Below are 461,373 nucleotides of genomic sequence, written 5' to 3' on the forward strand. Positions count from 1 at the left end.
CATATCCGTTTCCACCGCTCCAGCGCGCTGTTTGCAAGGTGCTGGTTGCTGGTTGAAGGAGAAACCGAAGTCTGGCTGTTTAATGAAATCGCAAAGATGCAGGGCTATAACCTTGCTGCAGAAGGCGTACATATTATTGAGTTCGCCCAGTCCGGGCTTAAATCTCTGTTAAAAGTCGCCAGAGCTTTTGGTATTGACTGGCATGTGGTCACCGATGGTGATGCTGCAGGTAAAAAATACTCTCATACCGTCAGGAATATGCTGGGCAACGATCTGGAAAATCACCGCCTGACAGAATTACCGGAAAGGGACATTGAACACTACTTATATGCACACGGTTTTGAGTTCTTTTTTAAAGATCTTATCAAAGTACCGCGCGACCACCCTATTCCGGCTAAAAAAGTGATCAACCGGGTACTGAAAAAGTACGCAAAACCCGATTTAGCCCTTGCTATCGTCTCACAGTGCGAAGATAGCGGCGTAGAATGCATTCCACAGCTGATCAGAATGACCTTAAAACGAGTCATCACCATGGCAAACGGAAATACATAAGCAAAAAAGATAGTAGCCCTCAATAAAACTAAACTTATTGAGGGCCACTATTTTGAAGAGTTACGGTTTAATGCTTACGCTATTGCTGATTGTTCAACTTTCTTTGTTTCGCGGGCTTCATACCAGGCTTTGACATAAAGGCCGGTGGCCTTCATCAGATATCCGAAAACACCACCCACTAAAAGCGATGGGATAACAAGGCTCCAGTTACCCTCTGCGGCAAATGTCGCACAGCAACCGATAAAAGTACCAGGAATGTAAGCCAGGATAGATTGCTTAGCCTGAATGCACATAAAGAAAGAGACAACGCCAGTAAGAACAAAGCCCATCAATTCCATTGATATCAGACTTGAACCATGAATAATCACCATGGCCCAGAAAACACCGGACATATTTGCAATAAGGCTTGAACCCAGCCCCTTAATGCCATCCTTTGGTGACGCAAAATAACTGGTACAGCCCAGAAACCCTGCCCAGGTGATCAGTCCCATGGAAATAGATGCCCATCCCCATAATGCAGACAAAATCCCTGTTGTCACTGAAATAGCAAAGAGTGCGCTCATAGTTGGCCAAACCTCTGTATGATGAAAAAATAACAGAATGGATTTTAGCTAACTCATACAGGCAATAAGTAGATCGCGATCACATTAAAATGACCATGAAAGATATTGTTACATGAATAATGTGACGCAATCGATAAAACAACGCTATCGGTTATCAGAAAACGCTTGGCTTTCCTTTCATCATTCTCTGCCCTTCTCTTTTAATGCAATCAGCCAGAGGGTTCTCCGCCATATCTGCTCGCCAGATAAAGGACAAGGTTCTCTCCATTTTTAGCTCTGGCACATTCAGTGCGACCAGCTGACCGCTCTTTATATGTCTTTCCACATCCAGATAAGGCAGGCAGCTTACATAGGGACCATTCTCTACCATGCTGCGAAGTACCGGAACGTGCTCATATTCACGCCATACATCAAGGTCTGATATAAGATTATGAATGGAGCTATCAAATATTTTGCGTGTACCCGAGCCGATTTCCCGCAGCACCCATTTAGCCTGCTCCAGCTGTGCAAGACTGACCTGATCCCGTTTGGCAAACGGATGATGCGCGGAGACCACAACCGTCAGGTGATCCCTGCACCAGACTTCCTGATTAATCCGGCTGTCATCCACCCGCCCTTCAACGATACCAAGGTCATACTTATAGTTAAGGACACCGTCGATAACGCCGTTGGAACTTCTTACCCCAAGCTGAATTCTCATCTCAGGAAAATCGGTATCAATAATACTGATAAGTTCTGGTACGAGGTGTTCCGCCGGGGTCTGGCTGGCGCAAATGCGGATCTCGCCACTGATAAGGTGTTGATCAAAAAAGCCCAGCTCAATTTGCTGCGCATCCTGGAGAAGCCTTTTGGCCTTTGGTCTCAGCCACATTCCCCAATGGGTAAGCGCCATCCGTTTTCCCTGTCTTTCAAACAGCGGACGTCCGAGTACCTTTTCAAACTGGGAAAGCGACATACTGGTTGCCGACTGGGTTAACGCAAGGTTTTCTGCGGCCTGACTGACACTTCCCGTATCAGCTACCGCATCAAAAACTGCCAACTGCTTTAATGAGTACCGCATAGTATTTTCTCGTTATTTTTTCATTAGATATGCCAACAATTGCATTGTTGCACCTCCGCTTTTAGATATCAATAAATTTGATGAACTTCTAAAAAATTATCAATTTTACTTCGAGTTGTTTCACGTCGTAACTTAATCAGGTCCCGAACATTCAGGGCATTTTCATAACAAGGAGATCGAATATGGGAATGAATACAGGGGGAACTGCTAATGCCGACATCTAATACAGTGGACATGAAGCAAATATTCTCTCCCAAAGAGATGATGGCCGAAGCTGAAAAGTTTGCAGACGGTAAAGTCAAAAAAACCACCAGCATGACCATTAGCCTTGCCATTATGGCAGGTGCATTTATAGGCCTGGCTTTTCTTTTTTATATAACCGTTACCACCGGAAATACCAATACCGGCTGGGGAATAAGCCGTCTTGCTGGTGGACTTGCCTTTAGTATGGGGCTGATCCTTATTGTGCTTTGCGGCGGAGAGCTGTTTACCAGTTCTGTACTTTCCTGCATTGCGTGGGCAAACCGCAAGATCAGCTTTCAGACTATGCTGACGCTTTGGGCAAAGGTGTACCTTGGTAACTTTATCGGAGCGATTTTACTGGTAGCACTGGTAACCGGAGCTGGCCTGTATCAACTTGATGGCGGTCAATGGGGACTTAATGCGCTGCATATTGCTCAGCATAAGCTGCACCACACCACATCTCAGGCAATTTCTCTGGGTATTCTGTGTAACTTCCTGGTTTGCCTGGCTATCTGGCTTACCTTCAGTACACAAAATGCACTGGCAAAAGCATTTATGGTCATGCTGCCTGTTGCCATGTTTGTCAGCAGCGGATTTGAACACTGCGTCGCAAACATGTTTATGGTGCCGCTGGGTATCGTAATAAAAACTACCGCGCCTGCAGAGTTCTGGACACAACTTGGTGTTTCCGCAGACCATTTTGCAGACTTAAACCTTCATCACTTTATTACTGCGAACCTGCTGCCTGTCACACTTGGCAACATTATTGGCGGTTCGGTTCTGGTCGGATTATCTAACTGGTCTATCTACCGCCGGCCTGAACTGGTTAAAGCAGAAATCAGCTCTATTACAACAAAGATTAAGACGGACAACGTTAAGGAACTTACTATGAACAACCATCTACAAATTAAAGACATCATGAACCCAGCGCCAGTAGTACTAAGAGCAGATATGCCGGTTGAACTGGCCCTTGACTCACTGCTGGACAATCGTGAACAAGGCGCGCCTGTTGTTGATATGAATGGTAAGTTAGTCGGCTTTTTCTCTGTGCATGATGTTATGGTTGAGCTTTGGTGCCAGGACTATATCCCGGTTGAAGGTCAGAAGGTAGTTGATTTGATGAGCCGCGATCTGTTGGCTATTGATGCGAATGATTCTCTGGTTTCTGTTGCTGAGTTTATGTGTATCGATAAAGAACAGCTCTACCCTGCAACTGATATGGGCATCGCTATCCGAATGACCTCACTTTCCGTTGAAGAAAGAGCGAAAAGCATGCAGGTCAAAAAACCGCAGATTCTTCCTGTGCTGGAAAACGATGTGTTGGTAGGAACCGTATCTCGTTTAAATGTGGCTACTGCGCTTAGAGCTGTGTATGGCGAGCGTATTGATATGGTTGAAGCTGACGAAGTGCTTGTTAGTGCATAATTATTAAAAATATAGCCTGGAGTTAAGCTTCGGGCTTTTTTCGTGATATATGTCTGTTTCATATTGAATAAAAGCTATATTATTGTTGTTCGGTAAACATGGACTAACAATTTTTGGAGTTGCGCTTTGCTAAGGGATTTGGTCATTCAGGGAATTCATGATTTACAGAAAGACTGTCTGAAATTATGTGAAAACCACTACCCTACGGTTCATAACCGGGGCATGAGCGAACACCATTTAGGGCGCGCCTTTGCCCGGCGGATGAGTTCGACCTTAGATAAGTTTGGATACAATAATCAGTTCGAGCCAATTGAAACCCTTCGTGCGCCGGATCACCCTCACCATTATCAAATAGCTTCTGAACTTGGCACCGTCTGGGTTATCACTCATCATCTGGCCAGTGCCAGTCTTTCCTGCCGTGAAAAGCTTCATGCTGATATCAGCGAGTGGCAGGCTGAGTACGGATTTGCCATCCAGCCGAATGATCTTCTTGTTTTATTAAGCGATCACTGGATTACCCGCAGCAAACAGAGCCGGGAGCTGCTTTGTTGGTGGATGGGTGAACTACCGGACGAAATCGATGAATACAGCGAACAGGGCATTACTCTGTATCAGAGTAAATCTCAGCTGGTTCATGAGCTTGATACCCACTTTCAGATTCGTCCCTGTTATCTCAGGTTTGGGCATCCTCTGGTTCGTTCCGTTGATCAACAACTGGTTCGGAAATATATCCAGCTTTATGCCATTCTTGAGTGGCAAAAATAAAGCATTAAACCTCTCTTTTTCTATAGTTCCTTGGTGAACAACCAAAATACGCCTTAAATCTGTGGGTAAAGTTATAAGGATCATTGTAACCAAGGCGCTGCGCTATCATGCCCACTGTCCAGTCGCTGTTATGCAGCAGATCTGCCGCTTTTTCCATTCTCAGAGAAATCAGACGGCTTCGCGGTGAACAGCCGTAAAGAGACTTGGTGATACGGTTTAGTTGCTCTTCACTGATAAAGCACTTTTCTGCCATTCCGCGAACGGTCCAGGGCATCTGAAGCTGGGATTCAATTTCGTTGAACATCACCTGAACCCGCATGGAAGAGGTATATTTCTTTCCTTCCACGCCAGTGAGCAGACGGGACATCTCACTGACTAAAAGCTTGCGGTAGTTTGCCCGGCCACCGGCTTCACTGTGCAGCAGAACCAGCATAGACCAGAGCTCTTCGGCTTTATGGAACGGCACAACACTTTGTCCGAACTCATTGAGGTAGTCCCATTTGCTCGCTTCGGGCAGCAGGATCCAGAGCATTTTCCAGCCTGGACTTTCTTCCGGAAGCTCAAAACGGAACAGAGATCTTGCAGGCAGAATCGTTAATGTATTCGGCTTTAAACGAGCCTGAAACTCCGGAGTGGTGAGCATGCCTTCCCCTTCCAGGGTACATAGAATGGAGTGCACTTCGGGACCGGCTCTCTCTATCTGATAGCCATCTTTTAGTTCGGATAAGCCAGCCATCACAACACCTTCGTCCCCCAACTCAGGGTAATCTGACAAGGTAATAAAACGCTCTTTACAGCCAGGCGCCAGGTATGTGAGATCCTTCCAGCTCTCTGGTGGCTCAAAATCACCAATGACAGATTCAAACATCTTTTTGTTATTTTCGAACATGTCTATTTCCTCATCTGGCCGCTATATTATGCTCAAAATTTACAGGAGGAGTTATGACAATTCAAATTCAAAATAAAACGACTCCACCCCACTTACTGTCTAGGGTGGCAAAGCTTGCATTACCAGTTGCCTTACAGAGTGCTCTGGTGGCGATTCTTGCGTTGGCAGACGTAATCATGGTCAGCGATTTCGGTAAAGAAGCGACTGCAGCTGTGGGAATCGCCTCAAAATGGCATTTTGTCGCCATTATGATTATGGCCGGTCTTAGCACAGCAAACGGCATACTTGTTTCGCAATACTGGGGCAAAAACGATTCTGCTTCAGCAAAAACCGTCTCACTGATGGCGGTGCGCATGGGCGCCTGGATTATTTTACCGGTTACCGCTGTTATCACTCTCGCTTCACCTTTGATCATGCAACTGCAAACCAGTGATTCTGCTGTTATCGAACTGGGATCGGATTACCTGTGGTTCGGCTTTCCGGTGTTAATTCTTACTCATATTGTGCTGGTGATTGAGTCCAGTATGCGTTCCAGTAATGATGCTATGACGCCGCTTTATATGGGGTCGGTCACCATCTTTCTGAATATCGGTCTTAACTTCTGGCTGATTAAAGGCGGGTTAGGTATCGAAGCTATGGGCGTAGCCGGAGCGGCGCTGGCAACAACGCTGGCACGTGTTGCTCAGGTTCTTATGATGCTTGCCTATATGAAAAAGACCAATCACTGGCTGCTGCGTAGCAAAATTCTGACTCAGCAGGACAAACTGGCGGTTTCATTTAAAAAAATGGCCATCCCTACCTCATCTAATGCATTTTTGTGGGCGATGGGAACTCTGACTTATCAGATGATTATCGGCCATATGGGCACCACAGAACTGGCGGTGTTTAGTATGCTTGGTCCTTTCGAGGGACTTTGTTACTCAGCCTTTTTCGGTATTGCGACGGCCTGCTCTGTGATTACCGGGCAAAGCCTGGGTAAGGACGATTTTTCCGAAGCGATTAACAACTCAAGGTTTTTTCTGAAGCTGGTATTTTGTGTGGGAATTTCACTAAGTAGCGTACTGCTTCTTGAGCGGGATCTGCTGCTGAGCTGGCTAAACTTAAAAAGCAGTGAGTATTATGTTTACGCACTCCCGGCTATTTCGGTATTGTGCGCGGCCATCTGGCTGAGAATGCTGAACCTGATCATTATCAACGGCATTCTTCGTGCCGGCGGTGAAACCAGATTCTGCTTGAGAATGGATTTTATTGCCATGTGGCTGGTCGGAATTCCGTTAACCGCCTACGGTGCCTTTATTGCCGAGTGGAGTTTTACCTGGGTTTATCTGCTTATCGTATCGGAAGAGATTGTTAAGTTTTCACTCTGCTTCCACCGGTATTTACAGCTTAAGTGGGTGAACAACCTGACACTGGCGCACAACTGACTCAGGTAATCTTGTCCCGGTTAAGACGGATATAGCGGTTAGACATATTCGGAAGCGGCTTTTCAGGTAACTCCATTTTTTCATGCCGGAGATGCCTGATTGCCAGCAAAGGATGGCGTAGCAGCATTCTTGGACCGGCGTAGCGCATAACCGCTCTCATCTGCTCTTTTTCCGCTGGTTTGTAACAGTGTATCGGACATTTGTTGCAGGCGGGCTTCTCCTGACCATAAGGGCAACGGTCAAGCTTGGTTTCGGCATAATTCAATAACTCTTCACACTCACTGCATAGCACTTTTGTCTGATGATGATTTCTGCAGTAGATATTCATCATTGCGACAAGTGTTTTAAACTCGGTGACCAGTTCGCCTTCCAGAATTTTGCTTTCTTTCATATTGGCTTAAGTGCAATGGGTTGTACCGTAAGGATACTAGAAAACCCAATTAGAATAATTACCCAGTTAGTAGTATTTGTTATGGTTGTTTACTATCTAAAGACGTCAATTATCTATCCGTCATCACAGGCAATCGATTACATTGTTATTAGGGCTATTGTTCTAATAAACAATCGGTTAATCTTAGGCCCGTCGTTGTAACCAACTCACCAAGATTTATGAACTCTCAAGACAGACCCTGGCTTAATAGCTACCCCAATGATGTTCCGCCTACCGTGGACGTCGACAAATACCAGAACATCAACGAAATGTTCAAAGAGTCTTTTGCGAAAAACGCAGATAAAGCGGCATTCGTGAATATGGGCCACTCCCTTACTTACCGGGAACTGGATGAAAAAAGTACGGCGTTTGCGGCTTACCTGCAAAATGCGCTGAAAATGAAGAAAGGTGACCGTATCGCGCTGATGATGCCTAACCTGCTTCAGTACCCGATCACCATTTTAGGCGCACTAAAAGCCGGTCTGGTCGTGGTTAACGTTAACCCTCTTTACACGCCAAGAGAGCTGCAGCACCAGTTACGTGACTCAGGTGCCACCACTATTGTTGCTGTGACAAACTTTGGCAACAACCTGCAGCAGATTATCGGTAAAACCAGCGTTAAGCATGTGATTCTGACCCGCATTGGTGACGAACTTGCCGCGCATAAAAGAACACTGGTTAACTTTGCGGTTAAGTACATTAAGCGAATGGTGCCTAAGTACAGCCTGCCTGGCGCTATCTCTCTGAAGCGTGCGTTAACTCAGGGCAAAAACATGTTCTTTAATGAACCTGTGATTGATAGTGAAGATCTTGCCTACCTGCAGTATACCGGGGGAACAACCGGCCTTGCTAAGGGCGCGATGCTAACCCACAGAAACGTGATGGCGAACGTGCTTCAGGTAGATGCTCACTTTTCACCAAGAAGCTCCTGTGAAAACGAACATGCCGTAACACCGCTGCCGCTCTATCATATTTTTGCAAACTCAGTGAGCATGATGCTGATTATGTACTTTGGCGGTACAAACCTGCTAATTACCAACCCGAGAGATCTGAACTCTTTTGTCAGTGACCTGAAAAAGTTCCCGTTCACCATGATCTTCGGTCTGAATACCCTGTTTAATGGCTTAAATAAGCATGCGGGTTTCCGAAACCTTGATTTTAGCAATGCCAACTTCACCATTGCCGGTGGTATGGCAACGCAAAAGCATGTTGCCGATGAGTGGCAGAAAATCACAGGCATGCCGATTATCGAAGGCTACGGTCTGACAGAGTGCTCTCCTGTCGTTGCCGGAGGCATGCATACTCAACAGTCCTTTATTCCTTCTATCGGCGTTCCTATGCCATCAACCGACCTCAGAATCGTTGATAACGACGGAAACGAGCTTGATGTGGGTGAAGTGGGCGAAATCCAGATTCGCGGCCCTCAGGTCATGAAGGGATACTGGCAGCAGGATCTTGAGACCAAAGAGGTGATGCACGAAGGTGGTTGGATCAGCTCAGGTGATATCGGCCGTATGGACGAAAAGGGCTTCTTCTATATTGAAGACCGCAAAAAAGACATGATTCTGGTTTCCGGCTTTAACGTCTTCCCGACGGAAATCGAAGAAGTGGCAACACTGCATCCGAAAGTGGTCGAAGCTGCCGCTGTCGGCGTTCCGGACAAAGTAGCTGGCGAGCGTGTAAAACTGATTGTGGTAACCAGCGCACCGGTGACACCGGAAGAGCTTAAAAAGCACTGCAGACATCACCTGACCGGATACAAAATACCGAAAGTTGTCGAGTTCCGTGAAGAATTGCCAAAAACAAACGTTGGTAAAATTCTAAGGCGCGAGCTAAGAGACTAAAAAGTAACAGGGTAACTGATATCAGTTACCCTGTTTTTTAATGCATTAAATTGATAACTAGGAATAAAGTATCCGCAACTGAGCTTCAATCTCCAGCCAGGAAAGCTCTTCTCTATTGATAATCTCTATTCTGGACTCATAACCTTCCAGGCTCATTTCGTTCACAGATACAATCCCGTTCGACACGTTAAATGCGTAGCAGCCCTTTTCGGTATTGACTACCGCTTTTAATCTCTCTGCCTGAACAGACGCAAACAAACCAAAAAGTCCGTCAAAGCTAAAGATCAGCTCTGAATCAAACAACCAGCCACAGCTATAATAGCCCTGCCCTTTGTTCTCCCTGCGGATAAACTTTTCACCCGCTGGCAACTCAAAGTCAGGCGCAAGTTCACTGTGATGGTGGTGATGATGCTCCGCACGGGGTGAAGCATTTCTTTCGCTTCTGACCATATCAAGAATGTCTGGCTCTATTTGACCGCACTGCGTCTCTGCGGCATAGATTTTTTTCGGTGTCTGTTTATCCAGCCAGCGGGAAAAGCTGTCCAGATGCGACTCATCACATAAGTCCGCCTTGTTAGCGATAACAATGTCGGCACTATCAAGCTGGTCGTTAAAGTTGGAGTTGCTTGTGTACTTAACATCAGAAAGGTTACGCGGATCCAGAAGTGCAATGGTTGCCTTTAGATCTACGTAGGGAGAATACTGCTCTGAAGTCAGCGTTGCCACGACCTGCTTTGGGTGGCCTAACCCTGTGGGCTCAATCAGCAGTCTGTCCGGTCCCTGGCGCAGCAGGGTATTAATTCCCACCGACATAGGAACACCAGCCGTGCAACACATGCACCCGCCCGGCACTTCTTTGATTAAGGCACCATGCTCGGTCATCATCGCGCCATCAATACCAATTTCACCAAACTCGTTTACTAATACGGCCCATGACTCATTTTCTGGTTTATTTTTAAGCAAGTTCAGGATAGCCGTCGTTTTACCAACCCCCAAGAATCCTGTGATTACATTAGTCGGGACTTTGTTTGTCATTCTTTCACTCCTCTGACGGACGCTACGTTATAACCAAGCGCAGTGCCCTATATCGGAAGTATATACGTAACAGATGATAAGATCCTAATTTCCCGGAGAATCGCGGTTTCAGAAAAGCAAAAAGGCGCACCATAAAAGTACGCCTTCGGTACCTCGTGACTCAATCGTGAGCGATGCGGAATGGGTCGAAGCTAAGAACGCTGCCCATATAACTTACGAGGCCTAAGAGTTGGTAATTTAAATCCATCCAAATTGTACGTGTAAGGCGTCACTTTCCTCCATGTCGATGGGTTACCTATGCCTTACAATTTAAGTTTGGCCGTAAATCCGTAAAACGCAAGAATCTGCCGCTGCAAATACCATTTTTGTGATTTTTATTCGCGTTTTTGATATTAATAAAACCATTATGTTGACAGATAGTTGTGGTAGAATCTTTGCTCAATTTTTCAGCCCCACAGTTCAAACTGATTTAACTACGAGTTACGATGCCAAAATTAGCCAGGCCAACCCTTATCCCCCGCTTTTTCACTTCACAGAGAGACTATTTCACTGTGGTGTTACTATCCGGTCTGGTCGGAACCATTGCTGGCGGCGTCGTCTCCTACTTCAATATTATTATCAACTATATACTTGATGTCAGAATTTCATTTATTGACTATAACTCGAATGAAGACTTCTGGATAACGGCCGTGATTGTCGTAGTAACAGGCGGATTAATGGCGGGCCTTGGTTTCTGGCTGACCTACCGTTTTGCGCCGGAAACCGAAGGCAGCGGCATTCCTCATGTAGAAGGTGCGCTTGTGGGCGAGCACGATATCAGATGGTGGCGGGTACTTCCGGTTAAGTTTGTCTCTTCCATTCTGGCGATCAGCTCGGGGATGATCCTTGGCCGGGGCGGTCCGTCAATTCAGCTCGGTGGCGCGGTTGGCCGCATGGTTGCCAGTAAAGCAAACCGGTTTGAACAGGCACAACATATCTTTATTGCCGCAGGCTCTGCAGCCGGTATCGCAGCCGCCTTTAATACGCCACTGGCGGCAATACTCTTTGTTAATGAGGAGATGAGGCGCCATTTCATCAACAACTTTACTTCCATTAAGTGCGTAACTCTGGCTGTTATCGCCGGAACCGTTGTTATGGAATATCTGAACGGGCAGAACGCAGTGCTTCAGATCCCTGAGTTTCAGACGCCACCTCTGCTTTCACTCTGGTCATTTGCTGTGCTGGGAATGATATTTGGCGTAGTCGGCGTTTATTTTAACTACTGGATCCTTGCAGGTACTGCCTGGGTTAAAAAACACCATCAGAATAACATTGTAAAACTGGTCGCTATTGGCGTGGTTTTCGGCTCTCTGTTCTCCGTGCTTCATGTTTCTCTTCCAATTCTTTCCGGCGGAAGCCTTCCTCTAATTGAGGATCTTTTCAGCAACCCTGCTCCGCTGGGCATTATGGCGTTTTTCTTCCTGTTAAGACTGTTTGGCACCATTGCCTGCTTTTCCTCCGGTGCACCGGGCGGGATATTTGCCCCAATCCTGACACTGGGCACATTCCTTGGCATGACTTACGGTGTATTAATGAGCGGCCTTGCCCCTGACATGACATCTGAGCCTGGTATGTACGCCGTTGCCGGTATGGGAGCACTGATAGCAGCAAGCTTACGAACCCCTTTAACCGGCGTTGTGCTGATCGTAGAAATCTCCAACAACTATCAGCTGATACTGCCGATTCTGGTAACCTGCCTTGGCGCAACCTTTATCGCACAGGCCATGGGAGGACAACCCCTGTACGCCTCACTGCTTGAGCTCAAAAGTAAGAACTGGAAGCTTAAGTAAAGCTGTTTAATTACTACAGAACGGTGCTAATTTCCTCCCAACCTTAAGCTTCATTTGCCAAATTATTGAATAGTTACGCAAAACTCTCGTTCCCATGGTCCTCCGTGGGAATGTATATGGACTCCCCCTGTAACACAAGTGGTTTAAGATAATAAGAGTTTATGCAAGTGCACGTATATTCGGTTTCATCATGGGGCGCTACCCCGAACCTTTATGGCTAAATCCACTAACAAGGCTTCTAATCGCAGTCCAGGCATTTATTGCCTCATTCCCACACAGAGTTTGCCTTGTGTGCTGTGCTAACACTTTATCTTAATTACTTGCTATTACGCTGGTTTGTCGTTTGCTCCAAATTCAGCTTTACCTTATTTCAGTTAAGCTAACTTAAGCTGGTAAGGCTGTTTTGATTTCAATATGGCACACGCCATCCTGACTATCTTATTCGCTAGAGCAATAACGACTTTATTCACATGGTTTCTCTCTAACAGAGAGCGTATCCACTGACTAAGTGGATCAGTTTTATCTTTGACATGACTAACTACAGCTCGGGCACCATGAACGACAAGAGCTCTGAGATAACGATCTCCTCGCTTAGTAATGCCAAGGTTGATATTTCTACCTCCACTTCCTGTATGAGCAGGCACTAATCCAATGCTTGCGCTTGCATCCCTACCACACTTATAAGCCGATGCATTTCCTAACCTGGCATACAAAGCACTGCCTGAAATCCATGAAATACCCGGTAACGAGGCTAAAAGCTTACAATCTTCATTTTGTTTTGCCTGATTGGTAAGAGCTTGAGTGGCATCATCAATTTGGGTATCAAGCGCGAGCAACTGTTCTTTAAGATTATTTAGAATAAACCGAGCAGCATGGGTTAATTCATTTTCAGCATTTTCCAACTCAAACGGTAGCTGTTTTCTGAGCGAATTGATTCCTATGGGAAATTTGATGCCATATTCCATCGCAAGCCCCCGGATACGGTTAGCAAGCTGTGTTCGTTGCTTAATATAACCTTCCCGCAGTCTTAGTAAGCAGGCAAGATCTTGCTGTTCAACAGTTTTAACCGGAACGAAATGAATATCTGTCCGCTGACTGGCTTCATAAATAGCCAAAGCATCATTGGGATCATTTTTATTTCCCGAGCGATACTTAGCGGCGATCTGAGCAGGCACGAGTAAGACTTGATGTCCTGCCTGCTGGAACTTTCGACCCCAATAATGAGCCGTTGCACAAGCTTCCATACAAATAACAGCTTTGGGGTGCTTAGCCACCATTGAAATTAACTTTGATTGAGATACTTTTTGATTAGATGAAAGCTTTCCGTGCTTATTAATTATCGCAACTTGAATAACAGTCTTAGCAAGGTCGATAGAAATAGTGATATTCTTGTTCATGGCATGGGCTCCTTTTTAGTTGACACTCTTACCTTAGCCGATATTTTCGACGAAGGTGAGGGAGTCCATGCCATTGCATATCAGATTCAAAGTTACCAGCAGGAGTATAAATTAAACTGTCACTGAACTATTTTCTGTCCATTGTTAGAACGCCACCCTATAGTGAACCTGTATTACCGCCCTCGAAAGAAGTATACAATCGCATTGGCCACTTTTGTTTAAGTCGCTTTCGCCGGAAAGCGAGTTAGAAAAATTTACGGCTGATAAATATTGCCTTGTACTTATCGGTCTTAAATAAGTGAGTAAGCGATATGGATGGAGCTAAAGAGCATCATCCGTAAGAATTTGGCGACAATTACGAACAGTTAATACCCGAATCTCATGGCTTATGCTGTAAATGATCCTGTAATGACCGAATATAACTTCCCGATAGTTTGTATTCGGCATTTCAGGAACCATACGCCCCATCTCTGGCATCGAAGCAAGTAATTCAGCTTTATCAAAGACTTCATCCACCCACTTCCTGGCTGCTGATGGATTGTCCAATGAGATAAATTCGGCTGCATCGCCTAATTTTTGTAATGCCAAAGGGGACCAAACTACCTTCATTCTTTAATACGTCCTAATACTTGAGCTCGTGCATCTTCATTAGAAACACTCAGGCCAGATGCTAATTGAGCTTCAGCGGTACGCATTTCTTCCAATAGCTCGATTTTCTCTTGCATGGCTTCATATTCAGCGACATCAAGTACCACTGCAACACCTTTACCACGTTGAGTGATTACCAATGGACGTCGAGTTTCGTTTATTTGCTTTATAAATGAGGTTACGCCAGCGCGAAATTCTGACAACGGTTGTATGTCTTTATCGAAATGTATACGGCTCATATCAGACTCTTAATTGTACAAAACTATGTACACACAATAGTTCATTTATTGTTTTCAGGCAAGGTATCACTGTTGGTTAGCTGCCGCTAGAAAACAGTGATTTTTTGATTTGATAAATCAGATCTCGCTCGATAGGTAGATTGTGTTCATGGTAGCTGGCTCGCTTTTGTCCCTCTGTGTGCCAGAAAGCTTGGAATTAGGGTACGACAGAATCGCTCGGTGATCACATGAATCGAGCTTTTGCACTAACACGCTTCTGGACAGAAACGTGTTTGAAGCTTCGGACGAAATCTACCCATAAGAGAGTTTTTCACATCCCAAACAGCAGAACGGCACCACTTCAGTGATGCCGCTCGTGCTCGAAAATGGACATTACCTTGCATCTCCACTCCGTGGCCTCGGATACACTTTATGCAGTATTTTTAGTAGTACATGCAAAACACGGCTAAATCCTAAAGCACTTCTGTCTTTCAGCCTGACAGTTTGATTTTTGACCGATAAATCCCGTCATAATTTGCCCTACATTTTCTAATGTCATATTAGAACGGATTCATGCAAGCTTTTTTGGAGCCGAAGCAAAGTATAATCCACGGGCTATATTCTTCTTTCGCATACATACTCTAAAAGTAGCTATGTTCTTTCCATTAGCTCGAACCCAATTTGCAATCCAACAGTAGTATCAGAATCCACTTGTATATCTGTTTCTCTAAGAGTCTTCTGATACAAAGGCTCTAGTGTGTCCTTCCAATTACGCGCATTTACATTACCTACATGACGGTAACGGATAATTCCATTTGCATCGATAAGATAGGTCTCAGGAGCACCATAAACGCCAAGGTCAAGCCCAAGCATTCCATCGCCATCAAAAAGGCTAACAAGATATGGATTTCCCAGTTCATTTAGCCAACTGACAGCTTTTCCACGCTCATCTTTATAGTTCAGACCAATTATTTTTACGCCTTGCTTTGCCAACTCATTTAAATACTGGTGCTCTGCATAACAAGTCGGACACCATGTTGCCCATACATTCAATAACAGTGGTTCCCCATCAAAAATTGACTGGTCATAATGTTTTCCCTGCTCAGCTAAATCTTCCAGCTCAAATACCGGCACTGTTTTTCCAATCAGAACGGATTCAAGCCGGGTTGGGTCATCACCATTTGCATTTCTTAAAAGCTGTACCATAAAAACAGTAACCATCCCTAAGAACAGCGCCAGTGGGACAAAAAGTAGTTTTTTATTCATTTTGTTATGCCATATTAGCTTCTTAGAAAAATCGAATTCGAACGTAATAGCATCAGACTTGGCTATACGCCTCCAGTGAAACGCCATCAATGACATAACCTGATTCTGCGCCAAGCTCATCGGTCATAGTCGGCTCTGTTTTGATCGTTCCGGTTATATAAACAACATCCCATAGGTCCTGAACCGGAGCCCCATCCTTGAATTTCACAAAAATGATCTGATTAGGTGGAGGCGGTGGAACATGAATGCATGCACCAAGAAAAGGAACCAGAAGAAACTCTGAAACTTTGTCTGCGTTTCCTTCCAATGGAATAACAAAACCAGGAATTTTCACGCGGCTTCCATTGAGCTCTTGTCTGACACCACCAAGCTTTAACTGTAATGCCGCATCACCACTGTGTTCAAGTGGTGGCATTGACAGGTTATTGAAGTTATTCCTTTCGCTTTCCGGGATAAGATCCAGCCAACTAAGTTCAAGTAATTCATCACTAGCAGGCGTGTTTTCTACGGTTTTAGCAGGTGCTATCGTGGAAAATATCAGAGCGAGTAATACCCAAAAACTCCTCATATCAAGCTGTCCTCTTATTTTTTTGACGATGAAGCGGCTTATTCTGGATTACCTTTATCAGGCAACAAGAGCCGACGGCATAAAGGCCAATGATGGCCAGGAGATGGACAAAATAACCGGCTACAGAGGCCTCAAAGTCCCAGTATCCGCCATACGCATCCCCACGAAATAACTTGGTTGCAATATCTCTTTCAAATGAGGAGTAAACACCATGAACTAAAACAAAGGTGGCCAGTAACCACTTGAGTAGCGGATACCCGACGCTGGTATTGGGTAACGTTAATACTCGCTGAATGGTGTTTTTTAATCTGACCCACTGAATACCGATATGTGTGCCGGTTAGAATCACCAACCAGTAAGCCGCTGTTGTATGGAGTGTCTGAACAAACAGACTCGCTTCCAGCTCAAGAAAGCCAAACAGAGATTGTGAGATCATTACGCTAGTAACAAGCGTAACTGAGGAAACTACAACCAGCATTAAGTTAACACTTGTGTTAACCGCTCTATGGAGGTTGTATCGACCTCTGAAAAGAGCCTTATACCAACGGATATTCAGCGCCGTATGATAAAGAATTGCCAGACACATCGTAGTCCCGACCATCTCATGAATCAGATTCTCTGTCAGAAGGTTTGCCATTGCGATAAGCAACAATAGGATCAGAGAGGCATCAATCAACAAGCGCACTGGATTAGACTTGTTCATTTATGCCTCTCTGAAATTCAGTAAGCCGAGTTCGTTTAACCAATCATCGATCTTATTTTGGTTATAGCTATCCTTTACATCATCACCATAAATTGCAAATCCATTATGTAACCTTATTTCCGGATAGATCGAACGAATATCTTTAGGAGCCCTGGCAAGGCCAGAGCCACCATGTGTAACAAACGGGATAAGGTTCTTACCCGAAAAATCATTCTGCTCTAACAGAGTGAACATCGCCATAGGCATGGTAGACCACCACGTTGGGAAGCCTAATAAAATCGTATCGAACTGACTTAAATCAGGAAGGACTGTAGTTAGTTCCGGGCGGTATTTTCTCCGTTGCTCGGCTTTTGCAATGACAGTAAGCTCATCATAGCTTCCCTTATAAGGCACCAGAGTTTCGATTTTTGTAATTTTTCCACCGGTTCTTTTATGAATTTCATGTGCCAGATACTCAGTGCGGCCCGTCTGAGAAAAGTACAAAATCAGTATCTTATCTGTAGAAGTGTTTATGGCATTTTGCCGCGCCGCAACCGCTTTGTTTCCTAGTCCAACACCATAAATAGACGTTGCGGCCAGACCCGCAGTCAAAGCCTTGATAAAACTACGGCGGGATTCAGCTTTTTTCATGTTGTTTCACTCTGGCTAAAGAAGAAGATTTAGTACAGTTCAGATCATGCCGTTTTGGTTGTGAATATAAACCCAGCCTGACTTGATACAGACTTCAATAATTTTTGATAATACCCACAGGCCCTGAACTACAAGGGCTTTCAGCGATTATTCAATATTTTTTAACAGTGCTTTCAATCAGGATATATTTATCAGGCGATTGCTCAACTCTAAAGTTGCCACTCCCAAAGTTGATATGGATTTGAAGGTAGTTAAATATGAGAACATTTCTCTCCGTAGCGGCAATCGCTGCAATTACATCCGGTTGCTCAAGCACATCAGGAAATACGGAGGCCAGTACCGTGGAACAAACCCCAGCTCCGGTTTCCAAAGTTGTGCTGAACTCAGAAGTAAACTGGGAGGAGTTAAATCCGGCAAGAGGTGATAAAAGCCCTAAAGCCGGTACCTTATGGGGAGACAGAAACGGATATGCCGCCACCGGTTACCTGCTGAATCCGGTAGATGGTTTCCTGTCACCACCGCATATCCACAACATTAACTATCGCGCTATCGTTATCGAAGGTGAATTTCATAATGATGACCCAAATGCTGATGATATGTGGATGCCGGCAGGCTCAGTATGGACCCAGCCTAAAGGTGAAGTCCATGTTACCGGAGCGAGAGGAGAGCACCCTGTAGCCTACATTGAGATAGAGCAAGGCCCTTACCTGGTTCTTCCAAGTGCAAAGAAAGATGAATACCCAAGCGATGACTCTCCAATGAATATCGACGAGTCAAATATTGTCTGGGTGGATGCAGCAGATATTACATGGCTCGAACAATCAGGCGTGAAAGACGCAGATAGTGCCCCTAAAGTTGCTTTCCTTTGGGGCGATATGACCGAAGGTAAAATCAACGGCACCTTTATCAAACTACCAGCTGGATTCAAAGGTGAACTGCGCAGTGAAGGTACCGCTATCCGCGCTATTACAGTGAAAGGTAACACTCTGCATCAGGCTCAGGGTTCAGATGAGACTAAAATGCTGGAGCCTGGAAGTTTCTTTGGCTCGGATGGTCAGTCTGTACATCAGCTAGAGAGTTCAAAAGATGAAGAAAGCATCATATATATCCGCACAAACGGTAAGTATCGGGTAGTTCCGGTATAACGATTCCCGTTCAAAATATCTAATAATCAACCGCACAAAATGTGCGGTTCAATAAGTTAATAAGGAAAGCTAAATGAACTTCCTTGCTTCGTTAAAATCGTTTTCTCGTTCGCGCTTATCCTGGTTGTTATTACTGTTTTGGGTTCTGTTTTTCCTTGGGTGTGCATTTAGCTTTCAGCATCTGATGTTGTTAGCTCCTTGCGTGATGTGCATTTATGAACGTGTTGCTATGATTGGAATAGGCATTGGCGCCGGAGTTGGGTTAATAAAACCAGAAAGCAAACTATACCGTGGGATAGGCTTTTCTGTCTGGGGAATATCGGCGATTAAGGGATTATTACTTTCTCTGGAGCATGTAAATTATCAAAGTTCAATCTTCGCTACCTGCGAAGCTCTACGCTTCCCAAGCTGGGCTCCTCTGGATAAGTGGATTCCCTGGTATTTTAATGCAACCGGTGATTGCGGCGAAATTGCGTGGCAGTTTCTTTCGCTCTCGATGCCTCAGTGGTTAGTTATTATTTTCGCTGCAAACCTTGTCGTACTATCAGTGGTAGTGATTGCTCAGTTATCTAGAGGTGAAGATAGGCAGGCCAAAGAGGCATTGTCAAATAATTTTTGATACTGTTTCCATTCAATGTAGGTTAATCATCCGGCAGGCTAATGTTATTTTAAACCCAAACTATTTAGCTTCAATTGTTCTGGTACTCGAGGTTGTTGCAGGGCTTTTGTATATTTTAGTGATACCAGAAACGTAAATAACGAATGGCAAAATTAATAAGTCATACAATATCGAAATTAACACTGCTGTTAGCAGGATTGCTGACAGTAGCTTTTGGTATGTCTGTTATCTATGCCTCAAGCAACTCCTTAGCTGGTATAACTGAAGCTGGCTACAAAATGGAAGCAGCACTCATTGATTGTCAGCGAGACAGTGATTCGAATACAGGCTTGTTCAATGGAGTGCCAGTTTCACAAAATGAATTCGTTCAGGCCTCACAAAGTGACTCTCAGTCTGCGTGCCACTGTCCTTTTTCAACCACCGTTCTGACACCATTCAGTAACACACACCTAATTGAAATCATTGCTATTGAACAGTCATCTCTGGCTCTTTTCAGAGACGAACAGCTTAGCAAAACGCATAGCATCACTGAGCAACCATACCGCCCACCTATCGCATAATTTTATTCTTTCTAATTTACACCAATAAACGCACCGGTTAAGGCCAGAACCCTTTATCTGGCTGGGTGTTGTTGTCCCCGTTAAATTTTTACTGTACAGAAAAGAAAATGAATAAAATTATTGCACTAGCTACCTCCTTACTATTAAGCATCAGCTCCTATGCAGCCCAGTTTGCAGAAGGAACACACTACAAAGAACTTGATACTCCAGCTTCCGTTAAACCTGTTGTAACCGAGTTCTTCTCCTTTTATTGCCCTCATTGCTATCACTTTGAGCCGGTGATGGACCAGGTTCAAAAGCAACTGCCTGAAGGAAAGCAATTTAAAAAGGCACATGTGTCGTTTATGGGTGGAAGCATGGGAAAATCAATGGCTAAAGCCTATGCCACTATGATCGCTTTAGATATTGAAGGAAAGATGCTGCCTGTTATGTTTCGCCAAATTCATGAGTTAAAACAGCCTCCGCGTAACGATAAGGAACTACGTCAGATATTTATCGACAATGGTGTAGAAGCGGAGAAATATGATGCGACTTTTAACAGCTTTGCTGTTGATTCTATGCAGAAACGATTTGATAACGAGTTTGATCAGGCGGGGCTGCGGGGGGTGCCGGCCGTTATTGTCAACAACAAATATCTTCTCACCCCGGATAAAAGCATAAGCTCAGTCGATGAGTATATGGAACTGGTGAACTACTTTTAAAAGTCATCCGCTGAAGAAAGTTCCGGATGGGTTATTCCTTCGGGTCTTTCTTCCACGGAGCCTTAAGGGGTTTTGTTATATGCAGTAAAGCGTATCGCTTTTGTCGGGCTTACTGTGTGATATCCATATTACTATGTCGGAGCAGTATTATGCTTTTAGAAGATCTTCAGCTTGTACTTAAGGTTGCTGAGCTCAACTCCATTACAGCCGCAGCCTCTAAGCTAGATATAAGTACAGCGTCAGCCAGCACAGCTCTGAAAAGGGTGGAGAGTGCTTTAGGAACGAAATTATTTATCCGCACAACCAGAAACCTTCGTTTATCCAGCGCAGGAGAGCGCTATCTTCCCAAATGTGAGGACGCCCTGCAAACACTGGCACAAGCCAAGCTACAACTAAAAGCCGACCAGGATATTATCGACGGTGAGCTAAGGGTTGCTATTTCATCAGACTTGGGCAGAAATGTGGTTGCACCCTGGGTCAGCGAGCTAATGCAAGACTATCCTGAGTTAGGCATCAGACTTAATCTCAGTGATAGTGTGACCGATTTTTATCGTGATTCTGTGGATGTAGCACTGCGCTATGTGAGTGCCGGAGCCCTTGATGACCAGTATCTTTATGGTTACAAGATCTGCGATGTTCCCCATGTTCTTTGCGCATCTCCAGATTATTTAAAACAGTACGGGGCACCAAAACACCCGGACGACCTGCTTTCTCACACAGGTGTTTTGTACCAGTTACATGATACTACTCATGATATGTGGGCTTTCTCAAAAGCTAAGAGAGAGTACAAAATCAAGATGAACAGCAAGCATATTGCTAATGATGGTGACATGGTCCGGCGCTGGTGTATTGATGGTAAGGGATTAGCATTAAAATCCTGCCTTGATGTATCTGCTGACTTGTTGTCCGGAGACCTGGTTCCGGTAATGCAAGACTTCAGACCAACGCCGACAGAGCTATGGCTGGTTATGCCATGTAAGCAGTCAATTAATCCTGCAACGCGTTTACTCAAAGAGAAGCTCAAGAAAAACTGCAATGAATTTATTACCTATTTGACGGAAAAACAGATACTGGATAGTTGAGCTGAATACTGCTAACAGCAAAAAGCTCCGGACAAAATTTCCGGAGCTCTTGTAGTCAACCAAAAAAGATTAACGAATATCTCTCACTGCATTCCAGGCTTCATGGAAGCATTCAAAGATCTTACGTCCCTGAACTGCATCACCAATCTTAAATACCTGAGAAGCAATACCCTCAAATTGTGTTGAAGGGACCGGAGCCAAGCCTGTAGCAAATACTACAGTTTCTGCCTCATATTTCTCCTCAACACCGTTCCGACTGAAGATAACGCCATCATCGAGGATCTTGGTTACACGAGCATTTGTGGCTATATCTACTTCATTTGCAGCCAGTCGGTTTTTCAGAGTGATCTGAGAAAGAGGATCATCTTCCATTGCAATATCTTCACGCATTTCGAAGATACCAACTTTCTTGTTGCTTTCCGCTACATGAAGCGCTGTTTCGCTACCGATCAGGCCACCGCCTATGATTGCAACAGAGTCTTTCGCCTTGTTCACATCAAAAAGGATCTTGTCTGGTGATACTGCCTTTTCAATTCCATCTATTGGCAGGCGGATATAGTCAGAACCGGTTGCCACAATTACCGCATCCGGGTTCATCTCTTTCAGTATCTCAGGTGTTACTTCCTGATTCATACGAACATCTACGTTGCTTTTACCAATCTGGGTCTTACACCACTCAAGAACGCCACGGCCTTCCTGTTTGAACGACGGCTCAGTTGCCTCCAGAAAACGGCCACCAAATCTATCACTTTTCTCAAACAGCGTAACCTTATGACCCATTTCATCCGCCAGCCGTGCTGCTTCCATGCCCGCCATACCGCCGCCAACAACGACAACGTTACGTGGATGCAGTACCTGTTTTACGGCGTAAGCTTTATCCCGGCCCACCTGTGGGTTTATCTCACAACGAATTGGACAACCACGGAAGAAAAGGGAAACACAACCTTCATGACCACGCATACATGGCTTAATATCTTCCATGCGATCTTCAATAATCTTGACAGGAATTTCCGGGTCCGCAATAAGAGCTCGTCCAAAGGAAACCAGATCAGCTTTGTTTTCTTGTAGCGCTTTTTCACCAAGCTCAGCGTTAAGTGCTCCAACGGTGATAACGGGAATATCAACCGCTTTCTTCATTGCTGCTGCTAATTCGACAATAGGTGCGTTTGGAACATATAAAGAAGTGATTAAGTGTGTTGCCATTGACTCATAGCTACCCGCAGAAACGTGGATATAATCAATATCTTCCTGAACAGACTTAACAAAATTGGTGGTGTGTTCGATTGTCAGACCACCGTCAACAAATTCTGCACCACTGATGCGATAACCGACAATGAAGTTGTCTCCTGTTTTTGCACGGATTTTTTTGATGATGTTGCGTGCAAAGGTAGCTCGTTTTTCTTCGGTACCGCCATACTCATCGGTTCTTTTATTGGTATAAGGTGACAGGAAATTCATGATCAGGTAACCGTGAGCGCCATGAACCTCAACACCGTCAAAACCGGCCATTTTTGCGCGAAGAGCGGCGTCTGCGAATGCATCTTCAATCTCTATGATTTCTTCAACACTTAATGGTTCCGGGTCACGCTGCATCACTTTGCAGGCAACATCTGAAGGAGCCCGTGCCGGATAATCGTTAGCCTCTGCTCCGGACTGACGACCACCATGGTTTATCTGAATAATTGCGACCGCACCATTTTCTTTTATTGCCTGGGAGATAAGAAATTTACCGGCGATATGATGTCCTGAAGATAATTTGGACGACGCCAGGGAAGCACGGCTTGCTTTATCATCGACAAAAGTACTCTCCACTACAATCATACCTGCGCCACCTTTTGCCCGGGCTTCATAGTGGTCTGCCATTACCTGTGGGGAAGAGCCATCAGGATTAGAAAGGCGTGTTTCAATTGGTGGCATAACAATACGGTTACGCAGTGTTTTATGACCGATTTGAATCGGTTCCATTAATTTCCAGTGTTTCATACGTTAAAGACCTTAATGATTAATAAATTCTTTTGATATCCTGAGTTATCCGGAATAAGAGACAATATTTCTCCGTAGCCTGGCCTGTAACGACAAAGCTAATTAGATTAATAATGGTGATTTTGAAGAAGAGCTGGATTAGTTATTTATATTTAAAGACGGGTTACTACTCAGGTAAATATATTTCTGCCACTAAAGTAGTACTTTTCTAAAGTTGGATAAACAGTGTGGGATTTGATTCTGTGTTAAAAAGTATTTAATAATTAAACTACAAGCATATCTGAAGTAGTCTGTACCAAGCGCTTTTTCCACTCGTTTTATTGCGTTACTCGCTGTTGGTGTACTGATATCAAGCTTGACGGCAGCATTCGTAATGGAGTTGAGCTCGGCCTCCTTGAGTACAACCTGAAGATCTTCTATAAGCATAGTTTTTACAACCGCTGGAAAGGATTTATATAGTATGCAGGAAATAGTGTTAACAATTATTGAGTCGAAACAAATTAACTAATCTGAATTTGAAGCGAGCAGGAAAAAGAGCAGAAAACCAATAACTGGCTTTCTGCTCTTTATAGATAAATGATGGTATAAGTCTTGTTGCTATTAATGGAAAGCCATTCCACCATCGATGACAAGCGTTTGTCCCGTCATAACCGCAGAGTCAGGGCCTGCCAGGAAGGCAACACCTGCTGCTACTTCTTCAGGCTCAGACAGTCTGCCTTGTGTTACATGCTGAGCGAATTGCTGCATACCCCATTCGTCCGACTCACCCGCAGCCTGAGCGACATCATGTGCAACAGAGAACATCATTGGTGTTTTTACTATGCCAGGAGCAAAAGCGGTTACGTTAATGCCGTATTTTGCAAGATCTCTTGCCGCTGTCTGCGTGATACCCCTAACAGCAAATTTACTGCCACAGTAAAGTGCTAAGTCAGGGTTTCCGACAACTCCTGCCTGAGATGAAGCACTAATAATGCGACCGCCGTGACCAAGCTCTTTGAACTTTTCACTGGCTGCCTGAATTCCCCAAAGAACGCCGGCTACGTTGATCTGGAATGTGAATTCATACTGTTCCTGAGTAATTGATTCGATCGGTGACGGTTGTGCAACACCGGCATTGTTTACAATTACATCAAACCCTTCAAGCTCAGTTGCTGTTTTTTCAACAGCAGCAAAAACGCTGTCTCTGTTTGCTACATCAACTTCTACAGCAATAGCAGTACCACCATTTTCTTTGATTTCACTCGCTACTTTGACAGCATTTTCCATCTTCAGATCAGCAACTGAAACTGCAAAACCGTCTGCAGCTAAGCGCTTACAAATTGCCTCACCGATACCCTGACCACCACCAGTAACTAATGCAACCTTCTTCTCTGCTACCATTTTGTTTCCTTAATCTTATTTTGAATAATCTTATTAACTGAAAACACGGTAGCACTGGTTTGTCGAAGGATGAACAAGGGTATTTTTAAGGGACTATTAAAAATTTTTAAATAATTAAGGACTGTTTACTCTCGTTAAAGTCGCAGGGAGGCAAATCGCTTTTTGAGATACTAAAACTAATATCGTGGGTAGATTTCGTCCTAGAAGACTAGCTCGCTAATTAGCGCTTTATGGCCCCAAGTAAGCTTGTATGCTTATGCAGCATTGGCCTGGAAAAGAAGTGTTAATGGATGACAAAAAATGGGAGAAAGCTTTCACCTTGTCTTAGCCTCTGTTCCTTCAGACAATGCCGATAAATCAGGGGCAGAATTTATCGGCTGAAATCCAAGTCATCTCGTTTTGGGGCAAAAGCTGTTTAGAGCTTCAATTCTAAGGTGCTTTTGTCCCGGAGTGAGCCCAAACCCACAACAAAGATCTGGAAATGACAGAACCGTAGTTGTGATAACACCGGAACAAGCCGAAAAATAATTCGGAATGGGCAAGTAGGATCTGGCTCTAAATGGTCACTACGTTGGGAGATTCCGTGGTAATTCAAGGAGGACAATTTCTTGGCGACTTGTTACCACAAATATGTACACCTCGTACAGTTGAATAATCAAAAGAAAAAGCAACCTTGATCTCAAGGCATTGCGCTTTGCTGATGCTAAAAAATTATCGCACCGAAAGGTATGATACTTTTCAGTGCGATAATTAGTGGGAAGTTAAACTGCGGGTGGGTATTCTTAATCGTCCTCATATTTAGTTCATTATAACCACCAACGTAACCTTACGACTGATAGTCCGAGCAGATCACACTAGAGTACTAATACTAAGGCGCTTTTGTCCCTCCCCATGCTGACACGACTTTAGAGGCTATGTGATGGAGAACGTTTACTCAGCTAACGTGGCGGCATTGACCCCTATCTTTGGTTTTTGCGCACCTTTTTAACGATGCGGCGTCGCTCTGCGCGGTCTGGTAATGTTAGAATCATCTTTAGAGAAAGATGTAAGGACTTGGGGACTTAATGGACGGTAAAGAACTTAAGAGCATGTATGAACAATTATTACATGAAAAGGCACTAAAGCTTGGGTATTACCTGGCAATTATTGTGTTTTTAATCCTTCCTTTATTTTATCTCAAAGATGCTTATATGACTAAATATAGTCAGGACACTCTAATATGGAGGTCAATCCCAATAATATTTGGAATTTCCTTTCTAATATTGAGCAAATCAAAATATAAAGAAAATAAGCGAGTTATAAAATATAGCTATCTAGCTTTTGTTTATAGCATCCTAATAATGATGCTTGGCTTATTTTACATGAACTATGGTGAGTTGGAAGGTAGGTTCAACAGTTTTCTTATAGCGGGCTTAATCACTACAATGTTGGTTATTCATGTCTTCTCGGCTCCTATCCGCAGGTATATCTCGCTATTCACCGTCTCTACAATTATTTTCCTCCCTTTCCTTTTTATAATGAAAGGCGGTGATTTGTTTATAATTTCAAATTTATTAAATCCTTTACTGATAATAACAATCGTATGGATAATTGCGATTAATGCAGAAAAAAGCAGTTATAGTGAATTCGAAGCAAAGGTACTATTGGAACATAATGAAAAAGCTCTTATAAATGAGGTGAAATATAGAAAAGATATCACCTCGGAACTGGCTATCACCAACCAGCAACTGGAGCTAAGCAACCTGCAGCTTGAAAAAGCCAGACAGAAAGCGGAAGAGGCGGTCAGAACCAAGAGCGCGTTCCTTGCCAATATGAGCCATGAGATCCGAACGCCCATGAATGCCATCATAGGCCTGTCCGGTCTGACGCTAAAAACAGGGTTAGATACCGTACAACAGGACTATCTGCAAAAAATCGAAGGTGCAGCAAATTCTCTGCTGGGTATTATTGATGACGTTCTGGACTTCTCCAAGATAGAAGCCGATAAGCTGAAATTGGAGCAGGTAGCGTTTTCGCTGGATGATGTGATGAAGAAGCTGTACGACCTGTTTTCTCTTAAAACAGAAAGCAAGGGGCTGATGTTTGAGATTGAAGTAGAGCCTGGGATTGGCCGATCTTTTGTCGGCGATCCGCTACGCTTGGGTCAGATCCTGACTAACCTGGTCGCTAATGCGGTTAAGTTTACCGAAACAGGGCAGATTCTGGTCAGAGTTGCAGAGGAGAAGACAATAGCGCTACCCGGTAAAGATCGGGTTGAGCTAAGGTTTGAGGTTATTGACAGCGGAATAGGCATTCCCACCGATCGTAAGGAGAAGCTGTTTCAGGCATTTGACCAGGTGGACAGCTCAACCACCCGTAAATATGGTGGCACGGGCCTCGGGCTCAGTATCAGTAAAAAATTGGTTCAGATGATGGGGGGCACCATATGGGTCACCAGCGAGCTGGGAAAAGGTAGCTGCTTTAGCTTTACTGCCGGTTTTACCAGAGTTGCAGAGAAACAACCGGCAGAAAGCGATCAGACTGATGCCAAGCACAGCCCTGAATCAATAGAATCCGCGCTAAAGGGAACTAAAGTGCTGCTGGTCGAAGACAATGAAGTGAACCAGATGGTCGCAAAGGCGCTGCTAAAAAGTCAGGGCATTGAGGTAACCCTTGCCGCCAATGGCAAAATTGCGTTAGACCTGCTCCAGGAGGATAGCCTGTTTGATGCCGTTCTGATGGATATACAGATGCCTGAAATGGATGGCTACACAACCACAAGGCAGATCAGAGTGAACGACCGGCATAAAAACCTGCCGATTATTGCGATGACAGCTCATGCAATGGAACAGGAGAAACAGAAATGCCTGGAGGTGGGAATGAATGATCATATCGGAAAACCAATAATACCTGATAACCTGTTTGCCACACTGGCCAACTGGATCTCGCTGGATAAGCGATAAAAAACATACACAACAGCCACCACAGAAAATGGTGCAAATCCCCGCTTTCGCGGGGATGACAACCTTAACTTTATTATTTGCGTTAACGGCTATTCATTTCACTTTCAACCACAACACATCGTAACCATTCAGGATAATTTCACCTGAGTCGCTAAGTTTGCTTTTCAGTGTTTCGCCTGACAGCATATCCTCAATAACGCCTGAGCCCAGAAGGTCACAAATAGAAGACGGCAGAGTCTGAATTTTCTCCGAGAAGTTACAGATAGCCAGGAACTTCTCACCATTTTCATGGCGTCTTGCATAAGCAAACAGATGTGGTCTGTAGGTTTCCAGAATCTCAGTTTCTGCTTCACCAAATACAGGGTTGGACTGACGAATATCAATCATCTGCTTCAGTTCGTTATGGATACGGTACTGAGGCGTGCCTTCGGTATTAGCCAGTTTGATCGCTTCATCACTGATTGCCGGACGGTTCACCCAGCGTGAGTCGTCTTTCTTATGTTCGTCCTGCTCATAGCTGTAATCATTAAGCATACCAAGCTCATCACCCTGATAGATCAGAGGAATACCACCAATACTCAGATTAATACTGTTCATCAGCTTAATACGCTTCAGGGCATAATTAAGTTCCTGAATGTCGCCTGACTCAATAGCGCTTTCCAGCCCGGTCAGTGATGCCAGTGAACCACAAACGCGACAGTCACCTGTGGTCGGGTTTTCCTGGAAAGGCACACCTGTTGCGAAAGAGCCTTCAAAGCGGCCTGTGTAGAACTGGTTAAGGAATTTACGGTGATCATAGCCGTTAATCCCCTGAGCCTCTGAGATAGCATCATCAAACGTCCAGCCGATATCATCATGACAGCGAATATAGTTTACCCAGCCACAATCTGGCGAAATCTTAAAGCTTTTCTTCAGCGAAGCTGTCAGAAGCTTAGTTTCGCGTGTTGCCAGGCTTTCCCACATCAGCGCCATCATCAGAGGGTTGTACGAAAGCTGGCACTCTTCTTTACCAATATATTTTGCCACCTCATCAGGATGAACAATCGCTTCAGACTTAAACTGAACCGCAGGAGCAACAATACGCAGGCATGAGTTAAACGCCTGAATCAGAGTGTGCGCTTTAGGCAGGCTTTCACACTGAGTCCACTTCTCTTTCCAGATAAAGGCCAGAGCATCCAGACGCAGGCCTTCACAGCCGATGTTCGCCAGGAACAGCATTTCGCCCGTAATGGCATTAAAGACTTCTGGATTTGAGAAATTCAGATCCCACTGGAAGCTGTTAAATGTCGTCCAGACCCACTTTTCTTTCTCTTCCAGGTAGGTGAAGCTACCACGACGCACTGTCGGGAAAATTTCACGACAGGTCTGGTTGTACTCATCAACTTCTTTCTTATCATCAAAGAAATAGTAGTAGTCTTCAAACGCAGGGTCTCCAGCCAACGCCTTCTGTGCCCATTCGTGTTCATTCGAGGTATGGTTGAAAACAAAATCCAGAACCAGACTGATACCCGCATCGTTAAATGCGTCCGCCACCTTAGTCAGATCTTTTTTATTGCCCAGTTTAGGATCAACATCCCGGTAATCCGATACGGCATAGCCGCCATCACTGTCTCCCTCAGGAGATTTATACAGAGGCATCAGGTGAACAAAATTCACCCCAAGCGCCTTCAAGTAAGGAATTTTATCGATGAGTTTTTTCAGATCTCCGGCAAACAGATCCACATATAGTGCCATACCCAGCATTTTTTCATTGCGGAACCAACGCGGATCTTTCAGGCATTTCTCATCAATGTTCTTTAGTTTTCTTTTTCGTGCAGAAAATGCTTCTGCCAGACCTACAACCAGCTTCTGCAGGTGAAAAAAGAAGTCGTACTTTTCACCGTAAAGCTCGTACAGTTTGTCAAACAGATCAGGAAAATGTTGCTCAAGTCTTAGCAGGAAATCTTTTTCATCCTTTTTTGTCAGCCGTGGTAACTCTACCGAAGAGAGTACCTTGACCAGAGCTTTCTCACCTACTCGAACTTTATTCATCGTTATACCTACCGAAGCCTTATACAATTTATCAAATTACTGTAACGTTTAAGTTCATCTGATATTGAGTTAACCAAACTGAGAAAACCCAACTCAAATGCAGCAACCACGCTTTATGAGAAGATTAATCAAGCTTTGACGCCTGTTAAATAGAAAAGATGAAATTAAGACCATATTTAGATATTTAAGATAATATTAAGAAGAAAAACGTGATCGGTCTTTATTTACGGAAACCTTCTTAAACTACAGAAATGTCACCTTGTTTCTGCCATCACCTTTAGATTGATACAGCGCCTTATCCGCTCTGATTAGCATAGATTCAATGGTGTCTTTTTCCCTGAACAGAGCCAGTCCAAAGCTTGAGGTTCGCCTTCCGGCGACGGTAAAGTCTGTTGCCTCTACTCTGGCTCTCAGATTTTCTGCAACCGTAATCAGGCCTTGTTTATCTGTATTTGGAATAACGATCAGAAACTCCTCCCCTCCCCATCGGCCTAATGTATCTACCTTGCGCAGATTATCGGAAAAGAGCGAAGAGAGTTCTTGCAGAAACCTGTCTCCCACTTGATGACCAAAACTATCGTTAATGGACTTGAAGTAATCAACATCAATCAATATGATGCCAAATTTATGATTAGTATAGCGCAGTGACCGGTTAGTCTCCTGCTCCAGTACCGTTTCCAGCTTAGCTCTGTTAAACAGACCGGTTAACTTGTCGGTGACCGACAGCTTCTGAAGTAGCTCATTTTTTTCCTGTAAATCTGCCTGTGCTTTTCTTAACTCAGCCAGCACTTCATCGGTTTTACTCTTTTCGGCAGATAACGCCCGGTTCCAGATAAATACTCCGGCAAGCGCAGCCATTAGCACCAGCCCAACCTGCCATACCAGGGTATAGTCCGTTCTTTCAATGGTTTGTAGGGAGAACCACTTTTGCTGAATTGAACTATGTTCTTTAGCAGAAATCTGCCGGTATCCTTTACTTAAAATTGAAACCAGCTCTTTACTGTCGTTGGGAGCGACAAAACGATAGTCTATATTTTTGTATTTAGTAGCAAACCCTATTTTGACATCGCTTAGTCGTGCATTCGAAAACAGGTAGTTGGCGATAGCCAGGTTGCCCACATAGGCATCAACCGTTCCCCGCTCCACCAACTCCAGCGCTTTAAATGTACTGCTGGTATTGATGATATTGATTTTTGGGTAATCCCGCCTTATCCACTCATTGGTCAGAAAGCCTCTTTCAAGCGCCACCGTCTTTCCCGCCATATCATTCAGGTCCGAAATGTGGGGAGCATTTTTATGAACAAACCCCATCATTGGATAAGAGAGATACGCGTCTCCAAACTTGATTCTTTTGGCTCTTTTCTCGTTGTAAACCGAATACAACATCGCATCAAATATCCGCTCAGATCGTGGCTGCTCCATAATCTGATACGCTTCAAGCGGGTTGGAATCATGCACAACAAACTTCGCCTTCATTCCGGTAATTTCCGCGATCTTTTTCATATAGTCCACGGCAATACCCTGAGCTTCGCCATCAACGACAAAATCAAAAGGCGGGCGATTTGGCTTAATTCTGAATCTGACCTCCGGATACCTTTGCAGGAACAGTCTCTCACTGACCGTCAATTCGTTGCTCTCTTCATCCGTCACAGCGATGGACAACCAACGTCTTAATATCTGCTGACGCTGTGCAACGGATATGGAAGCGATCAGTTTATTTAATATTGTTACTAACTGAGGATGATCATTTCGCGCAGCCATCCCAATTTCCCAGTGATGAATAAGGGTATTGTTTATCTTCAGTTCACCATAATGATTCTGCTGAATCTCATAACCGACGGTACTCAAAACACCGATAAAGCCAAACAGCTCTCCGGATACCACTCTGGTCAGTCCTTCCTGGATATTGGACACTTCCACATACTCCAGATTGCTGAACTGATTTTTTACGCTTTTGTTGAAGGCATACCCCTTAACAAGGCCAACTTTTACGCCGCTGAGCTGGCCAATATCCTCAACCTTGGGCTGATGCGTTTCCGTGGCAAGAATCAGGTGGGAGCTGTGCAATGCCTTGGTAAAGTTCAGGTAGCCTTCTCTCTCTTCGGTCCTTGTTGCTGCGGTAAGAATATCGCACTCCCGGCTTCTGGCTTTATCCAGGCTTTCTGGCCAGCTGGCTGTTGGTACATATCTGACAGGAATTCCCAGCGCCTCACTAAACAAGCGAATGTAGTCGGCCGTGATACCGATATGCTCTCCTTTATGAGCTTTCTCGATTGGCATCCATTGCGGGTCTATGCAGTATTTCAGCTCTGAAGTGGCGCTAAGGTAATTGAGTTCTTTATCGGACCAGTTTAACAGAGGCTTTGCAATATCGGTTACGCTGTCACGCATAATGTCCGCTTCATCTGTTAAGTTCTGATGTGCAGGCACAGAAAATGTAACAAACAGCAGACAAGTTAAGTGCAAACAAGTCCTGAAAAAGTATTTTAGCCGGTTAGCAATACAGATGGTCTGCCCCTTCATTTTGCGTCAAAAACACAGAGATACACCTATTAATAATAGTATGTTTTCGCTCAATTTCTTGATTATTCGTCACTCCCTTTCCCGACTATTGACAAAAAACAAATAACTTACGCATTTTTCTGTTAGGTGAAGCAGCAGTTCTAAACTTAATAAGAGTATCCCCAGGTTATTTAAGATCAGGATTTACGAAAAAAACCTGGGCTCAGGGAAAGTTAAATAAATGGAGTAAATCATGGCCAACAACCAATATATACGCTGGTTTAATGAACTGACTATCAGTGATGTACCTATCGTTGGCGGTAAGAATGCATCTCTGGGAGAGCTGTCCTCTCTTCTTAAATCAAGCCCGATCCGGCTGCCCGACGGTTTTGCGCTGACAGCGCAGGCGTACCGGGATTTTCTTAAACATAATCAGTTAGAAGAGCAGATCTATCCTCTTTTAGACTCGCTGGACAAAAACGATCTTGACGCACTTAAGTCAACCGCATCTAAGGTCCGGGAGCTGATTCTGAGTGGCAGCTTTACCGCAGAAATGAAACAGCAGATAACAGAAGCTTATTCCAGACTGGAAGAGCAGTACGGTGAGAATACCGATGTTGCGGTTCGAAGCAGTGCCACTGCTGAAGATCTGCCTAACGCCTCTTTCGCAGGTCAGCAGGAGTCTTATCTGAACGTGACCGGTGCCGAGGATGTTCTGTATTACAGTCAACGGGTTCTGGCTTCTCTGTTTACCGACAGAGCCATCAGCTACCGGATTGATCAGGGCTTTGAACACCGCCTGGTCGCACTTTCCGTTGGTGTACAGAAAATGGTTCGCTCGGATCTCGGCTCTGCCGGTGTGATGTTCACGCTTGATACCGAATCCGGTTTCCGTGATCTAATTCTTATCAGTTCTGCCTGGGGACTGGGTGAAAACGTGGTCCAGGGCAGCGTTTCCCCGGACGAATTTTTTGTGTTTAAGCCCCTGCTACAGGGTGAAAACCGTCCGATAGTAAAACGTCACCTCGGGGATAAAGCCATTAAGATGGTTTATCAGGCCAAAGATCCAAATCATGTCACCACCAAAAACATTCAGGTACCGGACAAGCAGAGAAGCGAATTTTCTATCTCTTCCGATGATGTTTTAGCACTGGCAAAAACGGCTACTTTTATTGAAGAGCATTACTCAGAAAAAGCCGGCCGCGATATGCCTATGGATATCGAATGGGCAAAAGACGGAGAAACCGGAAGCCTCTTTATTCTGCAGGCGCGCCCTGAAACCGTACACTCACAGCAGTCGCGTAATGTACTGCTCAGCTACAAGCTTAATAATTCCGGAAACACAAAGCCCATTGTCACTGGTAAAAGTGTCGGTAAGAAAATTGCGTCAGGCCATGCCTGTGTGATTTCAGACTGCTCTGAAATGGACAAAATCCGGCAAGGTGAAGTACTGGTTTCTGATATTACCGATCCCGACTGGGAGCCAATAATGAAAAAGGCGTCCGCCATTGTGACCAACCGGGGTGGCCGGGTATGTCATGCTGCGATTATCGCCAGAGAGCTGGGTATTCCGGCCATTGTCGGTACAGGCAATGGTACCGAAGTGATTAATGATGGCGATGAACTGACCATCTCCTGCGCCGAAGGGGATGAAGGTTTCGTTTATCCGGGCACAATTCCTTTTACCGTCTCTGAACATGAAATCGATTTTAACCGTCGACCGGAAACCAAAATGATGCTGAATGTGGCAGATCCGCATATGGCCTTTGAATTTGCACAACTGCCCAATGACGGTGTCGGACTCGCCCGGCTCGAATTCATTATCAACAATATGATTGGCATGCATCCAAAGGCGCTGCTTGAATTTGATAAGCTCGATGATTCACTGCAGCAGAAAATCAGCCAGCGTATATCCGGTTATGATTCGCCGGTCAGATACTATGTCGATCGTCTGGCGGAAGGGATTGGCGCTATTTGTGCCGCTTTCTATCCGAAGCCGGTGATAATCCGGTTCAGTGATTTTAAATCTAACGAGTACAGTTCGCTGTTAGGCGGCCAGGCGTACGAGCCGAACGAAGAAAACCCTATGATAGGTTTCCGGGGCACCGGGCGTTACTTTGATCCATGCTTTGCCGACTGTTTTGCCCTTGAGTGTGAAGCGGTTAAGTTTGTCAGAGAGACACAGGGGCTGACAAATCTTGCCGTTATGTTGCCGTTTGTCCGCACGCCGGAAGATCTTGTGTCCGTTCAGGCACTAATGGCAAAAAATGGCCTCAAACGCGGCGAGAACGGGCTTAAGCTTTATACCATGTGTGAAATCCCATCGAACGTCATTCTGGCAGAGAGGTTCCTTGAACACTGCGATGGCTTCTCTATCGGTTCGAACGATCTGACTCAGTTAACCCTCGGAGTCGACAGGGACTCAGGTCTGCTAACCCAGTATGACGAAAGGCATGAAGCAGTAACAAGAATGCTGAAACTGGCGATTGAAGCCTGCAGAAAAGCGGACAAATACGTTGGTATCTGTGGTCAGGCACCATCAGACTTTCCTGAAATCACCGCCTGGCTGGTGGAGCAAGGCATAAGTTCGATCTCATTAAACCCTGACAGTGTTATAACCATGACGGATCTGGTTTTAGGCTTAGAGTCCGGAAGTTAGCGGCTCCAGGGCCAGCAGCCCGCTCCGCTGGCCCTGATGTCGAATTATTGGCATATTTTTGGCACGAATACTGCAAGACAAATAACAGTTCATTAATTATAAGCAACGGAGTTTCCATGTCAGGAATCGTGCGAAAGTTTGCTATTATCGCAGCAGCAGTTTTTTCATCATTTTCAGCGAACGCTAACAATTTCTCATACAACAATCTGGATATTATGATTGGAACCAGTCCTACTTCAGTAGGCGTTGGTTTTTCATCACTCTTTGTAGATAACGCTCACTTCTTAGTGCGGGGCGACAGCCGTTTCGAAGGGGACTGGATTCTTACCGGTGGTATCGGCTTTAATGGTCCGGTTAACCAATTTGCTGACATCTATGGACAGATGCTATTACATAATGTGAAAGAAAACGACGATGATCTGGTAGGTAATGACTTTCTTCCAGAATTCGCCGTTGGTACCCGTGTCTGGATGCTGCAGAACATCGAATTATTTGGTCAGGTTGGTCAATTAGTTGACGATAGCGAAACTCACAGCACATATAATGTTGGCTTCCGCTTCCACTCTACTCAGCAACTGGTTATGGGTGCTTCACTGAGAAGAAATTACGTATTTGAAGGCGGCAACCAGTTAATGATGAACGTTCGCTTCCAGTATTAATCTGGGTCAAATTCAGCAAAAAGGACAAGCGCCGTTTGGGCTTGTCCTTTTTTAGTACCTAAATCAGAGCTCAAATTGCTCTACATGTTTTTTCAGTTTATAGGACTGGCGGGACATATCCTGGCAGGCATCCGCCGTATGCCCGGCCCCGGAAGACATTTCAGATGCCGCCTGATAAATATTGCCAACGCTGCGGTTTAGCTCTTCCGATGTTTTATTCTGCTCCTCACAAGCAGAGGCAATCTGTACGCTCATGGTTGCAATATTATCTATCGCCACCTGTATCTCATCTATCTTGATATTCGCAGCGTTTGCCTGCGATTTACAAGCCTGAATACCTTTCTCACAATCACGACTGACATGACCTGTCTGAGTGGCGTTTTTCTGCAGCTCAGTCACGATATCAACAATTTTAACTGTGGAGTCCTGAGTTCGCTGAGCCAGTGAACGCACTTCATCTGCCACGACAGCAAAGCCTCTTCCCTGCTCTCCGGCCCTTGCCGCCTCTATTGCAGCATTTAACGCCAAAAGATTTGTCTGATCGGCAATATCCCGGATCACATCCACAATCATGGTGATTTTCTCTGAATTGCTTTCAAGCTCAACTGACAACTGACCTGCCATCTGAACGGTATTGGCTACATCTGAAATGGCATCAATGCTTTCGGTTAGCGCCTTACTTCCTGAAAGAGCAAGCTGATTTGCCAGATTGGCGGACTCCGCACCATTTTCGGTACTCACGGCAACTTCTTTTACCGCAGCCTGCATTTGAGTCATAGCAGAGGAGACGGCACTCAGTTCTTCTTGCTGAGTATTCATACCAACGGCTGTCTGAGAAGAAATGGCACTGACTTCATCCACGGCGCTGACTAACTGGATTGCTGAATCATTAATTTCATTGACTAAAGAGCGTAAATTGTCCTGCATCTGAGTCAGTGCTTTTAATAGCTCACCAAACTCATCATTTCTTATATGGGTTACGTCAATTTTCCTATTCAGTTCACCTTTAGAGATAGTTTGTGCAAAATTTAAAGCCAGCTGTAGAGGGAAATGAATTTGTTTTCTCAATACCGTTGAAGCAAAATAAGTTGCGATAAATGATATTGCCAGGCCAATTCCAACCTTTAAAAATATATGATGTACGGCGGTCACTATATCTGCGTTAAGTTGGTTAGCTTCTTCTTCGTTTATTAAAATCACCTTATCCAGATTATCTAAAGCCTGGCTGTATATGCCAAAGCTATTAAGCACAACAAGATTGGCTTGCTCGACTAAACCTGAACTTAACAAGGCATTATAAGGTTTTGTCTCTTCGGTATACTTAAGCCACGCAAGCTTGAATTCATTAAAAACCGCCTGTTCCTGCTGGCTTAAGTAGTGTGACTCGTACTCGGCTATACACTCAAGCACATCCCTTCGCCACTGTTCCAGGTCTTCAATCCATGCCCCAAGATCCGGGTGTCCGGCATTTGGAAGCAGAGAGAATTCATCCTTCCTTATCTTGGTTATCTGTACCTGAATATCTTTAATCAAACTAATGGACGGTAAGCTTTGCTTACTTATTAAGTTTACTTTTTCTTCCAGTTGATTAATTTTGACTAAAGTAACAGCACCTGTTATTGCAAAAATCAGCAACACAACAATAAAGCCTGCTGTTATTTTATTGGTTACTTTTAAATTATCTAGCCCCATCCCGCCCTCGATATAAATTTATATGAATAAAATACTGACATATTTTGAAATAACAAAAAGATGTCAGATAACATCCAGTTATTTATAAGTTCAATAATTTATTTTTAAGCGAGAGAGGTCACGAATAAAACCGTATGGCGTTAACATGTACAATCGAAGTTAAAATATTCGACGCACCATACAAAACCTGAGCAGAGAGATTGAGTAAATAAACTGCCAGAAGTGTTTGTTCCGGCAGTTTTAAAGACAATAATTCAGAAACGGTTAACTAACCGCCGGATATACGGAAACAGATCGCTTGCCAGCATACCGCGTTCACCCAGTTCTTTAGCCGATAAATCAGCGGCGGTGGAGTGTATCCAGACTCCGGCTCTTGCCGCTTCAGACAAGGTCAGCCCCTGCCCTAACAAGCCTGCGATAATACCGGTTAATACATCCCCCATTCCTCCTGAAGCCATGCCCGGGTTTCCGGCATTGCAAATCCAGTAATGAGAGCCATCATAAATCAAGGTTCCGGCACCTTTTAAAACGGCCACACCACCAAACTTATGCTGAAGAAGTTTTACCGCCTGAAATCGATCCTTCTCCACTTCTTCTGCCGTTAAGTTCAGCAGCCTTGCCGCTTCGCCCGGATGAGGAGTAATAATCCGGTTATTATTAAAATCCGGAGTTCTGGCAAGCAGGTTCAAGCCGTCAGCATCTGCCACAACCGGCTTATCCGCGGTTCTGGAGTAGCCCACCAGTGAGCGCCCCCAACTTGAGGAGCCCAGTCCCGGACCAATGGCGATAACATCCGCCCATTCAAGATGATCGTTTATTTCATTACTGTTGCCGCGCCAGTCATAGGTCATCACTTCTGGTCTGGCGCTTACCAGTGCTGAAACATTTTCAGCTTGAGTAACCACCCTTGTTAAGCCAGCCCCTGTACGGGCGCAGGCTTCAGAGGTAAGCCGTATTGCGCCAAACATTCCCCTGTCTCCGCCAAGGCACAGAACCCGGCCATTATTACCTTTGTGGGAAACGCGCTCGCGGGGGGCTAAAAAGGGTTCAACCGCTTCGGCGGTAATCAAATGTGCCTTCGCATCAACAAGCTGGCGAAACGCCTGATCCACAGCAAGACCGGCGAAATGTACTTTGCCGGTATAATTTGCCGCCTGACCGGTAAACAAGCCGCGCTTAAGTGCGATAAATGAGACGGTGTGCTGTGCTTTAACAACACAACCGAGGTTACGGCCGGTATCCGAACAAAGACCGGAAGGAATATCTATGGAAATAACCGGCTTTTGCGCCTGATTGATGGCATTAATCAGCAGAGCATAGTTTTGTCTGACTTCACCGGATAAACCGGTGCCGAGTAACCCGTCTATGATGAGATCCACATTTTCTGGTATTTTCGGCTGTGGTGAGGAGATAGTGCCCTGTTCGGCTAGCCATTCATCTTTTGCTGTCGCAGCATCACCTTTAAGATCGGCAGGATCACCGATTTGCCAAAGCTGAACAGACATCCCCCGCCGCTTTGCAAGCTTTGCGACAACATAGCCGTCACCGCCGTTATTTCCCCCGCCACAGACGATAAGGATATTTTGCGCATCAGGATATCCGGATAAAAGTAAGTCAAATACCGACTGCCCCGCACGGCGCATCAGCTCATACATCTCAAGATTCAGCCGCTCAGCGACTTCCAGCTCACCTTCACGAACATCTTTTGCCTGATACAGGCTCGCTTCCCTGCTGTTCACAAACACACTCCCTGCCTGTTTCTTAGTTAACTGTTTTTATCCATCATCGCTTCTGCTGTTGCATCCTGAATGGACAAAAACAGCGACCGTATTTCACCTGTTGGTGTGCGCATCGGGTTTAAGGTCACGTTCTGGTACATAAAATCAGCTTGTTGAGTCACCGGGCGGACGTTACGGCACTTAAACAGATAAGGCCTCTGCCTCCAGGTAATAAAACTCCGGCACCCCAGGTCATAAACGGGCTTCGCCTTGATGATAAACCACTCTTTCGGTATTTCCGGAAAAACCTCAAAGATAGACTTACCAATTGCATCATGCGCCTGGTAACCACTGTGGTGCGTCATAAAGCCGTTCCAGACCTGGATATTGTAGTCGGTATCCAGTACCACTAATCCAAGGTCAACGTTCTGCACCATGTCCACCATCCAGTGGACCTGTTCAAATTCAGCGGGAAGACTTAACATCAGAAATCCTCCATTAAGTAAGCAAGTTTAGCGTCCAGCAATGGCAAAGATTCATCTACAAACATAAACAGCAGGTCACAGCGGATACTGGTGTTATCTATGGTGTAGCTCACCTCAAAGGTCATGGTCTTGTGAAAGCTGCCGGTGGTGGACTTGATAACAGATTCTATCGGGATATGCTGACCAAGAAGCACAGGCTGGCTCTGGAAAAACCTCACCTCGGCCTGCTGACCAAGACCGTTAAGGAAGGCCCCGACCAGAATATTAGAAACATCCATCAGCAGTTCCAGCTCTTCAAGCTCTTCGCTTTCAGCCGGCACTTTCATCAGGCTTTTTAAGTCGGTGATACTGGAGTCACTAAGCAGAACCAGCGCCTCTCCGGCGATACCTTCACCATTGAACCCCTGGCATACCCCTGAAACAGCGGCATTACCGGCAAGGTCTTCAAGCGCCATATGCAGTTCGCTGACTTCAAAAATATTCACGTTAGGAAGAGGCAGGTGTACAAACACATCAAAATGCCGGGCTAAAGCGTCCGCGGCCCGGCCAATGGAAACGTTCGCCACTTCCATATAAATATCGCGTCGCTTAAGAATTGGCAGAGCGACTGAAGTGGTTGTTGTGATCTGTTGTGGCTCAGCCGGTGAAACTATCTCCCGCAGAACGGTTTTAAGTAGCTCTTTATCGATTGGCTTTTGGATAAAAGCGACTGCGCCAAGTGCTTCAACCTTAGCTTTGGCTTTTGGCTGAATATCCCCTGATACAACGACCACTGAAATATCGATTCTTTTTTTGCGGATCTCTTCCAGCGTACCAAATCCGTCCAGTTCCGGCATGGTAAGGTCAAGGAACATCAGATTAAACTTTTGACTCTCAAGCTTTTCCAGAGCATCGAGCCCGTTAACCGCAAAAGTGATTTCGGCATTAAGTGAAGGGGGCAATGACCTTGCCATCTGCTTTCGGGCAAGCGCTGAGTCATCACAAATCAGTACGGGATATGACATACATTTTCCTTAATCGAAGATGTCCTGCTTTGTCTTTTTTAGAAGATATCATTGAGGAACACCAATACACCTAGATAAGTGTAACAGAGAAGTGGATATACGATATAAAGAATTGCTAACAAGGCTATGAAATATTGATAAATATTACGGCCACACCGTAAAGCTGGATCAAAAAAAGGAGCTGATTCAGCTCCTTTATAAATTCGTGGTTCGGTACAGACTTTAAACGTGTCGGACCTCATGCTTAGTTTTCGTCTCTGATTTTGGTTCCGGAGTTATACGGTCTCTGTATGAAAACCACAGGTAAGTGACAGCAATCGAGAAGAACAGATAAGAAAATGCAAACACCAGAGGTGAAGTGATCAGAGCGGCTTTCACTCCAATAATGACCCCTGCCACTGTGATAGACAGTTTTGCCAGTAGACCACAGATCAGGAGAATCATAGCCAGCTCAGGAAAGCGGGTGGTACGGAATGCAAACCAATAGCAGCTACCAACAGCCAGAGAGGCTACGGTCAGTCCAAGCATAAATGAATGCAGGTGATCTGCTGAGATTACGCCTGCTGATATTGACGCCATTAATACTAGAAAAAGTTTCATACCGCACTCCTGAAAACCATTGCCACGAATTTTGCATAATTAAAAACTAAGATTGCGCTGTATTATCTTTATTTATAGCAATTTTTCAAGATGCCCAGTGTCTATTAATTGAGATCTTTTATTCCCAGAGATTATGAATAACATATTAGCAACATTGCGATATTGTAATATCTTTATATTTCAATGTGATATGAGACTTGGTTTTATATGTTAAATATACGTAAAATACTAAATTATACAAAATGGTTACGTATACACCTTGGTTTTGTGAGCTGTTTCCATCAGTTTTTAAAGGCTTGACTTAATTTTTCATAATAAGCCTTAATTTTTCACAACAAAAAGCCCCTGTTATAAACAAGGGCTTTATCAGGCAATACCAATACCGGCGCGATATTTTTATCTATAGATTAGAGACAGTTACATAATTTTGTAGCTCTGTCAGGCTCACTGTCGTGATATGTTCTTCGCCCAGATAGAAGTTCACCGCACTATCCACTTTCTCTCCACGAAGTACTTTTTCCGCTCCGTCCACGTAGCTGACATGCATTTCCAGCGTATTTTCATCAAGTTGCTGTAGAGTCGCCTTCTTAATATCGTTATTGTTACTCAGAGGCACTTCAGTCAAAGAAGAGTCTAAATCATCATTAACTTTAAAAATGGCTTCAACAGGCTGATCAACGACCGCCGGTGACTTACCTGTAATAGGGTTAGTACCGGACCAGAACTCGATAGCATTAAAAATAAACAGGTCTGCTGCTGAAGCGATCGCATAAACCGGAGAAAGCAGGACAAACATTCCTTCACGGCCGTAGCGGTTATCAACCACTTCCAGGTTGAACTTTGTTACAACGCCTGTAACCCCCATCTGGCCCATGCAGCCTGAAAGCGTGACAATGCCTAAACCCGCTGCAATGGCAATTTTTACTTTTTTTAGTTTCATAATGACTAACCTATCGTGCTTTAAACAGTGCGCGAAGTTTAGCGTTGGGGAGGAAGGGCGGAAACTCTTTGGAGCAAGCTTTAACAGCAAATTTACTAAGTAAATTTGCTGTTAAAATCAATTAATTACAATTTTAAATGTTCGGATTTCAACTTATTTGACGCAATAAGCAACATAAGTCATGAAAGAAGATCGGTTACCTGACGTATATCTGAAATTTCAGTGACATGGGGATAACCACTGTTAAGAATGCTCTGCTCGGTACGGAAATGATAGGTTTTTACACCGGCCTGTACACCAGCCTCCAGCCCTTTGACCGTATCATCGATATAAATACACTCATCAGCAGAATATCCCATATTCATTGCAGCATATAAGATCAGATCCGGTTCAGGCTTCCAGCTATTGGCGTCAAATCCGGAAAAGTACTTTTCGCCAATTTTGTCCTTAAGGCCGGTCAGTTTAAGAGAGAGCTCTATTTTCTCTCGCGGGTTATTAGATACAACACAGTAGTCAATACCGAGTTGATCAAGTGCATCCAGCACCTCCATACTGCCGTCAATGGGTTTCAACCCTACGCTGTATAGCCTTTCTGCCTCTTTGCGGTAGGCCGGTTCCAGCTCATCAAGAGAGAGGCTTATCTCAAGCCGCTGTTTAATTTCTGTCAAAATTTCAGCCAGCTTTCCGCCGTTAAAATGGGCCATGATATCTTCGCATGTCACCTCTTTAACGCCGAAATCAGTAAACACATTCACCAGAGCCTGACAGCACAGCTTTTCACTGTCGACCAGTACACCATCACAATCAAAGATGACGCATTTTATCTTATTGATTTTTATATTCATGAGCAGACCACTTCCAACTAACTTATGCTCTCCATAATAAGCAGGAAAAAGCGAGTCATAACAGCAGAAGCAGCGGATAATGATAAGCAAAGCAGACAGAAATAGTGAAACTCGTAATGCGGATCACTATTCGGAGACTATTGGTTAAACCACACTTCCTGATCAGAAATATTCAGATAGGATGCAAGCACACCCGCAACAGTTGATTTATTAAGCGATGAGGCAGAAGAAGTAATTGTAATGTCGGAAAACAAGGTACGCGTCTTATCTGCACTCATGATAGCGGCAAAGAGCAGTACCTGCTTCTGAAAGCCCAGATAAATTTTGTGTTCGTCCGAAAGGATGATCTGAGCCAGAAACTCCAGCACACAGGCCTTATCAGAGGCATCATTCCAGCCTTCAGACACGAATTGCGCAAACATCACCGTTAACCTGTGAAAATCAACTTCATAGATTTCATACTCTCCGGATTGAACATCTGCCGTTTCTGCCTGAATTTGCCCGTAGGTCGCGGCCTTTTCTCTTTCCCTGTACAAGTCCCTTCCGCGCAAGCTTTCCGCTGTCGGGTACTTAACATCAACCTGACTGGCAAGCCATCTGTTTTTCTTTTCAACTAACTCATTTATTGTGGTCACAAAAACTTCCTATGTTCGGTTTGCATCAGTTCCAGATATCACAAACCGTTGAATTACAGACAGAACCAGCCGGGCTCGACGCACAACCAGCCAAAGCACACACTAGTATCAATACTAAAACCGCTCTCATGCACCCTTCCTATTCAAAAATTTGTCACTATTCTATCTTCCTGCAAATTTTATGCTAGCCCGAGTTGAAAAATGCCAATTTCACCAATATTTTAAAGGTATACCCATTCGTTCACTAACAGGCTAATTATTATGTTAAAAAAACTGGTCACTCTATCTGCTATCACTCTGGCCCTGACAGCCTGTGACAGCAACGAAGTCGGAGATGTTTCTCTTGGTGCGTTTACACTGACCGATATTAAGCTAAATACGCTCACCGACCCTATTGTCAGCGGCGTTACCTGTCATATAGCTTCTATCGAGGCAGACTTTAGCCTCTCTGATCCCAGCGACAGCTCTATTGCCTGTCGTCAAACCGGGGAAATAACGGCTGATATGATTGCAAAGATCGACCGTTCCAAAGATGGCGAAGTTGTGTTTACTAAGTCGAAAAGTATTTTCTTTAAGAACATGAAAGTAAGACGAATATATGATGAAGGTTCACAAACTCTGATGTATCTCTCGTATTCTACCAAAGAGACTTCCGGCAGCTTCAAGCATAGCCTGTCAACCGTTCCGCTATGGGGAACACAAGCCTATCAGGAACCAGCTGCGGAGAAATAGCCACTCCTCTTAACGCCATATTCAGTATTCTGCTGGATATGGCGAATCAAAGTCTGTATAACTATCTGCCTCAAAAATACCAAAAAATATTGCTGTTATTTTTCCTTTACAAAGCATATTTGCAGGGTATCATCCCGACGCAAACGTTTACGTAACGCATTTATGAGGTAATTAATGCTAAGTGACATAGAAATCTGCCGTTCCGCGCAACTCAAACCAATCGGACAAATCGCTGATAAACTCGGCCTGCAGAAGGACGAATTTGTTTCACATGGTCACTATAAAGCAAAAATATCTCTTAACTGCCTTGAGCGCTTATCACATAAATCCGACGGCAAACTGGTGCTGGTTACCGCGATTACTCCAACTCCCCTTGGCGAAGGCAAAACCGTTACCACTATTGGACTGGCTCAGGGTCTGGCAAAACTCAGGCAGTCTGTCGCAGCCTGCATCAGGCAGCCGTCTATGGGGCCGGTATTTGGCGTCAAAGGCGGCGCTGCCGGTGGTGGTTATAGTCAGGTTGCTCCGATGGATGAACTCAACCTGCACCTTACCGGAGATATCCACGCAGTAACCGCAGCCCACAACCTTGCTTCAGCAGCCATCGATGCCCGTATCTATCACGAGCAGAGATTAGGTTATAGCGAGTTTCAGGCTAAAACCGGATTAAAGGCACTGAAAATCGATGCTGAGAACGTGGTATGGCGCCGGGTTGTTGACCACAATGACCGCGCCCTGCGTATGGTCACCATTGGCCACAACGAGCCCGGCAAAACCATTAACGGCTATGAGCGGGCTGAAGGCTTCGATATTTCAGCAGCCTCTGAGCTGATGGCCATTCTGGCGCTGGCATCCGATCTGAAAGATCTTCGTAAGCGAATTGGCAGCATTGTTCTGGCATACGATCTGGAAGGAAACCCAGTTACCACAGAAGATCTGCAGGTGGCCGGCGCCATGACAGTCACCATGCGTGATGCCATAGAGCCGACCATGATGCAGACGCTGGAAGGCGTTCCCACCCTGATTCATTCCGGACCTTTTGCCAATATTGCCCACGGAAACTCTTCGATTATTGCCGATAAAGTTGCCCTGAAGCTTTGCGACTATACCGTCACTGAGGCCGGATTCGGCTCCGATATGGGCTTTGAAAAAGCCTGCAATATTAAAGCAGCGGCATCAGGGAAAGCGCCGGACTGCGCTGTTATCGTTGCAACTTTACGCGGCCTTAAAGCGAACTCCGGGCTATACGATCTCAGACCGGGACAACCCCTGCCCGATTCATTGTTTGAAAGCGATGAAAAGGCACTTGAAGCCGGTTTTGAAAACCTGCTCTGGCATATCAAAAACGTAACCCGCTATGGCGTTCCGGCGGTCGTTGCCATTAACCGTTTTCCTCAGGACTCTCAAGCCGAACTGGATTGGCTGGCGAACAAAATTGACGAGCTAACGCTGCCGGTTTCCGTTGCTATCAGCACCTCATTTGCCGAAGGTGGACACGGAGCGGCACAGCTTGCTGAAAAGGTGGTTCTTGCCTGTAACAGCGAAGCGTCATTTAACAGACTCTACAGCGAAGAACACAGCCTGGAAGAAAAGCTGATGAGCATAGCAGAAGTTGGCTACGGCGCATGTTGTGTGACATTATCACAAAAAGCGAAGCAGCAGCTTTCGCATTACAAGCGCCTTGGCTATGAGAAACTTGCAGTATGCATGGCAAAAACACCGCTTTCCATTTCAAGCGACTCTTCCCTGAAAGGCGCGCCACAGGGATTTGAGATAGAAATTAAAGAGCTGCGATTATGCGCAGGCGCCGGGTTTATCTACGCACTGACAGGTAATGTAATGACAATGCCAGGCCTGCCGGAGAAACCTGCATTTATGAGCCTGGACATTGATGAAGACGGGAATGTGACTGGTTTAAGCTAGTTCTGCATAACAAACGATAACTCCACACGCCGGTTACATGCTCTTCCTGACTTAGTACTGTTGCTGCATTTAGGCATGTAATCGCCGTATCCTCGGGTATAAATCGACGCTGATGAGACGTTGTATTTCATTAACTCTGATTTCACCATGTTTGCCCTGCGCTGCGAAAGGCTTTCATTTACTGCAGAACTGCCTGTGCTGTCTGTATGTCCCTCAATAATCACATCAATATACGGCATCTGAGAGACATAAGCCCCTATCTGATTTAGCAGGTATAGCGAGTCACCGGACACTCTGTCAGAGCCTGGCGTAAACTCAACTTTTCTTTTCAGCTTCACAATTAAATGATCACCAGGCAAAACCTCGTGCTCAATCCCCATTTGAGAAAGAAATAGAGTAAACGCGTCGGAAGGACCACTTCTTCTCACTCCATAGGGGCCTTCAACCATATTGGTCTGAACACTCTGGACCAGTCCGGTTTGCTGCTCTGGTTCACCCCATTCAGGATGCAGCAGCATAGCCTCATTTTGAGGGGCCACATCCAGCATTGAACCAGGCATAATTTTGGACATCTGGGGGGCAGCACATCCGCTTAATGCCAAAACTAACAGAATTAACCAATTTCTCATGTCTTCTACCAAGGTGAACTTATCCCGATGTCAGTTTTATCGGCGTATAATCAAATATCTTTAGTCATGATTCTGTCAGCTTTGCGAAGCGCCTGCTTTTCTGTATCGACAACTGCATGTAGAATCGCACTCTGTCTCAATAAAACCGTTAATAATTATGCTAAAAGTCATTTTCAAAAGCCTTATCGTTATTTTAGCTGTATTTTCTACAGTAGCCTGCAGCGACAGCAGTAACGCGCCAAGTGAAGGTAAGCAGTACTCCGTGCTGCCAAAAGATCTGAGTCACCTTAATCTTTCTCCTGTGACCGAAATATTCTCTCTTACCTGCGGACACTGCAGGAACATGGAACATATGCTGCCAGAGATTGAAAAGCTGACTAATCAGGAAGTCGGCAAAGTTCATGTCACTTTTAATCAAAGCGCGCAGGTTACCGCTCTGTTTTACTACGCTGCAGTGATGCAACTGAATAAAACGCCGGATGCACAGATGATGGACGAGCTGTTTTCAGCCATTCAGATGCAGGACTCGACAATGACTGATCAGAAAGCAGCGGTAGAAAATGCCTTTATTTCCAGAGATCTGAAGAGCCCGTATAAAATGGACCAGACTGAGCTGGATGCACTTAGCCAGTTGATCTCCACCGCGGACACTGTGACTCAGGATGGTGAAATTAATGCGGTACCAACCTTTATCATTAAAGGTAAATATCAGATTATTACTGAAGGCCATCAATCATTAGAAGAAATGGCAGCAACAATTAACTATCTTCTTAACCAGAAATAACAACTCAAGGAAACAAGGTGTCTAAATTTATTTTCCCAATTCTGATTTTTGTTCTTGCAGCTTTCTTTATCTACAGAACATGGACAAATCACAAAGCGGCTGATGAAAATTTCGCAGCAGGTCAGGCATTCCTTAGCGACAATGCTAAAAAGGAAGGTGTTATCACAACAGAGAGCGGCCTTCAGTATAAAGTGCTTCAGGAAGGAACCGGTACTGTTCACCCTGCTGCAAACAGCCGCGTTAAAGTTCACTACCACGGCACTCTGATTGACGGAACCGTATTTGACAGCTCAGTTGACAGAAACGAACCTATTGCATTTGGTCTGAATCAGGTGATTAAAGGCTGGCAGGAAGGTCTTCAGTATATGGTTGAAGGACAGAAAGTTCGCCTGTTTATCCCAAGCACACTTGGCTACGGAAAAAATGGTACCGGCCCTATCCCACCGTCAGCCACTCTGATTTTTGATGTTGAATTGTTGGAGATTCAATAGACGTTTACTGATATGCCAATATGTCGTCATTCCTGCGAAGGCAGGAATCTAGTTACAGCAAGCCGTAGGGCCAATAGAAATATTTGAATTTACAGCGCGTTGTAAGTAGATCCCCGCCTTCGCGGGGATGACATAGTACTCATCTATAACGCAAACCTAATTTATTCCCTCAAATCCTGTTCTTATACTGCTCCGGGGTTTCACCGGCGTACTTTTTAAACATAGAAATAAACGGACTCGCCTGTTTATATCCCAGCGTCAGAGCGGCTTCTTTTACCGACATCCCCTGCTTAAGCAAAGTCATAGAGTGCAAATATTTTGCCCTGATTCGCCACTCGGTAAAGCTCATACCCAGCTCACTCTGGCAGTGCCTTGCCAACGTTCGCTCCGTGGTATGGACCTTTTCAGCCCAGCTTCCTAAAGACATATCATTCAGCGGATCCTCTTCCAGAGCCTGCAGTATCGGCTGAAGATGTTTATGGCTGCTGCTGGGCAAAAAGTGCTGTTGCTCTTTACTGATAGCCAGTTGATCCAAAAGCACATTTGCCAGACGCTGATCAGGAATAGACTCTGCCACGCTGATTTCTCTTTGTCTGAAATCTTCAATGATTGCTGAAACAATGGGCGTCACACTGATAAGGCAAGTGTGCTTTGGCATTTCTGCGGCCCTGCTCTGATCTATGTTCAAAGAGCAGTAGTTAAGGGGCTTGCGGTTATAGCTGTAGTGTAAAACACCGGCAGGAACCCAGATAGCAAGGTGAGGCGGTGCAAGAAAACGCATCCCTTCGGCATTCAGTTCCAGTGTACCGCCATTAATAATCTGCAATTGGCCCCAGGAGTGAGAATGCTGACGGGTTTCAGTGTTCTCCCTGAAAGCATCAAAATTCATAAATATCTCAGATGGTGCTGCATCAATATCCAGCGATGGATGAAGCCTTTTCCCTTTTGCCATTCTGCTTTCCGTTTACTACGTCTGATTAGCGATATATATCAGAATCAGGTAAAAATAGAAAGATTGAGCAACGAATGTGTAATAATTACTTAGGTTTCCCGTTCTATATAGTTACTTCATAATTATCAGGAATTTTTCAATGACAACACCGGTTAAAATTACACTCTATCGCTGGGCTGGAAGCTGGGGGCCATTCAAGGTCAATATCCCTTGCGGCGAATGTACGCTGACCAAAGATATTCTCAAAGACACCTTTGAAAACGAACTGGCAGATGTCCCTGTGGAACTGGAAGTAAAAGACTGGCTTTCTGTATGGTGGGAACCGCTGAGACACGGCGCATGGCACGCCCCTATTGTTATGGTGGAAGGATCGGTTGTCAGCCAGGGAGAAGCACTAAACCGGGGTCTCTTGGTGCAATCCGTAATCAAAGTCTGGACAGCGCGGGATACGCTAAAAGGTAATATCGTCTACGGCAAAGCGACCTGCCCGTTTTGTATTAAAGCGAAAAAGATACTTGATAATGCAGGGGTGAATTATCAATATTGCGACGTGGTAAAAGACAGTGCCGCCCTTTACCGGATGATACCTGAAGTCAAAGCTCATATTGGCGAAAAAACACCGGTAACCGTGCCGCAAATCTGGCTTGAGGGTAAATACATAGGTGGAGCAGATCAGCTGGAACAGATGGTAAAAGAGGACAAACTGCCCCTCTCATCAGACAATGTTATCGAAATGGAATCCAGAATTTAGGTAGCTGATAATAATATCAATCGCGATCGCATTAACATCATTTTGCTTGCTCACAGATATGGATACTTTGCCCGGTTATGCTACTATTTCCACTCTCAGGGACAGGTAGTATTTTATTGTTAAGATTATGTTCAAAAACAGTTTCTTTTTTAAACTAATAAGGCGCAAAGAGAAAAATAGCGCCGGAAGCAACTGCGCTAAAACCACATTTCATCGTAGCCACTATATAAAAAAGCACCCTGAAGGTGATGATATCTGGGGGACAAAAGTGGGCGGCAAACTGATGCTGGGCAAACTGGAAAACGTGAAGAAAAGCATCGATTACTGGTACGACACGAAAGTTATTGTTCCGCCTGCTCATTTTGACTCTATCCCCGGCAGACCAACAGACCGCAAGATAGTTGAGTATAAAGGCTTTAAAATCATTAATGACAAAGGCGGAGAAAGAGACTGGTATGTTACCTACAAAGGCAAATTGCTGAAAGGCTCAAAAGCAGCGATTGAAAAAAGAATCGACACTGCAATCCAGCGTGCCCAGGCAAGAAGAGATGCCAAGATCAACCAATCAATCGAAATGGCCCTGAGCAAAGATAAAAAAGAAAAAGAAACAACAGCCGCATAGCAACATATCACTCCGGATTTAAACCAAAGGTGAACCGTAACCTGCAACCTGCAACCTGCAACCTGCAACCCATCCTATAAAAAAGCCCTGAACAATATCAGGGCCTTAAAATTCTTATTTTACAAGCTTCTTGAAAAACTTCTTCACGCTTGATTGCTTCTTCTGCTTTTGCGGCTTACCGTAAAGCGCTTCATGAATCATTTCTTTCGCAACAAGATTACTAACGTAAACGGCACCGATATCGTTACCCATGACAAACCTCACAAATATGTAATTTATTTACTTTCTGATTGTGATTATAGTCACATAAATACCATTTGCAAGCGTTTGATCACACTTTTCTGTAATTTAATTACATTTCGGTTACTGCTAGATCTTAACCCTTTTCGCTAAATCAGATCTGCTACCGAAAATCCGGTTATCAATTAATGGGTTATAGCGATATAGTGTGTTTATACGGCTGGAAACAAGAAGTAATTTGTATGTCTAAAACAACGGTATCTTTAGTTTTGGGAAGTGGCGGCGCTCGCGGGCTTACCCATATTGGCATTATTCATTGGCTGGAAGAGAACAACTTTCAGATCAAATCCATCTCTGGCTGCTCTGCCGGGGCGCTGATTGGTGGCATCTACGCTGCAGGTAAAATGGATGAGTTTGAACAGTGGGTGACGGCGATAGATAAAGTCGCAATGGCAAAGCTGCTTGATATTTCCTGGCAGTCCAGCGGACTATTCAAAGGCGATAAGATAATAAATACTCTGGTTGATCTTATTGGCGATGTGATGATTGAAGACTTACCCATACCATACACAGCCGTAGCAACCAATGTTGATGAAGAAAAAGAGGTCTGGATTAACAGCGGTAAGCTGTTTGATGCAATCCGGGCATCCATATCACTGCCTCTGTTTTTTACGCCTTACGTTATTGAAGGAGAAAACCTGATAGACGGAGGCGTACTTAACCCTGTGCCTATTGCACCGACATTTGGTGATAAAACCGATCTGACACTTGCGGTAAATCTGGGGGGTGACTTAATTAAAAGTGCACCAAGAAACCTCTCTCGCCAGCTTCACCCAAATCATTCCATTCAGGACAGGATCAGCAAATATATCGATAAGGTTCAGGGCAGCGTTCTGGACTCACTAAATATCAACTTTGCAGCTTTTGATATAGCAAACCAGGCATTCGATGCCATGCAGGGAACGATAGCCAGACAAAAACTGGCGGCCTATCCACCGGATAAAATTATCGATATTCCGCAGAATTTATGTGGAACACTTGAATTTGATCGCGCCGAAGAGATGATTGAATACGGTTATAACGCAGCTCGTCTGGCGTTTAAATAACCAGTTTAATAGGCTGGCAACAGAGGTTGTCAGCTAAATTCAGCCGCCGGCCGGTGAGTCCTATATCTGACGATGATTACCGTTTCGATAAGCAGAATTGCCGTTAGCATTATTCTTCCGTGGGCAGAATCCAGTACAAACAGAACTGTCAGGCCAATAGACAACCAGCTAAAAATCAGAATCTTCCATTTTTCTGCAACGGTTAAGCCTATTTTTAACTTGATTCTTCTCACTGTTTCGCCAAGGTAGCGGTTGTTCTCAAGCCAAAGCTGAAATTCAGGCGAGCCTTTGCTAAAGCAGTAGAGCGCCAGCAGAATAAACGGAACCGTTGGCAACAGGGGTAAAAAAACGCCCAGAAAGCCAAGCGCTGTCGCGGTCCACCCCACCAGATTTAAAGCAAACTTCTTCACAGTCCCGTCTTCCTGATAATCATTCTCGTTTAATAATACTTGTTATTGTCCGTTTTCTCAATTATCCAGACCAATTTCATAATTTAAACTATGAGCATTTATTGCCTGACATATTTAATTTAAGTCATCTGCTTATACTTAGATTACAAATCTCTGTCTATACTTAAGTAAATTGGTTCACACGGAGCGAACATGTATATGTCATTCATGGAAGGCTTTAATATTTCAGAGCTAATTATTGCACTTTGTATCGTCTTTGCTAGTTTCATATTCCGGGTTGCCGAGAGTCAGCGCTGGGCAATTTATCTATTCAGAGCATTTTTCATTCTGACGCTCACTTGCCTGCTTATCCTGAGCAAAACAGGCGAAATATCCGTTGCAGATAATCTCTATCTGATAGAAATCACATCCGGAGTTCTGATCACGCTTTTAAGCCTGGGTTTATCAGCAAGAAGCCAGGCATGGCTGTTTTTTAAAATTCAGCTCATATTGTTCGCTCTCTATTTTGTCTACATTTTCGCCTTCGCCTTCAACCAGTATGCTCCTTATACCTATATCGCTCTTACCAACCTTATCGGTTTAGGCGCCATGTCCCGCAGAAAAGAGACAAATACCGCAGACTTTCTGCTGGCTTCAGTCATTGGTGCCTGGACCATCTTTATCTGTTCACAAATCAATGCGATACCAGAAGGAATTACCAGACCGGAATTTTTCGAAAACCACTTTATCGATCTGACAAATTACGCCTACGCCTATCTGGTTGGCCTGGCACTGTTTATGGCGGTGAGTTGTCAGTACGATGTCATTTACGATATGGAGGCTTTCCAGCAGGAAGTGGATGAAAACCTGAGCATAGACAGACTCACCGGCCTGTATAACCGCCGGGGTTTCCTCAGCCAAATGACATCTAAAGTGCTGGCCGAAAAGGTCAACCGCACCTATTTGCTGTTAGTCGATATGGATTACTTTAAAAAGCTGAACGTGCGCTACGGCCACGATGCCTGTGACTCAGCTATTAAGCAGGTCGCAGTCATCATAGAGAAGTTCGCAGATGACGAAGCCTCAATTATTGCCCGCTTCGATGGCGATGTGTTTATCTTCTGTGCCACAAACCGCTCCTTTGAGCAGTCTCTGGAACTGGCAGAAAAAATACGGGCAGAGATAGAAAAAACACCACTGCACTTTAAAGGTGAAGACATCAACATGACTGCCAGCCTTGGTGTGCGGGAGTATGATTTTGAAAAATCTATCGATGAAAATATTTATGATGCAGATGCCTGCCTCTACCTGGCAAAAGCCAACGGCCGGAATCAGGTAAAAACGGCGAGTTAGTGTTTTACGTACTTTTTATAGATTGCATCATACCTGTCACTGGCTTTCAGGGTATCCAATGCATCCTGCCAGATGCGCACCACGCTATCAGGCGTATCTTTTGAGAAGGCAAGATACAGCTCTGAATCATACAGCTTCACATCGGTTTTACGTAAGCGGGATATATCAATGCCCGCTTTTTTTGCCATTTCCGGCATCACCAGTTCGCTCATGACTGTTGCTGCCACTCTGCCGGACTCAACCATTTGCAGGGAAACCAGTTGATCATTGTTTGGGTACAGATTTTGGAAACCAAGAGATTCAAGATAGGTATGGTCAGCATTACCCCTGCCAACACTGATACTGTCCATCTTTTTTAAATCGTCAAGATCATAAGGAGGTCTAGGATGATCTTTGCGGGTGTAGAAATACACGCCACTACTGACTATCGGGCCGACCCATTTCACCGTATCTTCTCTTTCCGGACGGCGGGCAACGATAAACAGAGCGGTATCAGAATGGTTCTGAACATAGTAAAGGCCTCTCTGAAACGGCATCATTTCAAAGGCCTTGGGATGTTGCACCGTATTCATCAACTCCCGGACAATCTCAACGGCAAAGCCCTTAAACTCTCCTCCTTCTTCATAGCTAAAAGGCATAATAAAATGCGTAAGAAAGCGAAAAGTATGAGCATTTTGGGCGTAACTCACTGGCAAATAAAAGAGTAAACAGAGCGCCAGTACAACAAGTTTCCGCATAGAGATCTCCTTAATTCAAGATCCGGTGGCTTGTTAAGAAATTCACATCAAAACAAGCTTATTACACCAAAATGTCACCATGAAATCACAGATAAAGCTCTCATTTATTGTATAACACATGCAATAACTTAACATCACTGACACAAACTAATTACAACCAACTCTACAGCGAGATGAAAGAAGAGCCCTGCCTTCGCAGGGATGACAAAAATAATAAAGCCCGCTGGTTACAGCGGGCTTTCATCGAACAAAGCAGAGCTTTACTTAAACATCATAAGTTGTAGAAGCAGTATCACCACCTGTTCCGGTCCAGTTTGTATGGAAGAACTGACCGCGAGGCTGATCCACGCGCTCATAGGTGTGCGCGCCAAAGTAATCACGCTGAGCTTGCAGCAGATTCGCTGGCAGGCGTGATGTGGTATAACCATCAAGGAAAGTCAGCGCTGAAGTCATGGTTGGCATTGGCAGGCCAATTTCCATCGCCTTCGCCGCAACTTTACGCCATGACGGCATAGCGGTTTTCAGAATATCCTTGAAGTATGGATCTGAACCCAGGAACTGGATATCCGGGTTGTTGACATAAGCGTCACGGATATTCCCCAGGAAAGCACTGCGGATAATACAGCCGCCACGCCACATCAGAGCCACGCTGCCATAATTCAGGTCCCAGCCGTTCTCTTCAGAAGCTTCGCGGATCAGCATAAAGCCCTGAGCATAGGAGATGATCTTAGAAGCAAGCAGCGCATGGCGCACCGCTTCAACCCACTCCTTCTTATCGCCTCCCACTTTAGCAATGGTATGACCGAACTCTTTTTCCGCTTCAATACGCTGCTCTTTCAGAGAAGAGAGGCAACGGGCAAAAACAGACTCAGTGATCAGCGTCAGCGGGATACCTAAATCCAGCGCATTGATGCCTGTCCATTTACCGGTACCCTTCTGACCTGCTGTGTCCATGATCTTCTCAGCCAGAGGCTCACCGTCTTCATCTTTGTAGCCGAGAATATCAGTGGTGATGTCGATCAGATAGCTGTCCAGCTCGGTGGATTTCCACTCTTCAAAGATGCTCTGCATCTCGTCATACGAAAGTCCCAGACCTTCTTTCATAAAGTGGTACGCTTCACTGATTAGCTGCATATCACCGTATTCGATGCCGTTGTGAACCATTTTCACAAAGTGGCCTGAGCCGTCTTTACCCACCCAGTCACAACAGGCTTCACCTTCATCGGTTTTTGCTGAGATAGCCTGGAAAATTGGTTTCACATGCGGCCATGCTTCCGGAGAGCCGCCCGGCATAATGGAAGGGCCAAAACGTGCGCCTTCTTCACCGCCGGAAACACCGGTACCAATATAGTGAATACCTTTCTCTTTAAGTGCCACAACACGACGGTTTGTATCCGGATAGTTAGAGTTACCGCCATCAATAATAATGTCGCCTTCGTCCAGCAGCGGAACCAGTGCATCGATAAAGTGGTCTACCACTTCACCGGCACGAACCATCAGCATCACTTTACGGGGCGCTTCAAGCTTAGCAACCAGATCTTCCATCGAAGTTGCGCCGATGATGTTAGTGCCTTTTGCCGGTCCTTCAAGAAACTCTTCAACTTTAGATACGGTGCGGTTAAACGCCACTACTTTAAAGCCGTTGTCATTCATATTCAGAATAAGGTTTTGCCCCATTACAGCCAAACCGATTACGCCGATATCACCTTTCATCATTATTCTCCTTTCGACAGCAGTTTTGCTGCCTGTGAATCTAAATACCACTCGGTTTGACCGTGAGTGGACTGAATTTTTGCCGCAGGATAGCTAAGCTCACCTGCTTCTTTTTGTTGGATTTCCTGCAGAACCTCCGCTTTGCTTTCACCAAGCACAAGGTAGGTGATGCGATCAGCGTTCTGCAAAAGCCTTGCGGTTTTAGACACTCGTTTCTGACCACTTTCAGGATGGTTGGCTACCACTGAAAGATTTGCATCGTCAAAGTCGGTCTGATTCGGGAACAGAGAGGCGGTATGCCCGTCGGTACCCATGCCCAAAAGAATCCAGTCAAAGGCCGGTAAGCCGTTTTTGTGTCCAATCACAGAATCCATCTCTTGTGCAAAACGCTTTGCCTCTTGATCCGGCTCATCTTCGCCACGGATTCTGTGAATGTTTTCCGGAGCAATTTCGATATTGCTGAACAGCAACTGGTGGGCTTCACCATAATTACTTTCCGTATCTTCCGGGGCAACACAGCGCTCGTCGCCCCACCAGAAATGCAGATTATTCCACTGAACTTCTGTGTTATATGGCGCCTGTGCCAGCGTTTTAAACAGAAGCTTGGGAGTACTGCCGCCGGAAAGTGAGATATGTACCGCCCTTCCCTCTTTGCTCAGGCTAAGCAGTGTTTCAGCCAGTGAGTTCACCACCTGCTGCGGTGTTTCAAATAATTGATAGTTCATTTTTATTACAGCTCGCAATAATCAGTATTAGTCAGGTTCTTACAAGGGAAGCGCCAGTCCCGGCCATCGTTATTCAGAAGGTCATCGGCTTCCTTTGGCCCCCAGGTTCCGGCTGCATAGCCGTACAGGTGGTCGCAATTGTCTTTGTAGTCAAGGATCGGCTGAACAAACTCCCAGCACGCTTTTACCGCATCAGTACGGGCAAATAGCGTTGCGTCAGACTTCATGCAGTCCAGAAGCAGTCGTTCGTATGCCGTCAGCATGTTGCTTTCCTGAAGATCCTGATAGTGGAAATCCATTGAAACTTCCTGCGCTTCAAATCCTGCGCCCGGCTTTTTCAGGCCGAAGCCAAGCAGTATGCCTTCATCCGGCTGTATGCGGATAATCAGTTTGTTTTCAGGAGCGTTGCGACCAAACACCGGATGCGGCGTCTTCTTAAAATGGATGACCACTTCTGTCACCCGGGTAGGAAGCCGCTTACCGGTGCGCACGTAAAACGGCACGCCATTCCAGCGCCAGTTATCGATAAACATCTTCAGGCCGACATAGGTTTCCGTGCGCGAGTCGTCAGCAACGCCGTTCTCTTCACGATAACCCGGCAGACTCTCACCTCGTACATGAGACGCGGTGTACTGACCAAGTACCAGATTCTTATCCAGATCTTCTTCAGACAGCGGCCTGAAACACTGCATAACTTTGACAGATTCATCACGCATTGAGTTGGCGTTAATCACCGAAGGCGGTTCCATAGCGACCATCGCCAGCACCTGAAGCAGGTGGTTCTGGAACATATCGCGCAGCGCACCTGAGTTATCATAGTAACCACCGCGCTCTTCTACCCCGAGAAACTCTGAATTGGTAATTTCTACATGGTCAATATATCTGTGGTTCCACAGCGGCTCGAACATAGCATTGGAGAATCGCAGCACCAGAAGGTTCTGTACGGTTTCTTTACCGAGATAGTGGTCAATACGGTAAATCTGATGCTCTTCAAAACTGGCGTGGATCTTCTTATCCAGTTCGATGGCTGACTCTAAGTCGTATCCGAACGGCTTTTCAACAATCAGATTCTTCCAGCCATCTTTTTCTTCGTTAAGCCCATGCGCGGCAAGGCATTCCGGGATCACCCCGTAAAGACTCGGAGGCGTTGAAAGATAATAAACCGCATTACCTTTGGTGTGATGCAGATGCTTCAGCTCCTCAAGGCGGTCTTTCAGTACTGAGTATTCCGCTTTATCTGAGGTGTTAAGCGACTGGTAGTAGATGTGGTTGATAAAGGTTTCAACCACGCTCTCATCGACTTTTTCATTTTCGATAAGGGCCTTTCTCATCTTGTCCCGGAAAGATTGGTCACTAAATTCTGTACGGCTTACGCCCAGAACCGCGAAATCTTCAGGTAACAGACCGTTTTCAAACAGATGATAAAACGCCGGAATCAGCTTTCGGTGCGTCAGGTCACCTGAAGCACCGAAAATAACAATGGTGTTATTTTCCGGTTTAGCCATATTTCCTATATTTTCCATAGTTATTTTTACCTTAGGGCAGTGCATCTTTCGCATTATTGAAGTTTTAGACGACATTCTTCACGCGTTGTTATACTTTAAGTTACCGGTAACATATGTCAACTAAGATTTTAGCAATTCAGTATTGCATTTTAGAACATAATAATAGGATAAAAGTTCAGCAGGAAGGTGGCTATCCCTATTATTTTCATAGAGATAACCTATCAATAAGCATTTCGGAGATCGATTTAGAGCAAATAGAGTTTAACAACCAGAAAAAAAACCATACTGATCACTGTGGTCAGCAGCACATTTTTGGTTTTCCAGACAAGAAGAACCGCTAAGGCAGCCCCAAGCAGGTATGGGTTAGTGGTTTCTATTGCCAATTCACCATCCTGAACAAATACGATAGGCGCCCAGATAGCGGTTAGAATTGCCGGACTTGAAAAGGACAGCAGGCGCTGTGCTTTGTCATTCAGACGCAAAGGCAGTTTTGGCTCCAGAAACAGATAACGGCTAAAAAAGACCAGGCCAGCCATTGCCAGAATCGATAACATAATCATGACTGCGCCCTCTTATTAATAAACGAGTCGCAGGCATAACCACTGAGCATCCCCAAAATACTTGAGATCATCAGGCTACCTTCAACACCCTGAAGTTCAAGCACAACGGAAAGCACAAGAGCCACGGCAGCGGATACCAGAACCGGAACATTTTTTAGAATGGGAACAACAAGTGCGATAAAGGTGGCCGCGACTGCAAACTCCAGTCCGTACTGCTCCAGATTTGGGATCTGACTGCCGGCGATAATCCCGACTAAGGTGGCGATATTCCATACCAGATAGAAACTAAAGCCTGCGCCAAAGGCGTACCAGACCTTAAACCTGTCCGGAGACTGGTTACCGACAATGGCAAACAGTTCGTCGGTCAGTAAAAAGCCAAGAATTAAGCGCCACTTTAGCGGAAGAGGCGCTATCTTACTTCGCATGGAAACGCTGTATAAGAAGTGCCTGGAGGTAATAAAAAAGGTGGTAAGCAGCATGGTCGAAAGCCCGACTCCGGCTTTAAACATACCGACAGCCACAAGCTGGGCAGATCCGGCAAAGATAATGGCTGATAACGCCTGCCCTTCAAATGGAGACAGACCAACATCCATGGCAAATGAACCCACCAGAAAACCCCAGGGAATAACGGCAACGGAAAGCGGCGTTATAGCAAGTACCCCTTTCCAGAATAACTTCCTGTTTAACATTAAATTACAACCTTAGCCTACTTCAGGGATTTCAATCAGAGATTCAAACTTAGGATTGCCCCGAAGAAGCTCAAAGTCCGGCTCTTCGGCAGCCAGCTCTTTGATAGAGGCACTGGCTTCGATTGATTTTTGCAGATCGTAGATAGCCTGCTCTTCGGCTCCCAAACGGGAATAGGCACAGGCACGCTGATAAAGTGCGTGTGCGTTGTTATCGTCCACTTCGAGTACCCGGTTACACAGGCTCATCGCCCAGTGGTACTCACGCATTTCCATTGCAGCATCCGCTTTATAGGTAAGCGCTTCAAGATCGCCAGGACGAATCTTCAGGATCTCATCAAAAATTTCCATTTTCTGCTCAGCCGTCTGTGCATTCTGAGCGCGAAGCCAGAGGTTGTGAACTTCGTTGATAATCTCGATTTCACGGTTGTTTTCAGAGATGATCCGCGTTTTACGTTTCAGATCCCGCTCCAGCGCAAGGAATTTTTTCTCATATTCCTTGGTGATTTTATCCAGACGCTGGTCTGCCATCTCTTTGGTGTTCTGTTTGATATCCTTTAGCGACTGCCAGCCAATTAAAGCAACCAGTGAAGCCACACCGGCAATGATGTAGAAGAAATAGGTAACAGTTACATTGGCGTAGTTCAGAGACTTGTCTGCTACCTCAAGCTCACGGTCAACAATCTGAACCGTTAACTTACGCTCCAAATCCTGCTGCTCCTGACGCAGAGCCTTTAACTCATCCAGTATGTAGCGCTCTACCAGAGGACGATCAAGAATATCGGATTCAGAGTACTTTTCTTCGGCAAAGACAGAACAGGAGATAAGAAGAGTAAAGAGTAATACGCTGAATTTCTTAAACATAGCGGAAACCAATAACAACAAGGGGGAATAACCACATACATTATTGCGGAATACTCCCCCGTGCAAGAAAAATCAGAGTGGTATCACAAAGAAATATCCTGCCACTGCCCTCCCAGCAGAACCCGCTGTGTTTTATAACCGGCAGAAACCAGTAATTCTCTGCAATATTCATGATGCACGCCAAGATGTTTCGGTGCGTGAGCATCGGCATTTATCTGCATTGGTATGCCACGGTTAAAGGCTTCTTTTATCATCCAGAGCGGTGGATAAACATCGTCGGTTGCCCCTCTTAGCATGCCACCAAAATTCACTTCCATAATCACACCGGATTTAGCTACCTCATCCAGCGTTGAGACAGCCACATCTTTATACCATGGCGCAGACTCATCAAAGAATGGCCTTCTCAGATTATGCTTTTTAATCAAATCAAAATGACCAAGGATATCGAAGCCGCCTTCTGCACACAGGTCCGCAATTCGTTGATAATAGTCTTCTATCATCTGACGGACATTGCCCTGATAAACATCATTAATCAGCGCATCCAGCTCTTCATCCGGGCCGTCAACACTTAGCATGGGAAACCTGTCATCCGGAGGCGCAATGGCGTGAACCGAACCGATTTTATAATCCAGGTTTAATTCATCCCAGCGCGGATCCGCCGGGTAAATTGAATCTTTCAGGTAGTCAATTTCCAGCCCGAGATAAACCTCGATATCCGTTTGAGCTTTTAATGCGCAGATGGCTTTTACGTACTCCTCCAGCCTTTCTGGCTGTAGCGTAAAGTCATTCTCAAACGGTAATGGCGCATGAGAACTAAAGCCTATCGCTTTGAAACCGAGCTCTTTTGCACGACTAAGCATCTCTTCAGGGCTTCCCTTTCCGTCACAAAAATGGCAATGGGTATGATAATTGGTGAGCAGCATAAGTAATTCCGTTTAGTATTCTGAAAACGAGTATAACAAAACCAATTAAAACTGAGACACAAAAAAACCGCCCGAAGGCGGTTTCTTATCAAAAACTTAGGCTTTACGCAGTTTTAACTTCGCGCTGCGTTTCAGTCTCGTTGTAAAGGGTCTCATCAAGCTCACCCTCACTTTTCGCAACAAGAACAGAAACCGCCATATCGCCACATACGTTTACTGTTGTACGCGCCATATCCAGCACCCGGTCGATACCGGCAACAATTGCCAGACCTTCAATTGGCAGACCAACCGTCGTCAGTACCAGAGAAAGCATGATCAGACCTGCACCAGGAACACCAGCGGTACCGATAGAAGCCAGAGTCGCTGTCAGAACAATCGTAATGTAGTCTGAAGTTTCCAGATCAACACCGAACGCCTGAGCAATAAACAGTGCACAAACACCCTGGTAAAGTGCAGTACCGTCCATGTTGATGGTTGCGCCAAGCGGAAGTACAAAGCTTGAAACACCCTTAGATACGCCAAGTTCTTCGCGAGCTGCTTTAATTGTCGCAGGAAGCGTACCTGAACTACTTGTTGTAGTAAACGCAACCGCTGCAGGGTTTGTCAGGCCTTTAAGGTAACGAACCGGATTCAGACGTCCAAGCGTGCTAACCACACCGCTGTAGAAGATAGCAATGTGAATCACTGCGCCAAGGTAGACAACCGCAATTACTTTGATAAGTGGCAGCAATACATCAAGGCCGTATTTGCCCGCAACCCACGCCATCAGGCCAAATACACCAAACGGAGCAAGCTTCATAACAAGCTCAGTCAGCTTGTACATAGCTTCCGCCAGTGCTTCAAAAACTTTAACAGCAGGTTCTGCTTTTTCACCAACCATAACCAGTGAGATACCAAGACCAACAGCAAACACAATAATCTGAAGGATATTACCTGCAGCCAGTGCTCCTACCGGGTTCTTAGGAATCATATTCAGCAGTGTCTGAATCAGAGCCGGCGCTTCTTTACCTGCGGCATCAGGGTTTGAAGCAACCATGTTCAGGCCTTCACCCGGTGTCAGAACTGCAGCCAGTGTCAGACCTATGGTGATAGCAACAGCCGTTGTGCCCATATAAAGAACCACAGCTTTTGCACCAATACGTCCCATTTTCTTAGTATCTTTCATTGACGTGATACCCACGATCAATGAACAGAAGATAAGCGGTACGATCAGCATCTTAATTGCGTTAATAAACAGGGTACCTATCGGTTTTAGTATTTCCGCATCCGGGCCCATAACCGAACCTGCGATAACACCTAAAATCATCCCGATAAGGATCTTCTTCCATAGCTCCAGACGCCCCCACGCGCCCTTTGCCGATTGATTGTTATTTTCCATTGTAAATCTCGTATAAAAATGTGTGTTGCAACAAAAAAGTGTCAACAAAAAGTCGAACTACGAATAACACCACAAATAGACTTGCAGGTAAACATGCTGATGTAAAAATATAGACAAACGATTAAATTCTATGCGCGTAGTAAAACAGCAGAATATATAACAACATTTCGATAATTTTTCAGACACATTATGCTCACCAAATAACCACAATCATGATGCGGGACAATCATAGCAATTCGGCGCATTTATCCCCTAAATCCCTCCATAGATCACACAAACCTGAATAAAAACAGCCAGTTTTACTGATAAATTTGATTTACATCTATAACATGGCTATGGTTTTTCTACGGTTTGTATTGAACATGAAGTTCGATATGTGAACTCACGCCGTAACGGATAATACCAATACCAGTAATTAGCTATTCAGTGGTTGCCGGGATTGGTATAAGCTCAAAATATAGAAAAGGAAGTACTATGACTCGATTTAAATCCCTGATTACCGCAACAACGGCATCTCTGCTTCTTGGCGCTTCAAGCTTTGCTTCTGCAGCTGATTCATTTGTTACCATAGGTACTGGTGGCGTAACAGGCGTTTACTATCCAACAGGTGGTGCTATCTGTCGTCTGGTAAACAAATCGAAGAAAGAACACGGCATCCGCTGCTCTGTTGAGAGTACCGGAGGCTCAATTTACAACATTAATACTATCCGCGCAGGCGAACTTGACCTTGGTATCGCTCAGTCTGACTGGCAGTACCATGCATACAACGGAACAAGCAAGTTCGAAGAGGCAGGCGCATTTAAAGACCTTCGTGCAGTATTCTCTGTACACCCTGAACCATTCACCATTGTTGCCCGCGCAGATGCCGGTATCAAAACTTTTGAAGATCTGAAAGGCAAGCGTGTAAACATTGGTAACCCTGGCTCTGGCCAGCGCGGTACAATGGAAGTACTGATGGATGCATATGGCTGGACCAGAGATGACTTTAAACTGGTATCTGAATTAAAAGCATCAGAGCAGTCTAAAGCGCTATGTGATAACAAAATCGATGCTATGGTTTATACCGTTGGTCACCCAAGTGGCGCAATCAAAGAAGCAACCACTTCTTGTGACAGCGTAATGGTTTCAGTAAACGGTCCAATCGTAGACAAACTGATTGCTGACAACAGCTACTACCGTACAGCAACGGTTCCTGGCGGCATGTACAAAGGTAACCCTGATGACACTGCTACTTTCGGTGTTGGCGCGACATTTGTTTCTTCGACTAACGTTCCTGAAAACACGGTTTACAACATCGTAAAAGCGGTATTTGAAAACTTCGATACTTTCAGAAAACTGCACCCGGCGTTTTCTAACCTGAAGAAAGAGCAAATGGCTAACGACGGCCTTTCCGCTCCTCTTCACCCAGGTGCGCTGAAGTATTATAAAGAAGCGGGTCTGGTTAAGTAATTAGCTGGCTTACCAAAAATTTACACCCGGTCATTCTTCGGAACGCCGGGTGTTTTTGTATTTGGGTATAGGGTTATAGGGCTATGAGGATGGGGGGTTATACCAATACCAGATAATTGCTGGGATTGGTATTAGAGCATCTCTTTTACGATTTGGTGCAGCAGGAAGGTTTCGCGCTCTATGCTCATTCCCTTTTTTGGGCTTTCTGCAATTGTCTTTTCGTTGTGAGCTATTGCTTCATGGATGTTCATCCATACCGGGCGCATGCCATTTTTAACTTCGTGTTCTTCGAAGGCGGTCTGTCCCAACTCTCTGTCGATTTTGCAGGTGTAGCAGTAAGAGATCATATGCATCACATCTGCCTGGTCTTTATACCAGGGACGAAACTCTTCATAGATGCCATAAGGTTTAATGTAGTGAATATTCGCAGCACCCGTCTCTTCTTCTAACTCGCGCACCATACCGGCAATCACATCTTCACCATCGTCTAAACCACCTCCCGGTAATGAGTAGTCGTGGTATCTTTCTGTATACAACAACAGAATATCCTCGCCATCCACTGCAATTGCACGGGTTGCGTTTCTTTTTACAATGATCTTGTCGTCCAGGTGGCCTATCTCGCTATGAACGCTTGTTTTCAGGTGTCTCATAATACTTCACTAAACAAATATAACGGGCGCATATTAATACCTTATTCATCAATAAGCTAACAAATGCTGATACTCAGATATAAATTTTTCTAAAAATTAGGCAAAACTTGACCTTTCCTGAACAGAATTCAGTAAATCAGTCCTACACTTAGAACTATTCTAAGGCGCTAAAAAGGTAGATAAAAATGCGTAAATTAAATCTGTTGCTGGTTTTAGGGGTTATTGCCATTTTTGCCGGATGCTCATCTGAGCCTGACAAGTATGACGTGGAAAACTACGATGAAATCTCAGACCCTGCCCTGCTTTACTGTGTCAAACAAGGTGGCAAGTTAATCTCTTCCTCTGAACATGGCGTGCGCAAAAAACAGTGTCAGTTTTCCGAAAATGAAAAGTACGACGTATACGATTACTACCAGAAGAGCATGCAAAGCAGTCAGCAGTAAAATTGAGCAAATTTAAAAACTGATTTCTCCGCATAAGCGGGGAAATCAGAATGATTTTACACTGTAAAGAGAACCTTGCTCAGAACTAAAATTCCAGCTTATACCCGACACCATAAATGGATTTTATGAAGTCGCATTCGGCACTGACTTCTATCATCTTTTTACGCAGATTCTTCACATGACTGTCTATGGTTCTGTCGGTAACCACCCTTCCGTCTTCATAAATCCGGTTCATCAACTGATCCCGGCTAAAAATCTGTCCCTGATGTTTATGTAAATGATTGAGCAAACGAAACTCTGCCGGAGTCAGCGACAGTTTCTGACCACCAACCTTTGCCACCATGCTGAGCTCGTCCACAAGAATTGGCGCCTCATCCTTTTGAGTCTGCGCTGAACCTTTGCCGCTCCGGCGCAGAATATTCCGGGCCCGGACCACCACTTCGCGTGGACTGTATGGCTTGCAGATATAATCATCGGCTCCCAGCTCAAGACCCAGTAAGCGGTCTATCTCTTCCACTTTAGCCGTTGCCATCACTACCGGCACATCGCTGAAGGTCCTCAGCTCACGGTAAATATCCAGCCCATCCCGGCCGGGAAGCATTAAATCTAATATGATTAATTCCGGTGAATGACTTTTCACCCAGTCGATAACCTGCAAGCCATTTTCAATATGATGAGTAGTAAAACCCGAATGTTCCAGGTACTCACAAAGCACCAGCCCTAACGAAGGCTCATCTTCCACAACCAGTATCATTTTATTCTCTTCACTCATGATATTTCTTTGTTTTTGGTAAGGTTATACAAATTCGCAGCCCACCCAGCGGGGCATGCTCAGCACAAATGGTCCCCTGGTGTGCTTTCACAATATTCTGACAGATGGACAGGCCCAGACCAGAGCCACCATGATTTCGGCTTCTTGATTTGTCCACCCGGTAAAGCCGTTCAAACAGTTTGGGCAATGACGCATCAGGCACTCCGGGAAAACTGTCTTCAAAAGTAAGCGCAATGACATCCGGTTTGTCTTTCAAACGCACTATCGCATGTCCCTTTGGCGCTGTATAGCGGTAACTGTTCTCAAGAAGATTGGTAAAAAGCTGGTTCAGCGACTTTTCGTCTCCCAGAATTTTGCTCAGCTTACCCGGTTCCATATCCAGCGTGACACCAATCTCCTTTTGTCTGAATCTGGCTTCACTGTGAAATACAGCAGATTTCAGAATATCAGCCACATCAACACTTGTGTCTGTTTCAATCACACTTCCCACATCAGAAACCGACAACTGATGGAGATCCCCCACCAGCTTACCCAACATAACCACCTGCTGGTGCAACGAGTTGATGTATTTTGGTTCGGCCAGTCTTATACCATCCTGAATCGCTTCTAACTCACTTCTTAAAACCGCTATTGGCGTTCTTAACTCATGAGAAATATCAGACAACCATTGCGCACGGGATTCCTTTTGATTCTTTAGCGACTCCACCACCCGGTTAAAAGTACGAATCAGATCAGAAAGTTCATCTGTACCACGGGTCTCGATACGAAAATCCAGCTCACCTTTTTCAATTCTCTGTGTACCTTCAGACAGAAGCGACAAAGGCTTAAGAAAATGCCTGACAAGAAGAAACGCTATGCCAAAGGCGAAAAGAATCGTGATTGAGGCACTAAAAAAGACACTCTCTGTCTGCTGCTCATAGAAACTGGCCACCAGCTCATCTGACAAACCGCTATTTTGCACAATAGAAATGTAGCCGATAACCTGCTGGTTCTTAGTAATCTCAACCTTATTTAGCTTAAGATCCTTTTCTCTCACCTGCAGGTTTTCTTCCAAACCTAAGATTGAACGTCCATCGCTATCAAGCAGATTAATTCTTAAGCCAAGGGGAGCAAAAGCCGTTTGCGGGAAGTGTTCTGCCACATGCTCTCCGGGAGTTACCGGCCGTTCACCACGCCTTCCCATCCCTGCCGGAGGAGGCATCTCTCCGATGCCGTCAATCAGCCCCGCCCAAAGATGGGGTGACTGAGAAATGCGGACCCAACCATAGGTATCAGAGTAATAAACCTTAACTCTTTCGGCCAAAGCCTCTGCCTGAGAAACTTCTTTGTTGTTAAGGTAGTTCTGCAGCCCTTTTTCAAAATTGGAGTTTATCATCAATGTCATTACCGTCAGCATGACAATGCAAACCATAAGTATGGAGAGAAACAATTTGGTGAAAATTGAGAGTCGCACTTTACCTTTCGAACCCGGAAACAGAACTGGACAAGATACAACTTTAGAACAACAGTGTGCAGGAAATATGGAGAATACTTGCTAAACCCTGGCAGAACCCATATATAGATATCTGATATCCAAATGTAACGGAGACAATAACCATGAATATCGCTGATGTGGCTTTAAGCCGCTACTCTACAAAGGAATTTAACCCTGAGAAAAAGATCTCTGCAGAACTGTTTGAGCAAATCAAAACCCTTCTGCGCTTTAGCCCTTCCAGCGTTAACTCCCAGCCGTGGCACTTTATTATTGCCGAATCGGACGATGCGAAAGCGCGCATTGCTAAGGCCACTCAGGGGCCATATGCGGCCAACGAAGCTAAGGTAAAGAACGCCTCTCACGTTATTGTTTTTTGCGCTAAAACAGATATCGACGATACTTATACCGAGCACCTGCTTACTCTTGAAGATCAGGATGGCCGCTTCCCTGACCCGAACTTTAAGGGCGCGGTTCACAAAGGGCGTTCATACTATGTCAACATGCACCGCTCTGAACTGGAAGACGCTCACCACTGGATGCAGAAGCAGGTCTATCTGAATATGGGCAGTATTCTGTTAGGTGCAGGTTCCCTTGGCGTAGATGCCGTGCCGATTGAAGGTGTCGATACTAAGGTACTGAACCAGGAATTTGCGCTTGCGGAAAAAGGCTACACAGCAGTGGCTATGATTGCACTGGGATACCGCAGTGACACTGACTTTAATGCATCGCTGCCTAAGTCCAGACGCCCGGAAGACGAGATCTTCACTATTTTGTCTTAATCACATCTATGCCAGCTCAATCCGGGCTGGCTCTCATACGCAAGGAAACATTATGAGACTTATCGGAAATATTATCTGGTTTCTGTTCGGCGGTGTTTTTATGGGGTTAGCCTGGTGGCTGGCCGGCATTGTCGCCTTTATTTCAATCATAGGCATCCCCTGGGGACGCGCCTGTTTTGTTATCGGCAGCTTCTCCTTTTTTCCCTTTGGCAAAGAAGCCATAGACAGAGAAGAGCTAAGTGGCAAACGGGATATCGGAACCGGCCCTTTCGGCGTTATTGGCAATGTTATCTGGTTCCTTGTCGCAGGATTCTGGCTGGCCGTCGGCCATATTTTAAGCGCGGTTGCCTGCTTTGTGACAATCATTGGTATTCCCTTTAGCATTCAGCATCTGAAGTTAGCTTTTATCGCACTTTTTCCCATTGGCAAAACCATTGTGGAGAAAGAGGTTGCCTTTGCTGCACGTGATGCAAATGCGCAGGAAACAGTTTCAAAACTTCGTAAATAGGCAACGAATTTGGCATTAAAACCCACTATTTATAAATTTCGTGTGGCATTAACTGATATGAATCGTGAATATTACGACTCTATTTCTCTTACTGTCGCACAGCACCCTTCCGAAAACATAAAACGCATGATGGCCAGAGTACTTGCCTTTTGCCTGAATGCGCACCCCGAACTTAAATTCACTAAAGGGCTGTCTACGACCGAAGAACCTGACATCTGGCACAAAGCTGCTGATGAAAAAGTTAAACTTTGGATCGAAGTTGGTGAGCCAGATCTGGAAAGAATCAAGAAAGCATCGAGAATTGCTGACAATGTTTTAATCTATAGTTTCAACAATAAAACAGAGAGTTGGTGGAAACAAAACCACAATAAACTAAAATTATTAGATGTGGGGGTCCATAGATTTTCCGCCGATAGCATTGAAAATCTAACCACTCAGTGTGACCGGACAATGGATATGTCCGTCATGATAACCGGTAACTCTGTCTATGTCTCAACGGACAAGGGTGACTGCGAAGTGGTAGTAGAAACACTCAAGGAATACCGTTATGAGTGAAATTATAGTCAGTAATCTGAAACAGCATCTGGAGATGACAGGGGTGGATACACTCCATCTCTCAGATAAAGAAGCTCAGCTGTTTTCCCAGGCGGTGGAAAACAAAGCGGAGTTTTTTGACCGCCTGTGCCGCAGCAAAACCGACAAGGATCCTTTAATGCTGCTGCTTGGCCTCCTAACAAAGTCTCATATAGAGGCAACAGCCAAACTTGAGCCACAAATAGAAGCCATCCAGGCGATGAATAATGTATTCACTGATACCATAGGTAGCGAGCAGGCGCACAAGTTCGAAGCAGATGCGCTAATTGAGCTCTCTCTGGTCACTAAGCTGTGGTTAATGGTTCAGGGGTATCTGAATATGGACTTCAGTCTGGCAAATGACCACGCCCAGCAAACGTCCGATATTCTTGCTAAGGCTCTGAAAGCAGAATCCGATGAGATTCGCAGCGAGCTTTTAGCCAGCTACTACCACGGCAAAACAAAACACGAAGAAGATGTGCCTCATACACCGTGGCCGAAAAAGCTTCTGAGCTGGCTGAATATTGCCTAAAACCGGTAGTACAAATGCCGAAGTTTGAATAGAGACCTACGTCTTCCATAAGGTCTTTACCACATGATATCCAAATTTTGTTTTTACAATAAAGGGGGTCAGCACTTCGTTTTTAAACACAGCCTTATCAAACTGAGGCACCATAGCCCCTTGTCTGAACTCTCCTAAATCACCGCCCTTTTTACCGGAAGGGCAAGTTGAGTGCTTCTTAGCCAGCACCTGAAACTTCGCGCCTTTCTTTAATTGCTGGAGAATATCTTTCGCCTGGGACTCATGTTTTACCAGAATGTGCAGTGCTGCCGCTGTTCGTGCCATAGTAATCTGTATCAAAATGTTAGATGCAGCGGATTTTAGCCCATCGTTAGTAATTCTTCACCCAAATAACTACATTAATTCGAATATATCAGTAATAATGTATTTATCTTTCTCGCGTATAATTAATTTTTTTGAGCTGTCGATATAAGACATGACAAACTCACGGTTGTTTTAGGAAATAGAATGAAGAGCAAAGCGAATCAGTCCCAGGGGATGCTACTTTTCAAGCTGTCGCTGCACCAGCAAAGCTTCGCGATTGGTACACTCAAAGTCCGCGAAATTGTACCCTACATGCCAACGACTCAGATTCCCTACTCCCATCCGCACGTAATAGGAACGGTGACTATCCGCGATCTTACCGTGCCTGTTATCGACATGGCGGCGGCGATAGGTTTCAGGCCAATCGCACAAGAGGAGTATGAAAATTGCTACCTTATAGTGACAGACTGCCTGCGTACAGTGGTGGCTTTTATGGTGCGAACCATAGATAAAATCATTGATTGTGACTGGCACTCTATTGAGCCCTCACCGGATACCGCTGGCAGCAACGTATTTGTTACCGGCATCACCAGGCACGAAGATAAGATCGTGCAGATGCTCGATGTGGAGCTGCTGCTGTCTAAGATTTACCCTCAGGACGCTACAGCCAAGTTCCCGATTCTGACTGATGTTGAGCGCGAGCGTCTTAAGCCTCTGAATATTCTTCTTGTGGATGACTCAAGCATAGCGCGTAAGCAGCTGTCTGATGCACTGGACAGTATCAATATCCCATATTCTGTATGTAAAAACGGGATGGATGCACTGGCGCTGATGAGAAACTACGCCGATGAAGGCAAGCCCATCGACATTCTGGTGAGCGATATTGAAATGCCGGGCCTGGATGGATACGAGCTGGCCTTTGAAGTACAGAACGACAGCAAACTTTCACACTCCTACCGGATCTTACACACTTCGCTTTCCAGTGAAATGAGTGCTGACCGCGCGCATCAGGTTGGCGCGCATGAAGCACTGACTAAATTCGATGCCACAGAACTGGTTCAGGCGATGCTAAGAGGCGCAGAGCAGATAGAAGCCATCAAAAGCTAAAGTAACGGCAAAAAAGTAAAACGGCGAACAAGGTGCCATCACATAAGATCTTTAATATCTTCTGCTGATGGCACATCTTTTAACAGCAGATTTTCAAAATCAAGCAGGCTGATAGGTTTACTCAGGTAATACCCCTGGTAGATATGCACACCAAACAGGCGCAGCAGATTAAACTGCTCCTCTGTCTCAACCCCTTCTGATACCACCTGAATCTCAAAGTTCTTTCCAAGGTCAATAATAGACTTAACCATTAGCACTGATGACTTATCGACGTGAATGTCACGCACAAATGACTGATCAATCTTAAGCTCGTCAATTGGCAGATTCTTCAGATAACTCAGGGAAGAGTAACCGGTGCCAAAGTCATCCAGCGAAACTCTGAAACCGTGACTGCGAAGTTTGTTCAGTTTCCTTACCGTATCTTCCACATCCTGTAGCAACACGGATTCCGTGATTTCAAGAACCAGATAAGCAGGGTCTATACCGTAACTCTCTACAATACTGATCAGATCTTTCTCAAACTCTCTTTGCCAGAGTTGCTTGGCACTGATATTAACTGAAAGACTCAGGTTTCTGGTATGAGGCGCCGCCTGCCAGCTCTTAAGCAGAGCACAGGACTGACGAATAATAGATTCCCCTAACGGCAGGATCAGATTGGACTCTTCCGCTATATCAATAAACTGAATCGGCGAAATCACACCTTTATCCGGGTGATACCAGCGAACCAGAGCTTCGGCACCGATAATTTTATTCGAGCTATTGTATTTTGGCTGAACAAAGATACGGAAATCCTCATCCCGGATAGAGTTGCGGATACTTTTCTGGATAACGCTTTCATTATCCAGCTCTTGTTGCTGTTCAAGATCAAATACCTTAGCCGCATTTTTACCCCCCTGCTTCACCCGGTATAAAGCAAGATCTGCAAGCTGAAGCAACTTCTCAGGGTTAACGTCATCCGTCCGGTAGATTATCCCGCCAATACTGACCGTATTATGGTAGTCGATGGTGATTTCATTGGTGGTCAGCGCTATGGTCATACTAAGCTGTTTATGGATTTCATCGGCAAACAACTGAGCCATCAGTGCCGCTTTGTCGCACTGAGGGCTGACATATTCGATAATGACAACAAACTCGTCACCACCAAACCGGTAAACGGTGTTTTGTATATTCTGAATGTCAGTCAGCCTTCTGCTGATTTCCAGCAGCAGGTTGTCCCCCATCTGGTGGCCGTAGGAATCATTAATATTCTTAAAGCGGTCCAGATCTAAGAACAGTACGGCGCCATAGTTCAGATCGGTGCTGCTGTTTTGAGCAATTTCCGACAGTTTGATCTCCATGGTGCGTCGGTTTGGCAAACCTGTCAGGCTATCGAAATAGGCCAGTCTTTCTACCTGCTCCTGATTGATCACCTGTGTGGTGATATCCTGCATCAGCCCCACAATCCAGGTCGCTTTGCCCTCATTATTGCGCTCTACAACTTTCGCCCTGTCCCAGACCCAGATCACCTTTCTGTCCGGACGGCGAATTCTGTACTCAATGTCATAAATTCTGCCATCGAGCAGATCCTTAACCGCTTCCAGAACCAGGGGTCTGTCCTGCTCCAGCACCGATTCAAAAAACTCCGGATAAGAGAAGTCTTTGATGGTCATTCCGGTTATATTCTGCCACTCCTCATTGTGGAACATCTCGTTGCTGACTGTATTCCACTCCCATAAACCCTCTTTCGATACATCAAGCGCTGACTTCAATCGCTGGCGGTTTCTGTCTGCATCGTTTTTTAACCGAACCAATTCTGTCACGTCATTATCGATCACCAGTAAGTTTTTCTTATCATTGGCATCACGGATGGGGATTTTTACAGAATGGAAGTGCAGCGTTTCTCCCGAGTCGCCATCAAGCTGTTCGGTAAATGAAGTCTGAGTAGAGCCGCCATTGATAATATTGCGAAGTTTACTCAGATACTCATCTTTGCTCTCTTCTGAGGCCAGAAGCTGAAACTCCTCTTTACCATTCAGCTCTATCGGCCTGGCACCGTATTTAGTTGCAAGCGCCTTGTTACAATACTCAATCCGGCCATTCCAGTTTTTTACCAGCACTGGCTCCGGCATGGCGTCAATTATCTTTTTCAGCACCTCAGAGCGCTGGTTGGATATTCTGGCGTCGGTATACACTTTGGCAGCGAAAACAAAAGAGATAACGCCTGTTGCCGTTGCAACGAAGTCCAGTCCCAGGTTCATCAGCAGCAACATAGTTGCTTTGTAGTTAGCCGCAGTCAGACCTTCGAATTTAAAAGTGTAGATGGTAGAAACATAATCGGAGAATCGTTCAACCCAGGTTGGGTAAAACGAGGTAATCAGCTGGATTGACAGGCACAACATCAGGGATGCCACGAACCCAAACAATGGCTTTTTGCTCAGCTCTGTATTGAAAAGATTTCCCTGCATGCACCTAACCTGGTAACTGACTTAACTCTGTCCTGTGTAAGTCACAATCGAGTAAATTAGTGATTTCTATATCTTGAATTAAGCTTTGTACACCAACAGGACAATTTCAAGGCTATATATTGAAATGGTGAGCCTTTCCCACCGAAAACTTATATAAAAATCTCGAAATGTAGACACAAGAGACAAAGCGAAAAGCTCTGTTGCCGTATGTTGTTTCGCTTGTCAGACAATGGTAAAACAGTAACTAATTCAAAAAATTTGAATGGAAAAAGAAGCCAGGCAGACTGAGGGCTAAACCGGTCGTAAACCAGTAACCATTTTTTACCCTGTAGAATTTAACCTAATCATGATATTTACCCGGACATAAATGACTCAATCAATACTCGTTGTCGACGACAAACTAAACGTTCAAAAGCTGATATCTGACTTTCTTACCAGCAAAGGTTATCAGGTAAATTGCGCCTCAAACGGCCGTGATGCCCTGCTGCAACTGAAAAAGCAGACGCCAGACTTAATTCTGCTTGATGTAATGATGCCCCAGATGGATGGATATCAGTTTATAAGCAAACTGCGCGAAACCAGCGATCTTCCGGTGATTATGATCACAGCAAAACAGCATGAAAGCGACGTGGTCAAAGGCTTTGAACTGGGCGCTGATGATTATATTACCAAGCCTTTTAAAATGAGTGAGCTTCTGGTCAGGACAAAGGCGGTATTAAAAAGAACATCCGGCGGTTTTACGCAAAATCCGCGTTTAAAAGTGGCCAATATCGTTTTAGATACTTCCTCTAAAGAACTTAGGATAGACGATAAGCTGATTGAACTCACTCAGGCCGAACTGGCGCTATTTGAACTGCTGATGAAGTCAGTAGAGCACACCGTATCGAAAGCCGATATCTGCACCCACCTGATTAACGAAGGCTATAGCGGCTCTGAATCAACGCTTAAAATCCATATTCGTAACCTGAGAAATAAGCTTGAACCCATGATAAAAGAACAGGTAGAGATAGAGTCCGTATTTGGCGTCGGTTACAGGCTAAGGAAAGTAAATTAATGCGAATACCAATACGCAATAAGCTGATTGCTACCTATCTGTTTATCAGCCTGCTCACGGCCTCTCTGATTTACGCGCTGACTTACTTTACTTCTGAGCAGCGTGTTAAAGCGCTGGCTCAGGACTATCAGCTGAATGAAATGCGTCAGGAGGTTTATCACTGGTACGCAGCCGAGCACCAATGGGAAGGCTTTCCCGAGTATTTCAAAACTCTGCATCCACCACCGTCAAAACCACCGGAGAGCAAGCCGGTTCCAGCCATGCCAGGCTCGAAGGTACATGGCCTTGTCACTCATGAGAATATTGCACTGTTAAAATACCTTCAGTTTCAGCCTGGTGACACAATACCCAAAGCCTACCTGGCTAACGCGACACCGGTAAAATATAAAGGTGAAACCATCGCCTGGATAATTCCGCCAGATGTGATGGGAATTAGTCTGAACTCCGAAATGCAAGTGTTCTTTGACAATATCCTTGAAGTACTGTTTATCTCAATCTGTATCGGCGTTCTGGTTTCTCTGTTTATGGGGGCTCTCCTGGCCCGAATTTTACTCAAACCGGTTGAACTACTAACCAGAGCCAGTTCCGCCATCGCCAAAGGCAAACTTGAACAGACAATCCCCACATACAGCGATAACGAGATTGGCGATCTTGCCCGCTCTTTTAACAAAATGAGTCAGGATCTGGTCGTTGCGGATAAACAACGCCGCCAGTTAACGGCCGACATCACCCATGATCTCGGAACCCCGGTTCAGGTTATCTCAGGCTATATTGAAATGGCTCAGGACGGAGAAATGGAGCTGAACTCAGGCAGCATAGACACCATTGCTGATGAACTTGAACATATAAAACGACTGATTAAGGATATGAGCCTTTTAGCTGAAACTGATGCTAAAACTCTGTCATTGCAGATGGAAGAGACCAGGATAAACCCTGTCCTTGAAAGAGTTAAGAGGCTGTTTACTCAGCCCTGTGACGAAAAACAGATAACACTGAATCTGAACTGCGCCGATCCTTTACCGCTTTTAAACCTTGATGAGCAAAGAGTGGTTCAGGTGCTTGGCAACTTAATCAGCAATGCTCTGCGTTACACTCCGCAAGGCGGCACAATTACTCTTACGTCTGAGTTAAAAGATAACCGCGTAATAGTCCGGGTAACGGATAGCGGTAGCGGAATAAACCCTGAAGATCTTCCGTACATTTTTGACCGTTTCTACCGTTCAGACAGCTCTCGCGGTGCTTCAGGCAAAATGGGACTCGGGCTCAGCATCTCTAAAGGAATCATCGAAATGCAGGGCGGAACCATTTATGCCGAATCAGACGGCATAAACGGAAGTCAGTTTATTATTAGCTTTCCGCCCGGCAGATTAGACCACGGATAAAGTTACAGCAATGTTATATTTCATAATTATGCATTGCGCATATGTTAGTTAAAACTTAACATTCATGTTAATCATTCGCCTGGCGGCGTTGGTTGGCTAAAAAACAAAATATACAGAAAATATGCAGCATATAAATGTAGCTTATGCCCCCAGGGCCGCATCAAAAGCGGCCCTTTTTTTTGCTTTCAGCCACTACAGGCTAAGCCACTACTAAACCAATCACTAATACACATAATCTAAGATAAGATTGATCTATCTACTTTAACTCTGGTAATTATTCTGCAATAACCGAAGTTTATAAGAACAAATTGAATAAGTGAGCCGATATGCCTCTACCACATCTTTACTATCTGGAGCGATACCGCAACAAAGGAACCAGAACCTACAGCAGTCACTCTTCCTATACCGAAGCATCGGTAAATTATCGCCCTGATTCTGATGAGCAGAAATTCGCATTGCCTTTATACAGAATTCCGCGAGACAGTGTGAATATTTACCTGGCAAATCCTCCTAAGGCGTTGCAGGGCAAATACCTGTCTGAAAACCACGTTAACTTTTGTGTCCACCCTCAGCTTCTGGAAGACACTTTTTCTGAACCATACCTTCAGTCCTGTATTTCTGAAAATACAGCTGAGCGGATAGACGTTATCCCCAGCTCTTCGACGCGGACTCTTTTTGTACCTGACAGAGCAGCTCATCATGCGGTAAAGGTTCACTTTCCCTTTAAAGTCTCACGTTATACGCGAAAAATGCGCGATGAGGTTGTTGAGCAGGCGATCAATGTTTCTCTGGAACTGGAGCAAAACATCGACAAAATGGGGGAAGATTTCTCCTTCCTGCGTGAAGTCATCGGCATCAGTTTTAAAGATCAGGCACCCGGTGAAGAGCGTGGTGAAAACTGGGGCTTTGTTGTCCGGGATATGACACCGTTCCCTGTAACAGACGAGCCTCGCTCACTGGTTCCGGGCTTTGCTCTTTATGGCGAAGACTACTTCAATGCAGAAACGACTCCCCTGCTCTACGATCTTATAGGCACAGAAGATCCAAAACAGTTTGTTCTGGATAAAATTATGCTTCCCATTGTCCGGCACTGGGTGGACTGCTTCCGCCATTTCGGCTACCTGATAGAGCCTCACGGCCAGAATGTTCTCATCGAAATTAACGAGCAGAACCAGGTTGAGCGTATTGTCCACAGAGATCTGAGCGTTGGAATTGATATGCGCCGCAGAAGGGATATGGGGCTTTCCAGTGAAGGATTAAACAACTACAACCGGATGGAGCAAAGCGCCTTCCACAGCATTGCCTATGACCGTTTTATGGGTAACCATTTCTTTACCCGTCTGGTTGAATGCTGTATTGCGCAGTATCCACACCTGACAAAAGAAGATTTTACCCAGCCGTGCCAGCAGGCGTTTGCCCAAAGGCTACCGGAATACAGAGACTACTTCCCGCGCAATATCTGGTATTTCAGCGAAGAGCGGGACAAATACAATAAACCTCTTTATGAAGATACAGGCACCACGCCTGAGTGGCGCCCGGCCGACTAACTGTAGGAAAGTAATAAAGTTTCATACTAATTACTACTACCAAGTCTGAATAGAGCTACAACTGAGAATTAGAGTAACACATAAAGTATCATACTGGTTGTAGCTCACTTTTGGACAGAAGTGAGTTAACGTAAATGCTCTACAATCCCGCTTTCAGATAACTACTCGTATCCCAAAACGCAATCAGGCACCGCTTACCGCAGTGCCTGAGATGGAAGGTTCTGGACAGAGATGTGCATAAGAGGCCAGCAGTACTTTACGAAATCATACGATTTAATCGTATAAGTATTCAGAACAACATCGTCCACATCCCATCGCTCTGTATCTGTAGTGTTACAAACGTGTACATTAGCGCCATTTCTTGGAAGCAGCATGTTATCACCATGTATTAAAGCATGATTTTTTGTTTACGCAAACGCGCATTGTGATTCAGCGCACCCTGCTCAAGCTTCTTTATTGATAAAAGAGTATATATACTAACCGTGTCATATTCGCTTGCTAAATATTCCATTCGGAGATAACACAAAAATGAAAAAGCTTGGTTTCAAAAACTCGCTGGTATTGTCAGTAAGTTTGTTGATAGTGGTTTGTTTGTTAGGCAGTAACATCTATTCCTATAAAACTTTAAAAAATAGGGTGATTGAAGATGTAGACCAGATTGCAATCGCAGCAGCAACTTCAGAGGCTGTAAAGCTGCAAGATTGGTTTGCAACTAAGTTTAAGGCTGTTGATAGCCTGGCTAAACATTACAAACCAGGTTCAGATGCGCAGCAGTATGTTGAGTTAACCAAATTTTCGAAAGACACCTCTGATTTAACGACTGTTCTTATTGCATTAGATGACGGTCGCTCATTCTCAACTATTTCAGGCCCATCCTGGAAAGACGGCGTGGCAATTATTGATAAGTATGATGCAAGGCAAAGTCCTTGGTATATGCAAGGGAAAAGAGCTAATAGAGAAATTGATTTAACCGAAGTCTATAACGATGCATTTTCAGGTAAGCCGCTTGTCTCGATAGTGAAAGCGATAAATGGCGGTGTTGTATTGGGTGGCATTGACATTAGCATTATTGACGATTCGATTAACGCATTTAAGTACCCTGGGGCAATCACTGGGATCCTGGATGAAAACGGCCGAGCTCTTGCTACTAATGCAACAGACTGGCCACTCGGCTCCACATTTGCAGAACTTGGTGTGCCTGAAATTGGTGTACAAATGAATGCAGCTAAAAGCAATAGGTTTGATTTTTCATTTGGCGATTTCAATAAGGTGGCATATACCCATGAAATCGAAATGGTCTCTGGAAAAAAATGGCATCTGTTTGTTGGTGTTGATAAGGCAGTTGCCTACAAAGCAGCTGATGATGCCTTTGTAGAAGCTTTGATTAGTTCTGCAATCATGTTACTGATTTCCGTTACAGTTTGTATCCTGGTGCTTAGTAAGCTGTATTCGCCAGTCATTTTATTGAAAGAGATGGTTGTAGACCTTTCTAATGGAGACGGAGACCTAACCAGGCGGTTACCTGTTTCTGGTAAGGATGATTTAGCTGACATATCTCAAGGTATTAATACCTTTATCGAAAACCTTCAGAGTATGATGCTTAAAGTTTCAGGGGCTTCGGAGGTAATTGCCGGGAGTACTAAACAGCTTGATATGCTGACTAGTTCAAGCAGTTCAGTGCTCGACGAACATAGAAAAGAAACAGAGCTGGTAGTAACAGCTTTGGATGAGATGAATGCGACGTCACGGGATGTCGCAACAAATACCGCTGAAGCGGCTAAACACTCCGGCCAGACTATAGAGCATTTATCTGAGTCCAGGGAACTGATGACTCAGGCTACCTATCAAGTTAATCAATTAGTTGATGAGGTAGACACTACATCTTCAAATATTGCTCAACTTGGCAGTGACATGACGGAAATAACAAATGTCCTCACTGTGATTGGTGAGATAGCAGATCAAACTAACTTACTTGCCCTGAATGCGGCAATTGAAGCGGCTCGGGCTGGCGAGCAAGGCAGGGGGTTTGCCGTGGTTGCCGATGAGGTTCGTGCATTAGCTTCAAGAACTCAAGCTAGTACATCGGAAATTGAAGTTACATTAGAGAAGCTTAAGGCTGGTGTTAAGTCGGCTATTATCTCAATGGATAGCACCAAAACCAGTTGCGAGGAAACGTCACAGAAGAATACTAATATTGCTAATGATATGGAAAATATCACTAAGTCAATTCAAGACAGTAACGAATTCAACATCCAAAACGCAGCTGCGGCAGAACAGCAAAGTTCCGTAACTGATGAAATTACCCAAAATATGTCATCAATCAACGAGATGGTTGAACAGCTAAGCAGTATCAGTGGCGATACTAACAGAGAAAAAGAGAGCTTAGTCAAAGCGAATGCTCAACTGAACAGCATTGTTCTTCAGTTTAAACTTAAATAAACAACAATATTCCAACGTGCATAGTCATGCACGTTGGTTCCGTTTCCCCTTTTGCACGATATTGGGAGTTTCCTGCCACGGCTTCTCTGCTGGTAAACATGAACAAAAGTACTGTGATTTCAGTGGTACGATTTGCCACTGAGTAATTGCGTTAACACCGAAAGGGGCATAAATGAGTCAGTGACTTTGCTAAATTAGTAATTAATGAATGACTTCGAATATGGAAAAGTCGCTTAACTCAGTATCCAGTATTGATGGTGCATATCATTTTGGCTCACTATCACAGGAGTAGAACGGCACTCGTAGAGTGATAACTGCCAAACTAAGGTCATGACAAGCTTCATGAATCGTTTAGCCCTACACGGCTAATTCCTAATTATTAGCCAAAAATAGCTAAATTTGCATTATTAGCCATAAACGGCTAAATTGGTGTCTGCATGCAAGAAGGAGTTTTAATGTGGAGCCTACCTCTAAACCTATCGCAGTGATCAGCGGCGATATTGTCAACTCAACCAAGCTAACATCTGATCAGTTTGAACAACTACTTAAACGAATCAAAGATATTCAGAGATGGATCACCGAAGGAAATTCATCAAATGCGCACAGTATTGAGCGTGGCGATGAATTTCAGACCGTGGTGCATGATATTGAAAGCGCTCTGAGGTACACCATAATTTATCGTATTGGCATTAAAGCGCTTGGCAAAGAGTTTGATAGTCGTATTAGCCTTGCTATTGCCTCTAATGCCGATTTGCGTGAGTCGGTCTCTGAATCGATGGGTGAAGCATTTGTTCTTTCTGGGCGTGGACTAAAAGCCTTGAAAAGCGACAGGCTGTTATTTAACTCTGACCGTTTCGAACTCACTGAGCACTTTGACTTGCTCTTTAAGTACCTTGATAAACAACTAACGGAATTAACCTCTCGCCAATGTGAAGTTATGCTTCCGATGCTTCGAACCAATGAAGGTTTGTCTATTAGTAAATTAGCAGAAAAGCTCGATGTTGCTACTGCCACTGCCAGTAAGTCACTTAAAGCTTCAGGTTGGCCGCTAATCAGTGAGCTAAATTGGCGATTCATAAACCAATGGGTAGAAGCAAAAAAAAGTTCCCCCCTTCTATGACTGATGCCCCTTAACTGCGCTTGAGCTTAGTGATTGCGGTAAAAACTAAGCTCAACGCTTTTTCCGTCGCTTTTTAGCTCGGCATAACGGGAGGGGTTCCCGGCCAAAAGCTGCTCCTCTGGCACCCAGATCAGCGTTTTTGGTCTGGCTGCTGAGCCCTTGTTAAGCAAAATAAACGCTTCCCGGTCTACCTGAGTCAGGGATTTACTTTTTAGCTCCCCGGCCACATTGAAATAAACATTATCTGCGTGTATTTCTGCCAGAGCAAAGCCGTCTTTACGCAAATTCAGCTGCAGTTCGGAATAAGAAAAAGCCGAATACGCCGTTGTTAAAGTCACTTTTACAACCGCTCCTTCAGACAGCCAGATACTTCCGTTTACCGTGACCTTATAGTATTTAACCGGATCAGAGCAAAACCGTTCTCCCTCTTTTTCCCCACAGTCATACAGACTCTCCATCTGACTCAGACTGCCGGGACCAAAAGCCGGTGCATTTTCCTGTAACACGGAGGCAAGCCAGGGAAGCGACAGTGGTGCTACTCCGGCCAGAGACGGATTTGAAATCAGAAAAGCAAACAGAATAAAAAATAGTTTTTTCATATCACCCCGGCACCAGTTCAGATACTAAATATATCCTTTAGTACTCTGCTTGTCCTACGCCCCCGGGGGAATGAGTTGCAGCGGTAAAGTTTGATCGCTGACACAAAACAGGGCGTAGTGTCCAGGAATGATGTCGCTGATGTCTGTTTTTTTTATCATCGCGATAAATAAATAATAAAAGGCTAAATCATGAAACTGAGTTCGCTTTGCCTGGCACTGGCAGCAGTGTCTCCTACCCTGTTTGCTGCAGATATTTCCATTTCTACAACGACCAACAGCCGTAATTTTCCCTTGTCTTCCGGAGAGCCACTTGTTGTTACGCTGGCAAAGGACAATTACCAGTTAAAGGTCTCAGATATCAAGGGAAACTGCACCGCACCGGAAAACCAAAAAATGCGCTTTAATAAGCCTCTTGCGTTAAATTGCGGTAAAGCGACGGAAATCCCGGTTAAAATCCGTTTCAGCGGTGACTATGCCTTTATTTACGACCCGGAGACACAAACGCTTTTGGTTAAACGTCAGCCTAAAAAGAGCGCAAAAAAGGAATTTAAAAGGCCGATTCCTGACGTAACCTGTGAACAGTATGCCGGTGGCCCGGTCACCATCACTCTGGACGGCAGCTATCCAGACGGTACTTCGCTTCGCGATGCCTACTCCGGTAATCTGGTCAGTGTAAAAGATAACAAAGTCACCATCACGCCAGCGCCGCAAAGTGGAGGCCTTGTCCTGCTGGAATCACCGGATAAACACCACGCAAGTTCGCAGCTCGACTGGCGCAACGCCAATATCTACTTTGTGATGGTAGACAGATTTAATAATGGTGATAAAACCAACGATACATCTTATGGCCGTCAGAAAGACGGAAAAGATGAAGTGGGCACCTTTCATGGCGGTGACCTGAAAGGCGTTATTGAAAAGCTCGATTACATTAAAAGTCTTGGTACCGACGCTATCTGGCTCTCCCCTATTGTGGAGCAGATGCACGGTTTTGTTGGTGGCGGAGAAAGCGGATCATTCCCGTTTTACGGCTATCACGGATACTGGACACGAGACTTTACCAAAATTGATGAGAACTTTGGTAGCGATGAGGATCTAAAACGTCTGGTTGAAGAAGCTCACAAGCGGGGAATTAAGATCCTTCTGGATGCGGTAATTAACCACTCAGGATACTCGTCACTGGCCGATCTCCAGTTTGATAATATTCAGGTACTGAATCCAAATGCAGACCTACCTGAGAAGTGGGCAGAATGGAGTCCGGCTAAGGGCGAAAACTGGCACAGCTACCATAAAAACATCGACTATAAAAACAGTGAGTGGAAAAACTGGTGGGGTAAAGACTGGGTTCGTACCGGCCTGCCCGGCTACCAGTCGCCGGGAAGCAGCGATATTACTATGTCTCTTGCCGGTCTGCCTGACTTTATTACAGAATCGGAAAAAGCCGTTACCCCACCGCAGTGGCTGTTAGATAATCCAGGCACCCGGGTTAAGGCAAAAGAGAACTACCGGGTTTCAGATTATCTGATTGAGTGGCAGACCGACTGGGTAAAACGCTTTGGCATCGATGGTTACCGGGTGGATACCGTTAAACATGTTGAAGGTGATATCTGGAAACGCCTGAAGTCTGAAGGCTCAAGAAGTCTGGAGCAGTGGCGAAAAACAAATAATCAGTCCGGGCAGCCCTTCTTTATGATGGGTGAAGTCTGGGGTCATACCGCGTATCGCAGCCCTTACTTCGATGACGGTTTTGATGCTCTGATCAACTTCGATATGCAGAAAAAACTGGATAAGGGCGCAGCCTGCCTCAGTCAGATGGCAGACACTTACCAGAGCTACGCAGCCACGTTGCAGGAACATGCTGACTTCAATCCTGTAAGCTACATGTCATCTCACGACACCGAGCTTTTCTTCAGCCGGTTTAAATCCTTTGATATGCAGCGCAACGCGGCTAATGCTCTGCTGCTCAGCCCTGGCGCCGTTCAGGTTTACTACGGTGATGAAGTCGCCCGTAATATCGGTCCCTATGCAGATGATTTTCACCAGGGCACCCGCTCAGATATGGTGTGGGATTTAAGCAACGACCGGAAAGCCCTGCTTGCGCACTGGCAAAAAATGGGGCAATTCCGTCAGGCTCACCCGGCAATTGGCGGAGGCATTCATAGCGAGATTGAGCAAAAAGGGGCCTATGTTTTCTCACGTAGCTTAGGCGATGACAAAGTCATTATTGCTTTCACCGGCAGACAATAAGCTTGTGAAACTGAGCATGCAGAGCGTTTTCTGCATGCTCACTTACCAAATCCGGTTCTTTGTCATAAGATTTAAACGATTGCCATTCAAGTTATTTGTAACAAATTGAATTAGCACTTGAAACGCTGACAGAAATATCGGTAATATGCCGCGCAAGCTTTTTTGCGAAAAGCGAAATATCACTTCGTATAATCCCAATGATATGGTTTGGGAGTTTCTACCAAGAGCCTTAAACTCTTGATTATGAAGTCTGTAACTTTATTTTTGTCGTTCACACTAATTCGGTAATTGGCAGCCTTGCTGATCGCTGAAATCAGTATTAATAAAGGTAGAGACTCATGGACTACAATAATCTTCCTAAGATCGATCTGCATTGTCACCTGGACGGAAGCGTTCGCCCTGAAACTATTATTGACCTTGCGAACCAGCAAGGCATCGAACTTCCTTCTCAGGATATCAATGAAATCCGCGAGCTGATGATTGCTCCGGAAACCTGTCCTAATCTCGTCGAATACCTTAAGCGCTTTGAGTTGCCTCTGTCTGTAATGCAGACCGAAGAGGCCATCGAAAGAATCTCTTTCGAGCTATACGAAGATGCCGCCAGAGAAAACGTAAAATATATGGAAGTACGTTTTGGCCCGCTTCTGCACCTGGAAAAAGGATTATCGCTTGAACAGGTGATTGCCAGCGCGGTTAAAGGTATGAAACGGGCAGAAGAACTATATGACATCAAAGGCAACTATATTCTGTGCATTCTGCGAACCATGGCTAAAGACCGGATTGAAGATGTGCTGGATACAGGCGAAAAGTTTTTGAATAACGGAGTCGTTGCTTTCGACCTTGCCGGTGCTGAACTTCCTGGTTTCTGTCATGAATTTATTCCTGCTGCTCAGTATGCACGGGACAAAGGTTACCACGTAACCATTCACGCAGGAGAACAGGGTGTCGGCCAGAACGTTTATGATGCCATCAGCCTGCTGAAAGCGGAAAGAGTGGGTCACGGTATTCATATCAAAGGTCACAAGCCTGCTTACGATCTGGTAAAACAGGATCAGGTTGCTCTGGAAACCTGCCCTAGCAGTAATATTCAGACCAAAGCCGTGGACTCACTGGCTGAGCACCCGGCCAGCACCTTCCTTAAAGACGGTATTTCAATCACGATTAATACCGACAACCGGACCGTTTCAAACACCACAATGACACAGGAAGTACAAAAAGTGGTGGAAGAGTTTAATCTCACCGAAAAGGAATACCACTCAATTTACCGGTTTAGTGTTGCAGGCTCATTTGCTGCAAAAGACGTTAAAGAGCATCTTCTTACTTATATCAAATAGACCAGACTTGATAACAGATTAGGAAACGGCCCATGAGGCCGTTTCTTTATATATTTTTGTTAAGATCATCATCTCTCTTTAACTGCCAGCGTATATACTAGGGTTATTACTCAAACTTTTCAGGAACCTTATGCGCTGGGCTCTCTTCCGATTCATCACTCTTTTTGTTTTCCTTGTTAATTCGGTAAACATCGCGCTGGCAGATCAAATCGAAGTTTCCAGCTTTTACGGAAACTACGATACCTCGATGAAAAAAATCGGCCAGCAGTCACTTAGCCTTCGTGGCCCCAGGATAGAAACCTGGAATACATCTGTACAAACCCAAAAGCCATACACCATTGGCGTATTGCTGCCTAACCTGCAGGACTCCTACTGGGTAGCCGTCAATTACGGCATCATGCGGCAAGCAGAGGAGTCAAATATTGCTGTAAAAGTGGTTGATGCCAGGGGCTATAAAAACCTGGAGACACAACAAAAACAGCTGCGCGACTTCCTCCGGTCTGATATTGACGGATTAATCCTGGGTTCCATCAGCTACACCAAAAATAACCGGCTGATTAAGGAGATCACCAATAGCGGCATTCCTGTCGTCGCTCTGGTCAATGATGTGGAAGCAGAAAACATCTCAGCCAAATCCATGGTCTCCTATTACGATATGGGCTTTTTCACCGGTGAATATGTCGCTGAGCAGGAAACAACTTCAGATAAAGAGCTCAACGTCATTTTCCTTCCCGGGCCAAAAGGCTCAGGCTGGGCCGATGAAGCACTGGCTGGTTTTCAGGCAGCAACAGAGTTTACATCGAAAAAGATCAATATCACTGAGATTTTATGGGGCGATACCGATACAGACAGCCAGAGTGCTTTGTTAAAAAAGGCGCTTAAGTCCCACCCTAGTACCGATTACATAATAGGTAACGCCGTTGCCGCCGAGGCGGCCTTAGAACTCGTTAAACAGTCAGGATCATCAGCAAAAATCGCCGCTACCTATATTACTCCGGCTATTTTTGAGGCAATAAGAGCAGGTAAAATTGTTGCTGCCCCATCCGATATGGCATCGGCACAGGCCCGTATTGCACTTGGCATGCTTTGCAATCTGCTGGAGGGACAAAAAGCCGGAGCCGATTTTCCATTCAGAGCCGGACCACTTATTCCTGTCATCACCACTGGCAACATTAATAAGTACACATTCGAAGACCTGTTCGGCCCGGTTGGTTATAAGCCCGTATTTCAGTGGCCTCCCCTACCTAGTGAGAAATGAGCAAGATGTCAGTAAAAAAACGTATCGCGATAGGCCTTGGAATACTGCTGGTGTTTATCGCCGTTCTTGCAGCAAATGCCTATTTCTCGGTGGACCGTTCATCTCTGGGCTTTAAGCACTATCAATCGCTGGCACGGGACGCCACTGTTTCTGCAGACCTGAGAAGTCAGTTGCTTGAAGAGCGGGTCTACGTAAAGGACTACATCATCCACGGCACCTTTAATTCGCTCCAGCGCTTTTATCATAACCATGAGGATATGACGGATAAGCTGAATAACGCTTTGTCTCAGGTCGATAATGCCGAACGGAAAAAACTGCTCAAAACCGCCATTGAATCCCATAAGAAGTATGGCGAAGCCTTTGCTCAGGTTAATACCCAGCAGACCCGACGAATCCAGTTGATCAACGAATTGTGGGAGCTGGGCGAAGAGATGGAAACCGTGCTGCAACAGGCAATAGATAAGGCTTATGATGCAGGAAGCATAGGTACAACTTTTTATGCCTGGACAGCACTCGGCCACCTTCAGGCCGGACGCCACGCCATGATGATGTATCTTGAGACCAATGTGCAGAGCCAGGCCACCACCGCCAGAGAAAAGTTCCGCGATCTGGACAATGTGTCCCGTATTCTTGTTGGCCTGATGCGAAGCCCTCAGGAAAGAAAAGCGCTGATCGCGGTAAGAAAATCCAGCAAAAACTATATTGCCAAAGCTAACACTTTGATGGACTTAACTTCGGTCCGGAACGAAATTATCTCAGGGACACTGGACATACTGGGCCCGAAAATATTAGACGACCTGAGTAAAATCGAATTGTCAGTACGTCAGGAAAGAGACTTACTTGGCCCACAGTTAGATAAAACCAACGCCAACATTATCAGCGTCGTGCTGATTGTGGGGATGACATCCCTGTGCATCGGTATACTGGTTGCGCTTTACCTTACCCGCTCCATTACCATCCCTTTAAGCCGGGTAACCAAAGCCGCCGATGAAGTGGCGTCCGGCAATATCGATGTGGTAATGCAACCAGAAGGGCCGGAGGAACTGGCTAACCTGCAACGCTCCATTGCCACTATGCTTACCCGAATTAAAAATAAAATCGCTGAAGCCGATGACGCAAACGCCGCAAAAAGCGAATTTCTTGCCCGTATGAGTCATGAAATCCGTACCCCCATGAATGCGGTGATCGGCATGTCGCATCTGGCGCTGCAAACTGAACTCACCAACAAGCAAAAAGACTATCTGGAAAAAATCCACAACTCCGCTTACGATCTGCTTGGCATTATTAATGACATTCTGGATTTTTCCAAAATCGAAGCCGGTAAACTGGATATAGAAAGGACCACCTTTGACTTAGACTCGGTGCTTGAAAGCATTGCCACTCTCATCTCACCCAAGGCGGATGAGAAAAACCTCGAAGTGGTTTTCAGCGTTGATCCGGCTCTGCCAGCACAACTGATTGGTGATCCGCTCAGGCTGGGGCAAATTCTGATCAACCTGACCAATAACGCGGTTAAGTTTACCGAGCAGGGTGAAGTTCTGCTTTCGGTAACACAGGTTAAATCCGACGATAAATATTCCGATCTCTGCTTCAGTGTTGAGGATACGGGCATCGGCATGAGCGATGAACAGATCCGCAATCTGTTCCAGTCCTTCTCTCAGGCAGATATCACCACAACCAGAAAATATGGCGGCACCGGGCTTGGTCTCGCCATTTCCAGCTCCCTGACTGAGCTGATGGGGGGAGAAATTACCGTAGAGAGCATGCCTGGAAAAGGCAGCAAGTTCTCGTTCACTCTTCGTCTGGAAAGGCCGGAGCAGCCACTTCAGAGTCTGACATCACACAAATACAACGGTCTTAAAGTGCTGGTGGTCGATGACAACACCTCGTCAAGAGAAAGCCTGGCAGCCATGATACGAAACTTCCGGTTTCTTTCTGATACCGCTAAATCCGGTAAAGAGGCAATGCAAAAGATTTTGGCCGCGCAGCAGACCAATACGCCGTATCAGCTGGTTTTGATGGACTACAAAATGCCGGGACAAAACGGCCTTGAGGTGGCACAGAAGATTAAGCTTCACCCCGACATTTCTGACACTCTGTCTATTTTGATGGTCAGTGCCTTTGGCCGTGAAGAGGTAGTGGGTCAGGCTCTGAATTCCGGAGTTGAAGGCTTTATCCATAAACCCATTAATCAGTCTCTGCTGTTTAATACTGTGATGACTGTTCTTGGAGAGCATGCACAAGCAGTAAGCAGCCCGGAAGAAGATAAAACGATAAATGCAGCCCGTCTGGCCGCTATCCGGGGAGCCCGTGTACTTCTGGTGGAAGACAACAAGCTAAACCAGCAGGTAGCGAACGAGCTCCTTACCAGTGCGGGGATCATCACAGATATAGCCGAAAACGGTAAGCAAGCCCTACAGGCTGTTCAGACCTTAAGTTACGATCTGGTTCTGATGGATATTCAGATGCCGGAAATGGATGGCTATGAGGCAACCAGAGCCATTCGCAAGGACGATAAATATCACTCCATACCCATCGTTGCTATGACAGCCCATGCGCTGCCAAGAGACCGGGAGCAGTGTCTGCAATCCGGAATGAATGATCACATTACCAAGCCAATAGAACCTCAGGTGCTCTATGAGACTCTTCTTCAGTTTATTGCACCTGCCGGGCACCATGACACTGAGCTAGTCCTTCCGTCACAGCCAGATGAAGAAGTGACGATTCCCTACATCGAAGGGCTGGATATCAACCGCGGAGTGGCGAACGTAAACGGAAACAGGCCGCTCTACCTGAAGCTACTGCGCGATTTTTATCAGGATTACCACGATATTGATACCAGGCTGTCCGCAATGGTTCAGGAGCAAAACTGCGCAGAACTTCAGCGTCTTTCGCATACGCTGAAAGGTGTCGCCGGTAATATCGGCGCACGGGAACTTTACCGGGCATCAAACGACTATAATCATCTGATGCGCAGCAGTAACGGCGACTGTAAGGAAAGCCCTCAGTTTCAGGCGTTCCGCAGCCAGCTCTGCGCATTAACCGACAGACTTCAGGCCATTTCACAACACACGATAACGCTGACTAAAACTGATGCAGAGCCGGTAAAAAAAGAGAGAGTATTACCGCTAATAGCAAAAATACAGCACTTGCTGGTACAAGATAACGCAGAAGTGACTGATCTGCTGCCTGAATTACATACTCTGTTAGACAATAGCGCATGGTCTCAACTAGTATCTAGGGTAGAAACGTTAATTGACGATATTGAATACGAGAGCGCTCTGAATATACTGGACGAGCTTTATCGTAAAATAGAATCAGAATCATAACAAAGCAGGCTCAGGTTATGCACAATGACAAACCCAGAATCCTGGTCGTGGATGACGAAAAGTTTAACCGGACAATTCTGACAGGCCTTCTGAAAGAAGAGTACACCATCACTCTGGCAAAAGACGGCCTTCAGGCGCTGGAGAAAGCTCGCTCCGACCACCCGCCGGAGCTTATCCTGATGGACGTTGTCATGCCGCAAATGGACGGCTATTCCGCCTGTTACGAGCTGAAAAAATCGGCCAAAACAAAAGATATTCCGGTCATCTTTATCACCGCCATGCATGAAGCGGATGACGAAAAGCGCGGACTGGATCTCGGCGCCATTGATTATATTGGTAAGCCTTTCAGACCGGGCATCGTTCAGGCCAGGGTAAGAAACCACATTGCTCTGGCCAAAGCCAGGAGAAAGCTGGCAGAAGCTCATGCCCTGCTGGAGATGAAAAACGAACAGCTGGAAGTAATGGCCAGCCGGGATTCTCTCACCGGCATCTGCAACCGCTTTTCTCTGGATGAATCTCTGAATAAGGAACTCAATCAGGCCGAGCGCTACGGCCGTTCATTTTCTGTCATCATTATGGATATCGACCACTTTAAGAAGGTCAATGATACCTTTGGTCATCAGGTCGGTGATGAAACCCTGAAAACCATCGCCGGGCTACTGAAAAACGGTGTTCGTCAATCCGATATTTGTGGCCGTTGGGGCGGTGAAGAATTTCTGATTATCTGCCCTGAGAGTGGCAGTGACGGCGCCTTTGTTCTTGCTGAACATCTTCGCGCAAAAATCAAGGCGTACCCGATGCCGACCAGCAAAAATATCACCGCAAGTTTTGGGATCGCCAGTTTTCAAAGGGGCGAAAGTGCAAACAGCCTGCTAACAAGAGCAGACCGAGCCCTCTACTACGCCAAAACCGAAGGAAGAAACCGGACCAGGATCGAAGAAAAGATGAAAGAGAATTGTTGTTAACAGGAATTATAGAGAATATTACCCGTATAAATGTAGTAACGAGGAAATCCAATGTTTAAAGCTTTGCTGTTTGATATGGACGGCCTGATTTTCGATACCGAAGGGCTGTATAAAAAAGCGTGGCAACGTGCAGCCGGTGATCAGGGTTTAGATTTAAATGACGAGTTTTACCAGAACTTTATCGGTGTACAGGACCCTGCCTGTGAACAGCTGATGGTCTCTCACTTTGGTGAAAGGCTTAACCTGCCATTGTTTCAGAAACAAAGAGATCAGTACGTAAAAGAGCTAAAACAGAAGCCGGTTCCCTATAAGCCTGGCTTTAAAGATCTGTTTGAGACAGCAAAAGAACAGAACATTAAGTGCGCACTGGTCACCTCTTCTTTTCTGAAAGATGTAGAGCACCACTTTGCAGATTCAGGTTACCTTGAACAGTTTGATACGCTTATCACAGCTGAAAAGGTGACTAACGGAAAACCTGCGCCGGATTGTTATCTGATGGCCTGCTCAGAACTGAAAATTGCTCCGGAAACCTGTCTGGTACTTGAGGACTCCAACAATGGCATGCAGTCAGGCTTAGACGCAGGCTGTAGCGCAGCAATGATTCCTGACTTACTGCCACCACGCGAAGACATTAAAGAGCGGGCGACACATATCTTTGCCTCTCTGGAAGATGTACTTTCTCTGGTCAAATAGTTCCGCATGCAGGGGGATCATCCCCCTGCTGATTTTCTCTTTTTCATCTGCTGAATGTTAGACTGCTCTGACTCAAGCAGCAGACGAGTTTCACCAATAGGCAGGGGTTTGCTGTACAGGTAGCCCTGAACCAGGTCAATATTCAACTCCCTTAGTTTCTGCTCCTGCTCTGCGGTCTCAACCCCCTCAGCAACGGTTGTGTATCCAAGAGACTGAGCAACCGCACAAAGCGCTTTAACCACCTTAAGCGATCTTGGTGAAGCCAGCATATCCTGAGTAAAGCTCTTATCTATCTTTATTTCAGAAAACGGCAGACGGAACAGTTCACTGAATCCGGTATGTTTCATACCAAAGTCATCAATGGACACGTTGCATCCTCGCATGCGGAAAAATGTAAGGCTTCTGATCACATGAATATCAACCACCGGGTTATCTTCTGTTATTTCAATGATCATCCGTTCAGGAGAAAAATTATATTTATCCAGAATTTTTACTATATTCTCGGCAAAATCCTCATTATCCAGTGATTTATAATCAACATTGAGAGAAAGCGACCCATTAAATTCACAATTTTCGGAAAACTCTTCTAACGCTTTTTCCAGCACAATATAAGTAAATTTATTGAGATCCGCGCCAGAGAGTAATTTATGAATAAAACGGTCTGGTGTGTAATGAATGCCCTGATAATTAATCCGGCTCAATATTTCAAACCCGGTAATTTCAGATGTAGCCAGTGAATACTTAGCCTGATAGAACGGTACCAGGCCACCACTTTCAACCGCTTCCCATAAATCCGGAATATCATCCATATTCTGTTTTTTGATGACAGGATTTAGCCTCTCGCAATTTCCCAGCACCTGAAGAATAATCTCTTTAACCGAGTCAGCGGACGCCGGCAAAGTGATCCCGGCAACATTTAACTGCCCGCTCAGCTTGGCTATCTGGCGCGCACCATCAATAATATCGTCGTTGTAATGGCTAAGCAGAACCATACCTTTAAGGTGTTCTAACTGAATACCCTTCAGCATTACCTTCAGATCAAGTTCTGCGGTAGGAATAATGCCGGAAATCCAGATAAATGGCTCCTGACACTTGTATACATGTTCAATACCGGCTTTTATCGTCGGAAAGTACACCAGCCTGTTACTTTCTGCAGACACCATCTGCTCGATTATGTCGAAACTTATCATCGAATTTTCGACAACCACAATTTTCATCATAATAATGCTAGCCAAATCCGCCTTTAAATTATAGTTATTACTAGTGATGCTAGTTCACAAATCATACGGGTTCAACAGTTAACAATATTTATTCGCATGTTCTAATATGCATAAATTGTGACTAATTAGCGAACGGTTAATATAAGACCATGATTTAATGTTGTCGCTACTAAATATACAAACAGGCCTAACATTTTTCTTAATATAACTGACTCGTCATCAAATTTAGTTTCCCATTCATCTGAAGGGAACCTTTGCCGCTAAAGTATCCAATGGGCAAAACCAGGCCGCTCTACTCTCCTTTCATTGAAAATCAGCGAAGAATTAAGACAAATCAGCACTATTTATACACTGATTCCTTTTAAAAAACGTATGCTTGATGGTACAACTCTTGCAATAAACCTTTGTCTGCCCAAAGGTTTAATTCAATGTCGCTATCAGTTCAGTCTAACACTATGGCTTTATCCGCTAAGAGATACCTTAGCTCGGCCACGCATGGGCTGAATTCTTCCATGGCCAGACTCTCTTCAGGCAGCAAGATTAACTCCGCAAGAGATGACGCTGCGGGCCTGCAGATCTCAAACCGCCTTAATGCTCAGAATCATGGTCTGGAAGTAGCGATGCGCAATGCCAGCGATGGTGTTTCAACCCTTCAGGTAGCCGACGGCGCACTCAACGAATATACCGAATTAGTACTGCGGATTCGGGATCTGTCTCTTCAGGCGGTCAATGACTCAAATAGCGGCGACGATGTCAGAGCCATTGAGACCGAAATCCGGACACTGGCGGATGAGTTAAACCGGATTGTCTTTACCAGCGCCTTTGGCGGAGATGCGCTGTTCTCCGGCCCTCTGTCGGGCGATCAGGAACGCGATAAATTTGAAGATAAGGTCGTAAGCTTTCAGATAGGCGCAGGTTCAGGCGAAGTGGTCAGCTGTACTTTACCTAACCTCAACCGGCTGCATGAGCAGAAAATGATTTCGACTTCCCATTCATCCAACCTGGGAGACCCAATTCCGGATAACTGGAGAACAGAAAAAGGCGATTATATTGATATCCGGATAACGGATGACGATCAGGAGAAAGTAAAAAGAATCGAGTTTTCTGAAGGCGAGCCCATTGAAGGGGTCGTAAATAAAATCAACTCAAACTTAAACAATAAAGTCAGGCTTTATATAAGCAAAACCACAGATCAGGGCGGCGAAAGCAATAATATTATCGGCTTTTCATACGAGGAAGGAACAAAGCAGTCAGGCACCACATTACTCGGAATTGAAGGACAAAATTTCTCTTCTCTGAAAAACAGTGGTGGCAAAGGCGTAATAATCGAAAGCAGCGACAGCTCAGATATCGGTGAAAGCGGCGTTAAAAGGAAGTTTAACGATGTGCTTAACGGCGGTGACTTTGGCGATACCGACGCTATTGAAAACGAAACCGACTATATCAATAACCGTCACTCTCTGATCCACTTTTGTGATCTTGTATTAACCCACGTTGATTCATACCGGGCAGACATAGGCGCAAGCATAAACCGGCTTGAAGGCTCAATAAAAAACCTCTCGACTCAAAATATACATACCAGCGACAGTAAAAGCCGGATCCGGGACACTGACTTCGCCAAAGAAACCGCAAAACTGACAAAGGAAAAGATCCTGTCAGACTCCACAACCAGCATGCTGGCTCAGGCCAATAACCTGCCACAAAGCGTTTCTGGCCTGCTGGCCAGCTAATGCCGATTAAGCTGTAAAGGTCGGTTTCGCCAGACCCTCGTTCCCACGCTCCTGCGTGGGAATGTATATGGACTCCCCCTGTAACACAAGTGGTTTAAGATAATAAGAGTTTATGCAAGTGCACGTATATTCGGTTTCATCATGGGGCGCTACCCCGAACCTTTATGGCTAAATCCACTAACAAGGCTTCTAATCGCAGTCCAGGCATTTATTGCCTCATTCCCACACAGAGTTTGCCTTGTGTGCTGTGCTAACACTTTATCTTAATTACTTGCTATTACGCTGGTTTGTCGTTTGCTCCAAATTCAGCTTTACCTTATTTCAGTTAAGCTAACTTAAGCTGGTAAGGCTGTTTTGATTTCAATATGGCACACGCCATCCTGACTATCTTATTCGCTAGAGCAATAACGACTTTATTCACATGGTTTCTCTCTAACAGAGAGCGTATCCACTGACTAAGTGGATCAGTTTTATCTTTGACATGACTAACTACAGCTCGGGCACCATGAACGACAAGAGCTCTGAGATAACGATCTCCTCGCTTAGTAATGCCAAGGTTGATATTTCTACCTCCACTTCCTGTATGAGCAGGCACTAATCCAATGCTTGCGCTTGCATCCCTACCACACTTATAAGCCGATGCATTTCCTAACCTGGCATACAAAGCACTGCCTGAAATCCATGAAATACCCGGTAACGAGGCTAAAAGCTTACAATCTTCATTTTGTTTTGCCTGATTGGTAAGAGCTTGAGTGGCATCATCAATTTGGGTATCAAGCGCGAGCAACTGTTCTTTAAGATTATTTAGAATAAACCGAGCAGCATGGGTTAATTCATTTTCAGCATTTTCCAACTCAAACGGTAGCTGTTTTCTGAGCGAATTGATTCCTATGGGAAATTTGATGCCATATTCCATCGCAAGCCCCCGGATACGGTTAGCAAGCTGTGTTCGTTGCTTAATATAACCTTCCCGCAGTCTTAGTAAGCAGGCAAGATCTTGCTGTTCAACAGTTTTAACCGGAACGAAATGAATATCTGTCCGCTGACTGGCTTCATAAATAGCCAAAGCATCATTGGGATCATTTTTATTTCCCGAGCGATACTTAGCGGCGATCTGAGCAGGCACGAGTAAGACTTGATGTCCTGCCTGCTGGAACTTTCGACCCCAATAATGAGCCGTTGCACAAGCTTCCATACAAATAACAGCTTTGGGGTGCTTAGCCACCATTGAAATTAACTTTGATTGAGATACTTTTTGATTAGATGAAAGCTTTCCGTGCTTATTAATTATCGCAACTTGAATAACAGTCTTAGCAAGGTCGATAGAAATAGTGATATTCTTGTTCATGGCATGGGCTCCTTTTTAGTTGACACTCTTACCTTAGCCGATATTTTCGACGAAGGTGAGGGAGTCCATGCCATTGCATACCGCGGCTGAAAATACCCACGTAACACACTAAAAGCAAAGAAAATAAGTTCAGTGCCAGTTTATACTCCGGCTGGTAACTTTGGGTCTGATATGCATTCCCACGGAGGACCATGGGAACGAGGCTTCCGCATAACGATTCAAGCTTTTATCTGATACTTCAGCGGCTTTACCACAGAGTCTAACCCTTCAATTTTTAATGCCAGACAAAGCTGCATCAAATCCCCCAGCTCGCCCGGCGGAAAGGACTCCTTCCGGGCAAACCAGAGCAGGTATTCCTCAGGCAAATCAATAAGAACACGCCCTGCATACTTGCCAAAAGGCATCTTCATTCTCGCCAGCTTAACCAGATTTTCTTTGTCTAACATTTTGCTTCCTCTTTGCAGAGCAGAGAGGTTAAACCAATTTGTAGGTTTTCACTACCCGTTTGGTTAGTTTTATCGTCAGCTCATAGGGAATCGTACCGATGCAGTTTGACACTTTTTCAACAGGAAGATGGCTACCCCAGAACTCTACAGAATCACCCGGCTTATCTTCAGAGTCATTGCCAAGGTCGACAGTAATCATATCCATTGAAACCCGGCCTGATATCGGCACTTCCCTTCCGTTAATCCAGACCGGCGTTCCCTGAGGAGCGAGCCTTGGATAACCATCACCGTAACCCAGAGCAATAACACCTATTTTCGTGTCCTTGTCAGAAGTCCAGATCTCTCCGTAGCCAACCGGCTGGTTGGCTTTATGCTCCCGCACAGCAATCAGCTTTGATTTTAGAGTCATTACCGGGCTTAGCTGGTAATCCGCTCCGGTACGCTCAGAATCCGGTGAAATACCGTAAAGCGCAATGCCTGCCCTCACCCAGTCAAAATGGGCATCTCTCCAGTTAAGAATAGCTGCGGAGTTAGCAATAGACTTTTCTCCCCCGTAGCCATTTACGCACTCAGAAAAACGCTCAATCTGACGCAGGGTCGCTGGCGATTCCGGGTCATCTGCGCAGCTAAAGTGGCTGACAAAGTTAACTTCACCATCCAGGCTCGCTGAAGCGGAAAGCAAGCTTACATACTCAGAAACCAGCTCGGGCGTCACACCAACTCTGTGCATCCCTGTATCGACCTTCAACCACACCTTGACCGGAGTGCTAAGCTCCGAGGAAAGAAAGTCGTCAAGCTGCTGCCGTTGATGAATCACGGTTTCAAAGCCTGATTCTGCCGCTACAATAAGATCTTCGGCACAAAAACATCCTTCCAGAAGTAAAATGGGCTGCTTGATTCCTGCATCACGTAACTCCACTGCCTCTTCTATCCGGGATACTGCGAATTTGTCGGCAAAATTTAGTGCCCTGGCAACCTCAACAGCGCCGTGTCCGTAAGCGTCACCCTTAACAACCGCAACCACCTGGTTGCACCTACTGATGGATTTCAGTGTCTGATAGTTTTGTTTTAAAGCAGCAAGATCGATGATTGCTTCAGCAGTAACCATAATTACTCCGAATGTATGTTGTGTCTTTTATTATGAAATGCGCTGCTCCCTCAACGGGAGCAGCGAAAGGTTTTATTTCGAGTCAGGAGCTACATCTGATTTTTCAGAAGAGAAGTAGCTTTTTGTCAGCGAGAAGATAACAGGGCTTAGCACAGCCAGAGCGATAAGGTTAGGAATCGCCATCATAGCGTTTAATGTGTCACCAAGCAGCCAAACAAAGTCCAGCTCCATCATTGCACCCACTGGCAGAGCAACAACGAAGATCAAGCGGTAAGGCAGAACGGCTTTTGCACCAAACAGGTATTCAGCACAGCGCTCACCATACACAGACCAGCCAACGATTGTGGTAAATGCAAATACCGCCAGACTGATTGCAACCAGGTAACTGCCCCAGCCAGGAAGGATCTGACCGAACGCTGCAGAAGTCAGTGCTGCGCCTGATTCACCACCGGTCCACTCACCGGAAATAATGATAACCAGACCTGTGATTGAACAGATAACCAGTGTATCTAAGAAGGTACCCAGCATTGCAATCAGACCTTGGCGAACAGGATCGTCCGTCTGCGCACTTGCGTGAGCAATCGGAGCAGAACCCAGACCAGCTTCGTTTGAGAATACACCACGAGCAACACCAAAACGAATAGCCATCCATACTGTTGCACCGGCAAAGCCACCTTCAGCAGAAGCAGGAGTAAAGGCGTGCTCAAATACCAGAGCAATCGCACCACCCAGCTCACCAGCATTCATCAGAAGGATAATAAGACCACTTACGATATAGGCAACTGCCATTAGCGGAACCATTGCACCGGCAAATTTACCAACACGCTTAAGGCCACCGATAATAACGCCACCAGCCAGAACCATGATCACGATACCGACTACCAGAGGAGAGAAAGAAAAGTTAGATTCCAGTACCTGAGCGATAGAGTTAGACTGAACTGCGTTACCAATACCAAAGCTTGCTACAGCGCCGAAAAGCGCAAACAGAGTACCAAGCCAGGCCCACTTTTGACCCATACCGTTTTTGATATAGTACATAGGGCCGCCAACATAAGCGCCGTTTTCATCTTTTTCACGATATTTAACCGCAAGAACCGCTTCACCGAATTTAGTTGCCATACCAACTAAAGCTGTTAGCCACATCCAGAAAAGTGCACCCGGACCACCGATAAATACCGCTGTCGCAACACCTGCAATATTACCGGTACCCACTGTTGCAGACATTGCTGTCATCAGCGCCTGGAACGGAGGAATTTCCCCCTGACCACCAGACTCACGCCCGCTCCACATTAATTTAAATGCGCGACCGATATTGAAAATCGGCATAAATTTCAGACCAACGGTCAGAAAGATACCAACACCAAGTATCAGAATAAGCATAGGAACACCCCATACAATTCCGTTTACCTGGCTAATAAAACCAGTGATTAAGTCCATTAGTTACTCCATTTGGATATTTTGTTTTTGTAATGCTCTACAGATAAGAGCTAAGCATCCCTAATCATGAACAGACGTTATGCCAACGATTCTAGCTTTAGCAATTAACAGACCAACACATAAAGAGGGCGAGGATTGAATCCCCAAAAGACACATATCTGTGTAATGAAACAAAAATAGAGTATGAGTTCAAGCAGCAGACTTAACCAACAGATGGCGATATCTAGCACAGACAACCACCATAAGACGCCATGCAAGCATATACCACTTTTTGTTAAATTCAGGTTATTACAAACTAAAAAGTGATTTTATAAAGCAGTTACCTCTTTTCTGTTTACAATATTAATAACTGCTTTGCCCAGTAATTTATAGAATTAACGCACCATTGCGGTGCACTATTGCACCAATACCATGCCAAAACTGATTTCACACAGCAGATTTCTCTATACAGACTCCCTTTATCAAACAGTTCAATTAGAAAATAGCCTCTGCGAAGAAGGATAAAATCAGCATCATAAAACCCTGACTATCACTCTGTTGACAGAATTATATAATTTCATAAAAAAATTTTGCTCAGAGTTAACTTCTGAACTGAACTGCAAAATGGAATATATCACCACTTTCTCGTTGGACCACAGAATATATGAAATTCAGACTATTCCCTTTTTTTGTACGTTATTCTCCTTTCATCCCTTATAAAATCGCGTTACTGCGCCAGATATTTTTCAGCAAACCATAAAAGTTGTCACGATTTTTGCTCTGCATAACCAACACAAACAAAACATATTAATCTGGCAGCCAGCCGGAATTGCAGTACAAGACTTTACAGGAGTATAAAAATGGAACTTCAAAAACCTTACCTTTTATTTCTTGGTGACGCGGCCGATCCACTAGCAGCTAAAGTTGCCCAGGGTATTAAAACCTGGCACCCGGAATATTGCGTTGGCCAGTACCGCCTTCCTGAATGTAATGCGGATTGCGAACTGACTGATCTTTCTATCGAAGAAGCCGTAAAAGCCGGGGCTAAAACTCTGGTTATCGGCGTCGCCAACCGTGGTGGTGTGATTTCTGAGCAATGGATTAGCGTGCTTCTGGAAGCACTTGAAGCAGGAATGGATCTGGCTTCAGGTCTGCATAACAAGCTGAATGATATTCCTGAACTGGTTGCCTGCGCCGAGAAAAATGGCCGCAGCCTGTTCGATGTACGTTACCCAACGCAGAGCTATCCGGTGGCCAACGGTAAAAAAAGAAGCGGTAAAAGAGTGCTTACTGTCGGTACCGACTGCTCCTGTGGCAAAATGTACACATCACTTGCACTGGAAAAAGAGATGAAAACACAGGGGCTGAATGCCTCTTTCAGAGCAACAGGCCAGACAGGTATCCTGATTTCAGGTGAAGGTGTCAGCGTAGACTGTGTGGTAGCAGACTTTATTGCCGGTGCTATCGAAACTATTTCTCCTGATAACAGCGCTGATCACTGGGACGTACTTGAAGGACAGGGCTCACTGTTCCACCCTTCTTTTGCTGGTGTAACGACCGGCCTTATCCATGGCGCTCAGCCAGACGCTCTGGTTCTTTGCCATGAACCAACAAGAACCCATATGCGCGGCCTGCCTGACTACTCTGTTCCTGAGATCAAAGCATGTATGCAAGCTAACCTGGCAACAGCCAGACTGACTAACCCGGATGTTAAGTTCGTAGGTATTTCAGTAAATACTTCACAATTAGAAGAAGCGGACGCGCTTGCCTTTATGGACAAAGTTGAAACCGAGTTTGGCCTTCCGGTTGAAGATCCTTTCCGTCAGGGTGTAAGCCGTATCGTTGCAAACCTCGCGGAGATCTAATGGAAGTTAATATCTACCAAGCAAACTGGCCTATACGCGGCAGCTTTACCATCTCACGGGGAAGTAAAACCCAGGTGGATGCGGTCATTGTAGAACTGTCTGAAAACGGCGTAACGGGACGCGGTGAGTGTGTCCCTTATGCCCGCTACAATGAGTCAGTTGAAAGCGTAATCGCGCAACTGGAAGATGTCGCTCCGGCTGTAAAGGAAGGCGCAGACAGTAAAGCTATCCAGCAACTTCTGCCATCGGGAGCGGCACGCAATGCACTGGACTGTGCCTTCTGGGATCTTAAGTGTAAGTCGGAAAAAGTTTCTGTCTGGCAGTCGCTTTCTGTCACACCAGAGCCTTTGGTAACGGCGTATACTCTCTCCCTCGATTCGCCTGAAAATATGGAAAAGGCAGCTTCAGAAAACTGTCACCGCCCGCTGCTTAAGTTAAAGCTTGGCGGACCAGAGGATTTAGAGCGGGTGCAAGCAGTAAGGCGTGGCGCTCCGGATGCGGACATTATTCTTGATGCTAACGAAGCCTGGACAGCGGAAATCTATAACAAGCTGATCCCGGAATTGGTAAATCTTGGTGTATCAATGATAGAACAGCCTTTTCCCGCAGACTCGGATCAGGTGTTAGACGGGCTGAGTCGCCCAATTCCTATCTGTGCTGATGAATCTTGCCATGACAGAACAAGTCTGCCCTCCATTATAGGCCGTTATGATATGATCAATATCAAAACGGATAAAACCGGCGGATTAACCGAAGCTCTCGCACTAAAGGAAGAAGCAGAGCAAGCCGGATTGAAGATTATGGTTGGCTGTATGCTTGCCAGTTCACTAAGCATGGCACCTGCATTTGTGGTTGCACAGGGCGCTCAGGTTGTTGACCTGGACGGTCCTCTGCTACTTAGCGAAGATATCGCGAATGGATTTGAGTTTGAGCAGAATAAGATGCTGCCATTTAAAAAAGAATTATGGGGATAAATTATGCAACGCACTGTTTATGTAAACGGCGAATTTCTACCTGAGTCAGAAGCTAAAGTTTCAATTTTTGACCGTGGTTTTCTTTTTGCTGATGCTATCTATGAAGTTACAGCGGTTATTGACGGGAAGTTAATCGATAATGCTGGTCATATCGCTCGTCTTTCCCGCTCTTGTAAAGAGCTGGAGATTGAAAACCCGTTCACAGCAGAATCACTGACACAATTACAAAAAGAGCTGGCACAGAAAAATGATCTTGTTGAGGGTGGTATCTATTTACAGGTAACCAGAGGAAGCGCTGGTGACCGTGATTTCCCATACCCTCAAGATACCATGCCAACGGTGGTGATGTTTACTCAGTCACGTCCGGTGATCGATACACCAAAAGCCAAAGATGGCATCAAGGTTATTTCTATCCCTGATATCCGCTGGCACAGACGAGACATCAAAACTACGCAGCTATTGGCTGCATGTATGGGTAAACAAGCTGCAATTAAGGCCGGTGCATCAGATACATGGCTAATCGAAGATGGCTTTGTGACTGAAGGTGGCTCAAACAACGCTTATATTGTGAAGGACGGAAAGATCATTACCCGACCTCTGAGCAATGATATCCTTCACGGCATCACACGTGCTTCGCTTTTGAAAATGGCTTCTGACGCTAATATCGAAATTGAAGAGAGAGCCTTTACTATAGAAGAGGCCTACGAAGCAGAAGAAGCATTTATCAGCTCGGCATCGACTTTTGTATGGCCGGTGGTGCAGATTGATGACAAAGTAATCGGTTCTGGTAAACCCGGGCCTGTGGCTCAGAAATTGAGAGAAATCTACATCGAAATAGCCAAATCTACCGGCGTATAATAGCAGACATTTCTCTAAGTCCAGTTTTAAATGCTGTAGCACGTTAGTGTTGCAGCATTTTTATTATCAAAAAAGATAAGTAAATAATTATTCATAACTTATTGTTTTTTATGACTGGATCCTCACAAAATTTACATTACCATACGCTGCACCAAAACAATGCATTTTATGACAGCGTTATTTTAAGTATAATCGTCCGCTTGTTCAGGCAAGTTTGAAGCATTTTTTCAATTATCAAAGCGGTAAACCGAAGAATGTTTTAGGTATTTGAGTAATTACTGCTCATTTATCCCTAATTGATAACAAAACCATAAAGTATTTTTAATACTTATCCGTCTGAGCAATAAAATAAAACTTCCAAGGAGTCCAAATGGAACTATTAGAATCCTTTTTCGGGATCATCGGTGATCTAACATGGGGTTGGGCACTGATTCCTTTCCTGGTTATTTTTGGTCTGTTCTTCACAATCGTTACAGATTTTGTTCAGTTCAGATTCTTTAAGCGGATGTTCCGCGTACTACTAACGAAAAACCAAACAACAACAGACGAGAAAGCAATTTCCGGCCGTGAAGCACTTTTACTATCCGTTGGTGGCCGTGTAGGTGGTGGTAACATCGCCGGTGTTGCTGTAGCAATCACACTAGGTGGTCCTGGGGCGGTATTCTGGATGTGGGCTATTGCTCTTGTGGGCATGGCGACCAGCCTTGTGGAATGTTCTCTTGCCCAGCTTTACAAGCGTAAAGAAGGCAACGACTTCCGTGGTGGTGCTGCTCGTACAATCATCCACGGCCTTGGTGAAGACTACCGCTGGCTGGCTTACGTTTACGCAGTGTGTCTGATCGCATCGTTTGCAATCGGCTTTAATGCATTCCAGGGTAACACGGTAGCAGGTGCTGCTGCTGACAGCCTTGGTATCGACCGTATGTACACTGGTGTATTCCTGGCGGCTGTAGTTGGCTTTATCATTTATGGTGGTATCCATCGTATCGCTAAAGCGGCTGACGTAATCGTACCTATCATGGCTGTGGCTTACATCGCTATCGCTCTTCTTATCATCATCATGAACATTGGTGAAATCCCTGCTGTAATCGCTTCTATCGTTAAGAACGCGTTCGGTATTGAAGAAGCTGTTGGTGGTGGTATGGGTGCTGCGCTGGCACAAGGTCTGCGTCGTGGTCTGTTCTCAAACGAAGCCGGTCTGGGTTCTGCACCTAACGTTGCTGCAACTGCAGACGTTACTCACCCAATCAGCCAGGGCATCACTCAGTCTCTGTCTGTATTTATCGATACCATCATCGTATGTAGCTGTACTGCATTCGTTATCCTGCTAGGTGACGTATATGTACCAGGTGCAGCTGTGGATGGTGTTGTTCTGACTCAGCAGTCTCTGGTATCTCACCTTGGCGACTGGGCTCAGTACTACCTGACATTTGCAATCCTGCTGTTCTCATTCAGTTCTGTAATCTACAACTACTACCTGGGTGAAAACGCACTGACCTTTATGTCCGGCAGCAAAACGGCTCTGCACGGTCTGCGTATCGCGGTAATCGCTATCGTATTTATCGGTGCTGTTGCTCCTGCGGCAACATCAGTATTCTTCTTCTCGGATCCAATGATGGGTATCCTGGCGGTAGTGAACCTGCTGGCTCTTATCATGCTGTTCCCGACTGCAACGCGTATTCTTAAGGATTACCGTGAGCAGCTGGCTCAGGGCGCTGAACACCCAACGTTCGACCCAGACAAGTTCGCTGATCTGGATATCGACCGCACAGCGTGGCCGAAGAAAAACTAATCTGAACTTATTCAGAAACGAAGAGCTCCTACTTGGAGCTCTTTTTTTTGATACCAATACCAGTAATTAGCTGTTCAGTGATTGCGCAGGAAAAATCGCTAAGAGCAAGGCAAAATTTGCAGTAACTAGTGGATCTAATTACAAAAATTTTAACGCAGCTATTAGCGATTTTGACAAGCAAGGATGAACAGATAATTGCTGGGATTGGTATAATACCCTCATTAAACTAATTTAGTTTATTTAAGTCGCAACATATAGCCATTCCGATCACAGGCATTTCCTCCCATAGGTCATTAAATACCCGGGCTGTTTTGAACATTTAAAGGATTACCTATGACCATAATGGAACAAGTTAAGTTAGCCACGGATATTGATCTGACCGAATATGGAATTGAAAATGTAGAGGAAGTGATTCATAACCCAGGTTACAACTTGCTTTTTGCAGAAGAGACCCGAGTAGAGCTGCAGGATTTTGAAAAAGGTTTTATAACCGACACTGGTGCTGTCACCGTTGATACCGGTGAATTTACCGGCCGTTCGCCCAACGACAAATACATAGTAAAAGATGAAACGACGGCAGATAAGATCTGGTGGAGCAGTGATTCGGTAAAAAACAACAATCAGCCAATTTCAGCCGGGGTATGGAATGAGCTAAAAACAGTGGCCGTTTCGCAATTGTCCGGAAAACGTCTGTTTGTTGTGGACTGTTATTGCGGCGCAAACAACGATTCACGCATGGCAGTACGCTTTATTACTGAAGTCGCCTGGCAGGCCCACTTCGTTAAGAATCTGTTTATCCGGCCATCGGAACAAGAGCTGGAAACATTCCAACCCGATTTTGTGGTGCTGAATGCGTCCAAAGCAGTCAATCCGGACTGGCAACGTCAGCAGTTAAATTCCGAAAACTTTGTTGCCTTTAACCTGACCGAAAAAATGCAGCTTATCGGCGGTACCTGGTACGGTGGCGAGATGAAAAAGGGGCTGTTCAGCATGATGAACTTTTTCCTTCCTCTACAAAATATCGCCTCCATGCACTGCTCCGCGAATGTTGGAGAAGACGGCGATACCGCGATTTTCTTTGGCCTGTCCGGTACAGGTAAAACCACCCTGTCTACCGACCCAAAACGAAAGCTTATCGGTGATGATGAGCACGGCTGGGATGACAACGGCGTGTTTAATTTTGAAGGTGGCTGCTACGCAAAAACAATCAATCTGTCAAAAGAAGCGGAACCGGAAACCTACAACGCGATTCGTCGCGATGCACTGCTGGAAAACGTAGTCGTCCGCCAGGACGGAAGCATCGATTTTTCCGACGCTTCAAAAACGGAAAACACCCGTGTCTCCTACCCTATCTACCATATTGAAAATATTGTTAAGCCCGTTTCCAGAGCAGGTCATGCAAAAAAAGTTATTTTCCTTACCGCCGATGCCTTTGGCGTGCTACCTCCAGTCGCTAAGTTGACTCCGGATCAGACCAAGTATCATTTCCTATCCGGCTTTACCGCTAAAGTCGCCGGTACAGAACGAGGAATTACCGAGCCAGTACCGAGCTTTTCGGCCTGTTTCGGAGCGCCATTTCTACCTTTGCACCCGACAAAATACGCAGAAGTACTGATTAAACGGATGGAGTCTTCAGGTGCAGAAGCTTATCTGGTAAACACTGGCTGGAATGGAACAGGTAAGCGAATCTCGCTTAAAGATACCAGAGCTATTATTGATGCTATTCTTGATAACTCTGTAGAAAACGTAGAAATGACAGAGCTTCCTATTTTTAACCTTCAGATTCCGACGCAGCTTCCCGGGGTGAATACAGAGATACTGGATCCAAGAAATACATACGCAGAAGCGCAAGAGTGGCAAACTAAAGCCTGCGATCTTGCTCTACGCTTTATTAATAACTTTAAGAACTACACAGATAACGAGGAAGGACAGGCCCTGATTAGCGCAGGACCCGTAATAACAGAGTAAAACAAGTGGTGTGCAAGATCAGTCAGCACTTTGCACACCATTTTCCAGCCGGGTACCATCGCGGCTCCACTGAATAATCCAGTCTGGAAGATCTTTCGCAGGCATTGGTCTGGCGATGCCGTAGCCCTGAGCAAGTTCACACCCCATAGACAACAGCTGAGCACCATGTTCTAAGGTCTCAACCCCTTCAGCAATAACCCGCAGGTTAAATGCGGAAGCCAGGCTGATAACCCCCATAACAATTGCTCTGTCATCAGCATCTTCAAGCATGTCCCTGACAAAACTCTGATCAATTTTCAGCAGGTTAACCGGCAGACGCTTCAGGTAGGTAAGCGATGAAAAACCGGTTCCAAAATCATCCAGTGAGAAACTAACTCCTAGCTCAAGACAGGCCTTCATAGTACTAAGCACTTCTCCCATATCACCAAGGGCGCTGGTCTCCAGGATTTCCAGCCAGAGTGACGACGGTTTTATGGTCGGGTACTTCTCCAGGGCGTTTTCAAGCTTGGTGGCAAAATCAGGCTGCTGCAGCTGGAAGGCATCAATGTTCACACTCACAACGACATCCAGCCCTTCGGCCTGCCAGCGCTCCATTTGACGCAGCGCGGTATCAATCACCCAGTCACCAAGTACCAAACTGATAGCCTGATTTTCTATGGTCGGCAGAAAATCACCCGGATAGATCAGGCCACGCTCAGGATGCTGCCAGCGGATTAGGGCTTCAACCCCAACCACTTCACCGGTTTTCAGATTTACCTTAGGCTGGTAGTACAGGACAAACTCATCGTTCTCCATACCCTGACTGATGTGCTCAATGGTTTCCCTTTGAGTCTGGATTGATTTGTCCTTGTAAACATCAAATAGGTGATAACGGTTTTTACCCATCTGTTTGGCGATATACATCGCCTGATCGGCATGGCGCATAAGCTGGTCAGCATCAACACCATCATTTGGATACAGAGTCACCCCGATACTGGTCGACACCTGATGAGTACGGTCATTAATAGTCACCGGACTCATTGCGGCCTCCAGCAAACGGTTCAGAACCTGCTCGCAGTCTCCCATCTTCTTAATATCAGCCAGCACTGCAACAAATTCGTCTCCCCCGATACGGGCTAAGGTATCACCTTCCCTCAGGCTTTTACTCATAAGCGCGGACAGCTTGATAAGCAGCTCATCACCTACGTTATGACCAAAGGTGTCATTGATCTGCTTAAATCCGTCCAGGTCTAGATAGGCCACTGCCAGCGACTGGCCACGGCGGTCACACTGCGCCATATCATGGTAAAGCCTGTCAGCAAGTAACATCCTGTTTGGCAGGTTGGTAAGCGGGTCATAATGTGCGATATGCTCTAACTGCTGCTGGTGATGTTTCATTGGCGTAATATCTGAAAACAGGGCGACATAGTTTTGAGTTCTGTCATATTCATCAGAAACCGCACTGATGGTCAGCAGCTCAGCGAACAGGTCACCATTTTTACGCTTGTTCCAGATCTCACCTGACCACTGCTTGTCCTTTTCCAGCGACTGCCACATATCAGAGTAGAACTCTTTGCTGTGTTTTCCTGAGCTCAGAATGCGGGGATTTTCTCCCAGAACCTCTTCACGGCTGTATCCGGTGATATAGCTGAACGTATCGTTCACATCGATGATATTACCAAAGATATCCGTGATCATAATCCCTTCACGGGCATGGGTAAAAACACTGGCCGCAAGCTTTAGCTGGTCTTCATTTCGTCTGCGCTCGGTAATGTCTATCATCTCTGACACCCGGGCTGTCCGGCCTTTATAGACAATATTCTTGCCTTTTATTGACATCGGATAACGGCTTCCGTCTTTTCTGACCCCGGTCACTTCGTAACTTTCTGCATAGCCCCGGTGTACATTCTGAAGCACGCGCTCAAGATCGTCCGGAGCAATCATCTGATAAGCATCACTGCCTATCAGTTCTTCATAACTGCTGCCGGTTAACTCTGACAATCCATCGTTACATTCAAGGATCAGTCCTTTGTCATGAATCAAAAGACCACCGTAGGTTGCCGCACTAAGTGCTTTGAATCTTTCTTCACTCTGCTGCAGAGTTTTCTGAGCAAGTGCCATGCGACGGTTAAAACGGTGCAGATAAAAGGTTATAGAACTGATTGAAATGATAATTAAAAGTGCACCCGCTAACACCGGAAGTACCCAAGCAGGCAGACTTTTAGGACTGGTATCATAAACAAAACCGTCAAGGTTATCATCGCTTTTGATAAGGCCTGCTTTTATAAATGTATTCGCCATATGCTGCCAGCGCTCAGGGTTCATATGACCAATCTGAATAAGGTCCGGAAGGATCAGCTTACGCATCTCTTTCTCTTCAAAACGCATATGCTCGCGCGACTTTTTCACCTGATACTTTGTCTTAAGAAGCTCGATAATCTCTTCCGGGTGGTCCATCGCATAACGCCACCCCTTAAGCGTTGCCCTCAACATCGCCGCCACCCGTTTTGGATGTTTGCGGAGCTCTTCTTCTGTTGTAAAAAAGATATCGCTGTAGAAATCGACGCTGTAGGAAATAGGATCGATGATGTTGTATTCAATACCTTTTTGCTGAAGAAGAAACGGCTCATTAGTGCTGTAGGAGTTAAATGCAGCTGCTTTTCCTGAAATCAAATCTTCTAGCTGATAGCTACTTGGAACAATATCAATCTGAGAAAGTGAAATGCCTTCATTAAGAAACATAGTCAGGAAATCAGCGTCTTCACTCATATTCGCCAACATGACCTTTTTGCCCACCAGGTCATGCACAGAGCGGATTCCTGAACTTTCAAGCGTAAGCAGAACAGAAGGTGAATGCTGGAAAATCGAGGCAAGGGCAACTAACGGTGCCCCCTTCAGACGCTGGAAAAGAACTTCACTGTTCCCCTCGGCATACTGGGCTTCACCGGAAAGCACTTCCCCTACAGGCTGACGCTTTGGGTTACCGCTTCGGATACGTACATCTAATCCCTCTTCTTTGTAGTACCCTTTTTCAACCGCAGCATAGTACCCGGCAAACTGAAACTGATGGTGCCAGCGCAACTGCAGATAGACGGTTTCAAGATCGGCAGACTGAGCTGCAAAAGACACAGGCGAGCAGAATGAAAAACAGAAAGATAAAAAAAGAAATAATGAACGAACAGAAGGTGTTTTTTTTAATCTCAAACTAATAATGCCCCAATACTACAGGTCTTCATACTAACAAGGATATCTTGCTATCAAAACAACTATATTATTAGAAAATTATTATTAGCAACTATTGTTGTACTCCTATCTCTTAACCATCACATTTTATCTGCGTAATTAACACAATCCGTGGCTTTTGCTATGAAAAAAGAAAGGGAAGCTGCTGCTTCCCTTTCTTAACCAGGATTATCCCGGGAACTCAGAAATCCAGATTTGCACCGGCATAGAAGCCTTTTGCCTCTGTATCTAAATCAACGGATAAGTCGTCAAAACCTTCCAGCTTGAAAGTTTGTGTACGGTAGCCCAGTTGTAGCTCAAGGCCCACAAGCCCCAATCCGATTTCATACTTAACACCGGCGGCCAGATCCATCATCTCGTTATCTTCATAGGCGATACCGGTTCCTTTAGCAAAGAACGAAATTGGTGTCGCAGGGATCCCCACCTCAGCCATACCGTAAAGATGTGGAACATAACCTTCAAAATCCTGCTCACTTCCAAGTACAGTGAGCTTGCCATCCGTCAGACTGGTTGCACCGGCACCAACATCCACAGAAACAAGAGAGTTATCCAGAATTTCATAGTATAAAGTGTAATCGCGCTTAGTGTATTCAAACCGGTTAGCGTCAACCGAAGACTGAGCGACTTTAACGTTAGGAATCAACGGGATTGGGTGCTCAAAGGAAGCTTCAAAAGTGTAAGTAGTTGAGTCACCATCATCATTGCCGGCGTAGGTGTAATCCTGCTGCCATGCGTTAACCTCAACATCCCCGCCCATCAAAGTATCTGCCTGGACTGAAAATGCGCTGGCCGCAACCAGCAATGAAAGCATCGATCGTTTCATTTAATAACTCTTTATCAGTTTGCTAAATTTGTTATTAAAATACTCCTAAAAGCAGGAAGAAGCAAAGCTATACTGAGCTGACGCTATCTCGTATTACCAGTTCAGGTTCCAGTTGAATTTGCCTTGGTTGCGCCTCTTTATCTTCTATACGCTGAAGCAAGGTATCAACCGCGGCTCTGCCAAGGCGGTATTTGGGCTGGTGTATTGTGGTTAACGGAGGAACCATAAAGCGCGAAATCGCAATATCATCATAGCCGATAACGGATATCTGCTCAGGGATCTTAATGCCTTTCTCATTTGCCGCATTAATCACACCCATAGCCATCATATCGTTACAGGCAAAAATGGCCGTAGGCAGTTGCTTGCTTTCCCCACAGCGCTCATAAAGCTGGTTGAAGGCGTCATAGCCTCCGTCACATTCAAAGTTAGACTCAATCACCCACTCTTGTCTGATTTCAATCTCAGAATCCCCCATGGCTGACTTAAAACCTTCGTAACGGATCTGAGCCTGATGTCGTCCCAAAGGGCCGGTGATACAGGCAATGTCCCTGTGGCCATGTTCGATCAGGTATTTGCCTGCCATATAGCCACCAAGCTGAGAATTATCTTTGATCTTATCGCTCGGAAAATGAGTTTCTCCCCAGTCCATAACCACTGTGGGAACATCCGGGTAACGGTCAAATACATCCAGGTACTGACCTTCCAGTGTGGAACAGAGCAGAAGCAGACCATCAACTCTCTTTTCCAGCAAGGTGCTGATAGAAGATTTCATCCGCTCTTCGTCGCCTTCAGTATTACAGAGGATCAGGTTGTAGTTTTGCTGATAACAGCGTCTTTCAACGCCTTTTACTACTTCACCGAAAAATGGGTTGGTTGAAGTGGTCACGATCAGGCCAATGGTTCGCGTACGGTTCATTTTCAGGCTTCGGGCAAGCGCTGAAGGTGAATAGTTCAGCTCCCTGGCAGCCTGCTGGACACGTTCTGATATCTCTTCACTGACAAAACGGCTCTGATTAATTACATGGCTAACCGTGGAAGTGGATACTCCGGCCAGTTTCGCTATATCTTTCATGGTTGCCATGTTTTACTTCCTTTTCTTGATTACTGCTGTGAAAGAAAGGTGTCTACTTCTTCACGGGTTGGAATGGATGTCTGAGCGCCAAAACGGGTTACAGAAATTGCAGCCGCTGCATGAGCAAATACAATCGCCTCTTCCATCGCTTTGCCTTCGATAAGACCGGTTAACAGAGCGCCGTTAAAGGTATCTCCCGCCGCTGTGGTATCCGTGGCATCCACTCTGAAACCGGCAATAATTCTGCCTGTCTCATTTTGCTCACTCAGCCAAACACCTTTTGCGCCAAGGGTGATCATTACCGTTTTTATCCCTTTCGCATGAAGGAGCGCTGCCACTTCCTGCGCGGTGGATTCGTCAGTCACCCTGATACCGGTCAACACTTCAGCTTCCGTTTCATTTGGCGTGATAATATCAACATTCGAAAGCAGCTCGTCACTTAACGCCCTTGCAGGAGCTGGATTCAGCACCACTTTAGTTCCTGCCTGTTTGGCTTCTTTCGCTGCCAGCTCTACACCGTCGACCGGCGTTTCCAGCTGCATAAGCAGGTACTCGGCATTGATAACTGAATCCAGATGCGGAGTAATACGGTCGGCCGTGAGCTTACCATTTGCTTCTGCAGAGATACAGATGCTGTTCTCACCGGTTTCTGCTACCTGAATCATGGCGATACCCGTTGGCGTCGCTTCCTCTATCAGTACGGCATCTGTGTTCATCCCTTCACGGGCAAAGCTTTCTCGAATATTAATCCCGAAAGCATCATCACCCACGGAAGCAATAAATCCGATATCTGCCCCCAGCCTTGCTGCTGCAACGGCCTGGTTGGCACCTTTACCGCCAGGAATGACCTGATATCCGTTACCGTGTAGCGTTTCACCAGGACGAGGGAAAGAAGGCACTTTTAATACATGGTCAGCGTTAACGCTGCCTAAGACAACAAGCTTACTCATTTGAATAACCTACTTAAAATTTGATGGTGGGAAAAAATCTATTGATTTGATGACGACTCGTCATATGACTACAGTTAAACGTCAAATCAATAGACTTTCCCTCCCCAATAATGGGGAGGGTTTTAACTCAATTACTTAAGAACCAGTTTCAGAGGAACAGGGATGTACTCTTCCACTTTTTCGCCTTTCAGTACTTTATCTGCTGTTTCGATACCAAGCGCACCAATCAGCTCAGGCTGCTGAGCTACTGTTGCTGCCATCTGACCACGGTTAACCGCTGCTACGCCATCATCAGTACCGTCGAAACCAACGATAACCACATCTTTACCAGATGCCTGAACCGCACGTAGTGCACCCAGTGCCATTTCGTCATTCTGTGCAAATACAGCCTGCACATCAGGGTTAGCTGCAAGCAGGTTTTCCATTACGTTAAGACCCTTAGTACGGTCAAAATCTGCTGGCTGGCTGGCAAGAACCTGCATGTTTGTGCCTTTAACAGCGTTCATGAAACCTTCACCACGCTCACGGGCAGCAGACGTACCGGCAATACCTTCAAGCTGAATCACTTTAGCGTCTTTACCAACAACTTCAGCAATAAAGTTACCGGCAAGTTCGCCACCCACTACGTTGTCAGAAGCAATATGAGCCGCTACATCACCACGAGTTGCACCACGGTCAAGCGTCAGTACAGGGATCTTAGTACGGTTAACCATACGGATGGCGTTAGAAACCGCATCGGAATCAGTTGGGTTGATAAGAATCGCTTTAACACCACGAACTGTTAAATCTTCCACATTTGACAGCTCTTTACTCGGGTCATTCTGAGAGTCTAAAACAATCAGTTTGTACCCAAGCTCCTGTGCTTTTTTCTCAGCACCGTCTTTCATTGATACAAAGAAAGGGTTGTTAAGAGTAGATACTACGACCGCCAAAGTATCCTGAGCGTATGCAGTAGCACTCATAGATGCAGACAAAACCGCAGCAGAGATAAGAGTTGAAAGTTTCTTCATTTTTGTAGTCCTTTGTTTCAGGGTTGTGCCAATTTATATTGGCTTCTATCGATAGATTATTTGTTTTTGTTATCCACCAGTACCGCCAGAAGAATAACGACAGCTTTCGCAATCATCTGGTAGTACGAAGATACGTCTAACAGGTTTAACGCGTTGTTCAGGAAGCCGATAATCAGTGCACCGATCAAGGTCCCCATAATGCGGCCACGTCCGCCAGCCAGGCTGGTGCCACCTAATACAACAGCAGCAATCGCATCCAGTTCGTAGGCCATACCCGCCGTTGGCTGTGCAGAGGACAGGCGGGAAGTGACGATAATACCGGCCAAAGCTGAAAGTAGACCACAAACAGCGTATACGCCAACTTTAACGCGATCCACATTGATACCAGACAGACGGGTTGCTGACTCATTACCGCCCAGCGCATAAACATAGCGGCCAAATCTTGTATGATTCAGTACATACCATGCCGCGGCAAAAACCATCACCATCAGCCATACAGGAACCGGGATACCCAGGGTATAACCTGTACCAAACCAGGCAAAAGCGTCTGCAGTATCAGTAAATCCGGTGGAAATAGGCCGACCATCGGTAAATACCATGGTGACACCACGCAGTAACGTCATAGTAACCAGTGTTGCAATAAATGCCTGAACCTTACCTTTAGCGATAATGATGCCGCTTACCGCGCCTAAAATAGCGCCAGCCAGTAAAGAGGCCGGAACCGCGATCAGCACAGGTATTTCCATAGCGATCATTGCGGCAGCAAATGCACCACACAAGGCCAGAACTGAACCAACGCTCAGGTCAATGCCAGCGGTAAGAATAACCAGCGTCATACCCACCGCGATGATCGCGTTAACCGATGTCTGACGCAGAATGTTCAGTATGTTATCGACAGTAAAGAAGTTTGGATTCAGGAATGAAACAACGGCAATCAGAACAAGCAGTGCAATTACCGACTTCTGCTCAATCAGCCACTCTTTACTTAGTAGTTTTTTATCATGCATAGGTGCTGCGCTTCCTATTGTGGTTTTGGTATTCATGCTGCCTCCTCTGTTAACTTCTTACCTACTGCGCATGCCATCAGTTTTTCCTGATCCGCTTCGCTTACGTCGAACTCACCACTAATGGTGCCTTCGTGCATAACCAAAACCCGATCACTCATACCCAAAACTTCCGGCATTTCAGAAGAAACAAGAATGATGCTCATACCCTCTGCTTTAAATTTGTTAATTAACTGATATATCTCTTTTTTGGCACCGACATCCACACCACGGGTCGGCTCATCCAGGATAAGTACTTTAGGCTTGGTCATTAAGCCTTTCGCAATCGCCACCTTCTGCTGATTGCCCCCGGAAAGGTTGCCGATAATCTGGTTTCTGGACGGCGTTTTGATGTTGAACGCACCAATAAAATCTTCAACCGCTGTTTTCTCATCATTGCCCTGAATATGAACGCCACTGGTGAAGTGCTCCAGTGCACTCAGCGACATATTCTCTTTTACCGACAGGCTAAGCACTAAACCGTCACCCTTACGGTCTTCAGAAATATAAGCGATTCCTTTAGCCAGACCTTCCTGCGGAGACTTAGGTGAAATCGACTTGCCCTCAATCAGCACCTCCCCTGACTCTTTTTCCAGAGCGCCGTAGATCACTTTCATCAGTTCAGTACGACCGGCTCCCATCAGGCCGGAAAAACCAAGAATTTCACCATGATCCAGGGTAAAGCTGACATTCTGAATCCCTGAGCCGGTAAGATTTTTCACCTCAAGGCAGGTAGTGCCATGCTCAGCGTCCACCCGCGGATATTGTTCATCCAGTTTGCGGCCTACCATCATTTCAATCAGACCGTCTTCATCGGTTTCTGAAACCTGGCACTGACCAATAAATTTGCCATCACGAAGTACGGTAATGTCATCGCAAATCTCAAAGATCTCTTTAAGGCGGTGCGAAATGTAAACAATGCCGCAGCCCTGATCGCGCAGTTCATTAATCACACTGAACAGGGATTCGGTTTCTTTATCTGTCAGTGCATCGGTTGGCTCATCCATGATGATAACTTTAGACTCGAAGGAGAGCGCCTTTGCAATCTCTACCATCTGCTGTTCACCGAGGCTAAGCTCACCAAGCTGTGTCTTTGAGCTGTGCTTAACATTCAGTCTTGCCAGCAGGCGGTTCGCTTCTTCATACATCTGGCCCCACATAATGCGGCCAAATTTGGACACCTTCTCTCTGCCCAGAAATATATTCTCTGCAATAGTTAGCTCAGGGATCAGGTTCAGCTCCTGATGGATAATGCTGATACCCGCTTCCTGCGAATGTTTCGGGCCTTCAAACTTGGCATTTTGTCCCTGATAGGCGATGGAGCCGGCATCCAGTGAATAAATCCCGGTCAGCACCTTCATCAGTGTAGACTTACCGGCACCGTTTTCACCAAGCAGTGCCATTACACGGCCCGGGTATACGTTCAGGCAGGCATTATCCAGCGCTTTTACACCCGGAAACGCCTTATCGATACCTTTAAGCTCTAAAATTGGTTGAGTCATAATTGTTTCCCACTCTACCCTTTACTTAAAACGTCACGCCCATCTGGAAAATCACATTGGCATAAGGTGTACATTCGCCGGTTCTTACCACGGCTCTGCTTTCAAAAGTACGTACTTTAAATTCCTCATGGGAAACGTAAGTAACCGTTGTTGTGCGACCAGTTTCTGCACTGTCTTTTTCGATAGCAGCCAACAGCTGGTTATGAAGTTCAGGACTCACCTGCTTAGTTTCCTCAGCAATAACCACACCCTCAATTTGCGACTCTTTCAGCAAAGTTTCTACCGTCTGAATAAAGCCAGGGACACCATGAGTCAGAGCAAGGTCAATGCGCTCTACCTCTTCAGGAATAGGCAGACCGGCATCAGCAATCGTAATCTCATCCGTATGACCCAGAGTGGCTGTTAGGTAAGAAAGTTCAGAATTTAGCAGGGTAGATTTTTTCATAGTGATACCTGTAATTATTATCTTTCGACTTCTGGCGTGACCGCACTTAATGGAGAAACCCTCAGATTTTCCGCTGTGAAATCCGCGTCGAAACGTTTCGATGAGGGTAAATATATATTGTTCTGTAAAAAGTTCCTGTGGTGAAAAATGGAAGTGTGAGAAAGATCTATCGAAACGTTTCGATGACACTAAAAAAAGCGAGCTGCGTCACTAATAGTTTTATCGGTAAGAACTGAATTTCTCGTTCCTACGCTCCAGCGTTGGAATGCATATCTGAGGTGAAGGCTTGGAAAAAACAGGCAACGTATACTCGGTTAGAATTAGAAAAAGAAGGCCATTTAATTATTAAATAACTACTGAGCTTGCCTTGTCAGATGTGATCGTTGTTAGGCTGGTATGCATTCCCACGCTGGAGCGTGGGAACGAGGGATTGCAGGTGTAACCAGCTGTTTTTAATGGATAATTCAGCCGTTTCAGTTTAGAAAAACTGGATAGACTTTCGCCCTTTTTTAGGGTTACTCTTTTGTTTTTCCTGTTTTGGGGCGGGTTGCAATTCTTCTGCTTCCGGCTCCGCAGGCTCATTGAAAGCATCGGGCTCAACTACCGGGTTATCCATTTCATGGCTGCGGTGTTCAGGCTCTTCTGCTGCCGGATTATCACAAATAATCAGATAGAACTCCTGATTAAACTCAATCAGGTCGCCATCGTACACCTTGCGTCTTTTGCGTGTTTCCAGCTCACCATTTACCGCTACATAACCTTCGCTGATAATATGCTTAGCTTCACCACCGCTGCCGACTATGTTGGCAATTTTAAATATTTTAAACAGCTCTATGGGCTGGCTGTCGATTTCAACACCTATTGCTTCTATTTCAATCTCTTCCAGGTGTTCGTCTTGGTACTCTTGATTCATTTTCTTTACTCAATTCATCTGTTAGCTGCGATGTTACCAAGCCCTTGCAAACAAATCATCAACTCATAGAAATATACTTACCGGGTACATATGACTACCTGAGCATATATTTGCGCAAGATTCTGTAGAACAAGCTATAACTTCATACTAGTATGTATGTTATGTAGAAAATCAAAATGCATAAGATTCTTAAGATCTTATCTGCTTGGTGTGAGGCGATAACTCTTCATGGCATTTCGAGCTCGTTTAGGTCATATCCCAATGATTTTTCTGGTGTCTGCGTTTCTGACACTGGATTTTTCACTGCTTTTTATCAACCTGAACCTGTCTGAAAAACTGGAAAACGACGCACTGGTGATTAACCTCACCGGCAGACAACGGATGCTGTCGCAAAGAGTCGCGAAGTCCGGCCTGCTTAGCTGCCCTTCTGCTGATACCTGCGGTAATACCAACCCCAGAGCAACTCAGGAGCTAACCAGCGCCGCAAATCTTTTTAACCAGACATTACTCTCCTTAAAAAACAGTGGCTATGTAAATACTCCGGACGGAAAAAAAGTCGTAATCGATGCCATCAAAGACGATATCAGCCAGCAATATATGACCGATGCTTTAGCCCTGTGGGAAGAGGTCTACCTAGTCATACAGAAAGGACAAGAAAACGATTTTGCCGGATTAAATATCAGTGATGTATCTCTGCTGAGTCAGTACGCCAACGAGACCAACAAAAAAGTACTGTTTCTGATGAATGAACTTACCGTCCGCTCTGAGCGTCTCTCTATTCAGAATACCGAAACGCTGAGAGTCGCTCAGGTCACCATTTTTATTCTGGTTATAATCAACTTTCTGCTGATCGTTTACCGTTTCCACCGGGCCGATAAAGAGCAGGCCGAGTTTATGCAGCAGTTGGAAAGCCTGATTCGTAACCTTCCGCAGGCGGTATTCTTTGTGGATGCCCATGATCATATTATCTACGTCAATCAATTGGCTGAGGAGTTGCTTAATATTCCGGCTGAAGAGATAAAACAAAAAACTATAGATAAATTCCTGCCCACCCCTGTCGTAGACGGCTCCGTAAACATGTATGGAAAAAACCTCGAAATAAGCGTCTCTAACGTGATGTCGATTCCGAGGGAGATGCGAATGGTCAGTCTTACCGATGTGACTGAGTCTGTCGTATTAAAGAAGAAGTCCGCTTACGACCCGTTAACACAGCTATTGAACCGCAATGGCTTGTCAGAAGCCTTTGATGAAATCAAAGGTAAAACCAATGAAATCTGCTGTCTGTTTCTGGATTTGAATAAGTTCAAAGAGGTTAACGATCACTACGGACACGGTACCGGAGATCAGGTACTGAAAGTGGTCGCCCACAGGCTAAAAGCAAGCATGAAAAAAGATGATATCATTGCCCGCTTTGGTGGCGACGAATTTATTGTTATTCTAAACAAAAAGTTATCGCCCACTGACATTCATCAGCTGTGTGACAGAATCAAGCATGTGATTGCTAAAGAGATAGATATCGAGCATCTGGTTATCCAGATTGGTGTAAGTATCGGTGTAAGAGTCGGTTATCCGGCCGATGAATCTCTGGAAATCATCATAGACGATGCTGACCGCGCAATGTATGTTGATAAAAAACAAGAACATCTAATCTAAGTAACTTCAATGAATGAACTAATCCAAAAACTCGAAGCTCTGTTTGCCTCCGAAAGTTACGGCTGGGGCGGAGATATCCTACTTTTGACCACATTCAGCCTTGTGGTATGGGGTATCTGGAAACTACTGTCAGCAAGGCTGGAAAGTCTTGCTGAAAAAACAAAATTTCAGTGGGACAACGCTTTTTTTCACGCAATTAACGCTCCCATAAGTACCCTTATCTGGTGCTGGCCAGCGACGGTTTCCATGGGGATAGCTCTGGAAAATCTGCTTGAGCACCCTATCGGATGGCTCAAAAACGTCAAAGTCATATTGGTTATTGCGGTGTTTATCTGGGCGATAATCCGCCTGATCACCAACTTTGAAGAGCAGATACTAAAAGATAAAAGGCGTGATGAAACAACCGTACAAGCCGTTGCCAAGGTAATCCGCCTGATTTTTATCATTATGGGCCTGCTCTCTGTGATGCAGACTCTTGGCCTGAGCCTTTCTGGCCTGCTTACCTTTGGTGGTGTCGGTGGTTTAATCGTCGGTCTTGCCGCAAAAGATCTGCTTTCCAACTTCTTTGGCGGCCTGATGATCTATTTCGACCGTCCGTTTAAGGTGGGGAACTGGATCCGCTCACCGGACAGAGAAATTGAAGGTACAGTGGAACGAATTGGCTGGCGTATGACCATAATCAGAACCTTTGATAAAAGGCCTCTGTATGTACCTAACTCGGTATTCAGTAATATTGTGGTTGAGAACCCTTCCCGTATGCTCAACCGCCGTATCTACGAAACCATCGGCCTGCGTTATGATGATGCCCACAAAGTGGAAGCCATTATCCGTGATGTAAAAGCGATGCTTCAGGACCATCCGGATATCGATGCCACACAGACGCTTATCGTTAACTTTAACGCCTTCGGTCCTTCATCTCTGGACTTTTTTGTTTATACCTTTACCAAAACGGTAAACTGGGTAAGATTTCATGAAGTTAAGCAGGATGTGCTTTTGAAGATTATGGATATAATCCACCAGCATGACGCCGATGTCGCCTTCCCAACCCAAACGCTAAAAGTTGAGCCAGCTACTCTGGCGCATAAAAAAACGCCTCTCGTTTAGGAGAGGCGCCTACTTACCAACAGCGTTGTTATATTAATTCGTTATGCTTTGCGTCGTGCTTCCACCGCACCTGCCAGTTCGCGCAGAACTTTCTCTGTGTCGTCCCAGCCGATACATGCATCTGTGATTGACTGACCGTAAGTTTCCGCTTTACCGTCAACCAGATCCTGGCGCCCTTCAACAAGATGAGACTCAACCATCACACCAAAGATTGCTTTGTCACCAGCAGCAACCTGAGCAGATACATCTTCACAAACCACAAGCTGACGCTTGAACTGCTTAGAGCTGTTAGCATGGCTGAAATCGATCATCACTTTTTGTGGCAGTTTGGCAGCATCAAGCTGCTCTTTAATTTCAGCAACGTGCGCTGCACTGTAGTTAGGCTCTTTGTTACCGCCACGAAGAATAATGTGACAGTCTTCGTTACCTGCTGTTTCAACAATCGCAGAGTGGCCAAACTTAGTAACCGACAGGAAGTGGTGCGAAGACTCAGCAGAGCGGATTGCGTCTGATGCAATCTTGATGTTGCCGTCGGTACCGTTTTTAAAGCCGATAGGGCAAGACATACCCGATGCCAGTTCACGGTGTACCTGAGATTCCGTAGTACGGGCACCGATTGCGCCCCAGCTGATAAGGTCAGCAATGTACTGAGGTGAAATCATATCCAGGAATTCACTTGCCGTTGGCATGCCCATATCTGTCAGGTCAAGAAGAAGCTTACGAGCGGTACGCAGACCGTCGTTGATGCGGTATGTATCATCCAGATTTGGATCGTTAATCAGACCTTTCCAGCCCACTGTTGTACGTGGTTTTTCAAAGTAAACACGCATAACAATTTCAAGGCGGTCACCCAGCTCATCTCTCAGTGCTTTTAGCTTCTCGCCATACTCAAGCGCCGCTTTAGGATCATGGATGGAACATGGGCCAATAATAACAAGCAGACGATCATCTTCTTCACGTAAAATGTTGTGAATAGCCTTTCGGGCCTGATAAGTAGTCGAAGAGGACTTTTCTGTAGCTGGAAAACGCTCTAAAAGCGCAACTGGTGGCAACAATTCCTTAATTCTTTTAATTCTAACGTCGTCTGTTTTAAACATCTTTTCTTTTTATCCTACTATTTTGTCACATTGCTTTGCGCAGGGCCTGAACCCGAATATGTGAACCATATCTCGTTCTAATAAGCGTAAGTTATCTTCTTAACAGCGAGACTGCAATCATTATTTTTCAATTAATTCAATATTTATACTAACTTTACAATTTACACACCCTGTACACTCACGTTTACAGATATTCTAAGCACGCTATTTGCGTGAATATTATAAATATGTAAATGCATTATCTCGCTGATATTGTTATGGTATACCCATTAACCTCACAGGAGAGGTTAATTGAATTTGTACTATTTGTTAACCAGGTTTTGTGGTCAGAGTGTCCAAAGCAATATCATTTAAAAACGTCGATAAATGGTTTGGAAATTTCCAGGCATTGAAAAATATTGACCTCAGCGTCGATGAAGGCGAAATCGTCGTTATCTGTGGCCCTTCCGGTTCAGGTAAATCTACGCTTATTCGCTGCATAAACGGTCTGGAGCAGTACGACTCTGGTTCAGTTCAGGTATTGGGCAGCCCGGAGCTGAGCAAACAGCAAGGCCGTGTCGGGATGGTTTTTCAGCATTTTCACCTGTTCCCGCACCTCACCGTTTTACAGAACCTGACCCTTGCCCCCATGCGTACACTGCAACTGTCAAAATACGACGCTGAAGAAAGAGCTATGCACTTTCTTCGCCGCGTGCAGATTGAAGATCAGGCCGATAAATTTCCGGTTCAATTATCCGGCGGTCAGCAGCAGCGTGTAGCCATAGCCAGGTCCCTGTGTATGATGCCGAGCATAATGCTGTTTGATGAACCCACCTCTGCACTGGATCCTGAAATGATTAACGAAGTACTGGATGTCATGGTTGAACTTGCAGGCGAAGGTATGACCATGGTTTGTGTTACTCATGAAATGGGGTTTGCCAGAAAGGTCGCAGACCGGGTGGTCTTTATGGACGAAGGAGAAATAATCGAAACAGCGCCACCACAACAGCTCTTTGCAAGTCCTCAGCATCAGCGCACAAAAGCATTCCTGAACCAGATACTCAGCCATTAATATGATTAAGGTTCTTAAGCCCGTTATCTCCGCTATTTTACAGATACTGATCCTTGCGCTTGGGATCATGTGGTTGCTGGACAGCGGTGCTCAGGCAATGGGCTATCAATGGCAATGGGAGCGGGTTCCCGGTTACCTGGCATTCTATGAAGACGGTGAGTGGTGGCCTGCAGAACTTGCTGAAGGCCTGATGGTAACCATCAGGATATCGGCTCTTGCTCTGATAGCGACACTGCTTATCGGCTTAGTTACCGCCCTGCTCCGCCTGTCGGATTCTATTGTAGGCCGGGTGCTGGCAAGAAGTTATGTGGAACTTATCCGCAATACCCCCCTGCTGGTTCAGATTTACCTGCTCTATTTTGTCTTTGGCCCGGTGATTGGTCTGGACCGGTTTTCCACCGCCGTTCTGGCACTGGCACTGTTTCAGGGTGCCTATACTGCCGAAATTTTCCGCGCAGGTTTAAACAGCATAGACAAGGGGCAATTTGAAGCGGCCCGTTCCCTTGGTCTGTCAAAATTCGATACCTACAGAGATGTTATTCTGCCGCAGGTGTTGCAAAGAACCCTTCCACCTCTAACAAACGAGGCGGTTTCTCTGGTTAAAAACTCTTCTATCGTCAGCGTGATGGCGATATTTGATCTCACAACCGAAGGGCGAAATATAGTAGCGGAAACGGCAATGCCATTTGAGATCTGGTTTACCGTTGCCGCAATTTATCTGGTTTTAACACTTTCACTGTCGGGTTGTGCCGCGCTGCTGGAACACAGGCTTGGTGCACAGTGGAGAACACGCTAATGGAAACACTGAAAACAACAGGGAGAACACTCCATGAAAATATTTAAACAGGCTGTTACGGCGATCCTCGGCATGGCGTTGACTCTGCCGACAATCGCTGCAACACCCAATCTGGATAAGATTAACGAACGAGGCACATTGAGAGTGGGAATGTCCACCTTTGTGCCCTGGGCAATGCGTAACAAGCAGGGCGAGCTTATCGGTTTTGAAATTGATGTGGCTAAGCGACTGGCAAAAGATACAGGCTGGAAAGTGGAATTTGTTCCCACGGCCTGGGACGGCATCATCCCTGCCCTGCTGGCTAAGAAGTTTGATGTAATCATAGGTGGCATGTCAATCACTTCCGAGCGAGCCAAAAGCGTTCTGTTTACAACACCCTATTCACACTCTGGCGTTCAGGTAGCAGCCAGCAAAGAACTGGCAGACGGGTTCAGCACCTTTGCTAACTTTAACTCCAGAAGGATAAAAATCGCAGCCCGTCGCGGTGCGCATACGGTTCAGGTAGCCAGAGAGACTTTCCCTAAAGCAAAAATCCTTCAGTTTGATGATGATGCTCAGGCATTTCAGGAAGTGCTCAACGGCAATGCTCACGCGGTAGTCGCCTCCAGCCCTAAACCTGAGCACGAAGTAATTAAACACAGCGATGCACTTTTCCTTCCGTTCACTGAGCGACTGGCAAAGGGCAACGAAGCCTTTGCAGTTCGTTTAGGAGAAGAAGATAAAAAAGCGTTTTTTGATGCATGGATAAAAGCCCGCACTGAGGACGGATGGTTGTCAGAGCGATATGAATACTGGTTTGCATCACTGGACTGGCAAAACCAGGTAGCTCAGGGGCAGTAATCAATTGGAAAAGGTCAGCTCGATTAAAACGCGAAAGCAAACCAAAACTGGTGCGCTGAACCGGCTGGATTATATCCTGCTGGTACTCATCGCTCTTGTTGCAACCTGGTTGTATTACCGCTCTTCCATTGGTGTGAATTACCACTGGAACTGGTCTGCTGCAATCGAGCTGATTTTTACCCCGAGAGCAAACGGCAACCTGCCCTACTTCTTTGAAGGGATTATTGCCACTTTCAGGCTAAGTGCCTGGGGCATGGTACTGGCCCTGCTGCTGGGGACCACTTTAGGCCTTGCACGGCACTCGCATATTCCGGTTTTCCGGATCCCTGCAACGGCCTATATCCAGCTGATCCGCAATATTCCGCCGCTGGTTTTTGTTTTTATCTTCTATTTTTTTGTCTCCAATCAGCTGATCCCGGTACTGGGGCTGGAGGCGTTACTGCGTGAACATAACGGCCAGATTAACGCATTGCAGTCTGTTTTGTTTGGTAAAGCGAGTTTATGGGAAAACCTGCTCTCAGGCGTACTTTGTGTTGGCCTTTTGTCTGCAGCCTACATTGCTGAAGTGGTCCGGGCTGGGCTGGAAGGCATTGAAAAAGGTCAGTGGGAAGCGGCAGACGCTCTGGGTTTATCCGTCTGGTCAAAATACCGCTATGTTATCGCGCCACAGGTTCTCAGCGCCATTGCTCCCCCGTTAGCGGGACAGACCATTTCGCTGATTAAAGACTCTTCCATTGTCTCACTAATATCCATACAGGAGCTGACGTTTGTCGGAACAGAGATGGCAAACTCGTCCGGACTTATCTTTGAGATCTGGCTGCTGGTTGGTTTCTCCTATCTGATATTGTGTCTGGCACTTTCTCTGTTGTTCTCAAAACTCGAATCAAAAAGCAGAAAACACCTGCTGCAATAGCCAGCATATCACTTGCATATCTTATGCATATACAAAAAACTCATAATCAGGACTATGCTTATAAAAGAAGAATACGTTTTTTGGTGTGCCTATGAGCCGAGATTTTAAACCGTTATTGCCATCCCTCTCCCTTTCTTTTGCTTTCGCATTGCTCCTTCTCTCGTCGCCTGCAAGCGCTGCCGATACAAACACAGTACTTAGTTATACCCCAATGACCATAGGTCTGCTTGGCGGGCTGGCACTCTTTCTTTACGGAATGGAGAAAATGTCGGACGCCCTGAAACGGGCTGCCGGTGACCGAATGAAAACGCTGCTGGCAAAGCTGACCACTAACCGGTTTATGGGTGTCATGACCGGCGCAGGGCTAACCGCAGTTATTCAGTCTTCCTCAGTGACCACTGTCCTGCTGGTCGGTTTTATTTCCGCCGGCCTGATGTCTTTAACTCAGGCTGTTGGTGTCATCATGGGGGCAAATATAGGTACCACAGTTACAGCTCAGATCATTGCCTTTAAAGTGACAAAAGCCGCTCTGGCTATGGTGGCAGCCGGCTTTGCTATCAGCTTTGTTTCCAAACGAGAAATCAACCGTCATTACGGCAATATGCTTTTCGGCCTTGGTCTTATCTTCCTTGGCATGAATCTGATGAGCGAAGCCATGGCACCGCTTCGTACATACGAGCCTTTTATTAACGCCATGGCGACCATGGATAACCTCTTCCTGGCAATTTTGCTTGCAGCGACATTCACGGCACTGGTTCAGTCTTCTTCTGCAACTACCGGTATTGTTATTGTCCTTGCAGGGCAAGGCTTTATTCCTCTGGAAACCGGTATTGCACTGGCAATGGGTGCCAACATTGGGACCTGCGTTACCGCAATTCTGGCGTCTATCGGTAAATCAAGAGAAGCAGTACAGACCGCTGCCGTACATGTTTCCTTTAATATTCTGGGCGTACTTATCTGGCTGCCGCTGATTGGATTCCTCAGCCAGTTAAGCGTCAGTATCTCACCTGTTTATGCCGATCTTTCCGGAATGGACAAACTCGCCGCTGAACTGCCACGACAAATCGCCAATGCCAATACTCTGTTTAACCTGTGCAATACCATCATTATGCTGCCGTTCGCAGGTTTGTTTGTCGCTTTTGTCCGTAAGATTTTTCCGCACAAACCAACCCCACCTGCGAAAAAGAAAAGCAAAGCGGTTAAACCTAAGTATCTGAATAATGATTTTCTTCCGACACCTGATTTAGCTCTTGATCAGGCACAGTTAGAGCTGGGCCGCGTAGGCAGACGCGTTTGTAATATGATGAACGACCTGCCATCACTGGTTGACAAAAACTTTACCGAAGCAGAAAAAACCACCATCAGAGAGAAACTCAGCAATATTGAAAAAATAGAAGACGAAGTGGACGAGCTGCATGCTGAAATCCTCTCTTACCTGGGAAGGTTAAGGCTGGAGCCTCTTTCAGATCAGCAGAGCAGCCGGCAGATAAAACTGATAAGTATGACCGACCAGCTTGAAAGCATCGCTGACTTAATTGTCGATGCGATGCTGCCTATGGCTTACAAAGCGCTGAATACCAATATCAGCATCAGCCCGGATATGCGGCTGACGCTGGATGCAGTTCAGAACAAAGTAAATGAAGCCATGCTAAACAGCGTAAACGCCATCCGCCGAAACGACGACACTCTGGCTGAAAACGTGCTGAATGCGAAAAGAGAGCTGAACTCCCTGCTGGATGTTGTGCTTACCCACCAGGCAGAACGCCTGATTGAACCAGATGCAAAACGCCTGAAAGTATTCCGCTATGAAATGGAGTGGGTTGAGCAGCTCAAACGTATTTACACCATCAGTAAACGGATTGCGAAATCTCAGTTGAGGAAACGATCTGTATACAGAGGGAACAGTGCCTGAGGTTACTCAGCGACCCACTCAACTTCAATAATAGTCCGGTCGGCACATTTTATACGGCCGGTAAATACATCTCCGGGATGTATTACACCAACACCGGAAGGTGTGCCAGTCATAACGATATCGTTGGTTTGCAAACTGGTGTAACTGCTAAGCTCCTGCAAAATAACCCTTGGCGGATAAAGCATCTGACTAACATGTCCGCTCTGAATACGGACGCCGTTAATATGCAGTTCCAGACTGAGGTCATTAAGATCGATGCCATCCATCGGAATAAAGCGACTTAATACGGCCGAGTGATCAAAACCTTTTGCTCTTTCCCACGGCAAACCTTTTTCTTTCAGCCTGCTTTGCAGATTACGCTTGGTAAGATCTAATCCAAACCCAACAGCTGCAAGGCTCTTACGCCTGACAAGAAAACAAATTTCGGCTTCGTAGTGCAGCGGTTCCTGGTGGAAGGAGATAAGGCGGTTAGCAATTGCGGAATTGGGTTTATTAAAAACCACCATCTGCTCGGGTATCTGATTTCCCAGCTCGTGAATGTGTTCCACATAATTTCGTCCGATACAGACTAACTTCGACGGTTTTACCTTACGGTCACCCAGTACTACAGTATTCACTTAACCTTCCGTGGTGATTCAAAAACTTATAAGCAAAAATTATAACTTAGCAAAGTTGCATTCAGATAATTCCATGCTGATCTTTTTGCGCTTCATAACACAAAAAAAAGCCCGTCATGGATAAGACGAGCTTTTTCATTCAATGAATACCGGTTACAGATATTCACACAAGTACGCGGTGGATACTGCAACTTTCAGGTCAAACGATGAGTTACCTACAACTTCAAAATACTCACCTGCATTAAAAGTTGACCAATCCTCATCACCCACGCGCTTGATAGTCAGTGAGCCCTTAACAACGGTCATACGCTCAGGCGCTTCCGTGCCGAAAGTGTACTCACCCGGAGCCATCACACCAACACTGCTGCTTTCTCCGTCCTGAGTAAACGCCAGTGACTTCACTCCACCATCAAAATAACTGTTTTCTTTAATCATGCTACTTCCTGTTAATGATTATTTAATTAACGATACTCTTCTTTTTAGCTGAATACGGCACGATGCACAAGCCCCTATTTTTATCCGGCACGTGCAATATACTCATCTTTAGCTATGTTTTAGATATCACTAAATTACCTGTTTTAAATCCAAATATCATCCCCATATTTAAAACAGGCGCAACATCAAACAGATACAGGATCGATTATGTCAGCTAACATTCAACTTTACTCTCTGGCTACACCAAACGGACAAAAAGTCGGAATTGCCCTTGAAGAGATGGGCCTGGACTATGAAGCCCACACCATTGATATCCGTAACGGCGACCAATTTACAGAAGAATTTATAAAAATTAACCCAAACTCCAAAATCCCGGCAATTGTTGACACGACCGGAAACAATGGTGAGCCACTGGCAATCATGGAGTCCGGAGCAATCCTTCTTCACCTTGCTGAAAAAACGGGGAAATTCCTTCCTGAAGATGCGGCAAAACGCAGTCATACCCTGCAATGGCTTTTCTGGCAAATGGGAGGACTTGGGCCTATGTTCGGTCAGTTTGGTCATTTCACTAAGTTTGCCCCTCAGGAGTTTGATCTCTCCTACGGCCAGGATCGCTATACCAAAGAGACCAAACGCCTGCTTGCTGTTCTGGATAAGCAGTTGGAAGGTAAAGAGTTTGTCATTGGCGATGAGCTGACTATTGCAGACTTCTCAATTCTGCCTTGGATTGTTTGTCTGGATCGGTTCTACGGTGCTAAAGAAACGCTTGAGTTAAACAGCTACCAAAATGTCACCCGCTGGACCGAAGCTCTGCTGGCGCGCCCCGGTTTTCAAAAAGGAATGGCGGTTTGTAAGATCAGCTAGTACAAATGTCACCGCCAGAAGGCTGGTATCGATAAGCAGACCGTCCTCGCCATGGATGGCGAGATCGAGCTACATGGATGTATTCATGCGTGTCTGTGTTCGATACCTGCCTTCTGGCAGCCTCCAAACTCAATAGAGCAATTTTGTTCAAGTTTTATATCGAACTCTTAACTATATTATGGGAAAATAATAGCCCAGAGATATATTGAGATTCGGTAGTTTTATGAAGTCAGAAAACCACTTTCAGTTTGCAGCAAGTAAGTACCTTAAAGGGGTAACAACGCTGGATGCAAATATGAGTGACTTTTCTTACGATAAGCATGCCCATGAGGAGTACTCCATCGGCGTTACTCTTCAGGGAAGGCAGGACTTTTTTAGCTGCCGCAGCTTTCATAAAAGCTCTCCGGGAAGGATCGTACTGTTTAATCCAGATGATGTTCATGACGGACATTCCGGTGGTGACACCAATCTGAAATACAGCATGCTCTATTTACACCCGGATGCACTTAAAACTCAGTTTAAAGCACTTGGCATAGATGAAAACCAGACTCTCAGAGTCGAAGGTACCGTACTTGATGATGCGATACTAAGTCATCAGATACTCTCTTTTTCTGAACTGATTCAGGAAGAGAACGCTTCGAAAATTGAACAGGAGTCAGGTCTTTTTCAGATTGCCCGGTCACTGGTCCGCATGAGCGGTCAGTTGCAGGAAACCACTCCCGACTCCCGGACAGATAAACTGCTGATAAAAGCAAAAGAGTTTATTCAGGCAAACCTGCATCAGGATATCGCCATTGACGATATAGCAGCGGCCGCCAATATGTCCAAATTTCATTTTATCCGGCTATTTCGTTCTCAGTTTGGTATTACTCCGCACCAGTATGTTCTCAATTGCCGCATCAATAGTGCCCGTAAGGCTTTAGAAACAGGCCTGCCTTCCATTGATGTTGCTCAGGCATGCGGATTTGCGGACAGCAGTCACCTCAACCGACGCTTTAAGCGTTACTTTGGGATGACACCGAAGCAGTACCAACTACAACTTTCTCAATAAAACAGCCAGAATTAGAAATTTATCATGCTAGAAATTTTTGCTTACGCATTCAGCGTTATGTACAGTCCCGGCCCTATGAACCTGCTTGGCCTTCACAGCGGTATTCAGGGGAAGGCAAAAGCCCACTTTGGATTTTACGTAGGCGTGGGGGCAGCCATGCTGATCCTGTTTATCTCTTTAAGCTTTTTGGGCGCGCAGGTTGTCAATAAGTCCATTCTTCCGTATATCAGCATTCTTGGTTGCTGTTATATGGTCAATATCGCCTGGAAAGTATTCAGGGCTAAGGTTGATATCGGTGAATCAAAACAGAAAAAAAACGGCCTTAAATTCCGTGATGGTCTGTTTATGCACCTGCTTAACCCAAAAGCTCTGATTGCAACGCTGCCAATCTCTACCATTCAGTTTCCGGCCGTTGGAATTGCCGGAACACAAATTATTTTCTGGTCTCTGATCTTATCCATATTCGCGTTTGGTGCACCTGCCGGCTACGCGGTTGCAGGCTCTGTCCTTGGGAAGAAAATCGAAAACCCACTTTACTTCAGAAGCTTTAATATTCTGATGTCTGTTTTGCTGGTTTATGTCGCAGCAAGTATCAGCTACGAGCATGTTTATCTCGCCTGGAGCGGTAGTTAAAACTTAGGTTTAATAGGATAGGCAGAGTGAATTTGATATCATAAGCGATTCAGAACTCAGATAGACCAGAAGGAATTGCATTATGTTATGGCGGAGACTTTCTACTTTACTGCTCGCCAGTTTCACTCTTTTATTTTCCGTGTCAGGTAACGCTGCAGCCACACGCGCAGAAATTGCCTGGAAGTTAATTGATCAGGGCGTTTTTCTTGTGGATGTCCGAACGCCACAGGAATATCAGGCAGGTCACCTTGAAGGCTCGGTTAACTACCCTTTGCAAGTGATCGACAGGGCTTTTCAACAAGTTCCTAAGAATACGCCCATTGTTGTGTATTGCAGAAGCGGTAACCGCTCAGGCCAGGCATTTCAATATCTGACTCAACACGGCTATCAATACGTCTTTAATGGTGGCGGGTTACGGGAATTGCAGGCAGCTAAACCGCAGTAAGTTAAAAGCGGTTCGAAGCTCGTTTTTTCAACAATATAACCTGTTTCAATGTCATTCCGGAAATTGCGAAGCTTTTATCCGGAATCTACTAATACCAATCCCAGTAATTAGCTGTTCAGTGATTGCGCAGGCAAAATCGCTAAGAGCAAGGCAAAATTTGCAGTAACTAGTGGATCTAATTACAAAAATTTTAACGCAGCTATTAGCGATTTTGACAAGCAAGGATGAACAGATAATTGCTGGGATTGGTATAACAACGCGCTGTAGAGCTAACAATAGTTTTCAGCTCTACAACGCGCTTTTAGCAGATTCCCGCCTCCGCGGGAATGACCTGGTTGATACTCCGGTTTAATCAACAACTACCTTTCAGCAGCCGCTTCCTCACACACTCTTTTCTGCACCGCAGGTGGCGCAGGTTCGTAGTGACTCAGAACCATACTAAAGCTGCCTTCACCCCCGGTAAGCGCTTTAAACCGTCTTGCATAATCCTGCAACTCATTGATTGGCGATCTCGCTTTTAGCAGAGTGAAAGTATTCGACTCATGGTGCGAGCCTTCAATTAAGCCGCGGTTACCGGAAAGGTCACCGGACACATCACCCACTGCCGTAGTCGGAATATGCAGATCCATTGAGACGATTGGCTCAAGAACAATCGGCCCTGCATTTTCCACCGCATTCAGGAAGGCCTTCTTACCCGCAATAACAAAGGCAATCTCTTTTGAGTCCACTGAGTGGAATTTACCGTCATAAACCGTAACTTCTATATCCTTAATCGGGTTTCCGGAAATCGCGCCTTCATCAAGAGCCTGTCTGATGCCCTTTTCAACCGCTGGGATCAGAGCCGTCGGTATTGCGCCACCCACCACTTTATTGACAAACTTAAAGCCCTCACCACGCTCAAGCGGTCTGACCTTCAGTTGAACCTCGCCAAACTGCCCGGCACCACCACTCTGTTTCTTATGGCGGTACTGACCTTCAGCCGGTTTGGTGATGGTTTCGAAATATTCAACGCTTGGCTGTGAGGTTTCGACCTCCAGCTTATAGACGCTTTCCATCTTCTCAAGAGCCACTTTGAGATGGAATTCACCCTGGCCGCTAAGCAAAGTTTCATTGGTCCGCGTTCTGTGTTCAATTCTCAGCGAAGGATCTTCCGCTTCAATGCGGTTCAGAATTTCAGACAGTTTCTGCTCATCACCACGTTTCTTAGGCTTAACCACCTGACTGTACATAGACTGAGGGAAGTTCAGCGTGCGCATCTGAACGCCGTCTTCATCATGAGAGTCGTGAACCACAGAGTCAAAGTTCAGGTCATCCACTTTAGCCAGCACACATAAATCACCGGCAATGGCGCGTGAGATTTCAATGCGCTCTTTACCCTGAAGCTGATACAGGTGCCCCACCTTAAATGCCTTATTACTTTCGCCAACATAAAGCTGACTGCCCGCATTAATTTCTCCCTGGAAAACCCGCAGATAAGCCAGTTTCCCCATGTAAGGGTCAACACTGACTTTGTAGACATGAGCTACCGAATGCTCAAGAGTTTCACAGTCCACCGGGATTTGCTTACCGTTTTTCTCAAGCAGAGGAGGATTGCCCTCCACCGGCATCGGCATGATTTCGCCCAGGGTTTTCAGAAGTAGCTCGATACCCGCATTGGTTTCAGTTGAAACAAAACAGATCGGAATAATATGCCCGGTCCTAAGTGCTTCTTCAAACGGGTCGTGAAGCTGATTTGGCGAAAGCTCTGATCCCTGCTCAAGATAGATTTCCATCAGCTCTTCATCAACTTCGATAACCTGATCGATCAAACTCTCATGAGCACTGCTGACATCATCAAAAAGTGTTGGCTTGTCGTACTCAGGTTCGAAATAACAATCCACTACCGAAGAGGCATCTTCTGAAGGAAGGTTAATTGGCAAACAGCCGTCACCAAAGCGCTCTTTTACCTCTTCCACCAGCTCTTCTATTTTTTTCGGATTCAGATCGATTTTGTTGATGATAATCATCTGACACTTCTGCTGCTCTTTGGCAAACTCAAACAGACGATCGGATACCTGGTTTAAGGGCGTATTTGCATCCAGTACTAATGCGGATGTTTCAACCGAAGGGAAAATACTCAGGGTCCGGCCAAGCAGTTCAGGCTGTCCCGGAGTATCAATGATGTTCATTCTGTGTTTATTGTGAGTAAGGGTAACCGGAGTTGCTTCAATGGAGTGGTGATAGTGAATGGACTGAGGGTCAAAGTCTGTGACAGTGTCACCAGACTCTACCGTCCCTAAATGTGTAGTTGCCTTGGTTTCAAATAAAAGATGCTCGACAAGTGTTGTTTTCCCGGTACCAGTTTGGCCAACAAATGCGACATTGCGAATCATGTTTGGCATACACGCCTCCTATCCTTGACAGTGGAAGAAATTATTTTTGGTATAAAATACTCTGAGTTGGCGGGAATATCCGCCAGCTCGTCTTCCAGGTCATTTTTCGGATGGGTATATGCAAATCGGCCCCGCTATCTGGGATTAATAGCTATAGCTTGGACCGATTTTTAAACAAATGATGTGATATATTTCATAGCTGTGAAGCTTCTGTAATATCAGTATTAAAAAATGTAGACTGGTTAGCAATTTAGCGCTGTATTACAGCTTATCTGAGATTAAGTCTGCTACGGCCGGATACACCTTTTCACTCGCCTGCTTTACTTCATCTTTTGCGTTCTCAACTGCATAACCGGTAAAGCGCTCCAGCATAGGAATATCGTTGTAATCATCCCCGATCACTGAAACCAGTTCTTCTCTGATCGCAGCTTGTTCCACAATCAATTCCAGTCCGCTTGCTTTACTGATCCCCTTTGGAACCACGTTGATATAGTTAAGGTTGATAAAAACTTCTACCTCAGAAGCGTATTTCCCCAGAATCTCACTGCGAATCGACTGAGCTTCTTCCAGATCGCTGCACAGACAACCAAGCAGAAGCACTTCACCATCAAGCGCCTGCTCTACAGACTTAGTATAGATTTGCGAGTTACGTTCAAAGACTTCCCGCGCAACAGCGTCATTTAAGCTAGCGGCGCGGTTAGTAAAGTTACAGCCGTCAAAGCCATTGGAAACGATCAGCTCATCACCCACTCTCTGCTTCAGCATTTCTGCGACATCGCGGGCGAGGCCATTTTCCAGGGCTGCTTTAAACAGAATATTGTCTTCACTATCGACAACCAGTGAACCATTCAGCGCAATCAGGTAATCGTAATCTACATCACGAGCCTTTCTTTCAAAGCGGATACTAGCCGCATCACGCCCGGTACTTATAGCAAACAGGTTTCCCTGATTACGCCAGTTTTTAACCGCTTCGAGGTTTCTCGGCAGTTTAGACGGGTCAGTTTTGTAAAAAAAGGTTTTATCGTAGTCGGAAGCAATAATTTTTTTTGACATGTTAAGGTTCAGCCCCTGTTATTATCTGCAACGATAATAACAGAAGCCGAAGGAAAGAATAAGACGAATTAAATACAAATATTATCTTCTGCGCAGAATAAAGCCCGCAATAAGAAGAGGAAAAGCCCAAAGCGGTACCGAGCCTCCGGATGAGCCAGATGAAGAAACAGAAGAGGTACCCGATGTGTATTTATAGGAGTAGTCACCGTCTCTGAATGCCTGCCTCTCTGTTTCAGTAAAGGTATACTTCGCCGTCACAGCTCCGCTGGTAACGTTATTTATCCAGGTTTTAAAGTCCAGTACTTCTGAGAACACGGATGTGGCGCTATAACTTGGGTCGCCGCATTTTGACGCCGGGCCGTAACTGGTCACACCAACCAGTTTCTGAGTCGAACCGTCCGTCCAGTATAAAGGGCCTCCTGAATCCCCGTCACAGACTGAACCTTCCAGGTTTTCACCGGCTTCAGAGTTATAGGTTACCGTACCTTCCATACACAGGTTGTAGTCTGTGGTGATGGTATAATTACAGCTAGAATTAGGCACCCAGGTTAATGCTACATCCTGAAGGCTTGTTGAACCGTCAGTACCTTTGCTGGTATAGCCATGTCCTACAGCATAAAAGGTATAAGAGGAACTTCTGTACGTTGCATCATCGTTATCGGCCGGCAATTCAGCCTCATCAGTGACCGACATTGACTGCTCCAGTTTCAGAATTGCAACATCGTGGTACAGAGAACCGTTATAGGTGTCCGGATAATACACTTCTGAAATTCTGATTTTTTCAGTAGAAGATGAGCTGATATTGCTCCAGGATTCATCCTCAAGTTGCGGATACACATTAGTAAAGAGCATCCGCTCTTCATCATCGGTACTATCAATATAGACACAATGCGCAGCAGTCAGCACATAATTGGCCTTCAGTATGGTAGAGCCGCAATAGTTGCCATAACTAACATAACCGCTATTGTAATCCTGCCACTTGATCAGGCTTGCAAAAGTAGGATAGCTCGAGGCTGTGGTGTCTGAACCATTTACAATGTAGGCCTGAGCCTCTTCCGCTGTGCTCAGCGAAGAAAAGGTAAGTGAAGTTGTAGCGATTAACAACGGTATCGATACTTTGTTCATTTCGGTGTTCTCTGTAACTCACGGCCAGACAACTCAGTAAGTACTAAGCTCAGATCTCGCCCGACAATATGCATACTCTATCTAATTATCGGACAGATATCACCAAAATGAACAAATTTCAAAACAAAACTAACCGCGGTAGTATCGCTGTGGCACAAACGGCATTTTCTCCACCAGCATTGGAAGCTTTTTACCACGAACTTCAGCAAACACTTCCGTTCCGATAGTAGTAAAGCTTGTTGCCACATAGCCCATAGACACAGGTTTCCCGGCAGTCGGCCCCGCTGTACCACTTGTTACAACACCGATTTCATTATCGTCAGCATCAAACAGTTTACAGCCTTCGCGAACCGGCGCTTTTGTTTGACCAACCAGGCCAACTCTCTTACGCGAAACCGCTTTTGTCGCTATCTGCTCAAGAATGATCTCCGCTCCCGGAAATCCACCAGCTCGCTCACCATCCGCTCTGCGAACCTTACTGATACCCCAGAGCAAACTAGCCTCAACGGGAGTTGTTGTCGTATCCAGATCATGACCGTACAGACATAAACCGCACTCAAGACGCATTGAATCGCGGGCTCCAAGGCCAATCCATTCCACTTCATCAAAAGCTGTCAGTTTAGCCGCCAGTTCAACAGCTGACTCTGATGGGACTGAGATTTCAAACCCGTCTTCACCGGTATAACCACTGCGGCTGATATAGCATTCGACACCATCCAGATTCAGAATCTGCGCATCCATAAAGACCATCTCAGCGACAGCCGGCTGAATCTTTGCCAGAACCTCTGCCGCTTTTGGTCCCTGAAGAGCCATCAACGCGCGGTCTTCTATCACTTCCAGCTCAACACCTGAAGGCAGGTTACTTTTGATATGGGCAATATCCTGATCTTTACATGCAGCATTAACCACCACAAAAAGATGATCGCCAAAGTTAGTCACCATCAGGTCATCTAAGATTCCGCCCTGATCGTTGGTGAAAAACGCATAGCGCTGTTTTCCGGACGGGAGGTCGATAATGTCCACAGGTACCAATGCTTCCATTGCTTTAGCGGCATCGCTGCCCTTCAATCTTAGCTGCCCCATGTGAGACACATCAAAAAGACCTGCAAACTCTCTCGTGTGAAGGTGCTCTTTTTTCACCCCCAGCGGATACTGAACCGGCATATCATATCCCGCAAAGGGAACCATCTTGGCACCGGACTCAACATGCACAGCGTGCAGCGGTGTTTTGAGCAGTTCGGTCATCACTTTCTCCTTAAAGTTAAACGGATATGTTTCCAATAATAAACAAATTCACTATTTATCCATTAATAACAGATAAAGGAGTGTGATGACAAGCCTGTTTATTGAGCGGTAACCCAAAGAATCAATGCATCCTCTTCACTGACCGAAGCCAGCATATGCCCCATACTGGCATCGTAGTACACACTGTCCCCTTCTGAGAGGTTAATTGGCTCATAGAATTCAGTGAATAAGGTAACTTCGCCTTCCAGCACTAAAAGAAACTCTTCACCATCATGTTTTACCCAGTCGCTGTAGTCCTCAAACTTTCTTGCATGAACACGGGTTTTAAAGGGCATCATTTTCTTTTTAGAAAGCTGAGTTGCTAACAGTTCATGCTCATAAGTTGCCGTTGGGTGAGGCTTGCCCTGTCCCTTGGGCGTGATATCTCTTCTGCCAGTCGCCACCTGGGATTTAGGCGGTTCAAAAAGCTGAGGCATATCAATCTGAAGCCCACAAGCCAGTTTCTGCATCGCCTGAAAGGTCGGCGAAATCTGCTCGTTTTCAATCTTAGAAAGTGTAGAGCGGGCAAGGCCTGTTCTCTGACTGGCCTCTTCAAGGGTAATCCCAAGTTTCAGGCGGATATCTTTGATTTTTTGTCCAAGCTTAAGAGGCTCAATATTTTCCTCTTTCTTCTCTTTGGCAAGAGTCAGGGACGGGTATTCATCCATAATTTCATCAGACATAACGCTAAGTATTCCATTAATTATTTCACAGGCATTGTTACATATATTTATGAACAGCCCAAGATAAGCATTAAATGAATCCGTTCATTCCATTCAGGAAACCTTGCACTAATTAGATGCAAAATACCGGGCAAATGCCTCACAACAGGGCATTTCTAGATAAATATTTCCTATAGGAAATTTTTTATTTGATCGTAAGCTCAACTGACGGTATGTTAACCAAATACAGAAGAACGACTAAACATCAAAATAATCACTTTAACTGATAAGAGTTTCGTCGGGAGCTAACAGAGACAAGCAAGAGTTGGATCACATCTGACTCCTTTACTTATATGTTTTGACATACATTTTCCATAAAACAGAGCTATGCTCAGAAGCGGTGAAATGTAGATTTGTTGTAATTGTTTTTTCAGGCAGTACGCTGCCGGAATCTGAATCGGAGATTTGAAATATGGATATGACCCTGAAGTTTGCTGAAAGCCATGAGTGGGTAAAAGATAATGGTGATGGCACGGTAACTATCGGCATATCGGACCATGCTCAGAAAATGCTTGGTGATGTTGTATTTGTTGACCTTCCTGAAGTTGAAGACGAAATTGAAGCAGGTGAAAGCTTTTCGCTTGTTGAGTCAGTAAAAGCGGCATCAGATATCTATGCTCCGGTTACAGGCGAAATCGTTGAGATAAATGAAGAGCTGGAAGACAGCCCGGAACTGATTAACGATGAACCGTACGAAAACGGCTGGATTGTCCGGGTAAAACTTTCAGATCCGGAAGAGCTAAGTGATCTTAAGGGTGCTGAAGAGTACCAGGAATCCATCGAAGAAGAGTAACGCACCTTCCCCCTCCCTTTTGGGGAGGGGAATACTTCCCGTTTCACTCCATCTCAGGTAATAAAGCTGTAGCCTCGAACAAGATTTAGAGGTCAGGTACTCCTACAGGTAAGAAAACATGACAAACCTACTCACCCAACTTAGTTCCAACAAAGAATTTGTTAGCCGCCATAATGGTCCCGCTCCTGCAGAGCAGAAAATAATGCTCGATATCATCAATGCAGAAAGCCTTGAGCAGCTTATAAACGAGACAGTGCCTGCCTCAATTCGTCTGCCATCGCCACTTTCACTGGAAGCACCGCTCAGTGAAAGCGATATGCTGGCTAAGCTAAAATCCATTGCCGGTAAAAATCAGATAAAGCGAACATTTATTGGCCAGGGTTATTACGACACCTGCTTACCTAACGTTATTCTTCGTAACGTTCTGGAAAATCCCGGCTGGTATACTGCCTATACGCCTTATCAGCCAGAAATCTCTCAGGGCCGTCTTGAAGCACTGCTAAACTTCCAGCAGATGGTGATGGATTTAACCGGAATGGAGATTGCGAACGCATCACTTTTGGATGAGGCAACAGCAGCCGCTGAAGCGATGACGCTTTGTAAACGAGCAGGAAAGAGTAAGAGTAAAGTCTTTTTTGTCGCAGACGATGTGCACCCGCAAACCATTGAAGTAGTGAAAACCCGCGCTGAGTTTATCGGCTTTGAAGTAATGGTTGGCAAGCTAGATTCCCTTGCAGAGCAGGATGTGTTTGGCGCCCTGCTTCAGTACCCTTCAACCACCGGCGAAGTCCGGGATTTAACCGATATCATTTCAGCAGCTCAGGCCAATAAAACTCTGGTTACAGTCGCTACCGATCTTCTGGCTTCCACACTGTTAAAACCTGCCGGTGAAATGGGCGCAGATGTGGTCATCGGCAGTGCTCAGCGATTTGGCGTCCCTATGGGTTACGGCGGTCCTCATGCCGCATTTATGGCAACCCGTGATAAGCACAAGAGAACCATGCCTGGCCGCGTGATCGGTGTTTCCGTCGACTCTAAAGGCAGCCAGGCTCTGCGCATGGCAATGCAAACCCGTGAGCAGCATATCCGCCGCGAAAAAGCGACTTCCAATATCTGTACCGCTCAGGCACTACTGGCTAATATGGCCGCCTTTTATGCCATCTATCACGGTGCAGAAGGACTGAAAACCATCGCACGCCGCACACACCATATGACAGCGATTTTAGCTGCCGGACTTACAGCATGCGGTTATAAGTTAACCAACACCAGCTACTTCGATACTATCACGATAGATACAGATTCTGAGACCGAAGCGTTATACCAGAAAGCGCAAAAAGCAGACATCAACCTTCGCAAACTGGACGGGAAGCTGGGGATCAGCTTTGACGAAACCACGTCACTGCAAGATGTAGAAGCTCTGTTTGCTGTTTTTGGAATAGATGAAAATCCAGAATCACTTTCTGAAAATATCGCTAAAGATGAATTTGCAGCCATTCCAGAGCAGTGCAGAAGAAGCAGTGAATATCTGACGCATCCTGTTTTCAGCAGCTACCGCAGTGAAACTAAAATGATGCGCTACCTGAAGCTGCTTGAAAACAAAGATTTCTCATTGACTCACGGGATGATCCCGCTGGGCAGCTGCACCATGAAACTGAATGCGGCGGCAGAAATGATCCCGGTATCCTGGCCTGAGTTCGGAGCCCTGCATCCATTCGTGCCTAAGGAGCAAGCTTCAGGTTATACCGCTCTTGCTGAGTCACTTAAAACCATGCTTTGTGAAATTACCGGATATGACGCCTTCTCACTCCAGCCTAACTCAGGTGCTTCCGGCGAATACACTGGCCTTATCGCCATTCAGCGTTACCACAAAAGCCGTGGCGAAGGACACCGCAATGTTTGCCTGATCCCAAGCTCTGCGCACGGTACAAACCCGGCAACGGCCTCAATGCTTTCTATGAAAGTTGTGGTGGTTAAGTGTGACAGCGAAGGCAATATCGATATTCAGGATCTCTCGGACAAGATTGAAAAACACAAAGAGAACCTTTCCAGCATTATGATCACCTACCCTTCAACTCACGGCGTTTATGAAGAACACGTGAAAGAAGTGTGTGATATGGTTCATGCCGCCGGTGGTCAGGTTTATCTTGATGGCGCAAATATGAATGCGCAGGTGGGCCTTACTACACCTGGATTTATCGGCTCTGACGTTTCTCACCTGAACCTGCACAAAACCTTCTGCATTCCACATGGTGGCGGCGGTCCGGGCATGGGGCCAATCGGTGTTAAATCTCACCTTGCTCCATTCCTGCCAGGGCATATTGAAAACGGTGTGGAAGGCGACGATTACGCAGTTTCGGCTGCAGATTTAGGCAGCGCTTCCATCCTGCCAATCTCCTGGGCCTATATTGCAATGATGGGAGAGCAAGGCCTGACAGAAGCAACCAAGGTAGCCATTCTGAATGCGAACTACGTAATGGAGCGCCTGCTACCGCACTACCCTGTTTTGTACCGGGGTAAAAACGGCCGCGTTGCTCACGAGTGCATTATCGATATCCGTCCGTTAAAAGAAGAAACCGGCATCAGCGAGGAAGACATCGCAAAACGCCTGATGGATTACGGATTCCACGCTCCAACCATGTCTTTCCCTGTGGCAGGCACCCTGATGGTCGAACCAACAGAGTCCGAAGATCTGAAAGAACTGGACCGTTTCTGTGATGCAATGATCGCTATCCGTCAGGAAATGGATAAGGTGAAAAACGGCGAATGGCCTCTGGAAAACAACCCGCTAGTTAATGCGCCACATACTCAGGAAGATCTGGCCGCACAAGAGTGGAACAGACCCTACTCCAGAGATCTGGCCTGCTTCCCGAGCGCACATACAAAAGCAGCCAAATACTGGCCGGCGGTAAACCGTGTTGATAATGTGTATGGTGATCGTAACCTAAAAACTTATAACCCGATCCCTGACAGCGAGGACGATTTTCCGGAGAATTTTTGTAGAACTTGTTAGGCTCAAAATTGAAACAGGAACAGATAGTTGCTTGGATTGGTATAACTAATCCGGGTAACTTTCACGAACAGAAAGGAACTCTTCCCAATGTTCCAGTGCAATATCAACAAGCTCGGGATCAAAGTGTTTGCCTTTCTGAGCTAATAGTTCTGCCTTTATTGCGTCGTCGCTCCATGGCTCTTTATAGCTTCGCCTGGAGCTCAAAGCATCGAACACATCAGCAAGTGCCGCTATCCTGCCAGATAAGGGGATCTCTTTTCCCCTTAAATGGTTCGGGTATCCGCTCCCTTCCCACTTCTCATGATGAGTACCTGCTATTTCTGCGGCAATTTTGAGCAGATGCCGCTTAGACTTGCTTAATATTTCCACACCATAATCTACATGCTTTTGCATCTCGCTCCATTCGCCAGCGTCTAATTTGCCGGGCTTATGCAGTATTTTGTCAGGAATAGCCACCTTGCCAATATCATGCAATGGCGAAGCGTTCTGGATTAGCAGTGCTTCCTGTTCTTCTACTCCGTAGTGTCTGGTAATGATTTCAATATATCCGGCAACCCGCTGAACATGAGCGCCTGTTTCTTTACTTCTGACTTCAACAGCGTTAGCCAGGTTATATACCAGCTCCTTTGAGGTTTCCTGAAGATCGCGCATCAGATTCAGATTTTCAAAGGTAAGCGCAATATTGTGGATATAGATATCCAGCAGTCGCCGGTCTAAATCAGATATCGTCCCATCCATGTCAATATAAAGCAGGCTGGATAACTTACTTTCGTTCGGATTGTAAAAAATACAGGCGTCAGCATATTGCTCAACTTTTTTGTTTTCCAGAACTTCCTGGCACCGCTTCGCTACCTTCTCTGGCAAAAAAAACAGTGAAGAGTACGGGGTAATATCAACTGTGCTCTTGGTTGCAATTAAAGAAATCGCTCTCGTTTCATCCATTCCATGCCTGTACGGCACAAGAGCATAAAGTGCCGAAATATCAATCTCAAACAAGGAAGAGAACTGGTGAAGGACTGTTGTCGCGTACTCTTTGAGCGAAGTGGTACTCTGAACTACAGCAGATGCCTCAATAATTTTCCCAAGCTTTTTTCTCTGCTCGCTGATGGCACAGAGTTCTGAATAAGCGCGTAACATTGAATACAGCAATGTTCTGAGCTTTTGTGTGGTTAATTCCGTTTTCTCCTTATAGTCATCTATCTCGTACTCACGAATAACGGTATCTTCCGGTGCAACGCCTGCCTGACCGGTACGTAAGACCAGTCTGGTCATTTGGTTATTCAGTTCGTTCCGGATACACCTGACCAGGTCCAGACCAGCGTGGTCGCTTTCCATCACCACATCGATAAGTGCCATCGCAATATCGTCACGACTTTCCAGTATGCTTTTTGCCTCTATCCCGGTGTATGCTGAAATCAGCTCGAGCTTACGCCCTTTAAACACAAACTGTGCCAGCGCCAGCCTGGTTATCTGATGCACTTCTTTATCATCATCTACCAGAAGTACTACCCAGGGAGGCCCTGTTATTCCTCGCTCATGAGTATCGCTCGCATTATCACTGGCTAAAAAGTCCATTTATACCTCATAAAAACACATGAAGAAGGTTTTGAACATTTGACTTACGATCACCATAAAGAATAGCAGTAAAAGAAAAACAACTGCGGCCTGTATCGTTAAGCCATAATAATACTGTCTATATTAATAGTAGCAGAAGTAATGCTAAAGAAAGCGATAACTTACTGGTTAGCAACACGATTTTCATGCATGTCAGTAAAGCGTCTCTGACACTTTAAATGATTTAAACAACTCATTGGTAAACGGATTTGTTTCTTCCTCCGAGCTGATACGGTAAACCATATTGCCACCTTCAAACACAAACTTATAGTCAACGGATACCGGGCTGATTGATATGACGTTTCCTTTTTCTAACAATCTGAATAGCGCCCATGGCCCGGCCACACTCATACTCCGCGGAGACTGATTATATCCGGCCGGAACCAGAGTAATTTTAGACTTAGCCGAATCTCGCAGCGTGTTTGGCCAGATAAAGTCCGCTCCATATTTTTGCCCATGGCTATAGACCAGTATCTGACCGTCGACATTTAATACACTTCGGCGTTTATTGTTGCTCAGTTGCAACGGTTCAACAAAGAAACTTAAGTCTAAAATACCCTTGCGATTAAAAAATGCCTCGCGGATTTTTTCCGCCCCTTCAATAAGCTCGACGATATCTTTTCTGATAAGCGACTTCCCGGTTTCATCCTGGCTAACACCCACATTTTCCTGCAAAAAGATGTTCAGCTGATTTTTATGGAAACTTCCCAGAACACCATCCGGTGCAAAAAACAACTCAAAGTCCTTAAGCGAAACGTCTTTTTTTGATGCAGAAGCGAAGGGATACTTTCCTGCCAGCCTCTGCTGATAATATGTATAAACATCCTCCTGCCAGCGCAATTCAAGATGCTTGATCGCCTCTTGCTTTACGACATACCAACTCTCATCTGCAAGTTTTGTCAACATGCCATCCAGCGGTGCCGGCAGACCTGATGCCACCCGGTGCAATGTATATATAGGATCCGAGTTCATCATCTGAACCCTGTCCTTAGTCGCTTTTAAAGCGGCCATGCCTGCGTCGGGTGCATTTTTGATTGTGTTCATATAACTTTTCAGCACTTCAACCAGAGTCAGAACCTCATTGAAGTAGGCCGGTTTTCCGTTCACCGGGCTAAGCAGGCTGGTCAGTTGTAAAAACGGCTCTTCTATTTTTAAACTAACTGCGTATTTGGCACTTTTCTTCAGCTCCGCTTTAGCACTTTCACTGTCCGGTAATGCCCCATAGAGTTTCGTGTGTGACCTTAAGGAACGGAGTACTCGCTGCAACGGCTCCATACTTCCGGTCAGGTTATCCAAAACAGTCACTGCGTCGTTAATATCACTGAAATACCGGATATCAATATCATTTAAAGCCGCACGCCAGGTTGCCGTATAATCGGCGACGTACAAATCTCTTATCTGTGCTTTAAGCACCTGCTTATCTGCTTCACTAAATGAAGGCGATTTACTTTGACCAAGTACCCAGGCATCAATTAATGCCAGTTTTGATATCGACTCGGACTGAGGTAGAAAATAGTCGTCAAAACCTTCTCTTGTCATCATTCGGGGGATTAAAAGCTTATCACTGGCAAGCACCCGCTCTTCAAAAACCACATCAAAGACAGGACCAATTAAATTTCTCAGATTAATATCAGGGCCTAACACGGTTTCCGCCGTCAGTTTCAGGCTTCTGTATACCCTTTGATCATTCGGCATTGCGCCTAATTCTGACTGAGCTTTAGCTATCACCTCATCATAGGGTTGCATGATCTTTTCTAACGCTTCATCCCCACGGTTACGGTCATAAGCTAAGTCGGTATGCTGCATCGCATAGTCAAGGTGTCCCATAAGCTGTTCCTGAATCGACTTCTTACCAGAATAGCCGGACTGCCAGTATTTAGAAAAGTAATCAAGCACATAACTGCTGTACCTTCCACTTTTATCCACCAACATCCTGTAAACACGCAGTACCCCAAGCTTATCTTCGCTGTTTGTTGTCTGCTGCATTTCAACAATAAGGTCAGCCATTAACAGGGGTAAAAAACGCATCTCAAGAAGATTAAGGTAGGTATCTTCAACTTTGGGACCGATGACATGCCCCTGGTACAAGCCAAGATCGGAAATGTATTGGGATTTATCACGAAAAAAGCCGAACTCTAATGTCGCTTCACGTATTTTATTGAGCGGCTCTAAGATATCGCAAATAGAAGCAACCGCAATCTGGTCAGGAAACTGTTCCTTATAGTGATTAACCTTGGTCAGCACCGCATCTGAGCTGAGAATATTGCTCTTGTAATAGCGATGCCAGCTTGCTGTCAGTAAGAAAGTAACGGTGAGGCAAACAGCCACTGAAACAGCGATAAGCCGACGCTTTTGCTTTACCAGGCGAAAATTGTCTCCGGCTATGCCAGCTTCACAGAAAATAATCTGACCAAACAGGTTTTCAACAAAATACACCATAGAATGTTTCGCATTCTGAGCCCGGTTCACCACATAGGGCAGCCCATATCGCTTTGATGTTACGTCATCAAACGTATTGTTTGGGACACCCTGCTGATACACAGATGTGAAATAGACGCCTCTGACCAGAGCTGTGGTAGAAAATTGATCACAGGTAAAGAGATCACAAAGAAAGTCCGCAAGGATCGATCTTATACCTGCAATCTGCCTGACAAAGCTGTAGATACCTTTTCGCTCTTCAGAAGAGAGCGGCTCAGAGACTTTTTGTGGTAACACCTTATTTAGCGTCGCTACAAATCGTGCATAATCGGCATCAAATTCTGCTAACCATTTTTCGGGGGCATCTGCCGAATCCAAGGAAAAGGTAAAGCCGAAAATATCATCTCGCTGCTTAGCTGAACACTGCCTGAAAAACGGCTCAAATCCATACAGCAAGTCGAGTTTAGTCAATGTAATGTAGACCGGAAGACGTGTTGACAGCGATTCCATCATCTCCCGCATCCTTGCCCTCAAAAGGCTTGCATAGATACGACGTTCTGAAGAGTTAGCCTCTGCCAGTCTGGCAATATCCACGGCGATGATCAGTCCGTTAAGAGGCCTTCTGCTTCTGGTGTTTTCTAACCAGGCTAATAAATTTTGCCACAGCCTGATCTCACCCTGACCATCCGTCTGATTAAGTGCTCCCTGCTCAACTAACTGACCACCTGGTTCAATAAGAACCGCATGATTACTGAACCACCAGTTTACCGAACCCTCTTTGCCCCTGTTTTCACTCTTCACGGCACTCTCAGCCGAATCGAGAAATTTCTGACCCGATCGTCTTATCAGGCTGGATTTGCCATCACCATTCAGACCGATAACCAGATACCAGGGCAGTGCATACAGGTAGTTGTGTTTGTTAACCTGCTGTCTGAGCTTGCTTCTGAGTGTTTCGAGTTCTCTGTCTTGTCTGTCAATACTCCGTTTAACAGGATCATCTCTTAACTCCCTGGCTTTTTCTTGTGCTGTCACAAGCTGAACCAGCTTTCTCCGTTGCCTGATCCCCCAAACAGCAACTGCAATGAATGCAGAGAAACAGGTAAACAGGACTCTTGAAGAAACAGATGAAAAAGGCTTATTACCAAAGATCTCCAGCCACGGCCCCACCCACCAGACAACCAGGTTAACCACAACAAAGAGAAGTACCAACAGAACCTTAAGTGCAAGCGTGAAACTCTGTTTGTTCTTTTTCACCACTTTTACCATTCTATTTAACATGAGCTCCCTCCTCTGAAGTTACCTGCCGCTTCAATTGTTCAACCAAGGAAGGCTCCCAGTCGGAAACGCTCATTGTTGAAATCTGCTTATACAAATCCTGATAACTGGCTCCGGCCAGCGCCCGGAATTTGCTAAGGTGCATCACCTCAGTAGAGATAAGGCGACAATAAAAATGATTTCTTGGTTCTGTTGCTGACACCAGCATAGAGTCCAGATAAGACAAGGCTTCTGAGACACCCTGAGCTTTAGCAAGCTTAAATACCTCTTCTCTCGTTTTCTGCCAGTCATTATTTTCAGATGCGGGATGATTGCTCCGGTCTGTTTCCGAAAGCCAGGTTTTAACCGCATCCGGGACAAATGGAGAGCCGTCTTTAAACTTAAGATGGCCCAGCTCTGGCAGACGTTGTAAAAAGCGACGGGTTTCCTCCGCGACCACTAATCCAAGCTCTGCCTGGTTAAGAGCCAGGGCCAGGTTAAAGCTCATTAACTGACCTTCAAACCAGTAAGGCGCGTTGAGCAGGCTCTGTTCGATCTTTTTCCATATTTGCAGATCCGGCCGACATGTGAGATCCCGGTACTCTTTCACTTTAGGTGCCGGCATTCCCCGCAATAGCGTATTCATCCCTGTGTCATGCTCAGGAGGCGAAACAATGGTGCCCCAACAGGCGTAGCGCCTTATCCGAAAGGGCAATGGCGATAAAAAGCACTGCTCATCCAGCAGATCCGACGCACTCAAAAGTGCCTTTTTCAGTGTTTTTGCCTCTACAGCATTAGAAACTTGTGGCTGCGCAGTTAACAGATGACGCCCTTTTTTGGCAGAACTCCCGGAATCATTTCTTTGAGGAGTTGCGTCCTTTACGCTTATGGACTGAATCCCTGCCTCTATTTTGCTCTTCACTGACAGCGCGGTTCCGGCGCTTAATTTTTGCTGAGCAATGGCATCCAGCCACTCTTGTGTTACCACGCCGAGCTCTTTTTGCTCCGCTTCGGTAAACAGAGAAAAGTCCATTTTTTCAAACAGAAGGGAGAAGCGTTTCACCATCATATTGAAATACTTTTCTTTACCCGGAGAGCCTTTATTTCCGGATACGGGATAGCTGTTATCCCAATAATTTTTTACAAAGATGGTCATTAGCTCAAACGACATAATAATCCGTTCAGGTGAAGCCGAATTATGCAAACACTGCATCAGGTAGGCTAGTAGCCGGACATCTTTGGATTTATTCCCCAGCAACCAGATTACATCCTGCTCGGTGTTTTCCCAGTCAACCCCAGAATGGGCCAGAGAGCCTACCTTCATCATCTGGCTTTCAATCTGTTCAAAAACTGGGTCACTACCTAATAGCTCACCGGCCGGAGTTAACTCTGATACTACTTTGGCAACATACTCCGGGTAGTCTTGTAACAGAATGTCTTCGCGCTCCTTTACCATTGGCACCGCTCTCTTAATAGCCGAATTTTATTGCTCAGGTCTGTGGTATCAAAATGTAAGCCGTCAGCAAACTCAGCATTTGAGCGAATCGTCGCTTTCGGTGTTCTAAGCATCTGTTTCATCATATTGATTGCCGGGATCCCCTGAGCAGATGAAAATAAAACGCCCTGATCGTCACTGCGCCAGAGCTGATGCTGACTGCCCGCCAGCGAAATTTTTGCCCTGACATGATCCACCCGGTGAGGCAAAGCCAGTTCAATGCGGCTTAAGTGATTAATACAGCTCATAATAAGCAACGGCTTTTGTTTTGATTTAAAACTTGTTTTCTTGTTTAAAGGTCTTAGTACCAGCCATGCATCATCATTAGCCGGGCTACTAAACAGAGTCCAACTGTCTTCAGTGTTAGCGGAAAATATCTGTCTTGCTCTGTGCCAGGAGTCGGGATATTTTGCCGGGAGTACCGGTTCCTCCGGTTCAGTCTGAAAGCCAAACAAGCTGTCAAAACAATGCAACCTCTCAAGCCGCGAACTAATTTGAGAACAGTCATTGCCCTGTCTTATTAAATCTTGAGCATTAACAGGAGAAAAAAAGGTTACAAATAAAAGCGGATAAAAAAGTACTCGATTGATCATGCTGATTTGATCCCTAGCTTCTGACACTTATAAGCCAGTGTCCGGATAGGAATACCAAGACTCTCCGCAGCTTTACGCCGACTGCCTGAATAATGGGTCAGCCGCTCTTTTATAATGAGTGCTTCGTAGTTACTTAGCGCCAGTTTCAGATCACCAATTTTGAAACTCTCACCATCACTGCAATAAGTATCAGCATAAGCGCGCCCTTCCCCACTGCTTTCCCTCTCCCGGATTAACGTCAATGCTTCTCTCTCTGCTGCTGTACTTTCCCTCTGAAAACTTTCTATCCGGGCCTCAAGATGCTCTGCTCTGACCGCTTGCCTGTCTGACGTGTGCACGCAGGCAAACTCAATAAGGTGCTTTAACTCCCTGACATTTCCGGGAAAATGGTATTGCTGCAGTAAGTCAAGGGCCTGACAGTCAATCCCGCAGATACTGGTTGAATGTTGCTGGTTAAAAGCTTCAATAAAGAATTCACAAAGCGGGTAAATATCCTCTTTTCTGCAACACAAAGATGGAAGGTTTATGGGGTACTGGCAGAGCCTGTAGTACAGATCCTGCCGGAACGCCTTTTGATGGACCTTCTCAGGCAGATTCAGGTGAGTAGCAGATATCACACAAAAATCAGAGTGTATCTCTTTATTTCCGCCTAGTGGCCTGAACGTGCGGGTCTCTAACACTCTCAGCAGCTTAGCTTGCAGAGAAAGCGGCATATCTCCAATCTCATCCAGAAACAGTATTCCCTTATCAGCCTGAGCAATCAGACCCAGTTTATTCTCATCTGCCCCAGAGAATGCCCCTTTTGTATACCCAAACAGCTCACTTTCCAGCAAATTTTCCGGAATCGCTGCGCAGTTGATGGTAATAAATGGCGCTCTGCATCTTGATGACAGTTTATGGATGGCTTTTGCCACCAGCTCTTTACCTGTGCCGGTCTGCCCCTGAAGCATTACAGATAAACTGAACCCCGCCGCGACAACAATTTGCTCACGTAAAGCCTGCATAGCGGTGCTTTTGCCGATAAGTGTCAGTGATAACTCATTCGCCTGTTTTTCCTGGTCTGCTTTTTTCTCAATATCCATAAGCGATTCCCGGAGCAGCTTCTGACTAAGACTTTTCTGCTCCATCTCAGTTAACAACTCCCACTGCCGGGAAAAAAGAAGCTGTAACTTTTGGAATGTTGTATTAGCCAGTGCTTCTTCTATCAGATCTGACGATCCCGAAATCAGTAGTATTGACTCCACTTTTTCCTGTTCCGAGAAAACCGGTATCAGACACAGAATATCGAAAATGCCAACCTTCTCCGCCAGCGTCATCAGTTGTCTGTCCGAGCGCCAGAAGACCAAATCCTCTGCCTTAAGAAGCTTTACCTCACCAGACTGGAGAACATGGGCAAGCGGGCTGTCAAAATCACCCACAAGCCATGAACCGGGCAACTTATGAGTGATCAACCGTCGCCCTTCCTGATCCGGAAACAGCAATAGCCCATTACTCAGTTTGAGCTCACTGCTGAGGATCCCGATATACTTATCAGCTAATTGTTCAGGCGTCCGGCTTGTTATCAGCGCAGTAGAGAATTCCAGCCAGTCAGTCATATCTACTCCACCTCCCCGATAAACTGCCCATTTTCAACCGACATACGGATCGCATTCACAGCTTGTTTGTGCGCCAGTTTTTCCAGTATCGCAAGTGAAATAGGGGGAAGCAGGTGGCCTTCAATGATGGACTCAAGCATACGGGCACCATTTTGGCATTGATTGGCACGGCTGATGATCTCACCGGTCAGTTCATCACTGATCTCAACTCTGGCGCCGTACCGTTTAATCAGTAAACTTTTCAGCTTCTTCAGTTTCGCTTCCACTATGCCGGCCATAACCTCTTTTGACAGAGGTAAGTAGGGCACCACTTCCATGCGGGCCAATAATGCTGGCTTAAAGAATTCTGACAGCTCCTGATAAAGTCTGTCCTGCAACTCATCAGGGAACTCCTGATTGTCAAAGATAGTTTGTGTTCCCAGATTAGAGGTCATAAAAAACACAATATTTTTGCAGTCAATTATCCGCCCTTCGCCGTCAGCCAACTCGCCTTTATCAAAAGCCTGATAAAATATATTCAGCACTTCCGGATGCGCCTTTTCCACCTCATCAAGAAGCACAATGGAATAAGGTGTCTTTCGTATCGCTTCGGTCAGAACACCTCCCTCGCCATAGCCGACATAGCCGGGTGGCGAGCCTATCAGGCGCGAAACCGTGTGCTTCTCCTGGTATTCGGACATGTTTATGGTAGTAAGAAACTGCCTGCCACCATAGATTAGGCCCGCCAGTTGGATAACTGTTTCGGTTTTACCGACACCACTGGGTCCAACCAGAAGCAGGGATCCGTTTGGTCTGCCCGCTCTGCGCAGATCAGCCCTGGCGGTCAAAAGATGACGGTGGATACATTGCAGAGCCATCTTCTGACCTTTCACTTCCTGGCTTAGAATTGATGTCATATTCGTCACTCTGAGCAGTTCATCACTGTTCATCTGATCCATGGGCACACCAGTCCAGTCGGCTATAACTTCTGCCACCTGACCTGCGTCCACTTCCGGGTGAATTAAGCGCAGGTGAGGCGGAATATCTTCCATTTCACTATAAAGTTGTTGAAGCTGATCTCTGATGCCATTGGCGCTCTCTTCGCTGTACTCTTCGTCTTGCATCATTTTAATCAGTTCACCACGAAGCCTGATAACAGAGTCAGCCACCTGTTTCTGTGACTGCCAGTCACAGTAAATTTCCTCCCGTTCTTTTTCTGCCTGCTGCATCTGAGTGTTAAGAGTGGAGTAATATTCCTCATCAATCGCGGTACCAAGATTTCTGGTACGCTCCAGCATCGTCATTTCCAGTTGCCTCTTATGCTGCTCGGTATCCAGCAACGCGAGCTGATTCGGAGGCGTTGAAAAGTTAATGGAAATGCGCGCGCATGCGGTATCAAGAACATCGATCGCTTTGTCCGGCAACTGCCGCCCAGAGATATAACGGGCGGAAAGTTCTGCCGCCGCCTTTACTGCCTCATCCGTGATCAGAACCTGGTGAGAGGTTTCGTAGGCTGAGGTTAATCCCCGCAATATATCGGTTGTTTCTTCAATACCGGGCTCTTCCAGCTTTACTACCTGAAAACGGCGGGACAATGCAGGATCTTTCTCAAAGTATTTTTTGTATTCCTTCCAGGTCGTGGCTGCCACTACGCTTATTTCTCCCCTTGCTAAAGCGGGTTTTAGCAGATTTGCGGCATCACTTCCTCCTTCCTGATTACCGGAACCGATTAATGTATGAGCCTCATCAATAAACAGAATGGTTGGTTTTGTTGCACACTTCACCTCTTCAACCACACTTTTCAGACGTTTCTCAAACTCACCTTTAACCGATGCACCAGCTTGAAGCAGTCCCAGATCCAAAGAAAGCACCTCTGTCCCTTTTAACTTATCCGGAACCTGATTATTGATAATCCGAAGCGCCAGGCCTTCAATCATGGCACTTTTGCCAACGCCTGCTTCCCCAACAACGATAGGGTTGTTTTTTCTCCTCCGGCACAGAATATCACTCATCAGATTTAACTCTTTTTCCCGGCACAAAACCGGATCAATGCCCCCTTTTCTTGCATCCTCGGTGACGTTACTGCAGTACTTTTTCAGTGAACTGTCTGATACTGAATACGAACATTCATGCGCCGAATGTGTCAGGTCGTTATTTTTTGATTCAGAGGAGCCCAGAAGCATTTGTTCAAAGCTTTTCTGCAAATGCTCCCGGTTAAGCTGTGAAAACAGATGTGCAAGCTCTTTGGTAAAGTACCTGTCTTCGCGAAGGAGCGCAGCCAGAAAAATGGCACCTGAGCGCAATTCGGTCTGCACAAGTTCCGTCGTTGACAGCAACCAGGCTTCCTGAAGCAGCTCCACCAGATGAGGGGAAAATGCCGGATAACTCTCAGAGAGTTTTTCAGCGGTATAGCTATTGGTTATTGCTTGTAAAACCGGCTCTGTTGCCATATCCGCTTGCCTTAAAATGACGCTCACATCGCATAAGGGGTTATCCAGCAGGGTCCGGAGGTAATGCACAGGAGTTACCTCCGGGTGTTGCAACTCCACACAAAGCGTTGCTGCGCTTTCAAGAGCCAACTTGCTCTGCTCATTTAGCTTAGAGATAAGCATAGGAAGTTCAATACGAATCACTATAATCACCTGCTCGTCATTCTGTTAGAGGATATGGCTTAATTGGTTCAGTACGTCTGTGGATTTGGCATGGAGCAGATACGAATAACCAAAATATATGCCGGCCCAGAGAAGCGTAAACCCGAAGAAAACAGACCAGACCGGTATCTGTCTGCCCAACCGGTATTTTGTCTTCACTGCATGCCCTGAAGACCGGAACAAGTCAGAATCGCCGCAGGCATCGTTATCTGAAAGCATCTGATGCAGATGAGAGATAACCGCTTCTCTCTCGCGGCATCCTCCCTCGATAACACGGTACTTGCCCTCAAATCCCAGAACCAGGCAGTAATAAATAAACTCCAGAAGAGAGCGGTAACGAACAGGCTCCTCTTCAATTCTTTCAGTGATCAGAAAGACTTTTTCTCCACCCCAGGTTTCGTTGTGAAAGTAAGACAAAAGTGACTGCTCTGCCCAGACACTGGAACTTCCCCAGCAAGTACTCAATACCGCTTCATCAAGAAAAGCGCACAGAATATAGCGGTAAGCCATCAGGATGGACTGCTCGTATCCCTTGCTTGTCAGCTCCAGCTCTATTGTTTTTATTTCTTCGACAACCTGATTTTGCAGAGCTTTTACCTCATCACACCTGCCCAGGGTGCCAATCCGCACAGAGAGGGCTAAAAGCGGCAGGGCTGCATCTATCAGCCTGTTTTTACTGTCCCCACGAAGCAGAAACCAGTTTTCCAGATCCTTGTCTTTTTGCTCCGGGGTGGCGTTATTGGCAAACAGCCCATCAGAACTCTGCTTTTCATAATTTGAGTCCATGTTTAACTCCTGATAGCCCAAAACTGAATGTCCAGCTCTTCAAACCGGGCAGAAATATGCAGCGCGAATCCGCTGGACGCTTCTATATTTCTCCACTCAGAGCTCTCTTTATTCAACTGGTAGTATGTGTATCCCGCATGATAAGGAAGATGCCGGGGAGCAACAGGTAACGGGATTAAAGGGACGCCCGGCAATTGAAGAGAGACAAGCTCACGAATCCGGTCCACAGAAGAGACTTTGGTTTGCTGAACAAAAAGCTTGCGCAACTCTTCCAGGGGCATTTTTGCCCTGACCGCGATGATAAACTCGCCGTCCTGAACCAGCCTGGAATCATTGACAGGGGCCACCATCAAACCATATTTTCGTTTCTCAAGCTGAATAGAAACCGCTCTTGGCTCAAGGACAACGCTCAGGCTTCTGCGCAACCCGTATATAAGCGGCCAGAATGATTCTCCCGGCATATCGTGATCATAGTTCACAACATGAGAAGGCAGGCGGCTCTCATCGGTAAAAGAGGCCAACTCTCCTGAGAGAGACACAAGACTCTCATACAGCTTTTCCGGATGCAGACTTTTCAGCCTGCTTTTATGCTCTAACTGTGGCTGAACCCGGTTTAACACCTGAAGCAGCATAAAATCCGATACTTCAGCAACACTGCCCTGCCCTTGCTGACCTAGCCGTCTGGCGATGTTTTTTGCTCTTTCACGCACAAGACCTGACAATTCATTGATAAAGCGGTGCAAAACAGCAATAGCGGCAACATTCAGATGGCAGGGTATAAAATCATCATCCAGCACCACACTGCCATCAGGGCGCTTTTCCATTATCCGGGCTATTGCTATAGACGCAAAAGCACTTCTGTCATCCTTCTCCAGCTTCAGTTGCATACGCACCGGAGCAACATTTACGTTAGTCATATCTCCCTGCGGACTCTGAATATCCCTGACTTCCAGCTCATAACTAACGTAACGGCCACTTCCTTTTTTCTCCGGCCAGTCCACTTCCATTATGGATTCGCATTTTAAAGGGATGGCCAGATAGACGAGCTGATTAGACAAAGAGGCGTCTTCTATTTCCAGCGCATCCGGCATCTCATCTTCCAGCGGTATCCTGAAAACCGTGCCGTCGGGCATAATTCCCGACACCCTTTCGATGGCAATTTTTCCAAACGGCAGATATTCGGTGTTTATAGACAGCTCTGATACGCCATACGAATAACGGCTAATCGCATTTATCTGCTGTTCAATACAGTAATCGATATGTCGTTGCTGCTGCTGAAAGTGCTGCGGCTTTATAAACAAGCCCTCATTCCAGATCACCCGGTTGCGTGTGTGCATCTTGTCTTATTCCACCCTATCTAATTTCACAACATTTCCCTTAAACAGCATCAGCAAGTGATACACCCGCCCCTTATTCACCACCTTTACCGCTTTTTTCCATTCACTGATTTCCGGGTCAGCAAAATGAGCCACTACCCCGATATAACTGGTGTCGTCACTCACCTCAAATTCACTGATAAACTTGAACTGATCCGGCATAAGTACATAGTCATAAATCTCGACAAAATTGCTGCGCAGAGCCTTTTTATAGTCCTGGCTTATCTGGTCATAACTTGCCGACATAAACATGGAATCATCTTTTAGCTCGAACACCTGAATCTCAACCGGTGCAGACTCGCCCAGAATGTCCGGATTCATATTACTGTCGCTGACAAGGCTAAAGGTGACCTTTGACGGGCAATCCTTTGGCTCATCTTCCTCAAAGATACTGCAGCCAGCCAGAATGGAGATAAAGACAAGTAGTAACGATAAACGCGAAGGCAATATCACCATTAACGCTCCAGTTGTTTATCACGTATTTTTCTGTCGTAGGCCTGCTCAAAGATCTCCCAAAAGAGCTTTTCAAAACCTTGCTGATGATTGGAAGTCAGCTCCTGATAGTAGTTACAGTACATTTGCCATGGCCAGGATTCGCTGCTGTTCGCATGCCCTCTATTTTCTCTTTCATACTGGTTGAAGCGGCGCAGTAATATTTCAGGCGAAAACCGAGTTAACAGATAGCTTAACGCCTCAGATATTGCGTACTGCACCGCCTCGTTGTGTTCACTGATATTCTTAATGCTCTCTTCCAGAGCAGAGGGGGCAGAAAGGTGCACCTGACTTTTTTCTGCGCCAAACATGGTCTGAACTGTCTCCTGATAACTTTTGCCCATTCGCAAAGGGTTATCTTCTATCGGCTGGAGGTTTTTATTTATTGACCCGAATCGTCCGGAACTAAAATCTTGGTGTAACCCCAAAAGACCCGAGATACAGACCTTCAGAGACTGGCCCAGCTCACTGGAAAGTAGCTGTATATCCTGTACGTCGTTGGCTTGCTCTAACCTTACCCCTAAGCCATCAAATATCGGAGCAGACAGCAAATGATTGCAACCCGCACTGCCACTTGCCATCTCTTGTTCCAGAAGATCTAATTTTGTTTTATTCACTAATAACTCCTTTGACGAGCCGGGTTGAATTTTGGACAGGTCCATAAATGATGAAATTTCTGCTCCACTATCAGCCTGAGGCGTATATTCCAGCTCAGACCGGCTCTGTTCCCCTGCAAGCAGCTGGTTCTCAGAAACATCAGAACTCTCTTGTGCCATGATGGCTCTGTCCCGCTCTATAACAGCAAGGGGATCGATATCCCTGGCCGGTTCTGTGGTTGATACATGCACACACTCACAAAGGTCGCCATGTTCCGCATCAGCCAGCAAGGAATCCGCGCCCTTGTCTCCAACCAGATTCAGCAATGAACCTTGATGGCTTTCGTGCTCATAGTCCTGACCCAATAGCACCCTGATAATGTAAGGCCCTATTTTCAATTCATCTTTGTGGGAAAGCTTCACCATATTCCCGATACCTAAAGGCATATGAGAACTATTGATAAAGGTTTCGCCGGAGATATCCTTCAGGCAATACTCTCCGTCACACAAAACCAGCTCACAATGTTCAGGCTTTATCTGGTTACCCTTGTCTTTTAACAGCCAAAATGCCGTGTGTTGCGAGCCCACAACACCTCTTTCACCTGACCATTGTGAATGTGCGCACAAACCTGCTCCCAGCTCCTGTACATTCATCACATACATTGTCAGCAAGACTGAATCATTTTTCGTCATCTTATTGCCTCACTTGTATCAGTACTTTTTGCTCACCCGGACTTCTTCCCAGAAAAGAAGTCCAGCCAAGCATGGAGCCACCGGAGCTAGCCAGCTGTAGCTGATAACTACTGGTGTCATCAAGAGCGAGTTCCAGGTCATAGGCCAATTGATCACGAAGAATAAACTCAACTAATTTACGCAAAGGTTCATATAGGTCGCCCGTTGGTAAAAACTGGACAAATCTTTCCCGGCTTAGTTTGCTGATACAGATAGTGAACTTTCCGCTACAGTCACGTATTGACTCTCCCAGCAATAAGCTTTCCCCAAGCAGAGCATTTCGACACCCAAGGGCAACACACTGTTCCGGTGGGATAGTCACTTTTCGTTTAACCCATTGCCAGATCTGCACATCAGTCAGGTCAAAACAGTGAGCAATAATGCCGGCAACAAACTGTGGCGAGCGACTTCTTCCTGCCAGCGTCCCCGCATAAGACAGCATCTTGCACCAGTTAATTGGCGTTTCTCCCCTTAAACGGGCGTTCCCTAACCCGACGATGGCAAACATATGCTCTGAAACCGGGTCGCCGGCATCTTGTTCAAAACGTATGTAATATCGGTACTTTCTCCATATCCGGTATAAAAGGGAAAGTAGTCTGTTATTAAAAAAATCTAAAAATGGCTGCTTTGTCCCTGGCGAGTTCTCATTAACCAACTGTTCGATGATAAAACCAGGCAGTGGCGAACATGCACCGGATAAACCCATAAAATTGGTATAAAGCAGTATACGTTCATTGCTGTCCCACTTTATTCCATGCACATCCGAAGTTGAGAATCCAAGACTTGGATTTGCACTGAATACGAGCCTGCTGTCTCTTTCCCACTCTTCTTCAGGGCTGATTGAGCTCAATTTTTGCAACAACCAAACCAACTGATAGAAGTTGTAACTTTTTACGCAAGCTGGTAACTGCGTTGTTTTTTCACTGTCTACATAAGCGGCTGTATTCCTGATTGAATTCCCCATCGGTATTTCTCATTGTTTGTCTGGTTTACCACAATAAGTTCGTGAAAAGAGTTGATACTTGCGTAAAGAGCAAAAAAGCGGCTCAACACCGTTCCGAACAGATATAGCTCTCCTTCAGATGCAAAGCCCTTTTGGTCTAAATGTATTGTTGTCTGAAGCCCTCTGACAGTCATACCCCGGATAATCTTATCCACCGGGTAGGATTCCACTTCCGATATCGCATCCAGCCTCATACGAGCCACTTTTTCCGCCTGGCGGTCAACACAAGCCTTAAAGTCATATGCCCGGAGCACACTACAGAGCGCATCTTTCGACAGCAGGGATAAATAGTTTAAGGACAGATTAGAGATCAGAGTCCATAATAGACTTCCATCCAGAACCGGCCTAACAGACTGAGTTGGCTGCAGAATATTGTGAAACTTAACTGCTGAAGGTATATCCTCGGTATACTCACAAATGTCGCCAATGCCCAACTCAGCAGGTAACATTCTGTTTGTGCAGGTAAGAGAAACAGAAACGGCTTCATCTACACCAACAGACTCAGATTCATCTCCCCGGACAAAAGATAAAAAAGTGTCATAGCCGTCTCCCCGAATGCTCTCTTTAACTCTGGAGCGGTAATATAAAGACACCCTATTGTTTGACCGCTCAACTTCATGCTGGAAGCTCTCAAACGGCAGATAGACTCTCCTTAAACCGCCAGAGTGCGCAGAATCCTTTTTCTGCTTCCACCCAATCACCTGATTTACATAAAATATTTCATAATGACTGGAAAACCGGCTTGATGGCACTATCGCATATTCTGATTTACAGCCATTAAAGTCTATCGGTTCCGCATCATGTTCAAAAAGATTGACGACAGGTGTGCAGTAAAGCTGAAAACTGTCACGGGAAACACGAATATCCGTTGGCAATGTTTTGGTAAACCGAAATTTTAAGCTGAACTCATCCTCAATTTTATTGATGTGTTGTAGCCCCGAAATATCAATAAAATAAAAAGCTTGCGGAAAATAGAGAAACTCCTGAAATATACGATACCCTTCATATACGTTTTTAGGGTATGGCAGCAATGATTCACTTTCACTAAAGCCCACCACCGAACAGACGCCATCCGGAAGCTCTGCTTCTTCTCCGTTAACCTCTATACTTATCTTTTTTAAGTGCTGATTCATCCATAGATATAGCATTTGAGCACTGTATTTATCACCACCAAGATAAAATCGCATTTTATCCATCTTTATTTTTTCACAACTCACTCCAGAATTAATCGAAAGGTTGATATTGATGCGACTAGACTCCCTTGTGTGCTCAGCATAAACCTTGCTCAAAACTATTGGATATACTTCTACATCTCTGCAGGTTTTAAATTTACACTTAGTTCCAAGTACAGGCTTACTCTCAACCGATGTTCCTCTTTGAATGATTTGATATTCACTGGTCATTTTTTCCGGTGAAAAAGCCAGAATACTCATACTGGGCACTGGCCGTAAATAATTTGGCCATAGCATATTAATAATGGAATGAGTCAGCTCAGGAAACTCATCATCAACTTTTTCCCGAAGCTTTGCACTTAAGAAAGCGAACCCTTCAAGCAGGCGTTCAACATCAGGGTCTGTCGTATTTCCATTAAGAAATCGAGCGAGTTGAGGGTATATTTCCGTAAACTCTTTCCCTTGCTCTTTGAGAAAAGTCAGCTCTTCTCTGAAGTACTTACTCTGGCTCATGCAATATTAAAAACCCGGTAATGTCTGTTTTGATCCAGTAATAAATCTATCTGAACCCTATTATCTATCGCTTCACTATTTAATGTTGCCTCTATACGAAAACCCAGAGACAAAGGGGTTAAATAGTCAGGCTCTACGTAAACCAATACATCTTTTAGTCTGGGTTCATATTTTTTCAGGCACTCAAGAATCGCGAGCTTAATCCCAACCGATAATTCAGACGACTCCATGGTTGCATCGTTAAAATCAATCAATCCCAGTTGGGGAACACTTTCAGCCTCACCCGTGCGTGAGTTTAAGATAGCGGAAACATTGCGCTTAATAGACTCAAGTATCTGCAAAGGCTCTGGCGAGTTTCTCAGTGAGGCTTTACCCGTGTTGTTTTCCAGACGTTCCAGGAAACCAACACCAAAGGCACTCTCTTCTGGTTCAATATAAGCCATTACTATGCCTGATCTAACCTGCCTACCAGAGATAACTCAAAGCTTGCTCCCATATACTTAAAGTGAGGGCGCACACAAAGCGTTACCTGATACCAGCCAGGGTTACCTTCCACATCATGAACCTCAATTCTTGCGGATCTCAGAGGCCTTCTGCTGCGAACATCTGCTGGCGGATTTTCCTGGTCCGCAACATATTGCCTGATCCAGCCATTCAACTCGCGTTCTAAATCCTGGCGTTCTTTCCAGGCACCAATCTGCTCTCTTTGCAGCACTTTTATATAGTGGGCCAGGCGGTTGATTATCATCATGTAAGGTAACTGGGTACCAAGCTTATAGTTGGTTTCGGCTTCCTTTCCCTCTTTCGTAGCAGGAAATATCTTTGGTTTTTGAATCGAGTTAGCCGAGAAAAAAGCGGCATTATCACTTCCCTTGCGCATTGTAAGGGCAATAAAACCTTCTTCGGATAATTCAAATTCCTTCCTGTCTGTAACAAGAACTTCTGTCGGGATTTTGCTCTGTAAGGCTCCCATCGATTCAAATACATGAACCGGAAGATCCTCTACTGCTCCCCCGCTCTGCGGACCAATAATATTCGGACACCAGCGGTACCTGGCAAAGCTGTCTGTAAGGCGGGTGGCAAATGCAAAGGCGGTGTTCCCCCAGAGGTAATGCTCATGTGACTGGCTTACCTCTTCAGAATAGTTGAATGACTTAATTGGGTTCTCTGTCCGGTCATAGGGCATACGCAGTAAGAATCGTGGCGCTGTCAGGCCAATGTATCTGGCATCTTCGGACTCTCTTAAAGCCCGCCATTTCGCGTATTTGGGACCTTCAAATATGGATTTGATATCTTTAATATTCGGAAGCTCTTCAAAAGACTCAATACCAAAAAACTCAGGTCCGACACTTGAAATAAATGGAGAGTGAGACATCGAGCCTAAGGCTGCCATATACTGAAGCAACTTTATATCCGGAGTTGATGGAGTAAAGGCGTAGTTTCCTATAATTGCGCCAGTGGGTTCACCACCAAATTGCCCATAACCTGCTGAATACACGTGCTTATATAGCCCGGATAAAGAAATTTCCGGGGCAAACTCAAAGTCCTCCAGAAGCTCTTCTTTGGTCACGTGCAAAATATCGACCTTGTTGTTTTCTCTGAAATCCGTTCTTTCAATAAATAGCTTAAGGCCTCTCCAGGAAGATTCCAGTTGCTGGAACTCCGGATGATGAAGAATCTCATCCATTTGAGCACTTATCTTTCTATCCAATTCAAGCAGCATCTGATCAACCAGTCCTTTATTTACCGGATCCTGAGCTTTATTTGTATCGATCAAATTGCTGATAAATGCCGCCACGCCTTTTTTCGCTATATCATAGCTCTCTTCATTTTGTGTTATTCGCGTTTGTGCCATTATTTCGTCAAGCAGACTAATCTCAGCCACCTGCGAGTTTCCTGCGATCAACTCTTTTTCAGACATGCCTGTATTCCTAACTGTTAAAATACCCATTAAAATGTTTTTAAATTTGATTCTCAGGTGTTTTATCTGATTCACCAATAAGGTTTAATTCGCTCAGTAATTGATCTCTCGACTCTTCAGAACTTAATATTTCCTGAAGGCACTCTCTAAAAGACGGGATGTTTCCTAAAGGTCCTTTTAAGGCAACCAGTGCATCTCGCAACTCTACAAGTTTCCTTAACTCAGGTACCTGATGAGCAACCGCATCGGGAGCAAAATCCTGCAGGGATTTGAAGTCTATATTCACCGTCAACTCCGCATCTTTTTCCTCAGATAGCCTATTCTTAACACTGGCTTTAAGGTTAAGAGCGCTCTCCTTCATTACTGACTCAAAGTTATTTTTGTCAATGGATACCAGCTCTCTTTCTTCTAATGCGTTTTCTTCAGCATGCCCTTTGAAGTCACCAACAATTAACGTTTTTAAAGGTAACTCAACTTCAGCCTGAGCATCGCCCGTAGCAGGAATATATTTAATATTAATACGCTCTTTAGGAGCGACACTACCTTCTTTAGACATTTAGTACTCCGATAAATTTAAGGTCGGCATTTATATTTACCAAATCAAATACTGTTTTACACCTTGACTATAAATCTATTTTTACCCTAAACCGTAAGTTTATGTCGAACACAGTCTATTAAGTCTGCGATCTGAACGAGATTAATTATAAACATAAGTGAAGCTGCATATTCTTATAAATAGTATGAACTTACCGGTGAGAATTATTACTGATAGAAAGTTCATTTATTTCTTAGAGTTCACAATTTAAACAGCGATCGAAAAATATAATACTATTTGTCAGTCATTTTATATTTTATTTGAATACAAAAGTTATTTTGTCATATCCCATTAACACCATGTATCTGGCTCAGGACAAATACCATCTTGCCTGCTCTGGGTAACGTCCCAATGCTGCTATTGCTTGCAGCATCCCCCCCGGTATACCAGATTCGTGTGTCAGGCTAAAAATGTTGCTTGGAAAATGTTAGAATCCGCCACTGCAATAAAGAAAATGATTTAAGGTCTCAAATCGAATGATTAATAACTCCATACAGTGGTTTCCGGGCCATATGCACAAGGCTCGCAAGGAAATCGAAGAGGTAGTTCCTCAAATTGATGTCATCATTGAAGTACTGGATGCACGGATTCCGTTTAGCAGTGAGAATCCAATGATCTCCGATATCCGTGGTGATAAGCCTTGTGTGAAAGTGTTGAACAAGCGAGACCTGGCTGATCCTGAGCTGACTGAACTCTGGATAGAGCACTTTGAAAAAGAACAGGGTGTCAAAGCAATGGCCATTACCACTTCCAATCCTCAGGAAGTGCACAAGATTATGGAACTGTGTCGCAAACTGGCGCCGCACCGTGAAGCCATGGGAAAAAACATCCGTACCATGATTATGGGCATACCGAATGTTGGTAAGTCCACCATTATTAATACGCTGGCAGGTAAAACCATTGCACAAACCGGTAACCAGCCAGCGGTAACCCGGCGCCAGCAACGAATCAACCTGCAAAATGGCATTGTTCTTTCCGATACTCCGGGAATACTGTGGCCAAAAGTAGAAAACCCTCATAGTGGCTTCAGGTTGGCAGCGACAGGCGCAGTGAAAGATACGGCCATGGAATATGATGAAGTTGCCTTCTACACCGTAGAATATCTGGCTAAGCAATACCCTCACCTTCTGCTGGAAAGATACCAGCTGGAGTCACTGCCAGAAACCGAGATTGAGCTGATGGAAGCGATTGGTACAAAGCGTGGATGTCTGCGTGCCGGTGGTCGTGTTGATTTACATAAGGCATCTGAAATTCTGCTTCATGAATTGCGCAGCGGCACACTTGGGAAAGTCACCCTTGAGTTACCAGAAATGATCACTAAAGAGCTGGTTGAGGTTGAACTTGAGGCAACCAGAAAAGCGGAAGAGAAAGCCAGGAAAAAAGAAGAACGGCGCAAGCGCTATTTAAAAAACAAGCGCTAAACCTGAAAGGCATCCATTTGAGAAATGGATGCCTTTTTTAATACCCGTTTTGCACCCAGATAAACTTCTTCGTAACGACTCCTGCTTTTTAACTCCCTCGCACTTAATAAAAAAAGTTTTCAGCCATTTCATATTGTCTTTACTTTGCACACTAACCGTCTGAGAACTGTATCCCCTTGCAAAGAAGTAACGCTTATAACCCTATAACAGCATGAAATTGCTGACTTTTACTCTCAGAGATAGTTTACGCCAACCAGCGACTTTTGCTGGTAATAACTTAAGGTGAAAACTATGAAGAGACTGCAAACACGGTTATCCCTGCTGACTCTAGCGCTGTTGGCAACGCCGGTTATAGCTGATGGTCACGTCGATCTGAAACTGGAAAATCTGAATAAGATCACTTTTTCCCAGCAAAGACCCGATGCCGAACTGGATGAAAAAAAAGGCGCCATTTTTGAAATCGAGCGCAATGATGAAGGCGCTTACTTTATTGGCTATATTAACTCTTTCGAAAAAGCGGAAGTCACATTAGGTGGCAAAAGCTATACCCGGATTCGTCTCCCTAATGCGTCCAGTGATGCTGAAGAAGGTGCACCAGAAATTGAGTCTTACCGGAAAATGGTTGAACTTCCGAGCAATACTCAGGTAAAGGTAAAAATCAGAGAAGAGAGCATAGTGTGGAGTGAAACATACAACCACATCCTGCTAAACCCTATGCAGCCACCCGTACCTGATGTTGTTGAAGCAGAAACCGGCTACCGCCCCGATCTGAACATGCCGTTTGTCGAGGATGAACAGAGCTACCAGCAAGAATTAGCTGAAAAGCCACTAATAGAAATAGAGCAGATCATTAAAAGCCGGAACAAAAACATCGCGGTTCTTAAGTTCAATCCGATACGCTATAACCCGCTAACCCAGGAGTTACGCATTGTCTCTCAGATCCACTTTGACCTGGTCTTTCAAAAAAGTGAATCTCAAGAAGAGAAGCAGGCTTTCAGACAGGAACAGGCTGACCACAACAGGCCTGTTCCTGTTACTGCTGAAAATGCGGATTATCTGATAGTGACCCCAAACCAGTACAGAGCCACACTACAACCATTTGTCGAATGGAAGAAAAAGCTTGGTTATAAAGTCTTTGTTGCATCGCTAAACCATACCGGAACGACTTATGACAGTATCAAGCGTTACCTGACCAACGCATACCGTGCCCAAAGAGCAACAAGGTATGTTTTGCTTATCGGAGATCATGAACACCTTCCTGCAAAGCAGATCGTCGGTCACCCATTCCATGACAATGGTGTTCCAGGCTCTCACCGCTGGCATACAGACTTTGATTACAGCCTCCTGACCGCAAATGACTACATCCCTGACGTCGCTCTTGGCAGGATGCCGGTAGATAATGCAAGCCAGCTAAAAATGCTGTTGGATCGCTCCATCAAATACCAAAAAAATCCGCCTCGTGACGGGAAATTCAACCACGCTTTGTTAGCCGGACAGTTTCAGGACAAAGCAGATAAAGAGGCGCTCGACGGCATAGCTGCACGCATGTTTATGGAAGACCTTCACCGCGCTGCAGATTTTATCGGCCCGGACTATGACTTCTTTGCCGATAGTGTAGAAAATCCGGACCCATACAATAAACGCTATCACGTTCACACGGCACTCTACTGGGAAGGAGGGCTGACAGATTCGCAGGGACTGTTCAGGGATCTGAAATACGGCGGATGGGAATACGGCAGCGGACGCGTTACGCCTCCGGAAAAAATTCCCGAAGTATGGCTGCAAATGGGTGCCGGCGACAATCAGGATATTTCCCGCATCATCAATAACGGAGTCGGTTTTGTGCTACACAGAGACCATGGTTATGGCGGCGGTAGCGGATGGGCGCACCCACACTACACTTCTGATCACACAAGATCATTAGCCAACGACCACACATACCCTTTTGTCTTCAGCCTAAACTGTGCAACCGGCTGGTTTGACGGTCAGGACTCCTTTGCCGAATCCTGGGTACTGAACCCGGACAGAGGCGCAGTTGCTTTTATCGGAGCAGCCAGAGTAAGTTATTCCGGATTTAACGACCTGTTCCATGTAGGTTTATTAGACTCGTTCTGGGAAGATTACGACAACTCCTGGCAAAGCACATTCTATGAGCCGTCCTGGCGTCCTGCCATTGCTATGAATCGTGCAAAAGAGCGGGTATTTGCTCAATATGGCTTCCAGGGAAGACCGCTGCTCACCGCAAGACTGTTTAACTATCTTGGCGATCCGGAGCTTGAGCTACGCACCAAGGCTCCGTTTGAGTTTGACGTTGACCACGAGCACACAGTAGAAAAAGGCAAGCCGGTCAATTACTTTGTCACCGTTACCTCTGCCAATGGCCCGGTTCCGGACGCTGAAGTCACAATCGCACTGGCAGACAACAACTACCAGACACAAACAACCACCAGGCTGGGTGAAGTGGTGTTCCACAACATTAACCCGAGGCAGAACTTTACCGTAACCGTAAACAAGCACAATGCCGTGCCGTATGTCTCGGAGGTCAAGCTTAAAGGTAATTCAGCACCTTCTGGTGGCAGTACAGGCTTATGGTCAATATTGTTTACAGGTTTTGCTTTAGTTGCCCGAAGAAAAGCCAGACGATAACGGTAAGTTAACCAAAACGAAAGAAGAGGTGCATATATGAGCCTCTTCTTATTGTCCACCACCTTATCTCCGCCTTGAAGTTGCCCGCAATTTTTACATGGTGGTTTCACTGCATTTCATCTCTTCATATTAGCCCCGCAGCAAAACTTCATACGACTTGGTCCAAAACATCCCTTGATAGAAGATCCTCTTATATTCACATAACAATATGAAATTGCTGACTTTTGCTTGCAGGAATAGTTTTACGCTAATCAGCAACTCGTGCTGATGACAAAACTGAGGTCCGAAATATGAATAATCTGCAAGCACGGATACCCCTGTTAGCACTTGCGTTAACAGCAATACCGGTAGCGGCAGGCAGCCATGTTGATCTGCAACTGGAAAACCGGCAAAAAATCACAATCACTCAACCCCATATCGACTTTAACTTTGATGAAAAAAGAGGGGCTATTTATGAAATAAACCGAAGCGATAACGGCGCGCACTTTATCGCCTATATAAAATCCTTCCACCGGGCAGAGGTGAAACTTGATGGTGACAAATACACCCGAATCATTCTTCCCAATGCAAGCAGCGAGTCCGAAGAGGGCTGGCCGGAAATCGAATCGTACCGGAAAATGGTTCCGATTCCGGACAACACCAGAGTTGAAATTAAAATCCAGCCAGCCAGCACTTTCTGGAGTGAAAGGTATCAAGATATAGTTCTGAGTCCACGCCAGCCTGCGGTACCTGATGTTGAAATCGAAAGCACGGGTGAGCGTCCCGATCTGAACATGCCATTTGTTAAAAACATACAGGCTTATCAGCAGGAGTTACCTGAAAAACCACTGATTGAGGTGGAAAGCATTGCTAAGGCCGGCAGCAAAAGTATCGCTGTTCTGAAGTTCAATCCAATCCGCTACAACCCGCTAACCAAAGAATTGCGCATCGCCTCTCAGGTCCATTTTGACCTGATATTTCATACAGATAACTCAGACGCGAAAAATCAGCCAGTCTATCCGGAGCAAACTGAAAACAACCGGCCGGTTGCTGTTACTGCTCAGAGTGCTGACTATCTGATCGTTACTCCCAACGAGTATGTTGCGACCCTTCGCCCCTTTGTAGAGTGGAAGAAAAAGCTTGGCTATAAGGTGTTTGTGGCTTCGCTAAACGTTACCGGATCTACCTTCGATAGTATCAAACGATACTTAACCAACGCCTACCGGGCCCGGAATGCAACAAAGTATGTCTTGCTCATTGGGGATCACGAACAGTTGCCAGCCAAGAAAATTGAGGGGCATCCATTCCATGACCATGGCAACCCTGGTTCTCATATCTGGCATACCGATTATGAATACACCCGTTTAAACGGTGATGACTATTTACCTGATGTGGCGCTTGGCAGAATGCCGGCTGACAATATCAACGAGCTGCAAATAATGTTAAACCGCTCCATCGCCTATCAGCAAAACCCTCCACGCGACGGTAACTTTGACCATGCGCTCCTGGCCGGTCAGTTTCAGGATCTGGCTAATGCTGTAGGTGAGGAATACGACGGCAAAGCAGCCCGTATGTTTATGGAAGATCTGCACCGCGTAGCTGATTTTATCGGTCCGGACTACGACTTCTTCGCAAGTACTCCGCAAAACCCGGATCCGCACAACAAAGGCTATACCGTCCATACAGCCCTTTATTGGGAAGGGGGGCTGACAAACCCTCAAACTGGTGAATTTAAAGACCTGAAATATGGTGGCTGGGGCTATGGCAGCGGACGTATTGATCCACCAGAAAAAATTCCTTTAGTCTGGAAACAGATGGGCGATGGCGATAACGCAACCATTTCACGAATAATCAACAACGGAGTGGGATTTGTCCTTCACAGAGATCATGGCTACGGCAATGGCAGTGGATGGGCCCACCCCAGATTTGTCAGCGCCCATACCGAAGCTCTGGCGAACCAGACATACCCTTTTGTTTTTAGCCTGAACTGCGCAACCGGATGGTTTGACGGCAAAGATACTTTTGCAGAATCCTGGGTTCTGAATGCGGACAAGGGAGCCGTGGCATTTCTTGGTGCCGCCAGAGTCAGTTATTCTGGTTATAACGACCTTTTCCACGTCGGTCTGTTTGATTCTTTCTGGGAAGAGTACGACAGCACATGGGAAAGCGCTGCATATGAGCCATCATGGCGTCCGGCTGTTGCAATGAACCGCGCTAAAGAACGTGTTTATGCAACCTATGGTACCACCCAGCCAAAACCCTTACTAACCGCAAGACTGTTTAACTATCTTGGCGATCCGGAGCTTGAGTTGCGAACTAAAGCGCCTGAAGAGTATGACGTTGAATTTGAACGCAGAGTAGAAAAAGGTAAACGTGCTAACTACCACGTAAACGTCAGCCGAAACCGAAACCCGGTACGGGATGCCAAAATCACCATAGAGCTGGCGGATAACAACTTTAAAACAGCGACAACCGGGCAAAATGGTCAGGCTGTATTTATGAATATCACTCCCACAAGAAACTTCAACCTGACCGTAAACAAACACAATGCCGTTCCTTTTACTGCTGAAGTTGAAGTCTTTGAGCGTCCTAAGCCACCAGTGCAGCCTCCAAGACCACCTGTGCAACCACCAGTACAGCCGCCGGTGCAACCTGTTTTAGTTCCACCTCAGCCCCCAAGGCAACCTGTTATACCACCAGCTAAGCCACCAAGGCAGCCGGTGTTAGCACCTCAACCACCCGTAACAACACCTGTTCAGCCTCCAAAGCAACCGGTAGCGTTTCCTAATTCACCAACTCCTACACCGGCAAAACCTAAAGAGCCTCCAGGTACCGCCCCTGCAGCTGCTGGCACAGGAGTCTGGTTTATTCTTCTGACAGGCATAACCGCTCTGCTTCGCAGAAAAAATCGCCGGTAAGCCCGTAACTTAAAGCATGTATGATAAAGCCTCTGTTAAATAGAGGCTTTTATTCCATATAAGGTTTATTAATTATATATGCGACAAGTAACACAGCAGATAAGTCTATTAGTTTGAAGATGATCCTATTTTCAATGCAACCATTTGAACTTAAACAGCATCATTATTATTAGTTTCATAAGGAAATTAATCCACATGCATAAGTGAGGCTTAAGATGATAAAAAGCACGGATATCGTCGACATAAAATATTTAAAAACATTTCACAAAGTAAGTGAGTGTAAAAGCTTTTCCGATGCTGCCGAGTCCCTATTTTTAACTCAACCAGCCGTATCACAGCATATAAAGAAAATTGAAAACTCAATAGGTTTTCCTGTCCTGGAGCGAGGCCGGGAGATAAAGCTAACCAAAGAGGGAAAAGTTCTTCTTAAATATACAAAAAAAAGCATAGAACTGCATAAGAGGCTGCTATATGAACTTAGCAACGACAGTAGCAACCAGCATTACAAAATCGCCATATCAAATAAATTTTGTATAAAAGTAGCTGGAGCTCTTTACAACCTGCTCATCGATATTGTTGATAAAAACCTTATTATTACTCACTTTGATGAAGAGAGTGAAATTAACATTAATGAATATGACATCGTACTTGGTCTTTTAAACGCACCGGATAAAGGTGGGTGCCTGGTAAAAGCGGAAGATCCCAGATATAGCCTGTTCTTTTCATTTGATAAGGACTCTAAGCCTAAAAAAGTGGTACACAGCACAGAACTTAGCTATCTAAAAGCGAAACAGCTGATTGAATTTAATGGTATAGATACCAGTCAGATTACCAGTTGGATCGGTGCTGATACATCGCTTTATATGCATCAGCAAGCCAAAAGTGACGATACTTTGGTTATTTGCCCCTGCTGGAGTATCTGTGACTCTCCATATAACAAGATAGCAACCCAGGAGTGTATAAACTGTTATGCATGGTGCAGTGACTACCTGGTAGAACTACTGCAGGAAAAAAACCTTGATGATGAACTCAGGAAAATGCTGATCAAGATGACCAGTCACTCATGCTGTATTAAACACAGATAGGGTTCAAAATGAGCGCGGTATTTCTTCCTAACCCATTAAAAACGACAACATTATCCCCGATAAACCGGCAGCACCAATAGGAACACCAAAGGCAACACCTGCCTTATTGGCGTTCTTCAATCCACCGTGGTAAATAACCGTCGCAATTATCTGAATAATTGCGAATACTGCTCCAATTAATAAAACAGCCGGGTATACCTCTGGCTTAATCGCTACACTATATGCAAAAAGCAGTTTTGCATCACCAGCGCCCCACACCCCAATTAAAAACAAAACGACGCCCACAACTAATATAGAAAGTGCATAAGGCATAGTGTGTATAAAGTCACCACCAGAAACTGCTAATACTAGCGAACCGATCAGGACTGCAATAACTTGTTTATTTGATATAGTACGATTTCTTATATCATTAAAGCAGACTCGTAGCGTCAGGATCGTGATCGCAAATATAATAAGAATCGACAAATAGGTAGTTAGCATAAAAATCCTTAAGTTAATCGCTAAGTCAGCAATTCTAATACAATTTAAACCATTTAAGAATAATAAATCAGCATTTTTATTATAAAAAAGTTAACTAATAACTATTGGTTATAGCTCCATAAGCTTATGAAATTGTATTCCACACGTATGAAAAATATATTGCAATTTCCAATGACAATGAGGAAAACCATTATGTTGCACACAATTTCAACGTCCATATATATCAAAACAACTGAGTCTATCCGTAGCTTTATTCACAACGAACGCGGTGTAACTGCTGTTGAATACGCGATTATTGCGGTTGCTATGTCGGGAATCGCGCTGACATTTGTTAACCAATCTGGTGTAAAAAGTGCTATATCAAACATGGCGACAACCATCAGCAACAACCTAACTAACGCTCAAAATTAACTAACGCGCTTCTACCTGGAGCATCAATACCATGCTCCGGGTATTTTGTCAGAGAGCATGATATGAGTCGTCCTATATTATTCCTATTTATCGCAGCAATCACTTTAACCGCCACTTTTTATCTAAAAGATGCCCTGTTTTCCAATTCAGAAGTAGTGGTGGAAGAACAGGCTGAAGAACAGATCCGAATAGCGTTACTAACCCAATCTGTTTCCAGAGGGCAAGTTGCTCGTCCGGAGCATGTTTCGTATAAAACAATACCTGTTAGCACTGCTAAGCAAAAGGGTTACCCGCTAGAGAAAAGCCCGGCTCTTACTCCTGTTACTCGCTACCGACGCGATTTAAGCACCGGGGATGCACTAATAGCGGAGTTTATTGCAAATCCTGATGATGATGAATATGCACTTCTGGCCTTAAAAAAAGGACATATTCCTTATTTCTACAAAACGCAAAGCAATAGCTTTATTGACTCCCTGCCCCTGAGATCCGGAGATAAAGTCAGTTTCCTTTCTACTACATCTTCTCAGTCAAATATTCTTGAAACTGGCTACTCAGATATTGCTGATATTACGGCGCAGATAATTATTAACGATACCGATGTTCTTCAGGTTATCCGGCCAGATGAAGACGCTATCGAATTAGCTCTCGAGCAAGGAGAGAAACCCGAGTACAGCGTTGTAGTAGCACTATCCATTGAAGAAACGCTACTTCTGGAAATGGCACAGAAAGTTGGAGATGTAACCATGGTGCCGGCTAAGTTGGCACAAACATATCAATCAGTCCGAAGCAGTGATCTTATCGAAGGACAACATGGCGTGCGCGAATTAAGAGCAGAGGTTAAAAAATGATAAGCAGTAAATTAAGCAAGTATATTTTAATCTTAACTATGGTTTTTCCTCTAACTGCAAACGCTGCAACTCAGCTAAATTTGAACGAAGGCGGAGCAAAAACCATCAAAGTAAATCGCAATATTGATACTGCCTTTACCTCAAATCCGAAAGTTGCTGACTATAAAGTTATTGATGAAACCAGAATCGTTGTCTATGGCAAAAACGCAGGATTAGCCAGTGTCATTATCTATGACCGGTCAGGTAATGAGGTTTATAACGCAGAAGTCATTGTTAACAAAAGCCTTCGTCACGTAAAGCAAGTACTTGTCGCGCACTTTCCTGGCGAGGAAATAGACCTTAGCAATGCTGGTAACCAGGTCGTGCTAGAAGGAACGGTAAGCAGTGAAGAAATAAAACGACAAGTCGAACGGTTTGTCGGTGAGGCATTAAATCAAGAGGTATCAGTTAACGAACCTGCTGTACCTAGCAAGGACGCAGACTCCTCCGGTTCCCTTTTCTATGCAGCTTCATACAATTACGCTGGTGTAATCAATAACCTGAAGGTACTCACAACAAATCAGATCAATGTGAAGCTGACTGTAGCCGAAGTTTCCAGTTCTTTCCTTAGTCAACTCGGTGTCTCTTATTCTAATACCGGTGTAGCCGGGAAATTTAAGATCACTCAGCTTGTGGATATAACCGCGTACGACATAGTAGGACTTATTTCTGCCAAGGACGATGATCGTATAGGGCAAGTGCTGGCAGAGCCGAATCTATCGGTAATTTCCGGCGAAACCGCCAGTTTTCTGGTAGGTGGAGAATTACCAATGGTTATCAATGGTAAAAATGGCCCCGAATTTCAATTTAAAGAGTATGGCATAAAACTCTCCATGGTAGCGAAGGTGTTGGATGTAGAAAATATCCGCCTGTCTCTGTTTCCTGAAGTGAGCTCCATCGACGAATCACGAAGTGATAGCAATGCTTTTTATACTCTCCCATCACTAAGGACCCGCAGGGCTCAGACTACCGTTCAGCTAAAAGATGGACAAAGCTTCGTTCTGGCCGGGCTTCTGACTACCGAAGAGCGAGAGTCTTTGAGCAAAATTCCCATCCTTGGAGATATCCCACTGCTCGGAGCGCTGTTCAGTCACTCTTCTACCGACAGAACAAAAACCGAATTAATAATTGTTGCAACCGTAAATCTGGTTGAGCCGCTGGAAAGCGAAAAAGTAAAACTTCCACGCTTTCAGGCAACCAGCGATCTTGAACGTCTGCTAAGAATCGACTTATCCGGAGAACAAAGTCAGGAGCTGGAGATGACCATTCACGAGGGAGGATTTAACTAATGAAAAAGCTACTGCTCCTTGTATTAGCAAGCCTGGTAACCGGTTGTGCTCATAACCCTGAAAATGTAACCAAGCTGACTGAGTTAGAAGAAGTTTTTGAGTTCAATATCATCGATACTGATATTGCGCAAAAGCGCAGCCATGATTTTATATCCGATGTCTACAAGCGCCAGCCTAAGGCAAGTTTTGATATACGGTATCAACCTGATGCCAGCGAGTTTGTAGATACTTTAACAACTCATATGAAGCACATCGGCATTCATCCAGATCGAATTAATCTGTCAATAGAGTCCGGCGAATCAAACAAGCAAATATCGATTGTATCCAGCTATATACATATCCAGGATAAGAACTGCGGCACCATGTATTTTGCCAAATCTAACCGTTACCCATTTGGTTGCGTTGTCGAATATAACCAGACAAAAATGCTGGCTTCACCAGAAAAACTAAAAAGGTGAAGTTATGGATTTAGATAACCTGTTTAAAAATACACAAAGCAAAAACGATACAAGCAGTAACCACCAGGATTTGATTATTTCTAAGGACAGTGGATTTATTGAGTCAGTATGTAAGCTTTATGCTATTGAAGACTTTCCAAAACCGTTAGACACTCCGGATCTGGAGCAAAAAGGCGACTGGAGCAGCGCAACCACATCACTTAAGAACGTAATTTTAGATCTGCGCGAGTCTACAAAACTGATAGATGAAGTGGCTGAGGTATCGGCTAAACTGGATATCAGCGTCAAGATCATCGTGGTGAGCAATCAGGATTCAATCCGTATTAAAAACAAAGTGCTCGAACTGGGTGCTAACTATGCACTCTGGGATGAAGAACTAAACGAGCTACTATCCATTATCGTTTCTGCCGCTGAGTCAAATATATCCGGGACCATTAAAACCCGCGAAGCAAAGCGAATATTACTACTGGGAACCAAAGGCGGAATTGGCGTTTCAACGTTAGCTTCCAGTCTGGGACATGCGTTATCAAACGGTGCAAGTTTGCGAACCTTGCTGGTTGACCATGATTCCTATGCAATCAACAGTGATATTTTCCTTGCCATGAAAGGGGTCAAACCAAGGCAGATCAGTGAAGACCTGAATGATAGAGATGTCGATAGTGCAATCGCACACACTTATATCAACAAAGTACAGGAAAAGTTTGATTTTCTGGCTATGGAAAAAGCGCACGAGTGTATTGGTCTTCATACCCGAATGCTAAGCAAACTGTCCGGGGAAATCGCCGGGGAGTACAACTTTATTATTGATGCCGTACCTGTTAACGCCTTTGATGAAATCTGCGCTCATCAGGATTTAAGCACTAAATATCATCGAATCTATGTGATTTGTGATACTTCAGTAGCATCGCTACGCGCCTATAACCAGATTCGTAAAAACCTCAACAAGTCAGAACATAGCGTTATTTTTATTCATAACAGACCAGTCAAAGACTATCTGGTTTCCGTTGATGATGCCAAAGAACGTATGAAACAGAAAAACGCACTCTATATAGGGTACGAAGCCGGACTGGAGAAGCGGCTTATCCAGCAAGGTCAAATCACTATTGAAAAAACAAAATTAAAAAAAGCGCTTGAGGATCTGCTTGCCGAGCTTGTAGGAAAACCTAAAGAGAAAAAATTCCGCTTTTCACTATTTAAGAAATCATGAGCCAATTTAAAAAAACATATATAGACCTGAGAGATGAGATCTTTAATGCAATGGATGCAGCAAGTCTTGTTGAGGTAACAAATGAAGAGCTGGAATCTCAACTTAAAGACTCTGTGAATATCCTGATCAGCAAAAGACAGCTTCAGGTTTCTAACATTCAGAGGCAGGAGCTCGTACAAGCTCTGATGGCAGAGCTAAAGGGCCTGGGACCTCTTCAGACATTAATCGATAACGATAATATCTCGGATATTATGATCAATGGGCCATCTGATATCTTTATTGAAGTTGGGGGGAAAGTTGAAAAATCCCAGATTCAGTTTGTTAATGAAAAACAGCTAAATACCATTGCCAAACGAATTGCGTCTAATGTCGGCAGGCGTATTGATGAGTCTAAACCCTTGTGTGATGCCCGACTGGTAGACGGAAGCCGGGTAAACATTGTTATACCTCCACTGGCCATTGATGGAACTTCAATTTCCATTCGTAAATTTAAGCAGCATAAAATCAAGCTGGAAAATCTGGTTGAATTTGGCGCTATGTCCGTTGAAATGGCAAAGCTGCTTTCCATTGCCAGTTACTGCAAATGCAACATTTTGATTTCCGGAGGTACCGGTTCAGGTAAAACCACCCTTCTGAATGCCCTGTCCGGTTATATCGGAGAATCAGAACGAATCGTAACAATAGAGGACGCAGCAGAATTGCAACTGCAAAAACCACATATCGTCCGCCTTGAAACACGACAGGCAAGTGTAGAAGGTACCGGTGAGATCACCGCTCGCGACCTTGTGATAAACGCGCTGCGTATGCGTCCGGACAGAATCATCGTAGGTGAGTGTCGTGGTGGAGAGGCCTTTGAAATGCTTCAGGCAATGAACACAGGCCACGATGGTTCCATGTCCACACTCCACGCCAACACACCAAGAGACGCTATAGCACGTACAGAGAGTATGGTGATGATGGCAACCGCTACCCTACCTCTGGAGGCAATCAGAAGAACCATTGTCAGCGCTGTAGATCTGATTGTTCAGGTTCGCCGCCTGCACGATGGCAGCCGTAAAGTGATGTTTATTTCCGAAGTAGTAGGGCTTGAAGGAGATAATGTCGTAATGGAAGACATATTCCGCTTTGAAAACTCTGGAGATTTTGAAGATGGCAAAGTAGCCGGAGATTTTCGCTCTCCCGGGTTATCAACCCGTTCAATTGTATACGAACGGGCTAAATTTTTTGGTCTTGATGGCGCTCTGCAGGAGATATTCGCATGATATATATCATATCCCTATGGTTTGCTGTATTCATTGCCTGGTTTATACACAGTTACCAACGTAAAAAACAACTCTCATCACTTATAGAATCAGAAGGTGAGTTTGAAGGTGTTCAGGGGGTTAAAACTGTTATTGACGTTGACCACTTTGAAGCCAGTTTACGGCTTAAAATTAAGTTTTTCTTCAAGCAGTTACACAACCTGCTATCACCCAACATAACGCTAAAGCTCATTGCTTTTTTTGGGATCACCGCCACTGCACTTTATTTTATTAACTCTTTTTTGCTTCATGCAGACTATATGTATTGTCTGATGATATGCGAGCCTGTCCTTTTTTTCGTATTTGTCATCAAACTTCAGCAAAGAAAGGCTCAAAAGTTTCAGAACGATTTTCCGGATGCGCTTAATATTTTGGTTGGAGCTTTGTCTGCCGGGCAAAGTGTTGTTCATGCTTTTGAATACGTAGGAAAAACACTGGACAACGACGTTGGCCAGGAGTTTCGCTATATGGCTGAACGCCTGCTGATTGGAGAAGATGCAGACGATGTTCTGTCCAGAAGTGCCAACTCTTTTCCCTATGTTGAGTATTTTTTCTTTGCTTCAACTATCCGTTTAAATCTAAGCCGGGGCGGACAGCTCAAAGAGGTAATCAGCCGGATTAACCGGATTATGTTTGAAGCCAGAGCCATGGATAAAAAGAAAAACGCTCTGACATCCGAAGCCCGGGCGTCGGCTAAAATTATCGGTTGTCTGCCGCTGTTCTTCTTATTGATTCTGAGATTCAGTGCCCCGGAAAACTACAACTTCGTCATGTTTGAAGACGCTGGAAAACCCCTATTCTACTACGTATTGATTAGCGAACTTATCGGCTTTTTCTGTATCTGGATGATACTAAAGGGGGTTGAATAGCATGAACAACATTAACCACTACCTGTTTATTGTTATTGCCACACTGGTTTCACTGATCATTGCTTACCTGTTTATGAAAGTATTTGACTCGACAAACTCTAAGCTGACTGCCAGCCGGTACATAGGATCGACTGAGAACGAAAAAAAACGAGTTAAGCTGATAAATAAACTACTGGATATGTTTAACTTCAACCAGGAAGAAAGCCGTAAGAAATTAATCTCGGCAGGTATATACAGTGAATTCTTTGCGCGTAGCTACTATTTATTCAAAATTGTACCTTTAGTGGTCTGTGTTGGTATGGCAGTGTTCGGCTATCTGACAAAACTAATCAGTTTTAATACCTTTATCATGGCTGCCGGTATCTCCGTAGTTGTGTTCGTTATTGGCCTGGATGCCTATGTTGCAGCCCGGGGTAAAAAAATAACCCGCCGTGTAAGTGCCCGCCTCCCCTTCTTGTTGGATCTGATGAATGTTTGTGTTCATACCGGAATGACCATTGAAGCCTGCCTTGACCATCTTGCCGGAGAACTGGTTACCGTTGACGAGCACCTTGCCTACAACGTTAAAAAAATCACAGAGCGGGCCAAGCTAGTGGGCATAGAAAAAGCTATTAATGAGTTCTATGAACGAATACCTACCAACGAGGCACAGAGCTTCGTAATGACTCTAACCCAAAGCCTTCAATACGGTTCGTCAATCGGTCCGGTTTTAGCCGGACTGGCTTCAGATATTCGTGAGCTGAACATGATGGAACTCGAAGAGAAAATAGGAAAAATGGGAGCAAAAATGTCTATTCCTATGATTGTTTTTATCATGATCCCGATAGTTATTTTGATTGTTGCTCCCGGTTTTATGAGGATGATGCCAGATGCATAAATTCAAAACACTGTTAATAGCATCACTATTGTTTAGCGGGTGCGCTTCTACCAACCCTGAACTGGAGACCAAAGAAAAACTCCTGATCGCTTCTGACGATAAAAAGCAGCTTATCGAGTTTTATAAGGCTAACCTCGGAGCAGATGAGCAATACGATATCAAACTTGTTGAAACTTATCTGGATATGAAGGATATCAAATCAGCAGAATTATATGCCAGAACCTTTTCTGAGAAAGAAAAACAACAGGCTGACTATATATTCATTGATGTACGCATCGCCTATCAAAAACAGCGCTACCTTGAAGCTGAGTCCAAACTGGAAGCCTACCTTGCTTCCGGAGGAGAGCCATATCAATACAACTTAATGAAAGGCAAGCTTAAAGCACAACAAGGACAATATAAGGAAGCTCTCAGCCTGTTTGAGCAGAGCCGTAAGCTAACCATCGACGATAGCGAAGTCATCAATAACATCGCGGTCGTGAAAATGATGCAACAAAACTACACTGAAGCAATGCAGTTGCTTTATGAGCTTTATCTTCAAAATAAGCAGGACGCCAAAATCCGTGCGAATTTAATTGTGGCCTCTGCTCACGCAAACCGGGCAGATATCGCTCTGGATGCCCTGAAGGAAAAATACAATGAGGAACAGGCTCATGCTCAGCTAAGTATTCTGATGAAGTCGGTTCAAAAAAATACCTATCAGAAAAACAAAACAACATCAGCAAACATTACACCCACAAAGCAACTAGAAAAACCAAACAACAAACACAAAGCGAAAGCGCAACTACCCGATAAAACGCATAGTGAGAAACAAACTGAAATGGCTGTCGTTGATAACAACAAAACTCCACCAAAATTTCTTCGCACAACAAAAAAGGAGCCCGTAGCGAATAAGCATGCGACCACACCCAAAACCGACCCGACAGTTACGGCACAAAATACCAAAAACAACGCCCAAAAAACACTGGTTAAGCCTTCAAAATATAAACGAGCAGTAACATCAACTCTCAACTCTGTTTACAGAATACAAGTTCTGGCTACCTATAAAGCGATTTCTGATGAGTACTTAAGATACTTAAAGACTAACTATGGCGCCGTTTACGCCTACACCCATAACTTATGGAAGAGGTACTGCATCGGTGAGTTCTCAACCATAGAGGAAGCAAAGGCATTCCTGGCCCGTGAAAACATAAAGGGTGCCTTTGTCGTTGATTACACTAAAAATCGGCATATTAAATTATGAAACGTTTCAGTAAAGGCAGCGTCACTGTTGAGGTCGCGATAGGAATACCCGTTTTTATTGTCGTCATCGCTCTTTGGTTTGAGCTATGTGTGATGATGATTGCTATCAATATCGCGGACAACGCACTGGTGTCTGCCGTTTCTTTTAGCAAAAAACAGGGCTCCATTCATGGCGCTAAAGCTGCTGACTATAAAAAATTTGTTGAGCAAACTCTGGAAGAAGCGGCTGGTATTCTTTGGACTGGAGTTATTGATCCGCAAAGCGTCGAGAGCGGAATAACTTACTTTAAGCACTACTCCGATGCTGTAATTTGTTCTCGCTACTCAGTCATTATAGAAAACTGCTCCCAAGCTTCAGACAGTGCAGAAGGTATGGCCATTGCCTTGTATCAAATTACATACACCTATAGGCCCATGTTCGGTTTTGGCATTCCAGAACTGCCTGTAAGAAGAGAACATTTTGCGATACAAGAAAACGAACGTTGCAGATTAAAAAAAGGTAAAGGGAAAGGACACTATTGTGGGTAAACGTAAACAAAAAGGCGTATTCATTATAGAGCTAAGTATTATTCTGGTATTTCTTTCTGCTCTTTGCGCCATGCAAATAAATATAATGATTGCCACATCAAAAAAAGGTCAAATGGAAAGGCTTGCATACTCTTTGGTAGGAATCCTATCTGAGAGAGAAGAGTTTTTCCGGGATAAAGGAAATATGTGTGAATCACCTACTTTTTGTACAATTCTGGCAGACGAGTTATATGATATAGCAATTAAATCAATGGAGCGTATGTCCTCGAGTTTCGATTCCAGTGATTTCGGATTTCAGATTGAAGAATATATCAAGTCCGAACACGAAAATAAATATTCAGTTCGCCGACGAGGAGCAACTTCTGGCTGTAACTTTTATACCATTGATGGTGTGGACACAATTATTCCTCAAACCGCAAAAGGTACAAATTTGCCGATATACCAGGTCTCCCTGTGCTACGCAACACCATTTAACCTAATTGGTATTAGTAATGGTCAGTTTACTCATATCACAGCCTCTGCATTTTCCTATGCGCGTTATTAGGGAGAACAATATGCTAAATAAACAGAAAGGTGTAGCCACAATTATGCTGGCAATACTGCTTCCATTAATGATTATAATCTTCGCTATTGCACTTCGTATTACTCAGCATTCCCAGGCAAATGCGAAAATTAAAGAAGCTGCAGAGGTAGCAAGTCTGGCTTTAATTTCTGAGGCAACAGGTGATAATCAGCCAAACGTTCCTTTAGCCGTAGATATTGTCGACGCATTTGTAAAAGATAATATGGACGAAATCGAAGTGGCGGTTGTACCAACCAATTGCAAAAAAGGCAGCGATTGTCTTAAGGCAAGTGGCGAATTAGGACCATTTATCGATTATGCTGTATCCGCGTCTTCAAAACATAAGTCATGGCTAGCCTATTCTGAGGTGGGGCTAGAGCCAGAGTTCAGGGTAAACGGACTCTCTACCTCAAGAAAGTTTGCCCCACTGCCCATAGATATTTATCTGGTCGTAGATTTTAGTGCATCCATGATGTACCAGTTCTCAGGAGGGGGACGAAGAATGCAGGAGGTTTACCGCACAGTAGAAAAACTAATCGAGGACCTTGAAAAATACAACAACTTTAATAAACACAAAAGCCGAATAGCATTACTTGGGTATAATCAAGTCAATATAAAATATATTAACCGTCAACGAGTCAGAATTGACTATGTTGTTGATAACAACGCAGCTAAGACGGTTAAAAATATGTTTAAAACAAAAATCCCCATTCCTAACTGGACATTAAATAGTTACCAGAGGAAATATGTACCACTCACTTTTCACGATATACCTCTTGGTGACAATTACTCTCAAGTCAAGGCAATACTAGGTTCAGCTTTATATACAACAGGCAGAACCGAGTCATGGCAAGGACTAATAGCTGCAGCACAAGAACTAAATAAGCAAAAGAAATACAACACCAGGCAGGCCATAATAATAATTTCAGATGGAGATGACAGCCCTAGAGAATCTTTTCAGCAGCGAGATAGTTCTACAAATATCTCTTATTTTTTCCCGTCACTTGTAAGTCATGGCTTATGCCGAAAATTGGAAAATATGGCTAAATCTAAGGAAGATAGAGAAGGAAACCCAGTGGAGTATATTATCGGTGTAATAGGCATTGATTATATTGTAGACCGAACCAGAAATGGAATGTACGACTGTGTTGGCGCCGAAAATATTTTTCATGCCAAAGGTAAAGGAGAGGCTTACAAGCATATCCTTAAATTACTAGGCGAAGAAACCGGAAGATTAAGATAAAAAGAGTCAATAATTATGAAAAAAAGTTGGATAATATTTACTTTACTATTTAGCAGCTCAGCATTTGCATCCTGTATTGAGACAGAAAATAGCTATATCACTACCGTATCAATAAAAGATACTTACAAGGTAACTACCCAAAAAAATGGCCGCATTCTGGATGTTGAAAAAGAAGCTGGTAATCCTAAATCAAAAATTTCAGAGGAAAAGGTCATTGAAGGTAACGCAGATTCAGAAGAATGTATTTACGACAGTAAATCCCAGACACTGATACTGAACTACGCAATTAACAAAGACAGACTCACTCCGGCCCATCAACAGGTACTTCAGCAGTACCTTGAAATCCTGGATAAAAGCCTTTCGATTGTTGTAGACGGGCATGCGGATAAAACCGGCAGTCCTAAATACAATCTGGCCCTGTCAAAAAGAAGAGCCTCAAATGCTGCAAGCTACTTAAGAGACACCCTGGGTCAGGGCAAACGTATTATTGAGCGCGGTTTTGGTGAATCCTCACCTGTCTGCTCATCAACAGAAAACGGTAAATCCGGGTGTAACCGCAGGGTTGTATTGACCGTTGAAGCGTCAGAAGGAATTAATAAAAAATAGTCAAACCAGCATTAACTAATACAACTAAGCCCCTGACAGCTTATGCCATCAGGGGCTTATGGTTTAACAGAATGAATGTACCCGCTAGGTCAAATTACATTTTCAGCAGATAGTTCACCAAATCAATATACTCACCAATCGTATTAATACTGCCAGCATCAACAACATACTTGTTGTTTACAACCACGCCCGGAACACCTGTCAGCTCACTATTGTTAAACTGCTTGTCAAAGCGCTTTTGCATTGAATCAACTGCAAAACCATTGAATGCCGCATCAAACTTCTTAGGGTCCGTGCCGTTATCAATAAAGATTTGGCGCAGCTCTTCCACATTTTTTGGATCCTGGCGAAGATCCTGAACCTGTCTGAACATCGCAGGAATCATTTTCTTTTCATTCTTTAAAACCACCATGGTTGCGTAAGCTTTAGCCATAGGAACGGCCATTTTGCTTCCCATAAAAGCTACGTGAACTTTCTGGAATCTGGCGTTTTCAGGAATATTTTCTTTAAGCTGAGCAATCACACCTTCAAACTTATAACAGTGACCACAATAGAAAGAAAAGAATTCAGTAACCAGCGGCTGCTTTGATGCTTCCAGGTCCAGCACCTTGTAATGTTTGCCCTCTGTAAATTGCGCTGCATTTGCCGCAAAGCTCAGAACAAGGGCTGAAAATAGGGTAAATAATTTTTTCATTAGAAAATCTCTTTTTAAAACTGATAATTTTTGTTTTTGTACTAACAAGCTGCAGAACGAGCTGTCCCGCCTGCTAACGCTGAATGTTTGGAGGAAGTGTTATACCAATCCCAGCAATCACTGAACAGCTAATTACTGGTATTGGTATTAACTAATCGGAGGTCGGTAAATAGAGCTGGAAACCAGGCGTGGCTTAGCCACAGGCTCATCGTCAATTAACGCAAGAGAATGCACCCTGACAATGCTATGCTCTGCATGCATAGTTGCCGGGAAAGTGAGAATATTGGAAAAAGCCGGGCAACAGGTGTGTGCCGCTTTTGTATCGTGTTTAGCGGCGTCAATCACCGCTTTAACTATCTGCTGATTTTGAGCGAGAATTCTGGATTCATCATAATGCTGACAATCCAGCGCAGGGGCCTGCATTTTCAGCATAGACTCAGTACCCTTGCTATGATTGGCACTCACCAGCTTGCCGGTTGATATCACACCCAGCATTGATGTTGTCAATACAAGAAGCAGCGCACTGCAAATCCAAACTGTCCGTTGAAATACAGACATCCATTCCCATCCAGATAAAACTTTCGCTAAATCATACCCGATGTTTACTGCATACTGTCAACCTAAATTTTGATAACTGTCGGAAGTATTTAACGGTTTTCAGAAAAGAACTTCGACATATTACGAAATTCGGTTGGCGAAATATCCGTATGCCTTCTGAAAAACTTAGCCAGGTTGGTCGGCTCATTAAAACCCAGGCCGATAGCAATTTCAGAAATAGGCATATTGGTGTAGCCAAGCTGACGCTTTGCTTCAAGTATGATCCGCGAATCGATAATCTGTTTTGCAGGAACACCTTTAATTTTCTTACAAACACTATTCAGCCTTTTCGCTGATGTACGCAGCTCTTCAATATATTCGCTCACGTTGTGTCTTTGAGAGAAGTAGTGCTCCACTGCATCATTAAACATCTGAAAATCTTCCAGATCTTTACTTCGCGATATCTGCTGCCTGCTGTAATTAGTGCGGAAGAAAATTTTATACAGAATATTCTGCAGCAGGTTTCTCTGAATCTGTCCAGAAACCATATCATCAGAACCCATGTAGTCATCATAAAGCATGTTAAATTCACGGCCGATCAAATCCAGAACCTCAGTCATAACATCAACACTTCGGATCGCTTTGGTTATCGCATAGTTGGCATCAAGGCGATCGATCGGGAAAATCTCAGAATCCTGAAAACTAACGATATACCCCTGCCACTGAAACTTAGATTCAAAGTAATGAACCTGATGCGGACTAAGAACAAACAGAGTCCCGGGACGGCAGTGATACATTTTATTATCGATATAATGATATCCATGCCCTTCAGTGATTAAGATAAGCGCATAGAATTCAACCCCGTGAGGAACCGTCAGCTCATCATCTCCCCTCTCCCTTCTCAAATCATCCACTTTATACATGGTGATACCAAGGGTATAGGTCTCGTTATCAAAGGGAACGGAGTTAATCATAGTCAGTACCTGCTCTGCCTTACATCATGAAAAGTCGTTGATTAATAGAATAATCATTAACCAAATGGGTTAAAGATACATTTAGCCTATACATGGATACATTCCATTCTTACGCTAAAAAGTTTGACTTCAGTCAATATATTTCACCCCTTTACAAAACATTAACCAATCCCCCAAAATAACAATAACTTATAAGTCAAATCACAGAACATTTCCATGCTCAAAGGTAAAAAAACACCCTTCTCATAAATTAATACCCACACAAAAAGTACCACTAATCATTCACTTAGTTAGACTTAAACGGCCACTCAATAACTTCTGGATAAAAAAACCTGCCTGGAAAAGGCAGGTTTTGAACAAAATACTATTTCATGGCTGACGATTAGCTTTTGGCTGTTGCTTCCTTTAGCTGACTTGCCGTACCTTCTGCCTGCTTTTCTTTATCACTAAGCATAAACAGAACTTTGAACAGGATCGCTCCGCCAATAATCATGGCCGTTCCGACAAAGCCAAGGAAATACCATCCGGCATTACCCTCATTCTCACCGTGTAGCGTAAAGGCACCAGCAATAGTAAGAATAAGCGAGAACCACCAACCCATTACCGCTACCCATTTCCACCAGTTCATGCGCAGGCCGTAATCTTCTGCCCACAACTTAGCTGACTGGTAAATAAACATCTGAGCCGCGCCCAGAACCATCCAAAAAATCGGATCTAAAACCGTTGATTGTGGAAACATATCAGAAAGCCTCCCAGTTGCCGTCGTATTCCCAGTCTTTATTAATGCCTTTGAAGAACTCTTCTGAACGCAACCACTCTGGTGGTTGGTGATAGTTCGCCAATCGGCCGCCGTTATGTGGTGCAGCGTAAGCTTCTGCATCCGGGTAGTAGAAGAAGTTGTGCTGCATCGCCAGCAGTGCCTTACGCGTCATACCGGTATGGTCACGTGGATCGGCTTCTTTAACCAATGCGTGAATCCAGTTGTTACGACGGGTATATGGACATACAGAGATACAAACACGGCAACCCTGCTGACCATCAGAAGGCAGCGACTGCCAGAAGCGGAAACAGCTGTCCTGATTAAATTCGAAGATCTTATAACCGCGCTGAACAAAGTCTGGTTCATCAGCCATACTGATAGAACCACTCGGACAGGTCGTCGCACAGATCTTACATTCATTACAAAAATCACGGACACCGATATCGATAGGCTTGTCGTATTCAAACTCAAGGTCTGTAACCACACAGGCAAGACGAACGTTCGGACCGACTTCCGGTGTGATCAGGCTACCATTACGTGAAGACTCGCCAAGACCTGCTTTTACCGCCAGCGGTGGCAGTGTCATTTCATAGTCACCACCCGGCACCATTGCACGGCCAGCCCAGCCTAAACGGTTCAGGAAGACTTCCAGCTTACCCGCACCAAAACGAACCAGACTATACGCCTCGTAAGAAGTACCGTAACCAGGTGCAGCATACATACCGTCCCAGCTCATTGGAACGCCAAGAACGATAACCGATTTCCAGTGTTTAGGGATTTCATCACCCCAGTTTTCACCGCCACCCGGCATACCACGCATAATGTTTTTAAAGACAAAGTCAGGATCAACAGGAGTAATACCTACGAAGCTCATGCCCATCTGATGAGCGACTTTCTTAATAAGTTTGCTGGCGTGTGCAGGAGACTTGAATTCGCGCTTCTTAACTTTTGGACGCTTTGAGTTGTCAATCTGATCAGAAGTGTCTTCATCTTTTGACTCAGCACTAAAATTTGGTCCGCCTTCAGCATCTTCAAGCTTACCGTACATATCATCATAGATACTCTTATAGTCCGCTACAGAAGGGTCACCCTTAGGTGGCAAAGGCCAGTTAACAGGCACGCCGTTCTCGCCATACATAGAGGCGTGGTTTGCATGGTCATAAGCGTGAGAAATAACAAAACGGTCGATATATTTCTGCTGCATTTTGCCGGAAATAGCACGCTGCTTAAAGGCTTCCATCATCTCAGGCCAGCGCTCCGGAAATCTTGAATAGTAATCCACTACCCGCTTATCAGGACAACTTTCCCAGCCACCGGAAGGATCCCAGCCGCCCTGAATAGCCTTACCAATCATGCCCATTCGCCAGAATATAAAATCCTGTCTGTCCGGGCGCTCAGTTTCTCCCACTTTAATCAGCGTAGGAGCCCAGTCAACACGGAACGGTTCACGGTCAAAGAACATGTCTTTACCTTCGGCGGTTCTGCCCCAACCTGTGTTCTGATCCGGTTCACGACCTAATACGAAGCCTGTCGCGGCACCCACACCAACAGTTGCCGCTGCTGCTGTTGCGCCCCCCATTTTCAGAAAATTACGGCGGCTCTCATTCGGAGCCTGATCTTCTTTTTTCATTTTATTGCTTCCTTAAATTTCGGCTGATTCCGCAAATCAACCAATAACAATTGCCAGTCTTTTTCTTAATTCAGCGTATTCCTGCTGATATTTAATTCTTAGCTGAGGTGCATTTTCTAATAATTTTATGTACGCAATTTCAGCCTCAGCCCAACGCTTTGCTGAGAAAAGAATATTGAATCGCATTTCCAGCGATTCTGTATCGAAAGGTTCAAGAGAGAGAAACTCATCTACGTCAACCAGAGCTTCATTCCAGTTTTTAAGTTTGATATTTGAACGACCACGAATATAACGAAGGTCAACAGCCGTAGGTTTAGCGATTAAATAACGTGATACAAGTTCAATCGCCCTTTCATAATTTTCAAGCTCATAACTCACAACGGCTTCAAGCTCATCCAACTCCAGAGCATCTTCACCAAATTTCTCACGGGCTTTATTTATATACTCAGCGCTGTCAGAGAAGTTTTTCATTGCATTAAAACAAGCAATAATTGTTAAATAGCCACCAATATTGGCACTATTTTTTCCAATGACTTTGTTTGCAAATTCAATTGCCTCTTCAAATTTTTCCAGCTGATAATACAAATAAGCCAGATTCAGCAGAGCACCGGTATGGTTTTCGTCTTTTTCCAGGCACTCTCTGTAGAACTTATCTGCGTTCTTCGCTTCTCCGTTAATACTTGCGTGAAAACCAAGATGAAACAGGGGTTCCGGAGATTCTGGTTCTTTTTCCAGTGCGGTAATAAAGCAATATTTTGACTGGTCAAAAATGCCAATTTGCATCAGGGCGCGGCCAAAGTTAATAAAATAGTCCGCATTTGCCTCCATATCGATTGGCTGCAAAATAGTCAGCGCCAGTTCTGGCTGCTGATTGCGAAGGAGAATTTCACTGGCAACAACCTTCATTTCATTGGTCAGACTGTTTCTGGCGCTATTAATATAAAAACTGGTGACTCGCTTTTGGGCTTCCTGAATTAACTGGCTTTCGTTGTTATTCAGTGTTGAAATCATAAACTGTACTTCATTTTTTAATGAGTGCAGGGTTTCATCGTATTTCTTCAACCAGTCTTCTTTGGTAGCGGAAATATCAAGAAGAAGAAATAATTCTTCAACCCATTGGATATTTTCAATGCTCATAGCCTTCTTAGCCCTAAAGTATTATTTGAGGCTAGATTAGCGATTTGGGCTCAGGGCTAAAGGTAGATTTAGAGAGGGAATGGATATAAATATGCCGTTTAGATTATTTTTGACCAGCATCAATCTTCCACGGATACATAGCCAACTCTGACCGATATAAACATTCCTGCGCAATTTACAGCTTGTCTTTTTAAATACTAAAGCAAAAGTTGGACTCTCAAATCCAATGTTCAACATCTACCATTAAAAGTACCATTCTCACCTTTATACTCAGCGGCATAGATCTACCATAGGGCAACAGGTTACTTATTCACTGAGGAGAGCCAGGGTGAAAATAGCAATAACGGCCGCAAGCGGACAGCTGGGTGCGGCCATCGTAAAAGCAACAGCAGCAGTCGTATCTAAAGAAAATGTTATCGGTCTTGCCCGTACACCGGAGAAAGCACAGCATCTGGGTGTTGAAGTCCGTCCGGGAGACTACAACAATCCGGAGCAACTGGAACAGTCTCTGCAATCGGTAGACACTCTTCTTCTTGTATCCGGCATGGACGCACCTGAAAAACGCATCGGTCAGCACCGTAACGTCATCAACGCAGCAAAAAAAGCAGGTGTTAAAAAGATCGTTTACACCAGTGTTCAGGGCGCAGAAAAAGACACGGCTTTCTCGCCAGTAATCCAAAGTAACCGCCAGACGGAGCAGGATGTACGTGAAAGCGGGCTGGACTGGGTTATCGGCCGCAACGGTATCTACATTGAACCGGATGTGGAGTACATCGAAAGCTACAAAAAAGCCGGTGGTATTTTTAACTGTGCCGGTGATGGCAAGTGTGGCTACACAAGCCGTGATGAGTTGGGTTATGCCTACGCGCGAATGCTGACCGAAGAGAAGCATAACGGCAACACATATAACCTGAACGGTGAAGCGCTTACTCAGTATCAGCTTGCTGACTATATGAACAGCGCATTTGACACAGAGCTGGCTTATACACCGATGACAGTGGAGGAATACCGTCAGGAGCGTACTGAAGAGCTGGGCGAATTTCTGGGTACAATCATTGCCGGTATTTATCAGGGTATCTTAAACGGTAAAGCAGACAATCCAAGTCACTTTGAACAAGCTGCCGGCCGGCCTCACCTTAGCTGGAGCGAATACTTCACAAGACTGAAAACGGACGCTTAAACTTGATATAAAAAAATCCCCGCTCTGCTTACATTAGCAACAGCGGGGATTTTTTATCTTTAATTAAAGAGCCTTAGCCACCTTATCTGCCATCGCTTCTGACAGCCATGGTTTCCAGGTTTGCGGATAGCTTTCGAAGAAGTGATACATCGCCTCTTCCGCATCAGCCTGATTCTCTTCCATCCACGCCAGCAGCTGACTCATCTGGTCATTAGTAAAGCCGCGTTTTCCAAGGTATTTATAAGCTTCCGGTGCCCTTTGAGCAAAATTCTCTGTCGTAATGGTATGAACCGGAGACGGCGGATACATGGTCACTTTTGGTGATGCACATTCCGGCTGAGTGGTACAGTTTCTGTATTCAGAAAGATCCGTACCGCTGCCAAAATCCACTTTTACCATTTCATATTTGCCAAGAACCGGAGTCGGAGACCAGTAATAACCAAACCATGCCTTTTCACGCTCGTAAGCCTTTGCGAGAGCTCCGGCCAATGCCGCACCTGAACCCGGATCAACCATCTCAAATCCGTGCTTATCCAGTTCCATGGCATCAAACAGGTGACCTGCAGTTATCTGGCATGTCCATCCCGCCGGACAACCATAAAAAGCCGCCACGTCATCATCTTCAGGATGTTCAAACAGGTTTGCATGCTTAATCACGCCTTCAATTGTCGCCATTTCCGGATACTGCTTAACCAGATAAGACGGCACCCAGAAGCCTTCTTCACCACCGTTTACCAGTGATTTGCCTGCATAGCGCAGCCGCTTTTCGGCAACGCCTCTGTCCAACGCTTCTTTCACGCTGTTGGTCCATAGCTCCGGGGCAATGTCCGGCTGCCCTTTTTCAATCATAGAAGTACCGGTTGGCACGCTATCCCCCGGGATAAGTTCAGCATTACACTGATAGGCATGTGTAAGAATAAACTGATCGATATGAGCAATAAGACTGGCTGAGTTCCAGTTCATATCAGCAATGGTAACGTCACCGCACTCATTAGCGCTGACCTGAGTTGAAATAGCAGACAGCAGCATAACTGCAGGGATAGAAGGCTTCATTGAGCTTAATTCCTTTTATTTCTTGGCATCAAACTACAAAGTATAGACACCTGCGGTGAACATAGTAGGTCAATATTGGTGTTTTGATGGTAGATGTCTAACCTATACGGCAATTAAGACAAGATAACAAAGAACCTCAGAGATCTGCTGCACCGCGCCAAGCGCATCTCCGGTGTATCCACCCACTTGTTTAACCATCCAGCGGCCAAACCAGATCCGGGCCAAAAACAGTGTTGCGATAAGTACAACGGCACTTTTAAAAGTAGGAATCAATAGTAGAACCAAAGCAGCGACAGTGGCTAAAGTAACAAAATCTTTCTTACTGCTTGGGCTTTTTGCGACTTTCAGCTTGGACAATTCCGTCTGGCGCACATATCCATGGGTATAAATAAAACTGACAGCAAGCGAGCGGCTAAGCACATGGGCAATAATCAGTGATAGCGGGATCTGTTCCAGAGAGATTAGCGTAGTGTATTTCAGCAACAAGATAAGAACCATGCCCAGCAAGGCATAGGCACCTATTCTGGAGTCTTTCATGATCTCCAGTTTACGCTCTGGCGTAAAGCCACCACCAAAACCATCACAGGTATCGGCGAAGCCATCTTCATGAAAAGCGCCTGTCGCATAAATGCTAAACGCCATTGAAATAACGACCGAAACTTCAACTGGCCATATCAGGTTAGCAACCGAAAAAACCAGTGCGGTCAACACACCAATAACAAGGCCCACAAGGCCACAATACTTATAGGATTCGTTTTTCCGGTCTTCACTGTATGGCACATTCGCAGAAACCGGAATGCGGGTGAAAATCGAAACAGACAGCAGGAAAATCTGCCATTCTCTTGTTAGTTTTTCTTTCATGTTCTCATTATTCGCTTTCACGAAAGCTCATTAGCGACTGGTGGGTATCGATAAGCAGACCGTCCTCGCCATGGATGGCGAGATCGAGCTACATGGAAGTATTTATGCGTGTCTGTGTTCGATGCCCACTAGTCGCGACTTCCACCGAACAGAGTTCTTAAGCTACCGGCCATAATAACTCAGGCCAACGCTTCCCATTTTCATCGTGATAAACACTAACCCCAACCTTAGCTGCATAAGGAATATTAATCCGCTGCAAGTACACTTCAGATTTAGGCATATCAAGCAAAACTCGTATCATCTGCTTTATCACGCCACCGTGAGTAACAAGCAGAATTTTCCGGCCCTTATAAACGTCAAGCATTCCACTCCATGCCCGCAGCACCCGCACCTCATAATCTTCCAGGCTTTCACCGTTTGGCGGAACGGTTTCCCAGGGCTTAGACCAGAAATCACTCAGCGCCTTTTGGTCATATTCCCACACTTCTTGTTTGGACATCCCGTCCCAGTCACCAAAATCCAGTTCCATAAAGTCAGGCTCTTCAACCACCTGAATGCCATTTTTCGCCGCATACTCATTGGCAAACTTGCGGCAACGCTTTAGCGGGGAAGTAACAACCAGATCATAATCGGCGTTTTCACCCACAGAAGCGTACATCTGGGCAAAACCCTTTTCGGTCAGAAGAAAATCGGCATGCCCTCTGAAACAGTCATCGCCTTCCGGCAGACCATGACGAAGTAAATCAATCCGGGTAATTGTCATTGTAATTCTCTAAAAAACACCCTAGTTCACTACTTGGGAAACAACGTGGCGATCGATAACTTGTGGAGATGCATTCGACATAATCCCACAGCCAAGGTGCCAGGAAGGAATGCCCTGGAGAATATTGGTCAGCGCTCTGAGCCATTCTCCATGACCCACGATAACCACATCACCTTTATCAGAAAGGTTATCCAGCTCGGCGACAAAGGAAACGATACGCTGTTCAAAGTCTGTTTCAGACTCAACACCGAAAACAGAAGTCATTTTCTCACTGTATCTGCGGTGATACATAGCCCAGTAATCGGATAAGTGCTCATCCTTATCGATGATCTGGCCCTCAAGCAGACCAAACTTACGCTCTCTCAGCCGGATATCGGAATTGATATCTGAACCAATGCGCTTTGCAATAATACGGGCAGAATCCTGTGCTCTGCCCAGATCACTGCTAAACAATACCGGGTTGCGTAATTCAGGTAAAGCCAGCGCTTTCAACTGGGTAATAGCCTGCGAAGTCAGAGGGCTGTCCTGCCAGCCCTGAATTCTGCGCTGCTGATTCCACTGCGTCTGACCATGGCGAATAAGGATTAAACGCACACTTCACCCCTGAATATTTTTGCTACCAGAGACGGATTGTAGGGGAAATACCAGTGAATGTAAGAGGCAATTACCCTGTTTAACGCCCAGACAGGATCAAGCTGGCGCCCGCGTTGAGACACGGGCTGGCAAAGCACCCGCTCCTTAGATTCGGTTTTCGAATAGTGGAAAGTATGCCCCCGCAAACACTCATTACACAGCAGTTCACCTTCAACCAGACCAAGGGCCGCTAAAGAAGTCTGCATGGTCGAGTCCGCATCCAGTACGCTGCACAGCTTGGTGGTCTTTTTATCCGTACCGGTCAACGTATGATTCAGATAAAGCATGCCGCCACATTCAGCAAGGACCGGCTTATCAGCCTGCGCATGCGCTTTTATCTGGGCTTTAAGTGCAAAATTAGAAGCCAGCTCATCGAGGAAAAGTTCCGGATAGCCACCCGGAAGGTAAATCGCATCACAATCAGGCAGAAGATCACCTTCAATTGGAGCAAAGAACTTTAGCTTAGCCCCCATCTCAGACAGTAAATCCAGATTAGCCTGATAAATAAAGCTAAATGCTGTATCACGGGCAATAGCGATAGTTTTACCATGAAGCGATTGAGAAACCGGCTCCGCCGGTGCAATTCTGAACTCAACCGCCGGAGGCATGGAGATTTGCCCACTTTTTGCAATCAGATCCGCTGCCAGGTTCAGCCTTTCATCCAGATCTTCAAGCTCCTGAGCCTGAACCAGACCAAGATGACGCTCAGGCAGAGTTAGCCCGCTGTTTTTCGGCATATATCCGCAAAACTCCAGTGACTCAGGCAGCGCTTCTTTTAGCATTTCAGCGTGACCTGGCGAGCCAACACGGTTGGCAAACACACCATACATCTGAATATCACTGCGAAAATTTGCCAGCCCATAGGCAATAGCCCCAAATGTCTGAGCCATCGAGCCTGCATCAATAACCGCCATAACAGGAATGCCAAGTGTGGCAGCAATGTCCGCACTGGAGCACTTGCCATCAAACATTCCCATCACGCCTTCGATAAGGATAAGATCAGCATCTTTCGCCGCTTCTGCAACCAGCTGTTTGCAGTGCGCCTCTCCGCACATCCAGAAATCCAGCTGATAAACCGGATGACCTGATGCAAAGGAGAGAAAATTAGGATCGATAAAGTCAGGCCCGGTTTTAAAAACCCGCACCTTTTTGCCCTGATTGGTAAAATACCGGGCAATGGCTGCCACTACTGTTGTTTTACCGCTGCCCGAACTGGGAGCGGCAACAACTAAGGCAGGACAACTTATCTTTGTATCACTCAAGATGATTGCTCCTGAAGGTCTAAATCAGGCCAAAGCTTATTCAAATCAAGGTGTTCTTCAATGGCATCCGCAACCCGGTTAATACCCTCTTCACGCATAGCGGCAAAATCACAGCCCTGAGCCTCCTGCAGTCCGGCCCAGCGCAGTATTGCGCCGCAGGCTTGCTGAGATTCAAAGATGCCGTGCAGATAAGTGCCAAAGACATGATCATCAATACCCAGAGCACCATCTGCGCCATCGATAAGAGAGAGCGGTGCATTCTCAGAGACACCTTTTGTTATGCCTGCATGGATCTCATAACCAAATACATCAACCGTCTCTTGCCCCGGCAACGTAAGCGTCCCTTTGGTCTGTTTCAGCTGCTTATTATCTTGCAGCTCGGTTTCCAGCGGCAGATAGCCCAACCCTTTACTCTTGCCTGCCGGACCTTCAATACCCAGAGGATCAGCAACCAGTTCACCCAGCATCTGATATCCGCCACAAATGCCCATCACTTTTCCGCCAAAACGAAGGTGACGTTCAATTTGCTTGTCCCAGCCCTGTTCGCGAAGGAACTCAAGATCACTGCGAACGCTTTTTGAACCAGGAAGAATAATCAGATCAGCCGCAGGCAATGGCTGATTCTTGCGCACAAAAACCAGATCCACATTCGGATGCATACGCAGCGGGTCAAAATCCGTATGGTTACTGATTCGCTGAACAACGGGCACAACCACCTTTAGCTGTGGTTCATCATTGTTTAGCTGGCTGATATTAATGGCATCTTCCGCTTCCAGCATCAGGCCGTGCAGATAAGGCAGTACACCTAAAACCGGCTTTCCGGTTTTCTCTTCCAGCCAGTCCAGGCCATTTTGCAACAGCGCAATATCGCCCCTGAACCGGTTAATAACAAAGCCTGCAACCCTGTTCTGTTCCGATTCACTCAAAAGTGCCAGTGTGCCGTAAAGGTGGGCAAATACGCCACCGCGATCAATATCAGCAACAATAATAACCGGGATATCCGCTTCTTCAGCAAATCCCATATTGGCGATGTCGTGATCACGCAGGTTAATTTCAGCAGGGCTTCCCGCCCCCTCAACCATCACAGACTGATACTCATCTTTAAGCCGGCCAAAAGACTCAATGACATACTTCATAACCTGAGGCTTAAAAGCGTGATAAGACTTGGCGTCCATATCCTGAAGTGCTTTTCCGTGAACAATCACCTGGGCCCCAATATCCGTATTCGGCTTAAGCAGGATGGGGTTCATATCCGTGGTTGGTTCAATACCACAGGCATAAGCCTGCACGGCCTGAGCACGCCCAATTTCACCACCATCCACAGTTACCGCGCTGTTCAACGCCATATTCTGCGGCTTAAAGGGACTAACCTTAATCCCCTTACGGGCAAGAACCCGACATAAACCTGCAACAAGAACGCTTTTCCCTGCGTCAGAGGTGGTGCCCTGCACCATTAAAGCTTTTGATGTATCAATCATTTAACTGCAAATAACCGTCTTTATTGTTATCACTTCTTTCTAACCCCTCTGATACTAACAATAAAAACCTGCCTGTTAACAGGTAAATATAGGACGAAGCATGATAATTAATTGCGAAACCAATCAATGTATGACGCAGATAACATGAGCCCCGCTCAGTGGCGGGGCTCAGAAAATCAGACGATACCGGCACTTAATACTTTGGCGATCTTAGATACATCTGTGCCTTTCAGGAAGTTGATCTCCAGTTCACCAATCCCGGAAGCCCAGATTTTAAACTCTGCATCCATGTCGAATGTGCCAGCGCTTTCAATGGCAAATGCAGTAATCTTGCTAAACGGTAAAACAAAGAATTCCTTCTTCTTACCGGTAATTCCCTGCACATCAATTGTAATAAGGCGTTTATTCGTCAGTATCACCATATCGCGCACGGTTTTGTACTCGCACTTAACCTCTTCACCTTCAATCAGCATAAAGCCGTAGGTGTCCATTCCCTCACCGGCATCCTGCTCTGTCAGTCCTGCGATTTTCAGTCCCTTAAACATGGTTTGCTCCTTAGCTCATAATTTATTTATAGACGGTTCTTAAATATCATAGCCTTAAATTGAAGTCTTAGTAAGAAGTTAAAAAACATAAAGAAAATAAAAAAGAGCGCCTTTCGGAGCTCTTTTTTATTATTAATATTATCTGTTAACACTGCTACAATTCATGCTTGCTTTCTTCACAAGAAGTAAACAGCATTCCTTCGCAACACGGGCAGGATGGAATGGTATAACTATCCTCAACACCAACAACCGCATAGTTGCAGGTCTGACATAAGTAGACACCGGCACCAGCGTGCTCACCAGTATGACACTTTGTATACTTGTCTGTCTGTTCCATTCTTCTACCCCTTACAATTAATCAACTGATAAAAATATAAACAAAATCTCAATTGATTACTACTACTTTAGTAGTGCTGCCTGCCTAATTTTCGCACAATGTCTCACAATGAACCGGGCGTATTCCATTCCTGAAATGATGTTAGAATACATTAGTGTTACACTACGCCGCCTGTCGGTTATCAAGCAAGAATAAAGCAAAATGGCAAAACGCTCTCCCGTTATCGAAATGACTTCCTACGGCATATTCTCTACCTGGGATGCCAAATCTAAGCAACTTCCAAAAATTCAGGAGTTCACCACTCAGGTTCCGGCTGAAATAGATATTGAGTTTGGGTTTACCGTAAATATCAAAAAAGCAAAGGGAAAGAAGATTCGCTACTGCATTTATCATCCTGATATTACTTCTCCTAAAGGAGATGTATTAGATCCCTTCGACGGTGAAGAATATGTCGGCAATAACGACTGGGACTTCTACCTGGGAGATACCATCTGGGAACCCGTTGATAATAAAGTGGGCAAATGGCGAATGACCATTGAGCTCGATAACCAGATTATCGCTGAGAAAACCTTTGATGTTTACGCAAGAGATGAAGGTGAGTTCTGGAAGCGCCGGGGGTTTTAGGTGACCAGATTATGTGCCAAAACGAAGTTCAGCACATAATCAGTAAGTTCACTGCTCCGCTAGAGATGCAAGCTTCTTAGCTTTTTCTTATCTACTTTGCCGACGCTGGTTTTATCAATACCGTCCACCAGCTTAAACTTCATCAGCACGGCTTCACGGGCCAGGATACCCTTTTTAATAAAGTCTTTGGTAAAACCAAGCAGTTCCTTTTCGCTCACTTCTGCACCTTCTTTTAGTGCAACCAGAGCAAGAGGTATCTCGCCCCATTTGTCATGAGGCATACCAATTACAGCGACTTCAGAAACGGCCTGATGTTGATGAATAATATCTTCCAGCTCAAGAGAACTGACCCATTCGCCGGAGATCTTAATCATATCTTTCACCCGGTCGGTGATCTTGATATAACCCTCACTATCCATGGTTGCCACATCACCTGTGTGCAGATAGCCTCCGCGCCACAGAGCTTTAGAGTTCTTATTATCTTTGTAATAACTCGGGGTCAGCCATGGAGCCCGTACAACGATTTCGCCGGTATCTTCCCCATTGTTCTCCAGTTTTTTCATATCCTGATCAACAATATGCGCTTCCACCATCGCCACTTTTTTACCCGTCTTGGAGCGGTACTCAGCCTGAATATCCAAATCAAGTTTCAGCTGTTCACTATCAAGCTGTACTATCGAAAGAATCGGACATGTTTCACTCATTCCGTAACCGGCGAAGATATCGATATTGTGCTCCAGTGCGGATTTACACAGCGCTTTTGGCAGAGCTGCCCCGCCAATCACCACTTTCCAGCGGGAAAAGTCGATAGAGGCCGCTTTTGGTGAACTAAGCAACAGATGCAAAATAGTAGGCACACAGTGCGAGAAGGTCACCTGTTCCCGCTCAATCAGATTAAGCAGAACATCAGGCACATATTTCCCTGGGTAAACCTGTTTTACGCCAAGCATAGTCGCCATAAAAGGAAGGCCCCAGGCGTGAACATGAAACATCGGCGTGATAGGCATATAGATGTCTTCCCGGTGAAGGCGTCCCTGAACCGCACTTGTTCCAAGCGTAGCCAGTAAGCCCAGAGTGTGAAGCACTAACTGCCTGTGAGTAAAAAATACCCCCTTTGGCATACCGGTTGTGCCTGTGGTGTAAAACGTGGTCGCAACTGTGTTTTCATCAAAATCAGGGAAATCAAACTGAGTGCTTTCTGCTGCCAGAAGCTGCTCGTATTCGCACTCCTGGTTATCGCGCAGAACAACAAACTGATTCACCGTATCAATACGGCCTTTGATCTGATCAAGAATCGGCAGAAAATCTTCATTGATTAACAGCACATCATCTTCAGCATGGTCTATGGTATACAGGATCTGCTCTGGAGACAGGCGGACATTAATCATATGCAGTGTCGCGCCAATCATAGGAACGGCAAAATAGCACTCAAGATAGCGGTGTGAGTCATAATCCATCACCGCAACTGTATCGCCCTTTTTCACTCCCATCTTAGTCAGTGCATTGGCAAACTGACGAACCCTATTGTGGAAGGTTTCATAGCTATGCCGGCGGTGGTTGGCGTATACAATCTCTTGTTCGGGGTCAAAACCCACAGGTGAAAACAGAATACTTTTGATCAGTAGTTGGTAATTGGAGGGTTCATTCACGTATTGGCTCATATCACGCCTACTTATAATATTTGGTTTTATTAACAATGTCAGTCACTTCCTGACATCACCAGCAGCTACTAAGGTTGATATATTCTGCAACACGCAGCAATCAGATTGTGTGCTAACTGTTAAGCGGATGCGGTTTTTCCCGGCTCAGACAGAAACGAAAGAGGCCGTTGTTTTTATTCAACGGCCTCTTTCGGATAACAAACTCAGTTAAACACTAAGCGGTAATACTAACTGCATCACCATGCTTCAGCTCAGAGTCATAAGCTCCCGTCAGCACAGGAATACCCATCGCTTTGGCAATAATAGCTGAATGCGATGTAAGGCCGATATCAGTAAACTGAACCCCTTTGACCAAAGTTTTATCAAGACCAACGACCTCAGAAGGAAGCAGATAGTCAGTAAAAATAACAGATGGCATATCCGGCTTGATCTCCTCCGCGCGGTTGCCATTAAAATGTCTGAGTACTCTGGAACCTACATCATAAACATCCACATAGCGCTGCGACAGATAGTCGTCATCAATAGACTTATATTCCTCTGACATCTGCCCGATAACTTCTAACCAGGCTTTGCCGGCAGAAACCTGTTCGGTTTTTATCTGCTCAGAAGCCATATCAAACAGTTCGCCATCTTCCAGCATCATCTTGTGCGCACTAAAAATCTCAGACTCGTTGTCAGAAATGTTCTCTCTGGCAAAAATAATCAGCTCTTCAAGTTCCGATATAGAAGTTGCAATAGCATCACTTAACTTACCAAGATCGCCTTCGGTGTTTTCTGAACCATTGGATTTCGAATCAGGAAAAGACGGAGAATGCAGGTAAGCATTGGCCTTAATCACTTTGATACTGTCGTCTTTTTCTTCAGAAATAACCTGTGCTGCTTCGGTAACCTTGTCGCCAAACTGATCTGCGGACAGACAAACAAACTCATTAACGGCCTCTCTGGCCTGAGCTCCGCTGGCTCTCAAAGTCACTTCATCACCCGATTTCACCGACAACAGTGCAATATTGTTAACACTTTTCGCGTTAATCCATTTTTCGCCCTTACCTAAAGATACATCAGCATCAAACTGGTTCATGGCTTTGGCAATCACAGAAGAAGGCCTGGCATGGATACCATTTGGGTTTTCTATTCTGATAGTCACCTCTTCAACATCCACGTCATCAGCGTTAATTGAGGCATCATCTTCCTGAGGATTTCCAGATAACAGCAAGTGGGCCTGGTTAAGCTGCTGGTATTTTGCCCCAAGTGCACTGTGCGCCTCGCTCATCACCTGCTCTACCGGCAGGCCAGAGGCAGCGGCAACAGCGGCAGATACGGTGCCTTCCACAATAGGAGCAGCGCAGACATGAATCTTCTCAACCAATTCAGGGTCAATAAGATCCAGAGCGACGTCAGAACTTAAAATCGCGCTTCCCATATCCACCATAATCAGAATAGCGTCCGCGTCACCAACCGATTCCACCGCTTCCATAATCGCTACCGGATCGGTTCCGATAGGGTTTTCCGGATCGTCAACACCGGCAGCCAAGCCAAAATTCACCTTTCCCTGAGTCATCTGAGAGGCCAGTTCAATGACCCCTTCCGCCAGTTTCTTACTATGTGATACAACAACAATATCAACCATAACCATTCCCCGTATTTATAATCTTAATCTATAAATAGTGTAAACGTTATCACCAGCACCCACAATACTGAATTACAGTTCACAGCGCGTATTTTCTGCAATGCGTTATTTTTTCTTGCTACAGCACACAATTTTTAAGATAGAAAAATGAAACTTAATGTAAACGTATACATGAGATTTTTTGCATTTTTACAGCATGTTTGCGTGAACTTTTCGTGACACAATTCACATAACAGTCAGCCACAACAGATCAAGATCACAGATAGGCCGAGTTTTGATATCTAAATCACAGCGACAGGATTAGGCTTCGCTCATTAAATGTTTGCGAAAACACAATCGATTTATATTTTTAACTTTAATAATCAATTCGGAGAAAAATCATGCCAATGACAATTCTTTTGTCATTCTTTTTCTTCACAGGCTTTGTGGTTATATACACTTGGTCTCGTGTAAAGAATCAGAAAAATGACTCTAAAGATGGCTTCTTCCTGGGTGGCCGTAGCTTAACTGGCGGTCTTATTGCGAGTTCCCTAATCCTGACTAACCTGTCAGCGACCAGCTTTGTGGGAATGAGTGCTCTTTCATTTAAAGGCAACATGTCTGTGATGGGCTATGAGGTAGCATCGGGTATCACACTGATCATCATCGCTCTTTTCCTTGTTCCTCGCTACCTGAAGCAGGGCATTACAACCATTCCTGACTTTTTGGAATCACGTTACGACCTTTCAGTAAAGCAGTTTGTAACTGTTCTGTTCCTGCTAAGCTACATCGTTAACCTGCTGCCAAACACACTTTATGCCGGTGCTATGGTTATCGGTGGTATCTTCGATGTTGAAGGCATGCTGGGCATCAGCCGATTCCAGGCTATTCTGCTTATCGCAAGTATTATCGGTATTCTGGGCCTTTTCTACGCAATCTATGGTGGTCTGAAAGCGGTTGTTATCGCAGATACACTAAACGGTGTTGGCCTGATTGTTGGTGGTATGATGATCCCTGTCTTCGGCCTGATTGTTCTTGGTGACGGCAGCTTTATGGACGGTCTGACAACGATTACCACTAATGCAACTGAGAAACTGCAGGCTGTGGGTGCTGAAGATGATCCTAACGTGCCTTTCTCAACCATGTTTACAGGTCTTTTACTTGTTAACCTCTACTACTGGGGTACTGACCAGGCCATCATCCAGCGTGCTCTTGGTGCGAAAAACCTGAAAGAAGGCCAGAAAGGTGTAATCTTAGCGGGTGCAGTGAAAGTTATTACTCCTCTGTTCCTAATCATCCCAGGCATTATCGCTTACCATATGTTTGGTACTGTTGATGCTGCAGGTCAAAGCTACGAAGCCGATACCATGTACACGCGTCTGGTTAACGAAGTGCTTCCTAAGCCACTGGTTGGTTTCTTCCTGGCTGCTATGTTTGGTGCCATTCTGTCTACCTTTAACGGTGTACTGAACTCATCAACCACGCTATTTACGCTAAACGTATACAAGCCGTTGTTTGATAAAGAAGATAAACTTTCCGATCAGGAACTGGTAAACAAAGGACGTTCATTCGGTCTGTTTATCGCAATCCTGTCTGTGGGTATTGCTCCGTTTATTATGTTTGCACCAAACGGTCTGTTTGACCTGCTGCAACGTCTTGCGGGTCTGTTTAGTGTGCCAATCTTCACTATCGTGTTTATGGGCTACATTACCAAGCGCGTTCCGGCTGTCGCTGCGAAGATTTCTCTGGCGGTATTCGTAATTTCTTACGGCATCATCCAGTTTACACCTAGCGCGTACCAGGGTTACCTGGGTCCGCTTAAGCCAATCGCAGAGCTGCACTTCTTCCACCAGCTGGCTGTGCTGTTTGTTCTGTGCTGTGGCCTGATGTACATCATTGGTAAAGTTCGTCCACGCGATACAGATTACATTCTTCCTGTAAACGAAGAGATGGATATCAAACCATGGGAGTTCCGCTTTGAGGCTTCAGCAGTCATCCTGTACATGGTTCTGGGCGCGTACATCACCTTCTCTGACCTTGGTCTGGTAGCTGGTGACACTGCATTTATGGTGACTTATGCTCTGTGTGGTATTGTGATCCTTGGTGGTATCTTTACCAGAATTAAGAAGAAGCAACGCACCGTTGCTCAGATGGAAAGCAAACCAGCTGAAAGCTAAGACTGGTTTCAATATAAAATAACAACGTCAGTGTGACAAAGCAGAGCAAACCAGCTCTGCTTTTTTTAATTTTAAGGCGCGCCATTCCAGCGCTTAAGCAAAACGGAGTACTCTTCCGTTTCCTTGAATTCTCTCAGCGCGCGGGATACCTGCTCCAGGATTTCAGGATCAGTATTAAGATTGGTGGCAAGATAGTAGGTGTCATTTTTGCCAGACTCAAAAGAATAGACTTTCTTCAGGACTTTCTCAGGCTCATCACCATTTCGTTTAACGATATGAAAGGCAACGGTATCATCCATCGGCCAGAGGTCAATCCGGCCAAATTTCAGTTTCATGTAATTTCGTTCGTATGAATCATGCCCACTAATCCGGGTTAGATTTTCAACCGGGATCCCCTTTGCGATTAATACCGTTTCCCGGGAATCGTTGATCGTCGTGCCGACGGTATAATTGTTAAGGTCTTCTATCGAATCTACTTCAATGTCATGCCTGTTATACAAGGTATAAATCGATTGAGCGGAACTGCAGAGCGAACCAACCCATAGAAAACGTTCCTCGCGGCTTGGTACCCTTCTCATGGAAAAAATAAATACGTTTTTAGTTCTTTCCGTTGTAACCATTCCCCGCGCCCAGGGCAAGACCTCTAAGGTGTACTCAAGCGAAGTCCTTTTCATCACAGCTTTTATGATGTCGACAGATAACCCCTTGAGCTTGCCATCTTCAACATAGTTATAGGGAGGATAGTCTTCAGTAATAATGCGGATAGGTTCAGCACATACCGAAAAGCAGGCAATCAGCAGGAAAAACCAGCAACACATTCTTATAGCAGGCATTCAGACGGCACTCCAAGCTTGTCCGGTGATATTTACAATGTGGAATAAGCGTCAACGAGAATCAAGTGATTTTTACTTCATCACAAAACTATCGTGTACGCTCTTCCTCTCTTTTAAACGTCCAGGCAATGAAGCGGCTTACCTTCTGTCCCTGACTCATCTCCACAATCCGGACTTCGCTAGCGCCCGCTTTTTCAAGGTTTTTGCGCATCCAGCGGACGTTTTCTTTTTTGGAGATCAGAGTGGAAAACCACAGCACCTGATCAGCAAACTCTCTGCTTTCAAAGGCCATATTTTTGATAAATGCTGCCTCCCCTCCCGGGCACCACAACTCGGCTTTCTGGCCGCCGAAGTTCAGTTTTGGCTGTTTGCTTTTTAACACTTGAGAGACTGGCTGACCACGTTTACCCCGGTTTGCACTCAGGTTCTTCAACTTGCGGTCTGTGCCCTGCTGTGCTTCCTGCAACGACTTATGGAACGGAGGATTACAGAAAGTGACGTCATAAAACTCACCCGGCTTGATGATATTTTCGAACAGATAGCGGCTGTTATCCTGCAGCCTGCACTCTATCTTTCCCTTCAGTACCGGGTTATTTGAAACTATGCTGCTGGCCACTTTCACCGAAACCGGGTCGATATCGCTGGCGGTAAAATGCCAGCCATATTCTGCTGCCCCGATAATGGGATAAATGCAGTTTGCGCCCGTGCCAATATCCAGCGCCCGCACCTGCTCTGGCTTTTTCCCTTCAGATTCTTTTTGTAGCAACTCTGCCATTCTGTGAATGTAATCTGCCCTGCCCGGTATCGGCGGACAAAGGTAGCCTTCGGGAATATCCCAGGAAGTGACACCGTAATGCAGGGCAAGCAAAGCGCGGTTTAGCATTTTTACCGCAACGGGGTCGGAAAAGTTAATGCTTGAGTCGCCCTTAGGATTTTTGATGACATACTTTTGCAGCTCAGGCAAAGCATCAACCAGAGCCTTAAAGTTATACCGGCCTTTGTGTTTGTTCTTTGAATGTAAGCCAGACTGGCCCGGCACTTTGATCACTTTCGTTTTCGGTGTGTTTGCGGCGCGGTTTGAATTACGGCCCGGATTGACTGCTTTGCTCATTGCTCTTCTGCGGAAGTTAAAACTGAGGCCGTATTGTGACGCCTTTCGTTCAACGACGCCAGCAACATATGCCTCAGCTTGTTAACGGGAAGCTAAATCTGAAGTGCGCACCATGGTCGGAATCCACGCAACTGATCTGCCCCTTAAGCTTTTTGGTGACCAGATTATAGCAGATGGACATACCCAGACCTGAGCCGCCTTTACCGCGAGTGGTAGTAAAGAAGGGTTCAAACACTTTATCTCGCTGTGAACTGTCTAAACCAGAGCCGTTGTCCAGATAATCGATGAAAACACGGTTATTCTTCATTTTCAGCTGAACCCGGATCTCACCATCCCGGTGTTCTTTAAAGCCATGTTTGATGGAGTTCATTATCAGGTTGGTAAATATCTGCACAAGCGCACCGGGGTAAGTTGTCAAAACGATGGCCTGTTCAGGCTCCACAATAACCTTGTGATTTCCTTTTTTCAGCTCCGGGCTCAGGCTCCGGGCAATCTCTTCAACATATTCACCTAGCTCCAGTTCACGGGTCATGTCGCTGCTCTGGTCAACCGCCACCAGCTTAAAGTTCTGTATCAGATCAATGGCCCGGTTAAGGTTAAACTGCAGAATCTCCACTGCATCGGTTGTTGCTGAAATCAGGTTTTCAACTGATGAACGCTGAAGTTGTCCGCTGGTATATTCATTTTCAAAACCTTTAAACAGTTCAGACAGGTGCGAAGCCGCCGTCACACTTACGCCAAGAGGCGTATTAATTTCGTGAGCAACACCGGTAACAACATTGCCCAGTGCCGACATTTTTTCCGCTTCTATCAGCTGCGTCTGAGTATCCTGAAGATTGCGAAGAGAGACTTCCAGTGCCTCCGTTCTCTCTCTTACCTTTTGCTCCAGGTTTTCATTAAGCTCGATGATCTGCTGCTCTTTCTGGCGCCTGTCGGTAATATTGGTTGAAACCCCGCCGGTTCCCATCAGGTTATTGTTCTCATCAAAAATGGGGAACTTGGCCGACATAAAGTACTCGGTTCTTTCTTTAAGCTTTATCTCTTCATCAAACACCACAGGGCTTGCTTTCATGGCAACAAGCCTGTCATGTTCCAATAGCCTTTGCGCAGTTTCCGGAGCAAAAAGATCAGAAACAGTATGGCCAACGCCACTCTCTCCCGTTGTGCTGATCGCAGACAGATACTGCTGATTCATCATAGTATAACGCCCTTCCAGATCTTTGGCGTAAATCAATGAGGGACTGTTATCAATAATGGCGTGGATCAGGCGCTCCGTTTTATCCCGCTCAGCAAGAGCCTGATGCAGATTCGACTGCATGGTATTAATCGCACGGTAAACTTTATCAATGGCATCACCTTCGCCATCCTTTCTGTCCGGGATCTGCAGAAGTTGTTCCGGGTTCGCCAAATCGGCCTTATTTGCCCACCCGGCCAGATTATTCAGGTGCCGGATAACTAACCTTTCAACCAGCATCAAAATACAGATGGACATAAAAAACGTCTTCATGCCCTGCGTAAGCAAGATAATGATCGCCTTATCAAACAGCTGTCGGTAAATTTCCGAAAGTGTGGCTGAGATCCTCAGTTCGCCAATGTAAATTAATTCACCGTCGGTATTGGTGAAACTGATGGGATAGATCTGCTCAAGACCGTTACTCACATCCCTGTCACCTAACTGAATCACTGGATTCTGATAGGTATCGAGTACTTCAGCGTAGACAATGCCGCTTTGAGCCAGCAAACCATCTAAAATACTCTCCATCACTTCCTTATCCAACTTCCACATAGCAACCGCAATTGCAGGCAAGCTGGTATCTTCAACTTTAACTAAAGATTGATCCAGAGAGTTCCGGGATTCCCGGTAATCGGTATACAGCTGGATCGAGGTAGCCACAACAGCTAAAACAGAGCTGAGCAATAGAATCCAAAACAGCAGTCGCAATGACAACTTTTCACTGTTACGGGATAATATTGATGCGGAATTCTTCATCCTGGCCTATTGGGGGGTAGTTTTAATTAATCTATACGCAAGTATAGGCAAAACTGATAACTTAAGCTCCCGACTCTTTGCTAAACTGTTAATAATCTGACTAAAATCTTGGTGATTTTATGCTAAAGCCTCTTATTTCTGCTACGGTTCAGTGCCTTCGGACCACTGCTGCCATATTAATGATAGTTTGGTCAGGCATAACACTGGCAAACTCAGCACCAGCCAAGCCAACGATTTTAGTTATCCATAGCTGGCATGACATTTTATGGGACAGGCTTTGGGAAAAAGCCCTGCATGACAAATTGGGCGCAAAATACCATCTGGTTCGCTATGATCTGGATGCTATGCGTTCCACTCCGGAACAACTGGCCAATAATGCAGACACGGCCTGGGAAATGTATCAATCTCTTAACCCCACTCTGGTCATTCTTGGAGATGATGAAGCCCTCAGAATGATGGGATTAAGGTTTGCGTACAAACTGCCCGTTGTTTATCTGGGCATCAACAATAATCCAAGGCATCTGGTCGCGGATATTATTCCACGCAATATTACCGGCGTAATTGAGCGCCCGCTATATGAACGCGCGATTCGTCATATCGTTCAATTACTGCCATCGGGCGCAGACAAGGTTCTCTTCTTAAACGATGCCCCTCAAACCGAATCCAGCGTAACCAAAATCAGCAATATCTTTAACGGCAATACTTCAACCAAAGTGGGCAAAATCACCTTTGAGCTCAAAGTGACCAATAACTGGGAGACATGGCAGCAATATGTTCTTACCGCTAAGTCTTCTGGTTACGATGCCATCCTGTTTGATTCCCGTTACCTGATTCATAACAAGCAAGGGGCTTATGTGGAGCCTGAATCCGGAGTGGTTCGCTGGATGTCCCGAAACTCTGACTTACCCACGTTCAATTTCTACGAAGATTCAATCGGCCCCGGTTTGTCCGCCGGCGGCTGGGTTTTATCAGGATACGGTATCGGTTTATACGCCGCGGATATTGTATTAGATATCCTGGAAAACGGGAAAAAACCGGAAGAGATCTACCCCGTCTACTTTGACAAAGGCGAGTTTATATTCAGCCGCACCCAGCTTGATAAATGGGATATCACTTTACCCGAGGAGATCAAAAGTAAGGCAACTTTTGCCGAAGACCTGCACCAGCTCTATCATTTCGAGTGCAAGCAGCCTTCCGCATCTGTCTGTTTCGATTAGCAAAAAACCACCTCAAATGATCAATATCTTATTTTACTGAAATCATGTTTTGATTATCACTTATCTTATTGTATGATAAATGCATGCCGTTTTATTGGTGCTTATGATCTGGTTCACAAAACAGCATTGAAATCATAATCACACTTTAATAAAACATCATTTCAAATATATTGACCACTAAAGTATCGACAGCAATAATGGCGATATTCGACTAACGGAGACGAGTAATGAATGTGGAACGCATAGCCATCATCGGGGAATGCATGGTTGAGCTTAGAAAAGTAGGTTCAGAGCTTCAACAGGGCTTTGGTGGCGATACGCTAAACACCGCAACCTATCTTTCTCGCCTGACAGAGGGAAAAGGAAAAACCATTTCTTATGTGACAGGTCTTGGTAAAGACTCTTTCAGTAAGGAGATGCTGCAAAGCTGGAACCAGGAAAATATCAATACTGATCTGGTGCAGATATCGGACAGCAAACTACCGGGCATTTATGCCATTGAAACGGCACCGGATGGTGAGCGCAGTTTCTACTACTGGCGCAATGATTCTGCAGCAAAATACTGGCTACGAGATCGTCCTCTGCCGGAGTTTATCTCTGAACTGTCGCAAAACCAGATGATTTATATCAGCGGGATCAGTCTTGCCATTCTTCCTGAAGACTGCCGGGAAATGCTACTAAATGTGCTGGAAGCCTGCCGTAAAGATGGCGTTTTGATTGCTTTTGACAACAATTACCGTCCAAGGCTATGGGAAAGCTCTGAAAATGCCCAAAGCTGGTATCAGCATGTCTTAAAACTCACTGATATCGCGTTCCTGACTTACGATGATGAAGAAGCCCTGTGGGGTGATACATCAGAAGAGCAAGCCATTGCACGCACCCAGGATCTTGGTGTATCAGAGATCGTCATCAAACGTGGTGGTGATGCATGTTTTGTCATCACACCAGAGGCCAGATATTCAGTTGCACCGGCGCCTGTTAGCAATATTATTGATACAACCGCAGCCGGTGATTCATTCAGTGCAGGTTATCTTGCAAAACGTATTCTTGGAGGCTCCTGTGAGGAGTCTGCCGCAGCCGGTCATAAAGTTGCCGGAACCGTTATTCAGTATCGCGGCGCTGTTATCAATAAAGACGTGATGCCAACCATTTAAGGAGAAATTCGTGAAAACCCTAAACCAACAACTTGAAGAGATCAAAGTCGTTCCTGTTATTGCTATTAAAGAGGCATCAAAAGCGGCAAAGCTTGCACAGGTACTTATCGAAAACGGCCTTCCATGCGCGGAAGTGACTTTCCGTACCGAGCAGGCCGCTCAGGCGATCAAGAATATGCGTGAAGCCTACCCGCAAATGCTTATCGGTGCCGGTACTGTACTAAACAGTGAGCAGGTTGATCAGGCTATTGACGCTGGCGTCGACTTTATCGTAAGCCCGGGGTTCAACCCGACTACCGTTAAGTACTGCCAGCAGCGCGGCGTCACTATTGTTCCTGGTGTAAACAACCCTAGTCTGGTTGAGCAGGCAATGGAAATGGGTCTGACTACACTTAAATTCTTCCCGGCTGAACCTTCCGGCGGCACAGGCATGCTAAAAGCGCTGTCTGCGGTTTACCCGATTAAATTTATGCCAACCGGCGGCGTTAACCCTAAAAACGTGAAAGACTACCTTGCTATTCCAAGCGTTCTGGCTTGTGGCGGCACATGGATGGTTCCGAACAACCTGATTGACGAAGAAAGATGGGATGAACTGGCAGAGCTGGTTGCTGAAGTTGCAAACATCATTGCTTAAGGTTGCTCAATGTTATTTGGAAATATTAACCAGTTAGATCTTCTTCCCTACACCTATACCAGGCTACGCAGCTGTATAGATGAGGCGATGGCTATCGCCAGAGAAAATGAAGATGGCAACTACCCTCTTTCTGATAGCCGCATCTTTGTTGTACTTGCTTCGGCACAAACAGAGCCGGTAGGCCAGAGAGCTGCAGAGATTCACAAAAAGTACATCGACGTTCAGATCCTTCTTGAAGGTGAAGAGCAACTTGGCTACTCCAATCAGCTTGATGAAGAAACCAGAAAGATTGAAGTACTGCCGGATGATCTGCTTTTTGTCGATGAGGTTACACATGAAAACTTCGTCACTCTGACTCCGGGAGATTTCGCCCTGTTCTACCCTAACCAGATTCACAGGCCTCTATGTGCATCCGGAGAGCCGGGAGCAGTGAGAAAAGCGATTATTAAAATTCCGCATGAATTGTTCTCGTAAATAGAAATGCCCGGTTTATCCGGGCATTTTTCTATGACTCTCAATTCTAATGTGTAAATTTATCATTAAGCGTTTTATCGCCGGTTTACTACAGACTCTCTCGCAACCAACTTACCCGCAATCAGAGGCTGCTCAGAAACCGGCTTACTTCCGACACTCTCATCTAATTGGGCAATCGCCGCTTCCACCAGTTTTTCTGACGGGTAACTGATACAGGTCAGCGCCGGAGTTAACTGGCTCGCCAGTGAAGAGTTCTCCAGGGACATAATGGACACTTCCTGAGGCGTTGCCAGATTGAAATCTTTCAGAAGTTTCATGGCAATGGCTGCCTGACTGTCGCGCATAACAATCAGAGCAGTGAATGGATGATAACTGTTAAGCAGAGTCAGCATTGCCTGCTCGGCATCACCCTCTGCTTCTACAATCAGCTGGCGGTTGATGGGAATCGCCATATTCTGAAGAGAGGTTTTATACCCTTCCAGAACCTGCTGCGATGCAATGCCTCTGTCATCAAGCACGATGGCGATACTGGTGTGCCCCTGACTGGACAGATAACGGCAGGCACTTTCGCAGGCAAAATGATAGTCGTAACCAATAGCTCTGTGGTGCGAGCTCACTCTGGTATCAATGGCAATCACCTTATCGTCGACCGATTCAGGCAACTCGCCACCCAGCGCAATTATGGCTTCACAATGGCGACCATTAAGTTCTTCAATAAGACGGGCGCGCTCCTGCACGGTATCAGCAAAGTGCACCAGCATATGCTTACCTTTTTGCTTTAACGCTTTTGCCAGAAGTGGCAGATAGGTGGATACCTGACCGGCATCGGTAGAAGAAAGAATCACCCCGATATAGTCAGAGCTCTGGTTCGCCAGATTCTGAGCCGCTGCACTCGGGCGGTAATTTAACTCTTCGGCCGCTCTTAACACCGCTTCCCGGCTTTCTGCTTTTACACCACGACTGCCGCTCATCACGCGGGAAACCGTTGCTTTGGAAACATTGGCAAGGCGAGAAACATCTGTAATGGTGACCATACTTACTACCCTGATTGAAGAGATTTACCGAACCGCGGGAAAACGGTTCCCGTTTTTTTCACTATTTTACCGAGCCATATAAGATCCACAAGACTATTAGCAAAACTAAAGGTAAAGATTGAATATAAAACAGCCATCGTGTGGCAAAAAGTAACTCCATTTCGTGTATATACCTCCAAATAAAATAACTTGCCTTAGAGGCTGACTCTTATACACAAATATTAAGGTGGCCAAAAATGGTTCTCCCCCTTGAGTAAAAAAGCCTAACTGGTTGATAAAGTTAATAGAAGGGGGAGTTAGAGGGGGTTGGTTATACAATAATTAATTATATCGTTGAACCTTACTCCTCTAAGCAGCAACCCCTCCTAACCTCCCCTTGGATGTAACTTCTTCGAAAAACCGACCTTTCGTGTCTAAGGGGAGGAACTTTTCTCTGTCCCATTAGACTTATGTATCGAAGACAACCTTAGATGTTCAGCTTTAAGGCGCACCTAAATGTTAACTACACCTTTTATGTAGCTCTATCAGCTCTGTCACCAGCTCTTTTGCCAGCATCGAAGTCATCAGATGATCCTGAGCGTGAACCATGACCAGAGTCATTTGGGTTTTACCTTCACCTTCATCGGCTTCAATTAACTGAGTCTGCACAAGATGCGCTTTGTTTGCGTACTCCTGCGCTTCTTTCATCAGCCCTTCCGCTTCGGTAAATTCACCCTGTTTGGCATGACGAAGTGCTTCATAACATAAGCTTCTCGACTGACCGGCATTGATAATGATGCCCATTACCTGCTCTTCTAAATCCATAATTCTCTCCCGTAAAAAAATAAAAACTAATTAATCAAAACCGTTGTCATGCGATACTTTGGCAAACCATTCACCGCTCTTTTTCACACTGCGCTGCTGAGTGTCCAGATCAAGGCGATAGAAACCGTAACGGTTCTTATAGGCGTTGCTCCAGGACCAGTTATCAATAAAAGTCCATAAGTGATAGCCGATGCAGTTTGCGCCTTCTTCAATCCCTTTGTGAAGCCAGCTTAAATGGTCCCGGATAAAATCAATCCGGTAATCATCCTGGATCTGTCCGTTCTCAAGGAACTTCTCTTCACCTTCCACGCCCATACCGTTTTCAGAGATATAACAAGGCAGGTTGCCGTAGTTATCACGAACATTAACCAAAATGTCATACACACCTTTTTCATAGATTTCCCAGCCACGGTGCGGGTTCATCTTGCGGCCCGGCATTTCGTAGTAATCAAAGAAACGCTCAGGCATAAATGGCGCATCCGGATTCACCGCACTGTCACGGGCTTTCACCCTTCTTGGCATGTAGTAGTTAATACCCAGAAGATCGATTTTTCCGCCAGCAACAAGCTCGCAATCACCCGCTTCCACTTGCGGCAGTTGGTCATGTTCTTTTAGCAACTCAACCAACTCCTGCGGATATTCCCCTTTTACCGCCGGATCAAGGAAGCTGCGGTTAAACATCAAATCACAGATTCTTGAAGCTTCTTTATCTGCCGGATTCTCAGAGCGGGGATAAGAAGGTGTCAGATTCAGAATGATGCCAATCTGTCCATCCAGATTCAGCGAGCGATACTTTTTCACCGCTTTTGCATGGGCAAGAATGGTGTGATAAGCCACGGTTGCCGCACGCTTAAAGTCCACCACATTCGGATAATGGAAATCGTAAAGGTAACCACCTTCTACCGGAACGATAGGCTCGTTAAAGGTAAACCAGTGCTTAACCCGGTCACCAAACAGCTTGAAACAGATTTCCGCATAGCGCTCGTAGGCATCCAGCACTTCACGGCTTTCAAAACCGCCTATTTCCTGCATTGCCATTGGCATATCGAAATGGAACAGGCAGATAAATGGTTCAATATCCTGCTTTACCAGCTCATCAATCACATTGTTATAAAAAGCGACTGCTTCCTGATTCACTTCACCGGTTCCGTCTGGAATTAAGCGAGACCAGGAAATCGAGGTACGGAAACTGTTATGACCGATATCCTTCATCAGCTGAATATCACTCTGGTAGTTCTGGTAAAAGGTTGATGCTTCCGTTGCCGGAACCTGATTGTGGAACCGGTTAGGCTGGGTTTTAAACCAGTGGTCCCAGATGCTGTCTGCCTTACCACCTTCAAAAGCCGCGCCTTCAGTCTGAGTTGCCGATGCGGCGCTGCCCCAGTAAAAGTTTTCCGGAAATGCGTATTTCATATTCTTCCCTTAATGATGGGCAGCCTCAGACTGCCCACGTAAAATTGATAAGTTAAGCGGTTACCGGCTGGCCTTGCGCCTGTGCCTCTTTTGCTTTTTCTGCGTCCTGCTCAAGCAGCTGTTTCTCGTACGCTTTCAGGAATGGCAGGTACATAATTGCAGCCATCGACATACAGATTACGCACATGATTACCGGACTGAACGCCCAGTTAGCCGCCCATGACGCACCAATAGGGCCTGGTGTTGTCCATGGTGTCAGTGATACCACTCGCTCAATGATTCCAAGGTCGGTTGCAAACCATGCAAGGGTTGCGTTAATCATAGGCACCAGAATAAATGGCAGGAAGAACACTGGGTTCATAATAATCGGCGCACCAAACAGGATAGGTTCGTTGATATTAAACAGCCCTGGTACAACACCCATTTTACCAATCGTTCTCAGGTGAACCGCTTTACTGCGCATAAGCAGGAAGGCCAGTGGTAATGTTGAACCTACGCCACCGATAAGCAGGTAGTGGTCCCAGAAACCCTGAACGAAAATATGTGGAATCGCTTCACCCGCCGCCATCGCTGCCTGGTTTACTGACAGGTTCGCCATCCAGAACGGGTTCATAATACCGGTAACAATCAGAGCGCCGTGGATACCGGCAAACCAAAGAATCTGACAAACAAGCACAGCCAGCAGTACCGCAGGAAGCGAGTCAGAGGCCGCAACTAATGGCTGAACCAGTGACATAATTGCTTCAGGAATAATCTTGCCTGTCTGGGCTTCAATAAACAGGTTCAGAGGGTGCAGAGTCAGGATAATCACCAGTACAGGGATCAGGATTTCAAACGAACGCGCAACACCAGTCGGGACTTCAGGCGGAAGCTTAATAGTCACCTTGTTACGTTTCAGATAGGCATAAACTTCTGTCGAGTAGATAGCAGTAATGATCGCGGTAAAAATACCCTGCCCTGAAAAGTACTGCATGGAAATCTGTCCACCTTCAAGCGGAGCTGCAACCAGCAAAAATGACATCAGAGACAGCAGGCCTGTCGTTACCGGATCCAGATTATGGTGGCGTGCAAGACTGGAAGCTATCCCGACGGATATAAAGATGGTCATTACCCCCATGCTCAGGTTAAACGGCAACATTAGTTCATCGCGGTAGGCCTCTGAAAAATCAAGCCAGGCTCTTGCGAAGCCCCAGGTGGTATCCGCAGAAAACGGAGGAAAAATAAACACCAGCATAAATGAGCCGACAATCATAAACGGCAGTGCCGCGATAAATCCGTCACGAATAGAAGTTACGTATTTCTGCTGGCCGAGCTTACCGGCTATTGGTGTTACCTTTTGTTCGATCACATTGACCATTTTGTTATATAGAGTACTCATACTTGTTTCCCGTTAAATAAAAACCGTTAATCCTTTAATCTCTCAATCCGTTAGCCAATCAGGCCCAAAGCAAAATCCAGAACTTTGTCACCTCGCTGCATGCCGTAATCCATCATGTCGATAGGCTCCACCTTGATTCCATGGTTATCCGCAACCTTCTGCAGATCCTGTTGCATATACTTCACCTGAGGTCCAAGCAGAACCACTTCATAGTTGGAAACCTGCTCATTAAATTCCGCAGCGCCAAAGGCTTTGATATCTGCCTCAATACCTCTCTCCTGCGCCGATGCCAGCATCTTTTTCACCAAAAGCGAGGTCGACATTCCAGCCGAGCAGCAAAGCATTATCTTTTTCATTTCTTCTCTCCCGTTATGTTTTAACGGTTGCAATGATGCGCCTTTGGAAAACAAAAGGAAACCGGTTTCCGTTAAATTTCCATTCGAGTGTGAAATTGATCACCGGATCTTGCTCAATTGGCGTTAATTTCGTGATCAGGGTAACTATTTATTTGGGAAACTCACGGAAACAGGAAACAAATTCACCACTGCAACCTCGTTCCCACGCTCCAGCGTGGGAATGCATACCGTGGCTAAACTTAACCAAACAGCCCTGATTCTTACACCAAGCCAGCAACAAACTCGCTGATAAAACGGCGAAAACATTAACACCCGTATGCATTCCCACGCAGAGCATGGGAACGAGAGCGAGCCGGAAGCCGAAAATATCCGATAAACTGTGCTCCGGGCATCACTATTGATAAACCGGTTTCCGTATTGCATTCAAATTCGTTATTCTTTCCGCAGATTTAACAGAGGCGCAACATGGACCATTCATTTATAAGATTACTGGCAAGCAATATTGAGCAGTATATGACTCCCCTCGCCCGGTTACTGGCCCGTAACGCTCATCTGGTTGCGCTTCGTGACGGGTTTCAGTTAGCCATGCCGTTTATCTTTGTTGGCTGCATGTTTGTTCCTCTGATTTTCCCGCCAATTTCTGATCAAAGCTCCTGGCTGGGAATGGCATGGGATAACCTTTCCCTGACTTTACGGCCGGTACTTCTGCCCACTTATCAACTGACTATGGGTGTTGTGGGATTAATTGTCTCCTTTGGGATCGCAGGCTCACTGGCAAAACAGTATTCACTACCTGAGCGCCTTTCCGGACTGACCGGCTGTATGGCGTTTCTTATGCTGGCAGGTTTTCATGGCGCGGATGCACAGAACATCCGTTACCTCGGCGGTGCCGGGCTGTTTTCTGCCATTATCGCCAGCTTTTATGCCATTGAGATAATAAGACTATTTGTGAAGAAAGGCTGGGTGATTTCTATGCCGGAAGACGTACCTATTCTGACTCTGCAAAGCTTTAAACTCATGATTCCAATCATGGCAGTCATGCTGAGCCTTTCTTTGTTTAACGCCTACCTTAGTGAAACAACAGGCTATCTGTTTCCTCAGTTAATAGAACAAGCATTCCAGCCTCTGGTACTGGCATCAGACAGCCTTGTTGCCATCTTAATTTCTATACTGATCTGCCAGTTGCTCTGGTTTGTCGGTATCCACGGCGCACTGATTGTCACCGGTATAATGAATCCTTTCTGGATGTCTAATCTTTTGGCTAACCAAGAGGCCATGGAAGCGGGTCAGGAAGTTCTGCCCCATATTTATCTGCCCGCTTTCTGGGACTTTTTTATTCTTATCGGAGGAGTCGGCTCTACCCTGCCTCTGGTTTATCTGGCAATCAAAAGCCGTTCAAATCATCTGAAGTCAGTGGGAAAAGTGGGCGCACTACCTGCGCTTTTTAATATCAATGAACCGATTCTGTTCGGTTTTCCGGTGATTATGAACCCGCTGTTTATTGCACCTTTTGTGCTGGTTCCCATGTTAAATGCCATTATCGCCTGGTACCTCACCTCTGCCGGAATTCTGGAACGAGTGGTTATGATGATCCCATGGTCTGTGCCCGCTCCAATCGGAGCAGCATGGGCATCTAACGGCAGCATAATCAATGCACTTATGGTCTTACTGGCGATGGTCAACTCTTACTTTATCTACCTGCCGTTTTTCAGAGCGCATGAGAAAGCCATGATAGAGCAAGAAATAAAAAGAGCATCCCGGTCAGAAAAGTAACCTGACAAAGGCCACAATCAAACCGACTGTGGCCTTGTTCTTATGAGTGCTTTTTGCTTTCGTTCTGTATCCTAGCCAGCTAACGCTGTCAGACGTTAGAGGAACAAATAAAGTATAGGCTCTAAATACTGAGCCGATAACGAATAACTAACTTTTGTGTTAATTAAAAACGGGTTTCCTTAGCTTTTGGAATAAATATCAAAACTCATATGTAACTCGCCAACAATATTCTCCGCAGCAATCACTGAATACCAATAATTAACAATTCAGTAATTGCACAGAAAAATCGTACCACCTTCTGTTTTGATACTATCAGGTCAATGAACGGCCTTGCGTCTTAATCACTTCCTGATACCAGCTAAAGCTCTTTTTACGCTTGCGAACCAGAGTACCTGAGCCGTCATCATGGCGGTCTACGTAGATATACCCGTAACGCTTGCTCATTTCAGCGGTTGAGTTCGCAACAAGGTCTATTGGTCCCCAACTGGTAAAGCCCATCAGCTCTACCCCGTCCGCTATGGCTTCTCTTGCCTGAACAAGGTGATCATTGAGATAAGCGATACGGTAATCATCCTGAATCTCACCGTTTTCGTCGATTTCATCTCTGGCACCAAGGCCGTTTTCAACGATAAACAGCGGCTTCTGATAGCGGTCATGCAGGAAGTTCAGCAGAATGCGAAGCCCTTTAGGGTCAATTAACCAGCCCCACTGACTTTTCTCAAGATACGGGTTTGGTACGCTGTCTACGATATTGCCAACCTCTTTTTGTTTAGGGTCAGCACTGGCGCAACCGCTGGCGTAATAGCTAAATGAAATAAAGTCGACGGATGCGCTGGCGATGGTTTCAAGATCGCCCGTTTCCATTTCGATATTAATATCGTTCTCACGGAAGTAACGCAGCATATAGCCCGGGTATTTGCCTCTGGTTTGCACATCACCAAAGAACAGCCACTTGTTGTTTTCATGCATGGCCGCAATCACATCGTCTGGGTTACAGGTGTATGGGTAATTGATCGCCCCAAGCAGCATATTGCCGATCTTTCCGTTTGGCACAACACGCTGACAAACCTTCACCGCTTTCGCATTGGCCACAAGCTGGTGGTGGATCGCCTGATAGATTTCCTGCTCTGTTGCATCCTCCTGCAAACCAACACCGGTAAATGGCGCGTGCAGTGACATATTGATCTCATTAAAGGTCAGCCACATTTTCACTTTCTGCTTGTAGCGCTCACAAACCGCCGTCACATAACGCTCAAAAAACTCGATAAGCTTTCTGTTGCCCCAGCCGCCGTAGTTTTCTACCAGCGCGTAAGGCATTTCGTAGTGAGACAAAGTGACAAACGGCTGAATATCATGCTTCGCCAGCTCATCAAAGATCCGGTCATAATAAGCAAGGCCTTCTTCATTTGGCTCCAGCTCATCACCATTAGGAAAGATGCGGGTCCAGGCGATTGAAAGCCGTAAGCAGTTAAAACCCATCTCTTTAAACAGGGCAATGTCTTCTGGGTAGCGGTTATAAAAATCGATGGCAACATCTTTTATTCCGGTTGTTCTTTCCTCACGGGTCTGATGAGGGCTAAGGATCCCGGATGGCTGCATATCCGCTGTGGAAAGCCCCTTACCATTAAGATCGTAAGCGCCTTCTACCTGATTGGCTGCGATAGCGCCGCCCCATAAAAAATCCTCAGGAAACTGAACCATAAAAACCTCTGTTTAATTGATATGTTGGATACATTTTTGTTTTCAGCTTAGCTGATCATATCAATCAAAAGACTGTATTCACACTGATACAGAAGATTTATCTTATATAAGGCTCGTATCTGGCTTAAAAACATACAGCGCTATTATTACCCCTGAGGTTGAAAACTGTGATGCTCGAAACTACCATGCTGCAAAAAGTAAATGGCCTGCTCTGCCACTTCCTGGTTGTAGCGCATGCTGGAATGACCGACTTCAATAGCAACAAAATCACTCATATTGCTCAGCTTTGTTGACTCTACCGACACCAGGCCGTCATTAGGTCCGTGGAAAACATCCTCAGTCAGACCTGTGCTTTTGGTTCCGGCGATAATACCAATGTTGATATCCAGCTCTTCCAACTGGTTACCTAAGCTATTCTCACCGGTGACCAGCGCCTTACTGATCCCGCCACCAATATCCATCAGCCATGAGCCGTCATAGTGATCGGCAAGCTCACTGCCTTTATTTGGCGTTCCAACCAGCACTACCTCTCCAAGGCGATCACTTTCGATAAACTGTTTATGGTTTTGCAGGTAAGATCGAATCACCAGGCCACCCAGTGAGTGACCAATAAAATGCACCTTAGGAGCGGATGAGACGCATGCATCTATCTGCTGTGTTGTCGTGTCCAGAACTGTCTCTACGCTTTCACCTATCGTTGAATAGTCAAGGGTACAAACCAGATATCCCGCATCTTCTAATCTCTGAGTAAAGCGCCACATGGCGATATCGCTGCGCCCCAGGCCATGAGCAAGCACCACTACCTGATCGTCAGACTGGAACCGGGTCGCACCCGTTACTGAGCCAGTACAGCCCAAGAGCAGAGAAGTCAAAAAAACAGCAAGCGTCATCGATATCTTTTTCATGCAGATTACCCGGTTAAAAAATTACACTACACAGTTTACTAGCGTAATCGCGAGTTGTAAATACACTAATCAGTTTACTTGAAGATTTCAAAAAAAAGTCGGTTTGGTGCCAGTGCTTTAAGGCGACAAAACCGCCATTTTAGGAACTAAGATCACATTTTCTCCGACCCCAGGCTATACTTAAAAAGTAAAAGGTCTGGCATAAGGCAGGAACATAAACCTTTTATCGGAGGTGGTTTATGAATAATATAACCCAGCAACTGAAGGCTCTGTCTATGTATGAGTGGCTGCTTATCACAGCAGGAATGCTGCTTGGCGCATGGCTCAACTCCCCTTTGATTCAGGATATCATCGCCTACCACCAGCACGGCGTTCAGATTGATGTCAGCTATACCTTGCTTCTGATTTCACTGCACCTGGCAGTACCTTTGCTACTGGCTATCGATCTGTTTTTTTTCAGCGAACAGTGACCTTTGAAGCAGATGCTTGACTGGTACAATAAGCATTCCGGTTCAACGTGTACAGCTATTCTCGCCCATTGTCTATTCGCTTATAATGGTACTTGGGAAGGTCAATTAGGTACTGGGAATTTGGACAATACACAATACATATGGCAAGAACTGAAACCATATGCGAAAAAGCTAGACTTGAAGAAAAAAGACATCTTGATTGAGGAAGGAAGAATCGGAAAACAGCTATATTACGTTAACGAGGGCTGTCTTAGATCTTGGTTTAATCACGATGGAAAGGACGTATCTTTTCAGTTTTTCCTCGAAGGTCAATTTGTCTCGTCATTTGAAAGTTTAATGTTTCGTGAACCAAGCCCCTATACTATCGAGAGTATCTTACCTTCTGTTGTTTACGCCATGCCAGTAGATACTTTTAAAGCTAAAATTCAAAGCTCCCATGAATTGAAAGATGCCGCTTTTCAGATTATTGCTGATCGTTTGCGTCATTATCAAAGGTTGTTCCTTTCGCGGATTAAAGATACTCCACAGGAAAGGTATCAAGAATTGATTGCTCAACAACCTGAACTTATTCGCATGATTCCTCAACACTACATAGCGTCGTATCTTGGTATTACTTCCGTATCCTTAAGCCGAATCAGGTGTCGAAAAACGGATAATTGATAACATATGTTATCGTTGGTTTGTGATTCTCCCCTTTATATTTAGCTCTGTTTTCAAAAAAATGAGATAGAGCCATGCGTGTATTAGTTGTATTTAACCATCCTTATGACGGGAGCTTCTGTAATTCCATCCTTGAATCTGTAAAAAGTGGCTTATCGGAAGGTTGCCATGAAATCGATTTAATCCACTTGGACAAAGATCAGTTTGACCCCGTAATGAGAGCAAAAGACTTACAGGCATTTACACTAGCCAGAACTGAGCCTGAAAGAGCTTATGCACTTTTGGATGAGCAAGTGTTAGATTACAAGGATCGAATAGAACGAGCAGACCATATGGTATTTATATTCCCAATTTGGTGGGAACTCATGCCTGCTTTGACCAAAGGATTTATCGACAAACTAGTTTTTCCTGGTATCGCGTACGACTACAACGAAAAGGGAACCAGAATGTTCTCTAAACTTAGTAAATTACAAAGCGTGACAATGATTACAACAATGAATACTCCATCGGTCGCTTATCGACTGCTTTTCGGAAATGCAATTAAAAAAGCGTTTCTGCTCGGTACATTTTGGAAAATTGGGATCAAGAAACGCAAATGGATAAATCTTACCTACGTGAAGTTCACCACCGATAAAAAAAGAGCGAAATGGTTAGGAGATATCAGCACGCATTTTTCAACTATCTAACTGATAAAGCAGCGGCAATTTACAGTGATAAGCTGATTGGTGGCACTAACTAAAGTTAACGTACATCAAAACTAATAATTTGCTAAATCTAAAAGATTCTCCCACCAAGAATTGTTGCGCTTTCGATTTCTTACTATTCCCGATGGCCTTTTCGGAGAATCCACAAATCACAGCATACTTAAACCCTGTCTCTGATAATTGATTTATTTGAGCGATTACGCTTCGTGCTTGTTCAAAGTTCAGCTCCGGTACATATCGGGTAACTGCTAATACGCAAACGCAAGCTGAGATTTAAATAACTGCCTTTGTACCAGATGAGAAGCCTGTGCTGGTGTAGATACCACAACAAGGTCTATTTTGTCATCAAAAAAGCGCTCACTATCAAACGCATCTTTAAATTTGGGTTTTAAAGTGGACTCTGAATCTTGGTGGTTCAGACTGGAATAGATCTCTGAGTTCTTTGCCGCTTGTTATATGCTTAGCTTCCCCTTATAATTAATGCGCATAAATCACACGCATAGGTAATTCACATGAGAAATGCATTTAATACACAGGCACCAAAAAAAGCGGCAAATTTAAGCTTGAACAGTGAGTTACTTGCAGAAGCTAAGCGCCTAAATATTAACCTTTCAGCAACAATGGAAAAAGCACTTGAAAAAGAAGTGAGCCAGCGCCTTAAAGCTGAGTGGTTAAAGCAAAATGCAGAAGCTATCGAAGCATGTAACGAGTTGACCGAAACACATGGGCTATTTTCCGATTCTTACAGGGTATTTTAATGTCACAGTTTGAATTGTATAAAAATAACGACAAGAGTACGGCAACCGCTTATCCTTACTTTGTTGATATACAAAATGAACTTCTTGATACGCTAAATACTAGGCTTGTCATTCCGTTGACGCCAGTAGAGTTGCTGGAGAAAAAGGTGCCAAGTCATTTGTGTCCGATAGTTCACATAAATGAGGGAGACTTCGTAATTCTGACACACCAGATGGCAAGCATCCCTACAAAAAACTTAAAAGAACCAGTTAATGAACTAAGTACGTTTAGAAATGAGATCATCTCTGCCATCGATTTTTTGATTACAGGCATATAACACCTAACTGGCAAGTCTGCACTTGATAAACAACGCTTCTGAAATGCGAATGCTGTTACATGTTAGCTTAGGTCGAGTTACTCCGCCCACACCGTCAAATCGTATGAGTGACTACAACTAATCATCAATGACAGGTATTCGATTATTGATTTCCTCAATCTCACCATTTTCATGCATCTGCTTCAATGCCTCAGTTAACAAGGGCAGTAATTTGATATGTTTCTTATGGACATAGTGATAGAGAACGGTTTTGTGAATGGCAGGCTCTAAGCGAACAACATTTATCGCCCCCAACATTTCAAACAACTCATCTCCGATATGCCCCAGAATCACTGCATCGCTGCGTCCAGACTCAAGATGCATTGCCACTTGGTCTGAAGAAGTAAACTGGTTGGTATTCAACTGTTGCGCGTTTAAAGCATATTCAGCGAAAAGAACACCTCTTCTATAACTTACCGTATAGTCTTTAGGGATGCTCTCAAAGCCATCTAAATTGAAAACTTTGTCTCTCTTAACATAGAGATGCATTAGATCTGTTCTAAGTGGCACATCTACCATCACAAGGTTATGAAACTTTTTTTCAATCCCTTTTACCCGAAATGCTTCAGCGTCAGCACGCCCCCCATTTACATAGAGAACACTACGCCTATGAGGAATATCTGTAAATACAACCGGCACGCCAGCTAATTGGTAGGCGCGCTTTAATACAGCTTTAACTGCAGGCGTAGGAGGTGCATCTTTGTTAATTGCGACAACAATAGGATTTTGAGCGTAACTCAGCTGTGAAATCAGAAACGACAGAATTAAAATTAAGGAACTCATGCACTTTATTGCGGCCGCTCGAAATATGTACATATCCATTCTCTTTGTTTTGTGCTTAGCATAATTATACTTCATAGCCCATTCGGGGGGGCCATAATTTTAATTTGAGCTTATATGCACACACTGCGGATAGAGCTGAGTGATAGTCAGTCGGTCAGCGAACGGGCGCGAAGCAACTGAATCTGAGCAAGGACGGTGTCCAGTTCTGTGCTTAGTGCACTCTCAAAAGGCAGAGCCTGAACATCATCCATTGCTTTTAACTGTTTTTCTGAATCGGCAGCCAGTTTCTGTAACTTATAGGCACCAATCGTTCCCGCTGTACCTTTTAAGGTGTGTATCAGTCTGAGCACGGTTTCTTTATCTCTCTGCTGTATCGCATCAATGATTTCACTCACCGCCTCTTTTTCGTTTTCATAGAATCTTGAAAGTATTTTCAGATAACCTTTCTGACCCACACCAAGCTCGGCCATAGCCTGACGACTCTGCAAGGAATCGGCATCAGGTATTGATGTCACCGCTTGTGCCTCTTTACCGGCCGGACCTTGCGGCGCAATCCATTTTGTTAAGGTCGCAAACATCTTGCGGACATTAACCGGTTTGGCAATATGATCATTCATGCCCGATTCGAGCATTCTGTCTACGTCTTCTTTCATCACATTTGCGCTCATGGCAATGATGGGAATAGTTTTAAACCGGTGAAGATTGCGGATTTTTTCCGTCGCAGTATAGCCATCCATAACCGGCATCTGACAGTCCATTAAAATAGCATCAAAAGTATCCATCCTGAGGATATCAAGCGCTTCCTGGCCGTTTTCCGCCAGAGTGACTTTAATATTTTTATCCTCAAGTAAATCGATAACCACTTCCTGATTAAACTTATTATCTTCAACTAAGAGAATGTCCTTATTCACCAGTTTATTAGCCGAGGTGCTGATGGCATTCTCGTTAAAGGAATCACTGATTTCTGTCTCCTGCTCCTCCGCTACCTTATATTTCACGGTAAAGTAGAAATCACTGCCTTTGCCCTCTTCACTTTCAACCCCGATAGTGCCCCCCATAAGGGTTACCAGCTTTCTGCAAATGGAAAGCCCCAGCCCCGTACCGCCATATTTTCGCGTAGTGGATGGGTCGGCCTGATTAAAGGGGATAAACAACAGTTTCTGTTGTTCCCTATCCATGCCAATTCCCGTATCTTTAACCGAAAAATACAGCTGAACAGAAGCAGGAGTCATTTCTTTAATATGAACTGTGACCTGTATTTTTCCGTAATCGGTGAATTTAATGGCATTATTACAGAGATTAATAAGAATCTGCTTTAAACGCATCTCATCGCCAATCAGGCGGTTAGGAATATTCGGTTCAATATCAAAAATCAGAGCCAGCTCTTTCTCCTCAGCTCTGAAGCTAAGTATGTCATCAAGATCATTAAACAGATCCCTGATAAAGAATTCTGACTCTTCTAACTCTAACTTGCCTGCTTCCACTTTGGATAAGTCAAGGATGTCATTAATTATGCCTAATAACGACTCTCCCGAGCGGTGGATCTTATTAATATAGTTATATTGCTTACTTGTTAATTGTGTTTGCAAAACCAGATGGGACATACCGATGATGGCGTTCATCGGCGTTCTTATTTCATGGCTCATATTTGCCAGGAACTGACTTTTCGTCTTGTTCGCCTGCTCTGCTTGCTCTGCAAAGGCTTTGGACTCTTCCATGGCGATATTGAGCTCATGGGTTCGGCTGTCAACCTCTGCCTCAAGGTTCCGCTGGAAGGAAAGCAGCTCTTCGTTTCTCTCTTTCTGGGTATCCAGCATCTTATTGATCAACTCACCCAAACGTCCCAGCTCATCCTCTCCCGTCACATTACAACGAGCATTTGAATCCCCCTGCTCAACTGTCCTGGCCAGATTTGATAAAGCATGAATAGGATGGATAACCTGTCTGTTTATTGTCCACACCAAAAATACAAAGGCGGTTATCAAAATAATAGATACTAAGAAAATCGTATATTTAATGGTACTAAGCATAGACTGTGTTTGCTGATTTTTTTGCACAGCCATATTCAGAGTGGTCAGTTTTATCTGATTGAGATCTTCTTTTACTCGCTCGCTTAAGGATTCAAACTGCTCGCCAACTTTATTTATTTCATTATGAGTTTCAAAGTTGGTATCAATCAGGGCGGTATAATTATCTAACAGTGTGGTTATGCGCCCTTGTACCACATCTCTTGACAGCACTTTCCTTTTAAAAGCATTAGCAACAATTTTTATCGCCTTAACCTTTGACTCGTTTTTAAAAATGAAATAGTCATTTTTAAATCGTGCAATATTAAAAAGTTGACGGATAAGATAAATATCCGACTGCATTAACACACTGGAAACAATATTTTTATAGGTTTCATCAATTTCAGTCCGGTTAATGCGGTTTTTTGTCTTTAGCTGCAATAATTCAGCAAAAAGTGTCTTACTTTCATTAATACGCTTTATCACTTCCATAATAAGCGCACCTGTGTTTTTATCATCAAAGGTGGCATCGATTGACAGTAAAATTTCCTGCATCGAACGTAGCCTGTTATCGTAGGCTATTTCATCTTCCGCATTAGCCAGTCCTGAAGACAAAATTTTACTTTGCAGATAATTGGCACTCTGAAATTCTTCTACCGCGCTGGTGATCTTTCTCTCTATTTGTACGGTATCGACAATATTCTCAATCTGGCTGGTCATACGCTGATTAAGAACCAGCATGTATATAATTAATATACTACTAACCGCTATAGTAAATCCTACAATTATATCAAACCGTCTCTTAATACTGTTTGTCATTTTTATTATCCAACCTTACGGGAGCCAAAAATACCGGCTCCCTGACACCTTTGTTAAACATCTGAACTAATACTGCTGAGTTCCCTGCTTAACTAACTGAAGATCTACCTTAATTTCCTGTTCAACCGTCATACTTCTGATGATATCGGCGGAAATGGAGATAGCCATGCTTCCCATTAAATCCGGCTTTTGCGCTATTGTTGCGCTGATATCTCCCCGCTGAACGGCATCAACCACTTTGCTTATGGCATCAAACCCGACAAGTACCGGTGCTTCAAATGACATTTTATTGCTGCTACGCTCTGTTCCGTAAAAGCTCTGCAAAGCTTTCATCGCGCCAAATATCATTTCGTCATTATGTGCAAATACCGCATCAAAATGGTGACCACTCTCCAGCATCTCGGTTACTATCTTTTGCGATTTTTCTGCGTCAAAGTCGGCCGTTACCCGCTCAATCACAATATTTTTTCTGTTTTTAAAGAAGTCGTTAAACCCTTTACCACGCTCATGTGCTGCGGATGTTCCCAGTATCCCCTGGATTTCAAGAATTCTGCCGCCTCCGGGAAGCTTCTCGCTGATGTATTCAGCAGCCATGCGCCCACCCTGACTATTATCAGAGGCGATATGCGTGATGATAGTCCCGTCGATGGACTGACGGTCTACGGTGACCACAGGAATATTTTCGCTGTTTATCAATTCAATACCCGGACCAATAGTAACGCTGTCGGTAGGATTAATGATCGCCAGTTCAATATCGCTTTCCAGAGAGTTCAGTATCTGTTCCAACTGGCGGGCATTGTCATTCTGAGCATCGGTGAACTCAACCAGCAGACCATGAAGCTCTGCGGTTTTCCTGGCACCATCAGCAAGCGTTGAGAAAAATGGATTGGCCTGATTCGATATGCTGAACAGCACTTTTTTGCCAAAAGTGTCATGGGAAATAAGATTCAGGGGAGTCGGCTCATATCCGGGAAGCTCCATTCCCTGCAATCCCTGTATTGCCAGCTTCAGGCCATAAGCGCCCATCAAATCGGGATTTTGTTCAATGGTCGCTTTAATCTCACCACTAAACAGCTCTGAATGAACCTCAGGAATATTATCGTAACCGGTAATAAGAGGGCGGTTTTCACCATCAAAAAGTGCATTAATAGCCTGAAGAGCACCCAGAGCCATCATGTCATTGGCACAAGCAATAACATCGACGGTTCCAGAGCCCTCTGATATAAACTCTGCAACTAAAGTCATCGCTTCATCGGCATGCCAGTTGGCGCTGATTGAGCCTACTGTAGTGAATGCACCTCCCTCAAGGCCGGATAAAAATCCGCTTTTCCGCAGATCGGCATTTTCGTTACCACGGATGCCTTCGATATAAAGAACATTTCCCCCGTCCGGCAACTTATTACGCACATACTCGCCAACCATAGCTGAGCCTTTAAAGTTATCCGAACCAACAAAGGGGATGCGGATACCGGCTTCTCGTAAGCCCTGCTTATCCAGCGCATTATCAATATTAATCACCACAATATTCTGTTCCAGCGCCTCTTTTAAGACAGGGATCAGACGCTTTGAATCAGCCGGAGCAATCACTATGGCCGGATATTTCTGCTGGATTAAACGCTTAACAATCGTAATCTGTTTCTGAACATCGGTTTCTCTTTCAACACCAAAAACTTCCAGCTGAATATCTTTGTTACTGGCGTAATCCTTTGCTCCTTTCTCCATTTTAGCAAAGAAAGGATTAGACAGAGCCTTCATGACCAGAGCAACCTTAGGTGTCACATTTGTACCAGTTGCAGAGACATCATTTGCCTTCACAGTATGGGAAAAAATAATTGTTCCAAAAAGCAAAACACTGAGCACCTTTAAAGACGGCCAGATACCTTGCCTAAAAGCACTTAATTGCCCGGGTGTTCCTTTAGTCCTGCCAAACTTAACGTTCCACATCCAGCTCTCTCCTTTGCAAATTCCGTGCAGTTGCACATAAAATGAGCCTTTTCTGAAAAGGCTATTTATACCAGTGAAGCCACTAGATAATTAATAGTCGTTAGGCATAAGTTTAGCAAACACCATCAGGTAACAATGTTAAGCTTTACAGAGACTTTGTTTCGTGAGCCAGACCGAAAAAAGAACTTCGCAGATACAACAAGGGCAGCTCAATGTGAGCTGCCCTTAATTTCTTCAATATGAATATGATGAATTAGTTATCTATGCTTTTGATAACCCGGCACGGATTACCCGCTGCAACCACATTGGCCGGAACATCTTTGGTGACCACAGCACCAGCTCCAATAACAGTATTGTCGCCAATGGTCACGCCCGGACAGATTATCGCTCCGCCCCCAACCCAAACATTGTTACCAATCTTGATTGGCAGACCAAATTCAACGCCTTCTTCAACACGCCCTTTCACATCAATTGGGTGGCCGGCAGTGTAAACCTGAACATTGGGCGCAAACATAACGTTATCACCAATCTCAATGGTGTTTACATCCAGCAATACGCAGTTAAAGTTCGCATAGAAGTTCTTTCCGGCGATAATGTTGCCGCCATAGTCGCACCTGAATGGAGGCTCAAGATAAAGCCCTTCTTTTGCGTTAGGGACAAGCTCTGTGACGGCTTCTTTCCACTCTTCGCTGTTTGGCAGGCTGGCGTTAAGTTTTTGCATCACCTTCCGGCAGTGGATACGCTCTGCGACAAGCTGCTCATCCCAGGCCTGATACGGTTCACCCGCCAGCATTTTTTCTTTTTCTGTTCTCATTTTTTTCCCGTTAAATATTAATAAATAACAACGACTACCTTCTGGTTGTCACTGAAAAAAGCGCAATAGCTCCCTTACTGACAGAAATCGATGGCAACACGTCAACAGGATCAGCAAATACAAGGTTTGTAAAACTGTATTCACCATCATTAATTAGCATTTCCAGCGAACCGTTATCGGTAAGGAGATCCAGCTTCATTTTTGAATCCAACGGGAGTTTAATCCTGTATTGATGCGGAAAATGTGCATCAATTCTCTCTTTTCCAAACCGACCTATACGTTTGCTCAATATTTCAACGTACTCACCCTTTCTGAGCAATGTAAAACCCGCTTCTCTGCCTGAATATAAGTCGACTGTACATTCACTGTCTTCTTTCAGTTCAACTTCAAGCGATGTGAGCTGTGGCTGATTTGTCATCTCACAGGCAAATTTTTCACCTGCAGTTAAAGTGATATTCTGAGTCAGGTACTCCTTTTCTAACGGCAGATAACTGCGCAGCTCATTTACAAACCTTTGTCCCAAACGTATTCCTGCCGGTGATTCAAAAAGAAACAGCTCACGCGGCATCGCCATGGAACTGCGGAACACCTCCGTCGGCAGCTCCAGAGAATACTGATGATTACTCATCCAGGTGCTGACGATTCTCCGCCCGTCTTTGGCAGGAATATCCGAGAAAGACTGAGTCGCGTAATAGTCGCGGCCGAAATCGAGCCAGAGTGTTTCATCTTCTGCGTTTTCGCTGGTAAATACCTGACCATCAAAATCACCGATAAAGTACTGGGTGCCGGCGCCCCCGCAGTGAGCCCCCTCACCAATGCCTACCACCAGCACCCAGCGAACCTTATCCGTACCCTCAACAACCAGAGGAAACAGATCCGGACACTCCCACGGCCCTTTGCTATGCGCGCCATAGCGATAGCCAAATTCACTGACAAGCTCCCAGTGTAAAAGGTTCTCTGAAATATAAAATTCGATATGCTGACCACAGGAAACCACCATCACCCAACGCTGTGTCGCTTCATGCCAGATAACTTTAGGATCACGAAAGTCCGGATTACCGCGAGCCGGAATAACCGGAGCGCCATTCTGATATTTTTTCCAGTGATAACCATCCTGGCTATAGGCCAGTGACTGAGCCTGGATAGGATCATCAACCATCTCACCCGTTGCCAGCTTACGCTTGTTAACCACAAAAGAGGTATAAAAAGCCAGAAGCCCCGGTTTACCCTGAGCAAACAGACCAGAGGTGTTGTTGTGATCAACAATGGCACTGCCGGAAAAGCACATACCACTGTCATCGGGATAAAGCGCAGGCTCCAGCTCTTTCCAAGAGATCAGATCCTTACTGACCTTATGCCCCCAGTGCATCGGTCCCCACACCGTATCATTCGGGTAATACTGGTAAAACTGGTGATACTCTCCATTAAAGTAGACCAGACCATTGGGATCATTCATCCAGCCGGAATTTGGCGTCATATGTAGCTTTGGGCGGTATTTTTCACTCATGGGTAAATCTCAGTTTTAATGTTTCTTGCCAATGTACTTTCGTAAAAGCGCATGAGTAAGAAGCATTGATAAAAAAACTTCCTCCGGCAAGACCCTCCGGAGGAAGAAAAAGGCATGGAGTTTGCCGGATTAGAAGCTGTAGTTCAGACCGATGATACCTACAGTAGCAGTACCATCCATTCTTGAATTGATTCCTTTCTTGTTGAAATCAATCGTCTTATAGCTGGTTTCACCAAAAATACGCCACTGGTCTGTCAGAGGGTAGTTCGCTGAGATACCCACTTTTGCGTAATCTTCAGTCCACTCTGTGGCACCGTCAGATGCTCTTTGTTTCTCGAAGCCACCGAACTCACCCCAGATAGAAGCAGACAGTTTACCGAAGCTGCGCCAGATACCCGGCTTGATGATCCACTCAGCTTCTGAGTTTACCTTGCCTACACCCTTGCCGTGCCATTCGCCTTCCTGGTAACGGAAGTTGATCCATGCACCCATGTTGTCAGCAATCTTGTAGCCAAATCCAGGTTCGATTTCCCAGTACTGGAACTCACCCGCATCACGCTTATATTCCACGTGATACATCGCGTAGCCGTGAATATCCAGCTTATCTGTCAGCTGGTAGTTACCGAATACCTTACCTTCAGGAGTAGTACGCTTATCGATGCTTTCGCCTTTAAGAGCAAACTGCCAGCCCCAGCCGCCGCCATCAAAACCGTTGTATTTGTTTACCCATACTTCCTGAATTGAGTTCACACCACGGTTAAAACGGGCATGCTTCAGGTTGCCATTAAACAGCTCTTCACGAGCAGAGTAGAAACCAAAGCCCCAACCCTCAAGATCTTCGTGAGAGAAGTTACCCTGAGCCAGAGTGTATTTGATTTTACCTTCAGAGATGCCATCATCACGCTGAATGCGTTCAACTTCGATATTGGTGCCCAAAGAACCATGCAGCTTGCTGCTTTCCGGCTTTTCGTAACCAATAGCAGTCATAAGCTCAGCTTTGGAATATTCTTCCGCAAGTGCTGTCACTTTTGCTTTCAGTTCGGCTTCTTTCTCAGACTGAGTCATGTCTGCATCATTAGCGTAAATGTTGCCCGAAAATGATAGCGCTAATGCCACTGCTGCAGATACGGCTGTATTTTTCATAATAATTACCCTATTATCACGTTTGTAGTTGATGTTTTCCGCGCCAACGGAAAACGATTTATAACCTGCGCCAACAGGTCGTAAATAATGCGTTCTGAGATATTCAGGACGCATGAATCCCTGAAGCCTGCCTGTGAGCAGGCTTTTTTATTATTTTCTTATCCTTTTAGGTTCTCCCCCTTTTCAAGGGGGAGTTAGAGGGGGTTAAGTCCACTGAAGCTATTCGGTACCACAGAACTTTATAGGTTCGTGGGATTAACCCCTCCCAGCCTCCCCTTGAAAAGGGGAGGAGCAAAGTCAGCTAGCTTGCTTAATTTGCGGCGGAAGTGTAATCAGATCATCCAGCTTCATTCCCCTTTCAAATGCATTACCCTGACTATCAAACAGGTGACATTTTTCAGAAGGAATACGGATGTTCAGCTCCTGACCCACTTCAACATGCACCGTGCCCGGAACACGAACCAGCACTTCCTGACCACCTTTCACCAGAGAGGTGTAAAGCAGTGATTCCGTGCCAAGTCTTTCAAGACCTTCCACATGAACCGCTACACCTTCTTCCGCCAGGTGGATATCTTCCGGACGGATACCCAGAGTCATCAGAGCTCCCTGAGTTGCCGTGGTTGCATCCACATCGGCTTCGAAGGTGTAATCACCCACCTCAACCTTCGCTTTTCCTTCCAGCGCACTCTTCAGTGTTGCCGGGATCAGGTTCATCTTTGGTGAGCCGATAAAACCTGCCACGAACAGTGTTTTCGGGAAGTAGTAAAGATCAAGCGGAGAACCAACCTGTTCAACCACACCGCCACGCAGCACTACGATTTTGTCTGCCAGCGTCATCGCCTCAATCTGATCGTGAGTGACATAAATCACAGTCGATTTCAGCTGCTTATGGTATTCCGCCAGTTGCAGACGCATGCGAACACGCAGCGCGGCATCCAGGTTAGAAAGCGGCTCATCCAGCAGGAATAATTTCGGATTACGGACAATGGCACGGCCAATCGCAACACGCTGACGCTGACCACCGGAAAGCTGGCTTGGCTTCTGGTTCAGAAGCTTAGTCAGCTCCAGCATCTCAGCCACGTCTTTAATGGCCACATCGATTTCGTTCTTGTTCAGCTTCTTCGCCAGTTGCAGACCAAATGCGATGTTTTCATAGACTGTCATGTGCGGATAAAGCGCATAGGACTGGAATACCATACCGATACCACGGTCAGTGGGAGAAAGTGCATTCACCACTTCACCGTCCAGCATCATGTCGCCAGACGAGATCTCTTCAAGACCGGCAACCATACGCAGCATGGTGGATTTACCGCAGCCTGACGGCCCTACAAAAACAGTGAACTCACCATCTTCAATAGTCAGATTAGCGTCCTTGATGATATGAGCGCCGTCCGGGTAGATTTTATTGATATTATTCAGTTCTAAGCGTGCCATTGTTGTTACCTTCTATAATTCGTTACAGGATCAGAGCAAGATCTAGCTTGCTAGTATCTTCAAAACGCCAAGTAGCGTGTCCGACACGTTCCTGGGGGCCGATGCCCACTACGCGCATTCCTGCTTCTTTGCCTGCGTCAACGCCTGCTTCTGCATCTTCAACCACAATGCACTCATCAACGTTTACACCTACCTGACCAGCAGCATGGATAAACACATCCGGAGCCGGCTTAGAGCGTGAAACCGACCAGCCATCGCCGATAGCATCAAACAGAGGCGTCAGGCCAAGTTTGTGCAGGATCGGACGGGCGTTTTTACTTGCCGATGCCAGCGCAACCTTGATACCGCGCGCATTCAGCTCAAGCAGAAAGGCTTCAATGCCCGGAAGAACATCTTTCGCCGTAATGGTATTTAAAAGCTCAAGATAGTAGTTGTTCTTACGTTCCATCAGCTCAGCTACTTTCTCTTCACTGATTTCTGTGCCGTTTAAAATGATGTCCAGTGATGCACGACGGGATACGCCGCGCAGCTGTTCATTAATCTCACGATCGAAGTAGTAACCTTCTTCATCCGCCATACGCTTCCATGCCTGAAAGTGCAGCTCTGCGGTATCTGTGATAACGCCGTCCAGGTCGAAAATAAATGCCTTACACATTGAAAGTTGCCTCAGTTGCTTCGATAAGTTGTGGCTGACCTGCGATTTCAATCTCTACAGGCATACCGTTAAATTCAGGGCGCTCTACTCTTACACTTGAGCCATCCACTGTGATTTCCAGACGCTCACCTTTCCAGTAAATCGGGAAGTTCAGGCTATCCCAGCTTTCAGGAAGATTAGGCTTGATGCGCAGCTTGCCGCCCAGCATACGAACACCACCGAAGCCGTATACCACGCACTGCCACATGCCGCCGATAGAGGCTGCGTGGATACCGTGATCAGAACTCTTCATGTTCTGGCCGATATCGATAGCTGCTGCCTGGCTGAACAGGTCGTAAGAAAGCTCAGGGTTGCCCACGTCACTTGCCAGAACAGAGTGAGTTGAAAGACTCAGCGACGAATCGTGCAGCGTCTTAGGCTCGTAGTAGTTCCAGTTTGCCAGCTTAGTCTCAAGGTCAAACTTGTCTTCAAGCTGCAGGAACAGAACCATAAGGTCAGCCTGCTTGGACACCTGCATTTCGTTAACCTGTTCAAGGTTGTAATCCTGGAACAGACCACCAACAAACGGCTGCTCTTTGTACTTAGTCAGGTCGATAACTTCTTTCTGCAGGTAAGTGTCATCCTGCGGGATAACCTTGTCTTCTTCGCGTGGCTGAGGAAGGTAGATATCTTCTACTTTTTCCAGCCACATCTTACGTGCCTGCTCAAGATCCAGCTTCTCGCTAAGTGCCGCCAGAAGTTCTGGGTTGTTCGCTGCCAGATCGTCGTAGTAACGGATTGCCAGACGGATATTTTCCACAACCATGTAGTTGGTGAAGGCGTTGTTATCGATGTGCTCTTTGTATTCATCAGGGCCGATGACATTACAAATGCCCCACATCTCACGCTCTTCCAGCCACTCCAGACGGCTTGTCCAGAAAGTAGCGGTATCAAACATGATCTCGTAGCCCATCTCGTCCATAAACTTCTGGTCGCCGGTGATCTGGTAGTACTGCCAAAGCGCGTAAGTGATGTCACAAGTGATATGCTGCTCGATAAAGCCGGACCAGATTTTGGTCGACTTACCCGTAATGATATCTACCGCACCCCATACAGGCGTTACTTCTTCACCTGTCAGTGCTGACTCCCAAGGGAACTGAGCACCGATGTAGCCGTTATCACTTGCTTTCTTACGTGCACCATCCAGCGTTTTGAAACGGTACTCAAGCAGGCTGCGAGCCACTTCCGGCATGGTGTAGATAAAGAACGGAAGCATAAATACTTCGGTATCCCAGAATGAGTGGCCCTTGTAGCCTTCACCTGAAAGACCTTTTGCACCGATACCAAAACGGGAATCGTGCATTGGTGTAAAGATGTTTAGCTGGTACTGCGCAAAGCGGATTGCCAACTGGTCGAAATCGCTGCCACCAATAGTGATGTTCATACCATCCCAGCGACGGTCCCACTCAACGGCACTGTCAGCCAGCAGCTCATCAAAACGACGCTCAGCTGATGCTTTGATATTTTCCAGCGCGTGGCCACGCAGAGCCTGAAGCTCGTAGCCTTCAACATCAAATGCTTTATCACGTGAAGTGTGTACAACACCGGTTTTCTCTGTGGTCAGGGTTTCACCCGCTTTCAGTTCGCGGCTCAGGTTAACCCACACTTTACGGCGGTCCATCTGCAGAACAGGTTCGATTACCTCTTCAATACCATCAACAAACGTGCGGTGAGTAGTGATAAAGACAAAGTCTACCTTGCTCTCAGTGGTGTGCTGCAGCAGCTCAATAAAGCGCTTGTCATAGATACGCTTTTCACCTTCATGGAAGTGCTGAGCACCTGTGTTTGAAAGCTGAGCATCCACACCGGAACGGATTTCAACTGTCGCTTCGCAATCAACAGGTGTCACTTCTACCTGAAACGCCATCAGGTGAAGGTTTGCCTGAGAGATAAAACGGCGGAAGCGCATCGCAAAGGTTTTGCCTTCGCTGTTTGTCCAGTTGAACTCACGGATAAGCTCACCGTTCTTCACATTAAGGCGACGTGAATACTTGCTCACTTCACCTGTTTCAAGGTGGAAACGGCGGCCATCGATAAAGATTTCGATAGCACTCATATCCGCAGCGTTCGGCAGCTCAGTTACTTCGTTCTCATCGAACTTGTTGAAAGTACCTGCAATAAATGTATTGCGAACCTGGCCTACGTACTTCTCTTCCGTAGCACTACGGGTACCCATGTAGCCGTTACCCTGGCTCATTACTACTTCACATTTGCCCTGGAATGCTGAGTCGAATGCTGTCTCTTCAACGATCCAGTTTTTCAATTCGCCTTGGCCAGCGCTATAGTTCATAAACATCTTTAAAAATCTCCGATTAACCTTTAACTGCGGAAGAAATGTCGTTACCGATGAAGTAACGTTGGAAAACAATAAATACAATCAGTACTGGGATTGTTGACAGGAATGCGCCCGCCAGAATCAGGTTCCAGTCACCTGCTACCCCGTAGGCATTGCGTAAACTCAGCAAACCAACAGGTAGTGTGAAGGCTTCCGGTGGACTGTTAATCACCACCAGCGGCCAGAAAAAGTCGTTCCATGCCCCCTGAAAACCCAGGATGGTTACCGACAGAATCGCCGGTTTGGCAAGAGGCATAAACACTCGCCAGAGAATCACTGCCGGGCTTGCGCCATCCACAATTGCAGCCTCTTCCAGTTCTTTGGGAATGTTCTCGAAGAACTGTTTCATAATCAGAACCTGACCGGATGCAACGATGGCAGTAATCACGGCCCATGGCGTATTCAGCAAACCAATATCTTTATAAATCAGATAATTCGAGATAAAGGTCACCTGCCCCGGAACCATCATGCTAAACAGCATGAAAGCAAAGACTGCGCGCGCCCCGGTGAACTTAAGTCTTGCCAGTGCATACCCTGCCGTACAGGCAAAGAACAGCGTCAGAATCACCTTGCCAAAAGCAATCAGGAACGAGTTGATGGTCCAGCTCATAAACAGGCTCTTGCCGGTATCTAAGCTCACTGACTCGGTGTAAACCCGTACATAGCTCTTAAACACATATCCGATAAGACCCGGTGCAGCGTTATCCCATGCCGCCACACGACCACGGCGTTCCATACGGCTTGGTGATAGCGTGCTGTCCACCAGAACCTGACCTCGCGGCACGGCAACGGTCAGCGGCAGTGTTGCGATTTCCGGTCCGTCACCCAGATAGCGGATGGTGAATTTCCAGGTTTCGCTGTGACCCTGTTTCTGAGTCTCTTTGCGCCCGCGCTTCTCAATAAAAGTGACGTTATCACTTTTTGAAATCAGCTGTGGTGTACTTACCTGCGCATAGTCAGCGGCAAAATGCTTAACCAGGGCTGCGGCCATACCGGTGCCCGGTCGGCGTCTTGGTACCTCAATTGAAGGAACCGCCAGTTCTTTTCCGTCTTCAACGGCATAAGTCACGCTAAAGCTCACTTCTGCACCCGGAGCAAAGCCACCGAAGAAAGGTGCATCGTTGCCCTGATTACCCAGGTCATAGGCCGAACTCCAGTTAGCCGGCTGCACCTGAGGGAAGTTAAACTTAAACGGCTGTTCAAGCGGGTTATCTTTAAGGCTTGCCAGAAATGCCACCACAAAAGTACCCAGCATAATGGTTGCTACCAGCAGAAGTGCGCTGTAAACCCATGCCACTTTTGCCCAGCGACGGCGCGCCTGAAATTTTGAGATAGCTTCAAGTGTCGCCATGTTCTCTGAAGCCGGGACGCTGTTTGCTGCTAAGTTAGCCATCTGCTTTCTCCTTAACTCCAAAGATTTTCTGTAGATACACAACCACCAGAGTGATAAATGCCAGTACTAATGCTGACGCACTCGCCATACCGATAGCCGGTGTTCCGCCCGGTGGGAAGGCATTGTGATAAACGTAATAAGCCAGTGTAATTCTTGACTCCAGCGGAGCCGCCGCACCTAAAAGTGCAACCTGGTCAAACATCTGCAACGTACCGATAATGCCGAATGTAACGACGACAAAAGTGACCGGTGCAAGCTGAGGAATGGTGATATTCCAGTGCTGCTGAAGCTTGTTTGCACCATCAATATGCGCTGCTTCATAAAGCTCGCCCGGAATACCCTGAAGACCGGCCAGGAACAGCAGCATAAATGTCGGAATCGTTGTATAGATGTTCTGGATAACAATCGCCCAAAGTGTCAGCGGCATTGGACCCACATCTTCACGGGTGTTGAGCCAGTTCACCTCAACAATCTGGTTTGTCACTTCAATCCAGCCCATTGCACTGGCAACCACTGTTGCTACACCGGCAATCAGGAATGACATGATTCCCCAGGCCGGATCCATCCAGCCAACCGGCAAGCCTTTGAATCTGTCTTTTGTCACCAGAACAAACTGACAAGCCGCAGCAACCAGAACAAAACAGCTCAGGTGCGGATAGTGGTTAACAACGTCTGTGACAAATCCGTTTAAGTAACCGTTCTTTTGGTAGAACCAGATAAAGATCAGAGTCACCGCCGCACTGGACAAAATACTCGGCAGATAAAACGCCGTTCTGAAGAAGCTCTTTGCGCGGATTTTCGAGTTAACCAGAATCGCAAGTCCAAGAGCCAGAACCGTCTGAATCGCTGTTACGATAAGAGAGAACCAGACTGTATTTGCCAGAGCCAACAGAAACAAGTCGTCCGTCAGCAGCGCCGTAAAGTTACTTAAACCGACCCATACTGCTTCATTAAACAGGTCGTACTGAGTAAAGCTGAAGTACACGGTTCTCACTAAGGCGTATAAGAAAAATACGCCCAGGGTGAGAACGAATGGCCCGACAAGGAGCCACCCGTATACTTGTTCGCGTAATCGAAGAGAATTCATTCGCGCACCAGTTAGTTAGCCATTACCGCATCAAGTTTGGTCTGAGCCATCTTGATCGCTTCTTTCTGAGACATCTGACCCAGAAGTACTGAGTTCAGTGCTTCATTGATTGGAGTCATCCATGCCGTACCGTATTCACCAAAGGCGAAAGGCTGTACGTGTTCAGATGACGCACCATCAAAAATCTGCTTAGCCAGAACGTTTTCCGATTTTTTCTGCTTAAAGAACTGTGACTTGCTTAGTGCTTCGCGACTTGGTAGTGCCAGACCGGAATCCAGTACCCATGCCTGAGCTTTTTCGCTGGTCAGAAGTTCAACCGCTTTTTGAGTTGCTGCAACGTTTTTACCTTCAGCGTTTACACCCCACGCAACGGTAAAGATAAGGTTGCCACGGTCACCCGATTCAGGGTCTTTTGGCATAAGCGTTGTGCCGTAAGGCAGGTTTGGCGCTTTGTCACGCAGGTAGCCGCTGATCCAGTTACCTTCAAAAGTAATCGCCGTTTCTTCAGTGCCAAAACAGCCGCCGCCCCAGCCCTGACCAAGGTCTGATGCCAGAATACCTACGCCTTCACCAATCAGGCCGGTGTAGAAGTTAAATGCGCGCGTAAAGTTTTCGTCCAGTACGGTTTTGCCCTGTGCGTTGAAAGGCTTCCAACCCGTTGCAAGCGCAAAAGGAGCAAAGCGAGCGTAGTCAGGCATGACACATACACCTGAAACTTCGTCTCCCAAAGAGGCTTTCACTGCTTTTAGCTTAGTCAGCAGTTGTTCCCAGTTGTCTTCGTTTGTCGGGTATTCAACTTCTGCATCATCAAAGATATCTTTGTTGAACTGCATAGCGATGGTGTTGAAGTCTTTCGCCAGACCGTACTGCTTACCGTTGAAGGTAAAAGCACCGTTCAGGCTTGGCACCATGTTTTGTGCCACTTTATTCAGTGACTGGCTGTTAGCCGCTACTTTGCCTGATTTCACCAGAGCGTTTGCTACCAGTACATCAATGTAAAATGCATCCGGAGCGGTTCCGGCAGAAAGGGAGTTAGTGATGTACTGAGAGAAGTCACCTTCAACAGCCTGATACTTTACGTTCAGATCAGCTGCTTTAAAGTCATCAGCCAGCACTTCGTTCACCAGCTTGTTCATTACTACCACATCATTACCACCCCAACCGGCAATAGTGACATCCGTTGCTGCTGATACCGTTCCTGAAACAGCCGCTAATAGAGATAGAGTTAAAACGCTTTTTTTCATGACACCCTCGTTTAATGAATATATGTCTTCCCGAAAATCTGCGGAAATTATAGATCGAAAAACGTAAGCGCTTACGTTATCAAGATCACAAAAACGTAAAACACGTCATTTGAGTGTCATAAGCACAAAAAAAGCGTGACAACAGTCACGCTTTTTGGGGTTATTTATTCTCTGGAAAGTAAAATTTAAGCAGTTTCGCCTTCGATTAACGTAACCGGAATGATAGAACCTCTTGGATCTTCACCTTTTGAAGCAGCCTCAAGCAAGTCTGATACCCGCTCAGCAATCTTCCACAAGTCCTGTTTAATGGTAGTCAATCCTTTGCTGACACCAGGTAAGTGATCATAACCAACCACTGAAAAATCATCAGGGAGCTGATAGCCACGATCTTTCAGTGCAGACACTACGCCGATTGCAGTCTCATCACACTCACAGACAAAACCATCCAGTTTTTCCAGAGACTCCTTATCCATATTGAGAATATCTCTGTATGCCGCTATTTCACATAGCGGTTCCGGACCGGTTCTGATCTCTTTAATTGGCAGACCATTACTGGCCATAACAGACATAAACCCTTGATATCTAAACTGATACGCATCGCCATAAACAACCGGAGTAACAAAAGCAAGGTTCTTCTTTCCTTTATTTATTAAATACTCTGTCGCGGTTCTGGTACCGTTAAAGTCATCGGGAGCGACCCAAAACGCACCTTCAACCATGCCAATACACACTGCGGGGAGATTATTTTCTTTGGCAACCTTCAGTCTTTCATCGTTTTCTGCTACACCAAGAAGTATCGCACCACCTATCTGTTCGAAGTCTACGCTATCCCCCTGTTTAACAGGCAAAAGGTTTTTACCTTTATTACGTAAAGCTGACGAAAGTGCAGGCCATAGCATGCCTAAATAGCGTGAAGCACTGGTATCAAAAGGCCCAAGCGATATTGCTATGGTATTTTTGTGGCTACCGGAAAGTTCACGGGCAGAGGAACTGGGCACATAATCCAGATCCCGGCAGATATCCAGAATCTTTTTACGTGTTTTCTCGCTTATCCCTGGCTTATTGTTCAGCGCGCGGCTCACTGAAGCTATCGAAACTCCGGCAATTCTGGCCGCTTCATGTATCGTTGCTTTTTTTATATCTTCCGTACTCATACCTAACCAACGTAAACTTTACTGTGATTTACGTTCATTTTCGTAAAACCTTAAAGTAAATGCAAGTGTTAAATAGAAAACCGAGGTAACAGAATGGAATAAAGGTAATTGTTTTGCCTTTTCGCATGAGTTTTAATTGGCCCTCTTGGAAAAATCCCACAGCCTTGACCACAATAAATAATAAAACTGTTTCCGGAGAATCAATGAAACCGCTATTACCTGTTGCCACTGCAATAAGTCTGCTTGCTTCATCCTACGCTTTGTCATCCCCTGTCGAAATTACGGTCTGGCGACATCAGGCTTCTAATGCGGAAACCAAAGCCTCCGAAAAGGCGATTAGCCGACTGAATGCTGCCCAGAATCAATATCACTTTGTGCAGGAGCTTATCCCTGCCGGTAGCTATACGCAGACGATCACCGCGGCCGCAAAGTCGGACGGGCTTCCATGCATCATAGATATCGACCAGCCACTGGTTCCAAACTTTGCCTGGAACGGTTTTCTCTCTCCGCTGGAAAGCATGATGAGTAAAGACAGGCTTGCACAAATTAACGCTTCGGGTAAAGGAACCTATAAAGGAAAGATTTATTCCGTCGGACAATTTGATGTGGCACTGACTCTGCTTACCCGCAAATCCCTTCTGAAAAAGATTAACGCCCGTCAGCCTGATACTGCACATCCGTGGAGCAAAGATGAGCTGATGGAGGTGCTGGACAAGATAAAGCAGACGGGAGAATACCGTTATCCTTTCGATATTCTGGCGCTGTATACCGACGAATGGGTACCATACGGTTGGTCACCAATGATGATCTCCTGGGGAGCGGACCTTATCAACCGCGACAATTATATTGAAGCCGACGGATACCTGAACTCTGATGAAGCAATAGAGTTTGCTGAATGGATGTACTCTCTGGTTGAAGAGGATTATACAGACCGCAAACCCACCGATGATAAAGGACTGATCACCGGCCGGGTGGCCATTCAGTACACCGGCTCCTGGGCTGTCGGGGATGCCGCTAACGCTCTGGGTGATGATTTAGCCATATTGCCTGTACCGGACTTTGGTAACGGCCCTTCCATCGGCGGTGGATCCTGGCACTGGGGGGCAACTTCCTCATGCAAACATCCGCAGGCGGCCACTGTGTTTCTTGATCATATGACATCGCCTTTTGAAATCGCGGAAATGTCAAAGAGCACCAGCCTGATCCCAACATCAGATGCGGCGGCGCAAATAACTGAGAACTATAAAACCGGCGGAAAGTGGCGAACCTTCTATGAGTTTTCATCGCAATACGCCAGGCTGCGCCCTGAAACTCCGGCCTATGCGGTTATCTCAAGCGCATACTCAAAAGCCATGCAGGATGTCCTTGATGGTAAAGACCCCGCTGATGCACTTGATGTGGCTGTGGACAGCATAGAATCCGCTATTGAGAAGAACAACGGCTACGGATTTGAATTAAAGTAAACAATGGCAAGCCACGAACGAAAATACGCTATTGCGATGGGCTCACCGGCGCTGGCCGGTCTGAGCCTGTTTCTGCTTCTGCCCTTTTTAATGGCAATTGCACTCTCTTTTACCAATTCACGTCTTCTCTCCCCCAACCCGACAGAGCTGGTCGGTCTCGAGAACTACCGTGAGCTTCTGTCTGTCAGCTATGTGGTTATCAGCCCGGAGCTGGATAAGGAAGGAAAGGTACGGGTTAACCGCAAAGGAGAGATCAAATACCCCAGATTGCGGCGATACCTGAAAAAGCATCACCCGGAGCTGAAAAACTACTATGAGTTAAACTCATACATTTACAGTGACAATAATAAAGTGATTCTTCTTGCCCGTGATCCGGTTTTCTGGAAGTCGCTGTATAACACCTCGGTATTTGTTTTCGGCGTTCTGCCGCTTCAGTGTGGTCTGGCATTGGGGCTGGCCTTGCTGGTCAACAGAAAGCTAAGAGGCAGCAATTTTTTCCGGACTCTCTACTTTGCTCCGGTTGTGACATCTATGGTGGTGGTGGCCGTTATCTGGAGTTTTCTCTATCACAAAGAGTACGGTCTGGTTAATCAGTACATCAGCACCTTAACCTTTGGTATGGTTTCCGAAATCGACTGGCTTGGAAATCCGGATATCGCCCTGAGCGCCATTATCATTATGTCTGCGTGGCAGGGAGCGGGTGTGCAGATGCTTATCTTTCTGGCCGGGTTGCAGCAGATCCCGAAAGAGAGATATGAAGCCGCCAGTATTGACGGAGCTAACACCTGGCAGAAATTCCGTTACATCACCCTGCCCGGCCTGAGAAATACCATCATTTTTGTGCTTATTTCCACCACCATTGCCGCTTTCGGGCTGTTTACCCAGGTCGATGTGATGACCGGCGGAGGCCCGCTGGACTCCACATCCACGGTTATGTTTCACGCAGTAAGAAAAGGCTTCCGGGAGCAGGATATCGCCTATGGTTCCGCCATTACTGTTATCTATTTTGTGATTATTCTGGGCATCGTTCTGGCTCAGAAGTTTTACTTTGCCAGGAGGGATAACTAAATGGCAAATCAGAGAATTGGCGATCCTAACCTGATAGCAAAAAAGTTTCTCAGCTACGCATTGATGCTGCTGCTTGGTTACGCCTTTGTTTTTCCTCTGCTGTTTATGCTGACAGGATCACTTAAACCCGAAGCCCAGATTTTTTCCGATTTATACCAGCAGAATGCGCTGCTTCCCGTGGGGGATATCTCGCTTGATAACTACTATTCCGTATTCGAATCCACGCGTATTGACCATTTTTTCTTTAACTCATTTCTGATCACCGGCATAACGGTAACGCTGAGCCTGCTTGTTAACTCAATGCTGGCCTATTCGCTGGTTCGCTTAGAGTGGAAAGGCCGGAGCTTTATTCTCACGCTGGTAATAAGCTTGATGATTATCCCGCCGGAGGGCATTGCCATTCCGTTGCTTATGCTGGTCTCAGAACTTCCCTGGATTGGCTGGGATGATGGCCTGATACTCAAAACTTCCTGGCTCAATACCTATCATGTTCAGATATTGCCTTTGGTGGCCAACCCTTTCTTTATCTTCCTGTTTGTCTCTTTCTTTAAAGAGATACCAAAGGACTTTGACGAAGCAGCAAAGCTCGACGGTGCCACACCCTTTCAGACCTACAGGAGCATAATCGTTCCCATGTCGAAACCGGTTTTCGCTACTGTGGCTATTCTGGCCTTTCTTGGAAGCTGGAATCAGTATCTGTTTCCGGTGCTCTTTACTCAGTCAGAGTCTGTACGCCCGGTAATGATAGGTATGCAGCAGTTTTTCGGTAATGAAACGGACTGGGGACAAGTGCTGGCGTACGCCTCGCTGATAACTCTGCCGGTGATGATTGTCTTTATCCTGTTCCAGCGCCAGTTTGTTCAGTCCATTGCTCAGTCCGGGGTTAAAGGATAATACCAATCCCGGCAATTATGTCTGCTTAATCTTTTTCCGGTATTGCGAAGGCGTAAGGTCACAATGCTGCTTAAAAAGACTGTTAAAGCTTGATTTCGATTTAAACCCGGCCTGAAAAGCGATATCGAGGATGGTGGTTTTCTCGTCCTGACATTCCAACTGAACTTTCACCTCTTCGATGCGGAATTCATTTACATACTGATAAAAATTCTTAGAAAGGCCGGCGCTAAGAACCTGTGACAATGTCCGCCTCGGAATATTCAGGGCATCCGCCAGCACGTAAACAGAAAAGTCAGGGTCCAGAAAAGGCTTTTCGCTGTTCATGTAATCCTGCATCTGCTCTATGGTCTGATGAATAATCCCGTCGCTCAAACCGTTATTTTCTGTTTCAGGCGTTCCGGCCTCGCTGTCTGACTCAGCGATTTCGCTCTGAACAGAAGCTTGTTCCTCTTCAGGTTCAGGCTCTTCCTGCCTGAACTGAAATACCGGCTTCTGCTTTACACCAAAAAAGCACAGAAGAACGACAAAGCAGAGAAAAGAGAGCAGATGGAGTGTCAATGGATCAATCAGAGTACCTGACTGAGTAAATTTTTCGACCACCACATTAAGCATCACAAGCACCGCAAACAAACCCGGCAGAGCGTAGATCCACTTTAAACTCACCTGATTGTCATTTTGCGAGAAAATACCGGTGATGTTTTTCTGGTGCCGATTCAGCATATAGACTGTCACTGCGGAATAACCGATAAAGAAAAGCACATTTATCAGGCCAAAGTTGCTCAGGAGTAGTCCAAACAGTGCTGTAATTGCGTTTTCTGCCACCGGAGCTGCACCTGAGTTTATCCCCTCTGGCTGAGGCATCATCGGCTCGGAGTGCGACATTAAGATAAACAGAAAATAAAACAGGCCAAACGGCAGAAAGTGAAAAAGGTCTGACCTTTGCACCCGTATGCCCTCATCACCAGTCAGCATACGCACATAAAAATACAACAGCGGGCCATTAAGAAGATTCAGTGCCGGGTTGGTATACAAATATAGAGCGGGAAAATCCAGTTTCAGGTGTGAAAGAACCGCATGCATAAACGGCACATTAAGCAGGACAAGCCAGAGACACAACAACCAGTCAGTTTTATGTTTATACGATTTAGTCAATATGTTGGCCAGAGTAAACAGGCTTAGTGATATACCTATTATGCCAGCCTCCCAGCTAAAACCTTCTGCTAATGACAAATGTCCAACTCCATCTTGCAACAAAAACTAAAAACTTCAAAAAAAACGTCCAAACAGCGCCAACTGGACGATCTATTCCTTATTAATCCATAGATTATACGTCCAGACCTATCCAGACAACCCAAGAGAATCATAAAGATGAGTATTAATAATCCTAACAACGCTAATCGAAAGTTTGCGCTGTCAACTCTGCCTCTGTTTATTGCACTGGCATCCGGTTGCAGCGAAAGTATGTCAAATTCTGATGCAACAAGTCCTGCAAGCAACGCAATGGCGCAAGCACCAAAGGTAAGCTTTGTTGTAATAGATACTAAGCAGGAATCCTGCTTTGGCAATGACGGGACTGAAATCACATGCCCGGCAGCGGGAGAAGATTTGGCTGGCCAGGATGCGCAATTTAACGGTGTACAACCTTCCTATACTGACAACGGTGATAAAACAGTTACCGACAACAACACTGGAATGATGTGGCAAAAGACACCTGACTATAAACATTACTCTTACGATAATGCCGTCAGCTACTGTGAAGACTTAACTGTCGCAAACTACACAGACTGGCGACTGCCGACGATAAAAGAACTCTATTCTCTTGCAGATTTCAGAGGTGAAATTGTAAACCCACGTCAGGAGAGTGCCAACACGCCTTATATTGATACAGACTACTTTGACTTCCAGTACGACAAAAGAATGGCCTATATCGGTCAGTACTGGTCTATCACCAAATACACATTAGGCCCGGTACACAACACGGAAAATGTAGAAGCGGCATTTGGATTTAACTTTGCTGATGGTCATATCAAAGGATACGAAACAGGTTATGAGTTCGGCACCACTGACGAAAGCATCCACGCTCCGGGCAACTTTGTCAGATGTGTTCGTGGCGAAGAAAACGTTTACGGTGTTAACCATTTCGTTGCAAATGGCGATGGCACAGTAACGGATAAAGCGACCGGTCTGATGTGGCAGGCATCCGATGACGGTGTACGCAGAAACTGGCAGGACAGCCTGGCCTACGCAGAAAACGCAGAACTGGCAGGTTACTCTGACTGGCGCATGCCAAACGCTAAAGAGCTACAAAGCATCGTAAAATACGGTGGTGAAACGGGTTCATGGCCTGCTATCGATACGCAGTTCTTTAAACTATCCGGTGACAACACCACGAGCAACCCTACCTGGGTCTGGACCAATACCACTCAGGGTGACTTTAAATTCAGCGCTGTGTACATTTCATTCAGTAAAGCCTTCAGTAAGAAGAACTCTTCTGCAACTGAATACTTCGACTGGCACGGCGCAGGCGCTCAACGAAGCGACCCGAAATCAGGAAGCCCGTCAGATTATGAAATGGCCTCTGAGAACGCAACTGACCTGGTTATGACGAAAAACTATACTCTGTTAGTCCGTACCGCTAAGTAACAGCTAAATACAAAACTCGCTCAGCCCCTCGTTCCCACGCTCCAGCGTGGGAATGCATATCGCGGCAGAAAGCATTCGCGTAACACACTGAAACCAAAGAAATAAACTTGATGCATGTTTATGCTCCTACTGGTAACTTTGAGTCTGATATGCATTCCCACGGAGGACCATGGGAACGAGGCCTCTGCATAACTATTCAAGTTTTAACCTAATACTTTAAGTCCTAAAATTGCTAACTTCTGAGAGAAAATCATCTTGCCATGATAGCCGTCAATTTATAAGTGTGACGACTTACCAAATATGCCTGCACGGTATACTACAATGTATTGTATGAACCACTTACAAAAAGCAATGTTAATATCATGACGGTGATTAATATGCTCCGTATCAGACGTGCTGGCGTTTATTCAGCTCTTTTGACCTCACTATTTAGTGTTTTTGAAGCAGTAGCGGAACAAAGCTCCGCAACAGAGCCATTAGTGATTAATAATAATCATCCAGAGGGGTCCCCTGCCGAAGTCTGGATGACTAAGGTATACGAAGACCTATATAGCAGAATGAACATTCCGCTTAAGATGGTTTACTTCCCAAAGGCCCGCGGGGTCTTTTATGCTGATATTGGCAAAATTGATGGTCAGGTCACCAGTGTTTATCAATATCAGGAAAAGCAACCCGATCAGATGAGAATAGATTTTCCACTGATAAAAATTTCGATGTCAGCTATCACACGGACGGACCAGAACCTTCAAATCAAAGACTGGGATAGCCTTAAAATAAGTGATTTGCGCGTTGAGTATCTCAGGGGAATTTTAATTGCAGAGAAAAAACTGACGGGTAGAGTCTCTCCGGCAAACTTGACCGACTCATCAAATGCTTTGCACTCTCTTCAAAAAGTCCAACACAACAGAATAGACGTATTTGTTCACGGCAATATCACCACCTTCCCGCTCATCCAACGAGATGAGTTTGATGGAGAGATAATAGACGCTGGCGCCCTTTCATCAAATATCCTGTACCCCTACCTAAGTAGAGAACACAAAGACCTGGTACCAATCATAGAAAGTACCCTCTCCGATATGAGAGATGATGGGTCAATTTATAGATATTGCGTACAGGCCTATGGGTTAAATTCACATGATTTTTGTAACAGTGTAGTGCCTGAATCGCTTTAGTTAGCGGTTATACAACTTTGCAATGCCAGACCATCTGCGGAAACCCCTTCTCCGGGGTTTCATAGTGGCAAAAGCCAAATTTCTTATACAGAGCTATCGCTGCTCTGTTTTCCGGATGCACACCTAAACGCAGACCCGGAACTGTAATTCTTCTGAAAAGCTCAGCAAGAAGCTGCTTACCAACGCCCCTGCCCTGATAGTCCGGATGCACCGCCATCGCCAGTTCAGGAAACTCTGAATATTGCCGGGTTACCGATGACTTAGGGCGAACCTGGATAATTCCCATGGGCTGCTGGTCAGAATCCAGAGCAAAAAAGCCGATATCTTCCGGCCCGCCCCAATTCTCGTAGTACTCTTTTATATGGGGCTGCTCCAGAATATCCGCTGTGTGGTCCGGCTCATCTTCTGGCGTCCAAAGAGCAATCAGCAAAAGTGCTTTTTGCAGCTCGCTATCCGCTGCATCTATATTTCTAAACATCATATTATTAACGCGTCAGAGCAATTTTTCCGGCAAGGCCCACAAGCAGGACACCAGAAACACCTTCAATAGCTTTAGAGAATCTCTGTGCTTTCGGGCTGCTGAACAGCCAGTTACCGGCAATGGCATAAGCAATATTGCAAAGCGTGGCAAGTACGCTAAACAGCACACCTAAAGTAAGAAGTTGCATAGTGCCGGACTCAGCTCCCGGAGTGATAAACTGAGGCAAAAACGACAGGAAGAACAAGGCCACTTTAGGATTAAGAACACTAACGATAACGCCTTGCTTAAAGATATTTGCCGGTTGCACCTGCTCTTCTGTCATCACCAGCTTAGAATTACCGGTAAACATATTTTTCAGAGAGCTAAAACCAAGGTACAGAAGATAAGCCGCACCCAGATACTTAACAATGGTGAACGCCAGCGCAGAATTCAGAACCAGAGCAGACAAGCCCATGACAGCGGCCAGGGTGTGAATAAAATAACCAACACCAAGGCCTAACGCAGCACGGATCCCAAACTTCATTTTACCTTTCATGGTATTAGAAACGATGTAAATAACATCCGGACCGGGTATAAGATTGATTGACAGTGAAGCCAGACCAAAAAGCATTAGTGTATGAAAGTCCATAGCAAGCTCTAAATATTACGTAAACAAGGCGCCCATATTGCCATAAAGCGTGATTTTTGTCATGTGAAGGTCAGATGAAAAAGCCTCTTTATTCTAAATTAATTCTATATTTCTTAGATAATACAGAGTTCCTGACCCGCCGGATAATTCCAGTAAAGATAAATTTTCAATAAACATACGGGAGGTAAATACTGTCTCTCCGTTATCACAGAATATTTCTATTGACGAGTTATCTACAAAAATCTTAATTTTATGATTCGCCACCAACCTTTTTGCATATCTAATTTGACCATACCGCTCTGCATAAATATATGTCGATGCGCTCCGGTCCAGCATATATTCTTCTGTATCACCGCAGAATATAACTCTATCGCCTTCACTGTTGCTGAAAGACAAGCTAAAGATCTCTTCAACATCCAGCGACAGTTCGAAAGCTGCATTGTTTAGCGGTGTTGATTCATAAACCTGCACCGAATCCATGCGAAGGTTTTCCATTTCAATCAAAGGGTTCTGAATTAATTTATTGCCCGCTATTTTTATTTCTCTTGGCAATGTCAGCATATGCGCCCAGCAATTTTTATCGGTAGGATATTCGCTTTTTGAATTTCCCAGCCAGCCATATAGCACTCTCCTTCCCTGATCGTCCAGATATATTTGTGGCGCGTAGAAATCAAACCCTTTATCTAATTCAATATAGCTGTCACTTGTGAACTTTCTGTTTTCAATGTCAATTAAGTCACCGACAGAGTAAACAACAGAAAACACATTTTTTAAATCATATTTGTTATCTGATGAAACACCCTGAGGCGAAAATATTAAAACGCCTTTTCCCTCAGTTTCATAGTAATTCGGACACTCCCACATATAACCGAAATTACTGCGCCCTATATCCAGGTCTCCCTGATACTGATAATCCTGTTCCGTGCCTCCACTGTATAACGCCAGCTTTCCTTTGCCATCATTACCTTCTGCTCCAACCAGCATATACTGGTTGCCATTTCGTTCAAACAACACCGGATCACGGAAGTTTTCTGTGTAGTTTCCGCTGTTGTTTTCAACCAATACCCGCTGCTTTTCTACCCTTCCCTCTTTATCCATATAAGCCAGCGCCTGCGTCTGCTCGCTGCTGCCGTCTTCTTTTAAACGGTTTGCTGTATAAAACAGGGATAATTTCTCTTCGTCAGCTATCGCTATCCCCGTATAGCAGCCGTGCTCATCGTATTCCTGATCCGGATACATAGCGATACCGTGATCGGTATAGCTGACAAAGTCTTTGGTTGAAAGGTGATACCAGTGCTTAAGCCCATGTACAGGCCCTAATGGAAACCACTGATAAAATATATGATGCTCACCATTAAAATAACTCAGCCCATTAGGGTCATTTAATAAGCCGTGATGAGGAGCAATATGATAGCTCGGATAGAAAGGATCTGACTTGGTTTTGTGACCAATAGACGCCAAATATTCCGAAGAAACCTCTGTCAGCTTAACAAAGCGGTTTTGCCGGTTAGAAAAATCCATAACAACTCACAATAAAACAAAGAAGCACTGACCAGCCTGAGAATACTCTGCGGTCAGCGCTGAAAATTAACCTGAAGATTATTTAACCGGCTCTTTATACAAAGCTTTAGTCATCACGAAGGCAACGGCTGCGGCAACAATCATCACCAGAACATAAGCACCCAAGCCACCACCAAGATAAAGAAGCATACCCGGCAGCATAGTGGCGCCTGTGCCCGCAGAACCAATTCCTGAAATGGCACCAAGACATCCACCAACTGCACCACCGACACAGCCATACAGGAAAGGTTTCACACGTGGCAGTGTCACAGCAAACATGGCTGGCTCAGTAATCCCGAACAGAGCCGGTAGCGCTGCACCAAACATGCCCGACTTTTTAATCTTGCTGGTCTGCATTGTCATTACCGCCATCGCTGCACCAAACTGTCCGGCGATCGCTGCTGTACCAAGCGGGTTGATATAGTCAAAACCTGTATCTGTCACCATAGCGATAGTGATTGGAACAATCGTATGATGCATACCGGTAACAGCCATAAACTGAATGGCGCCACCATAGATGATTCCGCCAATGCCGTACGGGATCTGCAGGAAGTAAACCACAAGGTCAGTCAGAAGCTTTTCCACCCCAAGCAGCAGAGGCCCCACAAATACCAGTCCGGCAATAAGAGAAACCAACAGCGTAATAAATGGAGTCAGGATCAAATCCAGAACTTCCGGAACATAACGGCGTGAGGTTTTCTCAACAAATGCCGCAAACCACCCCATAAATACCGCAGGAAGAATAGAGCTTTGCAGGCCGGTGACCGCTATATTAAACCCGAGAAACGGGATCATCATGGCCTCTGCATTACCAAATGCCACATCCCACTTGTTCGCCAGTTGGGGAGCGACCAGCATCAGTCCGAGAACGATACCAAGCACAGGATTACCGCCAAATACCCGCATAGCAGACCAGGTAACCAGCACAGGAATAAATATAAATGCTGTGTCGGTAAGAACCTGAGAAATGGTTATCAGATTAGGGGACAGTTCCATACCAAAGCCGTTAACCAGCAGCCCACGCAAGCCCATAAGCAAACCAGTCGCAACCAGTGCGGGAATAATGGCGACAAAAATGTCGGAAAAAGTTCGTGTCATTGACTGAAATGTGGATGCCTTTTCAGCCCTGGCTGTTTCTGTTTGAGTCGCTGCTGCTTTGGTATCTGAACCACCTGTCAGAACTTCGAATACCTTACCGACAAATCCGGTTCCCAGAATGACCTGATGCTGCCCGTTCTTAAAGAAATAGCCATGCACTCCTTCAGTCTCACCCAAAGCATCTGTATCGACTTTCTTGTCGTCCTTTGTCACCACCCGCAAACGGGTTGCACAGTGAGTTAGCTGATCAATATTTGCCTCGCCACCAGCACTGCAACAACTGGCAGCCATTGGCTACACCTTCTCAGAAAAAGGCAGAGGGACCTTTGTCGCCTATAAAAAGTTAAAGCACGATTTTGTCCATATCACAGGGTTTACCGACAATCTCAATGCATCGGGCTACAACGCAAATAATCAGGTTGTACATTTTGATGTTACCCCTGCCAACAACGCCATTGCAGAGAAACTGACGGTGCAGGAGGGAGATCAGGTAGTGTATTGCGGCCGGACACGCCTGTTAAACGAGCAGGTCGTATCCTATGAAGAATTCTACATTCCCAGAAACCTGGTACCTGAGATCACGGAGAAAGATCTTCAGGGCTCAAAGTTTGAATACTTCAGAAATCACAGAATCGAGCTATTTAAAACTCATCAAAAAATCAAACCGGCTCTGCCGGACGAAAAACTTCAGAAAATACTGCATGTGTCCGCTAACCAGCCGATTTTAATTAACGAGTCAATTAACTATCTTTCAGAAGAGATAAAGCTTGAGTACTCGGTCGTTTACTACAATCCTGAACTCTACGATTTTGAGATCAATGCCTACAGTAACTAACGCCTCATACTAATGGCATCGCCGGAAAACACTCCGGCGATGCCATTAAGGTCAGACTGTAAATTTCCGGGTGTATTCAGTCAGAGTTTCGGCTGAGCGTGCCACTTCCTGACTGGCTGCTGAGAGCTGCTGAGAGCTTGCTGCCGTCTCGATGGAAACCTCACTGATATGAAGAATTCTCTGGTTAATGTCTTCACTCACATGCGCCTGCTCTTCAGAAGCCGTAGAGATCTGAGCCATCATGTCATCGATTCTCGCAATCGCCCGGTTGATCTCTTCAAAGGCTTCAACCGTTCTCAAAGAGACAGAGCTTGTGGATTCAGCCTGCTGTACGCTCTTCTGCATTTTAGAAACCGACGCCTTGGCTCCGTTTTGAACAGTGGAAACAATTGCCTGAATATCCGTTGCCGATGCCTGCGTTTTTTGTGCCAGCTGTCTCACCTCATCGGCAACAACCGCAAAGCCTCTGCCATGCTCACCTGCACGGGCGGCTTCAATGGCCGCGTTTAGTGCCAGCAGGTTCGTCTGCTCGGTAATTGTCTGAATGACGGTCAGAACCTGATCAATCTGATCGGTACTCTCCACCAGCGCATCCATGTCCTTCGCCGTGCTTGTAATGTCGTCTACCAGAGTATTGATGGAATCCATGCTGCTGTTGAGCATGGCGATACCTTCTTCACTCTTATCATGCGCTTCCTTGGAAACCAGAGCCGCATTTTCTGTATTGTGCGCCACATCATTAACGGTTGCCGTCATCTGATTCACCGCTGTTGCCACCATTTCGGTATCGGTTTGCTGCTTGGCTACAGCAGCGGTTGTCTGCTCTGATGCCACAGAGGTTTCTTCTGCCGTAGATGCCAGTACCTGGCTGGACTCCAGAATCTGGCCAATAAGTGCTTTCAGGTTTACCGACATATCTTTTAATGAAGCGTACACACTGCCTGACTGAGCTTCATCTTCAAATCTGTGGGTTAAATCGCCGTTAGCAATCTGCTCTGCCAGACGCATCATCTCTTTCGGCTCTCCGCCAAGAGGTTTGCGTATCAATCCCGACAGATAAACCGCCAGTAAAATAGTCGCTAGCAGTGAAACCCCAACCGCGATCAAGGTTGTCTGTCTGATTGCACTGACCGTCTGGAATGCCTCGCTGGAATCGATTTCCGCAATCACCGCCCATTGAGTTGAACCCACTTCAATCGGGGAGTATGAAGAAAGCACAGGATTGCCGTTGTAATCCGTGATTTCTCTCACACCGGACTTGCCACTTAACGCAAGCTCTGAGGCCTCTGTTCTTACGCCGTTATTTTCAATACTTCCCGCAAAAGAAGCAGAGACGCTGTGCCCCGAGGCATCTAAATAGGAGTCTGAGCGCATACGATAGTCTTCACCCACCAGATAAGTTTCACCGCTCTGTCCCATTCCCTCTCTTAGCTGCATCATGCTATTGATTGAATCAAGTGACAGCTGCAGTGCAACAAAATAGATTGTCTGTCCGTCGGCATCCTTAATTGGTCTGGCAACAAAAGATGCAGGCTCACCCTGAGAAGGTTCATAAGGGGCAAAGTCAGCTAAACCAAAATCACCGGTTCGTTTCACCTCACTGATCAGCGCTCCCAGATTGGAGTTCGAATAACGGCCTGACAGAATATTGGTCTTATAATCTGCCTCTTTGGTTTCTGTGTAGAAAATTTCTCCATCCGGCTCAACAAGGAATACGTCGTAATAACCGTATTCCGCCATATACTGGCTGTAGAACGAAGTCCCCTTTGAATCGACCGGAACAACCGCAGTATCAATAGTCATCTCATTGACAAATACCCACTGAGTGTCTTCCGATACATTAACGGGTAACCACTGCGCCAATGCCAGTTCATTCTGGCTATTACGGGTAATGCCAATTCCCGGACGGCCTGACAAGCCTTCCTGAACACTTTTGGTATCAAGCAGCTGATTATTATTATGAGAATCTGAAACCGATAAAAAGGCGGTTTCAGACCTGAGTTTCTTATCCTGCCCAACCAGGTAACTGTATGAATCTGAAGCAGAGCTCTCATTCACACCAAGCAACTCATTCACTCTCTGGAGCGGGAACTGCAGTGCAACATAGCCAACCAAGGAGTCATTATTCATCACCTTAGCTAAGATAAAGGCAGCAAAGTCCTGAGATGGCTCATAGTAAGAGAAGTCGCCAAAATAGGTTTTGGGCTCACCGGAATTATCACTGCTGGCCTTACGGAATGCCTCAGCGATACCTGAATTCTTAAGCATTTCATCGTTAACGTTCTTTCCAAGATCTGACTCTTGCTCCGCAGAGTACAAAATGTCACCGTCAGGGCTGATCAGGAAAGCGTCGTACCAGCCGAATGTCTGCTGAAAGGTACGAATGTGCTCACCATAAACCTCGCTGTTTATACGCCAGCGCGCATTCTCTTTCACATCTTCCCCGGATACAAAGCTTGACTTAAATGCCTTTAAAGACTCTTTCGTGTCGTAACTTGCTGAGAACAGGCCAAGCTCTTTGTGAAACAAAGATACCAGTGATGAGATTGCCTGGGTTTTCGCTGCGGTATCTTTCTTCAGATGGTTAACGGCTTGCACATGAAAAGAGCGAATGGTATTTGCCAGTACATTCAGGTCCCCTTCCCGCTCTGAAAAGTAGGTTTCCACCTGTTTTGACTTGATAGCTCTGACCGAATTGAGCTGATTAAACGCACTGGTTTGCAACGCATCCTGAGAAAACCACATTAATATAGCCCCCAGAGCGAGAAGCGGAACAAGTCCGACAACCATAAGAGAGCCAATGATCAACTGAGACAGTTTGAGTTGCGAAAGGAACCGATTCATACACCAACCTATTAATTATTATATGCGCAAAAGTAAATATACCATCCGATATATAAGAGCGCACTAATTTAGCGCATGTATTGTACCGCCAGATTATCAAACAGTGACATACCTCATAATGGCTAATAATGTTGCCTTCTATAAATAGCATGCATGAGAAGAAACAGAGATCAGCCACTAACGCTTCATGTTTTTTATTCAGGAAATGATAAGGGGGGACTTATACCGGAGAAATTTGTCCTAGATGCGTCGGTTTTCAGGATTTTTAATCCAGACTTTTTCAACCTTATCCCACATAAACAGCTCACCTCTGCTGTATTTAAACTGATGCTTGGCAAGATAATCATCAACGCATTCGATTTCAATTTCTCCGGTCTCGGTGCGTGATATATGCAAATTATTGGGGTGTATTTCAGTTATCTCATTGATGCGATCCAGCGCTTCCTTTACTTGATACTTCATAGTTGGCCTCTCCTATACATCGAAGTAATTTTGATAAAGTTCATCGTATTTTTATATTGTGATATACAACGAGTCGTTTTTTTATGTGTAATAATAACTTAGACGCATAGGGCTTGAATGTGATATTGCTCCAAATACGATAAAGGTATCAGTGATGAATAATGTGACCTTTACTATGAAAATTCAAAACCCAAAAGCTCTGCCAGGTAAACAGTAATCAGCCTGAAGGAACAAAAGCTAATATATACAAAGTAAGTGCTTTCAATTGCATTGGAGACTATGTGTTCTACTCTAGGTTTTTACATTATCTGTTTGCTGGTTGTTTGTGCCTGACAACTGTTCATCTGCACGCCAAAACTATTGTTGTTATCGATAGTTACCATTATGGGTATCCATGGGCTAACTCAGAAAGGAAGGGATTTGAGGAACATATCGCCCCAGGCTGCCAGTTAACTTACTACCAAATGGATACTAAGCGGATTGCAAAAAGTGAGTTCTCAAAAAGAGCAGAGCAGATTTGGGAAACAGCGATTGCTGATGACCCGGATATGTTCATAACGATGGATGACAATGCTTTAAAGTACTTTGGGCAACGGATTTCGGATGCTGGGTACCATCTTGTCTTTATGGGGGTAAACAATGACCCCCGAGCGTATTTTGAAAACCACAAGCTCCCTCAGAAAGTAGCAGGCATTCTGGAGCGGCCTTTAATAAAGCAGAACATATCCTTAATTGCTAAGCTGGTTCCAATACGGAAGAAGCGCGTTTTATTGATGATGGACAACGGGACGACCGCAAACAGTATTTCCTCCCAAATGCTGGGGGGACACCGCGAGCTTGATGTTAACAATATTGCATTAGAGGTTTTTACTACAAATAGCTATAGCGAGTGGCAGGATAAAGTGCTTTCTATCTCTCCTCTTAAATACGATGCACTGATAATTGGCAGCTATGCATCTCTAAAGGACAATAGTTCAAAGCAAGTACCAGATACCGTTTCCTCTCAGTGGACAAGCTCGCATAGTAAGGTTCCGTTATTTTCTTTTTGGCAGCACGGCATCGGGAAAGGAAGGGCATTGGGTGGCCTGGCTGTCAGCGGGTTTGAGCAGGGAGCAAAAGCCGCTGAAGCAGTCAATGCAATACTAAGCAACGGCAGGGTTCCATTTGTCGAAGTACCTCAGCATGGGGAACTCATTTTAAGCCAAACAGAGCTTACCCGCTGGAACATTGAACTACCGCACTATATTCGCAAAAGAAGTGTGCTCATTGATTGACAAGACAAACTAGAATGCATATCAGACTCAAAGTTACCTGGCGGAGTATAAACTGTCACTGAACTTATTTACGAGAACTACGACCACGTGAAGAGCGTGCTTTATGAGATGAAGCCGCTTTTGCCTGTGACTTCAATATAGAATCAACGGTCAGAACCATTGGTTCTTTTGGTTTCAGGCCATGAGGGAAGGTACGAGCGCGTGGTGGTAACTCATACTCTTCTGCTGATGCACGAGGCATACGCTTGAAACGATAAAGGTAGAAGTTTTCCAGCTTTTCTCTGGCCCAGTCAGTTTTCTTCAAATACTTAACACTGCTCGCAACTGATGGTTTGGTGTGAAAGCAGTTAAAGCGCATGGCAGTATCTAAAATATCCCAGCCATAGAAATCCACCAGCTCCTGAATCATGGTTTCCAACTTAAGACCGTGCAGTGGGTTGTTTTTCTGTAGTTCAATTCTTTCTTCATCAGTCATCATAACGAGTTCCTAAGCGTTCACTGGGTGGGAGAGTATATCAGAGTTCATCGACCTGCATACTAGTTTGACACTCACGCTAACCAGCTCTCCACCGACAGATCCAGACTGGTCATAATTTCTGTCTGCGTTAACCCGTGATGTTCCGCAAAAACAAGACATGCGCCAAGACCACAGCCTTCGATAACATAGCCTCTTTCATACATTCGGATGGCATCAAACTCTGAGCGGGTAAAATCTGTCTTTGGCATAAATAAGGCGCAATTGTCCGGTAGTGCCTGAGCCGTGACTTTTGCGTCACTGGACTCCAGTACCCAGCGGGTTGTGCCTACTGCAAGCTTCTCTACCTGGGTTTTCCCTTTCATTGCAATAACCGGGGCAAAAATCATAGCCCCGCCGGCAAGATGAAGGCTTGGGAGATCAGCAGCAAGTAACGTACAGCAAGCTCTTTGCACCGGATCAGACAGGTTCATATCACGGGTAAACTTTTCTGCATCCAGCCCCAGCCCACCGGCTTGCTGCTGAAGCATTTCCAAAACTCTGGATTTAACCGCCAGTTTTTCCGGATCTTTGGTACTTCCGGCAAACCAGAGTTTTTCATCCAGCCAGTGGCGCAGCCAGAGTGTCGCAAAAGTGGTTCCGCCGATACCGGACTCGGCAATCAGATGCTCTTCACCGTTTTCAGCCTGTCGCATGAGTTCAGGAATTAACTCATTGCGAATCAGGTTTTCCTCTTCACCCAGTTTACACTGATGGATAACCACATCATCCAGCTCACTGTCGCTAAAATCCGGTACATTATCCAGACCAAGCTGATAGCTGTGCAGCCGGATCTTAAAGCCCTTTTTCTGCAACGCCTTAAAAATACCATGAACCAGAATTGCCGGAGTGACAGAGCCATTGCCAAGTGCAGGTGAGGGCAAATATTCCCCCGCCAGCAGAGTATTGGCTCTGCCGCAGGCGATCAGCTCAGTATCACGGGTAGGATGAAGTTGCATCAGCCCCTCTCCGGCGCCTGCATCGCTAATCTCATGCAGGTTCGGAACCGGAGCAACGGAATTAAGAGTGATGTAGTTCAGCCATGTCATCATCAGGCTCCTTTTAACGTCATAGGAAGCCCCGCAGTAACCAGAGTGACTTTAGGAACCTGCGCAGCAATAGCCTGATGAAGCCAGCCTGCTTCATCCACAAAACGGCGGCTGATTTCTCCCATGGGAACCACACCGCAGCCCACTTCGTTACTGACCAACAGCACTTGTCCAGGAAGACTTGCCAGAGTATCCAAAAGCTCGGCTTTATAATCCGCCCACTCTCTGCCGGATTCACCAAACAGACAATTACTCAGCCAGAGTGTTAAGCAGTCAACCAGAATGCAGTTGTCTGCTGTGCTGCTCTCTTTCAGAGCGCGGGATAACTCCAGCGGCTGTTCAATCACCTTCCACTCAGAAGGTCTTTGCGCCTGATGAAGCTCTACCCGTTTTGCCATTTCCTCATCGCGCACTTCGGATGTGGCAATATAGATAACCGGCTTACCCGAGGCCTTAGCAATATTTTCTGCGTAGCTGCTTTTGCCCGAGCGGGCACCGCCAAGTACAAGCTCAACAACAGGTTTTGCATCATTCACAAACAGACTCCTTTCGGTATTCAGCCAGCTTTTTCAGCGCAGATTCCAGTATTTGCCACTGCTTTTCATTAGCAGGAAGCCCAAAGCGCAGCGCATTCTTTTCATCACACAGACGGGTAAGCACCTGCTGTTTGCACAGCAGTTCATGGCACACGGGAGCATTGTCCAGATAGACAGTAGTGAAAAGATCCGTTCCGGAAAAACGGCAATTCAGAGACGCACTAAGAAGACCAGTCAACCTTGCGGAGTCTGACTTAATTCTCTCACTTGCTTTCGCATGCCACTTTGTATCCATCAGAGCGGTTTTCATCACCCACCGGCTTGGACCTGTAACCGTCCACGGCCCCAGATACTCTTCCAGCAAATTTTTAGTCTGAGTATCCGCAAAAACAAAACCTACCCGAGCCCCGGCCAGACCAAAGAACTTACCCACTGAACGCAGTACAATCCGGTTTTCAAGCTCAGCGTCAGGGCTTAACAATGAAACCTCCGGTGTACAGTCCACAAATGCTTCATCCACTATCAGGTATCCGCCCTTTTCCGCAAGGAACGCTGACAGGCTAAGCAGTTCATCTTTCTGCGTAAAACGTCCGGTCGGATTATTCGGATTAATAATCAGAGCCACATCACAGCAGGATATCTGCTCCTCAGACGGAAAGTTTTCGTAAAACTCAACCTTCCAGCTCTGACCATCTTTGTTAAATCCGCTCCATGCATGCTGATGCTCTTTGTAGCCAACTCTTGGCAGAGCGATAGTTCCGCAACGGCCCATTTTTTCGGTAATCACCGAAGGCATAGCCATAATGGCTGCCTGAGATCCGGCCACCACAACCGGCTCAACCGGAGCCTGATAATAGTGCTGAGCAGCGGCTTCCAGACCATCTTTTACCTGCGGAAGCTGATTCCAGACCGATGCCGGAATATCGCCCACCGGATAGGTAAAAGGGCTGACTCCGGTAGAAAGATCGATCCAGTCCTCCGGATCACTATTGTATTGAGTGGCAATCTGAATCAGGTTTCCACCATGTTTTACCGCCATTAACTGACTCCTGCGATAACGCAAATTAACCACAAATAACTGAGCGCAAAGCTCCCTGTTGAAACCAGCCGGTTCGCTCTGACAATCGCCTCCCAACCGGCATAGTCGCCCATTCCCATAGGCTTTTTGTCGTGCAAAACACCGTGATAATAGGTTGGCCCGCCAATGGTTACGCCTAAAGCGCCGGCACCGGTGGTCATTACCACGCCACCATTTGGACTGCTGCACTCTTTTGCCTGAGATTTCCAGCAACTGAGTGCGTTTTTAAAGTTGCCCTGAAATGCATAACAGATGGCGGTAATACGGGCAGGAAGCCAGCCAAGAAAATCATCGGTTTTCGCACTGAAACGGCCAAAGTTCAGATACTTCTCGTTTTTATAGCCCCACATTGCATCCAGCGTGTTGGCTAAGCGAAACAGAACCGCACCGGGCGCGCCCAGCAGTAAGAACCAGACCATAGGCGCAAATACCGCATCGTTACCGTTTTCCAGTACAGATTCGATAGCAGAAGAGACGATCTCTTTTTCTCCCATCTTCTCAGTATTGCGGCTGACAATCATGGATACCTGATAGCGGGCATCCTCAATATCCCCGGCCTTTAACGGCACAAAAATATTATGCGCATGTTCAAGCAGGCTACGTCCGCCAATAGTGAGATAAAGAATGACCACATTCAGAACAAGCCATAGCAAAAGTGAAGCCTGCCGAGCCAGTTCAAGCGCAGCACCGGTAAGCAGCACCAGAGGAATCACAGCAAGTGTCCATGCCAGTATCCCCTGCTTTCGCTCACTCAGCCAGTTCAGGCTCCGACACTTTTTCTCAACCACGTTTGCCAGCTTGCCAAAGCCAATCAGCGGATGAAACTTATTTGGCTCACCCAGCCATTTATCCAGCCACAAGGCAGCAACCAGAACAAGAGCGCTGAGAAAAGCGCTTTGTCCGGGACTAAGAGGAAGCTCAGGCAACATCGGCTCTCTCTTGAGAACTGATCACATCAGACATATCCACAAACTCCGGGTAGTCTGCGTCCTTGGCAAGATGGCCATTGGCCGTTGCCCACTCAAGTACCTCTTCATTAAGCGGAACCAGTTGCGCCCCTTCAAGCGCTTCACTGTGATGCTCTTTAATGGATTTAAATACGGAAATATCTTCCACCAGAATCCACTCAACCGCCGGGATCTGATACCCCTGAGGCTTACAGATATGGCGGCCTGCCAGATAGTAACGGTCTTTATCACCAAACGCTTTTTCTTCGCTAAGCGTCAGTGTCATTGCGTTTTCAAACAGTTTTTCAGCACGGATTCCGATGTTTTTCAGCGCCTTTCTTACATAACGGTTATCACTGCCCATGGGCATAGCAAATTTACGGATATCCCAGTTATGCTCCAAAAGCGCTTTCCACCAGACATTAAATGAAGGCAGATCGCTAAAGCTGAGCGCTTTCTGAGAAGCAAGAAATTCCAGATCCTCAGTATCAAGCAGTGACTTAACCGGCAGGCTGTTAATCTCAATCACCTCTGCGCCGCTCTCCCTGAGAAGTGTGGTCTCTTCATACTGACCACAAACCAGAATACGAACCCCTGTCAGAGGCAGAAGATTGCGCCATGCAAACTCTTCACTCTGCTTAACCACATCGCCGATAATCACAAGAGACGGGCCTTTCTGCTCAAGGTTGGCAACTCTGTCGGCGATGGTTTCCAGCGTTGCGGTAATACAGTTGTGATCCGCGCTGGTAGCTGAGCTGATAAGCGCAATTGGCGTATCCGGTCTTCTGCCGTTAGCTATCAGGTTTTCAGCGTGCTCAGGCAGTTTTTTGGCGCCCATATAAAGCACTAAAGTGCCACCGGCGCGGCCAAGCTCGCCCCAGGAAACAATGGTTTTTGAGTGCTGATGTCCGCTGACAAAGGTCACGCTTGATGCGATACCACCACTGGTCAGCGGAAAGCCGGAATAGGCAGCTGAGCCAAGCGCTGCGGTAATACCCGGAATGATCTCATAGGAAATGTTATTCTCGTTCAGTTCACGGCACTCTTCGGTCGTACGGCCAAAGATGCAGGGATCACCCGCTTTAAGGCGGGCAACCGTTTTACCGGCCAGGGCGTATTCCATCACGTCAGGATGCATACCGTAATCGATATGTGTCCCCTGATAACCGCGGTATCCTACCTGATGAAGATGCACATGCTCAGGCACCATGGAAAGAATGGCAGCGCTGACCAGCTTGTCGTAACAAACCACGTCACACTCGCTCAGAAGCTGCTTTGCACGGCAGGTAAGCAGTCCCGGATCACCCGGTCCTGCACCAATCAGATAAACCTTACCCTTACTCATTGGCCTCTCCTTCCACCACTTTTGCTTTGCGGCAGGCGTGAGAGAAAGTCGGGTCATACAGTTTTGAATCCACAAAATCATCAATGGCAAAGACCTTGCTAACGATGATCATCGCCGTTGAGCGGATATTGGCTTCATGCATTTTATCTGCGATATCAGCAAGGGTGCCGCGAATAATTCGCTGCTCAGGATGAGAAGCTTTTTCCACCACACAGACCGGCCAGTTTTGCGGATACACGTCGCTTAGTTCACGCACGACTTTACGGATCAGAGTGGCACTCAGGAACAAACACAGGGTTGCTTCATGACTTGCCAGAGATTTCAGATTCTCTTTCTCAGGAACCGGCGTTCTGCCAGAGGCGCGGGAAAGAATAATGGTCTGACACTCTTCCGGCAGGGTCAGCTCCTGTCCCAGTGCGGCAGCCGATGCCTGAAAAGAAGAAACACCCGGAATCACTTTCCAGTCAATTCCCAGATCATTGAGCCTGCGGGTCTGCTCCGCCAGAGAAGAGTAGATAGAAAGGTCACCGGTCTGCACGCGGGCAACATCTTCACCTTTTTCATGGGCATCGGTATAGACCTTAGTGATTTCATCCAGATCCATACTGGCAGAATCGAAAACCTTAGCATCGAGGCGAGCTCGTTCAATTACAGCCTTAGGCACCAGACTTCCGGCATATAGAATGACCGGGCAGGTTTCCACCAGCTTTGCGCCCTTTACCGTAATCAGATCCGGGTCACCCGGTCCGGCACCAATAAAATAAACGGTCATGCTGCATCCTCACTATTTTCTGATTTATTCTTCAGGGAACGGCCGGGAGTCTGACCTTCTCGGGTCTCTCCGTCTTCCAGCGTATATTTGTTTTTGTATCCGCGCGGCGTCACTATCCAGTCTTCAAAACGGTAGCTGCTTTCGTTTCCAATGATAACGGCCGCGTTCATACCAAACTCAAGTTCAGTAAACTTATCCAGTGTTGAAAGCTGAACGCTCTGCTCTTCACGGTATGCGGCGTTTACCACTGCCACCGGCGTGTCTGCCGGGCGGTGTTTCAGCAGGATCTGCTGAGCTTCAATAATATGGTTCTGGCGCTTTTTAGAGCGCGGGTTGTAGAAGGTGATGGCAAAATCCGCCATAGCCGCCGCTTCAATGCGCTTAGTGATCACTTCCCATGGGGTAAGGAGATCGGACAGCGAGATTGTGCAGCTGTCATGCCCAAGCGGTGCGCCGACCAGAGAGGCGCAGGCATTGGCTGCAGTGATCCCCGGCACGGTTTCCACTGCAATATTCAGGTTCTGCGATGCCATCAGCTCAAACACCAATGGCGCCATGGCATACATGCCCGCATCACCGGAGCAGACAAGGGCAACGTTTTTGCCTTCCTGAACATGTTGAATGGCTGCATCGGCACGCTGCCACTCTTTGGTCATTCCGGTTCTTACCAGAGCCTGATTATCGATAAGGTCGGCAATCAGCTTTACGTAAAGACCGTAGCCAACAATCACGTCAGCGCTTTTAATCACTTCCTGAGCCCGGACTGACATCAGATCCAGACTTCCGGGACCGAGTCCTACAAGGAATAATTTAGCCACAGGTTTTCTCCTCTCCCGGCTCTTCTATTGGCGCAAAGTATTTTGCATCCAGTATCTGTTTTAAGGGTTTATTTTCGGCCAGTGCAAGGAATAGCTCCTGCCACTGCACCTCTGAAAGCTCTTCGACATTTCTCAGCCAAAGGGCGTTATTTTCGGACGGAATTTCACTGCCACAGCGCTCATAAATCACCATGGTTGAGCGGTTACGACAGGCTCCGGCGCACATGGTTCTGCTGATCTTGATTCGCTTATCACCTTCCGACAGACCAAGCGATTTCAGGATGGAGCGCAGATCATGAGCAAGGTTTTTGCTGCCGGCTTTGGCACAGCGTCCACCTTCGCACAGAAGAATGTGATGTTTGTGGTGAAGCATAGGGCGGTTCAGATCCACATGCTTTGGCTTGCACTGGTAACCCTCAACCACCTCGTTGCCATGAGCGTTAACTTTTATCTCTGCCGGGTTGCTGCTCTTATCACCATGCTTTTGTTCACTGCCGTGCTTTTTCCTGCCAAACCAGTTCTTTCTTTTCTGCTGAACCAGAGACTCTGCAAACTCACGACGACAGCAGGCCACCGTCATATTGTAACCATCCTGCTTAAATGCCCATTTAGGCACCACCAGCTGTCTGGTATCACTGAGTTTAAGCGCGGCAGCTTCGGCCACTGAATTGCTGCCGGTGACTTTTTTCACGTAATCGGACGGGTTTTCAATACCCTCAATCCCATTCAGCATTTCAGGTGCAAAAGTGGTAAAAGGCCACTGCATCTCTTCGGACAGTTCGTTTAACGCCACTTCGTCAGCTTTTAGATCTATGCTTGAAATGGCCTGAACTGACTCCAGAGAAAGATTGAAGGTTTTACTAAAGGTTTCTAAACCGGCTTTTATCACTGAAAACGGCGTATTTCGGTCGCAACCCAAGCCCAGCACCAGCGACTTAGGACGCCATAGCACCAGCTTGTTTTCCCAACCGGAAAGATCCGGAGACTGCTCATCTGTGATCAGGATGGCGCCGCGATAATCTTCGCTGTCGATCCCGTTTAGCTCTATATGGGTAAGAATATTCGACGGCATACGTTTTTCGTATTTCCACCAGGTTTTCTCACCGCTCTGCTGGGCGATAATAACCGGCTCATCATTGACAATGGCCGCAGATACATTGGTGATAGATGGCTCTGAAACCGGGTCTAAAACCCAGCCAAATGGCGCGCCCAGCATATCGGCAGAGACGGTTTCTGACACATCTGAAGCTGTGGTGATAACCGGGATAGCTTTCACAATATGCGCAACCCGCTCGGTCAGCTGATTAGCTCCGCCACGGTGTCCGGACAGCATGGAAATGGCGAACTTTGCCATTTCATCCAGACAGACTACGGCAGGGTCAGTACGCTTATCCTGCATCAGCGGGCCAATCATCCGGCTGACAATGCCGCTGGCAAAAATAAAGATATGCCCGTCATACTGGCTGAACTTATCAGCGACAAAGCCAGCCAGCGGAAGCGATAATAGCTCTGCTTCCGGTGCCTGCTCTATCGCAGCTTCAGTGACAAACAGATCCGCAAAGGGAAGCGCACGCTTTAGTCTTGCGGCCTGCTTCGCTCCGTTTACGGTGATGGCGTATATAGCTAACTTCTTCATAGTCCCGCTTACGCTGCCGACTGTTTACCGCGCAGTACGCCGCGACGGGAGCGGATAGAAATCTGAACCATAGAGAAGTAACGGTGCTCTTCCGGCACTTCATCCAGATTAGTGTAGATCTCTTCTTTATCTGTACTGGCATGAGAAACGTAAGTTGCCGCTCCCTCAAGGCCAAGCTGTTTCAGTTTTGCCGAGAGCTGCGGGATCATACGACCGGCTTTGATCAGCATGATGGTATCGAAGTCATGCACCAGTGTTTCAAGGCACTCAATACCATAGGTCGCAGGCACGACGCAGAAACGCTCTTTGCCGTCGGCCAGAGGAATTTTGGTTGCCGCCGGTACTGCCGTAATGGAAGTCACACCCGGTACAATAACAGGAACCACTTGCGGCGCGATTTCGTCCAGTTCTTCCTGAATATAAGCCCAGGTACTGAATACTGACGGATCGCCTTCAGTCACAAATACCACAGATTTGCCTTCTTTCAGGCGCTCAAGAATCGCCTCAGCACCCGCCTGCCAAGCAGGAACATTCAGTGACGCGTCTCGGGTCATAGGAAAATGCAAAAACAGACGCTCACCGGAAATCTCTTCTTCTGATAGTGCCCCGGTTACGATTTCCCATGCAAATGAATCGGCTTTGCCTTTGTTTTTTTCAGGGATAGCAACCACATCGGCTTCTGCTATCAGGCGAGCCGCTTTAAGAGTAAGCAGTTCGCTGTCTCCTGTACCAACACCAACTGCGTATAGCTGACCTAAGTTATTATTGTCCATGAATTTCTCCTACACAGTTTTTGTTATTGTGAATAAATGAATCGGGTTCTCCGCCTGATAGCGAAGATAATGAGCAAGCGGTTGAGTGCTGGATACGTTAACCATCTGAGCATCAAAGCTGACGTCGTTCTGCTTCGCCCACTGGTAGACTTCCGCCACCGTATCCATAGTGACAGCCGAAACCACAAGACGGCCGCCACTCTTTAGTGAATCCAGACAGTAAGAAAGAATAGATTCCATCGCACCTCTGCTGCCGCCGACAAATATGGCGTCTGGCTTTTCCAGTTCCGACAGGGCCTCAGGAGCCTTGCCTTTAATCAGTTCAACATTATCAGTGCCATGGGCAAAAATATTTGCCTGAATACTTTCAAAGCACTCTTCATTACACTCCACGGCATATACCTGGCCATTGTTAGCAAACTTTGCGGACTCAATGGCAACCGAACCTGAGCCTGTGCCTATATCCCAGACGGTATCATCTGACTGAATCCGCATACTGGTGAGAGCAAGATGACGGATCGACTGCTTGGTGATCAGGCCGTTTTTCGGCATACGTTTCAGGTAGCTTTGGTCAGAAGAAAACTGACCGTGCCCGCCCCACAGAGCCTGATTTTCCCTCTGAGCCACCAGAATGTTGAGCGGGTCAAATCCGGTATCACTCTCAGCCAGTTCTTCTACGCTGAAAGTTCTGATGGTTTCTTCCGTGCCACCAAGCTGCTCGCAAACGCTGAGCTTCCAGCCGGTTTCACTGAACTGCTTCATATGTGCAGCGACAATCTGTGGCGTGTTTTTGCTGTCGGTAAGAATGGCAAACAAATTACCCTGCTGCATCTTAGCCACCAAACCCGCCAGCTTACGGCCATGGCAGGAAATAAAGCGACTCTCCGACCATGGGATACCCAGCCTTGAAAAGGCCAGTTGCGCAGAGCTATGAGTGGGAATAAAGCTAAGCTCGTCCACCGGCATTTTCTTTAACAGAGTACTGCCAATACCAAAGAACAGAGGATCGCCCGACGCCAGCACAACCACACCGCCCTCTTCGCTTTCGTCAATCACTTCACTCAGCCAGTCAGAAAAGCCCTGACTCATATCCAGAAACAGGCCTTCAAACTGAGGAAACCATTCAAGATGGCGCGGATGCCCTGCCACTACGCGCGCAGCCGCAACAGCGTTCACTGCCTTGCTGGTCAGGCTAACGCAACCATCTTCAGGAACACCAACAACCGTTATACTCGTCATCGTTATTTACACCGTCTGGTACATAAGTGCGTGAATAGTCGAAACCACAATCGGACTGCCGCCTTTACGCCCTGCACTGGCGATATATGGCACCTTTGACTGCTGCATCAATTCGTCTTTTGACTCTTCTGCCTTAACAAAGCCCACAGGAATGCCGACAATCAGCGCCGGTTTTATTTCACCGGCTTCAACCATACGCAGTACTTCATACAGAGCGGTAGGCGCATTACCCACACCAATAATCGCGCCATCCAGCAGACCTGAATCACGCGCTTTACGCATCGCCCAGATTGCGCGGGTTTCACCCTTCTCTTTGGCTATGGCTATCACTTCTTCATCGCTGATAAAGCAATGCACGCTGTTGTTGTTCACCGCCAGTCGCTGCGCACTCAGGCCGCTGGTGATCATGGTGACATCACTGACAATCGGGCAACCTGACTTAATCGCCTCGATACCGGCTTCCACCGCACCTTCACTAAAGTGAAATAGTTTGGCAAACTCAAAATCACCCGTGGTATGGATTGCTCTTCTTACCACAGGCCACTGTTTTTCATCGAAGTTATGACCGCCATGAAACTGGTGGATTTCCTGATCGATAATCGAAAACGAGTCATTTTCAATTACCTGCCCCTGACGGGTCATCTGCTTCATTTTTTCCATTGTTTTTCCACCTGAATACTGTTTTAGGTTTCGTCTTAGCCGAATCCCTTAATTCTCGTCACTTCAAAGCCGTCTACTTTCGTCATCCCGGAAATTGCGAAGCTTTTATCCGGGATCTACTGTCTGTGCGCTGTAGAGCTACAAATAACCTTATACCTTACAACGCGCCTTAATCAGATTCCCGTTTTCACGGGAATGACGACGACTGTTGAAATGACTATATATGGAAGGAATTAGCTGCGAGCCAACTCCTTCCCATCAAAATCAATCAAAATCACATCAATTTCCAGCGCATCCGCGGTATAGCGATTGGCATGTGCCTGAGTTTCCCTGCATAAACGGTTAAGAAAACTCTGTTCATTATTGTCACGTACCAAATTCAGCACATGCCGTCCGGTATTTGCACAAGTTATCTCACCGCACAAAGACGCAGACAAGCCTTCCTCTTTCGCAAGCTCACTCAGGCGCTGAAAGTCAATTGCATGGCCGGAAACATGAGTCATCATTCGCCCTGAAACCAGCTTGCCCATTTTGCCAATCATGGTCACCAGCGTAACACGCGTTACACTGTAGCGTTTCGAAGCCCGCAAACCGACACCAATAAAATCACCTGCCTGGATAAAGGCCATATCCGGCAGGTCAGGAAGCAAAGCCATAGCCGCCTTTTCTGAGCGTCCGCCTGTGGTTAATACAAGGTGCTCAGAGCCATTGGCCCTGGCAATCTGAACCGACTGCCTTACCGATGCCGCATAAGCAGAGGTCGAAAACGGCTTAACCGTACCCCGGGTTCCCAGAATCGAGATGCCACCGATAAGCCCGAGTCTTTCACTAATGGTCTCTTTCGCCGCTTTTTCACCGCCGGGAACTGAAATGGTCAGTTCCAGCCCTGTTTGTTCATCTGCTTTCTGCCATTCCAGCTTTGCCATTTCTAAAATATTGGCTCTCGGCACCGGGTTAATGGCTGGTTCTCCCACAGGTAGTTCCAGTCCCGGCAAAGTCACTGTGGCTACGCCTTTTCCGCCTTTAAGGAAAATACCCGGCTCGCTTATACGTCTGGCGCTGCACTGAATCTCTAAACCATGTGTGCAATCCGGATCATCACCGGCATCTTTAATGATGCCTGCAGTCACCTCTTCTGCTCCCTCAAGACGGCAGAGTTCAAAGGTGACAAAGTCCCGGTTTGGCAGCTGTATTTCGATATGTGAAAAAGGAGTCTGCTGAATAAGCATTCTCACCGCAGCCCTTGCAGCTGCCGCAGCACATGCACCTGTCGTATAACCGTGGCGCAATTCTTCATTGTGCTTTGAACGCTTTAACTTACCCACTTAATTTCCAATCCATATAACTCATTTTTGTCGTCGCTTCGCGCTCACGAAACACGCCACTTATATCACTCCAAAGCCAACCACCGCCGTCATCCCGGGAATGACGACGGAGCAGGAATTCAAGTTCGTCTTCATCATCACGAAAATGACGTAAGACGGTAAAGACTGGTTTTAAGTTACGAGAACAATTTGGCGGGAATCATAGAAAAGCAATGCTGAGTGATCCCGCCCAGTCTTTATAAAATATGTTCTATTTAGCAGGTTCTGGCTTACGAATCCGGCCTCAATTTGCCGGTAATTTATTCGCTTACAGTTGCGGGTACAGCCCAGGATTTTCACCTGATTCACTAAGATAGCAGACGCTATCTGGTACTAAATAAGTTGAGGAAGTCTCTCATATGGCATTACTAATAATTTTGACGCTTATCAATTTTAGACAATAGATAAATATCGCCCTTTGAAAAATAGGCAAATCGATAAATAAGTCCTTTAATTTACAAAAGCAACATATTGATAAAGCGTGACTTTTTAAAATCAACAGCTAACAAGCGCAAAAATACCGATACATTTACACCACTTCATTATAGTGACATAGATCACGGATACAATCTGCCTGAAATGCAACGAAATCACACATGATATAAGCGTAAAAGCCTATATTTTGTGACTTCAAACACATATACTCCTTCACCGAATCAGAACTTGTCAGGCATTTTAAGGTAGTTATCAGTGAGCTCAGACAACATTAAATTTATCGCAGCGGATATGGACGGTACGCTTTTAGATGAAAAGGGAAAACTGGATCCTGCATTTTTCGGGCTATATGAACAGCTTGAAGAAAACAACATCATCTTCGCTGCCGCCTCTGGCCGTCAGTACTACAGCCTGTTAAAGACCTTTGAACCAATCAAAGACCGAATGATGTTTATTGCTGAAAACGGCACCATGGTAATGCATAAAGGCCAGGAGCTTTATAGCTGCACTATGGGGCAGGAAAACATCAACAACATTATCAATCATGCCCGTTCCATTGAAGGAGCGCATATCGTTCTGTGCGGAAAGCAGTCAGCTTATATCGAAACTCAGGCAGCGGATGCATTGGAAGAGTTCAGTAAATACTATGAACGCTGCCATTATGTAGAAGATCTTCTGACTGTAGAAGATGAATTTATCAAAGTCGCCATCTGCCATTTTGATGGTACCGAAGAGAAGGTCTATCCAGGCATCAACCAGATGTTTGGCCATGATCATAAAGTCGTCATCAGTGCCCGTGTCTGGCTGGATATTATGAATTCCGAGGCTTCAAAGGGAGCGGCCATCGAAAACCTGCAGGAAAGGCTGAATTTCGGTTATAACGAAACCATGAGTTTTGGTGATTACTTCAATGATGTGGAAATGCTTCAGTCCAGCTATCACTCCTACGCCGTAGAAAACGCGCATGAAGGCGTGAAAAAATACGCCCGTTTTTCTGCTCCGGGTAACAACGAGGGCGGCGTGTTACAGGTTATTCGTGCTCATCTGAATAACGCATAATTTATAGCCGTTTCAGGACTTATAGCATCAGATTCAATCTTGAATAGTTATGCAAAAATCTCGTTCCCACGGTCCTCCGTGGGAATGCATATCAGACTCAAAGTTACCAGCTGAGTATAAACTTTCACGGAACTTATTTTCTGCTCTTTTAGTGTTTTACGTAGATGTTTTCAGCCGCGGCATGCATTCCCACGCAGGAGCATAGGAACGAGGGCGTGGTGAATGATTTGACGTTTTTATTGCATAAAGAAAGTATGCTATTTATAGAGAGCATACCGGTTCTTACCAGCCTGTTTCGCCATATACATGGCTTCATCCGCTCGCTGAATAAGCTCTTCAGCACTGGCTCCATCTTTTGGATACAGAGATACCCCGATGCTCACCGAAGTCTGTACTCTTGCCTCTCCTAGCTGCATCGGCATCATTGCTGACTTTAAAAGCCGTTTGACGATACTTTCATAATCTTCAGCTTCATTTATGTTCGCCAGGATGGCAACAAACTCATCTCCCCCGACACGGGCAAGGGTATCGCCTTCGCGTATGCAATGACTCATAAGGCCTGCAATTCTTGACAGCACCTTATCACCCGCATCATGCCCATAAGTGTCATTAATGGCCTTAAAACCATCCAAATCAAGGTAAACCACAGCAAACATCTGCCGGGTTCTTTCATACTGTTTGATAGACAACTTCAATCTGTCGGTTAGCAGCAAGCGATTCGGTAGCTGGGTGATAAAGTCGTAATGAGCGATCTTTTCCAGTTGCTGCTGGTGTTCCTTCATCGGTGTGATATTTGAGAAAATAGCAACATAGTTCTGAATCTCGCCTCTGTTATTCGTTACTGCACTAATGGTGAGCAACTCAGCGTATAAGTCGCCATATTTGCTTTTATTCCAGATTTCTCCTGACCAGTAATGCTCTGTAAGCAGGGAGCCCCACAGATTCTCATAAAACTGTTTATCGTGCTTACCGGATTTTAATATACCCGGATTCTGGCCTATTGCCTCTTCACGCGTATAGCCGGTGATTAGTGAAAATGTCTCATTCACATCCAGTATGTTTGCGTTCGCATCGGTGATGACGATACCTTCACGGGCATGAGTAAACACACTCGCCGCAAGTTTTAGTTCCTGAGATTTTGCATACCACTCATCCGTTGTTAACTTATCGATTTCCCGGGAGATTATGCCGATTTCATTATTCGGATATTGGGAGATGGTTTCGCTCTTCCAGTCACCCTGAACAACGGAGGTCACCTTACTCTTTAACCTGATTAGTGGCGTACTAAACTTCTCACTTAAGGTGTGACTCTGAGCTAATCCAAGTAAAACGGATACCACTAAGGCCAGCAGAACATAGAGCCCGATGTTAAAAATAATACCACTGAGAATTTCAGCCCGTTCCACCACAGTGACGACAACCCAGTCAGCTTCATAGGTGTGACTAAAATAGGCGATTTTGTTTATGCCATCCAAAACATAAGATAAATAGCCTTCTTCATCGCTGAAGCTCAGATTTTCAGTGATTAATTCTGAAATGTTCTTCCCTATAATTTTAGGGTCGTGGTGAAGGATGATGATTCCTTCCGGGTTGATCACATAGCTGTAGGAAGAGTGATAGATATCGCCTCGTTTAGCTAACTGTTCCATTAACACTTCAATGGAGCTGTCCGCTGCAATTACACCTGTGACTTTTTTGTCCTGGTTATAAAGCACCTTACCCGTAGAGAGTAACCATTCATGAGTGGTTATTTCATGATAAGGCAACCCTGTGGAGAGCTCAGGCTGTGCCTCCACTGCCGCAACGTACCATGGCCTTATGGTCGCGTCGTAATCTTCTGGCAGTGTGAAGCCATCAATGATTAGCTCAGCCTTATTCGTTTCATAACCTGAATACAAATACGAGACATAGCGGTGCCGCTTCGCAACGGCTCTGTACAATTCGATGACTTCCTGCTCTTGCTCAGCGTCCAAGTCAGCGCCATGACGGACCAGAGGATTGTCCGCCAGCATTTCAACCACGCTTTTTATTTCAGAGAAATAGCCATCGATAAAATAGCTCACCGCATAATTTCTTTGCTTTATCGAGCTGCGGGCGGCATCCATTCCCGATTTGTAGAGGATTTGGGCAAGAGCACCACCAAGAAGGATAAGAATGACAAGTGATAAAATAAAACTGCTTTTGAAAATATCGTGCTTGATGGATTTATATTTTTTTTCGATGGACATCGCTACTGTGTCTGAGCTGACTCTGATTTTACTTATTATTCTTAGTCAACTGATGCTGTTAGATATTCAATAGCAGCAATATAGCATAAGCTAAAAATTGGCACACATGACTTAAGTCAATAAACATATTTAATACATATTGTTCACAAAGATGTTTCATAACCGGTTTATCTTCCTGACTGACGCAGGGAGCAAACACCCCTGAGCCACATTAGACCGGTTGACTCACTGGTTAATTGAACTTATATTTGAAAATAAAATAGTTTCATTTTCAACTAAAGTGTGTAACTTAAAAGGTTGTAACCATGCAAGATTGGACTAAAGTTCTTAAGTCTGTAATTTTATTAAATAAAATGCTTTTCAGAAGAAGCGCACCTATACATTCAGATGGCAGTTTGAATCTTACCCAGGAGAAGGTACTGCTGGCTGTTTACGACAATCCTATGAGTTCGCAAAAAGAGATTATCCGTTATATGGACAAGGATAAAGGCTCTGTCAGTAAGGTCATACAAAATTTAGTCGAGCTTGGATTTGTTGAGCGCCACCCGTTTGCACAAGACAGAAGACAAGTCCGCCTGGAGCTGTCTGTAACAGGCAAAGCCGAGATATTGAGAATTAAAGATAACTTTTCCAGGCACGTAAACAAAACGATTTCTGAGCTGGATAAAGATAAGCAGGAAGCACTTTATATACATCTTGATGCTTTACTGGACATTGCACTGGAGATCGAAGCGAAGCAAGGCAATAAAGAGTTATAATCTTTCCTCTCAATTTTCTCCCTTCACAATACCCATAACCATCTGACTCTTAAATGAAAGCCCGTCTTAGGGCTTTTATTGTTTTGATCTTCTCTCTGAACAATTAGTTTCTTTTCCAACTATTTCATTCTCACCTATTGAACAAATATTACCCGTAAGATATAGTTGCAAAATAAATAGTTTCATATTCAACTATCATGTTTTGCAACTATATTTCTATTGTCCAAACCGAGGAATAAATGATGAACTTCACAACGCCATCTAAGCTAAGTGCTATCGCTGTCTTAACTGCTCTTTTCGTATCAGGAAGCGCAGCCGCGCAAGCGACAACTTATGACGTGATTTCCAGAAAAGATGCCGGACCTGAACCGACTGCGTACCAGAAAACAAAAGCAGCAACGGCGAATGGTGCGGTTAATGAAAACGTTGTGACCTATACAGAAAGAGTTTTCAACCAGGATACCTGGATGCTGAAACGCGGCGTTGTACAGCCAGTAGGCGAGGCGGAATTCAGTGCATGGGAAATGCTGAGTGATGAAGGGGGCATGGACTATGAACAGGCAGCACCAAACCCATTAAGTTATATGACAGCCGGTATTGCATCCAGCCTGTTAACTCAGCTTAACCGCGCTGCGCTGGTAATGGATTTAGATATCAAAGAGATTAAAGTTGAAACCAAAGTAACCTTCCACTGGGCTGATGCCATGACAAGCAAATGGTCTGGCTATACGGACAAAGTAACCGCAAATATCTTAATCGATAGCGACGAACCGGCAGAGAAAGTTGCCGAACTCAAAGCAATGGCATACAAGTCATGGGCTATTGGCTCAGGGCTAGCGAATAAAGTTAAGGTCGATTCAGAAGCGGTTGTTGAGAATCAGGAGCTGCACTGGAAAGACCATGGCGCTCACCAGGGAAAAGTTTCCGGCCCGGTTTCAGAAGATAACGGCTTAACGCTGTCCACTAAGTCTTCACCAATTGAGCCGCAGACACTGGAAGTTGGTAAAGATGTTAGCACACCAGAAATTATTCAGGCGCGCCCATTTGCAATTATTGCTATTGCTGAGTCTGCAAATGATACCCAGCGTCCATTTATGAACAAAATAAAAGTCCGCGCTGTTCAGGACAACTACGCAACATGGGATCTCTATGCCGATGACAGCCGTGGTTATGCAGGTACCGACAAGGCACCAACCTCAAGAGATTACTTCACACTTGGCACCTCATTCTGCCTGATGAGCCAGCTTAGCGCCAATGACGAAATGTACTTCAAAAAGCAGGGCGTAAAACTGGATGATTATCGTGTTTCTCATCAGTTCAACTATCAGGAAACAGGCTTTATGACTCCTGAGATGACCGGCAGCATGGGTACCATCATCACCAAAGGCATTGTAAAAAGTGAAGAAGAGAAGCAGACACTGGTCGATTTCTTCTATCAGTCACTACGCTGCTGCTTTGCTGGTGAATCTTTAGTTAACGAGACGGAAATGGAATCCAACATCTATCTGAACGGCAAAGCGATTTAACCGATAAAGCAAAGAAATTTTAGAAGAGAAATACAATGAAAAGTACAGATATAGCCATTATCGGAGGCTCCGTAGGTGGACTGGTCGCGGCGGTTACCTCAAAAAAACGTAATCCTGAGAAATCCGTTACCGTCATCCGAAATGTGATGAAATCCATGGTGCCTTGCGGTATCCCCTATATTTACGGAACACTGAAAGCAGTAGAAAAAGACCAGATCCCGGATCAGAAATTTCTGGATATGGGAATTGAAATTGTCTGCTCAGATGTTGCCAGCATTGATCGTGACAACAAGGCGCTGCAATTTCGTGATGGTGAGGCACTCCGGTACGATAAACTGATTGTCGCAACCGGCTCGAAGCCCTTTGTCCCGCCGATTAAGGGGGTCGCTCTGGACAACGTATTCGTGGTGGAAAAAGATCCGGTTAAACTACAATCGCTATATAACGCACTGGAAACGGCAAAGAATGTGATTGTTATTGGCGGAGGCTTTATCGGCGTCGAAATGGCCGAGCAGATCACTGTTATGAAACAGGCAGAGAAAGACACGAAAGTCACTATTGTCGAGATGCTTCCCCACTGCCTTATGATGGCTTGTGAAGAAGAGTTCTGTGTACAGGTTGAAAATGAGCTGACCGAAAGCGGAATCAATATTGTAACCGGCCAGGGGGTTAAAGAAATCCGCGGCGGCAATCAGGTCACATCCGTGCTGCTTGCTGATGGCACAGAGCTGAGTGCCGACCTTGTTCTGATCAGTGCCGGAGCAAAACCCAATGCTGAACTGGCTGAAAAGTGTGGTTTAAAAACCGACCCGCATCAGGGCATCGTTGTAAACGAGTATATGCAGACCAATGACCCGGATATCTTTGCCGCAGGTGACTGCGCATCGAAAACCGCCTTTATTACCGGCAAGCCAAGCGGGATCAGACTGGCATCAGTCGCCAGCAGCGAAGGTATGATTGCCGCCAGCAACCTCTACAATGAGGTGAAGCGCAAAAGTATGGGCGCGCTTGGCGCATTCGCAACGAAAGTGGGTCCTCATTCCATTGCATCGGCTGGCTTAACCACTAAAGCCGCTGAAGAAGAAGGGATTGAAGTTGTCGTGGGTGAAGCAGTAGCACCAAACCGCCACCCAGGAAACCTGCCCGGTTGCGTAATGAATATGAAAGCGATGCTGTTGTTCCGCAAAGATAACGGAAAAATCGTTGGCGGGCACGTTATCGGCGGTGAGTCTGCAGCCGATATGGTTAATGCCATTTCCGTTGCAATACAGGCAGGCAATACCATGGAAGAGTTGGCCACAATGCAATACGCCACTCACCCGCTGCTAACGGCCTCTCCAACGGCTTACCATATTATGCTGGCAGCAGAAAACGGAGCGATTAAGCTAAAACGTCTGCAAGAAAAGCAGAGTGCTAAGGAAGCGCTTACTGTGTAATAGCAAGCAAGGCCAGCGTGTACAAACCTGGCCTTGTTACTTTAATATCAAGCGCGGTTACCCCACAGGAAAAGTCATTGATACTTTCAAGCCCATTGCCCTCTGTATTACGACTTTTGTCGCTGCGGTAAAATTTCTCGCAAAGCCTTTTCTGGCGCGCTGCGACTTACTCCCCTATTCATATCTGGGGGGAGTGACATAAATCGGTGCTACGGCACCGTTTTTTGTGCCTGCAAACCAATAAATTCGCACTTTAAACAAGAAAGGCAGGACGCCCACAAACCTGGCGCACACTCAGTATTTGTCAGGAAATGTGGCTGACAGAAAATGGCCGGATTAATCAGGCCAAATAGAGAGAAAAATCTTGCCTGAAATCATATAAATGTGGGCTGTTTATTGTGAACGACCCCATTGCTTTCTATAGTTAACAGAAGCCGGAAAACACCGAAGAACTTCAACAATGGATAACTTAGAAAAACTGCTGGCCGAAGCGTTGATGGACGAATATCTCGCCCATGCTAATTACACTCGTGTCATCGAAAAATTTGGCAACCGCATGCCATTTGCAAACATTGTAATGGCAGAGCAGCGTCACGTCAGTGCCCTTATCCCACTGTTTTTAAAGTATGGTTTTCAGGTTCCGGCTGACCCTTATGTGGGAAGAGTCGAAGTGCCCGCAACCTTTGTAGCCTGTTGCCAGCTCGGCATCAATGGTGAGATTCGAAACATTGAGATGTATGACCGGCTTATGGCTCAGACAAATCTGCCGGATGTACTACAGGTCTTTAGCTGGCTTCGCCGTGCGTCACTGGTAAACCATCTGCCTGCTTTCCAGCGTTGCGCCTCAATGCAATCATTTCAGACTCCGCTTACCACGCAACCTTCTCCAGCCATGGCTGCTGTCTCGCCAGAGTTTGCGCCAGCATCGTCAGACCAGACTATGTCAAGAATGCAGGGAGCGAATGGCAAAAGCGAAGATGCTGAAGACGATACGCTGCTGGCAGGACTTGCTGCGGGTGCATTGGCTCTGTTTGCCTTAACCGTAGCAATTAAGTTCAGGGCTGACTAGGCCCTGATCTCTGCCACCTTTTTCTGAATCAAATCTTGCATTAACTCCATAAGCCAGGCCAGCCGAGGGTGGTTAATATCCCGCTTCAGACCAATCAGATCGACATTGAAATCAGGAATATCTATCGGTGGTTCACACATAGTTAAACCATCATCATCGACCACAACTTTACCTACCATTTCAGCCATTACTGCAAGCAGTGTGCGCTCTTTAAGCATCTGTCGTATAGTCAGGTAACGGGTAGTTCCGATAACAACGTTCCGCTTTGTCTGCATTTTCTTCAGTGTAACATCAACCTGACTGACCAGTTCCTGATTGGCAGTGATAATAGCCTGTGGTGTATCAAGATACTCTTGCAGTGAAATCGGCGAAGATGCATGCACCTTGCTGTTATCAAACATGCACAAATGCTTCTCCTGATAGAGAAAGTTTCTAAATACATGATCCGGTAAACTGTGGAATACGCCAACACAGAGATCCACTTCGTCATTTTCAAGCAAGCCTACACAGTGCTCAGCTGAGTCAGCAGGCTTAAAAATCACCTTAGATTTTGGCGCTAAATGCGAAAGACTGTCGAATAACAGGGGAGCATATATCTGCTCCGCATAGTCACTCAATCCGATTCTGAAAATTCCGTCAAATTCTAGAGCATTGAACTTATCCAGCGGCAGAATATCACTGGTGACTATATGCAGGATCTCAGCAACCTTAGGCGCTATCTCCCGAGCCCTTGTAGTAGGCAGCATACGGTGTCCATGACGCTCAAAAAGCGGGTCCTGAATAAGCTCCCTCAACCGCTTAAGGTTATAACTGGTAGCAGGTTGCCCCAGATGCAGATGCTTAGACGCTTCCGATACGCTTTCAAACCGTATAATCGCATCAAATGTAAGCAGCAAATTGAGGTCAACGCCTTTCCAGTTAACTTCACTCATAAACTTCCCACACCTACCTGTAAAACTCCTTATCAACCCTACTGATTATTAGTATAAATATGTTCAATTTTACTAATAATTAGCCACTTTATACACTCAAGATAGGGATGAGTCAAAGCTAAGGACAGGTATGGACAGGTTGCAGAATCCGTTATGGCGGAACAGTAACTATATGCATCTGTTTCTCGCCCAGGTCACGTCGCTGGTCGGGACGGGTGTAAGTTCTGTATGTCTGGCGCTACTCGCCTACGACCTTGCCAAAGCGGAAGCCAGTTCTGTATTAAGTACGGTGTTTGCAATCAAGATGATAGCCTATATCGGCTTCTCACCACTGTTCGGCGTTATCGCAACCCGACTCCCGGCGCGCCAGACACTGATTACTCTGGATATTATCAGGGCGGCTATGTTCGCTTATATGCCCTTTGTTACCCACACCTGGGAAGTCTATATCCTGATATTTATCATAAACACCTGCTCTGCCGGATTTACCCCGCTCTATTCTGCCTCGCTGCCGAAAGTTCTCCCGGATAAAGATCAGTACACTAAAGCTCTTTCGTTTAGCAGACTGGCTTACGATCTGGAGCAGGTATTCAGCCCGGTACTTACCAGCCTGCTGCTGGGTGTCATTAGCTTCAGAGCACTGTTCTGGTTTGATTCTTTTACCTTTATTATCTCCGGTTTACTGATTGTACTGAGTGTTATACCGACAACTGAGAACAGACGTAAAACAAAAAAAGAGATCAGTTTTTCCAATACTATTGCAGGTATAAACAACTACCTTGCCTCACCGAAATTAAGGGCACTCTGGTACGCCTATATCGCCGCAGCTTCTGCCAGCGCTATGGTTCTGGTTAATACTGTGGTTTATGTTCAGGAACTGCTTCAGGGTGGAGAGACTCAAACCGCTCTGGCGATGCTGGTTGCCGGACTGGGCTCTATGCTGGTTGCGCTTAAGATACCGTCCTGGCTCAAGATCCATCAGCCACAACGATACCAGCTTATCGGTATTGTTCTGGTTTGTCTGGCGTTTGCCGGAGGTGCATTTACGCCGGACTGGATGGGCTTTATCTTAGTGTATTTTGTGCTCGGTGCTGGTATGTCCTGTATTCAGACTCCGGCAGGTGTCGTAGTCAACGAAGAGAGTAAAGACGAAGATAGCGCCCCCTATTTTGCAGCCCACTTCTCCCTTACCCACTTCTGGTGGCTGATAACCTACCTGGTGTCTGGTTTCAGCGCCAGTTGGTTTGGCTTATCTGTTTCGTATTTGGTTATGATGCTGTTAAGCGTGATTAGCCTGACACTTTACCTTTATGAACAGCGCAGACATAAAACGGCTGATCTGCTCAGCTAACCAGCAAAGTCCTTTCAGTATTTACTGATGCTGTCTGATAAGTTTCCCATCTGTTAAACGATACTCCACATCGGTCAGTGCATTTCGCAGTGCGACATCATGACTGACCAGAATAACAGGAAGCTTTGTCTGGGTGACAATATCAATAAAGAGTTGATAATTATGGTCATCGAGACCATTAGTCGGCTCATCAAGCAACAGTAATTCCGGCTCCATAACCAGAACTGTTGCCAGTGATACTAACCGTTTCTGACCTCCGGAAAGGTGATAGCTCACTCTGTCCGCAAGATGACCGATGCCTAATTGCTCAAGGGTATCAATTGCCATCTTTTCCGCTTCTCTCTGGCTATGTCCCATATTCACAGGACCAAAGCAGACATCCTCCAGTACGGTCGGGCAAAACAGCTGGTCATCCGGGTCCTGAAAAAGATAACCGATCTTAGGACGGAAAACGGCAAAATCCTCTTCAGATTCACATACCTTACCGAATAGCTTGATCTCACCTTTTGCACCATCAAGAAGACCAAGAATAATCTGTAATAATGTGCTTTTGCCACTGCCGTTACTTCCGGTAATTGCCACTTTATCGCTTTCTGATAGCGAAAAAGACAATGCATCAGCGCACTGCTGACCATTGGGCCGTAAAAACGTCACATCTTTAAGTTCAATTAAGTTCTTCACAAATTAGTCCATAGTCAGGCGATACCCCGGAAGGATATTCGTCAGGTCCGCGACAAAAATTACCGCAACAATCAACAGATAAAACAGAGCAGGTTTGTTGAGGATGTTTACTTCCCGGACACCGCTGGTCACCGGGAAATAGCCCCGGTACCCACGACACTTCATCGCCAGCCAGATACGGTCTGCCCGGTCCAGTGCTTTAACAAACAGCATACCAAACAGATAGCCGTAGCTTTTCCAGTTATGCAGTGTCGGCCCTCCGCCAAATCCTCTCGCCCGCATTGCCACTCTTAAGCGTGACAACTCCTGCTGCATCACACTGATATAGCGAATACTAAACTGTAGCAGCAAAATAAAACGAGTCGGAACTCTGAGAGTAAATAGCGCTTTGGAAAGCTCCAGCTCAGACGTCCCGCTAAACTGGCCCATCATTATCATCGCAGACAGGGTTGCCTTAATAAAAACTTCTGCCGCTTTGAAGAGACCCGGCTCAGAAAGGGACAACGGGCCGAACTGAACAAACTGATCACCCACATAGGAAAATGGCAAAGGAAGGATAGTCAGAATAATCAGGCCATCTATCATCATCAGCCGTTTCAGGCCGGTACCAAGCCCCATCGGACTCTGTTTCCATAAAAAGAGAGCAAGAAGAAAATAGCAGAAACAGGCCAGAAGAGAATCTGATAGTACCACGGCAAAAATCGCGGCAATTGCCACGATTATTCTGCTATGAGCGGGTATTGAGTCTGATCTTCCGGCCCCTTCGCGTCCGGCTAAGATGGCTTCCACTATTTCTTACGATTCCTGACAAACATAAACAGACCAAACAGGCCGAAGATATAACCTATGCCGCCAAGAATATCATGCATTCTGGTTTTAGCCTCATAGCGGTCAATTTTCTCACGCAAAGGACGAACCGCTTTAGAGATAGCCTTTTGCAGCTCCTGTGGAGTTAGTGGTGAACATTTTACGTCACTGTTCACTGACTGCGTCTCTGCTGCTACATTGGTATCTGCTGTATCCGCTACTGGTTCCTGATCCGGAAATTCTGATTTATCCACATCGTAATAAGCAACATGCCCCTGTCCACCATCTGCACGAACAGAGTATGAATTAGCTTCAACGGACTTAAAGACAAACAGTCCCTCTTCGTCTGCTATAGCGGTTCTCAGAATCTCGTCACCTTTTTTTAGCTCAACTTTCGCACCAGAGCCCGGTGGGTTACCGCCACCCACAAAGTAGATTTCGCCCTCAAGATCAAAGCCTTCAACATAAACAGACATGCGTATCTGATGAGCACTAGCAGAGAAACCTGCAGTGATACAAGCCAAAAACAGAGCCAGACTACGCGCTTTTAACCAACTAGATTTGTGCATCTTATATCTCTTCTTCTACTACTTATGAACAGGTCTGCTAGGCACAGACCAGTTCAGGACGAACCTTCTTCAATAAACGGAAAATGTATGCCCCGATAAAGCCTTCCAGTATTGCAATCGGGATATGGGCAACAATCACCAGCGAGGCGCTATTAAGGAAAACATCTCCGGACAGAGTGAGGGATATAGCTACCATCAGACTGGTAAGGAACACAGCACCAAAGCCGGATACAAAGCCAACCAGAATTGGAGACCAGCGCTGCATATAAGGCTTAAGTGCAACGCCAATTATCACCGCCGGAACAGCAATATTAATGGTGTTCACCCCTAAAACCAGCACACCGCCAAAGCCAAAGAAAACCGCCTGGAGGATTAGACCCACCAAAATAATCGGGAACGTACTCCAGCCCAGCAACAGTCCGATTATTCCGTTAAATATCAGGTGAACACTGGAAGGCCCAACAGGAATATGAACCAGAGATGCCACAAAGAAACAGGCCGCCAGTACTGCTGCCTGAGGTATTTTACTGTCTGTTAACTGGCGAAGGCCAAGGTAGCAGCCTACTGCCGTTACTACTGCACCAGTTGCCAATACCGGGACACTTAAAACACCATCGACTATATGCATAACTTACCCATTTGTCTGGTTACTGACCATAGAAATATTTTGCCCTAGTTTAAAGCTTTATCCGCTCTAAAACACGATACTTTATCACAGTGGTCTGATACATTTTTGCCTTTTTAAGGCGAAAAAAATGCCCGGCTGTATAAAATTACGCCGGGCACACTTATGTGTTGTGGCTACTGTTCTCTTTCGGAATCCGGTAGCCTCAGTAGTCTGGTAGAGTTGGCAACAACGCCCAGTGAGTGACCCACATGAACCAGTCCGGCAGTCACCGGAGACAGCCAGCCAATGGCTCCTAGTACCACACCAACAATATTTGAACCGGTAGCGATCCAGAAGTTCTGATTCGCAACCCGGATCGTCTTCTGACTTAGTGAGTAAACGCTGACTAAGCCGGTCAGATCATCTTTAACCAGTGCAATATCCGCAGCTTCTACAGCCACTTCAGATCCGGCAGTGCCAAATGCGACACCGACTTCAGCCTGAGTTAATGCAAGTGCATCATTTATACCATCACCTATCATGATAACCGGACCATACTGACTGGTTTCCGCATCTATCACTCTGCCTTTGTCTTCCGGCATCATAGAAGCGTGATAATCGTCCATACCCAGGCGTTCAGCTATTGCCCGTGCTGTTGGCTCTTCATCACCGGTAACCAGAACAACACGTTTAACACCCAGCTCTCTCAGCTTCCGGATCGTCTCTTTGGTCTCCGGTCTTTCCAGCGCTTCAAAACCAAGCATGCCCTGAAGCACCTTATCTTTATAGACGTACAGAACAGTTAGGCCACGTGCTTTAAATTCATTTGATGTCTGCTCAAGTCCATTGAGAGAATCCATTGAAATACCGTAGTGCTGAGCAAGCTTAGCGTTACCTACCAGTATCTCGCCCTCTTCCAGAAGCGCCCTCATGCCCATACCCAAGTGATAGTCACACTCCTGATGCGGGATCGGGAAGGTACCGTGGAGCTTGGCCTCCTCCATTACTGCCTGTGCAAGCGGGTGATGGTTATGAGTCTCTGCTGATGCAGCGAGCTGAAGCAGTTCTTTTTCAGTAACACCTTTCGCGGTGGCTGTCTCTGCCAGACTCGGGCAAGAGGTGGTCAGCGTACCGGTTTTATCGAAGAATACAGTTTCACACTTACCAACTTCTTCCAGATAACGACCACCTTTGATCAGAATCTGACTCCGGGCAGCGGAGTTCATAGCCGCACTAACAGCAGTTGACGCAGCCAGCACAGTCGCACACGGACAGGCCATGACCAGAAGTACTGTATAAGCACGCATAATACTACCAGTCAGAAGATAGGTAATCAGAGTAGAGCCTACACCTAGTTTTAGTACTTTTTCAGCAAGACGATCTGCCACACCTTCAATTGGTGCTCTGTTTTCCAGTGCGTTTTCAACTTTGCACATCACACGGGCAAGGTAAGTGGTATCTCCGACATGTTCAACACGAACCTGAATAACCCCTTCCTGAACAAAGGTTCCGGCAAATACCTGATCAGATTCCTGTTTGTGTTTCAGCTCCTGATGTCCGGTAATCGGCGCTTCATTGAGCATAGCCTGACCATGAATAATCACACCATCCACAGAAATTTTCTCACCGGTATGCAGAACAACGATATCACCCGGTTGAACCTGAGAAACTTCACGCTCTATCTCAATACCATTTTCCAGCACAAAAGTGTGGTGAGAGGTGATATCCAGAATATCAGAGATATGCTTACGACTGCGTTCGTGAATCCAGGCCGACAGCGTATCTGCACCAGAGTTAATCCAGAGGATTTCCAGCGCCGTCATCGCTTCTCCACCTATCAGTGAAGCGGCAATACCACCAGCAAGGAAGCTGTCCATATTTGGACGTCGCTCTTTTAGCGACTTCAGACCACGCCAGATAATCGGGATACTAAAGCCAAGCGTCATTAAGCCTAGTGGACTAAACAGAGCCTGAGAAACAGTCGCCCCCATTATAGAAGTCCTGATAAATGAACCTGCCGTCAGTGCAGTAATACCGGCAAAGCGTTTAAGCTCAGTCTTAGTTGCAGGAGGCTCATCCGCTTTACAACCACATTCAGACGTTTCACAACACGCACTGGAGGCTGAAACCGGCAGCAGTCGCTGTAGTTTCTCCAGAAGAAGTTGTCTGGATACAGTTTCAGGATCGTAACGCAACAGCAGTGATGAACAGATAGGGTTAATTTTTACCTGAATAACGCCACTGGTGTTCTCGAAATCCGATTGCAGACCGTTTCGGAAAGAGAGGTCTTTTATTGCATCGATTCCCAGTCGTAACCGGCCGGGAATCTCATGTTTAATTACAAAATTGCTCATTTAGGTGTCGCTTTGCTTTAATAATAATCAGTCTTAGTACAAGACCGCTGCCTATATATGGCAGATCTAAGTGATAATAATTACTAATTCACTCCGCTTTTATGATATGGATCACCCTTAACTGATAAAATCCATACTGTTCTAACATGAGCCGCTTTTGTAACTAATGGTTATAGTTTAGTCAGAGTTTTAGCCCAGGTCGTTAAGGTGTCCGGATATGTAATAACACTTGAACCTATGCTGGCAGGAAGCGTATAGATTTCATAATCACGAATTGCAGGAACCTTAGCCAGAGCCGGGTTCTTTTTCAGTCCCTTAGCTAAAGCCTGTTGAAACGGTAGTGAATCTCCGGTCAGAATAATGATATCCGGTTGCGCTTCTACCAGTTTATCCAGTTTTCTGATTGTCAGGTGACCTTTATCAATCTCTTTATCACCTATCAGAATACTACTTACATTTTCCATCCCGATGGCGTCAAGGAATAATGAGTCAGAGTAGAATCCTGGTGCTTCTACACGAAGAAAACCTTTGCCCTTCCCTTTCATAACGACACCGTTAAGAACAACCACTTTTTTTCCTGAAGCTCTGGCTTTGTTCTTGTTAACAAACGCTTCTGCTTTCGCCATTTTCTTCGCGTAAGATGCTTTTAGCTCAGCAGCCTTCTCTTCTTTTTTCAGCACCTTACCCATCTGATCTATTGCGTCTTCTACACCATCAGAGAAATCGATAACATCAACGGTAATATCCAGACCTTCAACCAGTGAAAGCACATTTTCAGGCTTAACCTTTTTCTTCATCAGACAGAACTGAGCACTCTTTTCGACAATCAAATGCTTAACGCCAAATTTTTTGATCGCGTTAGGTATTGTCTCTTTTTTCTTCGTGGTTACGAAGTTTGGACAACCCAGCATTTGAGAGGCATTTTTTAGCTTCGCCGCTTCAGGCCAGGAAGAGGCTCTTATCGACATAGCAACAGGCATCACTCCTAAATGGATAGCGAGATCTGCAGCGCGGTCACCAACGATAATAATGTCCTGTTTTTCCGGAGGCGGAGTAAAAGCGTGGGCTACGGAAACAATGGCAACTAGAGAAATGCCCAAAAAGAATTTTACCAGAGTGGCAAAACGGTTTGATAGATTCACTTTAGTTTTCCTTATTTAATACATGGATAATACGAAAAATCACAAGTGAAAATGATAATAGTTAGCAATTGAGGGGGTATTTGATCAAAGTCACCATTCGAAAACTTGTTCGGCTGATATTTGTTAGTTCTCATCTTTGAGACAGAAAAAGCCCGTCCTTAAACAGAACGGGCCAGTTATTTATTGCTTGTCAGAGCTTACTCTTTTACTTTCCGAACAGAAAGTGACCTCGCCAGTACACCAAGCGTTGTACCATTATGCAGTAAAGCACTGGCAGCAGGGTTTAACCAACCCATAGCAGCCGCAAGCATAATACCGCTGTTAACATACTCTGCTATCCTGATATTGCTGTTGATAATAGACATGGCAGTCTGCGCCAACTGTCTCGCTTCAACCAGACCGTACAACTTATCTTTCAGAAGAACAACATCAGCAACCTGCTGTGCCAACTCTGTACCGACACACATAGCCACGCCTACATCAGCCTGACTTAGTGCAGGAGCGTCGTTCACTCCGTCGCCGACAAACAGAACGTTGTGTCCGCTGTTCTGGAGTTGCTCGATAATGGTCGACTTGCTCTTAGGTGTCGCTTCAGCAAAAACTCTGTCCAGCTTCAGTTCATCACCCAGCTTCTGAGCTTTGTACTGTCTGTCACCAGAGATCATCACCAGGTTCTTAACACCCAGTTCGCGGAGCGTTTCCAGAGTTTCGATAGCATCTTCACGCAGGTGATCTCTCATGCCAATCATACCTATTAGCTCACCTTCGCTGGAGATATAGATCAGATGACGGCCCATCTCCTCATATTCGCGAATCTTCGCATCAAAAGGTTCGAAATCGACATCCTCATGCACTTCCAGGAAGTGACGACTTCCCATCACCAGATGGTTTTCGCCTAAAGTACTTCTAAGCCCGTGTGCAATCACATACTCGACCTCACCATGATCGATATGAGGAAGTTCATTGTTCTTAGCTGCATTTACTATCGCCTGCGACAATGGGTGGCTACTGTGTTCTTCAACCGACGCACTAATTGCAAGCAGAGCCCTGGCACTGTTCTTATCGGACAGTGGTACAACATCTGTTACTTCCATATCGCCATGAGTCAGAGTACCAGTCTTGTCGAATACGCAGGTATCGATCTTGACCAGCTTCTCTATAGCGCTACCACCTTTTAGCAGGATACCGTTCTGAGCAGCCCGGTACATAATCGACTTAAAGGTTACTGGCGTACTCAGTTTAAGTGCACAGGAGTAATCAACAAGGAATACAGACGCAACCCGGTTGATGTCCTGGGTTAACGCAAAGACAGCAGCACCGATGCCAAGGGTAATCTTAACCCGGCGATCCGCCATATCCTGAGTTACCTGCTGAGTTTCACTCTTCTCAGACAGGGAATCGTAGATAAGCTTGGCGATTTTGGCCGTTGTAGCCTCACTACCAACTTTCTCTACCCGGACTTTGATCTGCCCTTCATGTACGGACGTACCGGAATAGACCACGGCATCCAGTTCACGACGAACAGGAACACTTTCACCAGTAAGAGATGCCTGATTGATCAATGCTTCACCCGAAGTGATCTTACCATCGATAGGGATAGCATCACCCGGCATCAGCTCTATGAGGTCGCCCTCTTTCAGTTTAGAGGAGTGGCGCTGCTCTTTGTGACCATCTTCACCTATGTACCAGACAGTGGTCTCGTGTGGTGCCATCAGATCAGCAAGCAGACGATCACTGCTGCGGTTAGTCTGATCTTCCATGTACTCACCGAGACTAATCAGACTCAGGGTCATCATGGCGGTTTTGTAATCTCTGCGCCAGAACGAGAGACCAAGCGCAACAGCATCCAGCGCTTCGATGGAAATCTTGTTCTGCTTAAGAACGTCAAAACCTTCGACTAAACTAGGAGCAATCAGGGTAGCGGTAGTCACTGCACTCAAGTAACTGGGCAGGAAAAAGGTCGATAGCATACCGATCAGGTTCATTGCCACATCACCACGGGTAAACTGATGCTCTATACCATCACTCAGCTCACCTTCAGCCAGTTGCAAAGCAGAAATCCGGCCCTCTACAGTCGCCGCATCCAGCAACTGTTCATCATAATGAACAATCACCGAACAGGCGTACTCGTTAACCCGAATCTCTTTTATTCCCTGAATTGCTATCAGGCTCTTCTTGATCCAGTCACCGATTCCGGGGTACTGTTTTAACTCTTTAATGTTAAAGCGGATTCGCCCCGGAAAATGATTTTTTACTATAACCAAGTCTATTCGCCTTTGTGCAGGTTACGATAGTATTCAAGTTCTGCCTGAGTGTCTTCCAGACGCTCTTTCAGTTCTTCTACCTCACCACGCACAGCAGACCAGGCCTTTTCACCCGTAGCAGCTACACCTTTCTGAAATTTCTTGTTAGTCAGCAGATAAGCAACCGCTGCACCGGCAGCAATACCCATAATAAAATGAGTATTGGAATTCTGACTCTGGTAGTCAGTCGCTTTTTGCTGAAGCTCCTGCTGCTGGTTTACAAAATCCTGGGTAGGAGCATTTAGATATGGATTATAATTCGTCATCTGATTCACTTTCCCTGCGTTGTTCGAGCCAGTAAACACTTGCCGCACCCGCAGCAAGAATTGTCATCATAGACAGCACCGGCTGCCCTGCCATTTTGCCGGCTACATAGGTCGTAGCACCGCCAATTGCACCACCTTTGATAGTGTCTTTAGTGACATTACCAACAAACTCATTTGAGCTGACTTCGCCCGCCTTACGTGTTTTCCACTGACTTGCGATAGAAGCAGCACCACCGATCATGGCACCAACAATCATAGCTCTGCTTGTATGGCTCATTTCGTCCTGCATATTGCTCATATGTCAGACCCTTTGTTCTCTTCCGGATCAACTTCTGCTTCAGGTGCTTCCTCAGCCGCCGGAGCTTTATGGCGCTCTACAGAATCTTTAAAACCTTCTTTGCCTGCCTGATAGGTATCACGGAAGATCTCACCACCTGCTGATACATTCTCTTTAACAGAAGAAGCTGTGCTCATTGCTGTCTCTTTTACTGACGAACCACCGCTTTTCAGCATATCACCGGTACCGGACACTAAACCCATAATACCTTTACGAACGTTTTCATTGCTCAGTACTAACGCTGCTGCTGCACCTACAAGTGCGCCTTTCCAGAATTCTTTATCACTCATACCTAACGATCCTAGTAGTTCTTTAAACATTCCCGCTTCTTCTTCGCCCATAGCACCATCAAGCATTGCCTGAGCCTGCTGTAGCATAGGGTCATTTTCAAACGGATTTCCTTTTTGTCCCATTTCAGACTGAGCTGCGGCCTGTGCATTCATCGCCTGCTGTGCCTGAGCTGCCATCATCGCCTGATACTGTGCCGCCTGCTCCTGCATTGCCTGAGCCTGCGGACTCATAGCCTGTTGCGCCTGAGCCGCCATCATCGCCTGATACTGTGCCGCCTGCTCCTGCATCATCTGAGCCTGCTGAGCTGCCATCGCCTGCATATGAGCCAGATGCTGAGCCATATCATGCTGTGGTGCAGCCATACCCTGCATATAAGGGTTCATCATAGGGTTCACTGGCGGATAACCATAAAACCCCTGAGGAGGTATCTGGCCAGCCATTTCAGGTGGAACACCCTGATATTGTGGATTGTCTTTGTCGCTCATTAATCAGCTCCATTGAGGTTTAAACAGTCTGCAAGCGCGTAGCACGCACGCTCTGCAATATTGTCGTCCGGTGAAAACAGCTCTTCAATTAAAGCCGGACTCACCAGCCCCGGATCATATTCAATAAGAATACTGCCGGTACTACTGTTTAGTTTGTAGTTCCTGAAAGCAGGAATGTCATCGAGTGCTCTTTTGATATCACCGGCATTAAATCGTGCTAAATGCGCAATGATACTCAACTTATATTTGAGCCTGACTCTTCCCGGGATGTGGTGGGCAACTTGTACCCAGGACCTTAGTTTTAAGGCCGTTTCAACATTTTTATTCATAACGAGCTAAGTATAGGCTCAATCAACATTTGTTTTGTGACTATAATGCCATTTATTGATCCAAATCGAGTAAAAAATCTATTATTTTCACCGTTATACGTTGTTTTTACGAGAAAGAATGATAATATCATCAATGATAACAATTATCATTACAGTTACATTTGGGCGAATGAGAATGAATACTTATATACATAAAACAGAGAAACGGTTGCGGGTTCGCTCTGACTTTATAAAAAGTCACCCGGAAGATGTTGAAAAGCTGATCGCCGACCTGAAAGAAATCGACGCTGTAAAATCAATTAAGCACAAAAAGTATGCAGGATCAGTAGCGATTCTGTTTGACCACAATGAACTGGACTGTGAAAGTCTTTTGGAAATTCTGGAAAGTCATAACTGGACAAAAAGCGCTCCAAACAATCTGTTTATAGAAAATGCAGCGGTAAATGGAACTAAGTCACTTGTAAAGGGTGCCGCAACTATCGCATTTTCCCGCCTTATCGTTCCTTCAGTTACTAAACTGATTTGCGTGTAACGCTCACTAACCTCTGATACCAAACTTTTTAATTGCACATTTGCATAGATTCCCGGAGAGAGCGGGACATTTTTTGCAGGGTGGTGATTTCATAGGTACTGAAGCGAGCGACTTCTGTGAATTCGTTTTGGTAGGTATCGAAGGAAAAGAGCGATTGTTTCCATGCCCTCCTCTTCCATTACCGCCAAATGAGCGAACAACAATAGATTGATGACTTTCTCCAAACCAGGATAACAGTGGATTCAGGGGGGCCGCCAACTCTGAAGCAACATCAAGCATAACCTGATTAGATAACTGCTTTAATTCCCCGCGAAATCTGTTCCTTTGGTTGCCACTATCCGCGGACCTGCTTTGAGGTTTCTCCTTTATTAGTGATTTGAGCTCTGTTTTAGCCTTACTTTTCTTTTTATCTGTTTTCTTTTTTAACTTTTTTAAAGCCTTGATTGAACTCACTCATCCACCCAATATTATTGATAATGATTTTCGTTCAATTATCTACACCATCGCTATTGATGTCTAGCTCAATAGAGACTAAACGGCAAAAAAAAGAGCGAGTTTTCACTCGCTCTCTGGCTCTTCTGTTTCTCTGCGTGGGGATAACCTATCCCTTGGTGCTGCGTCATAGGGATCAACCAGACGCTTTTTGTTTGGGTTCTGGGCATACAAGGTAGTGTGCCAGTAGGCAAACCCCATAAAAGCAACACCTGTTACTATATGCGCTTTTTTCTTTTTCAACATACCAGTGAGGAGAACGCCTCCCATTGAAGCAGCCATACCCGCTTTAGCCAGCTCTCTTCTTTTTCTGAGATCTTCCTTCGCCATCTCACGAGCTTTATGTCGCTTTGTCATCCTGCTACTCCACAAACTGTCATATAAATGAGTTTAGAGCTTTTCTTAAAAATAACAACCCGTTGCTTTGATTGAGATCATACCAAACCAATACGAAACAAAAGATAGTAATCATAATCATTACGGATAGCTGCTTAAAATTTGGTACTCTCATAAGGGTTTTAACTATGAACAAGACTGTAACAATGGAACACATTGCTCAGGCAATGAACACCGTAGAAAAAGTCCACCAGATAGACTTCAACGATATGCACAAATTTATGACTGACAACGAACCTGTTGTTGTTGAAGGATTTCAGCAAATCGTTGAGCTGGATAGCATAGATCAAAGATATAGCATTCTTGAAAATATCTTTGCTTCGTCCCCTGATTTTAACGATTCAATGCCTTATATGCTGGAAGTCACTGCACTGGTGAGTTAAACCTCTCCCCCACCAGAGCAAATAACTGATTTAACGACTAGTGGTACACTGTGTCGTCGGTTTCCAGCGCCTTTCTTTGAGCCTCAAGTTCACGTACGCAGTTATCGCAAGGCGGGTACTTACGAGAGAACTCCAGCAACGGAGGCAGTGTTAGCCTTAAAGCGTTTGTTGCTATTAATCTTTGCTCTTCATCTCCATTACTGCAGTTAGCCATATGCATCATGGAACGATGAGGAATAAGCAGACATTGTTGCGCAGCCTCTACCTGACCGTCTTCCATATAGAGAACTGAAAGTGCGTGATAACTTGCAATCCAGGAGCGTAGCGACTTAACGCTTTTAGGATTTTTAGTTAGTTCAGCTTCAAGCGAAAAAATGGTATCCCGGCATATTTGCTCAGGATCCCTCGAATAATCTGCGTGGGTTTGTCGGGTGCCAACTGACGTTATATTGTGAATATTATCCATACAGTATTCCTTTTTGATAATGATAGCAATTATCATTATCAAAAATAGGTTTGTAAAGTTTAAATCCTGATAGTTGGTAGCAAACAGAGGAAAACCTGCCCTATATCAAGTTTCTTTCGCACAATAAAAAACCCGGATGCTAACAACCGGGTTTTTATTGTTAATAAGCTTTACACTTATTCAAACACAGCACTATCCAACATCTGGTAATCCTTGCTATAACGGACTGCACTGTACTTCTCGCCATCATCAAATCTCATTACATAGTAGAGAGGATCTGACAATAACTGGAACGACATAGTACGGTAATCAAAGCCGTCCATTTCCAGCGGAATAAACTGGTAGTCCGGATAGGAGATCAGATAAACCTTGCTGGCTGCTGATATCGCATAACCGTAGAATTTCTTATGCCGGTTCTCTGAAACCTGGATGTAGACAATATCACCCACCTCTTCCGGTACAGGCACTGCTTTCAGGTGAGCCTCATCGTCAGCACGATTCAGGTTAAAGATCTCACCAGCACTGTCTTTGATAAAGTAACCCCAATCGAACGGCTTCATATTGGTTGTTTTACCCCATACCTCAGTGATCGGGAAGTCAATACCCACTTTATCTGCCAGTCCGTTCACTTCCTTAGCCAGTTCAACATTCGGTTCTGCGGTTTCCGCCGCGTAAACCTCAAACCGGTCAGATTTAAGCGAGAACATATTCTCCGGGAATCGAATCGAGCCTTTGTGGCTGATAGGATTAAAGAACGGATAGATGGTTACCTCAGGTTTAGTCAGTCTTGACGCATCGTATTGCAGGCTCATGCGAGCTTTACGGATCTTGTTCTTGTCATAGCTTACACCATCGATATCAACCGGTAGTTTTCCCTGTATATCCAGGTTCTTCCAGTAAACAAATGGCAGTGACTCCTCAAACTGGTCTTTTTCCATTTTGGCACTTGGTGTTCCATAGAAGAAAGTGTGATTGGGACCATTCTCCTGATAGACAAAATCATTAAGCACCGGAGAGTAGAACACATAGTATTTGGTATGACTTACCGCATACTCATTATATAAGCGCGTCCCGGCCAATACTGCAAACAGTACGAAAACAGCTGGAATACTCAGAAGATAAACTTTGCTTTCGATACGACGGGTTTTGACACTCAGAAAACTGTCAATAATAGGTAACACCAGCCAGATAATGGCAACAATACCAAGCAGGTCAACAGGCTGATACTGATCTTTTAACAGCACAAATGTCACTATCGCGCTTAGAAGCATTTTAGAAGATTTGCGTCTCCAGTCGCTTTCGACAATCACTGCCGCGAAACCAAGATAGATAGCGATCGCAGGCAGCTGCCCAAACAACATATCTTTTATTGCGGTATGAATAATGTCTGACGGGTAATAAACACTAAATGCGAGAACTGTAATCGCCGACAGAATACCATTGGCCACCAGTATCATCACAACACCGGCAAAAATATGCTTAACCACAACCTTATTCAGCGATACAGGCAGGTGCGTCAGAATACGCACTTTCTTTCCTGTAGCTTCCGGTACATACTGAAGCCCGGCAACAATAGCCCCCGTTAACACAAAGCAGTAAAGAAGCCAGCTATACGGCTTGTCACCCAGGTGTGCCAACCGGTACCACATCATGGATTCAGGCTCAATATTGGCGTACTGACCGGAAAGGTTAAACCAGAAGTAATAGCCGATAACCAGAGCCGCAGCGCAAAGCGCGTAGGCTGGTTTTCTGAGTTTAAACCACTCTTTTGTATAAATTGCACTAAACATCATCAGTATTTACCTACATATCCCAGAAAACGTTCTTCAAAGCTCATAGGAATCTCTGTCAGCGGAACCGACATTTCCTTCTCCATCTCTTCCTTCTCACTAAAGGTGTAAATAAGTGGTTGCTGACGATGCACTTCTTTACGCTGAATCAAAGGAGAGTCCGGGATTTCAGTCAGTTCATCAGATGTGTAACAACGGAAGGTGTCATTGAACTCTTTCATACTACTCTTAAAGACGTTGGTGCTTCGATCCACGATCGCAATCTGGTCTACTAAAGACTCCAGATCACTCATCACATGAGTAGTAATAAGCACGGTCTTATCCGTACCATTCAGATAGTCATCAAGATAGTCAACGAACAGACGGCGGTAACCCGCATCCAGTCCCATTGAGTAGTCATCCAGAATCAACAAATCGGCATCCTGAGCTAACAAAAGTCCGAGCACTACCTGAGATTTCTGACCGAAAGAAAGAGATGAAAGAGGCTGCTGCATACTGATATCCATCAGGTCAATCAGCTCCTGAAAATACTTCTTCTGCCATTTAGGATAGAAAGAAGAGAAGAACACCTCTACCTGCTCTATGCTCATAGAGTCATAGCTGATAAAACCTTCATAAAGCAGCGCTATTCTCGCTCTGGTTTCCGGAGAAAGGTAGTTCGCCGGTTCACCAAAAATAAGGCACTCGCCTTTCTGCGGCTTTAGGTAGCCCATCAGGAGGTTGATCAATGTCGATTTACCAACCCCGTTTTTACCCAGCAAACCAAATATGGTGCCGGGTTCTATTTCAAGGTCGAGTCCGGCATAGATTTTCTTAGGCCCGTAACTGTGATGCAGATCTGAAATGGATATGACCGCATCCTTTTTCATCCCACTCATGATTACTCCGAGATATCTTTGCCATCAATATGCACTACGTGCCCTTCACCACCGTTTAGTACAACAGTGAAATCACCCGCAGGTTTCTCAAAGTAAACCTCACCAAACTCATCCAGCTTGGTCTGCATGATTACAGAGCCGTTTTGCTCAATACGGAACTCAACACCCTCTGCACTCGCTCCGTCACTGAAGCCACCTTCACAGTTGATGTAACCATTACCTTCATCGTAACAAGCCATCAACGCAGTGTGTGCCAGCACATTACCGGAAAGTGTCATGGCAGCTGTAGCAGCCAGCAATAGTTTAAGTTTCATAAAAATCTCCCTTGGCATTTTTTAAGAATAATTCTCAATAGCGTTTATTTTATGGCTCAGCCAATGATTAGTAAAATTGAACTTATTTATATTCTGAATCAGTCAATTCGATAAACATAGGCTACACAACAAAAATAAAGCCGGCATATAGCCGGCTTCATATATCTTCAGACATTAATCAGGTTTGGCTGATTATAGGTCCTGAGCTTCGATCCACAGAACTGCGTCCTGAGAAAGCTCTTTGCCCTTGTACTCTGTGTCCGGACCAGAACCAAGACATGCGAAGCCCCACTTACCAGCTTTAGGAATACCGAAAGTGAACATACCTGCATCATCAGTGATTGCTACGATAGCTGATCCTGGTGCATCTCTGAATGTACCTTTACCAAATGAGTTAACTTTAGAATCAACTTCTGTATTGATAAATTCGATTTCACACTCAACGCCTGCCGCTGGTTTGCCTTCAGAAAGAAGCTGACCTGTGAATGTGCTACCTGCGAATACCTGGTATGGCTTATTCTTAGGAACGATCTCAGTTTTCAGACCAAGAGGAGCTTCCCAACCTGTTGGCAGGCCACCTTTGTTGATGAAACGCTTAGTGATCTGCTGGATGTAGATGTCTTCACCACCTTCGTAGTAAGGAGCAGGAACAAGACCGAAGATGTAATCACCATTACGCTTAACTTTATACTCAACTTCGTAAGCATCAGCTACGTTGTCGTGGCCTTTCCACTTGATAGCCTTAAGATCTTTAAGAAGGTCAGTTTTCTTATCCTTGAACATTACAAAGAATTCTTCAGGCATGCCCATGTTCATGGTGTGACCATTTTCCATTGGGTGACCGAATACCAGCTTCATGTCGATAGTAGTTGGTTTCTCTAGCTGAGACGTTGGCGTGTACATCAGCTGGAAGTGTGCCTGAGATGCTGCAGAAAGAGTTAGCGCTGCTGTACCTGCAAGTAGTGCGATTTTTTTCATTTCTTTGTTTTCCCTAATGTTAGCAATGTTTATTCAACGATATCAGAACCCATGATCTCGATAGCGTGACCAGGACCTGCGTTAAATAGTACTTTGTAATCTCCAGACGGCTTATCGAACTCATATTCGCCATCTTCATTTATTTCGCCTTTAATCAGCTCTTTACCGGACATGTCCAAAACTGTCATAGGAACGCCAGCTGCTGATGAACCATCAGAAAAGCCACCTTCACATAAAACAGTTCCGTCACCATTGTCGTAACAAGAACATAAAGGAGTGTGAGCTAAAGCCTGACCACTGAATAGTGCAGCAGCAATCATTGGCATAAGAAGTTTTTTCATTGTTATTCCTTATTAAGTATTCGGCCGTTACTTAATTCCATTGAGTAAAAACACAATGGCAATTGTGTTGTCTCAACTATACTAATTATTCAGTCTGCGAATAAAAGCGATTATTATTAGCAATGCTCTAAACTTTGACCTACATCAAGTTAATGACAATTGTTCTCATTAACAACTACATTATCAGAAGCCTGACCGTTAAAATTGCTGTCTGTTTTAGGCGAAGAATAAGATGTAAATGAAAATGCAATTGTCAGAATTAAAGCCTGGTGATAAAGGAACCATTCTTTCACACCACGCTGAAGGCGCTGTAAGACAACGCTTACTGGATCTGGGTCTGATGCCCGAGGTCGAAATAGAACTTGTACGCTTTGCGCCTATGGGGGATCCACTGGAAATAAGAGTTGGTTTAACCAACGTAGTAATAAGAGCAACGGAAGCTGAAACAGTAATAGTTAACCGTCTAAGTTAGTCGTCTGTCGGGGATCCAATATGAACAGAAAAAAAATCCTGCTGGCAGGTCAGCAAAACGCCGGTAAATCCACCATCTTTAACATGCTGACTGGTGCCCGCCAGCATGTGGCCAACTATCCGGGCGTCACTGTAGATAAAAAAACCGGTTACTTCTCCAATAAAAACGGCTCATATCAGCTTATCGATCTTCCGGGAACCTACAGTTTAACCAGCTTCTCCCTTGAAGAGCGTGTCGCCCGCCGGGCACTACGTGAAGAGCACGCTGATGTCGTATTGAATGTAATGGATGCTGCGAACATTAACCGCTCCCTACACCTTTCCCTGCAACTAATGGAGCTGGAGCTGCCAGTCGCTATTGCACTCAATATGATGGATGTTGCCAAATCTGAAGGCATCACAATTAACTCAGCCAAGCTTTCTGAAGAGCTAAACACGCCAGTTGTAGAATGTATCGGCCGTTTGGGCAAAGGTGTTGACGAAATATCTGACGTTATTACTGACGTGGAAAAGAGCAACTTCAGAATCGCCTACCCGGAACTGGAAGACTCTATCTCACGAATCAGTGACCAGTTGGAAGAATTGCACCTTAATGATGCTCCTGCAACGCGCTGGCTTTCAATAAGGCTACTGGAAAAAGATCAGGAAGCTACCTCCTGGTTTGAGAAACACGCTGATCAGGATAGTGTTAAATCGATTAAAGACGCACTTACAGAAGAGCAGACAAAAATCGATGAAGCACTTTCTGTGGGTATCAGTGACTACATTGTGGCTCAAAGGCAACTGGTAGTAAGTCGCTTACTCTCTGTTTGCGCAGAGTTCGCACAACGAAAAGCCAATGAAAAGACCTTCACTCAAAAGTTTGACCGTATCGTGTTAAGCAAACTGGGTGCACCAATCTGTCTGGTCGCAACAGTATTTATTATCTATCAGTGCGCTATCGTTTACGGCTACGAGTTAACCAACTACTGGTGGCCGTACCTGGCATCGTTAAGGGAAATTGTTGCGGGAATCCTGCCTGAAGCAGGCTTCCTCTATGACCCTTATGTGCGCTCTCTGGGTCTGTGGGTAGTAGACTCAGCCAACACACTGCTTAACTATATTCCTATCTTCCTGATTCTGTTCGCCATGATCGCAATTCTTGAAGATTCCGGATATATGGCGCGAATCGCCTTTATCTGTGACAAGATGCTGAGCAAGTTTGGTCTGCACGGCCAGAGCACCCTGCCAATGATACTGGCTGGTGTATTTGCCGGTGGTTGTGCAGTACCTGGCGTAATGGCAACCAAGGGTATCCCTGATAACCGGGCCAGACTGGCGACAATCCTGACCGTTCCGTTTATGAACTGTCTGGCGAAAGTACCACTATATACTCTGTTGCTGGGTATCTTCTTTGTAGAAGACAAATCTCTGATGACCTTCTACATTTCGACGTTCTCAATTATTGCCGCTCTTTTAGTTGCGAAGTTACTGACTAAAACCGTACTTCGCCGCACTGAGACCGCACCATTTATTATGGAACTGCCACGTTACAACCTGCCAACGGTTCGTAGTGTGCTTACCCGCTCGTTAGAACGTACCTGGATGTATGTGCGTAAAGTGGGAACCATAGTTCTGGCTGTATCGACAGTTATCTTTGTACTGCTTCAGTTCCCTGGTGTACCGAAAAATGAAAAAGTTCAGTTCCAGGCACAGGCTGAAAAAGCAGTAGCAACCTTTGAGAAGAAGATTGCTAAAACAGAGTACGCTGGCAAGTTTGACGAAAACTCACTGCCTGATCTGGTGAACTACTACACAGATTACAAGCGTGCCAAACTAAATGCTAAGGGTGCTGCTGGCTCAAAAGCAGTTGCTGAAAAATTCACTAAGCGTGATGCTGAATTCTACAATTTTGTTAAGCCACCAAAAGGCAACAAAGATGCAAAAACTGTCAGCAAAGCGTTGAGAAAACTGGCATCAGAACGTAAGAAAATCCGACGTCAGATGAAAGAGCGCAGACTGGAAGCATCACTTCTGGGCAGCTTCGGTCGCTCTATCGAGCCGGTCACTCAATACGCTGGCTTCGACTGGAAAGTAAACATTGCGCTATTCTCTTCATTTGCCGCTAGAGAAAGTAGTGTTGCAACGCTTGGTGTACTATTCCAGCAGGATGAGGATAGTAACCAGAAGCTTGAAGATCGTATGGGTGAATCTAGTGAACTTGCGGGCCATGGTGCTGTTTCAGCTGTTGCACTGATTCTGTTCTTTATTCTTTACCCTCCATGTCTGGCAACGGTAATGATGATTAAAGTACAGACTGGTGAGTATAAATGGATGCTTCTATCTATATTCTTGCCAACTCTGATAGGTTTCACAGTATCGACTATAGTTTACTCTGTGGGTACCGGTTTTAATATGAGCGGTATTGAAGCAATGTCATGGGCTTATTTCACTGGCCTGATACTCGTGTTGCTTTTAGGTATGAAAGACTGGATACGGCGTAAAATGATGCCAAAAGAGATACCGGTTAAAAATCTGGACTAGGAGGAGATATGTACGAGGAAATGGTTGTAGCTCCTTTGCTGGTTCTATAAAGAAAAATGATCGACAAATCTGACCAAATAAGGCTGTAGTCTGCTCATGTTATTGAGGTTCACTACAGCCTCACTTAAAAAGTGACCGACTGTATCACCCATTCCTAATTATCACTGGGCGCTCTATATCTTATTCTCGTTCTTCAGTGGGTACACAGAGGCGAGTAAGCCCCTGATCAATTTGCAGCAAAAGTTAAGACAATAGCTGTACCTTTATTATAATGTCCTAGTCTTTTCATCTTTCTTCTCTATATTCTCAAGCCAGCAATTTCCGCTTCTAACAAAGCACAACAGGATACTATTAAACGTCTTACAGAGATCCTTTACCAGGTGGGAACCACTGCGACAACGCTCACTTATCATCTGCAATGCATCGTGAATATGTTGTAGCTGAATAATTCGCTGCTCAATATCGCGTAATTTAGCTTCGGTGATATTTTTTACTTCCTGACAAGTATGTTGTTCAGCTTCAATTTTAATCGACAACAACTCTTCTATATCACTAAGAGAGAGTCCTACTTCTTTGGCATGAAAAATAAACTTCACTCTATCAATACAGTTCTGATCATATTGACGATAGCCATTCACGGCTCTTTTTTGGCTCGATCAAGGCTTGCTGACTCATTTAATGAAAATCATTATCATACACAACTGTTATGTTATAACATTTTAATTAGGAGCAATCATGAAACAAGGCATTCATCCAGACTATCGCACCGTTGTTTTCCACGATACAAGTGTCGATAAATACTTTTTAATTGGCTCTACTCTGAAGACCGAACGAACCATTGAGTGGGAAGACGGCAAAACCTATCCTTATATGACCATTGAGGTGTCTTCTGAATCTCACCCTTTCTATACAGGAAAACAGAGAATCGCATATTTCATGTAAACAGACAATTAAGAGAGCTCCCGTTAAATAGCTATTTTGCGCAGAATGCGTCTTTAACAAACACGCCATTTGAAACCGGATATGGTTCAAAGTTGGAAGGAAATACTTACAGGCAGGCAGTATAGTGAACGAATTTATTACAGCGTTAACCAATCCGGATGTAGCATTCATCCGGTATGCTTTTTTGGCCGGTCTGCTTTCCAGTATACCATTTGGCATTATCGGCTCATTCGTTGTAGTGAAAAGAATGACCTACATAGCCGGAGCGGTGAGCCACACCTCATTAGGCGGAATAGGTCTCGCCCTGTATCTGAGCACAGTGATGAGTATTAGCAGCATTTCACCTATGGGTGGTGCAGTTATTTTCGCTCTTATATCGGCACTGATCATTAGTCTGGCGATTACAAAAACCAATGCCAGGCTGGATACGGTTATTGGAAGTATCTGGGCAATCGGTATGTCGCTGGGCCTGATATTTATTTACCTGACACCCGGTTACATTGATCCTATGAGCTACCTGTTTGGCAACATATTGCTTATTTCCCGGGATAATCTGATAACAATCCTGACGTTGAGCTCTGTAATAACTTTATTTAGTTTACTGTTTTTTAACCAGTTTATATCGACCTCTTTTGATTCTGATTTCGCCAGAACAAGAAACATCAATACCACATTTTACGAGACCTTCCTTATCATACTGGTGGCGCTGACAGTTATCTTAATGATCAACATTGTAGGCATTGTTATGGTTATCGCCTTACTAACATTGCCCCCGGCCATTTCTGCTCTTTATACAAAGCGCATGAAAAGCATGATGCTGGTATCCATTCTTGTGTGTGCACTCATTACCAGCAGCGGTCTGTATCTGAGTTATATATTTACCGTTCCGACCGGTTCAACAACTGTGATCTTAGGTGGTGTGATATACGTAACTATGCTGTTATCAAACAAAACGGTAAATACACTACAGAGGCTATATCAGAGAAAAACGGCTTAGAAGATTTCTTGGTTCATCTGTTCTCACCCAATTAAATAAGTAGTGCATTTTTTAATCTGAGAGGTTAGATAACATAGACTTTAAACGACGGTATTTTTTAGCTTTAGTTCGGCTCCATCTAAAACCAGCGACAGTTTTTTCCACCACCAGTTTTTCGCTCCGCCTTTCATTATCTGGTTAAATATCTCAACATGTATTGCGGTTTCTTCATGCTCTTCTGCGACGTCATTCCACGACATCATCCGACTTTCACCAATATTCCCACCATTTCGGTTCGGCTGAGTAAGACGCTTCCATCCGACTGAAGCTTCAGATGTCATATCAAATACACTGTCCACAATCAGAACCGAATCCTGCTTGCTAAAGCCATGCGTTTCCAAAACCAGACAGGTGGAAGAAAAAAGACGTATTGCTGATGAAGGAATTCTATCCATGGTTCGCACCAGATCAGCCAGACCGGGGTAGCGTTCATAGAGTTCCCAGACTTGATCTGCAATGGCTTCAATATATAAACGCCAGTGATCCGTTTGCTGCGGGCTTTTAATACTCAAAAAAGCACTGTCTGTTGCTGCATATAAGATATCGTTACGGCTTTTCACATGCCGGTATAAAGAAGAATGATCAACACCCAGATGTTGTCCTATCGCTTTTACGGTAACTTTATCCAGCCCTATATCAAGAGCGGCTTGAGATACATCATTCTGAGAAATGCGGGCAGGACGCCCCACCCGCTGTTTGGTTGTGTTTTTCATTTAATGTGTTTTAATTTTCCAGTCTGCGGCATTTGACCAGCGTTCCCACAGTTTATGATATAAACCATGACCGTCAAGCAGTGTCTTATGGGTTCCCGATTCTGCTATCTGCCCGTTTTCCAGTACCAGAATCTGATCAGCTGATTGTACTGTGGATAAACGATGAGCGACAATAATCAGTGTCTTATCTTTAACCAGAGCGCTTAATGCTGACTGAATCGCCCGCTCATTAGTCGGATCAATTGCCGCCGTCGCTTCGTCCATCAGAACAACAGGGGCATCTTTCAGGATTGCTCTGGCGATGGATATCCGCTGACGTTCACCTCCTGAAAGTGCAGCACCACCTTCTCCTACACGGGTATCATATCCTTCGGGCAGAGCTTCTATAAACTCATGAGCCTGAGCTGACTTTGCCGCCTGAATAATCTCTTCTGCGCTGGCCGTAGGTGAGCCAAACGCGATATTTTCATAAATGGATCCGGAAAAAAGGTACACATCCTGAAAAACAATGGTAATCATCTGATGCAACTCTTCCGGTGCCAGCATCTTAATATCTGCTCCCCCCAGCGTAATTTTTCCGCTTTCAACATCCCAGAAACGAGGTAACAGATTGAGTATGGTACTTTTTCCCGAGCCGGAAAGTCCGACAATTGCGGTTACCGATCTTTCAGGGACACTAAAGCAGAGGTTACTCAGAACAGGTTTTCCTTTGTCATAAGAAAATCCCACATCCTCAAAACGAATGGCAAACCCTTCAGGCTCAACCGGTTCCCTGCAAACCGAAAGCGGTCTGGCATTAATGATCCTGTTTATACGGGAAAGTGATGCATCAGCCATACGCGTAACTTCCATCACAGCGATCAGGCCAACTAACGGGCTGTATAGCGAAAATGCCAGAACCAGAGCGGCTATTACAGTACTTGTATCAACATCCCCGGCAAGGAAACGAGTACCAGATACCATGATCAGAACAGGAACACCGCACATAACAATCGCCGCGAAGGTAACCAAAGGTGCGGTGAGCTTAACCACGGCCTGAATTGAGATATCCCTGAACGCAGAGAGTGCCACATGGAACTTTTCCATCCCTTTATCTAAACGGTTAAACGCACGGATAACGGCAATGCCCTGCGCAAACTCAATCATTGAAGCAGAAGCGTCTGCCTGTGTGTCCTGGCGTTTAATACCCAGTTTGGCTAACTGACGGCTGGACCAGAGATAGACAGGAATACTGATCATAATGGAGGCAGAAGCACTGACCGCAACTGGCCAGTCGAGATAAAACAGATATCCAAGCACGGCAACAGGGAGACCGAATGCCTGTGCTATACGCGGAAGCGCATCAGACATAAAGCTTTCAAGCATCTGCATATCTGAGGTCAGCACCGAAATTGTGTCACCTTTGCTCCGAGAAAGATGAAATCCAAGCGGAAGATTTTTTAAGTGTTCAAGCAAGGAAAGGCGCAGCATTCCCGCCACGTCAAAACTGGCCTGCCAGCTATAAGTTGCCGAAAAATAACCACAGACTAACTGACCGAGAAGTGAAATAAACATGACTCCCGTAATTAACCATGTCCACCTATAGGTCATGGTTGCACCATCAGCTAGCTGACCCAATACATGGATGACGACCGCAAACGAAAGACCAAGGCAAAAAGACTGGGCAAAGCGAAATGCGATACCTGCCAATACATGACGGCGTTGCGGGCCTGTGACCTTCCATAGCTGTTTCATACTGTCCAGTTCAGAGCGGATTTGTGGATTATCTGTAGCGTGAGAATCTATACCCTGTTTCATGCTGTCACTCCTGTCTCTGAGTGGTCACTCTGTTTCAGTTTCTGATTACGTGCCTGATTGTAGTCATGCCAAAGGCTGGCATAGAGGCTTTCATTAGCGAGAAGCGCGTCATGCTGACCGGATTCCACAAGACTCCCTTTATCCACAACAAGGATTTGATCAGCATTGGCAATCGTATGTAGTCTGTGTGCGATAACAATAACGGTTTTCCCCTTTGCCAGCCGGCTAATGGCCTGCTGGACCAGAGCTTCATTGTCAGGGTCAGCAAAGGCAGTTGCCTCATCCAATATAATAATTGGCGAGTTTTTAAGAATCGCTCTGGCGATAGCAATACGCTGACGTTCGCCACCGGAAAGTTTAGTCCCGTCATAACCTATTTTTGTGGCATAACCCTGCGGAAGTTCTGAAATAAAGTTATGTGCCTGAGCTGCTTTTGCTGCTGCGATAACTTCTTCATCACTGGCATATGGCACACCAAAGCGAATATTTTCTGCAATCGTGTCTGTGAACAGAAACGTATCCTGAAATACAAAAGCCACGGTATCCATTAACTGGCTCAGCCCCATTTCTCTCACATCATATCCGCCAATGGTAATACTGCCGCTCTGAATATCCCAGAACCGGGGAATAAGACTTGCGAGGGTGCTTTTGCCCGACCCCGATGGACCGACCAAAGCCGTTATGCTGTTTTCCTTCGCGGTAAAACAGACATCGTGTATAACCTCATTTTCGCCATAGGAAAAGGAGACATTCTGAAAACAAACATCTGCTTTTGTCAGAGGTAACACAGCTTTGTTGTCTTCCTGAGGTCTGACACTGAGCAAATCATCCACCAGCATAGAGCCCATACTGATATGAGCAAGCTGGTGAAACTGGTTAAAGAGTTTAAGCAGAGGCTGGCTATAATTTGCACCTAGTATGACAAAGAAAACCAGTGTAGAGAGTTCAATCTCACCCGCGGCCATAAAGAACAGTCCGGCCGGTAAAATAAACACAATGTTAGTCAACACCAGGCTAAAGAAGCTGCCTCCCAGAGGGATATATGCCTTGCCCCACTGTTTCTCCACATTGGTATACGCCTGAATGGCTTCTTTCGTCTGACGAAAACTTTCTCCGGTACGGTTAAAGATCTTAACAACGGCAATCCCGGACAGAAAATCCATAATGGAGGCATTCATCACCTGATTAGTTGACTGGTAATCGTAAGCGTATTTTCCACCCTTAGTCATTGCCATCACCAGAAGAACAAAGGAAACCGGAGTGACCAGGATGGAGACAATCGCCATTCGCCAATCAACGATAAACAGCCAGACGGAAACTGCTATCCACATAGCCAGTGCACTTACCCCCTCCGGCAAACCATGAGCAATAATCAGTTCCAGTTTCTCCGGCTCATCGATAATCAGCTTTTTGGCATCGCTGCTTTTCTTATTAGAAAAGTAACCAAGAGGTAATGTAGACATATGCCGGGCTATCGCTTTACGCAATCCATAAATAGCATCAAAGGCCACAATATGAGAGAGACCAAGAGAAAGCCCCAGTAGCGCAAACCCACTAACGATAGCTGCCAGCGATATGCCTGCGTAATACCAAATCTGCGAAAGTTCCACTGATTGTTCGATATATTGAACAATTAAATGGTATACCACCCATATGGGCACCAGCTCTAATGCTACTGAAGCGGTTGCCAGAAACACAGCTGCGATGAGTTTCAGACGAGATCCGGTGATAAACCCTGAGACCAGACGTAAACTAGCCAGATAATCCGGCGATGGTGAAAATTGCTCGGTTGATGCCTTATCATTGGGTGCATCGCTCCCTAACTGATCTTTAATTGTCATAACCCTGTTACGATTGAGCGTAGAAACAACTCTAACAATTAATGAGAATAGTTCTCATTTTATTGCTTTAATATCATTTTGCAACATCATGTTGCTAATTAATTTTCAAACGCACGTCAACAAGGAAAAAGTTCAACCTTCCTCAAATGGTAACAATTATCATTTCCAACAATGATTGCAAGTGTTATTATTAACGCTTCTTAAAACAAATTGTCTTTTTCTAGACATAGATAAGAGGTGGGTCATGGAAGATCAAATAACAGACAAAACAGATTTAAGCAGCTCAGATTGGGAACATCAATGGCAACTTTTAATGGGTAGCGGTAACAGTATGGCTCAGCGACAACAATGGGAATCTGCGGCAATATTTTACAAAAAGGCTTTTGTGTTAGCAGAAAATAACTTGTGTAACCAATGCCCTGCTCTTCATTGTGACAGAAGTTTACTAAATACGTATCTATCTTCAGCACTGGAACTTGGTAAAGCAATCAAAAACAATACGTATGAATGTGCTTTTCTTGCCTTAATTGACAGCCTAGAAATACAAAGCACTAAAGTGAACTGTGAAATGGAATATAATATGTATTCCAAGACTATCAATCAGTTAAAATCATCTTTGGTTAGTTCTAATAGCGCATCAGGATGATGCCACATCAGCATTGGCAGGATTGCATCTAGATATTTACCGAGAACATATATATTGTCAATGGACAACTTTTTTGACCCACCTACGTACGTTAAGTTTGTCTCTGCGCAGGTAGATCAGCTCTAATGATTATTAGTAATATTATCACTAACCGCACAAAACTCACAAATCCCTTCCCTCGTTTGAGTTTCGCAGTTTTATGTATTGCTGATTTCCCAGCAACGGCATTATCTTTCCGTACATGTACACTTACGAAGCCTGATTCTTGGTATGGTAAAAAACAGCCATCGTCACTTTTGATGATTTGTTCATCCTTAAACTTGTTGACGATAGAAGCATTGGCTGATTTTGGTATCAAGACTCTAATCTCACCATGCCAGATGTCCGCTTGCTCGCACATGAGTTTCACCCACGATTGGTAATGAGCATAATACTCATCAGGTTGTTTTTTTTGCATACATGTAAGGCTTGGGAAGTACCACTTTATGCTGATAAGCTCTTCTTTGATGCCCATTGTTTTAAGCAGCTTAACCAGCGTTACCACTGGCTGTTGCTTGGTGGTGCGCAGCAAAAAGTCTTTGCCAGCTACAAAATCACTCCTCAGTTCGAGTAGTTGTTTAAGCTCAATGTCCTTTAGGTGTCCTAATTTTTGAGCATAATCAAAACGGCTAATCAGGTTTTCCAAGTACTTAACATCACTGCGTCTCAGCTTGGCGTAATTCACATGCGGTGCCAATTTGTGTTTCGATTTTGGAAGACTGGTTTGCGTAAGCATGCTATCAAGTTCAAGTAATTGAAGAACCGTTGTTACTGGAATATTTAAATCTTCACTAATCCATTCAGCAGTTTGTCCCACTGCAGCTCGGCGTATCACACGCCAAATAGTGGAAAGTGGAAGCGAACCACAGTCTTGTTTCATGTTTTGCTGTGTTGATACCGTTAGTTGATAACTGTCAGTGCGAAGAGTTGGGCAAAACGATTGTGGCACCACTCTGTTATAGCACTCTTTTATACTTGGTTTGATTTGGATCTGTCCAAACTCATTCGCCTGCGCCTTTTGCCCCCAGAATGTACGTAACAGACGCATGCTCGGCGTGTGATTAGACACTTTAGTTCTTCTTAAAAAATCTCCTAAATGAAAGTAGGAAGAGAGTGTCGTATCAGGTGATGCATGCCCAAGTTATCACCTACCTCCTTTCAGATAACAACTAAATCAGCTAAGCTCAGGCCACTTATCAAACGGCTGCTTAGTAAATACCATTTCACCGTCATCACCTTTCTGGATATTGAGCCACGCCTGCCAGTTTTCGTAATCTATCTCCGGGTAATCCAGACGGAAATGACTACAGCGGCTTTCCGTTCTCATCATTGAGGCTTTAAGTTTCATTTCCGCCGTGATGATCATGTTCTTAGTCTCATGTGCCAGACGCAGCTGATGGCGGTCTTCTGCCAGCAGCATAGGTGCATGGTGCTCTTTCAGCTCTTCAACATAAGCCAGTGCGCCTTGCATCATTCGCTCTTTTTTGATGTAGAGAACAAAGTTCGGGATCATCACCCCCTGAAGAACCTGAGTAACCCATGCCGGGCTGTATCCAAGTTTTCGCTTCAGTGGTGCAAGGATCTCTTCCTGAATTTGCTCCAGCTTAGCTTTGCTCACCTGGATCTGCTCAACAGACTGACTGGCTTTTGCAGCAGCTTCACCTGCAAAGGTCCCCTGAATACATGAACCGGCTGCAGAGCCGCCAATCTGGGTGTAGATACCTCCTGACATATAAGAGCCCAGCGCATCACCGGCAGCGTAAAGACCCGGGACAGAACTCAGGCCGGTCTCATCAACAGGAACAATGCCTTCCGCCTTGTGAATTGCCATACCTGCCGTTGAGCCACCCACCTGGTTTCCGCCCATTCCCGGAGGGCCTGAATGACCTGATTTGCTAAACAGAGAAAAAATGCCTTTGCTCTCTTCCGGCTTTGGAGGCATTCCTGTTTGTCTGAATGCTTCCGGAACATATGGCCCTGAAGAGTAGCGGTCATTATCCTGCTCAGGCGGTTTTTCTCCCGGCCCACCGGCGCCAGGAGGCGGCCCCATTGGCTTAACGCCACCATTCACATAAGCTTCATAGTTAAGATCAACACCAAGGTGGTGGTTAACCATAACACCTGTTACCCCTGGTTTTTCTTCAATCTGACCATGCCAGTTGTCATAGCAGGATCCTGAGTTCTCCGCAGAGCCGGGGTGACCGTCGTTCCACTCTTTACCCGTGACGACAGCGCCAATATCGTAGGCCATAATGGTGCCGTCATGCGTTACATCGCACATAGGGAAACCGTTGGGTTTAAAGCCGCCGGAACCGGTACAAAGCACCACGGTTTTCGCATTAAAGAACACCACCTTGTTCTCATCCATGCTGAAACCTGCCGCGCCAACCACACGTCCCTGCTCTTTCATCAGGTGAGTGATCATAATTCGCTCTTTACGAGGAATATTGCGCTCATCCATAGGAACTGAGAAAGACTTATTGCACAGCGGAGAGTCAAAAAATCCCCATGATTTTAGCTCCTCAACCCTGTCATAGGAGTGCTCCGCCAGTTGGCGGGTAAATACCGGGTTATTGGTACCAATGGCAGATTCAGACACCTTAGCCACAAAGTCATCAATGCTCATGGAAGCGTTGGCTTTATCGTAGGAGAAAACGCCCTTAGCAAATGGCGTCAGACCGGAACTGCCCAGACGCCCTTTGGATACCATCATCACTTTAGCGCCCGCATCGTGCGCTTTTACCGCAGCAAACAGACCGGCAAACCCGCTGCCGATAACCAGCACATCCGTATCATGGGACTCCTGAGTAAAGTCATCCGCATCAATTTTCGGCATATTCTCAACCGGAGCATCTGCTGCAAAAGCTGCCGATGCAAACATGGAAGCGCCAATCACACCACCAGCAACGCCGATAAACTGACGTCTCGACATATCTATTTTTTTGCTCATCTTCGCTACCTCCAGGAAACCATAACCGGCAATGTTTTTTCAGGGGTGATGGTTATCGCACCCACCGGACAGTACAATCTGCAAAGGTGGCAGATCTGGCAGTCTTCCGGATACGCAATGACCGCTTTTTTCGTTTTCTCATCGAACTGAATTACATCCGTAGGACAGCTCTCCACACAGGTTTTGCAACCTATACAACCGGATATCTGACTAATTGGCATATCGTTACCTCTATAACCTGTGATTAAAATGAAAGCTGTTCGTAGTGAACATCGGATGAAGGAATATCAAGTGACTTAAGACTCTTTTTCACCGCTGTGATCATGCCCTGCGGACCGCACAGGTAAACGCTGCTGTTACCGGCGCTCATACTCTGCATCGTCTTGCTGATACACGCTTTATCGATCACTCCTTCCATCATTTCGGCCTCAGATGATGCCTCCATGCAGACCAGTTGCTGACGAAAATCAGGCATTTGTTGCTCCAGCGCTTTGATCTCATCCTGCAGCACCATCTGCTGATAGTCACCGTTACCGTAGATAAGACGGACAGGACGTTTGTCATTGTTTGCCGCAAGCTCTCTGAGCAGGCTGAGCATAGGTCCGATACCCGCACCACCGGCAATAAGAAGAACTGAGTCTGATTTCTTACTATCAGCTAAACTCATGCTGCCGTAAGGGCCGTCTATATAGACCTCCTGACCAACAGACAGGGTATTCAACTGAGAGGTATAATCACCCAGCTCACGAATCACCATAGACAGGCTAGGCAGATCATCTCTGCATGAAGCAATAGAGAACGGGTGCTCATTCATGCTAAATACCGAACCGCTGGTATTCATCCAGACAAACTGTCCGGCTTCAAAATCAAAGTCATCATTACCGTTTTTCTCTAAGGTTACCTGCCAGTCGCGGCTGCTCACCTTAGTCACATCCACCAGGGTAAATGGCTTAGCTTTAACGATAAATTTCTTGGCGATGTAGTTATAAGCCACTATTAGTACCGAAGCGCTGCAAAGCACCCACCAGAGGGTATTAAACTCAGTATCAAACTGACCGTGACTGCCGACGCTGGTGATATGCAGGGTTGCCAGAACGGCAATCACCACAAAACCAAGCATATGAGTCAGGCGCCAGGTTTCGTAGCTCATTTTCAGGCGGTTTTTAAATATGGCCATCAGAGTCCAGACAATCATGGCTACCCAGGCGATAACACCTGTCAGCATCTGAGGCGCGGTAATGACCTCAACCAGGCTTCTGATTCCGTCGTCATAGGACTGAATGAACTTCGGCGCTAAAAGCAGCACCGGGTGAAGAAGAAAAAAGCCGCCAATCCACTGGCCGATTGTCTTGTGCTTAGACATACTCCAGTCGATATTGGCAAACAGAGGGATTTGTTTAACACGGCTGCCCAGCGGGAACTGAACGAAAAACGCCATCATGGCAACAAGGTTGATAATGCTAAGGACTGTGACATAGAGCCCTTTGTTATCCATATTCAGCATTTGCGCCGCCACGAATGGCAGGCTCAGTAAAACCGCATAACCGGCAAGCAGTTTTCCATGCCTGATATGCAGCTTCGAACGTATCAGCTTAGCCCCCGGCTGCTCCAGGGTAATTGCTTCTGTATTCATTGTTCGCTTCCAAGTATTTATATGAAAATTATTTTTCCAACCATACTTATCAGCTTGCTGTGGATATATTTTGTACTTTGGCTGATATGGAATGAACAATACCCGGCTCAGGGTTAAGGGTGGGTTAAGGGTAATTAGCGTTTATTTTATCAAGACTAACCTGATAACATGCTCTATTATAACTAATAGAGATAACTCTTTGTTAAAGTACAAATTGCCGACATATTTTAGGAGACCGGGCGCAGAATCAATATGATGAGTGATCGATTAGTATTTGCTTCAGAAGAACCAGTAAAGGAAACAGAGCCGCAAGGTTACTGGAACGTGCTTGTTGTCGATGATGACAAGGCGGTTCACGATGTCACGCTGCTCGCCCTTGACGGCTATGATGTTCTTGGCAAGCGGCTGAACTTTCTGCATGCGTACAGTGCAGAAGAAGCCATTGAAGTATTAAAAGGCAATGATGATATCGCTCTGATTCTTCTGGATGTGGTGATGGAGACCGATCACGCAGGTCTGGATGCCATTAAGATTATCCGCGAAGATCTGAAACGCGACGATGTAAGAATCGTCTTAAGAACCGGACAACCGGGGCAGGTTCCGGAGCTGGATACCATCACCAACTACGATATCAACGATTACAAATCAAAGAGTGAACTTACCCGATCCCGCCTGTTGACCACTGTTATTGCAGCAATCCGCTCCTGGATGCAGATTAAGCGCCTGAAAGAAGCAGAGCAGGATCTTGAAAACTTTAACAAGGAGCTGGAAAACCTGGTTGATGAGCGTACCGCAGAATTAAGCCATGCCCGTCAGGTTGCAGAAGAAGCACTTGAAGCCAGAAGTCAGTTTCTGGCGAATATAAGCCATGAAATCAGGACGCCTATGAGCGGAATTCTTGGCATGGTTGAACTTTTAAAACTCAGCGAACAAACCGAGCAGGACAAAAGACATCTTGAAGTTATCCAGCATTCAGGTAAAACCCTGCTTACCGTTATCAACGACATTCTGGATTACTCTAAGCTGGATGCAGGAAAACTCACCCTTGAGCGCCGTCCGGTCGATCTGAACGAATTTCTGATCCAAACCATTACGCCATATAAAGCCAGTGCTTCCGACGAACTGGCAATAGAACTGAACGTTGGTCCGGAACTGGTAGATAAATGCTTTGTGACTGACTCTGTCCGCATGCATCAGGTGTTATCTAACCTGTTAAACAACGCCTGTAAGTTTACCGAAAAAGGGTTTGTCCGCCTGAATGTGGCCGGAGAGCCGTTAGGCCAGAAACAATTCAGACTGGATTTTGCTGTTACTGATACAGGGATCGGCATACCGCCTGAAAGACAGGCTGAAATGTTTAAGCCTTTCACTCAGTCCGATCAGTCCACCACACGCCGGTACGGCGGAACCGGGCTTGGTTTGTCCATCTGCTCTCAGATACTTTCCCTGATGGGTGGCAAACTCAGACTGGAGAGCGTCGTAGACAGAGGCACAACATTTTCCTTCAGCATTGTTCTCGAACAAACCGATAAACCTTGTCATCAGGAACCGGCAACGCAGAAAGCCGAAAACAGAACCCTTCACGTTCTGTTAGTTGAAGACGATAAAGTCAACCAGATGGTTTGCCGTAAACTGCTTGAGCACCACGGCGCGCAGGTTGATATTGCCGGTAATGGTCAGGAAGCCGTACAAAAAGCGACCGAAGAAAAAGGCCGCTACGACCTGATCCTGATGGATTGCCAGATGCCGGTTATGGATGGTTACGAAGCAACCCGGCAAATCCGTAACTGGGAAGCAGAAAACAGACATCAGGCTGTAAGAATTGTGGCTCTGACTGCGCACACCTTACCGGAGCATATTGACGAGTGCATCAGTGCCGGTATGGACGAGCATCTATCCAAACCAGTCAGCGTGGCGCATCTCTCCGCTTTACTCAATAACGCCAAAGCATAGATTACCGGCTAATCTGGTTAACCACACTCATCACACTGCTGGCAGGCATGCCCTGGGATAGAGCTTTCGCCATATATTGCATATAAGGATCGATATGGCTGAATATGCTTTTATAACCGTCACACAGGACGCTATAGGAAACACCGTTTTTATCGGTTGCCAGACGGTGTTTCGGGCAGTCACCATGACAGGCAAATTTATACCGGCAAGCTTCACACCCGGCGCTTAAGTCAGCCTTGCTCCGGCCAAACTTACGCTGCTGTTTGCTGGCGTGAACTTTTGCTAACTTATCCTGCAATATATTTCCAACCTTATGACCTTTATAAACAAAGTGATCACAAGCGTAAATATCCCCGTTCTGCTCAATCACCATGGCATCACCGCAGGTTTTCTGAAATACACATAAACTTGGCTGATATCCGGCCCAGGCTGCTAAGGCACTTTCAAACAGCTGAACATAGACTTTCGATACGTCATTTCTCACCCATTGATCGAAAATCGTATTCATAAAGCTGCCGTACTCTTTGGCATCCACACTAAACGGCAGCAGATCTTCTGACGCATCAGCCACAGAGACTGTCTGAATATTACCTGCTCCAAACCGGGCCCGGCTTTCAACAACCGGGATGTACTGATGAAAGGTTGAATTAATGCTTTTTAAAAAGTCATACACTTTTTTGGGGTGTTTGACATTGATATCGTTTACTACGGTTAAGGTATTAAACTCCACGCCATGCTTGTTCAGTAGCTCAACCGCTCTCATCACAATTTTAAACGTCGGCTGACCGGTTTTCGTCACCCGGTAAGCATTATGCAGCTCTTCCGGCCCGTCGATGGACAACCCCACCAGAAAGTTATTCTGCTTAAGAAAACGACACCACTGCTCATCCAGCAGTACGCCATTAGTCTGCAGGCTGTTGCGGATACGTTTTCCGTTGGCAAAGCGCTTTTGGTATTCCAGAACCTTGTGGAAAAAACCGAGCCCGGCTAATGTGGGTTCACCACCCTGCCAGGCGAACTCAACCTCCGGCGTCGGCTGACTGGCAATGTAGTTTTTGATGTAACTCCTGAGTACATCATCACTCATGGCGTAGCCTTGCTTGCTTCCGGAAGGTGCTTTAATAAACTTCTCTTTTTCCAGATAGAAACAGTAGTCGCAACCCAGATTGCAGTGGAAGCTGGTTGGTTTTGCCATCAGGTGAAATACTTTGGACATCAAATACTCCGGGGTTCTTTATTCTCTAATCGCCATAGTCGGGGCATAAATTTATGATAAAGCCCGGTTTTTCGTCATTCCTGCGGAGGCAGGAATCTACTCACTGCGGGCTGTAAGGTAAATGGATCAATTTACTCTACAACGCGTTGACAGTAGATCCCCGCCTTCGCGGGGATGACGTCATTTGGGCCTAATTAGGCTATCAGGAATTACGAATCATTTCATAACGGGCACGAATGTCAGTTATGATTTTCTTCTCACTGTCTGAGATCCCGTCTGCCAGCAGGTTATTGGCTTCACGAGGATCGACAGACAAATCGTAAAGTTTCGACTCTTCACCCTCTATCTGAATCAACTTGTACTGCCCTTCCCTGATTGCCCAGCCAAAAACATCGCTTGGTTTAGAATCAGACTTATCTTCCTGGAAGTGTTCAACATAAACATAATCACGTTCACCCTTTCCGCCGCTCAGTGCAGGACGGAAATCGAATGAGTCAGATGAGTCCACCTTTACTCCGGCATAACCGGCAACTGTGGCGAAAAGGTCCGAAGTAGAAACAAAAGCATCGGTTCTTCCCGGCTTAACGCCCGGTCCGTTAACGATAAACGGAACATGGGTGCCACTGTCATAAATGGTGCCCTTCGCGGCATGGTCACCATAAAATCCTCGCGTAACCTGATTTGGCGTCCCATTATCACCCACAAACATGATGACCGTATTGTCACGGGTTTTCTTATCCATTGATGTCAGCAGACGGCCTATTTCACTATCCAGCGCCTCTAACATAGCGTTGTAGTAAGGCAGCGGATTTCTCTTAATGGAGTCCGCATCCGAAGGCAGGTCACCGGCCGTATGCAAGTCAGCCGGTGGCAGATGGAACGGGGTGTGCGGCGCATTATAAGCCAGCCAGAGGAACCATGGATTTTTCTGCTCATCCATCCAGTTCAGGGCTTTATCGGTTATTTCAGTGGTTGAGTAGTTGTTTACTTTTACCCGGCTGCCATGGGTAACTGCGGGCCAGGTAAAGTAATCACGAACGCCACCTTTGAACATACCAAAGTAGTCCGGCACGCCCAGCTGTTCAGGATGATTCAGAGACTCACCCGCTCCCGCTAAGTGCCATTTACCTAACAGGTTGGCGCTGTAATCCGTTTTATCCAGCAGATCAAAAAGTGAGTTTGCATCCGCCGACAGCCCATTTGTTCCCCGTGGGGGTATCGCTGCCCCAACGCCGGTACGAAAGCCGTACTGCCCGGTCATAATAGTTGCCCTTGTTGGCGAACAAACCGGTGCAGAATAGCCATTTTCAAACACCATGCTCTGCTCACAAAGCGCTTCCAGATTAGGCATATTTGCCTGCTGATCACCCAGCGAGTAACAGCTGGACGCATCGATTCCCATATCATCGGCAATGATCAACAAAACATTCGGTGCTTCATTGGCCATCGCCATACAAGGCAGTGCCGTCAGACATGCCGTGCTTATCGCTGAAGAAAGCTTCATATTTAGTCCCTTTGGTTGTCCGTTTCATCAATTCTAATGAGAGCGGAGCACAGACTAGTTTAGATCTGGTTTAGATGAAGTAAAGCTATGTAAAGCCACGTTTTCGCTTTTTATTTTCTTAAAATTTGAAACAGATACAGCAAAACCAGCCTTAATGTCATTTTTGTCGACTATGCTTGATAAGTAACGAGTTTTATAAAGTTCAGGTGCCGATGAAGTATTTACCAGGTATTCGAACCAGCATAGCGCTGCTACTGTCTTTTTTACTGGTAGTCGCCTTTTCGGTTATCGAATACCAACATTCTCAATATACTAAATACTCCCATGAGCAGATCGTAAGGTCAGCCAAAAGGGAGCTGCATGTCATCCGTTCAAATCTGGAAGCGGATATCTATTCCGATATCTTCTACGCCAATAGCCTGGCAACGATTATCAGCAGCAACCCTGAATCAACCACCAGCCAGTGGAACGACATAGCCACAGAGCTATACAGTAAGTCACACCATCTGAAGAATCTGGGTGTGGCACCCGATGATGTGATTAAGTTTATTTACCCTATTGAAGGTAACGAAAAGGCACTGGGGCTTGACTTCAGAACCGTACCAAAGCAGTGGGAAACCGTAAAAAAAGCGCGAAAGATGGAATCTATCTTTGTTGCCGGGCCGGTAAATCTTGTTCAGGGCGGCGTTGGCCTTATCGCACGTACCCCCATCTTTACCGACCCACCGCTTAACCTGGAATACTGGGGAACCTGCAGCGTTGTGCTGGATCTGGAAAAGCTATTTCGGGCAGCTGGTGTATATGAAATAGATAAAAGATACGATTTCTCCATAAGAGGCAAAGATGGGAAAGGCTCTCAGGGGGAGGTTTTCTGGGGAAATCCTGCTGTTTTTGACTCAATCTACAGCAGCGAGAATGTGATTCTGCCCTCCGGCACATGGGAAATGGCCGTCTCCATCTCTTCTCTCTATGAAGACATTCCGTTCACTGATAAATATGCGGCAAGGTTAATCGGTTATCCCATCGTGCTTATCTTTGCCCTGCTATTTATCGCCTTCTACCACTTTTATAAAAAGGCATACCATCTTTCCATGCAGGATGGCGTAACCCGTCTGCCTAATCACAAATATTTCGCCTTTACACTTCAGCAGATGATCAATCACTCCCGTAAGAGGGATACCGGCTTTGCTCTGGTGAAGATTTATCTGAATGACGTTCACCCGGTAGACAGCACTTATGGACGAAACACCGGCAACAGCCTGCTGATGGAAGTGGCGGAAAGAATAACACGAGGGCTGCAATCCTCTGACATCCTGGCCAGAACAGACAGAGCAACGTTTTTTGCGATTCTTCCACGGATAGTGGACGAAGATCTGATCAGGCAGATTACCACCAATCTGGAGCATTCCATTTGTGAAAAACAGGTGAAGCTGGAAACCGATAAAATTGATATCACGGTTTCCATCAGCCACACTGTTTTTCTGGACAAGGCGCTTAACGCCGAAGAGTTAATGCTGATGGTAGGCGAACCTAGTGATTGATCTGGTGGAGATACCTGATCAGTTCCATCCGCATTTCATCGCTCACCTGGCTATGCCAGAAGCCTGCCATGTGTGCTATGAGAGGCAAACCAAACATCAATAACAGCAAGATAATCAGCACGCCTCGTGCTGATAGTTTGCTGCCCCAACGCGATCTGACAGACAACGCCTCTTTTTTCGGGCAAGCGCTGATACAGCGCATGCAGGACTGGCATTCATCCACCCGCACCGTCTCGATAACATGCACCTGAATCCGGGCAGGACATGCTCTTGTGCACTTATCACAACTCATCCCCCCGGCATCATTCAGACAATGACTGGTATCTCGTCTGACTTTAAACGGGCTAAGAAAGCTAAGCAGCCCCAGAGCTGCGCCATAGGGACAGAGATAACGGCAAAAAGACTGCTTCTGCCAGGCCGCCATTAAAAATATAACAAGCAGAATGGTTCCGCCGATTACTCCCGGACTGACAAAGAACATGGCCGTTTTCAGGTCCGCAATCTTCATATAATGCCCGTTCAGATAATAGGGCAGAGCCTCTTTGGGCATGGCTAATACCACAATATATAAAAGCCCGGCAAGCAGCAGGTACTTCAGCATCCGCAGCGGCCAGTCCAGCCATTTGGGAGGATTCCACTCACCTTTTATCAGGCGGGTTCTTAACTTATGAATATACTGCCCGGCTAACCCAACCGGACAAAACCAGCCACAGAAAGCACGCTTAACAAACACTCCGCTAAGCAGGACAGATGTGAGCATAACCGCAGCGGCGGGATGATTTTTATCCCAGAAATTCAGTGTCAGTATTGCTTTGATTTCCAGGCCAGCGGCAATCGGAAGAAAAGCATCCACCACATCCGGGCGGCTGATATCCGGAACAATGCCATGAGCAAGCAGGCTGTAGTAGACAATATACTGGCAACCCACCAGTGCTATCGCCAGTCCCATCATATGCTGCACCCAGTCACGCAGAGTATTTTCCCGGCCGGTGGCCGTTGCCAGCTCCGGTCTGAAGCGGTGAAGCAGCCCAAGTCCGGCCAGCCCGGCAACCGTTCCAAGCAGCAGCGGCCATGAGAAAGAAACAGCAAGAGCAGAAATAACCAGGGCCAGGGTCATCATCGAACCCCACTTTTGCTTGCTGGTATAAAGAAGGCTCAGGCAGAACGCCAGGCCGGACATCAGAATTATGGACTCAAGAACAGACATTTTTTATCGATACTACACTCGTCAGGATTGGTATGGTAACGAATTTCAAGGAGATATTCCTATAGTGCGCTCTCAAGTTTTTATCAGGCAATTCATCCTAAAGGGCTAATACCAATACCAGATAAAAAAAGAGCCAACCGCAAATCAAGCAGTTGGCTTATAGATAGTGTGAACAATTGTATTCACTAACAACGTCAGTTGGCTAGGTGACCCTCGGCTTTAAGAAGGGTCATTATATGTATTGCATAGTGCGTGCCAACTTTAATGAAACGGATTACATGATACGCTAAGAGAATTCTGAGCTCTTATCACTGCCTTCAATAGCAAATTGCATTTGCATAATGCTATTTTTGCAAATTAAAAAATATGGTGGCTCTGGTTAAACTTTTCTGACAGTTACAACAAATACAACTAATAACATTTTACACACTGACGCAACAGTCATTAACATGTTTATCCCGTATTTAATAAATGGTTTTTACAAATGAGGTATCAGATAAAAGAAGCTTTAGACAGAATTTCAGACTTAACCTCCTGCAACCCTAACAGTGTTAAGCTTGCTAAAGCCGAACCGAATAACATTCGCCTGAGTTGTACCGACGCAAATGATAGCCAGGTAGATTTCATCTACACCAGTGGTGAGCTGTACCGTCTGTCTAACCATCATCAGGTGAAGTTGTCTTCAGAAAAGTAGCAAAAATATAATCTGAAACTCCCCCTATTACTCAGCATAACTTGCCATATCGCTGAGTTTTAAGTATTTCCTGAATTTAATTATTGCGATAAATGCTTCTTTACCGGCACTTCAAATTTATGATTATTTTGCATTTTAAATATGCATAGAATACATATCATAAAACCTCATAATGTTTACTGTGCATACATAGCTTTTCATGGCAGAATAGCCCCGCCCTATTAATCAACAAGCTGGTTGTCAGCGAATTTTTGCAGAGGTTAAGTGTGAAAGGTCTGTTTGAAGAGTCCCAAATCGGAAATATGCTAGTAAAAAACCGCTTTGTCAGAAGCGCCACCTGGGAAAATATGACCACTGAACATGGTCATATGACGGACAGCCTTTATGAAATCTACGATGAGCTGGCAAAGGGTGAAGTTGGATTAATTATTACCGGCTACGCCAATATTGTGCCGGAAGAGCAGCCAAATCCGGGAATGATGGGGATGTATGATGACTCATTTCTGGATGAGTACAAAAAGCTGACAGACCTTGTTCATCAAAGCGATGCGAAGATCCTGATGCAGCTTGCCTACGGCGGAACAAAAACCACTCACAATGTCGGCTCTCGCGTTATTTTTGCACCAAGTGAGGTCGCTGAAAGAGGTACTAAAACTCTTGGTAAAGCGATGACCAAAGATGAGATAGATTACATTGTTAACGCCTTTGCCCTTGCCGCCGGAAGAGCTAAGCAGGCCGGTTTTGACGGTGTTGAAATTCATGGCGCACATACCTATCTGATTAACCAGTTTCTGAGTCCTTATTACAACCGTCGTGAAGATGAGTATGGTGGCAGCCTGGAAAACCGGATGCGTTTTCTGCTGGAAATCTACCGCGAGATGCGCAAAGTTGTCGGTGAAGACTTCCCTATTCTGGTTAAGCTTACCGCTACCGAGTTTTTTGAAGACGGCCTGACGTTTGATGAAACCCGAATCATCTGTAAGAAAATGGAAGAGATCGGTGTAGACGGTATCGAGATCTCAGGGAATATTCACGGTAAAGCGAATGATATGGTCGGTGAAGCCTACGATGGTCACGCTATCCAGGAAGAGGGTTACTTCCTTGAATACGGAAAAGTCATCAGCGAAGAGGTGAATATTCCGGTCATTACCGTGGGCGGTCTTTCCGATATCAATACCATTGAGGAAATGGCTGCGAATACCAATATCGGCTACTTCGCCATAGCGCGCCCGTTGCTTTCTGAGCCTCAGCTAATCAAGCGCTGGAAAGAGGGCGACCGGAGCCCGGCTATCTGTGAAAGATGCTCTAAATGCCGTACACGCAGAGGTAACTTCTGTGTGGTTCACAACAAACGCAGAAAAGCCGCTTAATCAATAAAAATCACAAACTTACGTCCAACCTCGACTCGTTCCCACGCTCCCGCGTGGGAATGCATACCAGACTCAAATATTCCAGCCCCCTACCAGATTTCCCCGAAACAGAAGATAGCTGAGAATGTAAATGCTGTAGGTTCTACAGAATGTCTCAGGCTCAGGTAGGCATTCCCACGCTGGAGCATGGGAACGAGGAAATGCATAACTTTCAATGAGTTATGCACACGCGCCACTACTCAGTCAGAGCGATTTATCTTTAACACCTTATCCTGAATCATTCGTTCAATATCCCTTGCTGCCACGGGCTTGGAATAAACATAACCCTGAATCAGATCGCAGCCGTAGTTATGGATGCAATCGAGCTGCTCGTTGGTCTCTACCCCTTCTGCAACCACGTTCAGCCCGAGGTTTTTGGCGAAGCTAACGATTGAACGGACAATTGCCACATCTTTCGAGTTATCCGGTACATAATCCACAAAGGTTTTATCTATCTTCAGGGTAGAAATAGGCAGGTTCTTCAGCTGTGAAAAGGAAGAGTAGCCGGTGCCGAAATCATCAATCGCCATCTTGATACCAAGGTCATTGATGGATTTCAGTGTTTCCAGACAGTGGCTTCCCTCGATATTAGCCTCAATCAGGTACTCTTCAGTCAGTTCGATCTCCAGCATGCGGGAGGGTACATCCGACTTTTTCAGCTCATTCTCAATAAACTGGCAAAGCCTCTCATCGTGCAGTTGACTGGCTGAGACGTTAACCGCTATTGATATCTCATTGTATTCAGTATCCTTCCACGCTTTTAGCTGCTGAACGGCACTTTCAATGACCCACTTCCCCATGGGAACAATAAGCCCCGTATCCTCAGCAACCGGGATAAAGTCAGCCGGAGAAATAATACCCTGCTCTCCCCGGTCCCAGCGGATCAGAGCTTCTACTCCTTTCAGTATCCCGGACTCAGGGTCCACCTTTGGCTGATAGACAAGATGAAACTCGTTATTCTTTAACCCTTCACGAAGCTCATTTTCCAGCGTCCATGACTTCATGGTCTCTTCGGTCAGTTCACTGGAATAAAAAGCCAGCTTGCTTTGCGTTCTGCGCTTGGCATCATACATAGCCGTATCCGCATTACGCAGTAACTCTTCCTGTGTGATGCCATTGTCCGGATACAGGCTGATACCTATACTCGCCTCAACATGCAGACGCTGTCCGTCCACCTCGAAAGGAAACTCAAAGCCTTCAAGGATCCTCTGGGTTAACTGACTGACACTCTGAATACTGTCGATGCTATCCAGAATAACCGCAAACTCATCGCCCCCCAGCCGTGCCACTGTGTCATAAAGACGGATAACACTTCTCAGCCTTTCTGCCACCCGGATTAACAGCATGTCACCGATATCATGCCCCAGCGAATCGTTAATATATTTAAATCTGTCCAGGTCGATATAGAGCAGCGCCACTTTTTGATTGCTTCGCTGTGAGCGGTCAATTGCCCCCTCAAGCAACCGGTGGAAAAGCACCCGGTTCGGCAAGTCCGTCAGTGCATCGTGGTGAGCAATATGATTCAGCCGGAACTGGGACTCCTTCAAACTGGAAATATCCTGAATCGTACCAATAAGCAAACAGGATTCATCGGTAACCAACTGAGCCTGTATATGGGTATAGATAACGCTCTCATCCGAAAGCTGAAGGCGTGCCTCGATATCAAAGCCTTCGGCTCCGTTCTTTTCAAGTACATTACTGACGGTGGCGCTGAAAAGCGCGCGGTCTGACTCATGGATCAGATGAGTCAGCTCATCCAGACCATGCTCAAACCCGGTTCCCGGCAGAGAAAGCATTTTACTCAGTTGGAAAGAGAACCTGACCTCATCGGTTTCACAGTTGAGTTCCCAGTAGCCTAGTTTGGCGATTTCCTGAGCCTGCTCCAGACGGCTTTCGCTCTGTTTTAAGGCTTTAAAATCATCCGATGCCCTGAGCACATACCTCAAACGGTAGCTGATAAGAGACCAGTTAAGCGGCTTAGCGATAAAGTCCGTTGCACCATAGTCATACGCCTGTTCGATGGATTCGCTGTCATCCAGCCCGGTGATCATTACTATCGGCACCTCCCGCCCCTGCTCAGAGGCGCGGACATATTTGCAGATATCAAAGCCACTCATATCGGGAAGCCTGACATCAAGCAGAAGCATGCAGTAACGATTCCTGTGATAAAGCTCCAGCGCCTGACTGCCATTCGGGGCTTCGTGTATCTCATAATCACCCAGGCTGCCGATGGACTCCCGCAAAAGCAAGCGCGTCATCTCATCGTCGTCCACCAGCAATATATTCTGACTATGCTTGTTTAGCTTCATTATCCATACTCTCGCTTAAGAAGGTTTCCAGATGCTCTTTCACCTGCTCCGCTTCATAGACTATCTGTTCAATTAACTCAGCCACTTTATATTCCACTTCATCTTTAGCGGCTTTTTCCAACTGCTTTGAAAGCTTCGACAAATTGTGCGCACCGACATTGGCACTGCTGGACTTCAGCGAATGCGCCGCACCTGACAACTGTTCCAGGTCCCTGACATCTTTAAAAGTACAGAGGGAAGTGTCCAAATTTTCAAGGAACAGATTTGCAACTTTGTTAACCAGCACTGCAGATTTATCAGGATTCAGGTTGGCTATTTGTCTTAATGCACCTAATTCCAGCGGCTCAGAAGCCGTTTTGCTGTATACCGGCTGAGCGGACTTCAGATCTTTATCCAGGATTTTTTCTCTTGGAATATCCAGCCTTGTTGCGATTGCCTCATAAAGTTGCACGATTGAGAGTGGTTTGCTCAGATATCCGTTCATTCCCGATTCAGTGCAGCGCTCAATATCACCGGGCATCGCATTTGCCGTTAATGCAATAACAGGAATAGGGGCAGAGGTTTTTACCGTTGCTTCATATTCTCGAATAAGCCTGGTGGCGCACAGCCCATCCATAACCGGCATCTGAACGTCCATAAGAACAAGGTCATACACACTATTTTGCAGTAGCCTGAGTGCCTCGCGGCCATTCTCAGCCATATCACACTGAAGCCCCAGTTTTTCAAGCATAATTGAGGCAACTTCCTGGTTTACCGGGTTGTCCTCTGCAACCAGAATTCTGAATGGATAATCAAAGCGGTGCGGTTCCGACTCCAGCAGCTCCTGCCCCTCTTCTGGCCCCGCCCCTGACGTTTCTGCTAATCTCTCATTTTTCACAAAGTCAGTGAGTAAGGATTTCTCCATCGGCACCTCTATCCAGAAGCAACTGCCTATCCCAACCTCTGAATACAGTCCGATTTTTCCGTCCATTAACGAAACAATGCTTTTTACGATTGCCAAGCCAAGTCCGGTACCGCCGTACTGACGGGTAGTGGAACTGTCCTCCTGAGAAAAGGAAGAAAAAATCAGTTCCTGTTTACTCTTTTGTACGCCGATGCCTGTATCTTCAACTTCAAAGCGAATAAGCTCTGCACCGTTAACCTGAACGGGTTTAGCCCGCAATACCACCTTACCTTTTTCGGTAAATTTGATGGCGTTGTTTAACAGGTTAACCAATATCTGTCTCAGCCTTACCGGGTCGCCCACATACCCTGTTCCTATTTCCGGATGAACAGAAATAATCAGCTCCAGCCCCTTATTTGTGGCCTGTTCAAGGAAGAAGCCAGATATCTCCTCAACAACTTCTCTCAGGCTAAAATCCACTTTTTCCAGCGTTAGCTTTCCTGCTTCAATCTTAGAAAAATCGAGAATATCGTTAATGATATTTAAAAGGTTGTGGCCCGACTGATGAACAAGTTTAGTCAGGTGCTTCTGCTTGTTGTTTAGCTCACTGGTGGAAAGCAGCTCCGTCATTCCCAGAATGCCGTTCATAGGTGTACGGATTTCATGGCTCATTGTGGCCAGAAACTCACTTTTAGCTTTGTTGGCGGCCTCGGCACGCTCTTTTTCCAGAGTCAGCTCTTCTGTCCGCTTTTCTACTTCATCTTCAAGGTGATCCCTGTGCCTGGCCAGCTCGGTATCCCGCTGCTCTATCTGCTCAAGCATCAGGTTGAACCCCTTCATTAACGAACCTATCTCATCATCTCTGTCTGCATCGATTCTGACCTGGTAATTTTTATGTTCTGATACCTCTTCCATAACAGAAGTAAGATAAGAGACAGGTTGTGAAATATTACGCTGCATTCTTTCAGACAAAATAAAAGCAAGAATCATACTGACAATAATGCAGCCAATGCCGAAAGTAACCTGTAGCGTAATCTGGCTATTTATTTCATTCATATCATTGACCAACACAATATGACCAATAATAAATCCTTCAAACAGTATGGGTTCAATATGAACCATAAGGCCATCAAAGCCGCCAACAAACAGCTGACCAAAACCGATTTCTGACCAGTCTAACTTCTGTGATGCAATAAAACCCGGTTTTACATACTCTGCCAACAATGTCTGGTGAGCGGTATATATTCGACCTAAGACGTTATCCGGCTTTGTTATCAGGCTGTCCAGAATTTCCTGCGCAGCATCAGCATCTTCAAAACTGACCGATGCTGTGCTTTGCGACGCCAGAATTTTCGCCACAGTGTTAATCTGGCTCTCAGATGTATAGTAAATATGGTCATATTCCAGAATACCGTTAACCAGTGTGATAAGCACAGCAACCAGGCAACCGGAAATTAATCCGATTGCAGTCAGTCTGGTACGAAGTGAAAATGATTTTTTTGCAGCCATAGAGTCACCTTGAGCCGTCAATAAGTATTCCAAGCTTTAATAGCTTAGAACTAAATTCAACAGGTTGCTTATGAACATAGTTTTTATCAATCTCAAACCTGAGCTTTCCGCTACGCTCAACCAAATTAATAATTCCGCCACTTCGCATAAATTTGTCATTATCACTAATGGTGACAACACCCCGGCCTGCCACCTGCTGCAGAATATAGCGATAGCGGCGGCTTTCTGCGGGAGAGACATAAAGCATATGACAAGCTTCGAATTCATGGACCTTGTCCGGATAGCTAATCTGAATGGGGTGCATTCCCAGCGTCCTGCCATACATTGCGGAAAGTGCCTGCACCACATCATTCTCACCGAACAGGCAGATATTCAGAGCGGCATCGGCAGAGGAAAGCTTCCATTCAGGCCAACGGGTAAACCTGCCGATATTGTAAATATAGGCGGCTTTCAGCTCGGCCAGAGTCTTGGTTGCAGCCAGAGGAATACCGGCAGTGAGCATCATACTCATGCCGAGTAAGGTCAGCACATTTATCAGTTTGACCTTAAACTTTCCCATAGCCTTATCTACCAGCTAACCGAAATATCTGCATATACACTCCGTTCAAGCTCCGAGGCTCGTCTCCAGGTTCCCTCCATATACTCCAGATGATGATCCTGAAGCAGGTTTCTGCCTGTAAGTGCCGTATTCAGCCATTCATTTATCTGCCAGCCAATGCGCAAATCCATATCCGTATATGCATCAACAGTGTAGTCGTAACCATTAAACTTCCATGGCTGCTCATCGTTATAGAAGAGACGAACATCCAGCTCCCAGTCAGGTGTCAGGTTATAACTGGCCCATAGCGATAACTGATGCTGCGGCACTCTGTCTTCATCCATGGAAATCACTATGTCACTAAACTCATTCGGGTCCGTGTCTTCCAGATGGATATCGATAAAGCTATAGCTAAACTGATACTTTGCATTCTCAGTTGCATACCAGGTAGTAGATAGCTCGCCACCATAACTGTAGCCTTCAATGTTGTTTACAAAGTAAAGTGGTGCTCGCAGAAAGGGCTGGCCGTTAATGCTGGTCAGCTCGTAACCGTCGTAGGTATAACTGCGGAGATTGCTGTAGTCGTTGTAAAAAAGCGCCAGATCCATCGCCACCTTTTCAACCGGCTGCCAGCGGATCCCGGCCTCATATGCAATCAGATGTTCGGATTCATAGTCATCACTTCCCGACACCTGCATAAACACAGGCAACGGAGAAGCGCTGCCCGGCGGATACGCCGCCATGGATAAGACAGTATCAGTCTCTCCTCGCGAAGGAATACGCGATGCGCGGGCGATAGCGCCCCAAACTGTCATGTCATCATCAGGTACCCAACTGACACGGATATTGGGCTGAACTTCCACATCGCTGTAACTATTCCCTTCTATCTTTGTGCCCAAAGTAAAAGAGAGATCCTGATCAGGAAAGCGGATCGTATCCTGAGCAAACAGGTTCCAGATACCATAGATGCTTTTCGAATCATCAACCGAAATCCAGGCACCATTTTCCAGTACATTACGGCCCCAGCGGTATCCCCCTCCCCAGACAACCTCATGGTTATCGGCCGGTACTAACTGATGCTGGAAACTGAGATCAAGGGTATCCAGTTGTTCGTCATACCTGATCTCTTCCCGGTTATAGAAGTCATACCAAACGTTAACACTAAACTCAGAGTCCAGCCCGGTATGCTGAACCCAGCGCGCTTGTAGATTTCCGCCCTCTGTTTTCATTTTGCTTTGGTTTAATTCAAAGCCAAAGGGAGACTCATAAAGAGGAATATTCAGTTCCTGATCTATATCGGTTTTGTAGAGATCACCATTTACCGTCAGGCTGGCATCACGGAAGCCGTGATGATCCAGGCGGAATCCGCTTCTGAGATACTCCCCGTCATTTTGCTGGGAGTCACCGCTTGCGGAGCTGGCAGAATCAAGCTGCTTCCCCTTGGCGTAGACTTTAAGGTGAGTAGTCCCATTTAGGTTACCCCCTTGCCTGACAGAGACTAAACCCTGAAGCTCATTACCATAGGCAACCCTTGCCTGCCCCCCATGAGTATCGCATGAACCTTTGGTAATAATGTTAATCACACCGTTAACTGCATTGGTCCCCCAAAGCGTTGCACCCGGCCCGCGAATCACCTCTATTCGCTCTATGTCTGCCATCACGTAATCATGATTTTCCCAGTACACACCTGAATAGGTCGGCGTATAGATACTGCGCCCGTCAATCATAACCAAAAGCTTGTTTGCCAGCCTGCCGCCAAAGCCACGAACCCCGATTGACCATTTATTGGAGTCAATCTGAGCGGCATAAACTCCCGGCACCAGCCTTAGTGCTTCGGGAATGCTTGTCGCTCCGGAGCGACGAATTTCTGTTTGAGTAACCACATGTACAGCTGCTGCTGCCTGAGATAACTTCTCTGCTCTTTTACTCACAGAGGTTACTTCTATTTCCATCAGCTCATCAAAACTTAAATCGGTAAAGTCCTGAGCAAAGCTATTGGCAGCAATCCCAAGCGGTAGAAAACAAATTATCCCTGTCAGTTTCGACATAGTTGTTCCACGCTTAATTTTTACTAAAGTTTTATGCTATTGAGTTTGTTGTCAATTTAATCACATATCATTCCAGCTAATAGAATAGATGAACCTCTTCTTGATTTACAAAATAATCACAAACCGTTTACATAAATCAGAGTTTAGTCAGGTTAAGGAATGTAACAGGGGTGTAAATTTCATTTACTCAAGGGCTCATTAGCATTTCCTTGAATAACTATTTAACCCTGTCTACGCTGATATTAATACGAATGGGGTAGCAACTGTCCGTTGGCAAATAATTAAGTAAAGAATCAATAATTCTAATTAACAGGGCCATGGTATTTAAGGGATGATATGACAGCGAAGAGAATTCATCTGAAAAGCAAAATATACCGGTATTTCTCTATGAGTGCGCTCATTCCGATACTGGTGATTGAAATTGCTTTAATTATCCTCTACTTCGGCGTTAATAATCTGGTTGCGATGCGCACTCAAGACGTGCTGAAAAGTGCCTATGTCTCTGAGCTGGACACCATAGGCAAACTGGAAGCGGAAATACTCAGCCGCAAACTGGATAACATTTCTGCGCTCTCTTATCTGATGCAACAGCAAAACCAGTGGGTATTTCAATCTCTGGATGATTGTATTCTTCCTGCCGGTGAACCAAAATTTGAACGCCACGCTAATGGTTCCCTGTATAAAAGTACTCAGAACGGCGGGGCTTCCGTTTACCTCTCTTCCACTACCGAACTCTCATCGGATGTAAGAAAGAAACTGCGCTGTACTGAAATGATGGACCCTTTCTTTCTGTGGCTGACGGAATCGAATCCTCTGATTGTTCAGGCTTATTTTAACAGCTGGGACAATATGAACCGCCTTTACCCGCCCATACCGGATGCTCCGCAGACTTACGGTCCGACACTGCATATGGAAGGGTTCAACTTTTACTATAAAGCAGATAAACAGCACAATCCTTCCGGCGGCCCGGTCTGGACCAAAGCTTATCTTGACCCGGCAGGTCAGGGCTGGATGGTTTCCAATGTTATTCCTATTTATAACAACGGATTTCTTGAAGGTGTCAGCGGTATCGATATTACTGTGGAAACACTGATAACCCAGTTGATGTCTCAGAGTATCGCCGGGGAAAACAAAATACTGTTTATCGATAACGAGGGTGACATACTGGCCATGTCCGATGAAGTATCCGAGTTTATCGGCCTTCAGGAACTAACCGAACACAATTACACCGGCAATATCGAAACCACTGTCTATAAGCCGAACAACTATAATATTTTCCAGTTGGGCACTCATCTGCAAAACCCTGACTTCCGGGAGAAATTTGTCAGCAAAGAGCCTCTGTTTACCACTGAGATAAACCAACAGAGATACATTGTCAGTCAGAACCTGATCCCTTCCACCGGCTGGCGGATTGTGATACTGCTGCAGCAGGAAGCACTATTAGCTCCGGTCAGTGAACTGGAATCCTTTGCGACCTTCCTAGGCAGCATAGCCATTATGGTGATGGTGATATTTTATCTGCTGTTCTTTGCCTATATTTCTAAGAAATCCAGTAAGTTGTCGCGGCTGATTAGTGACCCTCTGTCTCAGTTGGTCAGCTACACCCGAAAACTGCAGAAGCATCAGCACCTCTCTGAACTGGAACGGTCAGAAATTATCGAAATCGATGATCTGAACAACAACTTTAACCAGTTGAAGTCTGAGCTGCATACCCGGACTCAGGAGCTGGTAATGAGTCAATTGGCGGAAAATATGGCCCGGGAAGAGAAAGACCTGATAGAAAAACTCAGCTATACCGATCACCTGACCGGCATCAGTAACAGAAGACATATAGAAAAACTGCTCAATAAAGAGATAACCCGCAACGAACGGATTCCTGATGGATTTGGCGTGATCCTGGTGGATCTGGACCACTTTAAAAGAATCAATGATACCCTGGGCCACGCCGCAGGGGATTCCTGCCTGAGCCAGACAGCCGAGATATTCTATAACCGGATACGTAATACCGACAGCGTCGGACGCTGGGGAGGCGAGGAGTTTATTGTTCTTTGCCCTGTCGTTACTCAGGAGGGGCTTATCTCTCTGGCAGACGATCTGCGAACATCCATGAAACATGTACAAATGCCGGAGAACTATTCTGTCACAGCCAGTTTCGGCTGCGCCATCTATGAGCCGGGAGAGAAACTGGAACAGCTGATTATCCGCGCCGATATGGCTCTGTACACGGCAAAAGACGACGGACGAAACCGCTGTGTATTTAAAGATCAAACAGCCGTCAACCAGATTTCATCAGTTATATAAACCTCAAGTTAGTCATCTCTTATGCCGGGACAGCTGATAAACGTCAGATGTCCCGGTGCAGTTGATAAAGATCAACCCCGCCTGATTACGGACCGTTTTTACCCGAAATGAACTTGGATCTACCTTTATACCGACCGGCATATAACTACCATTAGGGCTATATTCAATCAGTTTAATTTTATTACATTTCTTCTTAAGCACTGGTCTTGAAGCCAGAAGGAGAAGTGTTCTGCGTTGGGGCAGATTTTACCCTTCAGGTAGGTAGTTCATGGCAAGAAAATCCAAAAGAAAATCGAATCAGCTAGTCGAGAAATTCGCAGCTGTTGGTTCGCTGTTTTTACTTATTACAGCCTGGTGGTTTGGCGGTGTTGAGATATCTGCGCGTCAAATCACTATGCTTAACTCACTGGTTGAAGAAAACCAGCAACTAGTCCGGGTGGACGAGGGCCTGTATCAGGTTATGCAAGGCGACGAGCAGAAAGCCTGGCTGGGCGTGGGTCAGGGTATCGGCTACGGCGGTGAGCTGAACGTAGCGATTCGTATGGATATGCAAGGCACCATAGCGCAAACCAGTATTCTTTCCATCAAAGACACCGCTTCCTATGTCAGCAAAGTGATAGAAAACGGACTGGTTAACAAAGTTCTGGGCGTGGCCGGCAAAAAGCAGGTTTCCGTTGATGCCATCAGCGGTGCTACCCTCTCTTCACGCGGTATTATCCAGGCTGTTAACGACGCGGCCGATCCTATCCGGGAAAAACTCTTCGGCTACCGGCTGAAAGAGCAGGCAAGCCCGCTTGATACTCTGGGTATGAACGATGCGCTGGCTGTGGTTATTTTTCTGCTGGCGGTATTTATCAGCCGCTCATCAAGCGTGCATAAAACCAAAATGCAGTGGGCTCTGATGCTGACTTCACTGGTTGCATTTGGCTTCCACTCTGCCTCACTTATTTCTTCTTCAACCATGGGTATTCTTATCTCAGGCTCCTGGACTTCCGGTCTGGGTAACTACACGGCCATCATTCTTCTGGTAATGAGCATCGGCTATATCCTGATGTTTAATAAAAATATCTACTGCCAGATGATCTGCCCGATGGGCGTCACTCAGCAGTGTCTGGCAAAACTGACCAACCCGAAGGCTGTCAGCCTTAAGCATCAGGCATTTAAATGGTTCCCGAGGGGTATTCTGCTGGCAACACTGGCCGCAGGCCTTTACTTCAGAAATCCGGCAGCATTCAATTATGAGCCATTCGGAATCATGTTTGGCATGGTTGGTTCTATGTTCCTGTTTGTGCTTACCTTCCTGATCCTTATCACTTCGCTGGCTGTTCACCGCCCTTGGTGTAAGACCCTCTGCCCTATTTCTGCGATGACAGATTACATCGTATTTATGAAGGAGTGGTATAAGCAGGCCACTAAACCTAAGAAGAAAAAAGGGGCAAAAGCCGGAAAGAAAGAGCGCAAACCGAAAAAAGCACCGGTTAATGACCGCCCTGCGCAAGAGCAGCCAATTGCAGTAAAGGTTGAGGAGGCCTGATCATGATTAAGAATATCTTTTACGGATTCTACGCCGTACTGAGTGGCCTCATTCTGCTGACGCTGAGCCAGGATCTGAAATACAGCATGATGCAAAACAGCGCTACCCAGCCCCAGTATGTTTTTACCCAGAAATCGGATGAAAATGCCGAAAAGCGTAAACAGGAAGAGCTGGAAATCATCCGCCAGTGGGCCGAAGGTTACGACGCCAAAACTGTAAGACAATAATAAATTAAGGCCGGGCAATATGAGCGAACAGGAAAAAGTGAACTCTCACACTGATAAAAGAGAGGAAGGTATCCGGATTGTAGACGGAAACGAGGCAGCAGCCTCGGTCGCCTACCGCTGTAATGATGTTATCGGCATCTATCCGATAACGCCATCTTCTGCCATGTCAGAGCAGTGTGAAGAGTGGAGCAATAAACAGCTGCCAAACTTTCGCGGTGTTGTTCCAAGCATCTACGAGATGCAGTCAGAAGGCGGTGCAGCCGGTCTTCTGCATGGTGCGCTGACAGCGGGCTCTCTGGCAACCTCTTTTACATCTTCTCAGGGATTACTTCTGATGATCCCGAATATGTACAAGATTGCCGGTGAACTGACCCCTTTCGTTCTGCATGTGGCTGCCCGCTCTCTGGCTACCCATGCGCTGTCGATTTTCTGCGACCACTCGGATGTAATGGCCGTTCGCCAGACCGGTTTTGCTATGCTTTCCGGCAACAACTGCCAGCAGGCGCATGACTTAGCCCTGATTGCTCAGGCCGCCACTCTGAGCAGCCGTATTCCTTTTGTGCACTTCTTTGATGGTTTCAGAACCTCGCACGAACTGAATCAGATTCAGTACATTTCTGACGATATCATTCAGCAGATGCTGGACAATAAGCTGATTGACCAAAGCTACCTGCGCAGGCTAACGCCAGACGCTCCAAGCGTTAAGGGCACATCGCAAAACCCGGATACCTACTTCCAGGCCAGAGAAGCGGTAAACGGCTATTATGATGCCTGTCCCGATAAGGTTATCAAAGCGATGGAGAAGTTTGGTGAGTTGACCGGCCGCCATTACAAGCCATATGAATACTTCGGTGACGAAAATGCCACAGAACTTATCGTTGTGATGGGCTCAGCCACCAGCACGGTTAAGCAGACGGTTAAGCATCTCAGAAAACAGGGCAAACAAGTGGGTGTGCTCTGTATTCATCTGTACCGGCCTTTCTCTGTTGAGCACTGTCTGAAATCCATTCCTGCATCGGTTGAACGGATTGCGGTACTGGACCGCACCAAAGAACCGGGCGCTATCGGTGAACCTCTGTATCTGGGTATGCTTTCGGCTATCTCTCGCGGTTGGGCAGAAATTCACAGCTCAGCTCTGCCGCAGGTATTTGGCGGCCGCTACGGGCTTTCTTCCAAAGAGTTTAACCCGCGCCATGTTGAGTCAATTTACTCTGCTATGGAAAACCGTTCGATTTTCCATAACTTTACCGTAGGAATCGAAGATGATGTAACCGGACTTTCGCTGCCTGTTATCCATTCTCAGACCAACTTTGATGATACTGAGCTGAATGCGCTTTTCTATGGGCTGGGCTCAGACGGTACAGTGGGTGCGAACAAGAACACCATTAAGATTGTGGGTAACTACAGCCAGTGGTTTACTCAGGGTTACTTTGTTTACGACTCGAAAAAGTCCGGCGGGATGACCACCTCTCATCTGAGATTTAACAACACTGCAATCGATGCGCCTTACCTGATTGAACAGGCCGGTTTTATTGGTTGTCACCAGTTCAGCCTGTTACAGAAGAACGATATTCTGGCCAATGCCAAACCGGGTGCAACCATACTGTTTAACACCACTCACTCATCTACGGCACTCTGGAAACAACTTGGACACCGTGAACAGAACCATATCCTGAGAAAGGAGTTGAAGGTTTACACCATAGATGCAACGAAACTGGCCAATCAGGCCGGTATCAGGGGCCGCATTAACAACATTATGCAGCGCGCCTTCTTCCTGCTGACGGATCTGCTCGATTCCGATCAGGCCTATGAACTGCAAAAACAGGCCATCGTAAAAACCTACGAGCGCAAGGGCGAAAAAGTGATTCAGGCCAACCTTGAAGCCATTGGACTGACAGAAGATGCCCTGCGTGAAGTTGAGCTGCATAACGATGAGCTGAATGAACCCATTACCCTTCCTCTGGTTTCTGCACAAGCACCTGAGTTTGTGCAGAAGGTAACTGCTGAGCTGATGCAAAACCGTGGCGACCTGCTTCCGGTCAGCGCCTTCCCGGTTGACGGCACCTGGCCGAGTAATACCAGTAAGTGGGAAAAACGCGATATCGCCAGCTTTGTGCCTGTGTGGGATGAAGAAAGCTGCACCCAGTGCAACACCTGTAGCCTGGTCTGCCCTCACTCCGCCATCAGGGTAAAAGTGATCAGCCGTGATCTTCCGCTGGATGATGCGCCGGCGTCCTTCAGGATCACAGACTATAAGCTGCGTGATTTCCAGGGAGAGAAATTCACCCTTCAGGTCTCTCCGGAAGACTGTACCGGTTGTCAGTTGTGTATGGAAATGTGCCCGGCTGTAAATGAAGAAAACGGACAGGCAAAAGCACTGAAAATGGTGCCGAGAGAAGATATTTCGCTGGAGCAGAGTGAAAACTTTGAGTACTTCACTAATCTGCCTGAGCTAAAACCAATCGATATCAAGCGTATTGATGCCAGAAGCAGCCAGTTGCTTGAACCTCTGCTTGAATTCTCCGGTGCCTGCTCAGGCTGCGGCGAAACACCTTATATTAAGCTGCTGACCCAGCTTTACGGCGACCATATGCTGGTTGCCAACGCCACAGGCTGCTCATCCATTTACGGCGGTAACCTGCCGACGACGCCTTACGCTCAGAACGCTGAAGGGCGCGGTCCGGCCTGGGCTAACTCTCTGTTTGAAGATAACGCAGAGTTCGGCCTAGGTATGCGAATGGCGCTGGAGAGTGATCAGAACATTGCTCTTACTCAGCTTGAAACGGTTAAGAGCATGATCCCTGAATCTCTGTATCAGAGTATTACTGAGCTGGTTTCAGACTCATCAGCAAAAGGCATTGACCGTCAGCGCGGCAATGTTGAGCAGCTTAAGCAGTACATTTCTCAGGATCACCCGCTTTATCTGCATGCGGATGCCCTGATTGCAAAAAGTGTCTGGATTCTTGGTGGAGACGGCTGGGCCTTTGATATCGGCTACGGCGGTCTGGACCATGTGCTGAACAGCAATAAAAACGTCAATATCGTGGTGCTGAACAATCAGGTTTATGCCAACACCGGCGGTCAGCAATCCAAAGCCACACCAACCGGCGCCATCGCCAAATTTGCCAGCGAAGGTAAAGAGCTGGCGGGTAAAGATCTGGGTGTTACCGCCATGATTTCCGGCAATGCTTACGTTGCCACAGTGGCAATGGGCGCCAATATGAACCAGACCCTGAAAGCGATTCAGGAAGCCCAGGCTTATCCGGGACCTTCTCTGATTATTGCCTACGCCTCTTGTATTACCCACGGCATCAATATGTCTCAGGGCGTTGAACAGCAGAAACTGCTTATCGACAGCGGCTTATGGCCCCTGTACCGCTTTGACCCAAGACGTAAGGCTAAAGGCAAAGCCGCGATTCAGATGGATTCGCGCCCGGCTAAAAAAGGCGTTGAGGAGTTCGTTGAGCTACAGAACCGCTTTAAACAGCTTTTGGCAAGAGATGAAGAGAGTTATCAGCAGGGAATTGCTTCTCTGCAATCACAGGTTGCTTACAAGCAGTCCCTGCTCGATCAGCTATCAGGCTGGAAATAGAGATTTTAAAAGAGAGATAAAACGATGGAAAAAGTAGCAGTATTTTATGGTAGTGATTCCGGCGCAACAAAAAGAGTAGCAGCGTTAATCGCAGAGCAGTTCAGCGCTGAGTGTTACGATATTGCCGACAGTGATGTGGAAGATTTTGAGCAGTATGAACTGGTTATTCTGGGCTCACCAACGGTAAACAACGGTGAAGTGCAGTCGGACTGGGACTATGTGCTGGACGATGTGGAAGATCTTGATCTGGCCAATACCAAGGTGGCGATCTTCGGCCTTGGCGATCAGGTTGAGTACGCCGATACCTTTGTTGACGCCATGGCAGAAATTGCAGAAGCCTGTGAAGAGGCCGGCGCAGATATCATTGGTAAATGGCCAACCGAAGGCTATAACCACTCAGAATCACGTTCCGAAGATGACGGTGAGTTTATCGGTCTGGCAATCGACAACGAAAGACAAGCCGACCAAACTCAGACCCGCGTAGAGAAATGGGCAAACCAGCTCAAAGTTGCAGCTGCGTTTTAAGCTATACAACCTCATTCCCACGCTCAGCGCGGGAATGCCTCATCCCACATTCCTTCAATTTTCTCCAAATCAGCCAACATACATATGGCTTAATAGATACAGGTAAGCTAAGCTTACTTGTGCAATCAATCAGTTACACTCCAATGATTAAAGTGATGCATCAGGATGAAAACATTTACTCTACCGGAAATCGATGAAGATATGCTGCAGGATGTGGTCGAAGAGACCAATATCCACTGCGCAAACAGCTCCACAACATCCATTCTGTTAGAGCAGGATCCGCATAACACCAGTTTGCTGAACGAGCTGTTCCGCTCTGTGCATACCATAAAAGGCGTTGTTGCCATTGCTCAAGTCTCACCACTTTTGCCTTTGCTAATGGCAATGGAAGATATTCTGGCAATGATTCGCGAAGGAGAGCTTAGCTACAACACCCAGATCTCAGATGCCCTGCTCTCGATTCTGAATGAGGTAAAGTTTTTTGTGGCAGACTGCGCAGTTGAAAAGTCGATTGATTACGATCCTGACATCTATATCTCTGCCGCTACCTGGTTAAAACAGGTCCGCCCGGACAACCAGGCTGAACATCAGTCTCTGTTCACCAAGGTTACCCTGGCTCTTGAATCCTCCACTGAGTACGAAAAAAACAGTGCCGGATTCTATGAACAGAGTTTTGATGATCTGGACATCGACTGGGCAAAGGAGATCGAACCGGATTTAATCTTTTTCCAGAGCATAATGAAGCCCGTTGAACAGCGTCTGGACAACTGGGAAGGCCGCAGTGACCGGCAGTTAAAACTGGCTCTGCTGCTAAATCAGTTCGCCGGAAAACCCGTTGATGAAACCCAGTTAATCGCCGCCGTTTATCTGCACGATATTGGTATGGCTCTGCTGCCACTGGCCCTGCTGAGAAAAACATCGCCACTGAAGGATTCTGAAACCACACGCGTGCGGGGCCATGTGGAGCGAGCGGTTAACTTCCTGTCCGAGATGCCGCACTGGTCAGAGGCAAGACAGTTTATTTATGAGCACCATGAAAGACCCGACGGAGACGGTTATCCAAACGGCTTGGGAAATGATGATATTTCCCACGGCGCAAAAATCCTGGCGCTGGTTGACTCCTTTGAGGCAATGACCCATGAGCGGGCCAGACACAGACATGAAAAACGCTCCATCATACATGCGCTGCAGGAGATTAATCACTCCAGCGGCACTCAGTTCTGTCCTTTCTGGGTTGAAACCCTTAACCGGGTGATGGATTCCATATTAGCCAAGTAGTTATACCAGACTATAGCTGTTAAAATGGGCTCCTTTTTTTCTTAACGGAGCAACAGCAAATGAAAGGTATGCTGGCAAACTGGAAGTTACTTGCCGCCGGGATTATCCCGCTTATCCATTCGACCCACTCTTTCGCCGTCACTTTTGATGAACTGGCTAAGCGCGATTCAGACACCTACCAAATCATAGACTGCCGTGCCAGTGAGTTCTACAACGGCTGGCCGGAGCAGGGTGAAATCAGAGGCGGACACTTCCCCTCTTCGGTTAACTTCTCGGCAAACTGGCTGGATATACTTTCTGATGAGCAGATCCGGCAGCAGCTTAACCTGCGCAAGCTAAACACCGACAAGCCAACCTATCTTTACTGCAACTCCGGCTCTCAGAACAAAGTGAAAACTAAACTGGAAGAGCTTGGTTTTTCAGAAGTTGCTCAGGTTGAGCAGAATATCTCTGATTATCAGGGGCAGCTGGTCAGCCTGCCTAACTACCAGCAGTTGGTTCCTGCGAGCTGGGTAAATGAGCTGATTAGCGGTAAGGCGGTCAACCACGCTCCTGAAAAGGGATACAAAGTGGTCGAAGTTGCCTGGGGACCGCCGGTTAAATATCTGGCCTCTCATATTCCGGGTGCGCTTTACCTGAACACCAACCAGATTGAGTCCGAAGACAGGCAGTGGAACCGGGTAAGCGCAGAAGATCTGAAAACGGTACTGGAAGAGCTTGGAATTGGTCACGACACAACGGTTGTACTGTATGGCCGCAACAATATGGCTGCCGGCCGTACGGCCAATATCTTTATGTACGCCGGAGTGAAAGATGTCCGTCTGCTTGATGGTGGCTGGTCTGCCTGGGACAGAGCAGATTACCCGACCGAAGCGCTGCTTAACAGCGCAGAAAAAGCCGTATTCGGTAAGCCGGTTCCGGCCAATCCTGAATACGTTATTGATATTCCGGAAGCGAAACAGCTGCTTGCCGATCAGGAAAACAGCTCGCTGGTGAGTATACGAACCACAGCGGAATACACCGGCAAAGAAAGCGGCTACAGTTATATCAAACATAAAGGGCGAATCAAGGGCTCGCGCTGGGGCCACGCAGGTTCAGATGCCAACCACCTTGAAGATTTCCATAACCCGGACGAAACCATGCTAAGTGCCGACATTATCACCAGACAGTGGCAGGAGTGGAATATCCGTAAAGATCAGCGCGTGGCTTTCTACTGCGGTACCGGCTGGCGTGCTTCAGAAGCCTTCTTCTACGCGCATGTTATGGGCTGGCCGCAAATAAGCGTATTTGATGGCGGATGGTTTGAGTGGAGTAACGACGAAAGCAATCCCGTAGAAAGCGGAGAAATGTAAAACTGCAAACTAACGGGTAAAAAAAGGCCAACCGTCAATGGCTGCGGTTGGCCGATATACATTGTGAACAATTATGCATTCACTAACAACGTCAGTTGGCTAGGTGACCCTCGGCTTTAAGAAGGGTCATTTAATATATTGCATGATGCATGCCAAAAAATAACCCCCAATTATAGCCACATTCCAACTATTTCACCCTCTGAATTTGCAAAGTGCAATTGCAAATTGCGATTTATATGCAATTAGCTTAAATCTGGTGAAATGCCAATAAAGCTAAATCAGAAAAGGCTGCAAAACTGCAGCCTTTTTCATCTTTTTATTTCTAGCTCATTAATTGAGCGATTTTTATTTTTACCCAACCAACTAATGCTGTTAGTCATTAGCTGCGGGCAATTTTATGGAATAAACCTCACGCTTTCAATGGTTAAAGTAAATATTTCTTAATATTCGCTTAACAAGATATAATCACGTGATATACATCTACCTTCTCTTTTCATCTTGCATTGTTAGCTCATACAAGTGTGACGCGAGTCAATAAATACCCTGTAAAACTCATCCGCTACCTATTCAGTTTTTGTTTTGTCTACCAACTGCCTCAGGTGTTGCGGCAACTCGCGGGCTAATTCCGGGCTTTGTTTCAAAATCCGCTCAAGCAGGGCCTTCGCCTTCTCTTTTTCACCTGAAGCCAGCAGGGCTTCCACCTCTTCAAAAGAGCTGATATTCACCTCTGCATCCATAAATCCGGTCTGTATCTCCTTCTCCTCTTTGCTTCTGGCTCCTGCGCTTCTGGCACCTGCGGCCATATCAGCTTCAGGAGCTGCCTGCATTTTTAAAGGCGCAGACATCATACTTTCCCGGACAGGCATCTTAGCCCGCTTGGCTTCTATCCGTTGATCAGCCTGCTCTTCGGTAACCTGAGGCTCAATAGCAGCCGGAAGCTCCGGCTCAGTGACAACCGGCATTGTCTGATCCACCCAGCGCCATGGAGCAAGAATAACCACAAAACCCAGTGAGGCCGCCAGTCCCAGATAAGGCCACCAGTTTTTCCGCCGCCCGGATGCCGATTTCGCGTAGGCGAGGATCTTTTTATCCAGCTCGGGAGACGGCGTCTCGTTCGCGCTTTCTTTGTAGAGAGAGACGATCTCTTTATCATTTAACTCATTTTTCATTCCCGCTCTCCCAACTTTCTGGTCAGACACTGGCGAAGCAGCTCCAGAGCGTAACGCAGGCGGGTTTTCACCGCCTCTGGTTTTGCTCCGACAATGGAGCAGATCTCTCTGGGCTCAAAACCTGAGTCGTACCTGAGCAGAAATGCTTCGCGCTGCAACGGAGCAAGCAGAGACAGGCAGATCATAATCGCCATTCGTTTCTGCTCAGAATAATCGCTGATCTGCTGAGCAGACTCTTCACTCACCTGCGCTTCACGGTATGCCTGCTCTGACATACGCTTTCTGTGCTCATCACTGATCAGGTTACGGGCAATGGTATACAGCCAGGTGGTAAATTTGGCGCTGGCCTGATAGGTTTCACGCTTATCTACCACCCGGTACCAGACCTCCTGAAACAGCTCTTCTGCCCGCGCATGCTGGCTGAAATCAAGCTGCCTGGTAAAGTACCGGTACAATGGCCCTTTGTGCCGCTGGTACAGGCAGGCAAAGGCCCGCTGCTCACCTTTGCCAAATGCCGTCATAAGCTGTTCGTCAGATCGATTATTCATTAAAGACTCTTCGCTACCTCAACCAGGCTGATAAACTCGCCACGGTAATTGTAGGGGTCATCTCCCCTGTTTTTGCGGGCAATATCAGCAATCTCCTGCAAGGATAGACCATCCAGATACTTATTGTCCTTGAGCTTCTGCGCAAAGGCGGCAACCGCTGATGCAAACTGAAAGTCACTGCTTGCCTGAGAAAAACTCTCTTTGAGTTCTCTGGTTTTCACTATGCTTGTCAGCAGCTTACTCGCTGAACCACCCGGCAGTTTATAGCGGGTTTTCACCAGAGCCACTTCATTCTGATATCCGGAATCGGGCTCTTTTTTCTGATAACGCAAATCGTCAATCCTGCCCTTTTCCCCATTCAGAGTCAGTTCATAGAATGCCGTTACAGTGTGACCAGCTCCTATTTCACCGGCGTCCACCGCATCATTATTAAAAAATTCATGCTCTAGCAGACGATTCTGATAGCCAATCAACCGGTACTCTTTCACCACATTCGGATTAAACTCAATCTGAATCTTTACATCGGAGGCGATGCTTTGCAGTGTGCCGCTCATCTGGCGCAGCAGAACTTTTCTCGCTTCATGCAGAGTGTCGATATAGGCATGATTGCCATCGCCGATATTCGATAGCTGCTCCATCATGGCGTCGTTATAATTGCCACGGCCAAAACCCAGTGTTGTCAGTGATACACCTTTGTCACGCTCCTGAGCAATCAGCTTTTTAAGCTCATCGGTATTGGTAACGCCAACATTAAAATCACCATCGGTTGCCAGGATCACCCGGTTAACCCCATCCTTAAGGAAACCTTTTCTCGCCTGCTGATAGGCCATCTTGATGCCGCTTTCCCCATAGGTTCCGCCACCAGCAGTCAGGCTTTCTAACGCCTGAATAATCTCTTCCTTTTCACTGCCCTTGGTTGGTTTTAACACCACACTGGCGTTGCCCGCATAGGTCACAAGACTGACGGTATCCTGCTCGCGCAACTCTTTGGTCAGAACCGTCAGGCTCTGTACCAGCAGCGGCAGTTTATTCGGCTGCCCCATTGACCCGGATACATCCACCAGAAATACCAGGTTCGAAGACTTACGCTCTGAGTTTGGAATGTCATAACCTTTCAGGGCAATACGCAGCAGCTGATGCTTTTCACTCCAGGGGCTTGGCGCAATTTCGGTATGAACAGAAAACGGCTGGCTTCTGTTTTCAGGTGCTGCATACTGGTAATCAAAATAGTTAATAAAGGCTTCTTCACGAATCGCATCGGAAGGTGGCTTACGGCCCATATTCAGATAACTACGGACATTGGCATAGCTGCCGGTATCCACATCAATGGAAAAGGTAGAAAGAGGTGAATGGCTCACCTGATGGACACCATTGCTTGGTGTTTCCTGATAGTTATCCCTGTCTTCAATAAACACTGGAGCATCTATGCCTGGCATTCCCCCTACCGGCGGCGCGTGAAGCGTCAGCATTGCCTGCTTTGACCGGCTCTGAGCCACCGGAGCAGCCATATCATATTCCGCAACCACTTTTACCCGTTTTACTTCCGCCTCTTCGGCTACCGGTTGTGGTTTCTCCGGCGCGGTAATGACCGCTTCTTTGTCATCGGCTTTTTCAGTGCATCCCAGCATCAGAATCAGTGCAATTGCGCTGGCAAGTGTCGTTTTGGTCGTTTTCATCAGAATTCCCCTTCTGTGGTTTCAGTCTGTTTTTCATATAAACGTTCAACTTTAGAAAAGGGGTTATTTTTTTATAGAAAAGTACATTTACTGGTATAGAATCATTCTTTAAGTCTTTTTTAGAGAGAGTTCTCATTTGCCTGCGCAAATGGGCATGAGGTAAGTACTGTGTTCGATTCTTTTTTTCCAAAACCTAAATTGTTCTTTCTCAGCTTTGTATTCTGGTCGCTGTTTTGTGTCATCGGCTGGTACACAGTGGTTCAGGATCTTGGGCCTGTGCTTAGTCTGGCTCACCTGTTCGGCACAGATTTCCCGGCTCCTTTAGCTGAAGAAGCAGAACAAGCCGCTCAGGCTCTGTTTCAGGAGCAGACCACAAGTGCAGTGAGCGCATGGCTTTACCAGTATATGGCGGCCTGTTATGCCCTGTTTGTTGGCGGCTGGATGACATTTGGTGGTCAGAAGTGGGCCCGCTGGTCAGTCTCCGGCTCTGCCGTTATCGTTTTTATCACCTGGTTCCAGGTGGAAGTAAGCGTTATGCTGAACGAGTGGTATGGCGGCTTCTACAACCTTATCCAGAAAGCACTGACTGCGCCGAACAGCATCACACTTGCCGAGTTTTATGGTGAGCTCTCTTCCGTAATGATTCTGCTGATGGTGGCCATTACCGTTGCCGTGGGTAACGCCTTTTTCGTCAGCCACTTTGTATTCCGCTGGCGTACGGCAATGACAGACTATTACACCTCCAAGTGGCAGCATGTCCGCCATATTGAAGGTGCATCGCAGCGTATTCAGGAAGATACCATGCGTTTTGCTTCTATCATGGAAAGCCTGGGGGTGAGCTTCCTGAACTCCATTATGACTCTGATTGCCTTCCTGCCGATTCTCTGGGGCCTTTCCGGTCATGTTACTGAGCTGCCGATTATTGGTGAAGTTCCGCAGGCTCTGGTCTTTGTTGCTATTCTCTGGTCTATTTTCGGCACTGCGCTGCTGGCACTGGCGGGGATTAAACTGCCTGGCCTTGAATTTAAAAATCAGAAAGTGGAAGCGGCATACCGTAAAGAGCTGGTTTACGGTGAAGATGATGAAGAGCGTGCTGAGCCGATCAAACTGGCTGAGCTGTTTAATAACGTACGTAAAAACTACTTTAAGCTTTACCTGCACTACGCCTATTTCAACATTGTCCGCTACGGCTACCTTCAGTTCGGTAACTTTATCCCCTTCCTGGCGCTTGGCCCTTCCATCGTAGCCGGTGCCTTTACCCTGGGTATTATGCAGCGAATTATGAACGCCTTTAATCAGGTGGAAAATTCATTCCAGTATCTGGTTAACTCCTGGACAACCATTGTTGAGCTGCTGTCCATCTATAAGCGTCTGAAAGCCTTTGAGAGTGTGGTCAATTCCGGTCTGGAAAGCACAATTGAAGCTGAAGCCATTTACCAGAATGATTAATATGGCGGGTGGTCACAATTAGCCAGCTAATTGTGACCTATAATCTGTCTATATTTCACAATAATAACAGTCAGTTTTTGTATGCCTGATACTACTCCCGCCAGCTTAGAACTTATTATCCGACAGGGTCTGGATTCATCTCCGGACTGCTTTGGAATTCTTAATCATCTGGGCAAGGTGATTTACTGCAACAATACTTTTGCTGCGGCATACGGCATCACCAAAGAAGAAGCCTACGGAAAAACCAATAAAGAGCTGCTAAAGCTGGCGTGGGAAAACCAGCAAGGCATTCTGATTGAAACCGATGATTTTGACGCCTGGTACGAAAATGTAGAGAAACTCCAGAAAGAAAGAAAACTGAACTCTTTTGAGACAGACTTCACCGACGGCCGCTGGTTTAAAATGACCAGAACCAATCTGGATAATGGTTATATTCTTCTTTTCGGTGTCGATATTACCGGCCTGAAGGACACCCAGAATTCGTTAGAGAAAGCCAATCTGCGCATTGAAGCTCTGGCCAATACTGACCAGCTAACCGGCATTGGCAACCGCCGCTCATTTATGACCAAATCGAATTATGAAATCAAAAGGGCCAAACGATATAAGCAGCCGCTTTCCCTTCTGATCCTGGATCTCGATTATTTTAAACAGATTAATGACAACTATGGTCATGATGGCGGTGATTTTGTACTTCGCCATTTTGCCTGTCTCTGCGCAGAGCTTCTGCGGCAGACAGATTCACTGTTCAGAATTGGGGGCGAAGAGTTCGCCATCCTGCTTCCCATGACCAATATTGATGCTGCGCAGCATATTGCCGAGAGGATTCGCTCGCATATTTCCGCTCACAGCTTCTATTTTAAAGATATGAATCAATATATCGACGTATCGGTTTCTATCGGCGTCGGATACCTTACCGATACAGAGCACTCAGTTAAAGCCATTCTGACTCAGGCGGATAATGCTCTGTATCAGGCGAAACGCAAAGGCCGTAATCAGGTTGTCACCTGCTGCGCTTAAAAAACAAAATAGTCTGTAATTTTTTTGCACCTTTCCCTTTCTTCTTACGTATGTATATCTGATACAGAAATGAGAAAGGAATACCCTCATGATCCGATTAGTTAAGGGACTGCTGACAGCCGCAGTCGTACTTCCCGCCAGTTTTATGCTTCTCAGCACCGATGAGAACGCGCAGGTAGCTGCGAAGGTCAGCTCCGGAAAAACTGAAGTTGCAACCCTGGCCGGTGGCTGCTTCTGGTGCACAGAGTCCGATCTGGAAAAGCTGGATGGCGTTATTGATGTGGTTTCCGGTTATTCCGGCGGACACCTGGATAATCCGACCTATAAGCAGGTCTCCTCCGGCAAGTCCGGGCATATTGAAGTGATACAGGTCAGCTTTGATCCCAAAGTACTCAGCTATGAAAATGTGCTGGATTACTTTTTCCGTCATATAGACCCGACCGATGCGCTCGGCTCTTTTGTTGACCGGGGCCCGCAGTACCGCCCGGCCATCTTCTATCACAATGAAGCGCAGAAAGAGCTCGCTATCCGCTTTATGAAAGATATCGACGACGCGGAGATTTTCGATAAACCACTCGCCACTGAACTTATTGAATTTAAAGAATTCTTCCCCGCAGAAGAGTACCATCAGGATTACTACAAAAAGAGCAAACTTCGCTACAAATATTACCGTCACGCCTCCGGTCGCGATCAGTTCCTTGATGATGTTTTTGGTGATGAGAGGACAGACAAACCGGTCACACTGCGCGAGATGATTAAACAGCGTAAACAGATAGACTCACTAAAAGTTTATGAAAGACCAACCGATGCTGAAATAAAGAAAAAGCTCACACCACTTCAGTACAAAGTCACTCAGAAAGAAGGCACTGAAAGGCCCTTTGATAATGAATACTGGGATAACAAGCAGGAAGGCATCTATGTGGATATAGTGACCGGCGAACCTCTGTTTTCCTCTACGCACAAATACAAATCCGGCACAGGCTGGCCAAGCTTTACCCAGCCGATTAATGCAGCCTATATCATTACCAAAACCGACTTTCATCTGGTTTACCCAAGGCAGGAAGTACGCAGCCGCTTCGGCGACTCACACCTTGGACATGTATTTGATGACGGCCCCGCCCCAACGGGACTGAGATACTGTATGAACTCAGCGGCAATGCGCTTTGTACCCCTTGCCAGTATGAAGAAGGAAGGGTACGAAGAGTATTTATATCTGTTCAGGAAATAAGCCTGCCACCTCTATTACGGAACCATTTACCCATAATCATTGGGTTTCTGGTTCCTTTATCTTGTGCCTCCTGAAATAGAAAATACTGCTTTCACTTACAGGAGAAGCAGGAATGAAAACAGGAACATCGATAGCACTTACCCTTTTTGCGGGGCTACTTAGTGGCTGCGCATCTATGGACAATTCAGACCAATCGTCAGCAGTTAAAACAGAGGTTACCGGCAGCGATTTTGCGTTAAAGACAAAATGGCAGGTATCCGGCTTTAAGATGCCTGAGTCAGTTTTCGCATCCCCTGATCACCCGTGGCTTTACGTTTCTAATGTTAACGGCCCAAAGCCGGGCTTTATCAGCCGTGTAGCTAAAGACGGAACCATAGACAAGCTTGAGTGGGTGACAGGCCTTGCTGCCCCAACCGGCTCAGATATGTATCAAAACACGCTATTTGTTGCTGACGGCAAGCAACTGCACGCTATTGATGTAACCACAGGAAGCATTACGCAAAGTTTCTCAGCAGACGATGCCGTATCGCTTAACGATGTAAGCATTGACCAGCGCAGCGGTGATGTTTATATCTCAGACATTATTGGCGGTAAAATTTACCAGCTAAAAGAAGGCAAACTGTCGGTGTGGTTTAAGTCTGAGCAACTCCCTTACCCTAACGGCGTTCTGGTGCAGGGTGATGCGTTAGTGGTTGCCAACTACGCACTGAAAACCGGCGAAGGCCTGATGCGCAAGCAGTGGAAGCCGGAAGATTTTGGCACTATTTATAAAATCGACCTGAAATCAAAAACACTGAGCACTCTCCCTTCATCTGCAAAAAAAGGCGTTTACGACGGCGTAATCGAGTTCAATGGCGTTCTTATGGCAAGCAGTAACCCAACAGGCCAGATGCTTACCTTTGAAGACAATCAAAGCTACCTGATAGACAGCACAGACCGAGGCGTTGCCGATATTAACACCGATGGTAAAACCATCTACGCGCCGTATCTGTTCAACAATAAACTGACCGCTTTTGAGCCAGTTGCCTGGGACAGAGTAACAACTAAACAAGAGTATCTGGAAAAAGGTGCTGACAACTATTACGGTGATGCGGCAGGTAAATCCATCGCAACCCAGGACGGAGTTATCAAGGGTATCTTTGGCGGCCAGCAACTAAACGGCACCTGGGACTGGAAAGACGAATACTTCTGCAGAACCAGTACGCTTGGGTCAATGGATTTGGGCTCAGACTGCATTCAGATTGATGTAACCGACAACAAAATGCGCCTTGTTCTGGACGAAGGTAAAGGGATGTCTGTCGTCTATGACAAAATGCCAAAAGACGATGAAATCACTGTCCTTTCTACCTTTGAAATTAAACAAGAAGGTATCGATCTGTACAAAAAGGAGATGCTGGGTAATCAGGACGCGGTCCGCAAAGAAAGTGGCACACTTGAAATGAAACTGTTCCAGGACCAGAAAGATCCAACCAACTTTTTTGTATTTGGCCGTAATGCCGGAGCCGCCTCTTTAGAGACACATTCAGAAGAAGTGGAAGAGAGAGGCATAGCTCAGCGAGTTCAGCCAACACTGGCAGAGCCACCAAAGACCTATTTCCTGATCAATCAGAAGCCGTTGCTTACTCAGGATGTCGAAGTTTACAACTCAGATGCAGACGATGTACAACTGTTCTTTATGTTTGATGTCCAGCCGGACTACAGAGAAAAGCTTATCGCTCAACTTAAAGAACATACAGAGCTAACCCGTCAGGAAGAGGGCAACATCCGCTTTGACTTCTACACACTGAAAGGCAATGACAACACCTTTGTTATTCAGGAGCACTGGCAAAATGAAGAAGCAGGTGATTATCACCGCAAGCAGGCTTACACTAATAAAACCGCACAAGTAATGACCGAAGCCATTGGTCAGTCAAAACAACAAATCTTCTTTGTTGATCAGATTGAAAAGTGAGTAAGCGATATGGATGGAGCTAGAGAGCATCATCCGTAAGAATTTGGCGACAATTACGAACAGTTAATACTCGAATCTCATGGCTTATGCTGTAAATGATCCTGTAATGACCGAATATAACTTCCCGATAGTTTGTATTCGGCATTTCAGGAACCATACGCCCCATCTCTGGCATCGAAGCAAGTAATTCAGCTTTATCAAAGACTTCATCCTTTAATACGCCCTAATACTTGAGCTCGTGCATCTTCATTAGAAACACCCAGGCCAGATGCTAATTGAGCTTCAGCGGTACGCATTTCTTCCAATAGCTCGATTTTCTCTTGCATGGCTTCATATTCAGCGACATCAAGTACCACTGCAACACCTTTACCACGTTGAGTGATTACCAATGGACGTCGAGTTTCGTTTATTTGCTTTATAAATGAGGTTACGCCAGCGCGAAATTCTGACAACGGTTGTATGTCTTTATCGAAATGTATACGGCTCATATCAGACTCTTAATTGTACAAAACTATGTACACACAATAGTTCATTTATTGTTTTCAGGCAAGGTATCACTGTTGGTTAGCTGCCGCTAGAAAACAGTGATTTTTTGATTTGATAAATCAGATCTCGCTCGATAGGTAGATTGTGTCATGGTATAGATTGTGTCATGGTAGCTGGCTCGCTTTTGGACATTTCTGAGTTACGGCAACGGGCTAATTTCTACCCTTCAGATAACTCCTGATGTCCCAAAAGAACAAACGGCATCTCAATGCGAGATGCCGAGAATGGAAGGTTCTGGACAAAACTCTTCACGGTACGAGAAGAGAGCTAGTGTTACTTATGTGTTTTTGCCCTATTTTTATGTATTTCAGAATGACTCTTAAGCGATAGCCAGTCTCGTCAATGTTATATATAACGCTAGAATGATAAGAATGCCTCCCGCAAACTGATGCACACGCTTGGATAGCTGATCACTTTCATTTAGCCGCTCACCAATTACGCTAGCAAAGAATACCAATGGCAACTCAACTAGAACCATGATTATTACTAGTATCACCCCAAGCAACAGCATTTGCTCGCTAATCTGCCCTGAGTCTTTCGAGATAAATTGAGGAAAAAAAGACAGAGTAAAAATGATGGCTTTTGGGTTTAGCAGGTTAGTCATTACCCCTTGTATGTAAACCTTTTTTAGTGTGCGCTCGGGAACTTTGTCGAGGGACGATATCATCCCATGATGGGTGAAAATCCCCCAACCAATCCACCCCATATACATAGCCCCCGCAAGTACAAGAGTATTATAAATTGTGGGAGAAGCGGAGATAACTGCGGCCACACCAAGTGTTGCCAAAATCACATGAATATATGCTCCACTGGCTACTCCTAAGATAGAAGCTACTCCCGCTTTCTTACCACTCGACAATGCATTTGACACAACATAAACCATGTCTGTACCGGGGGTTATCATCAGTACAAATGTTGCTATTGAGAAAAGAATGATTAAATTGCTGTCTATCATTTCTACGATTACCTTAAAGTCACCTCTTTAGGAACAGAGTGACAAAGGTAAGAAGAGAGTTATATAACAGAATTGCTCACTTGAACTCGTCTGCATATTTTTTGGGAGATAACCCGAACACCGCTTTAAACTGACGCCCCAAGTGGGATTGGTCAGAAAAACCACAGGTCGTTGCTACTTCAGCTACGGGGTAACCATCGCTGAGTAGCTGCTTTGCCTTAAGCAACCTCAGTTGCCGCAAATACTTATTAGGAGAAATCTTAAAAACTCGGGAAAACTGGCGGCAAAGGTGGAACTTGGAAAGATTTGCCTCATGGGCTAAATGGTCAAGAGTTATCATTTCATCGTAATGATTTTCAAGATATTCACGTGCTATTGCTAGCTTCTTAAAGTCTTCAATCCGTGGAGACAAGGAATTTGTCACAACAGTATGAGATAACTGTTCTACGAGCAGCGCAAGACAACGTGCCCAGCTTACCTCTGTATCAAACGAACTTGACGACGGATCTGCTAACTGCGCCGCACAATGAGCCAGCTCTTGATGCAGTTCGGGTGAGTCGATAGTTAAGTTAGAAACCGAAGGAACACGTTGGTCGAGTTGTTCAAACGCTTTACGCAGTTCTACATCTTGGGCATAGAACATAACGTATTTGCATCCATGAGGGCTGAGAACCCTTCCAGCATGTACCTCTCCGGGCGCAATCACTGTTACTTGTCCAGAGTTCACTATGCCATCTCCAGTCGCTCTTGGACTATTGTCATGAGCACCAGAAACAACGGTTCCGATAGACCACGTATCATGCCAATGGGCATCAAATTTATGGTTCGTAAAATCTGCGATAAGAACTTCGACACCACCAAAAATACGAGTCGAGTAGATGTAGGCATTGTTTAATAGCATCGTTCAAATATATAGTATCTAATCCTGAAAGTCGTTTAGAAGATACCTATATTCAAAAGGAAATATCGATGGAGCTAGAATATCGTTCAGCGCAGCTTGAAGATTTAGAAAGTCTCGTGTCGCTACTTGCAAATGACCCTCTTGGCAAAAAGAGAGAGGATGCAACGATTCCAATAAATAGCGCCTATCTCTCCGCGTTTAAAGCTATCACTTGCGATCCAAATAATGAGCTGCTTGTCGTCGAACTTCAAGGTTCGCTAGTTGGTATGCTCCAAGTTACATTTATTCCGTACCTGACACACGTTGGTAGTTGGCGCTGTCTCATCGAAGGCGTCAGAATTCACGAAGAATTTCGTGGGCAAGGTTTTGGTGAGCAAATGTTTCAACACGCGATTAAATTGGCTAAGACTAAAGGTTGCAATCTCGTTCAACTTACTAGCGATAAGCAACGCCCAGATGCCATAAGGTTTTATGAAAGGCTTGGTTTCAAGGCAACACACGAGGGATTCAAGTTAGCACTATGAGTTATTGCTAACAATTGATAGAAGTATGCGGATAACGGATTGGGTTTAAGATTTGCTAACAAGAAATATCGCGAATGAATATTTATGCGCATCCGTTTTTTTAGTAGGGAAGACGGTAATGACAGCTTTTGGGAGAAAGTTTGCACTACTCCTTGGCTGCCTTTGGTTCAGTCGGGGTTGATAAATCAGGGATTAAATTTATCGGCTCAAAACCTCGTTGAAACGTAATGGGGCAGAACCATCTTAGAGTGGAAGCACTAAATTGCTTTTGTCCCGAATAGAGCCAAAACACCCGGAACAGCCCTTGCACGGGGGGTAGCGAGAAGCTCATTATCAACCCGAAGTCGAAACCGAAAGATCTCGTGATTTTGCAGAATGACTCCGGCTACCAAAGGATCTCTTCTGGGGATGTAGAGAACCTCAGAGGATGGTGTCTAGGTTATTCTCTGCGGGTCGATAATTATTTCTAATAACACCTCTCCAGTAAGGGATGCACGATAACTCCTAAACGAGCATCGGAGGTATTCTCAACCAGTAACTTCCGTCTGAATTGTTATGCAAGTTATCTGAAGGGGGGGATTCAGCCTAGAATAAGCTGTCATGTGAATCCAATATAGCTTAAAACAGCGTGTAATTTATTCAATTCATCAACATTAACACCGACATAATGAGTGTTGAAATACTTAGCCCTATAAACCTCGCCCAGTTGTCTCCAACCCTCCACAGTAGTATCTGTGATTTTTGTTTCATCCAGACAGGACACCCAGAAAACTTCTTTCTTAGGTCGTTGCCCAGACGTCAAATGCCGTCCTTTGTAATAAAGAACCACTTGTGTTTTCCGAATCGAAATATCAGTCACATTTGGGTTGGTAGACAACTCTTGAGCTACTTTAATTAATTCGGGGTTTATGAGGTTTGAATCATCATCATACGCAGACTGCATGATCACGAACCCTTCCCTTGAGTCAACCACGCGATCATTCTTTGAACCTCGCCTTCCTGTTGACTGAACTTTGGCGCTCTGAGCTAATATTTCATCACAGACAGACATAACTTCTGTAAATCCCTTGGATTCAGCATTTTTTCGTATATTGAGCAGTTGTTGATTTGAGTATTTTCCAGTTCTAATTTTCTCTATAAGTTCTGCAATGTTTACAGCCATAAACACCTCTCAATTGGCTACTATAGCTAACCATTATACACGTACGGCACTTTGAACGTAGTAATGTTAAAGAGCGCGGGCACAAATGCTTCAGAGGATTATCTAGGTAGTTCTCATCCAGAAACAGCAGATTTTAAGCACTTGTTCCATTGATCTAGCTCTGGTTGCTACTTTTCCGAAGCCTAATGTATGGTGATTGCGCACACGAAGTGTGCGATCACGATATTTTTTGCTCTTATTGGGCAATTAGTCAAAACGCAAACATTAAAAGCCCTGCCATCGTAGTGACTGGCGTGTATTTCCTTTTGGCAGGATAAGGTCAGTTGGCGGTTTCTATCCGCGCGAGTTGCAAGAGGTTATATGCCACACTTGAAGCCCAGACATAGGCCTTGAACTTCTCCAGACCTTTCCAGTTGCACCTCGACAGTCCGAAGCGACGTTTCAGGCAAGAGATGTTTCCTTCAACACCTGCCCTAAACTTATAAAGCTTTTTGTACACCCAGTCGCTTTTCACCATGTCTTCAACCTTCAGGCCGCGTTTTTTATTGAAGGCGACATCCTTAACCCCCATTTCCTTAGCCTTCGTAAGATTGTCCTGACTGGCGTACCCGCCATCGGCAGCAGCCTGTCTTGGAGCCCTGCCGTATATTTCCTTTTGCCTTTCCAACATAGGACACAATCTCGCGGCATCTGCCGGATTACCTTCTTCAATATAAACATCTAACACCAGGCCACTCTTACCTGTCGTCAGGTTTAGCTTGTGCCCATATTGAATGTCTCTGGAGCCTTTTCTGATGATATCGGTATGAGGCTCGAAGATGCTGAGTACCTTCTCCTGATGAGGAACGGATTCGCCATTAAACACCCTTCTTTGGGTTTGGCTAATCACTTTTTCTGTGAGCTCCAGGAGTGCTTTAGCTTCTTCTTCCAATTGTATAAATTGAAAGGATTCCCGTAGTTGGCTTTTGGGGTTAAGTGCCATGTACAAATAGTCACGGGTCTCTTTAGTATTAGCAATCAACCGTTTGTATTGCTTTACTCTGTTGCTTCCTCTGGAATAGGCGATGGCTTTCATGCGCCGTTTAGCTGCCCGGGTCCGGTCACAAAATGTAACGGCTCCCAGCTCCAGTACGGAGGCCATTTTCCGGAGCAGACGAACCATGACACGAACACAGTCCCAGAGAAGGTTGCTGTCGCTGGGTGGGGAGATATGAGTTTCAGTTACCGTACTGTCAATTCGGACCATTCTGCCTTTTTCAATTCCTTTTGCCGCTGCATCACTAAGCAGCAGACGATTAATCGCTTCCCAACTTGCCGCATCAATTTTGCTAATACAGGATTGTAAGCAGGAGCCGGAATAACGTATGGATGAATCAACTCTGGCAAAAGAGCTGTAACTTAATGAGTCCTGTAAATAGAAGCTGAGTTCGTCATAGGTTAATCCCATCATTTGTTTGAGCAATGCCGCTCTGACAATGGTATCAACAGTCAGCCCTTTGCGTCCGGTTTGCTTTGCCCCGGAAGTAAAAATAGCATTGGTTGCGATATCTAATATCGCGGGAATGGCGTCCAATCTCTCAGATATATTTTTTAATTGCTGGCCGGTCTCGTGCTCACCGTAAAATTCGAATATACTGATTTGTGGGTTGTGTGTTTCACGCATCCTAAACTCCGGTTTTTTTAATCTAGTCAATGAGTTAGCACTATTAACTATAGTAAATTTATCGGAGTTTTCCTTCTTTTTATCCTACATTTTTCAAATATTTCAATATGTTATCGTTTCTGGATGAGAACTAGGTATTGCATACGTTGCGAAAATTCCCGCATAAAGTGAATCCATCAGCGCAATTCAGGGATGGAAGGTTATGGCTTGAACCTTCTATTTTCGGCATCGAGCATAGGGAGGCCGTTCGTAGCTTCAAGATACAAAAAGTTACTTGAAAGCGGGGTTATAGAGCTTTTACGTTAAATAGCTTTTGTCCCGAATAGAGTCAAAACACCCGGAACAGCTCTGCACGGGGAAGCTCATTATCAACCCGGAGTCGAAACCGAAAGATCTCGTGATTTTGCAGAATGATTCCGGCTACCAAAGGATCTCTTCTGGGGATGTAGAGAATCTCAGAGGATGGTGTCTAGGTTATTCTCTGCGGGTCGATAATTATTTCTAATAACACCTCTCCGGTAAGGGATGCACGATAACTCCCAAAACTGCTCAAAATAGATATTACTAACCAACGCCATCCGCTTGCATTGTTATGCAACTTCACTGAAAAGCAGAAATCACCTCTGGATATTTCTAAGCCCGTAATTTTGTTCTTTTACCAAGCCATGAATTATTACTGATTTGGCAAGGTTAAAGAAAATATTTGATTTTTCATGTCACACTTTTTTTCCGGAAAAGTTTAAATAGAGATGGGTCTATAGAGCAAGCCCAGAAGGTTCGGGAATTACACGAGATATTGTTTAATAACAACAGAGACAATCAGATATGGATAGACGTAAATTCGTAAAAAATGGACTAGTTGGCGTTGGTGTTGCTATAGCATCCTCGCATGTGATAGCTAGAGAGGGAAGCCAGATACAAACAGACAAACCCCACATTACATTTCCATCAGTTGGGAATAAAATCATTGCTAAGATCATTTCCAGCGAAGCGCCTTGTTCGATAGGTATGAAATCAGGAGATGAATTTGAGTTAGGTATTCGTAAATGCGGTAATTTTTGTGGATTTTTCTATAGCAGCATTCACAAGTCGATAACTGAGCTTCAGTTCGGAGAGTTCGGTCAGGGGCCGGATACACAAGTGTTCGAGTGCCCAAATTCTAAGAACAAGGTCAAGTTGGAGTTAAGGAGAATTGCAGTTTAGATTAAATAATTACCAAAGGTTACACCTAAATTTCCACTTCTGAAGTAGCTACGGCTGCTTTGCTAAGATTCGAATAACTGAGCTAAGCCCTGATGTAGGTCGCTCTCATCTACTGTTCATGACCTCTGGTTCAGGGTGAGATCGTGAGTATTTTTTAAGCAAAAAGTAAGATCGATTTGACGATCACATCTAGTACCTAAACACAGAAGTTATGATCGATTGAATTTAGTACACCAAGGTGGTGTCTCACCTCTTTGGTGCACTAAAGCTGCATAATTAAATAACCGGTATCTGGGAGTCAGGCAAAGTCACCCGAATACTTCGCGGTTTACGCGGCTGTTTTTCAATAAGTCCTTTTTTCTCCAGATTTTTAATCATCTGATTAACAGTGGGAGCGGTTACTTTAAAGTAGTGCTCCATTTCGGCGTAAGCCGGGGGAAAACCACGCATCTTGGTGTATTGATGAATAAAAGCCAGATATTGACCTTGTTTCTCCGTGTACGGAATATCCGGCGGCTCCGGTAGCGATAACAATAGTTCAGCTGGAACATTAACAAAGAGACTTCGGGCAACACCGGGGGACTTAATTATCCACTTTTTCTTTTCTAGGTTTTTTATCATTTGATTCACTGTAGGGGCGGTGACTTTGAAGTAAGCCTGGATATCAGCGAAGGCTGGCGGGATCCCTCTCAATCGTGTGTATTCGAGAATATAAGTCAGATATTTTCGCTCTTTTTCCGTAAATGCGTAATTTTCAGGGTCAGGGATCGACACAGCAAGCCTTTTGTGATCAAGTATGGTGGTTATCAATACCGAGATTGTGCCATGAATGTCAAATACGTTGTAGAGCTGAGTAATGAAGAACGAGATACGTTAATAAAACTCACGTCAAAAGGTAAGGAAAGCGCCAGAAAACTCAAAAGAGCCCAACTGTTATTACTTGCCGATGACGGCAAGCAAGACAAAGACATTGTCGAACTGCTTCATATCAGTACATCAACCATTTACCGGACCAAGAAACGATTTGTCGAAGAGGGTTTGCCTGAAGCTTTGAATGAAGGAAGAAGAACAGGTTGCCCGCGCAAGCTCGATGCTGTCAGTGATGCATTGTTGACGGCCATTGCCTGTAGTGAGCCACCAGAAGGTTGTGGCCGGTGGACATTAAACCTAATCGCCGATGAATTTATGGCCTTGGTGGAAGGAGAATCGATATCAGTTGAGACGATTCGAAGGCAGCTCAAGAGCAACGATTTGAAACCCTGGCAGAAAAAGATGTGGTGCGTTGGTGATATGAATGCCGAATATATTGCCCGCATGGAGCATGTGCTTGACTTGTACAGTCGTCCAGCTATTCCCGATGAACCACTAATCAACTTTGATGAGGCGATGAAACAATTGGTGGCAGATATTAAGCCATCAACTCAGGCTAAGTCAGGGCAACCTCCGAGAGAAGACTATGAATACAAGCGAGTGGCGGTGGCTAATCTGTTCATGTTTTATGACTGTCACCGAGGGTGGAGAAAAGTCAAAGAAACAGAAAATAAAAAGGCTGAGGACTTTGCACAATGTATGAAGGAGTTGGTGGATATCCACTACCCTGAAGCTAAGAAAATTCATGTCGTGATGGACAACTTTGGCACGCATACAGAGGCTTCACTCTATAAGGCATTTGAACCAGCAGAGGCCCGGAGGCTTCTGAGCCAATTGGAATTTCACTATACCCCTAAGCATGCCAGTTGGCTGAATAAAGTGGAAATTGAAATAGGGGTCATGAACAGACAATGTCTGAATCAAAGGATCCCGACATGGGAGAAATTACGCAATGAACTGGATGCGTGGGAAACGCGAAGGAATCAGGAAAAAGCTTCTATCAACTGGCAGTTTGACATAGAAGCAGCACGAGAAAAGTTCACCAAAGCCTACGCCAAACTACGAAAGAAATAGCGTAGGCTCAATATGTCAGAACTTATGTGTCGGAGTACTAGCTGTGATCATATACTCTCCTTTTAGGGAGAACACCATGCACATTGACCACTTCAAAGAACATTTTCAACCAATAACCGACCAACGTCAGAGTGCAAAAGTTACTTATTGCCTATTTGATGTCCTGTTTGGCTCATTGTGTGCGGTAATAGCAGGTGCTAAAGGTTGGTTTGATATTCGAGAATACATTCTTGGGCATCATGACTGGTTTAAACGTAATGGATTGTTTATAGAAGGTATTCCCGCCGACGATACCATCGCTCGAATTATCTCCACTATTGAACCTGAACAGTTTCATGAATGTTTCGTCAATTGGATGTCATCGGTACACACGCTGACAGAAGGTCAAGTGGTAGCTATTGACGGAAAAACGCTTCGTGGATCATACAACCGCGAAGATAGAGCCAGCACCATCCATATGATTAGTGCGTATGCTTCCTCAAATAAATTGGTGCTTGGACAGCTCAAAACCGATCAAAAAAGCAATGAGATAACAGCGATCCCAGAGCTGATAGAAATGCTTGATATCAAAGGAGCTTTAGTCACGATTGATGCAATGGCATGCCAGACCAAAATAGCCAAAGCCATTGTAGACAAAGGTGGAGATTACTTACTTGCAGTAAAAAGTAATCAAGGGAAACTCCGAAAAGCAGTGGAAAATGCCTTTTCAGCTCAGCGGGCTAATATGCCAGAGACAATCTCCTTAGAAAATGGACACGGACGTATTGAATCTCGTCAATGTTATGTCTTTGACAGCAAAGATCTTGGAGGTAATTTCTCACGCTGGAAAGGCCTGAAAAGTATCGTAATGGTTGAGAACTTCCGCCTTGAAAAAGGAAAAGCGGTTGACCTTGAATATCGTTACTACATCAGTTCCAAGGCTCTTAGCGCAGAGCAAGCCTTAGCAGCGGTAAGAGAGCATTGGGGCATAGAGTCCATGCATTGGGTTCTTGATGTCAGTATGGGTGAAGACGCCTGCCAGATATATAAAGATCATGGTGCAGAAAACTTATCTTGTCTGCGTCATATGAGCCTGAATATGCTTCGTGCTGAACCGACAAAGGTGAGCATTGTTGGAAAACAAAAGCGATGCATGATGAATACATCAATGCTGGAAACCGTTTTAAATGCAGGTTTTAGTCAGGTGGCGAAAAGCTGAGCACTCATGCGGTTGCCCTGACCTCTGGTTGGTCATGAACAGAAACCACCATTTCCGTTTATCTATTGTTAACGCCGGTGAAGAACCGCGACTATTTGCCGCAGTTTTTTGAGGACAGATCGCGACCTTCACTGGCGCTGTAGATTTAGAACGTCAGATCATCGTTAAAGCTATCCGTTTCCTGTGATGTTGCTTCCCGGTACATTTCCTCTATATCCTGACCATAGATTTGCCAGATAACTTCTCTCAGCTCGCCAAGGAACTGGTAAACGGTGTCCGCTTCTTCCGCAGACCAGTATATGGTCACCGCTATTCTTCTCATCAGTTTTTCCCCCGCCTGGTTGGTTTACGTTTTTCTGCCTGCTCTTTGGCTTCTTTGATCCGGTAGGACTCGCCTTCGATAGTGAGGATCTCGCTGTGATGTACGAGCCGATCGACAAGTGAGACAACACAAGCTGAGTTGGGGAAGACTTCGTTCCATTCACTGAAGACCCGGTTGGTCGTGATCACCGTTGAGCGTTGCTCGTAACGGCGGTTGACGATCTCGAACAGTAAGTCAGCATGACGATTTGAGTAAGAGAGATAACCGATTTCATCTATCACCAACAGGTCGGGTTGAGCATAGTGTTTAAGTCTGCGCCGCAAAGCGTTATCGCCATCCTGTGCTGCCAGGTCGCTGAGCATATTAGCCGCTGTGATAAACAGGGCTGTATGCCCTTCAATCACCGCCTGATGGGCCAGATTCTGCGCGATAGTGGATTTGCCAACCCCGTTACTGCCTATTAGGATCACGTTACTGGCTTCAGCGAAGAAGGTCAGTTGCATGAGTTCATGGATAGTCTGTTGATCAATGTGCTGTGGCCAGTCCCAGTCGAACTCTGCCAGTGGTTTGAAGTGTCCCAGTTTGGCGCTTCGCAACCGACGCTCTAATGAGCGCTGCTGACGTTCAGTAAGCTCCCAGTTGAACCAGACGCTCAGCCATTGCTGTTGCTCTTCTGTCAACTCAGCCCAATGCGCTTGCAGGCCATAGAGTCTGAGCATGTTAGCCTGTACTTTCAGGATTTCTTTATCACTGCTCATCGTCTGACTCCCGGGTATTGAGTTGATCGTAATCGGCGAGGCTGGCTAACTTGATCTGATATCCCTGCGCCTGCAGGGGCAAGTTCATGGGAACAGGCGGTGGTAACTGATGCTGCTCCCGGCGTTGTTCGAGAATTTGCTGAACCCCACCCGGGTACGGTACCTGTTTAGTCAGCGCCATATTGACCGCCAGATTAAATGCCTCACAGCCATAGTCATCCAGCAAGGCGATAAGTGCCTTAACCGTCCCTCTCAGGGTATGTCCCCGGCTAACGGCCTGCTCCAGTAAGGTATCGATATTGGAGCAGGCCTGGCGCAGACGATGCTGCCCTCGATGTTGCCTGGCCTTCGCCTTGTGTGCCACCAGAGCGTCAATGTGAGCGCTATCTTCAATTTGCTCGCCCTGGCTAAAACTGCGCCGGTGTTCGGCAACACAGCATTCACCATCGGAGATCCGTACCCGGGTCAGACTGGCATAAAGGGTTAACGGCTTTTGCACCAACGTATGCGGGATCGAGTAGTCATTGCGGTCGAAGCGCAGGTAAGGTGTTTTGCCAGAGCGTAATGCCTTTCGCTCATCCGTGTTAAACGGCGTATCTGGTAAGGGAAGCAGCAGTGGCCGCTCTTCGTTGAAGGCTTCCAGCACGGTCATGTCCCGGTTTTCCGGACATGTACGTTCCATGCTTTGGTGCTGACACCAGTGCGCCGCCTGAGCGTTTAGGTCTTCCAGATCACGCCACTGGCGACCGGCGAAGAAGTTATCCCGGATATAGCGGATCGCCCGCTCTACCCGACCTTTTTCATTTCCTCTGGCGACTGCGACGGGGCGAGGTTCGAAGTGATAATGTGCAGCCAGAGCCAGTAAGGTAGGGTGATATCGAATGGCATTACCCTGGCGCTCTAATACCGCTGAGCGTAAATTGTCATACAAAAGAACTCTGGGAAGGCCGCCCCAGGTGTTGAAGGCTGCGACATGCCCACGCAGGAAGCTCTCCATTTGCTGGTTTAAGTAAAAGCGCAGGAAGATTGCACGCGAGAAGCTCAGCACCATCACGAACGCCATCAGGGGACGTTTGGCTTTGCCCACCTCAATGTAACCGAAATGCCCCCAGTCAACCTGACCCTGCTCAGCTGGCAGGGTCCTTAATCGCAGGTAGGCTTCGGGGGCCGGTTTAGGGCGAAGCTGAGCAATATGATGACGGAACTGGCTGGGTTTACCGGGGTAACCACGCTGACGAACCATCTCATACAACCGTGCAGCGGTGAGCTTAGGGAAGTCGTTGAGAGTTTTAAGGATAAAGGGTAAATAGGGGTCAATCAGCAGTGGACGACTGGTGCGCCGGGCTTTAGGTATCCCTGCTTGCGACAACACCCGGTCAACCACACTGTGATGCACGTTCAGTTCACTGGCAATGGTGCCGACACGCCATTTCTCGACGTGATAATAACGCAATATTTTTGCTTCAAGGGCTTGGTCTATCGTCATGAGTGGCCTCCTGTGAGGTGATAAACCCTGACAGCAGCGGACTCATGTCTGCTGCGCGAGCGGTGAAACCGTCCCGTAGTCAGAAAATGGGAGCGTAAATACGGCTGACAGGCACATCCACAGAAGTGGCAGCAGAGCATCGCCGTTGACGGTCCCTTGTACTGACTTATTGACGGAGAAACCGGCTTTGCACGCAGTACAACATGGCTATGAGCAGGGGCGGAACCCTGATGCGTTACTTTTTCTTTTTGGCGGGCACGATAGCGCTTTTGACGCAGGGCGTTATTGTGCTTTCCCTGACGACTTTGCTGGTATTTCATCGCCGCTCTTTTGAGGGAGTCTGCACGGGCTTTTTCAGCACACCCGTCAGAACAATAGCGGTTACCGCGATCACACCGGGTACAGATGATCACTTGCTTATGGCAGCGTTGGCAATTGAACAGTCGGCTGGAATCAGGCATCGGCAAAAAAAGGCCGATGAGGGCTGGATTTATTCCTCTTCTACAGCAACACTTAAGAGGGTCGCGCACCATGCGCGGGCTGGTAAGGCATGACGTCGGTGATCGCCAAATCAAATATGGCGTCATGCCGTTCTCACGGCACTTCTTGTTATAGCTCTACTCTGAAAATCTTGCCTGTTTTAGCCTGAAAATTTACCTGAACAGAGATCATTCTTTGTGGAGGTATTTAGGCTCTGGGAAATTTAGACTTTAAAGATCTGCGGCAAATAGTGGCGGTTTTAGACCGTTATTTACATCTATTAACAAACTCTACTCAGTCTCCTATTGCATGAAGGCTGCCTAAGGTTTGGCTATAGGTTTTGCTTCAAACATTTCCAAATAACCACTTTTAAGAGTTCACTTGTCGAATTCAGTCCTTTCGGTATCGATAGTGCGACAATTGGGTATCCTTCGATATATGGAATCAACAAAGACACGGCTTGAGCAAGCGCTTCATCATTGTCGGAAATTGGCCTGAGCTTTTCTGTCATTATTTCAGAAAACGATACGTAATATCCTGCCAAGTACTTATTGATTACCTCATTCCTAGAAGATATCGCCCAAAACTCCCTGAAGAGGCGGCTCATATCGGATTCATCAAAGGCATATAACAGAAAGCTGTGTAGGAGTTCCCCTAATTCTTCCTCCGTCGTGATTTCAGGTAACTCGTGAATCATAGCGATGATCTGCTGGAAGTATCTGTCTGTTACAGCCTTTAGCAAATCATCTTTTGTTTTGTAGTAATACTGCAAGGAGCTCAAGGTAATGCCACAGCGTGAAGCAATCTTGCGCATCGTCACCCCATAGTCACCATGGGTTTTCAAAACATTTAACGTTTCATCAATAATTTGGTCTATTCGCTCAGATCTCTTAGACACGTTTGCTCCGCTTTTTCATACCGCTATTGACGCCATTATACGCGAAAAACCAGATTTGTTGACATCATCGGTCGACTGACCGATAATCTCTAACGGTCACCTGACCGATAAAAGTAGTGATTCAGTCCAAAGGTTGAATATAAAGGCTGCCTATATAGCTGAATCCCTTTAAGAAACTGTAGGCCAAGAACAATGACCCACACACGTCATGGCTGAGATAGAAGGTTATTTCCATGTTTCAATCAATCAAAAAAGTTACCAAAAACATCATCCCGTTTATGGTTTTAGCGACCGCTCTACATGTAGAGGCGAAAGATATGAGTCAAATTGATATTGCTACCAATTACTATGATTCTCTTTATAAAGGTGATTACAGTACAGTAAGACAACTTGCTTCATCTGACTTAATCTTTAAAGATCCAACGGCACCGGAAGGATATGGCGTCCCTAATCAAATAGACAGCTTAAACAACTTCGTTGAGTTCTTTGAAGCCAATTCACAAGGCCCAATGCAGGTAAGTTACGCTGAAAAGTTCGCTTCCAATGATCAGGTTGTCTTGCAGGTACAATTAAAAGGTGTCGTTCCTGCAAATATGGTAGGTATGGGAGAAGGTTCTGTAGAGTACATATCGAACGGCTTTACTGTCATTCATATGTCAAATGGGAAGGTAATGAGCCACACCGATTATATTGATTATTCAGGCACCAAACTTACCAAGCTAGATGATTAGCCGCAGTTCAAGCCTCACTCCATCACGAGTGAGGCTTTGATACTCACCAGACAAAAATCCTTTTGTCGGTCATTGTGAAACCAAGACTGTTGTGGGTGATCGCCTCGGTAGTGTTGCTTTCATATATGAATTGAACATCTTTCGAATTCGCATATCGCAGTACAAGTTCAGCATCTAAGCCCATACTTCTGAGAATATCTTTAAGTTCGTTGATATCGTTTAAATTTTTCTCATACAGCCACAGTGCAGACCAAACCTTGGTTACAAACTCTCCAACATTGTTGCTGGTTTCTTGAAGTGCGATTACTATTTTGTCCGGTAGACAATGATCTGTAATGGAATGTAGTCCGGCGGGTTCGATAGAATTTTCAATTATCTGAGTTATAGATATCGGTTTATAGATGAATTTCTTATCACCTCTGCTTCTTAGAAAATCATCAGCTTGGCTAGCCAGATTTGCCAATGGGGAGACGGTGGTAAAATAATAATTTACATTCTTGTTCATAAATGGCACCAATTGTATTGCTCCTGTCTATGGCGCGAGTTCATTACAGGTTTAAATGTTTTGAAAGCGCTTATGAGACAATAAGCGCCCTTATTCCATTTAAGGGGATCCTTTTCAGGTTAGTTGAGATGGTATTTCTTTAGCACTTCGTCTTTCTTTTCGCTTTCAAGAGAAGCCATGTAACCTTTCCAACCCGGACAAAAACTTATATGCCATCGCCAGAGTTTCCCGGAAAAGGAGTTTGGATTTTTGTCATATTTCGCTCTGTGTTTACACGTTTCGCAGTTATGCTTTTTCATATTGGTTCTCCCGGTGTTTAGTTAAATATCTTGTATCTGCCAGAGCCAATTAATCCGCTCACAATATGAGAAAAGGAATCTGGTGACTGGTATTCCGGGTACTGACGAAACATTTCAGTGGTGCGTTCTATTTCAGAGCACTCTTCTAAATGAGCCAGTAATTCTTTCCTGCCTTTTCCTGCCACTTCAGTCTTTAAAATAGTGTCCTGTTTCGAAAAGTTTTTGCCTTGTGTTAAGGCCATCGCGGCATGCTGATGGCAATTACAGGCATTCTTTTTGTTAACTAATCCACAGTGGCTTCCCATGAACTTCTGTAACGCCTTTCTGCCACGAGAAAGACGAGCACGGAACGCTTCTGGGGTGGTACCTAATATAACAGCGCCTTCTTTGCTCGTAACACCAGCGAACTCACCAAGTATTACCGCAATTCGCACATCTCTTTCTAAACATGTGAGAGACCCTTGCATACAGTTGAGCCTGACCTCTTCCAGTAATACGCCCCTTTCCGGATCAGATGCCTCTAAAGGAGGAGCATCGATAGTGACGGTTGTAATAATCTCCCCAAAAGAGTCGAACGTCAGTTCTGGATGTGAGCTCTTTTGCTTGCGTTTTGTGAGTAGGTGATTACAGGCAATTTTGTATACCCAAGTGTTGAAGGCACTTTCTTCCCGAAAGTCACTCAGGTGTGTAATAACCTTAATCAATATCTCATGCGTTTGATCTTCGGCATCTTCAGGGTGTCCAAGCATCCGTAGTGCTAACCCATAAATGCTGTCTTTGATGCTACGAACAACAACATCAAGTGCCTCTTGATCTCCGCTCTTTGCATTCCTGACATATTGCTCCAGATTTGAGTTCATTTATTAGCCCTTTCGCTTTTATTTTCTATTTAGACTTTCTAGAAAAAAAAGTGTGACACAAAAAAGTGAAAAAATTCATAGGGTGGTATCCAGATTGTCGTTGATCCCCGCTTTTCCTTTGATATTTGTAATGATTCACCCTGTGTATACGCAGGTTTCGAAAAGCAAATGCAATCAGCACAATACCAATAAATTGAGGTTTATAATTAATGGGTAGGATCATGGCTGTAATGTTGTATAAATACTGAACGGTATAATCAACCACACCAATCATTATTATCAGTAAATTAGCTACCACAAAGATGGAGTGCGTCTGATTTTTGGGAAGCCTTGAATGACAAAAGGCTATTATGAGCATCAAATAACCAACGCCAATCTCCCCTGACAGAGCAAGCCATCTGGTTAAGTCAGGTACAGGATTCGAGCTGGTAGCAATTTGATCGAAGAGCATTGTGGCAAATGGGTCGAACACCTTTACTGAGCCAGCTAATAGAACAAACCCACCGAGCAGTCCAGTTAGTATTATTTCTGCTTTGTTACGTTTCTTACCCCGGAGCATCAGATAACCGAATAGTGCGTAAAGCAAGGTCAATGCAGCTATCACATAATCTGTAAAGTGCAGGTTCATGTCGTTTCCTCAAAGATTTCTGACTATTACTCTTTAGACGCGCGAGAAATAAAACTGTGACTGAGGAAGGCCATAAAAAGTGGATAACAATATTGGAACTATCAAGAAAGCTCTATGTTTTGCTTAAGTTTAAAACCGAATAGGTAGTATCGAAAATAGCTTACGTATGCATGTTATCGGAAGTATTTCCCGTGCAGGTTGTGGAAGGTTTTGTCCAGAACCTTCCATTTTCAGCATCTCGCATAGGGGGGCCGTTCGTAGTTTTGGGATACAAAAAGTTACTTGAAAGCGGCTTATAGAGCTTTTACGTTAAATTGCTTTTGTCCCGGACAGAGTCAGAACACCCCGAACTGTCCCCGGAATGACAAAGCCCGGAATTGACATACTTTTGAGCCGGTTGCCTGGGACAGAGTAACAAACAAAAATTGAAGCTGATCTTCTCTTTATGCATATAATAAAACTAAGGAACAGAAAGTAATGTGGAGTTCAGATGTTACATCTTCTTCGTGGCAGAATTTACCCAGTGCTAATAGTGAGCATGTCTTTGCTACTGCTCCCCTGCGTGGCTACTGCTACTCCTCAAGGAGAACCCTTTGTAATGCATTCTAGCCAACCAGAAAATACGCCTTTATCCACTTGGTTAAGACTTGTTTATCTGGAGTTATTCGACCGCATAAAAGTCCCCTTAAAAATCGTAAAATTGCCGGAAAAACGGGCTTCCATAGATGCTGAAGATGGAAAAGTCGATGGACAATTCACTCGTATATTTTCGTATCAGAATTTTTATCCTAACCAAATCAGAGTCAATGTACCGGTTGTCAGGGTCAGTATTCTGGCTTTGGCAAAAAGTGATGCGGATATACATTTTGATGATGGTTGGAGGAGCCTTAAAGGTTCGCAAGTGAGGGTCGGATATATGAGAGGTATCCTTCTCGTTGAGAAAAACGTCACCAAAAGAATTCCTCTAACTGATATAAGTGCCGCAAATAATATTGAACAAGGATTAATGAAGCTTAAACACGGTAGAACCGATGTATTTATTCACTCAAATCTAGCGCTTTTCCCATTTCTAAACTCTGATGTATTCCGCAATGACATAGCTCCCGCAGGCATAATGCAAAGTGCCGACTTATTTCCCTACGTCAACATAAAGCACAGAGCGCTGGTGCCACAGCTAGAGAAAACATTGCGAGAGATGAAAGAAGAAGGAGTGATCAGGCAATACTGTTATAAAGCTTTTGGTGATGACGCTGATAAAATTTGTAATGATGCGCTGCCATTGTGACAATTCACCCCTTGAACGACTTCTCCCAAATATAAGCAATTTCAGGGCTTGAAGCATTAGATTAAAGTAGGAATAGTTATGCAAAAGCCTCGTTCCCATGGTCCTCCGTGGGAATGTATATGGACTCCCCCTGTAACACAAGTGGTTTAAGATAATAAGAGTTTATGCAAGTGCACGTATATTCGGTTTCATCATGGGGCGCTACCCCGAACCTTTATGGCTAAATCCACTAACAAGGCTTCTAATCGCAGTCCAGGCATTTATTGCCTCATTCCCACACAGAGTTTGCCTTGTGTGCTGTGCTAACACTTTATCTTAATTACTTGCTATTACGCTGGTTTGTCGTTTGCTCCAAATTCAGCTTTACCTTATTTCAGTTAAGCTAACTTAAGCTGGTAAGGCTGTTTTGATTTCAATATGGCACACGCCATCCTGACTATCTTATTCGCTAGAGCAATAACGACTTTATTCACATGGTTTCTCTCTAACAGAGAGCGTATCCACTGACTAAGTGGATCAGTTTTATCTTTGACATGACTAACTACAGCTCGGGCACCATGAACGACAAGAGCTCTGAGATAACGATCTCCTCGCTTAGTAATGCCAAGGTTGATATTTCTACCTCCACTTCCTGTATGAGCAGGCACTAATCCAATGCTTGCGCTTGCATCCCTACCACACTTATAAGCCGATGCATTTCCTAACCTGGCATACAAAGCACTGCCTGAAATCCATGAAATACCCGGTAACGAGGCTAAAAGCTTACAATCTTCATTTTGTTTTGCCTGATTGGTAAGAGCTTGAGTGGCATCATCAATTTGGGTATCAAGCGCGAGCAACTGTTCTTTAAGATTATTTAGAATAAACCGAGCAGCATGGGTTAATTCATTTTCAGCATTTTCCAACTCAAACGGTAGCTGTTTTCTGAGCGAATTGATTCCTATGGGAAATTTGATGCCATATTCCATCGCAAGCCCCCGGATACGGTTAGCAAGCTGTGTTCGTTGCTTAATATAACCTTCCCGCAGTCTTAGTAAGCAGGCAAGATCTTGCTGTTCAACAGTTTTAACCGGAACGAAATGAATATCTGTCCGCTGACTGGCTTCATAAATAGCCAAAGCATCATTGGGATCATTTTTATTTCCCGAGCGATACTTAGCGGCGATCTGAGCAGGCACGAGTAAGACTTGATGTCCTGCCTGCTGGAACTTTCGACCCCAATAATGAGCCGTTGCACAAGCTTCCATACAAATAACAGCTTTGGGGTGCTTAGCCACCATTGAAATTAACTTTGATTGAGATACTTTTTGATTAGATGAAAGCTTTCCGTGCTTATTAATTATCGCAACTTGAATAACAGTCTTAGCAAGGTCGATAGAAATAGTGATATTCTTGTTCATGGCATGGGCTCCTTTTTAGTTGACACTCTTACCTTAGCCGATATTTTCGACGAAGGTGAGGGAGTCCATGCCATTGCATATCAGACTCAAAGTTACCAGCCGAAATATAAACTTTCACGGAACTTATTTTCTGTTCTTTTAGTGTGTTACGTGAATATTTTCAGCTGCGGCATGCATTCCCACGCAGGAGCGTGGGAATGAGGGCGTGGTGAGTGATGCGCTGCCGTTTTTCGGTTAAGAACGGGGAAACATTCTTTATTACATTAAAACTAACTGCGGGCATCTTCCAGTGCCATATACAGGCAAGGAACCACAATCAGTACCAACAGCGATGAAATTAGCAGACCAAATGCAATACTGATAACCAGCGGGATCAAAATTTGAGCCTGAAGGCTGGTCTCAAACAGAAGCGGCAACATACCTGCAACGGTAGTGGTCGTTGTCAGCATAATCGCTCTCAGTCTTTCCTGGCTGGCCTGACGTGCAGCATGGTGAATATCCATTCCGTTAGCGCAGTTATGTTTTACAAACTCAACCAGCAGAATTGAGTTATTCACCACGATACCGGCCAGCGACACAAAGCCCACCAGACTTGGCATTGCCAGATTGTGGCCCATAATAATATGGCCCCAAATCACGCCAATCAGTGAAAGCGGAATGGCAAGCATAACAATGAGTGGTTCTGAATAGGTTTTGAACTGCAGGCTCAGCAGCACAAACACACCAATCAGACCGAACAGGAAGCCCTTACCAAGGGACGAACCGGTTTCAGCACTGTTCGCCATTTCGCCTTCTATCTGATAGTTCAGCCCCGGAAATTCGCTCTGCAACCGATTCAGCAACCTTGTCTGCGTATCCGTCACCACTTCCCGTGTATTCGTCACTAATGAGTTCACCGAGCCGTAAACGGTAACCGTCTGCTTACGGTCAACACGGTTAATCTGCGAAAACTCACGGCTCAGGCTGATATCAGCAATACTCATCAAAGGAATGCGCTCGCCTGTCTTGGGATGAATCACAGGGAAGTTTTCAAACTCATCAATGGACTGAACCGGCTCCCTTTGCAGCTCAACCACAATATCGATTTGGTCTAAGCCACGGTATACTGCGTCCACTTCAACACCGTAGTATGCTGCTCGAAGCTGGTTTGCCACATCTCTTGCGGTCAGCCCTAAGGTTCTGGCCTCTGGTTTCAGAGACAGTGACAACTCCGGCTTACCATCTCTTAAATCAGTGAACACCGCATAAACACCCGGGTAATCCTGCAGCCAGCCTTTAAGTTCATCGGCTGCCAGTTGCAGCTTATCCATGGAGACACCGTTCAGCCTTATCTCTATCGGGCGCCCTGCAGGGCCAAGTGCTGGCTCTGTCAGCACAAGATTCTGAACCTCCGGCATAACAGGCAGTTTTTCCAGCCAGACACTGATAAAGTCATCGAGCACAGTATTGCGCTGCTCGGACGGAAGCAGGTCGGTACTTATGGTCACCAGATGCGGACCTTCTTCGAAGGCATCGGCATTTTGTCCGTAGGTAATACTGATATGACGGATTAACGCCTCACTTTCATTTTCGCTCTCTTCAAGCGATGCTGCCGCTTCTTTCAAAGCCTGAATCACTTTCTGAGCATGCTCTTCGGTTACTGATAATGGCGTACCGGTAGGCATGGTAATACGCGCCTGCAGAACATCCCCTTCCATCTTTGGAAGTGCATTAAATTTCAATACCCCTCCAGGCAGCATGCTGACACTGACAAAAAACAGAGCAATAGTCGCACCGATAACCAGTTTGCGGTACTCAATAGCGGTTTCTACAATTGCACCCAGCTTGTCGCGCAGCCATTCAAAACCTTTGTCCACTTTTTTACGAATTGGGCCTGGCTCGTCTTTGTCGCCATGCTTCATTGTGTGATACAGATGGCTTGGCAAAATCAGGAATGCTTCAACCAAACTGACGGTTATTACGATTAGAAGTACCGCAGGTATCGCCTTTAGCACCTGCCCGAGATCGCCCTGCAAGGTCAGCAGAGAACCAAAGATAAGCACGGTTGTTGCGAAAGAAGAAAGCACACCGCGGCCAACCCTTTTGGTTCCGTTTACTGCAGCATCAATGGGAGAAAGCCCTTTTTTAAACTCAGCCGCAATACTTTCCGAAATAACAATGGCGTCATCCATCAGTATCCCGAGCGCCAGCAAAAGTGCCACCAGACTCATCATATTGATGGTGATACCAAATACCGACATGATAAAGAAGCTGGCCATAAAACTGACTGGCAGACCCATTGCTACCCAGAATGAATATCTCAGGCTAAAGAAAAGCAGTAGCGTCACGAATACCAGAACAAAGCCCTGAATCGAGTTCTCTATCAGCATGGACAGACGTTCAATTACGATCGAGGTCATATCCTCGGTCATATGCAGACTGACAGTGTCCGGAAGTTCTCTCTCTTTTTTCGCAACAAATACCTTGACCGCCTCAAGCACTTTCAGACTGTCCTGACCGGTATTTTTCTCAATCTTCAGAAGCGCAGCTGGCAGGCCATCAAACTCGACATTCTGCTCAGGCAGACTGAAGAACTCATCGATCTCAGCAATATCACCAAGGGTGATCTGCGCACCGTTTTCACCACTCAATACTTCAAGGCGACGCAAATCATCCGCTTTTATCCGCTGGTCATCAAAACTAAGATCGTACTCCCGGTTGTTGGTCAGCAATGTTCCAAGCGGCATATCCTGATTGTAGGCGGCCACAATATCGGCAATAGCATTAACACTCAGGCCATATTGACGAATTGCTTCCGGCTTCAGACGAACACGCAGTTCACGCTGGGAAAAACCGTTAAGGCTAACCAAAGGGATTGCAGGATCCTGCAGCATCTCTTCTTTCAGCTCTTCAGCCAGATCCTTCAGCATCAGTCTGTCTGCCTGCTGAACGGTCACGGCAACAGTGATCACAGCCTGAGTCCGGCCAACGTCTTCAATAACCGGAACTTCAGCTTCAGCCGGGAAATTATCGATACCGTCAACCGCAGTGCGGACATCATCCTTAAACAGCTCAAAGTTACCGGATGGCGGCATTTCCAGAGTCATGATCCCAACGCCACTGCGTGACTAGCACTGAGCTTCTTTTAGTGGCGTTAGCGTGGTAACCGCATCTTCCATGGGACGACAAATCGCGTCCTCAACGTCAGCAGGTCCGGCACCGGGATAAACCACTCTTACCTGCATCTGATTTTTTTCGATATTTGGTAGTGTCTCTTTCACCAGTCCCGGCATGTAAAACACACCGGCCAGCAGAAACATAACCATCATCAGGTTCGATGCAGTGGGATGGGCAGCAAAAAAGCGAAGCATTATTCACCTCCTGACTTTCGTGGAAGCATTGCCTTAGTTTTAAGCGCAGCTTGCAGCTCCTGATCATGGATACCCTCAACCTTTCTTCCCGGAAGAGCTGAAGCCATATCACTGGTAATAATCAGGCTGTTTTCAGCCAGTTGCTCAGGACTGAACAGCAACCAGTCATCCATCATCAATGCGGGCTTCAAAGCGGAGATTTTCAGTCTGTCTTCAGCTATCTGGTACAGGCCCTGATCATGTAATGCATGCCTTGGGATAAGCACACCTGGCTTTGGATTTGCCGCCAGTTCAACTGAAACCTGCATACCTTTTAGCAAAGGAGGCTGAACGCCAGGTTTAATATCTTTATAAGGTTCGTCAACTTCCACCAGTATGGTGGCGGTCTGAGTTGACATGCTGACGGACTCACCGACACTCACAACTCGTGCTGACCAATAAAGGTTGCCAGAAAGTGCCAGATGCACCCGCGCGTTCAGGCCCAATGTCTGAATAAGATCCTGAATAAGCTGAGCATTAACTTCAGCGTCGTGAATGTCAGAAAATACCGGACTTGTTATCTGATTTGACTCAGTTGCCCAAACCAGGAATTCACGCAGACGCTTAAGTGGGATCTGAGTACTGATTTCAACTTTATCTATGTTGTCTGCAAAAAACAGTGCCTTGCCGGTTGCAACAAACTGCCCGTCTTCAGCAACAACATTGTTCACACGACCGGTAAATGGCATATAAAACTTAGTACGGTCGATATTACGCTGCTGCAATACAATATTTGCCTCAGCGCTCTTTAGCTGGGCTTTTGCCATGGCTAAGGTACTTGGCAACATGGAAATATCACGCTCCAGGTTAACCTTCTCAAGACGAAGCGAAATAACGTTCTGCTTTTCCGCATCCAGAGCCGACTGAGATATGGAGCCCCTTTTTGATAGTTTGGTTTTACGCGCCAGTTCCTGCTCTGCAATGGCAAGGCGCTCTTTTAATAGCTTGTGGTTCTCTTTCAGGCTCTTTTCCCTAAGCTCAAGCTCTACAATATCTGTTTGTGCTGAAATGCTGCTCGCTTCAGCCTGCTCAAGAGCCAGCTTGTAATCGGTAGCATCAATTTCAGCAACCAGTGTGCCTTTATCTAAAAGCGCACCATTTTTCAGGTCATTGCTCACATAGGTGAGCCTGCCGTTGACCTCAGCAATCGCCTGATATTGTGTTGTCGGCTTTACAACACCGTGCCCGGTTATTCTCGGTTCAACATCTCTGTACTCAACCTTGATATAAGAAACATCAATGGCTTTTTCACCGCTATCCTGATGTGCAGGCCCCTTACCCGACTTTACAACCGCTACCACCACCAGAACCCCCGACAGAATTAAGGCAATGGCAGTCCAGCGACTTTTTAACAGATTAGAAAATTGATTCATTATTGAATTTCCTCGTTACGCTACGCTTCGTTTCAACAAATCACTTATGTGCTGCTTCCATTCCACACTAGCAACGGTTTCCAGGTCTATTCCCACAGCTTCTTCCAGCAGTGGCTGAGACATTATCGGAAAGCCGATAAGGCTCATAAATGACGCAATAAAGTACTTAAGGTTAATATCACTTCTTATCACACCTTCTTCCTGGAGCTGACCAAAAAGCTGCATCAGTCCAACAGGCGAGATACTTGAGAACTCATTAATAATAATGGGCTTAATTTCTGAGTCCTTAGTGATCACTTCATCCTGGAAAAATTTAAATAGCCAACGATCTTCCAAAAGAAGGTCAATGACTCCGCTTACCAAGACTTCAAATATTCTTTCACGGTCTTTCATCACATCGGCGCTGAGGCTGGCCAGTTTTATTTGACGATTTTTGGCAGCCTGTTTAAGCATGGCTTCGAACAGCCCTTTTTTGTTCCCAAAATAATAACTAATCATCCCGGACTGAGTGCCTGCATGCGCCGCTAACTCTCTGATAGTGATAGAACTATAGTTTTTTTCCATCAAAAGAGTGCGTGCTGCATCCAACAGGGCTGCACGTGTTTTTTCCTGTAGTTCCGGGTTCTTAGGACGTCCTCTGCTCATAAAATCTCATTTAATTGATCACGTGATAAATTAAATAATAGAACGAGATTATGTTTTAATCAAGATCATTTGCAGGGGGAATTTAACGAGAGTTGGTCTTACCAGATCAGCTCACTGAAAGACAAAGGGCACGCTTGATTGCGTGCCCTTTGAAGTTATTTCTGCTGCGCCGGATGGCAGGTTACCTAATTATTAGCCCCCTACCAATTCATACAGAGGCTCATTTGTGTAATGACCGGAAAGCTTTGTCACATTAACTGACAGTAAAATGTTTTCGCAGCTTGCTCCGGAAATTGCGCATGACAAATAGCCGATACTAAAGCAATACCTTCCACACCTGTCCCGGCAACCGCCTGAATATTGGATGCATTAATTCCTCCAATCGCCACAACCGGAAGTGTGCTCTGCTTAACGGCTGCTTTCAGTCCGTCTATCCCCCACTCCTTTTTAATATCTGTCTTGGTCGGTGTGGCGAAGATGGCGCTTAGTCCCAGATAGTCAACAGGTAAGGATTTGGCCTCTTCCAGTTGCTTCTGGCTTTCCACTGACAGGCCGATAATTTTGTCCTCTCCCAGTAGCTGACGGGCCAGTTCAGCTGGCATATCCGACTGACCAAGGTGAACACCATCAGCATCTACCGCCAGTGCCACATCCACTCTGTCATTGATAACCAGAGGGACATTGGTGCCCTGCAGTACCTGCTTTATTGCCTTCGCTTTATTAATAAAAACGCGTATATCTGAGTGCTTTTCACGCACCTGAACTATGGTTACGCCACCGGCCACGGCCTGTTCTACAACTTTAATTGTTGTGGGTAGATCTTGTTGCTCATCTGTCACCAGATATAGACGGTATGGGTTCATTTTTATTCCTGTTCTTATTTAGTATTAAGCGACTGTACTTTCATCGAAAAAGGCCAGCTCCAGTCGGCTGGCTTCCAGAAAGGCTGCTTTCATCTGCTCTTTTACACTCTCTGAGCTTTTCTCTGCCTGCTGCTCTACCATACCGATAAAAAAATCGACTTCTGTAATAAATTCCGTTGCCCGGTAGCAGTCGATCCAGCTCTGGTAGGGATTAGGCTGAGCGTTCTGCTCTGCCCGGAAATAGATATCCAGTCCGACCTGGCTGTATAACCAAAAACAGGGCAGCAAAGCCGCAAGGGCAACCGGATATGAAGCGGATTTAGCCTGCATAATAAGAAAATCGCAGTAACGACGGATAACCGGAGAAGGCTGACTGGCGGGCAACACACCAAATTCTCTTGAGAGCGAAAGGTTGAGCGCTTTCTCCATCTCTATAATTTCATCTGCCATCCTTTTAAGAAAACTACGTTCAGCAGGGACTTCTGCTCTGGCCGACGCGGCGTCAAGCGCCTGTGCATCGCGCAGAAGATAGTACATATCCTGTGACAGATAATGACTGAAAGCCGGTTGTGGCAGATCACCGTTTTCCAGCCCGGTGGCAAACGGATGGGTAACCAGCGCGTTATAGACAGGAGTCACCTCCTGCCATAACTGCGCAGTAAACTCACCTGCCGGTTTGATTTGCATTGAGTTCATTGCAGCACCTGAAACTAAGCGGACTTATAAGCACAAATGGCCACATAATCACCGCCATCAAAGCCTTCTGTTGGCTGCTCCAGTTTGTCATCAGAGAACACAGGGTGGCGGGTCAGCGTCTGTGCGTATCTGAAGTCAGTAAAATCAGCCTGCTGCATCAGATCGATTTTTTCCTGAGTGGTTCGCCATTTGGCCACTTTCACCAGTTCAATCGGGTAAGGTGACTTAGGCTTAACACCTTCCAGCAGAGGGTGATCCCATGTGCCCAGCGTCATTGCCAGATTGTACAGGGTGGCGTAACCACTCTCCTTTGGCACATCGATCAGAATGATTTTTCCGCCAGGCTTCAGCGCCGCATAAGACTTAGCAAGCACCGCCGGCAAATCGCTGATATAACCCGGCGATCCGTTAAACATGATTGTGTCATAGCAACTCTCACCAAACTCGGCATCTTCAGCGCCCTTAACCTGAACCTGCATTCCGCGCTTAACCGCGATATCAGCCATATTTGAAGAAGGCTCTATGCCATGCCGGATATCAATGCCGTGTTCGTCTCTTAGCAGCTTTTCAAACAGACCGCTTCCGCAACCCACTGACAAGGTCTCACCACAATCGGCGAGAAAATACTTAACCAGCAAGAGTTCGCTATTCAGTACAAACTGGTTTTCCATAAACCAGGCATCATAGGCGGTTGCGTAATCATCAAAATGCGTCATTTGTTCTCTTCCTCACTTATACTGTTTCGGCTTTAAGGCGTTGTTTAATTTGTTTTTCGTCTAACTGATACAGGGCATCAAGCAGCTCAGGCTGAAATGAACCCGGCCCCTTTGCATTGCTTACTGCAATTTCTCCGGCAATGCCCATCACTGCTGTTGCGGCTAATCCGCTTGTGTCACCGATGGCAGCAAAAGCGCCTGTCAGAGCCGTTAAGCTGCAGCCCATTCCGGTGATAAACGGCATCATGGCGTCACCGTTATTTAACTGGTAAGTCGCTTCAGGAGTAACCACGTAGTCTGTTTCACCTGAAATAACAATCCGGCAGTTTTTCTTTGCCAGAATCTTCTTCGCCGCTTCAACCGCGCGCGAACCTGAATCCAGGCTATCCACGCCTTTTGACTGTGCATCCATTCCGGAAAGGGCGATGATCTCTGCGCTGTTGCCCCGGATCGTCAGTGACTCGGCTAACTGCATAAACGCCTGAGCGGTTTCAGTGCGAAGCTGACTGGCACCGCAACCAACCGGATCCAGCACCACCGGCTTGTTTGCTCTGTTGGCCAGCTCAATGGCAAAACACATACGCTCAATCCAGACCTCATCCAGCGTGCCGATATTGATCACCAGCGCACCAGCAATCGCCACCATCTCTTCCATCTCACGGCGCGAGTGCGCCATAATTGGCGAGGCACCAACGGCAAGCAGTGCATTGGCTGTGTTATTCATCACCACATAGTTCGTGATATTGACCACCAGCGGTTTCTGCGCTCGGAGCGTTTCAAGCGCCTGACAAACATGATTTCTGATATCCATTATTCGGACCTTATTCCTTTACTGTTTCTGAAAATATTTAGATCATATAGAAGTGATTGACCGGACCATGCCCCTGCCCCACATTCAGCTCATCGGCGTGCTGCAAAGCTGTGGTGATATAGGTTTTAGCAGAGGATATGGCGTCGGTTAGTGCCTGCCCCTGAGCAAGGTAGGAGGCAATTGCGGAAGAAAGAGTGCAACCAGTACCGTGGGTGTTCCGGGTTTCAATCCGCTTGCCGGAAAAAACCTGCACGGGTTCGCCTTTGCTTAGCAGGTAATCGTCGCTATTGGATGACTCAAATAAGTGCCCGCCTTTTATCAGTGCTGAGCGGGTATCCAGTTGATGTAGCTGATCTAAAAATGAATCCAGCTGTTCTTGCTGAGTTGGCAACTCCTGGTCTATGAGCTTGGCAGCTTCCGGCAGATTGGGCGTTATCAATGTGGCAAGCGGCAACAGCTCTTGTTTCAGGGTTGCTATCGCCTCTTCTTCAATAAGAGGATCACCGCTGGTTGCGACCATAACAGGGTCAAGTACCACATGCTGTGGCTGATACTGTCTTAATTTTTCTGCGATCAAACGAATGATATTGCTGTCCGCCAGCATACCGATTTTTACCGCGCGGATATCCAGATCCTGAAAAACGGCATCCAACTGAGCAGCAACGAAACCGGCAGGAACAGGCATGATATCTGTTACACCCTGAGTATTTTGCGCCGTCAACGCGGTAATTACCGAACAGGCGTAGCTGCCTGTGGCAGAGATAGCTTTGATATCAGCCTGAATACCCGCGCCACCTCCGGAATCTGAACCGGCAATGGTCAGAACTATTGGCTTTGTTGGTTTTACAGATGTGGATTCAGACATTGGGTACTCCTTTTAAAAGCAGGGAATACCATTCGTCTGAGGTCAAACCGGATCTAAAGTGTACAGATCGGAATAAGACTACAGTGAAGTTAGTTCCCTACGTCAGTATTAACTGAATCAGGTTCAACGGGTCCTGCACAATGCAGTCTCAGCTTTCGCTCCCCGACTAATAAGTTTTAGAGTCTACGCTCTGGTATAACTTTTTACAACTCTTTGATTTAAGCTTTTATTGGCTAAAGTCATACACGATAGTGTGGTCATAGCTGGTTGACGGGTCAATCACGGTACACGGGAAATTAGGCTCATTAATCCCGTTAACATAACCTTTAGGCTCCAGGCAAAGGCCTGCATACCTTGGATAATAAGCCTCTCCCTTTCCGTCAATCCCATCCAGATTATGACCGTTATAAAAGTGCAGCGTTTTCTCATTCGAGAAGACGGTTAACACGCGTCCGCCCGCTTCCAGCCTTGCCATTTTCTTAAGATCACCGGTGCAAGTTTCCGGATGTCCGAAGGCATAGGAGTGATTGATTTCCAGCCCTTTTTCTACCCCTTCCCTTAGCAGAGTTTGCCTGCCAAAACAGAACTCAGTTCCTTTAACAGAAATAAGATTTCCACTTGGGATCCGGTCTTCCTTCTGCTCAAGCAGCTTATCGGCAAAGATGGTCAGACTGTGGTCTTTCACTGAGCCGTTTTCATGACCAAAAAGGTTAAAGTAGCTGTGCGCGGTCATGCTGATTGGCGTTGGCCCGTCCGCTGTCGCGCTGTAACTGAGCGTCAGCTTATTGCTGTTGGTTAAGGTGTAAGTCGCCAGAACCTCAACATTATGCTTAAAGCCTTCTTCCCCATCGGCATCCAGCAGCTTTAAGGTTACTGAGACTTCACTGTCGCTCTGAGATGACTCAACCTCTTGCCATACGCGACGGTGGTAACCAAAACGGCCACCATGAACACAGTGTTTTCCCGCATAGGCATTGCCGTTAACCCTGATGGTTTCCCCATCAAGGTTAAACTCAGCCCCTTCTATCCGGTTGGCCACCCGTCCGATCATGGCACCAAAGTAGTGATTGTCTCTGGTATAAGGGCTGAGACTATCAAACCCTAATACCACATCAGCAAGTTCACCCTTATCATCCGGAACATGGAGCTGATTGATGATCCCCCCAAGTTCCAGAACAGATACCGACATCCCGTTTTCATTAGACAATACTATCCTGCTGACACTCTGATTATAAAAAGTGCCAAATGTAAAACGTTCAATTTGCATTTTTTATCCTCTGTCAGACCGTGTTTTGAGGAGCCCCATCGAGGAATGACTGAATGTTACCCGCAACCATATTCATTATCCGCATGCGTGCATCCAGAGTCGCCCAGGCAATATGCGGGGTAATGGTACAGTTTTTTGCTGTCAGCAATGGGTTATCGGCCTGAGGGGGCTCCTGCCATAAGGTATCCAGTGCAGCACCGGCAATTGCACCTGAGTTCAGAGCATCCGCCAGATCTTCTTCAACCACTAATTGGCCACGCGAAGTGTTGATCAGGAAAGCGCCCGGCTTCATCAGCTCAAACTTCTGCGCATTCATAAAGTTGGTAGTTGCAGGCAGTGCCGGACAGTGCAGGGAAACAAAGTCAGCCTGAGACAGCACAGAGTCCAGATCCAGCATAGTATGCTCATACTTAGGAAACGACTGAGCATACTCATCGTGTGCTATGACTTTCATCTTAAAGGCAGCTGCAATTTCACCAACCCGCTGACCAATATTGCCAAAGCCGACAATACCGATTGTTTTTCCAGCCAGTTCAATTTGAGGATTCAGCCAGTAAGTCCACTCAATATTGTTGGTCCAGCCCAGATTATCTCTGACATCATTACTATTGGCAGCCACATTACGCGCCAGATGCATAATATGAGCAAACGCCATTTCTGCAACCGTATCTGTACCGTAAACAGGCACATTCATCACAGGGATCTGCTTTTCTCTGGCATATTCCACGTCCACTACATTGTAGCCGGTGGCCAGTACCGCAATACATTCCAGATTCGGGCAGGCATCAATCACTTCCTTAGTGATCGGCGATTTGTTAGTCAGCACAATATTGGCTGGTTTAGCACGCTCAATCACCTGTTCCGGACCATCAGTTGAACGGTCATAGCAGGTGAAATCACCCAGTTTCGCTACCGGATCCCAGGGGTTATCCCCCGGGTTCAGTGTATATCCATCAAGGCATACAATTGTTTTCATTACAATTCCTTTTTAAGACGAAGTGGTTGCCAGCCGGTTCTTAACACTGGCAAACAGATTGCGAATCGCTTTGTTTACCGCCGGGATCTGGCTACAAATAATCATAGTGATGATGCAAACCAGAATCAGTGAGATTGGTCGTTCAATCATTGGCATCAGACTGCCGCCAGTTGTTTTAAGACCGGTACGAAGCGCCGTATCAGCCATAGGACCAAGGATCACACCGATAACCAGCGGAGCAATCGGAACATGCAGCTTCATAAAGAAGTAGGAAATAATGCCGATAACGCCCATCAGGTACAGGTTAAAGACACGCATACCCAATGCAAATGAACCGATAACACACAGCACAGCAATCAGAGGCATAAACAGTGTCTGCGGGATACGCAGAATGTGGACAACCTGCTTGGACAGAATCATACCACACACCCACATCGCAATGGCCGCAGCAAACAGAATGGCTGTTACTTCAGGGATAAAGGTCGGGTTAGTCTTAAGCAGCATTGGGCCTGGAGCCACGTTATGCAGCATCAGCGCACCCAGCAGCATTACCGCCGGAGGTGATCCCGGAATACCAAGGCTAAGCAGCGGGATCATTGCACCACCCACACAAGCCTGGTTGGCAACCGAAGTTGAAATAACCCCTTCCGGCGCACCCTTACCAAAGGTTTCAGGCTTCTTACTGGTCTTTCTTGCAATACCGTATGCAACCCATGCTGCAATATCCTCACCAATACCCGGAACCGCACCGATACCAACACCGGTCAGCGCAGAACCACCAATCAGACGGGAGTTCTTAAACATGGTTTTCATATCAGGTATCAGCTTGCCGATGGACTTGGCGTTCATCGACTTCATCTTCATCTTGGACTCCAGTACAGACATAATCTGCGGAATACCAAAGGCACCAATCAGAACCGGAACCACGTCGATACCGTTATCAAGGTCATGCATTCCCATAGTGAAACGCGGATACATCTGCATATGGTCCTGACCGATTGTCGACAGCCAGATACCAAACAGACCCGCAATCCAGCCTTTAATCGCCAGCTCCGGCGAGGTCAGACTACCACTAATAAGAATACCGAACAGCGCCAGAAGGAAGTACTCGTAAGAAGTAAACTGCAGCGCGGCTTTGGCAATCATAGGAGAAAGCAGAGCCACAAACACCATGCCGATAGCAGAGCCGATCAGCGATGAGGTAGTTGCCAGTCCGAATGCACGGCCTGTCTGGCCTTTTTGCGCCATCGGGTAACCGTCCATTGCCGTTGCAGCCGAAGCTGCTGTGCCCGGAATATTCAGCAGAATCGAGGTATACATACCGCCATATACGCCACCAACATAGATGGAAAGCAGTGCCAGCAGTGCTGTCTGGTTATCCAGACCATAGGTTAAGGTTGTAAGAAGAGCGACACCAAGCGTTGCCGTCAGGCCAGGCATAGCGCCGAAAATAATCCCCAGAAAGGTACTGCCCACAAGGATCAGTATCAGGAGCGGGGATGTGAAAATATGCCAGAACATACTTCCGAATACAGATAAAATGTCCATATATTAATCCCTATTAAAATGCGTCTTCGAGCTGCGACATCTGCTCATCAGATAGTTCAACTTCTTCAGCTTTGTTACCGGTGGAGATGTAGGTGTAATAAGTGGTGTTAAACACCTGCTCAACAACCAGACCTTCTTTCGGCAGCGGTACCAGCAAGAAGTAGCGGAAAATAGGACACAGCACAGCCGGGAAAATAATCGCAATCAGTGTCATCCGGCGTACTTTCTGTACCAGCTCCTGATTGGCTTTTTTCGCACTGCTGTACATAGCAGCAATCATGGCAACACCTGTAGCAGCCAGCAGGAAGTCCGTAGTAAATGGATAACCGCTGTTCACTGCCTGATCGATACCCGTCATAAAGATAACCGTCGATAAAGCGATATTGCCGTAGTAGATCTTAAGCAGCTTCTTAGAAATCTCCGGCTCATCCAGATAGTAAAGGCCGATATAAAGCAGAAGAAAAACGGCAGAAGCTAAGAAGAAATCGTACCAGGTGATCAGTACATAGATGTAACTGATGATGCCACCAGCGGACACAAGAAAACCGCTTGGATTGATCTCTTTAAAATATTTTAGAAAACGCTCGCGACCCTGTTCATTTTTGCTCTGCATAAATACAGAAAGACCTGCTGCAAACAGAGAGCAGCCGATAAACAGAGGAAGAAGCCCCGGTGATTCATACCATTCGGTAGTAACACCACCGACAGTTCCCGAGAAAGGCATTGTCAGTGAAGTGGCGATAACACCAATGGAAAACAACATAACAACAAGGGAGAAGGCAAAGTCCCATCCATGCATTTTCTCCTGTTCCAGTGCTTGCGCAGCTGCTTTGTCATCTTCTAGGTGCTCGTCCTTTGAGTGCATGGTAGTGTCAGACATTATGACCCCCAAATCGATAATTGAAACGAGATAAAAAACTGAACTGACCGGAACCTCAGAGGTGGAGATGAGGCTCCGGTTGCTTACTCCGGAATATTACTCAGGGCGAGGAATACCCAGTGACTCAGGGTTAACCTTAGCCGCTTCCAGTTCCCAAAGTGTCCAACTGAACAGAGACTCAAGACGTGCCATACGCTGGTTTGCTTTCTTACCAAACTCACCCACTACCTTGTAGTGATTTTCACGCGCATAGTTTGTGATCTCATCGCTCTGCATCGCACTGGCGAAGGCTTTCGCAACTTTCATCTTGATATCACGAGGGGTTTCTTTCTTCATTGCAAAACCGATAGCCTGAGAGATAGGCAGATGCTTAGTTAGCGCAGGATATGCCTTCAGACCAGACGGGATCTTAACGTCACCAACAGTAAAAGGTTCTTCAGTAAGTGTTGCCAGTGCCTTAAAGTCACCAGCCTGAATAAGCTGGTTTTGCTCTGCAACAGAAGTGATAACCACATCTACTTCACCACTTAGTGCTGCGTTCTGGCTCTTAGAAGAACCTGGGTAAGGAATAAAGTTCATCTCACCGCCAATACCTTTTGCAAACGCAAGGTAGTTGATATGGTGAAGAGAGCCCGCAGAGCCTGCACCCACTCTTAGTTTATTTGGATTTGCTTTTACATATTCAACCAGCTCTTCAATTGTGTCGATTTCAGAGTTTCTTGAAACTGAAATCACATCCGGAGAACTTGCCACAATAAAGTAGTCGAATACATCCATACGGTTATCCCAACCGCCCATAACCGCTGCCGTTACGTTAGACTCAGACAGACCAACAAATGTGTAGCCATCCGCCTTAGCTCCGAAACCTTCTAACAGACCAACCGAACCAGAGACACCACCTGGTTTATTAATGACGTTAATATTAGTTCCCAAATACTTAGCCATAGATGCTGTCGCAACGCGGTTAATCACATCAGTACCGCCGCCTGCAGACCAGGTCACCACGTCAGTGATGTTACGGCTTGGGTAGCGCTCCGATGCAAAAGATACGTTTGACATCATTGTTACTGCAGCAATAGCAGCACCGGCAAGTAATGTTCTTCTTTTCATGTTGTATACCTTTTTATAATTTGTGCCTGTGGCACAGTATTAAGTTAACATTTTGTAGTGGTACGAGTCGTAGGGTCGGGTCACTAAAACTTCATAAAGTAGCCCTGCAGATCTGCCCAAATGTCCATATATTCTTTCTTGCGCAGACTTTCTTCGAAACTGGACATACCAATCTCGTCGATTCGGTTTGAAATACGGTTAGTCATATTTACGTTGGCTTCGAACATCTTCACGATGTCCCAGCGTGTTGGTGAGGTATCCGAGGTTAACCAACCCTGGTAGTTGAACTTCTTCAGATAGAAGATAAATTCGATGTATTGCATCAGGCTGCGGCTTCCGCAGAAGTAGTCCCAGTCCCATTTGCCATCGTTATCATTAATGTGGATGTAGTAAGGCACATCCTGAGCATTCAGCAGTGCAAGCTCTTCTGCCGGGTTGTTGTCGCCATAAAGCGAATGACCGTAATCCAGAGTCACACCAAGGCTTGGATTGCCGATGTCTTTCAGCAAACAGATAGTTTTCGCTGCATCGTCCAGGTAACAACGGCCACGAACTTCATTCGGCTTATATTCAATAAACAGAGGAATGTGAGATTTATACTCAGCCGCTTGCGCGAAGGTTTCAACAAGGCGTTGCCAGGTCTCTACATAGTTCGCCTGGAATGAGAACTCGTAGCCGTCACTTAACGGGCAACACTGAACCTTGTCTGCGCCGACTTCTTCAGCAAAGTCTTTGGCTTCTTTGATAAACTGCACCGCTCTGTCACGAACCGCTTTATCCGGAGAAGTCAGACCGCCTGAGCGGAATTCCGGCTCAACTTTAACGTTGACGTTGATTGCCGCGACTTCCACTTCATATTTCGCCAGAAGAAGCTTGAGCTCAGCCAGGTTGTCATAGTTCACTTCGTATGGGTATACAAGCTCAGCCCCTGTCATACCATCAATCATTCGTAGCGTCTGGAACTTCTGCTCCAGTGTTTTAGGTTCGTTATACTCTGAAAAACGATCCTTGGTTTGCCCCAAAAATGGGGTAATTACTGCATGCTTAAACATGGTATCTCCCTATCCCCGCCCCTTCGCGGGTTGGTTAGTCAATTTCTAGATAGCGGCTTCAGACTCAACAAGCATTTCGCTGGCAGAATCAATAATGTGTTTGGCGGAAAGGCCGTATTTGTCCAGCAGAAGCGGATAAGCGCCGGATTCTGCAAAGGTATCTTTCAGGCCAAGATGGTCGAACTTCGCACTGATGCCCTCTTTTGCCATACGGGTAGCAATTTCATAAGCCATGCCGTTGCGCTGCTGATGGCCTTCGGCAACGATGACACGTCCGGTTTTTCTGATAGAAGCGCTGATGGTTTCCCAGTCCAGCGGTTTCACACTGTAGGCATCAATAACTTCAACACTAACGCCGGATGCACTTAGCTCTTTGGCTGCTTCCACTGCCTGGAACAGAATGTCGCCGTAGGAAACAATGGTCAGATCCGACCCCGTTGACAGAACATTACTTCCGCCACACTTGAAGCTTGCTGTCTCGTCATACATTTCATAGTAAGAGTCACGCATCAGACGGCAGTAAACCGGGCCTTTGGTTTCCATGGTCACATCAAACAGTGCGCGGGTAGATGCGGTATCACACGGAGCAAATACATGCATATTTGGCAGCGAGGTCATCAGCGCCATATCTTCCGATGCCTGGTGTGTTACGCCGTCGATAGCTGCTGTTGTACCGCCATGTGAAGACATCAGTTTCACATTCAGATTCGGATAACAGATAAAGCTGCGGACACTTTCCAGAGCGCGCATGGTCAGGAACACACCGTAACCTGCGACAATAACCGGACGACCGTTGGCTGCCATACCGGATGCAGACGCCATCATGCCGAACTCTGCAATACCCATCTGGAAGTAACGCTCCGGGTATTTCTCATTGAACAAATAGGAGTTGGTTGAATAACCGATATCTGCCTCGAAAACGGCGAAGTCTTTATTAATCTCACCGTATTCCACCATACGCTCGGCGAAGGCTAAACGGGTTGGCTTTTTAGATTTCACTAACTCTTTCATAATATTTACCAGTCTCTGTTCCTGTTTAAGCAACCAGCTCTTCGCGCGCTGCTTCATATTCTTCAGTGGATGGCGCTTTGCCGTGCCAGTTACGAACATCTTCCATAAAGCTGACACCTTTACCTTTCACCGTATTAGCCACAATGCAGGTTGGTTTACCCTTGAAGTTGCGTGCTGCTCCCAGCGCTTGCTGAATCTGCTCAATGTTGTGACCGTCGATGGTCAGCACATTCCAGCCAAAGGATTCAAACTTATCTTCGATGCTCAGCAGAGGCATGATCTGGTCACTGGTGCCGTCCATCTGCAGGTTGTTCTTATCGATAAAGAACACCAGGTTATCCAGCTTGTACTTGGCTGCTGCCATTGCCGTTTCCCAGACAACACCTTCGTTAATTTCACCGTCACCCAATACCGAGTAAACGCGGCGGCCATCCCTGGCCATTAAACCTTCCAGCGCCATTCCGGTCGCAGAGGCGCAGCCATGGCCAAGAGAGCCGGTTGTACAGTCCAGTCCCGGAGTACTCTTCATATCCGGATGGCCCTGCAAAATGGAGCTGATCTGACGCAGCGTATCCAGGTTCTCGCGGTCAAAGTAGCCAAGACGCGACAGGCACGAATACCAGACCGGACAGGCATGACCTTTGGAAAGAACAAACCGGTCACGGTTCTCTTTGCGAGGGTCATTGGGATCCAGATTCTTCATCTCGGAAAAATATAAGGTTGTTACAATTTCTGCTGCCGAAAAAGAACCACCGATATGACCTGATTGCGCTTTATAAACCATGTCTAAAATATCTAAACGAATATCTCTGGCGAGTTCATAAAGCTCTGCCACACTTTTCTTAGGCATAGCAGTGCCCTCCTTAATTTAATAAGATTCAAATAAATTTAATTTAAAACGTAACTATCTAAAGTTGATTACTTATAGTTAATTATCCAGGAAATGATAATTATCTAAAAATCCAATAAATTGTTTTGATACTTCACGCCAGTGAATTAAATGCATTTCTCTGGCACCAACAGCATCACCATTTTCAATTGCATCAACTAATTGATTATGTTCTGCAATTGAATCCCAAGGTAAAGGACGAAGTTTAATTACAATGTCCTTACAACGTTTATTCTGCTCATTATATTTCTTAGCAGTTTCAATCAACCTTGAGTTCCCTGTATATTCAAATATTGTCTCATGGAACATCCTGTCATGTTCAGCCCATTGAAAAACGTCATTATTTTCTAAGGCCAGGTTCATTAATTTTGTATATTCTCGCAAGTCACTTATTTGTTCTTCACTTAACTTATGATGAATACACAACTCAATGGCTGTTACTTCCAGGTGCGCTATCAGTTCATACAGCTCTTCTATGTCTCTTCGCGACAGAGAACAGATACGCAAACCATGTCTTGGGTGAAGTTTTATCAGCCCATCTTCCTGCAATCTCAGCAGAGCTTCTCTAACCGGCGTTCTGCTGAATCCGCAGATTTCCACTGCTTCTTCTACTAATAACTGCTGACCAATTCTAAATTTATTCTCTAAAATCATCAGCTTAAGCTTTTCATATGCTTGTTCAGATAACTTCATTCCCTTTTTTACCTTCTTTCGTATTAACCTTTTTCAGTTTCATTATAGGCGTATACGTCCAAGCATACGTTAAAAAATTTTTTAATTAATTTGTAAATTCATACGCAGTATAAGATAAGAAATTAGAATTAAATTTGAACTAAATCACGCAATAATACGTTTTTTAAATAAAAGATAATGTACAAAATAAATACGTTATCGTTTTTTAAATATACACAAACAGATCGAATATATATTTAAATACACAAATAAAATACCATTAAATATTAAATAAATTCTTTATTTTCTAACGCATTAATTAATGTATAAATTAAAATATTTTTCGTGATATATGTCAAATAGCATGAGACTTTAATTAGATTAACGGTAAAAAATATCTTAGCGTAATAATGTAATCAGAATAAATATCACACCCCACACCCTATTCGGAGAATATTATGAATATTGCAATAGGTTGCGATGACGCAGCTGTTGATTTTAAAGACACGCTAAAAGACTATCTTGTTGAATTAGGTTATGAATATACCGACTATAGTGAAGCCGCCGCTGACCAACCCAATTTATATGCTGATGTAGCAGAAAGAGTTGCCCGTTCGGTTGCAGATAATAAACATGAAAGAGGCCTTATTGTCTGTGGTACAGGAATTGGTGTTTCTATTATGGCAAATAAAGTTCCGGGTATTCGCGCGGCATTATGTCACGATGTTTTTTCAGCCGTCCGTGCCAGAAAAAGTAACGGCGCACAAATCATTACCATGGGCGCACGGGTCATTGGCCCTGAGCTGGCAAAAACCATCTTAAAAAGCTGGCTGGATGCCGACCAGATTGATGCCTCATCTCTGCCAAAAGTAGAGCGCATTATGGAACTTGAAAGCGCTATTTTAGCCAGCTAGGAGATTTGTGATGAGAAAGCCTAAAAAACTTTTAAACAACCCGGACGCTGTTGCAAGAGAACAGTTTGAAGGGTTTATGGTTGCCGCCGATCACCTTGAAGCCATCGGCTCACTGACCGCCGCTATCCGCAAAGACTTCCGTCAGGATAAGGTAGCGATTGTTACCGGAGGCGGTGCCGGTCATGAACCAATGTACGGCGGTTTTGTGGGTAACGGTCTGGCTGATGCGGTTGCCATTGGCGATGTATTTGCTGCGCCCGCTCCCGACACCATTATGGAAACCTGCTCGGCGCTGAACCCGGAAAAAGGCGTGATCTTCGTTTACGGTAACTACGCCGGCGACAATATGAACTTTGATATCGCCGCTGAGCTTCTTGAAGACGATGATATTAAATCCCACACGGTCCGTATTAACGATGATGTCCTTTCTGCGCCGAAATCCAACAGTGTAGAGCGACGCGGTATCGCAGGTGCTTTATATGTACTAAAAGCTGCCGGTGCTGCTGCAGAGCTTTACTACGAGTTCGACGATGTTGTCGCCGCCACAGAAAAGGCACTGGCACATACCGCATCTGTTGGTGTTGCCCTGGGCCCCTGCGCTATTCCGCGCAATAACACCTTTAACTTCAACATTGCCGATGACGAAATAGAGATCGGCATGGGCCTGCACGGCGAACCCGGCGTTGGCAAAACTAAGCTGGGAACGGCTGACGATACCGTTAATGAGTTAATGGATAAGCTGATTGAAGATCTGCAACTGAAATCGGGCGATGAAGTTTGTGTACTGGTAAATAACCTGGGCGCTTCTACCCAGATGGAGCTTCTTATTGCGAACCGAGCTGTCAGCCACTACCTTGCTGAAAAAAGCATTGCCATTCATGACTGTCTTGTTGGCAGCTACTGCACCTCTTTGGAGATGTCCGGTTACTCCATCTCCCTGTTCAAGCTTGATGAACAACTAAAACGCCTGTACGACCACTCCTGCCACTCTTTTGCCCTGAGGAAATAATAATGAATACACGTGAAACAATTGAGATGATGCAACTTGTCGCCAGAAATATGGTTGCAAGCGAACCAATGCTGACTAAGTACGACCAGGTTATCGGCGACGGTGACCATGGCCTTGGCATTGAACGTGGTTTTTCTAATGTCGACACCTACCTGAATGACAATTTCTCAGCAAAAGATGTGGGCGATGTGATGACAAAAGTCGGCACTAAGCTGATGTCGACGATGGGCGGCGCATCCGGTGCGATTTTCGGCACCCTGTTCAGAGCCGGAGGTAAGGCGATTGCCGGTGAAGAGCAACTGACAACATCGGTTTTAGCCCGCTTTCTGGAAGCCGGACTTGAAGGTATCTATAAACGCGGCGGTGCAGATGAAGGCGCAAAGACCATGATTGATGCCCTGGCCCCTGCTATGCGCAAGGCTCATGAACTTTCCGGCACAGATTTCAGAGAAGCGATTGAAGCTGTTACCGATGCTGCTCAGCAAGGTGTTGAGAAAACCAAGGATATGATCGCCACAACAGGTAAAGCAAAGACTCTGGGTGAGCGTTCTCTGGGTCACCCGGATCCGGGCGCAATCTCTATGTCTCTGATCCTGAAGTTTATGGCTGAGTACGCCTGCGCTGAGGTAGCAGCATGAAAAAAATATGGCTAGGTTCCAGCTGGAAAATGAACAAAACGTCCGCTGAGGTTGCGGCGTTTTGTGAAACCATCCAGCCGATTTTAGAAGAGACACCAGACGCAATTCAGACATTTCTGATCCCGCCCTTCCCCTATGTCAGAGAGGTGGCAGAAAAACTGAGTAAGTACGGAACCCGAATCGGTGTGCAGAATATCTGCTGGGCAAAAGAAGGCGCCTTTACCGGTGAGGTTTCTGCGGATATGGCAAAAGATATCGGCGCAACCATTGTCGAAATCGGCCACTCTGAACGCCGGGCGATGTTTAATGAAACCGACGCAACGGTGAATAAAAAGGTAAGAGCCTCACTGCTTGCCGGATTAAAGCCTCTTATCTGTGTTGGTGACAGTGCAGATGAAAAGCGCTGGGGCGTATCGGCAGAATCCATCGTCCGTCAGGTAAAAATTGCGCTGTTCGGGATCAGCAGAGAAGAGCTGAAAAACGTCATCATTGCTTATGAACCCGTCTGGGCAATCGGCGAGAGCGGTGTTCCGGCATCTCCCCACGAAGCGGAAGACGGTCTGAAAGCAATTAAAGAAGCTTTGATTGATATGTACGGCAGAGAGGATGCGCAGCAGATCGTGCTGCTGTACGGGGGCAGTGTACATCAGGACAACGCCGCAGAGCTCATTCAGCAGCCAAGCATTGACGGCCTGTTTGTTGGCAGAGCTGCATGGAACGCTCAGGGATACGCAGCGCTGCTGTCTATCGTTGAATCTTACTGCAAATAGAGGTGAACTGTGAAAGATAACTTTTCCATCAGTACAGTCGCCTACTCCGGCTACAGCATGGAGCAAGCGCTTGATTCAATTCACTCCCTCGGTGTTTACAATATTGAGTTAGCACTGATTCAGGGCGCCGTTTATGACCTTGATGAGGAGAGTGTATCTGAAGCCAATGTCAGGTATATCCGTAACCTGCTCAACCAGAGAAACATGCGCTGTACTTCTCTGGCTGCGCACTGCCATATGACACTGGAAAACTGTAACGAACTGCTTCTCAAGCGGGTCAATCTGGCGAACCTTCTGGACTGTCCGCGCCTGATACTTTACGCCCCGCGAAACGGCAATATGAGTCAGTTCCAGCACGCCGCCAGTAAAGCCATCGCCAGAGCCGAAGAGCTGAGAATACAGATTCTGATAGAAAATGTCGGCGATCAGCAACCCTATATGCTCAACGACTCCAGAGACTTTAATCCTGTACTGAATGATTATTTCTCTGAGGTAATGGGAATTAATTTTGATCCGGGCAACCTCGCCTCTCACAGACCGGAAAACGATCTGCTGTATGACACGGTTCAGAGCCTGGATGTCGCCGAGCATATCCATATCAAGGATCTGGTTCTTGACGGCGACAGCTATGAGTTCTGCGCCATCGGTGACGGGATTTGCCAGTATCCGGAGCTGTTCGAGCACGTCTCCAGATACAAGAAGATGCCGTTTTTCAGTATCGAAGCGCCCTTTGCTCTGATCAGAAAAACCGATGGCCGGGCGATGCTGAAACCAAAGCAGGAGATCCTGCCTTTAGATGAGATAAATAGCAGGCTCAAAGCTTCTGTTGAGATGATAATGGAAAGCCAGAGTTGCAGAAAGAAAACATTGAAATGTTAACGGCAATAGTTAAATCACTCACCAGACCCTCATTCCCACGCTCCCGCGTGGGAATACATACCAAAGCTGGTAACTTTGAATCTGATATGCACTCCCACCAACTACATTCTACTGCTTACGCTTTTTCTTCTTTTTCCCCGTACCGGCTGGCTTTGCACGTGGTTTCGTCGGTGCAAAGTAGGCTTCGCTTTGATCCTCTTCCACTTCAAAACCCTCAACCTGCTCACGCTCAAGCTGGAACTTATTTTTCTTCTCTATCACTTTAAAGTGGTGATAGTCATCGTAATCAATAAGCGATAACCCAAGGCCGACTTCGCCCGCACGACCACTGCGCCCGATTCGGTGCATATAGTCAGCAGGGCTGCGTGGAAGGTCAAAGTTAATAACCACTGGCAGTTTTTCTATATCAAGACCACGAGCTGCGATATCGGTCGCAATAAGCACTTGAATCTCACCAGACTTAAAGCCTTCAAGCACGCGAGTACGAGCGCCTTGCCCCTTGTCACCATGGAAAACCTCCGCGGTGATACCGCGTTTTGACAGTTTTTGAGCCAGGTGGTTACAGGCATTCTTGGCATTCACAAAAATCAAAGTCTGTCGCCACTGGTGCTGTTTTATCAGGTGCGCAAGTACTGCGGTCTTCTGACCTTTATTGACACTAAACACACGCTGTACCAAGGTACTGGCTTCCGCACTCTGTAACTGGACTTCAACGGGATCGTGCAGCAAGCCCTTCACCAGGTTCGTAACTTTTTCAGGGAAAGTGGCAGAAAACAGCAGTGTCTGCTTCTTCTCGGGTAGTAGTGCAAGAATCTTATTGAGTTCGTCGGTAAATCCAAGGCTCAACATACGGTCGGCTTCATCAAGGACGAGTGTTTTTACCTGGTCCAGCTTGATGGCGTTGCTGGATACCAGATCCAACAGGCGGCCCGGAGTTGCGACAATAACGTCACTACCTCCACGAAGCGCCAGCATTTGAGGGTTCACCGATACGCCACCAAATACCGCAACCGTTTTGATCTTATCTCTAAGATGGTACGAGTAGGATTTAACCTTGTAAGCCACCTGTGATGCCAGCTCACGAGTTGGAACCAAAATCAGATGAGACACAAAGTTGCCACGACGGTTACGTGATGCATCTTGCTGGTAGATCTTTTGCAGAATTGGCAACGCAAAAGCGGCGGTTTTACCAGAACCGGTATTGGCACCACCAACAATATCCCGCCCTTCAAGTACGTGAGGAATGGTATGGGACTGAATTGGAGTCGGCTGGCTATATTCCAGGGATTCCAGTCGCTCGACTAAGGTTGGAATCAAACCAAGATCGGCAAATGTCACTTGCTGTGTGTTATCTGTCATTACAATGAGTGGCTCAGTGCTGGGTAAAAGGCGTGTATCTTATGCTATTTGCCGCAAAGATGTTAGCGATAATGAACTAAACAGAAAATTAGCTGGAGGAATGCCACTCAACCATAAAGTCGTACCAATTAGTATCGCATTTACTAATTAGTAATTGATTTACGACTTCAGGTTATATTCGCGAAGCTTTTAAACCGTATGCGCCTGCAACTGCTCCGGCGTTTCTGAAAAAGCTGCGCCGATTTCCAGAATTGTAGGCAGTGCCTGCATAAATGCTTCGACGACTTTAGGGTCAAAATGCTTACCCGATTCGTTTTGGATGTACTCCAGCGCATCCTCAACCGGCCATGGCTTTTTGTACGGACGCTCAGAAGTTAAGGCATCAAACACATCGGCGATGGCACAGATACGGCTGGTTAGCGGAATATCCTCCCCTGCCAGCCCGTCAGGGTAACCGGTGCCGTCCCAGCGTTCATGGTGCGTTCGGGCTATGATCCCGGCTTCCTGAATAAGCGAAGAGTGTTGTGAATCGCCAAGGATCCTTTCACCAATCAGAGTGTGGAACTTCATGATTTTCCACTCTTCCGAGTCCAGTTTTCCTGGTTTTTTAAGAATATGATCAGGGATACCTAGTTTACCGATATCATGCATTGCGGCGGCATCCTGCATCAGCTCCGCCTGTGCCTCTGAAAGGCCGTAAGCCAGTGCGATAGCATGTGCAGAACGGCTCATCCGGATGACATGAAAGCCGGTTTCATTGTCCTTAAACTCAGCAGCACGTCCCAATTGCTGAACCATAATGGTCCGGGTTTCACGCAGCTCTTTGGTCTGCTCCTGAACCTGGCGGAACATCTCTTTGGTCTGGTTATACAGAGCAAGGTGAGAGCGGATCCGGCTTTTAAGCACTAAAGGCATTGGTGGCTTGGTCACATAGTCAACCGCACCGGCCTCAAAGCCTTTGATTTCATCAATGCCTTCACTTTTTGCGGTAACAAAGACAACGGGAATATCACGGGTGCGGATATCTTTTTTGAGTCTCCGGCAGGTTTCGTATCCGTCCATTTCCGGCATAATTATATCAAGCAGGATAAGATCCGGCTGTGGCTCAGTCACAGCTGCTTTTAACGCTATTTCACCACTGGTTGCCACTTTCAGCTTGTAGTCATCCGCCAGGATGGTACGCAGTGCATCAATATTGCTAACGACATCATCAACAATCAGCAAAATCGGTTTTATCATAATAACTCTAGCCTTTTCTCAAATAACGTATCGGTTATTGCTTCAGCATCCGTGTAATTGTAGGTTTGTATGGCTTCTTCCAATTGATCAAGCAATGCCAGACTCTTCTGCGGTAAGTGACTTCTTATCTCTTCCAGCAACTCTCCGGCCACCGGGTCAAACTCCGCAAGCGCACTTTTTAGTCCGTTCAGTCGGCTCAGTAACTCTTCTTCATTCAAAGCCTGCTGATCCTGCGTATCAAAACCCTGTTCCTGACTTTTCTGTAAGTCTATCCATTTGTTTATTATATCAACAGCATATTGCCATTGATTTTTTATATCCGTCAAATCTTCTTCTGAGACAATAGCGTGATTTTCTTTAAGTTGCTCTTCCAAATGCCTTGCACTCTTACAAAGCGGCATTGCGCCAATCATAGCAGCCGCACCTTTGAGGGTATGACATGCCTGCATATTCTCTTCCGGTGTATTCTCAATGCTGAGCTGCAAAATATTTTTACTGCGGGAGAAGTTGATTACTGCCTGCCGGTAGATTTGCTCATTATGATTAAAACGCGCCAGTGCATCTGCAACATCTATCACTCCGGCAAGAAACTGAAACTGTTCAGGAACCACTGCCGCTTTCTTAACCCCTTCTGCGGTGGTTGTTTTTACCACTGCACCAGTCTGTTTCACCATTACGCTGAACAGCTGTTTTACATCAATTGGCTTGGTAATAAAGTCGTTCATACCGGCATCAAATGCCGCATCCCTTGATGATGTAAGCGCATCCGCCGTCATAGCGACAATAGGCAGCGCATCGCAGGTAAACTTATTGCGTAACTCTAAGGTTGCCTGAATACCGTCCATTTTCGGCATCTGAAGGTCCATCAGCACAAGCTTGAAATCATTCCGATTGCCATTTTCAAAGTAGCTAAGCGCCTCTAAACCATCGCAGGCCGTTTCAACAATAAAGCCCATATCAGTGATTAGCTCGCGGGCAATTTCCCGGTTTACTTCATAGTCTTCAACAAGCAGTACCCGGACTTGCTGATCATCAGCCAGAACAAGTGGTAAAGCGCTTTGATCTTTGCTCGTTTTCAGCTGTTCGTAATAGTCGTGGTCAAAGACTTCCAGAAGTGAGTCCAGCAGAGCGCTCTGGGTGATGGGCTTAAGCAATACCGACTCAACACCTATGGCTCTTGCCTCATCCATTAACGCCGTTTTTCCGTAAGCCGAAATCAGCATAAGTTGTGGCAGATTTTCTGGCTGATAGTATTCCTGAATAGCACGCGCCGTCGCAATGCCATCCATACCCGGCATTTTCCAGTCAATCAGGATGACATCAATTTTGCGCTCTTCTCCGAGCAGATATTCCAGCGCGTCAGCGCCATTGGAGAAGGTGATGGTATCTATGCCAAAAGTACTCAGGTAGGAGTGCAGCACAACCCGGCTTGTCAGGTTGTCATCAATCACCAGGGCCGATTTACCTTTCAGCACGGTTTCCGCCGTTACACTCATCTTGTCCAGTTGATCGCCCTGAACAAACGGCAGGCTCAGCTTAAATGTGGAGCCCTTTCCTACCTTGCTATTTACGGTCAGGTCACCATTCATCCTGTCAGCAAGGCGCTTACAGATAGTCAGCCCCAGACCGCTGCCGCCATATTTACGGGTAATAGACGAGTCTGCCTGGCTGAAAACGGTAAATATACGGCCGCACTGCTCAACGGAGAGACCAATCCCGGTATCTGTCACACTAAACTCAACCAGCACATTGGATTCATCGGCATCATTTAGCTGCACATCAACGTAGATCTCTCCCTTATCAGTAAACTTAATCGCATTACCAATCAGGTTGAGTAATATCTGCTCGATACGGGTGGGATCACCCTTGATACAGGGCGGAATAGCAGGGCTGACATTAAAGGCCATCTCCAGGTTCTTTTCTGCCGCGCGGATAGCAAACAGATTCGCCAGATTGTTCATTATGTTCTCAATCTCGAAGGAGATATATTCAACCTCCAGCTTATCCGATTCAATTTTGGCAAAATCGAGAATATCGTTGATAGTCGCCAGCAAAGTCTGAGCAGCATTCTGGCTTTTATGCACATAGTCCAGTTGCCTGCTGTTCAGATCGGTTTTTTCAATCAGGCTCTGCATACCAATAATTGAGCTAAGAGGCGTGCGGATCTCATGGCTCATATTAGCCAGAAAACGGCTCTTGGCTCTGTTTGCATCAACCGCCGCCGTCTTTGCCTGCTCCAGCTTATCCAGAAGCTCTCTTTTCAGGTATACAAAGCCGACAATAATAAGTGAGGAAAACAGCAGAAGAACGATGGTTGCTATCAGCTCCTGACCAAGCATATGCATCTGTTCATGCTGATCTTTCAGCGTGATAAATACACTGTTACCGGTGCGGTAAATAAAGTTTCTTAACTCCTCCTGCACATAGATCACCCGGTTTTCAAGCAAAATCAGGCTGCTTCTGTCTATGCTCTCCGGCTTATCAATCAGAACCTGCAGATCTTCGACAATATTGTCGATTTCACTAAAAATAGGAGGCAGAGATTCCGGGATCTCATCATTAAACTGAATGTATGTTGCCTGAATAACCGCTTTGACTTTATTAACTTCAAAACGCACCTGAGCACGGGAAAAGGTCCGGTCATCAAACAGCAGAGGTTTGATTTTCGAACCCAGCCCGCTGATATGGTTTTCTAAGGTTGTCAGGTGCCTGTACTGAACCACTGAGTTAACCGGCAGCTCTTCTTCAACTGTGTTGAGTTTTTGCAGAACAATAAAGGCACTAAAGATCACCGCCACAGATATCAGCAAATAGGACCAGAGCGTATAGGTGAGATTTTTATACTTACTTAACGACACAAGGTTCCCCGTTTACTACATCAGGCTGCCAGCACTGTGCGCCTGTACGCTGAAAGATTTGATTTATCTGCGTGGCATTGGTATTCAGCACTTCACCAATATCGCGGTTATCCAGCACAATATCTGAGAACGACAGAGTAAAGAGCGCATTAAACAGCCCCTCCTCTTCTCCTAACCCGCTTGGCATCAGGGTAATAATCGCATCCTCGCTTTCGGACTGGTTACTTATAGCCATAGCAATACTGCGCAAAGACGCCGGCATCGCGTTTTTCTGACCACCAGATGCAATGGGAAAGAACCCGGTTTCTTTAGAGACTTCTATCTGGGTTTGAGAATTGCTCATAAATTCAATGGTCGCTTTTGCACTCTCTGAATTGTTCTGCCCCACCGGCAGTGCCAGCCCCGATACGATCGCCATAAAGCTGCGCCCTTTCGGTCCGGCGGGAGCGGGGAATGCGACAAACTTATCACTGTCGGCTTCAAAGGCCGCCGTCAGTCGCGCAGAGTGATCCCAGCCAATCCACACCTCTTCTGACAACAGAGGCTCCGACATACCAACATAGCTCAGTGAGCCAACATTGGTTTCGTGCCAGAGGCGGCGGAAGTAATCCCACATCTGATGGGCATCATCACTGTTAAACCTGTTTACCACAGCCCCGGTAAACGAAGGGTAAAGATAGCCCTCAAAGAAGCGGTGCATCAGCCCCCTTTCTCCGATAGGAAAGCCCAGTTTCGCTTCACCGGTCGCTTTTTTGATATTGATAGCCCATCTGAGAAGCTGGTCATAGGTCAGGCGGTTAATATCTGCGCCGTCCGGCAGATAAGGCAGGGCTTTTTTATTGGCAACCATCAGATAGGTTGCCTGCATCCATGGCACAAAGTAGAGGTCTTTATCGTCAAAGCGGGCCAGTTGCAGATACGCCGAATGATTGATTTCAGGCAACTCATCAACCATCTCTTTAACGGATGCAAGGTTCCCTGCTTTATAGAGGTTTAACAGGTCACCATGCGGAGCGCCGATAACTATCTGCTCGCTTTCTGCCTGAGCTGATTTGAGTTTGCGGATAATAAAGCTGTTATTTGCCGGCTCAAACTGAACCTCTCCCGGATAGCCGTCTTTAAAAATTCCGCGGATTTTATTGGCTTCTTCAATGGGATTAAACTGTGTTGAGATAAATAAAACAGGCGCATCTGTTTTGTGGTGAAGCGTCACTTTGCCATCACCCTGAGACTCCGAAGGATCTGAACAGGCGCTCAGCACAAAAGCCAGCAGTGCAGATATTGCTACTTTAGGCGCACCTAAGCAGCAGTTCAAAACTCTTATATTTTTTTTCATGGTAAATCCTTTACCTGAAATTTATTAACCTAGCCAATCCAATAATATACACGAGCCCGTCTGAGGTCCGTGATATTCAGCAAAAACAAGACCATACAAACATTCATAACGAGGCTCGATATATCCAGAGTAAACAAGATGACCAAAATATGCACGCTCTTTCTTCAGACTAAGATCTGACTCCAACAAAAATGAAACGTTTCATAGAGTTACTCGCAAAACTCCCTCTAGCGTCAGATAAACAAAAGAGAAAAAACAATAATTAGCCCGCTTACAACTGCTAATTATTATAGAGGTCTAAATGAAACGTTTTATCCTTTCTACTCTGGCGCTGTCTATCTGTGCGTCAACTCAGGTGGCATCTGAACCTGCTCAGATCTGGGAAAAAGATAAGGAATATAAGATCACCATACTGCACACCAATGATAACCATGGTGCCTTCTGGAAAAACAAATATGGTGAGCGCGGGATGGCCGCGCGTGCAACTCTGGTTAAGCAGATTCGCTCCGAAGTGCAAGCACAGGGAGGCTCAGTACTGCTGCTTTCTGCCGGTGATATTAATACCGGAGCCCCGGAGTCTGACCTTCTGGATGCCAAACCGGACATTATCGGCATGAACCTGATGGATTACGACCTGATGACGGTCGGTAATCACGAATTCGATAACCCGCTGGAAGTGTTGCAGCAGCAGGAAGAGTGGGCAGACTTCCCGTTTATTGCCGCTAACGTATACAAGGATGGCAAGCGCCTGTTCCAGCCGTATCTGATGATGAACAAAAACGGTGTGAAAATTGCCATCGTCGGCCTGACCACGGAAGACACAGCAAAACTTGGTAACCCTGAATATGTTGCCGGTATCGAGTTTACCGACCCAAGAGCAGAAATGGAGAAGATCATTGCTGAGCTTGAAAAGAGCGAGAAACCGGATGTGGTTATCGCCTCCACCCACCTTGGACACTACGCTGACGGCAAACATGGCTCTAATGCTCCGGGCGATGTGGCACTGGCGCGTACCTTTGGCGGTGAAAAAATCGATCTGATTGTAAGCGGTCATTCCCACGATGCCGTCTGTATGGAAAATGGCAAGCAGTCTGAGTCTTATCTGGAAACCGGTGTTTGTGTGCCTGATGAGCAAAACGGCACAACTATTGTGCAGGCGCTGGATCAGGGCAAATACCTTGGACGCGCTGACTACACCTTTAAGAACGGCGAGTTTGAGCTGGACGCCTACAAGCTGATCCCGGTGAATATGAAGAAAAAGGTGAAAGATGCCGAAGGCAAAAAAGTCCGGGTATTTATCGATAAGGAGATCCCTGAAGATCCGGCTGTTCTTGCCGCATTGCAGGAGTTTCAGGAGCAGGGTCAGGCAGCGCTTAACGTAAAAGTCGGCTCAGTAAATCAGGAGCTTGTGGGCGAGCGTAGTATCGTCCGCAACAACCAGACCAACCTTGGCCGCATGATTGCAACGACGCATATGCAGCGCACGAAAGCAGATTTCGCCATTATGAACTCCGGCGGTGTCCGCGCCTCCATCCAGCCTGGGGATATCTCCTATAAAGATATTCTGACGGTACAGCCATTCGGCAACACTGTAACACTGGTTGATATGACTGGTACTGAAGTGATGGATTATCTGAGTGTTGTTGCCACCAAGCAGAAAGATTCAGGTGCCTACCCTCAGTTTGCCGGGATCTCCATGACTATCGCCGGAGACAAGGTAAGCGAAATAACAATCGGCGGTAAAGCGCTGGATCCAGAGCAAACCTACCGCTTCTCCATTCCATCCTACAACGCCGGTGGTGGCGACGGTTACCCTGTCATCAATACTCATCCCGCTTTTGTAGACACAGGCTACGTTGATGCCGAAGTACTGAAAGAGTTTATTCAGACCAACAGCCCGGTAGACGCCGGTCAATTTACCCCAAATAACGAAATCACCCACCAGTAATCTCGACCGACCACACCCGCCCTGCCGCATCAAGGCAAGGGCGGGTGATAATGAGGATACAAGAATATGAAAAAGAACATCTTAGCGCTGTCTGTCAGTGCGGTACTCTCCTGTCCTGCGTATGCTGACATTCTGATAACGGAATATATTGATGGCGGCTCAAATAATAAAGCCATTGAAATCGCCAATACCGGCACTGACACCCTGACTCTGACTGGCTACACAATAGAAAAAGACACCAATGGCAAGGGCCTGTGGGACTATAAACTCGCCCTCAATGACATCACACTGTTTAGCAATCAGACCTATGTTTTCGTTCATCAAAGTGCAGATAGCGAACTAAAGCAGCACGCAGACACTTGCAGTAATGAATTAACCAGCTTTAACGGCGATGATCCGATTGCCATCAAAAAAGACGGAAATATCGTCGATATCGTTGGTGTACCAGGCAGAGTCAATCTGCTTGATGACAGCAGTATCCGCCGCAGAGTCTTTACGCCAAGCACCAAATATGATGCCGGAAAATTTGATGATCTGGCCGATCCGAAGGACTTCTCAGGTCTTGGTAATCTGGACCCGGTTCCCGCAGTCCCAAAACCTGCCGCAACCCCTGCCAGCATCCAGGAAATACAGGGAACAGGCTGGTCTTCAACCATTGGGGGGATTGATGTTCCCAACGGCAAGTACGACTCAGGGGATAACTATTTTGAAGTGACCGGAGTTATCACCGCAATTCAGGAATTTTCTCTGAAAAAAGGCCTTCCGCAGGGGTTCACCATGCAGGCCGGAGAGGACGGAAACGATCTAACATCCGACGGCATTGTAGTAGAGACCAAAAAAATCAGCGGACTTAAACTAGGTACACAGGTAACCGTAATAGCGAAAGTAAAAGAAGACTACGGCCTTACCAAGCTGTTCTCGGTTTATTCAGTTACTGAAAATGGAGCGGGAAACCTGCCACAGGTAACACCTGTCCGGACAATTGCTTCTGATGTGGATGACTCAGGAAACCCGGATTTTGATAAAACTCTGGAGCGCCATGAAGGCATGCTGGTTACCTTCGATAAAGATGCCGATATGCATGTTACCCGGACATTCGGTTTTGACCATGGCCCAAAACGTAACAATATGGTGATGTCTCACAAAGGTATCAACCAACATCCGAACCAGAGCAATATACCGGGCTCGGACAAGGCAAAAGCGCAGCGACAGAGCAATCAAAACCGCCGGGTGGTTGTGGAGTCCTTTAGCAAAGCACCGGATGGAAAAATTCCATGGTATCCGGATTTTGCTCAGGCCAGTGCCGTCCCTATGAATAACGGAACCACCACATCCGATGACTATATCCGGATTGGTGACAAGGTGAATGGACTGGAGGGCGTTATCAGCTATCACTATAACGATTTCCATCTGTATGTGACCAATAAAGTCACTGGCGAGGCTTTTACCCATAACCTGCCACGTACTGAAGCTCCTGTCATTGATAAGTCCGGTCTTCGCATTGGCACAATGAATGTGCTCAACTACTTCAACTCCCCCTTTGGTGGCGACTGCAATCCGCTTCCTCCCGGTAGCAGAGACAGCGTGGCAAATACCGGGTGTAATAACCGGGGAGCCGCTACTCAGGAAGAGTTCGAATTGCAGGGAGACAAAATCGCCGCTGCGATTGTTGCTATGGATGCAGACATTCTGGGGCTGATGGAGATCGAGAATAACGGCTTTGATGAAGATTCCGCCGTTGCGCATCTGGTGGATAAAATCAATCTGCTGATCCCGAACCGGGTTAATCACTATGTCTATGTTAAGAGCAGTGGCGACGATAAGTTTGTCGGCTCTGACGCCATTGCCAATCAGGTCATTTACCGCCCTTCCAAAGTACACCTGGATGAATACCGCTTAATTCAGATGCCAAGACAGGAAGCCGGAGAAACAAAAAGCAGTGACGGTAAAAAGAAAGAAGATGGCAAAAACTACCAACGCGATGCCATCACCCCAACCTTTATTATCAAAGGCACCAAGCCTGAGCAGAAGTTAACGGTATCGGTAAATCACTTTAAATCAAAAGGCTCCACCTGCTGGGAGGATGTGGATCCCAGTGAGCAGGACGGACAAGATCCGGACCATCAGGGCAGCTGCGAAAACTTCCGGGTTTCAGCCGCTCAACATCTTGGGACAGTACTTAGCGAAAGCGATAACGCAGACAGCACCATTATCCTTGGTGACCTGAACTCCTACGGCTCCGAGGATCCTATGCTGCTGCTTACCACGCTCCCTGAGGGTTACTCTGTCACCCCGGCTAAAAGCACTTATGTTGGTGACCAAGTGATGAATGGCCAGATCCCGCAACCGCTTTCCACCTCATTCGGTTATATTAATGTCCTCAAAGAGAAGCATCCGGACTCCTTCAGTTATTCCTATAACGATGAGGTAGGCACATTGGACTACATTCTGGTTAGCCCAAAGCTAAAGGAAAGAATAAAAGGCGCAGCCAAATGGAATATTAACGCCACGGAATCTTCTCTGTTCCAGTACTCAGGCAAATATACCGGCGATCTTGAGAAGTTTAAGGATATGTACCGCTCCTCTGACCATGATCCTGCAATGATTACACTGGATTTGGGGACTACCTCAGTGGCAAACCGCACTCCGGTACAACCACCAAAAGAGCCTCAGTCACCACCGGCAAATGTGCAGGCGATACCTCAGAAGGCAGTTACCGGAGGAGCGATTCAGGTGCTGTTTGATCTGACCAACCTGAATATTGACCTGCATGTTAGCGATAAAGCGACGGTGTCATTCGGCAATTTCACCGCTTACAGCGCCGCAGATACGCAAGTTCCGGGTGACACTGCCACAGTAGTATTGGATCAGGCGATGATCGAACAGGGCTGGACAGTTGTGGAAATGGAAGTTTCTCAGGCCGGTAAATACCAGATGACCAAATCCGTTATCGACGGAGCAACCAACGAAGTCAGCTACCTGTCATACCCTGAAACTGTGACGATCAGCGAACCGGCAGGGAAAAAGAAAAGCGGAGGCTCACTGGGAGGATTCGTCCTGCTTTCACTGTTTGGTGCGGGAATTCTGAGACGCAGAAAGCAATAATCCGGAAAGGAGAAATTCACAGGCATCCCCGGATACAGGGGATGTCTGCTGATGAATTATTTATTAACCATAATATCCAGAATCTGAATGTCAGTCTGAGTCATAGAACCATTCGCCAGGGCAGACAGGTTACGGATAGACTCATCAACATTATCCGCCACAATGCCTTCATTGCCGGTTACCCGGATACCATCCAGAGCCATCAGGGCCGCTTTAAATGCCGCGCTGGCTGAAGAAGAGACTTTCATCGCGCAGCTGGCTTTTGCACCGTCACAGATAATACCGGCAATGTCGCCAATCATGCTGCAAATGGCGTAGCTGATCTGCTTAAAGTTGCCACCCATAAGCCAGGTCATACCGGCCACTGCGCCCATTGAAGCCGTCGTCGCACCACAAAGGGCGGAAAGCTTATTCTGGTGGCTCTTGATATAAATAGCCATCAGATGAGACAGCATCAGCGCTCTTAACATGGTTTCGCGATCTGCTTTAACATGCTCAGCCACCACAACCACAGGCATAGTTGCGGCGATTCCCTGATTGCCTGAGCCTGAGTTACTCATTGCCGGCTTCATGGCTCCATCCATTCGCGCATCAGAGGCGGCAGAGGTACGGCAGAGAATATTGGTCATCAGGCCCTCCGCCAGAAAACCTCTTTCAACATTACGTCTGAATGTGGCACCAATCTGCAGGCCGTATTCATGATCCAGCCCTTCCTGAGAAAGCTCATTATTCAACTGGAAAGCCTGCTCAATAAAATCAATCTGCTCCAGAGGTGCATTCAGGGCAAACTCATAGATATCCTCAGCCACTGCGTCTTCAAACGGATTACACTCTGCATTTTCCTGCGCACCCGCTTGTTGGGTATTGATATAGGTGGTCATGCCATTTTCTTCAATGGAAATCACCTTGGTATGGCTGTCAGCAATGGTCACGCTGACGCAGTGTGTACCATTACTTACCGCGACTTTTGCGTAGATAATATTCGTCACATCAGCCACTTCTACCGAGACACATTCTGCATCCAGCAAAGCTTTTGCCTTTTCAACATCCACAGCAGTTATGTTCTTCAGCACTTCAAGACCAGCTTCAGGATCACCGGCTACCGCACCAATAGCTGCGGCAATCGGCAGGCCCACCATACCCGTTCCGGGAACGCCGACACCCATTCCGTTTTTCATCAGGTTTGGAGAAACACTGGCAGAAACTGCTTTAATATCGCCGTCAATCTTATCCATGGCAATTGCAGCCGCTAAAGCAACAGATACCGGCTCAGTACACCCTAACGCAGGCGCTACTTCTTTACGTACGGTACGGGTAAATTCATCCCAAAGTTCAACTTTCATTTCTGTTCCTTCGTTGCGCGGCTATCAAGAAGGTTAACTATACGCCCATTTGCAGAGATGAATTTTGCTTTGTCTGCTTCAATTTAAGAGCAAAAGAGAAATACTTTTCTCATTTTGAACAAGAGGAGTAAATAGTTTCTCCTACATTAGATTTGAGCATAATTGATCACTCGATACCTTGTTCAAATTCCAGCAAAGAGTGAGAAATTATCAAAGGTTCAGAATTGAAAAAGCCACCGCTAACAAAAAGTGTTAACGGTGGCTTATTGAGGTCAGAGAGCTAAATCTGGCTCTGAATTATTTGGTCTTAAAGTTATCTACCAGCGCCTGCAGATTTGATGCAAGCTGTCTCAGGTGAGCACTTGAATCGGCAATCTGATTTGAGCTCTGTGAAGATTCATTGGCAACCTGATTAATACGGGACAGGTTACGGTTGATCTCTTCAGCAACCGATTGCTGCTCATTTGAAGCACTTGCGATCATCATGCTCTTCTCGCTGATATCGGTAACAGAAGCGGCGATCTGCTCAATGCTCTGGCCAGCGGCTTCCACTTCAGAAACTGTGGTAGACACTCTGTCCAGACCTTTCTGCATTGCTGTCGACGCACGGCCTGCACCAGCCTGAAGACTGGAGATGATTTCCTGAATCTCAGAAGTAGAAGTCTGAGTTCTGCTGGCAAGGGTTCTTACTTCATCAGCAACTACGGCAAAGCCTCGTCCCTGCTCACCGGCACGCGCGGCTTCAATTGCAGCGTTAAGAGCCAGCAGATTGGTCTGGTCAGCAATCTCACCAATAACGCTAAGTACAGAATCGATGTTGTCTGTTTCTGTATTCAGATCTTCAATCACTTTCGAGATAGAGGTAATTTCATCAGACAGAGATTTCACATTGTCGACAACCACAGCGACAGCAGAGTTTACATTGGTTACCTGAGAATTCGCATCTTCAACAGAGGTTGAAGTATCTTCCGCACTCCGGGCAACTTCGCTTACCGTTGAAGACATCTGATTCATTGCAGTTGCAACCTGCTCCACTTCGCTAAACTGCTGCGCAATACCTTCACGGGTCTGAGTACTGACAACGGACAGATCCTGCGCCGCCTGAGCCACATCATTTGCAGCCAGTTTTACGCTTGAAATAGTCGCATCCAGAGAGTCGGTCATGGTTGACAGACCCGCTGATAAGCCTTTTCTGGAATACTTACCTTCAGCACCTGAGCTTACCAGATCCCCCTCGGCAATCTTGTTCATTGAGTTCAGAACGGTGACAGGCTCACCACCGATCTGACGCATAATGCCGGTATAAATAAAGTAGAAAGAGACCAGAATGATTACGATGGTAATCAGGATACAGATCAGTACCAGATTTTCGAAATAGGCAGCCTCTTTTGCCTTATCGATAACCTGTGTTTTGGTTCGTTCATCTAAAAGAGCCAGGAATTCGTTTACCGGCTTCATGATTTTCGCTTTATCTGCATGATACTGGTTATCGTGCATAATACGACGCGCCATCTCCCGGTCAGGCTCACCGCGTTTTGTGTAACTGCCACTACCATTATCAAACAAACCTTTCACGGCATTCATAGCAATGGTTTCAGTGGTAACCAAACCGTCTGAATTATTTTGTGCCTGAGTCAGTTGCCTGAACTCTTCGTCGGTAAAGCCGGCTTTTTCCATCAGAGACTGAAGCGATTCACGCTCACCATCCGGACTTGGCTTTTCACCATAGTTCAGCACTAAATCCCAATAGATACGTTCCATATGTTGAGGGCGGGCTTTATCACCATTTCGGATAGCCAGGATATCCCAGTACATTTTTTCGTACTTATCATCGCCGGTCATCACGTAGGTACGTGCCAGACGAGTCAGGTCATCGGAACTCTGCCTTAGCTCATCCGCCAACAGGTAAGAGTTATACCTTTCCACCTGGCTGTGATACAGCTGTTCATGCTTTGACGTTGTTACATACAAAAGTGCAAATAAAATCACCAGAGCAGTCGTTGCAAGCAACGCACCCATCAGCAACAATTTTCTAATACTCATAACGATACTTACCTTGTTCTCTTTATAAATTCCCCGTTCTCCGCCCACTGTTTCTTTTATTGTTGTGGAACAAGTTAAGCATATATCAGTAATACGTTTTTAAAACGTATATATGTGAAGCAGTTCATACTGATCGCAAGATTTGTGCGATTGCTCAAATAATGACGTTACTGTTTCATGAACAAGGAAAAACCGGTCAGCAAGACTATACAAGAAAGCATCTCATTTCTTTTGTTTTTACTACTTGCCGTCATATTGTAAAAGTGCGAGAGTACGGCTCAGCCCTCATACAATATCGCAATCAAAACTCAATGACCGATCCAGGAACAGTAACGAATGAGAAAACACATAACTTCAATAACGGTAGGATTCTGGTTAACAACCCTGCTTGTTGCCTTTAATAACGACCCAGGGTTTTACGGCACCTGGATTTGTGTTGGTATCGCCAGCGCATTGACTGCCGGGTTAATACTTACACGAAAAAAATAGCACCTCATACATGCATAAAGCCCCATTGCGGGGCTTTATGCTTTATATACATAGCTTCAAAAAGCTTACTCTTTTGAGTCGCAGTCAGGCTGCTCTCCTGTCATTGGTGCCGTATTATTAACACCAAACTCTCTGTCCAGTTGCTCCCGGTAGCGCTGAATCAGCCCCTCTTCTTTCATTTCCCTGATGGTTTTGGTGAGCTTATCTACCAGATGTCTGTTTTTTTCATGGATATGCATATAAGCCGGAATGGAGACAACAACGCCTGCTCTTCGGATTCCACTTTGCTCAAACTCGTCGGTATTCAATAGGGTGAACACACCAGTTTCTTCATCAACAAAGATATCACTGTAACCGGCTCTGAGCTTACATAGCCCCTGGTGAGTACTATTTGTTGCAGACAGGAAATCATCTTCCACATAGAGCGGAAGATTGTTTGCACAAATATGAATTCCCCGCCGGTATTCCACATAATGCCCGGCTAGCTTAGGCTTGGCAAAGCTCTTCCAGTCAGTAATTGCGGCGGGTAACTCCTTGGTTGAAAATGCGCTAAAGTTAACAGCAAAGACAGGCTCTTCAATACGAATCATCGTATCGTATTTCTGGACATAACTCTTAGGCCGGGCGGGCTCACCGTCAACCTTACCGTGGGCTGCGACATCACTTGCCCGGCGGGCAGGAAAGTCCCTATACGTCACTTCCATATTCAGGCGACTGAATAACTCGTCATAAACCAGCCTTTGCCACTTGCCAAACAGCTGGGTCTCAGGCCGTATCATCGCCATATGAAAAACTTTTTTCGGTTCAGTCTCTTCTGAAGCGAAAACAGAATTATTCATCCCGGAAATCAGAACAGCTAATAAAAGTATTACTTTAGAGAGTAGTTTCACATCCATATCCAACCCAACACCTGTCGATAGCCCATCATCACCTTAAGCTTAGAAGCTGGTTCACAGGTCCGATGTGAGCCAAATCAGATAGTTTAGTTAAAACGCCTCTGTACCGATATACTCTTTCAGACAATTTGCCACCATATTGGCGTGCATATCAATAAAGTGTCTGCCCTGCTCCTCTCCGTAGGCAATTCCCAACCTGAGAGTGGCTGCAAATTGAGTGGTTACCAGCAGCACAAACTCACCGGCAGCCTCTTTTTTACTTTCGTCGATATACTTGTCGATACGCTGTAGAATCATGTTCGCATTCCTTTGAGTATCTTCAAAGGCGAGTTGATTCAGTTTTGGGTCCACAGACTCAAACCAGATTTCTCTTAGCGCTGGTTCCTTGTGGTGAAGCTCATAAATATCAACAAAGTTTTTATGAATCACGTCTGATATCTGAGCGTGTCCCTCAAGAACTTGCAGGTTTTGCTCTATAAGTGTCCGGATCTGCTCCATATAATGCTCAGCCAGAGCAATAATGATGGTCTCTTTATCAGAGAAATACTGGTAGATAGAACTTGGCGAAACGCCCGCCTTCTTAGCAATATCGCCTATTTTCAGGCTAGCCACACCGTTTTTTTCTATCAGGTATTTTACCGCCAGAAGAATCTTTTCAACTTTCTCACGACTTCTGACCTGAGAAGGGTTACGCCTGTTTGTTGTCGTCTCAGAAATCTTTGGTTTCTTTGTTGCCATAACTTAAATGTCGTCTGTTATTTATCTGCAATTTGGATTCTGGCGGATACATTCTCATAAATCCTTCCTGTTCACCATGATAAATCTCACTTTCTTTGCTCTGAAGCGGTGGAAAAGTGACCTGACGCATAAAACATAAATCATATTCACATTTAGATTTGATCTTTAATAAAAACATTATCAGTATAAAACCTGAACATGATTCACGTTCTTTTGAAGAAAAATAAGGAATAATATCGGCAACGATAGGAATCATGAATAAGAAACAAGCGGTGTGCCCTTACAAGCTGCTATTAAAAAAAGATAAGAATTCAGGATTACAATATGAAAAAGATCTGCCCGATAGCATTAGCCATTTCCGCAGCCCTGAGTCAGGGAGCGGTTGCCAGTGAATTTTTTGCCGATTCCACTGTTGATGTGAAATGGAAAGTTAACTATTACGATATTGAAGGTGAAGTCGATTCAGTTGCTCCGGCTGGCGACCTGTTCAACATGGAACCAGGAGCGGTCGATGGTGTTGTAAATTACGATATGAGCATCAAAGATGCCGGTACTTCCGTATGGGTTAACTGGCAGTCAGGATGGATTGCTGACACCATCGGTGTAGAAATGGAGTTTCAAGGGGCTTATCTGTTCGATCAGAGTGGAACGATTAGCGGCTCAGCTTCAGCAATGGGTGTTGACGTACCACTTCAGGCCGACAATCCATACTTCTACGGCAAAGATGCTGACGAAGATGCTATCGGCAAAATAGGTAACGCTAACCTTCGATTTAAAACAGGAAGCAAGGAAAAAGAAACCCAACTTATCATTGGTCGCTTTACTCCAACTATCTACGATCTTCTGCACCGGCCTGATGAGATCTACTACGGTATGCACCAGGTTTATGAAGGTGTGAATATTGAAGGTCACTATGAATGGTCACGCGGGATGATCGAACCTTGGGTTCGTTATATGACCGGCTACAGCAACGAGTGGAATGAGAGCACTGTAAGATTTAAAGATCTTGATGACGTTTACTACGATTCCTACGGAAACGCTCAGTATGGCTATGATGAGATCATCAACCTTGGCTTCCACACTGTAAATGACTTCCTGACCAGCAGCGCTTCATACTCCTATGCAGAGGACTACCTGAGCAACGGTATTATCGAGATCTATTCAGGTATTCCATACTCACTCCTGGGATGGGGCAGTGAAGAAGGCGATAAAGATCACTTTATTAAATACATGGTGAAATATGGCTTTGAAAAAGGTCTGGGTGACAACGATGCGCATGAAACTGATGTGTATGAGTTTGCTGTGGGCCTGCAACATGGTGATCTGGACTTCCTTGTCGGTGTAACACAAAACGGTGATGAAAGCTTTTACGGCTTTGAGACTCAGGATGGTATGAACGCCGGTGGCGGCACTGCGGTATGGGGTGACGTTGCAATTCTCAACACTTTTAAACTGGCCGGTCAACGCACTTACTTCCTGACTGGTGGTATAAACCTTGATGGAATAAACCTGCCAAACTGGCGTGTACAGGGTGTGATTGCTAACGCAAATGATACTGACCTTGAAGCACTACGATTTGATGATCGTATCAATACTCCGAACGAAGACTACACAGAAATTAACCTGGACATTGTCTACGCCAAAAACGGCTACCAGGGTGAAGGTATGAGCTACGTACTGAAACTCGGAAAAGATGATAACTTCAACGCCTTTGGCTTTGGTCTGTTCGTTGAATACAACGGCGATGTTACCAAGCTGATGGACTAACCTGACCAAGCCGGAGCTGCGTCACTCTCCCCTATAAAGTGGCACTCTCCGGCTTTCTTTTCTTTACCATATTTTGTTACCTTTAATTTACTGCCAAGTATACGTATTTAACCGGCAGTGTTTGTTCCAAGGAGTTGTTGTGAATACCAAACCTTTATCTAAGTGGAAAATGGCTGCGTTTGCGATGGGCAATTTTGGTTGGTGTATTGCAACCTTTTCCTATTCCATTTTAATCACCTATTTTTACTACCCGCCGGTGGTTGACGGCACCGCAGAAATTCCTGAATTTATCAGCCGCTCCCCTGTTTTGTTTGGCGCAACCATTGTCGGCCTTATCTACGCCTTTAACCGGATTTTAGATGCGGTATCCGATCCGATCATTGCCAACCTGAGCGACCGTTCCACCAGCCGTTTTGGCCGCCGCCGCTTCTTTATGATGCTGAGCTTTATTCCCACCGCTCTGGCTTCGGCGGCAATCTTTTATCCGCCGGTTTCAGAATCCAGCGGCATGAATGTGCTCTGGTTAATTGGTTGCTGTGTGGTGGTGACCATCAGCCTGACCATGTACTGCGTTCCCTATATGTCACTTATGCCAGAGCTTGGCAAAACCGGCCGCGAGCGCGTGCTTATCTCAACATTCTGCTCGGTAACCTGGGCACTGGGTTTTGCGGCAGGACAGCTTGTCTGGGTTATTAAAGACAACCTGCAAAACAGCGGTTACACCCCGGTGGAAGCAATGCAGATGGCCGTGGCATTTTTCTCTCTGTTGGGCATTATCGGTATGTTAATTCCTATTCTTGCGATCAATGAAGACAGGGATTGCCACAAGGGTGAAGCCCAGCGTCCGCATGAAAATCAGGGCATGTTCAGCGCACTGAAAAATGCCATGCAGAACCGTAACTTCGCCATTTTCACCGTCTCAAATGGTCTGGCCTTTATGTCCCGGTTCTTTCTGGAAGTGGGCGCAATCTACTACATCACAATGCTGATGGGGCTTCCGGAGTCCAACGCCTCCATGATGATGATGACGCTGTTTGGCCTGAGCTTTGTGCTTTACCCGGTTGTGGTTAAACTGTCTAAACATTACACCAAAAAGTCGCTATTCCGCTTTGCGCTCGCGGCGCAGGGAACATTGCTGATCACTTTCTCGCTTTGCTCTTATGTTCCTCAGCCGGATCTGCTGGGCTGGTCGATTATCGTTCTGTTCTCCTTCCCGCTGGCGATTCTTGGCATTATTCCTAATGTAATTGTTTCTGACCTTGCACTTTCGGACACCAAAGAGACCGGCCATAAAAGAGAAGCCCTTTTCTTCGGTGCCAATATGTTTGCCTACAAAGCAGCCACGTCACTCACCGCGCTGATTTTCCCTTCACTTATTATTATCGGCTCGCTAAGAGAGCAGGGAGTTTCTCCTGAGCCAACCGAATTTGGCGTAACCATGACTGCGCTTATCGCTGGCCTGCTGGCTTATACCGGCGTCTGGCTGATGAGAAAGTACGACGAACACCATATTTTAGAAACGATTGGCGAAGCTATTCCAAGCCGCGCAAGCTAATCAGGTTGTAAAATGATTTTCGAAAACAAAAGCACAAAAGAGTTTCACCTGCAAACAGATGAAACCAGCTACATCATCAAGGTGGCCGAAACCGGTCACCTGATTAATCTGCACTACGGAAGGAAAATTCGCCATCAGGAAGAATTTTCCGCATTAGACCAGCGTTTTAATGTCAAACTCGGCTCAACTACCGAATACTCACCGGGATCCGGCTGCCTGACTCTGGAAACTTTAAAACTGGAAGCACCTGCTTACGGTAAGGGCGATTACCGCGATCCGCAGTTCCAGATTGAGTACCCGGACGGCAGCCGCACATCTGACTTTCTCTATAAAAACCATGTGATCAGTCAGCAGAAAACCCGTCTTGAAGGACTGCCTTCCACCCATAGTTCAGATGCGAAAAAAACAGGTGCAACCCTGACCATAGTGCTTGAGGAACCGGTCAAAAAACTGCAGCTCCACCTGCATTACAGCATTTTTGAAAAAGCGAATATTATTTCCCGCAGTGCCGAAATTATTAATTCCGGTGTTGAATCAGTCACTGTAGACAAAGCATTAAGTGCCTGCATCGATTTCTCTGAATCTGACTTTGAGCTGCTGCATCTCGAAGGAAAGTGGACCAGAGAAGCCCATATCACCAGGCACCCTCTGGCAAAAGGCCAGTTCACTATAGATTCTAAAAAAGGAGTAAGCGGTGCAAATCACAACCCTTTTTTAAGTCTGGTAAAACCGGACTGCACAGAGCAATCCGGTGAATGTTACGGATTTGGCCTGCTCTACAGTGGCAATCACGAATGTAGCGTTGAAGTCTCGCCTTATGATTTCACCCGGGTGATGCTGGGTATCAACAGCTTTGATTTTCGCTGGCAGTTAGCGGCCGGAGAAAAACTGGCGCTTCCTGAAGTGGTCATGACCTTCAGCCGCAGTGGCTTAAACGGCATGAGCCAGAACTTCCACAGGATGGTGAATAAGCACCTTATCGCCACCCGCTGGCAGGGACACCCGCGTCCGGTTCAGGTAAATAACTGGGAAGCGACCTATTTTGACTTTAACAGCTCTAAACTGACCGCCATTGGCAAAAAAGCCAAAGAGCTGGGAATTGAACTGTTTGTTCTGGATGATGGCTGGTTTGGTCACAGGGACGATGAAACCACCAGCCTGGGCGATTATTTCGATAATAAAAAGCTCTCCGGCGGTGTTGCCAGACTGAGTAAAAAAATCAGGTCCATGGGACTGCAATTTGGTATCTGGGTTGAGCCGGAAATGGTCTCGGTAGACAGCGAGCTTTACCGCAAGCATCCCGACTGGGCAGTAAAGCTGTCTGACCGCTCCCCTTCTTTTGGACGGCACCAGTTGGTTATCGATATGACCAACCCGAAAGTCATCGACTATTTATATGAGCAGTTAAGTGACCTGTTCACCCGAACAAAAGTGGATTACGTCAAATGGGATCATAACCGCAACTTCAGTGACATCTATTCCGCCCACCTTTCAAGAGAAGAGCAATCAGGTTTCGCTCACCGTTATGTACTGGGGCTTTATCAGTTGCTCGAACGGCTGACCCAGGCTTTTCCTGATATCTTGTTTGAATCCTGCTCAAGTGGCGGCAACCGTTTTGATTTAGGTATGCTGGCGTATATGCCCCAGACCTGGACCAGCGACAACACCGATGCTCAGGAACGAATGAAAATCCAGTACGGCACTTCTCTGCTCTACCCTCAGTCCACAATGAGTGCCCATGTCAGCGGCAGACCGTCGCATCAGGTGCTGCGCAACACGCCAATTGAAAGCCGCTTTAATGTCGCCGCTTTTGGTAATCTGGGTTATCAGCTGGATATTACTCAGCTTACCTCTTTTGAAACTAAAGCGGTCAAGGCGCAGATAGCCTTCTATAAAAAGCACCGCAACCTGCTTCAGTACGGCGAGCTCCACAGACTAGAGTCGCCTTTTGAGCATAACCAGATGCTTTGGGCAGTAGTCAGTGAAGACAAGTCAGAAGCCCTGTTTGGCCTGTATCAGCAGCTTCAGGAGAGCAACGGTAATCTTGAAACCCCGAGGCTGGATATGCTTGACCCGGAAAGCCTGTACAAAATAGAAAGCCGCCCTCAATTTATCAATATCCGCCATTTCGGAAATCTGGTAAACGAGCACCTGCCGGTCAGTATCAAGGACAGAGGCGTACTGCACGGCATCATAGCCAACAACTATATGCATGAAGTCACCCGCGAAGAGTACCAAATGTACGGAGACCAGATCGCCGCCTTCGGCATCCCTCTGAAAGCCCAGTTTGTCGGCACAGAAATGACAGAACATGTCAGATACATGGGCGACTGCGGCTCGCGGATTTATCATATAAAGGCTTAAGGTATTACATCCCCACCCCCAAATGCTGACTCTAATACACAAATATAAAAGTGACCAGAGAACGGTTCTCCCCCTTAATCAAAAAGCCTAACTGGTTGATAAAGCTAATAGAAGGGGGAGTTAGAGGGGGTTGGTAATGCCATGCATGGTTAAACCACCAGAACTTAAACCCATGAGAAACAACCCCTCCCTGCCTCCCCTTCGATGTTACTTCTTCGAAAACCCGTCCTTTCGAGGCTAAGGGGAGGAGCATTCTTTGACTCCTTAAACTTGTGTATAAGAATCAGCACCCATAATTTTTTGCACTCCCTCGCCTTTCTAACATTTTCATTTAATCATATAATGAGCGTACGAACATTTGTGAAAACGCTCGCGAACATTTTCGAAAGTAATGGCACAATGGAACTGTATCTAACTGACGTGAGATAACTATGGAATCAGCAGCTCAATTTGAAACAGAAGTGATTATTATCGGCGGGGGCGCAACCGGCACCGGCATTATGCGCGACTGTGCGCTGCGTGGTATCAGTTGCATCCTGCTGGAAAAGGACGATATCGCCTCAGGTACAACCGGCCGCAATCATGGCTTGCTGCACTCGGGTGCCCGTTACGCCGTTACCGATCAGCACTCCGCCAAAGAGTGTATTGGTGAAAACAAGATACTAAAGAAAATCGCACGTCACTGTATTGAAGAGACAGAAGGGCTGTTTATCACCCTGCCTGAAGATGATCTCAGCTTTCAGGATACCTTTGTCAACTCCTGCACCTCCGCCGGTATTGAGACCAAAAAACTGACCCCCAAGGAAGCACTGGCTCTGGAACCCAACGTAAACCCAGAATTAATTGGCGCTGTGCAGGTCCCGGACGGAACGCTGGATCCATTCCGCCTGTGCGCCTCAAACGTACTGGATGCCAAAGAGCACGGTGCACGGGTATTTAACCATACGCAGGTCACCTCTCTTATCCGCGAAGGCGACTGCATTATCGGCGTCAACTGTATCAATACCCGTACCAATCATAAATTCCGTATCTTCGGCCATGAGGTGATTAATGCCGCCGGGATCTGGGGCCAGAATATCTGTGAGTATGCGGATCTGAAAATCAGAATGTTCCCGGCAAAAGGCTCGCTGCTTATCCTGGATTACCGAATCAATAATCTGGTTATCAACCGCTGCCGTAAACCTGCCGATGCCGATATTCTGGTGCCGGGCGATACCATCTCGATTATCGGCACCACTTCAGAGCATATTGATTATGATCAGATTGATGATCTGCATGTCAACGCCAGCGAAGTTGATATCCTGCTGGAAGAAGGCGCAAAACTTTCTCCTATTATGAACAACACCCGTATTCTGCGCGCCTATGCCGGTGTCCGCCCTCTTGTCTCTGTGGATGACGACCCCAGCGGAAGAAATATCAGCCGAGGCATAGTACTGCTTGATCATCAGGAAAGAGACGGCCTTAAAGGACTGACCACCATTACCGGCGGCAAACTGATGACCTACCGTCTGATGGCTGAACAGGCCACGGATATTGTCGCGAAGAAACTGGGCAATACTGAGCCATGTACGACTCATACACGCCCGCTGCCCGGCTCTAATGAAACGCCGAAAGAAATAAAACGCAGCGCAAGCATTGCCAAACCGGTTTATGAGTCGGCTATCTACCGTCACGGCGAACGGGCCCAGGCTTTTCTTTCTGAGCAACCGAAAAGTCAGGCAGTGATCTGCGAATGTGAAATGGTAACGGCCGGTGAAATCGAATATGCCATCAAACGCCTGGATGTGAAAAACCTGATTGACCTGCGCCGCCGTACCCGGCTGGGCATGGGGCCATGTCAGGGCGAGCTCTGCGCCTATCGTGCAGCCAGTCTGTTTCAGGAATACGGTGAGATTTCCGGCTATGAGTCCGGACAGCTTCTGGTTCACTTCCTTGAAGAGCGCTGGAAAGGAATTAAGCCCATATTCTGGGGTGATGCGCTAAGAGAAGCGGAATTCAGCTACTGGATTTATGAAGGCTTGTTTGGCACAGGCGATATCCCGCAAAACCCGGCTTCCGCTTCGGGTCGTAAACAGGAAACCAGCGAAGGGGAGGAAGAGTAATATGATGCACTACGACGTAATCATTATAGGCGGCGGTGTTGCCGGTTATTCTGCCGGAATGCGCTGCCTGGAAAACGGTCTGAGAACGGCTATCGTCAGTAGCGGACAGAGCGCTCTGCATTTTTCCTCAGGCTCCATTGATCTGCTTTCGCACTCCCCGGTTACCGGAGAGGTGATGGAATACCCGCTGCAGGAAATCGAAAAACTTGCGGAAATAAAACCAAACCACCCCTACGCAAAACTGGGGACTGAGAAAATAGCGGAAGCGATGGCGTGGTACACAAAGGCAATGGACAGAGCAGGCCTTCCGCTCACTCACCTTGAATCCAAAGCCAATCACTTCAGAATCTCTACCATGGGCACCCTGAAAGCTACCTGGCTATCCCAGCCGTATGTTAAAAAGCTCGATTTTTCCTTTGAAGCATTACGCAATATCAAATGCATCATGATGATCTCACTGGAAGGCTTCAGGGATTTTCAGCCGAAAATCGCGCAGGACAACCTTCGAAGATACGCCGAGTTTAACCGGCTCGAGATTCACACCCGCCTGATAAACATTACTGGTTTTGGTCAGATAAACCGTAACCCCAATGAATTTCGCTCCATTGATATCTCCAGAATACTGCGCGAAGAGGCTCAGTTTCAGGAGCTGGTCAATCAGTTAATGTCCGTGGCGACACCGGATGATCTTGTGGTTATCCCTTCCATTATGGGCAATGGTGACGGACTGGCGCTGTTAGATAAGCTCAGAAAGCAGACCGGCCTGATGCTTCATGAAGTCCCGACCATGCCACCTTCTCTGCTGGGTATCCGTATTGAGGATGTGATGATGCGCTCCTTTATCAAAAACGGCGGAAGCCTGTTAAAAGGCGATGAAGTACTTAGTGGTGAAGTCGGGGAAATAAACGGCGCACTTAGCATTTCCAGCCTGCGCACCAGAAAAATGGCAGAAATAGAACTTACCGCCGATCACTATGTGCTCGCCAGCGGCAGCTTTTTTAGCAAGGGAATGGTCGCCAAGCAAAACAGCATTATCGAACCCATATTTAATCTCGATATTTCAGAAACAGGCCCAAGAGCCAGCTGGTATCAAAAGGACTTCTTTACCAAAGATCCCCACGCTTTTCTCTCATTTGGCGTAGAAACAGACAATCAACTGCTGCCATTTATTAACGGAAAAAAGGTCACCAACCTGTTCTGCACAGGCTCTGTGCTTTCAGGTTATAACCCTGTAGCCCACGGCTGCGGAGGGGGCGTGGCTATCTGCACAGCATATGCCGCCGTCGATCATATTCTTGCAGAGCGGGAAGAAAAAGCAGCACTGAAGGAGGTCAACGCATGAGCGAATCAAACAGAGATACCACCTTTGACCAGTGTATAAAATGCACCGTTTGCACCGTTTACTGCCCGGTAGCCAAAGCCAACCCTGAATTTCCCGGCCCCAAACAGTGCGGGCCCGATGGCGAGCGCCTGCGTATAAAAAGCGCAGAGTTCTACGACGATATCCTGAAATACTGCACCAACTGCAAACGCTGCGAAACCGCCTGCCCGTCAGGAGTCAGGATCGGCGATATAATCGCGGTAGCCAGAGGAAAATACGGCAAAAAACCAATCAACCCGAAGCTGGTGCGCGACTTTGTATTAAGCCATACCGACCTGTTTGGCACCGTTGCCACACCTGTTGCCCCTATCGTCAATAAGATCACTGAGATCCCTGTGGTCAAAAAGCTTATGCATAAAACCATAGGCGTGCATGACCATAAGTCTCTGCCCAAATATTCACACGGCACATTCCGAAGCTGGTATAAGAAAAACGCCAAAGATCAGGGACAGTTTAAACGTCAGATAAGCTACTTTCACGGCTGCTACGTAAACTACAATCATCCACAACTGGGCAAAGATTTTATCAGGGTGATGAATGCCATGAATATTGGTGTTCGCCTGCTGGATAAAGAGAAGTGCTGCGGCGTTCCCCTGATCGCCAACGGTTTTCACGATAAGGCGAAAAAGAACGCCGAGTTTAATGTAAAGAATCTGGAAAACGCACTCAATGAAAACAGCGAGCAGATCCTTTCCACCTCTTCCACCTGCTCATTTACTCTTCAGGAAGAGTACCCGCATGTACTTGGCGTCAATAACGACAGCGTGGTAAAACAGATTCAGTATATAACCCGCTTCCTGCTTAAAGAGTTTATGAGCGGTAATATGCCACAAATCAAGCCGTTAAATAAGCGCATTGTTTATCACACACCCTGCCACCTGGAGCGCAGCGGCGGAACGGTTTTCACTATTGAGGTACTAAAAATGATCCCCGGCCTGGAAGTTATCGTTCTCGACAGCGAATGTTGCGGTCTTGCCGGAACTTACGGTTTTAAAGATGAAAACTACGAGACATCCATGGCAATGGGCAAAGACCTGTTTGAAAAAATCAACGAGGCAAACGCTGACTACGCCATTACCGATTGCGAAACCTGTAAATGGCAGATAGAAGAAAATACCAACCTGGAATGCATACATCCGGTTAGCCTTCTGGCTCTGGGAATATCTTAGTTTTGCGATATTGAAAATGACAAATGTTCCGGCTCAATATAGGCTAGTAGCAATTCTGTTTTTAGCCTGAAAGGAGTATGACCAGTGACGATAGTGATTCTTCATGGCCTGTATATGCACGGTCTGGTTATGCTGCCTTTAAGCCAGAGGCTGCAGGAGCTTGGTTATAAAACCAGGATAATCAGCTATAACACGCTCTCCATTGATGAAAAGAAGCTATTTAACGATATTGACGCAGCCCTGGAAGAAGAAGGCAATATCCTTCTGGGCCACAGTCTGGGCGGACTGATGATTAAACGCTACCTTGCTTCCAGAGCTCCTTCGTCTAAAAAAATCTCCCATGTGATTACCCTAGCCTCTCCTATCAAAGGTGCATCTATTGCAGAAAAAGTTCAGATAATGGGTTTAGGTGTCTTCCTCGGCAACTCTGTAGACCACGGTCTGGTGCTGCATGAGGACCAGTGGGAGTTTCCTCAGCTTCTGGGCAGCATTACCGGCACTGTTCCCATTGGGATACGTTCACTGCTGTTAAGGGATGACCAGGCTACGGACGGCACTGTAACGGTTGAAGAAACAAAAATAAAAGGCATGGCTGATCATGTTGAAACCACAACCAGCCACACCGGTATTATTCTCAGTACTCAGGCCATCAGGCAGATTGATCATTTTATTAAGAACGATCATTTTATCTCTAACAGCGCGCAGATTTAGTGTTTATCCGCAATAATCTCATCCATCAGACTTTCCAGGCGATGCACAACTTCTTCACTGGATTTTTCCATAGAATTTACAGAAGAAATCAGAGAATTAAAGTCACCGTGTAAGCCAGATGCCATAGCATTGCGCCCACCCTCATGAACGCCTTTATGCGGAGCTTCTAGAGCCATGTAACTTCGAAGATGACTGAATGCTTTCCCGTCACCATGATAGTACCATTGACCTAAACGACACTCGGCATGGCTGTTAACTTTCTCGCTGAATGCCTTCTGTTCCAGGTGCTTGTAAACTCTATTTTTCCAAACAGCATGGTCGAGCTTCACAGTATCAAGAAATGCTCTGGTAGAAGCCACACGAATCACTTCCTGCATATGCTCAGACTTAACAATCACTTCGTTAACGATTGTGCCTATCTGAGCCGAAGAAGCGGACACTTCTTCCGCACTGGAATGGTTATCTTCAATTGCCGTTTTAATGGAGCTGACCTGGCCAAGCACCTGATTCACCAGAGTATCGATCTGGGTACTGGCATCGTGCGCTTTGCTGGCAAGATTACGTACCTCATCAGCAACAACCGCAAAACCACGGCCTGCCTCACCGGCACGCGCCGCTTCAATCGCTGCGTTCAGTGCCAGCAAATTGGTCTGATCCGAGATTTCCTGAATAGCAGAAACAAGCTGGCTGATAGAGTTTGCCGTATTATCAAGCGTAGTTACCGCTTCCATACTGTCTGTTGCCTGCGAGCTAATTTTATCGGCACGGGTTTCAAGGTTAGCCAGCGCCTGATGAGTCTGACCAAACATCTCATCAAGCTTCTTCAGCTCCTCATTCTCATCCGCCAGAGACTGTGCGCTGACAGCCATACCGGAGCGGATAGCCTCCAGCATAACGCCACCTTTCAGGCTGCTCAACATCAGCTCAGTGCCAAGATCGCACTGCGTCTGCGCCTGATCGGCCTGATCACTTTTTTGTCCCAATTGTTCACTTAGCTGACTTACTTCAGATTCGTACTGTGATTTGAGTTCGGCAAGTTCCCTTTTCAGAAGCTCATTCTCATCGCGGAGTTTCTTAGATATAAACATTGTGTTACCAAATCTCATGTTATTAGAATAAATAATACTTCCCATTAGAAATTATAATACACACTCATGATAAATTTGTAAGTTAGAATTGAAATTAAGTTCATATCCCCCTAACTCATTGTTTCTTTAGCCCCATTTACTTGAAACTAAACTAAAATGGTTTTTTTAGTACATTTTTGTAAGAAAATTACCAAACAAAGGTTGACGCACATCACATAAACCACCATAATTGTGACCAAGAACTGATTCTAAACAACAACGAGGACTTAATTATGAGCTCAACTATTCTTTCTCAAATCGAAACTAACGAAACTAAATCAAACCTGCGTGAAACTCTTACTGAGCTTGCTGCTGTGGCGACTATGTTTGCTGTAACTGCAACAGTTATCCTGCTTGCTAGCCTGTCTTGGGTTGCTTAATAGCACAGCGAAACCCCGCAAATTGATTTAAAAGAACAAAAGAAAAAATTATGGCAGCATACCCGACCAGGGTACAAAGGAAGAAGCTGCTGTTATTTTTCTTCTAAACTCTCCATACAATCCTTCTCTTACTTCATTATTATTTTTCTTAGACATAAAAAAACCGCATTTTCCAATAAAGGAAAACACGGTGTTTTTTAGCTTTCAGCCGTCAGCTATCAGCTGTCAGAGAAGCAAGCGACCTAAAACCTGTCACCTGCTACCTTCAACCCATAACCTACTTGTAGCTAATCTCACGTACCTGAGCCTTAACGCCCGGGATCAGTGACGAGCTTGCACTTAGCTTATGCACGCCCAGCTTAACCAACAGCTCTGACATTTCTGTATCGCCGGCCATTTCGCCACACATGCTAACCGGAATGTCGTTCTTCTGCGCTGCTTCGCAGGTCATACGAATTGCTTCGATAACGGCTGACTTCTTGTAGTCTACAAGGTCTGCAACTGCAGTGTTACCACGGTCAGACGCCATTACGTACTGAGTCAGGTCATTAGTACCGATACTGAAGAAGTCTGCTTCTTTTGCCAGATCATCAGCATTCAGTACTGCAGCCGGAACCTCGATCATGATACCGACTTTCATCGGGCATTCATTCACTGGCAGGTTAAGCTCTTCACGACACTCTGCGATAAGCTCTTTTACTGCAACCAGTTCAGAAACTTCAGAGATCATCGGAACCATCAACTGTACATTCGGGTTCTCTTTTGCTGCGCGCAGAACCGCTTTAAGCTGAGGCTTAAACAGTTCGTTGTCTTTCAGACACAGACGAACACCACGAAGACCAAGGAACGGGTTCTCTTCTTCCGCCATCGGGTATGCAGGCAGCGGCTTATCACCACCCACATCCAGACTACGGATAGTCAGAGGACGGTTCTCAAGAGCAACAGCGATATCGCGGTAGATTTCGTACTGCTCTTCTTCAGTAGGAAGTGTCGCGCTTGACTGGAATACAAACTCAGTACGCAGTAGACCAACACCCTCTGCACCATTTTCCAGCGCCGCTTTCACGTCCTGAAGACCACCGATGTTCGCGTGTACATCAACCTTCAGGCCATCTGTTGTCACAGCCGGTTTCGCCGCCTGCTCTTTCTTCTCGGCAACTTCTGCAATCCAGGCATCACGCTCTGCAATCAGCTCAGACTTAGTGCTTTCATCAGCCGCCAGCCACAGGTGACCACGCTTACCGTCAAGAATCACTTCCTGACCGTTTTCAGTCAGAGTCAGTACATTTTCAGCCTTAACGATGCATGGGATACCCATTGCACGGGCAATAATCGCACTGTGAGAAGTTTTACCGCCAGCTTCAAGACAGATACCAGCTACCTTCGCAGGATCAAGCTGAGCTGTCTGAGTCGGAGAAAGGTCTTTCGCAACAATAACACTGTTCTCTTCCAGTTCGATAGTCGCTGCTTCTGCGCCGTCGAAAGAGTACATTGTCTGCTTAGTGACATCCCAAACGTCCGCTTCACGCTCACGCATGTATTCACTTTCAGAGGCTGCATATTCCTGGGCAAGCTGAGTCATCACGCTCATCAGTGCCGCTTCAGCAATCTTACCGCCTTTAATTTCTTCCTGAACCTTCGCCTGAGTTTCAGGGTCAGAGATCATCAGAAGATGTGCACCGAAGATACCTGCATGTTCTTTGCCCATGCTCTTTTCAGCGTCTGCTTCCTGAGCTTTCATCTCAGCGCATACTTTATCGATAGCGCGGGCAAAGGTTGCCAGCTCTTCATCAGCAGAAGTGAATTCGCGAGAAGGCACTTCCGGCATAACACTGTCCAGGCTCACTACCTGGCCCACTGCAATACCGTCACAAACAGGAATACCAGCGATTGCGCCTTCAACCTTAGCAACTTCTACTACAGGCTCTTCAACCGGAGCTTCTACTGCATCAACAGATTCACCGAAGTTCTCTGCTGCCAGCTCTTTAATCGCTTCAAGTGCTTTCGCTGCGTCTGAACCCGCTACCAGGAAGCGGACTTTATCATCCAGCTTAACACCAAGTTTTGCGATAGAGTTCAGGCTCTTAGCGTTAACCTGAGTCCCTTCTTTCTCAAGCAGGATATCAGATTCAAATTTAGCCGTAACACCAACAACTGCCGCCGCAGGACGTGCGTGCAGGCCGTGTGGGTTAAGGATAAGGTGAGTGTACTCAAGCGCGTCAGCGGCAATTTCAACACTTGCCTGCGCAGCCGGAGCTTCTTCTTCCTCACCCAAATGTTCACGCTTAGCGGCAAGACAGCCTGCTGCTTCTTCCAGTACTGCTGAAAGTGGCAGATCAGCCGAAGCTGCAACCGATGCAGCCATAGTGCCTTCAACAATAGGCGCGGAACACAGAGAAATGTTTTCAACCATATCCGGGTCGATTAGCTCAAGTGCAGTTTCTGTACTTAAAAGCGCCGAACCCATATCCATCATGACCACAACACCGCTTTCGTCATAGACTTCTTCGATGGCCATCATAATGCGAATTGTATCTGTACCGATCGGATTTTCCGGATCGTCGACTCCGCCAGCCGCTGCAATCTTGCAGCGGCCCTGAGTCATCTGGTTTGCCAGCTCAACGACACCGTTGGCCAGCAATTCGCTGTGTGAAACAACAACGATACCTACCATGATTTATGCCTCATTTACTACGGAGCTAAGTGTTTCGATCATCAACTTAGTTGATGTAGCACCCGGATCCTGGTGACCGATACTACGCTCGCCCAGGTAACTTGCACGGCCTTTCTTAGCCTGCATCGGGATAGTTTTTTCCGCTGCCGCTGCCGCAGCTGTTGCCATTGCTGCCAGTGTTGCTTTCACATCATCGCCTTTCTCAGCAGAAGCTTTTGCTTCGGCAATCACATCCCACCACACATCACACATGGTCTTGTCGCCTGGTTCCGCTTTACCGCGAGCAACCACACCGTCAACGCCCGCCTGGAACATATCAACGATATCAGCCACTTCCAGAGCTTCTTTCTTCATGGCTTTTGTTGCAGCACGGATAAAGAAAGTACCGTACAGAGGTCCAGATGCACCACCTACTTTTGAAAGCAGAGACATACCTGTTGTTTTGAAGATAGTACCAATGTCTTTATCTTCTACAGCCGGCAGCTTAGTGACTACATCGCCAAAACCGCGATCCATATTCAGGCCGTGGTCCGCATCACCGATAGCGGCATCCAGCTCAGTTAGCATGTCGCGGTTTTCTGAGTAAACTTCACCGCATTTGTTCAGCCATGCTAATACTTGTGCTTTATTAATTTCTGACATCTTAACAACCCCAACGTAGTGATGGTGCGCAAACTGGCGCATCCCATAGTTCAAGAGTTTCTGCATCCGCTTTCATCAGCGTGATAGAGAAACCTGCCATATCAAGAGAAGTACAGTAGTTACCTACCAGTGAACGAGCTACTTTAAAGCCTGCAGCTTCTAGCTCTGTGTGAACTTTACGGTATGCACCGAACAGTTCTGATTCAGGCGTACCGCCCAGACCGTTTACAAGTACGATGAACTCATCACCCTTGTTAAATTCTTCTGTAGTTTGCTCAGTTTCGATCCACTCACCAGTTTCGCGGTTCCATGTTTTCAGAACACGAGTGTAAGCTTCAGAACCAAGGATCTCTTCCATCATCTGAGCTGTAACAGAATCAACATCTTTGTATTCGCGACGTTCGATACCCGGCTCACCGTGGATACCAACACCAAATTCGATTTCGTTTTCAGCCAGTTCAAAAGAAGGCTTGCCGTTTGCAGGAACAGTACATGCAGAAAGTGCGATACCGAATGAACGAGCGCGGTTATTCAGGCGAGTAGCCAGCTCTTCACAGTAAGAGATGTCTTTACCCGCTTCTGCTGCTGCGCCTACGATTTTTTCAATAAGAACTGTTGCAGCAACACCACGACGGCCAGCTGTGTACAGAGAATCTTTAACAGCAACGTCATCATCGATTACGATTGAACCAACTTTGATGTCTTCCATATGCAGCATTTCAACTGCCATTTCGAAGTTTAGTACGTCACCTGTGTAGTTTTTGATGAAGTAAAGAACGCCTTCGTCATTCGCGATAGCTTTACCACATTCCATCATCTGGTCTGGAGTCGGAGAAGTGAATACTGCACCCGGACATGCTGCAGTCAGCATACCTTTACCAATAAAGCCAGCGTGTAGAGGCTCGTGACCTGAACCACCACCAGATACCAGTGCAACTTTGCCTTTGCTCTCTTCGTGGTAAATAAAGTAAGGGTCAGTAACCAGCTTTAGTTGTGGGTTAGCTAATACAAGGCCTTCTACCTGCTCAGTTACTACGTTTTCTACTTCATTAATTAATTTTTTCATCGCTTTCACTTCACTGTTGTTGGATAAACATAGGACTCAATAATAATTCAATCCGCGAGGATAAAAATCAGATCATGTCACATTTTGTAAGTTTTCCAAAACTGTAAACGTTTCCACCAAAAATTGCAATTTGTGTAAACGTTTAACGTGAGGTCGATCAACTAAAAACAAACACAAAGATACAACAATTCACAAAATGAGGGATCGATCACTGTAGTCTGTCAAAATTCTTGGTTACATACACTCCGCAAACCCTACAAAATTACATAAAGAGGTCTAAAAATGGACAAGATTATCATTTCGCCAAGCAAGTACATTCAAGGTGCAAACGTTTTACAGAGCATTGGCGAATATGTGAAGCCACTGGGTACTAAGGTTCTTGCTATCGCAGATGGTTTTGTAACAGGCCTGGTTGGCGAGACTGTACAGGCAAGCTTTAAAGAAGCTGGCGTTGAAGTGACAATGGTAGAATTCGTTGGTGAATGTAGCCGCCCTGAGATTGACCGCATCATGGAGATCGCTAAGCAAGAAGGCGCTGAAGTAGTTATCGGTATTGGTGGTGGTAAGACACTGGATACAGCGAAAGCAGCGGCTTTCTATAACCAGGTTCCGGTAGTAGTTGTTCCGACTATCGCTTCAACTGACGCACCAACTTCCGCTCTGGCAGTTATTTACACGCCAGAAGGTGAGTTCAGCGAATACCTGATGATCCCGAACAACCCTAACATGGTAATCATGGATACTCAGATCATCGCTGGCGCGCCAACTCGTCTGCTTGTTGCTGGTATGGGTGACGCACTGTCAACTTACTTCGAAGCACGTGCTAACGGTATCTCTGGCAAAGCAACTATGGCTGGCGGTGCTCCGACTCGTTCAGCTCAGGCTCTTGCTAAGCTATGTTATGAAACTCTGATTGAAGATGGCCTGAAAGCGAAAATCGCTTGTGATCAGAACCTGTCTAACGCAGCAGTTGAAAACATCATCGAAGCAAACACTTACCTGTCTGGTATCGGTTTCGAATCTTCAGGTCTGGCTGCTGCGCACGCAATCCACAACGGTCTGACTAAGCTTGAAGAGTGTCACCACCTGTACCACGGTGAGAAAGTAGCATTCGGTACGCTTTCTCAGCTTATTCTTGAAAACGCTCCAATGGAAGAAATCCAGGAAGTTATCGCATTCTGTAAGTCTGTTGGCCTGCCAACTAACCTGCATGACATGGGCGTTAAAGAAGTAAACCGTGAAAAAATGATGGAAGTTGCTGAAGCTTCATGTGCAGAAGGTGAAACCATTCACAACATGCCATTCGAAGTAACTCCTGCGCTTGTTCTGGCAGCAATGCTAACAGCTCACGAACTGGGTTCTATGTAATCCCGGACAATATCTGTCGTATCCCTTTGTTTGCCGCCATCATAGATGGCGGCTTTTTTTGTCACTCGTTCCCACGCTTCTGCGTGGGAACGAGAAAAAATCATCCTAGTTGGAAGGGCAGGGATAAAAACTCAGAGCATTATTTTCCACCATCACACAATCCATCCCCGCGGCATGCGCGGCCTGCTTACCTAACTCTGTGTCCTCAAACACCAGACACTCACATGGCGGAACACCGGTTCTCTCGGCGCCCAGCAGGAACGTATCCGGAGCCGGTTTATAGTTTTCCACATCGGTAGAAGTAATGATCGCATCAAACATAGAAGCAACCCCTTTGCTCTCCAGAAGCAGCATGGCGCTCTTTCGCTGACTTCCCGTACCGATCGCGGTCTTCTTTTCACCTTTATATTTCAGCAAAAGTTGGTAAGTACACTCAATCATATCGCCATGACTATCCAGCCCCAGATAGTGCCCCATCTTGGTTTTGGCAATATCAGCAGGATCAAGATCCAACTTATAACGCTCTATCATCTGAGCCGCCATCTTGACACTAGGCTGCCCACTAAGCTGATAAGTCCACTGCGCATCAAAGGGAAAACCATATTCACCGGCCGTCTTCTCCCACGCAGACAAATTAGCAGGCATGGTATCAATCAAAGTACCATCCATATCAAAAATCAAACAATTATAAGCTTCTAAATCCATATCCATCTTCTACAACTCCTCCAACTACCGCCACCATAACCCCATAACCCCATAACCCCATAACCCCATAACCCCATAACCCATCATAATCCCCCTCACCCAAATTAAAAACCCATTCCCCCCAAACCTGCAACCTGTAACCTGTAACCTGTAACCTGTAACCTGTAACCCATTCAAATTTTATTAACAATAAACTCAAAATTATCGGCCTTACCCCAACTTCTTTCCTATAATAATCTCTATGAGAACAGTTCGCATTCAACAATTCAGGAAGTAACCAAGAGCAGGAAAATGAAAAAAGAAGTTAAAAACTACAATCTGGTCGCCAGAACAATTCACTGGCTTACCGCTTTTGTGGTCATTGCTATGTTCGCGTTAGGGCTCTGGATGATGGAGCTGACTTATTACAGTGAGTGGTACAAAACCGCCCCCTACTGGCATAAGTCTGTGGGAATACTGCTGGCTGGATTAACTCTGTTCCGGGTTATCTGGAAGCTGATTTCAGCGTCGCCAAAGACAGAGGGAAAACCCTATGAAGTTGTCGCTGCTAAAGCCGCCCATCTGCTTATGTACTTACTTCTGTTTACTCTTTTTGCTTCAGGATATCTGATTTCCACATCAGACGGACGCGGTATAGAAGTGTTCGGCTGGTTTAGCATTCCCGGTGCCGGAGAGCTGTTTTCCAATCAGTCCGATATTGCCGGACAGGTTCATTACTACGTTGCCCTTGCGCTGATAGGCCTTGCCTCTGTTCACGCTCTGGCAGCACTTAAACATCACTTTATTGATAAAGACGACACGCTACGAAAAATGGTAGGAGCTTCAAAATGAAAAACGTTTTATTGACCACCGGACTGGTTTTATCAATTGCAATGCCATTTGGTGCAGTCGCTGCAGATTACAGAATAGACACTTCAGGTGCGCACGCATCCATTAACTTTAAGATCAGTCACCTGGGCTACAGTTTTATCAAGGGACGCTTTAACAAGTTCAGTGGTGATTTTTCTTACGATGCAGACAATGTTACTGCATCTAAGGTCAATGTCACCGTCGATACATCGAGTCTGGACAGTAACCATGCCGAGCGTGATAAGCATATCCGCAGCGCAGACTTTATCTACACCAGCAAATATCCTGAAGCCAGCTTTGTCAGTACTAAAGTGACCGACAAAGGCATGGGCAAACTGGCTATAGACGGCGATCTGACGCTTCACGGTAAAACAAAGCCCATCACCATTGAGGCAAGCTTTATCGGTGAAGGTAAAGACCCATGGGGCGGATACCGTGCAGGCTTTACCGGCACAACAAGACTGGAACTGGCAGACTTTGGTATTGCGGTGATGGGCGCATCAAGTTATGTGGATATGGAGTTGCATGTGGAAGGGGTTCGTAAGTAGCTATATTTTAGGGCATTTCTCGTTCCCAAGCGGGAGCGTGGGAATGCATATCTGACTCAAAGCCACCTCACACAGCACATTGTAGTACTCACTCTCCCACCTGGAAAAGCATGAATAAGCTTGATGCCACCTATCGATAACTTATTGTTTATATGGAAATTTAAACCTCGGTATGCATTCCCACGCGGGAGCATGGGAACGAGAGGCCTGAGAATGTTATTCTTCCGAAGCAATATCCAGCAACGCATCAGCCAGGACTTGTGGCTCCTGTGCGCCGGATATCAGATGTCTTTCATTTACAACAAATGAAGGCACAGCCTGAACACCAACCGAGATCCAGGACATTTCCGCTTCAAATACCTTTTCTGACCACTGCGGAGAATTGATAACTTCAAGCGCACTGTCTCCGTCCAGCCCAACTGAAAGCGCGATTTCTGCCAGAACCTGGCTATCAGAAATATCCTTACCCTGACTGAAATGGGCTTCAAACAGCTTCATTTCAAGCGCATGTTTGTTACCCGACTCTTCCGACCAGAGAAGGATCTGATGCGCTTTTCGGGTATTGTAGATACGCGACTCGTCAGTAAAGTTGAATTCAAATCCAAGCTCTTTACCCAGTTCAGTCAACGTCTGGCGCGCAGAAGCACTCTGTTCTGCAGTAGAGCCATACTTTTGCTGAACATGCTCCCTGAGATTCTGCCCTTCCGGCCCCATATCAGGGTTCAGTTCAAAATGGTGCCAGTAAACTTCAACGCTAAGCTGATCAGCCACCATTTCCATCGCTTTCTCAAGCCGCTTATAGCCAATGATGCACCAGGGACAAACCACATCCGAGATCAAATCAATTCTTACCGTTTTCATTCACCTATCCTTAGCTCAGCCGCCTGCCGCCCAAAAAGCTACTTCTCAGCCACACCCATAATAACCGAAAACTTACCCTGCCCCGTCTCCACCTCAAACGGAACAGAAACCGAAACCTCTTCAAACCCCGCACCAAGAAGAACCTTCTTAACACGCGCTTCAGACAGCCCGTCTGAGTTATCTTGAGCCAGCCAGTCCCAGTGAACAAACAGGCCACCCTTGTCCAGAAGGGTGTAAATAATCTCAGCGGCAGTTTCAAAATCTTCCAGGAATCCGCAAACCGAGCTTGCCACCACGCAGTCAAACTGCCCTCTGAACGCCGGGTGCTGTGCAACCAGGCCACGGGACAAGTGATCCACCACAGGTTCAACATTTTCAAGCAGCTTTTTATCTAGTTCTTCAATCATTGCTTCTGAAGCATCCAGAGCAACAATATCCTTCGCCAGTGGTGCGATTTTTTCGCTTAACAGACCTGTTCCACAACCAAAATCAAAAAAACGCTTACCTTTAAGCTCGGCTATCTTTTTCAATTCCTGAAAAGCCAACTCTGCATATTCGTTTACAGACTGCTCTTGTTCCCACTCTGCAGCGCATGCGTCCCAATCGTGTGCCATTAGGCCTCCGTTTGTACTTCCATTTCTGAATAGACTTAACATATTTATATCTGATAACTAATGTTAAACAAAATAACGCAATGCTTCACGAATTATTCTTAAACTTTTTATAGCAAGCTCACGACTTTTTTCATATTTGACTATGACTTATACGCTCAACCACGAATCTGACCGGCTTTTCTATAAGCTTTTACGGTAGGAAACCAATTGTATGTTGATATGGGTATCGGCAGGATCGATTCAACATACCAATATAGACGGGAATAAACTGCCTGCTATTTGTTCTTCAACTCCTGAAAGTGCTCAGCAACAGACACCCTTCTGGCACGTCCTACTGACTCCTTATCTTTTATCGTATGCTCGTACCCTTCTTTGATAAAGGAAGCGGCATAGGCGCCACCAGCAACTCTTTTCAGACGCTCATCATTGTCACCGAACACCTTGTATTCATACAAAGTATCACCGAAATAGAAGGAAACAATCGCTCCATCGAAATCAAAGCTGCGGGCAATGTAGCGGTTCTCAAACTTAACGCCATCAGCTTGCAGGTAGAACACATCGGTGGCATAGGAAGGCGCATTCACCTCAGTCCACTTTCCGTATACCCGGCTTTTATCTATGTGTTCCTGATACCCCTGATAGGACAGGCGAATAAAAGAAAGCAAAATCAGAAGAAACAGAAAGTACCAGACCAGCCTGCCATAAGGGATTGGGCCGCCCTCGGAAGCGCCCAAAAGTTTTCTGATGATTTTTTGCTGTTCCGGATTTACTGAAGCCATTTCATCCTCGTAGAGTTTTGCGCATAACTGAAACATACCGTCGCGGCAGGCAAAGATACATGCGAATAGTTACGATTATCTTAAAAATGGAAATAATCTCACGTTCGGTATAATAAGCTTAACAGATAGGATGACAATGGTCAGGCGGAAGAAATGTAAGCAAGTGATAATAAAAAACTCCCTCAACAATGGAGGGAGTTTTAAGGGAGCAATTTAAGGCGAAGTTACATGTACTTAACGGAAATATCATCCGAGTTAAACAGATGCAACTTCTCTTTTTCTGCTTTCAGATAGACGGTTTCACCTTTATGCAACTTATGGATGCCAGGAATCTTAGCCACAATAGCTTCCTCATGATGTGGCGTATCAATATGAAGCAGTGTTACCTCACCCAGTGATTCAACAAACTGAATCTCACCGGACAAGAAAGACTCCTCCGGCTCAGCCAGTTCAAAGTCTTCCGGACGGATACCCACCTGACCAGGCTGACCTTTCAGAGAATCCGGCACCGGATACGGGAACTCACCTTCATGCCCGTTTTCAAACTTCACCTTACCTGTTTCACCGGTTTCAGTGATAGTTGAAGCCAGAATGTTCATTGCAGGAGAACCAATAAAGCGCGCTACAAAGATGTTGCGAGGGTTGGTATATAGCTCCAGAGGAGAGCCAACCTGCTCAATGTAACCGCCAGACAGAACAACAATCCGGTCTGCCAGAGTCATCGCTTCCACCTGATCGTGCGTTACGTAGATCATGGTGGTTTCGCTCATCTTCTCTTTCAGGTTCGCGATCTCGATACGGGTCTGAACACGAAGCGCAGCGTCAAGGTTAGACAGAGGCTCATCGAACAGGAATACCTTAGGATTACGAACAATCGCACGGCCGATAGCCACACGCTGACGCTGACCACCGGAAAGCGCCTTAGGCAGACGATCCAGGTAAGGCTCAAGCTGTAGCATAGCAGCCGCTTCACGTACTCTTCTGTCGATCTCTTCCTTCGACTCTTTGGCGATACGCATAGCAAAGGCCATGTTGTCGTATACCGTCATATGCGGGTAAAGCGCATAAGTCTGGAATACCATAGCAATACCACGCATTGCCGCAGGCATATCATTTACACGTACACCTTCAATTTCCAGATCACCGCTGGTGATATCTTCAAGACCTGCAATCATACGAAGCAGAGTCGACTTACCACAACCTGATGGACCAACAAAGACGATAAACTCGCCGACATCGATATCCAGATCGACACCGTGGATTACCTTAGTTTCACCATAGGCTTTTTTGATGTTTTTAAGTTGTAAACCTTTCATTGAATAATCTCTCAGTTAATCCACTATTTAACAGAACCGGCCAGAAGACCACGTACCAGATAACGTTGCAGGCTAAAGAATACGCCCAGTGGTACGGCTATAGATACAAACGCTGACGCAGTCAGGATTTCCCAGTTACCGCCACGGGAACCAAGCAGTTCACGCAGACGGGCTGTCAGAACCATCTCGTTTTCACCCACACCCAGGAATACCGTTGCTACCAGAAGGTCGTTCCATACCCAGAGGAACTGGAAGATAGCGAAGGATGCCAGCGCCGGGAATGACAGCGGCAGTACAATACGTACAAAAATCTCAAAGTGCGTTGCACCGTCCACCTGAGCAGATTCAATAATCTCCTTCGGCAGGTTGGAAATATAGTTACGCAGCAGATAGATCGCCAGAGGCAGACCAAAGCCAGTATGCGCAAGCCATATACCGAGATAAGTTTTCGCCCCGGTCCCGAAGAAAGCACCGATATCGTTATACAGACGCAGCAGCGGAATCAGTGACATCTGCAAAGGCACAACCAGCAAACCAACCACAAGGGCAATCAGCATGCCGCGCCCGGGCATTCTCATCCAGGACAAAGCATAGGCGGCAAAGGCTGCAATCAGTATCGGAATGATGGTTGCAGGAATGGTCACCGTCAGCGAGTTCATAAATGACTGACCGATACCTTCAGCGGTTAATACTTCCTTATAGTTGTCCAGACTAAACCTTGGAGGCACCTCAGCGGTATAGAAGATACGTTTACCACGCGAACCTTTAAACTTCTCAGGTGAAGTCATCACATAGCTGCCATCTTCCTGCACCGTCAGAGTGCCACCTTTTCGCATTTCAGCTGTCTGACCCGGCACAAATGCCGTTGGCGCTTTTGAAGACCAGCCGAACTGACTGACATTTACCGCTTCACCTTCTTTATCAAGGATCTTGCCCTGAAGAACATAAACACCGTCTTTGCTGATTTGAGTATCCGGATGCTCGGTCCGGGTTATCAGATTCTGCTGTGAAGAAGACAGTGCAGTCCACCAGCCCGAAACGGCCAGCTGAGACTTATCACGGAATGAGGAGATAAGCAGACCAGCGGTCGGGAAAGTCCATAAAATAACAACCAGTAAAACCGACAGGTGCACCAGAATTGTTAATGGAGAACGGCGCATTTTACTAAAGCTAAAGCTAGCGTCCGACATCTAGCGACCCTCCATCTGTTCGTTAGCCTGACGAATGTTCCAGATCATTACCGGAATTACCGCCACCATAATAATTACTGCAATCGCAGCACCACGACCGAAGTCACCGCCCCCGCGGAACATCCAGTCAAACATCATATTTGCCAGAACCTGGGTATTCCACTGACCATTGGTCATTGCCAGTACAATATCGAATACCTTCAGCACTGTGATTGTTATCGTTGTCCATACAACAGCGATGGTTCCCCAGATTTGAGGAATAAGAATTTTGAAGAAAATCTGAATGCCGTTAGCACCATCCAGAACCGCAGCTTCTACTGTCTCTTCAGGAATACCACGAAGGGCAGCAGAAAGAATAACCATTGCAAAACCGGTCTGGATCCAGATAAGGATGACCATAAGGAAAAAGTTGTTCCAGAACGGGATTGTGATCCAGGCTTCAGGAGTGCCGCCAAAATACTCCACCAGGGCGTTAAGTACACCAATCTGCTCCGTGCCTTCAGTGCGGTAGTCATAAACAAACTTCCAGATAATGGATGCACCGATGAAGGAGATAGCCATTGGCATAAATACCAGACTTTTGGCGATATTACCCCAGCTTACTTTATCGGTAATTGCCGCAATCACCAGGCCAAAAAATGTTGATAACGCAGGAACAACAATTAGCCAAAGCAGGTTATTAAACAGTGACTCTCTGAACTCACGGTCATTAAACAGCCAGATATAGTTATCCAGACCGACAAACTCAATGCTGTTTTTGTCATGCAGCGACAGTGCCAGTGAATCAAATACCGGATAAACCAGATAAAGCCCCAGGAAACTCAAAGCCGGGCCAAGAAACAGCCAGGGTCTGATAGCGGCAGCACGGCTGATATTTTTCGCCATCTGCTCATTGGATACACCGTGGGAAGGGAAAATAAGCTTGAGTACCCAGTTACTGCCCCAGAAATAGAGCACGCATCCAAATACACCGAGGAACACAATAAAAAGGGAGGAGTACAATTGTCCCATGTTAGCCTCACATAAAAACACTTACTAAGATAAGATCAGGGCCAGCCAGAACAGCTGACCCTGTTTTACAGCTCAATGGATTACTTCAGAGTATCCCAGGTCTTCTGGATTTCATCGGTAACCTGCTGAGAAGATTTACCGTCAGCATAGTTAACCATACCAGTCCAGAATGCGCCTGCACCGATCTTACCTGGCATCAGGTCAGAGCCATCGAAGCGGAACGTGGTTGCACCAAGAAGGATTTGACCCTGCTTCTTAAGCGTGTCGTTGCCGTAAGCATCAACATTTGCTTTCTTAAACGGAGTCAAGAAGCCAGACTGTGCCATCCACACTTCGTGAGCGATAGGAAGCTGAAGGAACTTCATAAACTCGCGAGCTGCTTTGGAGTCTTTAGTGATAGACCACATAGTACCTGCACCAAGAACCGGTTTACCCAGATCTTTTGACTCGTAAGCCGGGAAGTAGAAGAAGTCAGCATCTTCACCAAGCGCAGTGCCTTCAGGGAAGAATGAAGGAATGAATGACGCCTGACGGTGCATATAACACTTAGCAGGTGAGCTGAACAGACCTTTAGGGCTGTCACGGAAGTCAGAGGCCGCTACAGTGCTCTTACCGCCTTCAACGTATGCGTCCTGAATAAACCAGCCAAACTCATCTATAGCTTCTTTAACCTTAGGATCGTTAAACGGCATTTCATTAGATACCCACTTGTCGTAATCCTGAGGAGATTGCGTGCGAAGCATCATATCTTCAACCCAGTCAGTTGCCGGCCAGCCTGTTGCGCCACCACTACCCAGACCGATACACCAAGGCTTAGTGCCGTCTTTAGCGATCTGCTTAGTCAGTGCTTTCAGCTCTTCCATAGTTTCAGGCACTTCGTAGCCTGCATCTTCAAAGTTTTCAGGCACATACCAGACCAGAGACTTCAGATCCACCTTGTAGAAGAAACCAAATAGCTGATCTTTGCCTTTTTCATCAGCGAAAGTACCAAGGTCTACCCAGGATGAACCTGCTGCATAGTTCTTGTTAATCCATGGTTTCCAGTCACCAGAAAGCGGAGTCAGGTAACCTTTTGCTGCAAGGTTTTCAGCAAGGCCTGGCTGAGGGAAGATAGCGATGTTTGGAGCACTGCCTGCCTGTACATCGATAGCAATTTGCTGTTCGAATGAATCTGAACCTGCGTACTGAACATCAGCGCCTGTTGCTGCTTCAAAGTAAGCAATAACACTTTCAATCAGCGCCTTATCAGGACCAAGCCATGGGCCGAATACGGTAATAGTTTCACCAGTAAGGTCTGTCTTCTTTAACATCTCGTAGCTAGCCCAGTTGAAGCGGTCATCTTCACCCGGCGCGTACTTTAGGTCAGCTGCAAATGCATTGGAGGAAATAGCAAGAGCAATTGCACTGGTTAGTAGAGCTTGTTTCATTGGTAGACTCCATGTTATCAGAACTATGTTTGTTTTTATTTCGTATGTTTCGCGGACTCAACTTAATCGGTTAAGTCTATCTACATACATTAGCCATGATTTCTGAATTTGACTAAAAATAAATCTGAAGATGTGCCGGACATCAATAAAATAAACATTATTTTGGTGAATAAGTGACTTGGTTCAAAATTAGTTTTCCAAATTATCCAGTGAAGATTCTCAATTTCTCTTAATCGTTCTAGAATCAAGTATTACTTAAGCTTAGGTCAGGATTCAGGCCATGAAAAATACAGATAATAAAAAGCCGACACTTAAAGATGTAGCTGCAAAGCTAGGGGTTTCTACCGCTACCGTTTCGAACGCTTTTAACCGCCCGGATCAGCTTTCTGTTAGCTTAAGAGATAAGATACTGGCCCAGTGCCATGAGCTTGGATACACAGGCCCGAGCTTAACCGCAAGAAGCTTAAGAACCGGTAAAACCGGGGTGATAGGTGTCCTGCTTGCTGATAATCTGGCGTTTAACTTCACCGACCCGGTGGCATCACAATTTCTTGCCGGCATCTCTTCAACACTGGATGCCCAGCACGTAAACATGCTGCTGCTTCCTTCTGAAGCAGAAAACTATCTGAGTACCCAGGTCGAAACCATTCCCGACAGTTTTATTGTTTACGGAAAGCCCAAAGACAGCAGCGTTGTTGAGCGCATACAGCGCCAGGGAAAGCCGTTGGTCACCGTTGACTTTAAATTAAACAAAACACCTTCTGTCAATGTCGATAACCATAAAGCCTCCTATGAAATAGCCAAACACGCGTTAAGAGACGGCCCCAAAAATGTTCATGTCCTTGCCCTGCGCCTTGAAGCGACTCAGGCGATCTCTCTGCCAGATTTTGGTGAGCTGTATACCCGTGATGAGTCAGTTTCACGCTGCCGCTTCGAAGGGATAAAGCAGGCATTAGAAGAGGAAGGTATTGAGCTGCCAAACCGCAAAGTATGGCAAGTGCATGAGCTGGAGAAAACCACTGTTGATACGGTTTTAAGAGGCGCATTAACCGCTCCGGAAAAGATAGATGTACTACTTTGTATGAGTGACCGGATTGCGCTTTCAGCGTTGGAGGTCGCCGGTGAACTGGGAATAAAGGTCCCTGAAGAGCTCAAAATTGTCGGCTTTGATGATATTCCGGCTGCAGAGGCAAACGGCTTAACCACAGTGCATCAGCCCATTACAGAAAAAGGCCGGATCGCAGCGCAGATGGCTCTGGGACTGATTCCTCATGAGTCTATTGTTCTTCCGGTACAGATTAAGCTAAGAGCAAGCAGTTAATTAAAACGTAAATAAAAACCCTACGCCTACAGGAGTACTCACAATGAGTAACGAACAATTAGAAAGACGTTGGTGGCACAACGCCGTTGTTTATCAGATTTATCCTCGCAGCTTTAACGATTCAAACGGAGATGGTATCGGCGACATCCCGGGAATTATAGAAAAGCTGGACCATATCAAAGGACTGGGGGCGAATGTAATCTGGCTAAGCCCTGTTTACAAATCACCAATGGACGACAACGGCTACGATATTTCGGATTACTATGATATCGCTCCTGAGTTCGGCACTATGGCGGATATGGAAGAGCTGATCAAGCAGGCAGACGCAAGAGGCATCAAGATCGTGATGGACCTTGTGGTCAACCACACTTCCGATGAACACCCGTGGTTTATTGAATCCAAAAGCAGCAAAGACAACCCAAAACGCGACTGGTATATCTGGAAAGATCCAAAAGAAGACGGCAGCGAACCAAACAACTGGGACTCATTCTTTACACCAAAAGCCTGGGAACTGGACGAAGCAACCGGTCAGTACTACCTGCACCTGTTCAGTAAAAAGCAGCCGGACCTGAACTGGGCAAACCCGGAAGTTCGTGAAGCGGTTTACGAAATGATGCACTTCTGGCTGAAAAAAGGCCTTGGCGGATTCCGCATGGATGTAATCAACATGATTGGTAAGCCGTCAGACTTCCCGGATGCCAGCATTTTTGATGAAGGCGTTGCAGGCTGGGAGCACTGGGCAAATAACGTACTTTGCCATCAGTATCTGCGCGAAATGCATGAAAAAGTGCTTTCACATTACGATGTGCTGAATGTAGGTGAAACACCATTTACTACCACACGGGACGGACAGTTCTACTCCAACCCGGCGCGTAAAGAGCTCAGCATGATCTTCCACTTTGAACATGTGGGCATCGACCGCGAAGAGCACAACGCCGTCCGCAAGCCTTTTGATCTGGTCAAGTACAAGGAAATCATGTCCCGCTGGCAGGATGACCTTTACCAGAAAGGATGGAACAGCCTGTACTGGAGCAACCATGATCAGGCCCGTACCGTTTCCCGTTACGGCAACGACAGCCCTGAATACCGTGTAATCAGCGCCAAGATGCTGGGAACCATTCTGCATATGATGAGCGGCACGCCGTATATCTATCAGGGCGAAGAGCTGGGCATGACCAACAAACACTTCAGCAAAATTGAAGAGTTTAATGATCTGATGGCTAAGTTCCACTACCAAAAAATGATGGAAAAAGGCATTGCACCAGAAGATGCAATCAAGTTCCTGAACCACTTCTCCCGCGACCATGCGCGAGTTCCGGTTCAGTGGGATACCTCAGACAATGCAGGCTTTACCAGCGGCACACCATGGCTTCCGGTAAACCCTAATTACACTGAAATCAATGCTGAGCAGGCTGTTGCTGATCAGGATTCGGTATACCACTATTACCGCAAACTGGTTGCCATCCGTCAGGGTGCTGATTACGGCGATGTTGTAACTTACGGTAAACACCAGTTACTGGATCCACAGGATGCCGAAGTGTACGCCTACCTGCGTTTCTATGACGGCAAAACACTACTGACCATTGCCAACTTCACCGGAGAAGAGCAGGTCAGAAGCTACGAAAACCAGCTAAAGAAAGTGGTACTAAGTAACTATGAAACCGATATCTCTTCGCTTTCAGAACTAACGCTTAAGCCATACCAGGCGTGCATTTTTGAAGTAGAGTAAGAAACCAAAAGCCCATAGCCCTGACTCTTATACACAAATATTAAAGTGACCAGAGAACGGTTCTCCCCCTTGAGTGAAAAAGCCTAATTGGTTGATAAAGCTAATAGAAGGGGGAGTTAGAGGGGGTTGGTTATGCCATGCATGGTTAAACCACCAAAACTTAAGCTCATGAGAAACAACCCCTCCCTGCCTCCCCTTCGATGTTACTTCTTCGAAAATCCGGCCTTTCGAGGCTAAGGGGAGGAGCATTCTTTGGCTCCTTAAACTTGTGTATAAGAGTCAACCCCATAACCCCATAGCCCTATCCCCCCTAACCTGCAACCCCATTCTCCCCCCCCTACGACATGAATTGCATAGCATTTTTAATATCCCCAATTCAAAAACTACGAAATATCTATTAGAATCAACTGGCCAAATAAAAACAGATGTACAACAACGAGGCAGGCTAGATGAGAGCAAATACCGCAGTTGGGGAGAGACCGAAAATCAAACCGATTTCAACACCTAAAGCAAACGAATCCACCATCAATAGTACTGATGCTATTGATATGATTAATCACGGCAGTGAACTGACCATCAATATCACGACTCCGGTTGGCATAAAGTACATGGGCAAGGCTCGCTTTATTGGCTCTCACTCTGATAATCTGTTTCTTATTGAGCCACCTGAAATATCCGGTGAAGACTATGATTACTTCTTTCAGGAAGGTTTCTGGATAAATATCAAAGCCATATCTCAGCGGGGCGAAGGCGCTATTGTCCAGTTCCGTTCCCAGATTGAACACATTTCCCATGACCCGATGAAGATGGTGATGGTGAAAATTCCGGGCATGGTAAAAATCCATCAGTTGCGTAAAGAGCCAAGATATGACGTAAATCTTGAGGCAAGGGCGGTTGTAGGTTCACGGAAAATCGAATGTGAAATCCGCGACCTTTCAAAAGGCGGCTGCCGCTTTGTCACCAGTTCGCTGGCCAACTCATTCCACGTCGGTGACGATATTTCGCTGGAAATCATCACCAACAACAAATCAAAAGTTCAGCTCCTCCCGCTCCAGGGACACATTTGCAACCTTCAAAGCTCTCTGCATTACGCTAAGTACGGTATTCAGTTTGATGATATCGGCTCAGCCAATGTGAAAACTCTGCTGAGTTATCTGAAGTTTGATGGAACCAAGCTGGCGTTAAAGGTTTGATTTTTTCCAATCCCCACTAACCCCTAACTCTTATACGCAAATATTAAAGTTACCAAAGAACGGTTCTCCCCCTTGAATGAAAGAGCCTAACTGGTTGATAAAGCTAACAGAAGGGGGAGTTAGAGGGGGTTGGTTATGCCATGCATGGTTAAACCACCAAAACTTAACCCCATGAGAAACAACCCCTCCCAGCCTCCCCTTCGATGCTACTTCTTCGAAAATCCGTCCTTTCGAGACTAAGGGGAGGAGCATTCTTTGGCTCCTTAAACTTGTGTATAAGAGTCAGCTCTAACTCTGCAAATTTATCACCATTAATCCTACTTCCTCAACGCATTTAGCTTCGCTTGCGCAATTCCAAACACGGTATTGATTGGATAACTGCCCTCTTCACTTGGCTCACCTGCCGGTTTGCCGGTAAACAGCTCTATCGCCTCCGAGACATGGTCAATGGCCCAGATATGAAACTCGCCGCGCTCTACCGCTTTCACAATATCCTGCCTTAGCATCAGGTTATGAACATTTGAGCGCGGGATAATTACACCCTGTTCATGATGACGACCTTTGATCACACAGACATCAAAGAAGCCTTCAATCTTCTCATTTACACCGCCTATCGGCTGTGCCTCACCAAACTGATTCATAGAGCCGGTAATCGCAATATCCTGCCTGTTCGGCTGCCTGGAGAAAGCCGACACCACAGCACAAAGCTCTGCCATGCTGGCGCTGTCACCATCCACTCCACCGTAGGACTGCTCAAAAGTGATATTGGTGGTCAGAGGGATCCGCGCTGTCTTGCCAAACACAGAAGAGATATAAGAAGAGAGAATCATCACCCCTTTAGAGTGAATGCTTCCACCCAGATCGACACTGCGCTCTATATCAATCACCTCACCTTCACCGTAAGAAGTGACGGCGGTAATACGGTTAGGCACACCAAACATATGGTCGCTGGTGCTGAGCACAGACAGAGCATTAACCTGACCAACCGCAGAACCCGAGGTCAAAATCAAAGTGGTGCCGTTAACAAAGGACTCCATCACATTATCCTGCAGCCGATTAACGCGCATTTCCTGATTCTTCAGCGCCTGATCCACATGACTAACCCGAATCAGATTAGACCTGGCACCTTTAGCCACATAGTTGGACTCACGCAGCAAATTAGCAATATGCGCCGAGTGCAGCGAAAGCTTTTTCTGATCCCCCGCCATGCGTGAACTGTGCTCAATAATCCGTGCGATAGCTTTACGGTCACAATGCAGCATACCACTGTCATGCACTATGCTGGAGATAAAACGGGCATAGTTCAGCTCAGCCTTCTCTGTCCGGTCCATCTCATCTTCAAAATCAGCTGTTACCCGGAACAGTTCACCAAATTCAGGATCATAATGCTGAAGCAGCTGATAAGTCCGGTAATCACCGAACATAATAATTTTTACATCCAGCGGTATCGGCTCAGGATCAAGTGAGACAGCACCTGTAAGAGTCACCTCTTTCTCCAGCGAAGTCAGGCTTAGCTGCCTTGATCTTAACGCCCGTTTCAGCCCGTCCCAGACATAAGGCTGCTCAAGTACCTTAATCGCATCAATCAGCAGAACACCACCGTTGGCTTTATGCAGAGCACCGGGGCGGATCAGAGAGAAATCGGTAAATACCGTGCCTTTAAAAGTGGCGGTTTCGGTATAGCCAAACAGCGTATGATAATTCGGACTCTCTTCCACAATAACAGGAAGCTGTTCAGAGCTCTGATTGACCAGAACGTTAATCTTATAACGCCTTGGCAGTTTCTTATCTAAAGAGGCTGCGGCGATTTCACCCTGCTCATTGCCCTCTTCCAGAAAGGCTTCTACATTCTCCACAATATCTTTCTGCATATCGGTGAGATATTTCTTTATCTCGCTGTAGCCCACATACTTCTTCTTCAGCTCTTTGATAAAGTGAGTAATCACATCCAGTGTCACTTCATCGTTCAGTTTCTGGATCTTTTCGCTGTACTCTTCTTCCCACTCGGTTAACTGGCGAACCATACTTCTGAGCTGAATTTCCAGCTCGTCGATATTCTGGCCAAAGCGCTCCTGCTCCTTTCTGGGCAGCAGATCAAAGGTCTCTTCCGTATGCTGCTCTTCGCCGTTCATGGCGATAAACTGGTAGTCACCCTGAGTCGTCAGCGTCAGGCTAATGTCTTTCTCTTTTGCCTCTTTACTGATCTCCTCAAGCTCACCCTGCTGTTTCTGGCTTAGCTGTCCCTTGAGCTTTTCAGCCCGGCTGTAATACATTTCATTGTCGAAAGCGAGCGGCAACGCCTTCACTAACTTAACCATTAGCTTTTCGATATCCTGACGGAATTTGTTCCCCATTCCGGCAGGAAGCCTGAGCACTTTTGGCGTCCGGATATCTTCAAAGTTGGCGACATAACACCAGTCATGCAGCGAATCCACTTCATGCTGATGCCGGTTCAGATATCTAAGGATCATAGTCCGCTTACCCAGACCATTGCGTCCTATCGCATAAATATTGTATCCCTTCTCCTTGATTGACATAGCAAATTCAACCGCTTTCTGGGCGCGCTCTTGTCCTACGATTTCGTCAATCGGCGGCAATTCTTTGGTTGATTTGCAGGGAAGCAGCTCCTGTTGGGCGGCATGATAAAGTTGGGCGGATGTTAAAGGGGTAACTGGCATGAATACCTCCGGGATACGTACTGCTGAGCTTGTTAACACCAGTTTAGTAATATTTTCTTTACATTTTAGTGATTTAACCGGAATTCATGAACAAGCGGTCAATAATTAGACAAAACAGGACTAAAAAAAGGGGATCCTTCACATTAAGAAAAGATCTAAATTTGATCTCCGTCCCAGTTTTCAGAAAATAGATGTCTATCACAGTGTGTCTGTCTCAAAGTTAATACAATCCTTCCCTTATGCAACACAGACTCAGGCAACGGTAAATGCGGGCTCCTCTCTCAGGAATGAAATTAGCGGATATGGCGGATCTCAGCCAGCGCAGGTTAAATGCTATTTATTTGGTATTTTCCACCGCAATTCTGCTTCTGTTTCTGCTTTATGGCTGCGTAAACCTAATGAAAGAGAATTACACGGTAGCCAGCTCAAATATCATTTGTGCCCTGCTTAGCCTGTTTAATGTGTGGCAGGTTAAAAACCGCCCGGAAAGCAGTTATCCTACGCTATGCGTCACACTTGCACTGCTTATTGACACCAGCAAGAATATTCTTCACCTGGGATCACCAGAAACTCAGGCCTTCTGGATTTTTCCGGCAATGGCTGCCGTCATCTATCTGAACAAGTTTAAGGTCGGTGTGATACTCACGGTTGTGTTCTCTCTTTGCACCGCTGCTGTTATCTCCATAGGCGGTGACTTTAGTTCCCCGGTTAACCTGTCAGCACTTATGGAAAACCGCATTTTTATCGCCTTTGTTGCCACCTGTACCGTCTGCCTGATATCCAACTACTTCTTCTATAAAACCCTGAACTACATTCAGGAACTTTATCAGTCCGGCATTCAGGAGCTGGCCTACAAAGACAAACTCACAGGTCTGGCAAACCGCTGGTCATTTGAAAGCTGGGCTAACACCACTCTGGAAGAAGAGCGCTACAGCAAAAATATCACCGCGCTGGTGTTTTTAGATATCGACAACTTTAAAACCATCAATGACAACTATGGTCATGATATGGGTGACAAACTTCTGCAGGATTTTGCCAAAAGACTCTCCAACAGTATTCGCCATACCAACAGAAAGACCAATGAGTATGAGTACTCCATTGCACGTTATGCCGGTGATGAGTTTATGCTGTTGCTGCACGATGTGCCTGATATGCAGGTTCTGGAAAATATCGTCAGACGCATCAATGATCTGTTTTCTGCCGATTTTGTTGAAGAGCAGGTTACAGAGCCTCTTACTTTCAGCATAGGGGTTGCTGTATTCAGGAAAGATGCGGAAAAACTGGAAGATTTGATTCGCTGTGCAGACAGAGCGATGTACGAAGCCAAGCGGGAAGGGAAAAACTGCTATCAGTTTTATCAGCCTGCGGAAGAAACAGACGCAACGCAAGACGCAGAAACTGGCCCTGCGCCGAAATTACATCTGGTCGGAGACCTTTAAATCAACAAGCTACTGGCTTGGAAACATAAACTGAACCCAGAGCCAGAAAATAACCAGAACCAGTGACCACACTATCACGCGTAAAGGTGATAACTCAGGGATCCGGCGTTTCTTGCCTGCCTTTCCCGGCTGCTCCTGCTGCATTTTAGCTTTTGCCTGTGCCCTGGCCTGCGCGCGAGCTCTCACCGGATCGAGCACCGCTTTATAAAGATCGCGCTTCTCCCGCTTTTCTTCCGCTTTATTCGCCACATCAGAAAAACGCTTACGCTGATTGCTGGACAGATCCATATCCGGGTCATAGGGTTTCGTTCTGACAGGATCTGAATGTCTGCGTTGTAATGCCACAAAGACCTCCTTTCCTAAAGCGTCATATAATCTAATTATAGACCGTCAAGGAAATGACTTACAATTACACAGCGCACAGGTTCAGTTCAATAGACCTAATAACCAACCACAACGTCATCTACACATACGTCTCTGTCAAAACTTCATCGATCTGCTCTTCGGGCAGAAACTGCTTAGCGTACTTATTATGCACATCGTTATTGAGCATCAGCTTGAACAGCTCATCATCCAGGTGCTTATCCTTCACCATAAAGCTGACAATTTTTACTGCCTCACTCAATGTCTTGGCCTTCTTATATGGCCTGTCGGCAGCCGTTAGCGCCTCGAACACATCGGCTAAGGCCAGTATCCGGGTTGCCACCGGCAGATGCGCCTCGTCCAGTTTTTTCGGATAGCCTGTTCCCAGCAGGGTTTCATGATGACCACCGGCATATTCAGGAATTCTGGACAGCTCCTGAGGGAACGGCAGCGCATTCAGCATTCTGATGGTGGTGATCACATGCTCATTGATGCGGTAACGCTCCTCATCACTCAGTGTGCCTTTACGAATGCAGAGGTTATAAACCTCGCCCTGATTTGCCTGATACTCAGGAACCGGTATCTTGATATCTTCGCCGATTTTCTCCTTCGGACTTTTTACCCAGCTAATTAAATGCTCATCTTTATCTGCTAAGAGGTTTTCAACCACCGGAAGCGGCGCAGCCGGATGGTTTGCAATTCTCCGGTCCTGCTCCGGAGACAGCCCCAGTCTGTCATCCAGGTTACGAACCCAGGTCTGAGCCGCGATCGCTTTAACCCGCCCGATAAGCTCATCAGCCATAAACTCTCCGCCAACATTACAGCGGGCGATAAAGGCGTAATCCTCTTTTATCTGGTTCTGACGCTCTGTCAGTTTTTCACTCAGGGTTTCCGGTGACTTACCTTCTGAAATCCCCTTCCAGTACTCAATTTCCGCATCCCGCCACAACACTTCAAAGCGCATACGGATCTCATGAATACGGTTGTAGATGGTTTCCAGTTTAGTGCCCTTATCGACCACATGCTCCGGTGTCGTCACCTTACCGCAATCATGCAGCCAGGCTGCGATCTGAAACTCGCGCCACTCTTCTTCCGTTGTAAGTTTAAAGTCTTTGAATGCCGGAAGGTCACTGTCACTTGCCAGTTCAGCCAGCATAATGGCCAGTTCCGGCACGCGTTCGCAATGGCCTGCGGTATAAGGCGATTTTTCATCGATCGCAAGCGCGATAAGCTGAATAAACGAATCCATTAACTCCTGCTGGTTCTTCTGGTACTCCTCTATGGAAGCCGCCATGGAAACCATGGAGTCAGACAAGTCACTCATCTCAACAATGCGGCTGGGCACCGGCTTAACCGCATCGAACTCACGCCGTTTTATTTTCTCATTTTCACCCGACAGTATCCGGACCGGTTCCACAATGATATTGGAAAAGTAGTAAAGCACAGGAAGCAGCAGAAATAGTGCCCCAAGAGAGATCATCATAGAGAAATGGACTTTTTCCATATACGGTCCATAGATATCGTCCGTCGGGATCAGAAAGCCGAGAAACTCATCCGGCCCCAGGTTTGAGTCGATACGCTGAACATATAAGGTGTACTCCCGGCTCTGTACCGATGTATTCTGCAAAGAAAAACCACCACTACTGCTCTCTTTCGCCATGCTGACAAACTCAAGAAACGGAACAGAGCCCGCTTCGATATTGTGCTCTTCCTCATCTGAAAGCTTTGTTGTAACAAGCGTCTTTTTCTCAGAATCCATATCAAAGGAGTGAGCGGCAATTTTTCCCTCGGAGTCAAAAATCAGGGACTGACCGCTATTCAGCACTCGATTCTCTTTAAGGAAACCAGACATATTTTCCAGCGAAATATCAACCGCAAATACATGCTCGCTATTCTGAATTCGTTTTGCGTATGTCACACCAGAGGCCTGAAGATTATGAAATAGGTACGGCGCCGTCTTGATGGTACTCTGACTGCCAAGCGCCTCAGTATACCAAGGCCGGACATTGGCGTAGTAACTGCTCGGCTCATCGTGCTGATGAGTTAAAACAAAGTAATTATTGTAATACTCGAATACCCGCTTTCTGCCGGATGCCGTATCATGAATTTTTATTACCAGCCAGCGGTCTGACTTATTCGCATTGAGCCTGTCTCTTAAGTTTTTACTGCTGTCTAAGTTGATCAGCTCATAAAAATCACCGTTGGCATAGCCGATATACATGGCATACAGGTAATCCTGCTGCTGCATCGCTTTTGCCATTGTATGCGTGACCGGGTGGAGGAATTCGCTGCTGATTCTGCGGTCAATGCTGGGAAACTCTGACAATATTTCAGCCAGCCCGCTGCTCTCGGCATCAATACCATGAATTCGCTCACTGACGCCGGTTGCCGCACTGTGAAGCATTTCGGTGGCCGCTTCTTTTGCCAGGCTCTGGCTGAAGTAGTACTGAAGAGAAAGTGCAACGGATACCGTCAGTGCTGACAGGAACAGAAATAACGCTATTACCGTCACTCTCATACTGAAAGTGGCTGTTTTAAAATAATCACTCATAAGCGACTCGTCTATTAACCAACTGATTATTGTATGTTTTATGTACTAATTATCAGTTTAGAAGGTTTATTCTAATAAACAAGGCGAATATAAAATGGATATTTAATACTCAAAAAAATACCCGGCGATAAAGCCGGGTACCTTAACAAGCATTAACTGAGATGAAATTAAAGCTCTTTATTGATTGTATGCTCTTTTGGTAGCTGGTGAGCGATACCTTTGTGACAGTCGATACAGGTCTGGCCTTCATCTTCTGCCTTATCATGGATATCAGCCGCAACCGGCTTCTGAGCAACAAAGTCCATGTACTCAAAGTTGTGACAGTTACGACACTCCTGAGAGTCGTTAGCCTTCATACGATCCCACTCGCGAGTCGCCATTTCCATACGATGCTCTTCAAACTTCTTACGGGTATCAACCTTACCGGTCAGCTTACCCCAAAGCTCTTTGCTCGCCTGGATCTTACGGATCATCTTAGGACCCCACTCTTTTGGTACGTGACAATCCGGACAGGTTGCACGTACACCAGAGCGGTTAGTGTAGTGAATTGTACCAATGTACTCTTCATACACGTTGTTTTCCATCTCGTGACAGCCAATACAGAACTCTTCCTGGTTACTCATCTCCATACCGGTGTTAAAGCCACCCCAGAAGATAATACCGGCAACGAAGCCCACTGTAAGAAGCGTACCAAGAGCAAGATGACTAGGCTTGGTAAACCACGCCCAAAGGCGTTTAATTAGTCCCATAGCTCCCCCTACTCACCGAATTTACCGGCAGGCTTGAACTCGTTCACAACCAGCGGCTTAGCATCTACCTGAGTTACGTGACACTGCAGACAGAAATAACGGCGAGGCGCTACTTCAGTCAGCATCTTATCATCACGATCCATATAGTGAGTTGGACTTACACGTGGCGCTTTAGCTTTACGGTAAGTACTTACATCATGACACTCAAGACAACCATTGTTACTTGGGTTAAGTTGTACCTGACCCGTTTCGTGCGGGATAAGTGGTGGCTGGTTTACATAATCCAGACCCAGCATATCCTGGCTTTTAGGAACACGCTTAAGACCACTTACCGTGTTTCCTTCGTTTATTTCCTGAGCACCCCGAAGTGATGTCACTTCAGCTAAAGCTGCCGTACTAACTAAAGCCGCCAGCAGCGCAGACACGACAAACTTATTCTTCATATTTAGCTCCAGTTCTAATTCTAAATTCGAATACTTTTTCAGCACAGACGTCGATACAGCGACCGCAACTAATGCAATCCTGACTCATTACTTTTCTGTCCCCTTCCTTCAGAGGTTGTCTGAGGATTTTTGGTTCAGGACAGACGTTGTAACAGTCCATACAGTTATTACATTTTTCCCGATCGGTCGCGGTTACTCTCAACAAGCTGTAACGACCGATTACGCCATAGGTAGCACCTAACGGGCACAAGTGTCCGCACCAACCATGCTCTGTAAGCAGCAGGTCGATAAGGAATACCATCACTATCAGAGTCCAACCCGCACCGAAACCGAAGATTAATCCACGGTGTAGCGCAGCAACCGGATCTATCCATGCCCAGAGAAGTGTGCCGGTAGCAGCACTTCCGATGAGGATGGCAGCCAGTAACCAATAGCGCATCGAAGACGGCCATTGATAACTTGCTTTCATACCGGTTTTTCTGCGTATCCAGGCAGCCAGATCTGTCACAAGATTGACAGGACAAATCCAGCCACAAAACATACGCGGACCAGCGATTGCGTAAAAACCGGCTACGACCAGACCACCAATAATGGCAGTAGTTTCCGGCCAGAAGCCTGTCGCCAGTGTTTGCAGAAGCAACAGAGGGTCTGTCATCGGAATCACTCCGAGCAGTTCACTCGAAGAGAGGTTACCGGTCAGAATTCCCCATGTTGGCCCCATCATAAACGTCACAATAACGGAAACCTGCATCAGACGACGGAGGATCAGAAAACGGTTCGCATGCCAAAGGCCATTGCGCTTCGCTGATTCCTTACCTGCGTCTTTCGCCAGATTCTTTGCAGACTTAACTTTTGGTTTAACAGCCATTACAGACCTCCATTCTTAACACCGTCAGGATTCCCCTCTGGTGCACGGTTTGGTAAGTCCATCTGCTCTGGGATCAGGCTCTCTCCACCGTGTTTCTGTTTCTCTTCCCAGCCCAGGCGGTAGTGGTGACCAAGCTCACCTTTCGCTAACGCTGTTGGAACAACCTTAATGGCTGTTACTTCCAGTACACACGCCTCTTCACATTTACCACAACCGGTACACTTATCAGTGACAACCGTCGGGATAAACATAGCGTGCACACCAGTACGCTGGTTTCGAATTGGCTCAAGGGTTATCGCTTCATCAATCAATGGACAGACACGGTAGCAAACATCACAACGAAGGCCCTGCCAGTTCAGGCAAGCTTCATGGTCAATAAGAACCGCGGTTCCCATTCGTGCTTTTGCAATATCTGTTAATGAATGATCCAGCGCACCACTTGGGCACACAGGTACACAGGGGATGTCATCACACATCTCACAAGGGATGTCCCTTGCACTGAAGTATGGCGTTCCCGTCGCGACAGGTGAAAGCATTGTCGCTAATTTTAATGTGTCGTAAGGGCATGCCTGAACACACAGACCGCAGCGAAGACAGGAGTTAAGAAACTCTTCTTCCGGCAAAGCACCCGGTGGGCGAATTGGTACACTGCCCGTGTCTGCTTTGCTCTGCTTTGTCTGTAATCCAAGCACCGTCGTTGCGGCACCGACTCCAACCGCTGTACGTACGGCGTCTCGCATGAAACGCCGTCTACTGGCAGATGGTAAAGAATGTAAAATTTTCATTCTCCACTGCTCCCGTTATCGCCTTATGCCTTCTCTACCTTAACTGCACACTTCTTGTAGTCAGTCTCTTTAGATAGTGGGTCGGTCGCATCAAGCGTTAGCTTGTTGGTTAACTGACCAGCATCAAAGAATGGCATAAATACAAGACCACGAGGTACCTTGTTACGACCGCGGGTTTCAACGTGACTGATTACCTCACCACGACGAGACGCAATCTTAATTGCATCACCACGGCGCAGGCCACGTTTCTTCGCATCAAGCGGGTGCATATACACAACAGCATCCGGGAATGCACGGTACAGTTCAGGTACACGACGAGTCATAGAACCTGTATGCCAGTGCTCAAGGATACGGCCGGTACATAGCCACAGATCGTATTCGTCATCCGGAGACTCCGCAGGCGGCTCATAAGGAAGTGCGAAAATAATCGCTTTCTTATCTTTCTTACCGTAGAAAGAGAACTCTTCACCTTCGTTTACATATGGGTCATAACCCTCTGCGTAACGCCAAAGTGTCTCTTTGCCGTCAACCACAGGCCAGCGAAGGCCACGAGAGTTATGGTATTGCTCGAATGTACCCAGGTCATGATGGTGACCACGACCAAAGTAGGCGTACTCTTCGAACAGACCTTTCTGTACGTAGAAACCAAAGTCACGGGATTCATCGTTCAACTGACCTTCTGCCAGTTCATCCGTGCTGTACATGTCAACTTTACCGTTAGCAAACAGTACTTCGAACAGAGTCTTACCAGCCAGTTCAGGCTTCTTAGCAATCAGGTCTGCAGGCCACACTTCTTCAACTTTGAAGCGCTTGGAGAATTCCATTACCTGCCAAACATCCGATCTGGCTTCACCCGGTGGAGAAACCTGCTGACGCCAGAACTGTGTACGACGCTCTGCGTTACCGTAAGCACCTTCTTTTTCTACCCACATTGCCGTTGGAAGAATAAGGTCTGCAGCCATAGCCGTTACAGTTGGGTACGGATCCGATACTACGATAAAGTTCGCTGGATCGCGGTAGCCAGGGTAGCGTTCCTGATTGATGTTAGGACCAGCCTGCATGTTGTTGTTACACTGAACCCAGTAAGCATTCAGCTTACGGTCTTTCAGCATACGGTCCTGAAGTACTGCGTGGTAACCTGGTTTGCCAGGGATAGTACCTTCAGGGATGTTCCAGTGCTTCTCAGCAAATTCACGGTGCTTAGGATTCATTACCACCATATCTGCTGGCAGACGGTGTGCGAATGTACCTACTTCACGCGCTGTACCACAAGCTGATGGCTGACCGGTCAGTGAGAACGGACCACAGCCCGGCTTAGAGATCTTACCGGTTAGCAGGTGAATGTTGTAAACAAGGTTGTTTGCCCATACACCACGAGTATGCTGGTTAAAGCCCATTGTCCAGTAAGAAACGACCTTAACTTTAGGGTCTGCATACATTTCTGCCAGTTCAATCAGCTGATCTTCCGGCACACCGGAAAGCTCAGATGTATACTTAACATCGTACTTAGAAACAAACTTCGCAAACTCATCAAAAGTCATCGGAGTAGATTTCTTACTGCCCGGGTTCTTCGCTTTTTGCTCCAGAGGGTGCTCAGGACGAAGGCCGTAACCGATATCCGTTTCACCTTTACGGAAATTAGTATGCTTGTTCACGAAATCATGGTTCACTTTATCGTTAGAGATAATGTAGTGAGCGATGAAGTTCAGAATCGCAAGGTCGGTTTGCGGAGTAAAGATAATCGGGTTGTCCGCCAGTTCATAAGAACGGTGTTCAAAAGTAGAAAGAACCGCTACGCGAACATGTTTTTCAGACAGACGACGGTCAGTCAGACGGGACCAAAGGATCGGGTGCATTTCCGCCATGTTTGAGCCCCAAAGTACGAATGCATCTGCGTACTCAAGGTCATCGTAACAACCCATAGGTTCGTCCATACCAAAGGTACGGCCAAAGCCAACTACCGCAGACGCCATACAGTGACGTGCGTTAGGGTCGATGTTGTTAGAACGGAAACCGGCTTTGTAAAGCTTAGCCGCTGCATAGCCTTCCCAAACTGTCCACTGACCTGAGCCGAACATACCAACAGATGTTGGACCTTTGTCCTTCAGTGCAGCTTTAAATTTGTCGGCCATTACATCGAAGGCTTCATCCCAGCTAACTGGTGTGAATTCACCCTCTTTATCGTAAACACCATCGGTTTTACGCAGTAATGGTTGGGTCAGGCGATCCTGTCCGTACATAATCTTCGGTAGGAAATAACCTTTAATACAGTTCAGGCCACGGTTAACCGGAGCATCCGGGTCACCTTGCGATGCAACAACACGGCCATTCTGCGTACCAACCAGTACGCTACAGCCAGTACCACAGAAACGACATGGAGCCTTGTCCCAGTGTACTTCGTTGTCTTTACCAGCAGCTTGTGCAACCGATGTTGGAAGTACTACTCCCGTTACCGATGCTGCCGCTACCGCCGCGTTTGCCTTTAAGAAAGTTCGTCTACTGACACTCATGTTTTCTTCCTCAATCAAGCTCAACTTGCTCATCCATTTGGTGGAACACCAGAGTTGCAGCAAGCACCCCTGGCAGTTGTTTTATCTCATTAAACTGGTCTGCTAAGAAGTTTCTGCTATCGCCTTCGATAACCACCACCAGCTTACCCGCTTCTGAGGTTCCCGGTACTTCCGTACCAGGCATTGCTTCTATTGCAGCTTTTACTGCTTCGAGTTGGTCAGCTGCGGCGTGTACCGCTAGGCTGCTAACGTGATAACTCATCTGCGTTTCCTGCTCGTTTTATTTCAATCGCACCTACCGGACATGGCTTAATACAAGCGCCACACCCGGTACATTCTTTTTCATTCAGTATTGGTTTTGCATTTCCACCAACCTGAAGCCTGAAACTGATAGCCCGGTATTCACACATATCGCCGCAGCTTCTGCATTCAACACCGTTCAGTGACAGGCACTTTTCACCAATGACAGCAATCTGATCCCAGGGTTTTTGGGTACGAGGAACAAAAAGAGGTTCGGGACAAACATCTGCGCACTTTTCACAAAAGCTGCACTCATCAAGGGAGAAATCCACTTCCGGGAAGCCACCTTCCCCTTTAATGATCACAGAAGTCTCACACGCTTCGATACATTTTCCACAACGGGTACAGCCTTGAATAAAGGCTTGCTCATCCACAAGCCAGGGCATTCGTTGAGGAGACTCGGTGCTTATTTTTGCTTTAGGGCCACGACTAAACAGTCTGCGCCGTCCGATATCTACCAATGCATTCCTCTAAATTTCCAGCGTATTTCAAATTATGTAAATGAGATTTATTTTTATTAATAAATTCATATACATCATTCATATTTCTATTTATTGTTAATAACGTTAGTCTAGATTTTGCGAATTGCTAATAAATACCCCTTAATAGGTAAATAAATATCACACTTGCGCGAGATCAATTAATCGATACGCGTTAGTTCACACAATAGGCATGACGTACTTATATACGTTATTAATTATTTTGTCAGGAGAGCCAACTTGCACAGACCACAGATATCCATTACCAGAACCATCGCATGGGCCATGCTCTCTATCCTGTTGATTTCTGTAGTGACTGCAACAGTGACGCTTTCAGCACTTTTCTCTAGTCTGGATGATGCAGAGGCGATAAACGTTGCCGGTTCGCTGCGAATGCAGAGTTACCGCCTTGCTTTTGATATTGAAACAGAATCTCTGCTCTTTGACAGACATATAGAAGCTTACGAGCTCTCTCTGAACTCGCCTGCATTGAAATCAATAGACAATTTGATAACACCTCAACACCTGATAGACAGGTACAACAACCTGGTTAACCGCTGGACAGATTTAAAACCGCAACTTCAGTCTGAGCATCGTGGAATTTATGTCGCAGAGGTCGCAGAATTTGTTAATCAGATCGATATTTTTGTATTTGAACTGCAAAAATTTTCACAAACCAAAATGCATTTAATATCCCTTTCCTATGGAATGGGATTTATTTTTACTCTGGGTGTTGCGCTCTACGTGATTTATTTTTCACAAAAGAAAGTGGTTTCACCACTAAAACAACTTATGGTGGCAAGCAAAGAGGTACAGTCAGGTAATTTTGGATTTAAAATCAGACTGAACAGCCAGAACGAACTGGGCGTCCTTGCAAATGCCTTTAACGGCATGGCAAGAGAGCTGGAAAAGCTCTATACCGGCCTGGAGCAAAAAGTAACAGAAAAAACACACAGGCTTGAACACGCCAAAAACTCACTGGAAGTACTGTACAACTGCCAGCAGGAGCTGGGAGTCAGTCATCTGGGTGAGCATAATTTCCGCCATATTATTGAGTCCCTTCAGGAAACAGAAGGGGTTACTGCAGTAAGAATGATTGTTGGTGAAGCCGGCGCGGAGTGGACGATTCTATCCGGCGAACCTTCTGATGCTATCTGGCATAGCGAAGCACTTGTACTGGATGAAGAGGTACTTGGCACACTGGAATGGCAATATACCCTGCCCTGCCCGGATCAGGAGCTTATCGGCAACGTCGCCAAGATACTGTCACGTGGTATTTACTACAATAAGGCACAGAAACAGGCTCAGCAACTTTTGCTGATGGAAGAGCGTGCCACCATTGCCAGAGAGCTGCACGACTCCATTGCCCAGTCGCTTTCTTACCTGAAAATTCAGACAACGCTGCTAAACCGCAGCATTGCAAAAGAAAATGTGAACCAAGCATCTGAAACTGCTAAAGAAATAGATAAACAGCTCAGCGCCACCTATACTCAGTTAAGAGAGCTGCTCAGCACCTTCCGTCTGACAATTGAAAAAGCGGATCTTGGCGAAGCGCTGCTTGAACTACTTAAGCCACTTGAAGAGCAGACGGATGCTGAAATTATTCTGGACAACAAACTGGCTTCGATCTCGCTGCGTGCGAATCATCAGGTGCATGTTATCCAGCTAGTTCGTGAGGCTGTGATTAATTCCATTAAGCACGCTTCACCAAAAACAATAAAAATAAGCTGTCAGGAATCTGATGGCAGAGTAGATATCAGAATTACCGACGATGGCACCGGCTTCTGCACAAGTGTAGAAAAACTGAATCACTACGGTTTAACCATAATGTCAGAACGTGCCGACCGGCTTGAAGGAAATCTGAATATCGACAGCAAACCAGGAGAAGGCTGCACTATCCAGCTTTCATTCCCACTTGATACATAACACTGGAAACATACATGTCTATCTGGAACGTACTTATCGTTGACGACCACCCTCTTATGCGCAGAGGGGTAGTACAGCTTCTCTCTTTTGAGGACGAATTCAACGTCGCAGCAGAAGCAAGCAACGGGGCTGATGCGGTCGCATTAGCCTGTCAGGATGAACCGGATCTTATCCTGCTTGATCTTAATATGAAGGGAATGTCCGGACTTGATACGCTGAAAGCCCTGAGACAAGAAGGTGTAACGGCGACAGTCATCGTACTTACCGTTTCTGACAGCAGCTCAGATATCCGCGCCCTGATCGATGCCGGTGCAGACGGGTATCTGCTCAAAGATACCGAACCGGATGAGCTGATTGAACTGATCAAAAAAGCCATGACCAGCGGCAGCGCTTTCAGCGATGTGGTACTTGAGGTACTTCGTGAAAAATCAGAAACCGACGATCTCTTCTCGGCTCTGACAGAGCGTGAAAGTGAAATCATGACAGAAGTCGCTAAAGGCCTGAGTAACCGCCAGATCGCAGAGCGTCTGTTTATTTCTGAATCTACGGTAAAAGTGCACATTAAGAGCCTGCTTAAGAAGCTCAAAGTAAAATCCAGGGTTGCCGCAACCGTGCTTTATCTGGAAAGTCACGGAAAAGCCTGATTTATTTATCAAAAAGCCCGCAATCCCCTGCGGGCTTTTCCAATTAAGCCCTTCGTATTTATCTGCCTTCTGCAAAAACAGTGCATTGAGTTGCGCACATGAGAATTTTATCAGTATCAAAGATCCTATTTCTCATATTTCCTGAAACTGGCTTATTCTTAGATTGAGGCAGTACAACTTTCAACCAGCACTCGGTGCCCTATTTTAACAAAAACTCACCGACCTTGTGCTTAAGTCAGAAGGTAATAAGGCTATGCCTAAAAAAAGAAAACAGAAAGGTTTATCGGTTGTCGAATTCTCTATCGTTGCTACGGTTTTCTTTGCCGTGTTTTTCACCGTTGTGGATTTCGCTGTATATGGGTATGTCAAGCTCACCATGCAAAACGCGGTTCGCGAGGGGGCTCGTTACGCAGTTACCGGACAAACCAATTTAGATCCCAATAACTCAGGCGACAGAAAAGCAGCCATACTTGAGCGAATTTCCCTATCCTCTGACGGGCTAATGGATGACGTTGTAACAGACATTTGGATTGAAGATAAGGACGGCAACCCTGTTATAGAGTTAGATGGCAACGGTAATGCAATTTTAGACTCAGACGGCAACACTATTATCTCCTTTGGCGGAGCGGGCCAATTTATCGCTATTCATATCGCCTGTGAATGGCCAGTATTAAGCCCTTTGCTCTATCCAGTCATTGATAGCAATGTTTACACATTTACCGTTAGTACAGCGATGAAAATTGAGAATTACTGAGGTGCAAAATGCATAAACTAAACTATCAAAGCAGAAATTCAGAATTAAAAGGATTTGCCTCAGTCGAACTGACCTTAGTTCTACCGGTACTATTATTGTTAATGCTTGCTATCTACGAGTTAACCAACATTATCCAGGCAAACAGTATCACCATTAATTTAGGTCGTGAAATTGCCAATATGACATCCCGTTCCCCTCAGAGCAGTACAGATGACCCTGACTATATTCAGGACATTATGGATATTGTCGCGACTACCTCTGGCTCTCTCGATTTTACTACCGATGGTGTCATCTATGTAAGCAAGGTTGTAGGACAAGGAACAACAGCAAATCCATACAGAGCACCTTATATTCAAGCACAGTATAAATGGAACCGCTCAGGCATTAATGAACCTAGCATTACCTGGAGTAATTGCAACAGTTGGGTATCAGGTGAGTGTACTTCTCCAAACCTGGATCCGAGTAATGAAAACAATCGTATAGTGATAAGCAACTTTCCTGTACACGGCGGTGAAGTTGCGGGCTATGGCTCTGGTGAAAAGCAACTGAGTGCCGGAAAAGTTATCTATGTTGTAGAAGTTATCTATCGGTATACCCCTATAACAACATTCTTTCTCAAACATAGCATCATGCTAAGTGAAGAAACCTATATGTAAGGTAAGGATGATCTATATGAAAATCAGAGCTCCTTTCACAAAACAGAGGTCAAAAGGGCTAATTGAGATAATCACAGTGATGGCACTGCCCTGTATGCTGGTATTAGCCGGTCTGGCGATAGATATTGGTAAAGGGTACCTTGTTAAAGCCGAAATTCTCGCTGCTGTGGATGCTGCCTGTATTGCGGCCGCGCGGGAAATAGGTGATAGCCCGGAAGCAGCAAACGAAGCTGCAACAATGGTGTTCTATGCCAATATTAACGATGGTTATCTAAATAGTGATATTGAATTAGATACACCAATAAATTATTCAATAGATGGTCAGGGTAATATTACTGTTGATATCAGTGCTACCGCAGTAATGCCAACATCACTTATCCGTCTGTTTGGTTTTGATACTCTTACCATCGGAGCCGCATCACAAGCAGTTCGTCGCCCGGTTGACCTGGCCTTTGTTATAGATAACTCCTCATCACTTCAAAGTGTTGGTGACGATGTTATAGACCGTGCACAAGATTTTGTTGGCAAACTGCACACCAATATGGACCGAGTGGCACTGCTTGCATACGGACATGGAGCAGAAGTTCTGGCTGGATTCGACGATAATAACAGAGGCTTTGACTACGAAGAGAATAACTCAGCGACTCTGTGGGGTGACTTAGAAGGTATGACTTTCGATGGCTATACCAATCCGTCAGAGGGATTTTCTCTTGCACTGGATCAATTATTGGGACTGACAAATCCGGCAGATCTGCGAGTTATTGTATTTTTCACTGACGGTGCTCCAAATACTTTCTCATCTCAGTTTCTTTTAGATGTAAATAAGAATAAAGATGATGACGATGATAGCAAGTATATTACCGGCTCCCTGCGCGCATCCAGTGCCAGCTACGGCAGACCTCGGGGCTTGTATAACCATGAAAGTGTATCTCCAGAAACTGTAGATCCTCCGGGCTGGGAAGGAAATGGTATAGGCGATGAACTGGTCGAGCTCCCTGAATACTATAATGCCCACTCGAGCGACTATATACCTGAAGGAGCAGGCAATCCAGATTCAGAACTATTTTTAATAGTAAATAATAGTGCAGATGAAGACGGCGAATACAATAGTAGCTACGGATACAGACCAGTCAGCCAGTATAACCCATCTACTGATTCTTCATGGGACTTATTTGATAAGGTAAGCCGGATATCCAGAAACCTTCCAGAAGCTATGGCTGACCATGCTCGTGACAAGGGTATTATTGTATTTACCCTTGGACTGGGCCCACGCCTTTTGGGTCAGTCTGGTCCGGATGATGAAATCGGTAGCCACATGCTATATAGAATGGCAAACGATCCTGCTATTTTAGCCCCGAGCAACCCAGTAGCTGACAGCGATTATGATGTCACTCCTCCAAATGAAGACAACCTTGACGGAATATATTGCCATGCTATTGATGAAGATGCGCTTGGCCCATGCCTGGATGAAATTTTAGAAGTCATTATCCGACTTACAATGTAGCTTTCCGCAATGGCTTCGGCAGGCAGAGACCTATTCTCTGCCTGTTCTGTTTTCACGCTACCTTGCTCACACTGTCGCAGTTAACATTTTAAATTCTAACCAATTTCATACTAGGCTATTTATATCGCACAAGCTGTAAATGAGTAATTGATGATTAAAGCCATAAACTTCCGGTACAGCTCCCCCTCTGATCTGCAACAGGCAGAAGAAATCATTGATCTCGCCGTTCCGGAAAGAAATCTGATACAGATATTTACCAGTATTATGGATACGGATGTCATTGACTGCCTTCTATCAGAACTGACCCGCCGCTTTCCTAAAGTCCCGATTATCGGAACCAGCACTGCCGGTGAGATTTCTGGCAGCAAATCTACTCAGGAAGCCATTATCATTAATGTAGTGAATTTCGAGAGCTCCTACGCCTCTTCGTATCTTCTACCTGAATGCGATAGCTTTGAGGATGCCGGTAATGATATGGGGAGAATACTTGGTAAACAGAAAATAAAAGTCGTACTGGTATTTTACAGCGGTCTGTCCATTCTGCGCGAAGCGAACAGCGAAACCTTTGTTAGGGCACTGCAAAAGCAGATCCCTCAGGTTACCATTGCCGGAGGTCTGTCAGGAAAAATTGCAAACACCGGAAAAACCTTCGCCTTTACCGACAACGGGATCAGTGAAAAAGGTATCGCTTTTGCTGCTATCGGTGGTAAAAAACTCGAAGCATTAAATACGTTCAGTCTGAGCTGGGCACCTATCGGCAAACGATTTCTCATCACCAAAGCGGAAGGTAACCGAATCTACGAAATTGACGGAAGAACACCTCTGGATCTATACCAACACTATCTTGGAGAAACCCCTTCTATCGCCGAACCTCTCTCTGCTATCGAATTTCCACTGATGCGGGATAAGAAGGGAATGCAGGTTACCACCTCGCCCCATACCGTGCATGAAGATGGCTCCTTCGAATATCTGAGAGAATATTCCCAGGGGGAAATACTCCGCTTTGGTATCTGCCATATCGGCATCGTGGCAGAAGATGCCAGGAAGACCTATGAAAAGCTGTACGACTTCAAACCTCAGGTAAACTTTGTCTATTCCTGCGCAGCAAGGAAATCTGTACTGCAACAGGATACTGTTGTTGAACTACACCCACTGAATTCTCTCTGTCCCACATCTGGATTTTATGCCTATGGCGAATACTATTCAGACACCAAAGCCAGCCGTGCCCGTCTACTTTCTCACTCTATCAGCACCCTATCTCTGAAAGAGTGCGGCTGCAATACCGGAGACGCTTGTCCGGAGTACAAGATCAACCGTCATTTTGAGCGGATTGAATCCACAAGATTCAAGAAGATGCGTACACTTCACCGCTTTCTGAAAACGTCAGGCGATGAGATTGATTCACTGATTGAGCAGTTGGCTTCGCAGGCCAATATGGATGCATTAACCCAACTGGGTAACCGGCGCTTTTTCGATGAAAGATTCAGTGAGGAACTGGATAAACTAAACCGTGGCGGCCCGTCCCTTTCTCTGATGCTTATTGATGTGGATTTCTTCAAACTCTATAACGACAAATACGGCCATGTTGCCGGTGACAGCTGTCTGGCAAGAGTGGCTCAGGCGCTGGCACAGATAGCCAAAAATCATGACTGTATAGCTGCCCGCTATGGCGGTGAAGAATTTGCCATGATCTTACCGGAAACCGCTCAGGTCAGTGCGTTCAGAGTAGCTAAACATATCAACCAGGAGATTGAAGATCTCAATATCGACCACGACTGCTCTACTATTACCGATCATATCACCGTCAGTATCGGCAGCCTGACCATTGAAAAAACCACCGGACTTTCGAGCCGCGAGATCCTCCATCACTGCGATGAGCATTTGTATAAGGCCAAGCAACAGGGCAGAAACCGAACAGTAGGAGGAGTGCTCCAATAAAGCTGTACTATACTCAGTTCAGGTGATGGGTATAACGGATGCATATGAACCGCTTTTCTGTTCTCTTCTTACTGTTTTTACTGACTGCTCAGGTATTTGCCTCTGAAGAGCCGTTAAAGATAGTCACATTTAACTCTCCGCCATACAGCATGCTGACCAAAGGCAGGCATGAAGGGTATGCGACCGAAATCGTGCGCGCTATGCTGATGGAAATGCAACAAAATGTGCCTATTACTTCATACCCGTTAAAACGCGGCTTGTATTTTGCGCAGAACAACCAGAACACGCTTGTCTACCCGATTGCCAGATACTCCAATTTAGATGACCGCTTCCACTGGATCGGCGAAATATCCCAGACCCGGGAATATCTCTTCAGACATAAACTCAGGCCAGATATCCAGCTGACAAACCTTAACGATGCGAAAAAATACATTATCGGTGTGACCCGTGGCAGTCATATCATTGAAAAACTGACCGGACTGGGATTTCACCGCCTGCGTGAAGTAACAGATGCCACCCAGAACATATTAATGCTGAACAACAACCGGGTTGACCTTATTGCCTCTGACGATCTGATGCTGAGCCATCTTGTTGACCGCTACAACCGCAATAAAGAGACCAAGCTCGATCTGCATGATTATCAGAAGCTGGCGCAACTGCCAAAGTCAAAAAGCAGCCTGTATATCGCTCTGAGTAAAAACTCGACTCCTGAAATGGTCAGTTCCGTGGAAAATGCGTACAGAACCATACAGGAATCCGGCAAGCTGATTGAAGTCGCGCACTGGTGGACCAATGAACATGACGCTCCCATGCTGGCGGTCTACCAGAACGCCATCGCAATGAAGGGTTACCAGTGGGTAGATTACACCATTGAGGGGGCGGCCGGTGGCAATATGACCGAAGTTCTCAGATCCCGCGCATCCTCGCACAGACTTCCCC

Annotated in this window: 399 protein-coding genes, 4 pseudogenes and 3 riboswitches (2 of these 406 cut by a window edge); of the genes and pseudogenes, 160 read left to right on the top strand and 243 right to left on the bottom strand. The window is 45.9% G+C overall.

The genetic code is table 11. The features are described from left to right. Positions 1 to 552 carry the 3' portion of a DUF2813 domain-containing protein gene (locus L3Q72_RS16245; RefSeq protein ID WP_275133210.1) on the top strand. It extends 1,086 nt beyond the left edge of the window, so the window shows 552 of its 1,638 coding nt (coding positions 1,087–1,638); the start codon falls outside the window, past its left edge; it ends in the stop codon at positions 550 to 552. Between the two features lie 74 nt (positions 553 to 626). Here L3Q72_RS16245 and L3Q72_RS16250 read toward each other — a convergent pair whose 3' ends face one another. Together L3Q72_RS16250 and L3Q72_RS16255 are read right to left on the bottom strand one after the other, a co-directional pair. Continuing rightward, positions 627 to 1,115, bottom strand: a complete 489-nt coding sequence (locus L3Q72_RS16250; RefSeq protein WP_275133211.1) for a DUF1097 domain-containing protein — start codon at positions 1,113 to 1,115, stop codon at positions 627 to 629. A 154-nt stretch (positions 1,116 to 1,269) separates the two neighbouring features. Then, a complete protein-coding gene (locus L3Q72_RS16255) occupies positions 1,270 to 2,175 on the bottom strand; it encodes a LysR substrate-binding domain-containing protein (RefSeq protein ID WP_275133212.1) in 906 nt (301 codons plus the stop codon). A 210-nt stretch (positions 2,176 to 2,385) separates the two neighbouring features. Between L3Q72_RS16255 and focA the strand changes: the two genes are divergently transcribed. After that, positions 2,386 to 3,843 carry a formate transporter FocA gene (gene focA / locus L3Q72_RS16260; protein WP_275133213.1) on the top strand — a complete coding sequence of 486 codons (1,458 nt, stop codon included), beginning with the start codon at positions 2,386 to 2,388 and terminating at the stop codon, positions 3,841 to 3,843. A 126-nt stretch (positions 3,844 to 3,969) separates the two neighbouring features. After that, positions 3,970 to 4,608, top strand: coding sequence for a hypothetical protein (locus tag L3Q72_RS16265; RefSeq protein ID WP_275133214.1), 639 nt, complete (start codon positions 3,970 to 3,972; stop codon positions 4,606 to 4,608). Positions 4,609 to 4,612: 4 nt separating this feature from the next. Here the strand turns inward: L3Q72_RS16265 and L3Q72_RS16270 are convergent, their stop codons facing one another. Next, on the bottom strand, positions 4,613 to 5,497 hold the full coding sequence (locus L3Q72_RS16270) for an AraC family transcriptional regulator (protein WP_275133215.1): 885 nt from the start codon (positions 5,495 to 5,497) through the stop codon (positions 4,613 to 4,615). A gap of 53 nt (positions 5,498 to 5,550) precedes the next feature. Here L3Q72_RS16270 and L3Q72_RS16275 point away from each other — a divergent pair, with 53 nt between their 5' ends. Then, positions 5,551 to 6,921, top strand: coding sequence for an MATE family efflux transporter (locus L3Q72_RS16275; RefSeq protein ID WP_275133216.1), 1,371 nt, complete (start codon positions 5,551 to 5,553; stop codon positions 6,919 to 6,921). 1 nt (position 6,922) lies between these two features. Here the strand turns inward: L3Q72_RS16275 and L3Q72_RS16280 are convergent, their stop codons facing one another. Beyond that, on the bottom strand, positions 6,923 to 7,312 hold the full coding sequence (locus L3Q72_RS16280; RefSeq protein WP_275133217.1) for a nitrous oxide-stimulated promoter family protein: 390 nt from the start codon (positions 7,310 to 7,312) through the stop codon (positions 6,923 to 6,925). A gap of 218 nt (positions 7,313 to 7,530) precedes the next feature. Between L3Q72_RS16280 and L3Q72_RS16285 the strand changes: the two genes are divergently transcribed. Then, positions 7,531 to 9,195: an AMP-binding protein gene (locus L3Q72_RS16285; protein WP_275133218.1), complete on the top strand. Its 1,665-nt coding sequence runs from the start codon at positions 7,531 to 7,533 to the stop codon at positions 9,193 to 9,195. Positions 9,196 to 9,252: 57 nt separating this feature from the next. On the opposite strand, the gene L3Q72_RS16290 is transcribed toward L3Q72_RS16285, so the two are convergent. Next, a complete protein-coding gene (locus tag L3Q72_RS16290; RefSeq protein WP_275133219.1) occupies positions 9,253 to 10,230 on the bottom strand; it encodes a GTP-binding protein in 978 nt (325 codons plus the stop codon). Between the two features lie 485 nt (positions 10,231 to 10,715). On the opposite strand from L3Q72_RS16290, the gene clcA reads away from it, so the two are divergent. Continuing rightward, the gene (gene clcA, locus L3Q72_RS16295; protein WP_275133220.1) at positions 10,716 to 12,059 is read left to right on the top strand and encodes a H(+)/Cl(-) exchange transporter ClcA; all 1,344 of its coding nucleotides are present in this window, start codon (positions 10,716 to 10,718) and stop codon (positions 12,057 to 12,059) included. Between the two features lie 374 nt (positions 12,060 to 12,433). Here clcA and L3Q72_RS16300 read toward each other — a convergent pair whose 3' ends face one another. From L3Q72_RS16300 to L3Q72_RS16330, 7 genes and pseudogenes are all read right to left on the bottom strand, one after another. Then, positions 12,434 to 13,456 (bottom strand): IS110 family transposase, encoded by a 1,023-nt coding sequence (locus tag L3Q72_RS16300; protein WP_275129409.1) that lies wholly within the window; start codon positions 13,454 to 13,456, stop codon positions 12,434 to 12,436. Between the two features lie 321 nt (positions 13,457 to 13,777). Further along, the gene (locus tag L3Q72_RS16305; protein WP_275132846.1) at positions 13,778 to 14,065 is read right to left on the bottom strand and encodes a type II toxin-antitoxin system RelE/ParE family toxin; all 288 of its coding nucleotides are present in this window, start codon (positions 14,063 to 14,065) and stop codon (positions 13,778 to 13,780) included. Beyond that, the gene (locus tag L3Q72_RS16310; RefSeq protein ID WP_275132845.1) at positions 14,062 to 14,343 is read right to left on the bottom strand and encodes a type II toxin-antitoxin system Phd/YefM family antitoxin; all 282 of its coding nucleotides are present in this window, start codon (positions 14,341 to 14,343) and stop codon (positions 14,062 to 14,064) included. Before L3Q72_RS16310 ends, L3Q72_RS16305 begins: the two co-directional genes overlap by 4 nt. Positions 14,344 to 15,057: 714 nt before the next feature. Continuing rightward, positions 15,058 to 15,588 (bottom strand): annotated as a pseudogene (locus tag L3Q72_RS16315) (DsbE family thiol:disulfide interchange protein); the annotation flags it as partial. A 52-nt stretch (positions 15,589 to 15,640) separates the two neighbouring features. Beyond that, complete coding sequence (locus L3Q72_RS16320) at positions 15,641 to 16,156, bottom strand: DUF3299 domain-containing protein (RefSeq protein WP_275133221.1); 516 nt, start codon at positions 16,154 to 16,156, stop codon at positions 15,641 to 15,643. A 1-nt stretch (position 16,157) separates the two neighbouring features. Continuing rightward, positions 16,158 to 16,859: a DUF4405 domain-containing protein gene (locus L3Q72_RS16325; RefSeq protein ID WP_275133222.1), complete on the bottom strand. Its 702-nt coding sequence runs from the start codon at positions 16,857 to 16,859 to the stop codon at positions 16,158 to 16,160. Next, the gene (locus L3Q72_RS16330; RefSeq protein ID WP_275133223.1) at positions 16,860 to 17,489 is read right to left on the bottom strand and encodes a flavodoxin; all 630 of its coding nucleotides are present in this window, start codon (positions 17,487 to 17,489) and stop codon (positions 16,860 to 16,862) included. It lies immediately after the preceding gene. Positions 17,490 to 17,746: 257 nt separating this feature from the next. On the opposite strand from L3Q72_RS16330, the gene L3Q72_RS16335 reads away from it, so the two are divergent. The 5 genes from L3Q72_RS16335 (at position 17,747) to L3Q72_RS16355 (ending at position 21,596) form a co-directional block, all read left to right on the top strand. After that, a complete protein-coding gene (locus L3Q72_RS16335; protein WP_275133224.1) occupies positions 17,747 to 18,634 on the top strand; it encodes a DUF4437 domain-containing protein in 888 nt (295 codons plus the stop codon). A gap of 73 nt (positions 18,635 to 18,707) precedes the next feature. Beyond that, complete coding sequence (gene dsbB / locus L3Q72_RS16340; protein ID WP_275133225.1) at positions 18,708 to 19,253, top strand: disulfide bond formation protein DsbB; 546 nt, start codon at positions 18,708 to 18,710, stop codon at positions 19,251 to 19,253. A 143-nt stretch (positions 19,254 to 19,396) separates the two neighbouring features. Beyond that, entirely contained in the window at positions 19,397 to 19,813 is a 417-nt protein-coding gene (locus L3Q72_RS16345) for a hypothetical protein (protein WP_275133226.1), read from the top strand. A gap of 107 nt (positions 19,814 to 19,920) precedes the next feature. Continuing rightward, positions 19,921 to 20,514, top strand: coding sequence for a thiol:disulfide interchange protein DsbA/DsbL (locus tag L3Q72_RS16350; protein ID WP_275133227.1), 594 nt, complete (start codon positions 19,921 to 19,923; stop codon positions 20,512 to 20,514). 149 nt (positions 20,515 to 20,663) lie between these two features. Beyond that, positions 20,664 to 21,596 (top strand): LysR family transcriptional regulator, encoded by a 933-nt coding sequence (locus L3Q72_RS16355; RefSeq protein WP_275133228.1) that lies wholly within the window; start codon positions 20,664 to 20,666, stop codon positions 21,594 to 21,596. A gap of 69 nt (positions 21,597 to 21,665) precedes the next feature. On the opposite strand, the gene L3Q72_RS16360 is transcribed toward L3Q72_RS16355, so the two are convergent. The 3 genes and pseudogenes from L3Q72_RS16360 to L3Q72_RS16370 all read right to left on the bottom strand — a co-directional run bounded on the left by L3Q72_RS16360 (position 21,666) and on the right by L3Q72_RS16370 (position 24,959). Further along, positions 21,666 to 23,579, bottom strand: a complete 1,914-nt coding sequence (locus L3Q72_RS16360; protein ID WP_275133229.1) for an FAD-dependent oxidoreductase — start codon at positions 23,577 to 23,579, stop codon at positions 21,666 to 21,668. A gap of 282 nt (positions 23,580 to 23,861) precedes the next feature. After that, positions 23,862 to 24,005, bottom strand: a pseudogene (locus tag L3Q72_RS16365) (LysR family transcriptional regulator); the annotation flags it as partial. Between the two features lie 174 nt (positions 24,006 to 24,179). Further along, positions 24,180 to 24,959: a (S)-acetoin forming diacetyl reductase gene (locus tag L3Q72_RS16370; RefSeq protein ID WP_275133230.1), complete on the bottom strand. Its 780-nt coding sequence runs from the start codon at positions 24,957 to 24,959 to the stop codon at positions 24,180 to 24,182. A 1,676-nt stretch (positions 24,960 to 26,635) separates the two neighbouring features. Here L3Q72_RS16370 and L3Q72_RS16375 point away from each other — a divergent pair. Next, positions 26,636 to 27,901: an ATP-binding protein gene (locus tag L3Q72_RS16375; RefSeq protein WP_275133231.1), complete on the top strand. Its 1,266-nt coding sequence runs from the start codon at positions 26,636 to 26,638 to the stop codon at positions 27,899 to 27,901. A 93-nt stretch (positions 27,902 to 27,994) separates the two neighbouring features. Here L3Q72_RS16375 and L3Q72_RS16380 read toward each other — a convergent pair whose 3' ends face one another. Both L3Q72_RS16380 and L3Q72_RS16385 read right to left on the bottom strand, forming a co-directional pair. Then, positions 27,995 to 29,932 carry an alpha-amylase family protein gene (locus L3Q72_RS16380; protein WP_275133232.1) on the bottom strand — a complete coding sequence of 646 codons (1,938 nt, stop codon included), beginning with the start codon at positions 29,930 to 29,932 and terminating at the stop codon, positions 27,995 to 27,997. A 243-nt stretch (positions 29,933 to 30,175) separates the two neighbouring features. Next, entirely contained in the window at positions 30,176 to 32,398 is a 2,223-nt protein-coding gene (locus L3Q72_RS16385) for a transporter substrate-binding domain-containing protein (protein ID WP_275133233.1), read from the bottom strand. A gap of 289 nt (positions 32,399 to 32,687) precedes the next feature. On the opposite strand from L3Q72_RS16385, the gene ppsA reads away from it, so the two are divergent. After that, positions 32,688 to 35,093 (top strand): phosphoenolpyruvate synthase, encoded by a 2,406-nt coding sequence (gene ppsA / locus L3Q72_RS16390; RefSeq protein ID WP_275133234.1) that lies wholly within the window; start codon positions 32,688 to 32,690, stop codon positions 35,091 to 35,093. A gap of 116 nt (positions 35,094 to 35,209) precedes the next feature. Next, positions 35,210 to 35,752: a hypothetical protein gene (locus L3Q72_RS16395; RefSeq protein ID WP_275133235.1), complete on the top strand. Its 543-nt coding sequence runs from the start codon at positions 35,210 to 35,212 to the stop codon at positions 35,750 to 35,752. A gap of 63 nt (positions 35,753 to 35,815) precedes the next feature. Here L3Q72_RS16395 and L3Q72_RS16400 read toward each other — a convergent pair whose 3' ends face one another. The 8 genes from L3Q72_RS16400 to L3Q72_RS16435 form a co-directional block, all read right to left on the bottom strand. Beyond that, complete coding sequence (locus L3Q72_RS16400; protein WP_275133236.1) at positions 35,816 to 37,444, bottom strand: methyl-accepting chemotaxis protein; 1,629 nt, start codon at positions 37,442 to 37,444, stop codon at positions 35,816 to 35,818. Between the two features lie 254 nt (positions 37,445 to 37,698). Continuing rightward, a complete protein-coding gene (locus L3Q72_RS16405; RefSeq protein WP_275133237.1) occupies positions 37,699 to 39,183 on the bottom strand; it encodes an NAD(P)H-hydrate dehydratase in 1,485 nt (494 codons plus the stop codon). 26 nt (positions 39,184 to 39,209) lie between these two features. Then, entirely contained in the window at positions 39,210 to 39,647 is a 438-nt protein-coding gene (locus tag L3Q72_RS16410; protein WP_275133238.1) for a PAS domain-containing protein, read from the bottom strand. Continuing rightward, positions 39,647 to 40,651, bottom strand: a complete 1,005-nt coding sequence (locus L3Q72_RS16415; protein ID WP_275133239.1) for a response regulator — start codon at positions 40,649 to 40,651, stop codon at positions 39,647 to 39,649. Before L3Q72_RS16415 ends, L3Q72_RS16410 begins: the two co-directional genes overlap by 1 nt. 222 nt (positions 40,652 to 40,873) lie before the next feature. Further along, a complete protein-coding gene (locus L3Q72_RS16420) occupies positions 40,874 to 41,251 on the bottom strand; it encodes an NADH:ubiquinone oxidoreductase (RefSeq protein WP_275133240.1) in 378 nt (125 codons plus the stop codon). Between the two features lie 400 nt (positions 41,252 to 41,651). Next, a complete protein-coding gene (locus tag L3Q72_RS16425) occupies positions 41,652 to 42,191 on the bottom strand; it encodes a DUF3332 domain-containing protein (protein ID WP_275133241.1) in 540 nt (179 codons plus the stop codon). A gap of 179 nt (positions 42,192 to 42,370) precedes the next feature. Continuing rightward, entirely contained in the window at positions 42,371 to 43,036 is a 666-nt protein-coding gene (locus tag L3Q72_RS16430) for an HAD-IA family hydrolase (protein WP_275133242.1), read from the bottom strand. 137 nt (positions 43,037 to 43,173) lie between these two features. Next, a complete protein-coding gene (locus L3Q72_RS16435) occupies positions 43,174 to 43,671 on the bottom strand; it encodes a flavodoxin (protein WP_275133243.1) in 498 nt (165 codons plus the stop codon). 261 nt (positions 43,672 to 43,932) lie between these two features. Here L3Q72_RS16435 and L3Q72_RS16440 point away from each other — a divergent pair, with 261 nt between their 5' ends. Then, positions 43,933 to 44,403 carry a CreA family protein gene (locus L3Q72_RS16440; protein WP_275133244.1) on the top strand — a complete coding sequence of 157 codons (471 nt, stop codon included), beginning with the start codon at positions 43,933 to 43,935 and terminating at the stop codon, positions 44,401 to 44,403. 174 nt (positions 44,404 to 44,577) lie between these two features. Then, positions 44,578 to 46,326, top strand: coding sequence for a formate--tetrahydrofolate ligase (locus L3Q72_RS16445; RefSeq protein ID WP_275133245.1), 1,749 nt, complete (start codon positions 44,578 to 44,580; stop codon positions 46,324 to 46,326). Here the strand turns inward: L3Q72_RS16445 and L3Q72_RS16450 are convergent. Then, on the bottom strand, positions 46,323 to 46,955 hold the full coding sequence (locus L3Q72_RS16450) for an OmpA family protein (RefSeq protein WP_275133246.1): 633 nt from the start codon (positions 46,953 to 46,955) through the stop codon (positions 46,323 to 46,325). The genes L3Q72_RS16445 and L3Q72_RS16450 overlap by 4 nt on opposite strands. 157 nt (positions 46,956 to 47,112) lie before the next feature. Here L3Q72_RS16450 and L3Q72_RS16455 point away from each other — a divergent pair, with 157 nt between their 5' ends. Further along, complete coding sequence (locus L3Q72_RS16455; RefSeq protein ID WP_275133247.1) at positions 47,113 to 47,739, top strand: thioredoxin domain-containing protein; 627 nt, start codon at positions 47,113 to 47,115, stop codon at positions 47,737 to 47,739. Positions 47,740 to 47,756: 17 nt separating this feature from the next. Beyond that, a complete protein-coding gene (locus L3Q72_RS16460) occupies positions 47,757 to 48,230 on the top strand; it encodes an FKBP-type peptidyl-prolyl cis-trans isomerase (RefSeq protein ID WP_275133248.1) in 474 nt (157 codons plus the stop codon). 169 nt (positions 48,231 to 48,399) lie between these two features. Here L3Q72_RS16460 and L3Q72_RS16465 read toward each other — a convergent pair whose 3' ends face one another. After that, the gene (locus tag L3Q72_RS16465) at positions 48,400 to 49,182 is read right to left on the bottom strand and encodes a helix-turn-helix transcriptional regulator (protein ID WP_275133249.1); all 783 of its coding nucleotides are present in this window, start codon (positions 49,180 to 49,182) and stop codon (positions 48,400 to 48,402) included. A 139-nt stretch (positions 49,183 to 49,321) separates the two neighbouring features. Between L3Q72_RS16465 and L3Q72_RS16470 the strand changes: the two genes are divergently transcribed. Both L3Q72_RS16470 and L3Q72_RS16475 read left to right on the top strand, forming a co-directional pair. Then, positions 49,322 to 49,933 carry a glutaredoxin gene (locus tag L3Q72_RS16470; RefSeq protein ID WP_275133250.1) on the top strand — a complete coding sequence of 204 codons (612 nt, stop codon included), beginning with the start codon at positions 49,322 to 49,324 and terminating at the stop codon, positions 49,931 to 49,933. Positions 49,934 to 50,060: 127 nt separating this feature from the next. Further along, positions 50,061 to 50,555, top strand: coding sequence for a DUF3319 domain-containing protein (locus L3Q72_RS16475; protein WP_275133251.1), 495 nt, complete (start codon positions 50,061 to 50,063; stop codon positions 50,553 to 50,555). A gap of 114 nt (positions 50,556 to 50,669) precedes the next feature. On the opposite strand, the gene L3Q72_RS16480 is transcribed toward L3Q72_RS16475, so the two are convergent. Continuing rightward, complete coding sequence (locus L3Q72_RS16480) at positions 50,670 to 50,807, bottom strand: hypothetical protein (protein WP_275133252.1); 138 nt, start codon at positions 50,805 to 50,807, stop codon at positions 50,670 to 50,672. A 230-nt stretch (positions 50,808 to 51,037) separates the two neighbouring features. Between L3Q72_RS16480 and L3Q72_RS16485 the strand changes: the two genes are divergently transcribed. Further along, complete coding sequence (locus tag L3Q72_RS16485) at positions 51,038 to 51,901, top strand: patatin-like phospholipase family protein (RefSeq protein WP_275133253.1); 864 nt, start codon at positions 51,038 to 51,040, stop codon at positions 51,899 to 51,901. A gap of 29 nt (positions 51,902 to 51,930) precedes the next feature. Here the strand turns inward: L3Q72_RS16485 and L3Q72_RS16490 are convergent, their stop codons facing one another. Beyond that, a complete protein-coding gene (locus L3Q72_RS16490; protein WP_275133254.1) occupies positions 51,931 to 52,311 on the bottom strand; it encodes a YbaN family protein in 381 nt (126 codons plus the stop codon). Between the two features lie 192 nt (positions 52,312 to 52,503). On the opposite strand from L3Q72_RS16490, the gene L3Q72_RS16495 reads away from it, so the two are divergent. Then, positions 52,504 to 53,643 carry a GGDEF domain-containing protein gene (locus L3Q72_RS16495; protein ID WP_275133255.1) on the top strand — a complete coding sequence of 380 codons (1,140 nt, stop codon included), beginning with the start codon at positions 52,504 to 52,506 and terminating at the stop codon, positions 53,641 to 53,643. Here the strand turns inward: L3Q72_RS16495 and L3Q72_RS16500 are convergent. The 9 genes from L3Q72_RS16500 to L3Q72_RS16540 all read right to left on the bottom strand — a co-directional run bounded on the left by L3Q72_RS16500 (position 53,640) and on the right by L3Q72_RS16540 (position 62,734). After that, positions 53,640 to 54,380, bottom strand: coding sequence for a transporter substrate-binding domain-containing protein (locus L3Q72_RS16500; RefSeq protein ID WP_275133256.1), 741 nt, complete (start codon positions 54,378 to 54,380; stop codon positions 53,640 to 53,642). The two genes, L3Q72_RS16495 and L3Q72_RS16500, sit on opposite strands and share 4 nt — an antisense overlap. Positions 54,381 to 54,644: 264 nt before the next feature. Next, on the bottom strand, positions 54,645 to 56,093 hold the full coding sequence (gene gnd / locus L3Q72_RS16505) for a decarboxylating NADP(+)-dependent phosphogluconate dehydrogenase (RefSeq protein ID WP_275133746.1): 1,449 nt from the start codon (positions 56,091 to 56,093) through the stop codon (positions 54,645 to 54,647). Positions 56,094 to 56,095: 2 nt separating this feature from the next. Further along, entirely contained in the window at positions 56,096 to 56,818 is a 723-nt protein-coding gene (gene pgl, locus L3Q72_RS16510; protein ID WP_275133257.1) for a 6-phosphogluconolactonase, read from the bottom strand. 5 nt (positions 56,819 to 56,823) lie between these two features. Continuing rightward, positions 56,824 to 58,323 (bottom strand): glucose-6-phosphate dehydrogenase, encoded by a 1,500-nt coding sequence (gene zwf / locus L3Q72_RS16515; RefSeq protein WP_275133747.1) that lies wholly within the window; start codon positions 58,321 to 58,323, stop codon positions 56,824 to 56,826. A 245-nt stretch (positions 58,324 to 58,568) separates the two neighbouring features. After that, on the bottom strand, positions 58,569 to 58,883 hold the full coding sequence (locus tag L3Q72_RS16520; protein WP_275133258.1) for an AzlD domain-containing protein: 315 nt from the start codon (positions 58,881 to 58,883) through the stop codon (positions 58,569 to 58,571). Continuing rightward, positions 58,880 to 59,572 (bottom strand): AzlC family ABC transporter permease, encoded by a 693-nt coding sequence (locus L3Q72_RS16525; RefSeq protein ID WP_275133259.1) that lies wholly within the window; start codon positions 59,570 to 59,572, stop codon positions 58,880 to 58,882. Before L3Q72_RS16525 ends, L3Q72_RS16520 begins: the two co-directional genes overlap by 4 nt. A gap of 12 nt (positions 59,573 to 59,584) precedes the next feature. After that, entirely contained in the window at positions 59,585 to 60,433 is an 849-nt protein-coding gene (locus L3Q72_RS16530; protein WP_275133260.1) for an alkyl sulfatase dimerization domain-containing protein, read from the bottom strand. A gap of 83 nt (positions 60,434 to 60,516) precedes the next feature. After that, positions 60,517 to 61,356, bottom strand: coding sequence for a histidinol-phosphatase (locus L3Q72_RS16535; RefSeq protein ID WP_275133261.1), 840 nt, complete (start codon positions 61,354 to 61,356; stop codon positions 60,517 to 60,519). A 103-nt stretch (positions 61,357 to 61,459) separates the two neighbouring features. Next, positions 61,460 to 62,734 (bottom strand): dicarboxylate/amino acid:cation symporter, encoded by a 1,275-nt coding sequence (locus L3Q72_RS16540; protein ID WP_275133262.1) that lies wholly within the window; start codon positions 62,732 to 62,734, stop codon positions 61,460 to 61,462. A 474-nt stretch (positions 62,735 to 63,208) separates the two neighbouring features. On the opposite strand from L3Q72_RS16540, the gene L3Q72_RS16545 reads away from it, so the two are divergent. After that, entirely contained in the window at positions 63,209 to 64,183 is a 975-nt protein-coding gene (locus L3Q72_RS16545; protein ID WP_275133263.1) for a TAXI family TRAP transporter solute-binding subunit, read from the top strand. A gap of 131 nt (positions 64,184 to 64,314) precedes the next feature. Here L3Q72_RS16545 and L3Q72_RS16550 read toward each other — a convergent pair whose 3' ends face one another. Further along, positions 64,315 to 64,833 carry an NUDIX hydrolase gene (locus tag L3Q72_RS16550; RefSeq protein WP_275133264.1) on the bottom strand — a complete coding sequence of 173 codons (519 nt, stop codon included), beginning with the start codon at positions 64,831 to 64,833 and terminating at the stop codon, positions 64,315 to 64,317. A gap of 185 nt (positions 64,834 to 65,018) precedes the next feature. Between L3Q72_RS16550 and L3Q72_RS16555 the strand changes: the two genes are divergently transcribed. Then, positions 65,019 to 65,276, top strand: coding sequence for a DUF333 domain-containing protein (locus L3Q72_RS16555; protein ID WP_275133265.1), 258 nt, complete (start codon positions 65,019 to 65,021; stop codon positions 65,274 to 65,276). A gap of 85 nt (positions 65,277 to 65,361) precedes the next feature. Here the strand turns inward: L3Q72_RS16555 and L3Q72_RS16560 are convergent, their stop codons facing one another. Both L3Q72_RS16560 and L3Q72_RS16565 read right to left on the bottom strand, forming a co-directional pair. Further along, complete coding sequence (locus tag L3Q72_RS16560) at positions 65,362 to 66,030, bottom strand: response regulator (RefSeq protein ID WP_342752180.1); 669 nt, start codon at positions 66,028 to 66,030, stop codon at positions 65,362 to 65,364. A 10-nt stretch (positions 66,031 to 66,040) separates the two neighbouring features. After that, positions 66,041 to 67,423 (bottom strand): ATP-binding protein, encoded by a 1,383-nt coding sequence (locus L3Q72_RS16565; protein WP_275133267.1) that lies wholly within the window; start codon positions 67,421 to 67,423, stop codon positions 66,041 to 66,043. A gap of 221 nt (positions 67,424 to 67,644) precedes the next feature. Here L3Q72_RS16565 and nfsB point away from each other — a divergent pair, with 221 nt between their 5' ends. The 4 genes from nfsB to L3Q72_RS16585 are packed head-to-tail and all read left to right on the top strand — an operon-like array spanning position 67,645 to position 69,914. Then, a complete protein-coding gene (gene nfsB, locus L3Q72_RS16570) occupies positions 67,645 to 68,301 on the top strand; it encodes an oxygen-insensitive NAD(P)H nitroreductase (protein ID WP_275133268.1) in 657 nt (218 codons plus the stop codon). 52 nt (positions 68,302 to 68,353) lie between these two features. Then, positions 68,354 to 68,809 (top strand): YccF domain-containing protein, encoded by a 456-nt coding sequence (locus L3Q72_RS16575; protein ID WP_275133269.1) that lies wholly within the window; start codon positions 68,354 to 68,356, stop codon positions 68,807 to 68,809. Positions 68,810 to 68,818: 9 nt separating this feature from the next. Continuing rightward, positions 68,819 to 69,364, top strand: coding sequence for a YaeQ family protein (locus tag L3Q72_RS16580; protein ID WP_275133270.1), 546 nt, complete (start codon positions 68,819 to 68,821; stop codon positions 69,362 to 69,364). Continuing rightward, positions 69,357 to 69,914: a hypothetical protein gene (locus tag L3Q72_RS16585; protein WP_275133271.1), complete on the top strand. Its 558-nt coding sequence runs from the start codon at positions 69,357 to 69,359 to the stop codon at positions 69,912 to 69,914. The genes L3Q72_RS16580 and L3Q72_RS16585 overlap by 8 nt, the downstream gene beginning before the upstream one ends. Before the next feature lie 36 nt (positions 69,915 to 69,950). On the opposite strand, the gene ppiC is transcribed toward L3Q72_RS16585, so the two are convergent. Further along, positions 69,951 to 70,229: a peptidylprolyl isomerase PpiC gene (ppiC, locus tag L3Q72_RS16590; RefSeq protein WP_275133272.1), complete on the bottom strand. Its 279-nt coding sequence runs from the start codon at positions 70,227 to 70,229 to the stop codon at positions 69,951 to 69,953. A 183-nt stretch (positions 70,230 to 70,412) separates the two neighbouring features. On the opposite strand from ppiC, the gene L3Q72_RS16595 reads away from it, so the two are divergent. Further along, entirely contained in the window at positions 70,413 to 71,315 is a 903-nt protein-coding gene (locus tag L3Q72_RS16595; protein ID WP_275133273.1) for a chemotaxis protein, read from the top strand. Positions 71,316 to 71,353: 38 nt separating this feature from the next. Here L3Q72_RS16595 and L3Q72_RS16600 read toward each other — a convergent pair whose 3' ends face one another. After that, a complete protein-coding gene (locus L3Q72_RS16600; protein WP_275133274.1) occupies positions 71,354 to 73,759 on the bottom strand; it encodes a bifunctional diguanylate cyclase/phosphodiesterase in 2,406 nt (801 codons plus the stop codon). Positions 73,760 to 74,126: 367 nt separating this feature from the next. Here L3Q72_RS16600 and L3Q72_RS16605 point away from each other — a divergent pair, with 367 nt between their 5' ends. From L3Q72_RS16605 to L3Q72_RS16625, 5 genes are all read left to right on the top strand, one after another. Beyond that, the gene (locus L3Q72_RS16605) at positions 74,127 to 74,813 is read left to right on the top strand and encodes a response regulator transcription factor (RefSeq protein ID WP_275133275.1); all 687 of its coding nucleotides are present in this window, start codon (positions 74,127 to 74,129) and stop codon (positions 74,811 to 74,813) included. Continuing rightward, positions 74,813 to 76,195, top strand: coding sequence for a HAMP domain-containing sensor histidine kinase (locus L3Q72_RS16610; RefSeq protein WP_275133276.1), 1,383 nt, complete (start codon positions 74,813 to 74,815; stop codon positions 76,193 to 76,195). The genes L3Q72_RS16605 and L3Q72_RS16610 overlap by 1 nt, the downstream gene beginning before the upstream one ends. 326 nt (positions 76,196 to 76,521) lie before the next feature. After that, positions 76,522 to 77,742, top strand: coding sequence for an IucA/IucC family protein (locus L3Q72_RS16615; protein ID WP_275133277.1), 1,221 nt, complete (start codon positions 76,522 to 76,524; stop codon positions 77,740 to 77,742). A 528-nt stretch (positions 77,743 to 78,270) separates the two neighbouring features. Then, positions 78,271 to 80,181, top strand: coding sequence for a methyl-accepting chemotaxis protein (locus L3Q72_RS16620; RefSeq protein ID WP_275133278.1), 1,911 nt, complete (start codon positions 78,271 to 78,273; stop codon positions 80,179 to 80,181). A 457-nt stretch (positions 80,182 to 80,638) separates the two neighbouring features. Beyond that, a complete protein-coding gene (locus L3Q72_RS16625) occupies positions 80,639 to 81,301 on the top strand; it encodes a hypothetical protein (RefSeq protein WP_275133279.1) in 663 nt (220 codons plus the stop codon). Positions 81,302 to 81,327: 26 nt separating this feature from the next. Here L3Q72_RS16625 and L3Q72_RS16630 read toward each other — a convergent pair whose 3' ends face one another. Then, entirely contained in the window at positions 81,328 to 81,900 is a 573-nt protein-coding gene (locus L3Q72_RS16630; RefSeq protein ID WP_275133280.1) for a hypothetical protein, read from the bottom strand. A gap of 189 nt (positions 81,901 to 82,089) precedes the next feature. On the opposite strand from L3Q72_RS16630, the gene L3Q72_RS16635 reads away from it, so the two are divergent. The 6 genes from L3Q72_RS16635 to L3Q72_RS16660 all read left to right on the top strand — a co-directional run bounded on the left by L3Q72_RS16635 (position 82,090) and on the right by L3Q72_RS16660 (position 91,723). Then, a complete protein-coding gene (locus tag L3Q72_RS16635) occupies positions 82,090 to 84,144 on the top strand; it encodes an alpha-amylase (protein WP_275133281.1) in 2,055 nt (684 codons plus the stop codon). Between the two features lie 164 nt (positions 84,145 to 84,308). After that, a riboswitch (purine riboswitch) is annotated at positions 84,309 to 84,408 on the top strand. A 74-nt stretch (positions 84,409 to 84,482) separates the two neighbouring features. Beyond that, entirely contained in the window at positions 84,483 to 85,478 is a 996-nt protein-coding gene (add, locus tag L3Q72_RS16640) for an adenosine deaminase (RefSeq protein ID WP_275133282.1), read from the top strand. A 130-nt stretch (positions 85,479 to 85,608) separates the two neighbouring features. Beyond that, the gene (torT, locus tag L3Q72_RS16645; RefSeq protein WP_275133283.1) at positions 85,609 to 86,736 is read left to right on the top strand and encodes a TMAO reductase system periplasmic protein TorT; all 1,128 of its coding nucleotides are present in this window, start codon (positions 85,609 to 85,611) and stop codon (positions 86,734 to 86,736) included. A gap of 5 nt (positions 86,737 to 86,741) precedes the next feature. Next, a complete protein-coding gene (locus tag L3Q72_RS16650) occupies positions 86,742 to 90,065 on the top strand; it encodes a response regulator (protein WP_275133284.1) in 3,324 nt (1,107 codons plus the stop codon). 17 nt (positions 90,066 to 90,082) lie between these two features. Then, positions 90,083 to 91,030, top strand: coding sequence for a diguanylate cyclase (locus tag L3Q72_RS16655; RefSeq protein WP_275133285.1), 948 nt, complete (start codon positions 90,083 to 90,085; stop codon positions 91,028 to 91,030). A gap of 51 nt (positions 91,031 to 91,081) precedes the next feature. Continuing rightward, positions 91,082 to 91,723 (top strand): HAD family phosphatase, encoded by a 642-nt coding sequence (locus L3Q72_RS16660; RefSeq protein ID WP_275133286.1) that lies wholly within the window; start codon positions 91,082 to 91,084, stop codon positions 91,721 to 91,723. A 17-nt stretch (positions 91,724 to 91,740) separates the two neighbouring features. On the opposite strand, the gene L3Q72_RS16665 is transcribed toward L3Q72_RS16660, so the two are convergent. Beyond that, positions 91,741 to 92,913: an EAL domain-containing protein gene (locus tag L3Q72_RS16665; RefSeq protein WP_275133287.1), complete on the bottom strand. Its 1,173-nt coding sequence runs from the start codon at positions 92,911 to 92,913 to the stop codon at positions 91,741 to 91,743. Between the two features lie 458 nt (positions 92,914 to 93,371). On the opposite strand from L3Q72_RS16665, the gene L3Q72_RS16670 reads away from it, so the two are divergent. Then, positions 93,372 to 94,673 (top strand): flagellin, encoded by a 1,302-nt coding sequence (locus tag L3Q72_RS16670; RefSeq protein WP_275133288.1) that lies wholly within the window; start codon positions 93,372 to 93,374, stop codon positions 94,671 to 94,673. Positions 94,674 to 94,998: 325 nt separating this feature from the next. On the opposite strand, the gene L3Q72_RS16675 is transcribed toward L3Q72_RS16670, so the two are convergent. From L3Q72_RS16675 to L3Q72_RS16690, 4 genes are all read right to left on the bottom strand, one after another. Next, positions 94,999 to 96,021, bottom strand: a complete 1,023-nt coding sequence (locus L3Q72_RS16675; protein ID WP_275129409.1) for an IS110 family transposase — start codon at positions 96,019 to 96,021, stop codon at positions 94,999 to 95,001. 218 nt (positions 96,022 to 96,239) lie between these two features. After that, positions 96,240 to 96,467, bottom strand: a complete 228-nt coding sequence (locus L3Q72_RS16680; RefSeq protein WP_275133289.1) for a DUF3820 family protein — start codon at positions 96,465 to 96,467, stop codon at positions 96,240 to 96,242. A gap of 28 nt (positions 96,468 to 96,495) precedes the next feature. Further along, positions 96,496 to 97,575, bottom strand: a complete 1,080-nt coding sequence (alr, locus tag L3Q72_RS16685) for an alanine racemase (RefSeq protein ID WP_275133290.1) — start codon at positions 97,573 to 97,575, stop codon at positions 96,496 to 96,498. 72 nt (positions 97,576 to 97,647) lie between these two features. Further along, entirely contained in the window at positions 97,648 to 99,012 is a 1,365-nt protein-coding gene (locus tag L3Q72_RS16690) for a sodium:alanine symporter family protein (protein WP_275133291.1), read from the bottom strand. 839 nt (positions 99,013 to 99,851) lie between these two features. Between L3Q72_RS16690 and dgcN the strand changes: the two genes are divergently transcribed. The 5 genes from dgcN (at position 99,852) to pckA (ending at position 106,448) form a co-directional block, all read left to right on the top strand. Beyond that, the gene (gene dgcN, locus L3Q72_RS16695) at positions 99,852 to 100,856 is read left to right on the top strand and encodes an N-acetyltransferase DgcN (protein WP_275133292.1); all 1,005 of its coding nucleotides are present in this window, start codon (positions 99,852 to 99,854) and stop codon (positions 100,854 to 100,856) included. Then, positions 100,856 to 101,830 (top strand): N-acetyl-D-Glu racemase DgcA, encoded by a 975-nt coding sequence (gene dgcA / locus L3Q72_RS16700; RefSeq protein WP_275133293.1) that lies wholly within the window; start codon positions 100,856 to 100,858, stop codon positions 101,828 to 101,830. The genes dgcN and dgcA overlap by 1 nt, the downstream gene beginning before the upstream one ends. Before the next feature lie 3 nt (positions 101,831 to 101,833). Further along, the gene (locus L3Q72_RS16705) at positions 101,834 to 102,688 is read left to right on the top strand and encodes a D-amino-acid transaminase (RefSeq protein ID WP_275133294.1); all 855 of its coding nucleotides are present in this window, start codon (positions 101,834 to 101,836) and stop codon (positions 102,686 to 102,688) included. A gap of 370 nt (positions 102,689 to 103,058) precedes the next feature. Continuing rightward, entirely contained in the window at positions 103,059 to 104,480 is a 1,422-nt protein-coding gene (locus L3Q72_RS16710; RefSeq protein WP_275133295.1) for an alanine/glycine:cation symporter family protein, read from the top strand. 333 nt (positions 104,481 to 104,813) lie between these two features. Next, on the top strand, positions 104,814 to 106,448 hold the full coding sequence (gene pckA, locus L3Q72_RS16715; RefSeq protein ID WP_275133296.1) for a phosphoenolpyruvate carboxykinase (ATP): 1,635 nt from the start codon (positions 104,814 to 104,816) through the stop codon (positions 106,446 to 106,448). 18 nt (positions 106,449 to 106,466) lie between these two features. Here the strand turns inward: pckA and L3Q72_RS16720 are convergent, their stop codons facing one another. The 9 genes from L3Q72_RS16720 to L3Q72_RS16760 all read right to left on the bottom strand — a co-directional run bounded on the left by L3Q72_RS16720 (position 106,467) and on the right by L3Q72_RS16760 (position 117,428). Next, positions 106,467 to 109,556, bottom strand: a complete 3,090-nt coding sequence (locus tag L3Q72_RS16720; RefSeq protein WP_275133297.1) for an EAL domain-containing protein — start codon at positions 109,554 to 109,556, stop codon at positions 106,467 to 106,469. 295 nt (positions 109,557 to 109,851) lie between these two features. After that, a complete protein-coding gene (locus tag L3Q72_RS16725; RefSeq protein WP_275133298.1) occupies positions 109,852 to 110,493 on the bottom strand; it encodes a TIGR04219 family outer membrane beta-barrel protein in 642 nt (213 codons plus the stop codon). A 67-nt stretch (positions 110,494 to 110,560) separates the two neighbouring features. Further along, the gene (locus L3Q72_RS16730) at positions 110,561 to 111,574 is read right to left on the bottom strand and encodes a substrate-binding domain-containing protein (protein ID WP_275133299.1); all 1,014 of its coding nucleotides are present in this window, start codon (positions 111,572 to 111,574) and stop codon (positions 110,561 to 110,563) included. Positions 111,575 to 111,594: 20 nt separating this feature from the next. Further along, positions 111,595 to 112,515 (bottom strand): ribokinase, encoded by a 921-nt coding sequence (gene rbsK, locus L3Q72_RS16735; RefSeq protein ID WP_275133300.1) that lies wholly within the window; start codon positions 112,513 to 112,515, stop codon positions 111,595 to 111,597. A 131-nt stretch (positions 112,516 to 112,646) separates the two neighbouring features. After that, complete coding sequence (gene rbsB, locus L3Q72_RS16740) at positions 112,647 to 113,525, bottom strand: ribose ABC transporter substrate-binding protein RbsB (protein WP_275133301.1); 879 nt, start codon at positions 113,523 to 113,525, stop codon at positions 112,647 to 112,649. Between the two features lie 56 nt (positions 113,526 to 113,581). Beyond that, positions 113,582 to 114,568, bottom strand: coding sequence for a ribose ABC transporter permease (gene rbsC / locus L3Q72_RS16745; RefSeq protein ID WP_275133302.1), 987 nt, complete (start codon positions 114,566 to 114,568; stop codon positions 113,582 to 113,584). Then, the gene (gene rbsA, locus L3Q72_RS16750) at positions 114,565 to 116,070 is read right to left on the bottom strand and encodes a ribose ABC transporter ATP-binding protein RbsA (RefSeq protein WP_275133303.1); all 1,506 of its coding nucleotides are present in this window, start codon (positions 116,068 to 116,070) and stop codon (positions 114,565 to 114,567) included. Before rbsA ends, rbsC begins: the two co-directional genes overlap by 4 nt. A 25-nt stretch (positions 116,071 to 116,095) precedes the next feature. Then, entirely contained in the window at positions 116,096 to 116,515 is a 420-nt protein-coding gene (gene rbsD, locus L3Q72_RS16755) for a D-ribose pyranase (RefSeq protein ID WP_275133304.1), read from the bottom strand. A gap of 478 nt (positions 116,516 to 116,993) precedes the next feature. Beyond that, positions 116,994 to 117,428, bottom strand: coding sequence for an RNA-binding S4 domain-containing protein (locus tag L3Q72_RS16760; protein WP_275133305.1), 435 nt, complete (start codon positions 117,426 to 117,428; stop codon positions 116,994 to 116,996). Between the two features lie 228 nt (positions 117,429 to 117,656). Here L3Q72_RS16760 and L3Q72_RS16765 point away from each other — a divergent pair, with 228 nt between their 5' ends. Together L3Q72_RS16765 and L3Q72_RS16770 are read left to right on the top strand one after the other, a co-directional pair. Beyond that, positions 117,657 to 119,081, top strand: coding sequence for a diguanylate cyclase (locus tag L3Q72_RS16765; protein WP_275133306.1), 1,425 nt, complete (start codon positions 117,657 to 117,659; stop codon positions 119,079 to 119,081). A gap of 9 nt (positions 119,082 to 119,090) precedes the next feature. Beyond that, a complete protein-coding gene (locus L3Q72_RS16770; RefSeq protein WP_275133307.1) occupies positions 119,091 to 120,185 on the top strand; it encodes a mechanosensitive ion channel family protein in 1,095 nt (364 codons plus the stop codon). Between the two features lie 41 nt (positions 120,186 to 120,226). Here L3Q72_RS16770 and aroG read toward each other — a convergent pair whose 3' ends face one another. Further along, the gene (aroG, locus tag L3Q72_RS16775) at positions 120,227 to 121,282 is read right to left on the bottom strand and encodes a 3-deoxy-7-phosphoheptulonate synthase AroG (RefSeq protein WP_275133308.1); all 1,056 of its coding nucleotides are present in this window, start codon (positions 121,280 to 121,282) and stop codon (positions 120,227 to 120,229) included. 331 nt (positions 121,283 to 121,613) lie between these two features. Between aroG and L3Q72_RS16780 the strand changes: the two genes are divergently transcribed. The 5 genes from L3Q72_RS16780 to L3Q72_RS16800 all read left to right on the top strand — a co-directional run bounded on the left by L3Q72_RS16780 (position 121,614) and on the right by L3Q72_RS16800 (position 126,794). Then, positions 121,614 to 122,333 (top strand): amino acid ABC transporter ATP-binding protein, encoded by a 720-nt coding sequence (locus L3Q72_RS16780; protein ID WP_275133309.1) that lies wholly within the window; start codon positions 121,614 to 121,616, stop codon positions 122,331 to 122,333. Position 122,334: 1 nt separating this feature from the next. Beyond that, a complete protein-coding gene (locus L3Q72_RS16785) occupies positions 122,335 to 123,129 on the top strand; it encodes an amino acid ABC transporter permease (protein WP_275133310.1) in 795 nt (264 codons plus the stop codon). 33 nt (positions 123,130 to 123,162) lie between these two features. Continuing rightward, positions 123,163 to 123,969, top strand: a complete 807-nt coding sequence (locus L3Q72_RS16790; RefSeq protein WP_275133311.1) for a transporter substrate-binding domain-containing protein — start codon at positions 123,163 to 123,165, stop codon at positions 123,967 to 123,969. 4 nt (positions 123,970 to 123,973) lie between these two features. After that, complete coding sequence (locus L3Q72_RS16795) at positions 123,974 to 124,882, top strand: amino acid ABC transporter permease (protein WP_275133312.1); 909 nt, start codon at positions 123,974 to 123,976, stop codon at positions 124,880 to 124,882. A 91-nt stretch (positions 124,883 to 124,973) separates the two neighbouring features. Next, a complete protein-coding gene (locus L3Q72_RS16800) occupies positions 124,974 to 126,794 on the top strand; it encodes a Na/Pi cotransporter family protein (protein ID WP_275133313.1) in 1,821 nt (606 codons plus the stop codon). Positions 126,795 to 126,796: 2 nt separating this feature from the next. Here L3Q72_RS16800 and L3Q72_RS16805 read toward each other — a convergent pair whose 3' ends face one another. Together L3Q72_RS16805 and L3Q72_RS16810 are read right to left on the bottom strand one after the other, a co-directional pair. Beyond that, positions 126,797 to 127,411 carry a fumarylacetoacetate hydrolase family protein gene (locus L3Q72_RS16805; protein ID WP_275133314.1) on the bottom strand — a complete coding sequence of 205 codons (615 nt, stop codon included), beginning with the start codon at positions 127,409 to 127,411 and terminating at the stop codon, positions 126,797 to 126,799. Positions 127,412 to 127,564: 153 nt separating this feature from the next. Further along, complete coding sequence (locus tag L3Q72_RS16810) at positions 127,565 to 127,846, bottom strand: pyrimidine/purine nucleoside phosphorylase (RefSeq protein ID WP_275133315.1); 282 nt, start codon at positions 127,844 to 127,846, stop codon at positions 127,565 to 127,567. A 207-nt stretch (positions 127,847 to 128,053) separates the two neighbouring features. Between L3Q72_RS16810 and L3Q72_RS16815 the strand changes: the two genes are divergently transcribed. The 4 genes from L3Q72_RS16815 (at position 128,054) to L3Q72_RS16830 (ending at position 130,839) form a co-directional block, all read left to right on the top strand. Then, entirely contained in the window at positions 128,054 to 128,710 is a 657-nt protein-coding gene (locus L3Q72_RS16815; RefSeq protein WP_275133316.1) for a glutathione binding-like protein, read from the top strand. 223 nt (positions 128,711 to 128,933) lie between these two features. Further along, the gene (locus tag L3Q72_RS16820) at positions 128,934 to 129,761 is read left to right on the top strand and encodes an AraC family transcriptional regulator (RefSeq protein WP_275133317.1); all 828 of its coding nucleotides are present in this window, start codon (positions 128,934 to 128,936) and stop codon (positions 129,759 to 129,761) included. 24 nt (positions 129,762 to 129,785) lie between these two features. After that, positions 129,786 to 130,394, top strand: a complete 609-nt coding sequence (locus tag L3Q72_RS16825; RefSeq protein WP_275133318.1) for a LysE family transporter — start codon at positions 129,786 to 129,788, stop codon at positions 130,392 to 130,394. A gap of 82 nt (positions 130,395 to 130,476) precedes the next feature. Next, positions 130,477 to 130,839, top strand: a complete 363-nt coding sequence (locus L3Q72_RS16830; RefSeq protein ID WP_275133319.1) for a rhodanese-like domain-containing protein — start codon at positions 130,477 to 130,479, stop codon at positions 130,837 to 130,839. A gap of 359 nt (positions 130,840 to 131,198) precedes the next feature. On the opposite strand, the gene fusA is transcribed toward L3Q72_RS16830, so the two are convergent. The 5 genes from fusA to L3Q72_RS16855 all read right to left on the bottom strand — a co-directional run bounded on the left by fusA (position 131,199) and on the right by L3Q72_RS16855 (position 137,356). Continuing rightward, the gene (gene fusA / locus L3Q72_RS16835; protein ID WP_275133320.1) at positions 131,199 to 133,220 is read right to left on the bottom strand and encodes an elongation factor G; all 2,022 of its coding nucleotides are present in this window, start codon (positions 133,218 to 133,220) and stop codon (positions 131,199 to 131,201) included. 252 nt (positions 133,221 to 133,472) lie between these two features. Continuing rightward, positions 133,473 to 134,264 (bottom strand): HAD family hydrolase, encoded by a 792-nt coding sequence (locus L3Q72_RS16840; protein ID WP_275133321.1) that lies wholly within the window; start codon positions 134,262 to 134,264, stop codon positions 133,473 to 133,475. A gap of 81 nt (positions 134,265 to 134,345) precedes the next feature. Further along, positions 134,346 to 135,389, bottom strand: coding sequence for a trypsin-like serine protease (locus L3Q72_RS16845; RefSeq protein ID WP_275133322.1), 1,044 nt, complete (start codon positions 135,387 to 135,389; stop codon positions 134,346 to 134,348). Between the two features lie 129 nt (positions 135,390 to 135,518). Next, positions 135,519 to 136,634, bottom strand: coding sequence for a glycine cleavage system aminomethyltransferase GcvT (gcvT, locus tag L3Q72_RS16850; protein ID WP_275133323.1), 1,116 nt, complete (start codon positions 136,632 to 136,634; stop codon positions 135,519 to 135,521). Between the two features lie 98 nt (positions 136,635 to 136,732). Beyond that, positions 136,733 to 137,356, bottom strand: coding sequence for an XRE family transcriptional regulator (locus L3Q72_RS16855; protein WP_275133324.1), 624 nt, complete (start codon positions 137,354 to 137,356; stop codon positions 136,733 to 136,735). Positions 137,357 to 137,807: 451 nt separating this feature from the next. On the opposite strand from L3Q72_RS16855, the gene gcvH reads away from it, so the two are divergent. Together gcvH and gcvP are read left to right on the top strand one after the other, a co-directional pair. Continuing rightward, entirely contained in the window at positions 137,808 to 138,188 is a 381-nt protein-coding gene (gene gcvH, locus L3Q72_RS16860) for a glycine cleavage system protein GcvH (RefSeq protein ID WP_275133325.1), read from the top strand. Positions 138,189 to 138,306: 118 nt separating this feature from the next. Next, on the top strand, positions 138,307 to 141,198 hold the full coding sequence (gcvP, locus tag L3Q72_RS16865) for an aminomethyl-transferring glycine dehydrogenase (RefSeq protein ID WP_275133326.1): 2,892 nt from the start codon (positions 138,307 to 138,309) through the stop codon (positions 141,196 to 141,198). 45 nt (positions 141,199 to 141,243) lie between these two features. Here the strand turns inward: gcvP and L3Q72_RS16870 are convergent, their stop codons facing one another. From L3Q72_RS16870 to tssB, 15 genes are all read right to left on the bottom strand, one after another. Further along, a complete protein-coding gene (locus L3Q72_RS16870) occupies positions 141,244 to 142,773 on the bottom strand; it encodes an HD domain-containing phosphohydrolase (protein WP_275133327.1) in 1,530 nt (509 codons plus the stop codon). 192 nt (positions 142,774 to 142,965) lie between these two features. Further along, positions 142,966 to 146,508, bottom strand: a complete 3,543-nt coding sequence (tssM, locus tag L3Q72_RS16875; RefSeq protein ID WP_275133328.1) for a type VI secretion system membrane subunit TssM — start codon at positions 146,506 to 146,508, stop codon at positions 142,966 to 142,968. Then, on the bottom strand, positions 146,498 to 147,940 hold the full coding sequence (gene tssA / locus L3Q72_RS16880) for a type VI secretion system protein TssA (protein WP_275133748.1): 1,443 nt from the start codon (positions 147,938 to 147,940) through the stop codon (positions 146,498 to 146,500). The genes tssM and tssA overlap by 11 nt, the downstream gene beginning before the upstream one ends. Next, entirely contained in the window at positions 147,934 to 148,572 is a 639-nt protein-coding gene (gene vasI, locus L3Q72_RS16885) for a type VI secretion system-associated protein VasI (RefSeq protein ID WP_275133329.1), read from the bottom strand. The genes tssA and vasI overlap by 7 nt, the downstream gene beginning before the upstream one ends. Next, on the bottom strand, positions 148,569 to 150,167 hold the full coding sequence (locus L3Q72_RS16890) for a sigma-54 dependent transcriptional regulator (RefSeq protein WP_275133330.1): 1,599 nt from the start codon (positions 150,165 to 150,167) through the stop codon (positions 148,569 to 148,571). The genes vasI and L3Q72_RS16890 overlap by 4 nt, the downstream gene beginning before the upstream one ends. A gap of 2 nt (positions 150,168 to 150,169) precedes the next feature. Further along, positions 150,170 to 152,779: a type VI secretion system ATPase TssH gene (tssH, locus tag L3Q72_RS16895; protein ID WP_275133331.1), complete on the bottom strand. Its 2,610-nt coding sequence runs from the start codon at positions 152,777 to 152,779 to the stop codon at positions 150,170 to 150,172. 24 nt (positions 152,780 to 152,803) lie between these two features. After that, the gene (icmH, locus tag L3Q72_RS16900) at positions 152,804 to 153,583 is read right to left on the bottom strand and encodes a type IVB secretion system protein IcmH/DotU (RefSeq protein ID WP_275133332.1); all 780 of its coding nucleotides are present in this window, start codon (positions 153,581 to 153,583) and stop codon (positions 152,804 to 152,806) included. A gap of 2 nt (positions 153,584 to 153,585) precedes the next feature. Continuing rightward, complete coding sequence (gene tssK, locus L3Q72_RS16905) at positions 153,586 to 154,920, bottom strand: type VI secretion system baseplate subunit TssK (protein WP_275133333.1); 1,335 nt, start codon at positions 154,918 to 154,920, stop codon at positions 153,586 to 153,588. A 6-nt stretch (positions 154,921 to 154,926) separates the two neighbouring features. Beyond that, on the bottom strand, positions 154,927 to 155,415 hold the full coding sequence (tssJ, locus tag L3Q72_RS16910) for a type VI secretion system lipoprotein TssJ (RefSeq protein ID WP_275133334.1): 489 nt from the start codon (positions 155,413 to 155,415) through the stop codon (positions 154,927 to 154,929). After that, positions 155,415 to 156,740 (bottom strand): type VI secretion system-associated FHA domain protein TagH, encoded by a 1,326-nt coding sequence (gene tagH / locus L3Q72_RS16915; RefSeq protein WP_275133335.1) that lies wholly within the window; start codon positions 156,738 to 156,740, stop codon positions 155,415 to 155,417. Before tagH ends, tssJ begins: the two co-directional genes overlap by 1 nt. Position 156,741: 1 nt before the next feature. Then, positions 156,742 to 157,743 (bottom strand): type VI secretion system baseplate subunit TssG, encoded by a 1,002-nt coding sequence (gene tssG, locus L3Q72_RS16920; protein WP_275133336.1) that lies wholly within the window; start codon positions 157,741 to 157,743, stop codon positions 156,742 to 156,744. Then, on the bottom strand, positions 157,707 to 159,467 hold the full coding sequence (gene tssF, locus L3Q72_RS16925; protein ID WP_275133337.1) for a type VI secretion system baseplate subunit TssF: 1,761 nt from the start codon (positions 159,465 to 159,467) through the stop codon (positions 157,707 to 157,709). The genes tssG and tssF overlap by 37 nt, the downstream gene beginning before the upstream one ends. Continuing rightward, on the bottom strand, positions 159,464 to 159,910 hold the full coding sequence (gene tssE, locus L3Q72_RS16930; protein WP_275133338.1) for a type VI secretion system baseplate subunit TssE: 447 nt from the start codon (positions 159,908 to 159,910) through the stop codon (positions 159,464 to 159,466). Before tssE ends, tssF begins: the two co-directional genes overlap by 4 nt. Before the next feature lie 2 nt (positions 159,911 to 159,912). Then, complete coding sequence (gene tssC / locus L3Q72_RS16935) at positions 159,913 to 161,388, bottom strand: type VI secretion system contractile sheath large subunit (RefSeq protein ID WP_275133339.1); 1,476 nt, start codon at positions 161,386 to 161,388, stop codon at positions 159,913 to 159,915. A 40-nt stretch (positions 161,389 to 161,428) separates the two neighbouring features. After that, a complete protein-coding gene (gene tssB, locus L3Q72_RS16940) occupies positions 161,429 to 161,944 on the bottom strand; it encodes a type VI secretion system contractile sheath small subunit (RefSeq protein ID WP_275133340.1) in 516 nt (171 codons plus the stop codon). 515 nt (positions 161,945 to 162,459) lie between these two features. Between tssB and ylqF the strand changes: the two genes are divergently transcribed. The 4 genes from ylqF (at position 162,460) to L3Q72_RS16960 (ending at position 170,032) form a co-directional block, all read left to right on the top strand. Then, positions 162,460 to 163,404: a ribosome biogenesis GTPase YlqF gene (gene ylqF, locus L3Q72_RS16945; RefSeq protein ID WP_275133341.1), complete on the top strand. Its 945-nt coding sequence runs from the start codon at positions 162,460 to 162,462 to the stop codon at positions 163,402 to 163,404. A 291-nt stretch (positions 163,405 to 163,695) separates the two neighbouring features. Further along, positions 163,696 to 166,050: a C25 family cysteine peptidase gene (locus tag L3Q72_RS16950; RefSeq protein ID WP_275133342.1), complete on the top strand. Its 2,355-nt coding sequence runs from the start codon at positions 163,696 to 163,698 to the stop codon at positions 166,048 to 166,050. A 290-nt stretch (positions 166,051 to 166,340) separates the two neighbouring features. Then, positions 166,341 to 168,947 (top strand): C25 family cysteine peptidase, encoded by a 2,607-nt coding sequence (locus tag L3Q72_RS16955; RefSeq protein WP_275133343.1) that lies wholly within the window; start codon positions 166,341 to 166,343, stop codon positions 168,945 to 168,947. A gap of 215 nt (positions 168,948 to 169,162) precedes the next feature. Beyond that, entirely contained in the window at positions 169,163 to 170,032 is an 870-nt protein-coding gene (locus L3Q72_RS16960; RefSeq protein ID WP_275133344.1) for a LysR family transcriptional regulator, read from the top strand. 27 nt (positions 170,033 to 170,059) lie between these two features. On the opposite strand, the gene L3Q72_RS16965 is transcribed toward L3Q72_RS16960, so the two are convergent. Next, positions 170,060 to 170,512, bottom strand: coding sequence for a prepilin peptidase (locus tag L3Q72_RS16965; protein ID WP_275133345.1), 453 nt, complete (start codon positions 170,510 to 170,512; stop codon positions 170,060 to 170,062). 192 nt (positions 170,513 to 170,704) lie between these two features. Here L3Q72_RS16965 and L3Q72_RS16970 point away from each other — a divergent pair, with 192 nt between their 5' ends. The 13 genes from L3Q72_RS16970 to L3Q72_RS17030 all read left to right on the top strand — a co-directional run bounded on the left by L3Q72_RS16970 (position 170,705) and on the right by L3Q72_RS17030 (position 181,992). After that, positions 170,705 to 170,923: a Flp family type IVb pilin gene (locus L3Q72_RS16970; protein ID WP_275133346.1), complete on the top strand. Its 219-nt coding sequence runs from the start codon at positions 170,705 to 170,707 to the stop codon at positions 170,921 to 170,923. A 62-nt stretch (positions 170,924 to 170,985) separates the two neighbouring features. Further along, positions 170,986 to 171,771, top strand: coding sequence for a pilus assembly protein CpaB (locus L3Q72_RS16975; RefSeq protein WP_275133347.1), 786 nt, complete (start codon positions 170,986 to 170,988; stop codon positions 171,769 to 171,771). After that, positions 171,768 to 173,099, top strand: coding sequence for a pilus assembly protein N-terminal domain-containing protein (locus tag L3Q72_RS16980; protein ID WP_275133348.1), 1,332 nt, complete (start codon positions 171,768 to 171,770; stop codon positions 173,097 to 173,099). The genes L3Q72_RS16975 and L3Q72_RS16980 overlap by 4 nt, the downstream gene beginning before the upstream one ends. Continuing rightward, a complete protein-coding gene (locus L3Q72_RS16985) occupies positions 173,099 to 173,557 on the top strand; it encodes a hypothetical protein (RefSeq protein ID WP_275133349.1) in 459 nt (152 codons plus the stop codon). Before L3Q72_RS16980 ends, L3Q72_RS16985 begins: the two co-directional genes overlap by 1 nt. A 4-nt stretch (positions 173,558 to 173,561) precedes the next feature. Then, on the top strand, positions 173,562 to 174,764 hold the full coding sequence (locus L3Q72_RS16990; RefSeq protein WP_275133350.1) for an ArsA-related P-loop ATPase: 1,203 nt from the start codon (positions 173,562 to 173,564) through the stop codon (positions 174,762 to 174,764). Further along, positions 174,761 to 176,026, top strand: coding sequence for a CpaF family protein (locus L3Q72_RS16995; RefSeq protein WP_275133351.1), 1,266 nt, complete (start codon positions 174,761 to 174,763; stop codon positions 176,024 to 176,026). Before L3Q72_RS16990 ends, L3Q72_RS16995 begins: the two co-directional genes overlap by 4 nt. Further along, complete coding sequence (locus L3Q72_RS17000) at positions 176,023 to 176,934, top strand: type II secretion system F family protein (protein ID WP_275133352.1); 912 nt, start codon at positions 176,023 to 176,025, stop codon at positions 176,932 to 176,934. Before L3Q72_RS16995 ends, L3Q72_RS17000 begins: the two co-directional genes overlap by 4 nt. A 1-nt stretch (position 176,935) precedes the next feature. Next, the gene (locus L3Q72_RS17005; protein WP_275133353.1) at positions 176,936 to 177,811 is read left to right on the top strand and encodes a type II secretion system F family protein; all 876 of its coding nucleotides are present in this window, start codon (positions 176,936 to 176,938) and stop codon (positions 177,809 to 177,811) included. Further along, positions 177,804 to 179,054 carry a tetratricopeptide repeat protein gene (locus L3Q72_RS17010; protein WP_275133354.1) on the top strand — a complete coding sequence of 417 codons (1,251 nt, stop codon included), beginning with the start codon at positions 177,804 to 177,806 and terminating at the stop codon, positions 179,052 to 179,054. Before L3Q72_RS17005 ends, L3Q72_RS17010 begins: the two co-directional genes overlap by 8 nt. After that, the gene (locus L3Q72_RS17015) at positions 179,051 to 179,581 is read left to right on the top strand and encodes a TadE family protein (RefSeq protein WP_275133355.1); all 531 of its coding nucleotides are present in this window, start codon (positions 179,051 to 179,053) and stop codon (positions 179,579 to 179,581) included. Before L3Q72_RS17010 ends, L3Q72_RS17015 begins: the two co-directional genes overlap by 4 nt. After that, on the top strand, positions 179,574 to 180,125 hold the full coding sequence (tadF, locus tag L3Q72_RS17020) for a tight adherence pilus pseudopilin TadF (RefSeq protein ID WP_275133356.1): 552 nt from the start codon (positions 179,574 to 179,576) through the stop codon (positions 180,123 to 180,125). The genes L3Q72_RS17015 and tadF overlap by 8 nt, the downstream gene beginning before the upstream one ends. A 10-nt stretch (positions 180,126 to 180,135) precedes the next feature. After that, the gene (locus tag L3Q72_RS17025) at positions 180,136 to 181,386 is read left to right on the top strand and encodes a VWA domain-containing protein (protein WP_275133357.1); all 1,251 of its coding nucleotides are present in this window, start codon (positions 180,136 to 180,138) and stop codon (positions 181,384 to 181,386) included. 15 nt (positions 181,387 to 181,401) lie between these two features. Next, the gene (locus tag L3Q72_RS17030; RefSeq protein ID WP_275133358.1) at positions 181,402 to 181,992 is read left to right on the top strand and encodes an OmpA family protein; all 591 of its coding nucleotides are present in this window, start codon (positions 181,402 to 181,404) and stop codon (positions 181,990 to 181,992) included. A gap of 94 nt (positions 181,993 to 182,086) precedes the next feature. Here L3Q72_RS17030 and L3Q72_RS17035 read toward each other — a convergent pair whose 3' ends face one another. The 6 genes from L3Q72_RS17035 to L3Q72_RS17060 form a co-directional block, all read right to left on the bottom strand. Then, complete coding sequence (locus L3Q72_RS17035; protein ID WP_275133359.1) at positions 182,087 to 182,686, bottom strand: thiol:disulfide interchange protein DsbA/DsbL; 600 nt, start codon at positions 182,684 to 182,686, stop codon at positions 182,087 to 182,089. A 147-nt stretch (positions 182,687 to 182,833) separates the two neighbouring features. Beyond that, on the bottom strand, positions 182,834 to 183,244 hold the full coding sequence (locus tag L3Q72_RS17040) for a hypothetical protein (protein WP_275133360.1): 411 nt from the start codon (positions 183,242 to 183,244) through the stop codon (positions 182,834 to 182,836). A gap of 89 nt (positions 183,245 to 183,333) precedes the next feature. Further along, positions 183,334 to 184,197 (bottom strand): AraC family transcriptional regulator, encoded by an 864-nt coding sequence (locus tag L3Q72_RS17045; protein ID WP_275133361.1) that lies wholly within the window; start codon positions 184,195 to 184,197, stop codon positions 183,334 to 183,336. Positions 184,198 to 184,579: 382 nt separating this feature from the next. Further along, the gene (locus tag L3Q72_RS17050) at positions 184,580 to 184,936 is read right to left on the bottom strand and encodes a hypothetical protein (protein WP_275133362.1); all 357 of its coding nucleotides are present in this window, start codon (positions 184,934 to 184,936) and stop codon (positions 184,580 to 184,582) included. Position 184,937: 1 nt separating this feature from the next. Continuing rightward, positions 184,938 to 186,587, bottom strand: coding sequence for a 4Fe-4S dicluster domain-containing protein (locus L3Q72_RS17055; RefSeq protein WP_275133363.1), 1,650 nt, complete (start codon positions 186,585 to 186,587; stop codon positions 184,938 to 184,940). Between the two features lie 36 nt (positions 186,588 to 186,623). Further along, positions 186,624 to 187,724, bottom strand: a complete 1,101-nt coding sequence (locus tag L3Q72_RS17060; RefSeq protein ID WP_275133364.1) for a tetratricopeptide repeat protein — start codon at positions 187,722 to 187,724, stop codon at positions 186,624 to 186,626. 328 nt (positions 187,725 to 188,052) lie between these two features. On the opposite strand from L3Q72_RS17060, the gene L3Q72_RS17065 reads away from it, so the two are divergent. Beyond that, positions 188,053 to 188,904 (top strand): SDR family oxidoreductase, encoded by an 852-nt coding sequence (locus tag L3Q72_RS17065; protein ID WP_275133365.1) that lies wholly within the window; start codon positions 188,053 to 188,055, stop codon positions 188,902 to 188,904. Between the two features lie 63 nt (positions 188,905 to 188,967). Here the strand turns inward: L3Q72_RS17065 and L3Q72_RS17070 are convergent, their stop codons facing one another. From L3Q72_RS17070 to L3Q72_RS17105, 8 genes are all read right to left on the bottom strand, one after another. Continuing rightward, complete coding sequence (locus tag L3Q72_RS17070; protein ID WP_275133366.1) at positions 188,968 to 189,957, bottom strand: glycine betaine ABC transporter substrate-binding protein; 990 nt, start codon at positions 189,955 to 189,957, stop codon at positions 188,968 to 188,970. 102 nt (positions 189,958 to 190,059) lie between these two features. After that, a complete protein-coding gene (locus L3Q72_RS17075; RefSeq protein WP_275133367.1) occupies positions 190,060 to 190,839 on the bottom strand; it encodes an adenosylcobinamide-GDP ribazoletransferase in 780 nt (259 codons plus the stop codon). Between the two features lie 136 nt (positions 190,840 to 190,975). Further along, positions 190,976 to 191,581: a histidine phosphatase family protein gene (locus L3Q72_RS17080; protein ID WP_275133368.1), complete on the bottom strand. Its 606-nt coding sequence runs from the start codon at positions 191,579 to 191,581 to the stop codon at positions 190,976 to 190,978. Positions 191,582 to 191,602: 21 nt separating this feature from the next. Beyond that, entirely contained in the window at positions 191,603 to 192,175 is a 573-nt protein-coding gene (locus L3Q72_RS17085) for a histidine phosphatase family protein (protein ID WP_275133369.1), read from the bottom strand. Then, complete coding sequence (locus L3Q72_RS17090; RefSeq protein ID WP_275133370.1) at positions 192,166 to 193,476, bottom strand: cobyrinate a,c-diamide synthase; 1,311 nt, start codon at positions 193,474 to 193,476, stop codon at positions 192,166 to 192,168. Before L3Q72_RS17090 ends, L3Q72_RS17085 begins: the two co-directional genes overlap by 10 nt. Further along, positions 193,473 to 194,954, bottom strand: a complete 1,482-nt coding sequence (locus tag L3Q72_RS17095) for a cobyric acid synthase (protein WP_275133371.1) — start codon at positions 194,952 to 194,954, stop codon at positions 193,473 to 193,475. The genes L3Q72_RS17090 and L3Q72_RS17095 overlap by 4 nt, the downstream gene beginning before the upstream one ends. A 176-nt stretch (positions 194,955 to 195,130) precedes the next feature. After that, complete coding sequence (locus L3Q72_RS17100; RefSeq protein ID WP_275133372.1) at positions 195,131 to 195,499, bottom strand: PH domain-containing protein; 369 nt, start codon at positions 195,497 to 195,499, stop codon at positions 195,131 to 195,133. A gap of 154 nt (positions 195,500 to 195,653) precedes the next feature. Beyond that, positions 195,654 to 195,836: a hypothetical protein gene (locus L3Q72_RS17105; RefSeq protein WP_275133373.1), complete on the bottom strand. Its 183-nt coding sequence runs from the start codon at positions 195,834 to 195,836 to the stop codon at positions 195,654 to 195,656. A 201-nt stretch (positions 195,837 to 196,037) separates the two neighbouring features. Here L3Q72_RS17105 and L3Q72_RS17110 point away from each other — a divergent pair, with 201 nt between their 5' ends. Further along, positions 196,038 to 196,460, top strand: coding sequence for a DUF3859 domain-containing protein (locus L3Q72_RS17110; protein ID WP_275133374.1), 423 nt, complete (start codon positions 196,038 to 196,040; stop codon positions 196,458 to 196,460). A gap of 59 nt (positions 196,461 to 196,519) precedes the next feature. On the opposite strand, the gene L3Q72_RS17115 is transcribed toward L3Q72_RS17110, so the two are convergent. Both L3Q72_RS17115 and dhaM read right to left on the bottom strand, forming a co-directional pair. Continuing rightward, on the bottom strand, positions 196,520 to 198,121 hold the full coding sequence (locus L3Q72_RS17115; RefSeq protein ID WP_275133375.1) for a long-chain fatty acid--CoA ligase: 1,602 nt from the start codon (positions 198,119 to 198,121) through the stop codon (positions 196,520 to 196,522). Positions 198,122 to 198,335: 214 nt separating this feature from the next. Beyond that, positions 198,336 to 199,748 (bottom strand): dihydroxyacetone kinase phosphoryl donor subunit DhaM, encoded by a 1,413-nt coding sequence (dhaM, locus tag L3Q72_RS17120; RefSeq protein WP_275133376.1) that lies wholly within the window; start codon positions 199,746 to 199,748, stop codon positions 198,336 to 198,338. A 380-nt stretch (positions 199,749 to 200,128) separates the two neighbouring features. On the opposite strand from dhaM, the gene L3Q72_RS17125 reads away from it, so the two are divergent. After that, entirely contained in the window at positions 200,129 to 201,904 is a 1,776-nt protein-coding gene (locus L3Q72_RS17125; RefSeq protein WP_275133377.1) for a solute:sodium symporter family transporter, read from the top strand. A 71-nt stretch (positions 201,905 to 201,975) separates the two neighbouring features. Here the strand turns inward: L3Q72_RS17125 and L3Q72_RS17130 are convergent, their stop codons facing one another. The 3 genes from L3Q72_RS17130 to L3Q72_RS17140 all read right to left on the bottom strand — a co-directional run bounded on the left by L3Q72_RS17130 (position 201,976) and on the right by L3Q72_RS17140 (position 205,742). After that, positions 201,976 to 202,737: a transporter substrate-binding domain-containing protein gene (locus L3Q72_RS17130; RefSeq protein WP_275133378.1), complete on the bottom strand. Its 762-nt coding sequence runs from the start codon at positions 202,735 to 202,737 to the stop codon at positions 201,976 to 201,978. A gap of 88 nt (positions 202,738 to 202,825) precedes the next feature. Further along, entirely contained in the window at positions 202,826 to 203,848 is a 1,023-nt protein-coding gene (gene rlmF, locus L3Q72_RS17135; RefSeq protein ID WP_275133379.1) for a 23S rRNA (adenine(1618)-N(6))-methyltransferase RlmF, read from the bottom strand. A gap of 73 nt (positions 203,849 to 203,921) precedes the next feature. Then, positions 203,922 to 205,742 carry an ATP-binding protein gene (locus L3Q72_RS17140; protein WP_275133380.1) on the bottom strand — a complete coding sequence of 607 codons (1,821 nt, stop codon included), beginning with the start codon at positions 205,740 to 205,742 and terminating at the stop codon, positions 203,922 to 203,924. Between the two features lie 215 nt (positions 205,743 to 205,957). Here L3Q72_RS17140 and L3Q72_RS17145 point away from each other — a divergent pair, with 215 nt between their 5' ends. The 4 genes from L3Q72_RS17145 to L3Q72_RS17160 all read left to right on the top strand — a co-directional run bounded on the left by L3Q72_RS17145 (position 205,958) and on the right by L3Q72_RS17160 (position 209,317). Next, a complete protein-coding gene (locus tag L3Q72_RS17145) occupies positions 205,958 to 207,055 on the top strand; it encodes an ABC transporter substrate binding protein (RefSeq protein WP_275133381.1) in 1,098 nt (365 codons plus the stop codon). A gap of 227 nt (positions 207,056 to 207,282) precedes the next feature. Then, positions 207,283 to 208,209 (top strand): sugar kinase, encoded by a 927-nt coding sequence (locus tag L3Q72_RS17150; RefSeq protein WP_275133382.1) that lies wholly within the window; start codon positions 207,283 to 207,285, stop codon positions 208,207 to 208,209. Between the two features lie 10 nt (positions 208,210 to 208,219). Beyond that, on the top strand, positions 208,220 to 208,843 hold the full coding sequence (locus tag L3Q72_RS17155; protein WP_275133383.1) for a bifunctional 4-hydroxy-2-oxoglutarate aldolase/2-dehydro-3-deoxy-phosphogluconate aldolase: 624 nt from the start codon (positions 208,220 to 208,222) through the stop codon (positions 208,841 to 208,843). A gap of 9 nt (positions 208,844 to 208,852) precedes the next feature. After that, positions 208,853 to 209,317, top strand: coding sequence for a YhcH/YjgK/YiaL family protein (locus L3Q72_RS17160; protein ID WP_275133384.1), 465 nt, complete (start codon positions 208,853 to 208,855; stop codon positions 209,315 to 209,317). Positions 209,318 to 209,391: 74 nt separating this feature from the next. Here L3Q72_RS17160 and L3Q72_RS17165 read toward each other — a convergent pair whose 3' ends face one another. From L3Q72_RS17165 to L3Q72_RS17185, 5 genes are all read right to left on the bottom strand, one after another. Beyond that, entirely contained in the window at positions 209,392 to 210,351 is a 960-nt protein-coding gene (locus L3Q72_RS17165; RefSeq protein ID WP_275133385.1) for a LacI family DNA-binding transcriptional regulator, read from the bottom strand. 498 nt (positions 210,352 to 210,849) lie between these two features. Further along, positions 210,850 to 211,155 carry a PTS N,N'-diacetylchitobiose transporter subunit IIA gene (gene chbA, locus L3Q72_RS17170; RefSeq protein ID WP_275133386.1) on the bottom strand — a complete coding sequence of 102 codons (306 nt, stop codon included), beginning with the start codon at positions 211,153 to 211,155 and terminating at the stop codon, positions 210,850 to 210,852. 30 nt (positions 211,156 to 211,185) lie between these two features. Next, positions 211,186 to 212,568 carry a glycoside hydrolase family 1 protein gene (locus L3Q72_RS17175; RefSeq protein WP_275133387.1) on the bottom strand — a complete coding sequence of 461 codons (1,383 nt, stop codon included), beginning with the start codon at positions 212,566 to 212,568 and terminating at the stop codon, positions 211,186 to 211,188. A gap of 52 nt (positions 212,569 to 212,620) precedes the next feature. Then, on the bottom strand, positions 212,621 to 213,946 hold the full coding sequence (locus L3Q72_RS17180; protein ID WP_275133388.1) for a PTS sugar transporter subunit IIC: 1,326 nt from the start codon (positions 213,944 to 213,946) through the stop codon (positions 212,621 to 212,623). Between the two features lie 50 nt (positions 213,947 to 213,996). Further along, on the bottom strand, positions 213,997 to 214,302 hold the full coding sequence (locus L3Q72_RS17185) for a PTS sugar transporter subunit IIB (protein ID WP_275133389.1): 306 nt from the start codon (positions 214,300 to 214,302) through the stop codon (positions 213,997 to 213,999). A gap of 465 nt (positions 214,303 to 214,767) precedes the next feature. Between L3Q72_RS17185 and L3Q72_RS17190 the strand changes: the two genes are divergently transcribed. After that, a complete protein-coding gene (locus L3Q72_RS17190) occupies positions 214,768 to 216,075 on the top strand; it encodes a PTS transporter subunit EIIC (protein ID WP_275133390.1) in 1,308 nt (435 codons plus the stop codon). 312 nt (positions 216,076 to 216,387) lie between these two features. Here the strand turns inward: L3Q72_RS17190 and L3Q72_RS17195 are convergent, their stop codons facing one another. Both L3Q72_RS17195 and L3Q72_RS17200 read right to left on the bottom strand, forming a co-directional pair. Beyond that, complete coding sequence (locus tag L3Q72_RS17195; protein ID WP_275133391.1) at positions 216,388 to 217,776, bottom strand: family 1 glycosylhydrolase; 1,389 nt, start codon at positions 217,774 to 217,776, stop codon at positions 216,388 to 216,390. 146 nt (positions 217,777 to 217,922) lie between these two features. Then, positions 217,923 to 218,681, bottom strand: a complete 759-nt coding sequence (locus L3Q72_RS17200; protein ID WP_275133392.1) for an alpha/beta fold hydrolase — start codon at positions 218,679 to 218,681, stop codon at positions 217,923 to 217,925. Between the two features lie 239 nt (positions 218,682 to 218,920). On the opposite strand from L3Q72_RS17200, the gene L3Q72_RS17205 reads away from it, so the two are divergent. The 5 genes from L3Q72_RS17205 to L3Q72_RS17225 all read left to right on the top strand — a co-directional run bounded on the left by L3Q72_RS17205 (position 218,921) and on the right by L3Q72_RS17225 (position 221,590). Next, positions 218,921 to 219,151: a hypothetical protein gene (locus L3Q72_RS17205; protein WP_275133393.1), complete on the top strand. Its 231-nt coding sequence runs from the start codon at positions 218,921 to 218,923 to the stop codon at positions 219,149 to 219,151. Positions 219,152 to 219,271: 120 nt separating this feature from the next. Next, on the top strand, positions 219,272 to 219,811 hold the full coding sequence (locus tag L3Q72_RS17210; protein ID WP_275133394.1) for a Crp/Fnr family transcriptional regulator: 540 nt from the start codon (positions 219,272 to 219,274) through the stop codon (positions 219,809 to 219,811). Between the two features lie 74 nt (positions 219,812 to 219,885). Further along, positions 219,886 to 220,497, top strand: coding sequence for an NAD(P)H-dependent oxidoreductase (locus L3Q72_RS17215; RefSeq protein ID WP_275133395.1), 612 nt, complete (start codon positions 219,886 to 219,888; stop codon positions 220,495 to 220,497). A 530-nt stretch (positions 220,498 to 221,027) separates the two neighbouring features. Beyond that, positions 221,028 to 221,273, top strand: a complete 246-nt coding sequence (locus tag L3Q72_RS17220; RefSeq protein WP_275133396.1) for a type II toxin-antitoxin system CcdA family antitoxin — start codon at positions 221,028 to 221,030, stop codon at positions 221,271 to 221,273. Next, positions 221,273 to 221,590 (top strand): CcdB family protein, encoded by a 318-nt coding sequence (locus L3Q72_RS17225; RefSeq protein WP_275133397.1) that lies wholly within the window; start codon positions 221,273 to 221,275, stop codon positions 221,588 to 221,590. Before L3Q72_RS17220 ends, L3Q72_RS17225 begins: the two co-directional genes overlap by 1 nt. A 117-nt stretch (positions 221,591 to 221,707) precedes the next feature. On the opposite strand, the gene L3Q72_RS17230 is transcribed toward L3Q72_RS17225, so the two are convergent. The 13 genes from L3Q72_RS17230 to L3Q72_RS17290 all read right to left on the bottom strand — a co-directional run bounded on the left by L3Q72_RS17230 (position 221,708) and on the right by L3Q72_RS17290 (position 239,986). Continuing rightward, positions 221,708 to 222,412 carry a transporter substrate-binding domain-containing protein gene (locus L3Q72_RS17230; protein ID WP_275133398.1) on the bottom strand — a complete coding sequence of 235 codons (705 nt, stop codon included), beginning with the start codon at positions 222,410 to 222,412 and terminating at the stop codon, positions 221,708 to 221,710. 146 nt (positions 222,413 to 222,558) lie between these two features. Further along, complete coding sequence (locus tag L3Q72_RS17235) at positions 222,559 to 225,237, bottom strand: ATP-binding protein (RefSeq protein ID WP_275133399.1); 2,679 nt, start codon at positions 225,235 to 225,237, stop codon at positions 222,559 to 222,561. Between the two features lie 66 nt (positions 225,238 to 225,303). Then, complete coding sequence (locus tag L3Q72_RS17240; protein ID WP_275133400.1) at positions 225,304 to 227,016, bottom strand: substrate-binding domain-containing protein; 1,713 nt, start codon at positions 227,014 to 227,016, stop codon at positions 225,304 to 225,306. 418 nt (positions 227,017 to 227,434) lie between these two features. Beyond that, a complete protein-coding gene (locus L3Q72_RS17245) occupies positions 227,435 to 227,995 on the bottom strand; it encodes a sugar O-acetyltransferase (RefSeq protein WP_275133401.1) in 561 nt (186 codons plus the stop codon). A 34-nt stretch (positions 227,996 to 228,029) separates the two neighbouring features. Beyond that, positions 228,030 to 229,502, bottom strand: coding sequence for a glycoside hydrolase family 32 protein (locus L3Q72_RS17250; protein WP_275133402.1), 1,473 nt, complete (start codon positions 229,500 to 229,502; stop codon positions 228,030 to 228,032). 129 nt (positions 229,503 to 229,631) lie between these two features. Further along, entirely contained in the window at positions 229,632 to 230,645 is a 1,014-nt protein-coding gene (locus L3Q72_RS17255) for an OmpG porin family protein (RefSeq protein WP_275133403.1), read from the bottom strand. Between the two features lie 297 nt (positions 230,646 to 230,942). Next, positions 230,943 to 232,079: a sn-glycerol-3-phosphate ABC transporter ATP-binding protein UgpC gene (gene ugpC / locus L3Q72_RS17260; protein ID WP_275133404.1), complete on the bottom strand. Its 1,137-nt coding sequence runs from the start codon at positions 232,077 to 232,079 to the stop codon at positions 230,943 to 230,945. A 22-nt stretch (positions 232,080 to 232,101) separates the two neighbouring features. Continuing rightward, the gene (gene pgmB, locus L3Q72_RS17265; RefSeq protein WP_275133405.1) at positions 232,102 to 232,734 is read right to left on the bottom strand and encodes a beta-phosphoglucomutase; all 633 of its coding nucleotides are present in this window, start codon (positions 232,732 to 232,734) and stop codon (positions 232,102 to 232,104) included. Further along, positions 232,727 to 235,069, bottom strand: a complete 2,343-nt coding sequence (locus L3Q72_RS17270) for a glycosyl hydrolase family 65 protein (RefSeq protein WP_275133406.1) — start codon at positions 235,067 to 235,069, stop codon at positions 232,727 to 232,729. The genes pgmB and L3Q72_RS17270 overlap by 8 nt, the downstream gene beginning before the upstream one ends. Positions 235,070 to 235,085: 16 nt before the next feature. Next, a complete protein-coding gene (locus L3Q72_RS17275; protein ID WP_275133407.1) occupies positions 235,086 to 236,501 on the bottom strand; it encodes a carbohydrate ABC transporter permease in 1,416 nt (471 codons plus the stop codon). Beyond that, positions 236,494 to 237,588 (bottom strand): sugar ABC transporter permease, encoded by a 1,095-nt coding sequence (locus L3Q72_RS17280; protein ID WP_275133408.1) that lies wholly within the window; start codon positions 237,586 to 237,588, stop codon positions 236,494 to 236,496. The genes L3Q72_RS17275 and L3Q72_RS17280 overlap by 8 nt, the downstream gene beginning before the upstream one ends. Positions 237,589 to 237,599: 11 nt before the next feature. Beyond that, the gene (locus tag L3Q72_RS17285) at positions 237,600 to 238,832 is read right to left on the bottom strand and encodes an extracellular solute-binding protein (RefSeq protein ID WP_275133409.1); all 1,233 of its coding nucleotides are present in this window, start codon (positions 238,830 to 238,832) and stop codon (positions 237,600 to 237,602) included. 185 nt (positions 238,833 to 239,017) lie between these two features. Further along, positions 239,018 to 239,986 (bottom strand): LacI family DNA-binding transcriptional regulator, encoded by a 969-nt coding sequence (locus L3Q72_RS17290; protein ID WP_275133410.1) that lies wholly within the window; start codon positions 239,984 to 239,986, stop codon positions 239,018 to 239,020. A 203-nt stretch (positions 239,987 to 240,189) separates the two neighbouring features. Between L3Q72_RS17290 and L3Q72_RS17295 the strand changes: the two genes are divergently transcribed. The 3 genes from L3Q72_RS17295 to L3Q72_RS17305 are packed head-to-tail and all read left to right on the top strand — an operon-like array spanning position 240,190 to position 243,411. Further along, positions 240,190 to 241,449 (top strand): extracellular solute-binding protein, encoded by a 1,260-nt coding sequence (locus tag L3Q72_RS17295; RefSeq protein WP_275133411.1) that lies wholly within the window; start codon positions 240,190 to 240,192, stop codon positions 241,447 to 241,449. A gap of 3 nt (positions 241,450 to 241,452) precedes the next feature. Beyond that, positions 241,453 to 242,517: a sugar ABC transporter permease gene (locus L3Q72_RS17300; RefSeq protein WP_275133412.1), complete on the top strand. Its 1,065-nt coding sequence runs from the start codon at positions 241,453 to 241,455 to the stop codon at positions 242,515 to 242,517. After that, entirely contained in the window at positions 242,518 to 243,411 is an 894-nt protein-coding gene (locus L3Q72_RS17305) for a carbohydrate ABC transporter permease (RefSeq protein ID WP_275133413.1), read from the top strand. It abuts the gene before it with no gap. Positions 243,412 to 243,426: 15 nt separating this feature from the next. Here L3Q72_RS17305 and L3Q72_RS17310 read toward each other — a convergent pair whose 3' ends face one another. Further along, positions 243,427 to 244,641 (bottom strand): AraC family transcriptional regulator, encoded by a 1,215-nt coding sequence (locus L3Q72_RS17310; RefSeq protein ID WP_275133414.1) that lies wholly within the window; start codon positions 244,639 to 244,641, stop codon positions 243,427 to 243,429. 138 nt (positions 244,642 to 244,779) lie between these two features. On the opposite strand from L3Q72_RS17310, the gene L3Q72_RS17315 reads away from it, so the two are divergent. Both L3Q72_RS17315 and L3Q72_RS17320 read left to right on the top strand, forming a co-directional pair. After that, positions 244,780 to 246,054, top strand: a complete 1,275-nt coding sequence (locus L3Q72_RS17315) for a DUF1566 domain-containing protein (RefSeq protein WP_275133415.1) — start codon at positions 244,780 to 244,782, stop codon at positions 246,052 to 246,054. Positions 246,055 to 246,431: 377 nt separating this feature from the next. After that, on the top strand, positions 246,432 to 247,226 hold the full coding sequence (locus L3Q72_RS17320) for a transporter substrate-binding domain-containing protein (protein WP_275133416.1): 795 nt from the start codon (positions 246,432 to 246,434) through the stop codon (positions 247,224 to 247,226). 7 nt (positions 247,227 to 247,233) lie between these two features. Here L3Q72_RS17320 and L3Q72_RS17325 read toward each other — a convergent pair whose 3' ends face one another. The 4 genes from L3Q72_RS17325 to L3Q72_RS17340 form a co-directional block, all read right to left on the bottom strand. Then, a complete protein-coding gene (locus tag L3Q72_RS17325) occupies positions 247,234 to 247,707 on the bottom strand; it encodes a GNAT family N-acetyltransferase (protein ID WP_275133417.1) in 474 nt (157 codons plus the stop codon). A 4-nt stretch (positions 247,708 to 247,711) separates the two neighbouring features. Beyond that, the gene (locus tag L3Q72_RS17330; protein WP_275133418.1) at positions 247,712 to 248,335 is read right to left on the bottom strand and encodes a LysE family translocator; all 624 of its coding nucleotides are present in this window, start codon (positions 248,333 to 248,335) and stop codon (positions 247,712 to 247,714) included. Between the two features lie 93 nt (positions 248,336 to 248,428). Next, entirely contained in the window at positions 248,429 to 249,856 is a 1,428-nt protein-coding gene (locus L3Q72_RS17335; protein ID WP_275133419.1) for a sucrose-6-phosphate hydrolase, read from the bottom strand. Positions 249,857 to 249,934: 78 nt separating this feature from the next. After that, positions 249,935 to 251,284 (bottom strand): PTS transporter subunit EIIC, encoded by a 1,350-nt coding sequence (locus L3Q72_RS17340; protein WP_275133420.1) that lies wholly within the window; start codon positions 251,282 to 251,284, stop codon positions 249,935 to 249,937. Between the two features lie 163 nt (positions 251,285 to 251,447). Between L3Q72_RS17340 and L3Q72_RS17345 the strand changes: the two genes are divergently transcribed. Further along, positions 251,448 to 251,828, top strand: a complete 381-nt coding sequence (locus L3Q72_RS17345) for a GntR family transcriptional regulator (protein WP_275133749.1) — start codon at positions 251,448 to 251,450, stop codon at positions 251,826 to 251,828. A 51-nt stretch (positions 251,829 to 251,879) separates the two neighbouring features. Here L3Q72_RS17345 and L3Q72_RS17350 read toward each other — a convergent pair whose 3' ends face one another. Both L3Q72_RS17350 and L3Q72_RS17355 read right to left on the bottom strand, forming a co-directional pair. Next, on the bottom strand, positions 251,880 to 254,672 hold the full coding sequence (locus L3Q72_RS17350; RefSeq protein WP_275133421.1) for a methyl-accepting chemotaxis protein: 2,793 nt from the start codon (positions 254,670 to 254,672) through the stop codon (positions 251,880 to 251,882). A gap of 240 nt (positions 254,673 to 254,912) precedes the next feature. Continuing rightward, a complete protein-coding gene (locus L3Q72_RS17355) occupies positions 254,913 to 255,134 on the bottom strand; it encodes a hypothetical protein (RefSeq protein ID WP_275133422.1) in 222 nt (73 codons plus the stop codon). Between the two features lie 281 nt (positions 255,135 to 255,415). On the opposite strand from L3Q72_RS17355, the gene L3Q72_RS17360 reads away from it, so the two are divergent. Beyond that, positions 255,416 to 256,408 (top strand): hypothetical protein, encoded by a 993-nt coding sequence (locus L3Q72_RS17360; protein ID WP_275133423.1) that lies wholly within the window; start codon positions 255,416 to 255,418, stop codon positions 256,406 to 256,408. Positions 256,409 to 256,472: 64 nt separating this feature from the next. Here the strand turns inward: L3Q72_RS17360 and L3Q72_RS17365 are convergent, their stop codons facing one another. From L3Q72_RS17365 to L3Q72_RS17425, 13 genes are all read right to left on the bottom strand, one after another. Continuing rightward, positions 256,473 to 256,886, bottom strand: coding sequence for a VF530 family DNA-binding protein (locus tag L3Q72_RS17365; protein ID WP_275133424.1), 414 nt, complete (start codon positions 256,884 to 256,886; stop codon positions 256,473 to 256,475). 71 nt (positions 256,887 to 256,957) lie between these two features. Continuing rightward, positions 256,958 to 257,974 (bottom strand): hypothetical protein, encoded by a 1,017-nt coding sequence (locus L3Q72_RS17370; RefSeq protein WP_275133425.1) that lies wholly within the window; start codon positions 257,972 to 257,974, stop codon positions 256,958 to 256,960. After that, on the bottom strand, positions 257,974 to 258,507 hold the full coding sequence (gene cobU, locus L3Q72_RS17375) for a bifunctional adenosylcobinamide kinase/adenosylcobinamide-phosphate guanylyltransferase (RefSeq protein ID WP_275133426.1): 534 nt from the start codon (positions 258,505 to 258,507) through the stop codon (positions 257,974 to 257,976). Before cobU ends, L3Q72_RS17370 begins: the two co-directional genes overlap by 1 nt. Next, complete coding sequence (locus tag L3Q72_RS17380; protein ID WP_275133427.1) at positions 258,500 to 259,546, bottom strand: threonine-phosphate decarboxylase; 1,047 nt, start codon at positions 259,544 to 259,546, stop codon at positions 258,500 to 258,502. The genes cobU and L3Q72_RS17380 overlap by 8 nt, the downstream gene beginning before the upstream one ends. Further along, complete coding sequence (gene cbiB / locus L3Q72_RS17385) at positions 259,546 to 260,514, bottom strand: adenosylcobinamide-phosphate synthase CbiB (RefSeq protein WP_275133428.1); 969 nt, start codon at positions 260,512 to 260,514, stop codon at positions 259,546 to 259,548. Before cbiB ends, L3Q72_RS17380 begins: the two co-directional genes overlap by 1 nt. After that, positions 260,504 to 261,877 (bottom strand): uroporphyrinogen-III C-methyltransferase, encoded by a 1,374-nt coding sequence (gene cobA, locus L3Q72_RS17390; RefSeq protein ID WP_275133429.1) that lies wholly within the window; start codon positions 261,875 to 261,877, stop codon positions 260,504 to 260,506. Before cobA ends, cbiB begins: the two co-directional genes overlap by 11 nt. Further along, a complete protein-coding gene (gene cobM / locus L3Q72_RS17395; RefSeq protein ID WP_275133430.1) occupies positions 261,870 to 262,649 on the bottom strand; it encodes a precorrin-4 C(11)-methyltransferase in 780 nt (259 codons plus the stop codon). The genes cobA and cobM overlap by 8 nt, the downstream gene beginning before the upstream one ends. Next, entirely contained in the window at positions 262,646 to 263,467 is an 822-nt protein-coding gene (gene cobJ / locus L3Q72_RS17400) for a precorrin-3B C(17)-methyltransferase (RefSeq protein ID WP_275133431.1), read from the bottom strand. The genes cobM and cobJ overlap by 4 nt, the downstream gene beginning before the upstream one ends. Further along, positions 263,460 to 265,103 carry a cobalamin biosynthesis protein gene (locus L3Q72_RS17405; protein ID WP_275133432.1) on the bottom strand — a complete coding sequence of 548 codons (1,644 nt, stop codon included), beginning with the start codon at positions 265,101 to 265,103 and terminating at the stop codon, positions 263,460 to 263,462. Before L3Q72_RS17405 ends, cobJ begins: the two co-directional genes overlap by 8 nt. Before the next feature lie 8 nt (positions 265,104 to 265,111). After that, positions 265,112 to 265,876 carry a precorrin-2 C(20)-methyltransferase gene (gene cobI, locus L3Q72_RS17410; protein WP_275133433.1) on the bottom strand — a complete coding sequence of 255 codons (765 nt, stop codon included), beginning with the start codon at positions 265,874 to 265,876 and terminating at the stop codon, positions 265,112 to 265,114. 9 nt (positions 265,877 to 265,885) lie between these two features. After that, the gene (gene cbiE / locus L3Q72_RS17415) at positions 265,886 to 267,115 is read right to left on the bottom strand and encodes a precorrin-6y C5,15-methyltransferase (decarboxylating) subunit CbiE (protein ID WP_275133434.1); all 1,230 of its coding nucleotides are present in this window, start codon (positions 267,113 to 267,115) and stop codon (positions 265,886 to 265,888) included. A gap of 6 nt (positions 267,116 to 267,121) precedes the next feature. After that, positions 267,122 to 267,775 (bottom strand): precorrin-8X methylmutase, encoded by a 654-nt coding sequence (locus tag L3Q72_RS17420; RefSeq protein WP_275133435.1) that lies wholly within the window; start codon positions 267,773 to 267,775, stop codon positions 267,122 to 267,124. A 233-nt stretch (positions 267,776 to 268,008) separates the two neighbouring features. Continuing rightward, a complete protein-coding gene (locus L3Q72_RS17425) occupies positions 268,009 to 269,100 on the bottom strand; it encodes a cobalt-precorrin-5B (C(1))-methyltransferase (protein WP_275133436.1) in 1,092 nt (363 codons plus the stop codon). A gap of 238 nt (positions 269,101 to 269,338) precedes the next feature. Further along, positions 269,339 to 269,492, bottom strand: a riboswitch (cobalamin riboswitch). A gap of 337 nt (positions 269,493 to 269,829) precedes the next feature. Between L3Q72_RS17425 and L3Q72_RS17430 the strand changes: the two genes are divergently transcribed. Next, the gene (locus tag L3Q72_RS17430; RefSeq protein ID WP_275133437.1) at positions 269,830 to 270,633 is read left to right on the top strand and encodes a Cof-type HAD-IIB family hydrolase; all 804 of its coding nucleotides are present in this window, start codon (positions 269,830 to 269,832) and stop codon (positions 270,631 to 270,633) included. Between the two features lie 257 nt (positions 270,634 to 270,890). Here L3Q72_RS17430 and L3Q72_RS17435 read toward each other — a convergent pair whose 3' ends face one another. Next, positions 270,891 to 272,861: a diguanylate cyclase gene (locus L3Q72_RS17435; RefSeq protein ID WP_275133438.1), complete on the bottom strand. Its 1,971-nt coding sequence runs from the start codon at positions 272,859 to 272,861 to the stop codon at positions 270,891 to 270,893. 305 nt (positions 272,862 to 273,166) lie between these two features. Between L3Q72_RS17435 and L3Q72_RS17440 the strand changes: the two genes are divergently transcribed. The 4 genes from L3Q72_RS17440 (at position 273,167) to L3Q72_RS17455 (ending at position 277,650) form a co-directional block, all read left to right on the top strand. Further along, a complete protein-coding gene (locus L3Q72_RS17440; RefSeq protein WP_275133439.1) occupies positions 273,167 to 273,619 on the top strand; it encodes a MarR family transcriptional regulator in 453 nt (150 codons plus the stop codon). A 242-nt stretch (positions 273,620 to 273,861) separates the two neighbouring features. Then, positions 273,862 to 275,145 carry a hypothetical protein gene (locus L3Q72_RS17445; protein WP_275133440.1) on the top strand — a complete coding sequence of 428 codons (1,284 nt, stop codon included), beginning with the start codon at positions 273,862 to 273,864 and terminating at the stop codon, positions 275,143 to 275,145. Between the two features lie 35 nt (positions 275,146 to 275,180). Continuing rightward, positions 275,181 to 276,581, top strand: coding sequence for an FAD-dependent oxidoreductase (locus L3Q72_RS17450; protein WP_275133441.1), 1,401 nt, complete (start codon positions 275,181 to 275,183; stop codon positions 276,579 to 276,581). Positions 276,582 to 277,041: 460 nt separating this feature from the next. Then, the gene (locus L3Q72_RS17455) at positions 277,042 to 277,650 is read left to right on the top strand and encodes a hypothetical protein (protein WP_275133442.1); all 609 of its coding nucleotides are present in this window, start codon (positions 277,042 to 277,044) and stop codon (positions 277,648 to 277,650) included. Here the strand turns inward: L3Q72_RS17455 and L3Q72_RS17460 are convergent. Next, positions 277,647 to 278,582, bottom strand: coding sequence for a LysR substrate-binding domain-containing protein (locus L3Q72_RS17460; RefSeq protein ID WP_275133443.1), 936 nt, complete (start codon positions 278,580 to 278,582; stop codon positions 277,647 to 277,649). The two genes, L3Q72_RS17455 and L3Q72_RS17460, sit on opposite strands and share 4 nt — an antisense overlap. A 172-nt stretch (positions 278,583 to 278,754) precedes the next feature. Between L3Q72_RS17460 and L3Q72_RS17465 the strand changes: the two genes are divergently transcribed. Then, the gene (locus L3Q72_RS17465) at positions 278,755 to 279,933 is read left to right on the top strand and encodes an MFS transporter (RefSeq protein ID WP_275133444.1); all 1,179 of its coding nucleotides are present in this window, start codon (positions 278,755 to 278,757) and stop codon (positions 279,931 to 279,933) included. 21 nt (positions 279,934 to 279,954) lie between these two features. Here L3Q72_RS17465 and L3Q72_RS17470 read toward each other — a convergent pair whose 3' ends face one another. The 11 genes from L3Q72_RS17470 to L3Q72_RS17520 all read right to left on the bottom strand — a co-directional run bounded on the left by L3Q72_RS17470 (position 279,955) and on the right by L3Q72_RS17520 (position 290,104). Next, positions 279,955 to 280,614 carry an energy-coupling factor ABC transporter ATP-binding protein gene (locus L3Q72_RS17470; protein ID WP_275133445.1) on the bottom strand — a complete coding sequence of 220 codons (660 nt, stop codon included), beginning with the start codon at positions 280,612 to 280,614 and terminating at the stop codon, positions 279,955 to 279,957. A 3-nt stretch (positions 280,615 to 280,617) separates the two neighbouring features. Beyond that, positions 280,618 to 281,403, bottom strand: coding sequence for a cobalt ECF transporter T component CbiQ (gene cbiQ / locus L3Q72_RS17475; protein WP_275133446.1), 786 nt, complete (start codon positions 281,401 to 281,403; stop codon positions 280,618 to 280,620). Next, complete coding sequence (locus L3Q72_RS17480; protein ID WP_275133447.1) at positions 281,403 to 281,990, bottom strand: hypothetical protein; 588 nt, start codon at positions 281,988 to 281,990, stop codon at positions 281,403 to 281,405. Before L3Q72_RS17480 ends, cbiQ begins: the two co-directional genes overlap by 1 nt. A 37-nt stretch (positions 281,991 to 282,027) precedes the next feature. Continuing rightward, positions 282,028 to 282,618 carry a cobalt transporter CbiM gene (gene cbiM, locus L3Q72_RS17485; RefSeq protein ID WP_275133448.1) on the bottom strand — a complete coding sequence of 197 codons (591 nt, stop codon included), beginning with the start codon at positions 282,616 to 282,618 and terminating at the stop codon, positions 282,028 to 282,030. A gap of 173 nt (positions 282,619 to 282,791) precedes the next feature. Continuing rightward, on the bottom strand, positions 282,792 to 284,951 hold the full coding sequence (locus L3Q72_RS17490) for a cation-translocating P-type ATPase (protein WP_275133449.1): 2,160 nt from the start codon (positions 284,949 to 284,951) through the stop codon (positions 282,792 to 282,794). A gap of 170 nt (positions 284,952 to 285,121) precedes the next feature. Next, entirely contained in the window at positions 285,122 to 286,093 is a 972-nt protein-coding gene (locus L3Q72_RS17495; protein WP_275133450.1) for an ABC transporter substrate-binding protein, read from the bottom strand. 197 nt (positions 286,094 to 286,290) lie between these two features. Beyond that, positions 286,291 to 288,357, bottom strand: coding sequence for a heavy metal translocating P-type ATPase (locus tag L3Q72_RS17500; RefSeq protein ID WP_275133451.1), 2,067 nt, complete (start codon positions 288,355 to 288,357; stop codon positions 286,291 to 286,293). 2 nt (positions 288,358 to 288,359) lie between these two features. Then, the gene (locus tag L3Q72_RS17505; protein ID WP_275133452.1) at positions 288,360 to 288,662 is read right to left on the bottom strand and encodes a YtxH domain-containing protein; all 303 of its coding nucleotides are present in this window, start codon (positions 288,660 to 288,662) and stop codon (positions 288,360 to 288,362) included. Next, the gene (locus L3Q72_RS17510) at positions 288,649 to 288,960 is read right to left on the bottom strand and encodes a hypothetical protein (RefSeq protein WP_275133453.1); all 312 of its coding nucleotides are present in this window, start codon (positions 288,958 to 288,960) and stop codon (positions 288,649 to 288,651) included. The genes L3Q72_RS17505 and L3Q72_RS17510 overlap by 14 nt, the downstream gene beginning before the upstream one ends. Next, positions 288,957 to 289,775 (bottom strand): YtxH domain-containing protein, encoded by an 819-nt coding sequence (locus L3Q72_RS17515; RefSeq protein ID WP_275133454.1) that lies wholly within the window; start codon positions 289,773 to 289,775, stop codon positions 288,957 to 288,959. Before L3Q72_RS17515 ends, L3Q72_RS17510 begins: the two co-directional genes overlap by 4 nt. After that, a complete protein-coding gene (locus tag L3Q72_RS17520; RefSeq protein ID WP_275133455.1) occupies positions 289,775 to 290,104 on the bottom strand; it encodes an HMA2 domain-containing protein in 330 nt (109 codons plus the stop codon). The genes L3Q72_RS17515 and L3Q72_RS17520 overlap by 1 nt, the downstream gene beginning before the upstream one ends. A gap of 175 nt (positions 290,105 to 290,279) precedes the next feature. On the opposite strand from L3Q72_RS17520, the gene L3Q72_RS17525 reads away from it, so the two are divergent. Continuing rightward, a complete protein-coding gene (locus L3Q72_RS17525) occupies positions 290,280 to 290,636 on the top strand; it encodes an HMA2 domain-containing protein (RefSeq protein ID WP_275133456.1) in 357 nt (118 codons plus the stop codon). 6 nt (positions 290,637 to 290,642) lie between these two features. On the opposite strand, the gene L3Q72_RS17530 is transcribed toward L3Q72_RS17525, so the two are convergent. Together L3Q72_RS17530 and L3Q72_RS17535 are read right to left on the bottom strand one after the other, a co-directional pair. After that, the gene (locus L3Q72_RS17530) at positions 290,643 to 291,089 is read right to left on the bottom strand and encodes a hypothetical protein (protein ID WP_275133457.1); all 447 of its coding nucleotides are present in this window, start codon (positions 291,087 to 291,089) and stop codon (positions 290,643 to 290,645) included. A gap of 105 nt (positions 291,090 to 291,194) precedes the next feature. After that, on the bottom strand, positions 291,195 to 291,485 hold the full coding sequence (locus tag L3Q72_RS17535) for a hypothetical protein (RefSeq protein WP_275133458.1): 291 nt from the start codon (positions 291,483 to 291,485) through the stop codon (positions 291,195 to 291,197). 167 nt (positions 291,486 to 291,652) lie between these two features. Between L3Q72_RS17535 and L3Q72_RS17540 the strand changes: the two genes are divergently transcribed. Beyond that, positions 291,653 to 291,907: a hypothetical protein gene (locus L3Q72_RS17540; protein ID WP_275133459.1), complete on the top strand. Its 255-nt coding sequence runs from the start codon at positions 291,653 to 291,655 to the stop codon at positions 291,905 to 291,907. Positions 291,908 to 291,944: 37 nt separating this feature from the next. On the opposite strand, the gene L3Q72_RS17545 is transcribed toward L3Q72_RS17540, so the two are convergent. The 6 genes from L3Q72_RS17545 to L3Q72_RS17570 form a co-directional block, all read right to left on the bottom strand. After that, on the bottom strand, positions 291,945 to 292,373 hold the full coding sequence (locus L3Q72_RS17545) for a hypothetical protein (RefSeq protein WP_275133460.1): 429 nt from the start codon (positions 292,371 to 292,373) through the stop codon (positions 291,945 to 291,947). Between the two features lie 176 nt (positions 292,374 to 292,549). Further along, a complete protein-coding gene (locus tag L3Q72_RS17550; RefSeq protein WP_275133461.1) occupies positions 292,550 to 294,166 on the bottom strand; it encodes a DUF4857 domain-containing protein in 1,617 nt (538 codons plus the stop codon). Continuing rightward, the gene (locus L3Q72_RS17555) at positions 294,166 to 295,041 is read right to left on the bottom strand and encodes an ABC transporter ATP-binding protein (RefSeq protein ID WP_275133462.1); all 876 of its coding nucleotides are present in this window, start codon (positions 295,039 to 295,041) and stop codon (positions 294,166 to 294,168) included. Before L3Q72_RS17555 ends, L3Q72_RS17550 begins: the two co-directional genes overlap by 1 nt. A gap of 2 nt (positions 295,042 to 295,043) precedes the next feature. After that, on the bottom strand, positions 295,044 to 295,355 hold the full coding sequence (locus L3Q72_RS17560; protein ID WP_275133463.1) for a hypothetical protein: 312 nt from the start codon (positions 295,353 to 295,355) through the stop codon (positions 295,044 to 295,046). 192 nt (positions 295,356 to 295,547) lie between these two features. Further along, entirely contained in the window at positions 295,548 to 296,333 is a 786-nt protein-coding gene (locus L3Q72_RS17565; RefSeq protein WP_275133464.1) for a DUF4198 domain-containing protein, read from the bottom strand. 29 nt (positions 296,334 to 296,362) lie between these two features. After that, positions 296,363 to 296,674, bottom strand: coding sequence for a hypothetical protein (locus L3Q72_RS17570; RefSeq protein ID WP_275133465.1), 312 nt, complete (start codon positions 296,672 to 296,674; stop codon positions 296,363 to 296,365). Positions 296,675 to 296,912: 238 nt separating this feature from the next. On the opposite strand from L3Q72_RS17570, the gene L3Q72_RS17575 reads away from it, so the two are divergent. Then, complete coding sequence (locus tag L3Q72_RS17575) at positions 296,913 to 297,146, top strand: FeoA family protein (RefSeq protein ID WP_275133466.1); 234 nt, start codon at positions 296,913 to 296,915, stop codon at positions 297,144 to 297,146. 20 nt (positions 297,147 to 297,166) lie between these two features. Further along, entirely contained in the window at positions 297,167 to 299,668 is a 2,502-nt protein-coding gene (gene feoB, locus L3Q72_RS17580) for a ferrous iron transport protein B (protein WP_275133467.1), read from the top strand. A gap of 266 nt (positions 299,669 to 299,934) precedes the next feature. On the opposite strand, the gene L3Q72_RS17585 is transcribed toward feoB, so the two are convergent. Continuing rightward, positions 299,935 to 300,306, bottom strand: coding sequence for a MerR family DNA-binding protein (locus L3Q72_RS17585; RefSeq protein ID WP_275133468.1), 372 nt, complete (start codon positions 300,304 to 300,306; stop codon positions 299,935 to 299,937). Positions 300,307 to 300,403: 97 nt separating this feature from the next. Here L3Q72_RS17585 and L3Q72_RS17590 point away from each other — a divergent pair, with 97 nt between their 5' ends. After that, positions 300,404 to 300,610, top strand: a complete 207-nt coding sequence (locus L3Q72_RS17590) for a type B 50S ribosomal protein L31 (protein ID WP_275133469.1) — start codon at positions 300,404 to 300,406, stop codon at positions 300,608 to 300,610. 124 nt (positions 300,611 to 300,734) lie between these two features. After that, positions 300,735 to 301,607: a metal ABC transporter permease gene (locus tag L3Q72_RS17595; RefSeq protein ID WP_275133470.1), complete on the top strand. Its 873-nt coding sequence runs from the start codon at positions 300,735 to 300,737 to the stop codon at positions 301,605 to 301,607. A gap of 80 nt (positions 301,608 to 301,687) precedes the next feature. Here the strand turns inward: L3Q72_RS17595 and L3Q72_RS17600 are convergent, their stop codons facing one another. From L3Q72_RS17600 to L3Q72_RS17610, 3 genes are read right to left on the bottom strand one after another with little or no spacing between them, the layout of a single operon-like run. Continuing rightward, positions 301,688 to 302,359 carry a TetR family transcriptional regulator gene (locus tag L3Q72_RS17600; RefSeq protein WP_275133471.1) on the bottom strand — a complete coding sequence of 224 codons (672 nt, stop codon included), beginning with the start codon at positions 302,357 to 302,359 and terminating at the stop codon, positions 301,688 to 301,690. After that, positions 302,360 to 304,156 (bottom strand): ABC transporter ATP-binding protein, encoded by a 1,797-nt coding sequence (locus L3Q72_RS17605; RefSeq protein ID WP_275133472.1) that lies wholly within the window; start codon positions 304,154 to 304,156, stop codon positions 302,360 to 302,362. After that, entirely contained in the window at positions 304,153 to 305,997 is a 1,845-nt protein-coding gene (locus L3Q72_RS17610) for an ABC transporter ATP-binding protein (protein ID WP_275133473.1), read from the bottom strand. Before L3Q72_RS17610 ends, L3Q72_RS17605 begins: the two co-directional genes overlap by 4 nt. A gap of 244 nt (positions 305,998 to 306,241) precedes the next feature. On the opposite strand from L3Q72_RS17610, the gene L3Q72_RS17615 reads away from it, so the two are divergent. After that, positions 306,242 to 306,643 (top strand): hypothetical protein, encoded by a 402-nt coding sequence (locus L3Q72_RS17615; RefSeq protein WP_275133474.1) that lies wholly within the window; start codon positions 306,242 to 306,244, stop codon positions 306,641 to 306,643. Between the two features lie 91 nt (positions 306,644 to 306,734). Here L3Q72_RS17615 and L3Q72_RS17620 read toward each other — a convergent pair whose 3' ends face one another. The 4 genes from L3Q72_RS17620 to L3Q72_RS17635 form a co-directional block, all read right to left on the bottom strand. Further along, positions 306,735 to 307,751: a hypothetical protein gene (locus L3Q72_RS17620; RefSeq protein ID WP_275133475.1), complete on the bottom strand. Its 1,017-nt coding sequence runs from the start codon at positions 307,749 to 307,751 to the stop codon at positions 306,735 to 306,737. Between the two features lie 105 nt (positions 307,752 to 307,856). Next, entirely contained in the window at positions 307,857 to 309,632 is a 1,776-nt protein-coding gene (locus L3Q72_RS17625) for an FAD-binding protein (protein ID WP_275133476.1), read from the bottom strand. A 5-nt stretch (positions 309,633 to 309,637) separates the two neighbouring features. After that, positions 309,638 to 309,853, bottom strand: a complete 216-nt coding sequence (locus L3Q72_RS17630; RefSeq protein WP_275133477.1) for a ferredoxin family protein — start codon at positions 309,851 to 309,853, stop codon at positions 309,638 to 309,640. A 23-nt stretch (positions 309,854 to 309,876) separates the two neighbouring features. Further along, positions 309,877 to 311,265 carry a ferric reductase-like transmembrane domain-containing protein gene (locus L3Q72_RS17635; protein ID WP_275133478.1) on the bottom strand — a complete coding sequence of 463 codons (1,389 nt, stop codon included), beginning with the start codon at positions 311,263 to 311,265 and terminating at the stop codon, positions 309,877 to 309,879. A 255-nt stretch (positions 311,266 to 311,520) separates the two neighbouring features. Here L3Q72_RS17635 and L3Q72_RS17640 point away from each other — a divergent pair, with 255 nt between their 5' ends. Then, the gene (locus L3Q72_RS17640) at positions 311,521 to 313,218 is read left to right on the top strand and encodes a response regulator (protein ID WP_275133479.1); all 1,698 of its coding nucleotides are present in this window, start codon (positions 311,521 to 311,523) and stop codon (positions 313,216 to 313,218) included. 1 nt (position 313,219) lies between these two features. Here L3Q72_RS17640 and L3Q72_RS17645 read toward each other — a convergent pair whose 3' ends face one another. Both L3Q72_RS17645 and L3Q72_RS17650 read right to left on the bottom strand, forming a co-directional pair. After that, positions 313,220 to 314,434, bottom strand: coding sequence for an anaerobic sulfatase maturase (locus L3Q72_RS17645; RefSeq protein WP_275133480.1), 1,215 nt, complete (start codon positions 314,432 to 314,434; stop codon positions 313,220 to 313,222). Between the two features lie 202 nt (positions 314,435 to 314,636). Beyond that, positions 314,637 to 315,938: a sulfatase-like hydrolase/transferase gene (locus tag L3Q72_RS17650; RefSeq protein WP_275133481.1), complete on the bottom strand. Its 1,302-nt coding sequence runs from the start codon at positions 315,936 to 315,938 to the stop codon at positions 314,637 to 314,639. Between the two features lie 212 nt (positions 315,939 to 316,150). On the opposite strand from L3Q72_RS17650, the gene L3Q72_RS17655 reads away from it, so the two are divergent. Continuing rightward, a complete protein-coding gene (locus tag L3Q72_RS17655; protein ID WP_275133482.1) occupies positions 316,151 to 317,479 on the top strand; it encodes a diguanylate cyclase in 1,329 nt (442 codons plus the stop codon). Here L3Q72_RS17655 and L3Q72_RS17660 read toward each other — a convergent pair. After that, the gene (locus L3Q72_RS17660) at positions 317,469 to 318,686 is read right to left on the bottom strand and encodes a 4Fe-4S binding protein (RefSeq protein ID WP_275133483.1); all 1,218 of its coding nucleotides are present in this window, start codon (positions 318,684 to 318,686) and stop codon (positions 317,469 to 317,471) included. The two genes, L3Q72_RS17655 and L3Q72_RS17660, sit on opposite strands and share 11 nt — an antisense overlap. A 484-nt stretch (positions 318,687 to 319,170) precedes the next feature. On the opposite strand from L3Q72_RS17660, the gene L3Q72_RS17665 reads away from it, so the two are divergent. Together L3Q72_RS17665 and L3Q72_RS17670 are read left to right on the top strand one after the other, a co-directional pair. Then, the gene (locus tag L3Q72_RS17665) at positions 319,171 to 319,380 is read left to right on the top strand and encodes a hypothetical protein (protein WP_275133484.1); all 210 of its coding nucleotides are present in this window, start codon (positions 319,171 to 319,173) and stop codon (positions 319,378 to 319,380) included. A gap of 266 nt (positions 319,381 to 319,646) precedes the next feature. Then, positions 319,647 to 320,750, top strand: a complete 1,104-nt coding sequence (locus L3Q72_RS17670) for an NADH:flavin oxidoreductase (protein WP_275133485.1) — start codon at positions 319,647 to 319,649, stop codon at positions 320,748 to 320,750. A 239-nt stretch (positions 320,751 to 320,989) separates the two neighbouring features. Here the strand turns inward: L3Q72_RS17670 and L3Q72_RS17675 are convergent, their stop codons facing one another. Genes L3Q72_RS17675 through L3Q72_RS17690 form a run of 4 tightly spaced genes read right to left on the bottom strand, consistent with a single transcriptional unit; the run spans position 320,990 to position 328,076 of the window. Beyond that, positions 320,990 to 323,098 carry an EAL domain-containing protein gene (locus L3Q72_RS17675; protein ID WP_275133486.1) on the bottom strand — a complete coding sequence of 703 codons (2,109 nt, stop codon included), beginning with the start codon at positions 323,096 to 323,098 and terminating at the stop codon, positions 320,990 to 320,992. Then, positions 323,079 to 325,490, bottom strand: a complete 2,412-nt coding sequence (locus L3Q72_RS17680) for an ATP-binding protein (protein WP_275133487.1) — start codon at positions 325,488 to 325,490, stop codon at positions 323,079 to 323,081. Before L3Q72_RS17680 ends, L3Q72_RS17675 begins: the two co-directional genes overlap by 20 nt. 4 nt (positions 325,491 to 325,494) lie before the next feature. Then, positions 325,495 to 326,049, bottom strand: coding sequence for a YfiR family protein (locus L3Q72_RS17685; RefSeq protein ID WP_275133488.1), 555 nt, complete (start codon positions 326,047 to 326,049; stop codon positions 325,495 to 325,497). An 8-nt stretch (positions 326,050 to 326,057) separates the two neighbouring features. Further along, the gene (locus L3Q72_RS17690; RefSeq protein WP_275133489.1) at positions 326,058 to 328,076 is read right to left on the bottom strand and encodes a TonB-dependent receptor; all 2,019 of its coding nucleotides are present in this window, start codon (positions 328,074 to 328,076) and stop codon (positions 326,058 to 326,060) included. 336 nt (positions 328,077 to 328,412) lie between these two features. Here L3Q72_RS17690 and L3Q72_RS17695 point away from each other — a divergent pair, with 336 nt between their 5' ends. The 7 genes from L3Q72_RS17695 to L3Q72_RS17725 all read left to right on the top strand — a co-directional run bounded on the left by L3Q72_RS17695 (position 328,413) and on the right by L3Q72_RS17725 (position 338,885). Then, a complete protein-coding gene (locus tag L3Q72_RS17695; RefSeq protein WP_275133490.1) occupies positions 328,413 to 330,377 on the top strand; it encodes a diguanylate cyclase in 1,965 nt (654 codons plus the stop codon). A 268-nt stretch (positions 330,378 to 330,645) separates the two neighbouring features. Next, positions 330,646 to 331,911 (top strand): FMN-binding protein, encoded by a 1,266-nt coding sequence (locus L3Q72_RS17700; RefSeq protein WP_275133491.1) that lies wholly within the window; start codon positions 330,646 to 330,648, stop codon positions 331,909 to 331,911. Between the two features lie 2 nt (positions 331,912 to 331,913). Beyond that, complete coding sequence (locus L3Q72_RS17705) at positions 331,914 to 332,138, top strand: hypothetical protein (RefSeq protein WP_275133492.1); 225 nt, start codon at positions 331,914 to 331,916, stop codon at positions 332,136 to 332,138. 19 nt (positions 332,139 to 332,157) lie between these two features. Next, positions 332,158 to 335,730: a pyruvate:ferredoxin (flavodoxin) oxidoreductase gene (gene nifJ, locus L3Q72_RS17710; RefSeq protein WP_275133493.1), complete on the top strand. Its 3,573-nt coding sequence runs from the start codon at positions 332,158 to 332,160 to the stop codon at positions 335,728 to 335,730. Between the two features lie 24 nt (positions 335,731 to 335,754). After that, entirely contained in the window at positions 335,755 to 336,255 is a 501-nt protein-coding gene (locus tag L3Q72_RS17715; protein WP_275133494.1) for a flavodoxin, read from the top strand. A 165-nt stretch (positions 336,256 to 336,420) separates the two neighbouring features. After that, complete coding sequence (locus tag L3Q72_RS17720; protein ID WP_275133495.1) at positions 336,421 to 337,533, top strand: HD domain-containing phosphohydrolase; 1,113 nt, start codon at positions 336,421 to 336,423, stop codon at positions 337,531 to 337,533. A gap of 59 nt (positions 337,534 to 337,592) precedes the next feature. Continuing rightward, entirely contained in the window at positions 337,593 to 338,885 is a 1,293-nt protein-coding gene (locus L3Q72_RS17725) for a rhodanese-like domain-containing protein (protein WP_275133496.1), read from the top strand. A 563-nt stretch (positions 338,886 to 339,448) separates the two neighbouring features. On the opposite strand, the gene L3Q72_RS17730 is transcribed toward L3Q72_RS17725, so the two are convergent. The 3 genes from L3Q72_RS17730 to L3Q72_RS17740 are packed head-to-tail and all read right to left on the bottom strand — an operon-like array spanning position 339,449 to position 342,278. Then, entirely contained in the window at positions 339,449 to 340,054 is a 606-nt protein-coding gene (locus L3Q72_RS17730; RefSeq protein ID WP_275133497.1) for a hypothetical protein, read from the bottom strand. Next, positions 340,051 to 340,602, bottom strand: a complete 552-nt coding sequence (locus L3Q72_RS17735; protein WP_275133498.1) for a sigma-70 family RNA polymerase sigma factor — start codon at positions 340,600 to 340,602, stop codon at positions 340,051 to 340,053. Before L3Q72_RS17735 ends, L3Q72_RS17730 begins: the two co-directional genes overlap by 4 nt. Beyond that, the gene (locus L3Q72_RS17740) at positions 340,602 to 342,278 is read right to left on the bottom strand and encodes a VWA domain-containing protein (protein WP_275133499.1); all 1,677 of its coding nucleotides are present in this window, start codon (positions 342,276 to 342,278) and stop codon (positions 340,602 to 340,604) included. The genes L3Q72_RS17735 and L3Q72_RS17740 overlap by 1 nt, the downstream gene beginning before the upstream one ends. A gap of 168 nt (positions 342,279 to 342,446) precedes the next feature. Between L3Q72_RS17740 and sbmA the strand changes: the two genes are divergently transcribed. From sbmA to L3Q72_RS17760, 4 genes are all read left to right on the top strand, one after another. Further along, positions 342,447 to 343,727, top strand: a complete 1,281-nt coding sequence (gene sbmA, locus L3Q72_RS17745; protein ID WP_275133500.1) for a peptide antibiotic transporter SbmA — start codon at positions 342,447 to 342,449, stop codon at positions 343,725 to 343,727. Between the two features lie 81 nt (positions 343,728 to 343,808). Beyond that, positions 343,809 to 344,744, top strand: a complete 936-nt coding sequence (locus tag L3Q72_RS17750) for a diguanylate cyclase (RefSeq protein WP_275133501.1) — start codon at positions 343,809 to 343,811, stop codon at positions 344,742 to 344,744. An 88-nt stretch (positions 344,745 to 344,832) separates the two neighbouring features. After that, on the top strand, positions 344,833 to 345,972 hold the full coding sequence (msrB, locus tag L3Q72_RS17755) for a peptide-methionine (R)-S-oxide reductase MsrB (RefSeq protein WP_275133502.1): 1,140 nt from the start codon (positions 344,833 to 344,835) through the stop codon (positions 345,970 to 345,972). Between the two features lie 112 nt (positions 345,973 to 346,084). Further along, complete coding sequence (locus L3Q72_RS17760) at positions 346,085 to 347,923, top strand: antibiotic biosynthesis monooxygenase (RefSeq protein ID WP_275133503.1); 1,839 nt, start codon at positions 346,085 to 346,087, stop codon at positions 347,921 to 347,923. A 19-nt stretch (positions 347,924 to 347,942) separates the two neighbouring features. On the opposite strand, the pseudogene L3Q72_RS17765 reads toward L3Q72_RS17760, so the two are convergent. The 4 genes and pseudogenes from L3Q72_RS17765 to L3Q72_RS17780 all read right to left on the bottom strand — a co-directional run. Next, a pseudogene (locus L3Q72_RS17765) lies at positions 347,943 to 348,134 on the bottom strand (type II toxin-antitoxin system RelE/ParE family toxin); the annotation flags it as partial. Next, on the bottom strand, positions 348,130 to 348,411 hold the full coding sequence (locus L3Q72_RS17770; protein WP_275133504.1) for a type II toxin-antitoxin system Phd/YefM family antitoxin: 282 nt from the start codon (positions 348,409 to 348,411) through the stop codon (positions 348,130 to 348,132). The pseudogene L3Q72_RS17765 and the gene L3Q72_RS17770, both read right to left, overlap by 5 nt. 377 nt (positions 348,412 to 348,788) lie before the next feature. After that, complete coding sequence (locus tag L3Q72_RS17775; protein WP_275133505.1) at positions 348,789 to 349,424, bottom strand: LysE family translocator; 636 nt, start codon at positions 349,422 to 349,424, stop codon at positions 348,789 to 348,791. Positions 349,425 to 349,500: 76 nt separating this feature from the next. Next, positions 349,501 to 350,325 (bottom strand): AraC family transcriptional regulator, encoded by an 825-nt coding sequence (locus L3Q72_RS17780; RefSeq protein WP_275133506.1) that lies wholly within the window; start codon positions 350,323 to 350,325, stop codon positions 349,501 to 349,503. A 68-nt stretch (positions 350,326 to 350,393) separates the two neighbouring features. On the opposite strand from L3Q72_RS17780, the gene L3Q72_RS17785 reads away from it, so the two are divergent. Beyond that, positions 350,394 to 350,849 carry a GNAT family N-acetyltransferase gene (locus tag L3Q72_RS17785; protein ID WP_275133507.1) on the top strand — a complete coding sequence of 152 codons (456 nt, stop codon included), beginning with the start codon at positions 350,394 to 350,396 and terminating at the stop codon, positions 350,847 to 350,849. A gap of 598 nt (positions 350,850 to 351,447) precedes the next feature. Here L3Q72_RS17785 and L3Q72_RS17790 read toward each other — a convergent pair. Continuing rightward, positions 351,448 to 352,011 (bottom strand): hypothetical protein, encoded by a 564-nt coding sequence (locus L3Q72_RS17790; protein WP_275133508.1) that lies wholly within the window; start codon positions 352,009 to 352,011, stop codon positions 351,448 to 351,450. Between the two features lie 319 nt (positions 352,012 to 352,330). Further along, entirely contained in the window at positions 352,331 to 353,674 is a 1,344-nt protein-coding gene (locus L3Q72_RS17795) for an ISNCY family transposase (RefSeq protein ID WP_275129955.1), read from the bottom strand. Positions 353,675 to 354,499: 825 nt separating this feature from the next. Here L3Q72_RS17795 and L3Q72_RS17800 point away from each other — a divergent pair. Beyond that, complete coding sequence (locus L3Q72_RS17800; protein ID WP_275133509.1) at positions 354,500 to 354,877, top strand: TIGR04076 family protein; 378 nt, start codon at positions 354,500 to 354,502, stop codon at positions 354,875 to 354,877. Positions 354,878 to 355,153: 276 nt separating this feature from the next. On the opposite strand, the gene L3Q72_RS17805 is transcribed toward L3Q72_RS17800, so the two are convergent. Continuing rightward, complete coding sequence (locus L3Q72_RS17805) at positions 355,154 to 355,498, bottom strand: hypothetical protein (RefSeq protein WP_275130249.1); 345 nt, start codon at positions 355,496 to 355,498, stop codon at positions 355,154 to 355,156. Between the two features lie 204 nt (positions 355,499 to 355,702). Between L3Q72_RS17805 and L3Q72_RS17810 the strand changes: the two genes are divergently transcribed. Beyond that, positions 355,703 to 356,821: an IS630 family transposase gene (locus tag L3Q72_RS17810; RefSeq protein ID WP_275130149.1), complete on the top strand. Its 1,119-nt coding sequence runs from the start codon at positions 355,703 to 355,705 to the stop codon at positions 356,819 to 356,821. 76 nt (positions 356,822 to 356,897) lie between these two features. After that, complete coding sequence (locus L3Q72_RS17815; protein WP_275129476.1) at positions 356,898 to 358,019, top strand: ISAs1 family transposase; 1,122 nt, start codon at positions 356,898 to 356,900, stop codon at positions 358,017 to 358,019. 145 nt (positions 358,020 to 358,164) lie between these two features. Here the strand turns inward: L3Q72_RS17815 and L3Q72_RS17820 are convergent, their stop codons facing one another. From L3Q72_RS17820 to istA, 3 genes are read right to left on the bottom strand one after another with little or no spacing between them, the layout of a single operon-like run. Continuing rightward, entirely contained in the window at positions 358,165 to 358,341 is a 177-nt protein-coding gene (locus L3Q72_RS17820) for a hypothetical protein (protein WP_275130852.1), read from the bottom strand. Further along, entirely contained in the window at positions 358,341 to 359,099 is a 759-nt protein-coding gene (istB, locus tag L3Q72_RS17825; RefSeq protein WP_275130851.1) for an IS21-like element helper ATPase IstB, read from the bottom strand. Before istB ends, L3Q72_RS17820 begins: the two co-directional genes overlap by 1 nt. Continuing rightward, positions 359,089 to 360,585 carry an IS21 family transposase gene (gene istA, locus L3Q72_RS17830; protein ID WP_275130850.1) on the bottom strand — a complete coding sequence of 499 codons (1,497 nt, stop codon included), beginning with the start codon at positions 360,583 to 360,585 and terminating at the stop codon, positions 359,089 to 359,091. The genes istB and istA overlap by 11 nt, the downstream gene beginning before the upstream one ends. Positions 360,586 to 360,788: 203 nt before the next feature. On the opposite strand from istA, the gene L3Q72_RS17835 reads away from it, so the two are divergent. Next, entirely contained in the window at positions 360,789 to 361,139 is a 351-nt protein-coding gene (locus tag L3Q72_RS17835; protein WP_275130849.1) for a hypothetical protein, read from the top strand. Between the two features lie 257 nt (positions 361,140 to 361,396). Here the strand turns inward: L3Q72_RS17835 and L3Q72_RS17840 are convergent, their stop codons facing one another. Next, positions 361,397 to 361,963: a TetR/AcrR family transcriptional regulator gene (locus L3Q72_RS17840; RefSeq protein ID WP_275133510.1), complete on the bottom strand. Its 567-nt coding sequence runs from the start codon at positions 361,961 to 361,963 to the stop codon at positions 361,397 to 361,399. Positions 361,964 to 362,196: 233 nt separating this feature from the next. Between L3Q72_RS17840 and L3Q72_RS17845 the strand changes: the two genes are divergently transcribed. Further along, complete coding sequence (locus L3Q72_RS17845; protein ID WP_275133511.1) at positions 362,197 to 362,694, top strand: ester cyclase; 498 nt, start codon at positions 362,197 to 362,199, stop codon at positions 362,692 to 362,694. A gap of 43 nt (positions 362,695 to 362,737) precedes the next feature. On the opposite strand, the gene L3Q72_RS17850 is transcribed toward L3Q72_RS17845, so the two are convergent. The 3 genes from L3Q72_RS17850 to L3Q72_RS17860 all read right to left on the bottom strand — a co-directional run bounded on the left by L3Q72_RS17850 (position 362,738) and on the right by L3Q72_RS17860 (position 364,986). Continuing rightward, positions 362,738 to 363,199: a DsbA family protein gene (locus L3Q72_RS17850; protein ID WP_275133512.1), complete on the bottom strand. Its 462-nt coding sequence runs from the start codon at positions 363,197 to 363,199 to the stop codon at positions 362,738 to 362,740. 316 nt (positions 363,200 to 363,515) lie between these two features. Continuing rightward, on the bottom strand, positions 363,516 to 364,358 hold the full coding sequence (locus tag L3Q72_RS17855) for an RNA polymerase sigma factor (RefSeq protein ID WP_275133513.1): 843 nt from the start codon (positions 364,356 to 364,358) through the stop codon (positions 363,516 to 363,518). 25 nt (positions 364,359 to 364,383) lie between these two features. Next, positions 364,384 to 364,986: a hypothetical protein gene (locus L3Q72_RS17860; protein WP_275133514.1), complete on the bottom strand. Its 603-nt coding sequence runs from the start codon at positions 364,984 to 364,986 to the stop codon at positions 364,384 to 364,386. A 598-nt stretch (positions 364,987 to 365,584) separates the two neighbouring features. Here L3Q72_RS17860 and L3Q72_RS17865 point away from each other — a divergent pair. Beyond that, positions 365,585 to 366,271, top strand: a complete 687-nt coding sequence (locus L3Q72_RS17865; protein ID WP_275133515.1) for a transporter substrate-binding domain-containing protein — start codon at positions 365,585 to 365,587, stop codon at positions 366,269 to 366,271. Positions 366,272 to 366,648: 377 nt separating this feature from the next. Here L3Q72_RS17865 and L3Q72_RS17870 read toward each other — a convergent pair whose 3' ends face one another. The 18 genes and pseudogenes from L3Q72_RS17870 to L3Q72_RS17955 form a co-directional block, all read right to left on the bottom strand. Further along, the gene (locus L3Q72_RS17870; RefSeq protein ID WP_275129409.1) at positions 366,649 to 367,671 is read right to left on the bottom strand and encodes an IS110 family transposase; all 1,023 of its coding nucleotides are present in this window, start codon (positions 367,669 to 367,671) and stop codon (positions 366,649 to 366,651) included. A gap of 269 nt (positions 367,672 to 367,940) precedes the next feature. Beyond that, positions 367,941 to 371,021 (bottom strand): annotated as a pseudogene (locus L3Q72_RS17875) (efflux RND transporter permease subunit). Continuing rightward, the gene (locus L3Q72_RS17880) at positions 371,021 to 372,433 is read right to left on the bottom strand and encodes a hypothetical protein (RefSeq protein ID WP_275133516.1); all 1,413 of its coding nucleotides are present in this window, start codon (positions 372,431 to 372,433) and stop codon (positions 371,021 to 371,023) included. The pseudogene L3Q72_RS17875 and the gene L3Q72_RS17880 overlap by 1 nt, the downstream one beginning before the upstream one ends. A gap of 15 nt (positions 372,434 to 372,448) precedes the next feature. Beyond that, positions 372,449 to 373,078, bottom strand: coding sequence for a TetR/AcrR family transcriptional regulator (locus L3Q72_RS17885; protein WP_275133517.1), 630 nt, complete (start codon positions 373,076 to 373,078; stop codon positions 372,449 to 372,451). 248 nt (positions 373,079 to 373,326) lie between these two features. Continuing rightward, positions 373,327 to 373,941 carry a thiamine phosphate synthase gene (thiE, locus tag L3Q72_RS17890; protein ID WP_275133518.1) on the bottom strand — a complete coding sequence of 205 codons (615 nt, stop codon included), beginning with the start codon at positions 373,939 to 373,941 and terminating at the stop codon, positions 373,327 to 373,329. Positions 373,942 to 373,965: 24 nt separating this feature from the next. Further along, complete coding sequence (locus tag L3Q72_RS17895; protein ID WP_275133519.1) at positions 373,966 to 374,637, bottom strand: TenA family protein; 672 nt, start codon at positions 374,635 to 374,637, stop codon at positions 373,966 to 373,968. 14 nt (positions 374,638 to 374,651) lie between these two features. Then, positions 374,652 to 375,353: a class I SAM-dependent methyltransferase gene (locus tag L3Q72_RS17900; protein ID WP_275133520.1), complete on the bottom strand. Its 702-nt coding sequence runs from the start codon at positions 375,351 to 375,353 to the stop codon at positions 374,652 to 374,654. A gap of 16 nt (positions 375,354 to 375,369) precedes the next feature. Continuing rightward, on the bottom strand, positions 375,370 to 376,164 hold the full coding sequence (gene thiM, locus L3Q72_RS17905) for a hydroxyethylthiazole kinase (protein ID WP_275133521.1): 795 nt from the start codon (positions 376,162 to 376,164) through the stop codon (positions 375,370 to 375,372). Between the two features lie 37 nt (positions 376,165 to 376,201). Beyond that, positions 376,202 to 377,029 (bottom strand): bifunctional hydroxymethylpyrimidine kinase/phosphomethylpyrimidine kinase, encoded by an 828-nt coding sequence (gene thiD, locus L3Q72_RS17910; protein WP_275133522.1) that lies wholly within the window; start codon positions 377,027 to 377,029, stop codon positions 376,202 to 376,204. A gap of 77 nt (positions 377,030 to 377,106) precedes the next feature. Next, a riboswitch (TPP riboswitch) is annotated at positions 377,107 to 377,204 on the bottom strand. A 51-nt stretch (positions 377,205 to 377,255) separates the two neighbouring features. Then, positions 377,256 to 378,296 (bottom strand): aldose epimerase family protein, encoded by a 1,041-nt coding sequence (locus L3Q72_RS17915; protein WP_275133523.1) that lies wholly within the window; start codon positions 378,294 to 378,296, stop codon positions 377,256 to 377,258. Between the two features lie 13 nt (positions 378,297 to 378,309). Continuing rightward, entirely contained in the window at positions 378,310 to 379,272 is a 963-nt protein-coding gene (locus tag L3Q72_RS17920; RefSeq protein ID WP_275133524.1) for a D-2-hydroxyacid dehydrogenase, read from the bottom strand. A 12-nt stretch (positions 379,273 to 379,284) separates the two neighbouring features. Next, on the bottom strand, positions 379,285 to 380,820 hold the full coding sequence (locus L3Q72_RS17925; protein ID WP_275133525.1) for a tripartite tricarboxylate transporter permease: 1,536 nt from the start codon (positions 380,818 to 380,820) through the stop codon (positions 379,285 to 379,287). Between the two features lie 13 nt (positions 380,821 to 380,833). Then, entirely contained in the window at positions 380,834 to 381,700 is an 867-nt protein-coding gene (locus L3Q72_RS17930) for a hypothetical protein (RefSeq protein ID WP_275133526.1), read from the bottom strand. A 96-nt stretch (positions 381,701 to 381,796) separates the two neighbouring features. Continuing rightward, the gene (locus L3Q72_RS17935) at positions 381,797 to 382,810 is read right to left on the bottom strand and encodes a tripartite tricarboxylate transporter substrate binding protein (protein ID WP_275133527.1); all 1,014 of its coding nucleotides are present in this window, start codon (positions 382,808 to 382,810) and stop codon (positions 381,797 to 381,799) included. Positions 382,811 to 382,893: 83 nt separating this feature from the next. Beyond that, the gene (locus L3Q72_RS17940; protein WP_275133528.1) at positions 382,894 to 383,862 is read right to left on the bottom strand and encodes a sugar phosphate isomerase/epimerase family protein; all 969 of its coding nucleotides are present in this window, start codon (positions 383,860 to 383,862) and stop codon (positions 382,894 to 382,896) included. A 45-nt stretch (positions 383,863 to 383,907) separates the two neighbouring features. Then, on the bottom strand, positions 383,908 to 384,873 hold the full coding sequence (locus L3Q72_RS17945) for a transketolase C-terminal domain-containing protein (RefSeq protein ID WP_275133529.1): 966 nt from the start codon (positions 384,871 to 384,873) through the stop codon (positions 383,908 to 383,910). Between the two features lie 25 nt (positions 384,874 to 384,898). Then, on the bottom strand, positions 384,899 to 385,723 hold the full coding sequence (locus tag L3Q72_RS17950) for a transketolase (RefSeq protein ID WP_275133530.1): 825 nt from the start codon (positions 385,721 to 385,723) through the stop codon (positions 384,899 to 384,901). A gap of 78 nt (positions 385,724 to 385,801) precedes the next feature. Continuing rightward, on the bottom strand, positions 385,802 to 386,455 hold the full coding sequence (locus L3Q72_RS17955) for a GntR family transcriptional regulator (RefSeq protein ID WP_275133531.1): 654 nt from the start codon (positions 386,453 to 386,455) through the stop codon (positions 385,802 to 385,804). Positions 386,456 to 386,892: 437 nt separating this feature from the next. Between L3Q72_RS17955 and L3Q72_RS17960 the strand changes: the two genes are divergently transcribed. From L3Q72_RS17960 to L3Q72_RS17980, 5 genes are read left to right on the top strand one after another with little or no spacing between them, the layout of a single operon-like run. Further along, positions 386,893 to 387,348, top strand: a complete 456-nt coding sequence (locus L3Q72_RS17960; RefSeq protein WP_275133532.1) for an RpiB/LacA/LacB family sugar-phosphate isomerase — start codon at positions 386,893 to 386,895, stop codon at positions 387,346 to 387,348. 10 nt (positions 387,349 to 387,358) lie between these two features. Then, a complete protein-coding gene (locus L3Q72_RS17965; protein ID WP_275133533.1) occupies positions 387,359 to 388,357 on the top strand; it encodes a dihydroxyacetone kinase subunit DhaK in 999 nt (332 codons plus the stop codon). A gap of 2 nt (positions 388,358 to 388,359) precedes the next feature. Next, positions 388,360 to 388,995 carry a dihydroxyacetone kinase subunit DhaL gene (gene dhaL / locus L3Q72_RS17970; RefSeq protein ID WP_275133534.1) on the top strand — a complete coding sequence of 212 codons (636 nt, stop codon included), beginning with the start codon at positions 388,360 to 388,362 and terminating at the stop codon, positions 388,993 to 388,995. Beyond that, positions 388,992 to 389,765: a triose-phosphate isomerase gene (locus tag L3Q72_RS17975; RefSeq protein ID WP_275133535.1), complete on the top strand. Its 774-nt coding sequence runs from the start codon at positions 388,992 to 388,994 to the stop codon at positions 389,763 to 389,765. The genes dhaL (L3Q72_RS17970) and L3Q72_RS17975 overlap by 4 nt, the downstream gene beginning before the upstream one ends. 9 nt (positions 389,766 to 389,774) lie before the next feature. Beyond that, positions 389,775 to 390,644: a TIM barrel protein gene (locus L3Q72_RS17980; protein ID WP_275133536.1), complete on the top strand. Its 870-nt coding sequence runs from the start codon at positions 389,775 to 389,777 to the stop codon at positions 390,642 to 390,644. A gap of 108 nt (positions 390,645 to 390,752) precedes the next feature. Here the strand turns inward: L3Q72_RS17980 and L3Q72_RS17985 are convergent, their stop codons facing one another. The 4 genes from L3Q72_RS17985 to L3Q72_RS18000 all read right to left on the bottom strand — a co-directional run bounded on the left by L3Q72_RS17985 (position 390,753) and on the right by L3Q72_RS18000 (position 397,436). Beyond that, on the bottom strand, positions 390,753 to 392,003 hold the full coding sequence (locus L3Q72_RS17985) for a DEAD/DEAH box helicase (RefSeq protein WP_275133537.1): 1,251 nt from the start codon (positions 392,001 to 392,003) through the stop codon (positions 390,753 to 390,755). Between the two features lie 189 nt (positions 392,004 to 392,192). Further along, a complete protein-coding gene (locus tag L3Q72_RS17990; RefSeq protein ID WP_275133538.1) occupies positions 392,193 to 393,242 on the bottom strand; it encodes a two-component system response regulator in 1,050 nt (349 codons plus the stop codon). Then, positions 393,239 to 396,100 carry a response regulator gene (locus L3Q72_RS17995; protein WP_275133539.1) on the bottom strand — a complete coding sequence of 954 codons (2,862 nt, stop codon included), beginning with the start codon at positions 396,098 to 396,100 and terminating at the stop codon, positions 393,239 to 393,241. Before L3Q72_RS17995 ends, L3Q72_RS17990 begins: the two co-directional genes overlap by 4 nt. Beyond that, positions 396,087 to 397,436, bottom strand: a complete 1,350-nt coding sequence (locus L3Q72_RS18000) for an ABC transporter substrate-binding protein (RefSeq protein WP_275133540.1) — start codon at positions 397,434 to 397,436, stop codon at positions 396,087 to 396,089. Before L3Q72_RS18000 ends, L3Q72_RS17995 begins: the two co-directional genes overlap by 14 nt. A gap of 301 nt (positions 397,437 to 397,737) precedes the next feature. On the opposite strand from L3Q72_RS18000, the gene ushA reads away from it, so the two are divergent. Together ushA and L3Q72_RS18010 are read left to right on the top strand one after the other, a co-directional pair. Further along, positions 397,738 to 399,384 carry a bifunctional UDP-sugar hydrolase/5'-nucleotidase UshA gene (gene ushA, locus L3Q72_RS18005; RefSeq protein ID WP_275133541.1) on the top strand — a complete coding sequence of 549 codons (1,647 nt, stop codon included), beginning with the start codon at positions 397,738 to 397,740 and terminating at the stop codon, positions 399,382 to 399,384. Positions 399,385 to 399,450: 66 nt separating this feature from the next. Then, positions 399,451 to 402,489 (top strand): ExeM/NucH family extracellular endonuclease, encoded by a 3,039-nt coding sequence (locus L3Q72_RS18010; protein WP_275133542.1) that lies wholly within the window; start codon positions 399,451 to 399,453, stop codon positions 402,487 to 402,489. 56 nt (positions 402,490 to 402,545) lie between these two features. Here the strand turns inward: L3Q72_RS18010 and L3Q72_RS18015 are convergent, their stop codons facing one another. The 4 genes from L3Q72_RS18015 to L3Q72_RS18030 all read right to left on the bottom strand — a co-directional run bounded on the left by L3Q72_RS18015 (position 402,546) and on the right by L3Q72_RS18030 (position 407,998). Further along, entirely contained in the window at positions 402,546 to 403,832 is a 1,287-nt protein-coding gene (locus L3Q72_RS18015; RefSeq protein WP_275133543.1) for an L-serine ammonia-lyase, iron-sulfur-dependent, subunit alpha, read from the bottom strand. Positions 403,833 to 404,129: 297 nt separating this feature from the next. Continuing rightward, positions 404,130 to 405,875 (bottom strand): methyl-accepting chemotaxis protein, encoded by a 1,746-nt coding sequence (locus L3Q72_RS18020; protein WP_275133544.1) that lies wholly within the window; start codon positions 405,873 to 405,875, stop codon positions 404,130 to 404,132. A gap of 554 nt (positions 405,876 to 406,429) precedes the next feature. Further along, positions 406,430 to 407,260, bottom strand: coding sequence for a hypothetical protein (locus tag L3Q72_RS18025; RefSeq protein ID WP_275133545.1), 831 nt, complete (start codon positions 407,258 to 407,260; stop codon positions 406,430 to 406,432). A 90-nt stretch (positions 407,261 to 407,350) separates the two neighbouring features. Next, a complete protein-coding gene (locus tag L3Q72_RS18030) occupies positions 407,351 to 407,998 on the bottom strand; it encodes a TetR/AcrR family transcriptional regulator (RefSeq protein WP_275133546.1) in 648 nt (215 codons plus the stop codon). Positions 407,999 to 408,322: 324 nt separating this feature from the next. Between L3Q72_RS18030 and L3Q72_RS18035 the strand changes: the two genes are divergently transcribed. From L3Q72_RS18035 to L3Q72_RS18065, 7 genes are all read left to right on the top strand, one after another. Then, entirely contained in the window at positions 408,323 to 409,765 is a 1,443-nt protein-coding gene (locus L3Q72_RS18035; protein ID WP_275133547.1) for a hypothetical protein, read from the top strand. 139 nt (positions 409,766 to 409,904) lie between these two features. Then, the gene (locus tag L3Q72_RS18040; protein ID WP_275133548.1) at positions 409,905 to 411,320 is read left to right on the top strand and encodes an MFS transporter; all 1,416 of its coding nucleotides are present in this window, start codon (positions 409,905 to 409,907) and stop codon (positions 411,318 to 411,320) included. Positions 411,321 to 411,332: 12 nt separating this feature from the next. Further along, positions 411,333 to 413,684, top strand: a complete 2,352-nt coding sequence (locus tag L3Q72_RS18045; RefSeq protein WP_275133549.1) for an alpha-galactosidase — start codon at positions 411,333 to 411,335, stop codon at positions 413,682 to 413,684. Positions 413,685 to 414,115: 431 nt separating this feature from the next. Continuing rightward, a complete protein-coding gene (glpA, locus tag L3Q72_RS18050) occupies positions 414,116 to 415,786 on the top strand; it encodes an anaerobic glycerol-3-phosphate dehydrogenase subunit A (RefSeq protein ID WP_275133550.1) in 1,671 nt (556 codons plus the stop codon). Between the two features lies 1 nt (position 415,787). Continuing rightward, a complete protein-coding gene (gene glpB / locus L3Q72_RS18055; protein ID WP_275133551.1) occupies positions 415,788 to 417,128 on the top strand; it encodes a glycerol-3-phosphate dehydrogenase subunit GlpB in 1,341 nt (446 codons plus the stop codon). Next, a complete protein-coding gene (glpC, locus tag L3Q72_RS18060; RefSeq protein ID WP_275133552.1) occupies positions 417,125 to 418,336 on the top strand; it encodes an anaerobic glycerol-3-phosphate dehydrogenase subunit GlpC in 1,212 nt (403 codons plus the stop codon). The genes glpB and glpC overlap by 4 nt, the downstream gene beginning before the upstream one ends. Before the next feature lie 84 nt (positions 418,337 to 418,420). Then, positions 418,421 to 419,047: a triacylglycerol lipase gene (locus L3Q72_RS18065; RefSeq protein WP_275133553.1), complete on the top strand. Its 627-nt coding sequence runs from the start codon at positions 418,421 to 418,423 to the stop codon at positions 419,045 to 419,047. On the opposite strand, the gene L3Q72_RS18070 is transcribed toward L3Q72_RS18065, so the two are convergent. Continuing rightward, positions 419,044 to 420,135, bottom strand: a complete 1,092-nt coding sequence (locus L3Q72_RS18070) for a methyl-accepting chemotaxis protein (RefSeq protein WP_275133554.1) — start codon at positions 420,133 to 420,135, stop codon at positions 419,044 to 419,046. The genes L3Q72_RS18065 and L3Q72_RS18070 overlap by 4 nt on opposite strands. Before the next feature lie 272 nt (positions 420,136 to 420,407). Between L3Q72_RS18070 and L3Q72_RS18075 the strand changes: the two genes are divergently transcribed. Next, positions 420,408 to 420,554 (top strand): hypothetical protein, encoded by a 147-nt coding sequence (locus L3Q72_RS18075; protein WP_275133555.1) that lies wholly within the window; start codon positions 420,408 to 420,410, stop codon positions 420,552 to 420,554. A 277-nt stretch (positions 420,555 to 420,831) separates the two neighbouring features. Here the strand turns inward: L3Q72_RS18075 and ptsP are convergent, their stop codons facing one another. From ptsP to dhaK, 3 genes are read right to left on the bottom strand one after another with little or no spacing between them, the layout of a single operon-like run. Beyond that, positions 420,832 to 423,228, bottom strand: a complete 2,397-nt coding sequence (gene ptsP, locus L3Q72_RS18080; RefSeq protein WP_275133556.1) for a phosphoenolpyruvate--protein phosphotransferase — start codon at positions 423,226 to 423,228, stop codon at positions 420,832 to 420,834. A 3-nt stretch (positions 423,229 to 423,231) separates the two neighbouring features. Further along, positions 423,232 to 423,870 carry a dihydroxyacetone kinase subunit DhaL gene (gene dhaL / locus L3Q72_RS18085; protein WP_275133557.1) on the bottom strand — a complete coding sequence of 213 codons (639 nt, stop codon included), beginning with the start codon at positions 423,868 to 423,870 and terminating at the stop codon, positions 423,232 to 423,234. Between the two features lies 1 nt (position 423,871). After that, a complete protein-coding gene (gene dhaK, locus L3Q72_RS18090) occupies positions 423,872 to 424,936 on the bottom strand; it encodes a dihydroxyacetone kinase subunit DhaK (protein ID WP_275133558.1) in 1,065 nt (354 codons plus the stop codon). Positions 424,937 to 425,218: 282 nt separating this feature from the next. Here dhaK and L3Q72_RS18095 point away from each other — a divergent pair, with 282 nt between their 5' ends. Further along, complete coding sequence (locus L3Q72_RS18095; RefSeq protein WP_275133559.1) at positions 425,219 to 426,304, top strand: glycerol dehydrogenase; 1,086 nt, start codon at positions 425,219 to 425,221, stop codon at positions 426,302 to 426,304. Positions 426,305 to 426,409: 105 nt separating this feature from the next. Here the strand turns inward: L3Q72_RS18095 and L3Q72_RS18100 are convergent, their stop codons facing one another. Beyond that, complete coding sequence (locus L3Q72_RS18100) at positions 426,410 to 427,015, bottom strand: beta-phosphoglucomutase family hydrolase (RefSeq protein ID WP_275133560.1); 606 nt, start codon at positions 427,013 to 427,015, stop codon at positions 426,410 to 426,412. Further along, the gene (locus tag L3Q72_RS18105) at positions 426,990 to 427,274 is read right to left on the bottom strand and encodes a hypothetical protein (RefSeq protein ID WP_275133561.1); all 285 of its coding nucleotides are present in this window, start codon (positions 427,272 to 427,274) and stop codon (positions 426,990 to 426,992) included. The genes L3Q72_RS18100 and L3Q72_RS18105 overlap by 26 nt, the downstream gene beginning before the upstream one ends. A gap of 26 nt (positions 427,275 to 427,300) precedes the next feature. On the opposite strand from L3Q72_RS18105, the gene L3Q72_RS18110 reads away from it, so the two are divergent. Both L3Q72_RS18110 and L3Q72_RS18115 read left to right on the top strand, forming a co-directional pair. Continuing rightward, the gene (locus tag L3Q72_RS18110) at positions 427,301 to 427,840 is read left to right on the top strand and encodes a cytochrome b (protein ID WP_275133562.1); all 540 of its coding nucleotides are present in this window, start codon (positions 427,301 to 427,303) and stop codon (positions 427,838 to 427,840) included. Further along, positions 427,837 to 428,406 (top strand): YceI family protein, encoded by a 570-nt coding sequence (locus tag L3Q72_RS18115; RefSeq protein ID WP_275133563.1) that lies wholly within the window; start codon positions 427,837 to 427,839, stop codon positions 428,404 to 428,406. Before L3Q72_RS18110 ends, L3Q72_RS18115 begins: the two co-directional genes overlap by 4 nt. Before the next feature lie 216 nt (positions 428,407 to 428,622). Here the strand turns inward: L3Q72_RS18115 and L3Q72_RS18120 are convergent, their stop codons facing one another. The 7 genes from L3Q72_RS18120 to L3Q72_RS18150 all read right to left on the bottom strand — a co-directional run bounded on the left by L3Q72_RS18120 (position 428,623) and on the right by L3Q72_RS18150 (position 435,604). Continuing rightward, positions 428,623 to 429,267, bottom strand: coding sequence for a DsbA family oxidoreductase (locus L3Q72_RS18120; protein WP_275133564.1), 645 nt, complete (start codon positions 429,265 to 429,267; stop codon positions 428,623 to 428,625). Between the two features lie 38 nt (positions 429,268 to 429,305). Further along, complete coding sequence (locus L3Q72_RS18125) at positions 429,306 to 429,881, bottom strand: methyltransferase (protein ID WP_275133565.1); 576 nt, start codon at positions 429,879 to 429,881, stop codon at positions 429,306 to 429,308. A 275-nt stretch (positions 429,882 to 430,156) separates the two neighbouring features. Then, positions 430,157 to 430,660, bottom strand: a complete 504-nt coding sequence (locus tag L3Q72_RS18130; RefSeq protein ID WP_275133566.1) for a DUF2850 domain-containing protein — start codon at positions 430,658 to 430,660, stop codon at positions 430,157 to 430,159. A 224-nt stretch (positions 430,661 to 430,884) separates the two neighbouring features. Continuing rightward, on the bottom strand, positions 430,885 to 431,976 hold the full coding sequence (gene ugpC, locus L3Q72_RS18135; protein ID WP_275133567.1) for a sn-glycerol-3-phosphate ABC transporter ATP-binding protein UgpC: 1,092 nt from the start codon (positions 431,974 to 431,976) through the stop codon (positions 430,885 to 430,887). A gap of 23 nt (positions 431,977 to 431,999) precedes the next feature. After that, the gene (locus L3Q72_RS18140; protein WP_275133568.1) at positions 432,000 to 433,166 is read right to left on the bottom strand and encodes a carbohydrate ABC transporter permease; all 1,167 of its coding nucleotides are present in this window, start codon (positions 433,164 to 433,166) and stop codon (positions 432,000 to 432,002) included. Further along, complete coding sequence (locus tag L3Q72_RS18145; RefSeq protein WP_275133569.1) at positions 433,167 to 434,177, bottom strand: sugar ABC transporter permease; 1,011 nt, start codon at positions 434,175 to 434,177, stop codon at positions 433,167 to 433,169. A gap of 80 nt (positions 434,178 to 434,257) precedes the next feature. Further along, on the bottom strand, positions 434,258 to 435,604 hold the full coding sequence (locus L3Q72_RS18150) for an ABC transporter substrate-binding protein (RefSeq protein WP_275133570.1): 1,347 nt from the start codon (positions 435,602 to 435,604) through the stop codon (positions 434,258 to 434,260). A 280-nt stretch (positions 435,605 to 435,884) separates the two neighbouring features. Between L3Q72_RS18150 and L3Q72_RS18155 the strand changes: the two genes are divergently transcribed. The 3 genes from L3Q72_RS18155 (at position 435,885) to L3Q72_RS18165 (ending at position 439,847) form a co-directional block, all read left to right on the top strand. After that, the gene (locus tag L3Q72_RS18155; RefSeq protein ID WP_275133571.1) at positions 435,885 to 436,925 is read left to right on the top strand and encodes a LacI family DNA-binding transcriptional regulator; all 1,041 of its coding nucleotides are present in this window, start codon (positions 435,885 to 435,887) and stop codon (positions 436,923 to 436,925) included. Positions 436,926 to 436,968: 43 nt separating this feature from the next. After that, complete coding sequence (locus L3Q72_RS18160) at positions 436,969 to 438,654, top strand: alpha-glucosidase (protein WP_275133572.1); 1,686 nt, start codon at positions 436,969 to 436,971, stop codon at positions 438,652 to 438,654. A gap of 449 nt (positions 438,655 to 439,103) precedes the next feature. Continuing rightward, positions 439,104 to 439,847, top strand: coding sequence for a flagellar brake protein (locus tag L3Q72_RS18165; RefSeq protein WP_275133573.1), 744 nt, complete (start codon positions 439,104 to 439,106; stop codon positions 439,845 to 439,847). 317 nt (positions 439,848 to 440,164) lie between these two features. Here the strand turns inward: L3Q72_RS18165 and L3Q72_RS18170 are convergent, their stop codons facing one another. After that, complete coding sequence (locus L3Q72_RS18170; RefSeq protein WP_275133574.1) at positions 440,165 to 442,525, bottom strand: ATP-binding protein; 2,361 nt, start codon at positions 442,523 to 442,525, stop codon at positions 440,165 to 440,167. A gap of 266 nt (positions 442,526 to 442,791) precedes the next feature. Between L3Q72_RS18170 and L3Q72_RS18175 the strand changes: the two genes are divergently transcribed. Beyond that, positions 442,792 to 443,964: a GGDEF domain-containing protein gene (locus L3Q72_RS18175; RefSeq protein WP_275133575.1), complete on the top strand. Its 1,173-nt coding sequence runs from the start codon at positions 442,792 to 442,794 to the stop codon at positions 443,962 to 443,964. A 9-nt stretch (positions 443,965 to 443,973) separates the two neighbouring features. Here the strand turns inward: L3Q72_RS18175 and L3Q72_RS18180 are convergent, their stop codons facing one another. The 9 genes from L3Q72_RS18180 to napF form a co-directional block, all read right to left on the bottom strand. Further along, positions 443,974 to 444,309, bottom strand: a complete 336-nt coding sequence (locus L3Q72_RS18180) for a hypothetical protein (RefSeq protein ID WP_275133576.1) — start codon at positions 444,307 to 444,309, stop codon at positions 443,974 to 443,976. 118 nt (positions 444,310 to 444,427) lie between these two features. Then, positions 444,428 to 446,878 (bottom strand): HD domain-containing phosphohydrolase, encoded by a 2,451-nt coding sequence (locus tag L3Q72_RS18185; protein WP_275133577.1) that lies wholly within the window; start codon positions 446,876 to 446,878, stop codon positions 444,428 to 444,430. 167 nt (positions 446,879 to 447,045) lie between these two features. Further along, the gene (napC, locus tag L3Q72_RS18190; RefSeq protein WP_275133578.1) at positions 447,046 to 447,627 is read right to left on the bottom strand and encodes a cytochrome c-type protein NapC; all 582 of its coding nucleotides are present in this window, start codon (positions 447,625 to 447,627) and stop codon (positions 447,046 to 447,048) included. 8 nt (positions 447,628 to 447,635) lie between these two features. After that, positions 447,636 to 448,070: a nitrate reductase cytochrome c-type subunit gene (locus tag L3Q72_RS18195; RefSeq protein WP_275133579.1), complete on the bottom strand. Its 435-nt coding sequence runs from the start codon at positions 448,068 to 448,070 to the stop codon at positions 447,636 to 447,638. Beyond that, entirely contained in the window at positions 448,060 to 448,938 is an 879-nt protein-coding gene (gene napH / locus L3Q72_RS18200; protein ID WP_275133580.1) for a quinol dehydrogenase ferredoxin subunit NapH, read from the bottom strand. Before napH ends, L3Q72_RS18195 begins: the two co-directional genes overlap by 11 nt. After that, positions 448,938 to 449,723: a ferredoxin-type protein NapG gene (napG, locus tag L3Q72_RS18205; protein ID WP_275133581.1), complete on the bottom strand. Its 786-nt coding sequence runs from the start codon at positions 449,721 to 449,723 to the stop codon at positions 448,938 to 448,940. The genes napH and napG overlap by 1 nt, the downstream gene beginning before the upstream one ends. Positions 449,724 to 449,746: 23 nt before the next feature. Beyond that, entirely contained in the window at positions 449,747 to 452,233 is a 2,487-nt protein-coding gene (napA, locus tag L3Q72_RS18210) for a nitrate reductase catalytic subunit NapA (RefSeq protein WP_275133582.1), read from the bottom strand. Positions 452,234 to 452,243: 10 nt separating this feature from the next. After that, positions 452,244 to 452,495, bottom strand: coding sequence for a chaperone NapD (locus L3Q72_RS18215; protein WP_275133583.1), 252 nt, complete (start codon positions 452,493 to 452,495; stop codon positions 452,244 to 452,246). After that, positions 452,479 to 452,994 carry a ferredoxin-type protein NapF gene (napF, locus tag L3Q72_RS18220; protein WP_275133584.1) on the bottom strand — a complete coding sequence of 172 codons (516 nt, stop codon included), beginning with the start codon at positions 452,992 to 452,994 and terminating at the stop codon, positions 452,479 to 452,481. Before napF ends, L3Q72_RS18215 begins: the two co-directional genes overlap by 17 nt. Positions 452,995 to 453,252: 258 nt before the next feature. Here napF and narQ point away from each other — a divergent pair, with 258 nt between their 5' ends. The 7 genes from narQ to L3Q72_RS18255 all read left to right on the top strand — a co-directional run. After that, a complete protein-coding gene (gene narQ, locus L3Q72_RS18225) occupies positions 453,253 to 454,938 on the top strand; it encodes a nitrate/nitrite two-component system sensor histidine kinase NarQ (protein WP_342752178.1) in 1,686 nt (561 codons plus the stop codon). Between the two features lie 14 nt (positions 454,939 to 454,952). Further along, the gene (locus L3Q72_RS18230) at positions 454,953 to 455,582 is read left to right on the top strand and encodes a response regulator (RefSeq protein ID WP_275133585.1); all 630 of its coding nucleotides are present in this window, start codon (positions 454,953 to 454,955) and stop codon (positions 455,580 to 455,582) included. A gap of 253 nt (positions 455,583 to 455,835) precedes the next feature. Further along, a complete protein-coding gene (locus L3Q72_RS18235; RefSeq protein WP_275133586.1) occupies positions 455,836 to 456,336 on the top strand; it encodes a TadE/TadG family type IV pilus assembly protein in 501 nt (166 codons plus the stop codon). A gap of 8 nt (positions 456,337 to 456,344) precedes the next feature. Next, a complete protein-coding gene (locus L3Q72_RS18240) occupies positions 456,345 to 456,992 on the top strand; it encodes a TadE/TadG family type IV pilus assembly protein (protein WP_275133587.1) in 648 nt (215 codons plus the stop codon). Positions 456,993 to 457,008: 16 nt separating this feature from the next. Continuing rightward, positions 457,009 to 458,496, top strand: coding sequence for a vWA domain-containing protein (locus L3Q72_RS18245; RefSeq protein ID WP_275133588.1), 1,488 nt, complete (start codon positions 457,009 to 457,011; stop codon positions 458,494 to 458,496). Between the two features lie 150 nt (positions 458,497 to 458,646). Beyond that, complete coding sequence (locus tag L3Q72_RS18250) at positions 458,647 to 460,434, top strand: diguanylate cyclase (protein ID WP_275133589.1); 1,788 nt, start codon at positions 458,647 to 458,649, stop codon at positions 460,432 to 460,434. Positions 460,435 to 460,478: 44 nt separating this feature from the next. After that, a protein-coding gene (locus L3Q72_RS18255; RefSeq protein ID WP_275133590.1) for an extracellular solute-binding protein crosses the window boundary here: on the top strand, positions 460,479 to 461,373 show its 5' end (the start). The gene runs 1,025 nt beyond the window's last position; 895 of the gene's 1,920 nt are visible here — the first part of the coding sequence; it begins with the start codon at positions 460,479 to 460,481; its stop codon lies off the right edge, out of view.

It is taken from the genome of Vibrio sp. JC009 (assembly GCF_029016485.1).
Lineage (GTDB): Bacteria > Pseudomonadota > Gammaproteobacteria > Enterobacterales > Vibrionaceae > Vibrio.

Bases quoted from the DNA above. Each gene is read 5' to 3' on its own strand.
- L3Q72_RS16250 (WP_275133211.1), bottom strand. From the start codon at position 1,115: ATGAGCGCACTCTTTGCTATTTCAGTGACAACAGGGATTTTGTCTGCA.
- L3Q72_RS16255 (WP_275133212.1), bottom strand. From the start codon at position 2,175: ATGCGGTACTCATTAAAGCAGTTGGCAGTTTTTGATGCGGTAGCTGAT.
- focA (WP_275133213.1), top strand. From the start codon at position 2,386: ATGCCGACATCTAATACAGTGGACATGAAGCAAATATTCTCTCCCAAA.
- L3Q72_RS16270 (WP_275133215.1), bottom strand. From the start codon at position 5,497: ATGTTCGAAAATAACAAAAAGATGTTTGAATCTGTCATTGGTGATTTT.
- L3Q72_RS16275 (WP_275133216.1), top strand. From the start codon at position 5,551: ATGACAATTCAAATTCAAAATAAAACGACTCCACCCCACTTACTGTCT.
- L3Q72_RS16280 (WP_275133217.1), bottom strand. From the start codon at position 7,312: ATGAAAGAAAGCAAAATTCTGGAAGGCGAACTGGTCACCGAGTTTAAA.
- L3Q72_RS16285 (WP_275133218.1), top strand. From the start codon at position 7,531: ATGAACTCTCAAGACAGACCCTGGCTTAATAGCTACCCCAATGATGTT.
- L3Q72_RS16290 (WP_275133219.1), bottom strand. From the start codon at position 10,230: ATGACAAACAAAGTCCCGACTAATGTAATCACAGGATTCTTGGGGGTT.
- clcA (WP_275133220.1), top strand. From the start codon at position 10,716: ATGCCAAAATTAGCCAGGCCAACCCTTATCCCCCGCTTTTTCACTTCA.
- L3Q72_RS16300 (WP_275129409.1), bottom strand. From the start codon at position 13,456: ATGAACAAGAATATCACTATTTCTATCGACCTTGCTAAGACTGTTATT.
- L3Q72_RS16305 (WP_275132846.1), bottom strand. From the start codon at position 14,065: ATGAAGGTAGTTTGGTCCCCTTTGGCATTACAAAAATTAGGCGATGCA.
- L3Q72_RS16310 (WP_275132845.1), bottom strand. From the start codon at position 14,343: ATGAGCCGTATACATTTCGATAAAGACATACAACCGTTGTCAGAATTT.
- L3Q72_RS16320 (WP_275133221.1), bottom strand. From the start codon at position 16,156: ATGAGGAGTTTTTGGGTATTACTCGCTCTGATATTTTCCACGATAGCA.
- L3Q72_RS16325 (WP_275133222.1), bottom strand. From the start codon at position 16,859: ATGAACAAGTCTAATCCAGTGCGCTTGTTGATTGATGCCTCTCTGATC.
- L3Q72_RS16330 (WP_275133223.1), bottom strand. From the start codon at position 17,489: ATGAAAAAAGCTGAATCCCGCCGTAGTTTTATCAAGGCTTTGACTGCG.
- L3Q72_RS16335 (WP_275133224.1), top strand. From the start codon at position 17,747: ATGAGAACATTTCTCTCCGTAGCGGCAATCGCTGCAATTACATCCGGT.
- dsbB (WP_275133225.1), top strand. From the start codon at position 18,708: ATGAACTTCCTTGCTTCGTTAAAATCGTTTTCTCGTTCGCGCTTATCC.
- L3Q72_RS16345 (WP_275133226.1), top strand. From the start codon at position 19,397: ATGGCAAAATTAATAAGTCATACAATATCGAAATTAACACTGCTGTTA.
- L3Q72_RS16350 (WP_275133227.1), top strand. From the start codon at position 19,921: ATGAATAAAATTATTGCACTAGCTACCTCCTTACTATTAAGCATCAGC.
- L3Q72_RS16355 (WP_275133228.1), top strand. From the start codon at position 20,664: ATGCTTTTAGAAGATCTTCAGCTTGTACTTAAGGTTGCTGAGCTCAAC.
- L3Q72_RS16360 (WP_275133229.1), bottom strand. From the start codon at position 23,579: ATGAAACACTGGAAATTAATGGAACCGATTCAAATCGGTCATAAAACA.
- L3Q72_RS16370 (WP_275133230.1), bottom strand. From the start codon at position 24,959: ATGGTAGCAGAGAAGAAGGTTGCATTAGTTACTGGTGGTGGTCAGGGT.
- L3Q72_RS16380 (WP_275133232.1), bottom strand. From the start codon at position 29,932: ATGAATAAAGTTCGAGTAGGTGAGAAAGCTCTGGTCAAGGTACTCTCT.
- ppsA (WP_275133234.1), top strand. From the start codon at position 32,688: ATGGCCAACAACCAATATATACGCTGGTTTAATGAACTGACTATCAGT.
- L3Q72_RS16395 (WP_275133235.1), top strand. From the start codon at position 35,210: ATGTCAGGAATCGTGCGAAAGTTTGCTATTATCGCAGCAGCAGTTTTT.
- L3Q72_RS16400 (WP_275133236.1), bottom strand. From the start codon at position 37,444: ATGGGGCTAGATAATTTAAAAGTAACCAATAAAATAACAGCAGGCTTT.
- L3Q72_RS16410 (WP_275133238.1), bottom strand. From the start codon at position 39,647: ATGTTAAGTCTTCCCGCTGAATTTGAACAGGTCCACTGGATGGTGGAC.
- L3Q72_RS16415 (WP_275133239.1), bottom strand. From the start codon at position 40,651: ATGTCATATCCCGTACTGATTTGTGATGACTCAGCGCTTGCCCGAAAG.
- L3Q72_RS16420 (WP_275133240.1), bottom strand. From the start codon at position 41,251: ATGAAACTTTTTCTAGTATTAATGGCGTCAATATCAGCAGGCGTAATC.
- L3Q72_RS16425 (WP_275133241.1), bottom strand. From the start codon at position 42,191: ATGAAACTAAAAAAAGTAAAAATTGCCATTGCAGCGGGTTTAGGCATT.
- L3Q72_RS16430 (WP_275133242.1), bottom strand. From the start codon at position 43,036: ATGAATATAAAAATCAATAAGATAAAATGCGTCATCTTTGATTGTGAT.
- L3Q72_RS16440 (WP_275133244.1), top strand. From the start codon at position 43,933: ATGTTAAAAAAACTGGTCACTCTATCTGCTATCACTCTGGCCCTGACA.
- L3Q72_RS16445 (WP_275133245.1), top strand. From the start codon at position 44,578: ATGCTAAGTGACATAGAAATCTGCCGTTCCGCGCAACTCAAACCAATC.
- L3Q72_RS16450 (WP_275133246.1), bottom strand. From the start codon at position 46,955: ATGAGAAATTGGTTAATTCTGTTAGTTTTGGCATTAAGCGGATGTGCT.
- L3Q72_RS16455 (WP_275133247.1), top strand. From the start codon at position 47,113: ATGCTAAAAGTCATTTTCAAAAGCCTTATCGTTATTTTAGCTGTATTT.
- L3Q72_RS16465 (WP_275133249.1), bottom strand. From the start codon at position 49,182: ATGGCAAAAGGGAAAAGGCTTCATCCATCGCTGGATATTGATGCAGCA.
- L3Q72_RS16470 (WP_275133250.1), top strand. From the start codon at position 49,322: ATGACAACACCGGTTAAAATTACACTCTATCGCTGGGCTGGAAGCTGG.
- L3Q72_RS16475 (WP_275133251.1), top strand. From the start codon at position 50,061: ATGTTCAAAAACAGTTTCTTTTTTAAACTAATAAGGCGCAAAGAGAAA.
- L3Q72_RS16480 (WP_275133252.1), bottom strand. From the start codon at position 50,807: ATGGGTAACGATATCGGTGCCGTTTACGTTAGTAATCTTGTTGCGAAA.
- L3Q72_RS16485 (WP_275133253.1), top strand. From the start codon at position 51,038: ATGTCTAAAACAACGGTATCTTTAGTTTTGGGAAGTGGCGGCGCTCGC.
- L3Q72_RS16495 (WP_275133255.1), top strand. From the start codon at position 52,504: ATGTATATGTCATTCATGGAAGGCTTTAATATTTCAGAGCTAATTATT.
- L3Q72_RS16500 (WP_275133256.1), bottom strand. From the start codon at position 54,380: ATGCGGAAACTTGTTGTACTGGCGCTCTGTTTACTCTTTTATTTGCCA.
- gnd (WP_275133746.1), bottom strand. From the start codon at position 56,093: ATGAAAGGTGATATCGGCGTAATCGGTTTGGCTGTAATGGGGCAAAAC.
- pgl (WP_275133257.1), bottom strand. From the start codon at position 56,818: ATGAACTATCAATTATTTGAAACACCGCAGCAGGTGGTGAACTCACTG.
- zwf (WP_275133747.1), bottom strand. From the start codon at position 58,323: ATGGCTAAACCGGAAAATAACACCATTGTTATTTTCGGTGCTTCAGGT.
- L3Q72_RS16520 (WP_275133258.1), bottom strand. From the start codon at position 58,883: ATGATTATGTTATCGATTCTGGCAATGGCTGGCCTGGTCTTTTTTAGC.
- L3Q72_RS16525 (WP_275133259.1), bottom strand. From the start codon at position 59,572: ATGTTAAACAGGAAGTTATTCTGGAAAGGGGTACTTGCTATAACGCCG.
- L3Q72_RS16530 (WP_275133260.1), bottom strand. From the start codon at position 60,433: ATGTTTAAGAAATTCAGCGTATTACTCTTTACTCTTCTTATCTCCTGT.
- L3Q72_RS16535 (WP_275133261.1), bottom strand. From the start codon at position 61,356: ATGCTGCTCACCAATTATCATACCCATTGCCATTTTTGTGACGGAAAG.
- L3Q72_RS16540 (WP_275133262.1), bottom strand. From the start codon at position 62,734: ATGGAAAATAACAATCAATCGGCAAAGGGCGCGTGGGGGCGTCTGGAG.
- L3Q72_RS16545 (WP_275133263.1), top strand. From the start codon at position 63,209: ATGACTCGATTTAAATCCCTGATTACCGCAACAACGGCATCTCTGCTT.
- L3Q72_RS16550 (WP_275133264.1), bottom strand. From the start codon at position 64,833: ATGAGACACCTGAAAACAAGCGTTCATAGCGAGATAGGCCACCTGGAC.
- L3Q72_RS16555 (WP_275133265.1), top strand. From the start codon at position 65,019: ATGCGTAAATTAAATCTGTTGCTGGTTTTAGGGGTTATTGCCATTTTT.
- L3Q72_RS16560 (WP_342752180.1), bottom strand. From the start codon at position 66,030: ATGATACTGGTTGTGGAAGATGAGCCTTCGTTAGGGCTGGTGCTTTGT.
- L3Q72_RS16565 (WP_275133267.1), bottom strand. From the start codon at position 67,423: ATGATAAACTCCAATTTTGAAAAAGGGCTGCAGAACTACCTTAACAAC.
- nfsB (WP_275133268.1), top strand. From the start codon at position 67,645: ATGAATATCGCTGATGTGGCTTTAAGCCGCTACTCTACAAAGGAATTT.
- L3Q72_RS16575 (WP_275133269.1), top strand. From the start codon at position 68,354: ATGAGACTTATCGGAAATATTATCTGGTTTCTGTTCGGCGGTGTTTTT.
- L3Q72_RS16585 (WP_275133271.1), top strand. From the start codon at position 69,357: ATGAGTGAAATTATAGTCAGTAATCTGAAACAGCATCTGGAGATGACA.
- ppiC (WP_275133272.1), bottom strand. From the start codon at position 70,229: ATGGCACGAACAGCGGCAGCACTGCACATTCTGGTAAAACATGAGTCC.
- L3Q72_RS16595 (WP_275133273.1), top strand. From the start codon at position 70,413: ATGAAGAGCAAAGCGAATCAGTCCCAGGGGATGCTACTTTTCAAGCTG.
- L3Q72_RS16600 (WP_275133274.1), bottom strand. From the start codon at position 73,759: ATGCAGGGAAATCTTTTCAATACAGAGCTGAGCAAAAAGCCATTGTTT.
- L3Q72_RS16605 (WP_275133275.1), top strand. From the start codon at position 74,127: ATGACTCAATCAATACTCGTTGTCGACGACAAACTAAACGTTCAAAAG.
- L3Q72_RS16610 (WP_275133276.1), top strand. From the start codon at position 74,813: ATGCGAATACCAATACGCAATAAGCTGATTGCTACCTATCTGTTTATC.
- L3Q72_RS16615 (WP_275133277.1), top strand. From the start codon at position 76,522: ATGCCTCTACCACATCTTTACTATCTGGAGCGATACCGCAACAAAGGA.
- L3Q72_RS16620 (WP_275133278.1), top strand. From the start codon at position 78,271: ATGAAAAAGCTTGGTTTCAAAAACTCGCTGGTATTGTCAGTAAGTTTG.
- L3Q72_RS16630 (WP_275133280.1), bottom strand. From the start codon at position 81,900: ATGAAAAAACTATTTTTTATTCTGTTTGCTTTTCTGATTTCAAATCCG.
- L3Q72_RS16635 (WP_275133281.1), top strand. From the start codon at position 82,090: ATGAAACTGAGTTCGCTTTGCCTGGCACTGGCAGCAGTGTCTCCTACC.
- add (WP_275133282.1), top strand. From the start codon at position 84,483: ATGGACTACAATAATCTTCCTAAGATCGATCTGCATTGTCACCTGGAC.
- torT (WP_275133283.1), top strand. From the start codon at position 85,609: ATGCGCTGGGCTCTCTTCCGATTCATCACTCTTTTTGTTTTCCTTGTT.
- L3Q72_RS16650 (WP_275133284.1), top strand. From the start codon at position 86,742: ATGTCAGTAAAAAAACGTATCGCGATAGGCCTTGGAATACTGCTGGTG.
- L3Q72_RS16655 (WP_275133285.1), top strand. From the start codon at position 90,083: ATGCACAATGACAAACCCAGAATCCTGGTCGTGGATGACGAAAAGTTT.
- L3Q72_RS16660 (WP_275133286.1), top strand. From the start codon at position 91,082: ATGTTTAAAGCTTTGCTGTTTGATATGGACGGCCTGATTTTCGATACC.
- L3Q72_RS16665 (WP_275133287.1), bottom strand. From the start codon at position 92,913: ATGATAAGTTTCGACATAATCGAGCAGATGGTGTCTGCAGAAAGTAAC.
- L3Q72_RS16670 (WP_275133288.1), top strand. From the start codon at position 93,372: ATGTCGCTATCAGTTCAGTCTAACACTATGGCTTTATCCGCTAAGAGA.
- L3Q72_RS16675 (WP_275129409.1), bottom strand. From the start codon at position 96,021: ATGAACAAGAATATCACTATTTCTATCGACCTTGCTAAGACTGTTATT.
- L3Q72_RS16680 (WP_275133289.1), bottom strand. From the start codon at position 96,467: ATGTTAGACAAAGAAAATCTGGTTAAGCTGGCGAGAATGAAGATGCCT.
- alr (WP_275133290.1), bottom strand. From the start codon at position 97,575: ATGGTTACTGCTGAAGCAATCATCGATCTTGCTGCTTTAAAACAAAAC.
- L3Q72_RS16690 (WP_275133291.1), bottom strand. From the start codon at position 99,012: ATGGACTTAATCACTGGTTTTATTAGCCAGGTAAACGGAATTGTATGG.
- dgcN (WP_275133292.1), top strand. From the start codon at position 99,852: ATGGAACTTCAAAAACCTTACCTTTTATTTCTTGGTGACGCGGCCGAT.
- dgcA (WP_275133293.1), top strand. From the start codon at position 100,856: ATGGAAGTTAATATCTACCAAGCAAACTGGCCTATACGCGGCAGCTTT.
- L3Q72_RS16705 (WP_275133294.1), top strand. From the start codon at position 101,834: ATGCAACGCACTGTTTATGTAAACGGCGAATTTCTACCTGAGTCAGAA.
- L3Q72_RS16710 (WP_275133295.1), top strand. From the start codon at position 103,059: ATGGAACTATTAGAATCCTTTTTCGGGATCATCGGTGATCTAACATGG.
- pckA (WP_275133296.1), top strand. From the start codon at position 104,814: ATGACCATAATGGAACAAGTTAAGTTAGCCACGGATATTGATCTGACC.
- L3Q72_RS16725 (WP_275133298.1), bottom strand. From the start codon at position 110,493: ATGAAACGATCGATGCTTTCATTGCTGGTTGCGGCCAGCGCATTTTCA.
- L3Q72_RS16730 (WP_275133299.1), bottom strand. From the start codon at position 111,574: ATGGCAACCATGAAAGATATAGCGAAACTGGCCGGAGTATCCACTTCC.
- rbsK (WP_275133300.1), bottom strand. From the start codon at position 112,515: ATGAGTAAGCTTGTTGTCTTAGGCAGCGTTAACGCTGACCATGTATTA.
- rbsB (WP_275133301.1), bottom strand. From the start codon at position 113,525: ATGAAGAAACTTTCAACTCTTATCTCTGCTGCGGTTTTGTCTGCATCT.
- rbsC (WP_275133302.1), bottom strand. From the start codon at position 114,568: ATGAATACCAAAACCACAATAGGAAGCGCAGCACCTATGCATGATAAA.
- rbsA (WP_275133303.1), bottom strand. From the start codon at position 116,070: ATGACTCAACCAATTTTAGAGCTTAAAGGTATCGATAAGGCGTTTCCG.
- rbsD (WP_275133304.1), bottom strand. From the start codon at position 116,515: ATGAAAAAATCTACCCTGCTAAATTCTGAACTTTCTTACCTAACAGCC.
- L3Q72_RS16760 (WP_275133305.1), bottom strand. From the start codon at position 117,428: ATGAATCAAGAGTACCAAGACGAACACCTGGAAGAGATTGAAATAGAA.
- L3Q72_RS16765 (WP_275133306.1), top strand. From the start codon at position 117,657: ATGGCATTTCGAGCTCGTTTAGGTCATATCCCAATGATTTTTCTGGTG.
- L3Q72_RS16770 (WP_275133307.1), top strand. From the start codon at position 119,091: ATGAATGAACTAATCCAAAAACTCGAAGCTCTGTTTGCCTCCGAAAGT.
- aroG (WP_275133308.1), bottom strand. From the start codon at position 121,282: ATGTTTAAAACAGACGACGTTAGAATTAAAAGAATTAAGGAATTGTTG.
- L3Q72_RS16785 (WP_275133310.1), top strand. From the start codon at position 122,335: ATGATTAAGGTTCTTAAGCCCGTTATCTCCGCTATTTTACAGATACTG.
- L3Q72_RS16790 (WP_275133311.1), top strand. From the start codon at position 123,163: ATGAAAATATTTAAACAGGCTGTTACGGCGATCCTCGGCATGGCGTTG.
- L3Q72_RS16800 (WP_275133313.1), top strand. From the start codon at position 124,974: ATGAGCCGAGATTTTAAACCGTTATTGCCATCCCTCTCCCTTTCTTTT.
- L3Q72_RS16810 (WP_275133315.1), bottom strand. From the start codon at position 127,846: ATGATTAAAGAAAACAGTTATTTTGATGGTGGAGTGAAGTCACTGGCG.
- L3Q72_RS16815 (WP_275133316.1), top strand. From the start codon at position 128,054: ATGTCAGCTAACATTCAACTTTACTCTCTGGCTACACCAAACGGACAA.
- L3Q72_RS16820 (WP_275133317.1), top strand. From the start codon at position 128,934: ATGAAGTCAGAAAACCACTTTCAGTTTGCAGCAAGTAAGTACCTTAAA.
- L3Q72_RS16825 (WP_275133318.1), top strand. From the start codon at position 129,786: ATGCTAGAAATTTTTGCTTACGCATTCAGCGTTATGTACAGTCCCGGC.
- L3Q72_RS16830 (WP_275133319.1), top strand. From the start codon at position 130,477: ATGTTATGGCGGAGACTTTCTACTTTACTGCTCGCCAGTTTCACTCTT.
- fusA (WP_275133320.1), bottom strand. From the start codon at position 133,220: ATGCCAAACATGATTCGCAATGTCGCATTTGTTGGCCAAACTGGTACC.
- L3Q72_RS16840 (WP_275133321.1), bottom strand. From the start codon at position 134,264: ATGTCAAAAAAAATTATTGCTTCCGACTACGATAAAACCTTTTTTTAC.
- L3Q72_RS16845 (WP_275133322.1), bottom strand. From the start codon at position 135,389: ATGAACAAAGTATCGATACCGTTGTTAATCGCTACAACTTCACTTACC.
- gcvT (WP_275133323.1), bottom strand. From the start codon at position 136,634: ATGACCGAACTGCTCAAAACACCGCTGCACGCTGTGCATGTTGAGTCC.
- L3Q72_RS16855 (WP_275133324.1), bottom strand. From the start codon at position 137,356: ATGTCTGATGAAATTATGGATGAATACCCGTCCCTGACTCTTGCCAAA.
- gcvH (WP_275133325.1), top strand. From the start codon at position 137,808: ATGGATATGACCCTGAAGTTTGCTGAAAGCCATGAGTGGGTAAAAGAT.
- gcvP (WP_275133326.1), top strand. From the start codon at position 138,307: ATGACAAACCTACTCACCCAACTTAGTTCCAACAAAGAATTTGTTAGC.
- L3Q72_RS16870 (WP_275133327.1), bottom strand. From the start codon at position 142,773: ATGGACTTTTTAGCCAGTGATAATGCGAGCGATACTCATGAGCGAGGA.
- tssM (WP_275133328.1), bottom strand. From the start codon at position 146,508: ATGTTAAATAGAATGGTAAAAGTGGTGAAAAAGAACAAACAGAGTTTC.
- tssA (WP_275133748.1), bottom strand. From the start codon at position 147,940: ATGGTAAAGGAGCGCGAAGACATTCTGTTACAAGACTACCCGGAGTAT.
- vasI (WP_275133329.1), bottom strand. From the start codon at position 148,572: ATGATCAATCGAGTACTTTTTTATCCGCTTTTATTTGTAACCTTTTTT.
- L3Q72_RS16890 (WP_275133330.1), bottom strand. From the start codon at position 150,167: ATGACTGACTGGCTGGAATTCTCTACTGCGCTGATAACAAGCCGGACG.
- icmH (WP_275133332.1), bottom strand. From the start codon at position 153,583: ATGGACTCAAATTATGAAAAGCAGAGTTCTGATGGGCTGTTTGCCAAT.
- tssK (WP_275133333.1), bottom strand. From the start codon at position 154,920: ATGCACACACGCAACCGGGTGATCTGGAATGAGGGCTTGTTTATAAAG.
- tssJ (WP_275133334.1), bottom strand. From the start codon at position 155,415: ATGGTGATATTGCCTTCGCGTTTATCGTTACTACTTGTCTTTATCTCC.
- tagH (WP_275133335.1), bottom strand. From the start codon at position 156,740: ATGACGAAAAATGATTCAGTCTTGCTGACAATGTATGTGATGAATGTA.
- tssG (WP_275133336.1), bottom strand. From the start codon at position 157,743: ATGGGGAATTCAATCAGGAATACAGCCGCTTATGTAGACAGTGAAAAA.
- tssF (WP_275133337.1), bottom strand. From the start codon at position 159,467: ATGAGCCAGAGTAAGTACTTCAGAGAAGAGCTGACTTTTCTCAAAGAG.
- tssE (WP_275133338.1), bottom strand. From the start codon at position 159,910: ATGGCTTATATTGAACCAGAAGAGAGTGCCTTTGGTGTTGGTTTCCTG.
- tssC (WP_275133339.1), bottom strand. From the start codon at position 161,388: ATGTCTGAAAAAGAGTTGATCGCAGGAAACTCGCAGGTGGCTGAGATT.
- tssB (WP_275133340.1), bottom strand. From the start codon at position 161,944: ATGTCTAAAGAAGGTAGTGTCGCTCCTAAAGAGCGTATTAATATTAAA.
- ylqF (WP_275133341.1), top strand. From the start codon at position 162,460: ATGATTAATAACTCCATACAGTGGTTTCCGGGCCATATGCACAAGGCT.
- L3Q72_RS16950 (WP_275133342.1), top strand. From the start codon at position 163,696: ATGAAGAGACTGCAAACACGGTTATCCCTGCTGACTCTAGCGCTGTTG.
- L3Q72_RS16955 (WP_275133343.1), top strand. From the start codon at position 166,341: ATGAATAATCTGCAAGCACGGATACCCCTGTTAGCACTTGCGTTAACA.
- L3Q72_RS16960 (WP_275133344.1), top strand. From the start codon at position 169,163: ATGATAAAAAGCACGGATATCGTCGACATAAAATATTTAAAAACATTT.
- L3Q72_RS16965 (WP_275133345.1), bottom strand. From the start codon at position 170,512: ATGCTAACTACCTATTTGTCGATTCTTATTATATTTGCGATCACGATC.
- L3Q72_RS16970 (WP_275133346.1), top strand. From the start codon at position 170,705: ATGTTGCACACAATTTCAACGTCCATATATATCAAAACAACTGAGTCT.
- L3Q72_RS16975 (WP_275133347.1), top strand. From the start codon at position 170,986: ATGAGTCGTCCTATATTATTCCTATTTATCGCAGCAATCACTTTAACC.
- L3Q72_RS16980 (WP_275133348.1), top strand. From the start codon at position 171,768: ATGATAAGCAGTAAATTAAGCAAGTATATTTTAATCTTAACTATGGTT.
- L3Q72_RS16985 (WP_275133349.1), top strand. From the start codon at position 173,099: ATGAAAAAGCTACTGCTCCTTGTATTAGCAAGCCTGGTAACCGGTTGT.
- L3Q72_RS16990 (WP_275133350.1), top strand. From the start codon at position 173,562: ATGGATTTAGATAACCTGTTTAAAAATACACAAAGCAAAAACGATACA.
- L3Q72_RS16995 (WP_275133351.1), top strand. From the start codon at position 174,761: ATGAGCCAATTTAAAAAAACATATATAGACCTGAGAGATGAGATCTTT.
- L3Q72_RS17000 (WP_275133352.1), top strand. From the start codon at position 176,023: ATGATATATATCATATCCCTATGGTTTGCTGTATTCATTGCCTGGTTT.
- L3Q72_RS17005 (WP_275133353.1), top strand. From the start codon at position 176,936: ATGAACAACATTAACCACTACCTGTTTATTGTTATTGCCACACTGGTT.
- L3Q72_RS17010 (WP_275133354.1), top strand. From the start codon at position 177,804: ATGCATAAATTCAAAACACTGTTAATAGCATCACTATTGTTTAGCGGG.
- L3Q72_RS17015 (WP_275133355.1), top strand. From the start codon at position 179,051: ATGAAACGTTTCAGTAAAGGCAGCGTCACTGTTGAGGTCGCGATAGGA.
- L3Q72_RS17025 (WP_275133357.1), top strand. From the start codon at position 180,136: ATGCTAAATAAACAGAAAGGTGTAGCCACAATTATGCTGGCAATACTG.
- L3Q72_RS17030 (WP_275133358.1), top strand. From the start codon at position 181,402: ATGAAAAAAAGTTGGATAATATTTACTTTACTATTTAGCAGCTCAGCA.
- L3Q72_RS17035 (WP_275133359.1), bottom strand. From the start codon at position 182,686: ATGAAAAAATTATTTACCCTATTTTCAGCCCTTGTTCTGAGCTTTGCG.
- L3Q72_RS17040 (WP_275133360.1), bottom strand. From the start codon at position 183,244: ATGTCTGTATTTCAACGGACAGTTTGGATTTGCAGTGCGCTGCTTCTT.
- L3Q72_RS17045 (WP_275133361.1), bottom strand. From the start codon at position 184,197: ATGATTAACTCCGTTCCCTTTGATAACGAGACCTATACCCTTGGTATC.
- L3Q72_RS17050 (WP_275133362.1), bottom strand. From the start codon at position 184,936: ATGTTTCCACAATCAACGGTTTTAGATCCGATTTTTTGGATGGTTCTG.
- L3Q72_RS17055 (WP_275133363.1), bottom strand. From the start codon at position 186,587: ATGAAAAAAGAAGATCAGGCTCCGAATGAGAGCCGCCGTAATTTTCTG.
- L3Q72_RS17060 (WP_275133364.1), bottom strand. From the start codon at position 187,724: ATGAGCATTGAAAATATCCAATGGGTTGAAGAATTATTTCTTCTTCTT.
- L3Q72_RS17070 (WP_275133366.1), bottom strand. From the start codon at position 189,957: ATGAAGCCTTCTATCCCTGCAGTTATGCTGCTGTCTGCTATTTCAACT.
- L3Q72_RS17080 (WP_275133368.1), bottom strand. From the start codon at position 191,581: ATGACAATTACCCGGATTGATTTACTTCGTCATGGTCTGCCGGAAGGC.
- L3Q72_RS17095 (WP_275133371.1), bottom strand. From the start codon at position 194,954: ATGATTGATACATCAAAAGCTTTAATGGTGCAGGGCACCACCTCTGAC.
- L3Q72_RS17100 (WP_275133372.1), bottom strand. From the start codon at position 195,499: ATGTTTAAGGGACTGAAAATCGCAGGACTGACAGAGCAGGATGCCGGT.
- L3Q72_RS17105 (WP_275133373.1), bottom strand. From the start codon at position 195,836: ATGGAACAGACAGACAAGTATACAAAGTGTCATACTGGTGAGCACGCT.
- L3Q72_RS17110 (WP_275133374.1), top strand. From the start codon at position 196,038: ATGGCAAAACGCTCTCCCGTTATCGAAATGACTTCCTACGGCATATTC.
- L3Q72_RS17115 (WP_275133375.1), bottom strand. From the start codon at position 198,121: ATGAGCCAATACGTGAATGAACCCTCCAATTACCAACTACTGATCAAA.
- dhaM (WP_275133376.1), bottom strand. From the start codon at position 199,748: ATGGTTGATATTGTTGTTGTATCACATAGTAAGAAACTGGCGGAAGGG.
- L3Q72_RS17125 (WP_275133377.1), top strand. From the start codon at position 200,129: ATGCCAATGACAATTCTTTTGTCATTCTTTTTCTTCACAGGCTTTGTG.
- L3Q72_RS17130 (WP_275133378.1), bottom strand. From the start codon at position 202,737: ATGCCTGCTATAAGAATGTGTTGCTGGTTTTTCCTGCTGATTGCCTGC.
- rlmF (WP_275133379.1), bottom strand. From the start codon at position 203,848: ATGAGCAAAGCAGTCAATCCGGGCCGTAATTCAAACCGCGCCGCAAAC.
- L3Q72_RS17145 (WP_275133381.1), top strand. From the start codon at position 205,958: ATGCTAAAGCCTCTTATTTCTGCTACGGTTCAGTGCCTTCGGACCACT.
- L3Q72_RS17150 (WP_275133382.1), top strand. From the start codon at position 207,283: ATGAATGTGGAACGCATAGCCATCATCGGGGAATGCATGGTTGAGCTT.
- L3Q72_RS17160 (WP_275133384.1), top strand. From the start codon at position 208,853: ATGTTATTTGGAAATATTAACCAGTTAGATCTTCTTCCCTACACCTAT.
- L3Q72_RS17165 (WP_275133385.1), bottom strand. From the start codon at position 210,351: ATGGTCACCATTACAGATGTTTCTCGCCTTGCCAATGTTTCCAAAGCA.
- chbA (WP_275133386.1), bottom strand. From the start codon at position 211,155: ATGGATTTAGAAGAGCAGGTAATGGGCATCATTATCAATGCCGGTCAG.
- L3Q72_RS17175 (WP_275133387.1), bottom strand. From the start codon at position 212,568: ATGAAATACGCATTTCCGGAAAACTTTTACTGGGGCAGCGCCGCATCG.
- L3Q72_RS17180 (WP_275133388.1), bottom strand. From the start codon at position 213,946: ATGAGTACTCTATATAACAAAATGGTCAATGTGATCGAACAAAAGGTA.
- L3Q72_RS17185 (WP_275133389.1), bottom strand. From the start codon at position 214,302: ATGAAAAAGATAATGCTTTGCTGCTCGGCTGGAATGTCGACCTCGCTT.
- L3Q72_RS17190 (WP_275133390.1), top strand. From the start codon at position 214,768: ATGGACCATTCATTTATAAGATTACTGGCAAGCAATATTGAGCAGTAT.
- L3Q72_RS17195 (WP_275133391.1), bottom strand. From the start codon at position 217,776: ATGGTTCAGTTTCCTGAGGATTTTTTATGGGGCGGCGCTATCGCAGCC.
- L3Q72_RS17200 (WP_275133392.1), bottom strand. From the start codon at position 218,681: ATGAAAAAGATATCGATGACGCTTGCTGTTTTTTTGACTTCTCTGCTC.
- L3Q72_RS17205 (WP_275133393.1), top strand. From the start codon at position 218,921: ATGAATAATATAACCCAGCAACTGAAGGCTCTGTCTATGTATGAGTGG.
- L3Q72_RS17215 (WP_275133395.1), top strand. From the start codon at position 219,886: ATGCGTGTATTAGTTGTATTTAACCATCCTTATGACGGGAGCTTCTGT.
- L3Q72_RS17220 (WP_275133396.1), top strand. From the start codon at position 221,028: ATGAGAAATGCATTTAATACACAGGCACCAAAAAAAGCGGCAAATTTA.
- L3Q72_RS17225 (WP_275133397.1), top strand. From the start codon at position 221,273: ATGTCACAGTTTGAATTGTATAAAAATAACGACAAGAGTACGGCAACC.
- L3Q72_RS17230 (WP_275133398.1), bottom strand. From the start codon at position 222,412: ATGAGTTCCTTAATTTTAATTCTGTCGTTTCTGATTTCACAGCTGAGT.
- L3Q72_RS17235 (WP_275133399.1), bottom strand. From the start codon at position 225,237: ATGACAAACAGTATTAAGAGACGGTTTGATATAATTGTAGGATTTACT.
- L3Q72_RS17245 (WP_275133401.1), bottom strand. From the start codon at position 227,995: ATGAGAACAGAAAAAGAAAAAATGCTGGCGGGTGAACCGTATCAGGCC.
- L3Q72_RS17250 (WP_275133402.1), bottom strand. From the start codon at position 229,502: ATGAGTGAAAAATACCGCCCAAAGCTACATATGACGCCAAATTCCGGC.
- L3Q72_RS17255 (WP_275133403.1), bottom strand. From the start codon at position 230,645: ATGAAAAATACAGCCGTATCTGCAGCAGTGGCATTAGCGCTATCATTT.
- ugpC (WP_275133404.1), bottom strand. From the start codon at position 232,079: ATGGCACGCTTAGAACTGAATAATATCAATAAAATCTACCCGGACGGC.
- pgmB (WP_275133405.1), bottom strand. From the start codon at position 232,734: ATGTGTAAGGCATTTATTTTCGACCTGGACGGCGTTATCACAGATACC.
- L3Q72_RS17270 (WP_275133406.1), bottom strand. From the start codon at position 235,069: ATGTTTATGAACTATAGCGCTGGCCAAGGCGAATTGAAAAACTGGATC.
- L3Q72_RS17275 (WP_275133407.1), bottom strand. From the start codon at position 236,501: ATGGCTAACTTAGCAGCAAACAGCGTCCCGGCTTCAGAGAACATGGCG.
- L3Q72_RS17280 (WP_275133408.1), bottom strand. From the start codon at position 237,588: ATGAATTCTCTTCGATTACGCGAACAAGTATACGGGTGGCTCCTTGTC.
- L3Q72_RS17285 (WP_275133409.1), bottom strand. From the start codon at position 238,832: ATGAAAAAAAGCGTTTTAACTCTATCTCTATTAGCGGCTGTTTCAGGA.
- L3Q72_RS17290 (WP_275133410.1), bottom strand. From the start codon at position 239,986: ATGAGTACGGAAGATATAAAAAAAGCAACGATACATGAAGCGGCCAGA.
- L3Q72_RS17295 (WP_275133411.1), top strand. From the start codon at position 240,190: ATGAAACCGCTATTACCTGTTGCCACTGCAATAAGTCTGCTTGCTTCA.
- L3Q72_RS17300 (WP_275133412.1), top strand. From the start codon at position 241,453: ATGGCAAGCCACGAACGAAAATACGCTATTGCGATGGGCTCACCGGCG.
- L3Q72_RS17305 (WP_275133413.1), top strand. From the start codon at position 242,518: ATGGCAAATCAGAGAATTGGCGATCCTAACCTGATAGCAAAAAAGTTT.
- L3Q72_RS17315 (WP_275133415.1), top strand. From the start codon at position 244,780: ATGAGTATTAATAATCCTAACAACGCTAATCGAAAGTTTGCGCTGTCA.
- L3Q72_RS17320 (WP_275133416.1), top strand. From the start codon at position 246,432: ATGCTCCGTATCAGACGTGCTGGCGTTTATTCAGCTCTTTTGACCTCA.
- L3Q72_RS17325 (WP_275133417.1), bottom strand. From the start codon at position 247,707: ATGATGTTTAGAAATATAGATGCAGCGGATAGCGAGCTGCAAAAAGCA.
- L3Q72_RS17330 (WP_275133418.1), bottom strand. From the start codon at position 248,335: ATGGACTTTCATACACTAATGCTTTTTGGTCTGGCTTCACTGTCAATC.
- L3Q72_RS17335 (WP_275133419.1), bottom strand. From the start codon at position 249,856: ATGGATTTTTCTAACCGGCAAAACCGCTTTGTTAAGCTGACAGAGGTT.
- L3Q72_RS17340 (WP_275133420.1), bottom strand. From the start codon at position 251,284: ATGGCTGCCAGTTGTTGCAGTGCTGGTGGCGAGGCAAATATTGATCAG.
- L3Q72_RS17350 (WP_275133421.1), bottom strand. From the start codon at position 254,672: ATGAATCGGTTCCTTTCGCAACTCAAACTGTCTCAGTTGATCATTGGC.
- L3Q72_RS17355 (WP_275133422.1), bottom strand. From the start codon at position 255,134: ATGAAGTATCAAGTAAAGGAAGCGCTGGATCGCATCAATGAGATAACT.
- L3Q72_RS17365 (WP_275133424.1), bottom strand. From the start codon at position 256,886: ATGATGACTGATGAAGAAAGAATTGAACTACAGAAAAACAACCCACTG.
- L3Q72_RS17370 (WP_275133425.1), bottom strand. From the start codon at position 257,974: ATGATGACATGGCTGAACTACATCACTCTTAATTCCGTTGCTCCGGTT.
- L3Q72_RS17380 (WP_275133427.1), bottom strand. From the start codon at position 259,546: ATGGCGGTAAAACATGGTGGAAACCTGATTCAGATTGCCACTCAATAC.
- cbiB (WP_275133428.1), bottom strand. From the start codon at position 260,514: ATGTTGCCTGAGCTTCCTCTTAGTCCCGGACAAAGCGCTTTTCTCAGC.
- cobA (WP_275133429.1), bottom strand. From the start codon at position 261,877: ATGAGTAAGGGTAAGGTTTATCTGATTGGTGCAGGACCGGGTGATCCG.
- cobM (WP_275133430.1), bottom strand. From the start codon at position 262,649: ATGACCGTTTATTTTATTGGTGCCGGACCGGGTGACCCGGATCTGATT.
- L3Q72_RS17405 (WP_275133432.1), bottom strand. From the start codon at position 265,103: ATGAAGAAGTTAGCTATATACGCCATCACCGTAAACGGAGCGAAGCAG.
- cobI (WP_275133433.1), bottom strand. From the start codon at position 265,876: ATGGACAATAATAACTTAGGTCAGCTATACGCAGTTGGTGTTGGTACA.
- cbiE (WP_275133434.1), bottom strand. From the start codon at position 267,115: ATGACGAGTATAACGGTTGTTGGTGTTCCTGAAGATGGTTGCGTTAGC.
- L3Q72_RS17420 (WP_275133435.1), bottom strand. From the start codon at position 267,775: ATGGAAAAAATGAAGCAGATGACCCGTCAGGGGCAGGTAATTGAAAAT.
- L3Q72_RS17435 (WP_275133438.1), bottom strand. From the start codon at position 272,861: ATGTCCATCGAAAAAAAATATAAATCCATCAAGCACGATATTTTCAAA.
- L3Q72_RS17440 (WP_275133439.1), top strand. From the start codon at position 273,167: ATGCAAGATTGGACTAAAGTTCTTAAGTCTGTAATTTTATTAAATAAA.
- L3Q72_RS17445 (WP_275133440.1), top strand. From the start codon at position 273,862: ATGAACTTCACAACGCCATCTAAGCTAAGTGCTATCGCTGTCTTAACT.
- L3Q72_RS17450 (WP_275133441.1), top strand. From the start codon at position 275,181: ATGAAAAGTACAGATATAGCCATTATCGGAGGCTCCGTAGGTGGACTG.
- L3Q72_RS17455 (WP_275133442.1), top strand. From the start codon at position 277,042: ATGGATAACTTAGAAAAACTGCTGGCCGAAGCGTTGATGGACGAATAT.
- L3Q72_RS17460 (WP_275133443.1), bottom strand. From the start codon at position 278,582: ATGAGTGAAGTTAACTGGAAAGGCGTTGACCTCAATTTGCTGCTTACA.
- L3Q72_RS17465 (WP_275133444.1), top strand. From the start codon at position 278,755: ATGCATCTGTTTCTCGCCCAGGTCACGTCGCTGGTCGGGACGGGTGTA.
- L3Q72_RS17480 (WP_275133447.1), bottom strand. From the start codon at position 281,990: ATGCACAAATCTAGTTGGTTAAAAGCGCGTAGTCTGGCTCTGTTTTTG.
- cbiM (WP_275133448.1), bottom strand. From the start codon at position 282,618: ATGCATATAGTCGATGGTGTTTTAAGTGTCCCGGTATTGGCAACTGGT.
- L3Q72_RS17490 (WP_275133449.1), bottom strand. From the start codon at position 284,951: ATGAGCAATTTTGTAATTAAACATGAGATTCCCGGCCGGTTACGACTG.
- L3Q72_RS17505 (WP_275133452.1), bottom strand. From the start codon at position 288,662: ATGACGAATTATAATCCATATCTAAATGCTCCTACCCAGGATTTTGTA.
- L3Q72_RS17510 (WP_275133453.1), bottom strand. From the start codon at position 288,960: ATGAGCAATATGCAGGACGAAATGAGCCATACAAGCAGAGCTATGATT.
- L3Q72_RS17515 (WP_275133454.1), bottom strand. From the start codon at position 289,775: ATGAGCGACAAAGACAATCCACAATATCAGGGTGTTCCACCTGAAATG.
- L3Q72_RS17520 (WP_275133455.1), bottom strand. From the start codon at position 290,104: ATGAATAAAAATGTTGAAACGGCCTTAAAACTAAGGTCCTGGGTACAA.
- L3Q72_RS17525 (WP_275133456.1), top strand. From the start codon at position 290,280: ATGAATACTTATATACATAAAACAGAGAAACGGTTGCGGGTTCGCTCT.
- L3Q72_RS17535 (WP_275133458.1), bottom strand. From the start codon at position 291,485: ATGACAAAGCGACATAAAGCTCGTGAGATGGCGAAGGAAGATCTCAGA.
- L3Q72_RS17540 (WP_275133459.1), top strand. From the start codon at position 291,653: ATGAACAAGACTGTAACAATGGAACACATTGCTCAGGCAATGAACACC.
- L3Q72_RS17545 (WP_275133460.1), bottom strand. From the start codon at position 292,373: ATGGATAATATTCACAATATAACGTCAGTTGGCACCCGACAAACCCAC.
- L3Q72_RS17550 (WP_275133461.1), bottom strand. From the start codon at position 294,166: ATGATGTTTAGTGCAATTTATACAAAAGAGTGGTTTAAACTCAGAAAA.
- L3Q72_RS17555 (WP_275133462.1), bottom strand. From the start codon at position 295,041: ATGAGTGGGATGAAAAAGGATGCGGTCATATCCATTTCAGATCTGCAT.
- L3Q72_RS17560 (WP_275133463.1), bottom strand. From the start codon at position 295,355: ATGAAACTTAAACTATTGCTGGCTGCTACAGCTGCCATGACACTTTCC.
- L3Q72_RS17565 (WP_275133464.1), bottom strand. From the start codon at position 296,333: ATGAAAAAAATCGCACTACTTGCAGGTACAGCAGCGCTAACTCTTTCT.
- L3Q72_RS17570 (WP_275133465.1), bottom strand. From the start codon at position 296,674: ATGAAAAAACTTCTTATGCCAATGATTGCTGCTGCACTATTCAGTGGT.
- L3Q72_RS17575 (WP_275133466.1), top strand. From the start codon at position 296,913: ATGAAAATGCAATTGTCAGAATTAAAGCCTGGTGATAAAGGAACCATT.
- feoB (WP_275133467.1), top strand. From the start codon at position 297,167: ATGAACAGAAAAAAAATCCTGCTGGCAGGTCAGCAAAACGCCGGTAAA.
- L3Q72_RS17590 (WP_275133469.1), top strand. From the start codon at position 300,404: ATGAAACAAGGCATTCATCCAGACTATCGCACCGTTGTTTTCCACGAT.
- L3Q72_RS17600 (WP_275133471.1), bottom strand. From the start codon at position 302,359: ATGAAAAACACAACCAAACAGCGGGTGGGGCGTCCTGCCCGCATTTCT.
- L3Q72_RS17605 (WP_275133472.1), bottom strand. From the start codon at position 304,156: ATGAAACAGGGTATAGATTCTCACGCTACAGATAATCCACAAATCCGC.
- L3Q72_RS17610 (WP_275133473.1), bottom strand. From the start codon at position 305,997: ATGACAATTAAAGATCAGTTAGGGAGCGATGCACCCAATGATAAGGCA.
- L3Q72_RS17615 (WP_275133474.1), top strand. From the start codon at position 306,242: ATGGAAGATCAAATAACAGACAAAACAGATTTAAGCAGCTCAGATTGG.
- L3Q72_RS17625 (WP_275133476.1), bottom strand. From the start codon at position 309,632: ATGAGCAAAAAAATAGATATGTCGAGACGTCAGTTTATCGGCGTTGCT.
- L3Q72_RS17630 (WP_275133477.1), bottom strand. From the start codon at position 309,853: ATGCCAATTAGTCAGATATCCGGTTGTATAGGTTGCAAAACCTGTGTG.
- L3Q72_RS17635 (WP_275133478.1), bottom strand. From the start codon at position 311,265: ATGAATACAGAAGCAATTACCCTGGAGCAGCCGGGGGCTAAGCTGATA.
- L3Q72_RS17640 (WP_275133479.1), top strand. From the start codon at position 311,521: ATGAGTGATCGATTAGTATTTGCTTCAGAAGAACCAGTAAAGGAAACA.
- L3Q72_RS17645 (WP_275133480.1), bottom strand. From the start codon at position 314,434: ATGTCCAAAGTATTTCACCTGATGGCAAAACCAACCAGCTTCCACTGC.
- L3Q72_RS17650 (WP_275133481.1), bottom strand. From the start codon at position 315,938: ATGAAGCTTTCTTCAGCGATAAGCACGGCATGTCTGACGGCACTGCCT.
- L3Q72_RS17655 (WP_275133482.1), top strand. From the start codon at position 316,151: ATGAAGTATTTACCAGGTATTCGAACCAGCATAGCGCTGCTACTGTCT.
- L3Q72_RS17660 (WP_275133483.1), bottom strand. From the start codon at position 318,686: ATGTCTGTTCTTGAGTCCATAATTCTGATGTCCGGCCTGGCGTTCTGC.
- L3Q72_RS17665 (WP_275133484.1), top strand. From the start codon at position 319,171: ATGAGGTATCAGATAAAAGAAGCTTTAGACAGAATTTCAGACTTAACC.
- L3Q72_RS17675 (WP_275133486.1), bottom strand. From the start codon at position 323,098: ATGAAGCTAAACAAGCATAGTCAGAATATATTGCTGGTGGACGACGAT.
- L3Q72_RS17680 (WP_275133487.1), bottom strand. From the start codon at position 325,490: ATGGCTGCAAAAAAATCATTTTCACTTCGTACCAGACTGACTGCAATC.
- L3Q72_RS17685 (WP_275133488.1), bottom strand. From the start codon at position 326,049: ATGGGAAAGTTTAAGGTCAAACTGATAAATGTGCTGACCTTACTCGGC.
- L3Q72_RS17690 (WP_275133489.1), bottom strand. From the start codon at position 328,076: ATGTCGAAACTGACAGGGATAATTTGTTTTCTACCGCTTGGGATTGCT.
- L3Q72_RS17695 (WP_275133490.1), top strand. From the start codon at position 328,413: ATGACAGCGAAGAGAATTCATCTGAAAAGCAAAATATACCGGTATTTC.
- L3Q72_RS17700 (WP_275133491.1), top strand. From the start codon at position 330,646: ATGGCAAGAAAATCCAAAAGAAAATCGAATCAGCTAGTCGAGAAATTC.
- L3Q72_RS17705 (WP_275133492.1), top strand. From the start codon at position 331,914: ATGATTAAGAATATCTTTTACGGATTCTACGCCGTACTGAGTGGCCTC.
- nifJ (WP_275133493.1), top strand. From the start codon at position 332,158: ATGAGCGAACAGGAAAAAGTGAACTCTCACACTGATAAAAGAGAGGAA.
- L3Q72_RS17715 (WP_275133494.1), top strand. From the start codon at position 335,755: ATGGAAAAAGTAGCAGTATTTTATGGTAGTGATTCCGGCGCAACAAAA.
- L3Q72_RS17720 (WP_275133495.1), top strand. From the start codon at position 336,421: ATGAAAACATTTACTCTACCGGAAATCGATGAAGATATGCTGCAGGAT.
- L3Q72_RS17725 (WP_275133496.1), top strand. From the start codon at position 337,593: ATGAAAGGTATGCTGGCAAACTGGAAGTTACTTGCCGCCGGGATTATC.
- L3Q72_RS17730 (WP_275133497.1), bottom strand. From the start codon at position 340,054: ATGAAAAATGAGTTAAATGATAAAGAGATCGTCTCTCTCTACAAAGAA.
- L3Q72_RS17735 (WP_275133498.1), bottom strand. From the start codon at position 340,602: ATGAATAATCGATCTGACGAACAGCTTATGACGGCATTTGGCAAAGGT.
- L3Q72_RS17740 (WP_275133499.1), bottom strand. From the start codon at position 342,278: ATGAAAACGACCAAAACGACACTTGCCAGCGCAATTGCACTGATTCTG.
- L3Q72_RS17750 (WP_275133501.1), top strand. From the start codon at position 343,809: ATGCCTGATACTACTCCCGCCAGCTTAGAACTTATTATCCGACAGGGT.
- msrB (WP_275133502.1), top strand. From the start codon at position 344,833: ATGATCCGATTAGTTAAGGGACTGCTGACAGCCGCAGTCGTACTTCCC.
- L3Q72_RS17760 (WP_275133503.1), top strand. From the start codon at position 346,085: ATGAAAACAGGAACATCGATAGCACTTACCCTTTTTGCGGGGCTACTT.
- L3Q72_RS17770 (WP_275133504.1), bottom strand. From the start codon at position 348,411: ATGAGCCGTATACATTTCGATAAAGACATACAACCGTTGTCAGAATTT.
- L3Q72_RS17775 (WP_275133505.1), bottom strand. From the start codon at position 349,424: ATGATAGACAGCAATTTAATCATTCTTTTCTCAATAGCAACATTTGTA.
- L3Q72_RS17780 (WP_275133506.1), bottom strand. From the start codon at position 350,325: ATGCTATTAAACAATGCCTACATCTACTCGACTCGTATTTTTGGTGGT.
- L3Q72_RS17785 (WP_275133507.1), top strand. From the start codon at position 350,394: ATGGAGCTAGAATATCGTTCAGCGCAGCTTGAAGATTTAGAAAGTCTC.
- L3Q72_RS17790 (WP_275133508.1), bottom strand. From the start codon at position 352,011: ATGGCTGTAAACATTGCAGAACTTATAGAGAAAATTAGAACTGGAAAA.
- L3Q72_RS17795 (WP_275129955.1), bottom strand. From the start codon at position 353,674: ATGCGTGAAACACACAACCCACAAATCAGTATATTCGAATTTTACGGT.
- L3Q72_RS17800 (WP_275133509.1), top strand. From the start codon at position 354,500: ATGGATAGACGTAAATTCGTAAAAAATGGACTAGTTGGCGTTGGTGTT.
- L3Q72_RS17805 (WP_275130249.1), bottom strand. From the start codon at position 355,498: ATGATAAAAAACCTAGAAAAGAAAAAGTGGATAATTAAGTCCCCCGGT.
- L3Q72_RS17810 (WP_275130149.1), top strand. From the start codon at position 355,703: ATGAATGTCAAATACGTTGTAGAGCTGAGTAATGAAGAACGAGATACG.
- L3Q72_RS17815 (WP_275129476.1), top strand. From the start codon at position 356,898: ATGCACATTGACCACTTCAAAGAACATTTTCAACCAATAACCGACCAA.
- L3Q72_RS17820 (WP_275130852.1), bottom strand. From the start codon at position 358,341: ATGAGAAGAATAGCGGTGACCATATACTGGTCTGCGGAAGAAGCGGAC.
- istB (WP_275130851.1), bottom strand. From the start codon at position 359,099: ATGAGCAGTGATAAAGAAATCCTGAAAGTACAGGCTAACATGCTCAGA.
- istA (WP_275130850.1), bottom strand. From the start codon at position 360,585: ATGACGATAGACCAAGCCCTTGAAGCAAAAATATTGCGTTATTATCAC.
- L3Q72_RS17835 (WP_275130849.1), top strand. From the start codon at position 360,789: ATGGCTATGAGCAGGGGCGGAACCCTGATGCGTTACTTTTTCTTTTTG.
- L3Q72_RS17845 (WP_275133511.1), top strand. From the start codon at position 362,197: ATGTTTCAATCAATCAAAAAAGTTACCAAAAACATCATCCCGTTTATG.
- L3Q72_RS17850 (WP_275133512.1), bottom strand. From the start codon at position 363,199: ATGAACAAGAATGTAAATTATTATTTTACCACCGTCTCCCCATTGGCA.
- L3Q72_RS17855 (WP_275133513.1), bottom strand. From the start codon at position 364,358: ATGAACTCAAATCTGGAGCAATATGTCAGGAATGCAAAGAGCGGAGAT.
- L3Q72_RS17860 (WP_275133514.1), bottom strand. From the start codon at position 364,986: ATGAACCTGCACTTTACAGATTATGTGATAGCTGCATTGACCTTGCTT.
- L3Q72_RS17865 (WP_275133515.1), top strand. From the start codon at position 365,585: ATGCATTCTAGCCAACCAGAAAATACGCCTTTATCCACTTGGTTAAGA.
- L3Q72_RS17870 (WP_275129409.1), bottom strand. From the start codon at position 367,671: ATGAACAAGAATATCACTATTTCTATCGACCTTGCTAAGACTGTTATT.
- L3Q72_RS17880 (WP_275133516.1), bottom strand. From the start codon at position 372,433: ATGAATCAATTTTCTAATCTGTTAAAAAGTCGCTGGACTGCCATTGCC.
- L3Q72_RS17885 (WP_275133517.1), bottom strand. From the start codon at position 373,078: ATGAGCAGAGGACGTCCTAAGAACCCGGAACTACAGGAAAAAACACGT.
- thiE (WP_275133518.1), bottom strand. From the start codon at position 373,941: ATGAACCCATACCGTCTATATCTGGTGACAGATGAGCAACAAGATCTA.
- L3Q72_RS17895 (WP_275133519.1), bottom strand. From the start codon at position 374,637: ATGAACTCAATGCAAATCAAACCGGCAGGTGAGTTTACTGCGCAGTTA.
- L3Q72_RS17900 (WP_275133520.1), bottom strand. From the start codon at position 375,353: ATGACGCATTTTGATGATTACGCAACCGCCTATGATGCCTGGTTTATG.
- thiM (WP_275133521.1), bottom strand. From the start codon at position 376,164: ATGGATATCAGAAATCATGTTTGTCAGGCGCTTGAAACGCTCCGAGCG.
- thiD (WP_275133522.1), bottom strand. From the start codon at position 377,029: ATGTCTGAATCCACATCTGTAAAACCAACAAAGCCAATAGTTCTGACC.
- L3Q72_RS17915 (WP_275133523.1), bottom strand. From the start codon at position 378,296: ATGCAAATTGAACGTTTTACATTTGGCACTTTTTATAATCAGAGTGTC.
- L3Q72_RS17920 (WP_275133524.1), bottom strand. From the start codon at position 379,272: ATGAAAACAATTGTATGCCTTGATGGATATACACTGAACCCGGGGGAT.
- L3Q72_RS17925 (WP_275133525.1), bottom strand. From the start codon at position 380,820: ATGGACATTTTATCTGTATTCGGAAGTATGTTCTGGCATATTTTCACA.
- L3Q72_RS17930 (WP_275133526.1), bottom strand. From the start codon at position 381,700: ATGTCTGACACTACCATGCACTCAAAGGACGAGCACCTAGAAGATGAC.
- L3Q72_RS17935 (WP_275133527.1), bottom strand. From the start codon at position 382,810: ATGAAAAGAAGAACATTACTTGCCGGTGCTGCTATTGCTGCAGTAACA.
- L3Q72_RS17940 (WP_275133528.1), bottom strand. From the start codon at position 383,862: ATGTTTAAGCATGCAGTAATTACCCCATTTTTGGGGCAAACCAAGGAT.
- L3Q72_RS17945 (WP_275133529.1), bottom strand. From the start codon at position 384,873: ATGAAAGAGTTAGTGAAATCTAAAAAGCCAACCCGTTTAGCCTTCGCC.
- L3Q72_RS17950 (WP_275133530.1), bottom strand. From the start codon at position 385,723: ATGCCTAAGAAAAGTGTGGCAGAGCTTTATGAACTCGCCAGAGATATT.
- L3Q72_RS17955 (WP_275133531.1), bottom strand. From the start codon at position 386,455: ATGAAGTTATCTGAACAAGCATATGAAAAGCTTAAGCTGATGATTTTA.
- L3Q72_RS17960 (WP_275133532.1), top strand. From the start codon at position 386,893: ATGAATATTGCAATAGGTTGCGATGACGCAGCTGTTGATTTTAAAGAC.
- L3Q72_RS17965 (WP_275133533.1), top strand. From the start codon at position 387,359: ATGAGAAAGCCTAAAAAACTTTTAAACAACCCGGACGCTGTTGCAAGA.
- dhaL (WP_275133534.1), top strand. From the start codon at position 388,360: ATGAATACACGTGAAACAATTGAGATGATGCAACTTGTCGCCAGAAAT.
- L3Q72_RS17975 (WP_275133535.1), top strand. From the start codon at position 388,992: ATGAAAAAAATATGGCTAGGTTCCAGCTGGAAAATGAACAAAACGTCC.
- L3Q72_RS17985 (WP_275133537.1), bottom strand. From the start codon at position 392,003: ATGACAGATAACACACAGCAAGTGACATTTGCCGATCTTGGTTTGATT.
- L3Q72_RS17990 (WP_275133538.1), bottom strand. From the start codon at position 393,242: ATGATAAAACCGATTTTGCTGATTGTTGATGATGTCGTTAGCAATATT.
- L3Q72_RS18000 (WP_275133540.1), bottom strand. From the start codon at position 397,436: ATGAAAAAAAATATAAGAGTTTTGAACTGCTGCTTAGGTGCGCCTAAA.
- ushA (WP_275133541.1), top strand. From the start codon at position 397,738: ATGAAACGTTTTATCCTTTCTACTCTGGCGCTGTCTATCTGTGCGTCA.
- L3Q72_RS18010 (WP_275133542.1), top strand. From the start codon at position 399,451: ATGAAAAAGAACATCTTAGCGCTGTCTGTCAGTGCGGTACTCTCCTGT.
- L3Q72_RS18015 (WP_275133543.1), bottom strand. From the start codon at position 403,832: ATGAAAGTTGAACTTTGGGATGAATTTACCCGTACCGTACGTAAAGAA.
- L3Q72_RS18020 (WP_275133544.1), bottom strand. From the start codon at position 405,875: ATGAGTATTAGAAAATTGTTGCTGATGGGTGCGTTGCTTGCAACGACT.
- L3Q72_RS18025 (WP_275133545.1), bottom strand. From the start codon at position 407,260: ATGGATGTGAAACTACTCTCTAAAGTAATACTTTTATTAGCTGTTCTG.
- L3Q72_RS18030 (WP_275133546.1), bottom strand. From the start codon at position 407,998: ATGGCAACAAAGAAACCAAAGATTTCTGAGACGACAACAAACAGGCGT.
- L3Q72_RS18035 (WP_275133547.1), top strand. From the start codon at position 408,323: ATGAAAAAGATCTGCCCGATAGCATTAGCCATTTCCGCAGCCCTGAGT.
- L3Q72_RS18045 (WP_275133549.1), top strand. From the start codon at position 411,333: ATGATTTTCGAAAACAAAAGCACAAAAGAGTTTCACCTGCAAACAGAT.
- glpA (WP_275133550.1), top strand. From the start codon at position 414,116: ATGGAATCAGCAGCTCAATTTGAAACAGAAGTGATTATTATCGGCGGG.
- glpB (WP_275133551.1), top strand. From the start codon at position 415,788: ATGATGCACTACGACGTAATCATTATAGGCGGCGGTGTTGCCGGTTAT.
- glpC (WP_275133552.1), top strand. From the start codon at position 417,125: ATGAGCGAATCAAACAGAGATACCACCTTTGACCAGTGTATAAAATGC.
- L3Q72_RS18070 (WP_275133554.1), bottom strand. From the start codon at position 420,135: ATGTTTATATCTAAGAAACTCCGCGATGAGAATGAGCTTCTGAAAAGG.
- L3Q72_RS18075 (WP_275133555.1), top strand. From the start codon at position 420,408: ATGAGCTCAACTATTCTTTCTCAAATCGAAACTAACGAAACTAAATCA.
- ptsP (WP_275133556.1), bottom strand. From the start codon at position 423,228: ATGGTAGGTATCGTTGTTGTTTCACACAGCGAATTGCTGGCCAACGGT.
- dhaL (WP_275133557.1), bottom strand. From the start codon at position 423,870: ATGTCAGAAATTAATAAAGCACAAGTATTAGCATGGCTGAACAAATGC.
- dhaK (WP_275133558.1), bottom strand. From the start codon at position 424,936: ATGAAAAAATTAATTAATGAAGTAGAAAACGTAGTAACTGAGCAGGTA.
- L3Q72_RS18095 (WP_275133559.1), top strand. From the start codon at position 425,219: ATGGACAAGATTATCATTTCGCCAAGCAAGTACATTCAAGGTGCAAAC.
- L3Q72_RS18100 (WP_275133560.1), bottom strand. From the start codon at position 427,015: ATGGATATGGATTTAGAAGCTTATAATTGTTTGATTTTTGATATGGAT.
- L3Q72_RS18110 (WP_275133562.1), top strand. From the start codon at position 427,301: ATGAAAAAAGAAGTTAAAAACTACAATCTGGTCGCCAGAACAATTCAC.
- L3Q72_RS18115 (WP_275133563.1), top strand. From the start codon at position 427,837: ATGAAAAACGTTTTATTGACCACCGGACTGGTTTTATCAATTGCAATG.
- L3Q72_RS18120 (WP_275133564.1), bottom strand. From the start codon at position 429,267: ATGAAAACGGTAAGAATTGATTTGATCTCGGATGTGGTTTGTCCCTGG.
- L3Q72_RS18125 (WP_275133565.1), bottom strand. From the start codon at position 429,881: ATGGCACACGATTGGGACGCATGCGCTGCAGAGTGGGAACAAGAGCAG.
- L3Q72_RS18130 (WP_275133566.1), bottom strand. From the start codon at position 430,660: ATGGCTTCAGTAAATCCGGAACAGCAAAAAATCATCAGAAAACTTTTG.
- ugpC (WP_275133567.1), bottom strand. From the start codon at position 431,976: ATGAAAGGTTTACAACTTAAAAACATCAAAAAAGCCTATGGTGAAACT.
- L3Q72_RS18140 (WP_275133568.1), bottom strand. From the start codon at position 433,166: ATGTCGGACGCTAGCTTTAGCTTTAGTAAAATGCGCCGTTCTCCATTA.
- L3Q72_RS18145 (WP_275133569.1), bottom strand. From the start codon at position 434,177: ATGGGACAATTGTACTCCTCCCTTTTTATTGTGTTCCTCGGTGTATTT.
- L3Q72_RS18150 (WP_275133570.1), bottom strand. From the start codon at position 435,604: ATGAAACAAGCTCTACTAACCAGTGCAATTGCTCTTGCTATTTCCTCC.
- L3Q72_RS18155 (WP_275133571.1), top strand. From the start codon at position 435,885: ATGAAAAATACAGATAATAAAAAGCCGACACTTAAAGATGTAGCTGCA.
- L3Q72_RS18160 (WP_275133572.1), top strand. From the start codon at position 436,969: ATGAGTAACGAACAATTAGAAAGACGTTGGTGGCACAACGCCGTTGTT.
- L3Q72_RS18165 (WP_275133573.1), top strand. From the start codon at position 439,104: ATGAGAGCAAATACCGCAGTTGGGGAGAGACCGAAAATCAAACCGATT.
- L3Q72_RS18170 (WP_275133574.1), bottom strand. From the start codon at position 442,525: ATGCCAGTTACCCCTTTAACATCCGCCCAACTTTATCATGCCGCCCAA.
- L3Q72_RS18175 (WP_275133575.1), top strand. From the start codon at position 442,792: ATGCGGGCTCCTCTCTCAGGAATGAAATTAGCGGATATGGCGGATCTC.
- L3Q72_RS18185 (WP_275133577.1), bottom strand. From the start codon at position 446,878: ATGAGTGATTATTTTAAAACAGCCACTTTCAGTATGAGAGTGACGGTA.
- napC (WP_275133578.1), bottom strand. From the start codon at position 447,627: ATGGGACTAATTAAACGCCTTTGGGCGTGGTTTACCAAGCCTAGTCAT.
- L3Q72_RS18195 (WP_275133579.1), bottom strand. From the start codon at position 448,070: ATGAAGAATAAGTTTGTCGTGTCTGCGCTGCTGGCGGCTTTAGTTAGT.
- napH (WP_275133580.1), bottom strand. From the start codon at position 448,938: ATGGCTGTTAAACCAAAAGTTAAGTCTGCAAAGAATCTGGCGAAAGAC.
- napG (WP_275133581.1), bottom strand. From the start codon at position 449,723: ATGAAAATTTTACATTCTTTACCATCTGCCAGTAGACGGCGTTTCATG.
- napA (WP_275133582.1), bottom strand. From the start codon at position 452,233: ATGAGTGTCAGTAGACGAACTTTCTTAAAGGCAAACGCGGCGGTAGCG.
- L3Q72_RS18215 (WP_275133583.1), bottom strand. From the start codon at position 452,495: ATGAGTTATCACGTTAGCAGCCTAGCGGTACACGCCGCAGCTGACCAA.
- L3Q72_RS18230 (WP_275133585.1), top strand. From the start codon at position 454,953: ATGTCTATCTGGAACGTACTTATCGTTGACGACCACCCTCTTATGCGC.
- L3Q72_RS18235 (WP_275133586.1), top strand. From the start codon at position 455,836: ATGCCTAAAAAAAGAAAACAGAAAGGTTTATCGGTTGTCGAATTCTCT.
- L3Q72_RS18240 (WP_275133587.1), top strand. From the start codon at position 456,345: ATGCATAAACTAAACTATCAAAGCAGAAATTCAGAATTAAAAGGATTT.
- L3Q72_RS18245 (WP_275133588.1), top strand. From the start codon at position 457,009: ATGAAAATCAGAGCTCCTTTCACAAAACAGAGGTCAAAAGGGCTAATT.
- L3Q72_RS18250 (WP_275133589.1), top strand. From the start codon at position 458,647: ATGATTAAAGCCATAAACTTCCGGTACAGCTCCCCCTCTGATCTGCAA.